389 protein-coding genes, 2 tRNA genes, 1 other RNA gene, 3 pseudogenes and 2 riboswitches (1 of these 397 cut by a window edge) are annotated in these 460210 nt (G+C 65.7%); of the genes and pseudogenes, 144 read left to right on the forward strand and 251 right to left on the reverse strand.

What is annotated here, in order from left to right; genetic code table 11:
• Positions 1 to 57: 57 nt before the first annotated feature.
• The 5 genes from nadD to PDM29_RS01320 all read right to left on the reverse strand — a co-directional run bounded on the left by nadD (position 58) and on the right by PDM29_RS01320 (position 6012).
• The gene (nadD, locus tag PDM29_RS01300) at positions 58 to 723 is read right to left on the reverse strand and encodes a nicotinate-nucleotide adenylyltransferase (protein WP_311192100.1); all 666 of its coding nucleotides are present in this window, start codon (positions 721 to 723) and stop codon (positions 58 to 60) included.
• Entirely contained in the window at positions 723 to 1760 is a 1038-nt protein-coding gene (gene holA / locus PDM29_RS01305; RefSeq protein ID WP_311192101.1) for a DNA polymerase III subunit delta, read from the reverse strand. Before holA ends, nadD begins: the two co-directional genes overlap by 1 nt.
• A 22-nt stretch (positions 1761 to 1782) precedes the next feature.
• Entirely contained in the window at positions 1783 to 2367 is a 585-nt protein-coding gene (locus tag PDM29_RS01310) for an LPS-assembly lipoprotein LptE (RefSeq protein WP_311192102.1), read from the reverse strand.
• 125 nt (positions 2368 to 2492) lie between these two features.
• Complete coding sequence (gene leuS / locus PDM29_RS01315; protein WP_311192103.1) at positions 2493 to 5132, reverse strand: leucine--tRNA ligase; 2640 nt, start codon at positions 5130 to 5132, stop codon at positions 2493 to 2495.
• 280 nt (positions 5133 to 5412) lie between these two features.
• Positions 5413 to 6012, reverse strand: a complete 600-nt coding sequence (locus PDM29_RS01320; protein ID WP_311192104.1) for a DUF998 domain-containing protein — start codon at positions 6010 to 6012, stop codon at positions 5413 to 5415.
• 125 nt (positions 6013 to 6137) lie between these two features.
• Here PDM29_RS01320 and trxA point away from each other — a divergent pair, with 125 nt between their 5' ends.
• The 6 genes from trxA (at position 6138) to PDM29_RS01350 (ending at position 13355) form a co-directional block, all read left to right on the forward strand.
• Positions 6138 to 6995: a thioredoxin gene (trxA, locus tag PDM29_RS01325; protein ID WP_311192105.1), complete on the forward strand. Its 858-nt coding sequence runs from the start codon at positions 6138 to 6140 to the stop codon at positions 6993 to 6995.
• A gap of 155 nt (positions 6996 to 7150) precedes the next feature.
• A complete protein-coding gene (locus PDM29_RS01330; protein WP_311192106.1) occupies positions 7151 to 8788 on the forward strand; it encodes a CHASE2 domain-containing protein in 1638 nt (545 codons plus the stop codon).
• Positions 8789 to 9056: 268 nt separating this feature from the next.
• Positions 9057 to 9917 carry a hypothetical protein gene (locus PDM29_RS01335; protein WP_311192107.1) on the forward strand — a complete coding sequence of 287 codons (861 nt, stop codon included), beginning with the start codon at positions 9057 to 9059 and terminating at the stop codon, positions 9915 to 9917.
• A gap of 175 nt (positions 9918 to 10092) precedes the next feature.
• On the forward strand, positions 10093 to 10557 hold the full coding sequence (locus tag PDM29_RS01340) for a DUF4442 domain-containing protein (RefSeq protein ID WP_311192108.1): 465 nt from the start codon (positions 10093 to 10095) through the stop codon (positions 10555 to 10557).
• A gap of 111 nt (positions 10558 to 10668) precedes the next feature.
• On the forward strand, positions 10669 to 11346 hold the full coding sequence (locus tag PDM29_RS01345) for a DUF502 domain-containing protein (protein WP_311192109.1): 678 nt from the start codon (positions 10669 to 10671) through the stop codon (positions 11344 to 11346).
• Positions 11347 to 11456: 110 nt separating this feature from the next.
• Entirely contained in the window at positions 11457 to 13355 is a 1899-nt protein-coding gene (locus tag PDM29_RS01350) for a DUF885 domain-containing protein (RefSeq protein WP_311192110.1), read from the forward strand.
• Between the two features lie 165 nt (positions 13356 to 13520).
• On the opposite strand, the gene PDM29_RS01355 is transcribed toward PDM29_RS01350, so the two are convergent.
• From PDM29_RS01355 to PDM29_RS01495, 29 genes are all read right to left on the reverse strand, one after another.
• Complete coding sequence (locus tag PDM29_RS01355; protein ID WP_311192111.1) at positions 13521 to 13826, reverse strand: hypothetical protein; 306 nt, start codon at positions 13824 to 13826, stop codon at positions 13521 to 13523.
• A complete protein-coding gene (locus PDM29_RS01360; RefSeq protein WP_311192112.1) occupies positions 13826 to 14515 on the reverse strand; it encodes a hypothetical protein in 690 nt (229 codons plus the stop codon). The genes PDM29_RS01355 and PDM29_RS01360 overlap by 1 nt, the downstream gene beginning before the upstream one ends.
• Complete coding sequence (locus PDM29_RS01365) at positions 14499 to 15047, reverse strand: hypothetical protein (RefSeq protein WP_311192113.1); 549 nt, start codon at positions 15045 to 15047, stop codon at positions 14499 to 14501. Before PDM29_RS01365 ends, PDM29_RS01360 begins: the two co-directional genes overlap by 17 nt.
• Positions 15037 to 15861 (reverse strand): type III secretion system inner membrane ring lipoprotein SctJ, encoded by an 825-nt coding sequence (gene sctJ, locus PDM29_RS01370; protein WP_311192114.1) that lies wholly within the window; start codon positions 15859 to 15861, stop codon positions 15037 to 15039. The genes PDM29_RS01365 and sctJ overlap by 11 nt, the downstream gene beginning before the upstream one ends.
• A complete protein-coding gene (gene sctI / locus PDM29_RS01375; RefSeq protein ID WP_311192115.1) occupies positions 15858 to 16148 on the reverse strand; it encodes a type III secretion system inner rod subunit SctI in 291 nt (96 codons plus the stop codon). Before sctI ends, sctJ begins: the two co-directional genes overlap by 4 nt.
• A gap of 73 nt (positions 16149 to 16221) precedes the next feature.
• On the reverse strand, positions 16222 to 16539 hold the full coding sequence (locus tag PDM29_RS01380; RefSeq protein WP_311192116.1) for an EscF/YscF/HrpA family type III secretion system needle major subunit: 318 nt from the start codon (positions 16537 to 16539) through the stop codon (positions 16222 to 16224).
• Between the two features lie 25 nt (positions 16540 to 16564).
• Positions 16565 to 17746, reverse strand: coding sequence for a PrgH/EprH family type III secretion apparatus protein (locus tag PDM29_RS01385; protein ID WP_311192117.1), 1182 nt, complete (start codon positions 17744 to 17746; stop codon positions 16565 to 16567).
• Positions 17747 to 17924: 178 nt separating this feature from the next.
• Positions 17925 to 18353: a lytic transglycosylase domain-containing protein gene (locus PDM29_RS01390; protein ID WP_311192118.1), complete on the reverse strand. Its 429-nt coding sequence runs from the start codon at positions 18351 to 18353 to the stop codon at positions 17925 to 17927.
• 185 nt (positions 18354 to 18538) lie between these two features.
• The gene (locus PDM29_RS01395) at positions 18539 to 18784 is read right to left on the reverse strand and encodes an acyl carrier protein (RefSeq protein WP_311192119.1); all 246 of its coding nucleotides are present in this window, start codon (positions 18782 to 18784) and stop codon (positions 18539 to 18541) included.
• Positions 18781 to 21681, reverse strand: coding sequence for a hypothetical protein (locus tag PDM29_RS01400; protein ID WP_311192120.1), 2901 nt, complete (start codon positions 21679 to 21681; stop codon positions 18781 to 18783). Before PDM29_RS01400 ends, PDM29_RS01395 begins: the two co-directional genes overlap by 4 nt.
• A 78-nt stretch (positions 21682 to 21759) precedes the next feature.
• The gene (locus PDM29_RS01405; protein ID WP_311192121.1) at positions 21760 to 22605 is read right to left on the reverse strand and encodes a hypothetical protein; all 846 of its coding nucleotides are present in this window, start codon (positions 22603 to 22605) and stop codon (positions 21760 to 21762) included.
• A 25-nt stretch (positions 22606 to 22630) separates the two neighbouring features.
• Complete coding sequence (locus tag PDM29_RS01410) at positions 22631 to 23788, reverse strand: IpaD/SipD/SspD family type III secretion system needle tip protein (RefSeq protein WP_311192122.1); 1158 nt, start codon at positions 23786 to 23788, stop codon at positions 22631 to 22633.
• 105 nt (positions 23789 to 23893) lie between these two features.
• Positions 23894 to 25042: an IpaD/SipD/SspD family type III secretion system needle tip protein gene (locus PDM29_RS01415; protein WP_311192123.1), complete on the reverse strand. Its 1149-nt coding sequence runs from the start codon at positions 25040 to 25042 to the stop codon at positions 23894 to 23896.
• A 10-nt stretch (positions 25043 to 25052) separates the two neighbouring features.
• On the reverse strand, positions 25053 to 26312 hold the full coding sequence (locus tag PDM29_RS01420; protein ID WP_311192124.1) for a hypothetical protein: 1260 nt from the start codon (positions 26310 to 26312) through the stop codon (positions 25053 to 25055).
• 32 nt (positions 26313 to 26344) lie between these two features.
• Positions 26345 to 28159 (reverse strand): type III secretion system translocon subunit SseC family protein, encoded by a 1815-nt coding sequence (gene sctE / locus PDM29_RS01425; RefSeq protein ID WP_311192125.1) that lies wholly within the window; start codon positions 28157 to 28159, stop codon positions 26345 to 26347.
• Positions 28160 to 28165: 6 nt separating this feature from the next.
• Positions 28166 to 28693 (reverse strand): SycD/LcrH family type III secretion system chaperone, encoded by a 528-nt coding sequence (locus PDM29_RS01430; protein ID WP_311192126.1) that lies wholly within the window; start codon positions 28691 to 28693, stop codon positions 28166 to 28168.
• A 146-nt stretch (positions 28694 to 28839) separates the two neighbouring features.
• The gene (locus PDM29_RS01435) at positions 28840 to 29889 is read right to left on the reverse strand and encodes an EscU/YscU/HrcU family type III secretion system export apparatus switch protein (RefSeq protein WP_311192127.1); all 1050 of its coding nucleotides are present in this window, start codon (positions 29887 to 29889) and stop codon (positions 28840 to 28842) included.
• On the reverse strand, positions 29886 to 30683 hold the full coding sequence (gene sctT / locus PDM29_RS01440; RefSeq protein ID WP_311192128.1) for a type III secretion system export apparatus subunit SctT: 798 nt from the start codon (positions 30681 to 30683) through the stop codon (positions 29886 to 29888). The genes PDM29_RS01435 and sctT overlap by 4 nt, the downstream gene beginning before the upstream one ends.
• Before the next feature lie 3 nt (positions 30684 to 30686).
• Positions 30687 to 30944, reverse strand: coding sequence for a type III secretion system export apparatus subunit SctS (gene sctS / locus PDM29_RS01445; protein ID WP_311192129.1), 258 nt, complete (start codon positions 30942 to 30944; stop codon positions 30687 to 30689).
• Positions 30945 to 30948: 4 nt separating this feature from the next.
• Positions 30949 to 31614: an EscR/YscR/HrcR family type III secretion system export apparatus protein gene (locus PDM29_RS01450; protein ID WP_311192130.1), complete on the reverse strand. Its 666-nt coding sequence runs from the start codon at positions 31612 to 31614 to the stop codon at positions 30949 to 30951.
• On the reverse strand, positions 31611 to 32564 hold the full coding sequence (gene sctQ / locus PDM29_RS01455; RefSeq protein WP_311192131.1) for a type III secretion system cytoplasmic ring protein SctQ: 954 nt from the start codon (positions 32562 to 32564) through the stop codon (positions 31611 to 31613). The genes PDM29_RS01450 and sctQ overlap by 4 nt, the downstream gene beginning before the upstream one ends.
• Positions 32561 to 33886, reverse strand: coding sequence for a SpaN/EivJ family type III secretion system needle length determinant (locus PDM29_RS01460; RefSeq protein WP_311192132.1), 1326 nt, complete (start codon positions 33884 to 33886; stop codon positions 32561 to 32563). Before PDM29_RS01460 ends, sctQ begins: the two co-directional genes overlap by 4 nt.
• Complete coding sequence (locus tag PDM29_RS01465; protein WP_311192133.1) at positions 33877 to 34323, reverse strand: hypothetical protein; 447 nt, start codon at positions 34321 to 34323, stop codon at positions 33877 to 33879. The genes PDM29_RS01460 and PDM29_RS01465 overlap by 10 nt, the downstream gene beginning before the upstream one ends.
• Positions 34307 to 35608, reverse strand: a complete 1302-nt coding sequence (locus PDM29_RS01470; RefSeq protein WP_311192134.1) for a FliI/YscN family ATPase — start codon at positions 35606 to 35608, stop codon at positions 34307 to 34309. Before PDM29_RS01470 ends, PDM29_RS01465 begins: the two co-directional genes overlap by 17 nt.
• A gap of 8 nt (positions 35609 to 35616) precedes the next feature.
• Entirely contained in the window at positions 35617 to 36012 is a 396-nt protein-coding gene (locus PDM29_RS01475) for an InvB/SpaK family type III secretion system chaperone (protein WP_311192135.1), read from the reverse strand.
• Positions 36009 to 38072: an EscV/YscV/HrcV family type III secretion system export apparatus protein gene (locus PDM29_RS01480; protein WP_311192136.1), complete on the reverse strand. Its 2064-nt coding sequence runs from the start codon at positions 38070 to 38072 to the stop codon at positions 36009 to 36011. Before PDM29_RS01480 ends, PDM29_RS01475 begins: the two co-directional genes overlap by 4 nt.
• Positions 38069 to 39190 carry a type III secretion system gatekeeper subunit SctW gene (gene sctW, locus PDM29_RS01485; RefSeq protein WP_311192137.1) on the reverse strand — a complete coding sequence of 374 codons (1122 nt, stop codon included), beginning with the start codon at positions 39188 to 39190 and terminating at the stop codon, positions 38069 to 38071. Before sctW ends, PDM29_RS01480 begins: the two co-directional genes overlap by 4 nt.
• A complete protein-coding gene (sctC, locus tag PDM29_RS01490; RefSeq protein ID WP_311192138.1) occupies positions 39171 to 40880 on the reverse strand; it encodes a type III secretion system outer membrane ring subunit SctC in 1710 nt (569 codons plus the stop codon). Before sctC ends, sctW begins: the two co-directional genes overlap by 20 nt.
• 3 nt (positions 40881 to 40883) lie before the next feature.
• Positions 40884 to 41576, reverse strand: a complete 693-nt coding sequence (locus PDM29_RS01495; RefSeq protein WP_311192139.1) for a helix-turn-helix domain-containing protein — start codon at positions 41574 to 41576, stop codon at positions 40884 to 40886.
• A 174-nt stretch (positions 41577 to 41750) separates the two neighbouring features.
• Between PDM29_RS01495 and gloA2 the strand changes: the two genes are divergently transcribed.
• From gloA2 to rnfB, 5 genes are all read left to right on the forward strand, one after another.
• Positions 41751 to 42146, forward strand: coding sequence for an SMU1112c/YaeR family gloxylase I-like metalloprotein (gloA2, locus tag PDM29_RS01500; protein WP_311192140.1), 396 nt, complete (start codon positions 41751 to 41753; stop codon positions 42144 to 42146).
• Positions 42147 to 42245: 99 nt separating this feature from the next.
• Positions 42246 to 42695 (forward strand): DUF2147 domain-containing protein, encoded by a 450-nt coding sequence (locus tag PDM29_RS01505; protein WP_311192141.1) that lies wholly within the window; start codon positions 42246 to 42248, stop codon positions 42693 to 42695.
• Between the two features lie 114 nt (positions 42696 to 42809).
• Positions 42810 to 44888 (forward strand): methionine--tRNA ligase, encoded by a 2079-nt coding sequence (gene metG / locus PDM29_RS01510; RefSeq protein WP_311192142.1) that lies wholly within the window; start codon positions 42810 to 42812, stop codon positions 44886 to 44888.
• Between the two features lie 12 nt (positions 44889 to 44900).
• On the forward strand, positions 44901 to 45491 hold the full coding sequence (locus tag PDM29_RS01515) for an HAD family hydrolase (RefSeq protein WP_311192143.1): 591 nt from the start codon (positions 44901 to 44903) through the stop codon (positions 45489 to 45491).
• Between the two features lie 25 nt (positions 45492 to 45516).
• Positions 45517 to 45951 (forward strand): Rnf electron transport complex subunit RnfB, encoded by a 435-nt coding sequence (gene rnfB, locus PDM29_RS01520; RefSeq protein ID WP_311192144.1) that lies wholly within the window; start codon positions 45517 to 45519, stop codon positions 45949 to 45951.
• 39 nt (positions 45952 to 45990) lie between these two features.
• Here rnfB and PDM29_RS01525 read toward each other — a convergent pair whose 3' ends face one another.
• Positions 45991 to 46338 carry a RidA family protein gene (locus PDM29_RS01525; protein ID WP_311192145.1) on the reverse strand — a complete coding sequence of 116 codons (348 nt, stop codon included), beginning with the start codon at positions 46336 to 46338 and terminating at the stop codon, positions 45991 to 45993.
• Between the two features lie 192 nt (positions 46339 to 46530).
• Here PDM29_RS01525 and mprF point away from each other — a divergent pair, with 192 nt between their 5' ends.
• Positions 46531 to 49086, forward strand: a complete 2556-nt coding sequence (gene mprF, locus PDM29_RS01530; protein WP_311192146.1) for a bifunctional lysylphosphatidylglycerol flippase/synthetase MprF — start codon at positions 46531 to 46533, stop codon at positions 49084 to 49086.
• 311 nt (positions 49087 to 49397) lie between these two features.
• Here the strand turns inward: mprF and PDM29_RS01535 are convergent, their stop codons facing one another.
• Genes PDM29_RS01535 through PDM29_RS01550 form a run of 4 tightly spaced genes read right to left on the reverse strand, consistent with a single transcriptional unit; the run spans position 49398 to position 52290 of the window.
• The gene (locus PDM29_RS01535; protein ID WP_311192147.1) at positions 49398 to 50732 is read right to left on the reverse strand and encodes a virulence factor family protein; all 1335 of its coding nucleotides are present in this window, start codon (positions 50730 to 50732) and stop codon (positions 49398 to 49400) included.
• A 26-nt stretch (positions 50733 to 50758) separates the two neighbouring features.
• The gene (locus PDM29_RS01540; RefSeq protein WP_311192148.1) at positions 50759 to 51427 is read right to left on the reverse strand and encodes a DUF998 domain-containing protein; all 669 of its coding nucleotides are present in this window, start codon (positions 51425 to 51427) and stop codon (positions 50759 to 50761) included.
• A gap of 30 nt (positions 51428 to 51457) precedes the next feature.
• Positions 51458 to 51643, reverse strand: a complete 186-nt coding sequence (locus PDM29_RS01545) for an oxidoreductase-like domain-containing protein (RefSeq protein ID WP_311192149.1) — start codon at positions 51641 to 51643, stop codon at positions 51458 to 51460.
• A gap of 44 nt (positions 51644 to 51687) precedes the next feature.
• Entirely contained in the window at positions 51688 to 52290 is a 603-nt protein-coding gene (locus tag PDM29_RS01550; protein ID WP_311192150.1) for an HD domain-containing protein, read from the reverse strand.
• Between the two features lie 134 nt (positions 52291 to 52424).
• Between PDM29_RS01550 and PDM29_RS01555 the strand changes: the two genes are divergently transcribed.
• Positions 52425 to 53594 (forward strand): tetratricopeptide repeat protein, encoded by a 1170-nt coding sequence (locus tag PDM29_RS01555; protein WP_311192151.1) that lies wholly within the window; start codon positions 52425 to 52427, stop codon positions 53592 to 53594.
• A gap of 3 nt (positions 53595 to 53597) precedes the next feature.
• Here the strand turns inward: PDM29_RS01555 and PDM29_RS01560 are convergent, their stop codons facing one another.
• The gene (locus PDM29_RS01560) at positions 53598 to 53933 is read right to left on the reverse strand and encodes a zinc ribbon domain-containing protein YjdM (protein WP_311192152.1); all 336 of its coding nucleotides are present in this window, start codon (positions 53931 to 53933) and stop codon (positions 53598 to 53600) included.
• A gap of 116 nt (positions 53934 to 54049) precedes the next feature.
• Here PDM29_RS01560 and PDM29_RS01565 point away from each other — a divergent pair, with 116 nt between their 5' ends.
• The gene (locus tag PDM29_RS01565; RefSeq protein WP_311192153.1) at positions 54050 to 55405 is read left to right on the forward strand and encodes an Hsp70 family protein; all 1356 of its coding nucleotides are present in this window, start codon (positions 54050 to 54052) and stop codon (positions 55403 to 55405) included.
• A 304-nt stretch (positions 55406 to 55709) separates the two neighbouring features.
• Positions 55710 to 55889 carry a hypothetical protein gene (locus PDM29_RS01570; protein WP_125361787.1) on the forward strand — a complete coding sequence of 60 codons (180 nt, stop codon included), beginning with the start codon at positions 55710 to 55712 and terminating at the stop codon, positions 55887 to 55889.
• Positions 55890 to 55937: 48 nt separating this feature from the next.
• On the opposite strand, the gene PDM29_RS01575 is transcribed toward PDM29_RS01570, so the two are convergent.
• Genes PDM29_RS01575 through PDM29_RS01585 form a run of 3 tightly spaced genes read right to left on the reverse strand, consistent with a single transcriptional unit; the run spans position 55938 to position 57921 of the window.
• Positions 55938 to 56825 carry a DUF4097 family beta strand repeat-containing protein gene (locus PDM29_RS01575; protein WP_425508702.1) on the reverse strand — a complete coding sequence of 296 codons (888 nt, stop codon included), beginning with the start codon at positions 56823 to 56825 and terminating at the stop codon, positions 55938 to 55940.
• An 11-nt stretch (positions 56826 to 56836) separates the two neighbouring features.
• Positions 56837 to 57349 (reverse strand): hypothetical protein, encoded by a 513-nt coding sequence (locus tag PDM29_RS01580; protein ID WP_311192154.1) that lies wholly within the window; start codon positions 57347 to 57349, stop codon positions 56837 to 56839.
• On the reverse strand, positions 57346 to 57921 hold the full coding sequence (locus PDM29_RS01585; protein ID WP_311192155.1) for an RNA polymerase sigma factor: 576 nt from the start codon (positions 57919 to 57921) through the stop codon (positions 57346 to 57348). The genes PDM29_RS01580 and PDM29_RS01585 overlap by 4 nt, the downstream gene beginning before the upstream one ends.
• A gap of 127 nt (positions 57922 to 58048) precedes the next feature.
• On the opposite strand from PDM29_RS01585, the gene PDM29_RS01590 reads away from it, so the two are divergent.
• Both PDM29_RS01590 and PDM29_RS01595 read left to right on the forward strand, forming a co-directional pair.
• Positions 58049 to 58258 carry a hypothetical protein gene (locus PDM29_RS01590; protein WP_311192156.1) on the forward strand — a complete coding sequence of 70 codons (210 nt, stop codon included), beginning with the start codon at positions 58049 to 58051 and terminating at the stop codon, positions 58256 to 58258.
• A gap of 44 nt (positions 58259 to 58302) precedes the next feature.
• Entirely contained in the window at positions 58303 to 58884 is a 582-nt protein-coding gene (locus PDM29_RS01595; protein ID WP_311192157.1) for a mechanosensitive ion channel domain-containing protein, read from the forward strand.
• A 54-nt stretch (positions 58885 to 58938) separates the two neighbouring features.
• On the opposite strand, the gene PDM29_RS01600 is transcribed toward PDM29_RS01595, so the two are convergent.
• Both PDM29_RS01600 and PDM29_RS01605 read right to left on the reverse strand, forming a co-directional pair.
• Positions 58939 to 59205, reverse strand: coding sequence for a DksA/TraR family C4-type zinc finger protein (locus PDM29_RS01600; RefSeq protein WP_311192158.1), 267 nt, complete (start codon positions 59203 to 59205; stop codon positions 58939 to 58941).
• A 104-nt stretch (positions 59206 to 59309) separates the two neighbouring features.
• Positions 59310 to 59867, reverse strand: a complete 558-nt coding sequence (locus tag PDM29_RS01605) for a DUF2058 domain-containing protein (RefSeq protein WP_311192159.1) — start codon at positions 59865 to 59867, stop codon at positions 59310 to 59312.
• A gap of 47 nt (positions 59868 to 59914) precedes the next feature.
• On the opposite strand from PDM29_RS01605, the gene PDM29_RS01610 reads away from it, so the two are divergent.
• From PDM29_RS01610 to PDM29_RS01620, 3 genes are read left to right on the forward strand one after another with little or no spacing between them, the layout of a single operon-like run.
• Positions 59915 to 60412, forward strand: coding sequence for a M48 metallopeptidase family protein (locus tag PDM29_RS01610; RefSeq protein ID WP_311192160.1), 498 nt, complete (start codon positions 59915 to 59917; stop codon positions 60410 to 60412).
• 46 nt (positions 60413 to 60458) lie between these two features.
• Positions 60459 to 61169 carry an rRNA pseudouridine synthase gene (locus tag PDM29_RS01615; RefSeq protein ID WP_311192161.1) on the forward strand — a complete coding sequence of 237 codons (711 nt, stop codon included), beginning with the start codon at positions 60459 to 60461 and terminating at the stop codon, positions 61167 to 61169.
• A 4-nt stretch (positions 61170 to 61173) separates the two neighbouring features.
• A complete protein-coding gene (locus tag PDM29_RS01620) occupies positions 61174 to 62730 on the forward strand; it encodes a phospholipase D family protein (protein ID WP_311192162.1) in 1557 nt (518 codons plus the stop codon).
• A gap of 97 nt (positions 62731 to 62827) precedes the next feature.
• Here the strand turns inward: PDM29_RS01620 and PDM29_RS01625 are convergent, their stop codons facing one another.
• A complete protein-coding gene (locus tag PDM29_RS01625) occupies positions 62828 to 63937 on the reverse strand; it encodes an HDOD domain-containing protein (RefSeq protein ID WP_311192163.1) in 1110 nt (369 codons plus the stop codon).
• Between the two features lie 316 nt (positions 63938 to 64253).
• Here PDM29_RS01625 and PDM29_RS01630 point away from each other — a divergent pair, with 316 nt between their 5' ends.
• On the forward strand, positions 64254 to 65351 hold the full coding sequence (locus PDM29_RS01630; RefSeq protein WP_311192164.1) for a Glu/Leu/Phe/Val dehydrogenase dimerization domain-containing protein: 1098 nt from the start codon (positions 64254 to 64256) through the stop codon (positions 65349 to 65351).
• A gap of 59 nt (positions 65352 to 65410) precedes the next feature.
• Here the strand turns inward: PDM29_RS01630 and PDM29_RS01635 are convergent, their stop codons facing one another.
• Both PDM29_RS01635 and PDM29_RS01640 read right to left on the reverse strand, forming a co-directional pair.
• Positions 65411 to 68284 carry a S8 family serine peptidase gene (locus tag PDM29_RS01635; protein ID WP_311192165.1) on the reverse strand — a complete coding sequence of 958 codons (2874 nt, stop codon included), beginning with the start codon at positions 68282 to 68284 and terminating at the stop codon, positions 65411 to 65413.
• Between the two features lie 226 nt (positions 68285 to 68510).
• Positions 68511 to 71402 carry a S8 family serine peptidase gene (locus tag PDM29_RS01640; RefSeq protein WP_311192166.1) on the reverse strand — a complete coding sequence of 964 codons (2892 nt, stop codon included), beginning with the start codon at positions 71400 to 71402 and terminating at the stop codon, positions 68511 to 68513.
• A 167-nt stretch (positions 71403 to 71569) separates the two neighbouring features.
• Here PDM29_RS01640 and PDM29_RS01645 point away from each other — a divergent pair, with 167 nt between their 5' ends.
• The 3 genes from PDM29_RS01645 (at position 71570) to PDM29_RS01655 (ending at position 73752) form a co-directional block, all read left to right on the forward strand.
• Positions 71570 to 72745, forward strand: a complete 1176-nt coding sequence (locus PDM29_RS01645; protein ID WP_311192167.1) for a thiolase family protein — start codon at positions 71570 to 71572, stop codon at positions 72743 to 72745.
• Between the two features lie 124 nt (positions 72746 to 72869).
• Positions 72870 to 73211: a hypothetical protein gene (locus PDM29_RS01650; RefSeq protein ID WP_311192168.1), complete on the forward strand. Its 342-nt coding sequence runs from the start codon at positions 72870 to 72872 to the stop codon at positions 73209 to 73211.
• 136 nt (positions 73212 to 73347) lie between these two features.
• Positions 73348 to 73752: a hypothetical protein gene (locus PDM29_RS01655; protein ID WP_311192169.1), complete on the forward strand. Its 405-nt coding sequence runs from the start codon at positions 73348 to 73350 to the stop codon at positions 73750 to 73752.
• Between the two features lie 63 nt (positions 73753 to 73815).
• Here PDM29_RS01655 and PDM29_RS01660 read toward each other — a convergent pair whose 3' ends face one another.
• Positions 73816 to 75444: an acyl-CoA dehydrogenase family protein gene (locus PDM29_RS01660; RefSeq protein ID WP_311192170.1), complete on the reverse strand. Its 1629-nt coding sequence runs from the start codon at positions 75442 to 75444 to the stop codon at positions 73816 to 73818.
• Between the two features lie 138 nt (positions 75445 to 75582).
• Here PDM29_RS01660 and PDM29_RS01665 point away from each other — a divergent pair, with 138 nt between their 5' ends.
• The 4 genes from PDM29_RS01665 to pdeM are packed head-to-tail and all read left to right on the forward strand — an operon-like array spanning position 75583 to position 81272.
• Positions 75583 to 76590, forward strand: coding sequence for a ligase-associated DNA damage response exonuclease (locus PDM29_RS01665; protein WP_311192171.1), 1008 nt, complete (start codon positions 75583 to 75585; stop codon positions 76588 to 76590).
• Positions 76587 to 78191 (forward strand): ATP-dependent DNA ligase, encoded by a 1605-nt coding sequence (locus PDM29_RS01670; RefSeq protein ID WP_311192172.1) that lies wholly within the window; start codon positions 76587 to 76589, stop codon positions 78189 to 78191. Before PDM29_RS01665 ends, PDM29_RS01670 begins: the two co-directional genes overlap by 4 nt.
• A gap of 14 nt (positions 78192 to 78205) precedes the next feature.
• The gene (locus PDM29_RS01675; protein WP_311192173.1) at positions 78206 to 80638 is read left to right on the forward strand and encodes a ligase-associated DNA damage response DEXH box helicase; all 2433 of its coding nucleotides are present in this window, start codon (positions 78206 to 78208) and stop codon (positions 80636 to 80638) included.
• A complete protein-coding gene (gene pdeM, locus PDM29_RS01680) occupies positions 80628 to 81272 on the forward strand; it encodes a ligase-associated DNA damage response endonuclease PdeM (protein WP_311192174.1) in 645 nt (214 codons plus the stop codon). The genes PDM29_RS01675 and pdeM overlap by 11 nt, the downstream gene beginning before the upstream one ends.
• 67 nt (positions 81273 to 81339) lie before the next feature.
• Here the strand turns inward: pdeM and PDM29_RS01685 are convergent, their stop codons facing one another.
• The 8 genes from PDM29_RS01685 to rlmD all read right to left on the reverse strand — a co-directional run bounded on the left by PDM29_RS01685 (position 81340) and on the right by rlmD (position 87631).
• A complete protein-coding gene (locus tag PDM29_RS01685) occupies positions 81340 to 81597 on the reverse strand; it encodes a hypothetical protein (protein ID WP_311192175.1) in 258 nt (85 codons plus the stop codon).
• Between the two features lie 128 nt (positions 81598 to 81725).
• On the reverse strand, positions 81726 to 82958 hold the full coding sequence (locus PDM29_RS01690; protein ID WP_311192176.1) for an FAD-dependent oxidoreductase: 1233 nt from the start codon (positions 82956 to 82958) through the stop codon (positions 81726 to 81728).
• Between the two features lie 60 nt (positions 82959 to 83018).
• Positions 83019 to 83225: a transcription antiterminator/RNA stability regulator CspE gene (gene cspE / locus PDM29_RS01695; RefSeq protein WP_311192177.1), complete on the reverse strand. Its 207-nt coding sequence runs from the start codon at positions 83223 to 83225 to the stop codon at positions 83019 to 83021.
• Between the two features lie 88 nt (positions 83226 to 83313).
• A complete protein-coding gene (locus PDM29_RS01700) occupies positions 83314 to 84060 on the reverse strand; it encodes an S-methyl-5'-thioinosine phosphorylase (protein ID WP_311192178.1) in 747 nt (248 codons plus the stop codon).
• Positions 84060 to 84614, reverse strand: a complete 555-nt coding sequence (locus tag PDM29_RS01705) for a hypoxanthine-guanine phosphoribosyltransferase (RefSeq protein ID WP_125360916.1) — start codon at positions 84612 to 84614, stop codon at positions 84060 to 84062. Before PDM29_RS01705 ends, PDM29_RS01700 begins: the two co-directional genes overlap by 1 nt.
• Positions 84614 to 85621, reverse strand: coding sequence for a beta-N-acetylhexosaminidase (nagZ, locus tag PDM29_RS01710; protein WP_311192179.1), 1008 nt, complete (start codon positions 85619 to 85621; stop codon positions 84614 to 84616). The genes PDM29_RS01705 and nagZ overlap by 1 nt, the downstream gene beginning before the upstream one ends.
• Before the next feature lie 175 nt (positions 85622 to 85796).
• Positions 85797 to 86297: a CYTH domain-containing protein gene (locus PDM29_RS01715; RefSeq protein ID WP_311192180.1), complete on the reverse strand. Its 501-nt coding sequence runs from the start codon at positions 86295 to 86297 to the stop codon at positions 85797 to 85799.
• Positions 86297 to 87631 (reverse strand): 23S rRNA (uracil(1939)-C(5))-methyltransferase RlmD, encoded by a 1335-nt coding sequence (rlmD, locus tag PDM29_RS01720; RefSeq protein WP_311192181.1) that lies wholly within the window; start codon positions 87629 to 87631, stop codon positions 86297 to 86299. The genes PDM29_RS01715 and rlmD overlap by 1 nt, the downstream gene beginning before the upstream one ends.
• A gap of 136 nt (positions 87632 to 87767) precedes the next feature.
• Here rlmD and PDM29_RS01725 point away from each other — a divergent pair, with 136 nt between their 5' ends.
• Positions 87768 to 88490 (forward strand): Hpt domain-containing response regulator, encoded by a 723-nt coding sequence (locus PDM29_RS01725; protein ID WP_311192182.1) that lies wholly within the window; start codon positions 87768 to 87770, stop codon positions 88488 to 88490.
• 2 nt (positions 88491 to 88492) lie between these two features.
• Here PDM29_RS01725 and recO read toward each other — a convergent pair whose 3' ends face one another.
• The 9 genes from recO to rpoE all read right to left on the reverse strand — a co-directional run bounded on the left by recO (position 88493) and on the right by rpoE (position 97095).
• Positions 88493 to 89209, reverse strand: coding sequence for a DNA repair protein RecO (gene recO, locus PDM29_RS01730; protein ID WP_311192183.1), 717 nt, complete (start codon positions 89207 to 89209; stop codon positions 88493 to 88495).
• Between the two features lie 50 nt (positions 89210 to 89259).
• Positions 89260 to 90156: a GTPase Era gene (gene era, locus PDM29_RS01735; protein ID WP_311192184.1), complete on the reverse strand. Its 897-nt coding sequence runs from the start codon at positions 90154 to 90156 to the stop codon at positions 89260 to 89262.
• Complete coding sequence (rnc, locus tag PDM29_RS01740; RefSeq protein WP_311192185.1) at positions 90153 to 90833, reverse strand: ribonuclease III; 681 nt, start codon at positions 90831 to 90833, stop codon at positions 90153 to 90155. Before rnc ends, era begins: the two co-directional genes overlap by 4 nt.
• Positions 90823 to 91206, reverse strand: a complete 384-nt coding sequence (locus tag PDM29_RS01745) for a DUF4845 domain-containing protein (protein ID WP_311192186.1) — start codon at positions 91204 to 91206, stop codon at positions 90823 to 90825. Before PDM29_RS01745 ends, rnc begins: the two co-directional genes overlap by 11 nt.
• 32 nt (positions 91207 to 91238) lie before the next feature.
• Complete coding sequence (gene lepB, locus PDM29_RS01750) at positions 91239 to 92033, reverse strand: signal peptidase I (protein WP_311192187.1); 795 nt, start codon at positions 92031 to 92033, stop codon at positions 91239 to 91241.
• Positions 92034 to 92075: 42 nt separating this feature from the next.
• Entirely contained in the window at positions 92076 to 93866 is a 1791-nt protein-coding gene (gene lepA / locus PDM29_RS01755; protein ID WP_311193863.1) for a translation elongation factor 4, read from the reverse strand.
• A 170-nt stretch (positions 93867 to 94036) separates the two neighbouring features.
• Complete coding sequence (locus PDM29_RS01760; RefSeq protein ID WP_311192188.1) at positions 94037 to 95554, reverse strand: DegQ family serine endoprotease; 1518 nt, start codon at positions 95552 to 95554, stop codon at positions 94037 to 94039.
• A 66-nt stretch (positions 95555 to 95620) separates the two neighbouring features.
• Positions 95621 to 96478 carry a sigma-E factor negative regulatory protein gene (locus PDM29_RS01765; RefSeq protein WP_311192189.1) on the reverse strand — a complete coding sequence of 286 codons (858 nt, stop codon included), beginning with the start codon at positions 96476 to 96478 and terminating at the stop codon, positions 95621 to 95623.
• Entirely contained in the window at positions 96475 to 97095 is a 621-nt protein-coding gene (gene rpoE / locus PDM29_RS01770) for an RNA polymerase sigma factor RpoE (protein WP_311192190.1), read from the reverse strand. Before rpoE ends, PDM29_RS01765 begins: the two co-directional genes overlap by 4 nt.
• A 237-nt stretch (positions 97096 to 97332) precedes the next feature.
• Here rpoE and PDM29_RS01775 point away from each other — a divergent pair, with 237 nt between their 5' ends.
• The 4 genes from PDM29_RS01775 (at position 97333) to PDM29_RS01790 (ending at position 101910) form a co-directional block, all read left to right on the forward strand.
• Positions 97333 to 99396 (forward strand): 3-hydroxyacyl-CoA dehydrogenase NAD-binding domain-containing protein, encoded by a 2064-nt coding sequence (locus tag PDM29_RS01775; protein ID WP_311192191.1) that lies wholly within the window; start codon positions 97333 to 97335, stop codon positions 99394 to 99396.
• A gap of 126 nt (positions 99397 to 99522) precedes the next feature.
• A complete protein-coding gene (locus tag PDM29_RS01780) occupies positions 99523 to 100386 on the forward strand; it encodes a pirin family protein (protein WP_311192192.1) in 864 nt (287 codons plus the stop codon).
• 183 nt (positions 100387 to 100569) lie between these two features.
• The gene (aqpZ, locus tag PDM29_RS01785) at positions 100570 to 101298 is read left to right on the forward strand and encodes an aquaporin Z (protein ID WP_311192193.1); all 729 of its coding nucleotides are present in this window, start codon (positions 100570 to 100572) and stop codon (positions 101296 to 101298) included.
• A gap of 150 nt (positions 101299 to 101448) precedes the next feature.
• On the forward strand, positions 101449 to 101910 hold the full coding sequence (locus PDM29_RS01790; protein ID WP_311192194.1) for a hypothetical protein: 462 nt from the start codon (positions 101449 to 101451) through the stop codon (positions 101908 to 101910).
• Positions 101911 to 101949: 39 nt separating this feature from the next.
• On the opposite strand, the gene PDM29_RS01795 is transcribed toward PDM29_RS01790, so the two are convergent.
• Positions 101950 to 102801 (reverse strand): pirin family protein, encoded by an 852-nt coding sequence (locus PDM29_RS01795; RefSeq protein ID WP_311192195.1) that lies wholly within the window; start codon positions 102799 to 102801, stop codon positions 101950 to 101952.
• 195 nt (positions 102802 to 102996) lie between these two features.
• Here PDM29_RS01795 and PDM29_RS01800 point away from each other — a divergent pair, with 195 nt between their 5' ends.
• Entirely contained in the window at positions 102997 to 105078 is a 2082-nt protein-coding gene (locus PDM29_RS01800) for a carbon starvation CstA family protein (protein ID WP_311192196.1), read from the forward strand.
• A complete protein-coding gene (locus PDM29_RS01805; RefSeq protein ID WP_125360992.1) occupies positions 105078 to 105302 on the forward strand; it encodes a YbdD/YjiX family protein in 225 nt (74 codons plus the stop codon). The genes PDM29_RS01800 and PDM29_RS01805 overlap by 1 nt, the downstream gene beginning before the upstream one ends.
• 69 nt (positions 105303 to 105371) lie before the next feature.
• Here PDM29_RS01805 and PDM29_RS01810 read toward each other — a convergent pair whose 3' ends face one another.
• The 5 genes from PDM29_RS01810 to PDM29_RS01830 all read right to left on the reverse strand — a co-directional run bounded on the left by PDM29_RS01810 (position 105372) and on the right by PDM29_RS01830 (position 110353).
• Positions 105372 to 106571 (reverse strand): type II toxin-antitoxin system HipA family toxin, encoded by a 1200-nt coding sequence (locus PDM29_RS01810; RefSeq protein ID WP_311192197.1) that lies wholly within the window; start codon positions 106569 to 106571, stop codon positions 105372 to 105374.
• Positions 106572 to 106588: 17 nt separating this feature from the next.
• Positions 106589 to 106939, reverse strand: coding sequence for a helix-turn-helix domain-containing protein (locus PDM29_RS01815; RefSeq protein ID WP_311192198.1), 351 nt, complete (start codon positions 106937 to 106939; stop codon positions 106589 to 106591).
• Positions 106940 to 106996: 57 nt separating this feature from the next.
• The gene (locus PDM29_RS01820) at positions 106997 to 108253 is read right to left on the reverse strand and encodes a DUF819 family protein (protein WP_311192199.1); all 1257 of its coding nucleotides are present in this window, start codon (positions 108251 to 108253) and stop codon (positions 106997 to 106999) included.
• 110 nt (positions 108254 to 108363) lie between these two features.
• Complete coding sequence (locus PDM29_RS01825) at positions 108364 to 109665, reverse strand: sensor histidine kinase (protein ID WP_311192200.1); 1302 nt, start codon at positions 109663 to 109665, stop codon at positions 108364 to 108366.
• The gene (locus PDM29_RS01830; RefSeq protein ID WP_311192201.1) at positions 109652 to 110353 is read right to left on the reverse strand and encodes a response regulator transcription factor; all 702 of its coding nucleotides are present in this window, start codon (positions 110351 to 110353) and stop codon (positions 109652 to 109654) included. The genes PDM29_RS01825 and PDM29_RS01830 overlap by 14 nt, the downstream gene beginning before the upstream one ends.
• 140 nt (positions 110354 to 110493) lie before the next feature.
• Between PDM29_RS01830 and PDM29_RS01835 the strand changes: the two genes are divergently transcribed.
• From PDM29_RS01835 to PDM29_RS01850, 4 genes are all read left to right on the forward strand, one after another.
• On the forward strand, positions 110494 to 112194 hold the full coding sequence (locus tag PDM29_RS01835) for an ArnT family glycosyltransferase (protein ID WP_311193864.1): 1701 nt from the start codon (positions 110494 to 110496) through the stop codon (positions 112192 to 112194).
• 104 nt (positions 112195 to 112298) lie between these two features.
• Complete coding sequence (locus PDM29_RS01840; RefSeq protein WP_311192202.1) at positions 112299 to 113036, forward strand: phosphatase PAP2 family protein; 738 nt, start codon at positions 112299 to 112301, stop codon at positions 113034 to 113036.
• 36 nt (positions 113037 to 113072) lie between these two features.
• Positions 113073 to 115070 carry a M2 family metallopeptidase gene (locus PDM29_RS01845; RefSeq protein ID WP_311192203.1) on the forward strand — a complete coding sequence of 666 codons (1998 nt, stop codon included), beginning with the start codon at positions 113073 to 113075 and terminating at the stop codon, positions 115068 to 115070.
• Positions 115071 to 115214: 144 nt separating this feature from the next.
• Positions 115215 to 115499 (forward strand): type II toxin-antitoxin system HicB family antitoxin, encoded by a 285-nt coding sequence (locus PDM29_RS01850; RefSeq protein WP_311192204.1) that lies wholly within the window; start codon positions 115215 to 115217, stop codon positions 115497 to 115499.
• Here the strand turns inward: PDM29_RS01850 and PDM29_RS01855 are convergent.
• Genes PDM29_RS01855 through PDM29_RS01875 form a run of 6 tightly spaced genes read right to left on the reverse strand, consistent with a single transcriptional unit; the run spans position 115451 to position 119711 of the window.
• Positions 115451 to 116323, reverse strand: a complete 873-nt coding sequence (locus PDM29_RS01855; protein ID WP_311192205.1) for a hypothetical protein — start codon at positions 116321 to 116323, stop codon at positions 115451 to 115453. The genes PDM29_RS01850 and PDM29_RS01855 overlap by 49 nt on opposite strands.
• On the reverse strand, positions 116320 to 117537 hold the full coding sequence (locus PDM29_RS01860; protein ID WP_311193865.1) for an NUDIX domain-containing protein: 1218 nt from the start codon (positions 117535 to 117537) through the stop codon (positions 116320 to 116322). The genes PDM29_RS01855 and PDM29_RS01860 overlap by 4 nt, the downstream gene beginning before the upstream one ends.
• 11 nt (positions 117538 to 117548) lie before the next feature.
• Entirely contained in the window at positions 117549 to 117980 is a 432-nt protein-coding gene (locus PDM29_RS21005; RefSeq protein WP_425508771.1) for a phytanoyl-CoA dioxygenase family protein, read from the reverse strand.
• A gap of 9 nt (positions 117981 to 117989) precedes the next feature.
• Positions 117990 to 118568, reverse strand: coding sequence for a transposase (locus PDM29_RS01865; RefSeq protein ID WP_311192206.1), 579 nt, complete (start codon positions 118566 to 118568; stop codon positions 117990 to 117992).
• The gene (locus PDM29_RS01870; RefSeq protein WP_311192207.1) at positions 118498 to 119247 is read right to left on the reverse strand and encodes an IS256 family transposase; all 750 of its coding nucleotides are present in this window, start codon (positions 119245 to 119247) and stop codon (positions 118498 to 118500) included. The genes PDM29_RS01865 and PDM29_RS01870 overlap by 71 nt, the downstream gene beginning before the upstream one ends.
• 20 nt (positions 119248 to 119267) lie before the next feature.
• Positions 119268 to 119711 (reverse strand): hypothetical protein, encoded by a 444-nt coding sequence (locus tag PDM29_RS01875; RefSeq protein ID WP_311192208.1) that lies wholly within the window; start codon positions 119709 to 119711, stop codon positions 119268 to 119270.
• Between the two features lie 378 nt (positions 119712 to 120089).
• On the opposite strand from PDM29_RS01875, the gene PDM29_RS01880 reads away from it, so the two are divergent.
• Positions 120090 to 121565, forward strand: coding sequence for a glycoside hydrolase family 19 protein (locus tag PDM29_RS01880; RefSeq protein ID WP_311192209.1), 1476 nt, complete (start codon positions 120090 to 120092; stop codon positions 121563 to 121565).
• An 84-nt stretch (positions 121566 to 121649) separates the two neighbouring features.
• Here the strand turns inward: PDM29_RS01880 and PDM29_RS01885 are convergent, their stop codons facing one another.
• Both PDM29_RS01885 and PDM29_RS01890 read right to left on the reverse strand, forming a co-directional pair.
• Positions 121650 to 122036 carry a hypothetical protein gene (locus tag PDM29_RS01885; RefSeq protein WP_311192210.1) on the reverse strand — a complete coding sequence of 129 codons (387 nt, stop codon included), beginning with the start codon at positions 122034 to 122036 and terminating at the stop codon, positions 121650 to 121652.
• A gap of 62 nt (positions 122037 to 122098) precedes the next feature.
• Entirely contained in the window at positions 122099 to 123322 is a 1224-nt protein-coding gene (locus PDM29_RS01890; RefSeq protein WP_311192211.1) for a multidrug effflux MFS transporter, read from the reverse strand.
• A 293-nt stretch (positions 123323 to 123615) separates the two neighbouring features.
• A riboswitch (glycine riboswitch) is annotated at positions 123616 to 123717 on the forward strand.
• A gap of 54 nt (positions 123718 to 123771) precedes the next feature.
• Between PDM29_RS01890 and gcvP the strand changes: the two genes are divergently transcribed.
• Entirely contained in the window at positions 123772 to 126642 is a 2871-nt protein-coding gene (gcvP, locus tag PDM29_RS01895; protein ID WP_311192212.1) for an aminomethyl-transferring glycine dehydrogenase, read from the forward strand.
• Between the two features lie 316 nt (positions 126643 to 126958).
• Here the strand turns inward: gcvP and PDM29_RS01900 are convergent, their stop codons facing one another.
• Positions 126959 to 128218, reverse strand: a complete 1260-nt coding sequence (locus PDM29_RS01900; protein WP_311190592.1) for an IS256 family transposase — start codon at positions 128216 to 128218, stop codon at positions 126959 to 126961.
• 188 nt (positions 128219 to 128406) lie between these two features.
• Here PDM29_RS01900 and PDM29_RS01905 point away from each other — a divergent pair, with 188 nt between their 5' ends.
• On the forward strand, positions 128407 to 128841 hold the full coding sequence (locus tag PDM29_RS01905; RefSeq protein WP_311192213.1) for a hypothetical protein: 435 nt from the start codon (positions 128407 to 128409) through the stop codon (positions 128839 to 128841).
• Between the two features lie 823 nt (positions 128842 to 129664).
• On the opposite strand, the gene PDM29_RS01910 is transcribed toward PDM29_RS01905, so the two are convergent.
• On the reverse strand, positions 129665 to 131056 hold the full coding sequence (locus tag PDM29_RS01910; protein WP_311192214.1) for an amino acid permease: 1392 nt from the start codon (positions 131054 to 131056) through the stop codon (positions 129665 to 129667).
• A gap of 87 nt (positions 131057 to 131143) precedes the next feature.
• Positions 131144 to 131866 (reverse strand): AraC family transcriptional regulator, encoded by a 723-nt coding sequence (locus tag PDM29_RS01915; protein ID WP_311192215.1) that lies wholly within the window; start codon positions 131864 to 131866, stop codon positions 131144 to 131146.
• 177 nt (positions 131867 to 132043) lie between these two features.
• On the opposite strand from PDM29_RS01915, the gene PDM29_RS01920 reads away from it, so the two are divergent.
• Positions 132044 to 134146, forward strand: a complete 2103-nt coding sequence (locus tag PDM29_RS01920) for a catalase (protein WP_311192216.1) — start codon at positions 132044 to 132046, stop codon at positions 134144 to 134146.
• A gap of 15 nt (positions 134147 to 134161) precedes the next feature.
• Positions 134162 to 134596 (forward strand): hypothetical protein, encoded by a 435-nt coding sequence (locus tag PDM29_RS01925; protein ID WP_311192217.1) that lies wholly within the window; start codon positions 134162 to 134164, stop codon positions 134594 to 134596.
• 130 nt (positions 134597 to 134726) lie between these two features.
• On the opposite strand, the gene PDM29_RS01930 is transcribed toward PDM29_RS01925, so the two are convergent.
• Positions 134727 to 134999, reverse strand: a complete 273-nt coding sequence (locus tag PDM29_RS01930; protein WP_311192218.1) for a SymE family type I addiction module toxin — start codon at positions 134997 to 134999, stop codon at positions 134727 to 134729.
• A 321-nt stretch (positions 135000 to 135320) separates the two neighbouring features.
• Here PDM29_RS01930 and PDM29_RS01935 point away from each other — a divergent pair, with 321 nt between their 5' ends.
• Positions 135321 to 136580 (forward strand): IS256 family transposase, encoded by a 1260-nt coding sequence (locus PDM29_RS01935; protein ID WP_311190592.1) that lies wholly within the window; start codon positions 135321 to 135323, stop codon positions 136578 to 136580.
• 912 nt (positions 136581 to 137492) lie between these two features.
• Here PDM29_RS01935 and PDM29_RS21115 read toward each other — a convergent pair.
• From PDM29_RS21115 to PDM29_RS01945, 3 genes are all read right to left on the reverse strand, one after another.
• Positions 137493 to 137711, reverse strand: coding sequence for a YbbD-related protein (locus PDM29_RS21115; protein ID WP_484606900.1), 219 nt, complete (start codon positions 137709 to 137711; stop codon positions 137493 to 137495).
• Between the two features lie 33 nt (positions 137712 to 137744).
• Complete coding sequence (locus PDM29_RS01940; RefSeq protein WP_311192219.1) at positions 137745 to 138266, reverse strand: tetratricopeptide repeat protein; 522 nt, start codon at positions 138264 to 138266, stop codon at positions 137745 to 137747.
• A 70-nt stretch (positions 138267 to 138336) separates the two neighbouring features.
• Positions 138337 to 139050, reverse strand: coding sequence for an alpha/beta fold hydrolase (locus PDM29_RS01945; protein ID WP_311192220.1), 714 nt, complete (start codon positions 139048 to 139050; stop codon positions 138337 to 138339).
• A 147-nt stretch (positions 139051 to 139197) separates the two neighbouring features.
• On the opposite strand from PDM29_RS01945, the gene PDM29_RS01950 reads away from it, so the two are divergent.
• A complete protein-coding gene (locus PDM29_RS01950) occupies positions 139198 to 139719 on the forward strand; it encodes a hypothetical protein (protein ID WP_311192221.1) in 522 nt (173 codons plus the stop codon).
• Between the two features lie 82 nt (positions 139720 to 139801).
• Here PDM29_RS01950 and PDM29_RS01955 read toward each other — a convergent pair whose 3' ends face one another.
• The 6 genes from PDM29_RS01955 to hflK all read right to left on the reverse strand — a co-directional run bounded on the left by PDM29_RS01955 (position 139802) and on the right by hflK (position 147350).
• Entirely contained in the window at positions 139802 to 141925 is a 2124-nt protein-coding gene (locus PDM29_RS01955) for a methyl-accepting chemotaxis protein (RefSeq protein ID WP_311192222.1), read from the reverse strand.
• Positions 141926 to 142055: 130 nt separating this feature from the next.
• The gene (locus tag PDM29_RS01960; RefSeq protein WP_311192223.1) at positions 142056 to 143312 is read right to left on the reverse strand and encodes a HipA domain-containing protein; all 1257 of its coding nucleotides are present in this window, start codon (positions 143310 to 143312) and stop codon (positions 142056 to 142058) included.
• Positions 143309 to 143569: a helix-turn-helix domain-containing protein gene (locus PDM29_RS01965; RefSeq protein ID WP_311192224.1), complete on the reverse strand. Its 261-nt coding sequence runs from the start codon at positions 143567 to 143569 to the stop codon at positions 143309 to 143311. Before PDM29_RS01965 ends, PDM29_RS01960 begins: the two co-directional genes overlap by 4 nt.
• Before the next feature lie 278 nt (positions 143570 to 143847).
• Complete coding sequence (locus PDM29_RS01970; protein WP_311192225.1) at positions 143848 to 145140, reverse strand: adenylosuccinate synthase; 1293 nt, start codon at positions 145138 to 145140, stop codon at positions 143848 to 143850.
• A 216-nt stretch (positions 145141 to 145356) separates the two neighbouring features.
• Positions 145357 to 146220: a protease modulator HflC gene (gene hflC / locus PDM29_RS01975; protein WP_311192226.1), complete on the reverse strand. Its 864-nt coding sequence runs from the start codon at positions 146218 to 146220 to the stop codon at positions 145357 to 145359.
• The gene (hflK, locus tag PDM29_RS01980; protein WP_311192227.1) at positions 146217 to 147350 is read right to left on the reverse strand and encodes an FtsH protease activity modulator HflK; all 1134 of its coding nucleotides are present in this window, start codon (positions 147348 to 147350) and stop codon (positions 146217 to 146219) included. Before hflK ends, hflC begins: the two co-directional genes overlap by 4 nt.
• 218 nt (positions 147351 to 147568) lie before the next feature.
• Here hflK and PDM29_RS01985 point away from each other — a divergent pair, with 218 nt between their 5' ends.
• Positions 147569 to 148564 carry a YhdH/YhfP family quinone oxidoreductase gene (locus tag PDM29_RS01985; protein ID WP_311192228.1) on the forward strand — a complete coding sequence of 332 codons (996 nt, stop codon included), beginning with the start codon at positions 147569 to 147571 and terminating at the stop codon, positions 148562 to 148564.
• Positions 148565 to 148653: 89 nt separating this feature from the next.
• On the forward strand, positions 148654 to 149037 hold the full coding sequence (gene pilH, locus PDM29_RS01990) for a twitching motility response regulator PilH (RefSeq protein ID WP_311192229.1): 384 nt from the start codon (positions 148654 to 148656) through the stop codon (positions 149035 to 149037).
• 92 nt (positions 149038 to 149129) lie between these two features.
• Here pilH and PDM29_RS01995 read toward each other — a convergent pair whose 3' ends face one another.
• Positions 149130 to 150023, reverse strand: a complete 894-nt coding sequence (locus tag PDM29_RS01995; protein WP_311192230.1) for a DnaJ C-terminal domain-containing protein — start codon at positions 150021 to 150023, stop codon at positions 149130 to 149132.
• A gap of 168 nt (positions 150024 to 150191) precedes the next feature.
• Between PDM29_RS01995 and PDM29_RS02000 the strand changes: the two genes are divergently transcribed.
• A complete protein-coding gene (locus PDM29_RS02000) occupies positions 150192 to 150674 on the forward strand; it encodes a peroxiredoxin (protein WP_311192231.1) in 483 nt (160 codons plus the stop codon).
• 91 nt (positions 150675 to 150765) lie between these two features.
• Here PDM29_RS02000 and pbpC read toward each other — a convergent pair whose 3' ends face one another.
• From pbpC to prpB, 6 genes are all read right to left on the reverse strand, one after another.
• Positions 150766 to 153111: a penicillin-binding protein 1C gene (gene pbpC / locus PDM29_RS02005; RefSeq protein WP_311192232.1), complete on the reverse strand. Its 2346-nt coding sequence runs from the start codon at positions 153109 to 153111 to the stop codon at positions 150766 to 150768.
• Positions 153112 to 158031 carry an alpha-2-macroglobulin family protein gene (locus PDM29_RS02010; RefSeq protein WP_311192233.1) on the reverse strand — a complete coding sequence of 1640 codons (4920 nt, stop codon included), beginning with the start codon at positions 158029 to 158031 and terminating at the stop codon, positions 153112 to 153114. It lies immediately after the preceding gene.
• A 78-nt stretch (positions 158032 to 158109) separates the two neighbouring features.
• A complete protein-coding gene (prpF, locus tag PDM29_RS02015; RefSeq protein WP_311192234.1) occupies positions 158110 to 159294 on the reverse strand; it encodes a 2-methylaconitate cis-trans isomerase PrpF in 1185 nt (394 codons plus the stop codon).
• Between the two features lie 53 nt (positions 159295 to 159347).
• On the reverse strand, positions 159348 to 161969 hold the full coding sequence (gene acnD / locus PDM29_RS02020; protein WP_311192235.1) for a Fe/S-dependent 2-methylisocitrate dehydratase AcnD: 2622 nt from the start codon (positions 161967 to 161969) through the stop codon (positions 159348 to 159350).
• Positions 161970 to 162050: 81 nt separating this feature from the next.
• Positions 162051 to 163208, reverse strand: coding sequence for a bifunctional 2-methylcitrate synthase/citrate synthase (prpC, locus tag PDM29_RS02025; RefSeq protein ID WP_311192236.1), 1158 nt, complete (start codon positions 163206 to 163208; stop codon positions 162051 to 162053).
• A 28-nt stretch (positions 163209 to 163236) separates the two neighbouring features.
• Positions 163237 to 164127, reverse strand: a complete 891-nt coding sequence (gene prpB / locus PDM29_RS02030; RefSeq protein ID WP_311192237.1) for a methylisocitrate lyase — start codon at positions 164125 to 164127, stop codon at positions 163237 to 163239.
• A 156-nt stretch (positions 164128 to 164283) separates the two neighbouring features.
• Between prpB and prpR the strand changes: the two genes are divergently transcribed.
• Together prpR and PDM29_RS02040 are read left to right on the forward strand one after the other, a co-directional pair.
• Positions 164284 to 165891 (forward strand): propionate catabolism operon regulatory protein PrpR, encoded by a 1608-nt coding sequence (gene prpR, locus PDM29_RS02035; protein WP_311192238.1) that lies wholly within the window; start codon positions 164284 to 164286, stop codon positions 165889 to 165891.
• A 760-nt stretch (positions 165892 to 166651) separates the two neighbouring features.
• Entirely contained in the window at positions 166652 to 169024 is a 2373-nt protein-coding gene (locus tag PDM29_RS02040) for a hypothetical protein (protein WP_311192239.1), read from the forward strand.
• A gap of 16 nt (positions 169025 to 169040) precedes the next feature.
• On the opposite strand, the gene pdxH is transcribed toward PDM29_RS02040, so the two are convergent.
• The gene (gene pdxH / locus PDM29_RS02045; RefSeq protein WP_311192240.1) at positions 169041 to 169640 is read right to left on the reverse strand and encodes a pyridoxamine 5'-phosphate oxidase; all 600 of its coding nucleotides are present in this window, start codon (positions 169638 to 169640) and stop codon (positions 169041 to 169043) included.
• Between the two features lie 41 nt (positions 169641 to 169681).
• On the opposite strand from pdxH, the gene PDM29_RS02050 reads away from it, so the two are divergent.
• The 6 genes from PDM29_RS02050 to mdtD are packed head-to-tail and all read left to right on the forward strand — an operon-like array spanning position 169682 to position 175014.
• Complete coding sequence (locus PDM29_RS02050; RefSeq protein ID WP_311192241.1) at positions 169682 to 170521, forward strand: kinase; 840 nt, start codon at positions 169682 to 169684, stop codon at positions 170519 to 170521.
• A gap of 36 nt (positions 170522 to 170557) precedes the next feature.
• Positions 170558 to 171103, forward strand: a complete 546-nt coding sequence (locus PDM29_RS02055; protein WP_311192242.1) for a shikimate kinase — start codon at positions 170558 to 170560, stop codon at positions 171101 to 171103.
• A complete protein-coding gene (gene aroB / locus PDM29_RS02060) occupies positions 171096 to 172211 on the forward strand; it encodes a 3-dehydroquinate synthase (protein WP_311192243.1) in 1116 nt (371 codons plus the stop codon). Before PDM29_RS02055 ends, aroB begins: the two co-directional genes overlap by 8 nt.
• A gap of 36 nt (positions 172212 to 172247) precedes the next feature.
• Entirely contained in the window at positions 172248 to 172493 is a 246-nt protein-coding gene (locus PDM29_RS02065; protein WP_311192244.1) for a WGR domain-containing protein, read from the forward strand.
• A 33-nt stretch (positions 172494 to 172526) separates the two neighbouring features.
• A complete protein-coding gene (hemE, locus tag PDM29_RS02070) occupies positions 172527 to 173600 on the forward strand; it encodes a uroporphyrinogen decarboxylase (RefSeq protein ID WP_311192245.1) in 1074 nt (357 codons plus the stop codon).
• A gap of 10 nt (positions 173601 to 173610) precedes the next feature.
• Complete coding sequence (gene mdtD / locus PDM29_RS02075; RefSeq protein ID WP_311192246.1) at positions 173611 to 175014, forward strand: multidrug transporter subunit MdtD; 1404 nt, start codon at positions 173611 to 173613, stop codon at positions 175012 to 175014.
• A gap of 75 nt (positions 175015 to 175089) precedes the next feature.
• Here the strand turns inward: mdtD and PDM29_RS02080 are convergent, their stop codons facing one another.
• From PDM29_RS02080 to PDM29_RS02095, 4 genes are all read right to left on the reverse strand, one after another.
• Positions 175090 to 178626, reverse strand: coding sequence for a sensor histidine kinase (locus tag PDM29_RS02080; RefSeq protein ID WP_311192247.1), 3537 nt, complete (start codon positions 178624 to 178626; stop codon positions 175090 to 175092).
• A gap of 83 nt (positions 178627 to 178709) precedes the next feature.
• Entirely contained in the window at positions 178710 to 181904 is a 3195-nt protein-coding gene (locus PDM29_RS02085) for a hybrid sensor histidine kinase/response regulator (protein WP_311192248.1), read from the reverse strand.
• Positions 181904 to 185356: an ATP-binding protein gene (locus PDM29_RS02090; protein ID WP_311192249.1), complete on the reverse strand. Its 3453-nt coding sequence runs from the start codon at positions 185354 to 185356 to the stop codon at positions 181904 to 181906. Before PDM29_RS02090 ends, PDM29_RS02085 begins: the two co-directional genes overlap by 1 nt.
• 183 nt (positions 185357 to 185539) lie before the next feature.
• Positions 185540 to 189112, reverse strand: coding sequence for a hybrid sensor histidine kinase/response regulator (locus PDM29_RS02095; protein ID WP_311192250.1), 3573 nt, complete (start codon positions 189110 to 189112; stop codon positions 185540 to 185542).
• Positions 189113 to 189279: 167 nt separating this feature from the next.
• Between PDM29_RS02095 and PDM29_RS02100 the strand changes: the two genes are divergently transcribed.
• The 3 genes from PDM29_RS02100 to PDM29_RS02110 are packed head-to-tail and all read left to right on the forward strand — an operon-like array spanning position 189280 to position 191110.
• A complete protein-coding gene (locus PDM29_RS02100; protein WP_311192251.1) occupies positions 189280 to 189966 on the forward strand; it encodes a YceI family protein in 687 nt (228 codons plus the stop codon).
• Positions 189963 to 190535 (forward strand): cytochrome b, encoded by a 573-nt coding sequence (locus PDM29_RS02105; protein WP_311192252.1) that lies wholly within the window; start codon positions 189963 to 189965, stop codon positions 190533 to 190535. Before PDM29_RS02100 ends, PDM29_RS02105 begins: the two co-directional genes overlap by 4 nt.
• Before the next feature lie 2 nt (positions 190536 to 190537).
• Entirely contained in the window at positions 190538 to 191110 is a 573-nt protein-coding gene (locus tag PDM29_RS02110; protein WP_311192253.1) for a YceI family protein, read from the forward strand.
• On the opposite strand, the gene PDM29_RS02115 is transcribed toward PDM29_RS02110, so the two are convergent.
• Positions 191079 to 191333: a glutaredoxin family protein gene (locus PDM29_RS02115; protein ID WP_311192254.1), complete on the reverse strand. Its 255-nt coding sequence runs from the start codon at positions 191331 to 191333 to the stop codon at positions 191079 to 191081. The two genes, PDM29_RS02110 and PDM29_RS02115, sit on opposite strands and share 32 nt — an antisense overlap.
• Before the next feature lie 96 nt (positions 191334 to 191429).
• Between PDM29_RS02115 and PDM29_RS02120 the strand changes: the two genes are divergently transcribed.
• Positions 191430 to 192812: an L-serine ammonia-lyase gene (locus PDM29_RS02120; RefSeq protein ID WP_311192255.1), complete on the forward strand. Its 1383-nt coding sequence runs from the start codon at positions 191430 to 191432 to the stop codon at positions 192810 to 192812.
• An 82-nt stretch (positions 192813 to 192894) separates the two neighbouring features.
• Positions 192895 to 193893: an alpha/beta fold hydrolase gene (locus PDM29_RS02125; RefSeq protein ID WP_311192256.1), complete on the forward strand. Its 999-nt coding sequence runs from the start codon at positions 192895 to 192897 to the stop codon at positions 193891 to 193893.
• Between the two features lie 237 nt (positions 193894 to 194130).
• Here the strand turns inward: PDM29_RS02125 and PDM29_RS02130 are convergent, their stop codons facing one another.
• The 3 genes from PDM29_RS02130 to metX are packed head-to-tail and all read right to left on the reverse strand — an operon-like array spanning position 194131 to position 197464.
• Positions 194131 to 195198 carry a homoserine dehydrogenase family protein gene (locus PDM29_RS02130; RefSeq protein WP_311192257.1) on the reverse strand — a complete coding sequence of 356 codons (1068 nt, stop codon included), beginning with the start codon at positions 195196 to 195198 and terminating at the stop codon, positions 194131 to 194133.
• Positions 195195 to 196439 (reverse strand): O-succinylhomoserine (thiol)-lyase, encoded by a 1245-nt coding sequence (locus tag PDM29_RS02135; protein WP_311192258.1) that lies wholly within the window; start codon positions 196437 to 196439, stop codon positions 195195 to 195197. Before PDM29_RS02135 ends, PDM29_RS02130 begins: the two co-directional genes overlap by 4 nt.
• Positions 196436 to 197464 carry a homoserine O-succinyltransferase MetX gene (gene metX / locus PDM29_RS02140; RefSeq protein WP_311192259.1) on the reverse strand — a complete coding sequence of 343 codons (1029 nt, stop codon included), beginning with the start codon at positions 197462 to 197464 and terminating at the stop codon, positions 196436 to 196438. Before metX ends, PDM29_RS02135 begins: the two co-directional genes overlap by 4 nt.
• 78 nt (positions 197465 to 197542) lie before the next feature.
• Positions 197543 to 197663: riboswitch (SAM riboswitch) on the reverse strand.
• A gap of 145 nt (positions 197664 to 197808) precedes the next feature.
• On the opposite strand from metX, the gene PDM29_RS02145 reads away from it, so the two are divergent.
• The 4 genes from PDM29_RS02145 to PDM29_RS02160 all read left to right on the forward strand — a co-directional run bounded on the left by PDM29_RS02145 (position 197809) and on the right by PDM29_RS02160 (position 203281).
• Positions 197809 to 198684, forward strand: coding sequence for a M23 family metallopeptidase (locus tag PDM29_RS02145; protein WP_311192260.1), 876 nt, complete (start codon positions 197809 to 197811; stop codon positions 198682 to 198684).
• Positions 198685 to 198746: 62 nt separating this feature from the next.
• The gene (locus PDM29_RS02150) at positions 198747 to 200351 is read left to right on the forward strand and encodes a peptide chain release factor 3 (RefSeq protein WP_311192261.1); all 1605 of its coding nucleotides are present in this window, start codon (positions 198747 to 198749) and stop codon (positions 200349 to 200351) included.
• A gap of 59 nt (positions 200352 to 200410) precedes the next feature.
• Positions 200411 to 201043, forward strand: a complete 633-nt coding sequence (trhA, locus tag PDM29_RS02155; protein WP_311192262.1) for a PAQR family membrane homeostasis protein TrhA — start codon at positions 200411 to 200413, stop codon at positions 201041 to 201043.
• 264 nt (positions 201044 to 201307) lie between these two features.
• Positions 201308 to 203281, forward strand: a complete 1974-nt coding sequence (locus PDM29_RS02160) for an AsmA family protein (protein WP_425508703.1) — start codon at positions 201308 to 201310, stop codon at positions 203279 to 203281.
• 102 nt (positions 203282 to 203383) lie between these two features.
• Here the strand turns inward: PDM29_RS02160 and PDM29_RS02165 are convergent, their stop codons facing one another.
• The 3 genes from PDM29_RS02165 to mtgA are packed head-to-tail and all read right to left on the reverse strand — an operon-like array spanning position 203384 to position 205547.
• Positions 203384 to 203815 (reverse strand): CBS domain-containing protein, encoded by a 432-nt coding sequence (locus tag PDM29_RS02165; protein WP_311192264.1) that lies wholly within the window; start codon positions 203813 to 203815, stop codon positions 203384 to 203386.
• Positions 203775 to 204794 carry a glycosyltransferase family 2 protein gene (locus PDM29_RS02170; protein WP_311192266.1) on the reverse strand — a complete coding sequence of 340 codons (1020 nt, stop codon included), beginning with the start codon at positions 204792 to 204794 and terminating at the stop codon, positions 203775 to 203777. The genes PDM29_RS02165 and PDM29_RS02170 overlap by 41 nt, the downstream gene beginning before the upstream one ends.
• 3 nt (positions 204795 to 204797) lie before the next feature.
• Positions 204798 to 205547: a monofunctional biosynthetic peptidoglycan transglycosylase gene (gene mtgA / locus PDM29_RS02175; RefSeq protein ID WP_311192267.1), complete on the reverse strand. Its 750-nt coding sequence runs from the start codon at positions 205545 to 205547 to the stop codon at positions 204798 to 204800.
• A gap of 82 nt (positions 205548 to 205629) precedes the next feature.
• Between mtgA and hslO the strand changes: the two genes are divergently transcribed.
• The 3 genes from hslO to PDM29_RS02190 all read left to right on the forward strand — a co-directional run bounded on the left by hslO (position 205630) and on the right by PDM29_RS02190 (position 210636).
• The gene (gene hslO / locus PDM29_RS02180) at positions 205630 to 206526 is read left to right on the forward strand and encodes an Hsp33 family molecular chaperone HslO (RefSeq protein WP_311192268.1); all 897 of its coding nucleotides are present in this window, start codon (positions 205630 to 205632) and stop codon (positions 206524 to 206526) included.
• Positions 206527 to 206692: 166 nt separating this feature from the next.
• The gene (locus tag PDM29_RS02185; RefSeq protein WP_425508739.1) at positions 206693 to 207523 is read left to right on the forward strand and encodes an XOO1806 family protein; all 831 of its coding nucleotides are present in this window, start codon (positions 206693 to 206695) and stop codon (positions 207521 to 207523) included.
• Positions 207524 to 207870: 347 nt separating this feature from the next.
• Positions 207871 to 210636 carry a TonB-dependent receptor gene (locus PDM29_RS02190; RefSeq protein WP_311192270.1) on the forward strand — a complete coding sequence of 922 codons (2766 nt, stop codon included), beginning with the start codon at positions 207871 to 207873 and terminating at the stop codon, positions 210634 to 210636.
• A gap of 141 nt (positions 210637 to 210777) precedes the next feature.
• On the opposite strand, the gene PDM29_RS02195 is transcribed toward PDM29_RS02190, so the two are convergent.
• Positions 210778 to 211380 (reverse strand): TetR/AcrR family transcriptional regulator, encoded by a 603-nt coding sequence (locus PDM29_RS02195; protein ID WP_125357883.1) that lies wholly within the window; start codon positions 211378 to 211380, stop codon positions 210778 to 210780.
• A 143-nt stretch (positions 211381 to 211523) separates the two neighbouring features.
• On the opposite strand from PDM29_RS02195, the gene PDM29_RS02200 reads away from it, so the two are divergent.
• On the forward strand, positions 211524 to 212444 hold the full coding sequence (locus PDM29_RS02200; RefSeq protein WP_311192271.1) for an alpha/beta fold hydrolase: 921 nt from the start codon (positions 211524 to 211526) through the stop codon (positions 212442 to 212444).
• The gene (locus PDM29_RS02205) at positions 212441 to 214918 is read left to right on the forward strand and encodes an acyl-CoA dehydrogenase (RefSeq protein ID WP_311192272.1); all 2478 of its coding nucleotides are present in this window, start codon (positions 212441 to 212443) and stop codon (positions 214916 to 214918) included. The genes PDM29_RS02200 and PDM29_RS02205 overlap by 4 nt, the downstream gene beginning before the upstream one ends.
• Positions 214919 to 215072: 154 nt before the next feature.
• Here the strand turns inward: PDM29_RS02205 and PDM29_RS02210 are convergent, their stop codons facing one another.
• Together PDM29_RS02210 and PDM29_RS02215 are read right to left on the reverse strand one after the other, a co-directional pair.
• Positions 215073 to 215429: a DUF1304 domain-containing protein gene (locus PDM29_RS02210; RefSeq protein ID WP_311192273.1), complete on the reverse strand. Its 357-nt coding sequence runs from the start codon at positions 215427 to 215429 to the stop codon at positions 215073 to 215075.
• Between the two features lie 28 nt (positions 215430 to 215457).
• Complete coding sequence (locus tag PDM29_RS02215) at positions 215458 to 216795, reverse strand: NTP/NDP exchange transporter (RefSeq protein WP_311192274.1); 1338 nt, start codon at positions 216793 to 216795, stop codon at positions 215458 to 215460.
• Between the two features lie 78 nt (positions 216796 to 216873).
• Here PDM29_RS02215 and PDM29_RS02220 point away from each other — a divergent pair, with 78 nt between their 5' ends.
• Together PDM29_RS02220 and PDM29_RS02225 are read left to right on the forward strand one after the other, a co-directional pair.
• On the forward strand, positions 216874 to 218466 hold the full coding sequence (locus tag PDM29_RS02220; RefSeq protein ID WP_311192275.1) for a GMC family oxidoreductase: 1593 nt from the start codon (positions 216874 to 216876) through the stop codon (positions 218464 to 218466).
• Positions 218467 to 218607: 141 nt separating this feature from the next.
• Positions 218608 to 220005, forward strand: coding sequence for a serine hydrolase domain-containing protein (locus tag PDM29_RS02225; protein WP_311192276.1), 1398 nt, complete (start codon positions 218608 to 218610; stop codon positions 220003 to 220005).
• A 144-nt stretch (positions 220006 to 220149) separates the two neighbouring features.
• On the opposite strand, the gene PDM29_RS21010 is transcribed toward PDM29_RS02225, so the two are convergent.
• The gene (locus tag PDM29_RS21010) at positions 220150 to 220698 is read right to left on the reverse strand and encodes a hypothetical protein (protein WP_425508704.1); all 549 of its coding nucleotides are present in this window, start codon (positions 220696 to 220698) and stop codon (positions 220150 to 220152) included.
• 159 nt (positions 220699 to 220857) lie between these two features.
• Here PDM29_RS21010 and PDM29_RS02235 point away from each other — a divergent pair, with 159 nt between their 5' ends.
• Positions 220858 to 221121, forward strand: a complete 264-nt coding sequence (locus tag PDM29_RS02235) for a hypothetical protein (protein ID WP_311192277.1) — start codon at positions 220858 to 220860, stop codon at positions 221119 to 221121.
• A 430-nt stretch (positions 221122 to 221551) separates the two neighbouring features.
• Here the strand turns inward: PDM29_RS02235 and gcvH are convergent, their stop codons facing one another.
• The 6 genes from gcvH to nudE form a co-directional block, all read right to left on the reverse strand.
• On the reverse strand, positions 221552 to 221947 hold the full coding sequence (gcvH, locus tag PDM29_RS02240; protein WP_311192278.1) for a glycine cleavage system protein GcvH: 396 nt from the start codon (positions 221945 to 221947) through the stop codon (positions 221552 to 221554).
• 54 nt (positions 221948 to 222001) lie between these two features.
• Positions 222002 to 223114, reverse strand: a complete 1113-nt coding sequence (gcvT, locus tag PDM29_RS02245) for a glycine cleavage system aminomethyltransferase GcvT (RefSeq protein WP_311192279.1) — start codon at positions 223112 to 223114, stop codon at positions 222002 to 222004.
• A gap of 82 nt (positions 223115 to 223196) precedes the next feature.
• Complete coding sequence (locus PDM29_RS02250; RefSeq protein WP_311192280.1) at positions 223197 to 223520, reverse strand: YnfA family protein; 324 nt, start codon at positions 223518 to 223520, stop codon at positions 223197 to 223199.
• Positions 223517 to 224329, reverse strand: coding sequence for a nucleoside triphosphate pyrophosphohydrolase (gene mazG, locus PDM29_RS02255; RefSeq protein ID WP_311192281.1), 813 nt, complete (start codon positions 224327 to 224329; stop codon positions 223517 to 223519). The genes PDM29_RS02250 and mazG overlap by 4 nt, the downstream gene beginning before the upstream one ends.
• A gap of 24 nt (positions 224330 to 224353) precedes the next feature.
• Positions 224354 to 225157 (reverse strand): 3'(2'),5'-bisphosphate nucleotidase CysQ, encoded by an 804-nt coding sequence (gene cysQ / locus PDM29_RS02260; protein ID WP_311192282.1) that lies wholly within the window; start codon positions 225155 to 225157, stop codon positions 224354 to 224356.
• Complete coding sequence (gene nudE, locus PDM29_RS02265) at positions 225154 to 225702, reverse strand: ADP compounds hydrolase NudE (protein WP_311192283.1); 549 nt, start codon at positions 225700 to 225702, stop codon at positions 225154 to 225156. The genes cysQ and nudE overlap by 4 nt, the downstream gene beginning before the upstream one ends.
• A 62-nt stretch (positions 225703 to 225764) precedes the next feature.
• On the opposite strand from nudE, the gene bioA reads away from it, so the two are divergent.
• Both bioA and PDM29_RS02275 read left to right on the forward strand, forming a co-directional pair.
• Entirely contained in the window at positions 225765 to 227156 is a 1392-nt protein-coding gene (bioA, locus tag PDM29_RS02270) for an adenosylmethionine--8-amino-7-oxononanoate transaminase (protein WP_311192284.1), read from the forward strand.
• The gene (locus PDM29_RS02275; RefSeq protein WP_311192285.1) at positions 227147 to 227881 is read left to right on the forward strand and encodes a 16S rRNA (uracil(1498)-N(3))-methyltransferase; all 735 of its coding nucleotides are present in this window, start codon (positions 227147 to 227149) and stop codon (positions 227879 to 227881) included. The genes bioA and PDM29_RS02275 overlap by 10 nt, the downstream gene beginning before the upstream one ends.
• Before the next feature lie 104 nt (positions 227882 to 227985).
• On the opposite strand, the gene PDM29_RS02280 is transcribed toward PDM29_RS02275, so the two are convergent.
• The 7 genes from PDM29_RS02280 to PDM29_RS02310 form a co-directional block, all read right to left on the reverse strand.
• Entirely contained in the window at positions 227986 to 228459 is a 474-nt protein-coding gene (locus PDM29_RS02280; protein WP_311192286.1) for a chemotaxis protein CheW, read from the reverse strand.
• A gap of 32 nt (positions 228460 to 228491) precedes the next feature.
• Entirely contained in the window at positions 228492 to 229817 is a 1326-nt protein-coding gene (locus tag PDM29_RS02285) for a chemotaxis protein CheB (protein WP_311192287.1), read from the reverse strand.
• Complete coding sequence (locus tag PDM29_RS02290) at positions 229804 to 236355, reverse strand: Hpt domain-containing protein (protein WP_311192288.1); 6552 nt, start codon at positions 236353 to 236355, stop codon at positions 229804 to 229806. The genes PDM29_RS02285 and PDM29_RS02290 overlap by 14 nt, the downstream gene beginning before the upstream one ends.
• A gap of 94 nt (positions 236356 to 236449) precedes the next feature.
• On the reverse strand, positions 236450 to 238486 hold the full coding sequence (locus PDM29_RS02295; RefSeq protein ID WP_311192289.1) for a methyl-accepting chemotaxis protein: 2037 nt from the start codon (positions 238484 to 238486) through the stop codon (positions 236450 to 236452).
• Between the two features lie 43 nt (positions 238487 to 238529).
• A complete protein-coding gene (locus PDM29_RS02300; protein ID WP_311192290.1) occupies positions 238530 to 239060 on the reverse strand; it encodes a chemotaxis protein CheW in 531 nt (176 codons plus the stop codon).
• A complete protein-coding gene (locus tag PDM29_RS02305) occupies positions 239060 to 239428 on the reverse strand; it encodes a response regulator (RefSeq protein WP_311192291.1) in 369 nt (122 codons plus the stop codon). Before PDM29_RS02305 ends, PDM29_RS02300 begins: the two co-directional genes overlap by 1 nt.
• An 18-nt stretch (positions 239429 to 239446) precedes the next feature.
• Entirely contained in the window at positions 239447 to 239857 is a 411-nt protein-coding gene (locus PDM29_RS02310; RefSeq protein WP_311192292.1) for a response regulator, read from the reverse strand.
• Positions 239858 to 240107: 250 nt separating this feature from the next.
• Between PDM29_RS02310 and gshB the strand changes: the two genes are divergently transcribed.
• Positions 240108 to 241058 carry a glutathione synthase gene (gene gshB, locus PDM29_RS02315; RefSeq protein WP_311192293.1) on the forward strand — a complete coding sequence of 317 codons (951 nt, stop codon included), beginning with the start codon at positions 240108 to 240110 and terminating at the stop codon, positions 241056 to 241058.
• Positions 241055 to 241942: an energy transducer TonB gene (locus tag PDM29_RS02320; RefSeq protein ID WP_311192294.1), complete on the forward strand. Its 888-nt coding sequence runs from the start codon at positions 241055 to 241057 to the stop codon at positions 241940 to 241942. Before gshB ends, PDM29_RS02320 begins: the two co-directional genes overlap by 4 nt.
• 31 nt (positions 241943 to 241973) lie before the next feature.
• Here PDM29_RS02320 and tsaB read toward each other — a convergent pair whose 3' ends face one another.
• The 8 genes from tsaB to PDM29_RS02360 all read right to left on the reverse strand — a co-directional run bounded on the left by tsaB (position 241974) and on the right by PDM29_RS02360 (position 253567).
• Positions 241974 to 242678: a tRNA (adenosine(37)-N6)-threonylcarbamoyltransferase complex dimerization subunit type 1 TsaB gene (gene tsaB, locus PDM29_RS02325; protein ID WP_311192295.1), complete on the reverse strand. Its 705-nt coding sequence runs from the start codon at positions 242676 to 242678 to the stop codon at positions 241974 to 241976.
• A 16-nt stretch (positions 242679 to 242694) separates the two neighbouring features.
• A complete protein-coding gene (yoaA, locus tag PDM29_RS02330) occupies positions 242695 to 244734 on the reverse strand; it encodes a DNA repair helicase YoaA (protein ID WP_311192296.1) in 2040 nt (679 codons plus the stop codon).
• An 18-nt stretch (positions 244735 to 244752) separates the two neighbouring features.
• On the reverse strand, positions 244753 to 245271 hold the full coding sequence (locus PDM29_RS02335) for a tetratricopeptide repeat protein (RefSeq protein ID WP_311192297.1): 519 nt from the start codon (positions 245269 to 245271) through the stop codon (positions 244753 to 244755).
• Between the two features lie 22 nt (positions 245272 to 245293).
• Entirely contained in the window at positions 245294 to 247732 is a 2439-nt protein-coding gene (gene mrcB / locus PDM29_RS02340; protein WP_311192298.1) for a penicillin-binding protein 1B, read from the reverse strand.
• Between the two features lie 84 nt (positions 247733 to 247816).
• Positions 247817 to 248821 carry a glycosyltransferase family 2 protein gene (locus PDM29_RS02345; protein ID WP_425508705.1) on the reverse strand — a complete coding sequence of 335 codons (1005 nt, stop codon included), beginning with the start codon at positions 248819 to 248821 and terminating at the stop codon, positions 247817 to 247819.
• Positions 248822 to 248877: 56 nt separating this feature from the next.
• Positions 248878 to 249762, reverse strand: a complete 885-nt coding sequence (locus PDM29_RS02350) for an SDR family oxidoreductase (RefSeq protein ID WP_311192300.1) — start codon at positions 249760 to 249762, stop codon at positions 248878 to 248880.
• A gap of 53 nt (positions 249763 to 249815) precedes the next feature.
• Positions 249816 to 251384: a tetratricopeptide repeat protein gene (locus PDM29_RS02355; RefSeq protein ID WP_311192301.1), complete on the reverse strand. Its 1569-nt coding sequence runs from the start codon at positions 251382 to 251384 to the stop codon at positions 249816 to 249818.
• A gap of 29 nt (positions 251385 to 251413) precedes the next feature.
• Positions 251414 to 253567: a RelA/SpoT family protein gene (locus tag PDM29_RS02360; RefSeq protein WP_311192302.1), complete on the reverse strand. Its 2154-nt coding sequence runs from the start codon at positions 253565 to 253567 to the stop codon at positions 251414 to 251416.
• A gap of 127 nt (positions 253568 to 253694) precedes the next feature.
• Between PDM29_RS02360 and PDM29_RS02365 the strand changes: the two genes are divergently transcribed.
• Positions 253695 to 254231 carry a hypothetical protein gene (locus PDM29_RS02365; RefSeq protein ID WP_311192303.1) on the forward strand — a complete coding sequence of 179 codons (537 nt, stop codon included), beginning with the start codon at positions 253695 to 253697 and terminating at the stop codon, positions 254229 to 254231.
• A gap of 29 nt (positions 254232 to 254260) precedes the next feature.
• Here PDM29_RS02365 and hrpA read toward each other — a convergent pair whose 3' ends face one another.
• The gene (hrpA, locus tag PDM29_RS02370) at positions 254261 to 258391 is read right to left on the reverse strand and encodes an ATP-dependent RNA helicase HrpA (RefSeq protein WP_311192304.1); all 4131 of its coding nucleotides are present in this window, start codon (positions 258389 to 258391) and stop codon (positions 254261 to 254263) included.
• An 89-nt stretch (positions 258392 to 258480) separates the two neighbouring features.
• On the opposite strand from hrpA, the gene PDM29_RS02375 reads away from it, so the two are divergent.
• From PDM29_RS02375 to PDM29_RS02395, 5 genes are all read left to right on the forward strand, one after another.
• Positions 258481 to 259029 (forward strand): Dps family protein, encoded by a 549-nt coding sequence (locus PDM29_RS02375; RefSeq protein WP_282297783.1) that lies wholly within the window; start codon positions 258481 to 258483, stop codon positions 259027 to 259029.
• A 511-nt stretch (positions 259030 to 259540) separates the two neighbouring features.
• On the forward strand, positions 259541 to 261343 hold the full coding sequence (recQ, locus tag PDM29_RS02380; protein WP_311192305.1) for a DNA helicase RecQ: 1803 nt from the start codon (positions 259541 to 259543) through the stop codon (positions 261341 to 261343).
• 86 nt (positions 261344 to 261429) lie between these two features.
• Positions 261430 to 261834, forward strand: coding sequence for a CopL family metal-binding regulatory protein (locus PDM29_RS02385; RefSeq protein ID WP_311192306.1), 405 nt, complete (start codon positions 261430 to 261432; stop codon positions 261832 to 261834).
• Positions 261835 to 261930: 96 nt separating this feature from the next.
• Entirely contained in the window at positions 261931 to 263718 is a 1788-nt protein-coding gene (locus PDM29_RS02390; RefSeq protein ID WP_311192307.1) for a copper resistance system multicopper oxidase, read from the forward strand.
• Between the two features lie 41 nt (positions 263719 to 263759).
• The gene (locus tag PDM29_RS02395) at positions 263760 to 264602 is read left to right on the forward strand and encodes a copper resistance protein B (protein ID WP_311193706.1); all 843 of its coding nucleotides are present in this window, start codon (positions 263760 to 263762) and stop codon (positions 264600 to 264602) included.
• A 36-nt stretch (positions 264603 to 264638) separates the two neighbouring features.
• Here PDM29_RS02395 and PDM29_RS02400 read toward each other — a convergent pair whose 3' ends face one another.
• A complete protein-coding gene (locus tag PDM29_RS02400; RefSeq protein ID WP_311192308.1) occupies positions 264639 to 264938 on the reverse strand; it encodes a TFIIB-type zinc ribbon-containing protein in 300 nt (99 codons plus the stop codon).
• A gap of 182 nt (positions 264939 to 265120) precedes the next feature.
• Between PDM29_RS02400 and PDM29_RS02405 the strand changes: the two genes are divergently transcribed.
• Positions 265121 to 265513, forward strand: coding sequence for a response regulator (locus PDM29_RS02405; RefSeq protein ID WP_311192309.1), 393 nt, complete (start codon positions 265121 to 265123; stop codon positions 265511 to 265513).
• Between the two features lie 106 nt (positions 265514 to 265619).
• Here PDM29_RS02405 and PDM29_RS02410 read toward each other — a convergent pair whose 3' ends face one another.
• Together PDM29_RS02410 and PDM29_RS02415 are read right to left on the reverse strand one after the other, a co-directional pair.
• Positions 265620 to 266282 (reverse strand): MliC family protein, encoded by a 663-nt coding sequence (locus tag PDM29_RS02410; RefSeq protein ID WP_311192310.1) that lies wholly within the window; start codon positions 266280 to 266282, stop codon positions 265620 to 265622.
• Between the two features lie 147 nt (positions 266283 to 266429).
• Positions 266430 to 267326: an NAD-dependent epimerase/dehydratase family protein gene (locus tag PDM29_RS02415; protein WP_311192311.1), complete on the reverse strand. Its 897-nt coding sequence runs from the start codon at positions 267324 to 267326 to the stop codon at positions 266430 to 266432.
• A gap of 199 nt (positions 267327 to 267525) precedes the next feature.
• On the opposite strand from PDM29_RS02415, the gene PDM29_RS02420 reads away from it, so the two are divergent.
• Positions 267526 to 268353: a hypothetical protein gene (locus PDM29_RS02420; protein WP_311192312.1), complete on the forward strand. Its 828-nt coding sequence runs from the start codon at positions 267526 to 267528 to the stop codon at positions 268351 to 268353.
• 80 nt (positions 268354 to 268433) lie between these two features.
• Here PDM29_RS02420 and PDM29_RS02425 read toward each other — a convergent pair.
• From PDM29_RS02425 to aspS, 20 genes are all read right to left on the reverse strand, one after another.
• Positions 268434 to 268509 (reverse strand) — tRNA-Lys (locus PDM29_RS02425).
• An 82-nt stretch (positions 268510 to 268591) separates the two neighbouring features.
• Positions 268592 to 269257 carry a 7-cyano-7-deazaguanine synthase QueC gene (queC, locus tag PDM29_RS02430; protein ID WP_311192313.1) on the reverse strand — a complete coding sequence of 222 codons (666 nt, stop codon included), beginning with the start codon at positions 269255 to 269257 and terminating at the stop codon, positions 268592 to 268594.
• A gap of 74 nt (positions 269258 to 269331) precedes the next feature.
• Entirely contained in the window at positions 269332 to 270033 is a 702-nt protein-coding gene (queE, locus tag PDM29_RS02435; protein WP_311192314.1) for a 7-carboxy-7-deazaguanine synthase QueE, read from the reverse strand.
• Positions 270034 to 270121: 88 nt separating this feature from the next.
• Entirely contained in the window at positions 270122 to 270940 is an 819-nt protein-coding gene (gene ybgF / locus PDM29_RS02440; protein WP_311192315.1) for a tol-pal system protein YbgF, read from the reverse strand.
• A 3-nt stretch (positions 270941 to 270943) separates the two neighbouring features.
• Positions 270944 to 271459: a peptidoglycan-associated lipoprotein Pal gene (gene pal / locus PDM29_RS02445; RefSeq protein WP_311192316.1), complete on the reverse strand. Its 516-nt coding sequence runs from the start codon at positions 271457 to 271459 to the stop codon at positions 270944 to 270946.
• Positions 271460 to 271521: 62 nt separating this feature from the next.
• Positions 271522 to 272841, reverse strand: coding sequence for a Tol-Pal system beta propeller repeat protein TolB (gene tolB, locus PDM29_RS02450; protein ID WP_311192317.1), 1320 nt, complete (start codon positions 272839 to 272841; stop codon positions 271522 to 271524).
• 152 nt (positions 272842 to 272993) lie between these two features.
• Entirely contained in the window at positions 272994 to 273347 is a 354-nt protein-coding gene (locus PDM29_RS02455) for a TonB C-terminal domain-containing protein (RefSeq protein WP_311192318.1), read from the reverse strand.
• A gap of 6 nt (positions 273348 to 273353) precedes the next feature.
• Entirely contained in the window at positions 273354 to 274412 is a 1059-nt protein-coding gene (gene tolA, locus PDM29_RS02460) for a cell envelope integrity protein TolA (RefSeq protein WP_311192319.1), read from the reverse strand.
• On the reverse strand, positions 274402 to 274830 hold the full coding sequence (gene tolR, locus PDM29_RS02465; protein ID WP_311192320.1) for a protein TolR: 429 nt from the start codon (positions 274828 to 274830) through the stop codon (positions 274402 to 274404). The genes tolA and tolR overlap by 11 nt, the downstream gene beginning before the upstream one ends.
• A 23-nt stretch (positions 274831 to 274853) precedes the next feature.
• A complete protein-coding gene (gene tolQ / locus PDM29_RS02470) occupies positions 274854 to 275630 on the reverse strand; it encodes a protein TolQ (protein WP_311192321.1) in 777 nt (258 codons plus the stop codon).
• Between the two features lie 10 nt (positions 275631 to 275640).
• Positions 275641 to 276072, reverse strand: coding sequence for a tol-pal system-associated acyl-CoA thioesterase (gene ybgC / locus PDM29_RS02475; RefSeq protein ID WP_311192322.1), 432 nt, complete (start codon positions 276070 to 276072; stop codon positions 275641 to 275643).
• Positions 276062 to 277102: a Holliday junction branch migration DNA helicase RuvB gene (gene ruvB / locus PDM29_RS02480; RefSeq protein ID WP_311192323.1), complete on the reverse strand. Its 1041-nt coding sequence runs from the start codon at positions 277100 to 277102 to the stop codon at positions 276062 to 276064. The genes ybgC and ruvB overlap by 11 nt, the downstream gene beginning before the upstream one ends.
• Before the next feature lie 99 nt (positions 277103 to 277201).
• Positions 277202 to 279121, reverse strand: coding sequence for a potassium transporter Kup (locus tag PDM29_RS02485; protein WP_425508706.1), 1920 nt, complete (start codon positions 279119 to 279121; stop codon positions 277202 to 277204).
• A 44-nt stretch (positions 279122 to 279165) separates the two neighbouring features.
• Positions 279166 to 279753, reverse strand: coding sequence for a Holliday junction branch migration protein RuvA (ruvA, locus tag PDM29_RS02490; protein WP_311192324.1), 588 nt, complete (start codon positions 279751 to 279753; stop codon positions 279166 to 279168).
• A gap of 10 nt (positions 279754 to 279763) precedes the next feature.
• Positions 279764 to 280285, reverse strand: a complete 522-nt coding sequence (gene ruvC / locus PDM29_RS02495; RefSeq protein ID WP_311192325.1) for a crossover junction endodeoxyribonuclease RuvC — start codon at positions 280283 to 280285, stop codon at positions 279764 to 279766.
• Positions 280286 to 280299: 14 nt separating this feature from the next.
• A complete protein-coding gene (locus tag PDM29_RS02500; RefSeq protein ID WP_311192326.1) occupies positions 280300 to 281031 on the reverse strand; it encodes a YebC/PmpR family DNA-binding transcriptional regulator in 732 nt (243 codons plus the stop codon).
• An 80-nt stretch (positions 281032 to 281111) separates the two neighbouring features.
• A complete protein-coding gene (locus tag PDM29_RS02505) occupies positions 281112 to 281744 on the reverse strand; it encodes an esterase/lipase family protein (RefSeq protein WP_311192327.1) in 633 nt (210 codons plus the stop codon).
• Positions 281745 to 281748: 4 nt separating this feature from the next.
• The gene (locus PDM29_RS02510) at positions 281749 to 282261 is read right to left on the reverse strand and encodes a GNAT family N-acetyltransferase (protein ID WP_311192328.1); all 513 of its coding nucleotides are present in this window, start codon (positions 282259 to 282261) and stop codon (positions 281749 to 281751) included.
• A gap of 20 nt (positions 282262 to 282281) precedes the next feature.
• Positions 282282 to 282599: a DNA primase gene (locus PDM29_RS02515; RefSeq protein WP_311192329.1), complete on the reverse strand. Its 318-nt coding sequence runs from the start codon at positions 282597 to 282599 to the stop codon at positions 282282 to 282284.
• Between the two features lie 70 nt (positions 282600 to 282669).
• Positions 282670 to 284421 carry an aspartate--tRNA ligase gene (gene aspS, locus PDM29_RS02520; protein WP_311192330.1) on the reverse strand — a complete coding sequence of 584 codons (1752 nt, stop codon included), beginning with the start codon at positions 284419 to 284421 and terminating at the stop codon, positions 282670 to 282672.
• A 171-nt stretch (positions 284422 to 284592) separates the two neighbouring features.
• Here aspS and PDM29_RS02525 point away from each other — a divergent pair, with 171 nt between their 5' ends.
• Positions 284593 to 285318, forward strand: coding sequence for a DUF3011 domain-containing protein (locus PDM29_RS02525; RefSeq protein ID WP_311192331.1), 726 nt, complete (start codon positions 284593 to 284595; stop codon positions 285316 to 285318).
• Positions 285319 to 285400: 82 nt separating this feature from the next.
• Here PDM29_RS02525 and PDM29_RS02530 read toward each other — a convergent pair whose 3' ends face one another.
• Positions 285401 to 286021 (reverse strand): hypothetical protein, encoded by a 621-nt coding sequence (locus PDM29_RS02530; protein WP_311192332.1) that lies wholly within the window; start codon positions 286019 to 286021, stop codon positions 285401 to 285403.
• 137 nt (positions 286022 to 286158) lie between these two features.
• Between PDM29_RS02530 and PDM29_RS02535 the strand changes: the two genes are divergently transcribed.
• Both PDM29_RS02535 and ggpS read left to right on the forward strand, forming a co-directional pair.
• Entirely contained in the window at positions 286159 to 287424 is a 1266-nt protein-coding gene (locus PDM29_RS02535) for an MFS transporter (RefSeq protein ID WP_311192333.1), read from the forward strand.
• Positions 287421 to 289730, forward strand: a complete 2310-nt coding sequence (ggpS, locus tag PDM29_RS02540) for a glucosylglycerol-phosphate synthase (RefSeq protein WP_425508707.1) — start codon at positions 287421 to 287423, stop codon at positions 289728 to 289730. Before PDM29_RS02535 ends, ggpS begins: the two co-directional genes overlap by 4 nt.
• 11 nt (positions 289731 to 289741) lie before the next feature.
• Here the strand turns inward: ggpS and blaL2 are convergent.
• Positions 289742 to 290632 (reverse strand): annotated as a pseudogene (blaL2, locus tag PDM29_RS02545) (L2 family extended-spectrum class A beta-lactamase); the annotation flags it as partial.
• Positions 290633 to 290850: 218 nt separating this feature from the next.
• Here blaL2 and PDM29_RS02550 point away from each other — a divergent pair.
• Positions 290851 to 291708, forward strand: a complete 858-nt coding sequence (locus tag PDM29_RS02550; RefSeq protein WP_311192335.1) for a LysR family transcriptional regulator — start codon at positions 290851 to 290853, stop codon at positions 291706 to 291708.
• A gap of 193 nt (positions 291709 to 291901) precedes the next feature.
• On the opposite strand, the gene PDM29_RS02555 is transcribed toward PDM29_RS02550, so the two are convergent.
• Positions 291902 to 293755, reverse strand: coding sequence for an ABC-F family ATP-binding cassette domain-containing protein (locus PDM29_RS02555; RefSeq protein ID WP_311192336.1), 1854 nt, complete (start codon positions 293753 to 293755; stop codon positions 291902 to 291904).
• A gap of 178 nt (positions 293756 to 293933) precedes the next feature.
• Here PDM29_RS02555 and PDM29_RS02560 point away from each other — a divergent pair, with 178 nt between their 5' ends.
• From PDM29_RS02560 to PDM29_RS02605, 10 genes are all read left to right on the forward strand, one after another.
• Positions 293934 to 296321 carry a TonB-dependent receptor plug domain-containing protein gene (locus PDM29_RS02560; protein ID WP_311192337.1) on the forward strand — a complete coding sequence of 796 codons (2388 nt, stop codon included), beginning with the start codon at positions 293934 to 293936 and terminating at the stop codon, positions 296319 to 296321.
• Positions 296322 to 297333: 1012 nt separating this feature from the next.
• Entirely contained in the window at positions 297334 to 297567 is a 234-nt protein-coding gene (locus tag PDM29_RS02565) for a hypothetical protein (protein WP_311192338.1), read from the forward strand.
• Between the two features lie 143 nt (positions 297568 to 297710).
• A complete protein-coding gene (locus tag PDM29_RS02570) occupies positions 297711 to 298109 on the forward strand; it encodes a hypothetical protein (RefSeq protein WP_311192339.1) in 399 nt (132 codons plus the stop codon).
• Positions 298110 to 298118: 9 nt separating this feature from the next.
• Complete coding sequence (locus PDM29_RS02575) at positions 298119 to 298871, forward strand: XVIPCD domain-containing protein (protein WP_311192340.1); 753 nt, start codon at positions 298119 to 298121, stop codon at positions 298869 to 298871.
• Positions 298868 to 298999: a hypothetical protein gene (locus PDM29_RS02580; RefSeq protein ID WP_311192341.1), complete on the forward strand. Its 132-nt coding sequence runs from the start codon at positions 298868 to 298870 to the stop codon at positions 298997 to 298999. The genes PDM29_RS02575 and PDM29_RS02580 overlap by 4 nt, the downstream gene beginning before the upstream one ends.
• A 207-nt stretch (positions 299000 to 299206) precedes the next feature.
• On the forward strand, positions 299207 to 300904 hold the full coding sequence (gene ybaL / locus PDM29_RS02585; RefSeq protein ID WP_311192342.1) for a YbaL family putative K(+) efflux transporter: 1698 nt from the start codon (positions 299207 to 299209) through the stop codon (positions 300902 to 300904).
• A 97-nt stretch (positions 300905 to 301001) separates the two neighbouring features.
• Positions 301002 to 302504 carry a M28 family metallopeptidase gene (locus tag PDM29_RS02590; protein WP_311192343.1) on the forward strand — a complete coding sequence of 501 codons (1503 nt, stop codon included), beginning with the start codon at positions 301002 to 301004 and terminating at the stop codon, positions 302502 to 302504.
• A gap of 183 nt (positions 302505 to 302687) precedes the next feature.
• On the forward strand, positions 302688 to 304607 hold the full coding sequence (locus PDM29_RS02595; protein WP_311192344.1) for a M28 family metallopeptidase: 1920 nt from the start codon (positions 302688 to 302690) through the stop codon (positions 304605 to 304607).
• 12 nt (positions 304608 to 304619) lie between these two features.
• On the forward strand, positions 304620 to 307046 hold the full coding sequence (locus PDM29_RS02600; protein WP_311192345.1) for a M13 family metallopeptidase: 2427 nt from the start codon (positions 304620 to 304622) through the stop codon (positions 307044 to 307046).
• A 64-nt stretch (positions 307047 to 307110) separates the two neighbouring features.
• Positions 307111 to 307728 carry a hypothetical protein gene (locus PDM29_RS02605; protein ID WP_311192346.1) on the forward strand — a complete coding sequence of 206 codons (618 nt, stop codon included), beginning with the start codon at positions 307111 to 307113 and terminating at the stop codon, positions 307726 to 307728.
• A gap of 69 nt (positions 307729 to 307797) precedes the next feature.
• Here the strand turns inward: PDM29_RS02605 and clpB are convergent, their stop codons facing one another.
• Positions 307798 to 310383, reverse strand: coding sequence for an ATP-dependent chaperone ClpB (gene clpB / locus PDM29_RS02610; protein ID WP_311192347.1), 2586 nt, complete (start codon positions 310381 to 310383; stop codon positions 307798 to 307800).
• 224 nt (positions 310384 to 310607) lie between these two features.
• Here clpB and PDM29_RS02615 point away from each other — a divergent pair, with 224 nt between their 5' ends.
• Complete coding sequence (locus PDM29_RS02615) at positions 310608 to 311318, forward strand: glutathione S-transferase (protein ID WP_311192348.1); 711 nt, start codon at positions 310608 to 310610, stop codon at positions 311316 to 311318.
• Between the two features lie 97 nt (positions 311319 to 311415).
• Here PDM29_RS02615 and PDM29_RS02620 read toward each other — a convergent pair whose 3' ends face one another.
• The 3 genes from PDM29_RS02620 to PDM29_RS02630 form a co-directional block, all read right to left on the reverse strand.
• The gene (locus PDM29_RS02620; RefSeq protein WP_311192349.1) at positions 311416 to 313014 is read right to left on the reverse strand and encodes a SulP family inorganic anion transporter; all 1599 of its coding nucleotides are present in this window, start codon (positions 313012 to 313014) and stop codon (positions 311416 to 311418) included.
• Between the two features lie 171 nt (positions 313015 to 313185).
• Entirely contained in the window at positions 313186 to 314907 is a 1722-nt protein-coding gene (locus PDM29_RS02625) for a thiamine pyrophosphate-dependent enzyme (protein ID WP_311192350.1), read from the reverse strand.
• A 99-nt stretch (positions 314908 to 315006) separates the two neighbouring features.
• Positions 315007 to 315492 carry a DUF3574 domain-containing protein gene (locus tag PDM29_RS02630; RefSeq protein WP_311192351.1) on the reverse strand — a complete coding sequence of 162 codons (486 nt, stop codon included), beginning with the start codon at positions 315490 to 315492 and terminating at the stop codon, positions 315007 to 315009.
• A 217-nt stretch (positions 315493 to 315709) separates the two neighbouring features.
• On the opposite strand from PDM29_RS02630, the gene PDM29_RS02635 reads away from it, so the two are divergent.
• The 5 genes from PDM29_RS02635 to PDM29_RS02655 all read left to right on the forward strand — a co-directional run bounded on the left by PDM29_RS02635 (position 315710) and on the right by PDM29_RS02655 (position 323836).
• Entirely contained in the window at positions 315710 to 318157 is a 2448-nt protein-coding gene (locus PDM29_RS02635; RefSeq protein WP_311192352.1) for a TonB-dependent receptor plug domain-containing protein, read from the forward strand.
• Between the two features lie 162 nt (positions 318158 to 318319).
• Positions 318320 to 319087, forward strand: a complete 768-nt coding sequence (gene otsB / locus PDM29_RS02640) for a trehalose-phosphatase (protein ID WP_311192353.1) — start codon at positions 318320 to 318322, stop codon at positions 319085 to 319087.
• A 17-nt stretch (positions 319088 to 319104) separates the two neighbouring features.
• Positions 319105 to 320886 carry a glycoside hydrolase family 15 protein gene (locus tag PDM29_RS02645; RefSeq protein WP_311192354.1) on the forward strand — a complete coding sequence of 594 codons (1782 nt, stop codon included), beginning with the start codon at positions 319105 to 319107 and terminating at the stop codon, positions 320884 to 320886.
• Complete coding sequence (gene otsA, locus PDM29_RS02650; protein WP_311192355.1) at positions 320883 to 322250, forward strand: alpha,alpha-trehalose-phosphate synthase (UDP-forming); 1368 nt, start codon at positions 320883 to 320885, stop codon at positions 322248 to 322250. Before PDM29_RS02645 ends, otsA begins: the two co-directional genes overlap by 4 nt.
• Positions 322251 to 322549: 299 nt before the next feature.
• Complete coding sequence (locus tag PDM29_RS02655) at positions 322550 to 323836, forward strand: OmpA family protein (RefSeq protein ID WP_311192356.1); 1287 nt, start codon at positions 322550 to 322552, stop codon at positions 323834 to 323836.
• Positions 323837 to 324017: 181 nt separating this feature from the next.
• Here the strand turns inward: PDM29_RS02655 and pgeF are convergent, their stop codons facing one another.
• Positions 324018 to 324797 carry a peptidoglycan editing factor PgeF gene (gene pgeF / locus PDM29_RS02660; RefSeq protein WP_311192357.1) on the reverse strand — a complete coding sequence of 260 codons (780 nt, stop codon included), beginning with the start codon at positions 324795 to 324797 and terminating at the stop codon, positions 324018 to 324020.
• Entirely contained in the window at positions 324797 to 325795 is a 999-nt protein-coding gene (rluD, locus tag PDM29_RS02665) for a 23S rRNA pseudouridine(1911/1915/1917) synthase RluD (RefSeq protein WP_311192358.1), read from the reverse strand. Before rluD ends, pgeF begins: the two co-directional genes overlap by 1 nt.
• 115 nt (positions 325796 to 325910) lie before the next feature.
• Between rluD and PDM29_RS02670 the strand changes: the two genes are divergently transcribed.
• Positions 325911 to 326795, forward strand: coding sequence for an outer membrane protein assembly factor BamD (locus tag PDM29_RS02670; protein ID WP_311192359.1), 885 nt, complete (start codon positions 325911 to 325913; stop codon positions 326793 to 326795).
• 213 nt (positions 326796 to 327008) lie between these two features.
• Here PDM29_RS02670 and PDM29_RS02675 read toward each other — a convergent pair whose 3' ends face one another.
• The 5 genes from PDM29_RS02675 to sucC all read right to left on the reverse strand — a co-directional run bounded on the left by PDM29_RS02675 (position 327009) and on the right by sucC (position 333312).
• Positions 327009 to 327776 carry a hypothetical protein gene (locus tag PDM29_RS02675; RefSeq protein ID WP_311192360.1) on the reverse strand — a complete coding sequence of 256 codons (768 nt, stop codon included), beginning with the start codon at positions 327774 to 327776 and terminating at the stop codon, positions 327009 to 327011.
• A gap of 180 nt (positions 327777 to 327956) precedes the next feature.
• Positions 327957 to 329216: an IS256 family transposase gene (locus tag PDM29_RS02680; RefSeq protein ID WP_311190592.1), complete on the reverse strand. Its 1260-nt coding sequence runs from the start codon at positions 329214 to 329216 to the stop codon at positions 327957 to 327959.
• 157 nt (positions 329217 to 329373) lie between these two features.
• Positions 329374 to 331008: an NAD+ synthase gene (locus PDM29_RS02685; protein ID WP_311192361.1), complete on the reverse strand. Its 1635-nt coding sequence runs from the start codon at positions 331006 to 331008 to the stop codon at positions 329374 to 329376.
• A gap of 237 nt (positions 331009 to 331245) precedes the next feature.
• Positions 331246 to 332121: a succinate--CoA ligase subunit alpha gene (gene sucD / locus PDM29_RS02690; protein WP_017356169.1), complete on the reverse strand. Its 876-nt coding sequence runs from the start codon at positions 332119 to 332121 to the stop codon at positions 331246 to 331248.
• Between the two features lie 21 nt (positions 332122 to 332142).
• Positions 332143 to 333312, reverse strand: a complete 1170-nt coding sequence (gene sucC / locus PDM29_RS02695) for an ADP-forming succinate--CoA ligase subunit beta (protein WP_311192362.1) — start codon at positions 333310 to 333312, stop codon at positions 332143 to 332145.
• A 273-nt stretch (positions 333313 to 333585) separates the two neighbouring features.
• Here sucC and PDM29_RS02700 point away from each other — a divergent pair, with 273 nt between their 5' ends.
• The 7 genes from PDM29_RS02700 to PDM29_RS02730 all read left to right on the forward strand — a co-directional run bounded on the left by PDM29_RS02700 (position 333586) and on the right by PDM29_RS02730 (position 339776).
• Entirely contained in the window at positions 333586 to 335199 is a 1614-nt protein-coding gene (locus tag PDM29_RS02700) for a sensor histidine kinase (protein WP_311192363.1), read from the forward strand.
• Positions 335200 to 335285: 86 nt separating this feature from the next.
• Positions 335286 to 336677, forward strand: a complete 1392-nt coding sequence (locus PDM29_RS02705) for a sigma-54-dependent transcriptional regulator (RefSeq protein ID WP_311192364.1) — start codon at positions 335286 to 335288, stop codon at positions 336675 to 336677.
• Between the two features lie 397 nt (positions 336678 to 337074).
• Positions 337075 to 337275 (forward strand): hypothetical protein, encoded by a 201-nt coding sequence (locus PDM29_RS02710; protein ID WP_311192365.1) that lies wholly within the window; start codon positions 337075 to 337077, stop codon positions 337273 to 337275.
• 101 nt (positions 337276 to 337376) lie between these two features.
• Positions 337377 to 337616: a hypothetical protein gene (locus PDM29_RS02715; protein ID WP_311192366.1), complete on the forward strand. Its 240-nt coding sequence runs from the start codon at positions 337377 to 337379 to the stop codon at positions 337614 to 337616.
• Positions 337613 to 338302: a hypothetical protein gene (locus tag PDM29_RS02720; RefSeq protein ID WP_311192367.1), complete on the forward strand. Its 690-nt coding sequence runs from the start codon at positions 337613 to 337615 to the stop codon at positions 338300 to 338302. Before PDM29_RS02715 ends, PDM29_RS02720 begins: the two co-directional genes overlap by 4 nt.
• 23 nt (positions 338303 to 338325) lie before the next feature.
• Entirely contained in the window at positions 338326 to 338550 is a 225-nt protein-coding gene (locus tag PDM29_RS02725) for a hypothetical protein (protein ID WP_311192368.1), read from the forward strand.
• Between the two features lie 920 nt (positions 338551 to 339470).
• On the forward strand, positions 339471 to 339776 hold the full coding sequence (locus PDM29_RS02730) for a hypothetical protein (protein ID WP_311192369.1): 306 nt from the start codon (positions 339471 to 339473) through the stop codon (positions 339774 to 339776).
• A gap of 501 nt (positions 339777 to 340277) precedes the next feature.
• On the opposite strand, the gene PDM29_RS02735 is transcribed toward PDM29_RS02730, so the two are convergent.
• From PDM29_RS02735 to PDM29_RS02800, 15 genes and pseudogenes are all read right to left on the reverse strand, one after another.
• On the reverse strand, positions 340278 to 340658 hold the full coding sequence (locus PDM29_RS02735; RefSeq protein WP_311192370.1) for a DUF6869 domain-containing protein: 381 nt from the start codon (positions 340656 to 340658) through the stop codon (positions 340278 to 340280).
• A complete protein-coding gene (locus tag PDM29_RS02740) occupies positions 340651 to 341397 on the reverse strand; it encodes a hypothetical protein (RefSeq protein ID WP_311192371.1) in 747 nt (248 codons plus the stop codon). The genes PDM29_RS02735 and PDM29_RS02740 overlap by 8 nt, the downstream gene beginning before the upstream one ends.
• 239 nt (positions 341398 to 341636) lie before the next feature.
• A complete protein-coding gene (locus tag PDM29_RS02745; protein ID WP_311192372.1) occupies positions 341637 to 341996 on the reverse strand; it encodes an ankyrin repeat domain-containing protein in 360 nt (119 codons plus the stop codon).
• Entirely contained in the window at positions 341993 to 342346 is a 354-nt protein-coding gene (locus PDM29_RS02750) for a hypothetical protein (protein WP_311192373.1), read from the reverse strand. Before PDM29_RS02750 ends, PDM29_RS02745 begins: the two co-directional genes overlap by 4 nt.
• Before the next feature lie 465 nt (positions 342347 to 342811).
• Complete coding sequence (locus tag PDM29_RS02755) at positions 342812 to 343042, reverse strand: hypothetical protein (RefSeq protein ID WP_311192374.1); 231 nt, start codon at positions 343040 to 343042, stop codon at positions 342812 to 342814.
• Between the two features lie 46 nt (positions 343043 to 343088).
• A complete protein-coding gene (locus PDM29_RS02760; protein ID WP_311192375.1) occupies positions 343089 to 343565 on the reverse strand; it encodes a tetratricopeptide repeat protein in 477 nt (158 codons plus the stop codon).
• On the reverse strand, positions 343547 to 344242 hold the full coding sequence (locus PDM29_RS02765; RefSeq protein WP_311192376.1) for a hypothetical protein: 696 nt from the start codon (positions 344240 to 344242) through the stop codon (positions 343547 to 343549). The genes PDM29_RS02760 and PDM29_RS02765 overlap by 19 nt, the downstream gene beginning before the upstream one ends.
• Positions 344239 to 344625: an ankyrin repeat domain-containing protein gene (locus PDM29_RS02770; protein ID WP_311192377.1), complete on the reverse strand. Its 387-nt coding sequence runs from the start codon at positions 344623 to 344625 to the stop codon at positions 344239 to 344241. The genes PDM29_RS02765 and PDM29_RS02770 overlap by 4 nt, the downstream gene beginning before the upstream one ends.
• A gap of 26 nt (positions 344626 to 344651) precedes the next feature.
• Complete coding sequence (locus PDM29_RS02775; protein WP_311192378.1) at positions 344652 to 345011, reverse strand: hypothetical protein; 360 nt, start codon at positions 345009 to 345011, stop codon at positions 344652 to 344654.
• A gap of 11 nt (positions 345012 to 345022) precedes the next feature.
• Positions 345023 to 345406: a hypothetical protein gene (locus PDM29_RS02780; protein ID WP_311192379.1), complete on the reverse strand. Its 384-nt coding sequence runs from the start codon at positions 345404 to 345406 to the stop codon at positions 345023 to 345025.
• 1665 nt (positions 345407 to 347071) lie between these two features.
• Positions 347072 to 347731 carry a hypothetical protein gene (locus tag PDM29_RS02785; RefSeq protein ID WP_311192380.1) on the reverse strand — a complete coding sequence of 220 codons (660 nt, stop codon included), beginning with the start codon at positions 347729 to 347731 and terminating at the stop codon, positions 347072 to 347074.
• Complete coding sequence (locus tag PDM29_RS02790) at positions 347722 to 351447, reverse strand: RHS repeat-associated core domain-containing protein (RefSeq protein ID WP_311192381.1); 3726 nt, start codon at positions 351445 to 351447, stop codon at positions 347722 to 347724. The genes PDM29_RS02785 and PDM29_RS02790 overlap by 10 nt, the downstream gene beginning before the upstream one ends.
• Positions 351448 to 351507: 60 nt before the next feature.
• Positions 351508 to 352212 (reverse strand): annotated as a pseudogene (locus PDM29_RS21015) (DUF6531 domain-containing protein); the annotation flags it as partial.
• A 159-nt stretch (positions 352213 to 352371) separates the two neighbouring features.
• Positions 352372 to 352851 carry a hypothetical protein gene (locus tag PDM29_RS02795; RefSeq protein ID WP_311192382.1) on the reverse strand — a complete coding sequence of 160 codons (480 nt, stop codon included), beginning with the start codon at positions 352849 to 352851 and terminating at the stop codon, positions 352372 to 352374.
• Positions 352848 to 356921, reverse strand: coding sequence for an RHS repeat-associated core domain-containing protein (locus PDM29_RS02800; protein ID WP_311192383.1), 4074 nt, complete (start codon positions 356919 to 356921; stop codon positions 352848 to 352850). The genes PDM29_RS02795 and PDM29_RS02800 overlap by 4 nt, the downstream gene beginning before the upstream one ends.
• A gap of 754 nt (positions 356922 to 357675) precedes the next feature.
• Between PDM29_RS02800 and PDM29_RS02805 the strand changes: the two genes are divergently transcribed.
• Positions 357676 to 358140 carry a hypothetical protein gene (locus PDM29_RS02805; protein ID WP_311192384.1) on the forward strand — a complete coding sequence of 155 codons (465 nt, stop codon included), beginning with the start codon at positions 357676 to 357678 and terminating at the stop codon, positions 358138 to 358140.
• 39 nt (positions 358141 to 358179) lie between these two features.
• Here PDM29_RS02805 and PDM29_RS02810 read toward each other — a convergent pair whose 3' ends face one another.
• From PDM29_RS02810 to PDM29_RS02820, 3 genes are all read right to left on the reverse strand, one after another.
• The gene (locus PDM29_RS02810; protein ID WP_311192385.1) at positions 358180 to 358593 is read right to left on the reverse strand and encodes a pilin; all 414 of its coding nucleotides are present in this window, start codon (positions 358591 to 358593) and stop codon (positions 358180 to 358182) included.
• Positions 358594 to 358665: 72 nt separating this feature from the next.
• Entirely contained in the window at positions 358666 to 360393 is a 1728-nt protein-coding gene (gene pilB / locus PDM29_RS02815; RefSeq protein ID WP_311192386.1) for a type IV-A pilus assembly ATPase PilB, read from the reverse strand.
• A gap of 98 nt (positions 360394 to 360491) precedes the next feature.
• Positions 360492 to 360911 carry a pilin gene (locus PDM29_RS02820; RefSeq protein WP_311192387.1) on the reverse strand — a complete coding sequence of 140 codons (420 nt, stop codon included), beginning with the start codon at positions 360909 to 360911 and terminating at the stop codon, positions 360492 to 360494.
• A 359-nt stretch (positions 360912 to 361270) separates the two neighbouring features.
• Between PDM29_RS02820 and PDM29_RS02825 the strand changes: the two genes are divergently transcribed.
• The 3 genes from PDM29_RS02825 to coaE are packed head-to-tail and all read left to right on the forward strand — an operon-like array spanning position 361271 to position 364031.
• Positions 361271 to 362530, forward strand: a complete 1260-nt coding sequence (locus PDM29_RS02825) for a type II secretion system F family protein (RefSeq protein ID WP_311192388.1) — start codon at positions 361271 to 361273, stop codon at positions 362528 to 362530.
• Positions 362531 to 362539: 9 nt separating this feature from the next.
• On the forward strand, positions 362540 to 363403 hold the full coding sequence (locus tag PDM29_RS02830; protein WP_311192389.1) for a prepilin peptidase: 864 nt from the start codon (positions 362540 to 362542) through the stop codon (positions 363401 to 363403).
• A gap of 10 nt (positions 363404 to 363413) precedes the next feature.
• Complete coding sequence (gene coaE / locus PDM29_RS02835) at positions 363414 to 364031, forward strand: dephospho-CoA kinase (protein ID WP_311192390.1); 618 nt, start codon at positions 363414 to 363416, stop codon at positions 364029 to 364031.
• 91 nt (positions 364032 to 364122) lie between these two features.
• Here coaE and PDM29_RS02840 read toward each other — a convergent pair whose 3' ends face one another.
• The 7 genes from PDM29_RS02840 to PDM29_RS02870 all read right to left on the reverse strand — a co-directional run bounded on the left by PDM29_RS02840 (position 364123) and on the right by PDM29_RS02870 (position 370799).
• Positions 364123 to 365448 (reverse strand): sensor histidine kinase, encoded by a 1326-nt coding sequence (locus tag PDM29_RS02840; protein ID WP_311192391.1) that lies wholly within the window; start codon positions 365446 to 365448, stop codon positions 364123 to 364125.
• A gap of 4 nt (positions 365449 to 365452) precedes the next feature.
• Positions 365453 to 366130 carry a response regulator transcription factor gene (locus PDM29_RS02845; RefSeq protein ID WP_070207495.1) on the reverse strand — a complete coding sequence of 226 codons (678 nt, stop codon included), beginning with the start codon at positions 366128 to 366130 and terminating at the stop codon, positions 365453 to 365455.
• An 8-nt stretch (positions 366131 to 366138) separates the two neighbouring features.
• On the reverse strand, positions 366139 to 366609 hold the full coding sequence (locus PDM29_RS02850; protein WP_311192392.1) for a hypothetical protein: 471 nt from the start codon (positions 366607 to 366609) through the stop codon (positions 366139 to 366141).
• Positions 366610 to 366849: 240 nt separating this feature from the next.
• Positions 366850 to 367752 (reverse strand): 30S ribosomal protein S6--L-glutamate ligase, encoded by a 903-nt coding sequence (rimK, locus tag PDM29_RS02855; protein ID WP_311192393.1) that lies wholly within the window; start codon positions 367750 to 367752, stop codon positions 366850 to 366852.
• 63 nt (positions 367753 to 367815) lie between these two features.
• Entirely contained in the window at positions 367816 to 368184 is a 369-nt protein-coding gene (locus PDM29_RS02860) for a nuclear transport factor 2 family protein (protein ID WP_311192394.1), read from the reverse strand.
• A gap of 605 nt (positions 368185 to 368789) precedes the next feature.
• Positions 368790 to 368863, reverse strand: a tRNA-Gly gene (locus PDM29_RS02865).
• Positions 368864 to 368969: 106 nt separating this feature from the next.
• Entirely contained in the window at positions 368970 to 370799 is a 1830-nt protein-coding gene (locus tag PDM29_RS02870; RefSeq protein WP_311192395.1) for an autotransporter outer membrane beta-barrel domain-containing protein, read from the reverse strand.
• Between the two features lie 201 nt (positions 370800 to 371000).
• Here PDM29_RS02870 and thiS point away from each other — a divergent pair, with 201 nt between their 5' ends.
• Genes thiS through PDM29_RS02890 form a run of 4 tightly spaced genes read left to right on the forward strand, consistent with a single transcriptional unit; the run spans position 371001 to position 374652 of the window.
• Positions 371001 to 371201, forward strand: coding sequence for a sulfur carrier protein ThiS (gene thiS / locus PDM29_RS02875; RefSeq protein WP_311192396.1), 201 nt, complete (start codon positions 371001 to 371003; stop codon positions 371199 to 371201).
• A gap of 51 nt (positions 371202 to 371252) precedes the next feature.
• On the forward strand, positions 371253 to 372047 hold the full coding sequence (locus PDM29_RS02880; RefSeq protein ID WP_311192397.1) for a thiazole synthase: 795 nt from the start codon (positions 371253 to 371255) through the stop codon (positions 372045 to 372047).
• Complete coding sequence (trmB, locus tag PDM29_RS02885; protein WP_311192398.1) at positions 372047 to 372781, forward strand: tRNA (guanosine(46)-N7)-methyltransferase TrmB; 735 nt, start codon at positions 372047 to 372049, stop codon at positions 372779 to 372781. Before PDM29_RS02880 ends, trmB begins: the two co-directional genes overlap by 1 nt.
• A gap of 23 nt (positions 372782 to 372804) precedes the next feature.
• The gene (locus PDM29_RS02890) at positions 372805 to 374652 is read left to right on the forward strand and encodes an SLC13 family permease (RefSeq protein ID WP_311192399.1); all 1848 of its coding nucleotides are present in this window, start codon (positions 372805 to 372807) and stop codon (positions 374650 to 374652) included.
• Here PDM29_RS02890 and PDM29_RS02895 read toward each other — a convergent pair.
• The gene (locus tag PDM29_RS02895) at positions 374649 to 374993 is read right to left on the reverse strand and encodes a Rieske (2Fe-2S) protein (protein ID WP_311192400.1); all 345 of its coding nucleotides are present in this window, start codon (positions 374991 to 374993) and stop codon (positions 374649 to 374651) included. The genes PDM29_RS02890 and PDM29_RS02895 overlap by 4 nt on opposite strands.
• Before the next feature lie 179 nt (positions 374994 to 375172).
• On the opposite strand from PDM29_RS02895, the gene PDM29_RS02900 reads away from it, so the two are divergent.
• From PDM29_RS02900 to PDM29_RS02915, 4 genes are all read left to right on the forward strand, one after another.
• Positions 375173 to 375445, forward strand: a complete 273-nt coding sequence (locus PDM29_RS02900) for a hypothetical protein (RefSeq protein WP_311192401.1) — start codon at positions 375173 to 375175, stop codon at positions 375443 to 375445.
• 80 nt (positions 375446 to 375525) lie between these two features.
• Positions 375526 to 376233 carry a fumarylacetoacetate hydrolase family protein gene (locus PDM29_RS02905; RefSeq protein ID WP_311192402.1) on the forward strand — a complete coding sequence of 236 codons (708 nt, stop codon included), beginning with the start codon at positions 375526 to 375528 and terminating at the stop codon, positions 376231 to 376233.
• A 55-nt stretch (positions 376234 to 376288) separates the two neighbouring features.
• Positions 376289 to 376693, forward strand: a complete 405-nt coding sequence (gene mscL, locus PDM29_RS02910; RefSeq protein WP_311192403.1) for a large-conductance mechanosensitive channel protein MscL — start codon at positions 376289 to 376291, stop codon at positions 376691 to 376693.
• 164 nt (positions 376694 to 376857) lie between these two features.
• On the forward strand, positions 376858 to 378279 hold the full coding sequence (locus PDM29_RS02915) for a M20/M25/M40 family metallo-hydrolase (RefSeq protein ID WP_311192404.1): 1422 nt from the start codon (positions 376858 to 376860) through the stop codon (positions 378277 to 378279).
• Between the two features lie 4 nt (positions 378280 to 378283).
• Here PDM29_RS02915 and PDM29_RS02920 read toward each other — a convergent pair whose 3' ends face one another.
• The 9 genes from PDM29_RS02920 to PDM29_RS02960 form a co-directional block, all read right to left on the reverse strand.
• Positions 378284 to 379729, reverse strand: a complete 1446-nt coding sequence (locus PDM29_RS02920; protein WP_425508740.1) for an alanine/glycine:cation symporter family protein — start codon at positions 379727 to 379729, stop codon at positions 378284 to 378286.
• 20 nt (positions 379730 to 379749) lie between these two features.
• Entirely contained in the window at positions 379750 to 380721 is a 972-nt protein-coding gene (locus PDM29_RS02925; RefSeq protein ID WP_311192406.1) for a hypothetical protein, read from the reverse strand.
• 453 nt (positions 380722 to 381174) lie between these two features.
• Positions 381175 to 382047 carry a TrmH family RNA methyltransferase gene (locus tag PDM29_RS02930; RefSeq protein ID WP_425508708.1) on the reverse strand — a complete coding sequence of 291 codons (873 nt, stop codon included), beginning with the start codon at positions 382045 to 382047 and terminating at the stop codon, positions 381175 to 381177.
• Positions 382040 to 383557, reverse strand: a complete 1518-nt coding sequence (locus tag PDM29_RS02935; RefSeq protein WP_311192407.1) for an alanine/glycine:cation symporter family protein — start codon at positions 383555 to 383557, stop codon at positions 382040 to 382042. Before PDM29_RS02935 ends, PDM29_RS02930 begins: the two co-directional genes overlap by 8 nt.
• 119 nt (positions 383558 to 383676) lie before the next feature.
• Positions 383677 to 386802 (reverse strand): efflux RND transporter permease subunit, encoded by a 3126-nt coding sequence (locus PDM29_RS02940; RefSeq protein ID WP_311192408.1) that lies wholly within the window; start codon positions 386800 to 386802, stop codon positions 383677 to 383679.
• Positions 386799 to 387929, reverse strand: a complete 1131-nt coding sequence (locus PDM29_RS02945; RefSeq protein ID WP_311192409.1) for an efflux RND transporter periplasmic adaptor subunit — start codon at positions 387927 to 387929, stop codon at positions 386799 to 386801. The genes PDM29_RS02940 and PDM29_RS02945 overlap by 4 nt, the downstream gene beginning before the upstream one ends.
• 305 nt (positions 387930 to 388234) lie before the next feature.
• Complete coding sequence (locus tag PDM29_RS02950; RefSeq protein ID WP_311192410.1) at positions 388235 to 390295, reverse strand: TonB-dependent copper receptor; 2061 nt, start codon at positions 390293 to 390295, stop codon at positions 388235 to 388237.
• Positions 390296 to 390371: 76 nt separating this feature from the next.
• Positions 390372 to 390842, reverse strand: a complete 471-nt coding sequence (locus PDM29_RS02955) for a DUF2946 family protein (protein WP_311192411.1) — start codon at positions 390840 to 390842, stop codon at positions 390372 to 390374.
• 98 nt (positions 390843 to 390940) lie between these two features.
• Positions 390941 to 391924, reverse strand: coding sequence for a LysR family transcriptional regulator (locus PDM29_RS02960; protein ID WP_311192412.1), 984 nt, complete (start codon positions 391922 to 391924; stop codon positions 390941 to 390943).
• Positions 391925 to 392096: 172 nt separating this feature from the next.
• On the opposite strand from PDM29_RS02960, the gene cysK reads away from it, so the two are divergent.
• Positions 392097 to 393056 carry a cysteine synthase A gene (gene cysK, locus PDM29_RS02965; RefSeq protein ID WP_311192413.1) on the forward strand — a complete coding sequence of 320 codons (960 nt, stop codon included), beginning with the start codon at positions 392097 to 392099 and terminating at the stop codon, positions 393054 to 393056.
• Positions 393057 to 393271: 215 nt separating this feature from the next.
• Positions 393272 to 393868: an O-acetyl-ADP-ribose deacetylase gene (locus PDM29_RS02970; RefSeq protein WP_311192414.1), complete on the forward strand. Its 597-nt coding sequence runs from the start codon at positions 393272 to 393274 to the stop codon at positions 393866 to 393868.
• A gap of 103 nt (positions 393869 to 393971) precedes the next feature.
• Here the strand turns inward: PDM29_RS02970 and PDM29_RS02975 are convergent, their stop codons facing one another.
• The 8 genes from PDM29_RS02975 to gap form a co-directional block, all read right to left on the reverse strand.
• Positions 393972 to 395270 carry a M1 family metallopeptidase gene (locus tag PDM29_RS02975; protein ID WP_311192415.1) on the reverse strand — a complete coding sequence of 433 codons (1299 nt, stop codon included), beginning with the start codon at positions 395268 to 395270 and terminating at the stop codon, positions 393972 to 393974.
• A 208-nt stretch (positions 395271 to 395478) separates the two neighbouring features.
• The gene (locus tag PDM29_RS02980; protein ID WP_311192416.1) at positions 395479 to 396483 is read right to left on the reverse strand and encodes a class I fructose-bisphosphate aldolase; all 1005 of its coding nucleotides are present in this window, start codon (positions 396481 to 396483) and stop codon (positions 395479 to 395481) included.
• Between the two features lie 207 nt (positions 396484 to 396690).
• Positions 396691 to 398157, reverse strand: coding sequence for a pyruvate kinase (gene pyk, locus PDM29_RS02985; protein ID WP_311192417.1), 1467 nt, complete (start codon positions 398155 to 398157; stop codon positions 396691 to 396693).
• 167 nt (positions 398158 to 398324) lie between these two features.
• On the reverse strand, positions 398325 to 399008 hold the full coding sequence (locus PDM29_RS02990; RefSeq protein ID WP_311192418.1) for an HAD hydrolase-like protein: 684 nt from the start codon (positions 399006 to 399008) through the stop codon (positions 398325 to 398327).
• A complete protein-coding gene (locus PDM29_RS02995) occupies positions 399008 to 400183 on the reverse strand; it encodes a phosphoglycerate kinase (protein ID WP_311192419.1) in 1176 nt (391 codons plus the stop codon). The genes PDM29_RS02990 and PDM29_RS02995 overlap by 1 nt, the downstream gene beginning before the upstream one ends.
• A 177-nt stretch (positions 400184 to 400360) precedes the next feature.
• Entirely contained in the window at positions 400361 to 401722 is a 1362-nt protein-coding gene (locus tag PDM29_RS03000; RefSeq protein ID WP_311192420.1) for a DUF3999 domain-containing protein, read from the reverse strand.
• Positions 401719 to 404364, reverse strand: coding sequence for a DUF2339 domain-containing protein (locus PDM29_RS03005; protein ID WP_311192421.1), 2646 nt, complete (start codon positions 404362 to 404364; stop codon positions 401719 to 401721). The genes PDM29_RS03000 and PDM29_RS03005 overlap by 4 nt, the downstream gene beginning before the upstream one ends.
• A 726-nt stretch (positions 404365 to 405090) precedes the next feature.
• Positions 405091 to 406095 (reverse strand): type I glyceraldehyde-3-phosphate dehydrogenase, encoded by a 1005-nt coding sequence (gap, locus tag PDM29_RS03010; protein ID WP_311192422.1) that lies wholly within the window; start codon positions 406093 to 406095, stop codon positions 405091 to 405093.
• A gap of 203 nt (positions 406096 to 406298) precedes the next feature.
• On the opposite strand from gap, the gene PDM29_RS03015 reads away from it, so the two are divergent.
• The 3 genes from PDM29_RS03015 to PDM29_RS03025 all read left to right on the forward strand — a co-directional run bounded on the left by PDM29_RS03015 (position 406299) and on the right by PDM29_RS03025 (position 408688).
• The gene (locus PDM29_RS03015; RefSeq protein ID WP_282298497.1) at positions 406299 to 406925 is read left to right on the forward strand and encodes an OmpW/AlkL family protein; all 627 of its coding nucleotides are present in this window, start codon (positions 406299 to 406301) and stop codon (positions 406923 to 406925) included.
• 136 nt (positions 406926 to 407061) lie between these two features.
• Complete coding sequence (locus tag PDM29_RS03020) at positions 407062 to 407877, forward strand: S1/P1 nuclease (RefSeq protein WP_311192423.1); 816 nt, start codon at positions 407062 to 407064, stop codon at positions 407875 to 407877.
• A 10-nt stretch (positions 407878 to 407887) separates the two neighbouring features.
• Positions 407888 to 408688, forward strand: a complete 801-nt coding sequence (locus PDM29_RS03025; protein ID WP_311192424.1) for an MBL fold metallo-hydrolase — start codon at positions 407888 to 407890, stop codon at positions 408686 to 408688.
• Between the two features lie 31 nt (positions 408689 to 408719).
• On the opposite strand, the gene PDM29_RS03030 is transcribed toward PDM29_RS03025, so the two are convergent.
• From PDM29_RS03030 to PDM29_RS03040, 3 genes are read right to left on the reverse strand one after another with little or no spacing between them, the layout of a single operon-like run.
• Positions 408720 to 409277 (reverse strand): energy transducer TonB, encoded by a 558-nt coding sequence (locus PDM29_RS03030; RefSeq protein WP_311192425.1) that lies wholly within the window; start codon positions 409275 to 409277, stop codon positions 408720 to 408722.
• The gene (locus PDM29_RS03035) at positions 409274 to 410497 is read right to left on the reverse strand and encodes a TonB family protein (protein WP_311192426.1); all 1224 of its coding nucleotides are present in this window, start codon (positions 410495 to 410497) and stop codon (positions 409274 to 409276) included. The genes PDM29_RS03030 and PDM29_RS03035 overlap by 4 nt, the downstream gene beginning before the upstream one ends.
• A complete protein-coding gene (locus PDM29_RS03040) occupies positions 410490 to 410855 on the reverse strand; it encodes a BlaI/MecI/CopY family transcriptional regulator (RefSeq protein WP_311192427.1) in 366 nt (121 codons plus the stop codon). The genes PDM29_RS03035 and PDM29_RS03040 overlap by 8 nt, the downstream gene beginning before the upstream one ends.
• Positions 410856 to 410985: 130 nt before the next feature.
• Here PDM29_RS03040 and PDM29_RS03045 point away from each other — a divergent pair, with 130 nt between their 5' ends.
• Positions 410986 to 412938, forward strand: a complete 1953-nt coding sequence (locus PDM29_RS03045; protein WP_311192428.1) for an acetyl-CoA hydrolase/transferase C-terminal domain-containing protein — start codon at positions 410986 to 410988, stop codon at positions 412936 to 412938.
• A 626-nt stretch (positions 412939 to 413564) separates the two neighbouring features.
• Here the strand turns inward: PDM29_RS03045 and tkt are convergent.
• The 14 genes and pseudogenes from tkt to PDM29_RS03110 form a co-directional block, all read right to left on the reverse strand.
• The gene (gene tkt, locus PDM29_RS03050; RefSeq protein WP_311192429.1) at positions 413565 to 415574 is read right to left on the reverse strand and encodes a transketolase; all 2010 of its coding nucleotides are present in this window, start codon (positions 415572 to 415574) and stop codon (positions 413565 to 413567) included.
• Between the two features lie 85 nt (positions 415575 to 415659).
• On the reverse strand, positions 415660 to 416994 hold the full coding sequence (locus PDM29_RS03055; protein WP_311192430.1) for a dicarboxylate/amino acid:cation symporter: 1335 nt from the start codon (positions 416992 to 416994) through the stop codon (positions 415660 to 415662).
• Positions 416995 to 417057: 63 nt separating this feature from the next.
• A complete protein-coding gene (locus PDM29_RS03060; protein ID WP_425508709.1) occupies positions 417058 to 418467 on the reverse strand; it encodes a BatD family protein in 1410 nt (469 codons plus the stop codon).
• Positions 418464 to 420194 (reverse strand): VWA domain-containing protein, encoded by a 1731-nt coding sequence (locus PDM29_RS03065; protein WP_311192431.1) that lies wholly within the window; start codon positions 420192 to 420194, stop codon positions 418464 to 418466. The genes PDM29_RS03060 and PDM29_RS03065 overlap by 4 nt, the downstream gene beginning before the upstream one ends.
• Positions 420194 to 421204 (reverse strand): vWA domain-containing protein, encoded by a 1011-nt coding sequence (locus PDM29_RS03070; RefSeq protein ID WP_311192432.1) that lies wholly within the window; start codon positions 421202 to 421204, stop codon positions 420194 to 420196. Before PDM29_RS03070 ends, PDM29_RS03065 begins: the two co-directional genes overlap by 1 nt.
• Positions 421201 to 421662: a DUF4381 domain-containing protein gene (locus PDM29_RS03075; RefSeq protein ID WP_311192433.1), complete on the reverse strand. Its 462-nt coding sequence runs from the start codon at positions 421660 to 421662 to the stop codon at positions 421201 to 421203. The genes PDM29_RS03070 and PDM29_RS03075 overlap by 4 nt, the downstream gene beginning before the upstream one ends.
• Positions 421659 to 422561, reverse strand: a complete 903-nt coding sequence (locus PDM29_RS03080; protein WP_311192434.1) for a DUF58 domain-containing protein — start codon at positions 422559 to 422561, stop codon at positions 421659 to 421661. The genes PDM29_RS03075 and PDM29_RS03080 overlap by 4 nt, the downstream gene beginning before the upstream one ends.
• A gap of 4 nt (positions 422562 to 422565) precedes the next feature.
• On the reverse strand, positions 422566 to 423603 hold the full coding sequence (locus tag PDM29_RS03085; RefSeq protein ID WP_425508710.1) for an AAA family ATPase: 1038 nt from the start codon (positions 423601 to 423603) through the stop codon (positions 422566 to 422568).
• Between the two features lie 216 nt (positions 423604 to 423819).
• On the reverse strand, positions 423820 to 425388 hold the full coding sequence (locus PDM29_RS03090) for a type IV pilus secretin PilQ (RefSeq protein WP_425508741.1): 1569 nt from the start codon (positions 425386 to 425388) through the stop codon (positions 423820 to 423822).
• Positions 425371 to 425817: pseudogene (locus PDM29_RS21020) on the reverse strand (AMIN domain-containing protein); the annotation flags it as partial. The gene PDM29_RS03090 and the pseudogene PDM29_RS21020, both read right to left, overlap by 18 nt.
• Complete coding sequence (locus PDM29_RS03095; protein WP_311192436.1) at positions 425814 to 426350, reverse strand: pilus assembly protein PilP; 537 nt, start codon at positions 426348 to 426350, stop codon at positions 425814 to 425816. The gene PDM29_RS03095 and the pseudogene PDM29_RS21020, both read right to left, overlap by 4 nt.
• A complete protein-coding gene (locus PDM29_RS03100; RefSeq protein WP_311192437.1) occupies positions 426347 to 427027 on the reverse strand; it encodes a type IV pilus inner membrane component PilO in 681 nt (226 codons plus the stop codon). The genes PDM29_RS03095 and PDM29_RS03100 overlap by 4 nt, the downstream gene beginning before the upstream one ends.
• Positions 427024 to 427842, reverse strand: a complete 819-nt coding sequence (locus PDM29_RS03105) for a PilN domain-containing protein (protein ID WP_311192438.1) — start codon at positions 427840 to 427842, stop codon at positions 427024 to 427026. The genes PDM29_RS03100 and PDM29_RS03105 overlap by 4 nt, the downstream gene beginning before the upstream one ends.
• Positions 427842 to 428900 carry a pilus assembly protein PilM gene (locus PDM29_RS03110; protein WP_343237512.1) on the reverse strand — a complete coding sequence of 353 codons (1059 nt, stop codon included), beginning with the start codon at positions 428898 to 428900 and terminating at the stop codon, positions 427842 to 427844. The genes PDM29_RS03105 and PDM29_RS03110 overlap by 1 nt, the downstream gene beginning before the upstream one ends.
• 223 nt (positions 428901 to 429123) lie before the next feature.
• Between PDM29_RS03110 and PDM29_RS03115 the strand changes: the two genes are divergently transcribed.
• Positions 429124 to 431544 carry a penicillin-binding protein 1A gene (locus tag PDM29_RS03115; RefSeq protein WP_311192440.1) on the forward strand — a complete coding sequence of 807 codons (2421 nt, stop codon included), beginning with the start codon at positions 429124 to 429126 and terminating at the stop codon, positions 431542 to 431544.
• A gap of 196 nt (positions 431545 to 431740) precedes the next feature.
• A complete protein-coding gene (locus PDM29_RS03120) occupies positions 431741 to 432388 on the forward strand; it encodes a hypothetical protein (RefSeq protein WP_311192441.1) in 648 nt (215 codons plus the stop codon).
• A 1-nt stretch (position 432389) separates the two neighbouring features.
• Here PDM29_RS03120 and PDM29_RS03125 read toward each other — a convergent pair whose 3' ends face one another.
• The 14 genes from PDM29_RS03125 to PDM29_RS03190 form a co-directional block, all read right to left on the reverse strand.
• Positions 432390 to 433973: a YadA-like family protein gene (locus PDM29_RS03125; protein WP_311192442.1), complete on the reverse strand. Its 1584-nt coding sequence runs from the start codon at positions 433971 to 433973 to the stop codon at positions 432390 to 432392.
• Positions 433970 to 434725, reverse strand: coding sequence for a pilus assembly protein (locus tag PDM29_RS03130; protein WP_311192443.1), 756 nt, complete (start codon positions 434723 to 434725; stop codon positions 433970 to 433972). The genes PDM29_RS03125 and PDM29_RS03130 overlap by 4 nt, the downstream gene beginning before the upstream one ends.
• Positions 434726 to 434744: 19 nt before the next feature.
• Positions 434745 to 435854 (reverse strand): CfaE/CblD family pilus tip adhesin, encoded by a 1110-nt coding sequence (locus PDM29_RS03135; RefSeq protein WP_311192444.1) that lies wholly within the window; start codon positions 435852 to 435854, stop codon positions 434745 to 434747.
• Complete coding sequence (locus PDM29_RS03140) at positions 435851 to 438511, reverse strand: TcfC E-set like domain-containing protein (protein ID WP_311192445.1); 2661 nt, start codon at positions 438509 to 438511, stop codon at positions 435851 to 435853. Before PDM29_RS03140 ends, PDM29_RS03135 begins: the two co-directional genes overlap by 4 nt.
• A 32-nt stretch (positions 438512 to 438543) precedes the next feature.
• On the reverse strand, positions 438544 to 439056 hold the full coding sequence (locus tag PDM29_RS03145) for a CS1 type fimbrial major subunit (RefSeq protein WP_311192446.1): 513 nt from the start codon (positions 439054 to 439056) through the stop codon (positions 438544 to 438546).
• A gap of 637 nt (positions 439057 to 439693) precedes the next feature.
• A complete protein-coding gene (locus tag PDM29_RS03150) occupies positions 439694 to 440971 on the reverse strand; it encodes a citrate synthase (RefSeq protein WP_311192447.1) in 1278 nt (425 codons plus the stop codon).
• A 327-nt stretch (positions 440972 to 441298) separates the two neighbouring features.
• Positions 441299 to 441544, reverse strand: a complete 246-nt coding sequence (locus tag PDM29_RS03155) for a type B 50S ribosomal protein L31 (RefSeq protein ID WP_125362240.1) — start codon at positions 441542 to 441544, stop codon at positions 441299 to 441301.
• A gap of 112 nt (positions 441545 to 441656) precedes the next feature.
• Positions 441657 to 442595, reverse strand: coding sequence for a nucleoside hydrolase (locus tag PDM29_RS03160; protein WP_311192448.1), 939 nt, complete (start codon positions 442593 to 442595; stop codon positions 441657 to 441659).
• Positions 442596 to 442726: 131 nt separating this feature from the next.
• On the reverse strand, positions 442727 to 444838 hold the full coding sequence (gene recG, locus PDM29_RS03165; RefSeq protein ID WP_311192449.1) for an ATP-dependent DNA helicase RecG: 2112 nt from the start codon (positions 444836 to 444838) through the stop codon (positions 442727 to 442729).
• A gap of 7 nt (positions 444839 to 444845) precedes the next feature.
• Positions 444846 to 445232 (reverse strand): RidA family protein, encoded by a 387-nt coding sequence (locus tag PDM29_RS03170; RefSeq protein WP_311192450.1) that lies wholly within the window; start codon positions 445230 to 445232, stop codon positions 444846 to 444848.
• 153 nt (positions 445233 to 445385) lie between these two features.
• Positions 445386 to 447545, reverse strand: coding sequence for a RelA/SpoT family protein (locus tag PDM29_RS03175; RefSeq protein ID WP_311192451.1), 2160 nt, complete (start codon positions 447543 to 447545; stop codon positions 445386 to 445388).
• A 111-nt stretch (positions 447546 to 447656) separates the two neighbouring features.
• Positions 447657 to 447956, reverse strand: coding sequence for a DNA-directed RNA polymerase subunit omega (rpoZ, locus tag PDM29_RS03180; protein WP_005410877.1), 300 nt, complete (start codon positions 447954 to 447956; stop codon positions 447657 to 447659).
• Between the two features lie 112 nt (positions 447957 to 448068).
• Positions 448069 to 448734: a guanylate kinase gene (gmk, locus tag PDM29_RS03185; protein WP_311192452.1), complete on the reverse strand. Its 666-nt coding sequence runs from the start codon at positions 448732 to 448734 to the stop codon at positions 448069 to 448071.
• Complete coding sequence (locus PDM29_RS03190; RefSeq protein WP_311192453.1) at positions 448731 to 449591, reverse strand: YicC/YloC family endoribonuclease; 861 nt, start codon at positions 449589 to 449591, stop codon at positions 448731 to 448733. Before PDM29_RS03190 ends, gmk begins: the two co-directional genes overlap by 4 nt.
• A 121-nt stretch (positions 449592 to 449712) precedes the next feature.
• Here PDM29_RS03190 and rph point away from each other — a divergent pair, with 121 nt between their 5' ends.
• The 7 genes from rph (at position 449713) to pepQ (ending at position 456932) form a co-directional block, all read left to right on the forward strand.
• Positions 449713 to 450441 carry a ribonuclease PH gene (gene rph / locus PDM29_RS03195; protein ID WP_311192454.1) on the forward strand — a complete coding sequence of 243 codons (729 nt, stop codon included), beginning with the start codon at positions 449713 to 449715 and terminating at the stop codon, positions 450439 to 450441.
• The gene (locus PDM29_RS03200; protein ID WP_311192455.1) at positions 450438 to 450827 is read left to right on the forward strand and encodes a VOC family protein; all 390 of its coding nucleotides are present in this window, start codon (positions 450438 to 450440) and stop codon (positions 450825 to 450827) included. Before rph ends, PDM29_RS03200 begins: the two co-directional genes overlap by 4 nt.
• The gene (rdgB, locus tag PDM29_RS03205) at positions 450824 to 451420 is read left to right on the forward strand and encodes an RdgB/HAM1 family non-canonical purine NTP pyrophosphatase (protein ID WP_311192456.1); all 597 of its coding nucleotides are present in this window, start codon (positions 450824 to 450826) and stop codon (positions 451418 to 451420) included. The genes PDM29_RS03200 and rdgB overlap by 4 nt, the downstream gene beginning before the upstream one ends.
• 30 nt (positions 451421 to 451450) lie before the next feature.
• The gene (gene hemW, locus PDM29_RS03210) at positions 451451 to 452659 is read left to right on the forward strand and encodes a radical SAM family heme chaperone HemW (protein WP_311192457.1); all 1209 of its coding nucleotides are present in this window, start codon (positions 451451 to 451453) and stop codon (positions 452657 to 452659) included.
• Positions 452660 to 452792: 133 nt separating this feature from the next.
• A complete protein-coding gene (locus tag PDM29_RS03215) occupies positions 452793 to 455174 on the forward strand; it encodes a DUF1631 domain-containing protein (protein ID WP_311192458.1) in 2382 nt (793 codons plus the stop codon).
• Positions 455171 to 455524 (forward strand): PilZ domain-containing protein, encoded by a 354-nt coding sequence (locus tag PDM29_RS03220; RefSeq protein ID WP_311192459.1) that lies wholly within the window; start codon positions 455171 to 455173, stop codon positions 455522 to 455524. Before PDM29_RS03215 ends, PDM29_RS03220 begins: the two co-directional genes overlap by 4 nt.
• A gap of 82 nt (positions 455525 to 455606) precedes the next feature.
• Positions 455607 to 456932 carry a Xaa-Pro dipeptidase gene (pepQ, locus tag PDM29_RS03225; protein ID WP_311192460.1) on the forward strand — a complete coding sequence of 442 codons (1326 nt, stop codon included), beginning with the start codon at positions 455607 to 455609 and terminating at the stop codon, positions 456930 to 456932.
• A 604-nt stretch (positions 456933 to 457536) separates the two neighbouring features.
• Here pepQ and PDM29_RS03230 read toward each other — a convergent pair.
• Positions 457537 to 458865, reverse strand: coding sequence for an aminopeptidase P N-terminal domain-containing protein (locus tag PDM29_RS03230; protein WP_311193711.1), 1329 nt, complete (start codon positions 458863 to 458865; stop codon positions 457537 to 457539).
• Positions 458866 to 458872: 7 nt separating this feature from the next.
• A complete protein-coding gene (locus tag PDM29_RS03235; protein WP_125359823.1) occupies positions 458873 to 459421 on the reverse strand; it encodes a UPF0149 family protein in 549 nt (182 codons plus the stop codon).
• Between the two features lie 91 nt (positions 459422 to 459512).
• Here PDM29_RS03235 and PDM29_RS03240 point away from each other — a divergent pair, with 91 nt between their 5' ends.
• From PDM29_RS03240 to ssrS, 3 genes are all read left to right on the forward strand, one after another.
• Positions 459513 to 459734 carry a TIGR02449 family protein gene (locus PDM29_RS03240; RefSeq protein ID WP_125359822.1) on the forward strand — a complete coding sequence of 74 codons (222 nt, stop codon included), beginning with the start codon at positions 459513 to 459515 and terminating at the stop codon, positions 459732 to 459734.
• Positions 459731 to 460027, forward strand: a complete 297-nt coding sequence (locus tag PDM29_RS03245) for a cell division protein ZapA (protein ID WP_125359821.1) — start codon at positions 459731 to 459733, stop codon at positions 460025 to 460027. The genes PDM29_RS03240 and PDM29_RS03245 overlap by 4 nt, the downstream gene beginning before the upstream one ends.
• A 66-nt stretch (positions 460028 to 460093) precedes the next feature.
• A non-coding RNA gene (gene ssrS / locus PDM29_RS03250) (6S RNA) lies at positions 460094 to 460210 on the forward strand (it continues 68 nt past the right edge of the window).

The following is a 460210-nucleotide window of genomic DNA, read 5'->3' on the forward strand; positions in this document are numbered from 1 at the left end:
AGCAGGAAACTCAAAAAGTGTTGGCGCGATTATACGGGGCCTTGGGCCTGAACGTATTCACGCCCCACTGGCACCGTACAGCCCGTGGTCGGCGATGTAGTCGGCGACGGGTTCAGGCAGCAGGTTGCGCCATGGGCGGCGCTGGGCGATCTGCTCGCGCACGGCAGTGGCGGATTCGCCACGCAGCGGTGCCCGAAGACGCAGGATGCGGCCGCCCGGCGTGGAAAACAGCGGTCGCTCGTCGTTGACATAGCGGCCATGCAACGCCACCGCCAGGTCCGGAGCCAGCCCCGCCTGCATCGGGCTGCCCATGCGTTCGGCCACGATGAAATGGCACAGCCCGAACAGGTCCTTCCATTCATGCCACTGGTTCAGGCTGCGCAGACTGTCCGCGCCGACCAGCCACGCCATCGGCTGCAGCGGCCCCAGTTCAGCGCGCAGCTCACGCAGGGTGTCCACGGTATACGACGGCACCCCCGGGTGCTGCTGCGCGCGATCGATCTCGCGCCGGTCCACCAGCAGCCCCGGCTCATCACCGATGGCCAGTTCCAGCATGCGGGCACGCTGTTCCGCATTGGCCCCCGGCGGGGCGCGGTGCGGCGGGTCAGCCGCCGGCAGCAGGCGCACAGCGACTTGCAGCTGATCGCGCGCGGCGCGCGCGATGGCCAGATGGCCCAAGTGCACGGGGTCGAAGGTGCCACCGTAGAGGATGCGCAGCGGCATCAGGCGCGGGCCAGCAGACGCACCGCACGGGCCTCGGCCACCGCCACCAGCAACCGCTCCAGCCCCAGCCACGGGTCGCCGTCGGCACGGCCCTTGGCCATGCGGTCGACCAGCCCGGCTTCGGCCACGAACCGCTCCCAGCGCTTGGGCTCAGGATGGCGCTGCAGCGCGCGCTTGAACGGTGCCTGGCGGGCCTCCCAGATGCCGCGGCTCTTCATTTCCGCAGCGAGATTGCCGCCCCGTGCCTGCACGCGGGCGAGACCGGCAGTGGACAACATTTCACGGATCACCATCGGCATCAGCGCGGCCACGGCCTCGCCTTCACCGCGCAGGCCGGCCAGCATGCGCAGCACCGCCGCCGGCTGGCCGGAGAAAGTGGCTTCCAGCAGGCGGAACACGTCGTAGCGGGCGGCGTCGGCCACCAGCGATTCCATCGTGTTCACATCCAGGCTCTGGCCTTCGGCCAGCAGCGCCAGCTTGTCGATCTCCTGGGCGGCGGCCAGCAGATTGCCTTCGACCCGCTCGGCCAGGCGCTGCACCGCGGCCGGATCGGCGCGCAGGCCTTTCTGGCGCAGGCGGCGCTCGATCCACTCGGGCAGCTCATGTGGCTTGATCGCCCAGGCCACCGACAGCACACCGACGCGGCTGACCGCCTCGGTCCACTTGGTCTGGTGGGCCTTGCTCCATTCATTGCAGGTGATCAGCAGAATCACGTCCGGCGCGGGGTTGGCGCAGAACTGGCTGATCACTTCACTGCCTTCCTTGCCCGGCTTGCCGCTGGGCAGGCGCACTTCCACCAGGCGGCGTGCGCTGAACAGGCTTGGCGCGTTGAACGTGCCGTCGAGCTGGTTCCAGTCGAAGTCACGGCCGTCGGCATCGAACACTTCGCGTTCGTTGACCCCGTCAGCGCGGGCCCGGGCGCGGATCGCATCGGCCGCTTCCAGCACGCGCAGGGTTTCCGGGCCGGCAATCAGATAGACCGGGGCCAGCGGCTGGCTGGCCGGCTGGCTGGCAAGTTGTTCCGGGCGCAGTTCCATGCGGAGCAGAGCCGAAGCTGGCTCAGGAACCCTGCGGCGGAATGACCGCGCTGGCCGGTGCCGCCGGTACCGTCGCCGGCGCGGTCGGGCTGGGCGCGCGCCCGCGCTCCAGTTCCTTGCGCACCACGCTGTCGATGCGACGCATGATCGACGCGGACATTTCGCGGCGCAGTTCGTCGGCCAGGATCTCGCGTTCGGTGGTGGTGCCGGTAGCGTCGGTCGGCGGCGACACGTAGTCGCGCGACAGTTCGATCACCTGCTGCGGCACCAGGTCGCTGCCGTCCTCGCGGCGGAACACGAAGATCACCGCATAACGCAGGCTGTATTCCTGGGCACGGCCCTGGGCGTCGATGGCAATGGGCAGGTCGCCCCAGCGCTCGGAAAGCACCTGCAGCTGGGCCGCCGGCCCCTTGCTGTCCTCATCGGCCAGTTCCGCACCCGATGCCAGCAGACCGCGGCGCAGCAGCTTGGCCAGTTCGCTGTACGGCGCGGTGGAGACCACCCGCACTGCGGCGGTGTCGGCCGGCAGCATCAGCTTGTTGCGCAGATGGAAACCGCACCCGGCCAGGGTCAGGGTGAGCAGAACGGCAAGCAGGAGTCGAGTCATGGATACAGTCTGATTGAGCCGGTCGATGCCGGCAACAGGGAATTCACCACCCAAGATGCCCGAATCCGCGTGAACAACGGTTGATGCGGAATCGCCGCCGGGCGATGCCCGGCGGCGCGGCGGGATCACCCCGCCACGATGTTCACGATCTTGCCCGGCACGATGATGATCTTGCGCACTGTCAGCCCTTCCAGGAACTTGGCGGCGTTCGGCTCGGCCACGCCCAGTGCCTCGATCTGGTCACGCGGCGCATCGGCCGCCACCTCGATGGTGCCACGCAGCTTGCCGTTGACCTGCACCGCCAGGGTGACCGCGTCGCGCACCAGCGCGGCCTCATCGGCCTGCGGGAAGCGCTGGTCTTCCAGCAGCGACTCGCCCTTGCCCAGCACCTGCCACAGCGCATGGCTGGCATGCGGGGTGATCGGGTTGAGCAGCAGCACGGTGGCCTGCAGGGCTTCCTGACGCACCGCCCTGCCCTGTTCGGAGCTGTCGTCGAACTTGGCCAGCGCGTTCATCAGTTCCATCACCGCCGCAATGGCGGTGTTGAAGCTGTGGCGGCGGCCATAGTCGTCGCTGACCTTGCCGATGGTTTCATGGGTCTTGCGGCGCAGCGCCTTCTGCTCGGCGTTGAGCGCGGCCACGTCCAGTGCCGGCACGGCACCGTCGGCGGCGTGCTTGTGGACCTGCGTCCACAGGCGGCGCAGGAAGCGCGCCATGCCGTCCACGCCGGCTTCGTTCCACTCCAGCGACTGTTCCGGCGGTGCCGCGAACATCGAGAACAGACGCACGGTGTCGGCACCGTACTTGCTCACCATGGCCTGCGGGTCCACGCCGTTGTTCTTCGACTTGGACATCTTCTCGGTGCCGCCAATCTGCACTGGCTGGCCGTCGGCGATCAGGGTGGCACCGATGATGCGGCCGCGCTCATCGCGCTGCACATCGACGTCGGCCGGATTGATCCAGTCTTTGGAACCGTCCTCGTTCTGGCGGAAATAGGTGTCCGCGATGACCATGCCCTGGCACAGCAGGTTCTGCGCCGGTTCGTTGCTGTCCACCATGCGCGCATCACGCAGCAGCTTGTGGAAGAAACGGAAATACATCAGGTGCAGGATCGCGTGTTCGATGCCGCCGATGTACTGGTCAACCGGCAGCCAGTAATTGCCGCGCTTGTCCACCGCATCACGGGCACCCGGCGAGGTGTAGCGCGCGTAGTACCAGCTCGACTCCATGAAGGTGTCGAAGGTGTCGGTCTCGCGCTCGGCCGCGCCGCCGCAGTCCGGGCAGGTGGTCTTGCGCCATTCCGGATCGGCCTTGATCGGCGAACCGGTACCGACGAAGTTGACGTCTTCCGGCAGGACCACCGGCAGCTGTTCTTCCGGCACCGGCAGTGCACCGCACTTCGGGCAGTAGATCACCGGAATCGGGCAGCCCCAGTAACGCTGGCGGCTCACGCCCCAGTCGCGCAGGCGGTAGTTCACGCGGCGCTGGCCCTGGCCCTTGCGCTCGAAACGCTCGGCCAGTGCTTCAAACGCACCCTGGAAGTCCAGGCCGTCGAACTCGGCCGAATTGACCAGTTCGGTCTCGCGGCTCTTGTCGCCGTACCAGTCCTGCCAGCGGCTGCCGTCGTATTCACCCTCGTCCTTGCGCGGGCTCTTCAGCGCAATGACCTGGCGGATCGGCAGGTTGTACTTGTTGGCGAATTCGTTGTCGCGCTGGTCGTGGCCGGGTACGGCCATGACCGCACCGGTGCCGTAGCCCATCAGCACGAAGTTGGCGACCCACACCGGCACGGTGTCGCCAGTGACCGGGTGCACCGCGCACAGGCCGGTGTCCATGCCGCGCTTTTCCTGGGTTTCCAGTTCGGCTTCGGACACGCCGCCCTGCTTCATTTCCGCCAGCAGCGCGGCCAGGGCCGGATTCGACTTGGCTGCGTGCAGCGCCAGCGGGTGTTCGCCGGCAATGGAAACAAAGGTCACGCCCATCACGGTGTCCGGACGGGTGGTGAACACGCGCAGCGGATCCAGCGCGCTGCCGTCGACATCACGCACGTCGAACTGGATTTCCAGCCCTTCGGAGCGGCCGATCCAGTTGCGCTGCATGGTCTTGACCGAGTCCGGCCAGCCCGGCAGGTCGTCCAGGCCGTCCAGCAGCTCCTGGGCGTAATCGGTAATGCGCAGGAACCACTGCGGAATCTCGCGCTTTTCCACCAGCGCGCCGGAGCGCCAGCCGCGGCCGTCGATGACCTGCTCGTTGGCCAGCACGGTCTGGTCGATCGGGTCCCAGTTCACCACCGCGTTGCGGCGGTAGGCCAGGCCCTTGCGCATCAGCCGGGTGAACATGCGCTGTTCGTGCACGTAGTAGTCCGGCGTGCAGGTCGCGAACTCGCGCGACCAGTCGATCGCATAGCCCATGGCCTTGAACTGGCCACGCATGTGCTCGATGTTGGCGTAGGTCCACTTGGCCGGCGCGGTCTTGTTCTTGATCGCCGCGTTTTCAGCCGGCAGACCGAACGCATCCCAGCCCATCGGCTGCAGTACGTTGTGACCGGTCATGCGCTTGTAGCGGCTGATCACGTCACCAATCGTGTAGTTGCGCACGTGGCCCATGTGCAGCGCACCGGACGGGTACGGCAGCATCGAGAGGCAGTAGTACTTCGGCTTGTCCGAAGACTCGTTCACCTCGAAGGCGCGGGTGGCGTCCCAGAACTTCTGGGCGGCGGATTCAACCTGCTGCGGGTCGTAAACGTTGGGTTCGACGCTGGTCATGGAAACGCGTGTGCGGCGGCAAAGCGGCACAGGGTACCGCAGTGCGGCAAAGCGCTCCAATCGGTGCCGGAAACGACACAGGCCGGGCCGTCATGCTGTTGATATATCAAGGATTTGTGAAGAACGCGCCCCGGCACCCCCTTTGAGAAGCGCGCAAACCCGTAGAGCCGGGCTTGCCCGGCTGCTTTTCGCGCAACGCCAACGGCAGCCGGGCAAGCCCGGCTCTACATCCGGATCGCCCGAACGGCCCAATCGCTCGAACAGCCGGGCTTGCCCGGCGTTACCGCCGCGCCACTGGCAGCACCACCGCCAACCACACGGCCCAGGCCACAAACGCCAGCCGCTGCGCCAGCGGGGCCGGCATCACCATCTGCAGCACCAGCGCACCCAGCCCGGTAACCACGCCGGCCGCCAGATGCACCAGCGCCAACCGCCGCCCGCCGGACAACCCGCGCTCGCCCAAGCCCGACAGCACCGCCCCTGGCACGAACGCCAGCACCCACACCATCCACGCGCTGGCGTGGTACTGGCTGGCCCGGCTTTCAATATCGCTGGCGTCCAGCGGCAGCAATCCCATGGCGGCAAACGCCAGCCCGGACAACAGCAGCATCTGCCCGCCCACCCGCAGCGACCACGGTGCCGTGCGCGGCACCCGCGCCAGCAGGCGCAGCGCCACCACCACGGCAATCAGCCCCGGCAGCACGAAGCCCAGCACATTGAAGGCCAGCGCATGCGGTACGCCCAGCGCACCCAGCAACGCCACCGGATGGCCCAGCGGCAGGTAGCCCGGCAGTGCGGCACCGAAGCCGATCACGGCCAGAATGAACAGGGCCGCGCCTACTGCGCCCAGCCAGGGGTCATAACGTTGAAGTGTCTGCATGCGCCCATTGTCTGCCACCCGGGCGCGCACGCCTATAGCCGGGCGTGACGGCAACGGCCGGGGTTGCGCCGGGCCATTCGCGTCACCATAAACTGGAGACATCTTTACCGGTTGAACTGCCTGCCATGAGCGAAGTGACCCACGTCTTTGAAGCCACCACCGCCACCTTCGAGGCCGAGGTTCTGCAGAAGTCGCTGCAGACCCCCGTGCTGGTCGACTTCTGGGCGACCTGGTGCGAGCCCTGCAAGACGCTGGGACCGATACTCGAAAAGCTGGCCGCGGAGTACAACGGGGCCTTCCAGCTGGCCAAGGTGGACGTGGACAAGGAGCAGCAGATTGCCGCTGCCTTCCAGATCCGCTCGGTGCCGACCGTGTTCCTGGTCAAGGGCGGCCAGCTGGTCGACGGCTTCCCCGGCGCATTGCCGGAAGGCCAGCTGCGCGAATTCCTGACCCAGCACGGCATCACCCCGGCCGAGGCCGCCGATGAGGCCGCGGCCGAACCCGAACCGCTGGATCCGCAGGCCCAGGTAGACGTGCTGCGCGCCAGCATCGCCGCCGAACCAGACAACGAAGCACTGAAGCTGGACCTGGCGCTGGCCCTGCTGCAGACCGGCGGCACCACCGAAGCCCGCGCCCTGATCGACGCCCTGCCAGCCAATCTGTCCACCGACGAACGCGCCGTGCGTGCCCGTGCCCGCCTGGATTTCGCCAGCGCCCTGCAGGATGCGCCGTCGCCCGACGCGCTGGACGCACGCATTGCAGCCAATGGCGACGACCTGCAGGCCCGCCACCTGCGCGGCGTGCAGCTGTTGCTGGGCGGCCAGGATGAAGCCGCGCTGGAGCAGTTCATCGCTCTGCTCGAACGCGACCGCAATTTCAGCGACGGCCTGCCGCGCAAGCTGCTGGTGGATGCCTTCAGGGTGATCGACGACCCGGCCCTGGTCGGCAACTACCGCCGCCGGATGGCCGCACTGCTGTTCTGAACCGGGCCGGAAACGGCGTCAGCCCCCTTCCCCGCCCGGCAACCGGGTCATAATGCCGGCGCGGGGTGCCCAGCCACCCCGATCCACCGGGGGGAGGTGCGGTTCAGACCATGGGGGTCGCGAACCAGGCCCCGTGCATCAGGGCTCAGATGATTGTGAGTTCACGTCGACTGCCGCACCCGTTGTCGTGGTCCCGGCGCATCGCCCTGGCGGTGCTGGTAGGCCTGCTGGCCGCCGCACTCAGCCACGGCCAGGTGCTGTGGAAACCGGATGAAGCCCTGTACGACCGCTGGGTCGGCCACTGGAGCTACGCGCCCGATCCGCGCCTGCTGATCATTGCCATCGACGCGGCCAGCGTGAAAAAGCTGGGCCCGTTGCCCTGGCCGCGCGCCACCCATGCGCAGTTGCTGGATCGCCTGACCGAGGCCGGCAGCACCCGTGTGGCAATGGACCTGCTGCTGTCCGACCCTGACCCCGATGCCAGCCAGGACGCCGAGCTGTCCGCCGCGATCCGCCGCCACGGGCAGGTGGTCCTGCCGGTGGTCGCCCTGCCGACCCAGCGGCCTGGCGTTTCCGAGGAACTGCTGCCCATCCCGATGATCGCCGCCAACGCGACCACGCTGGGGCACAGCGATGTCGAGGTCGACCCGGACGGGATCAGCCGCAGCCTGTACCTCACCGCCGGCGTCGGTTCACCGCACTGGCCTGCACTGGGTGCGGCACTGGCAGCGCGCCGCGGGCTGCTGCCCGGGCGGCTGGATCCCGGCCCGGACAATGCCTCGCCCTGGCAATGGCGGCGCAACCATCTGGTGCGGGTGCGCTTTGCCGGCCCGGCGCGCACCTTCCCGCAACTGTCCTACGTGGATGTACTGGAAGGCCGGGTCGACCGCACCGTGCTGCGTGGTCGCCTGGTGATGGTGGGCGTGACCACGCCCGCCGAAGCACCGCTGCTGCTCACCCCCAGTGCGCCGGTGCGCGGACTCAGCGGCAGCGAGTACCAGGCCAATGTGGCTGCGATGCTGATGGACAACAAGGTGATCCGGCTGACGCCGGTGTGGGCACAGACGTTCTTGAGCGGGGTGCTGGCCGCTCTATTCGGCCTGCTGCTCACCCTGCCACGCGCACGCCTTGCAGCGCTCATTGCGATACCGTCGGTGCTGCTGGGCAGCTTCCTGCTGCTGCGTCTGGGCTATGTGTGGTTTGCGCCCATGGCCCTGGCCGTGAGCATGGGCGCGGTGCTGGCAGCGTGGCTGGGCTGGTGCGCGCTGCATTGGCGGCGCTTCATCCATATCGACCCGGTAACCCAGCTGGGCACGCGCCGCCGCTTCGATCACCATCTCGAAGAGGAGCACGGTGCCGCCCAGCGCCTGCAACGCCCGCTGAGCGTGGTGCTGGTGGAGCTGGACCACTTCAACGCACTGGTGGACCTGCACGGACTGAACGCCGGCAACGCCGCCCTGCGCGCCATCGCGTCACAGCTGACCGCACACGCACGCCGCCCACACGACATCAGCGCACGGCTGGGCACCAACCGTTTCGCGCTGCTGCTGCCGGAAACCAACGGCGACGGCACGCTGCAGGTGGTGGAAGACCTGATTGCTCGGGTGCGTGGATTGAACGTTCCGATTCAACTGGGACAGACCACGCCGGTAACGGTATCGGTAGGCGTGTACGTACGTGTCCCCGACGCGAGCAGCACCCCGAAGGCCATCATGCAGGGCGCAGAAGCAGCGCTGCAGCGCGCGCGTGCCGCTGGTAACGACGGCTACGCAACGGACATCGTCGACTACTGACGCGGTCCCGTGCAATGCACGGAATGCCAATGCTGCAAGGAATCTCCCGTTGGTAGCGTCGGTCGCAAGACGACGACCGATAACACCCGATCGGCTCATTAACGACGCGCATCCACCCGAAAAAAACCGCGCCACCCCATCAAGAACCCCCACCTCACACCGCCCCCAGCACCACCACACCCCACTTAGGACAATTCCGATACCGCGCACCCAAGACGCTTTGCTCCACTGCGCACTCCGCACACAGCGGATCACATGGAGCAATTCGATGAAAAAGCTGTTCTGGATGATGCTGGCCGCGCTCCCCATGCAGGCGATGGCAAACGGAGACGACCCCATTGCCTACAAGTGCTACTACTGCACGCCGGCGGAGATGGAGGATGTGGCGCTGGCGCAGGGGGTTGGGCGGCATTATGTGTATGACTACGCCAGCCGCAGCATCATGGGCTTTGAGGTTGCGCAGGCAGGAGGCAATCTGGTCGCAAACCCGTTTAAAGCTGAGAGCTGGGTGGACAGGCAGTTCAGAGGGATGGCTGCCTTGTACGACGTAACGACCAGCAGCATGACCATCCGGTTCGACGAGGTGAAGCTCCTCGCACCAGGGACGGAACACGGCAGAGAGATCGGGAGGATGCTATGGGGACATCACCTGTCGGCCCTGCATCCGGATCACGCCGAGGCGCGTGAAACCATACATCGCTACCTCACTGAGCATCCAGAACTTGTTTTTCTCGATACCACTACCTCAGGCGGTCGATTGCTGAAGTTCGCGCATTCGATCGAGAATCCCGCCCCTATTTTGGCCACGATGCACATGGGAGAAGAGTTCCTCTGGGGAGGTCGAATGCGCGTGGACTTTTACTTTGACCACGCGACACGGCATTGGCACTTCCTGGATGCCAAAGCAGGCGGGAGTTACTTCGTTCAGAACAGCCGAGATGACTTCGCCCCAGCCGAGGGCCGCTTCACATTTGACCATCACTACAATCGCCCTGAATTGCCTTTGGCAGCGTTCATAGAACGGGCCGGCTGGGCTTCCCTCCCGGTTCATGGGGAGGTTGTTCCCGGAAAGACCCGGTCCGTCAGATGTGAGCGAACAACCGACGACATCCAGTGCTACCTCGATTGAACGCGTCACTCAGGTAGTAACCAGGATTTCCCAGTCCACGGGGACGCGCATGGCGCGTCCCTACAAGACATCGCCTCCTGGACGGGGCTTGCAGCCCCGCGCAGGACGCCCAACCTTTGAACCATACGCAAGCGAATGGTAGGCTCTCCGGGTCTCCCCTACCCTCGCCTACCCCATGAAGGCCAGCCTGTTCCGCCACGGCATCAACCTGTGGCCGCCATTCCTGTTTGCCGGCATCCATGTCACCCACGTCAGCGATGACTATCGCTACGTTCGCGTGGAACTGCGCATGCGGCCGTGGAACCGCAACTACGTGGGCACGCATTTCGGCGGCAGCCTGTTCGCCATGACGGACCCGTTCTGGATGCTTACGGTCATGCAGAACCTGGGGCGGGACTACTACGTCTGGGACCGGGCGGGTGAGATTGAGTTCCTGAAGCCCGGGCGGGGTACGGTGGTGGCGGAGTTCCGGTTGGATGATGCGCTGCTGGACGGGCTGCGGGCGGAGACGGCTGATGGGGAGAAGCACCTGCATTGGTTCAGCAATGATGTGGTGGATGCGCAGGGTGAGGTGGTGGCGCGGGTGCGCAAGCAGGTTTATCTGCGGTTGAAGCCAGAGGCACGGAAGTCCGCCACGTAGAGCCACGCCCTGCGTGGCTGCGGTTGGGTCCGGCACCGCGAAGCCACGCAGGGCGTGGCTTTACGGGTGCGACAACAGCGCATCAGTCAACTAACGGCATACAATGCGCCGATGTCGATCGAAGCCCCCCACTTGGTTCCGCGCCCCTCCCTGCAGCGTCTGTTCCTGACCGGCCTGCTCACCCTGCTGCCAATCTGGCTGACCTGGGTGGTGGTCAAATTCGTGTTCGTGCTGCTGTCCGGCATCAGCAGCCCGCTGGTGGTGCCGTTCTCTGAACAGATTGCCGGCTCGTTCCCGCACTACCTCGGCTGGGTGAAGGTGGAATGGGTGCAGAACGTGATCGGGCTGGGGGCAACCCTGCTGGTCATCCTGAGCGTGGGTGTTCTCAGCCGCCGGGTGATCGGGCAGCGCCTGCTGCGCTGGTTCGGCGCGGTGATAAAGCGCATTCCGCTGGCCAGCATCATCTATGAAAGCGCCAAGAAGCTGCTGGACATGCTGCAGACCGAGCCGGGCACCACCCAGCGCGTGGTGCTGATCGACTTCCCGCACCGGGACATGAAGTCGGTCGGCCTGGTCACCCGGGTGATCAAGGAACAGGGCAGCGGCCGCGAGCTGGCGGCGGTGTACGTTCCGACCACCCCCAACCCGACCTCGGGTTACCTGGAAATCGTGCCGGTGGAGCTGCTGACCCCCACCGACTGGACCGTGGACCAGGCCATGAGCTTCATCATTTCCGGCGGGGCGGTGGCCCCGGAGAGCGTGCCGTTTACCCGGGCCGGGGATCGCTGAAGGCTGACCGCACGACCAACGGTCGTGCGCTACCGGCTGAACGGCGGGTGGCTCCGCACGGTCGAATCAGGCAAGCTCCCGGATCTGTATAGGATTTACGGAAGTGCTCCATGCCCCACCCCGCCCGCGCTCTGGCGCTCGCCATCGCTGCCGCGCTGATCTTCAGCGCCGCGCCGCCGGCTGAAGCCGCCAAGAAGAAGGCCAACCGCCCGGCCGCCGCGCAGACGCGTCCGGCCGCCAAACCCAAGGCCAAACCCCGTGCACGCCCGGCCGCGCCGGCACGCAAGCCGCTGGTGCGCCAGCTGAGCACCGCCGACCAGCTGAACCGGGTCTACGACGAATACTGGGATGCCTCGATGCGGCTGAACCCGCTGCAGGCCACCTTCCAGGGTGACGGCAGCCACAACGATCAGCTGCCAAATATCCTCTCGGCCGCCTGGCGCCAGCAGTCGCACGACTTCACCACCGAATGGCTGGGCAAGGTCGAGAAGATCGGTCCGGCAGGCCTGACCGGCCAGGACCTGCTGAGCTACCAGATCTTCGTGCGCGACGCGCAGATGTCGCTGGCGGCCGAAAAGTACCCGTCGTGGCAGATGCCGATCAGCCAGTACTACAACCTTGGCAGCATCATGGCCATCCTGGGCTCGGGCTCGGGGGCGCAACCTTTCAATACCGCCGCCGACTACGACGCCTGGTCGCGCCGCTCGCTGGGCATTCCGCCACTGTTCGACCAGGCCATCGCCAACATGCGCGAAGGCATGAAGGCCGGCGTGGTGCAGCCGCGCGACCTGATGGAAAAGGTGCTGCCGCAGCTGGATGCGGTGATCAAGCCGACCGCGGAGGAAAGCATCTTCTGGGCCCCGGTACGGAACATGCCCGACGACCTCCCCGAAGCCGACAAGGCCCGCATCACCGCCGAATACAAGCGCATGATCGAACTGCGCATCATGCCGGCCTACCGCGCGCTGCGTGGTTTCATCGCCACCGAGTATCTGCCGGCAACCCGCACCAGCGATGGACTGTCAGCGCTGCCCAACGGCCAGGCCTGGTATGCGCAGGCCATTTTGCAGACCACTGCGAGCTCCCTCACGCCGCAGCAGATCCACGAACAGGGCGAGCAGCGCGTGGCCGCCCTGCAGGACCAGATCAGCAAAGTGCTGAAAGACAACCGCATCCGCGGTTCGCAGCAGAAAGTGCTGCGCAACATGCGCAGCGACCGCGACTTCCAGTTCGCCACCCCGCAGGCGCTGCTGGGCCGCTATACCCAGCTGCAGCAGCAGGTGGCGGCACGCCTGCCGACGCAGCTGGACACGCTGCCCAAGGCCAAGCTGGATATCCGCGCAGTGGAGCCGGACCGTATCGGCAGCGCCGCTGCAGTGAGTTACCAGCCGCCGCTACCCGATGGCATGCGCCCCGGCACGCTGTATATCAACACCGGCGGCCTGCCGAGCCGACGCAGCTGGGCAGCGCCGATGCAGTATCTGCATGAAGCGGTGCCGGGCCATCATGTGCAGCTGGGGCTGCAGCAGGAACTGGACAAACTGCCGCGCTTCCGTCGCCTGGGTGGTGATGTGGCGTTCGTGGAAGGCTGGGGGCTGTATGCGGAATCGCTGGGGGATGCGCTGGGTGTGTACGACGACCCGTACGCCAAGGTGGCGTACCTGCAGGCCGCGTTGACCCGCAGTGCGCGCATGGTGGCGGAGACCGGCGTGCATGCGCAGGGCTGGAGCAAGAAGCAAGCCGTGGACTATCTGGTGAAGACTGCGGACCTGCCGGCGGAAGATGCCGCGGCCGAGGTGGAGCGGTTCATGGCGCTGCCTGGGCAGACCCTGGCTAATGGGCTGGGTGAGCTGAAGATGCTGGAGCTGCGGGATGCTGTGCAGAGTGCGCAGGGGGCGGGATTTGATCCTCGGCGGTTCCACGCGGAAGTGCTGCGCGATGGGTCGATGCCGCTGGATATTCTGGATGCGAAGATCAAGCGGTGGATGGCGGTGCCGGCCACGCCGTAATGCCGTAGAGCCGGGTTTGCCCGGCTGCGGTCGGAATCCGATGAAAAGCAGCCGGGCAAGCCCGGCTCTACGAAGCGGATATTGGCGGAACCCGATGAAAGGAAGCCGGGCAGAGCCCGGCGTTACGAAAGCGGACGCGTGCGATGTCCGATTACGCGCACACGGTCAGGCGTACGGATCCGGCTTCACGCCCAGCTTCTCGTCCGGGTCGCCCAACAGCATGGCCTGCATGAAGTCGTTTGCGAACCAGCGCCGGCACATGTCGCCGATGATTTCCTCAATCGGAATCGGGTCCGGCTTGACCGTCGGGTACTCCTCGATCGGTTGGATCTCCGGCACCAAGTCACCGAAGTCCGGCCGCCGCCCCTCTTCCCCCATCGCCGCACGCATGCGCTGAGCCAGCGAGGTCGGGTCGGCGTAGGTGGTTTCAGGAATTGCAGACGGCATCATGCCGCCCAGTTTGTCCAGCATTACGTGGGTACTCCAGTCGTTACATTAGGGAAGGGCAAAGGTTTCAATCGGGCATTCAATGCGGCCAGATACGCCGCCGCACGCTCACGCGCACCGGCCTCCAGCGCTTCGGCATCGACACTGGCTTCCACCGCACGGCTCATCGACCCGGCGGCATCCAGTTCGTAGACCAGCGGGCCGATGCTCAGCACCGGCAATTCGCCCTGCCCGGCCAGCACCTGCAAGGGCAATGCGGGCACGCGCTGGGACAGTTCGTCCTGCAATGCATTGCGCAGTACGTCCATCTGCACCGGCACGTGCAATTGCAGTGCGGTCTCGCCACCGGCCAGGGCCTGCTCACAGCGCTGCACTACCAGTTGCGCATCGATCGACTCGGCCGCCAGGCTGGCGGTGATCACCGCCCGCACCTGCCCCAGCACGTGCTCACGCAGCGTCTGCGCGTCGGCCAAGGTGGCCTGCAGCAGCGGCACCACCTGGGTCAGTGCGTCGGCGTAGCCTTTGTGGAAGCCGTCGCGATGGGCTTGGGTTGTAGCCTCGGCCACCTGCGCGGGAACACCATCGAGCGTCTGCGCGGCACGGCGACGCGCCACCGCCAGCAACTGGTCGGCGCGCGCGGCCTGCTCCAGCGCACTAGGTGCAATCACGCCGCCCACGGCAAAGTTCAAGGCCTGCTCAGGAAAGCTTTTCAACATAGCTCATCGCACTCCAGAAAAGATCCACGTCGGGCACCACATCGCGCTGTGGCGTGTCACCACTTGGGGTGTACAGCGGCAAGGCCAGCCGAGGGGCCAGCCAGCCCGGCAACAGCGGCGACAGCGCACGCACTTCGGCCGCGCCCCAGCGCAGCAATGCGTCGGGGTCGTCTTCCAGCAGCCGTGCCGGTCGTTCCGTCGTGTCGTAGCGCGAATAGCCCGAACGCATGAATGCCTGCACGTGCAGCGGCAACGCGGCACCACCGCGCTGCATGGACGCCCAGTCGCGCAGCCGCGCAGCGCCAATCAACACGGCGACCTCCGGCACGCGGTCCCAGACGGCGATCATGCGGCGCGCCAGGGGCGTGTTCGCCGAGGCACGTGCCGACGGCATCGGTAGATGGCGGTCACGGATCAGCGTGGCATTCAGCCAACGCTGCTGTGCCGGGGTTGCTGTGGCGTACACGCTGCGCCAAGGCCGGTAGTAGCTGGCCGGGGCGTAGACCAGTCGCAGCAGATCAGGCCCCACGCCAGCGACTCCTCACCGGGGCCGGGGCACGCTGACGAAGGCGCTGCCACAGCTTGCGCACGCGGCCGGCTACCGCAGGCACGGTACGTACCAGCACCCAGCCGCCCAACACCACAGCCACGCCCAGGACCGCGAACAGGCCAAGCACCAGACCCGACATGCCGCGTTCGGCGGCGGCGGTCACCGCCAGGGTGCGCGGGCCTTCCACCTCGGTCAGGATGACCGAGACATTGTCGTAATCGATGCCATCAAAGGTGTTGCGCAGGAAACGCTTGATTGACTGCATCAGCACCTCTTCGTCCACGCCCGGTGCATGCGCAACGACGGCAGCCACATGCATGCGACGCTTGTCGGTACGTCGGTTCTCACCGCCGATGCTGGCGTCGTAGTTCAGGTGCACTCGGGTGGACTGCACCCCGTCGATGAGCTGCAGCGACTCTTCCAGCCGCTGTTCAACGGCGGAGATCAGCCGGGCGCGCTCGCCCAGCGGCGTGCTGACCAGCGAATCGGCGGGGAACGAGGTTGCCACCTGGCTGCGTGGAGCCGACGGCAGGTCGTTGCGCTGCATCAGCTCAATGGATTCGGGCAGGTCGCGCGCGGCCACCTGCACCTGAAAGCCGCCCTTGCCGACATTCATCTTCTCCGCGCTGATGTTATGGCGCAGCAGCACGGCAATCACTTCATTGGCCTGGCGCTCGTCCAGACCTTCCAACAGGGGCTTGCGGGCACAGCCGGTCAATACCAGCACGGCCAACACTGCCAACAGCACCCACCGCGCCCTGCGGAAAGTGCCGGCAAACAACGGCGTGTTCATGACTTGAGCAGCGTCTCGAAGGTCTTGTTCATGTGGTTGGCCAGGCCAGCGGCCACGGTCATGCGCTTGGTGTAGTCGGCCAGGGCGGTCTGCAGCGCGAACAGGTGCGCCGGGTTGCTGGCGGTGTACGGGTCGTTGCTGGCGGCCTGGATCATGGCCAGCTCTTCACCGGAGGTGACGTAGCTGTTGGCCAGGGCGTGGGTCATGCGGTCGGAAAGCGACACGGCGGCACCGTCTGCGCCCTCGGTCGCGTCGATCGCGGTAGCAATCTGGGTAACTTGCAGCATGGTGGGGACTCCTGCGGGTTTTGGCGCGTGGAAGCGACAGGCCGGGGCGCAAGGCACCGGCCTGCCGGGTGCATCAGCCCAGGTTTCGGGCGTTCTGCTTCTGCATGTCGGCCAGACTCTTGGCCGAGTTCGACTGCAGCGAGCGGAAGGTGGTGTACTCCGACAGCTTGGTCTGGTAGTTCGCCAGCAGCTGCGGGTTGGTCGGGTCACCGTCCTCGCCGGTCTCCTTGTCGCCGGAGATCGCCTTGAAGGCCGCATCCAACTCTTTCTTAAGTTGTTTCACACCATCATCAAAATTCTGGCTGTGCTCGCTCAGCCAGCCCTTCCAGCGATTCGGATCTTCAGGAATCTCGGGTTCATTAAACCCAGGCTTTGTAGTCGGTACAGTCATTTCATATCTCCAAAGAGTCGTTAGGTCATCTGCTGCCTGCGGTCGAAAACTCCCAACGACCCTCACCAACGGAGAGCAGCTGATCGTCGGAGTACTGATAGGAGCGACCCTTGAGCAGGTCGTCCCACAAACGGATATTGATATGCACGCGGCGTGCGCCCCATTCCTGTACGTACTCGTCGCGGTAACGCGCCATGCTGTGCAGGGCTGCGTCGTCCAGGAAGCTGTCATTGGTGATGCTGGTGCGCGCTCCTTGGGTACCCAAGCGGGTACTGATGCCGCGTGCACGCAGGCCGTTACGGGCCAGATTGATCAGCTGCACATCGGTGACGGTGCGCACATCAATGCGTTTCGCGTAAGGCAGGTGCGGAGCGAGCATGGCCGCCACGCGCTTGCGCCGTTCAGCGTCTTCCGGCCCAATCGAGGTGATGACCACCTCCGGCACTTCCGGCGTGCGCAGGCGGATCACCGCGTACTCCACACCAGCGCTGTCGAGGAAGGTGCCGATGCGGGCGATTTCCAGATGCCGCACGTGGTAGATGTCGTGGTGGCGGCCGGCACGCTCGCTGGCGCGCTGGCCCCAGGACATCGCTTCGGCGGTGTCGCCAAAGGCATGGATGCGGCCGTGCTTGTCCGGCACCACGTTGTAGTCGTAGGGCGAATGCGCCAGCACGCGTTCCAGATTGCGCACCTGGGTGGCCGGCCGCTGGCGGTCATACAGCCACCATGCCGTGGCGCTCAACAAGGCCGCCAGCAGCACCAGCATGGCCCACATCGCCGGCGGGGTGCGGTTGACCATCGCAACTGGCACCGCGTCGTCGAAGGCGTCGTACGGCGATGGCACCGGAAGACGATGGTTCAGTACCGCCTCGGACCACACTTCATGCTCGGCCCGGACCGCCATGGCCAGACCGGCCACATGAACGACCTCGTTGATCGGCAGCTCCTGCGCCATCCAGCAGATGTTGTCGCCTTCACGCACTTCCAGGCTGAGCCCGAGGTCGCCGCAGCGGATGCGGAACGAGGCCGGCAGGTGATCGCCGGGGATGTAGAAGATGTTGTCGGCATTGGCCAACGTGGGGGCCAGCTTGCTCTCGTGATACGTACGCGCCGAGCCGACGTGGAAAACGGTATCGCCCGGCAGCAGCGTGAATTCAACGCCGTCGAGCTGACCAGAGAGCAGTTTCAACTTGTGAACACGAGGCATGCGAAATCCGGAGTCAGGGTCAAGGGAGGAGCCAATGCAGCGCATCGGCTGCCACGGCGCGCAGACTGACAGCTGCGCGCGGGGCAACGTACAAAAAAAGTTTCAAAGTGATTTCGAACCACGATGTCAACTGCATCGTGTGCCGTGCTGCACCGTCCTGGTGCAGGCGCGCGCCGCGTCAGCTGCGGCGCGCGTTGTACAGCGCGGTGACCTTGGCCACGTACTGGCGGGTTTCCGCATAGGGCGGAATCCGGTTGCCATGGCGCTGCACTGCGCCCTCGCCGGCGTTGTAGGCGGCGAGCATGAGTTCCAGATTGCCGTTGAAGCGTTTGTTCAGCCAGACCAGGTAGGCGGTGCCAGCGCGCAGGTTCTGCAGGGGATCCAGCAGATTGCTGGCCCCGAAGCGTCTACCGGTGGCGGGAATGACCTGCATCAGGCCGAGTGCGCCCGCATGGGAGCGGGCCTGGGGGTTATAGGCCGATTCGACGGTGACGATGGCATGCAGCAGATGGGCGTCCACCGCATGCTCGGCGGCGACCCGGTCGATCAGAGAAGCCCAGCGCGCAGACGCTGCGGGGCGTGCGCGAGGGAGCGCCGGTTCAGGCACGGGCAATTTCCCACCCGCAGACGACCGCACCGCCACAGGGCGGTGCGGGTCGAATGCGGTGGCACCCGCTACGGGTGTCTGCGACACCTGCAGTTCGCCGTCGGGCCCCAAGGCTGCATACACACGGGCCTGGGCCGGGGCCGCGGCGGCTAATGCCACCACGGCCCCCCAACACCAGTGACACTTCACGACACAGTGTCGGCCACCACCGCGGCAAACAGCTCGCCTACGGTGCAGACGCGTTCCAGCGCGTCCGGCTCAGGAATGTGCCCGCCCAGCTCTTCGATCTCGATCAACAGGGCGTGCATGGCCAGCGAGTCGATGCCGAGGTCTTCCACCAGACGTGCCTGCTCGCCGATCTCGGCGAGGTCGCGACCCAGGTGGTCGGCCAAGCAGTGGCGCAGGTCGTGCAGAGTAAACTGCGTGGTCACTGCATCATCCTCAGGTTCTGCTCCCGGGTCAGACCACTACTGAAAATGGGCATGGAATCACGCTCATTGACGACGATCGGCTTCTCCGTCAGCGGCTGCGGGTTCGGCACGAATCGGGGCCTCTTGTCCAGCTGCACAGAGTGCTCGTCCATCAGTTCGTCGAGGGTACCTTGATGCCACTTGATCGAATCGTCATCGCTCGCCTCACTGGGAGCTGCACTGGAGCCGATGCTGTTCAGCGGCGGATCGAACAGAACTCGCTTAGCGACGTGAGCACCCGTGCCGCCGTCGGACGCTGCGGATTCGCTGCTCGGTGCCGCACTACCCTTGAGCAGTCCGAAAACAGACGGCTCGCGCTTCACCGGTTGCGTCCGCAGACTGCTCAGCATGTCGCGAAGCTTCGCGTGCGAATCCTGGGCACCGGGCACAGGCTGACTGAAGGGTGTAACGCCGGCTTCCGGATCTACCGGATCCATCTGCTGCGGCTGTGACTGTAGCCACTGCGCAACCTGCCCCATGTTGTTCCGCGGGGCCTTCAACGGATCACGCATTTCGCCGCCGGCGTCAGGCACCACCGGCTTGGACGCAGCGTCTGCCCAAGCAGCAGCACGCTCAAACGCCTTGCCAAAGGTTTTCTGCGGAGCAGGATCCTTCCCCTCCTTGACGTTGATTCTCTTCAGTTCTTCACGGATGTTGAGTGGCTTGAGGACCATACCCGCATTGCGAGCCTCTTCACGCGCATTAAGCACCCGCGCCAACTCCAGGTACTCATGCTTTTCGGGGGCCAGTTCATGACGTGCACCGCGCCACGGCGCTGCCTTGATGATCTCTTGTTCCTTCTGGTACTTCACCAGATCACTCGGCATGACGTGCGCGCCGAAGTTCAGCGCAAAGCGTGAAGCATCCTGGCGCACCGGAATGACTTCTTTCCGACCCGTCGCGTCCACCACCTCTTCGTAACCCTGCACCAGGCGAGGCGGCCTCTCCCGGACCACACGGCGAGTCATGGGATCATCCGCCAGATCGTCCAAGTAGAACTTGAACTCCTCCACCGGATTGATGGGCTGGAACATTTTTGCAGCCGCGGCCCTCGCGGTACTTTCGTCTTCACGAATTGTGGTGAACCCTGCCCGGACAGGCGGCGCATCGTGCGAACGCGCGTTCGACGTCAGGGTCGCGTCCTGATCCAGCCGCGACGCAAGTTCGTTCGTGGCTCGCGCGTCATCTTCCAGCAGATTGGCCAGCGGCGGATCCGGATTCACGTCTGCGTCCTGCGGCTCCACGACTGGAATGAGGACCTCCGTGACATACGTCAACGGCGTGCCTGACTGGCGAAGCGTTTCATTTTCAATCCGCTCGCGCCCATTGACATCGACGCGAACGGGCGACCGCAGGTTATCGAATCTTCTCAGCAGCTCCTCAGTGCTGCCCGGGTCGTTGTCATCACCCACCGGCTGCTGCTCTCCATCCCGGAGCCCCACGTCCAGTGAACGGGAATTATCCTCCTGCGCATTCACTCGCACCGAGGGGTCCGGAGAGATCGCATCGTCGAGGCTGTCATCAGCGTCGCCCTCGGCAAAGGTATTGTCATTCGTCTCGGAGACAGTATGGACCGGGTGCTGTTGCGGGTGAAGCGTGCCCGCCCCCTCTTCATTGCCATTCTGCACGTTGTTCGAGCCCGCGTGGAATTCGCGCTTCAAGCTCTCGCCGTTCAGCTGGGCTGATTCCGCCAGGTCTGTCTGGATCTCGATACTGCCCGTAGTCGTAGCCCGCCGCGGATCTTGGGCGGGGGTGCCAACATTGCCGCCGGGGTTGTGGATGTCAGTGATGAGGTGACCGCAGCCGCGGTTGCGCTCCAGGCCCAGCTTGAACGCCTCCAGCATGCCATGGATGGTGATTCTGTGCTTCTCAAGGTCGACTTCCGCCAGTCGCGCGGCGCTCGCGCCGTCCACCGTCGACTTGTTGCCCATCTTGCCGAAGTCGTTGTAGTTCACGGCGACGTTCTTGCCGTCGCCTGCGAACTCGCGCAGGCCCGGCGGCAGGTCCGAAACGCCCTTCTCTTTGTTGGGCTGAGCGCCCTCCTTTCCGGGATCACGTTCGACCACGAACTCCGGAATCTTCAGCAGCTGGATGACTGCGGTTACCGCTGCCTGGGGATCCGCGACATCCAGCTCGACGTTGACCATGCACTCAACAGTCCTCATGGCTTGGGCGTTCAGCAACTCCGTCAGGTCGATCGCCCCTGCGCCGTCTTTTGAAATCCTCTCAACCAGATCTGGGCGCTTGTCAACCAAGGCGTTCATGATCGGCTGCGGGAGAATTGCCCGGCCGATGGCTTCCATGAGCCTCTGCCCACCAATGATGGATGAGCAGGATTTGACACACAGGTCCGCCTTGTCATTCAGCTTGGCCACCGCCTTCTCAAGCGTCTTCAGCGCGGCACCTTGGGGCGGCGTCCGGCAGCCACCAATCGCGATACCCAGGTCCACGATCATCTTCGTGACCTGCCGCTCGAGGGCACGAAGATCAGAGTCCCCAGGTGCGTCTTTGACCAGCTCGACCACAGCAGCGTGTGAGGCCCCGAGTGCGGCGATCCGTTGCAGAACGATGTTTCCGATGCCACCCCCAGAGTTGAGCCACCCCAAGGTCCTCTGGATGCATTCCTGCTCGCGAGCGGAGAGATCGGAAGCGTTCGCCATGACGTCCTGCGACTTGCTCATCGCAAAGCCGAGTGCATCCCGGTGGTAGGCACCGCTGACGCTGGACATGCCACAGCGGAAGGGGTTCTGCTTTTCGTTTCGAATGTTCGCCAGGGAAATGCCCTTGACTACCTTCGCAGCATTGAAAGGGACGTACTGTGCCCGGTGCATGCCGGACGATGAGGGAATGATCGGCATTGGGTACTCCTGAATCGTTGAAACGTGTGATCTCTCGACAGCGTGCTTCCGGCACCGCCGTCGTGTGTCTGGTTGCTCTCAGTGCCTGACGGCATTGACGTTGATGACGAAGTCCGGCACGAGCATCAGCTCACGCAACCCGGTCTCCCAATGGTGGTAGGTGGACATCTCGATCATCCTTCGAATGACGCACTCGGTTTCGTACAGCGCCTGCCTGTCGAGCACGTCCAGAAGCTCCAGCCCCTTGCCCGCCAGCGGATCCGACGCCGAGGCTTCAGAGGAGTAGCGCTCTCGTACGTGATCGAGCAACGGGCGAGTCAGCAACACCCCCGCCATTCCGTCAATCAGCTTCTGCGCGTCGACTTTTGATACGCACTTGATGATTTCATCACTGGCGATATCAAGCGTTCTTGAAAACTTCAGCGTAGCCTTCTCGGCGTCCCAACAACCCGTAGGCGCTGACCGACAGTAGCCAGACTTCGATCCCACCTTCGTAATGGTCTGCTCCAAAGACCTCCGGCAACGGACCGCATCATGGTTGTCGGGCTCACTCCTGATCATCGCCGTCAAGCCTGCGTGTACCGCCCCAAGAACGAATATGTAGCGCAACGCGATGTTCCCTAGGCGTTGAGAATTCTTGGGACCCAGCCACAGCAGCGTTTGGTTCAGCGCCTTCAAGCGGTGACGAGGCGCGCCTTGCCTCGCGGCTGCAATTACGTCGTAGCAGATGCTGATGGCATGGCCGATCGCCTCCCGGCCGTGAGGACCGGCCGCAGTCGACAACTGGCAATAGGTGAAGCTGGGTTCCGGAACATTCCGCAGATCGGCAAGATCGAGACTCCTGACCATCTGCTCCAGATTGATTGGATCTGGGACTACTGGGCGCAGCGGTGCATTAGGAACACTTGACGCAACACGAAACATTCGAGATCTCCCACCGGGTTATGAATCAGATGCCGTTGACGAAGCTCATATCGGCGTCGGTGATTTTGTCGATGGTGGAGCTGAGAATCTTTACAATATTGTCGAATTGTTGAGTTGTTTCACTCAACTTCTCACCCAGCACTTTGCTCATGTGCTTGATCTGCTCGACGTTACCGTCCTTGTTGGACACCCAGGCGTTGTACTTGGCGCTGTCCCAGGTCTCTGCGAACTCAATGATGTCGCCATTGGGAAGTTCCACGGTGTGATTGTCTGGCAGACTGTCACGAATTGCCTCTACAGCACTCATGTCGATCTTCACCACGTATGTCCCGTCGGGCCCTGGCGTTGCCTTCAGGCCGGGCAATCCCATGTTGTCAACGAAAGCCTGCGCTTCGGCTTCGCTGGAGAATGACGCGAGTGCCTTGTCATCCATGCCGTACTTCTGCATGAGCTTGGACAGCCCGTCTTTCACAGCTTTGGCATAGAGTTTGACGTCACCCTTATCGCCAGACCCCTCGATCTTCAGCTTTTCCAGAATGTCCTGGAACTCCTCATAGAACTCAAGGAACGTTTTCATCGCGTCTTGGTACTTGCTCAGCCAGTTCTCTTTGAGGGCAGCGAGCAGCAGACCAATCTGTTCATAGAACTCTGAATGCGAGTTCCAGACCAGGCCGCTGGCGTCTTTGTCCGCCGGATTGATGATCGGGTCATTGGCTTCCGCCGGTCGCTCTTCGCGCGTATGGCCGAAGTCCAGGAAGCCGAGCGCGCGCAACAGGTCGTGCGTGGGACGCCAAGTCTCATCGATGGCTTCGCCCACGGCCACCGCCAGACGCGACTCGCGCTCGCGGTGCTTCTTCAGCTCCTCGACGACTTCAGGGTGCAGCAGAACCTCGGGATGGTGGGGCACCAACGTGGACGCGGCGATCGGTAGCCCCAGTTGTGCTGCGGCGGCATGGCCGAACTGTTGGGATGCGGCCCGTTGAGCGGTGTAGCGCTGCACCGCCTGCGATTGACGGCTCCACGCGTGGCGCGCGTTGTCTAGGAAAACCTGGGCCTGGCACAAACGCGCGCAGGTGGCTGCGTCGACAGGCGGTAATTCAGGTGCTTGCTGCGCCACAGCGACGGCGTGGGCAATGGCGTGGCGCGGGCTGACCGGCGCGGCGGGTTGAATCGAAATGCTCATGGGTTCTCGGTGTTGTCCGGTGCTTCGCAATGCACGTGAAGCGTCATCTGAATGTGCGCCACCCTGCAGTAGTGCACGGGTGGCGCGTTGGGTTGAACAAAAGAGTCAGAGGCCGTTGACGAAGCTCATGTCGGCGTCAGTGATCTTGTCGATGGTGGAGCTGAGGATTTTCACGATGTTGTCGAACTGCTGGGTGGTCTCACTCAACTTTTCACCCAGGACCTTGCTGATGTGCTTGATCTGTTCGACGTTGCCATCCTTGTTGGACACCCACGCGTTGTACTTCGCGCTGTCCCACTTGGTGGGGATCTCGTTTCCATGATTGTCATACTTGTTTTCAGGGAGACTCTTGTGCAGGTCATCCACGGCCTTCGTGTTGATCTTTACCGCCCAGCCGCCTTTGCTGCTTTCGGAGGGTTCCATTCCAGGCAAGCCCAGGTTGTCGATGAACGCCTGGGCCTCGGCTTGGGTGGAGAACGTGGCAAGCGCATGGTCGTCCCTGCCGTACCGCGCCATGAGCGAATCCAATTGGGAAATCACGTCATTGGTGTAGAGCTTCACGTCGCCCTTGTCTCCGCTGCCTTCCACCTTCAGCAGTTCGAGAATGTCCTGAAATTCCTCATAGAACTTGAGGAAGTTCTTCATGGCATCCTGGTACTTGCCGAGCCAATTCTGCTTCAGCGCTGCCAGCAGCAGGCCGATCTGTTCATAGAACTCGGAATGCGAGTTCCAGATCAGGCCACTGGCGTCCGGTGCTTCCGGGTTGATGGGCAGCGCCTCGCCCTTGTCCGGACGTTCTTCGGGGGTGGGACCAAGGTCCAGGAAGCCCAAGACGCGCAGCAGCTCATTCGTGGGCCGCTGGGTATCGTCGATGGCATCACCCAGCGCCTCGGCCAGCCGCGATTCGCGCTCGCGATGCTTCTTCAGCTCTTCCAGTACCTCTGGGTGCGCGCTCACCTCGGACGGAAGCGGCGCCAGCGTGGACGGTGCCACTGGCAGGCCCAACTGGGCGGCAGCGGCCTGACCCAACCGCTGCGATGCCGCCAACTGTGCGGTGTAACGCACCGCAGCCTGCGATTGCTTGGCCCACGCCTGGCGGACGTTGTCCAGAAACACCTGGGCCTGGCCCAGCTTTGCCGTGGTGGCGGGATCAATGGGCGGCAGTTCGGGGGCTTTCTGTTCGGCCACCGGAGCACGCACCAGGCCGTGGCGGGCGTCGACCCGTAGTGACGGGGGAGGTATGGAAGTGGTCATGCGCAGCTCCTCAGGACTTGGAGATGATGTGGCTGCTGGTGCTGGATGCCAGATTCATCAACGTCTCCAGCAGCTGACCGGTGGCCTCGCGCATCTCGCGGTTCTTCACCTGCTGGTCCTGGTGTGCGTCGGCAACGCGTTTGAAGGTCTCGGCCACACTCTGGATGAGCAGTCGCTCGGCCTCGGTCTGCTCCACCTCGATCTGCATACCCGCATTGGCTACGCCGCCCGCGGAGGAGGAGATGGTGTTCAGGAACATCGCATTCGACGCCGGAATCTGCGACTGGGCCATGCGGTAGCTATGGGCCGAATGCAGGAATTCCGGATCCTTCTCTGATGCCACTTGCCGGGTCGTCTGCTTCATGGCAGACGTGTATGACGTCATATCGTCCTGCAGGTCCGCCGCAGCACGCGCGTCGCCGCCCTGCTGCTTGACCGCTGAGCCATCCAGGTTGCGCGCGCCGCGATGTTCGGCCGAAGGCAACGGATTTGACCGGGCAGCGTGATTGGTCCTGCTTGAATCGACGGCGGTGCGATGCGCCTTGTTCAGGTGATCCACATTCGAGCCGGTCTGGATCTTGGTCGACTTGAACGACTGGTGCACAGCCGCACCACCCACGGCGGCGGTCACACCGGCGGCCAGTGCGGTGGCCACGACGTTCTGCTTCGCCTTCTCCACGCCCAGCTCGCCGGCACGGATGGTCATCTCACGATTCAGGATGATCATGTGCGAGTTGTTGCGGCGGTCCATCGATTCGAACTCCAGCAGCAACTGGCGCAGGAAGGTCAGCAGGTTCGCAAAGGGGTTGCCCTTGATCCATGCGCCAAGATTGGCCAGACGATTGGTCGCGTCCACGTCCCCGCCCGTGGCCGGCTCGGAGAAGGCGGTGTCCGGCTGGACGGCAGTATCAGTGCGGACAGCATTGACCGCAGCCGCTTCGGTCAGCCGCAGTTCCGTGCCCGGTTCTGTCTTGATGGGGTCGGTCGGAACCAGGCCGGCCAGCATCGCCGGCAGCTTGGCAATGATGCCGCGCAGCAACGTGGCGGCCTCGCCCAGGGGGATGGTGGGGGCACGCAGGTTGACCAGCTCGCCGATGGCGGTTGTCCCTTCCGCGATAAGCCGCTCCGCCACCGCATGGGTCAGGTTCGCGATCTGTGCCGCGCTCATCTCTTCGACTTTGACCGGCGTATCTGAGCGGGCCTTGGTCTCGCCCGGCAGGACTGACTGAACGTGCTGGAGCGCGTTGGGTACTGCAATTCCGATGGTCATGTAGGTAATCCTGAAAGTTTGGTGGATTCAGATCAGGCGGCCGCGCCGATCCGTGAGGTGATGTGCGAAGCGGTCTCATCCTGGATGGCGCGCACCTCGGTCATTTCCTGGAACAGCGCCGCGATCAGCGTGTTGGTCTGCAGGTAGTAATCCAGGATCATCTGGATCAGGTCGCGGAAGATGGCCGAGTCGGCCATGCCTTCTTCCAGCTCGGCCTGCAGCTTGGCGGCATCCACATACATGTCGGCGATGACAATATTGCCCACCCCCATCGCGGCCTGATTGCCGAATTGCATGACATGCATGGCCTTGGTGGCCTGCCCGGCGCGCACCGCCAGCGTATCGGCGTCACTACCGACCACTTTGGAGACAGTCTTGCTGAGCGATGCGGCTACGTCGTCCACGGTGTTCTTCACGGTGTGCGCGGCCGCTTTCACCATGGCCGGCAGGGCCTTGCTGATGGCCTCGGTGACGGCCTTGGTCACCGCCTTGGTGATGGTCTGCACGGCGACCGTGCTGGCGGCCTTCTTGCTGATGAAGGCAACGGCCACGACCATGGCGGCCACGGCGATCAACGCGACCACATCCTTGATTTTGTCGACGATGTTGTCCGGCACGCCCAGCGCCTTAAGTACGCTGCCGACGACCTTGGCCACTTCCTGGACCAGCTTCATTACCAGCTTCATGATCGGCTCGAGCACCTTGCCCAGGGGGTCGAAACCAAACTCCTGACCGATGGCCAGTGCCAGACCGATGCCGGCCATTGCCATACTGGCACCGCCGGTGAACGGCGCGGCCACGACAGCGACCACGGTGATCACCCAGCCGATGATCTTACCCAGGCAGCCCATCTTCTTCTGGGCCTGTTCGGCCTTTTCCAGCTCGCGCTGGTACTCTTCCGAGCGACGCATGTTCTCAGCTTCGCGTGCCTTCAGCATGGCCTGGACGAACTCGGTGTCCTTCGCGAACTTCTTCAGGTTGGCGTCGCCAATGAGCTTCTGCAGCACGGCCAGCAGGAACTCGAGCTCACTCTGGTTCGTACGCGCGCCCTCATCGCCACGTGCACTGATGCTGCGGCTGGGGTCCAGTTTGTCAGCCTGCTGCTTGAAGTCTTCCAGATCCTTCAGCGCGTTGTTGAGCGTATTCAGAACCTCGTTGAGCTTGGCATGCAGGGCGTCCACCGTACCCTGCTGCGCTGCAACCTTGCCCTTGGCCGCCTCCAGCTGCGCGCGTAGCGCCTCCTGCTCTTCCGGCGGGGCCTGTTCCAGCTCCCGCTCCAAACGCGCCACTTCCGCCTGGGCGTCCTTCAACGCCTGCAAGGCTGCGCTCAGCTCGCCTTCGGCCAGGCCTACTTCACTCTGGGCGGCATCGACGACGGCCTGGGCCAGACGGATGGCTTCAGAGAGTTCCTCGGCTGTGGCGGCGTGTGCGGCCAGTCGCTGCTTGACCAGCTCCAGCTGCGAGGCCAGTTTGCGGCTGTTCTCCAGATTGAGGGTATCGCCCAGCATCATGCTGAACATCAGCAGCGCCGCTTCCGGCGTCATCGGTGCCTGCGGCTGACCCGGAGTGCCCGGGTTCTGGGCGTGCGCGGCGCGCTGAAGGCGCGGCATGTCGGCCTGGCGCAGCTCCGGCTTGCCCGGGTCCTGAGGCTTGGTGGTGTGCGCTTCGCTGGCCTGCTCGGTAGCGGCCTTTGCCAGCTGCGCGACGACCTGCTCATCGATCGCCTGGATCTGCTGCATGGACGCTGCGCCGAAGCCGGCTGCGCTTTTCGCGGACTGCTCAGAAGACTTGCCGGCAGCGCCGGTGAAGGCGTACGGCGTGGCACCAATGGCGGCGGAGAAATTCATGGGGAATCAGGTTTCCTGGGTGTGTTCCGGGGGTTCGCTGTCGGTGCTGGCCATGGCCTGCAGATAGGCGTTGGCCTTGTTCACCAATGCAGCATCGTCCGAACGCTTCTGGACCGACTCAAAGCAATCACGCGCCAGTTGCAGCTTGCCCATGGCCAGATGACACTGGCCGACATGCAGCATTGGGCGCTCGTCGCGCTTGAGCAGGGCATACGCCAGTGCGTACATGTCGATGGCTTTGGCGTACTGCTTCTTCATCTGCAGCACGGCGGCCAGCCCGAGGGCGTAGTCACCGTTGTAGAAGTCGTACAGGTAGAGGAAACGGAAGAAGGTTTCCGCCTCATCCAGCCGGCCATCGGTATAGAAGCGATGCGCGTACGCATAAACGCTTTCCAGCATGTCGTCACTGACACCCTTGAGGTCTTTCAGGGCGGCACCTTGTTGGGCACCTTCCATCAGAACCTGGGCCATCTCATCCAGCATGGCCTGGTCGGCGTCGGATCCAGCAGTGTTTTCGGGGGCAGTGGAGGTCATTCGGTTGTTACCTGGGTTGGGTGCCACCGGTACTGCAGGACAAGCACAGTGTGGCGTTGGGGGCAAGAGGGGGCTTTCGTGTTTCACTCATTTGGTGTGTCGACCAACGGTCGACACCTACCGGCGTGTCACCCAGGGGGTGACACCTACGATTCGGGTTCCGGTTCCTGGTCCTTGGCCTTCTGGCGTTCGATGTCGAGCAGCCAGTCGAGGATGCGCAGGATGGGTTCGGCGAAACGGCTGGGGGCGAACTGGTAGCGCTTGGTGCTGAAGTAGATGCCGCGTGCCAGCGAGATATCGCGCACCACGGGTACGCCGAGCTTCTCTGCCAGCTTGATCACCTTGCGTGCGCGGTTGCCGCGCTCGCGTACCGAGACGAATTGCAGGCCCGGGTAATCCGGGTGCAGGAAGATGCCCACCGCAATGTGCGTGGGGTTGGCGAGGATCATGGTGGAACCGGCCACGTCGGCCTGCACCTGACCGGAAAGCTCTTCGTTGATCTGGCGGCGCTTCTGTTTGATTTCCGGGTTGCCGTTGTGGTCCTTGTGCTCCTGCTTGACCTCGCTCTTGTCCATGCGCATCTCGCGGATGTAGAGGCGATATTCGACAAACGCGGCACCGAAGATGATCGGGGACAACACGCCCAGCAGCAGTGCGGTGCTCTTCCAGCTGACGCTGTGCCACAGGGCACCCGCCGCCTTGTCCGGCAGCATGACCTGGCCAAACAGCGTGGGTGCGAAGATCTTCCAGGCCAGGAATGCGAACACGGTGCCAGCCAGCAGATACAGCACGGCCGTTACCGCGCCCTTCACGGTCTTCAGCGAGAACAGATTCTTGAAACCGGAGATGGGGTTGACGCGAGCCAGGTCGATGCGCACCGCCTCAGCGGCGATCACGCCCTTGCTTTGAATGAGTGAGATCAGAACGGCAGCGATGATCGCGGCCACGCCCACCGGCACCGCCATCCACAGGAACGCCATGGTGGCCTGGTGGGCGGCCTCGGCCGGGGTCAGCGCGAAGCCGCGCTCGGCCATGCCCCGGTAGAAGGCATGCAGGTGGCCGGCCGAGGTCGCCGTGGCCAGCGCGACCAGGCCGGCGACCAGCACGGCGGCACCGGCGAGGTCGCGGCTGACGTAGCTCTTGCCCTTCTTCGACTCTTTGAGGAGTCGGTGCGGTGTCGGCTTTTCGGTCTTCATTGGGCGGCCGGCAACAACAGCTTCAGCGCATCGGTGCTGTCACGGATCAGCGGCACCTGACGGGCGATGGTGGGCATGAGGTAGAGGAACAGCGCGATGAAGGCGATCAGCGACTTCACCGCCAGCGAGATCGAGAACGGGTTCAGCTGCTGCGCGAAGCGCGACAGGGTGCCAAGCAGAATCTCGACCAGGAACAACAGCAGCAGCACCGGCAGCGCCATGCGCACCGCACCCGCCAGCAGCGTGCCGGCGAAGTCCTGCAGGTTGCCGAGGTTCAGCGACATCGGCCCGCCCATCGGCACCAATGCGTAGCTGTCCTGGATCACCTCCAGCAACGCGATCATGCCGCCGGTGGCCATGAACACCACCACGCTCATCAGCTGCAGCAGGTTGGCCAGTTCGGTGGCTTCCATGCCGCTGACCGGGTCCAGCATCGCGCCCACGCCGGCACCACGCTGGTTGTCGACGATTGCGCCCATGCCGTGGAAGATGTGGAACGGCAGCGCCACCACGAGGCCGATGGCGGTGCCGATCAGCACTTCGCGCAGCAGCACGCCACCCATCGACAACATGTCCTGCGGCATGCCGATGGCGGTGCCGACGGTGGCCGGCCACAGGCCGATCAGCACCATCACCGTAACCACGGTGCGGGTCATCTTGGCCGGCATGACGCCCGGAGCCAGATACGGCACCCAGACCAGACACGCGCCGATGCGGGCCATGCCCAGCACCAGCGGCAGCAGGTGGTCACGGCTGAGCGCAACCAGGTCGGCGTCAAGAGGCGACAGCTGCATGGCTCACCCGGTCAGCGCGGTCTGCAGGGCCAGGCGGGCGAAGTCGAGCATGCGCGCGCTCATCCACGACATCAGCAGCAGCAGGCAGGCGATGACCGCCAACAGCTTGGCACCGTAAGGAAGGGTCTGCTCCTGCAACTGGGTGACGGTCTGGAACAGACCGATGGCCAGGCCGACGATGGTGGCCACCGCCACCGGCGCGGCCGACAGCAGCAGAATCAGCAGCAGGCTTTTGTTGCCCATGAACATGATCGCGTCCATGGCGCTACATCGGCACGTCGAGGTACTGGCGGACCAGACCCTGCGACAGCAGGCTCCAGCCATCCATCGCCACGAACAGGATCAGCTTGATCGGCGCGGAAATGGTCACCGGGCTCATCATCATCATGCCCAGCGACAGCAGTACGCTGGACACCACCAGGTCGATCACCACGAACGGCAGGTACAGGTAGAAGCCGATGCGGAAGGCGTCCTTCAGCTCGCTCAGGGCATAGGTGGGCATCAGCGCGAACAGCGAGCGCTCATGCGGCTCCAGCGCCGGCAGCGGCTGGCCGGGTTCGGCCTGGCGGGCGCGCTCGAAGAACTCCAGCAGCTCCGGATCCGAGTACGTGGCCAGGTAGACCTTGTAGCCGTCCAGGCTGGAGTCGAGGAACGCGATCACCGCGGCCACCGAGTTCAGCGGTGCCTCCAGCGCGAGGTAGGCTTCGTACATGTTCTGCACGATGGGCTGCATGACATAGAACGCCAGCATCAGCGCCAGCGCGTTCAGCACCATGTTGGACGGCACCTGCTGCAGGCCCAGCCCATTGCGCAGCAGCACGAACACCACCGAGAACTTCAGGTAGCAGGTGCCGGCGGCAATGATGAAGGGCAGCAGCGCTGCCATGGACATCACCGCAATCAGCGAGATGTCGTTGTTGACGAAGCTCATGACAGTACGGGGGCCTGATGCAGCTGCACGCCGAGTTGTTCACCGACCTGCACCAGCTCGCCACGGGCGATGGTCTGGCCGTTGACCCGCAGCTGCAGCTGGGTCCAGGCATCGGGCGGCAGGTTGAACACGGTGCCCGGCTGCAGCGCGGCCAGATCACCGACGCGCTGCTGCAGCTGGCACAGGACCACCTCAACGGTGACCGGCAGGCGCGCCACGTCCAGGCCCGGCGGGGCGAGTGCCGGCGCGCCCGTGGCGGGCAACGAGTCGTAGCCGACGGTATCGGTTTCGTCGTCGGGGAAATCGAAGGGGGTGTTCACGGAAACGGTCTCCAAAGTGAAATCGAAGGTGTAAAGGCGCTGCGCGCGATGCCGCGCGATGGGCTGGAACTGCTCCAGCAGCAGCACGCTGCCCGGGGCCAGGCTGCGCAGCCGCGGCAACGGCAGGGTCAGGCGCGCGACTTCCAGTTCCACCGGCACGCACAGGTCCAGGGCCGCGTCGGTGGCGCGCAGGTGCGGGACGACATCTGCCTGTTCAATCCAGGCCGGGCCCTGCGCGGTGATCAGGCGGGGCTGCGGCTGTCGGGTCCGCGCCATCAGGCTGGCGGGAAGGACATCGCGCAGGGTCACCTGGCTGCCGGCCAGCACCACATCGGCGAAATCGAGCAGGCGCGCATCGGGCAGCCAGCGCCCCAACGTGTCGCGATCAACCAGCTCCGACCACGCGAGGCCTTCCAGTGCCGGCAGCATCTGCGGGCACCAGTCGTCGGCGGCAACCACCAGCTGCAGCGTGCCGAAGGGGCCGCTGGCGTCGAAACGCAGCATCGCGCCCCGTTCCGGCGGCATGCCCCACTCGAGGCGCAGCCCCAGGCGCGCAGCCTCGGCCGCGACCCGGGCCTGCGCCACGTCGGCCTCGGTCAAGGCGGCGAACGGCCAGTGGCGCGCACTCATGGCGTGTCCTGCTCCTGCTGCTGGCGGCGACGGCCGTCCGGATCGGTCTCGAGCGCGGCATCCACGCCCTGCCCTTCACCGGCCAGACGCACCTGCACGCCGTCAGGTGCCGTGCTGCTGCCCAAGGCCTGGCTTACGCGGGTCGAGGACGGCTGCAGGGTCCAGTGGCCGCCCTGCTGACGTGCCACCACGGCGTGCCCTGCGCCCCAGCTGTTGAAGCTGTACTCCACACGGGATTCGCCACGGGCGCGCTGGGCCAGCATTTCCTGGGTCTTCTGCGCCTGCTGCACGTGCTGCACGCTGCGCTGGGTTGCGGCATGGGTGTCGCCGCGGGTCTGCGCGGCTTCGCTGGTGGCGGCGTCGGCGGTGTGGCGCGCGGCGGCTTCCTGTGCGTTCATCGCCGGCATCGGCGTGGTGCTGGTCTCGGGACCATCGGCCGCCGCGCGGGCTTCCGGCGCAGCTGCCTGCGCGGCCCCCTGCGCTGCGCGCGTGGGCATGCGGTTCTGGTCCGCACCGGTGGCAGGGGCGGCGGCGGCCGCGGCCGATGCGGCGCGTGCAGCCTGCGCCCGCGCGTCTGCTTCACGCAGGGCGCGCAGGGCGGCTCCGGCTGCGGTCACCGGCGGCGGCAGCTCTGCAGAGCCGGTCATCGTGCTGGACGGCTTACCCGGCGATTCGACAGACATACTCGACAGCGGGCCCGGCAAAACCGGCCCGTTGGCCTGCATGCCTTGCCCGGTGCCGGCAGTGGAAACGCCGTTCTGCGGCTGCGCCGACGTCGATGTCGACTGTGCAGTGGGCACCTGCTTGCCGGGGGGTGGGAAGATGGGGGCCGGACGGGCGGCTGCACTGTCCGAACGCGCTGCGACCAGCGACAGGCCCGGCCACAGCGGCAGCAGCGGCGCATCTGCATCCGTGCCACTCACCAAGCGCTCGATGTACGCGTCCCGCTCGTCGTCGAAATCGTCATCGAACTCGAATTCGGCACCTTCGTCAGGCACTTCGTCAGCGTCGTCAACCGGCAGTACGCCGGGGTCTTCCAGCGCGGGCGGTGCCTCGATGCCACCGCTGCCGGGATCACCAAAGGCCTCGACCGGTGCATCCGACGACGTACCACTGCTGCCCGCAGCGGAAGCGATGGAGACGCTGTCGTCATTGCCTGCGCTGGCGGACGACGCCGTACCGGCGTGCGCCTGCGCACTCCCCTGCGGCACCGAAGCGCCTGCCTTGTGGTGCGCTTCTTCCATGCGCTGCAGCAGCGGCTGCACACCGCTCACTGCGTTGATCGCCGCAATAGCGGGCTCTTTCTGGATGGTCAACGACATGCGTACTCCTCTTGTATCTGGCGTTCGTCGCGGCGTTGCTGCGCCTGCCGACGATGGCGTTCGAGACGCGCACCGGCGGCATCAAGCCGGCGTGCGCGCGATTGTTGTTGGGCGGCACTACGCCGCAGTTCCTGTTCCTGCTGCCGCGCCTGCTTGGCCTGGGCCAGCAGGTCCCGGGCGCGCAGGTCGCACTCCAGGACGTGAGCGCGGGCGATGGCGACCGCACGCAGACGGTCGAACAGGCGCTGCCGGTCCAGACCCAGCTCCTGTTGCACCTGTGCGTCGAGCAGGCGCGCATTGGCCTGCACGCGCAGCTCGCCGGCCTGGGCGTCATGCGCTGCCGCGACGTCTGCCTGCGCAGCGGCATCGCGGCGCAGCCGCTGCGCACGCTGGTCCACCCATTGCGCGATACGGCGCGGGTCAGCGGACGACGGCATGCAGGGCCTCCACTGCTGACGTGGCCGGCACGCGCTCATGCAGCCCCTGGCGCAGGAACGCGTTGAGCCTCGGTTCGCGTGCAACGGCGTCGTCCTGGTCGGGCTGCGCGCCCGGACGGTATTCGCCGATGTCGCGCAACAGCTGCAGGTCTTCCAGCCGGCCCAGCAGGCTGCGCAGGCGGTTCGCCGCTTCCCCTTGCGCGGCGTCGGCCAGGCGCGGATACAGACGACTGGCGCTGCGCAGCACATCGATGGCCGGGAAGTGCCCGCGCTGGGCCAGGCGTCCACTGAGGTGGATATGCCCGTCCAGCAGCGACTTCACTTCCTCGCCGACCGGATCGGGATCGCTGTCGTCTTCCAGCAGCACGGTGTAGAACGCGGTGATGCTGCCCTGCACGGTATTGCCGGGGCGCTCGACCAGATGCGGCAAGGCTTCGAACACTGACGCAGGAAAGCCGCGCCGCGCCGGTGGCTCACCCGCGGACAGCGCAACGTCGCGCAGCGCGCGTGCGTAGCGCGTGGCCGAATCCATCACCAGCAGCACGCGGCTGCCCTGCTCGCGGAAGTACTCGGCAATGCGGGTCGCCACCATGGCGGCGTTGACACGGGTGGCCGGTGAGCTGTCCGAGGTGGCCTGCACGACAATGGTGCGGGCGGCATGCGGACTGCCGCTGATGGACTCGACAAAGGCGGCGACCTCGCGACCGCGCTCGCCGATCAGGGCGACCACCCGCACATCGCAGTCGGCGTTGGTCAGCAGCATTTCCACCAGGGTGGTCTTGCCGCAGCCGGCGGCGGCGAACACGCCCATGCGCTGGCCTTCGCCGACCGTCAGCAGCGCGTCGATGGCGCGCACGCCGGTATCGAAGGGGGTGTCGATGGCGCGGCGCTGACGGTAGTCCAGCGCGGCGGCCTGCACCGACGCCGCGCGCCCCACCGCGCTGACCGACGGCTCGGCTTCCGTGGCCGGGCTGCCCAACCGCTCAACGATCTCGCCAAAGCCATCCACCACACAGCCGAGCAGCTGCGGGCCCAGCTTCACCTGCAGCGGTCGACCGGTCGGCACCACCAGCACGTCAGCGGCCAGCCGCGAAGGCGCACCCAGCAGCGCCACGGTCGCCACGCCCTCGTCCACCCGGGTGACCACGCCGTGGGTCAGCAGCTCGGCATCGCCGGCGGAGCGACGGACATGGCAATGCTCCCCCACCGCGACCTGCGGCAGTGGCACGCGCAGCTCACCGGCGCGCAGCGCCAGCGGTCGCGCACAGGGACGCCACAGGGGCACGGCCGGATTCACCGCAGCAGTGCCTGCAGTTCGAGCACGCGCCCGTGGAAGCTCTCAATGGCCTCTGCCATCAGCGAGGACTGGTGCTGGCAGTCGGTCAGCAGCATGCCGCCGACCAGACAGGCGTCGTCGATGACGCGCAGCGACAGGCAGCCGTTGGCGAAGTGCGCGGACGGCGCGGACAGCGCGGTCAGCAGTTCCTCGGCACGATTGCTGAAGCGCATGTCCGGCGAGGTGTCCAGCCGGCCCCACAGGAACACCGTGTCACCCACCGGATCCAGCAGCAGCTCGCCAACGTCGGCAAAACCCATCACCACCGAGGAATGGGTGTCGAACTGGAACCGCGAGGGGTCGCAGCCCAGCTCATTCAAGGCGGCGTTGAGGGTATCGAGCAGGTGGTTCATATGCTTCTCATGACATCAAGGGTGACTGCATCGGAGATCTCTCCGAACGACAGCACCGGGGTGGAGGGGAGTTTGTTTTCGATGAACCGCTTGACGAAGCGGCGGATGTCCGGGGCCACCATCAGCACCACATCGGGGCGGTAGACGGACACCTCGCCCACGTGCAGGGCGAAGCGGTCCATCAGTTCGTTGGATTCGGTGGGCTCCAGATTCAGGTAGGCCGCGCCTTGGCTCTGGCGGATGCCGCTGCGGATCTGGTCCTCGACCTGGCTGGACACCAGAATTGCGGGTATGCGACCGTCGCGCGCGAAGCGTGCCGAGATGTAACGGGCCAGTGCACTGCGCACGTGTTCCACCAGCAGGATCACATCCTTCTCGCGCTGCCCCCACTGCGCCAGGGTTTCCAGCACCACCTTCATGTTGCGGATGGAGACGTCCTCGCGCAGCAGACGCTGCAGCACCTCGGCCACGCGCTGGATGGGCATGTGCCGGTAGGCCTCCTTGACCAGCTCGGGGAAGCGCTTTTCCAGCGCATCCAGCACGTGCTTGGCTTCCTGGATGCCGAACAGTTCGCCGACGTTGCGCAGGACCGCGCCATGCACAAGGCGACGCAGCTCCTCGTAGTCAGTGGCGACTTCGCAACCCATCGCCAGCACATCTGCCTGCGATGCGGCCGGTACCCAGCGCGCCACGGCTCCTTCGTGTGGTACGGTCAGGCCCATGTTCAGCGCATCGAGTTCGTCCTGACGACCGAGCACGCGCACGTGACCGCCGACCACCTGCCCGCTGGCGGCGGGAATCTCGTTGATCAGCACTTTGACCTGGTGTTCCTGGGTGGGCTCGTGTTGGCGCAGAACGAACGCGGCAAGCTGCATGCCGGTGTTGATGAAGGCATCGTTGCGCAGTTGCTCTTCCCATTTGCCGGCAGTGGCGGCTTCGTGCAGCGGGCCGGGCAGGAGCAGGATCAGCGGCAGGGTTTCGCTGGTGAGGTTGCCGCTGCTGTTGCCGCTGGCATCCGCGCTGGCGGCTGCACCGGCGGTACCTGTGGCACCCGTCCCTGATGCCGATTCCGCAGTGGAACCACGGCGCATGCGCCAGAACAGCATGGCCGCCAGACCCATGGCCAGGCCGGCGAACACCGGCAGCGGGAAGCCAGGCAGGAAGCCCATCAGCAGGATCAGGATCGCCCCGATGGCCAGCACCACGTTGCTGTTGAACAGCTCGCCCAGAATGCTGGCACCCAGGTTGTTGTCCTCGCCGCTGACGCGGGTGACGATGAAGCCGGCGCTGATGCAGATCAGCAGCGCGGGAATCTGCGCCACCAGGCCATCGCCGATGGTCAGCAGGGTGAAGGTGTTCAGTGCCTCGCCGAACGGCATGCCGTGCTGCAGCATGCCCACCGCGATGCCGCCGAACAGATTGACGAACACGATGACAATGCCGGCGATGGCGTCGCCCTTCACGAACTTCATGGCACCGTCGTACGAGCCGTACAGCTGGCTTTCGCGCTCGACGTCGCGACGGCGGCGCTGCGCCTCTTCCGAGGTGATGGCTTCGGCACGCAGATCGGCGTCGATGCTCATCTGCTTGCCGGGCATGCCGTCCAGCGAGAAGCGCGCCACCACTTCACCAATACGCTCGGAGCCCTTGGTGATGACGATGAACTGCACCAGGGTGATGATGGCGAAGATGACCGCGCCCACCACCAGGTTGTCGGCCACCACAAATTCGCCGAAGGCGTTGATGATGTGCCCGGCATCGGCGTCGACCAGGATCAGACGGCTGGTGCTGACCGACAGCGCCAGCCGCATCAGCGTGGTGAACAGCAGCACCGACGGGAAGGTGGAGAAGCTGAGAATGCGCTCCACGTAGAACGAGCTGAGGAAGATGACAATGGCCACCGCCATGTTCAGCGCGATCAGCAGGTCCACCACCAGGGTCGGCAGCGGGATGATGAGCATGGCCACCACCACCGCCATCAGCACCACCAGCGCCAGTTCCGGGCGCAGCATGCCGCGCACGCGCGCGCTCAGACTGCCAGAGTTCAGGGCCGCGCTCATGCCAGCCCCCCGGTGAAGCCGCCGGTGTGGCCGCGATCACGTTTCATGCTTTCCACCACCATTGTCTCCAGTTGCTGCATGGCCACCTCGCGCGCCTCTGGCCCGACCCAGATGGCATCGGGCAGGTCTTTGAGCGCACGACGAAGGGCCTGGATCAAACGCACCCGCTGTTCGGTGGCCAGCGCCACACGCGCTGCGGCCAGCGGACCGGCAAACAGGCCTTTCCAGTCCTGCAGGCCGCGCACGACATCCAGCAGGCCCACCACCACCGCGTCGGCGCGGGTGGCCATACGGGTCAGCAGGCCGGTGCGCTGGATGTCGTCCACCAGCAGCTGGTCCACCGAACGCAGCACGGCCAGCTTGCGCACCTGCCCCAGCAGGTAGCCGAACTCCAGCAGCGATGCGCTGGGATCGAGCGAGAACATGTCGGCGGCGATGGCCTGTTCCATGAAATCGACAATCACCGCGCGCCGTTCAAACCCGTACTGCTCGATCCAGGCGATGTACTCGCCCGCGCAGTCCTGCGGATTGCCAAGAAAGTCGCGATAGCTCTGGCGCAGCGCGCGGGCCGAAAGCTGCGCGTTGCGGGACGCCAGCCGTGCCTTGACCGCGACGTTGGCCCCGCCGCGCATGGCCGCACCGTTGCCCTGTGCGGCCTGCTCTTCGAGCAGCTGCTCCAGGGTGGCCTCGAGCAGCTCGCGCATGGCTTCCAGCTCGTCTTCGCCGAGCAGCGCGCGCAGCACCGCCAGCACGTCGCTGGGATCGGGGAACAGCTGCTTCAGCAGAGACATCACCTGCGAGGGGCTGCGCATGCCGCCGAGCTGCTCACGGAAGCCGGACAGCTTCTGGTGAACCTTCTCGTCCAGCACGTGGTCGATCCACGCTTCGGGCGCACCGGTACCGGCCGCGTTCTGCTGGTCACGACGGCGCTGCAGCGAGGCCATCAGGGCCCCGATGTCGTCGCTCATCGCCAACGCGGTGGCCAGCGCGCCCGGCCGGCGCGGTGCCGGTGCCTGGGTGCGGGCGTCGTCGTTGCCTTCGGTCTGCTGGGTGGCCGACTGTCGTGTGGCGGGCACCGGTATCGCCCGCGGGCCGGGATTAATCGCGGGAAGCGCCATGCGCGGCCTCCAGCTCGGGCAGGCCCTGCTTCAGTTCCTCCAGCACGTCCTGCAGCGGCTCACCCACGTCCTGGCCATACAGCTGCTGCATGCGGGCGGCATCGAGCATGTCGCGCTCACCCAGCACGCGCGGCTGGATCAGGAACACGCGTACCAGGTTGTCGTGGCTGCGGGTGTCCTGGCCGAACAGCTTGCCGACCCCGGGAACACGGCGCAGGCCGGGAATGCCGCTTCTACCGTTGTCCAGCTGACGCCGGGTATAGCCGCCGATCAGCAGGCTGAGCTGGTGCGGTACGCGCGCGACGGTGTCGATCATCGTGCGGCTCACGAGCGGCAGGCCGCTGTCGAAGCCGGATGAGCTGGCTCCGCCATCTTCCACCGCCAGTTGCAGCTCCACCTCTTCCATGCTGGAAATACGCGGGCGCACACTGACGAGCGTGCCGTAGGTCACCTGTTCCAGTTCGACGATGCGCTCGCCCACCAGCTGGGTGTAGAAGGTCTGGTTGCTGTCGAAGTAGGCCGGCACGTTCTCCTGGGTCAGCAGCACCGGGCGCGAGACGATCTGCGCGTCGCCGGTGCTGGTCAGTGCCTGCACCGAGGCGAGGAAGCGCGGGCCATCCAGGGTGGTGGCCGGAATGCCGTCGTTGATGCCGATCTGCAGGCGGTTGCCGATGTTGATGCCGCCGCTCCAGCTCACGCCCAGGCGGTCGAGCTCGGTCTTCTTGATGTCGATGATCCACAGCGACAGCTCGATCTGCTTGCGCGGGGTGTCCAGCTCGGCCACCAGCCGCTTGATCTGCTCGATCTGGGCCAGCGTGCCGCGCACGATGATGCTGTTGGTTTCCGCATACGGCATGACCCGGGCCGGGCCCGGACCGCTCGACTGGCTCGCGGGCTGCGGCGCGGGAATCTGCACCTGCGCAACCGCCGGCAGCGCTTCTTCCACCACCAGTGCCGCATCGGCTGGCTGTGCCGCAGGCTGCTTCACCACCGTACCGAAGTCGCCCGTCTGCAGCACCTGGGACAACACATCGGCCATGCCCGGCACGCTCTGCGCTTCGCCGCGCACGGCGTAACGGCGGCCATGCACGAAGCTGTGTTCGAGTTTGATCACCTCGACATGATTCGGGCTGGCATCGGCCCCTTCATACAGCTCGTCCAGGTAGCGCGCGGCGTTGAGCACGATGTCCACATAGACCGGCGGGCCGGCCACGTAGAAGGTGCCGTCAGCCCCGCCACCGCGCACCACATAGCGCGGATCGGCCAGCTTGGCCTTGCGCAGGAAGTCGTTGAGCGTGGCCACCGAAGTGGAACGCAGCCGGCCGACCGCGTTCTTCTGCTCGCTGGCCTCGTACACGTAGATGGACTGGGTATCGCTGTACCAGACCAGGCCGACATCGGCGGAGACTTTGTTGAGCACGTCGAATGGGCGGGCCAGGTCGAAACTGCCGCTGACCTTCTTGCGCTGTGCCTTGGCACTGACCACGACGGCCTGGCGCGCCTTGGCCCCGATGGCATTGAGCAGGTGCTCGGCGCTTTCTCCGCGCGAGACGAAGCCGGCCGCGTGCGGTAGATCAGCGCGGTCGGAAATGGCGGTGCCTTCCAGCGGGGTCTGCGCGCGGACAGCGGGCGCAGCGGCAAGAACGGCAACGGCAGTGAACAGCAACAGGGAGTACGGCAGGAAACGCATGGATTACTCGGCAGGCGTCTTGACGGCGCGGTAGACGGACAGAGGGGAGCAGCCGATCAGGGCCTTGATGTCGGTACAGAAGTGCGACAGCGAGGCGTAACCGTGGTCGGCGGCCAGATAGGTGAACGAACGCGCCCGCCCCGGGTAGGCCAGCAGGGTGCGCGCGGCGCGCAGGATGCGCAGCTCGCGTTTCAGCGGTCGCCCCAGCACCTGCCGGCAGCGACGGTGGAACTGGGCCGAGGACAATCCATAACGCTCGGCAAGGGTGGCCACGCTGTGCTCGCCGCCTTCCTTCAACAGAAAGCGCATGAGCCCGTAACTTTCGCTGCGGGCCAGATGGCGCAGCAGCGCCGCCAGCGGGGTGGAATCGGCAACATCAACGGCCAAGCTGTGCGGGGCACGCGCCAACTGATCAATCAACCAAGCGGCCGCCACATCCGGCTCTTCCACCGCCGCCGTGACCGGCCAGCACACCACCGGCGGCTCGGCGCTGTGACGCACCGCGTCGCGCACATGGTCAAAGTGCGCCAGCGCACGTGCCATGCCACTGCCGGCCAGCGGTACGACCTGCAGGGCCGGATGCCGCGGCACCGGGCTACCGGCCAGCAGCAGGCGCTGTCCCGGAGCCAGCCGCACCACATTGCCGGCGGAGTTGAACTGGACGGTGTCCTGGCCTGCATTGACGATTACCTGCATCCCTCATCTCCCGGTCAGATCCGTAAACGTGGACGGCGCAACAGGCACCCTCTTGGACACGGCCGGCATGATGGCGACGGGGGCGGAGCGAGGCTTTACAAGAAATTCGAAAGCGACGGCGGAATGCGGTATACCGGGCAACCTGTTCAGAAACGACAGCTGTCCGGAGTTCCGATGTCCTCCCCCCTGCTGGGTCTTCACCACGTCGCGCTGATCTGCGCCGACTACGCGCGCTCGCGCGACTTTTACGTGCGGGTGCTGGGGCTGACCGTGCTGGCCGAGCACTACCGGGAGGCCCGGGAGTCCTGGAAGCTGGACCTGGCCCTGCCCGACGGCGGCCAGCTGGAGCTGTTCTCGTTCCCGGCTGCCCCGCCCCGGCCCAGCCGGCCGGAGGCGCAGGGGTTGCGGCACCTGGCGTTCCGGGTGGCGGCGCTGGAGCCGGTGATCGAGCGGCTGGCGGCGGAAGGCGTGGACTGCGAGCCGATCCGGGTGGATGAGTACACCGGGCGGCGGTTTACCTTCTTTGCCGATCCGGATGGGCTGCCGCTGGAGTTGTACGAGATTGGATGAATGGGTTCATCCGCTCGTTCCGTACCTTGGCGAATGGGTATACAGTCGCGGGGTGCCGGCATCGCGCCGGTTTTCATGAACATCCCTGGGAGGGGAACCATGCGCAAGACGTTCAAGACCCTGCTGTTGGCATTGCCGCTGGTGATGGCCGCGATGTCGGCCAGCGCCGCTGACAGCGCCGTGGGCCGCTGGAAGACCATTGATGACAAAACCGGCGAGACCAAATCCATCGTCGAGATCAGCAAGGCGGCCAACGGCACCCTGACCGGCAAAGTGCTCGAGGTCCTGAAATCCGACAAGGGCCCCAATCCGGTCTGCAGCGACTGCAAGGGACCGAACAAGGGCAAGCCGATCAAGGGCATGACCATCCTCTGGAACCTGAGCCAGGACAAGGGCAGCACCACCGAATGGTCAGGCGGCACCATCCTCGACCCGGCCAACGGCAAGACCTACAAGTCCAAGCTGGAACTGCAGCCGGGCGGCAACAAGCTGGACGTTTCCGGCTGCATCACCATCATCTGCCGCGCCCAGACCTGGGTGCGCGAATAAGCAGCGCCCACCGGGCCGTTCACGACGACCCGAAGGCCGAAGCGGCGACGCTTCGGCCTTTTGTCTTGACAGGGCATGCGATAATCCCGCGTTCCCCTGGCAACTGCGTTCATCATGACCCGCACCGCTCTCGTCACCACCGCCCTGCCCTACGCCAACGGCCCCCTGCACCTGGGTCATCTGGTCGGCTACATCCAGGCTGACATCTGGGTGCGCGCGCGGCGAATGAGCGGCGGCAAGACCTGGTTTGTGTGCGCCGACGACACCCACGGCACCCCGATCATGCTCGGCGCGGAAAAGGCCGGGGTGACCCCGGAAGTGTTCATCGCCAACATCCAGGCCAGCCACGAGCGCGACTTTGCCGCCTTCGGGGTCGATTTCGACCACTACGACTCGACCAACTCCGCCGGCAACCGCGCCCTGACCGAAGCCTTCTACACCAAGCTGGAGGCCAACGGCCACATCTCGCGGCGCTCGGTGGCGCAGTTCTACGACCCGGACAAGGGCATGTTCCTGCCCGACCGCTACATCAAGGGCATCTGCCCGACCTGTGGCAGCGCCGACCAGTACGGCGACAACTGCGAGGTCTGCGGTTCGACCTATGCCCCGACCGACCTGAAGGACCCGAAGTCGGTCATTTCCGGCGCCACGCCGGAAATCCGCGATTCGGAGCACTTCTTCTTTGAAGTGGGCCGCTTCGAGGCGTTCCTGCGCGAATGGCTGGCCGGCGATGTGGCCCTGCCCGGGGTGAAGGCCAAGCTGGGTGAATGGCTGAATGCCGAAGGTGGCCTGCGCGCGTGGGACATCTCACGCGATGCGCCTTACTTCGGCTTCGAGATTCCGGGCCAGCCGGGCAAGTACTTCTATGTGTGGCTGGACGCGCCGATTGGCTACCTGTCCAGCTTCCAGGCACTGTGTGCGAAGACCGGCGAAGATTTCGAATCTCACCTGCGCGCCGGCACCAGCACCGAGCTGCACCACTTCATCGGCAAGGACATCGTCAACTTCCACGGCCTGTTCTGGCCGGCGGTGCTGCACGGCACCGGGCACCGCGCACCGACCCGTCTGCATGTGAACGGTTACCTGACCGTGGAAGGCGCGAAGATGTCCAAGTCGCGCGGCACCTTCGTGATGGCGCGTACCTATCTGGACGTGGGCCTGGAACCGGAAGCGCTGCGCTATTACTTCGCGGCCAAGTCCAGCGGCGGCGTCGACGACCTGGACCTGAACCTGGGGGACTTCGTCGCGCGCGTGAATGCCGACCTGGTCGGCAAGTTCGTCAACCTGGCCAGCCGCTGCGCGGGCTTCATCAGCAAGCGCTTCGACGGCCGTCTGGCCGACGCGCTGCCCGATGCGGCGCAGTACGACCGCTTCGTGGCGGCGCTGGGTCCGATCCGCGAGGCTTACGAACGCAATGATCCGGCGGCGGCACTGCGCCTGACCATGGCGCTGGCCGACGAAGCCAACCGCTACATCGACGACCAGAAGCCGTGGGTGATTGCCAAGCAGGACGGGGCCGACGCCCAGCTGCAGGCCGTGTGCACCCAGGGGCTGAACCTGTTCCGCGTGCTGGTCACCGCACTGAAGCCGGTGCTTCCGGCCACGGCCGCGCAGGCCGAAGCCTTCCTGGCCTCGCCGGTGCAGTCCTGGACCGACATCGTCCACCCGCTCACCGCGCACACCATTGCGGTGTTCGCCCCGCTCTTCACCCGTATTGACCCGAAACTGATCGACGCCATGACCGACGCTTCCAAGGACACCCTCGCTGCCGCTCCGGCGGCTGCCGCCCCGGCCAAGGCCGCCAAGCCGGCGGCTGCCGCACCCGCTCCGGCTCCCGCTGCGGCCAGCGACGCTGCACCGGCTTACATCGGCATCGATGACTTCGCCAAGCTCGACCTGCGTATCGGCAAGGTGCTGGTGTGCGAGTTCGTGGAAGGTTCGGACAAGCTGCTGCGCTTCGAACTGGACGCGGGCGAGCTGGGCAAGCGCCAGATCTTCTCCGGCATCCGCGGCAGCTACGGCGAACCCGAAGCGCTGGTCGGCCGCAGCGTGGTGTTCATTGCCAACCTGGCCCCGCGCAAAATGCGCTTCGGCCTGAGCGAAGGCATGATCCTGTCGGCCGGCTTCGACGGCGGCGCGCTGGCACTGCTGGACGCCGACAGCGGCGCACAGCCGGGCATGCCGGTTCGTTGATCGGGCCCGGGCGTGGAGCTGGCGCTGTTCGATTTCGATAACACCGTCACCGACTGTGACACTTACGCCCGTTTCCTGCGCCGCGTCGCCACGCCCGAACAGCTGGCGCATGCCTGGTGGAAAGTCGGGCCGTGGCTGCTGGCGTATCGGCTGAAGTTGATTTCAGCCGAGCGTATCCGCGCGCGCGTCACCCGGTTGGTGATGCGCGACCGCCATGGCGATGACATTGCCGCCCAGGCCGCCGGTTTTGCCCGTGAGGTGCTGCCGGACGTGGTGCAGCCGAAGATGCTGGAGCAGATTCGCTGGCACCTGAAGCAGAATCACACCGTGGTCATCGTGTCGGGGTCGCTGGATCTGTACCTGCGTCCCTGGTGCGAGAATCTGGGCATTGAGCTGATCTGCAACAGGCTGGAAGGCAAGGATGGTCGCCTTACCGGACGTTATGCCGATGGCGACTGCGGCCCGCGCAAGGCCGAACGCATCCGCAAGCGCTATGACCTGTCACGCTACCTGCGCATTCACGCGTATGGTGACAGCAAGGAAGACCAGCCGATGCTGGCGCTGGCGCATGAGCGTTGGTATCGCGGCAAACTGATGAAATGAACGTCCCGCGCAGCCGACGCCACGCATGAACGCCCTTCGCACGCCCCTGACCGAACGCCTCGACCGGCTGTTGCCGCAGACCCAATGCGGTCAGTGCGGCTTTGACGGTTGCCGCCCGTATGCCGAAGCAATGGCGCGTGGCGAGGCCGGCGTGGAGCGCTGCCCGCCGGGCGGCGATGCGGGCGCGCGGGCGCTGGCGCAGGTGCTGGGCGTGACCGCCGTACCGTTCGATCGCAGCCGGGGCGAACACAAGTCCGCCCAGGTCGCGGTGGTGGTGGAAGCCGACTGCATCGGCTGCACCAAGTGCATCCAGGCCTGCCCCGTGGATGCGATCGTGGGCGGTGCCAAGTACATGCACACCGTACTGGCCGACCTGTGTACCGGCTGCGAACTGTGCATTCCACCGTGCCCGGTGGATTGCATCGAATTGATTGCCGCGGATCACGACCAACGGTCGTGATCTACCGGTAGGCCGCGACCGTTGGTCGTGGCGAACGGGTTACGGCAACGCCGCGGTAATCACGATCTCGACCTTCCACGCCGGGTCGGCCAATTTGGCTTCGACGGTGGCGCGGGCGGGGGTCATGCCGGCCACCACCCATTCGTCCCACGCAGCATTCATGCCGGCGAAATCGTTGATGTCGGCCAGGAACACTTCGGCGCGCAGGATATGCTGCTTGTCACTGGCCACCAGCGCCAGCAGCTTGTCGATCTCGGCCAGCACCTGCCGGGTCTGGCCGGTGATGTCCTGGCTGGTGTCCTCGGGAATTTGACCCGACAGATAGGCGACCTTGTTGTGCACGGTCATTTCGGACATGCGCGGACCGACGTCAAAACGCTCCAACATGGGGAAGTCTCCTCTGCAATGGGCCTCCATTGTCGCCGATGCGATGAAGGCTGTCCGTGAGCAGGCTGAAACCCGCCAGAGCGGGCACAGCATGCCCTCTTGGCAACGGCAGGGCCGAAGCGCACGATGCGCCGTCGCGGTACGCCGCGTTCGTTGACGTCTTCATCGCCCTGCCCGGAGCACGCTGTCCAGATGACCGATACTTCCCCTGCGCCGGCTGCGGCGCATTCCGGCTGGCGGCGTGCCGCCACCATGGTGTTCAGCCTGGGCATCCTGGCACTGGCCCTGCACGGACTGGCCAGCGAGTTCGACGAACATGGCTACCGTGCCATCCGCGAGGCGTTCCGCGCCCTGGGCAGCGGGCAGATCGCCTTGACCGTGCTGCTGGGGCTGGCCAGTTACGCGTGCCTCATCGGCTTTGACGCGATTGGCCTGCGCCGCAGTGGCAAGCGGCTGCATCCTGCACGGGTCGGCATCACCGCCTTCCTCGCCCACACCCTGGGCCAGACCCTGGGTTTCGCGGCCCTGACCGGCGGTGCGGTGCGCCTGCGCGGCTATGGCAGCGCCGGGCTGAGCCTGGGCGAAATCGGCCAGGTGGTGCTGATGAGCACGCTGGGTTTCCTGTTTGGCGCGTGGCTGCTGCTCGCGTTGGCGTTCGTGCTGGAACCGGGGGCCGCCGCGCTCGCGCTGCCGGTGTCGGTACCCGTGGTGCGTGCGCTCGGTGTGCTGGCACTGCTGGCGTATGCGGTGACGGTGCTGCTGGTCGGCCACGAAGGTCGCACGTTCACCGTTCGCGGGCATGCCCTGTGGCTGCCGGACCGACGCACCATGCTGGGCGTCACCGCGTTGAGCGTGGTCGAACTGGTGCTGGCTGCGGCCGCGTTCTATGTGTTGCTGCCGATGAACACCCCCACCGGACTGCCCGGCTTTGTCGGGCTGTACCTGGTGGCGGTGCTGGCTGGGCTGATCTCCAGCGTGCCGGCCGGGCTGGGCGTGTTCGAGTGGAGCCTGCTCAAGCTGCTGCCGCAGGTACCACCTGCCGCCGTGCTCGCTGCGGCATTGATCTACCGGGTCACCTACTACGTGCTGCCGCTGCTGCTGGCCACGATGCTGGCGGTTGCGCCGGCACTGCGGCGTCCGCTGCGCGCCGGTGCCGGTGCGACCCGCGCCGGCTGGACCGCACTGCGCCCTTGGTTGCCACAGATCATCGCGCTGGCCGTGTTCAGCGTGGGTGCGGCGCTGGTGATCGACGGCACCCTGCCCACCCCACGCCGGCATCTGCTGCATGCGTCATTGCCGGTGCTGGAGACCTCGCACCTGCTGGGCAGCCTGGCCGGGGTGGCCCTGCTGCTGATCGGCCAGGGCCTGCAGCGGCGCAGCCACGCGGCCTGGGTACTGGCACTGGGCATCTGCGTGGTCGCCCCGTTGCCGATCTGGCTGCGCGGCGGGCAGGTGCTGATCGCGCTGTCGGCGGTACTGGTGGCGATGGCGCTGTGGGCCTCGCGGCGCGAGTTCTATCGCCAGGGCGCGCTGCTGGATGAAGCCTGGTCGTGGCCGTGGATCCGCAACCTCGGGCTGGTGCTGGTAGCGGTGATCTGGCTGTTGTTCTTCGTCTACAGCCACGTGGAGTACCAGAACGAACTGTGGTGGCAGTTCGCGGTGCAGGGCAATGCGCCGCGTGCACTGCGCGCGCTGCTGCTGGTGGCCATCGCGCTGACCGTATTCGGTCTGGCGCGCCTGCTGCACAGCACGCGCACACCGCTGCAACCGGCCGACGCGGCGACGCTGGATGCACTGGCCCCGGTGCTGGCCGGAGCCGAAGACACCCAGGCCTGTCTGGTACTGACCGCGGACAAGGCGGTGCTGCGCGATGACGCGCAGCGTGGCTTCGTGATGATGCAGCGCCATGGCGGTTCGCTGATCGCGATGGGCGACCCGGTCGGCCCGCCGGAGGTGGCACGGGCATTGATCTGGCGCTTCCGCGAGGAGGCCGACCGGTTGGGGCTGCGGCCGGTGTTCTACCAGGTCGGCGAGGCTTACTGGCAGACCTATCTGGACCTGGGCCTGAGCCTGGTGAAGCTGGGCGAGGAAGCGATGGTGCCGCTGCACGATTTCACCCTGGAAGGTCGCGAGCGCGCCGACCTGCGCCAGGCCTGGAATCGCGGCAAGCGCGGAGGGCTCAGCTTCCGTGTGGCAGCGGCCGACGAGGTGCCGGCACTGCTGCCGGCGCTGGCGGAGGTCTCGCAACAGTGGCTGGATGAAAAGGCGGGCGATGAAAAGGGATTCTCGCTGGGCAGCTTCGATCCGGCCTACCTGTCGCGCTTCCCGGTCGCGCTGGTGGAAGCAGAGGGTCGCATCGTGGCGTTTGCCAACCTGTGGCAGGCACCGGCCGGCCATGAGCTGTCCGTTGATCTGATGCGGCATGTGGATGACGCACCAAAGGGCACGATGGACTTCCTGTTCATCGAATTGTTCCTGTGGGGGCGTGCGCAGGGTTTCCAGCGTTTTTCGCTGGGCATGGCCCCCTTGTCCGGGCTGGCGCAACACCGGTTGGCCGGGCGCTGGAACCGCTTTGCCAACCTGGTCGCGCGGCACGGGGAACGCTTCTATGGGTTCAGCGGACTGCGACGGTTCAAGTCCAAGTTCGCGCCGAGCTGGCGCGCGCGGTATCTGGCCGCGCCCGGCGGCATGCATCTGCCGGCAGCGTTGCTGGATGCAACGCGGTTGATCAGCCGGGTACCGCGTTGACACGCGTGGTGTGTGTAATGCGCGGGATCATGTCGGTGACGCTGTGCTGATCGGGTATGCACCGGGAACGCACGGGTAATGCACGGGAATGCACTGGCACTGCACTGGCACTGGCACTGGCACTGCACTGGTAGGGTCGCACGACAGTCGACCGCCGATAACGGTAGGGCATGACCTGGAGCGAAGAAGCGTGCCTGCGTTCGAAGGTCATGCCTCACAGCACCGACGAATGTCATCGGCGGTCGACTGTCGTGCGACCCTACCGTGTCCGCAGCATCCGTGGCATTCGTACCCGGATGGCGTAGATACCGTTACGGCACATGCTCCAGAAGCGTGCGTGCCAGCAGGTCGTAGTCACCCTTGAAATGGTGATCGCCGGGAAGCGCGATCACCTGCGCCTTGCCCGCGGGCAGATCCGGGCACAGCGCGTCCTCATCCTCCTTGCCATACAGGCACAGCGTGCGCTGCGCCGGCAACTTGGCGATCTCCGGGGCGATCGGCAGGCCATCGCCGCCACCGCCCAGCCAGTTGCTGACGTGGAATTCGTAATCGGCGTTTCGCCCGACCGACATCAAACCGATCAACGCAACCGAATCCCGCGCGGCTGGATCAAGCTGGTTGATCGCCGCGGGCAACACGTCCGCGCCCTGTGAGAAACCCACCAGCAGCAGCCGCTTGCGCTGCCATTGCTGCTGGTAATGCGCGGCAATGCGCTCCAGGTCACGAGCGAATCCTGCCGGCGTGCGCTGGGTCCAGAAGTAGCGCAGCGAGTCCACACCGACCACGGCCACACCCGCCTCAGCCAGCGATGCCGCCACCTCCTTGTCCAGGCCAGCCCAGCCGCCGTCGCCTGAGACGAAAATGGCCAGCGTGTCACCGGCCTTGGCCGCAGGAATTTCCACCACCGGCAGGCCGCTCAACCCTTGCGGCGGCGGAGCAAGGCTGACGCCCTTCTGCGCGCCCAGCACCTGCGCGGCGGCCAGCAGCCCCGGTACGTCGTCGCCGCGGCCAGTACGCCGGAATTCGCGCGCCAAGACCACTTTGCGCACGAACGCGGTGGCACTGCCCGCCGGGCACTGCGTGTCGCCCGCAGCGTTCAACCAGGGGAAGTTCAGTTCGGTGGGCTGCACGCGACCGTGGCTGACGCCCGCTCCGCAGACCTGGCGCTCGCGCACCGCGTCGGGACAGAAGCCGGTGGTCAGCAAGCCCGCAAACACCTGGGTGTCGGCCTGTGCCGCCACCGCGTAGGCGAGTTCAGCACCGCTGCCATCGCCGGCGATCAACGGCAGGTGGTAACCCGGCACGTGCAGATATGCCTGGAAAAAGCGCGAGAAATTCTCCACGTCGCCGGCACCGAACGCACAGCTGCCGCCATCGGCGGCAACGCTCTGGTGCAGTCGCGCGACGTCCACCCTCGCCACCAATGCCCCCTGCGCACGCAGGGCCTCGATGCGGTGCGTGGTCAAGTCCGCTTCTCGACCGCCGTCGAACCACACCACCACGCGCTGCGGCTGTCCCTCGGGCACGTACACCGGTACCTGCTGGAAGCGCCCGTGGCTGACCTGCTGCGGCGCGGCCTGTACGCCGACACTCAACAGCCCGAACAGAATCACGCCCCACCACCGCCGCCTGCTGGTTGCCCGCATCGTGACACTTCCCGGAAAAAGTCCGCTCACGATACGCCGGTGGCGCGGCAAGGGGATGTACAGAGCCCGGCCTTACGCAGTTCGAGGCGGGTCTGTCGCCATTGCTGCAGGGCGACCGCCGCCAGCCACAGCACCACCACCGCGATGACCAGCTTCTGACCCGCCCCGCGCGGCGGACCGCGCCACAACACGTGCAGCCACAGCAGCGCGAAGCACAGCCAGGCCCACCACCATGCCAGCGCCGCCCAGCGGCTCCAGCGCGGGTCAGCGCGCAGGTACCAGCTCTGCAGCAGCATGGCCACGCTCACGCACAGAAAGGCGGTGTTGGCGGCCAGGCCGTGCACCAGGGGGGCCAGCAAGGGAGCCATCTCCGGCAGCCAGCTGTCGCCTATTGCGACCCCCATCAAGCCAAGGCCGGCCACGACGAACAACAACGGCGCGGCGGCACTGCGCCGCGGCGACTGCAGCCCGGCATGCAGCGACCACGCCAGCAGCATGATCGCCACTGCCAGCACGCAATAGGCGGTGCGCAACGCCAGGCCCCAGGGGCCGTGCAGGTACAGGCTCAGGGTCGCCTGTACCCAGTCCAGATCATCCCGCGCCCATTGGGTCCACAGCGCGGTGAGCACGAAGGCGCACAAGGCCAGCAGCGCCACCATCGCAATCGATGCATGGGCACGAATCGAAGAAGGCATGGCGGCCGGCGGGGTCACGTGTGCGCTGGTTCAGGGAGCTGCATCGGGATGGCGCAGCTTCCACGCCGCCAGCGCAGTGCGGTACCGCTGCAGCTCGTCGCTGTACAGATCCAGCACGCACAACGGGCAACCGCTGCCGCAACATTCGTTGGGACCGGGCTCTTCCGGCGGCAGCGGGCGGGGATCGGCATCAGGCAGCGGAACGGAATCGGGCATCGGCGCAACGGCATGCAGGTGAACCCCGACAGTGTAAACGAGGCTCAACGGCCCAGCCGACGACTCAGGTTGGCGCGCGCCGCCGCATCCAGGCGCTGGTGGAAGAAGTCGCTGAGAAAAATACGCGGCCGCTTCAGCAGTTGGGTCAGGAACTTGCGCCGGTTGAGCCGGAACAGGAAGCCCGGCACATGCCCGGCGTATTCCTCGGCGATACCACGGTCGTAGGCGTCGAAGACTTCGGCCGGGGCTCCCAGAATGGCCATGTCGCAATCCAGGAACAGCGCGGCCTGGTCGTCCACGTCGCCCCGCCCCAGCGCACCGTGGCGGGCGGTCAGTCCGATCAGCTGCTCCACCCGCCCCACGTCGACGCCGGCTCCAGGCAGCCAGCGCTCGATTTGCGCCCGTGCCAGCGCGGCAGAGCGAGCTTCGTTGTCGCTGCGCCCGGCGTCATAGATCGCGTCGTGATACAGCGCCGCCAGCTGCACCTCGCGCGGTTGGGTCCAGCCGGGACCTTCGGCCACGTCCTGGCAGTGCTGCAGCACGGCGCGCACGTGGGCGAAGCTGTGGTACGCCCGCGGCGGCATCGCGTAAGCGGCTTCGAGGTCGGCCTGCATGGCCGCCGGCAGGAGCACGGGTGCGAAGGTCATGGCCGCATGATTGGCTGCGAAGGGGGCCGCTGGCAAGCGGCAAAGGGCGCGGCGGGCCGACGGGCGGCGCGCCACGGTCGCCGCCCGGGCCTATGCTGAAGCCGGACCGCCACATGGGTTGGGAGGTGACCGCCATGTCCACCGTGAACGTTCGCGCCCTGCTGATACTCCCGCTGGTGGCGCTGCTGGCGGCCGCGCCGGTTCGGGCCGACCCGCTGCGCGCGCCAGCCGTCACACTGCCTGCGGTACAGGTTGCCGCCGAGCCGTCGATGGGCACGCCGCCCAGCGCCGACCAGATTCTGGCCATACCGCCGGCATTACGGACCCTGCTGCAGCAACGCGTGATCGCAGCCGCCAACTCCCGCGAGCAACGGCTGGAAAAGCTGGTTCACCTCATCTTCGATGCTGACGGCATGCATCTGGAGTACGACCCCTACGCCACCCACACGCTGACCGAAACCTGGCAGACCGGGCGCGCCAACTGCCTGTCATTCACGCTGCTGTTCGTCACCCTGGCGCGCGCTGCCGGCATTGATGCGCGGGTGCAGGAGGTGGCGCAGGTGATGACGTGGTACCAGGACGAAGGCGTGATCTACAGCGTCGGGCATGTGAATGCGGGGGTGGAACTGAACGACCGCACTGCCGTGGTCGACCTGGACCGCAATGTGCTCTACGACCGTTACGGTCCTCGGCCGATCACCGAGCAGCGTGCCTTGGCGCACTTCTACAACAACCGCGGCGCACAGGCCATGGCGGCGGGCGACCTGCCCACGGCCAGAACCTATCTGAAGGCCGCACTGGACCTGTCGCCGGAGTTCACCCCGGGCTGGAACAACCTGGGCGTGCTGGACACGCGCGAAGGCCGCATGCCGCAGGCACGGCAGGATCTCGAGACCGCGCTGCGGCTGCAGCCGCGCCATGCGGCCGCATTGACCAATGCCAGTGCGCTGTACCAGCGCCTGGGCGAACCGCAGCTGGCACAACAGCTGGCCAAGCGGCTGCAGCAGGTGGAGCGCAAGGACCCCTTTGCCCAGTTCCGGATGGGCAACCAGGCCGAGGAGCGCAAGGACTACGACAAGGCCATCCACTATTACCGGCAGGCCATTGCCCTGTACGGCACCGCGCACCAGTTCCACTTCGGCCTGGCGCGGGCCTATTTCCTGGCCGGAGACAACAGCCGGGCCTCAAAGGAAATGCAGCGCGCGCGCGACCTGGCCGGCGAGGACGCCAGCGTGCTGCGTGCCGCCTACCAGGCCAAGCTGGACAGCCTGAAACGCTGGCAGAAACGCACCGCTGCGAATTGAGCCTCAGGCCTTCTTGAGGAAGCAGGTCTTCAGCACCAGTCCCTTGATCTTGTCCGAGTTGCCTTCGATGTGCTCGGCGTCATCCTCGACCAGCCGAATGTTGCGGATCACCGTGCCCTGCTTGAGCGGAATGGAGGATCCCTTCACTTTCAGGTCCTTGATCACGGTGACCGTGTCGCCGCTTGCCAGCACATTGCCATTGCTGTCGCGGACCACCACGCCGGACGTATCGGCATCGCCCGCCGCCCATTCGTGACCACAATCGGCGCAGATGAACAGCGCGCCGTCGGCGTAGGTGTTTTCAAGGGTGCATTGCGGACAGGCAGGAACGGCAGACATGGGGGCCTTCGGAAAAGAGTGAAACGTTCATCATTGTAACCGGCGCGCCGCCGCCCCTTGCGCCCGCGCGCCGGTTGCCGCACAGTGCGCGCCCCCTTCCGTGAGGCCCGGCCCGCATGAAGATCGGCATCGACTTTGGTACCAGCAACTCCGCCGCCGCCGCCGTGATCGAAGGCCAGGTAGTGCCGATCCGTTTTGGCGAGGCCGAGCAGTTCCGCACCACGGTGTATTTCCCCGAGGTCATGCGTGACCCCAATGATTTCGAGCTGACTCCGGCGCTGGAGCATGAACTGCACCGCCTGATCGATGCCGCTTCCCGTGAGGCGCGAGCCGCAGGCCAGGACCGTGCGCCCGATGCGTTGCGCCGTGAAGCGCTGCGGGTGGTGCGTCGGCAATGGATGGAAGAGCAGATGCGGCAGCCGCTCAGCTCCACTACGCTGCTGCAGAACGCGGTGTACGGCGACGAGGCACTGGAAGCCTACTTCGAGGAGAACGAAGGCAACCTGGTGCAGAGCCCGAAGTCGATGCTCGGCTACAACCTGCACCCGCGCGCACGCCAGACCATCACCGGTATTGCCACGCACATCCTGGAGCACATCCGGCTGACCGCGTCACGGCAGCTGGATGCGCCGGTGCGCACCGCCACGCTGGGCCGGCCGGTACAGTTCCGCAGCTCGATCGGTGCGGCAGGCAATGACCAGGCGCTGGAGATTCTGCACACCGCCGCGATCGCGGCCGGTTTCGACAGCGTGGATTTTCTCGAGGAACCGGCCGCGGCGGCGATGCACTATCACGCTGAAAGCGCCGACGAGCACGATGCCCTGGTGGTCGATATCGGCGGCGGCACTACCGACATCGCGCACGCCCGGGTGGGCGGCACACGGGCCCCCACCATCCACCGCGCCTGGGGTATTGCCCGCGGTGGTACCGACATCGATCTGGCGCTGAGCCTGTCCGGCTACATGCCGCTGTTTGGTCGCGGCATCAGCCGCGTGCCCGCGCATCACTATGTGGAAGCGGCGATGGTGCAGGACATGCCGCGGCAGCGCGAATTCCGCCAGCACAGCTATCGCGATGTCGACGCCCCTTGGGGCAAGCGCCTGCAGGCGCTTCAGGACACGGGCAACACGGCGCGGCTCTATCGCGAGGTGGAGCGCTGCAAGATCGCCCTGAGCAGTGCCCCCACCCATGACAGCGTGCTGGACTTCATCGAGCGCGATCTGGCCCTGCACACCAGTGCGGAGCAGCTGGGTGCCGCCGCTGCGGGTTACATCGGAGAGTTGACCCAGCTGTTGGCACAGGTCCGTGAGGACATTGGTCGCGACCCCGCCGCCGTGTTCCTGACCGGTGGCATGTCGCGCGCCGGCTACCTGCAGCAGGCCGTGGCGGCGGCGTTTCCACAGGCCCGTCTGGTCCGCGGCAATCCCTCGTTCGGCGTCGTCCACGGCCTGGCCTGGGCCGCAAGCCATTGATGCGGCTGAAATAATTCGCAATTCCTGGTCACCCGGGCCGCCGCATTAACAAAACGTTACGCCGGAACGACTATCATTCTCCGGCTTTGATGCGCAATGCGCATGCCGTCCCGGGCCGCCGCAGGCGCGCCCTCCTTCGCCAAAGCTGCCACCCGAGGCCCGCCCCGGGCCTGGGAGTGCTTTCCCGTATTTGTCACCAGTCCACGACCGGCGACATCGCTGCCGCCTTGTGCGGCGCTACCTCCGCCGACAACTGCATCCACGTCGGCGATTTTCTCCACGCTGTAACTAGAAAGGAGCATCCATGGCACGTTCGCCAAAGACCTCCCCCAAGGCCGGCAACACCGTCCGCGTTGACCGCAAGCAGACCGCCAGCACGGCGATCAACAGTGCGAGCATCGCCGCCGATCTGGCTGCGTTCCGCAAAAGCGGTGGCAAGATCGAAGTCCTCGGCAATACCCTGGCGCTGAAGAAGGCCAGCTGAGCCCGTCCGCCGTCCGCACCGGCTTCACTGCCGGTGCGGTGGCTGTATTCAACGACCGCCCAACGTTACCCGCACGTTGCCCGAATGGGCATTGATCGAGATATCGCCATCTCCAGCACCCAGGCGGGTGTCCAGGCTGCGACCCGGACCGTAGCGCGGCCGCTCGACCTCGCCGGCATCGGACTGGATGGCACCGCTGAAGGTCTTCACCGCCAGCCGCGCCGAGACCTTGGCCGGCAGCGCCAGCGCAATCGAGCCGCTGACCGTTTCCAGCGTGACCTTGCCGCCAGGAGACAACCCGGCGGTGCCCACACTCAAGCTGCCAGACACCGCTTCAGCGGCCAGTCGCTGCACCTGCGCGGTGTCCAGGCGGATGTCGCCGGACACTGTCTCCGCCGCGACTTCACCGGCAATTCCACCCCCGGCCTGGATGTCACCGCTCACCGCCCGCAATGCCAGGCGCTGGGTCTGCACCTGCGCGCGGACGCTGCCACTGACCGTGGCCAGGGCAGCCTCGCCACTGCGCCCTGCGGCAGTGATGTCGCCGCTGACTGCATTGGCGGCCAGCCGGCGCAGGTCGACACCGGCCACGTCGATGTCCGCACTGACCGTCCCCAGCTGCACCTCCACCGAACGCGGCACGCGCAGCTCCAGGGTGGCACCGCCATTGTTACGGCTGTTGCGCGGGTAGATGACTTCCCAGCGTACCCGGTTGGTGCTTTTGTCCTGCTGCAGGCGCAGGCCATCGGCCAGGCTGCCGGTCAGCGCCACCTCGTTGCGGTCCCAGCCACGCACAGTGACCTTGCCGGCAATGTTGCTGACCTCCACCCGGCCGCCGGCCGCCAGTGGATGGCGCTCATCGACACGGGTTGCCGCCTGCAGCGCCAGGGGCAGCAGCAGGGTCACGGCGGCAATCATTCGCAGGCGGTAGTGCATGGGGTTCTCCTTCAGGATGGCAGGCCAGCGGCGATCAACGCCTGCTGGGTCAGTTCAAGGCGCAGCGCATAGGTGCGTTGCAGTTGCCCGAGCAGATAGCGCGAGCGGGGGTTTTCAGCGATGGCGGCGCGGATGCTGGCCGCACTGCGATCAAGCTCATGCAGGGTTGGCTGCCAATCCGGCGCGAGTGTGTCGGTCGGCAGGGTCGCAATGGCCTGCTGATACTCCTGGGCGATGGCATCGGCCTGATGCTGCAGTGGGCTCGGCTGCACCACCGGCGGCGGCGCGGTGGGCACGACCAGCAGCACGGCCAGGCCGGCGGCCAGACCCAGGCCGATGCGCAGCGGCCAACGACGCCGCTGGCGGCGCGCGGTCAGCGGCGCGGACGCAGCCGACTGCGCTGCGGGCAGCTGCGCGGCGATCTGCTCCCATACCCGTGCCGGCGGCAGGCGCTCGGCGGGCAGTGCCCGCAGCTGCGCCTGCAGCACCGGGTCGGCCCCATCATCGTGGATGTGTTCATTCATGCGGGTTCTCCCAACTGCGCGCGCAACAGTCCGCGCGCACGATGCAGATGTGCCTTTGAGCTGCCCACCGCCATCTGCAGCTGGTCGGCAATCTCGTGGTGTTTCCAGCCTTCAATGTCGTGCAGCACCAGCACGGCACGCGCGCGGGGCGGCAGGGTTTCCAGCGCGCGCTCCAGATCCAGCGCAGTACCGGCGCAGCGCTGTGGCCCCGGCAGCTGCTCGAGCAGTTCCACACCCTCTTCGATGTCGGACTCGCGGCCGGCCTGGCCACGCAGCTCCATCAATGCCGCGTTCACCCCCAGCCGGTGCAGCCAGGTACCCAGGCTGCTTTCGAAGCGAAAGCCCGGCAATGCACGCCATGCCTGAAGGAAAGCGTCCTGCAGGGCGTCCTCCGCGCGCGCGGCATTGCCGCCGCACAGCCGCCATAACACCGCATAGAGGCGGGGTGAATGCCTCCGGTAAATGCGTTCGTAAGCACCGGTATCGCCCGCCACCGCCGCACGCACCAGCGCGTCGTCATCGGCGTCGTGGCCTTCGGTGGTGGGCGGCGGAAGCATGGTGGTGTCGAGCATATCCCTTGGATGCCAGGGCGCGGAAAAAGGTTTAGCCGGCATGCGCATGAATCGGACTAAACCTTTTGCATGGGGCCCGCATCCAAGCCTGCATCCCCCGCAGTGCGCGCCGTCGCGCGGAGTCGCCATGCCTTCCCACTGCCTTGCCCTGCTGCTGTCTCTGGTCAGCGCCTGCGCCCTGCCGTGGAGCCCGCTGTCAGTGCGGGTCCTGCTGGCCCCGCACCCGGACCTGTGCGTCCAGTACGAAGCGCAGCCCCCGCTGTGCGGTTCGAAGCTGGTCGCCCTGCTGTCCCACCCGTGGAAACTGCGGGGCTCCGCGGCCAGCGACGCAGCGTAAGATGCAGGGCGCCCTGTCTTACGCTGCACGCAAAGGCTTCACCGATGAAAGAGCACCTGCCCGTCTGGACCCACGCATGGCTCCACTACGCGGTCCCTGCCCTGCAGATCCTGGGCACCCTGCTGGTTGCCTGGCTGCTGCGCCTGATCGCGCGGCGGGTCATACGGCGCATTGCCGAACACTACACGCTGCCGCCGGAAATGGTGATGGGTGCCCGGCGGGTGTTCGCCTTCGTGGTCTATTTCACCGCCCTGCTGGTCATCCTGAACATCGTCGGGGTATCGGCCACCGTAGTGTGGACGGCCTTTACCGGCTTTGCCGCGGTGGGCGCGGTGGCGTTCTTCGCCGCATGGAGCGTGCTGTCGAACATCTTCTGCACGCTGCTGATCTTTACTACCCGCCCGTTCCGCCTGCACGACTACATCGAGGTGCTGGAGAACGGTGAGAAGCCCGGGCTGAAGGGGAGGGTCATCGACATCAACCTGATCTACTCCACCCTCCAGGAACACGGCGAAGGGCACGAAGGCACGGTGCTGCAGGTACCCAACAACATGTTCTTCCAGCGCACGGTGCGCCGCTGGCGCGATCCGTCGCAGGCACCCGGTGGGATTCAGGGGGACGGCTGACCGTCAGCGGCGTCAGTGTGCCGACCAACGGTCGGCAGCTACCGGCAAGGACAGTCAGCGAAGCTGACTGTCCTTGCTACCGCGCCGGTTGTAGCCGGCGCTGTCGTGTTCGGCCGCATCCTGTTCTTCCTGGCAGGCAATGCACAGGCGCACGCCGGGTACGGCCCTGCGCCGCGCCTCGGGGATGAGGGCGTCGCAGTGTTCGCAGTGGGTCAAGCCCGGGCCCTGTCGCAACTGGGCGCGGGCGCGCTGGATGGCGTCGTCGACAGTGGCGTCGATCTGGTCCTGGACCGCGCCGTCTCCTGCCCAACCGGTTGCCATGAGGCGTCTCCCGACAATGGATCAGACGACCAGCATAGCCCCGCTATGGCGCGGTGAGCTGCCGCGCGGCTGAATGCGGATTGCGCGGGTGAACGGTTCAGCGCTTACCAGATGAGATCGTCCGGCACCTGGAACTGGGCGTAGTAGGCGTCGTCTTCGGCATTGCCGGTGCTGGGCTCGTCATGGCCCTTGTTCTGGCCGTTGTCGAGCACGATCACCCCGGCATCGCGTTCGCGGATCTTGTCGGCCGCGGCGCGTGGCACCAGTTCGAAGCCATCGCCGAAGCGCACGATCACCAGGCTGCCGACCGCCAGCTGCCGGCGCAGGGCGGCATTGACCAGCAGGGTGCGGATCAGCGTGCCGTCGTTGAAGCGGTACTCGCTGTCACCGTCCCGGGCCACCTTCTGGGTTTCGATGATCTGGCGGATCTGCGCCTTGCGTTCCTGCGCCTGCGCACCGGCCTTGCGCTCGGCCTCGATGGCCCGGTCGCGTTCAGCCTTTTCCGCGCGCAGACGGTCGGCTTCACGCTGGCTGTCGGTTGGGGCCGCCGGGCCCTTGCCGTGCCGTGCCTTTTCCTGCTCGCGCGCAGCCTGGGAGACCTGGGACTTCTTCACCAGGCCGGCCTTGAGCAGCTGTTGCTGCAGAGGGTTACCCTTTGCCATACGCTTTGTGTCTGTATCTACTGGAATTCGGGAGCCATCATACCGCCATGCCCCCCTTGAAGTACCTTGCCGGTTACCCCGCCGCCCTGCAGCATCAGGTGCGGGAGCTGATCGCGGCCGACCGCCTGGGGCCCTGGCTTCAGCAGCGCTATGTGGAACCGCACCAGGTGCGCAACGACCGCCAGTTGTATGACTACACGCAGGCCCTGAAAGAGCGCTACCTGCGCCAGTCGGTTCCTTTGTCCAAAGTGATCTACGACAGCCGGCTGCAGGTACTCAAGCATGCACTGGGCACGCATACGACTGTCTCGCGGGTGCAGGGCAGCCGTCTCAAATCCAGCCGGGAGATCCGTATCGCAACCGTATTCCGCGAGGCGCCCGCCCCGTTCCTGAAAATGATCGTGGTCCACGAACTGGCCCATCTGAAGGAATCCGATCACAACAAGGCGTTCTACCAGCTGTGCACCCACATGGAGCCGGACTATCACCAGCTGGAGTTCGGGCTGCGCATGTACCTGACCCATCTCGACGCCCGGCCGGACTGAGGTGCCGTACACTCCCCGCCCGCATCCGCTACCTGCTGCCTGCCCCATGACCGACCCGATCCGACTCGACAAGCGCCTCACCCAGCTGCTGGGCTGCTCGCGCGGCGACGCCCAGCGCTACATCGAAGGCGGCTGGGTGACGGTGGACGGGAACGTGGTGGAACAGCCGCAGGCGCTGGTCACCAACGAACTGGTGGCGCTGCGCGAGCATGCCGAAGCCGGTCGCACTGCGTCGGTCAGCATGCTGCTGCATAAACCCGCGGGTACCCGTGCCGACCAGCTGTGCGCCCTGGTCACGCCCGACAGCCGCAGCGACCTGGACGCAACCGGCGTGAATCTGCTGCAGCGCCACTTCCACGGCCTGCAGCTGGGCATGGCGTTGTCAGCCGAAGACAGCGGCATGGTCGTGGTGAGCCAGGACGGCCGCATGCTGTCGTTCCTGAAAGACCGCAGCCCGACGCTGGAACAGGAATACGTGGTGGAGGTCAGCGGCGAACTGGCCCCTTATGGCCTGGCGCGACTGGCGCATGGCCTGAGCTATCGAGGCTGGCCACTGCCGCCGTGCAAGGTCAGCTGGCAGAGCGAGACCCGGCTGCGCTTTGCGATCAAACCGGTGCAGCCGGGCCAGCTGCGCGACATGTGCGCGCAGGTGGGGCTGCAGGTGGTGAGCATCCGCCGCCTGCGCATCGGCCGCGTTGCGATGGGCAAGCTGGCCCCGGGCCAGTGGCGCTATCTGGCACCGGACGAGCGGTTCTAGACCCATGTGCCGTCTGCTGCGCTGGGTCATTCTGCTGCTGGCCCTGGTGGCACTGCTGGTGCTCAGCGGCCTGCTGCTGGCCGACTACCTGACGCCCAAGGCCGTTGGCACGCCCAGCACGTCACTGCCGCTGCAGCCCGCCCAGAGCGCCATCGACCGCGAGGTGGAGCGGCTGCAGGCACTGCACCCACAGCAATCGGGTGTTGCGTTCCTCTCAGACGGACTTGACGCTTACGCCGCGCGCGCGGTCATCACCCGGCATGCGGCACGCAGCCTGGATCTGCAGTACTACATCTGGCACGACGACCTCATCGGCCACCTGATGGTGCAGGAACTGCACCAGGCCGCCGAACGCGGCGTGCGCGTGCGCATCCTGCTTGACGACATGAACGCGCATGACAAGGACGCGTTGATGATGGCGCTGGATGAGCACCCCAACATCGAGATCCGCCTGTACAACCCGTTCCGCAACCGCGACGGCCTGTGGCGGCTGGTGGAAATGGTGCAGCGCTTTTTCAGCGTGAATCACCGCATGCACAACAAGGCCTGGATCGCCGACGGCCGGGTCGCCATTGTCGGCGGCCGCAACATTGGCGAGGAGTACTTCAGCGCGCGTCCCGACGTGAACTTCCGCGACCTCGACCTGCTGGTGGCCGGGCCCGTGGTGGGCCAGGCCAGCACCATCTTCGACGACTACTGGAACAGCGAGACCGCCTTGCCGATTGCCGCATTGGCGTTCCACACCCCCGCACAGTTGAAGCTGCTGCTGCGCGAATCGGCCAACGAAGCACGACTGGAAGCTGCGCAGCCTTATCTGCGGCGCGTGCAGCAGTCGCCTACGGCGCGCGCCTTCTTCCTGGAGCCGGCTCGCCTGCACTGGAGCGACCGGGTCGAGATTGTGTCCGATCCGGCGATGAAGCATCGGCGGGACGACCGTGAGCGCTGGCTGGTGACCCGTCTGGTCCGCGAACTGGAAGCAACCCGGCACAAGGCGTTGCTCATCTCCCCCTACTTCGTGCCTGGCGATGAGGGCACCGACGGGTTTACCGCACTGGTCGCCCGCGGGGCGACCGTGGGCATCGTGACCAACTCGCTGGCCGCCAATGACGTCGCCGCTGTGCACAGCGGATACATGCACTACCGCGTGCCGCTGCTGCGCGGTGGCGTGCATCTGTACGAACTGAAGGCGCATGGCGGCACCGACGGCGGTGGCCTGTTCGGCAGCAGCGGAGCCAGCCTGCATACCAAGGCGTTCGTACTGGATGACGCACGCGGGTTTGTAGGCTCGTTCAACCTGGACCCGCGTTCGGCCTATCTCAACACGGAGATGGGCGTGCTGTTCAACGATGCGGTTCTGGCCGCGCAGCTGCGTGATGAATTTCTGCGACTGGCGGCACCGGAGCAGAGCTACTGGGTGGATCTGGATGCACGCGGCGACGTGCGCTGGCTGGATCGTGCCGCGCAGCCACCTCAGCTGTTGGACAAGGAACCCGATGCGTCGTGGTGGCAGCGCGCGAGTGCGCGGATGATCAGCTGGCTGCCGCTCGAGTCGCAGCTGTAACGCCCGACAAACGATGATCGATCCGGTAGCGCCGGCCGTTGGCCGGCCCGCAGCCATCCGTGGGCCGGCCAACGGCCGGCGCTACCGGGTCGACCGATCAGGCATCCTGAGATTCGTCATCGCCATCAGCGGTCTCCACCCCACGCCCATGCAGCCGTCGCCAGATCCACTGCAGGGCATGCGGCGGTGTGTCGTCCAGCTGTTCCAGCAGCGCCAGGGCCTGCGCCTGCCCGATCTGACCGTGGCGGCACAGCAGGCTGGCTGCCGCCGCCGCGCGGGCAAAGCGCAGGCTGCCGGCCAGGCCGCCCTCCGGGGTGTCAGTGTCGCGCAGCAGCGCGTCATGCACGGCCGGCGGCAGCTCCCATGCAGCAGCGATCCGGCTGGCCACCGGCAGGGTCCAGGTGTCGAGTAGCGTGCTGGCCAGCGCCTGCGAGGGCGGCGCGTCGGAATGGCGCGCGCCTGCATCCAGCAGGTGCCGCATCACCAACGCCGCGCCCAACCCCTGGGTCAGGCCCATCCATTGCGCCGCGAAGCCATCTTCCCCGGTGACCCGCCGGGCGTGGTCGGCCGCCGCACGCGACGCCAGCAGCGCATGCTCCCAGATCACCGTGCCGAATTGCGGGAACGCCTCGCAGTGCAGTTGCATGACCGGCTGCACCAGCACCGCGCTGATGATCTGGCGGATGCCGTCGGTGCCGACCAGGGTCACGGCGCGCTGCAGGCTGTCGACCGGCCTGGCCTGCAGCCGGTACAGCGGGCTGTTGGCAATGCGCAGCAGGTTGCCGGTCAGCACCGGGTCCTGCCCGATGATCACGGCCATGGCACGTGCCGAGGCATCGCTGTCGTTCACGGTCTGGATCAACTGCGGCAACAGTTGCGGTCGTCGCGGCAGATGCCGGGCGGACCAGTCCTGGGCCTCCAGCGCCTTGACCACCGCAAGCCGCAGCGCGGTTTCGTCGGCCACCGGCGCAGCCTGCCGACCGCCGATACGGGGTACCAGCGCCAGGGCGTGCAGCCCGGCCTGCAGGATCAACGCGGCTTCCCCGCTCGAGGGCTGAACCCCGCGCGGGGCGGGCTCGGAACGCTCGGTCGGGCGTGCGCGGGCAGCGCGGGTCGGACCGGCCACCGGCGCAGGCCTGCGCAGATACAGCCAGCCTCCCAGCGCGACGGCTACCGCCAGCCCCACCATGACCGTCACCGTCAGCATGTCGCCACCTGGCCTGTTACCGCACCCTGTGCACCCATCACATTTACTGCCTGCACCTGATCCACCCAGCCCCTGCCGGTGCCCACGCACCGTTGCCACGGCATCGGCGCGGCCGCTCACAACTTTAGAACTGCGTCACAGTTGCACCTGCGCCCGGGTGCCGGTCCCTGTGACGGCAGCATCCATCGGAATGCTCTAGAATGCGACCGCGCGACCCGTCTCCTGCTACCGACGATGTCGCTTTTTTTGTTTTACGCCCATCCTTTTGCTGGTACGTTCGCCGGTGTTGACCGCCGTTCGCCCCATCGGAGTCGCCATGTTATTTGAAACCCTCGAAACCGCCGGTCACGAACAAGTGGTGTTCTGCCACAGCCGCGACGCCGGGCTGAGGGCGATCATCGCCATCCACAACACCACCCTGGGTCCCGCCCTGGGTGGCGTGCGCATGCGGCCCTATGCCAGCACTGACGAGGCGCTGGCCGATGCACTGCGGTTGAGCCGCACCATGACCTACAAGAACGCGCTGGCGGGCTTGAACGTGGGCGGCGGCAAGGCGGTGATCATCGGCGACCCGCGCCAGGACAAGACCGAGGTGCTGTTCCGCGCCTTTGGCCGTTATGTGGATTCGCTGGGCGGCCGTTACATCACCGCCGAAGACGTCGGCACCGATGTCAACGACATGGAAAACATCTACCTGGAAAGCGAGTACGTCACCGGCGTGCACCAGGTCCACGGCGGCTCGGGCGATCCGGCTCCGTTCACTGCATACGGCGCGCTGCAGGCACTGATGGCCTGCCTGCAGCACAAGCTGGGGCACGAGGAAGTGGGCAAGACCAGCATCGCTGTGCAGGGACTGGGCCACATCGGCATGGAGTTCGTGAAGCTGCTGCGTGACCGTGGGGCCAAGCTGTACGTCACTGATCTGAACAGCGCGCTGGTGGACCGCGCGGTCACCGAATACGGGGCCGAAGCGGTGAAGCCGGACGAGATCCATGACGTCAACGCGGATGTTTTCGCGCCTTGCGCGCTGGAAGGTGCAATCAACCCCGACACCCTGCCGCGCCTGAAGTGCAAAATCGTCTGCGGCACCGCCAACAACCAGCTGTCCAGTCTGGAGGTCGGCGATGAACTGCATGCGCGCGGCATCCTCTACGCGCCGGATTACGCGGTCAATGCTGGCGGCGTGATGAACGTCTCGCTGGAGATCGATGGTTACAACCGCGAGCGCGCCATGCGCCTGATCCGCAGCATCTATCACAACCTGGGTCGGATCTTCGCGCTGTCCGCGAGCGAAGGCATTGCCCCGCAGCGTGCTGCCGACCGGATTGCCGAGGCGCGCATTCTGTCGATCGGCAAGCTGAAGATGCCGCTGGGTCGCGCAACGCCCCGGCTGGGGACGCTGCGCGGCAGTTGAAACTGATGACGTAGAGCCGGGCTTGCCCGGCTCTACCTCGGCGTTCCGGCGTTGGCGGGTCAGAACGCGGTGGCGAAGCGCAGTGCGACCTGGCTGAGGTCACCGCGTGGGCCGAAGCGCTGGTCATACCCGAACGACAGCTGGCTGCTGCGTCCCAGCCACGACTGCACCGATACACCGAACAGGCCGCCGGAGCGCGCCGGCTCGAACGCCGCCATCGGCGACCAGCTGTCCAGTGCCATGAAGCTGGCCTGCGACTGCAGTCCATCGCTGGACAGCAGTTGTTGCCACTCGGCATACCCGCGCAGCGACCAGCCGCGCCAGCGCTGCTCGGCGCGCACGCCGGCCAGCGCCTGGCTGCGCGTGGACACGTTGTCGAGCGTACGCAGGCCAAAGCCCAGGCCACCCTGTTCGTTGAAGCCATCCGTGCTGACCCGGGCGTAGTCCGCGCCCAGATAAGGCGTCAGTGCCAGACCACCGGCCTGGAACTGATAACCCGATTCCATGCTGGCGGTGCTGAACTGGCCGCCGTAGCGCGTGTTGACCCCGTATGCGCTGGACCCCAGCAGCAGTTGGCGATCGATTTCACGCGTGTACTGGCCTGCACCCAGCTGGGCCAGCGCATAGCCGCCCTGCCCCAGCCGCCAGCCGGCATACAGCTGCGCCTGCGACTGGCGGTCGTTGCCACGGTCGCTGCCCCAGCTGCGACTGCTGTGGTTGCGGGTTTCGCCGAAGGCAAAGCCCATCACGCCACTGCTGCCCAGCGCCGTGTCCTGGCCGATCATCCAGCCACGGGTATCGCCGGCACTGCCGGCAAAGCTGCCCTGGCCGACATCGCCCAGCGCACTCTGCCACGCGCCCTGCAGGCGCGGCGTGCCACGCACGTCATCGAACCGCGACGACAGCGCGCGACGGCTCATGTCGATGCTGTCGAAGGTCATCGCCGAGGCCAGCGCGTGGGCCTGCCCGGTCAGGCTGTCCAGGCTGGCCTGCAGTGCCCCCGCCCCGGCCACCTGCTGCAGCTGGCCGGCACCGTCAGCGAAGCTGGTCGGAATGATGCCACCGGCATCGCGGTCCAGCAGCTCGAAGGCCGATTCCACACGGCCCGCAGTGCGCAGCGCGGCTCCGGTGACGTTGGCCTGCTGGCTGGCCAGGGTGACGTCGATGCGGTCGGTGGTGAGCACCACGCTGTTGGGGTCGTAGGACAACGAGGCCTCCAGCAGCGTGCCGGGCGTCAGGTTGTTGGTGATCCCGAAAAACGTACCGCTCACGCCCTGGTCGGCATGCAACACAGTCTGGGTGCGCCCATTGGCCGCGACATACCCGGGCAGGATGCCGCCGATATGTACGTCGCCGCCCTCGATCGTCGCCTTGCCGGTGACGCTGAGCGCATTGGAGCCCAGTGACACCATCAGCCGAGCGCCCTCGCGGTGCAGGTAGTCGCCGTCGATGACGGCATTGGATGTCGCGCTGGCCACGATCATCATCGCACCGTTGTCGACGTTGCCCTTGACCCGGCTGCTGCCCATGAACTGCAGCGCCGCGCCATTGGGGCTGCCGGTCTGCGGCACGATCACGACGTTGGAGGTGATCGATGCGCCGTTGTGCAAGGCCAGCGTGCCGCGCTCGATGCGGGTGTCGCCGGTGTAGGTGTTGGTGCCTGAAAGGCCCAGCGAGCCGGCACCCTGCTTGATCAGGCCGCCGCTGCCGGTAATGTTGTTGCTCCACACCGAACCCAGCCCGAGCGTGGGGTTGTTCACCGTCACGGTGCCCCAGTCGAACTTCGCCGGACCGTTGATCGCCTTGGCGATGTTGAGCAGGCCATGGCCAAAAGTGCTGTCCACGCCGGTCGCACCGAGGTCGGTCGCGGTGCCGAGCAGGGTCTGGCGGACCAGGTCGTTGCTGAAGTAAGGGTACTTCTGCCAGACCAGCGCCGCTGCACCCGACACCAGTGGTGCGGCAAACGAGGTGCCGTAGTTCCACAGATAGCTTGGCGTCGTGCCCGAGGCACCGGTGTAATCCGGATCCACGAATACCGCTGCACCGGGCGCAGCCAGGCAGTAATTGGCCGCCACGCCGCAGGCATTGGCATACGACGCCAGCTTGCTGGGGTCGGTGGAGTCGACGGCAGTGACGCTGAGCCAGCCGCGCTCCAGGTCTGCCGCAGGACGGCTGCCGCCGGGTCCTGCCTGACTGGGCAGCGCCGCCATGCTGGACGGATTGGGCTTGGACTCGTTGCCGGTGGCGAACACCACCAGGCCGCCATTGCTGACGATGAACGGACGGTACTCCTGGGCAATCGCCGAGGTCGCTGCCGGATTGGTCCAGTACAGCCCGCCCCACGAGTTGTTCATGATCTTCACGCCTTGGGCGATCAGATCCTGATGGATCGGTGCCAGACCCAGCGCACCGCTGACTTCATTGCCATTGCCGGTACCGTCATCGGCCGGGGCCTTGTCGGCGATGATGCGTGCCGACACGATGTCCGCGCCGGGTGCAATGCCGCCCGGCCACGCACCCACCGCCTTGCCAGCGGCCAGCTCGGCCACGGAGGTGCCATGGCCCACCACGTCGTCGATGTTCAGATTGTTGGCACCCGGATCGACGTAGTTGTAGTTGGCCACCACCCTCCCGGCCAAGGTGGGGTGATTGCGCATGACGCCCGAGTCGACCACGCCAATCTTCAGCCCGGCACCGGTCAGGCCGGCCGAGTGGGCAGCGCCTGCCTGGGTGATTGTCAGGTGCGCGTTGATGGCCGGTTCGGCCGGGCGCGTCGGCGTTGGGGTCGGCGTGGGTGTGGTGGGTGGCGGTGTGGTCGGCGTGGTGGGCGTATCGACGCGCACGTTGCTGCCACCGCCACCACCACCGCATGCACTCAATGCCACGGCCAACGCACTGACCAGAACCGCCCTGCGAATCACTACGTGTTTCATCCTTGTTCCCCAACTTGAAATGAGCGCCGCACGCGGTGCGCCGTCATCCCCGACGGCCACCTGCGACAGACTGCCGGCGATTCGCCGTAGCAGGCGCGCAGTGTGCCCCGAAATGCCCCCCCCTTCCAATGAAGGAGGTCGCAGATGACCCATTCACCGTGAACGATGAACGAAAAAGGGCGCGAGATCATCGCGCCCTTCCCGTACAGCACCCAGCGGCCGTGGATCAGAACGCGGCGGAATACCGCAGCCCCACCTGACGCAGGTCGCCGCGCGGCCCGAAGCGCTGGTCGTAGCCGAAGGACAGCTGCGACAGGCGGGTCAGCCTCGAGGACAGCGACACGCCGAACACGCCGCCGGAGCGGGTCGGCTGCAGGCCGGCCATCGGGGCCCAGGCGTCCACGCCAACGAAACTGGCGTCGAATCCCGCGCCATTACTGGACAGGATCTGCTGCCATTCGGCGTACCCACCGAACGACCAGTCTCCGCGCTGCGCCTGCGCGCGCAGACCCGCCAATGCCTGGCTGCGCTGGCTGCTGCTGCCATCGCTGCGCAGGCCGAAGCCGAACCCGCCGGCTTCGCTGAACGCGTTGCTGTCGACCCGTGCGTAGTCCGCTCCCAGGTAAGGCGTCAGCGATGCGCGCCGACCGCCGAAGCGATAACCCGATTCGATGCTGGCGTTGCTGAAACTGCCGCTGTAGCGGGCGTTCACGCCGTACATCCCAGCCCCCAGCAGCAACTGGCGATCAATCTCACGGGTGAACTGCCCCGCGCCGACCTGGCTCAGTGCGTAGGCACAGCCGTTGCTCCATCCCGCGTACAGCTGCGCCTGCGACTGACGGTCGCGACCGCTGTCGCCGCTCCAGGCCCGACCGCTGGTGCTGCGGGTCTCACCGAAGGCAACGCCGACCACACCATTACTTCCCATGGCGGCGTCCTGGCCCATCATCCAGCCCTGGGTCTGGAACCCATTGCCGGCGAAGCTGCCCTGCCCGGGTTCGCCCAGTTCGCTGTGCCAGGCACCCCGCAGACGCGGCGACGACACGACCTCGTCGAAACGCGACGACAGCGCGCGGCGATTCATGTCCAGATTGTCGAACGTCATTGCGGTGGCAAGCCCATGGGCCTTCCCCGAAAGGCTTTCCAGGCTGGCCTGCAACGCCGCTGCGCCTTCGACCCGCTGCAGTTGCCCCGCTGCATCGGCGAAACCGGCTCCCCCATCCTGGCCCTGGTCGAGCTGGACGAACGCCTGCTCCACGCGACCGGCAGAGGCCACCGCCAGGGTGCCCAGTCCGGCCGTGGCTGCGGTCGCGGACACATTGGCGCGACGGATGTTGAGTGAGGCGCTGTTGGCGTCGTACACGAACGACGCATCCAACAGGGAAACCGTTCCGCCACGACGCGTCGCCCCGAACCGACCGGTCAAGCCCTGGTCGGCCCGGATGATCGGCTGCACCTGGTTGTCGGTCGGCACATAACCGGCCACCGCCTGCTCCACCACCAGCGTGCCACCCTGCAGCGTGGCCGTACCGGTCACCTGCAGCGGCGAGGCCCCCAGTGCGGTGACGAACTCCGCAGTGGAGTGCTGCAGGTAATTGCCCTCGATGACCGCCGTGGTATTGGCGGTTACCAGTGCCACCCGGGATTCGTTATTGACGTTGCCGGCGATGCGCGTGGTACCGGCTCCGAACTGCAGCGTCGCTTTGTTGCCGGGAATGATCACGTAGGCCTGGCCGACCTCGACCGGCGAGGCAAGCGTAGCGCCGTCGCGCAGCGACAACGTCCCACGGACAATGGATACCTCGCCGGTAAACGTGTTCTTCCCGGAGAGCGCGAGAATGCCGTCACCGTCCTTGCGCAGGCCATATCCGTTATCGCCGCGGATGTCATTGCTCCACACGCTTGTACCGATGTTGGCCGGCACGTTGGCCGTCAGCGTGCCGAATTCGGTCGTGGCCGGTCCGTTCAGCGCCTTGGCGACATTCAGCAGGCCATGCCCGAAGACAGCGTCCACGCCCGGGGCACCGAGATCGGTGGCAGTGCCCAGCAATGTCCGCTGCACGTCGTAGTTGTCGAAGTACGGATACTTCTGCCAGACCAACGCGGCAGCTCCGGAGACCAGCGGCGCTGCGTAAGAGGTTCCGGCCCCCCAGTAGTAATTCGGATTCGGAGTTCCCGCGTTGTTCGGGTCGATGAACACCGCTTCGCCGGGTGCCGCGAGGCAGTAGTCCGCGGCCACGCCACAGGCGTTGGCATAGGACGCCAGTTGATCGGGCTTGCTGGAATTGACCGCAGTCACCGCCAGCCAGCCCTCGGCCAGTTCCTCGGCGATAGTGTTGCCTGCCGGGGACGGCTGGCTCGGCAATGCCGCCATGTCGGACGGATTGGCCTTGCCCTCATTACCGGTGGCAAACACCACCAGACCACCGTGCTGGAACACGAACGGAGCGTATTCGGCAGCAATCGCCGCCGTGGTGGCGGGGTCGCTCCAGTACAGCCCGCCCCACGAGTTGTTCATGACTTTGACGTTGCTCGCGATCAGATCGGCGTGCACCGTGGTCAGTCCCAAGGCTCCTTCAACGGCATTGCCCTCGCCGCTTCCATCGTCCGCCGGTGCCTTGTCGGAAATGATCCGGGCCGAAACGATCTGCGCGCCAGGTGCCACGCCGCCCGGCCAGCTGCCGGACGCGCTGCCAGCAGCGAGCGATGCCACGGTGGTGCCGTGGCCGACCACGTCGTCCACGTTGAGGTTGTTGGTGGCCGGGTCGACGTAGGTATACCGCTCGACAACCCGCCCGGACAACGTGGGGTGGGAACGGTTGACACCTGAGTCGACGATACCGATGACCACGCCTGCGCCGGTCAATCCCTGGCGGTCGCCTGCGTTTACGAGCGAAAGGTGGGCGTCGATCGCCGGTTCCTGTGGCTTGGCCCCGGTGGGAGGAGGCGTTGTCGGAGAAGTGCCCGGTCCCGGGCCGGGCGTGACCACGGGGGTCCCACCTCCACCGCCGCCGCCATTGATCCGGACGTTCTCGCCCCCACTGCCCCCACTACATGCACTCAACGCGATTGCCAGTGCCCCGGCCAGCGCGGTCCTGCTGCTTGCAAGCTGCTTCATCCCTGTTCCCCCAGACGTTGATATGACCACGCCAGGTGCTGCCTACCCCGCAGACACCGGTGGTAAACCTCGACCCCCTATACTGGGTCTCCCCCGCAGTCTGACGGGAATCGTGGCCGCTTCCAATGCCCCGGTTGCCAAAACGCCAACGCATCAACGAGATTGCCATGTCCAACATTGTCATCGCTGCAGCCAAACGCACCGCCATCGGTTCCTTCCTGGGTCAGTTCAACGGCGTGCCCGCGCCGACGCTGGGCGCGACCGCCATCCAGGCGGCGCTGGAACAGTCCGGCGTGCCTGCAGCGGACGTCACCGAAGTCATCATGGGCTGCGTGCTGCCGGCCAACCTGGGCCAGGCCCCGGCCCGCCAGGCCGCCATCGCCGCCGGCCTGCCGCTTTCCACCGGTGCCACCACGCTCAACAAGGTGTGCGGTTCGGGCATGAAGGCGATCATGCTCGGCCATGACCTGATCAAGGCCGGTTCGGCCAGCATCGTGGTCGCCGGTGGCATGGAATCGATGTCCAATGCCCCGCACCTGCTGCCCAATTCGCGCACCGGCAACCGCTACGGCAACTTCCAGGCGGTCGACCACATGGCCTTTGACGGCCTCACCAATGCCTACGACGGCAACCCCATGGGGGTGTTCGCCGAGTACGCGGTGGACAAGTTCCAGGTCAGCCGTGAAGACCAGGACGCGTATGCGATCGAGTCGGTGCGACGCGCCCAGGCCGCCCAGGCCAGCGGGGCCTTCGACGGCGAAATCGTCGCGGTGAAGGTCGCCGGTCGCAAGGGCGACGTTGAATACGCCCAGGACGAACAGCCGGGCCGCTCGGACATTGCCAAAATCCCGACCCTGCGCCCGGCCTTCAAGAAGGACGGCACGGTCACTGCCGCCAGTTCATCCAGCATCTCCGACGGTGCCGCCGCCGTGGTTCTGCTGGCCGAAGACGACGCAGCGGCCCGTGGCCTGCAGCCGCTGGCGCGCATCGTCGCCCACGCTACCCACTCGCAGGAACCGGAGTGGTTCACCACCGCCCCGATCGGTGCCATCCACAAAGTGCTTGAGAAATCCGGCTGGTCGCTGGACCAGGTCGACCTGTTCGAAATCAACGAAGCGTTCGCCGTGGTCGCCATGGCTCCCATCCGTGAACTGGGCATTTCCCACGACAAGGTCAACGTGAATGGTGGGGCCTGCGCACTGGGTCACCCCATCGGTGCGTCGGGTGCCCGTCTGGTGGTTACGCTGGTCAATGCCTTGCGCAAGCGTGATGCAAAGCGCGGAATTGCAACCTTGTGCATCGGCGGCGGCGAAGCGACCGCCATCGCTATCGAATTGATTTAATTGAACTTAACTCGCATTTCGCAAAAATGAATGCGCGATCGCTTGACAGCCATTCGTGGCTTGTCATCATGTTGCCGGGCGCGCAATAGCGCGTTGCCTAATCTAACGACGAGGATTCACACTAATGAGCATCAACAAGCTGCTGATCGCGATGGCCCTGGGCCTGGCTCTGACCGCCTGCTCGAAGCAGGAACAGGCTGCTGACGCCGCCGCTTCGGCTGACGCCGCTGCTGCTGAAGCACAGGGCGCTGCTGACGCCGCCGCTGCTGCTGGCGCCCAGACCGCCGACGCTGCCCAGGACGCTGCCGCTGCCGCCACCACCGCTGCTGACGCTGCTGCTGGCGCCGCTACCGACGCTGCTGCTGCCACCACCGACGCTTCGGCTGACGCCGCTGCTGACGCTGCCAAGGCTGCTGAAGCCACCGCCGAGCAGGCCAAGGACGCAGCTGAAGAAGCCAAGAAGTAATCACTTCTTTCTTCAAGCAAGTCTGAAGAAGCCGCTGGTTCGCCAGCGGCTTTTTCTTTGCCTGCGATGTGCCCACCGGGTCTTCACGGGGGGATGAATAGGCTTTGCGTCCCCTCCGATGAAACAGGTGCGCGCCATGAACCTCCGTTCGATCACCCCGACCCTGCTGGCCGCCTCCCTGCTGCTGGCCTTGGCCGCCTGCAAGGGTCCGGAAGCCGAACAGGCCCGCGACGATGCCGCGCAGGCCGCCGACAGCGCAGCGGCCGCCGCACGCGAAGCCGTGGACCAGGCAGCCGCCTCGACCCGCAACGCGGCTGACGAAGCGGCCGCTGCATCGCAGCAGGCCGCCGCCGATGTGCAGCCTGCGCTCGACCGCGCTGCCGCCGCCACCTCCGAGGCCGCAGTAGAAGCCAAGGACGCAGCCAAGGATGCCGCCGCCCACGCCAGCGACGCGACCGCGACCGCCGCCCAGAAGGTGGCCGACAAGGCCCGCGACGTGGCGGACGACGCCCAGAAAAACGCCGACGAAGCCAAGCGCTGACCCTACCCCCGTAGAGCCACGCCCTGCGTGGCTTTGCGGTTCGCAGCCACGCAGGGCGTGGCTCTACGGCAACGCACGCTGCATGATCGCGGCGTAGTCGATGTCCGCCGGCAGCGTCCCAAACGCCATGCCGTGCTCACCGCCCAGGCGCGAACGCACGAACGCCGTTGCCACCGGGCTTTGTGCGCGCAGCAGTACCGCCGCCTGCAGCTGCAGCGCCAGACGCTCGCAGATCACCCGCGCCTGGTTTTCAGCCGGCACCTGCACCAGCTGCGCACGCAACCAATGCAGAGAGGTGTCATAGCGCGCGTCGCGACCCTGCGCACTGTCCAGCTCATCCTCCACTGCCGCCAGCGCCTGCGGCTCACGCGCCAGTGCACGCAGCACATCCAGGCACTGGATGTTGCCACTGCCTTCCCAGATCGAGTTGAGCGGTGCCTGCCGGTACAGGCGCGGCAACATGGATTCCTCCACATAGCCGGCACCGCCCAGGCACTCCTGCGCTTCGTTTACGAACACCGCCGCGCGCTTGCACACCCAGTACTTGCCAACGGCGGTGGCGATACGCGCAAACGCGGCCTGCTGCGGATCGTGCGCAGCCTGATCGACCGCACGGGCTACGCGCAGGGCGAAACTGGTGGCGGCTTCCGATTCCACGGCGAGGTCGGCGAGCACATTGGCCATCAGCGCGTGGTCACACAGGCGCTGACCAAACGTGCGCCGGTGTCGCGTGTGATGCAGCGCCTGTGCCAGGGCCATGCGCATTTCTGCCGCTGCCCCCAGCATGCAGTCCAGCCGGGTCATCATCACCATGCCGATGATGGTGGCAACGCCACGCCCTTCCTCGCCGACCCGCTGCGCCCATGCACCGCAGAACTCAACCTCGCTGGAGGCGTTGGCCCAGTCACCCAGCTTGTCCTTCAGGCGCATCAGCCGGAATGCATTGCGGTTTCCATCCGGCAGGCGCCGGGGCATCAGGAAACAGGTCAACCCGCCGGTCGCCTGCGCCAGCACCAGGAACCCATCGGACATCGGCGCGGAGAAGAACCACTTGTGTCCGACCAGCGCATAGCTGCCGTCGGACTGCAGTTCGGCTCGGGTGGCGTTGCTGCGCACGTCCGAACCGCCCTGCTTCTCGGTCATGCCCATACCCAGCGTGATACCAGCCTTGTCGGCAATCGGTACGTCGCGCGGATCGTAATGCGGTGCCGCCGCCTTGGCCGCCCATTCTGCCAGCGTTGGATACTGCCGCAGCACCGCCACTGCGGCATGCGTCATGGTCAGCGGACAGCTGGTACCGGCTTCGGCTTGATGGTGCAGATAGCTCAGTGCGGCCCGCGCTACATGCGCGCCGGTTCGGGCATCTTGCCAGGACAAGCCGGCCACGCCATGGCGCATGGCCGCCTCCATCAACTGGTGGTAAGCCGGGTGGAATTCGACCAGATCGATGCGGTGGCCTTGTGCATCATGAGTGCGCAGGCGCGGCCGGTCGCGGTTGGCGTCAAAGCCCAGCCGGTACAGGCTGTCGCCAGCCATGCCGGCGTACTGCTGCAATTGCGGAACGAAGGCCGCACCGCCTTCGCGCTGCACCGCATCGGACAGCGCTACGTCATCGGCCCACAGGTTTCGACCACCGAAGGGCGGCGGCTGGTTGTCGACGTGATGTGTGTCGAATGCGGACGGATCAGTCATGAGTACGCGGCCTCCTGGCGGTTGCCTTCGATTCTGCCGGATTGCACGGTGACCGGCTGTTCAGCCGCGCACACTTCATGATGCGCACGTGGATGCCGGTTCTCATCTTGTGCACGGCAACACCGCCACAGTGCGAACATGCCTGCCTCCCGCGAACTCGACGATCTGGTGGTCCTGCGACCGGAAGGTCTGTACTGCCCTGCCGGCGACTTCCATATCGATCCATGGCGACCGGTGCCGCGCGCGGTCATTACTCATGGCCACGGCGACCACGCACGCAGCGGCATGGGTTTCTATCACTGCAGCCGCGACAGCGTGTCGATCCTGCGCTGGCGGCTCGGCGACGTGCCGCTGCAGGCACACGCCTATGGTGAATTGTTCACACTCGGCCGCGTGCAGGTTTCCCTGCACCCAGCGGGCCATGTGCTGGGCTCGGCGCAGGTGCGGATCGACGACGGGACCCAGGTATGGGTCGCATCCGGCGACTACAAGCGGCAACCCGATCCGACCTGCGCGCCGTTTGAGGTGGTGCGCTGCGACACCTTCATCACCGAAGCGACGTTCGCGCTGCCGATATACCGCTGGCAGGACACCGCCGCGGTCGCCGCCGACATCGTTGCCTGGAGGCAGGAATGCGCGCAGCGCGGCGAGGCCGCGATACTGCTCTGCTATGCCTTGGGCAAGGCGCAACGCGTGCTCGCCGAACTCTGGCCGCTGGACGATCAGGCGGCGTGGCTGCATGGGGCCATTGCCAATGGCGTGGAGGTGTATCGCCAGGCCGGCGTGCGCATGCTGTCCACCGACACGGTGGCCGAACAAGGGCGCACGCCGGATGCAGCCGGCCGGTTGATTCTGGCCCCGCCTTCGGCCGCCGGCACGCCTTGGCTGCGCCGCTTCGGGCGCCATCAGCTGGCATTTGCGTCGGGCTGGATGCAGCTGCGTGGCAATCGGCGTCGGCGCAACGTCGATCGCGGCTTTGTAGTCTCCGACCATGCCGACTGGCCGGCGCTGCTGCAGACCATTGAACAGACCGGTGCGCGGCGGGTCATCGCCACGCATGGCAACACCGATGCACTGGTACCGTTCCTGCGCGAACGTGGCGTGGCCGCAGAGACCTTCCGTACTGACTTCGGGAACGAGGAATGAAAGCGTTTGCCGCGCTGTACCAGCGGCTGGACCGCAGCACCGCCACGCTGGACAAGCGTGCCGCACTGGTCGACTACTTCCGCGCGGCACGCCCACATGACGCAGCGTGGGCGTTGTATCTGCTGAGTGGCGGCAAGATCGGTGGCGCACGTCGCCGCATCGCCTCAAGCACCGAACTGCGCGCCTGGATCAGCGAGGCATCCGGATTGCCGCCCTGGCTGGTCAACGACAGTTACGACCAGGTCGGAGATCTGGCCGAAACCTTGACCTTGTTGCTGGACGATCCCACCCAACCGGGTGCTGACCGCCCGCTGGCCGAGTGGATCGAGCACCATCTGCTCAGCGTGGCCAACCAGCCTGAAGACGTGCGTCGCACGGCGGTGATGACCGGCTGGAAGCAGTTGCCCGCAGGCGAACGGTTCGTGTTCAACAAACTGCTCACCGGCGCACTGCGCGTCGGCGTGTCGCAGCGACTCGTGCAGCAGGCCCTGGCCGAACTTTCGGGGCTGGATATCGCACGCATTGCCCAGCGCATGCTCGGCGACTGGGTGCCTTCGCACGGTCTATTGTCCACGTTGCTGTCAGTGGAGGAACTGCCGCAGGATCGCCAGCAACCCTACCCGTTCTTCCTTGCTTCTCCGCTGGAAGCCTCACCGGACAGCCTGGGCCCGGTGCAGGACTGGGTGCTGGAATGGAAGTGGGATGGCATCCGCCTGCAACTGCTCAAGCGCCAGGGCGAGGTGGCGCTGTGGTCGCGTGGAGAAGAACGCCTGGATGGTCGATTTCCAGAGATCGAACAGGCCGCCATGGCCCTGCCCGATGGCACCGTGATTGATGGCGAACTGCTGGGTTGGCGCGATGCCGATACCCAACCGCTGCCCTTCACCGCGTTGCAGACCCGTATCCAGCGCCGTAAACCCGGCCCGAAGACCTTACGCGACACACCCGCGCGCGTGCTTGCCTACGACCTGCTGGAACTCAACGGACAGGACCTGCGCACGCAACCACTGCGGCAGCGACGACAACAGCTGGCGGCAGTACTGGAGGCACTGCAGGATCCGCGCATCACATTGTCGCCTGCAGTGGTTGCCGACAATTGGAAACATGCCGCCGCACAGCGTGCCGAAGCCCGCGAACGGGGCGTTGAAGGCTTGATGCTCAAGCGCGAAGACTCGGTTTACCAGAGCGGTCGCCGGCGCGGCGACTGGTGGAAGTGGAAGATTGATCCGTTGACCATCGATGCCGTGCTGATCTATGCACAGGCCGGCCACGGACGCCGCAGCACGCTGTACACGGACTACACCTTCGCGGTGTGGGATGGCGACCGTCTGGTGCCGGTGGCCAAGGCATACTCGGGGCTGGACGACAAGGAGATCCTGGCGCTGGACCGCTGGATCCGCGCGCATACGCTGGAGCGGTTTGGACCGGTACGCAGCGTGCCTGGCGAGCAGGTGTTCGAACTGGGATTCGAGGCGGTCAATCGGAGCAGCCGGCACAAGTCCGGCATCGCCGTGCGCTTTCCGCGCATTCTGCGCTGGCGACAGGACAAACCGGCGCGCGAAGCGGACACCCTCGCCCAGCTGCAGGCGCTTGCGCGGTGACACGTCGAGAAGCGATGGCACGGTTGTGCGCCTGGTTCGAACGGCGCGGATGGAAGCCCCTGCCGTTCCAGCAGGCAGTGTGGCGGCATTACCTGGCCGGTGAGTCGGGACTGCTGCACACACCCACAGGCAGCGGCAAGACGTTGGCCATGTTCGGTGGGCCGTTGTTGCAGGGTTTGATGGATATCACGAGCAACGGCCGCAAGCCGGTGCCGGTGCTGCGGGTGTTGTGGATCACGCCGCTGCGCGCGCTGGCCACCGACACCGCGCGGGCATTGCGTGAGCCGCTGGCCGAGCTTGGGCTTGATTGGCAGGTGGGACTGCGCACCGGCGATGCCAGCGCGCGCGACAAGCGCCTGGCGCGGGAAGGACGGGTCGATGTGCTGGTGACCACGCCGGAATCGCTGGCGCTGCTGCTCAGCTACCCGGACACGGCAAACCACCTGCGTGAGCTGCGCTGCGTGGTGGTGGACGAGTGGCACGAACTGCTGGGCAACAAGCGCGGCGTGCTGCTGCAGTTGAATCTGCAGCGACTGCGCGATGCGCTGCCGAACCTGCGGGTGTGGGGGCTGTCGGCCACCTTGGGCAATCTGGAACAGGCCCGCCAGGTGCTGCTGCCCGATAGGCCACATGCACCGCTGGTTGGCGGTGCCCGCCCGCGCCCGGTGACCGTGGAAACGCTGCTCCCGCCACAGGGGGAACGGTTTCCGTGGGCCGGTCACCTGGGCCTGGGCCAGCTGCAACGTGTGCAGCAGCGCCTGTTCGACGCGGGCACCAGCCTGTTGTTCACCAACACGCGCGCGCAGGCCGAGCTGTGGCATCAGGCGCTGGCGGCGGTGTGGCCCGAATCGCCGGAGACCCTCGCCCTGCACCACGGCTCTCTGGATCCGGCGGTGCGGCGTACGGTGGAACAGGGCCTGCGCGACGGGACGCTGCGCTGCGTGGTCGCCACCTCCAGCCTGGACCTGGGCGTTGACTTTCCCGCCGTGGACCAGGTGCTGCAGGTGGGCAGCCCCAAAGGCATCGCCCGTCTCGTGCAGCGCGCTGGCCGCGCGCGCCATCGTCCCGGCGAATCCGGTCACATCGTCTGTGTGCCGTCACATGCGCTCGAAGTAGCGGAGTACGCCGCTGCGCGTCGCGCGCTGGCTGACGGCGTGATCGAGTCCCGACGCCCACTGCAGTTGTCGCTGGACGTGCTCGCCCAGCATTGCGTGAGCTGCGCACTGGGAGGTGGTTTTCAGGCCGACGCCTTGTTTGCGCAGGTACGGCGTACCCATGCGTTTGCGGCGCTTGACGACGCCCATTGGAACGGCGTGCTGGACTTCATCGTGCAGGGCGGGCAGGCGCTGGCGCAGTATCCGGATTTCCACAAGGTGGTCCGCGACGAAGACGGGGTCTATCGCGTCCACGATCGACGCGTGGCGCTCCGTCATCGGCTGTCCATCGGCACCATCACCAGCGATGGCAGCGTGCAGGTACAGTTCCTGCGCGGCGGACGACTGGGTTCGGTGGAAGAGCAGTTCATCAGCCGGCTGCGCCCCGGCGACCACTTCCAGTTCGGCGGCCGTCTTCTGGAGCTGGTGCGACTGGAGCAGCTGACCGCATACGTGCGTCTGGCGCGTAGCGGCAACGGCATTGTGCCGCGCTGGCAGGGCGGCCGCCTGCCGATGTCCTCCGCATTGGGCCAGGAGATGGAAGCGGTGCTGGCGGCGGCACCCACTACTGCAGAGATGCGCTGGCTTGCACCGCTGCTGCAGTTGCAGGCACGGCTATCGGCCCTGCCGGGTCCTGACCGCCTGCTGGTGGAAGTGGTGCGGCGGCGCGAGGGGCAGTTCGTGTTTGTGTATCCCTTTGCAGGTCGGCAGGTCAATGAAGGCATGGCCGCGCTGATGGCACTGCGCTTGACCCGCGAGCAGGCCAACACCTTCGGCTTCGCTGCCACCGACCACGGTTTTGTGCTCGCCCCGGCGGTACCGGTGACCGTGGACGCGCCGCTGCTGGACCGTCTGCTGGAAGCAGACGGGCTGCTGGAGAACCTGCATACCAGTGTCAATCTGGGCGAACTGGCGCGCCGCCAGTTCCGCGACATCGCGCGGGTGTCCGGCCTGCTGATTCCCGCACTGCCGGGGCGCACGCCGCGCAGCCTGCGCCAGCTGCAGGCCTCGGCCGGGCTGTTGTACGACGTGCTGCGCGAGCACGACCCGGGTCACATTCTGCTGGGACTGGCGGAACGCGAGGTGCTGGTGACCCAGCTGGATATCGCCTCGCTGGCACATGCGCTGCGGCGCTGCCAGGAGCGTACGCTGGACCTGCAGCAGCCGGCTACGCTGGGGCCGCTGTCGTTCCCGTTGTGGGCCGAGCGCCTGCGCGGGCAGGTCAGCAACGAAGACTGGAAGACGCGCGTACGGCGCGCGGCAGCGCAACTGGAGACACGTCATGGGCACTAAGGTGGAAGTGACACTGGCAGGCGAGTCGATGCAACTGCTCGGCGAACGCGCCCTGTACTGGCCCGCACGCGAGGTGTTGATGATTGCCGACCTGCATCTGGGCAAGGCGGACGTGTTCCGGCGTGCCGGCATCAGCTTGCCGGTAGGAGGCACGGGGCAGGACATCGCCCGGCTCACGCAACTGGTGAGCGGACGCGCGGTCGGAACGCTGTACATCCTGGGCGATGTGCTGCATGGGCCCGCACATCGTGCGGCCTGGTACCGGCAGTGGCAGGCGTGGCGGGAGCAGCACGCGGGACTGCGCATAGGCGCGCTGGCGGGGAACCACGATCGCGTGCTGCCGAAGGCAGACCTCGGCATGGAGCTGCTGGGTGCGCAGGTGTGTGACGGCCCGTTCCTGCTGCGGCATGATCCGCAGGCGCATCCATCACTGCACGTGCTATGCGGGCATCTGCACCCGTTGGCGAAATTGCCGGGGATGCAGAGGCGCTGGCCTGCGTTCTGGCTGCGCGAGCGATTGTCCGTGCTGCCGGCGTTCTCGCAGTTCACCGCGGGCATCGCGCCGGTGCTTCAGGCCGGCGAGCGATTGGTGGCCTGCGTGGAGAATGACGCCATCGCGCTGCCAGTTGTGTAGTGACACGCCATGCGTGTCATCGCAATGTCCGGGTACCCCGATGACACGCATGGCGTGTCACTACGGGTCAGGCGGCTGACGGCATCAACAGAATCTCCGGCGCATCTGGATTCTGCTCCACCGGGCGACTGCGGATGTCGTCCAGCATGGCCTGGGCCGCGCTGCGGATGCGACGGTGATGTTCGGCCGCCGCATGCGTGATCAGGCTGGTGACATGAAACTCAAATACGTCTTCCATCACGTCGGGCTGATCTTCGTGCAGCATCTGCAGCAGACCGCGCAGTTTGCGGATTTCACTGTCGAGCACGTCAGCCGGGAACAACATGTCTCACTCCTTGGGGGATGCAGTGACGCATTTGTCCCATATTGACAGTGAGTTCACTGTCAAACCTCTCCTGTGACTTCTTCACACGCACCATGACGATCACGCATGAAGATATTCCACGCGCGTGTTCAGTCGGCCGATCGTGGCGACATCGCATCAATAAATCCGGGCGACAACGCCCACTTGCCCCACCAGCCATGCTGCGTGCCACTCAGCACGCGCAGCATGTGACCGCGCCCACCCGGCAGACGGCCCATCGGCCCGAACAGCACATCGCGCGCCTGTGCAACGGTGTCGCGATCAGACTGGAAGAGCGGTGTCAGCCAGCGGCTCCAGAACTGGTAGATCGCCACGTGCGCCTTGCGTCGGGCCTGGTAGGCCAGCAGCGCGGCGTCACGGTCGGTGTGTGCGCGAAGCGCATCACGCAGCGCAACCGCGTCCAGCAGCGCCATGTTCACCCCCTGCCCCAACTGCGGGCTCATCGCATGCGCGGCGTCGCCGGCCAGTACCAGTCGCTGGTGATGCCAGCGGTGCATCACCGCGTCGCGGTAGCCGGCGCGCGCCAGCTGGCCGGCATCGGTAAGTGCACACAGGCGCATATGTGCCTGCGGCCACAGCGCGGCGATCTCCTCCAGCCAGCGCGGCAGGCCGTCCTGCTCCCATTGCGCGAACTGACTGCGCGGAAGGCTCCAGAAGAAACTGAGCCGTGGCGTGTCATCGCCAGGCCGGGTGCCCACGGGCAGCATGCCGATCATCTTGCGCGCGGCGACATAGCGCTGGCGCAGCTCATCCAGATGTGGCCATTCGTCGCACGGCAGCAGACACCACAGCGCGCCCCACGGATACTCGCGGTCCAGTTGCGTGCCCTGTACCGAAGCGCGCAGCGTGGACGCCGCACCATCGGCCGCGATCACCAGATCGTAGGGGCCGTGCCAGTGCCCCTGGGCGTCGCGCAGACGGCCGCGCTCGGAGTCCACTTCCACAATGGTGGTGCCGGCCTGCAGGTTCTGCGGAAACTCCCATGCCTGCGCCAGCAGCGAGAACAGCGCGCCGCGCTGCATGCCGATGCCATGCAGGTGTGGATGCAGCCCGGCGTAGCGCATGTCCATCACCGCGCGGCCACAGGGGGTTTCGCCGTAAAGCCGGCGCACCGCGGCACCGTGCTGCAGCACCTGCGGCAGCAGGTCCATCTGCCACAACACATCCAGGCCGCTGGGCTGCAACAGGAAGCCCGCCCCGACCGGGCCCGGGGACGGCGCGCGTTCGAAGACGTGAACCTGGTGATGGTCGCGTGAAAGAAGGACCGAAAGCGTCTGGCCTGCGGTGCCGTAGCCGATGATGGCGATGCTGCGTTGCTGCATGGGACATCCTGTCAAAAAAAACCCCGCCGAAGCGGGGTCCTCAACGCACGGGCGAGTGAATTACTCAACCGGCGTGATGTTCGAGGCCTGGGCACCCTTCGGGCCCTGCGACACTTCGTACGAAACGCGCTGGCCTTCCTGCAGGCTGCGGAAGCCCTTCGAATTGATGGCGGAGAAGTGCGCGAAAACGTCGGCGCTGCCGTCTTCCGGAGAAATAAAGCCAAATCCCTTGGCGTCGTTGAACCACTTGACGGTACCGTTCGGCATGGTAGTGCGAGACCTTCTTCAATGAATGGGTGGTGTACGCTCAACCAGCGCACTCGCGGAGTATGCAAAGCTTGTTACGCAATGACAATCACCCGCGTGCCAATTCGCCAACCAATTCCGGCAATCCGGCCGATGCCGCGTCCACATTGGCCAGTACTTCGGCCATCGTGATCTCTTCCCCGGTGCCGCAACCGGCCGCCCAGTTGGCCACGATCGCCAGGCAGGCGTAGTCCAGCCCCAGCTCGCGGGCCAGGCCCGCTTCGGGCATACCGGTCATGCCGACCAGGTCGCAGCCATCGCGGCGCATGCGCGCGATCTCCGCATTGGTTTCCAGCCGGGGCCCCTGGGTTGCGCCATAGCAGCCGCCGTCATGCAGGCGTACGCCGGTGACCTTGGCAGCCGCCAGCACCTTGCTGCGCAGCAGCGGGGTGTAAGGGTGGCCGAAGTCGACATGCAGCACTTCGCTGCCCGGTTCTTCGCTCAGCGTGGAGATACGCCCCCAGGTGTAATCGATCAACTGATCCGGGCAGGCCAGCACGCGCGGACCGAAGTGCTCGGTGATGCCACCGACCGTATTGAGTGCCAGCACGCGTTTCGCACCAATCTGCTGCAACGCAGCAAGATTGGCGCGGTAGTTGATCTTGTGCGGCGGCAGTGAATGCCCTTCGCCGTGGCGGGCCAGAAACGCCACGCGTTGGCCCAGCAGCGTGCCAACCCGGATCGGACCGGACGGGGTGCCGTAGCGGGTCTCCACGGTGTGGCTGGTGACATCATCAAGCTGGGCCAGCTTGTAGACGCCGGTGCCGCCAATGACGGCCAGTGAAATGGCTTCCATCATTCCTTCATCGCGTAGATGGCCGGCACGCAACGCAGTGCCTCGTTCACGTCCATGCCAAACCCGAACACATAGCGGTCCGGCAGTTCGACACCGGCGTAGTCGGCCTTGACGTCCGGCAGCGCGCGGTCGTGCTTCTTGACCGTCAGCGCGGCGATGCGCACGTCGGTGGCACCCTGCTCCAGGCACCAGGTGCGCACGCCCTGCAGGGTGAAGCCTTCATCAAGGATGTCGTCGACCAGCAGCACGCGGCGGCCGAACAGCGAGGTGGCCGGCTTGTGCTTCCAGACCAGCTCGCCGCCGGTGGTTTCGCCGCGATAACGGGTGGCGTGCAGGTAATCGAACTGCACGTCCTGGCCACGCGCGCCAAGCTCCAGCGCCAGCTGGCCGGCGAACGGCAGCGCACCGTGCATGATCGACAGGAACAGCGGCACCTCGCCCTTGTAGTCGGCCGCAATGGCGTCGGCGATGGAGCCGATGGCCTTGTCGATGGTGGGGCGGTCAACCAGCAGGTCGGCCTGGGCCAGCGCCTGGGAAATGGTGAGGTTGGGCATCAGACGGTTCTTCCAAGGGATTCAAGCAAACGGGATTGGGTGCTGCCATGGCGGGCATCGGCCAGCAGGCCATCCCAGCCAAGGCCGCCGCGGCCGATCAGGCCGAGCAATGCGGCGGTATTGAGCGTACGGCCCTGCACGGCCTGCAGGGCGTCGTCGACCAGTTCGGGATGGCAGACCAGCACGACGTCGCAGCCGGCATCCAGGTGCGCATGCACGCGGGCAGTAACGCCACCGGCCGAGAACGACGCGGCCATGCCGATGTCGTCGGAAAACACCACGCCACGGAAACCCATCTGCTCGCGCAGGATCTGCTGGATCCAGCGCGGTGAGTAGCCGGCCGGTTCGGGGGCCACCTGCGGGTAGACCACGTGCGCCATCATCACCGCGTCGGCCCCGGCGTCGATGCCGGCAGCAAAGGGGATCAGGTCCAGCGCATGCAGCTCATCCAGCGAACGCGGATCACTGGCGTTGTCGACGTGGGTGTCTTCGAGCACGGTGCCGTGGCCCGGGAAATGCTTGAGAGTGGCCGCCATGCCGACGCTGTGCATGCCGCGCACGTAGGCGCGGGTAAAGGCGGCAACCACCTGCGGGTCGGCGCTGAAGGCGCGATCGCCGATGGCGCGGTTGCCGCGGCCGAGGTCGACCACCGGGGCAAAGCTCAGGTCCACGCCGCTGGCGCGTACTTCGCTGGCCATCAGCCAGGCGTGTTGCTCGGCCAAGGCCAGCGCGGCCTCCGGGTCCTGCGCGTACAGCGCATCGAATCCCTGAAGGGGCGGCAGCGCCGAATAGCCTTCGCGGAAGCGCTGCACGCGGCCCCCTTCCTGGTCCACGCAGATCAACAGCGGACGCGGCGCGGCGGCGCGCAGGGCGGCCGACAGTTCAGCCACCTGCTGGCGCGAGGCGAAGTTGCGCTTGAACAGAATGACGCCAGCCACGGCGTCGTGCTGCAGCCAATCGCGTTCCTGGGCGGTAAGTTCGGTCCCGGCAACGCCGATCACGAGCATGGATGGTTCTCCGAAACGGGGCACCTTGATGGCGCACTGCGGCATTGTCGCAGAACCCGGGTCATGGCGGAAACGCGGGCGAAACCGGCACCGCCTGGGCCGGCCAACGGCCGGCGCTACCGCGAGTCCGGCCTTGGTAGCGCCGGCCGTTGGCCGGCCCAGGCGGTGTCTGAACTCACTTTTCCGTTTCAGACCACTGACTGTAGGGGCGCGCGGCCAGGGCCAGGTTGTAGTAACGGACCTCGTCGGTGACCTCGGCCCCCACCCATTCAGGCAGGTCGATGGCCTGGTCGGCCTGCTCCAGCTCGACCTCGGCCACCACCAGTCCGGCGTTGTCGCCCAGGAACTCGTCCACTTCCCACAGCAGGCCGCCATGGCGAACCAGATGGCGGCGCTTGTCGATCAGCCCGCCCACGCACAGCGCCAGCAGCGCGCGCGCCTCGTCGACCGGAATCGGGTAGTCGAACTCCTGCCGGGTGTGACCGATCTCGCGCGACTTGAGGTTGAGGAACGCCTGCTCGCCCTGGATGCGGACCCGGACCGATGCCTTCTGTGCCCCACTGTCGAGCGAGGCGGTGTCGTTGAGATAGCCCTGGGCCATGGGGATCACCTCGTGCGCCTGGTCGCGCCAGGCGTCGGAGGTCACCCGATACTTGCGTTCGATTTCCAGGGGCATCAGCGGCGCTCGAAGACGGCGATGCTTTCAACATGCGCCGTGTGAGGGAACATGTCCATGGCCCCGGCGCTGACCAGCGTGAAGCCCTGCTCGTTGACCAGATAGCCGGCATCGCGGGCCAGCGAGCCCGGGTGGCAGCTGACGTAGACGATGCGCTTGAACTGCTTCAGCGGCAGCTGCTGCAGCACTTCGATCGCCCCCGAGCGCGGCGGGTCAAGCAGCAGCTTGTCGAAGCCCTGCCGCATCCAGCTGGCCTGGCGCTGGTCCTGGGTCAGGTCGGCGGCGAAGAACTGCGCGTTGAGCAGGCCATTGCGCTCGGCGTTCTCCTTCGCCCGCGCCACCAGCCCGGCCTCGCCCTCCACGCCAACCACCTCGCGCACGGTACGCGCCAGCGGCAGGGTGAAGTTGCCGAGTCCGCAGAACAGGTCCAGCACGCGCTCGTCCGGGCCGGCATCAAGCAGGTCCAGCGCCAGCTGGATCATCTTCACGTTGAGCTTGGCGTTGACCTGGATGAAATCCAGCGGGCGGAACGCCAGCTCGACATTCCACGGTTCCAGCTTGAATGACAGCGGCACTTCGGCCGGCCACAGGGGGTGCACCGACTCCACCCCGCCCGGCTGCAGCGAAATGGCGAATCCATGTTCCTGGCCGAACGCGATCCAGGCGGTACGATCGCTGTCGCTGAGCGGCTGCATGTGGCGGATGGTCAGCATCACCGCCTGATCGCCGGCAATGAACTCGATCTGCGGGATATCGCGCTTGCCGTCCAGGGTCTCAATGAACGCCGACAGCGCCGACACCTTGGTTCCCACCTCGGGAATCACGGTCAGGCACTGGCTGAGGTCGGCGACGAAGCGCGGATCCTGTTCGCGGAACCCGACGAGGGTCTTGTCCTTCTTCTCCACCCGGCGCACCGAGAAGCGCCCCTTGCGACGGTAGCCCCAGCTGTCGCCGACCAGCGGCGGCAGCACCGTGCCGGGTGCGACATGGCCGATGCGGGTCAGGTTATCCATCAGCACCCGCTGCTTGGCCACGATCTGCTGCGACTCTTCCAGGTGCTGCAGCACGCAGCCAGCGCACACGCCGAAATGCGGGCAGCGCGGCTCAACCCGTTGTGCTGAGGGCTGCAGCACCTCCACGGTGCGCGCCTCGTCGAAATGACGATTACGGGCGGTCGGCTCGGCGCGGACGACTTCGCCGGGCAGCGCGCCGGTGATGAAGGTGACCTTGCCACCCTCCCCTTCACGGCGGGCCACGCCGCGGCCATCATGGCTCAGGTCTAGGATGTCGGTCTGGAACGGGGTACGGTCAAGGCGGGAGCGGGATCGGGCCACGTGGCAACAGGCTGCGGGCAAAAGGGTGCGTATTGTCGCAGATACCGCCACCGGGTTTGGCCGCTTGGCGTGTAGACAGCTTGCACACCGCGACATCATGTTTAATATGGCCCCAGCTGACATGGAGGCAGCCGTTATGCAGATGACCCCCCGGGAGTCCCTTCCCCGCTTGCTGCTCGTCGAGGACGACACCATCAGTCGTGGCTTTTTCAAGGCCGCGCTGGAAGCCCTTCCTGCCGAAGTGGACACCGCTGACTCACTTGCCAGCGCCATGGATCGCGGCTGTGCGGCTCGTCACGACCTGTGGCTGATCGACGTGAACCTGCCGGACGGCAATGGTAGCGAGCTGCTGCAGCAGCTGCGCCGCAACCGCCCGGACACTCCGGCGCTGGCCCATACCGCCGATGCAGATACCAGCATCCATGCACGACTGCGCGACGCAGGCTTTCGCGAGACGCTGGTGAAGCCACTCACGGGCGAACAGCTGCTGCAGGCGGTGCGCCGCGCACTGGCGAACAGTTCCGGGGCGAATGCGACATCCACAGCAGATCCCGAAGGCGAGCGCGAGGATTGGGATGAGATTACCGCCCTGGCCGCGCTGAACGGGCAGCGTCATCATCTGATTGCGCTACGTGAACTGTTCCTGGCAGAGCTGCCTGGCGTGCGTGATGCCGTGGCCCAGGCGGTGCAGCAGCATGACGAACCGGCGCTGCGCGGGCAATTGCATCGGCTGCAGGCCAGCTGTGGCTTTGTGGGCGCGGCACGATTGGCCCGGGCGGTGCGGCAGCTGCACCAGGCCCCCGAATCAATCGGCGCGCAGACGCAGTTCCGGGCGGCGGTGGAATCGTTGTTGCATTGAAATCAGCGGGGTAAGGCCTCGATCATCTCCCAGGATTTCAATCCCCGCCCCCCCAGGTGGTGCAGCAGCACCGTGCGCATCGGCCTTCGCAGGCTGGCCAGATCTTCGCCGCCGGGTGCGTCATCGGCCGCCAACGCCAGTAACGCGCTACCCGTGGCGGTACCCCGCCGCGCATCGATGCCGCGCTCGCTGAGCAGGCGGCGCGGCCCTTCCAGTGGGTCGAGTTCATAGCGGGCGGCCGGGTCGATCGGCTCACCATCACTGCCGTGGGCCAGGTCAAAGCCAAACCCCAGCGCTTCCAACAGATCGCGCTCGAACCGCCGCAGGGTCCAGGCCAGCGACTCGGCCCGCGCAAGACGCTGCCGGACCGCGCCATAAGCGTCATACAACTCAGGCACCGGATCCTGGCGTGGGGCCAGCCGGAGCAGCAGCTCGTTGACGTAGAACCCGGCCAACATCGCGTCGCCGGTCAGACGGGGCGCGGCATCCAGCGCTTCTGCCTGTCGCAGCTGCGCCAGCTCGCCGCGCTGTACGGCGCTCAGGCGGATCCACTGCAGCGGCTGCAGGGCCGCGCGCAGGGCCTGGCTGCGTGGGCTGCTGACGCCTCGCGCCAGCACGCCCAACCGCCCATGCTGCTCGGTCAGTACTTCCACCAGCAGGCTGGTTTCGCGCCAGGCCCGGGCGTGCAGGACGAAAGCCGGTTCGTCGTCGATACGCATCGCTCAGCCGCTGTCGCAGGGGCACGCCGCCGTCGGCGGCGTGCGGGGGATCATTCGTAACCGAATGCCTTCAGCGCGGCTTCGTCGTCAGACCAGCCTTCGCGCACGCGCACCCAGGTTTCCAGGAACACTTTGGCCCCGAACAGCCGCTCCATCTGCAGGCGGGACTTGGCACCGATCTCCTTCAGCCGGGTCCCGCCCTTGCCGATCACAATGGCCTTCTGGCCTTCGCGCTCGACCCAGATGACCGCGCCGATACGCAGAAGCTTGCCGTCTTCGGCAAAGCGCTCGATTTCCACCGTGGTCGCGTACGGCAGTTCCTCGCCGAGCTGGCGCATGAGCTGCTCGCGCACCAGTTCGCCGGCCAGGAAGCGCTGGCTGCGGTCGGTGATTTCGTCTTCGCCGAACATCGGCGGGGCTTCGGGCAGCAGTTTCAGCAGATCCCGAACGAGCGCTTCCAGACCATTGCGCTTCTGCGCCGAGATCGGATGGACCGCGGCGAACGTGCGGCCTTCGGTGATCTGCTGCAGGAACGGCAGCAGTGCGCCCTTGTCCTTCAGCCGATCGACCTTGTTGACCACCAGCACCACCGGAATGCCGGCGTCGCTGAGCACGTTGAAGGCCAGGGTATCTTCTTCATCCCAACGGCCGGCCTCGATGACCAGCATGCCCGCGTCCACACCTTCAAGAGAGCCACGCGCGGCGCGGTTCATCACCCGGTTCATGGCGCGCTTCTGGACCTTGTGCAGCCCGGGCGTATCGACCAGCACGATCTGGCCTTCCGGGTAGCTGGCGATGCCGAGCAGCCGGTGACGGGTGGTCTGCGGCCGGTTGGAGACAATACTGATCTTGGCCCCGACCAGGGCATTGGTCAGGGTGGACTTGCCGACGTTGGGACGGCCGATGACGGCAACGCTGCCGCAATGATGGGAGGATGCTTCGCTCACTTGGAATCCAGTTGCTCTAGGGCGGCGGCGGCCGCCTGTTGTTCGGCCAGTCGTCGCGAGGCCCCTTCGCCTTCGGTGCTGACAGCGGGTTCGGTTACGCCACAGCGTACCCGGAAGGTCTTGGCGTGGTCGTCACCCGACTCTGACACCAGTTCGTACTGCGGCAGGGCCTTCTGCCGGGCCTGCAGCCATTCCTGCAGCCGGGTCTTCGGGTCCTTTTCGGGCCGGCCGGTGGCCGGCAGGGCCTCCATTGAGGTATTGAACCACGGCAGCACCACCGCCTGGCAGGCGGCAAAGCCGGCATCCAGGTAAATGGCCGCGACGACGGCTTCCAGGGCGTCGGCCAGGATCGAGTCGCGACGATGGCCGCCGGACTTCATTTCCCCGGGCCCCAGGGTCAGACGGTCGCCCAGCTCCAGGCTGCGCGCAATCACGGCCAGCGCGCCCTCGCGCACCAGTTCGGCGCGGGCGCGGGTCAGCGCACCCTCGTCCGCCTTGGGCCAGCGCTGGTACAACGCCTGCGCCACCATCATGTTGACGATGCTGTCGCCCAGGAACTCCAGCCGCTCGTTGTTCGGCGTTCCGGCGCTGCGATGCGTCAGGGCCTGCTGCAGCAGGCCCGGATCGTTGAAAGCGTGACCGATGCGGTCACCACGTTGGAAGGTGTTATTGGGCACCGCTGAGTGTCAGTTCCTGTTGGGTGTCGAACTTGCCAACCACATCGAGATTGCCAACCAGCGGCCGGCGCACTTCGTAGTTGACCGTCATGTTCCAGCCACCGTTGACGCGTTGCATCTTCACGTTGGCCGGCTTCACGTTCTCGGAGTAATTGATGTACAGGCGACGGAAGAACAGGTCCTGCACCTTGCCGGGCTCCATGCTGGCCACGCCCGGCTCCTGCGCCACGCCCTTGAGCGCGGCCTTGACCGAGTAGTACTCCTGGTACATCGGGAACAGCTTCATCGCGACATACAGGCCGAAGCCCACCACGATGGCCACCACCAGGAACGAGGTCAGGGTCATGCCACGCTGCGTTTTCATCGTCTTCATTGCGTTCTCCCCAGATACGCGTAGGTAATGAATCAGTTGATCCCGGTACCGATCCGCGACGGTTCGAAACCGTCCTTGCAGAACCAGCCCGAGCAGTTCAGCCAGATCAGGAATGCCTTGCCGCGGAGATTTTCCTCCGGCAGCAGGCCCCAGAAGCGGCCGTCGTCACTGTTGTCACGGTTGTCGCCCATCACCAGATACTTGCCCGGCGGCACGGTCCACTGGCCCTCACCGCGGGGGTAATCGGTCTCCAGCACGGTATGGGTACGGCCCGGTAGCTGCTCGACCAGCAGCGTGGCACCTTCGCCCTGCCCACGGTGGCCAGCATACAACCCCTTGTTCTCGTACTTCACCGGTTCGCCGTTCAGGACCAGGGAGTCGCCCTGGAACACGACCTCGTCACCCGGCACGCCGATCACGCGCTTGATGAAGTTCTCACCCTTGTTCGGGTCGGTGTCGGAGTGACCCGGGAAGTGGAACACCACCACATCGCCGCGCGCGGGCTCACCGACCGGCACCACCTTGGCATTGTTCAACGGCAGGCGCAGGCCGTAGGCGAACTTGTTGACCAGGATGAAGTCGCCGATCAGCAGGTTGGGCATCATCGAGCTGGACGGAATCTTGTACGGCTCGGCAATGAAGCTGCGCACCACCAGCACGATGGCCAGCACCGGGAAGAACGCCCGCGAGTAGTCCACCAGCACCGGTTCGGAATCCAGCAGGCCGGCACGCGCGGCACGGCGCTTGGCGAAGTACAGCTTGTCGGCCAGCAGGATCAGGCCGGACGACAGGGTCAGCACGACCAGAAGGATTTCAAACAGTTTCATGCGGTGTCCTTGGGAACGGGTACGGCGGCGCGGAGTGCGGGCTTACTTGTCCATCTGCAGCACGGCGAGGAAGGCTTCCTGCGGAATCTCCACCCGGCCCACCTGCTTCATGCGCTTCTTGCCTTCCTTCTGCTTCTCCAGCAGCTTCTTCTTGCGCGAAACGTCGCCACCATAGCACTTGGCCAACACGTTCTTGCGCATCGCCTTGACCGTGGTGCGGGCGATGATCTGCGAGCCGACCGCGGCCTGGATGGCCACGTCGAACATCTGCCGGGGAATGAGGTCCTTCATCTTTTCGCACAGCTCACGGCCACGGCGGTCGGCATGGCTGCGGTGCACGATCAGCGACAACGCATCGACCTTGTCGCCATTGATCAGCACGTCCACCCGCACGAACGGGCCGGCGTCGAAACGCACGAAGTGGTAGTCCAGCGAGGCATAGCCACGGCTGACCGACTTGAGCTTGTCGAAGAAGTCCAGCACCACCTCGGCCATCGGCAGCTCGTAGCTGATCTGCACCTGGCTGCCGAGGTAGTTGATGCCGATCTGGCTGCCGCGCTTTTCCTCGCACAGCTTGATGATGTTGCCGATGTACTCCTCGGGAGTGAGCACGTTGGCGCGGATGATCGGCTCGCGGATTTCCTCGACCATGTTCACCGGCGGCAGCTTGGCCGGGTTGTCCATGTTGACGATGGAACCGTCGGTCTTGAGCACTTCATACACCACGGTCGGCGCGGTGCTGATCAGGTCCAGGTTGTACTCGCGTTCCAGGCGTTCCTGCACGATTTCCATGTGCAGCATGCCGAGGAAGCCGCAGCGGAAGCCGAAGCCCATGGCCTCGGAGCTTTCCGGCTCGAAGCGCAGCGCCGCGTCGTTCAGGCGCAGCTTGTCCAGCGCCTCACGCAGGTCCGGATAGTCTTCGGCATCGACCGGGAACAGGCCGGCGAACACGCGCGGCTGCATCTCCTGGAAGCCCGGCAGTGGCTTCGGGGCCGGGTCGCCGGCCAGGGTCAGGGTGTCGCCGACCGGCGCACCATGCACGTCCTTGATGCTGGCCGTCACCCAGCCCACCTCACCGGCGCGCAGGGCCGGCAGCACCTTGCGCTTGGGGGTGAACACGCCGACGTTGTCGACCTGGTGGTTGCGGCCGGTGGACATCACCTGCAGCTTGTCGCCAGGCTTGATCTGCCCCTGCATCACGCGCACCAGCGAGACCACGCCCAGGTAGTTGTCGAACCAGGAGTCGATGATCAGTGCCTGCAGCTTGTCGGTATCGCGCGGCTGCGGCGGCGGAATGCGGTGCACGATGGCTTCCAGCACGTCCTGCACGTTCAGGCCGGTCTTGGCACTGACCGGCACCGCGTCGCTGGCGTCGATGCCGATCACGGCTTCGATCTCGCCCTTGGCACGGTCGATGTCGGCGGTAGGCAGGTCGATCTTGTTGATCACCGGCACTACTTCCAGGCCCTGCTCCACTGCGGTGTAGCAGTTGGCGACCGATTGCGCTTCCACGCCTTGGGCCGCATCGACCACCAGCAGCGCGCCTTCACAGGCCGCCAGCGAGCGGCTGACTTCATACGAGAAGTCGACGTGCCCCGGGGTGTCGATGAAGTTCAGGTGGTAGGTCTGCCCATCCTTGGCCACGTACGGCAGCGACACCGACTGGGCCTTGATGGTGATGCCACGCTCACGCTCGATCGGATTGGAGTCGAGCACCTGCGCCTCCATCTCGCGGGCCTGGAGGCCGCCACAGAGCTGGATGATGCGGTCGGCCAGCGTGGACTTGCCGTGGTCGACGTGGGCGATGATGGAGAAGTTGCGGATGTTCCGCATCGAATCAGAGGACATAGGTGGCGGCGGCGCGGCGCGTCGTCAGGATAACGGTGCATTATCGCATGAGCGGCCCGGTCCGGTGCGCTCCCGGCCGCCGAACGCCTCTTGCCAGGTGCCGGACATGACCGGGCCCGCCTGAGCGGGCCCGGGAAACAACGCTGTACCAAGGGTTACGGGGCAATCTTGATCGGCACGAAGGACGTTCTCTCGCCCAGGCGGATCAGCAGCATCACCACATCGCCCTTGCCGTAACCGGCCAGGGCCTTGTTCAGGGCGGCCGCACTGCCGACCGGGGTGCGCCCTACCTGCAGGATGACCATGCCCGGGCGAAGTCCGGCCTCACGGGCGGACTGGCCAGTGACCTTGGTGATGCTCACGCCTTCGCCGGCGTCGAGCTGATTGCTCTTGCGTTGAGCTGCGGTCAGGTCAATGACCTCCAGCCCCAGCAGGGCATTGGCCCCGGCCTGCGGCTTGGCGGCTTCGGCCCCGGTGGCGGTTTCGCCACGGGCGGCGTCTTCGGCCAGCTCGGTCAGGGTGGCGGTCAGTTCGCGCTCCTTGCCGTCGCGCAGCACCACCAGCCGGACCTTGCTGCCCGGCGGCAGCGCACCGATCAACGGCGGCAGGTCGCTGAAGGTGTTCACGGCGGTACCGTTCACCGAGCGGATCACGTCACCGACTTCCAGGCCGGCCTTGGCTGCCGCACTGCCGGGCACCAGTTCATTGACCAGCGCACCGCGGCTGTCGGGCAGCTTGAAGCCCTGCGCGACGTCGCCGGTGATCGCACCGACAATGGCGCCCAGCTGGCCGCGGCTGACCCGGCCGGTCTTCTTGATCTGCTCGACCGCGCCCATCGCCAGGTCGATCGGGATGGCAAAGCTGATGCCCATGTAGCCGCCCGAGGCGGAGAAGATCTGCGAGTTGATGCCGACCACTTCACCACGGGTATTGAGCAGCGGGCCGCCCGAATTGCCCTGGTTGATCGCCACGTCAGTCTGGATGAACGGCACGTAGCGCTGATCCTGGCCACCGGTGCTGCGACCCACGGCGCTGACCACACCCGCAGTGACCGAGTTGTCCAGGCCGAACGGCGAGCCGATCGCCACCACCCACTGGCCGGGCTTCAGCGTATTGGAGTCACCCACGCGTACGGTCGGCAGGTTCTTGCCCTCGATCTTGAGCAGGGCCACGTCGTACTGCTGGTCGCTGCCGATGACCTTGGCGGTGAACTCGCGGCGGTCGCCCAGCTTGACCTTCACCTCTCCGGCATCGGCGACCACATGGTGGTTGGTCAGCACGTAGCCGTCAGGCGAAATGATGAAGCCCGAGCCCATGCCGCGGCCGCGGATGCTGGGACCCTCATCGCCGCCGCCCGGACCCTGCCCCGGCATCGGGAAGTCCGGACCGAAGAAGCGGCGGAAGAACTCCGGCATTTCCTCGTCGCTGGGGCCGGCCCCGCGCGCCTGACGGTTGCTGCGCACGATGGTGGTTTCAATATTGACCACGCCCGGACCGACCTGTTCAACCAGGTTGGTGAAATCAGGCAGCCCGGTCACCAACGGCGCGGCGGGTGCACGCGGTGCCGGCGCGGCGGCGGTGGCCGCAGGCGGCTGCGGGGCCTGGGCACAGGCGATCAGGGGAAGGGTCATGGCCAGCAGGGCCATGGCCTGCGTGCGGGTACGGGCGCTCATCAGACGCGAACCTCCGAGTCAGGAATCAATAGCAGGGGGAAAGGAACAGGGGAAACGCAGGACGGGTCAGTCCTGCGTACGCGGCAGCGGGACCGGTTCGGCCTCCTGCAGACGCGGCTCGAACGGGTAGAACGCGGCTTGTGGCTGCGGACTGGAGAAGCTGGCATTGAGCGCACCTTCAGCGCCCAGCGTGGAACGTGGCCACGGCTTGGCCTGCAGCCCACTGACATTGCCGAACGGCAGTTCGCGGCTTGCACTGGCGGGAACGGTCGGGGCCAACGGGGCCTGGCTGGCGATAGCGCGCTGCGGTTCCGTGGTGCGCGCGGCGACACTGCGCGCCGCCTGCTGGGTGCGTGTGGCGCTGGGCCGGCGCGCGGCCGTGGCTGCAACCGGCACGGCGGCTACCGCAAGAGCGGCATCGGCTACTGCAGCTGAACGATTGGGCGAGGTCGACGCGGCCGGCGGAGACGGCGGCAGTTCGGCCTGGCTGGCGAACACCGGCGTGGCCGGCTCGGCCGGAGTCTGCTCCGGGAGCTGCTCGCGGGTCATGAACAAGGCCACGGCCGCCACCGACGCCGCCAGCGCGGCGCTGCCGCCCCAGCGGAGTAGGCCGCGCCGCTGACGCGGGGCCTGCACGGAAGCGAGCTGCGGGGCGGGCTCAGCGGCCACGGCGGCCTGCACGCGGGCGGCGAAATCAACCGGGGCCGGCGCACAGGCCTGCCCGCGCAGTACGTCGCCCAGCAGCTGCCAGCGCTCGTGGCAGCCGGCCAGCGCGTCGTCGTGTTCCAGCCGGCGCAGCATGAAGCGGGCTTCGTCGGCACTGAGCTCACCATCAATCAGCGCCGACAGCTGCTGGCGGTGGTGGGCGTCGAATTTGTCCGGCACATGGCCGGCGGAATCAGCATTGGGGTTTTCGTGGTTCATACGCGGCTCTTCTCGCGGGTGGCGCTGCCAACATCCAGCAACGGCCGAAGTTCGGTGTCGATCGCCTCACGAGCGCGGAAGATCCGCGATCGCACGGTGCCGATCGGGCACCCCATCTTCTGCGCGATTTCTTCATAGCTCAGACCATCCACCTCGCGCAGGGTGATGGCGGAACGCAGTTCTTCCGGCAGCGACGAGACCGCCTTCATCACCGTGTTCTCCAGTTCCTGGCGCATCAGCTCACGCTCGGGCGTGTCGGTGTCGCGCAGGCGGGTACCGCTGTCGAACTGTTCGGCGTCCCCGATGTCGATGTCATCGGTGGGCGGGCGGCGGTTGTGGGCGGCAAGGTGGTTCTTGGCAGTATTCACGGCGATCCTGTGCAACCAGGTATAGAACTGGGCGTCGCCTCGGAAGCTGTTGATCGCGCGATACGCGCGGACAAAAGTGTCCTGGGCCACGTCCTGACATTCACTCCAGTCGGCGATGTAGCGCCCGATGAGGGCGACAATCCGGTGCTGGTACTTGCGCACCAGTACATCGAACGCCGCGCTCTCGCCGCGCTGCACGCGCCGGACCAGTTCCAGATCCAGCTCCTGTGGTGTTTCAACCTCGGCCATGCGGGGCCGCACTCCTGTCAGCCCAACCGACGTCGGGCAATGAGACTGCCAATCCCGGGAAAAGTTCAGCGCTCCGTGAGGAATGCCGTACCAGCTTTTAACCACCGTTCCGTTAAGGTTTCCGCTCACGGTCGTGAACGGTCGTTGCGGATACCCCAGCTATAGGGATTTGACGGGGAGGAAACAACCTCTGGATCATAGCCCCCTTCTCCATACACAACCGGATGGAACGTCCCCATGCTCTCAGGCTTCGATGGGCTCCGCTTCTCGCATTGGCACCCACAGATCCGTGACGATGGTGTCGTGGTGCTCAGCCTTGACCGCCAGGACAGCAGCGTCAACGCCATGTCCCAGGACGTATTGCTGGAACTGGGCGACCTGGTGGAGCGGCTGGCGCTGGATCCGCCCAAGGCGGTGGTGGTGCAGTCGATCAAGCCGGCCGGCTTCATCGCCGGGGCGGACCTGAAGGAATTCCAGGAGTTCGACCGCCGCGGTACGGTCAACGATGCCATCCGCCGCGGCCAGACCGTATACCAGAAGCTATCCGAGCTGCCCTGCCCGACCGTAGCCGCCATCCACGGCCACTGCCTGGGCGGCGGCACCGAGCTGGCGCTGGCCTGCCGCTACCGCGTGGCCTCCAATGACGCTTCCACCCGGATCGGCCTGCCAGAAACCCAGCTGGGCATCTTCCCCGGCTGGGGCGGCAGCGCGCGCCTGCCACAGCTCGTCGGCGCGCCGGCGGCGATGGACCTGATGCTGACCGGCCGCACCCTGTCAGCCTCGGCGGCCCGCAACATCGGCCTGGTCGACAAGGTGGTGGCCCCGGCGGTGCTGCTGGATACCGCCGTCGCGCTGGGCCTGTCGGGAACCACCCGCCCGTTCAAGCAGCGCGCCACCGCCTGGGCGACCAATACCTGGCTGGCGCGCAAGCTGCTGGCCCCGCAGATGGCCAAGCAGGTGGCGCGCAAGGCCAAGAAGGACCACTACCCGGCCCCATACGCGCTGATCAACACCTGGGCACGCAGCGGCAGCAGCCCGATCCAGACCCGTCTGGATGCGGAGCGCCGCGCCGTGGTGAAGCTGGCCAGCACCCCCACCGCGCGCAATCTGATCCGCATCTTCTTCCTGACCGAGCGCCTGAAGGCCTTGGGCGGCAAGGACCACGGCATCCGCCACGTGCACGTGGTCGGGGCCGGCGTGATGGGCGGCGATATCGCCGCATGGTCTGCCTACAAGGGCTTCGAGGTCACCCTGCAGGACCGCGAGCAGCGCTTCATCGACCCGGCCATGGAACGTGCGCAGGCGCTGTTTGCCAAGAAGGTCAAAGATGAAAGCAAGCGCCCGGCAGTGGCCGCGCGACTGAAGGCCGACCTTGCCGGCGACGGCGTGGCCCAGGCCGATCTGGTGATTGAAGCGATCATCGAGAACCCGGAAGCCAAGCGTGCGCTTTACCAGACGCTGGAGCCGAAGATGAAGGCCGATGCGCTGCTGACCACCAACACGTCGTCAATTCCGCTGGTGGAGCTGCGCGACCACATCCAGCGCCCGGCCCAGTTCGCCGGCCTGCATTACTTCAACCCGGTGGCGCAGATGCCGCTGGTGGAAATCATCCACCATGACGGCATGGACCCGCAGACCGAGCAGCGCCTCGCCGGTTTCTGCAAAGCGCTGGGCAAGTTCCCGGTGCCGGTGGCCGGTACGCCGGGCTTCCTGGTCAACCGTGTGCTGTTCCCGTACATGCTGGAAGCAGCCACTGCGTATGCCGAAGGCGTGCCGGGCCCGGTGATCGACAAGGCGGCGGTGAAGTTCGGCATGCCGATGGGCCCGATCGAACTGCTCGACACGGTTGGTCTGGACGTGGCCGCCGGCGTAGGCCATGAGCTGGCTCCGTTCCTGGGCCTGCAGATTCCGGCCGCGCTGCAGACCGTCGAGCCGGGCAAGCGCGGCAAGAAGGACGGCCAGGGGATCTATAAGTGGGAAAACGGTCGCGCGCAGAAGCCCGACGTGCCGGCCAACTACCAATCCCCCACAGACCTGGAAGACCGCCTGATCCTGCCGCTGCTCAACGAAGCCGTGGCCTGCCTGCACGAAGGCGTGGTGGCCGATGCTGACCTGCTGGACGCCGGGGTGATCTTCGGCACCGGTTTCGCGCCGTTCCGCGGCGGCCCGATCCAGCACATCCGCGCCACCGGGGCGGATGCGCTGGTCGAGCGGCTGAAGCTGCTGCAGCAGCGGTACGGGGATCGTTTCGCGCCGCGCCCGGGTTGGGATTCGCTGGTGTTGCGCGAACCAGTGGTGTGACGCAGATCAACGCCGCCGCAAGGCGGCGTTGCTGCTTTCCGGACGACCTGTTGCTCGAATGGGGCATCCGGGCAGTGGCGTGACGTGCCATGCTGACGTTCTGTCCACGCCAGCGAGAACGCCCGCATGACCACCATCATCGCCCCGCGCGTCCATGATATCGGCGGCCTGGAAGTGCGCCGCGCCGTTCCCACGCTGCAGGCCCGCAGCGTTGGGCCGTTCGTGTTCGTCGACCAGATGGGTCCTGCGGTGCTGTCGGCCGGTGCCGGTATCGACGTGCGCCCGCATCCGCACATCGGCCTGGCCACGGTCACCTTCCTGTGGTCCGGTGCCATTGGCCACCGCGATACGCTCGGCTCGGACCAGGTGATCCGCCCGGGCGACGTGAACTGGATGACCGCCGGGCGGGGTATCGCGCATTCCGAACGCACGCCGCCGGTGGAGCGTGAGCACGACCACCCGCTGCACGGCATGCAGACCTGGGTCGCGTTGCCGAAGAATTTCGAGGAAACCGATCCCGCGTTCTATCACCACAGTGCCGCGACCCTGCCGCAGCAGCATCGTGACGGGGTGTGGTTGCGGGTGATCGCCGGGCGCGCTTACGGTGAAGAATCGCCGGTCAAGGTGTTCGCGGATACGTTGAACGTGGCCCTCGACCTGGAGACCGGCGCGGAACTGGACCTGGATACCGGCCACAAGGAACGCGCGATTTACGTGCTGGAAGGGGACCTGCAGCTGGACGGTGTGGACGTGCCGGCACAGCACCTGATCCTGCCGGAGTTCAACGCACGTGGGCGGCTGCGTGCGAAGACGCCGGTCAAGGCGATGCTGCTGGGCGGCGAACCGCTGGATGGCCCGCGTCACCTGTGGTGGAACTTCGTGTCCAGCTCGAAGGAACGGATTGAACAGGCCAAGCACGATTGGGAAGCGGGGCGATTCGGGACGATTCCGGGGGATGACAAGGAGTTCATTCCGTTGCCGGGTTATTGAGGTTGCCGGGCAAGCCCGGCACTACGTCGGCTTATCCGGATACGGGCGCGTCACGACGCGTTCACGGAATTTCACGCACTTTCTGCCGTTCGTCGGCAGCTGACGCGCCCTTCACCCGGATGAACCGCGCTTCAGCTACGTTCGCCGCAGCCCTCCTCCCCCGGGCGTCTGCGGAGACATGCAATGAACATGGCAAAGCGATTGGCGGCCGAGTTCCTCGGCACGTTCTGGCTGGTACTGGGCGGCTGCGGCAGCGCCGTGCTGGCGGCGAAGTTCGGCGGGGACGGCAATCCTCTCGGCATCGGCTTCGTCGGCGTGGCCTTGGCCTTCGGCCTGACGGTGCTGACCGGGGCGTATGCGTTCGGGCACGTCTCGGGAGCCCACTTCAATCCGGCGGTCACGGTGGGGTTGTTCGCCGGGGGACGCTTTCCCGCCCGCGACGTGGTGCCCTACATCCTGGCGCAGGTGGTGGGGGGCGTTCTGGCCGCCTGGATCCTCCTGCACATCGCCAGCGGAGCACCCGGCTTTGCCATTGACGGCAGCCAGGCTGGCGCGTTTGCCAGCAACGGCTACGGGGCACTGTCGCCGGGCGGCTACAGCGTGGCGGCCGCCTTCCTGTGTGAGGTCGTCCTGACCGCGATGTTCCTGGTGGTGATCATGGGCGCGACGCACGGTCGTGCTCCCGCCGGCTTTGCCCCGCTGGCCATCGGCCTGGCCCTGACCCTGATCCACCTGATCAGCATTCCGGTGACCAACACCTCGGTAAACCCGGCGCGCTCCACCGCCGTCGCGGTGTTTGCGGGCAGCGGCGCGCTGAGCCAGCTGTGGCTGTTCTGGCTGGCCCCGTTGCTGGGCGGGGTGATCGGCGGCATCGTCTACAAGTGGATCGGGGCCGAACCCCGCCCCGGCTGACCATACGCCTAGCCGGATTCAGATACATTTGAAACAGTTATTTGAAGATCCGGTCACATTCCGTTAAGGTCAAAATCACCAGCCCGTCACGCGACCGGAGATTGGACGCTCCGGCTCCGTGGCCCTGCCATTCGACTTCTTGGGGGAAGCATGAACGTCCTGCGCGCTGTTGTAACGCTGTGCCTGCTGTTGAGTGCCACCGTGGCCTCCGCTCAGGCCACCGCCGAATGTCCCAACCTGCCGGCCGACAGTGGCCTGCAATGGAAGGAACAGGCGGAAAACAACTATCTGTCGTGCAAAGCCACGACGGCTGACGGGCGCGAAGTTCTGAGCCTGACGCTGACCCAATCCGATCCGAACATTCCGCTCTCGCGCCCGCTGCGCCAGGAGAAGGGCACGTTCGCCGGCGAAAGCATGTACTGGTACCTGCCCGACCTGGGTGGCCAGACACCTCCGGGCTACGCCGACCGGCGAATGACCACGGTGAAGCTGGACAAGAACAAGTACGCGCAGATCTCGCTGTATCCCAGCGACTCCAAGGAACTGGGTTCCCTGCAGACGCTGACGCGGGGCATGGCGCTGGGCTCGTCGGCGGTTGCTTCCGAGCGTTGAGGGTAGATGGGGGTGCCGGCCAGCGGCCGGCACTACCTTTTAAAAGCGGCCTTCCTGGAAATCCACGAACGCCTGCATCAGTTCCTGCCGCGTGTTCATCACAAACGGCCCGTGACGCATGACCGGCTCACGCAGTGGCCGGCCTGCCACCAGGATCAACCGGGCACCTTCGGCACCGGCCTGAAGCTGCAGCACCTCGCCTCCCCCCAGCACCGCCATTTCCTGGGCTTTAACCGGGCGCGCCTCATCGCCCTGCCCGACCGTCAACGCCCCCTCGAACACATAGGCGAACGCGTTATGCCCATCTGGCAGCACGTACTCCCAGGCCACGCCCGGGTTGAGTTCGATGTCCAGGTACACCGGATCGGTGGCCGGCTGCGCAATCGGCCCCACGGTGTCGCCTACCTGCCCGGCAATCACCTTCACCTGCACGCCCGCCGCCGGCTGCACCACCGGAATGCGCTCGGGCGCGAATTCCTGGTACTTCGGGTCAGTCATCTTCTCGCGTGCCGGCAGATTCACCCACAGCTGGAAACCGCGCATGCGCCCGGACTCCTGTTCCGGCATTTCCGAGTGGACCAGGCCACGACCGGCGGTCATCCACTGCACGCTGCCCGGGGTAAGAAGGCCCTCGTTGCCGTGGTTGTCCTTGTGCCGCATGCGCCCGTCCAGCATGTAGGTCACGGTCTCGAAGCCGCGGTGCGGGTGGCTGGGGAAGCCGGCGAGGTAGTCCTCGGCCTTGTCGGTGCCGAACTCGTCCAGCAGCAGGAACGGGTCCAGGTCCGGCAGGTCGGGGCCGCCGATGACACGGGTCAGGCGCACGCCGGCCCCGTCAGAGGTGGGCATGCCACGAATGGTGCGCTGCACACGCACGGGGGTTGGGGTGCTCATGTTGACTCCATCGAAAGGTTACCCGGTACAAGATGGGCGCAGCTTCTGGAGCCGCCAACGGCCACGCCCGCAACCCATTGTTCCAGACACAAGACCCATACGACCAAAGTACTAGCGGCAAGCCACCGCGATTGCATTGACCCGGTCCATGACTGGGCAGACTCTTAACAGGCACTCCAGGGAGACGCACATCTCATGAAAGGTTTTTCCAAGCTGGGCTGGGCCGCGCTCGCGCTGCTCGGCGCATTCTGTCTTGGCACCGTCGCATTGCGGCGGGGCGAACACATCAATGCCTTGTGGATCGTGGTTGCCGCGGTCTCCATCTACCTCATCGCCTACCGCTTCTACAGTCTGTTCATTGCCGACAAGGTGATGCAGCTCGATCCCACCCGGGCCACGCCTGCGGTGATCAACAACGACGGCCTGGACTACGTGCCCACCAACAAGCACGTGCTGTTCGGCCACCACTTTGCTGCTATCGCCGGCGCGGGCCCGCTGGTCGGCCCGGTGCTGGCGGCGCAGATGGGCTACCTGCCCGGCCTGCTCTGGCTGGTGGTCGGCGTGGTGCTGGCCGGCGCGGTGCAGGACTTCATGGTGCTGTTCCTGTCCAGCCGCCGCAACGGCCGCTCGCTGGGTGACCTGGTGCGCGAGGAAATGGGCCAGGTGCCGGGCACCATTGCCCTGTTCGGTGCCTTCCTGATCATGATCATCATCCTGGCCGTGCTGGCGATGGTGGTGGTGAAGGCGCTGGCGGAAAGCCCGTGGGGCATGTTCACCGTGATTGCCACGATGCCCATCGCGATCCTGATGGGCATCTACATGCGCTACATCCGCCCGGGCAAGATCGGTGAGATCTCCGTGGTCGGCCTGATCCTGCTGCTGCTGGCGATCTGGTACGGCGGCAAGATCGCCGCCGACCCGGTGTGGGGTCCGGCCTTCACCTTCACCGGCAGCCAGATCACCTGGATGCTGATCGGCTACGGCTTCGTCGCATCGGTGCTGCCGGTGTGGCTGCTGCTGGCTCCGCGCGACTACCTGTCCACCTTCCTCAAGATCGGCACCATTGTGGCGCTGGCGATCGGCATCCTGATCGTGATGCCGGAACTGAAGATGCCGGCGCTAACCCAGTTCGCCGCCAGCGGCGACGGCCCGGTGTGGAAGGGCGGCATGTTCCCGTTCCTGTTCATCACTATCGCCTGCGGCGCGGTGTCGGGTTTCCACGCGCTGATCTCCTCGGGCACCACGCCCAAGCTGCTGGCCAATGAAAGCCACATGCGCTACATCGGCTACGGCGGCATGCTGATGGAATCGTTCGTTGCGGTGATGGCATTGGTGGCCGCGTCGATCATCGACCCGGGCATCTACTTTGCGATGAACAGCCCGGCGGCGGTGATCGGGGCAGATGCGGTGTCCGCCGCGCACTACATCACCAACACCTGGGGCTTCACCATCACGCCAGAACAACTGGAAGCCACCGCGGTTGCGATTGGCGAACCAACCATTCTGCACCGCGCCGGTGGTGCACCCACGTTGGCGGTGGGCATTGCGCAGATCCTGCATGAGGCCATTCCCAGCGGCAGCAACGCGATGATGGCGTTCTGGTACCACTTCGCGATTCTGTTTGAAGCGCTGTTCATCCTGACCGCCGTGGATGCAGGCACGCGTGCCGGCCGCTTCATGCTGCAGGACCTGCTGGGCAATTTCATTCCGGCGCTGAAGAAGACCGAGTCGTGGACCGCCAACATCATCGCCACCGCAGGTTGCGTGGCGTTGTGGGGCTACCTGCTGTACACCGGCGTGGTCGATCCGTTTGGTGGCATCCAGACCTTGTGGCCCCTGTTTGGCATCTCCAACCAGATGCTGGCCGGTATTGCGCTGATGCTGGGCACGGTGGTGCTGTTCAAGATGAAGCGTGACCGCTACGCCTGGGTCACCGCGGTGCCGGCGGTGTGGCTGCTGATCTGCACCACCTACGCGGGGCTGATCAAGATCTTTGACAGCAACCCGGCGCAGGGCTTCCTGGCGCAGGCGCACAAGTTCCAGGACGCGATTGCCAGCGGCACCATCACCGCACCGGCCAAGAGCGTGGCGCAGATGCAGCAGATCGTGGTCAACGCCTACGTCAACACCGGCCTGACCGTGCTGTTCCTGTTCGTGGTGTTCTCGATCCTGGCCTATGCGATCAAGACCATTGTGGTGGCGCGTCGTTCGCCGCAGCGCACGGACAAGGAAACCGCGTACGTGAAGCTGGAACCGCACCAGATGGCGGACCTGTAATGGGTACCGGTCTTGTTCCTGTCAGTCAGTACCAGGCCCACCGCCGCCTCTGGCGGCGGCTGGTGCAGACCGCGCGGCTTTGCTGCGGTATTCCGGACTACGACAATTACGTGCGGCACGTGCTGGAAAAACACCCGGACCGCACGCCGATGGACTACAAGACGTTCTTCCGCGAGCGTCAGGAAGCCCGCTACAGCGGGCGCAACGGTGGTCGTTGTTGTTGACTGCCGGTTGATCGTTTGAAATGAAAAAGGCGACGCAGATGCGTCGCCTTTTTTTGTAGAGCACTCGGGCTATGGCGCGAGCGAGCACGGTGAGTGGCCTGCCACCAGCGCCTCGAATCGCGCCAGCGACGGTTCGAAGCACTTTCGCAATTCCGGGACCTGGTTGATCCGATCGCTTTCGGTGTACATGACCACGTGCATGGCTTCCACCAGCCGGGCGATTCGCCCCAGCGGATCTTCAATCCGGCAACTGCTCCTCCCAAACGCTTCCAGGTCCACCCGGGCCGCCATCAGGCCCTTCTGGTGATTCAGACTCAGCGCCAGCACATCGCTCGGGTTGTAGCAGGTTGTGCAGACAATGTCGTAAGCCGGCGACATTTTCACCGCACCTCGGGCAGGATCCTCATAGGTCACACCGAAGTTCTTCAGATGCGCATCCCCGTTGCCAACGAGGACGGACAACGCGACCTGGTCAAAAAGTTGTGCCAGCGCCGCCGATCGATGCTCGCTCGAGCAATAGGCGGTGAGCACTTTGGCAACCTGCTCATAACTGAGCCGGTACTTCGCTTCCGCGTTGAGGCCCACCAGGGCAGCAACGTCTTCAAACCCGATTGGGGTTCCTGCCGGCGTTCGATCAAACCGGCGCATGACGAAGCGTTTGCCGTCCTCTGACAGGAAGAATTCCGGAACCGCAATTCCAGCCTCCCTTGCAATCGACATGCACAGGTACTCATTGATGGCCAGACCCGGGAAATGGGCACCTTCAGTTTTGACGATGAGTTCCCGGGTAGGCAGAAGCGCCTTTCCGAACACTGCCGGTGTCTGCTCGGGAACCAGAAGCTTCGGCTGCATACCGGAGACACCTGACCGCATGAGGTATTCCTCGGCCAGTTCCTGGAACAAGTCGTGTGTTCCCTGGTCTGCCAGCACACGCCCAAGGTCCACGCCTACTGCTCCCCCAATGGTGAAGTCGGGGCTTTCAAGCGAAACGCGACCGATCCCGGCTTCCCCTCCCGTCATTGCAAGCAGCAACATGGAATCAAGGTCGGTGGTTTTCCCGAACCGATGTTTCAGCATCTCCAGCATGTGACCTTCTGGAAGGTTCATCTGGAAAATGGCCATGGGTTCGGAGCCTTCGTAAGGCTGCATGACCACCGGCATGCCCAGAGAGACAGCGCACGATGGCAAGGCGTGCGGCGCGTAGGTAAAGGCGTAGTACCCCAGGTAGTCCAACTGCCCTGACAAGCCCTGCGGCGTCGATACCGTCATGGTTGTCCGCCGGTCCATCATGCGCCTCTGCCCGGCTTGCCGGGACGGGCTCGACCACGAGGCGGCTCCACCAGTCCCAGCAGCGCCTGCATTTCCGCCGTAGTTGGCTTGAAGGCAGGCACCACGTTGAGTTCGGCCCCCATGCTTTCCAGTACCGCGACAGCCGACCCCAGGGCAGTCCCGGCAGCCCCCTTCTCCAGTTCGATGATCGTTTTCCGGTTTACACCAGCGGCGGCAGCCAAGGCTTCCTGGCTCAGGCCGCGCTCGATGCGCATGCGCCTGATTTGATCGGCGAGTCGACTGAGAATGACGTCCTTCATGTCCGATATTATACACATGACCAAGGCCATGTCCTGAATATTGGACACATAATATCCATTATCACGGACTTTAAGATAAAAATGTCCTATATTTTGGACATCCTACTAACCGGTAGCGCCGGCCATCCACTTCAGGATGAGGCCGGTCACATACGCCAAGCCGGTACCGGTTGCATAACCCACCGTACCCAGCAGCACTCCCACCGGTGCCAGCGTGGGGTGGAACGCGGCTGCTACTACGGGTGCCGACGCTGCCGCACCAATGTTGCCCTGCGAACCAATCGCAAAGAAGAACAACGGCGCACGCACCAATTTGGCGACAATCCACAGCACCAGGATGTGGGTCAGCATCCAGATCACGCCGAGCAGGAACAGCCACGGGCGATCCAGCAGCGAAAGCAGGTTCATCTGCATGCCGATGCAGGCGATCAGGAAATACAGGAATACGGTACCCAGGCGCGAAGCACCGGCCGCCTCCAGCTTGCGCGCGCGGGTGAAGCTCAGGGTCAGGCCCAATGCGGTGGAAAGCAGCACCACCCACACGAACTGGCTGTCCAGGCTGAACTGGCTGGCCCAGCTGATGTTGGCCTTGAACCAGCCGCTCAGCGGCGCAGCAACGGCATGCGCCGCCCCCACCCCGCCCAACGCGACGCCGACGATCACCATCAGATCGGTCAGCGTGGGAATGCGCGCGTTCTGGGCCTCATAAGCGCTGATGCGCGCCTTCATTTCATCGATGGCACGGGTGTCGGCCCCGTTGCGGGCGTCGATCTGCTGGGCGCGGTTGGCCAGGAACAGCAGGATCGCCATCCACAGGCTGGCGCAGGCCACGTCGACGACGGCGAACTGACCGAAGGTGGTGGCGTCGGTGCCGAACACCTCGCGCATCGCCACCATGTTGGCCCCGCCGCCGATCCAGCTGCCGGCGAGTGCCGCCATGCCTGCCCAGGTGTCGCCAGCCACGGTTTCCGGGTGGATCAGCTTCATCACCTGGAAGGACACGATGGCCCCCAGCATGATGCCGGCGGTACCGGCACAGAACACCACCAGCAGCTTCGGGCCGAGCTTCAGGACGCCCTTGAGGTCGATGGACAGGGTCAGCAGCACCAGCGCGGCCGGCAGCAGCACGTCACGGGCGATGGGGTTGTACAGCGATGTGTTGTGGCCGTCGATCAGGCCGGTGGTGTTGTAGATCGCCGGAATGAAGTAGCACAGCAACAGGGCTGGTACCCATGCGAAGATCTTTTTCAGCAGCGGGGTGGGACCGCTGGCAGCCCAGAAGATCAGGGCCAGGGTGGCGGCAATCAGGCCAAGGCCTACGATGTCGCTGGTAATCAGGGCGGTACTCGGTTCGGTCGGCATGCTGCCATCCTCTGTCGATCGAAAGGGCAAAAAAAAGCGCCACATCAGGCGGCGCTTTCTGGAGCTTAACATTGTCTTCACGGCGTGCCACCTTGCGCCGCCCGCTTGCCCTATTCAGCTTTTGTCCCGGGCAGCGAGGCCCCAAGATCAAGAATCACCCGGGTGCCCCGTGGTTCGCTGGGTTCGATCGTCAGCCCCCAGCCCAGGTGTTCGCACAGCCGCGCAATCAACTCCAGGCCGATGCCATCGCCCTCACCACGGTCACCGCGCGCCATGCGCCCGTACACGGCGGCGATTTCCTCCGGGCTCATGCCCAGGCCCGGGTCCTGCAGGGTGACCACTGCGCGCTCGGACAGCGACAGGCTGATGGTGCCACGCCCGCTGTTTTCGATGGCGTTACGCAGCAGATTGCCGATAGCCGCCTGCACCACGCCCAGAGGGGCGATGATGTCCAATCGTGGCAGCGGCTGCATTTCAATATGCAGGTCCTTGTCGCCCAGCAGATGGCGGTGGTCCTCGACAATTTCCGGCAGCAGTGCGTCCAGCGCGATGCGCTCCTTCAACGCAGCCAGACGCGCCGGTTCGCGCGCCAGTACCAGCAGCAGCTGGATCAGCTGCTCTACCCCCTGCGCACTGCGGTGCACGCGCTGCATCTGCTGCCGCGCGCGTTCGGGCACGTCCGGTTGCTCCAGCGCCAGTTCAGATGCGCCGGTGATCACCGCAATGGGCGTCCGCAGTTCGTGACTGGCGGTACTGATGAAGACCCGCTCACGTTCGACGAACTGCTCGTTACGGCGCAGATAATCGTTGAGTGCGTCAGCAATGACGTACAACTCGGAGCTGCCTCGCGGGTCCACGTCCACCCGCTGGCCGGGCACGCCCGGACGCAGGTCATGGATGTGCCGGGCCAGCGAGCGCAGCGGCTGCACCAGCCGGCTCACACCGATCGAGGCCATCAGCACGGTCACGATGATCATGACGACGCCGGCAAGCATAACCCAGCGCGTGGCGAACTCTTCAAGCTCGTGGAAATCATTGATGTCCAGTGCCAGCGCCAGCCGGCCCTGGGTGGCGGTGTCGCGGACCATTACGGCGGCCGAACGCTCATTGATCACCACGCCATCGTGCAGCCCGGGATGCAGCGTGCGCAGCACCGGGGGCAGCGCCGGGTCGTCGTTGATGGTGAACAACCGCAGCGTGTCCGAGTCCTGCCAGCGATAGTGCGGCTCGTGCTCGACATGGCTGATGATGCTGTCCAGTTCGGAATTGAGCAGCGCGCGCCATGCCGAATGCTCGGCATGCTCGTGCACGTAGTTGCCCACACTGAACACCGCCACCGAGATCAGCGCCAGGTAAGCCAGCAGCCACCAGACCAGGCGACGGTGCAGCGGGCCGGGTTTACGCAGACGCATCGCTGCCTTCCGTGGCCGTGGTGGCCAGGCGGTAGCCGACGCGCGGCAAAGTGTGGATCAGTTTGGTGGCGAACGGACCGTCCACGCTGCGGCGCAGTTCGTACACGTGCGAGCGCAGCAGGTCGCCATCGGGCAGTTCGTCGCCCCACAACGCGAACTCCAGCTGCTGGCGGGTGACCGCCGCCGGACTGGCGCGCATCAACACTTCCAGCAGTTTGCGGCACGCCGGGTACAGGTGCAGCACCTGTCCATCGCGACGCGCTTCCAGGGTCGCCAGGTCCAGGCTGAGGTCGGCCACTTCCAGCACCTTGCGCGGATTGCGCCCATGCGCGCGCACCTGCAGCGCTTCCAACCGCACTTCAAGTTCCGGCAGCGCGAACGGTTTGGTCAGGTAGTCGTCGGCCCCGGCGCGGAAGCCGGCGATTTTGTCGGGCAGTTCATCGCGGGCGGTCAGCATGATCACCGGCACCTCGGAACCGTGTTCGGCACGCAAACGGCGCAGCACCTCCGGTCCTTCCATGCGCGGCAGCATCCAATCAAGAATCACCGCGTCGTAGGCGTGGGTTCCCGCCAGGTGCAGGCCGGTGATGCCGTCCGGCGCGACGTCCAGCACGTGGCCGCGTGCCTCGAAGTATTCGAACAGGTTGGCCACCAGTTGGCGGTTGTCTTCGATGACCAGCAGGCGCATATGCGCGGTTCCGGGGGTAATAACAACCATGGTAGCGTCGAGAATGTCGAAATACGGTCGCAATTGGCCCGATTCGACGCCTTTCTTACATCCCCCCGTCCAGAGTACGCCTTTTGGCCGCGACGTCCCCCGTGACCCGAATGCTGCTGCGCCCGCACTGGCGCGTCCTGATCTGCCTGGCCCTGCTGCTGACCCTTGCGGCCGGCCTCGGGCTGCGTTCACCCTCGCCCCCGGACGAGCCACGCTTCGTGTTGGCCGCGCGTGACATGGTGGAGAGCGGCCAGTGGCTGCTGCCACACCGGGGCAGCGAGCTGTATGCGGAAAAGCCACCGGTGTTCATGTGGATGCAGGCGGCCACGTATTCGGTGATGCGCGACTGGAACCTGGCGTTTCTGATCCCTTCTCTGCTGGCCGCGCTGGCGACGCTGTGGTTGTGCTGGGACCTCGGCCGGCGTTTATGGGGCCGGCGCGTGGGCTGGTGGGCGGTGCTGGCGCTGATGAGCTGCCTGCAGTTCGGGCTGATGGCCAAGCGCGCGCAGATCGACATGGTGCTGGTGGCGATGACCACGCTTTCGCTGTGGGGCCTTTTGCGGCACCTGCTGGAACGCCCCAACACGCGCGCCTTATGGGTGGCCGGCATCGCCGCAGGGTTGGGCACGGTGACCAAGGGGGTGGGCTTCCTGCCCCTGCTGGTGTTGCTGCCGTGGGCGCTGTGGCGCTGGCAGACACGTGCCCGCCCCCACGCGTATGTGGCCCCTGCCCGCCCGCTGCTGTGGCTGCTGCCGGCGTTTCTGCTGGGCACCGCGGTGTGGCTGGGTCCGCTGGGCATTGCCCTGCTGACCGCGCCCACGCCGGAACTGCAGGCCTACGCGCACGAACTGTTGTTCAAGCAGACCGGCACGCGTTACGCCAATGCCTGGCACCACGTGCAGCCGGCCTGGTACTACCTGCAGGTGATGGCCACTTTATGGCTGCCCGGCAGCCTGCTGTTACCGGCGCTCGCCCCCGGCTGGTGGCGCAGACTGCGCCGGCAGGATGCGCGCTGGTGGCTGCTGCTGGGCTGGGCGCTGCTGGTACTGGTGTTCTTCAGCGCCAGCCCGGGCAAGCGCGAGGTCTACATCTTCCCGATGCTGCCGGCGCTGTGTGTGGCCGCCGCGCCACTGCTGCCCGGCCTGCTGCGTCGGCCGGGCCCGCGCTGGGTTTTGTTGGCCTACGCCACCGTGCTCGGCGTGGCGGCGCTGGTGATCGGCGTGCACCTGCTCGGCGGCAGCCCATGGGCGCACGCGCAGCTGGCCAAGCGTGCGATGCCCGACAGCCTGCTGGATCCGCTCGGGTTGTGGCTGTTCGGCTTCGGTCTGGTGATGGCGGTACTGATCGCATGGCTGCGGCTGCGCCGTGCCGGCCTGTTGGCGGTACTGGCCTCGTTGCTGCTGTGGAACCTGTATGGCTGGGGCCTGATGCCGGCGCTGGATCCGTACAGTTCCGCGTCGGCAGTGATGCAGCGGGTGGGCGAGCGCATCGGCCCGCAGGCTGAACTGGGCGCGGTCGCCTGGCGCGAGCAGAACCTGCTGCAGGCCGACCGCCCGGTGACGGATTTCGGCTTCAAGCGCGACTGGAATGAGCAATGGTTGGAGGCCGCGCCGTGGCTGATGCAGGCTCCGCACAACCGCTGGCTGCTGGTCGCCGAACCGGCACTGAGCCAGTGCGTGGACCGCACCCAGTCGGTGTCCATTGGCAGCGCCAACCGCAATGACTGGTGGCTGGTGCCGGGCACCGCGCTGGATGCGCAATGTCATGCGACGGTGGTGGGCGGTGAGGCGATGGGCGATGACGGCGATTGATGAACGTCCGCACGCGTTTAACGGGTGCCAAACGTCGCTCTGACCGGCCTCCGACAGCGCGCTGACGAGCATGGCCCGGGTCCTTTCTGACGGCGGTTGTCCGCATGCGCCCTGTTCCTGCCGCGACGCTTGTCGCGAACTCGTTTCCCCGCGCGGTTCCCACTACGTTCCTGACCCGACACCTGCTGTTGCCCTGGATCGCGGCGCTGCTCGTGAGCTGGGCGCTGATGACCGCCGGTGGCGACCAGTGGCTGGCTGACCAGCTCTACCGCCTGGAAGGCCACCGTTGGGTGTTGCAGAACGCGTGGGTCACGACCCACCTGATCCACAAGGGCGGCAAGTGGCTCAGCGCCTTTGCCACGCTGCTGGCATTGCTGGCCTGCTTCCACGCGTGGCGACATGCGCGCTGGCGCGCCTGGCGTTGGCCGCTGCTGTACGTGGTGCTTGCAGTCGGGCTGGGCACCGGCGTGGTGTCGCTGCTGAAATCGCTCACCCACATGGACTGCCCCTGGGACCTGACCCGCTATGGGGGTCTGCGCGAGTACGTGGGCCTGTTCGCCACACGACCGGCCGACATGCCACGTGGGAGGTGCTTCCCGGCCGGGCATGCCAGTGCCGGCTACGCCTGGGTCAGCCTGTACTTCTTCGCGCTGCTGGTGCGCCCGGCTTGGCGCTGGCGCGGGCTGGCGGTGGGGCTGCTGGCCGGGGCGGTGTTCGGGTTCGCCCAACAGCTGCGTGGTGCACATTTCCTCTCGCACGACCTGTGGACGCTGGTCACCTGCTGGACGGTGGCACTGGGGCTGTATCTTGTGGCCCTTGCGGTGTCGCGACCGGCCCACTAGCCTTCGGGCGGTAATTCACCACCCAAGGATCTGCCCGTGAACCACCGCCCGCTTTTGCTGGCCCTGGCTGTTGGTGCTGCCGCACTGACGCTGGCGGCCTGCCAGAAGGAACCGTCCCCCGCCGCCACCCCGGCGGCCGGCACCGCCAAGCCCACCGAGACCGCGGACCAGTTCATTGCCCGCGTCAATGCCGAGTACAAGGCCATGTACCCGGAAATGACCTCGGCGCAGTGGCTGTCGTCGACCTACATCAATGACGATTCCGAACGCGTGGCGGCCAAGGCCAACGAGCGCTGGCTGACCGTGCTGAACGGCTGGATCGCCCAGGCCGGCCAGTACGACGGCCAGCCGATGAGCGAAGACACCAAGCGCCAGCTGCACCTGCTGAAGCTGATGACCGCCATGCCGGCCCCGCGCGACCCGGCCAAGCTGGGCGAGCTGACCCGCATCGCCAGCCGCATGGAAGGTGCCTACGGTGCCGGCAAGTACTGCACCGACGAGGCCAACCCGGCCACCTGCCGCCAGCTCGGCGACCTGGAACAGGTGCTGGCGCGCAGCCGCGACTACGACGCGCAGCTGGATGCCTGGCAGGGCTGGCATGGCACCACCAAGCCGATGCGCGCCGATTACCAGCGCTTCGTTGGCCTGGTGAATGAAGGCGCGAAGGAAATGGGCTTCGCGGACGCCGGTCAGATGTGGCGCAGCGGCTACGACATGCCGGCCGACCAGATCGGCCCGGAAACCGACCGCCTGTGGGAACAGGTCAAGCCGATGTACGAGCAGCTGCACTGCTATGCGCGTACCAAGCTGGACACCACCTACGGCAAAGACAAGGCCGAAACCCAAGGCGGCCTGATCGCCGCGCATCTGCTGGGCAACATGTGGCAGCAGGACTGGTCGAATCTGTGGGACCAGCTGGAACCCTACCCCGGTGCTGGCAGCCTGGACATCACCGCCGCCCTGGAAAAGCAGTACCAGGGCAACCTGAGCGGGGCCATCGCCAAGGCCGGCGGCAGCAATGCCAGCATGGAAGCGCTGTACAAGGCGCAGCGTGATGCCGAACTGCGCACCGCCAAGCAGATGACCGAGCGCGCGCAGGACTTCTACGTGTCGCTGGGCATGCCGGCGCTGCCGAAGTCGTACTGGGAGAAGACCCAGTTCATCAAGCCGCTGGACCGTGATGTGGTCTGCCATGCCAGCGCGTGGGACATGAACATGGAAGGCGACGTGCGCACCAAGATGTGCATCAAGCCGAACGAGGAAAACTTCACCACCATCTACCACGAGCTGGGCCACATCTATTACGACCTGGCCTACAACCCGCTGCCGCCGCTGTTCCAGGGCGGTGCCAACGACGGCTTCCACGAGGCCATCGGCGACACCATCGTGCTGGCGATGACCCCGCAGTACCTGAATTCCATCGGCCTGGTCGACAAGCCGCAGGAAAGCCGCGAGGCCACCATCAACGCGCAGATGCGCATGGCGCTAAGCGGCGTGTCGTTCCTGCCGTTCGGGCTGATGATCGATCGCTGGCGCTGGGGCGTGTTCGACGGCTCGATCACGCCGGAGAACTACAACAAGGCGTGGTGGGACCTGAAGGCCAAGTACCAGGGCGTGGCTCCGGCCAGCGCGCGCGGCGAGGAGTTCTTCGACCCGGGTGCCAAGTACCACGTGCCGGGCAACACCCCGTACACCCGCTACTTCCTGGCGCGCATCCTGCAGTTCCAGTTCTACAAGGGCCTGTGTGACGCGGCCGGCTACAAGGGCCCGCTGCACCAGTGCAGCTTCTACGGCAACAAGGAAGCCGGGCAGAAGTTCTGGGCCATGCTGAGCAAGGGTGCCAGCCAGCCGTGGCAGGCCACACTGAAGGAGATCACTGGCGGCGAGAAGCTGGATGCCGGCCCGATGATCGAGTACTTCACTCCGGTCAACGAGTGGCTGAAGCAGCAGAACCAGGGCCAGATGTGTGGCTGGCAGGCTCCGGGCGCGGTGGCTTCCGCAGCGCCGGCAGCAGCGGCACCCGCCAAGCAGTAATACGGCATTTGTGATGATTCAAACAACGCCCCGCAAGGGGCGTTGTTCGTCTACGGGAAAATAGCGACCACTTGAAACCTCTTGCATTTCACCAGTTCCTTTTCTGTGGCGCACTATCGCATCTAGACCAACAGGACAGGCCAGATGCGTTATCCCATCATGATTGAAGCAGGCGATCACAACACCGCCTGGAGCGTGGTTGTTCCGGACCTACCCGGCTGCTATTCCGCTGGCGACACATTGGACGACGCAATAATGGCCGCGGAGGAAGCTGCCGCCGCATGGATTGACGCGGCATTGGACGCTGGCCAGACCATTCCCGCCCCCTCTCAGGATCATGAGATTCTTAAGAAAGACGTATACAACGGTTGGCGGATCGATCATGTCTTCGTGCATGTAGAACGAATGCTTCCGGGTATAAACAGGTGAATGCAGCAGGCGTCATCCGAGGGTTTCTCGTCTTTCTGGGGCAAGACGACACAAGCCTCGAACCGGCGCAGCTCAGCGATCAACCCGCCCACCCCTTCCCTTGCGACGACCGACATCGCGTCGGAGATCGTCATTGCTGCGTAGCTCTCCCACAAACGAGACACCCCATCGCTTCCGACCAGAACATGCAAGGGCCGCTCCCTATGCAGCAGAACCGCGGAAGCGTTCATGGCGCTTTCTGGATTGAGGGTGAGCGCTGTGGTTCCTTCGTTATCTTGCTGCCGAGCTCGTCTCTCACGAAGTGAAGCGAGCGTCTTACCTGAAAAGCCTGACGCTGGCTTCCACCTTCCAATTGAGACTGCGTCCGCCATCCTCCGCGCCTTCGTGACGTCTGCTTCCAGAGTACCCTGAGCAGTTGCAAAGAAGCAGTCAGAGTACCTGTGTACCTCCATCCTGACTCGCCCATCAAGCTCGGAAACCTCGACCATGACGGCGGCAGCCACGGGCCAACTCCAATCAGGGACAGGGCAGCCAGAGCATTGAATGAACTCAGCTCTAAGCTCACCAATCACTTCCCGAAGCTGGGCTGGATTGAACGTCTGCTCAACGAAGCGGGTCTTCAAGCACTCAGACAATCGGCGTGCGAACCAGCCGGAGTTGGACTCGTTCTGGAACACGGTGAAGGGCTCATCTGTCAGTGGGGATGCCCCGTCAATCGCCCACATCAGAATCGTCCCTCCACGCGCCACGTGTCCCGTAACATCCTCGCTCGGCATATCCATGTAGGCACCACTGCCCGCCTGATCGACCCAGAATTCCGTCATGGCACTCCTCCACCATTCTTTGATAGCGCAATCTGAATGGTGCGAAGTCCACCTGAAATGACATCTTCCTCCATATACTCTCGCTGAAGATCCTCTTCAATGGCATTCGCTTCGATCAGATCGAGAATGGATGCGTCCACCAGACGTGCCTTGAAATCCATGAACGACAGCAGCACCAGTTCCTTGTGGGCGCGGGACCAGACAGTCGGCTGCGCGAACCGGACATTCCTGACAGTGCAACCGCCGGACGCAGCTACGCGCCAAACCTCGCTGATACAGTCATAGTCGAGGCCCATCATTCGACCGTACTGCATGATTGCCGAATTGGCGCGACTAAAGGCCGGATTCTCAGGAACTGAGAACAAGCTTCCCAGTGACGGCTCTTCAACGACTAGAATCCCCGAGGCGCTTAGACGATTCAGCAATCCACTGACGATTCGTTCGCGATCCTTCAGATGAAGCAGAGTAAAGCGACAGGTGATCAGGTCGAAACCCTCATAAAGACCGCCCCACTCCTCGATCTTCCGAAGATCCTCCACCATATAGCGAACGTTCTGAACTCCAAGCAGTTCAGCCTCATGCGTCGCCAATTCTACTTGCGCCGCGCTAGAGTCCATACCGACCACTGTAGCGTCCGGGCACATCTGCGCTATCCAGCGCGAAATCCCACCATGCCCGGATCCAACCTCCAGAGCCCTACCCGCCTTGCACGGCAAGTAAGGCAATAGAAATTCTCTGGTCCCAGCATCGTAGACCTCGGCGGTTATGAGCAGCCGCTTCCTATCGCGCTCACCGGTCGACAACGGGTACTCGGATTGCCGCCCGTCGCCCTGACTATTGCCAGAACCCGGCCGCCCGAGCCCAACTTCCCGTGCTACAGCCCAGTAGTACTCCGGAACGTCATTTGGTCGAGATGCGGACGTGCTTACCCACTGAGACTCGGTATGCTCGTCACTTACGTTGATCGCGTCGCCGTCACACCTACAATTGAAGAACGTCAACAAAACATCCTTGTTCGGTACGATGGTGCACGACCGGCTTCCAATATAGGCCGTATCGGTGATGATAAGCCCGCACTCTTCGAGAACTTCGCGGGCAAGTGCCTCCTCCATGCTCTCTCCGCTTTCAGGTCGACCGCCCGGCAGCTCAAGTTCACCACGCGGGTTCCTCAGAAACAGCACTCTACCCGTCGCGTCCCTGATCACCGCTTTCACACTAATGGGATTCAAGACACACCTCCAACCGGGGCGTGCCCGCGTGCATAGGCAGGCTCCGCCACCAGCCGGCGCTGCCTCTCTGTAAGAAGAGATGCATTGAATGGACGCGAAGCTGTTCCTGTGTGGTTTGGCGTGGCAGGCAAAGCGGTCAGAGCCTCGTGTTCCGGCGGCCTGCGGAAGTAAGAATGATTGTTCATGTACCTCGCGAACACCGCACGACGCTGGCTTGATCCTGGAACCGCGTAGGTGCCATGAACCAATGCCTCCGAGAAGACCAGTGCATCCCCGGCATTCAGGTGAACGTGCCGTAGCAGTTCGTTGTCTTCTAGACGTCTACACGCGTCGGGAACAGGGAAATTGGCGCGGTGAGAGCCAGGGATGCAACAGAAGGAGAGTGTCCGTATTTTTGTGTTCGGGCGACGTGGGCTGCCCTGTGACAGCCCGGCTTCTTAGTACGGGCTCCGGATAAATCGGTCCCCGTAAAGTACGGCAAATTGGTTCATCGCGTTCTTCCAGCCGTGGCTGGTGCCTCCCCAGTTGGCCGTGATGTTGCGCAGCCCCAGCCAGATCAGCTTGATCGCCGCCTCGTCAGTTGGAAAATGCCCTCGGGTTTTGATGACCTTCCGCAGCTGCGCATTAACGCTCTCGATGGCGTTGGTGGTGTAGATGACACGACGGATCTCAGGTGGAAACGCGAAGAAGGGTATGACGCGGTCCCATGACCGTCGCCATGCCTGGGGCGCCGAGGGGTAGCGTTTGCCCAGCGGCGAGGCCTCCAGCGCTTCCAGGGCCTGTTCGGCGGACTCTGCATTGATGGCCTGGAGATGGGCTTCAGCTCGGCTGCGAGAGCCCTTCGATCCTTCCAGCCGGCGTAGTCCAAGCTGTTGCGTATGAGATGCACGATGCAGGTCTGGAGAGTGGTCGCTGGGGACCGCCGCCAGCGCCTCGGGCATGCCTTTAAGGCCATCGGTCACCGCTATCAGTACGTCCTCCACGCCGCGCGTCTTGAGGTCGTTGAAGACCTTCATCCAGAACTTGGCCCCTTCTGTGTTCTCGATCCAGATGCCCAGGACGTCGCGCACTTCCATCAGGTAGAACGCCTAATGCCAGATAGATCGCTTTGTTGCGCACTACGCCCTCGTCACGCACCTTGACGCGCAGGGCATCAAAGAACACCACCGGATACATCAGCTCCAGCGGACGCGTCTGCCACGCCGAAATCTCTTCCAGAACCTCGTCGGTCACCGAGCTGATGAAGTCCGCCGACACGTCTGTTCCATACTGTTCAGACAGAAACGCGCGGATGTCGCGGACGCTCATTCCGCGCGCGTACATCGCGACGATCTTGTCGTCAAAACCAGTGAAACGCCGCTCGTGCTTGGGAATCAGGATGGGCTGAAAGCTGCCATCCCGGTCCCGGGGAACGTCCAGTCGCAGGGGGCCATCCTCAGTCAGAACGGTCTTGCTGGACGTTCCGTTTCGCTGATTGCCGGTCGATTCCGGTCGCTCGCTTCCGGGTGGGTACCCCAGGTGATGGCCCAGCTCGCCCTTCAGTGCCCGCTCAATCAAGGCCTTTTTCAGGGCTGTGGTGATGTCCAGGATCTCGCCCGCGGTCGTCGCTCCGTTGGCAAGCTGCTCAACGAGCTCGGCAGGCAGGGTAGGCAGCTGACGGGCAGCGGCCTTGGCGGTCTTTTTCTTGGGTGGCATACATGATCCTTTTCAACATGTTATGCCCGAACACAAAATTCCTGACAGTCCCAACAGAAGTGGCTCTGCCCTGCCCCCATCTCGGTCAACGCATACTGGACGCCGATCAGCCCTGCGTGCACACGACCGTTCCGAACCCAATAGAAAATTCCTTCATCGAACATGTCGGCATGGTGATGCAGGTTCCCGGCACTACTGACGAATTGCTCATTGGCACAGAACATGTGATCCATGCGGAACTTCTCTCGAAAGACTGCAGCTAGAAAACGGAAGACAGGCTCAGGATCTACAAGCTGCCTCCACTCTTCGCCCCAGTCCAGATTGATGTCATGCAACGGCTCACCATCCAGATGTTTCGACCAGTACTCTTGCAGCTTCTTCAGATGACAAGGATTCAAGGCTTCGCGCAAAACGACGTAGCCATAGAGGTCGAACTCGAAGTAGAGCTCTTCGATGGATTTCAAGACAAATCACCCTCTTGTCCAAAATGGAGATTGATGCGCAGGCCATTCGCGCACTCATCGTTATCCAACATCGCCACATGAACATCCCGCCGACATCGCCTCAATCGTTTGTAAGAGAATTCCGGCGGGCACACATTTGAGACGGACCTCACACTTGTGAGGCGAACAGCTAAGCTTTTCCTCAGCGGCATCAGCGCGAATGGACGCAACTGCCTAGCTGTGGTCCGCAACACTGGGAAAAATGATCGAGCGAACTGTGACGCACTCCATCTGCGAAGTTGGATACACATCAAGGAAAACGAATCTTCAAACAAATACGAAATCCATTCGCGCACTCCAGCGCTACCGTGCATCTTCCTTTCCGCATCGGGACGCATCATGCACACCCCTGCTTTGCTGAGCACTGCCCTGCTGGTGGCTCTCGCCAGTGCCGCGCCGGCGCACGCCGCTTCTTCCCAGCAGTCGCGCAGCGCAACCACCGCTGCCAGCGACACCTGGAGCCCTACCCAGACCTACACCGCCGGTTGCGTGGTGATCTTCCAGGGCCGTTACTTCAAGGCCAAGTGGTGGGCGGATGCCGGTCAGTCGCCGGCACAGATCGACCCCGCGCAGCCGTGGTTGTCTCCCTGGGAAGAAGTGGCCGAAACCAAGCCCGGCTGTGATGGCGGTGGTGGTACCCCGGTGGACCCCGATCCAGACCCGGACCCGCTGGAACCGGTGCTGATTCCGCTCAGCAGCCTGCATGCCGATGAGGCCCGGCTGACCGACTTCCCGCTGATGCAGCAGACCCTGGCTTCTATCCGTACCCTGCCCAACGCAGAGGTCGAGGCGGTGCAGCCACTACGTCCGGCCAATCCGGAAAACGTGCGCCGGGTGGAAGCGCTGGTCAGAAACGAACAGTTCGAGTTCCTGTTCCCGCTGCGCGCGCCGGAATACACCTATCGCGGCTTCCTGCAGGCCTTCGCAAAGTTCCCGGCCATCTGCGCCACCTATACCGACGGTCGCGATTCCAACGCGATCTGCCGCAAGACCCTGGCCACGATGGTGGCGCATTTCGCACAGGAAACCGGCGGCCACGATGCGCACAGCGCCATCCCCGAGTGGCGGCAGGCGCTGGTGCACGTGCGCGAAATGGGCTGGAGCGAGGACCGCGCCGATGGCTATGCTGGCGAATGCAATCCCAGTACGTGGCAGGGCCAGACCTGGCCGTGCGGCACCTTTGCCGACGGCCCGAATGCCGGCCGCTACAAGAGCTACTTCGGGCGCGGGGCCAAGCAGCTTTCGTACAACTACAACTACGGGCCGTTCTCCGACGCCATGTTCGGCACTGTGCGCACCCTGCTCGACCGCCCGGATCTGGTCGCCGACACCTGGTTGAATCTGGCGAGCGCGGCGTTCTTCTACATGTACCCGCAGCCGCCGAAGCCATCGATGATGCATGTGATTGATGGCACGTGGCAGCCGAACGCGCATGATGTGGGCAACGGTCTGGTGCCCGGGTTCGGGGTGACCACGCAGATCATCAACGGTGGCGTGGAATGCGGCGGCAGCGCCGAACACCTGCAGTCGCAGAACCGCATTACCTACTACAAGGCGGCCGCGCAGTACTTCAATGTGCCGGTGCCCGGCAACGAGGTGCTGGGCTGCAAGGGCATGAAGCAGTTTGATGAAGGTGGTGCTGGCGCGCTGCCCATCTACTGGGAAGAGAACTACGACTGGGTGCCGGGGAACGTGGGCGGCCGCAGCTACCAGTGCAAGCTGGTGACGTACCAGACGCCCTATTCGGCGTTGAAGCCGGCCGATTACGTGAAGTGCGTGATCGACAAGTTCCCGAATGTCGAAGTGATTGAATAATCCGGAATACTGACGGTAGCGCCGGCCGTTGGCCGGCCCTCCGGATGCATCCCATGGGCCGGCCAACGGCCGGCGCTACCGGGATTAAGATTTCTTTTTCAGGCTTTCCGCGAACTGCACCTTGAACTGATCGAAGTCCAGGCCATCGGCCTGGGCTTCGGCATGCGCGGCGTCCTTCAGCGCATCGGAATACACCAGCCGCACCGGCGTGCCCTGGCGTTCGTGCAGTTCGGCCGCCTGCATGATCAGCGCCAGCACGCGCGCGGCGCTGGGGCTCTGCCCGGCAATGCGACCATCCATGCCCAGAACCCATTCGCCATCACGGCGGACAATGCCGGCCAGCAGCGTGCGCTGCTGGTCGCGCAGTTCCGCATGCGGCTCCACCGGCGAGGCATGGGCCTTTTCGCGGTTGGCTTCTTCGATTTCACGGCGCCGGCGCAGGTCGCGGCGCAGCTTGGAGGTGGTCGACATCAGGTACGTCCGGACTGCATCAATGGGGAAAGGATACCGCAGCGGGTCGCCAGGGCCGGCATTCAGGCCGGCTCGGCCAGCAGTGCGCGACGGCGTTCGCAGTGGCGCTCCCAGTACCAGAAGCTGGCCCCGATGGCGAAGAAGCCGCCATAGCCCAGCGCCAGATGCAGCGGCTGGCTGCTCAGCAGCGGCGAGACCATGCCGGCCACCACCGTGTTGATCATCAACTGCAGGAACATCTGCATCGACGAGGCCAGCCCGCGCTGGTGCGGGTACATGTCCAGTACCGCCAGGGCCAGGATCGGGAAGATCAGCGCCATGCCCACGCCGCCGAGGAAGATCGGCAGCACGGCCCAGGGCACCGCGATCTGCGTCACCGACAGCACATAAACCAGGTTCACGAGTGCCGACACGCCACACAGCGCGAAGCCGATGCTGACCTGACGCTGCGCGGTCATGCGCCCGGCCATGCGACCGGACAGGAACGAGCCCAGGGTCATGCCGCCAATGGTCGGGATGAACAGCCAGGCAAAGCCGCCCTCGCCCAGCTTCAGGTGCTGCATCACCAGCACCGGGGCCGAGGCGATGTACAGGAAGATGCCGGAGAAGTTGAACGCACCGGCCGCGGCCAGCCGCAGCAAGCGCGGGTTCGAGCCCATCCGCACATAACTGCGCAGCAGCGCGCCGGTGGACAGCGGCGTGCGCTCTTCCACGGGCAGGGTTTCCGGCAGCCACTTGCCGGTGGCCAGCAGCAGCAGCGCCGCAAAGCTGACCAGGAACCAGAAGATCAACGGCCAGTCGCCGCCCCCGAGCAGAATCCAGCCGCCGATGATCGGCGCAATGGCGGGGGCCACGCCGAAAATCATCGACACCTGGCTCATCAGCCGCTGAGCGTCCGCACCGTGGTACAGATCGCGGATGACCGCGCGGCCGACGATGACGCCGACGCCAGCCGACACGCCCTGCAGGGCGCGGAACACCAGCAGCGTGGTCAGGTCGCGCGACAGCGCGCAGCCGATGGAGGCGGCAATGAACACCACCAGCCCGCCCAGGATCACCCTCCGCCGCCCGAAGGCATCCGACAGCGGACCGTGCGCCAGGCTCATCAGCCCGTAGAACAGCAGGTACACGCTGACCGTCTGCTGCACCGCCACCTGGTCCACCTGCAGGCGCTCACCCAGCAGCAGGAAGGCCGGAAAGATGGTGTCGATCGAGAACGGACCGAACATGGCCAGGCCGGCCAGCAGCAGGGCCAAGCGACGCGTGGAGGGTGAGGCGGGTGTCATGGCTGGGTTCCGTCAGCGGCCTGCGCGAACGCAGGCAGGCACCGGCCCAAACCCGGGCGGTGCCTGATGAATACGAGAATCCGCTCATGATAGGCCGTTGCGTCGGCCAGTTCCATGCCCAAGGGGCTGAATGCGTACGGTTCGCAACCCGTGTTCATCTGCCGTGCGGCCGTTGTGCGGCGGGGGGCTGGGCTATAATCGCCGGGCAACATGGTGGGAGAAGCGGAGCGTCGTTTTGAGCCCCCGCTGCCGAAGGCGCAACGCCCGTAATCGCTCAGGCCCGATACCACCCGCAGCAAAACTCTGGAGAGACCGGCCAATGCCGGCGCCGAAGGGGCACGAAGCACGCAGCCGCGCGCTTTTAAACTCTCAGGCAAAAGGACAGAGGGGCACCCAGGAAGACCGGAAGGTCTTCTGAACGTGCGTGCCCACTCTTCCGGAAGCCAGCCATGTCCCAGAACACCCCTACCCTGCGCGAGCTTGAACACCACGCCGCGTTCGTCGAACGCCATATCGGCCCGAACGACGCTGAAATCGCGCAGATGCTCGACGTGGTCGGCCACGCCTCGCTGGACGCCCTGACCGACGCCATCGTGCCCGCCTCGATCAAGTCGCCCGCGCCGCTGGCGCTGCCCGATTCGCTGACCGAAGTGGAAGCACTGGCCAAGATCCGCGCCATTGCCGACAAGAACCAGGTCTTCCGCACCTTCATCGGCCAGGGCTACTACGGCACCCTGACCCCGAACGTCATCCTGCGCAACGTGCTGGAAAACCCGGCGTGGTACACCGCCTACACCCCGTACCAGGCCGAGATCTCGCAGGGCCGCATGGAAGCGCTGATCAACTTCCAGACCCTGTGTGCCGACCTCACCGGCATGGAGATCGCCAACGCCTCGCTGCTGGACGAAGCCACCGCCGCCGCTGAAGCAATGACCCTGGCCAAGCGTTCGGCCAAGAGCAAGTCCGACACCTTCTTCGTGCACGACGCCGTGCACCCGCAGACCCTGGAACTGCTACGCACCCGCGCCGAGCCGCTGGGCATCGTGCTGCGCGTGGGCACCCCGGCCGAAGCGCTGGAAGCCGATTCCTATGGCGTGCTGCTGCAGTACCCGGACACCTTCGGCCACATTGGCGACTACAAGGCGCTGGCCGATGCCGTGCATGCACGTGGCGGCCTGGTCGCCGTGGCCACCGACCTGCTGGCCCTGACCCTGATTGCCGCCCCCGGCGAATGGGGCGCGGACATCGTGGTCGGCAACAGCCAGCGTTTCGGCGTGCCGTTCGGCTTCGGTGGCCCGCATGCGGCCTTCATGGCCTGCCGTGACGCTTACAAGCGCTCGATGCCGGGCCGCCTGATCGGTGTCTCCATCGATGCCCAGGGCAACCCGGCCTACCGCCTGACCCTGCAGACCCGCGAGCAGCACATCCGCCGCGAGAAGGCCACCTCCAACATCTGCACCGCGCAGGTGCTGCTGGCAGTGATGGCCTCGATGTACGCCGTGTACCACGGTCCGGAAGGCCTGACCCGCATTGCCCGCCGCACCCACCGCCTGGCCGCGATTCTGGCCGCCGCGCTGCGCGACGCTGGCGTCAACGTCGGCGAGCACTTCTTCGACACCCTGCACGTCAAGGACATCGACGCTGCTGCCATCCACGCCAAGGCCGCCGCCGCCCGCATCAACCTGCGCGCCATCGACAGCGAAGCCGTGGGCATCAGCCTGGACGAAACCACCACCCGCGCCGACATCGTCGCGCTGGGCCAGCTGTTCGGTGCCGTCGTCGACGTGGACGCGCTGGACATCGCCACCGCCGACGCCCTGCCGGCGGATCTGGTGCGTACCAGCGAATTCCTGACCCACCCGGTGTTCAACACCCACCACAGCGAACATGAGCTGCTGCGTTACCTGCGCTCGCTGGCCGACAAGGACCTGGCCATGGATCGCACCATGATCCCGCTGGGCAGCTGCACCATGAAGCTCAACGCCACCGCCGAGATGATTCCGGTGACCTGGCCGGAGTTCGCCAACATCCACCCGCTGGCCCCGGCCGACCAGTCCATCGGTTACAAGGAGCTGATCGACGGCCTGGAAGCGATGCTGGTGGAGTGCACCGGTTACGACGCCGTCAGCCTGCAGCCGAACTCCGGCGCGCAGGGCGAATACGCCGGCCTGCTGGCCATTCGCGCCTACCACCGCTCGCGCGGTGAGGGCCACCGCGATATCTGCCTGATTCCGGACTCCGCGCACGGCACCAACCCGGCCTCGGCGCAGATGTGCGGCATGAAGGTAGTGGTGACCAAGACCGACGCCAACGGCAACGTGGACGTCGAGGACATCCGCCTCAACGCCGAGAAGTACAGCGACCGTCTGGCCGCGCTGATGGTGACCTACCCGTCCACCCACGGCGTGTTCGAGGAAGAGATCGTCGAGATCTGCAACATCGTTCATCAGCACGGCGGCCAGGTGTACACCGACGGTGCCAACATGAACGCCCTGGTCGGCGTGGCCAAGCCGGGCAAGTGGGGTTCGGACGTTTCGCACCTGAACCTGCACAAGACCTTCTGCATTCCGCACGGCGGCGGCGGCCCGGGCGTGGGCCCTTGTGCGGTGAAGTCGCACCTGGCTCCGTTCCTGCCCAAGGTACTGGGCGGCGAAGGCGATGTGGGCATGGTCAGCGCGGCCAGCTTCGGCAGCGCCTCGATCCTGCCGATCAGCTGGATGTACATCACCCTGATGGGCACCGCCGGTCTGCGCAAGGCCACCCAGGTGGCCCTGCTCAATGCCAACTACATCGCCAAGCGTCTGGCTCCGCACTTCAAGACCCTGTACACCGGTCGCAACGGTCTTGTCGCACACGAGTGCATCCTGGACGTGCGCCCGCTGGAGAAGACCTCGGGTGTTGTGGCGGAAGACGTGGCCAAGCGCCTGATCGACTTCGGCTTCCACGCCCCCACCCTGAGCTTCCCGGTGGCCGGCACGCTGATGGTGGAACCGACCGAAAGCGAATCGCTGCATGAGCTGGATCGCTTCATCAATGCGATGATCCAGATCCGCGAGGAAATCGCCGCGATTGAAGATGGCCGTCTGGATCGTGAAGACAATCCGCTGAAGAACGCTCCGCACACCGCCACCGCCGTGTCGGGCAGCGAGTGGGAACACGCCTACCCGCGCGAACTGGCCGCCTTCCCGCTGGCCAGCCTGAAGCAGCAGAAGTACTGGCCGCCGGTGGCCCGCGTGGACAACGTGTACGGCGACAAGAACGTGATGTGCGCGTGCATTCCGATTGATGCGTACAAGGAAGATGAGGGTGTGGCGGTTTAAGGCTGCTGCACGCTGATGGAAACGATGACGGCCCGCGCAAGCGGGCCGTTTTTGTTGGCGCGGAATGATTGCGATGACGCGCATGGCACGTCACTACGCGGGATGTCGGAATGCCCGGCAGCCCTGGAGCCCTGGAGCCCGGGTGGCCGGATGCTGGAATGCTGGAATGCTGGAATGCTGGAATGCTGGAATTCAACGGTAGGGTCGCACGACAGTCGACCGCCGATAACGGTGATAGGCACTTTTGGGCATGAACCGAGAGTGTCCGTATTTTTGTGTTCGGGCGACGTGGGCTGCCCTGTGACAGCCCGGCTTCTTAGTACGGGCTCCGGATAAATCGGTCCCCGTAAAGTACGGCAAATTGGTTCATCGCGTTCTTCCAGCCGTGGCTGGTGCCTCCCCAGTTGGCCGTGATGTTGCGCAGCCCCAGCCAGATCAGCTTGATCGCCGCCTCGTCAGTTGGAAAATGCCCTCGGGTTTTGATGACCTTCCGCAGCTGCGCATTAACGCTCTCGATGGCGTTGGTGGTGTAGATGACACGACGGATCTCAGGTGGAAACGCGAAGAAGGGTATGACGCGGTCCCATGACCGTCGCCATGCCTGGGGCGCCGAGGGGTAGCGTTTGCCCAGCGGCGAGGCCTCCAGCGCTTCCAGGGCCTGTTCGGCGGACTCTGCATTGATGGCCTGGTAGATGGGCTTCAGCTCGGCTGCGAGAGCCCTTCGATCCTTCCAGCCGGCGTAGTCCAAGCTGTTGCGGATGAGATGCACGATGCAGGTCTGGAGAGTGGTCGCTGGGTAGACCGCCGCCAGCGCCTCGGGCATGCCTTTAAGGCCATCGGTCACCGCTATCAGTACGTCCTCCACGCCGCGCGTCTTGAGGTCGTTGAAGACCTTCATCCAGAACTTGGCCCCTTCTGTGTTCTCGATCCAGATGCCCAGGATGTCGCGACTTCCATCAGGTAGAACGCCTAATGCCAGATAGATCGCTTTGTTGCGCACTACGCCCTCGTCACGCACCTTGACGCGCAGGGCATCAAAGAACACCACCGGATACATCAGCTCCAGCGGACGCGTCTGCCACGCCGAAATCTCTTCCAGAACCTCGTCGGTCACCGAGCTGATGAAGTCCGCCGACACGTCTGTTCCATACTGTTCAGACAGAAACGCGCGGATGTCGCGGACGCTCATTCCGCGCGCGTACATCGCGACGATCTTGTCGTCAAAACCAGTGAAACGCCGCTCGTGCTTGGGAATCAGGATGGGCTGGAAGCTGCCATCCCGGTCCCGGGGAACGTCCAGTCGCAGGGGGCCATCCTCAGTCAGAACGGTTTTGCTGGACGTTCCATTTCGCTGATTGCCGGTCGATTCCGGTCGCTCGCTTCCGGGTGGGTACCCCAGGTGATGGCCCAGCTCGCCCTTCAGTGCCCGCTCAATCAAGGCCTTTTTCAGGGCTGTGGTGATGTCCAGGATCTCGCCCGCGGTCGTCGCTCCGTTGGCAAGCTGCTCAACGAGCTCGGCAGGCAGGGTAGGCAGCTGACGGGCAGCGGCCTTGGCGGTCATTTTCTTGGGTGGCATACATGATCCTTTTCAACATGTTATGCCCGAACACAAAATTCCTGACAGTCCCCATGAACCTGCATCGAAACAGGCTTACGGTCTGCCCCGCCACGGCTAACGATGCGCGAATCTTGAAACCCGCGATTCGTTCAAATCACTATCGTCATGGGTCACTCATAAATGCGCCGCAATAGACGGCGTCATCCATGCCAAACGAAATCTCCCAAAAGCCAAGCTTCATTCCGCAGAGGCAATCAATCCACCGCCATATCGACCTCAACGTCGAGCCAGCTACAGCGGCCCCCTCGACCGCCAACCGAATGGACGTGACGATCGCAAATGCGTCCGCCTCATGGGCACATGAGCTGACTCCGCAGAAGGAGACGTATGAGGACGCATACCTCGTAGAACTCATGCGAACCATCGATGCAACCGGGGAATCGCCAGTTGACCCCAATCTCCCCCTCGAACAAAGACCCACTGTGTTCGCCGACGAAGTGCCGGGCATCATTGCCGACATCTACGGATGGGTCCCCGTTCCCAGAGCAGCGCCGCTGAATCCGAAGTTCATTGGCAACGTGCCCAGCGCCGTTCATGTGAGTAACGACGGCGGATTCAACCCCGGGCAGCTCGCAGCCTGACTCGGCAATGAAAGCCACCACCACTGAGGAATGAAACACGGCCCGCGCTGGCGGGCCGCTTCATTGCGCCGCCCACCAATCAACCTACATTAACTCCAAGTGAGCCACGCCCATGATGCCAAAGCACCTCCTTGCTCCTGCGCCGATCAATTACGCAACATCATTCACTTCCTCCTCGAACACAGCGAACCCCCAAACTCTCGACGCATCACCCGATTCCATCTTCAATGCGGCAAGCGCCGCACTGATTACCGCGCATCGCTCGCTCAGCGATGCCAACTTGAACACGCTGCAGACAGGCTGTTTCACCACACACGAAAGGTCATATCCTGAACTTTCGTCACTGCACGCAGGCACTTCGGAAGCCTCGACTCACGGGGATGAAGCTACTGACACACGGCATCGCACCGAAGTGAAACGATTGGCGAAAGAGATGGTGCGTTCTACCACAGTGGCAACGGCTGTAACCGGAGTGAGTGCACCGGTTTTCGTTGGTAATCTAGCGCACGCTCGGACCTGATCCGGCTGCTCGCGTTGACGCGCACCGCGCGTCGCTACGCTGGATAAGGCGTCGCATCACCGCGCAGAATGCTGCCCGGCAGGGTCGCACGACAGTCGACCGCCGGTAGCGGCGATCGGCACGGTGGGGCATGATATCCGACGGAGAAGCGCTTCTTCGTTCGAGGGTCATGCCCTAACGCACGGATTGGCGATATCGGCGGTCGACTGTCGTGCGACCCTACCGGATTTCCTGCGCCGGGTATCTCATAGGTGGCCTGTCCGCCAATACACAACGGCCCGCTTTCCGCGGGCCGTTTGTCATTCATTCTTCGATGCGGTTCCGCCTGACCCGCCGCGCCACTTCACTGCTGACCGCAATGAACGCGGTCAGCGCGGCCATCGACAGGAACTGCACCCGGGTCACCTCTTCCGACAACAGCAGCCCGAAGATCAGCACCAGGATGCCCAGCGCGCCGACGGTGAGATACGGATACCCCGCCATGCGGAAAGGCAGGCGCGTGCCATCACGATTGGCCCGGTGCCGCAGGATCAGCTGCGACAGCAGCGACATGGTCCACACCAGCAGGCAGGTGGAACCCACGATGTTCAGCAGCACCGGCAGCACCTTGTTCGGGAACATCAGCTCCATCACGGTGGCGGCAAACCCAAACAGCACACTCGCCAGCACAGCGATGATCGGCACCTGGCGCGGGTCGGTCCAGCCGAGCACGGCCGGCGCTTCGCGGCGCTGGGCCAGCGAATAGATCATGCGCGAGGCACCGTACAGGTTGGCGTTGAGCGCCGACAGCAGGGCAATCACCGCGATCAGGGTAATGGCGGTCGCCGCACCCGGAATCTTCGCCACTTCCAGCACGGCCGCAAACGGCGAGCTCAGCGCTTCACTGTTCCATGGCACCACAGCGATGATCACGCTGAGCGAGCCGATGTAGAACACCAGGATGCGCCACGCCACGGTGCGGATGGCACGGGCGATGCTGCGCTCGGGGTCTTCGGTTTCCGCGGCGGCCACCGCCACGATCTCCGTGCCGCCGAACGCGAACACCACCACCAGCAGCGCTGCACCGATGCCGGCCAGCCCGTTCGGAGCAAATCCGCCGTGCTGGGTGAAGTTGCTCAGGCCCGGCGAGGTCACATTCGGCAACCAGCCCATCAGCAGCGCCACGCCGATCAGGATGAAGCCGATGATCGCCACTACCTTCAGAATGGCGAACCAGAATTCGAATTCACCGAAGTTGCGCACGCCCAGCAGATTGATGGCGGTGAAGAACACCATAAATGCCAGCGCAGCCATCGGGACCGGAATGACCGGCCAGACCGTGGCCAGCAAGCCGGCCGCGCCCACCGCCTCGGCGGCGATGACGATGACCAGCTGCACCCACCACAGCCAGCCGACGGTGGCCCCGGCGGTGGCTCCCATGGCGTCGGCGGCGTAGACCGAGAACGCGCCACTGGTCGGCTTGGCCGCCGCCATTTCGCCCAGCGCGTTCATGACGATGATGACCAGGGTGCCGGCCAGCAGGTAGGACAGCAGCACCGCCGGACCGGCGGCGGCCACGCCCACGCCGGAGCCCAGGAACAGGCCCGCGCCGATGGCGCTGCCCAGACCCATCATGATCAGCTGGCGAGGTTTCAACGCGTGGCCCAGGCGGGCGTTGGACGAAGCGGGTGCAGCCGGGTTCTGGGATGCGGGCATCGGAAGTCGAAGGCGGGCAACAGGTGCGACACGATACCGTGTATGACGCACCGGCGGGATAGGCCGAAAGCCCACCCCGGCGATGAATCAGTCCGCGCCGGCGTCGTCGCCGCGCCCGGATACCTGCACCCGGTAGGCCCGGGGCGACACCCCCACTTCGGCTTTGAACTTGCGGGTAAACGCACTCTGGTCAGTGAAACCGCAGGCCTGGCCGACGCTGGCGATACTTTCGCTGCCATGCAGCAAATGCATCGCCATCTGGATGCGCAGGCGGGTCAGCACCTGCTGCGGGGTCATCTGGAACACCTTGCGGAAGCTCCGCTCCAGCTTCGACAGCGAGAAGCCGGTGATGTCCAGCAGGGTCTGCATGCGGACGTTTTCGGCGTAGTGTGCGTTCAAGTGCGCCAGCGCCAGCCGCAACTGCTCGTACTGGGTGCCCAGGCTGTCCTTCTGGCCGAGGTCGCGGGAAATGCCGATCACCCCCTCGATCCGCCCGTCCACCCGCAGCGGCCGCTTGCAGGTGAGGCACCAGCCCGGCTCGCGGTTGGCGAACAGGTGCAGCTCCATCAGGTTCTCGATCACCTGGCCGGCGAGTACCTGGGCGTCCTGGGTGGCGTAATCGGCGCTGAGCCCGGTCGGGTAGATCTCGGCCGCGGTGCGCCCGATGATCTCCTTGCGCGAGCGCAGCCCCAGCCGGCGCAGCATGGTCTGGTTGATATGTGTGTAACGGCCGTCGCGGTCCTTCATGAAGAACAGCACGTCGGGAATGGCGTCAAACAGGGCTTCGATATCGGCAGGTTCGACGCGCATGCGGAGGCAGACGGCAGCAGGACGGGGGGACGTTCAGGATACCGCCCCTGTCGCTTTCCACCCAACAGCACACCGTGTGATGTGAAGCACAAGTCGAAGAAGAGAGGAAAACTCCTACCCACGATTAACGGCCCAGCCGCGAAGGTGGAGCGATCCCCTGCCAGCCCGGAGTGCCTCATGGCCGCCAGCAAGCCCCGCAGCAAGTCCGCCCCCAAGCGCAACCCCGCCCCCGCCGCCGAGGTGCGCGGCAACGCCGACGAACTGCACCAGCAGGCGGGCGGCGGCCACCCGGTGCTGACCACCAACCAGGGCATTCCGGTCGGCGACAACCAGAATTCGCTGCGCCCCACCCCGCGCGGGCCGACCCTGCTGGAAGATTTCATCCTGCGCGAGAAGATCACCCACTTCGACCACGAGCGCATTCCCGAGCGCATCGTGCACGCGCGCGGAAGCGCCGCACATGGCTACTTCGAACTGACCCGCTCGCTGCACGAATTCACCCGCGCCCGCGTCCTCACCGAGGTGGGCGTGCGCACGCCGGTGTTCACCCGCTTCTCCACCGTGGCCGGCGGGGCCGGTTCGGTGGATACCCCGCGCGACGTGCGCGGCTTCGCGGTGAAGTTCTACACCCCGGAGGGCAATTGGGACCTGGTGGGTAACAACATCCCGGTGTTCTTCATCCAGGATGCAATGAAGTTCCCCGATTTGGTGCACTCCGTGAAGATGGAACCGGATCGCGCCTTCCCGCAGGCAGCCAGCGCGCATGACACCTTCTGGGACTTCATCTCGCTGATGCCCGAGTCCATGCACATGATCATGTGGGCGATGAGCGACCGTGGCATTCCGCGCTCGCTGAGGATGATCGAGGGCTTCGGCGTGCACAGCTTCCGCCTGCTCAACGATGCTGGCGAATCCACCTTCGTCAAATTCCACTGGCGGCCGAAGCTGGGCATCCAGTCCACGGTGTGGGACGAGGCACTGAAGCTGCAGGCCGCCGACAACGACTACCACCGCCGCGACCTGTTCGAGGCCATCACCGCCGGCGATTTCCCCGAATGGGAGTTGGCGGTGCAGCTGTTCAGCGAGGACGACGCCGCCGGCTTCCCGTTCGACCACCTGGACCCGACCAAGATCATCCCCGAATCGCTGGTGCCGCTGACCGTGATCGGGCGCATGGTGCTGGACCGCTGGCCGGACAACTTCTTCGCCGAAACCGAACAGGTCGCATACTGCCCGGCCAACGTGCCGCCGGGCATCGACTTCAGCAACGACCCGCTGCTGCAGGGTCGGCTGTTCTCCTATCTGGATACGCAGTTGATCCGTCTGGGCGGACCGAACTTCCACCAGATTCCGGTCAACGCCCCGAAGTGCCCGTTCGCCAACCACCAGCGCGACGGCCATATGCAGATGCGCGTTCCCAAGGGCCGGGTGGCCTATGATCCCAGTTCCCTGGAAGACGACAGCCCCCGCGAAAGCGCCGACGGCTTCCCGAGCCATGCCACCCCGGCCGACGATGGCGTGAAGGGGCGCGTACGCGCAGAGAGTTTTGCCGACCACTACAGCCAGGCGCGGCTGTTCTTCCGAAGCCTGGAGGCCCCTGAGCAGGCACACCTGGCCTCGGCACTGGTGTTCGAGCTCTCCAAGGTGGAAACAGCGAAGGTGCGTGAGCGCACCGTCAGCCACCTGCGCAACATCGACGAAAGCCTGGCCAAGCGCGTGGCCGATGGCCTTGGCCTGAGCAATCTGCCCGACCCGGCCCCGACGGCCACGCCGGCGCAGGACCTGCCCAAGGCCCCGGAAGTGCGCATCATCGGCCGCACCAAGGACACATTGAAGGGCCGCTGCATTGGCATTCTGTTCGACGAAGGATCCGACGCCGGCCTGATCAGCAACCTGCGCAAAGCGGCCGAGAAGGCCGGTGCCCAGGTGAAGCTGGTCGCCCCCAAGGTGGGCGGCGGTACCTTGAGCGACGGCAAGCGCCAGGCTGCCGACGGCCAATTGGCCGGCACGCCCTCGGTGGTGTTCGACGCCGTGGCGGTGGTATTGAGCGCCGAGGCCGGGAAACGCCTCAGCAAGGAGGCGGCCGCGATTGATTTCGTCAGCTTCGCGTGGGCGCATCTGAAGGCGATTGCCGCCGACGAAGGTGGTCAGGCGCTGCTGAAGACCGCCCGCGTAGGCAACGACCCCGGCGTGGTGGAAGCTGAAGACGCCAAGGCCTTCCTGACCGCCGCCGCCACCCGTCAGTGGGCGCGCGAACCGAAGCTGCGCACCCTGGCGTAACCGAGGAGACAGAACATGCCCCGTGGAGACAAATCCAGCTACACCGACAAGCAGAAGCGGCAGGCCGAGCACATCGAGGAAAGCGAAAAGGAGCAAGGCCGAAGCGACGGAGCCGCCGCCCGAATCGCGTGGGCCACGGTGAACAAACAGGACGGCGGCGGGAAGAAGAAGCCGGCGAAGAAGGCGGCCAAGAAGGCTGCGAAGAAGGCCACGAAGAAGGTCGCCAAGAAGGCCACCAAGAAGACTGCAAAAAAGGCAGCAAAGAAGGCCCCAGCGAAAAAGGCAGCCAAGAAAGCCACCAAGAAGGCCGCAAAGAGTTCTACCCGGAAGACTACAAAGAAGGCCCCGGCGAAAAAGACAGCCACGAAGAAGGCCGCGACCAAGAAATCAGCAAAGAAAGCGACCAAAAAGACCGCTGCAAAAAAGACGGCGAAGAAGAGAACCCGGTAGGGTCGATCGCAAGACGACCGCCGATAGCACTGCAACATTCCTTAACGCATGACCCCAAAACCGGAACCAAAACCACGGGGCGCCGAACAACCCGGCACCCCGTGGGCCGGCCAACGGCCGGCGCTACCGGCTAACATTCCTTGAGCTTGGTGGCCTTATCCACCACCAACCTCAAACCGTCCTCAACGGGGATCAACCTCAGCTCGGTGCCCACATCAATACGCAGCCGGATCAACCACATTCCCCGCAGCTTGATGCACGGCACCTGCTCTTCCCCATACCGGTCCTTCGACCCGGGGTAATTGACCGCCTGCACCTTGAGCCGCTTCGGCACCTGCCAATGCAGCACCTTCGGACGGCTCTTGCTGCCGTCGCGCTCACCTGAACCAGAATCGCCTTTCATCGAACGTCCTCATGCCTTGCATGTTCCCCGCCGGGATGGCGGGGAAATCGGGAGGCTGAAATCCGCAAGTCGAGCGAAACGGAGTGACGTATTTCCCGAGGGTGTTGTATTGCGCCACCCTCCCGATACAGGACGTCCTTTGCTACTCACTCGACTTAGGAGATTTCAGTCTCCGATGCACACCATGCGCGATGACGCATGCCTAATGATCTACAAATTGCTGCAAGATTCTGGAGTTCTGATGGGTGGAAAAACAGGTCGTTCGCGGGGGGACTGTCAGGAATTTTGTGTTCGGGCATAACATGTTGAAAAGGATCATGTATGCCACCCAAGAAAATGACCGCCAAGGCCGCTGCCCGTCAGCTGCCTACCCTGCCTGCCGAGCTCGTTGAGCAGCTTGCCAACGGAGCGACGACCGCGGGCGAGATCCTGGACATCACCACAGCCCTGAAAAAGGCCTTGATTGAGCGGGCACTGAAGGGCGAGCTGGGCCATCACCTGGGGTACCCACCCGGAAGCGAGCGACCGGAATCGACCGGCAATCAGCGAAATGGAACGTCCAGCAAAACCGTTCTGACTGAGGATGGCCCCCTGCGACTGGACGTTCCCCGGGACCGGGATGGCAGCTTCCAGCCCATCCTGATTCCCAAGCACGAGCGGCGTTTCACTGGTTTTGACGACAAGATCGTCGCGATGTACGCGCGCGGAATGAGCGTCCGCGACATCCGCGCGTTTCTGTCTGAACAGTATGGAACAGACGTGTCGGCGGACTTCATCAGCTCGGTGACCGACGAGGTTCTGGAAGAGATTTCGGCGTGGCAGACGCGTCCGCTGGAGCTGATGTATCCGGTGGTGTTCTTTGATGCCCTGCGCGTCAAGGTGCGTGACGAGGGCGTAGTGCGCAACAAAGCGATCTATCTGGCATTAGGCGTTCTACCTGATGGAAGTCGCGACATCCTGGGCATCTGGATCGAGAACACAGAAGGGGCCAAGTTCTGGATGAAGGTCTTCAACGACCTCAAGACGCGCGGCGTGGAGGACGTACTGATAGCGGTGACCGATGGCCTTAAAGGCATGCCCGAGGCGCTGGCGGCGGTCTACCCAGCGACCACTCTCCAGACCTGCATCGTGCATCTCATCCGCAACAGCTTGGACTACGCCGGCTGGAAGGATCGAAGGGCTCTCGCAGCCGAGCTGAAGCCCATCTACCAGGCCATCAATGCAGAGTCCGCCGAACAGGCCCTGGAAGCGCTGGAGGCCTCGCCGCTGGGCAAACGCTACCCCTCGGCGCCCCAGGCATGGCGACGGTCATGGGACCGCGTCATACCCTTCTTCGCGTTTCCACCTGAGATCCGTCGTGTCATCTACACCACCAACGCCATCGAGAGCGTTAATGCGCAGCTGCGGAAGGTCATCAAAACCCGAGGGCATTTTCCAACTGACGAGGCGGCGATCAAGCTGATCTGGCTGGGGCTGCGCAACATCACGGCCAACTGGGGAGGCACCAGCCACGGCTGGAAGAACGCGATGAACCAATTTGCCGTACTTTACGGGGACCGATTTATCCGGAGCCCGTACTAAGAAGCCGGGCTGTCACAGGGCAGCCCACGTCGCCCGAACACAAAAATACGGACACTCTCTTCGCGGGCAACACAGCGCATCGCCTTCTGCACCATCAGAAAGTGGATTACGTCATACCTGTCACTGCTGGCGCATATCCACCAAACCTATGACGATCACTGACACGGCCGAGTAACAGCGAAGGCCCCACCGACTCCACTCTTCCCTGACGTAACTGGCCACCACTGCGTCAATCGAAGCCAACCTCCGCTTCGCCGCGCTCACGCTCACCCAGTCTTCCGCGCGTTACGGGCCGCAGCAATGGCTGGCGTGGACTGTGCCGGAATCAAGATCGCGTCACCGCACACGTCGCAGGCACCGACCAAGACGTCATGCGCGATCCCATTTCCATCTCTGAATGGAACGTCCTGGTGAACGAACGTCACGGTCACGCGACCGTCCCTGTGACACAGGGCACTTTTTCTGTCACCCGGATTGAATAGCTTCATGTGTATGCGCCAACGATCACTGATCCGTTCTTATAGATGTGACGAGCCATGAGGGCTTGCAGCATTTGCTCACTCGAGACCCACGGCACCGCTAGGCGCGGGTCGACATGGCGAGAAGCGACTGGCACCGAGCGACGGCCAATCCCGTAGGACCATGGAAGCGCAGCTCTAGCGCTGACCTCCGCCGCCCCAGCGGCCGTTTGTACTCCGGCCACGCACCCACTCGGGCTAACATGCCCCCCGACGCCCGCCCATATCGAAAGGCACCCGACGATGGCTCCGAACAAGCACCCGACCCGGCAAGGTCGCATCCGGGCGGCAGCGGGACCTCCGGGTCGACCACACAGCGCTGAAGCAGCCTTTCCGGCGCCGTTGCACTCAGATTGAACCGGACCCACATCTGATTGGAGTCGAGGTTGTGCGATTACACGATGTCGGTAGCGTCTGCGGGGATATCTGCGGGCAACCAACCACGGGCGAAGGAGCCATCGCGCGCGGCGTCGGCGCGGGTTGGGTAATGGCGGGTCTGTGACTCGCCGGGAAGCTCTACGCATGAGCAGAGCAGCAGGCAGATGACGATTCCTGCAGAACTTGTTCTCGCAGACCCCGAAGGCCAGGATATCCAACGGTCGCGCATGGTCATTCCATCCAGGCATCTGGCAGCGAAGTCATACCACTACGATGTCCGTCCGACGACCTCAACCATGAGCTGCTCCTTGGTACGGACTCCACTTGGCAGATAGCATTCGTACCCCGCTGCGACCAATCGACAATGCGCCAGAGCCTCGTCCTTCTTCCCGAGCTCGATCAGTATCACGGCTAGATGCATCCGAGATGCATCGGTGTAGTACCCAAACCCTGCTGCCTCCCCCATCTCCACCGCTCGCAGAAACGACAGCGCCGCATCCTCGATGCGGCCATCCCGCCACTGCGCAATACCCAGGTGGAATCTATCGGCTGGCTCCCAGTCGCCCAGCGCGACGAGGCGCTCCAGATCGACTATCTGGAGGTCTCTCTGCCGGAGGGATGCGTAGACATCTGCACGGGCACGGAGTCCTGCCCTTTGCGTCACCTCGTGATTGATCAGCGCTTGGCATAGAGCCAGGGCGGCTGGAGTGTCGGAGGACGTTACCAGCGCTTCGATCGTTTTCAGGATCGTGTTGAGGTCCTCTTCGCTTGTCGGCAGTGCCATCACCATTCCCCCTCGTGCATTTCAGGCTCCGGTGTTTCTGGTAGACCCACGTACCGCAGCCACGCAGGGCGTGGCTCTACGTGGTGGTTTTGTGGGTGACATAGCCGCGCAGCCAATCGGCGATCACGCCTGCGGCGGCATCGGCGCGGGCCTGCAGCAACAGGTGGGGGCCGTCGAGGGTGACCCAGCGCGCCTGCGGTGCCAGCCGCTGCAGCGCCTGCACGCTGATCGGCCACAGCAGGCGGTCATGGCGTGCCAGCAACCCGAGCAACGGCACCTGCAGGCTGCGCAGCGGCTTGCGTGCATCCACGCGCAGTGTGGCCGCGGCGCGCTGGCGCAGCACGTTGGCCGGTACTTCGTTCAAAGCCTTTTCCAGCGCTTGACGGGTTTCGCCGGTGCACCAGCGGCCCAGCAGCAGCGGCACCAGCACCGCCAGGGGTGGCAGCGGCCAGGCCGGTGCGAGCAGATTGGCGAACGCGGCGGGAACCGGCACGGGACGATGCGCAAAGGTCGTTGACAGCACCACGCCACGCAGCGCGGGCGGGGCCTGCGCGGCCAGCAGCACGGCCAAGGGACCGGCGAAGGATTCACCGAGCAGCACGAACGGGGTTTGCGGCAATTGCAGGCGTACGCGCGCGGCCAGTGTGGCGTAGTCCTGCGGGCCATCCTGTGGATAGCGCAGCACCTGCGCGGGCACGCCACGTGCGGCCAGTGCGTCCAGCAACGGGGTGGTCAGCAGGCCGGTGCCGTCCAGACCGGGCAGCACCACCAGGGTGGGTTGAGCGTCCATGCAGGCAGCCACAACAGCGGGGGGCACCTGCATGGTGGCATGCGGGCGGTGACGGGTTCAACGCCCTGCCCTGCCTTGACGGCGGTGGCCGGGCGTGGGCGATACTCGCGCTCTACTGCAGGATGCGTTCCACAAGGGGGATGACAGATGAAAAAGTTCGTACGGGCGCTGGCCACGCTGGCCCTGCTGCTGCCGTTGGGTGCGGGTGCGCAGAACTCATTGATGCCGGAAGGATCGGCCACCAAGGCGGACGGTGATTTTTCAGCCTCGCTGCTGATTACCGCCGATCCGAACTGGCAGCAGGAATGGGAAGCCCCCAAAGGTGAGGTGCCGAACTTCCGGCTGGCGGATTCGGTTGCCGTGGGCGGCGATCTGTATGTGCTGGCGTTCCTCAGCAACCCGAAGCTGGACGAGGCCGGTATGACCAACGTTCGCTGCGACCTGAAAGTGGCGCACCCGGATGGCACGCTGAGCAGCAACGATCATGACCTGCCCTGCTTCGTGACCCGGTTGGAAAGCGATCCGAAGCGGGTTTACCTGTCGTCGGTGGGGCTGAAGTTCACGGCCGAGGAAGGCGATGCGCAGGGCACGTGGACCGTGGGCATGACAGTGCATGACAAGAACCGTGGGGTGACGTTGCCGTTGGAAGCGACGTTCGAATTGCGGTGAGAGGTCACGACCAACGGTCGTGACCTACCGGGTGTTTGATCGCAAGGTAGATCACGACCGTTGGTCGTGATCCACGCATACCTCACGCAGCACGCAGCGTGCTGCGCACCCCGCCCTGCTGCTCCAGCTTGAACACCGCCACCGCCTCGTTCAGCGACTGCGCCTGCTCTTCCAGCGCGCGGCTGGCGGCGGTGGCTTCCTCCACCAGCGCGGCGTTCTGCTGGGTCACCTGGTCCATCTGCACCACTACCTGATTGACCTGCTCGATACCTGCGGCCTGTTCCTTGGTGGCCGCGGCGATGTCGCTCATCAACTGATTGGTGCGCGAACTGGCCTGGGTCAGCCGTGCGATGGCGGCTTCCGATTCCACTGTGACGTTGAGACCGGTTTTCACCTTGTCGCTGGCGACGTCGATCAGGTCCTTGATCTCCTTCGCCGCCGTGCCGGCACGCTGGGCCAGCGTGCGCACTTCACTGGCCACCACGGCGAAGCCACGGCCGTTCTCACCGGCACGCGCCGCTTCCACGGCGGCATTGAGCGCGAGGATGTTGGTCTGGAACGCAATGCCGTCGATGACCGAGGAGATTTCGGAAATGCGCGCGGATGACTGATCGATCTCGCCCATCACCGCCGCCATCTGCGCGATGGCCTGCTCGGTGGCACGTACGGCAGCACCGGCGGCATGGGCCTCCTGGTCGGCCTGGTTGGCCAGTTCGGCGTTCTGGCGCACGGTGGAGGTGAGTTCCTCCATCGAGGCGGCGGCCTCTTCCAGGTTGGCTGCCTGCTGTTCGGTGCGGCGCGACAGGTCGCTGTGGCCGGCGGCCAGTTCCTGGGCGGCATTGTTGATGCTGCCGGCCGCGCCTTGGATCTGCTGCACGATGCCGGTCAGCTGCGCGGCGGTGACATTGGCGTCGTCGCGCATCTGCGCGAATACACCCTGATACTGGCCGCTCATGCGCTCGGTGAGGTCGCCGGTGGAGATGGCGCGCAGCACGGTGGAGAGGTCAGCGATGCTGGACTGCGAAGCCGCCATCATGCCGTTGAGGTTGGCGACCATGGCCTGGAACTGGAACTGGAAGGCGGCTTCGTCACCGCGCACGCTGAAATCACCGGCGCGGGCGGCGGCGGCCAGGGTGTCGATGCTGTGGTTGATGGCGGTCAGGTTGGCCTTGACCGTGGCCATGGTGCGGGTGAGCACGGCCTTTTCGCCGGGGTAGCTGTCCAGGTCGCGGTGCAGGTCGCCAATGGCGTAGTCCTGCATCACGTCGACCATGTGGTTCTGCACGGCCACGTGCGAGCCCACCAGTTCATTGGTGGCGTGCAGCATGCGGCCGTAGTCGCCGGGCAGCGCATCGGCATCCATGCGGTAGCTGATCGCGCCGGCCTCGTGCTCGCGCGCCATATCCAGCTGCGCAGTGATCGCGGCCTGGACGTTGCGGCGCACGCTGCCCATGGCCTCGCCCAGGCGCGTCAGCTCATCACGGCCGCCAAGATTGAAGTTCTGGTCCAGCTCGCCCTTGGCCATGCGGTCGGCCAGGGTGACGGCGCGGCCAAGCGGAGCGGTGAAGCTGCGGCCGATCAGCACCGAGGCGGCAATGCCGACCAGCAGCGCGATGCCACCCAGCACCAGCAGCTGCAGTTGGGTGCGCTCGCCGACGCGGATGGCTTCGGCGGCGGCCTTGCGGCTTTCGGCCTCTTCATAGGCGACGCCGTCGGCCAGGGCCTTGTTCCAGCCGTTGGCCGCCTGCTGCACTTCGCTCAGGGTGAACGCGACGGCCCCGGCGAAGTCGCCGTCGGCCATCATCTGCCCGGACTGCTTGTTGAGCGGGCGGGCGACGGCGCGCTTGGCGGTGATGTTGTCGATCACCTGCTGGCCTTCGGCGTTGTGCGGCAGCGCCTGGTAGGCCGCCCAGCTGGCTTCGTAGCGGGTGACCAGGTCGGCGATGCGCTTTTCGTCGGCTTCGCGCTCCTGACCCTGGCGGATCAGCATTTCGCGGCGGACCACCAGCATCTGGTTGTTGGCGTCGAGCAGGTCGGAGAGCAGGTGGACCTTGGCCACGCCTTCATCTACGACTTTCTGCATGGCTTGTTTCTGGACGGTGGCACCTACTGCGCCTGTGGCTACTACGGCTGCTACCAAAACCAGTAAGAGGCCGAAGCCCAAGCCAAGACGCCAGACGACGCTGACGTTGCGTAACAGATCCATGAGTGATCCACGAATGTAGGGGGAGAAACCGGTTATCGGCCGGCCTTCACGGTTTCTTTACATTGTGGTTCAGGCGCGGCGTCGGTCACCGGATACCGGATACCGGTTCGAAGCCACGCAGGGCGTGGCTCTACGCCAACTGCAGCAGCATGTCCTTGATTGGCCCATGAATGATTCCACGCAGGAGACGTGCCTCACCGGGTTCGACGCCATGAGCAGCCCCTTCCGCATATTCACGGTAGAGCGCCTCCGCATGCGCTTGGAGGCGTTGCTGCAGATGATCCAGCTCACGCTCGGCGGTTCGAGCGCTGAGCCCGAGGGATTCGCCAAGTGCAATGACATCAGCTCGGGTAATCCCGGCGTAGGGCTTACCTCCCGGCGGGGTCACGGGGAGGTCCCGGCCCCACGTGTTATCCGCAGCGTAGATGCTGGTACAGATGAGGTCGTAGTGAGGAGCAAGCACCCAGCCATCCGGACTTGCCAGAAAACTGAGATTCTTCAGGTGAGCATCCGGATTCCCAGTAATGAGATTGAACAGCCACCAACGAAAGAGCCTCGAGCGGGTTTCAGCCTTGGATACACACAGCTCGATGAGCCTGTTCAACGAGGCTGAGGTGGCTTGGCTGTACTTGTACAGCGCATCCAGCGAGAGCATCTGACAGCCGTCCAGCGCCTGCAGCCGCTCAGGCGGCAAGCGGAACGTGCGGTCAAATCGTCGTACCAGAAAGACGGGCTCCGGGACACGCCTGATCGAAACTTCTGCGACGTCCATGCCCACCGCCGACGCGAGACGCATCACGAACCATTCGTTGATGGTGGTGTGCCAGTAACGCTCTGACTGTGGATGGTCCGGCTTGAGTATGTGCGTGGATGGCTCTGCGCCGACAGGCTCATACAATTCATCCTCCCGCACGGTAATGGCCAGCTTGTGCTGCGCCCCGGCCAGAGACATGCGCTTTGCTGCGCCATGTGTCATGGGCATCTGCGGCAGCCCGCGTATCCGCTCGGACAGCGCCGTATCGGTCAGAGGAACCAGTCCTCGCGGTGGCAGGATCTCACCTTCGGACAGCAAAGTAAGCGCGCCTGCGGATTCCCGACCGTAGTACTGGAGCAACCCGAAGCTATCAGCAACTTCAATGTGCGCATCACGCGCCAGCAGCGCTCTTGCATCCTCTTCAGGCAGCAGGTTGTCGAAAAACCACTGCACCGGCCTGAGCGACGCGCCATCCACGATCGTTCCCGCTTGGCGCGGGAGCGCGGGTGAGATATCCGCCCCTTGCCACGCAGCGTTGTAGTCGAATCGCCAGAGGTTGCCCTGCTCGGACAACTGGCCTACCAGCGCATCATCCAGCCACCCATGGAGACGTCGTTCTGCGGGAACGCTCATTTGATGGGTGCCCGCTTGGTCTTGCGCTGCATGAACGCATCTGGCACCTGCAGCGTGACCTTGATGCCCAGTTCGTCCAGCGCGCGCATCACACGGCCCAGTTGTACCGATGGCTTACCGCGCTCGGCGTCTCGCATGAAAACGTGACTGGAATCGATGTAGCCGGCCAGGTCGTCCTGGCGGATTCCTTGATTCTTGCGAACCTTGCGGATGATTTCGCCGATGTCTTCCGGGGTTTTGACCTTGATGTCGATCACGGCGGGGCACCGAATCTAAGCAGTTGTTTCTATAGTGGGGTGTTGGCGGGCGCGATGCAATGTTTCTAAGTAGTTGTTTATATTTTTCAAAAAATCAGCGCATCAGGGCGAAAATGTAAACTACAGCTTCGAAATCGAGCTCCCTGCCAAAAGCAGAAGCCCCGCTTTCGCGGGGCTTCTTTGCCGGGCAAGCCCGGCACTACGGGCATCCCCGGCGCGTCCGGTCCGTGTGGATTCCAGACGTTGCCGTGGGCCGGCCAGCGGCCGGCGCTACCTAATCAGGCGAACGGGTCCTGCAGGACCATGGTGTGGTCGCGGTCCGGGCCGGTGGAGACGATGCTGATCGGGCAGCCAGCCAGCTCTTCCAGCGAACGCAGGTAAGCACGGGCGGCCGCCGGCAGTTCGTCCCAGTTGGTGATGCCGTGGGTGTTTTCGCTCCAGCCCGGGAACTCCAGGTACACCGGGGTGCAGTCTTCCCAGCCCTGCGCGTCCAGCGGGGCGTACTCGGTGCGCTTGCCGTTGTATTCGTACGCAATGCAGACCTTCAGCTTTTCCATGCCGTCCAGCACGTCCAGCTTGGTGATGCACAGGCCGCTGATGCCGTTGATGGCCACGGCGCGCTTCAGCGCGACGATGTCCATCCAGCCGCAACGACGCGGACGGCCGGTGGAGGCACCGTACTCGGCACCGCGGTCGCGGATGCCCTGGCCGATTTCATCGTCCAGCTCGGTCGGGAACGGACCGCCGCCAACGCGGGTGGCATAGGCCTTGGCGATGCCCAGCACGTAGTCGATCGAATCCGCGCCGACGCCGGTGCCAGCCAGTGCGCCGCCGACGGTGGTGTTGGAGCTGGTGACGTACGGGTAGGTGCCGTGGTCGATGTCCAGCAGTGCGCCCTGCGCGCCTTCGAACAGGACGCGCTTACCCTGCTTGCGCAGGTCGTGCAGGATGCCGGCCACGTCGGACTTCATCGGCTGCACGTATTCGCCGAAGGCCAGCGCTTCGTCGTAGGTCTTCTGGAAGTCCACGGCTTCGGTGCCCAGGTACTTCGTCAGCACGAAGTTGTGGTAATCCAGCGCGGTGCGCAGCAGTTCTTCCAGCTGCTTGGGGTAATGCAGGTCGGCGATGCGGATACCGCGACGCGCCACCTTGTCTTCGTAGGCCGGACCGATGCCACGGCCGGTGGTGCCGATCGCCTTGCCGCCGGCAGCGCGTTCGCGCGCCTGGTCCAGGGCAATGTGGTACGGCATGATCAGCGGGGCAGCCGGGGAGATCTTCAGGCGCGAACGCACTTCCACGCCGGAGGTTTCCAGCTCGGCGATTTCCTTCTGCAGGGCCGCCGGGGAGATCACCACGCCGTTGCCGATCAGGCACAGCGCGTCGTCACGCAGGATGCCAGACGGAATCAGGTGCAGAACGGTCTTCTTGCCATTGATCACCAGGGTGTGACCGGCATTGTGGCCGCCCTGGAAACGCACTACGGCACCGATTTCCTCGGTGAGCAGATCGACGATCTTGCCCTTGCCTTCATCGCCCCACTGGGCACCCAACACTACGACAGACTGACCCATGACGGGCTCCTCGAATTGTTGCGGCCATCGGGGCCGCGAGAGAGTAGACCGTGACCGTGCCAGCCAGCGCGTGAAGGCGGCTCCAACGGGGAGCAGCCAGCGATGGAAGGCCCAGACACAGAAAAAGCCGAACGGGAGGGCCCGTCCGGCTTTTGTGCATTATCCGGGTTTCCAGGGTCCACCGCCACCCCGGGGGGCAGCGGCTTCATCAGCCGGTCAGCGGTCGCTCTTGAGGTACTGCAGGAACGGGTCGTTCTTGTCCAGCACGATCACGCCGTTGCCGTCGGTCATGGAGCCACGGTAGGCCTCCAGGCTGCGGTAGAAGGCGTAGAACGACGGGTCGGCATTGCCGGCCTTGCCGTAGATGCGGGCGGCTTCGGCGTCGCCGGCACCGCGCAGCTGCTGGGCATCGCGTTCAGCTTCGGCCACGATCACGGTCGCTTCGCGGTCGGCCTGGGCGCGGATGGTCAGCGACTGCTCCTCGCCCTCGGCGCGCAGCTTGGCGGCTTCCTGCTTGCGCTGGGCGCGCATGCGTTCGTACACGTCGCTGATCACCTGGCTGTCGGTGGGCAGGTCGATCTGCTTGATGCGCAGGTCGACGATTTCCATGCCCAGGCCCTTGACCGCTTCATTGATGCCGGTCAGCTGATTGGCGATCAGCTCGCTGCGGTCGCCGGACACCAGCTGCTGCAGGGTGCGCGAGTTGATCTGGTTGCGCAGCGAATCGGTGATGATCGGAGCCAGACGCTGGTTGGCCAGCTTGGCGTCGCCACCGGTGGCACGGTAGTAGGCGCGGGTGTCCTTGATGTAACCGATGGCGAAGAAGTCGACGCTGACGTCCTTCTGCTCGGCGGTGAAGTAACGCGCCGGGGCGGTGTCGAGCACCTGGAAGCGGCGGTCGAACACGCGCACGGTTTCAAACAGCGGCACCTTGAAATGCAGGCCCGGCTTCACGTCGGCACGCACCACCTTGCCCAGGTTCAGGACCATGGCGGTCTGGTCCTCACGGACCACGTACACCGACCCCAACAGGGCCAGCAGGGCGGCCACGGCCAGGCCAATCCACAGGGGACTCTTCATCGGTTGGCTCCTTCACGACCGGCCGGTCGCGTGGTCGGGCGTTCGGCATTGCGCACGCCGTCCACCGGCGTGCTGGCCGGCAGCGACGGCATCATCACCTCGGACGTGATGCCCGGGAGGGTAGGACTGGCCGGTGCGGCTCCGCTGCGGTTGTCGGGCATCGGCACGTAGATCAGCTGGCGGCCATCGCCGCCGATGACCTTGCGGTTCTCCGACAACACCTGCTGCACGGTTTCCAGCCACAGACGCTTGCGGGTGACTTCCGGCGCGTCCTTGTACTGGACCTGCAGCTGGCTGAAGCGCTCGGCGTCACCGGTGGCCTTGGCCACGGCGGCCTGCTTGTAGCCCTCGGCGGTGGTGCGGGCACGCGACGCCTGACCGCGCGCTTCCGGCACGATCTTGGCGGCATAGGCCTGGGCTTCGTTGATCAGGCGTTCCTTGACCTGCTGGGCGGCGTTGACGTCGTCGAAGGCGGGCTTCACCTCTTCCGGCGGACGCGCGTCGGGCAGGGTCAGGCCGGTGACGCTCAGGCCGGTGCGATAGCTCTTCAGCGAGGCCTGCAGGCGCTCTTCCGCCGCTGCGGCCAGCGGGCCGCGGTTGTTGAGCACGGTGTTGAGGTCGGCACGGCCCACCTGTTCACGCACGGCGCTCTGCGCGGACTGCTCCAGCATCTGGTCGGCGTCGAGGGTGCCGAACAGGTACAGCTGCGGGTCGTCCACGCGGTACTGCACGTTGAGCGAGACCCGCACGATGTTTTCATCGCGGGTCAGCACCGGCACGTCGCTGCTGAAGGTCTTGATCTGGGTCGCGTTGACCTTGGTGACCGATTCGATCGGCCACGGCAGCTTGAAGTTCGGGCCGGGCTGCAGGATGCGCGAGAACTGGCCGAAACGCAGGACCACGCCGCGCTGCTGTTCGCCGATCAGCTGGAAGCTGGAGAACAGCACCAGCAGCACCACGGCCACGGCCACCCAACGCAGGATGCCCCCATCGAACAGGTCCTTGAGCGGACCGGGGAAACCGCCCCACCCGCCACCACCGCCACCGCCGCCGCGCGGGCCGAACGGTCCGCGTCGATTCTCGTCGGGGCCTTGTCCGCCCTTGTTGCCGCCGGGTGTATTCCAGGCCATGCACGCTCCATCAGTAATAGGTTGCCTGCGGGCCACTCCCGCACCGTCAACCGGTCATTTCGTCTCGATTCTACTAGATGGGGCGAACTGGCAGGATTGGAAGGGGGGCGCTTGCTGAAAGGTCGATTCATCGGCCGGTCGGACTGGGACCGGGGTCGTGCCCCGGCCGGACCAGACGGGGTAAGGTGAGGTCCCCTGCCCTCCGATCTGGCCACTTGATGACGCTTCCAGCCACCTTCAACGCCTTCCGCATCCACCAGGACGACAACGGCCACCGCAGCGGCCTCGAGGCCATCGGCCTGGACCAGCTCAATCCGGGCGAGGTGGTGATCCGCGCGCAGTGGTCGTCGGTGAACTACAAGGACGCCCTGGCCGGGACGGGCAAGGGCCGCATCCTGCGCCGCTTCCCGCTGGTTGGCGGGATCGATGTGGCCGGCACCGTGGTTGCCTCCACCGACCCGGCCTGGCGCGAGGGCGACGCGGTGCTGGCGACCGGCTGCGGGCTCAGCGAAACCCGTGACGGCGGCTACAGCCAGTACGTGCGGCTGGAATCGAGCGCGGTGATCGGCCTGCCGGCCGGGTTGAGCGCCCGCGAGGCGATGATCATCGGCACCGCCGGCTTCACCGCCGCGCTGGCCCTGCTGCGGATGTGCGACAACCGGCAGACCCCTGCACACGGCCCGCTGGCGGTGACCGGGGCAACCGGCGGGGTCGGTGCGCTGGCGGTGGATATCTTCAGCCAGGCGGGTTTCGAGGTCCACGCGATCAGTGGCAAGGCCGATCAGGCTGGCTTCCTGCGCGACCTGGGCGCGGCCGAAGTGCTGCCGCGTGAGGTGCTCGCCACCACCCGGCCGATGGAGTCGGCACGCTTCGGCGGCGGCCTGGACAATGCCGGAGGACCGATGCTGGCCAGCCTGCTGGCGCAGACCGTGCCTTACGGCAGCGTGGTCAGTGCGGGGCTGGCGGCCAGCCCGGCGCTGGACATGACGGTGATGCCCTTCATCATCCGCGGCGTGTCGCTGCTGGGGGTGTCGTCCTCTTCGGCACCGCGCGATCTGCGCGAACAGGTCTGGCACCGTCTTGGCAATGAGTGGAAGCCGCGTCATCTGGCTGCGATCTGCACCCGCGAAGTCACCCTGGACGGTCTGCCTGAGGTGTTCGACACCATGCTGGCCGGCCATTCACTGGGCCGCACGGTGGTGCGAATCGACTGAGCGTTGCAGTTGGGCGACAGACGGCGCATCTACTCCTTCACGCTGACACAGGCCGGGCCTACACTGCTTGGCATTATCTGGGGAATAACATGGCACGCATTCTGATTGTCGACGATTCGCAGGTTCAGCAGATAGGAATCCAGCGCATGGTCGAGAAGCTGGGGCACGAAACCCTGATCGCCGAAGACGGTGCCAAGGGCGTGGAAGTGGCCAAGGCCGAGCTGCCCGACCTGGTGCTGATGGACGTGGTGATGCCCAACCTCAATGGGTTCCAGGCCACCCGTACGCTGGCACGCGAAGCGACCACCAAGCACATTCCGGTGATTCTGGTGACCACCAAGGACCAGGACACCGACCGCATGTGGGGCATGCGTCAGGGCGCGAAGGCGTATCTGACCAAGCCGTTCTCGGAAAGCGAACTTTCCGAGGTGCTGGAGCGCGTGTTCAACAGCAAGGAACCGCCGGCGGGTTGAGCCAGCGATCCGTGGTGTGCCGACCAACGGTCGGCACCTACCGGGGTTACCAACACGGCGGTAGGTACCGACCGTTGTTCGGTACGCAAACGTCAAACAGTTTCGCCAAACGCCTTGGCCAGGTTCCGGTACGCCTTCTTCTGCGCGTCATCGGTGGGCACCGGGGCGACGATCTCGATCTCCACGATCTGATCACCGTCCGGATTGCCGGGCAGGCCGCGTCCGCGCAGGCGCAGCTTGCGACCGGCATCGGAGCCGGCCGGCACCTTCAGTTCCACCGCACCGCCCAGGGTCGGCACGCTGATGCTGGTGCCCAGCGCAGCCTGCCACGGGGTGACGTCCAGGGTGTACAGGATGTTGCGGCCGTCGACCTCGAACTGCGGGTGCGCGGCGTACTCCACTTCCAGCAGCAGGTTGCCGCCGTTGGTGCCCTGCCCGCTCAAGCGGATCACCTGACCGGGGCGGATGCCCTTGGGCACGCGCACGTCCAGCTGTTTGCCGTTGACTGTGATGCGCAGGCTGTCGCCGTTGTAGGCCGCTTCCAGCGGTACCGACAGTTTGGCGCGGGTGTCGCGGGTCGGCTGCGGGCCGGGACCTGCCCCGCCAAAGCCACTGGCGCGACCTGCGCCGCCGCGCTGGCGCGCGAACAGGCTTTCGAAAAAGTCGCTGAAGCCGCCGCCACCGGCACCGCCACCGAATACTTCCTCGAAATCGAAGCCCTGGCCGCCGCCGTAACCGGGCGGGGTGTGGAACTCCTCACCGGGCCGGTAGCCCTGCGCCTTGAGCTGGTCATAGGCCGCGCGCTTCTGCGGATCGCGCAGGGCCTCATAGGCTTCGTTGACCGCTTTGAACTTCTCTTCCGCGCCGGCTTCCTTGCTGACATCCGGGTGGTACTTGCGTGCCAGCCGGCGGTAGGCGGTCTTGATTTCGGCATCGCCTGCGCTGGGTTCCACCCCGAGCGTGGCGTAGTAATCCTTGAATTCCATTGAAAAACACCTCGAATAGGGTCGGCCGCCCGCGCCGGCGGGGGCTGTTCAGGCAATTCTAGCGGCTGCAGGCGCTGCTGCCGTGATCGAAACATGATCCCGCGCAATGCGGCACTGGCACGCTTGGGCTAGGCTGACTGTATTCCCTGCCCTGCTTCCGGAGCCCCCATGACCATCCACGTAGGCGACCCGATCCCCGAAGTGACCCTCAAGCGCATCCGCGAAGGCATGGAGACCCTGGACACCCATGCGCTGTTCGATGGGCGCAAGGCGGTGTTGTTCGGAGTACCCGGCGCATTCACCCCCACCTGTTCGGCCCGCCACCTGCCCGGCTTTGTCGAGCACTTCGATCAGTTCCGCTCGCGCGGCATCGATGTGTTCTGCATGGCGGTGAACGACCCGTTCGTGATGAAGGCTTGGGGCGAAAGCCAGCACGCACCTGATGGGCTGCAGCTGTTATCCGACGGCAATGGCGATTTCACCCGTGCCTTGGGGCTGGAAATGGATGCCAGCAGCTCCGGCATGGGCGTGCGCTCGCGGCGTTTTGCCTTGTACGTCGAAAACGGCGTGGTGCGGGAGGCATGGATCGAGGAGCCGGGCAAGTTCGAGGTGTCGTCGGCGGAGCATGTATTGGCGCATTTGCCGGGTTGATCGCGCGGTGATGGCGTCCGTACCGACCAACGGTCGGTACCTACCGGCATCGGACAGACATCGGTAGGTGCCGACCGTTGGTCGGCACGAATCAACGCAGGATCCGGAACCGCACCTGGGTCCATGCGCCGTCGGTGGCCAGCGCGGTAAGCGTATGCTCCCCAGGCTCGTCGAAATCCCGCTGCAGCAATCGCGCACCTTCCGTGCGCGCGATCCAGCGGTCGTCGAGCAACCAATCCACGCCCTGTTCGGTGCCCAGCGCCCGCAGTTGCAGGCGCACGCCATGCTCGGCGTTTGGGGCCCGCGCCAGGGTGGCGCGGTCGTTCAGTCCTTCAATGTGCAGTGTGCCGGCGCTTCCCATGCCTTCATCGCGACAGTCGGGCGACAGCGCCGGCAGCTGCGAAGCACGGCGCAGTGCCAACGGCAGCCACGGCGAAACCCGCGCCGGCCAGCGTGCGATCTCGCGGTCCTGCGCCTCATGCGACTGCGTACAGTCCGGCGACAGGCGCAGGCCGCTGCGCGCATCCACCTGGAAACGCTGGCGGCCTGCCTGCCACAAGCGGGCATCGCGTTCGGCGAAGGTGGGGGGCACCGCGCCATCCAGCACATAGGCGTCCAGCCGACGCTGGCACAACGCGGGCGGTACGTCCTGCTCGCGCTCGCCGGTCGGCCAGCAGATGGTTTCACTGTTGACACTGCCGGGCAGGGGCGCGGCGCTGGCATCGCCAGGCTGGCGCGGCAGACTGTCCACCACTTCGAACATCAACGGCAGCGCGGTCACCGCGCCGTACTGGCCCGGCAAAGGCGTGCCGTCAGGCCGCCCCACCCACACGCCGACGGTGTAATGGCGGGTACTGCCAATCGCCCAGGCGTCGCGGTAGCCATAACTGGTGCCGGTCTTCCAGGCTACACGCGGGCGGCCGGTGACATTGAACGTACCGCTGCCGTAGCCCGGACGTGGGTTGGACTCGAGCACTTCACGGGTGATCCAGGCGGCACCGGGCGACATCAGCCGTCGCTCGATCACCGCATCGTCGGCGCGGTAACGCACGCGACCGGCAATACCGTTTCGGTTGAAGGCCGCGAAACTGCCCACCAGGTCTTCCAGCCGCGCCCCGGTACCGCCCAGGATGAGCGACAGATTGGGCGCACTGCCACGCGGAAAGCGCAGGTTGATGCCGGCGTGCGACAGGCGCGCGGCGAAGCGCGCCGGGCCGACCCGGTCCAGCAGGTCCACCGCTGGCACGTTGAGTGACAACCGCAGCGCGGTGGCGGCACTGACCGGGCCGTTGAAGGCGGCATCGAAGTTGCCGGGACGGTAGCCGCCAAAGCTTTGCGGTGCGTCCACCATCAGGCTTTCAGAATGGATCAGGCCATCGTCCAGGGCCATGCCGTACAGGAACGGCTTGAGCGTGGAGCCGGGCGAGCGCCACGCCTGCACCATGTCGACGTGGCCGAGCCGCTGCTTGTCACCGAACGCCACCGAACCCACATAGGCACGCGCCTCCAGGGTGCGGTTGTCGACCACCAGCAATGCGGCCGAGGTGCGCTCGGGCAGCTGCGAGAAATACGAACTGACGCGTTCTTCCAGCGTGCGCTGCAAGCCAATGTCGAGCGTGCTTTCGATGCGCGCCGCACGCGGCTCGGCCGCGCGCAGGCGCTGGGCCAGCAAGGCGGCATGCAGCGGTGGCTGCAGCGCGCGGGTAACCACGGCTTCCATGCGCGCATCGTCGACTTCTTCGCGCGACCACACGCCGAGCGCGACCATGCGCTCAAGCACCTTGTCGCGCGCCATCTGCGCCGCCTCGGGATGACGGTCCGGCCGAAGGCGACTGGGCGATTGCGGCAGCACCGCCAGCAACGCGGCCTCGGCATGCGAAAGCTGTGCCGCGGGCTTGCCAAGGTAAGCCCAGCTGGCGGCCTCCACACCCTCGATGGTGCCGCCATACGGCGCGCGTTCCAGGTACAGCGCCAGAATCTGCGCCTTGCTCCGATGCAGCTCCAGCTGCACCGCGCGCAGCAACTGCTTGGCCTTGCCCCACGGCGTCCGCGTATGCGGATCCAGAATGCGCGCGACCTGCATGGTGAGCGTGGAGCCGCCGGACACGATGCGGCCGCTGCCCAGCCACTGTTTGCCGGCGCGCAGCAGCGCCCACGGATTGACCCCGGGGTGCCGCCAGAACCAGCGATCCTCGTAGTTCAGCAGTGCCTGCAGATACAGCGGTGAAACGCTTTCCATGGATGCGGGATAGCGCCACACGCCATCGGCATCGGCAAAGGCACGCAGCGGTGTGCCATCACGCGCGACGACCAGGGTGCTGGTGTCGCGCTGCTTCGGCAACGGCGGCGGGAATGCCAGGTCCAGCACCAGCAGCACCGCCAGCAGCGTGGCGGTGCCCCAGCGCAGGCCCCGCCACGGCCAGCGGTTCCGGCTCAATCAGGGCTCCACCACGGTGATGGTGGTCGGATTGCTGCGACCCACCCCGCGCAGGTCGGGACGGTACATGTCCTCCACCAGCGGCGGCGGCACGGTGTAGGTGCCCGGGGTGACCGCACGCACCAGGTAGAACACCTTGGCCGTGCTGCCGCGCGACAGCTTCAGCGCGGCCACGTAGCGGTCATCGCGGAATTCTTCGTGGCGCAGCGTGGCCGCTTCACCGCGCTCGTTGATGCGCAGCCCGTCCACCACCACGTCGGCCCACTGTTTGGCATCGCCGAGGTTGAGGTTCTCGATCTCCAAGCCGGCCGGCAACAGGTCGGTAAGCAGCGCATCGGGCATGTCCAGGTTGGGGGTGATGTTGACCCGCACGATCAGGGTTTCACCCTCCTTCAATGCACGCGGGGTCCACGGCTTGCCGTCGGTGGTGTACCAGTTGCGTTCCACGCCCAGGTGGCGGCTGTCCGGCTCCGGCGCGGTGCGCGGAATACCCGCCACTTCCAGGCTGGCGAACATCGGCGGCTCGCCGTGCGGCGTGAAACGCACACCCTTGGCCAGTGCAGCGTAGTCGAAACCGCGACCGAACAGACGGCGCGCGGCAATCGCTTCCACTTCGCCGCCAATGGCCAGCTCACCCGAGACCTGCTTCTTCTGGTTGGCGGCCAACGCTTTGCCCAACCGCGCCAGCGCCACCTGCTCCTGCGTGCTCAGCCACATCCAGCCGTTGTTGCGGCGCGCATCCAGCGCCCGGCCCAGATCGACCGCACGGGCGTCGTAGGCCGGCTTGGCCAGCTTGCGCTCGTGCAGCAGCGCAATCATCAGCGCGTCGTCGCGCACCGCGCTGCCATAGTCGCCGAAGTACTGCGGACGCTCGCTGCTCGGCTTGGCAAAGCCGGCGGCAATGGCCGCATCGCCGCGTTTGTGGTCGCCCTGCAGCGACAGCGCGATGCCCAGGTGCACCAGCGACAGGCCGGTCAGCGCCTTGCTGCGTTCGTTGTCGTACAACGCGCGCAGGGTGCCCAGCGGAGCGCGGTTGACCCGCGCCAGCACGTAGCCCGAGTACGCCTGGTTGGCGAACTTGAGGTTCTCGCGACGGTCTTCACCATAGAACTGGTTGCCCCCGGACAACAGGTCTTCGCTGAGGCGGTTGAGGGCCTTCTGCAGCACGGCATCGGGCACCGTGAAACCGGCGTCCTTGGCGTCCAACAGGAACTCGGCGATGTACGGGGTAAGTGCCGGATTGACGTAGCCATCGTCGCCCCACATCGAGAAGTTGCCGTTGGCGACCTGCATCGAGGCCAGACGGCCGAACGCGCCTTCCATGCGTTCACGGCGCTGCTTGGCATCCAGGCCCCCGGCACCGAGCATCGTCGCGGTGGCCTCATCCAGCATCAACGCTGCATAGCCCTTGCTGGTGGTCTGCTCGGCGCAGCCGTACGGATAGCGCAACGCGCCTTCCAGCGCACTGGCAAACGGAATCGGCGGCAGTGCGCTGACCAGCATGCGCGCGTTGACCGAGTCCTGCATCAGGCCTTCGGCCAGCGCAGCATCCATGCTGACCGCTGCCAGTGGGTCCAGGGTACGGGTCTGCGCGCGCAGCACCTGCGGCCATGCCGCCCGCACCGGCAGATCGTAGCGGCGGTCCACCTTGAAACCGTTGCCGTCCACGCGCACGCGCACCTGGGCCACGGTGTAGCCCTCGCGCGCGCCAAGCGGGAAGCTCAGGGTCTGCTTGGCGTCGGCGTTCAACTTCAGGGTACGGCTGCCTTCACCCAGGGTGATGGGACCCACGCCGTCGACCTGCACCTTGAACTCGCCCGGCTTGCCGGTGAAGTTCTGCACGTCCAAGGTGACCGTGCTGCGGTCGCCCGGGGCGAGCACGCGCGGCATGCTGGCTTCGGCCAGGATCGGCGCGCGCACCACGGTTTCCATGTCGCGCTTGCCGTACTGGTCGTCGGAATACACCACCGCGGAAATGCGCAAGGTGCCGTTGAAGTCGGGCACCTTCAGGTTGACCCGGGCATTGCCCTTGGCATCGAGCTTCACCGGGCCAGCGAACAGGTCCACAGTCTGGACGCGGGCAGTGGGCCGCTTGGCCTGCGGCAACGCGGCCAAGCCCATGTCGCCACCAAACTTGAGCTTGCCACTGCTGCCGTCAAAGCTCTCGATGACACGGCTGTAGATGTCGTACGCGTCCACGCCCAGGCGACGCTGGGCGAAGAAGTGCGCGGCAGCATCCGGTACCGGGAAGCGGGTGATGTTGAGAATGCCCACGTCCACCGCCGACACGGTCACATGTGCGACCTTGCCCGCCAGCTGCGGTGCGCTGACCGTCACCGGCAGGGTCTGCTCGGGACGCATCTGCTTCGGTGCGGACAGGCCCACCGCCACGCTGCGCGCCTTGCGGTCCATCGGCACGTGCACCACGCCCACGGCACGTGCCGGGGTGATCTTGCTGGGCGCACTGCCACCGCGGAACACCAGCGCGGTGATGTAAACGTCGTGGCGCTCCCAGTCGGCGGTGACCGGCAGGTCAAAGGTGCTGCCCGGCTTGGCGTCAATCTCCTTCACGTAGAGCATCTTGTCGCTCTCGACCATGATCACGCCCTTGCCGGCATGCGGCGGGGTGACGGTCACGCGCACGGTGTCGCCGGTCTTGTAGCCGGTCTTGTCCAGACTCAGCTTGACCTTGTCAGGGCGGGCATCGAGCCCGCGATTGTCGTCGTTCCAGCTCCAGCCGGCGTGGAACGGATAACGGCTGGTCAGTCCGGTGCCGGGATCGAATACCTCCAGGCGGTACTCACCCCACTCCACCGGGAAGTCGATGCCAACCGGTGCCGCCCCTGCGTCGAGGGTGCGGGTTTCCTTGTTCTCAAAGCGGCGGGTGAAATCGTAGTCCCAGCGGTTCTCGTTGAAGGTCCAGTGGTAGTCGCGCAGTTCGCGTACCAGGGTGACCTTCAGGCCCTTGCCCGGGTGCGCCTTGCCGGCGGCGTCCGCGCGCACGACCTCAAATCGCGCGTTGCTGTTGGCGTCGGCCCCGTCATTGTGATCAAACAAGGGGCGCACGCCGACCAGCACCGGGGCCGGCCACATCACCCGCTTCAGCGTGCGGCTGACGGTGCGGCCGCCCGTTTCATACACGCTGCCGGATAGCACCACCGCTACCGGCGCAGTGGCTTTGACCTCGCCAGGCAGTTCCACGTCCTGGCGCAGCTTGCCGTCGGCCGAGAACTCGGTGTCGATCACATCACGCGCTTCGCGCGGCAGCTCCATGGTGACGTCACCGAAGAAATAACCCGGCAGCGACTCGACCGGCGATGTCTCAGCCGTCACCGCCAGACGTGCGGTGAAGCGGTTGCCGTCGGCCGGCGCGCCGTACAGATAGGCGGCATCAGCCTGCAGCTTGAGCGGTTCGCCGGGCTTGAGGGTCTTCTGCGGGCTGTCCAGATCCAGCTTCATGCGCTCGGGCAGGAATTCCTCGATGCGCAGGGTCATGCCCTGGATGGCTTCCTTGCTGGCCGGAATGCTGCGGAACTCCACCTGCCAACGACCGGTGGGGGCGTCGGCCGGAATGGTCTGCTCGAAACTCAGATAACCCTGCTCGCCCGGCTGCAGGCGGGTTTCACGGAAGGTCTTGCCGTCCGGCTGTTTCAGCCGCAGGTAGACCGGCTGTGGCTTGACCGGCTTGCCGTCGTTGTCTCGCAGCAGCGCGGACACGCGCACGGTTTCACCGGGGCGATACAGGTCACGCCCTGACCAGGCGAACACGTCGAACCAGGCGTTGTCACGGCCGGCTACGGCGAACTCACTCAGGTCCAGCGCCGGCTGATTGAACGGCAGGAAGGTGGTATCGGCACCGCTGCTGGCAATCAGCACATGGCCGGCATCCAGGGTGTACTTCAGCAGCGCGTTGCCGTTACCGTCGGTGCTGCCCTTGAGCACCACCTCGCCCTTGGCATCGAGAATGCGCAGGTCGATCTTTTTCAGTGACCCGCCGCTCTGCAGCGAGGCGGTGTGGACGAAGAGCGTGTCCTTGTACGCGCGGGTGTGCAGGCCGATGTCGCTGACGGTGAAGAAGGCGGTGTCGAATTCGCTGTCGAACGAACCGGTGCGCTTCATCACCGCGAAGTAAAGGCCGGGTTCCTGCAGTTCCTTGATGTCCTGGGTGGGCAGGTAGGTGAGCACGCGTTCGTTCTGCTTGCCACCCAGCACGAAGCGGTTCACGTAGACCGGCTCGGCCAGCTGCGACATCGGGGTCTTGTCGCCATACTCGCTGTCCAGTTCCCAGCTGCCACGGCGGCCGCCGCGCTGGTACTGACTGAAGAACTGCGGCAGCTGCTTCTCGCGCACGCGCAGGAACTCCACATCCACTTCGGACACATTGACCGAGACCACCGGCAGGCCGCGACTGTCACGTGCCGGCAGCACGCTGCCCTGCGAGGCGAACCCGGCCGCCGGCTTGAGCTCACCGGTGAATACCTTCTGCTTCAGTTCCTTGCCGATGCGGCTGCCATCGGCCGCCAGCAGGTCGGCCGAGACGACCAGGGTGTAGTCCTTGGCCGCTTCGACGAACGGGTAGCGCAGCGTGGTGCCATCATCGGACAGCGTCCAGCTGCTGTCGTCGGTGCCGACCTTCTCTTCGAAGCGGACCAGTTTGTCGAAGTCCTGGGTGCCTACCAGCGGGCGCGAGAACTCCAGCGCCAGCGACAGGCCGTCGCCCTTCTCATCCGGGTACGCGCGCAGCAGGGTGAACTCGGTGACCGCTTCCGCCTTGGCCGCTATGGGCTTGCCGGAGGCTTCCGGCAGCTGGCCGGTTTCATTGCGTTTGCAGCCGGTGATGCCGACTGCCAGCGTGGCGGCGAGCGCCAGCGCGATGATTCCCTTCCACTTGCCCTGCCCGACCCGACCCAGCGTAGCCATGACGTCACTCCTTGAACGATGCCACCAGTATACGGTGGCATCGGGACGCGGATGGGTCGGGAAATTCCGAATTGACGGTTACAGCGTCCCCGCCGGCACCCGCACCGCGCCTTCCATCAGTACCCGGGCGCTGCGGCTCATCAGCGCCTTGGTGACCACCCACTCGCCCTCCGCCTGGGCCGCCTGCGCCCCAACACGCAGCGTGCCGGAGGGATGCCCGAAGGTCACCGCATCGCGCGTTCCGCCCCCGGCGGCCAGATTGACCAGGGTGCCGGGGATGGCGGCGGCAGTGCCGATGGCCACCGCGGCAGTGCCCATCATCGCGTGGTGCAGCTTGCCCATCGAGAGTGCGCGGGCGTGCAGGTCGATGTCCTTTGCGGGGATCTGCTTGCCACTGGAGGACACATAGTCCTGCGCCGGCGCGACAAAGGCGACTTTGGGTGTGTGCTGGCGGGTGGCGGCCTGGTCGATGTGCTCGATCAACCCCATCCGAACGGCACCGTGCGCGCGGATCGCTTCGAAGCGGGCCAGCGCGGCTTTGTCCTCGTTGATCACCGGCTGCAATTCGGTACCCTTGTAGCCGAGGTCAGCGGCGTTGAGGAAGATGGTGGGAATACCGGCAGTGATCATGGTCACCGTGAAGCTGCCGACGCCGGGCACGTCCAGCGTGTCGGTCAGGTTGCCGGTGGGGAACATGGTCCCGCCGTCGGCGTCGTCGGACGGGTCGATGAACTCCAGCGCGATCTCGGCCGCCGGGAAGGTCACCCCGTCCAGCTCGAAGTCGCCGTCTTCCTGCACCTGACCATCAACGATCGGCACATGCGCCAGGATGGTCTTGCCGATATTGGCCTGCCAGATGCGCACCGTGCAGATGCCGTTGTGCGGAACGCGCGCCGGGTCGATGAAACCGTTGCTGATCGCAAACGGCCCGACCGCCGTGCTGAGGTTGCCGCAGTTGCCGCTCCAGTCGACGAAGGCGGTGTCGATGGAGACCTGGCCGTACAGATAATCCACATCGTGATCGGGCACCGAAGCACCCGAGATGATCACGCACTTGCTGGTGCTGGAGGTTGCCCCGCCCATGCCGTCGGTGTGCTTGCCGTAGGGATCGGGCGAGCCGATCACGCGCATCAGCAGCGCATCACGCGCGGGGCCCGGTGCCTGTGCGGCAACGGGCAGGTCCTGCAGGCGGAAGAACACGCCTTTGCTGGTGCCACCGCGCATGTAGGTGGCGGGAATGCGGAGTTGGGGCGGGTAGGTCATTGGGATTCCGGGGGGGGGCAAGCCACGCAGGGCGTGGCTCTACAGGGTTTGGGTCAGGCCGCCTGGGTGGATTCGAGGAAGTCCTGGGCGAAGCGCTGGAGGACGCCGCCGGCTTCGTAAATGGCCACTTCCTCGTCGCTGTCCAGGCGGCAGGTGACCGGAACGACCACGTCCTGGCCGTCACGGCGGTGAATGACCAGGCTGAGGTCGGCACGCGGGGTGCGCGCACCAATCACGTCGAAGGTCTCGGTGCCGTCAATGCCCAGGGTCAGGCGGGTGGTGCCCGGCTTGAACTCGAGCGGGAGTACGCCCATGCCGATCAGATTGGTACGGTGGATGCGTTCGAAGCCCTCGGCGGCGATCGCCTCCACGCCGGCAAGGCGTACGCCCTTGGCCGCCCAGTCGCGCGAACTGCCCTGGCCGTAGTCCGCACCGGCAATGATGATCAGCGGCTGCTTGCGCTCCATGTAGGTTTCAATCGCCTCCCACATGCGCATGACCTTGCCCTCCGGCTCGACCCGGGCCAGCGAGCCCTGCTTCACGCTGCCATCCTCGTTGCGGACCATCTCGTTGAACAGCTTGGGGTTGGCGAAGGTGGCACGCTGCGCGGTGAGGTGGTCGCCACGGTGGGTGGCGTAGGAATTGAAGTCCTCTTCAGGCAAGCCCATCTTCGCCAGGTATTCGCCGGCGGCGCTGGAGGCCAGGATCGCATTGGAGGGCGACAGGTGGTCGGTGGTGATGTTGTCGGGCAGCACCGCCAGCGCACGCATGCCGGCCAGCGTGCGCTCACCGGCCAGCGCGCCTTCCCAATACGGCGGACGGCGGATGTAGGTGCTCTGCGGACGCCAGTCGTACAACGGGCTGACCGTGGGCCCGGCGTGTTCCACACGGATATTGAACATCGGGTTGTAGACGCTGCGGAACTGTTCCGGCTTCACCGCAGCCTTCACGACGGCGTCGATCTCGGCGTCGCTCGGCCAGATGTCCTTCAGGCGCACTTCGTTGCCCTGCGCATCGACGCCCAGCACATCCTTTTCAATGTCAAAGCGAACGGTGCCGGCGATGGCGTAGGCGATCACCAGGGGCGGCGAGGCCAGGAACGCCTGCTTGGCATAGGGATGGATACGGCCGTCGAAATTGCGGTTACCCGACAGCACCGCGGTGGCATACAGGTCACGGTCGATGATCTCCTGCTGGATGACCGGATCCAGCGCGCCACTCATGCCGTTGCAGGTGGTGCAGGCGAACGCGACGATGCCAAAGCCCAGCTTTTCAAGGTCCGGCAGCAGACCGGCCTCCTCTAGGTACAGCTGCACGGCCTTGGAGCCCGGGGCCAGCGAGGATTTCACCCACGGCTTGCGTAGCAGGCCGCGCTCGTTGGCCTTGCGCGCCAGCAGACCGGCCGCGATCACGTTGCGCGGATTAGAGGTATTGGTGCAGCTGGTGATGGCGGCGATGATCACCGCACCATCAGGCATCAGGCCCTGCGCCTGTTCGGCCTTGCCGGCTTCGAGCTTGGCGGCATCGGCGATGCCGCGCTCAACCAGCGCCGACACCGGCAGGCGACGGTGCGGATTGCTCGGGCCAGCCATGTTTCGGACCACGCTGGACAGGTCAAAGCGCAGCACGCGCGGATACTGCGCGGTCACCAGGTCATCGGCCCACAGCCCGGTGGTGCGGGCGTAGGTTTCGACCAGCGCGACCTGGGCTTCCTCGCGCCCGGTCAGGCGCAGGTAGTCGGTGGTCTGGCTGTCGATATAGAACATCGCCGCGGTCGCACCGTATTCCGGGCACATATTGGAAATGGTGGCGCGGTCGCCGATGGTCAGCGCGGCGGCACCTTCGCCGAAGAACTCCAGCCACGCACCGACCACGCGCTCGGCGCGCAGGAATTCGGTCAGCGCCAGCACCACGTCGGTGGCGGTGATGCCCGGCTGCGGCCTGCCGCTGAGCTCCACGCCGACGATATCGGGCAGGCGCATCCACGAGGCGCGGCCCAGCATGACGTTCTCTGCCTCCAGCCCGCCGACGCCGATGGCGATCACGCCCAATGCATCCACGTGCGGGGTATGGCTGTCGGTGCCGACGCAGGTATCGGGGAAGGCGACGCCGTCCTGCACGTAGATCACCGGCGACATTTTCTCCAGATTGATCTGGTGCATGATGCCGTTGCCCGGCGGAATCACGTCCACGTTCTGGAAGGCCAACTTGGTCCAGTCGATGAAGTGGAAGCGGTCTTCGTTGCGCCGATCTTCGATGGCGCGGTTCTTCTCAAATGCCTGCGGATCGTAGCCACCACATTCCACCGCCAGCGAATGGTCAACGATCAGCTGCACCGGAACGACCGGATTGACCTTGGCCGGGTCGCCACCGCCATCCGCGATTGCGTCACGCAGGCCGGCGAGATCGACCAGCGCGGTCTGGCCCAGGATGTCGTGGCAGACCACGCGCGCCGGGAACCAGGGGAAATCCAGGTCCTGGCGGCGCTCGATCAGCTGGGTCAGCGAAGCCGTGAGGCTGGCCGGGTCGCAGCGGCGCACCAGGTTTTCGGCCAGCACGCGCGAGACATACGGCAGCGTGGCATAGGCTCCCGGCGCGATCGCGTCGACGGCGGCACGGGCGTCGAAATAGTCCAGCGAGGTGCCGGAAAGGGTTTTGCGGTATTGCGTGTTCATTGCGGTCATGGCTGGCGTGTAACGCAGATTGGCGGGCCGAAAGAGGATACGTGTGCCGGCCCCGAAGGGCCGGCGGCGGCATCATGCGCGCTCGGACAGCGGCACGAAGACCTGGTCTTCCGGGCCGGTGTAGTTGGCGCTGGGGCGGATGATCTTGCCGTCGATGCGCTGCTCGATGACGTGCGCGCTCCAGCCGGAGGTGCGGGCGATGACGAACAGCGGGGTGAACATCGCGGTGGGAACGCCCATCATGTGGTAGCTGACCGCGCTGAACCAGTCCAGGTTCGGGAACATCTTCTTGATGTCCCACATCACCGACTCCAGGCGCTCGGCGATGTCGTACATCTTCAGGTTGCCCTGCTCCGCCGAGAGTTCACGGGCGACGTCCTTGATCACCTTGTTGCGCGGGTCGCTGACCGTGTACACCGGGTGACCGAAACCGATCACCACTTCCTTGCGTTCCACGCGGGCCTTGATGTCAGCCTCGGCATCGTCCGGGCTGTCGTAGCGCTTCTGCACCTCAAAGGCCACTTCGTTGGCACCGCCGTGCTTGGGACCGCGCAGCGCGCCAATACCCCCGGCAATGCAGCTGTACATGTCGCTGCCGGTACCGGCAATGACGCGACAGGTGAAGGTGGAGGCATTGAACTCGTGCTCGGCGTACAGGATCAGCGAGGTGTGCATGGCGCGCACCCACGAGTCCTGCGGCTTTTCGCCGTGGAGCAGGTGCAGGAAGTGACCGCCGATGGAGTCATCGTCGGTTTCCACGTCAATGGCGCGGCCGTTGTGACTCCAGTGGTACCAGTACAGCAGCATCGAGCCCAGGCAGGCCATCAGTTTGTCGGCGATGTCTCGCGCGCCCGGGTGATTGTGGTCGTCCTTCTCCGGCGACACGCAGCCCAGCACGGACACGCCCGTGCGCATGACATCCATCGGGTGGGCCGACGGCGGCAGCTCTTCCAGTGCCGCCTTGACCGCTGCCGGAATGCCGCGCAGCGACTTCAGCTTGGCCTTGTAGGCGGTCAGCTCGGCGCGGGTGGGCAGCTTGCCGTGCACCAGCAGGTGGGCGATTTCCTCGAACTCACTGGTGTTGGCCAGGTCCAGGATGTCATAGCCGCGGTAATGCAGGTCGTTGCCGCTGCGGCCGACGGTGCACAGCGCGGTGTTGCCGGCAGCGGTGCCGGACAGGGCGACGGACTTCTTCGGCTTGAAGCCGGGGGCGGTGGTTGCTTCGCTCATGATCCCTCCAGAAAACGGTAGTACGGAATTACTTCTTGGCGGCGAACAGCGCGTCGAGCTGCTGCTCGAAGGCGTGGTAGCCGATACGGTCGTAGAGTTCCTCGCGCGTCTGCATGGTATCCACCACGTTCTTCTGGTGGCCATCGCGACGGATGGTCTCATATACGTTCTCGGCGGCCTTGTTGGCGGCGCGGAACGCGGACAGCGGGAACAACTGGATCGCCACGCCGGCCGAGGCCAGCTCGTCGCGGCTGAACAGCGGGGTCTTGCCGAATTCAGTGATGTTGGCCAGCACCGGCACCTTCACCGCATCGACGAAGCGGCGGTAGGTATCCAGATCGTATGCGGCCTCGGCGAAGATGCCGTCGGCACCGGCTTCCACGCAGGCAATGGCACGCTCGATGGCGGCGTCCACCCCGTCCACCTGGATGGCGTCGGTACGGGCAATGAGGAAGAAGTCCGGGTCGGTCTTGGCGTCGGCCGCAGCCTTCACACGGTCGACCATTTCTCCCTGCGAGACGATTTCCTTGCCGGGACGGTGGCCGCAGCGCTTGGCCCCGACCTGGTCTTCAATGTGGCAGGCGGCGGCCCCGGCTTTGATCAGCGACTTCACGGTACGCGCAATGTTGAACGCGCTGGGGCCGAAGCCGGTGTCGATGTCGACCATCAACGGCAGGTCGCACACGTCGGTAATGCGGCGCACGTCGATCAGGACATCTTCGAGCGTGTTGATGCCCAGGTCCGGCAGGCCCAGCGAGCCCGCAGCGACGCCGCCGCCGGACAGGTAGATGGCACGGTAACCGGCGCGCTGCGCCAGCAGTGCGTGGTTGGCATTGATTGCACCGATCACCTGCAGGGGTGACTCGGCGGCCAGGGCGGCGCGGAAGCGCGCGCCGGCAGAAACAACAGAAGTGGTCATTCAGCCGTCCATCGTGGTAACTGGGTTGACCTGCGCAAGGGCCGTGCCAGCGCACAAGCCATTGATTTCATTGAACCCGACCGTTTCAATTCGCGTTTCATCTTGAAACATTGAAACACCTGTAACATGGACTCACTGAAACATCCCGACTCGGCCATGTCCCTTCATCTCCCCCGCCACCGCCTGCCCGACCCGGACCCCGGTCACCTGCCGGTGATCTGGACAGTCAGCGTGTCACGCCTGACCGGTCTGCTGGGGGATGTGATCCCCGAGTTCGACCGGCGCGCGCGGATCGTGCCAATCAACCTGGGTTTTGAGGAAGCGGTGGACGTGATTGGCCAGCGGCTGCGTCGCGAGCACTGCGACGTGGTGATCGCCGGCGGCTCAAATGCGGCCTACCTGCGCAGCCGGCTGGAGGTGCCGCTGGTGCCGATCCAAGCCAATGGCTTCGACCTGATGGAGGCACTGGCACGCGCACGACGGATCGCCCTGCGCATCGGCCTGGTGACGCATGCCACCGACGTCCCCACCTTCGGCAGCTTCCAGCACAGCTTCGGGCTGGATATCGAACATCGGCGCTTTGTCACCCGCGAAGATGCGCGCGACTGCATTGCCGATCTGCGCGCCAACGGGATTGAAGTGATCGTCGGCACCGGCATGGCGATTGACCACGCCGAACAGATGGGCCTGCCCGGCGTACTTCTGTATTCCGCCGATTCGGTCCGCCAGGCCTTTGAACATGCACTGGAACTGACCCAGACCCTGGCCCGCTCGGGTGCCGCCCCGATCCGCCGTCGGGTAACCGCGCGCCACCGCGAGCGTGACCCGGTCCTGTTGGGCGACAGCCCGGCCATGCAGCAGGTGCGCGAACGCGTGGCGCTGTATGCGCCGCACGACAGCACAGTACTGGTCAGCGGTGCCACCGGCACCGGCAAGGAACTGGTCGCGCGGCAACTGCATGCTGGCAGCGGGCGACGCGGCAGGTTCGTGGCGATCAACTGCGGGGCGATCAGCGAGTCGCTGCTGGAGGCGGAGCTGTTCGGCTACACCGAAGGTGCCTTTACCGGTGCGCGACGCGGCGGCCGCGTGGGCCTGGTCGAGGCTGCCGACGGCGGCACGCTGTTCCTGGACGAGATCGGCGAGCTGCCCCTCGCGTTGCAGACCCGACTGCTGCGCGTGCTCGAGGAACGCGAAGTGCTGCGGGTCGGGGCAACCGAGCCGGTGGCAGTGAACGTGCGGGTCGTCGCCGCCACTTTGCAGACTCTGGAGTCACTGGTGGAGGCTGGCAAGTTCCGGCGCGACCTGTACTACCGGCTGGCCGCCCTGCGCATTGCCCTGCCTCGGCTGCAGGACCATGCCCAGGACGTGCCGGCGCTGCTGGAACACTTCTTCCAGCAACTTGGACAACGCGCCAGTCCACTGGACGCCGCCGCCCTGCAACGCCTGCGCGATTACGCTTGGCCGGGCAATGTGCGCGAACTGCGCAACCTGGTGGACCGGCTGCGGGTGCATTGGCCCGCCAGCACCGGAACACTTGGACTGGCGCAGCTGATGGAGTGGGCTCCCGAAGTGAGCGATTCAGGACGCCTTGATGTAGCGGATACACCTTCCGACGGAAAGATGCCGCTGATGGCGGGACATCGCCCCGCCCCTGAAACAGTGGCCCGGGTACTGGCAGACTGTGGCGGCAATCGGGAAGTCGCCGCTGCACGCCTCGGCGTATCGCGCACCACCTTGTGGCGCTGGCTGCGACGCACCGGCTGATCGCGCCCGGTTGGCGCATTTCGCCCAACCAAGAAAAACGCCACGTGTATTTTCGGCTTATTCCGACGTTCGGACGCGGACAAATCTGTCGCATCCCGACGTTCCCGCGCGCAGCGTCCCGTTCATCCACTCGCACCGCAGGCATCACCACGCCGCGTGCCGAAGCACATCCCGACACGCAGTGACGCGACCAGCGCACCTGTGGCTGGAAACGTGTTCAGCACTCCAAACCGTGCGTGAACTCTCCCGCTTCCGTGCGATGCCCACGTACGGCTCGCGAAGGTAGGTTCGATCTCGGACAGATTGCAGACCTTGCTGCTTCCGTCACCGTCATGCGCGCCGCCCGCGCGCATCCCATTGCCATGCTCCGTGAGATCACCCGTGCAGTACCAGATCGCTTTCGCCACCTCTGCTCCTTCAGACACGCCTGCCGATGCAGTCAATGACGACGTCGTGCCGCCCTCCGGGAATGCGCCGGTGCCAGAGTTGGGCACGCTGTTCCCCGTACAGCTGCCCGACCGACCCGCTGCCAACACCGAACCGATGCGCCGTTAGGCCCTGTCGCCTGCCCGTTGCCACGAGGTAATTCATGCTCCTTGCTTCCATCAATACCGCTCCGACGGCTACTTTTTCCAGCACGCGCCCTCTCTCCGCCAAGCGGAAAGCAAGCGAATCCACGCCGCTTCCACTGCTTCGACTGGGTAATGGCGATACCGCTGCCGCACTTCCGCCCCCCACACCGCGCGCACAGAATGTCCGTATGGGCTACTTCGCCGATGCGGGGCCGGCCAATGCGGCGGACGCGATGCCGGCACAGGACGATGCACAGGACGTGCTCACTGCACAGATCCGCGCGGTACTCAGCAAGCTGGGCGAAGGCCAGCAGCCCTCGCTGCGCCAGACCATAGAGGAGTTCCAGTTCGATCTGGACGACCCCCATGCGCCGTCCATGGAGCGCCAGGTGAAGCACCTGGCGGGAGCACTTGCCCCCGAACGGACGTGCTCTGCGCACCAGCAACTGCTCAAGCGCGCGGCGCGTGATCTGGCCCGCGCGGTAGATGACGAACGATTGCTGAAATCCAAGATAGAGAAGCACACGCGGCAACAGACCAAGAACCACTACCCCGGGGCGCACTACGAAGTATCGCGCGGGATAAGCCTCGGTGCGGCAGTGGGACTTCCGGGTATCGGCGAGGCGGGCCTCACCGGCAGTGCCCTGCGCGCAAACAGCACCTCCACCTATGACGACCTGGCGGTCGCCCATTTCAACACCACCACGGTGACCGGTCGTGCGGCGATCGAAGCCGGCCTGCCCGCAGACGTCGGCGTGGGTGCACACGCGTCGGCACATGTCACCCGTGGCACCGGCAACGTGGACGACAAGATGCAGGATCGCGTGCTGGCGCTGGCACGGGCCTCGGTGGAACGCCGGTTGGCCGGGCCACGTCTGCTGCGGATCGCCAAACGCGTGGTGGGTCCCCGCCGCGACCGCTATACCGAACGCATCAGCACGGCACTGGCATGGCAGACCCGGTTGCCCATGCTGCTGGGGCACAGCGCCCCGCTGCGGACGCCGCGCTTTCACCCTGCACCGCCGGTACCGATCGCCGCCACCCTGCATGCGGTGGGCGGCGAACTGGGCACCCACGCCGGCGTCGCCGTGCTGGATGCAGGGGTCTCCGCCGCCGCGACACGCACCGAAGTCCTGATCAGCCTGCCGCTGCGCCTGACCGACACCTCGGCAGAAGCCACTGCTCTGCGCCAGGACATCATGGTGCAGCGGCGTCTGGATGAGCGACTCGCCGACCTGCTAAGCGACCTGCCACGACCGCGCTCGCGCACCCTGCATCGGGTGCAGTGCATCCGCAATTCGCCTGCAGCTGCGGGGGCCATGGGCCTGCGTCTGGACGCAGTGGAGCACCTGCGTGCGGAGTTCGACCACTTTGAAGCGCTGGCCCGGCATGCATTGCAGGCACCCGGTCTGGCGGCTGCACCACTGGCGTCGCTCAGCCGCGACTGGGGCAGCGACGGGCAGCGCCGCGAACCGGTGATGGTGCACATGCTCGACACCCTGGCGTGGCTGCAGGCCACGCCGCGTCCCGAACCGGGCGACACCGCGCGGGCCGCCTGGGACGATCTGCAGGCGCGCGTGCAGCAGTTGGCCGACCGCATCCACGCCAGCCGGATTCCACACGACCGGCAACAGGTGCACCAGGCCACGCATGCGTTCCGCCCGATGACCCAACGGATTGCCAGCCGGCAAGGCAACGTCGCGCTGACCTCCTCGCTGGGCCTGCCGGGCCTGGACGCCGGCGCGCGCGCGACGGTAGCGCGCCTTGAGCGCGATGACCCGGATCCGTTGCGGGCCGGCACCTACATCGACATCACCCTGACCGGCGAGCTGACGCCGGCACTGGGCGAACTGCTGGCGCAGGTTCAGCGCAGTCTGCCGGGCACCGAAGACCACTTGCCGACCGAACAGATCGAGCACGTGCTGACTCACCTTTCGCCGTCATTCCCGAGCACCCTCAACGCGCGCTGCGTGGTTCGCCTGTTCCGGCCGCGCTTCCAGCGCGAGCCGGGCTTCCCGGGCTGGGCCAAAGGCCTGCACCTGCAGACCGTGCGACTGTCCGCCGGCAGCAGCCAGGGCCTGAGTCTCGTCGCGCCAGTGCCGGTTGCGCCGGGGGTATCGGTCAAACCCGGCGTGCACTACCAGCACGTGGAACAGGTGCCACAGATGGAATGGCTGCTTGACGGCACGCTTACCGGCCCGCTGCTGCGCTACATTTCGCTGCGTGCCCCGGACACGGATGAAACGACGACCTGGGCGACGATGCTGGAACGGCACGGCCCCGACGTGGATCGTCTGGCCGGGGCGTTGGCAATTCCTGGATCGGTGCCGGCCAGTGAAGCGCGCTACTGGTTGAACCGGGACATCGGGCACGATGGTCCGACCAGCGCACAGCGCGAGGCACTTGCCCTGCTGACCGGGCTGCAGCGCAACCCGGACCCGCAGAAGCGGCACACCCAGGTGCACCGCCTGTTCGTCGCGCTGGCCGAGGCCACCGTGCGCGCCAAGCGCGCCTCGCCGTTCATGGGTGTCGCGGCACTGCCTCCTTCGCCACTGCGTTGAGCGGTGCGGGCCCGCGTCAGGGATACAACTGGCGCTTGTTCCACTGGCCCTCGGCATCCACCTCGTAGCACCAGCGTTCGTGCAGGCGGAACTGCGCGCCGTACCAGAACTCGATCCGTTCCGGTACGACGCGCAGCCCGCTCCAGCCCTCCGGTCGCGGCACATCGCGACCGGCGAAGCTGGCCTCGGCACTGGCCACGCGCGCGTCGAACTCCTCGCGTGAGCCCAGCGTATGCGACTGCAGCGAGGCCCAAGCCCCGATCTGGCTCATGCGCGGACGCGAGGCGAAGTAGGCATCAGCTTCGGCCGCGTCCACTTCTTCAACCCGGCCTTCAATCCGGACCTGGATACCGGCTTCACGCAGGCTGCGCCACAGGAACAGCAGCGCGGCATGCGGATTGGCCTTCAGCTCCCGCCCTTTATGGCTGTCCAGGTGGGTGTAGAACACGAAGCCGCGCGCATCGAACGCTTTCAGCAGCACGGTGCGCGCCGACGGCCGCCCCTGCGTATCCGCCGTGGCCACGGTCATGGCATTGGGTTCGAATTCTGCGCTGGCTTTGGCCTCGTCAAACAACGCGGCGAACGTGCTCAGCGCTTCGGTGTAGAAATCAGTCATGAGGGTTTGGATTCTTCACACGGTGGGTTTATTGTCATCGCATGCGTACCGCGCCGTACATGCCCCGCGACAAAGGATTTCCGGCCGAGCTGGTGGCACAGGCGCTGGATGACGCCCTGGCCGTGCCCAGCCCGGTACCAGTATTGGCGATCAGCGGCCTGCAGGGCAGCGGCAAATCGACGCTGGCTGCGCAGGTGGTGGCCCTGGCACAGGCCCGCGGACTGCGTGCGGCGACCTTGTCGATCGACGACTTCTACCTGACCCGTGCGCAGCGTCAGCGACTGGCCCGACAGGTTCATCCATTGCTGCTGACACGCGGGCCACCCGGCACCCATGACCTGCCCCTGGCGCATGCCACGCTGGACGCGATTGCGGCACAGCGGCCGGTGGCCCTGCCCCGCTTTGACAAACTGGCCGACGAGCGCGTGGGGCCGGCGCTGTGGCCGCAGCTGGACGGCGCGCTGGACCTGCTGGTGTTTGAAGGCTGGTTCCTGGGTACGCCGGCGCAGGACCCCGCAGACCTGATTGCGCCGCTGAACGCACTGGAACGTGAGGCCGATGCGGACGGACGGTGGCGGCAGTGGTGCAACCAGTCCCTGGCCGACCACTACCCGGCCCTGTGGCAGCGCTGTGACCGGCTGTGGTTCCTGCAGCCACCGGATTTTTCGGTGGTGCCACGCTGGCGCTGGCAGCAGGAACAGCACCTGCAGGCGGCGCAGCCGGAGCGCAGCAGCATGAGCCGCCCGCAACTCGAGCGCTTTGTGCAGTACTACGAGCGGGTCAGCCGGCAGGCGTTGCGCAGCCTGCCCGCACGCGCCGACCGCGTGGTCGTGCTGGACGACCAGCGCCAGGTGGTTGCATCGGCAACCACTGCCCGCTGAGAGGAGCGCGGGGCGGAGGTGGTAGCATCCACGGTGATGAATCCTGCTCCGAACCTGATCCTGATTGGCCCCATGGGCGCCGGCAAAACCTGCATTGGACGCCGCTTGGCCGAACGCTTCACCCTGGACTTCGTTGACGCGGACCAGGCGATCGTGGAGGCCGCCGGGGCCAGCATCGCCACCATTTTCGAACTCTCCGGTGAGGCCGGTTTCCGCCAGCATGAGCGACAGATGCTGCAGGGACTGCTGGCCGGCCGCGGCCAGCTGATCTCCACCGGCGGTGGCGCGGTACTGGATGCGGACAACCGCCAGGCCATCGCCACACGCGGCTTCGTGGTGTACCTGCGGGTCAGCGTGGCGGCGCAGCTGGAGCGGCTTGCGCGCGACCGTACCCGGCCGCTGCTGCAGCGCCCTGACCGCGAACAGGTGCTGCTGGACATGGCGGCGGTGCGTGATCCGCTGTACCAGTCGCTGGCCGACCTCACTCTCGACACCGACCTTTACACCCCCGCCGAGGCCACCGCGCAGCTGGTGCTGCGCCTGGCCTCGCAATGGCAACGTCTGGATATTCCCCATGAGTAGTTCTTCCCCCGCCGCCCCGCGTACCGTTGCGGTCAACAGCGAGACGCCTTACACGATCCACATCGGCCCCGGCCTGCTGAGCCAGGGCGAACTGCTCGCCACGCACGTGCGTGGCCGCCATGTGCTGCTGCTGAGCGACAGCGAAGTGGCCCCGCGTTACCTGGCCGGCGTGCGTCAGGCACTGCTGGCGCAGCGACCGGACCTGCTGGTGGGAGAGCTCGTGCTGCCGGCCGGCGAGGCCTCCAAGACCCTGGCCAATTTCGGTGCGGCCATTACCGCACTGGCGGAACTGGGGGCGACCCGCGATGCCTGCGTGATGGCGCTGGGCGGGGGCGTGCCCGGTGACCTGGCTGGCTTTGCTGCGGCCTGCTGGATGCGCGGCGTGGACTGCGTGCAGTTGCCGACCTCGTTGCTGGCGATGGTCGACTCCTCGGTTGGTGGCAAGACCGCGGTTGATATTCCGGAAGGCAAGAACCTGGTGGGCGCTTTCCATCCACCACGCGCGGTGATCGCCGACACGACCGCCCTGCGCACCCTGCCCCCGCGCGAGCTGCGCGCCGGGCTGGCGGAAGTGATCAAGTACGGCGCGATCCGCGACCCCTTGTTCTTCCAGTGGCTGCAGGCCGAGCGCAGTGCGCTGCTGGCCGGCGACGATACCGCGTTGGCCCAGGCCATCGCCCGCAGCTGCGAACACAAGGCCGACATCGTCGCCCGCGATCCGCTGGAGCGCGGCGAACGCGCCCTGTTGAATCTGGGCCACACCTTTGGTCATGCCATCGAAACCGAACAGGGCTACGGGGCACCGGGCAATGACAATCTGAACCACGGCGAGGCAGTGGCGGTGGGCATGGTGCTGGCGGCGCGGCTGTCGGCGCGACTTGGCATGAGCGACCCGGCCGATACCCAGGCGCTGCAGGACCTGCTGGAAGCCTATGGCCTGCCGGTGCGCATTCCGGCCGGACTTGATCCGCAGGCGTTGCTGTCGCGCATGCGCCTGGACAAGAAGAACGTGGCCGGACGCCTGCGCCTGGTGCTGTGGCGCGGAATCGGTCGCGCCCAAGTGGTGGCAGACGTGGACGAGGCCTTGGTGCTGGCCGAGCTGCAGTGACGGCCTCCTCCACGCCCTGACGTTACAATTGGGCCCATGCATGTCTACCTGCAGCAACATCTGGGCGGCTCTGAGCCGGTCCGCTTCGTGCGGCTGACCCTGCAACCGGATCTGTTCGGCTGCTGGGAGCTGCTGCGCGAAAGTGGCAGCCCGGGGCGTCGGTCGCAGCTGCGGGTCACCCAGTTCGACGCAGCCGACGAGGCGCGCCTCGCCTTCGAGCGCGAGCGCGACGCGCTGCTGACACGCCAGTTCCAGATTCTCCCGCACCCTTTGCTGCCCTGACACCGGCAGCGCCCCACCCCAAGGAAGCACTACGTGACCAGCCACACCCGCCACGATCGACTGCTGCGCGCCCTGCGTCGCGAACCGGTGGATTGCACCCCCGTCTGGCTGATGCGCCAGGCAGGCCGCTACCTGCCTGAGTACCGCGCCACCCGCGCCAAGGCCGGCAGCTTCCTGGCGATGGCCAAGAACCCGGAGATCGCCTGCGAGGTCACCCTGCAGCCGCTGCGCCGCTTCGATCTGGACGCCGCCATTCTGTTCTCGGACATTCTCACCGTTCCCGATGCAATGGGCCTGGAGCTGTACTTCGTCGAAGGCGAAGGTCCCAAGTTCCGGAATCCGGTGCGCGACGCCGCGGCCATTGCCCGTCTGGCGGTGCCGGACATGGAAACCGAACTGCGCTACGTGATGGACGCGGTTCGGGTGATCCGTCGCGAACTGGACGGACGCGTGCCGTTGATCGGCTTCTCTGGCAGCCCCTGGACACTGGCGTGTTACATGGTGGAAGGCGGCGGCAGCAAGGATTTCGCCCGTATCAAGGCGATGGCGCTGAATGAACCGGCCGCCCTGCACCAGCTGCTGTCGGTGGTAACCGACGCGGTGGTGGCCTACCTGGCCGCACAGCGCGCGGCCGGTGCCCAGGTACTGCAGGTGTTCGACACCTGGGGCGGTGTGCTCAGCCCGTCGATGTACCGTGAGTTCTCGCTGCGTTACCTGACCCGCATCGCGCAGGAACTGGATCGCGGCCAGGGCGAGACGCGTACCCCGCTGATCCTGTTCGGCAAGGGCACCGGGCTGCACCTGGGCGCGCTGGCCGACACCGGTGCCGACGCGCTGGGGGTGGACTGGACCTTGGACCTGTCCGACGCGGTGGCCCGTACCGGTGGTCGCGTGGCGCTGCAGGGCAACCTGGACCCGGCCACGCTGTATGGCAATCCCGAAGCGATCGAGCGTGCCGCCGGCCAGGTGCTGGACAGCTATGCGCAGGGCAACGGGGGTTCGCGCGAAGGCCACGTGTTCAACCTGGGACATGGCATGTCACCGGACATGAATCCCGACCACGTGCAGGTGGTGGTGGAGGCCGTGCACCGTTTGAGCCAGCGCTGAGGAACCTGCAATGACGACCGCCAGCTATGCCTCGATCCGCCCCTTGTTGTGGCTGGTATCGCTGGCGATCTTCATGCAGATGCTCGATTCGACCATCGTCAACACCGCCTTGCCGGCGATGGCGCGCAGCCTGGGCGAAAGCCCGCTGCAGATGCAGTCGGTGGTGTTCAGCTATGCCCTGGCGGTGGCGACCTTCATTCCGGCGTCGGGGTGGATCGCCGACCGCTTCGGAACGCGCCGTACGTTTCTGGTGGCGATCATTCTGTTCACCCTGGGGTCGCTGGCCTGCGCGCTGGCGCAGACGCTGCACCAGCTGGTAGCCGCGCGCGTGCTGCAGGGACTGGGCGGTGCCATGCTGCTGCCGGTGGGCCGCCTGGCGGTGATGCGCTCGGTGTCGCGTGAGCAGTTCCTGCGCGCGATGAGTTTCATCGCCATTCCCGCCTTGATCGGCCCGCTGATCGGCCCGACGCTGGGCGGCTGGCTGGTCGAAGTGGCCTCGTGGCACTGGGTGTTCCTGATCAACCTGCCCATCGGCGTGATCGGCTACGCGTGGGCCATGAAGGTGATGCCCGACCACTATGCCGAGCATCGCACCCGCTTCGACCTGGCTGGCTACCTGATGCTGGCGTTCGGGATGGTGGTGCTGTCGTTGGCGCTGGACGGCATTTCCGGGATGGGCACCCCGCACGCCCTGGTGATGTTGATGACCGTGGCCGGCCTGGCTGCGCTGGTGGGCTACTGGCTGCATGCGGCCAACTCCACCGCGCCGCTGTTCTCGCTCGCTCTGTTCCACGTCCCCAGCTACCGCATCGGCATTCTGGGCAATCTGTTCTCGCGGATCGGCAGCAGCGCGATGCCGCTGCTGATTCCGCTGCTGCTGCAGGTTGGCCTGGGCATGAGCCCGATGAATGCCGGCCTGTTGATGATTCCGGTGGCTGCCGCCGGCATGCTGTCCAAGCGTTACGCGGTGAAGCTGGTGGAGCGCTTCGGCTACCGGCGTGTGCTGATGGTCAATACGGTGCTGGTGGGGCTGGCGATGGCCAGCTTCATTTTCATGCTGCCTGGCCAGCCGATGTGGCTACGCATCCTGCAGCTTGCCCTGTTTGGTGCTGTGAACTCATTGCAGTTCACGGTCATGAACACGGTCACGCTGCGCGACCTGGATCGCGACTTCGCCAGCTCCGGTAACAGCCTGCTGTCAATGGTGATGATGCTGGCCACCGGTTTCGGAGCCGCCGCCGCTGGCAGCCTGCTGGCCGCGTTCGATCACCTGGACGCCCTGCGCGGTGCCACCGCCGCCCTGCATGCCACCTTCGTCTGCGTCGGCGCGATCACCCTGACCTCCACGGTGATCTTCTGGCAGCTGCCCGATACCCGCCCATCGCCACGCGATGTGGAGGAAGTCGCCGAATAGGCGACTTCGGTAGCAGCGCACCGTTGGTGCGCTGACATGAGCGCTGACATTCCGCAGCGCACCAACGGTGCGCTGCTACCGGGAGCCTTCCAACAACACCCGTGCAATCGCCGCTTCCAGCAGATCGGCCGTAATCGGCTTGCGCAGGAACCCACTGAATCCGGCCTCACGCACCTGGTCCTCGATGCCGGGATCGGTGCGCGCGGTGACGGCCAGCAAAGGAATCTGGTAACCCTGGTTACGCAGGTGGCCGGCCAGCTCCATCCCCCCCAGGCCCGGCAGATCCAGGTCAAGCAGGGCCACGTCGAACGGCGATGCGCTGACCTCGCGCAGCGCGGCCAGTGCGTGCAGCGCGTGTTCGACCTGATGACCGCGCGCGCCCAGCAGACCGGTGATGACGCTGGCTACGGTTTCATCGTCCTCCACCAGCAGGATCCGCAGTGGCGGCAGCGGCTGTCCCTGCACCACCCCACCTGCACCCGCCACGTCGGCCACAGTGGCGGACTGCAACGGCAACGGCAGGGTCACGGTGAAACGCGTGCCTACCCCCAGCTGGCTGTCCACGCTGATCTGGCCCTGCATTGCCAGCGCGAGCTCGCGACAGATCGCCAGTCCCAGCCCACTGCCGCCGTACTGGGCAGCAGTGCGCGCGCCATCGGCCTGCTCGAAGCGGCGGAACAACCGTTCCTGCTGGTCACTGCTGATACCCGGTCCGGTATCAGACACTTCCAGGCGCAGTCCGCGCTCGGGTGCCAGCGCGCGTACCGTCAGACGAACCTCGCCCTGGCGGGTGAACTTCACCGCGTTGCCCAGCAGGTTGAGCAGGATCTGGCGCAGGCGCAGGGCATCGCCAACGGTGCAGATGCCTTCCGGCAGTGAATTGTCGACGACGAACCGCAGTTGCTTCTGTTCGGCGAGCGCGGCCATCAACGTGCACACATCGGTGATCAGGGGCTGCAGCGGGAACGCCTGCTGCTGCAACTGCAGCCGTCCAGACTCGATGCGAGCCAGGTCCAGCGCATCGTTGACCAGATGCAGCAGATGCTCCCCGGCGTGCCGGATCGATTCGGTGTAACTGCGCTGCTTTGGATCAAGCGGCGAGGACAGCAGCAATTCGCTCATGCCCAGCACCCCGGTCATCGGGGTGCGAACCTCGTGCCCCAGATTAGCCAGGAAGCGGGTCTTGGCAGCCGACGCCTGTTCGGCCAGTTCCTGCTTGTGCAGGGCCAACTGATACGCGTGTCGGCGCTGCAGGCGACGCCGGTACAGCCAGGCAAACAGGCTGAGCAGCAGCAGGGCCAGCGAGGTAAGCACGAGCAGACCGGAAAGGCTGCGCCACCACGGCGGCTGCACCCGGAAGTCCAGCGCCTGCACGCGCGACCAGACCAGATCCGCCGAACGCGCCTGGACCTCCAGCCGATAGCGACCGGGCGGCAACCGGGAGAACACGCGCTCGCCGCCCGGCCCGACTTCCACCCAGTCCGGGTCATAACCCGCCAGACGGTAGCGATAGTTGTTGGAAGACGAATCGGCGAACGACAGCAGGCGTGCGACGATGCGCAGGTCGCGATCGGCGTCGGCAATTTCCAGCGGGGCCAGATGGGTCAGGTCGAGCACCCGTTCGCCACGACGCACTTCGACCCGCTCGATCACCAGCGGCGCGCGACGCGACGCGGGACGCACCTGATCTGGATCGAACAGCACCACCCCGGCCGGGGTGCCACCCACGATATGCCCACTGGCGGTACGCACCAGGGTATTGGGGCGGAACTCCTGGCTGGGCAGACCGTCATGCACGCCGTACTGGCGCACGTTGGCGTGGACGGTGTCGACACGGATCAAGCCGCGTGCGCTGGCGGCCCAAACCACGCCCTGCGCATCCACGGCCAACCCGGTGGCCGCAAGTTCGGGATAGCCATCCGCCGCCCCGACCAGGGCCAGCCGTTGCAGCTGTGTACCACTCCAGCGATAGCGGCTGAGCCGTCCTTCCTCGGACACCCAGACCGAGTCGTCATCCGCCACCGCCATTGCATGCACGCCGCGCTCGGGCCCACCGGGCATCGGCTCGAAGCGCTCACGCGTCGGCACCCACTGCATCAGGCCCTGGCTGGTCGCCAACCAGAGGTGGTCCTGCGGTCCACACAGTACCCCCTGCACCATCTGCGCGCTGCCGAGCCCGGCCTGACCGGAAGTTGCCTCCCGGACGACCCGCCCATCCAGCGTCCGCTGCTGCACAGTGCCGGCGGCAAACGTCCACAGGTGCGCTGCGTCGCAGATCGCCATGGATTCAATCACGCCCGCCGCCGCAGGGTTGTCGGCGTCGTCATGTCCCCAGCGGCGCAGGGAACGATCACGCGGGCCGTAGCGCACGAGCGCGCCGCTCGACCCGATCCAGACCTGGCCCCTTGGATCTTCAACCACCGAACTGAGCCAGTTGATTCCGTCCACCCAGGTGCGGTGCTGTTCGACCCGTCCGGTAGCCGGGTCGAACTTGTCCAGCGCACCATGGGTGCCAACGGTCCAGACACCCCCGTCCGCAGCAGCCGCCAGCCCCAGCACATAGCCATTGCGCAGCGACGTAGGATCGTCCTCCAGCCGCGACAGCACCGAGAACTGCCACCACCGCGGCAGCAGATGCCACAGCCCACCGTTGGTGCTGGCCAGCCAGATGCCGCCCTCGCGGTCCTCGTACGCTCCCGCCCAGTTCGGTCGCACCTGCCCTCGCGCCAGCGCGCTGTACAACGGCACCTGCTGGAACTGATTGTGGTACGCACGCCCCAGGCCCGACCGCGTATCGAGCCAATAGCCTCCCTGCTCGTCACGCAGCATCATGCCCAGCACCTGGTCACCTTCGGTGACCTTCCACGGAGCCGGCTCGAAGCGCCCATCCGGACGCCGCACTGTCACGCCGCGGATCGTGCTGATCCAGAGGCTGCCGTCCAGTTCGGAGGTCAGGCCGTTGATGGCCTCTTCCGGCAGGATGCCCGGTGCCACGCGTTCGAAGTCCTTGCCGGTCCACCGCGCCAGGCCGGCCTTGGTGCCCACCCACAGGCTGCCGTCCACCGTGGTCGCCATCTGCACCACCGACGCCGACGGCAGACTGCGCGCATTGCCCGGCTCGGGCATGTAGCGGGTCATCGCACCGCTGGCCGCCAGCCGGTACAGCCCGCCCAGGTAGGTCCCGAACCACACAGCACCGTCCGGTGTGGAGGTGATCGACCAGATCGTGTTGCTGCCCATCATCGGGTGGGTGCTGCGGTCATAGAAGCGCAGTTCGCGGCGGTCCGGCGACATCATCGCCAGGCCCGCATTTTCGGTTCCGATCCACAACTGGTTGCGTGCGTCCACGTGCACGCTCCACACGTGGTTGTCGCGCAGGCCGTCCTCGGCGCGCCAGATCCGGTAATTGCGGCCGTCAAACCGGGCCAGGCCGTCGTTGGTGGCCAGCCACAGGTATCCGTAGCCGTCTTCGGCCATGCGGTTGACCGTGTTGGAAGGCAGCCCGTCGAACACGGTCAGCTGCCGCGGGGTCGGCGGCACAGGCTGGGCCTTCGCCCCAGCTGGCAGGAACGCCACCATTACCAACAGGAGCAGCCAACGCAAGGGCACCACCAACGGATCTCCTGAAGCCAACCGGGAATGCCGCCCTCCCTGTCGCAGGCAGCCCACTCTGCCATGGTAAACGGTTAGTTCCGCTACGACGAACCGCCGTCCTCCAGCACCTGCTGCAAAGCGTGCTGGACATCGTGTGCACTGGCTGGCAGACGCAGCACGCCGGCCGCATGGGTCGCCCCGGTGGCCGACAATGCGGCATCGGCGCAGGCGCAATGGTCCACTCCGACCAGGATCGGCACCCGGCTTCCCCCGGCCCGGATCATCTCCAGAAGGGCCAGCCCGCCGACGCCAGGCAGGTCCAACGCGAGCACCACCAGATCCAGCGTGTCTGCCTGGAGCTCGGCCAGCGCCGCCAAGGCGTGGCTGACATGGATCACCTGGTGCCCCTGCGACTGCAGCAGTGCGACCTGGGCCTGCGCGGAAACAGGGTCGGCATCGACCACCAGAACCCGCATGCCGGCCGCCACGCCCACTGCAGGCAGTGCCAGGCTGATGAGTACGCTCCAGCGTCTTGCCCCGGTCGCATGAAGGCGCAGGCTTCCGCCCAACGCTCGAACCAGACCCTGGGTGTCGGCCAGTGCATCATTGAGCGCCTGTCGCGACGGCGTGGGCACGGCCATTGAGCGGTGCCGACCTCCGCCGCGGCTGCTCCCGGCGCTCTGCGCGGCGGTCGTCGACACCTCCAGCAACAGCCGTTCGCGGCCAGCCTGCCACCACACCTGCAGCACCAACCCGGAACACGCGGTGCGTGTCACCAGGATGTCAGCGACGTCATCCAGCAATTGCATCAACCGAACCGGATCTCCACAGGCCTGTGCGTCTTGGCGCACGTGCAGGCACACCGCCACACCGGTGCCGCGAGGGCACAGCCCAAGCACGCTGCGCGCCTGCCAGCGCCGACACAACGCGTCGATGCGCATCGCCTGCGCCTGCAGGGGCATGCTGCCCGCTTCAATGCGGGCCTCATCGAGGGCGCGATTGAGCACGTGCAACAGGGTCTGTCCTCCTTGCCGGACCCGCTCCAGCTGTTGCCGCTGGGGCGGGGTCAACGGTGACGCCAACAACAGTTCACTCAGCCCCAGGACGCCGGTGAGCGGAGTCCGTATCTCGTGGCCCAGCGTGGCCAGGTACTGTGCCTTGGCCTGGGCAGACTGTTCCGCAGCTGCCCGGCGTTGTGCTGAGCGTTGACGTGACCGCACCCGTTGAAGCTGCCGCCAGGCAGTACCCGCAGCCGCGCTTACCAGCAAGACGCCCACCCCCAGGCGCAGGCCGGACAACAGGGGGTGATGCCACGCACCGCGCTCGACCACCAGTTGCACCCATTCGCTGCCGGACCAATGACCGTCTGGCTGACGAGCCTGGAACTCCAGGCGGAACTGCCCCGGCGGCAGGTGTGGGAACCCCCGCGTGCCGCGCCGGCCCACCCGGATCCAGTCCCGATCCATACCCAGCAGACGAAAACGATACTGCTGGGTTTCCACGCCGGGTCCCAACCGCCGTACCGTGATCTGAATGTCGCGATCACCCGACTTCAGGTGCACGGTGGGACGCGACTGCACCACCTGCAGGCGGCCATCGCGGTGCACCTGCACCCGTTCCATCACCAGAGCGGGCGGTACGGTCGGGCTCGCAAGCCCCAACGGATCAAAACGGATGCCGTCTCCGTTTTCGTCGAGCGCCAGCATCTGCCGCCCCTGCGCCAGCAACCGCGCAGACAGCAGCTCCGCCGGCACGCCATCGGTGCGTGTGTACAGGCGCACCCCGCCCTCGCGCGGCTTTATCTGCAGCAATCCGCGTGCACTGGTTGCCCACAGCGCCCCGTGGGCGTCTGCAGCGATGGCCCGGAACCGCAAGGGTGGCAAACCGTGGCGATCATCGATACGCACGCTGTGCTGAAGCGCGCCCTCGCTGATGCGATAACGCCGCAGCACACCGGGGCCCGCGACCCACAAGGCACCGTCGTCGGTCACATGCAGCGCGTTGGCTTCCTCGGCGCTGGCGGAGGTCGACAGGAATCGGCCCGCGACCCAGCGGCGAACGCCTTGCGCGCCGCCCCACCAGAGTCCGTCACTGCCGTCACAGTGCACGGCCTGTGGCCCTGAAGGTCGCACGTGATCGGCGTCATCCCACGCCCAGCGCTGCAGCGTGGGAAGTGCGGTCCGGTGCTGCTGGATCGCCCCCGCATCCAGGGTCCAGCGGGTGCCGCCCGGGCACCGCAATGCAAACGACTGCGTTCCCTCAAGCCGCACGTTGGACAAGGCGACGACGCTGGCATCCGGAACGGACACCGGGCGGAAGTCCTGCCAGTGTGGCGGCAGTCTCCAGACACCCAGGTAGCGACCCAGCAGCCACAGTCCACCGTGACGATCTTCGAACACGCTGCGGAATCGGGGAGGCAGCGGCCGGGTCAGCGCGGCCAATGGGAGGTCCGGCGACACGTCACCCTCCCGCCAGACCAGCGCGCCGTCGGCCAGCCAGGCTTCACCACGCCGGGCCACACCGAGCGCGCGCGTGCTTGTCGCAAGATCCAGCGGTTCTAGGCGCGCTGCACTGTCGGCTCGCCACGGGCCGGCGGCCCCGCCCACCCACAAACGTCCCGTACCATCAACCAGCAGGGCCGAGACAGGAGCCTTGGCCAGCAACGCAGGCGATGGCATGGAGAATCGCCCCTCGTGCCATCGCGCAAGTCCCCCTGGAGTGCCCACCCACACACTGCCATCCGCGCTGCGCACGAGGTGCTCGATCACGCGGTCGGGGACGCCGTCACCGCGGACGGTCGGCAGAAACTGACGCAGTCGACGGTCGACGCCCAGCCGGAACAATCCCTGTCCCTGTGTACCGAACCAGACCTCTCCGTCGTCGCCGGGCAAGACGACCAGCACCGGGGCACCTCCCATGCTGGGAAAACGCCCGGCGTCGAAGCTTTCGATCTGCTGTCTGTCCGCAGAAAACCGCACCAGCTGGCCCTGGCCGGTACCAAGCCACAGCTGACCTTCGGCGTCCTGCGCCAAGGCCAGCACCCGGTTGTCCGGCAGCCCCTGCTCCCGGCGCCAGATGCGGAAGCGCCGTCCATCGTACCGGGCCAGCCCATCGTCGCTGGCAAACCAGAGGTACCCGTGGCGGTCTTCCAGAATGGCGTGAATGACGTTGGAGGGCAGGCCATCGGCAGTGGTAAAGCGACGCGCATTGGCCGGGGCCGCGTGCGCCTGGGTGACGCCGCCGAGCTGCACCAGCGCCCAGAGCAGGCACATCCAGTAAGCCAGGCCTCTTCTCATCACCGTCTCCGACAGCGTTGCAGTGCCGCCTCCAGTCGTTGTGCCGTCAGCGGCAGTCGCAGGAACAGATCAAAGCCGGCCGCCAGTATTTCGCGCTCCGCGCACGCGTCAGCACGCGCGCTCAGCGCAAGCCGGGTCACGCCCGGCCACAACCAGGGCAGTCGTCCACTCAGCCGCTCACCACCGACCAGCATGTCGGGATCTGCCGCGATCAGGTCCCACGGCCCTGCATCCAGATGTGTCAACCAACTGTCCATGTCATCCACCCCCACCACCTGATGCCCGTTTGAACGCAACAGCGCGCACACCACGTCGGCAACGCTGGCCGACGGCAGCAGCACCATGATGCGCAGGCTGCGTCGCACACACTGCCCGGCCGGTTCCTCCGGTGCGCTGCCAATTCCGGGCACCTGCTGCCATGGCAGGGTCACGGTCATGCGTGTGCCCCGGCCGGGTTCGCTGTCCACGTCGATATGCCCTCCCATGGCCTGCGCGAGGTCGCGACAGATGGACAGGCCCAACCCGCTTCCGCCGTACTGTGCAAGCGTTCGGGCGTCCTCGACCTGGGTGAAGCGCTGGAACAGCCGGGCAACCTGGGGGGCGGACATGCCCTGTCCGGTATCAGCAATGCAGATCACCAGGCCCTCCCCGTCCCTGCCCGTACCCGCCGTCAGCACGACCTGCCCACGCGTGGTGAACTTCAGCGCGTTGCCGAGGAGGTTGAGCAGTATCTGTCGCAGTCGGCGCGCGTCGCCCAGCAGCACCTGCCCGGACCGCAGTCCGCTGCTGCAATGCAGAGCGACGCACTTTGCCTGGGCGACCGGCATCAGCAGCGCGTGCAGTTCATCGAGCAAGACCTCGAGACTGAACGGAGACATCACCCGGTGCAGTTGGTTGGCTTCGATGCTCGCCACATCCAGCGCGTCGTCGGTCAGCTGCAGCAGATGCTGGCCGGCCTGGTGCAGGCTGCCGAGCTGGGTGCGCTGGGTGGGGGAAAGTGGCGACCGCAGCAGCAGTTCACTCCAACCCAGCACCGGGGTCATCGGCATGCGGATCTGGCGCCCCAGGCGCGCCAGGAAACGAGTGCGCTCCAGCGATTCCAGTTCGGCGGCGTCGCGGCACCGCCTTGCCTGGTGACGCGCCTCCCGTGCTGTCTGATGGGCATGGAACAGCCGCCCCAGCGCCATCACCAGCGCGACACCCAGCAGCGCCAGGACACATCGCCCGGCGGGCGTCTGCCACCATCGTGGGACCACCCGCAGATGCAGTTCACGTACTGCCGACCAGGCACCGGCGGCGTGCCGGGCCTGGACCAACAATACGTGGTCTCCTGCGGGTAACCGCGCAAAAATGCGCTGCCCTACCGGGCCGGTATCGACCCATGCGGGATCCTGTCCCAGCAGACGGAACCGGTGCCGGATCCGGTCCGGATCGCCGCGTCCGAGCAGCGTCACCGCAACGCGGATGTTGCGATCAGCGGTACTCAAGGAAACCGGTCCGTCGGCGATCGGCACGCTCATCATCCGGTCGTGCCGGCGCCGGGTCATGGCATCCACCACCAGCACAGGCACCGCGGGACGCAAAGGCAGCACGGCGGGATCAAACGCCAACAGTCCGCCTTCACGGACCGCCGCCACCAGGGCACCGGACCCCAGGCTTACCAGCCGTCGAGGCAGTACCTCCTGCGCTGGCAATCCGTGCGCAACGCCCAGCAGGCTGACATCGCCGCTGCCTGGATCAACGCGGATCAACCCACGCGTCGCGCCCGCCCAGACCACGCCGGCGGCATCCACCGTCAGTGACGCCGCCCGCAGCGTCGGGTAGCCCTGATCGAGTGAGATCCGCTGCAACGGCTGGCTCATCTGCGAAGACAGGCGGTACTGTTCGAGCGCGGCGTCGCGCGTCACCCATACGCTGCCATCGTCGCCTTCAGCCAAGGCGAGCGCAGCGCCGCCGTCGGCCGGGCCAAACCGTTGGAACTGGTCGGATGCCGGATTCCAGCGCATCGGGCCTCGCGGATCAGTCACCCATAGGCCGCCATCACCGGTACATAGCAGCTGGCGCCCCTGGTCCGTGCGGCTCAACCCCAGCTGTTGGGCGGTTGCCCGGTGAAACTCCCGCCCGTCCTCCGTCCACCGTCGCACCTCGCTACCTGCCGCCAGCCAGACCCGGTTCCGTTCACACACCTGCAGGCTGTAGGGTGCCGCCTGTGGCAGATCCAGCAGCGTCCAGTGCTGCGTGGCCTGGGAGGCGGGGTCGTAACGCAGCAACTGTCCAGGTCGTGCCAGCCACACCCGTTCCTGCGCGTCTTCGACCACGGCGACAGAGGTGGTCTGGTCCTCCGCCTGCGCGAAGTGCACAGGGTGGGACACGTCGCCGTTGCGCAGATCCAGCCGTTGCAGCAGGCCATCCGCACCGGCAACCCACGCGTGATCGCGACCTGAGGCCGCGAGTGCCAGCACGGGATGAATGCCGTACTGCTGGGTGAAGCGACCCGGGGTGGGCAGCAGGGTGAACTGTTTCCAGTGCGCCGGCAGCCACCACAGACCGCGGTGCTCGCTGACCCACCACAGGTTTCCCTGGCGGTCCCGCAGCAGTTGACGGATCTGCACCGGTTCGCGCGCATCGCGGATGTCCGGCCGCAGGCCCACCGGATGTGTCATGCCCTGCCGTTGCCACTGCAGGGTGGTTCCGGCCTGCTGCCAGACCACGCCATCCGTGTCGCGCAACAGGGTCCGCGCGCGGTGCGGCCCGGCTATGACCTGACCGTCCGGGTTCAGCCCCCAGGTCTGTCCGCCCGCCGTGATCTCGATCCCCCCCGCTGGATCGACCCACATCGACTGCATCGGCGCGCGCGCATCCGGACCCAACGGCATCCAGCGGAAGTCCCCACCGTCGCTGCGCCACAACCGGGTACCCGTGATTGCCCACACAGCGCCATCGCGATCCACCTCGATCTGGCGCACGCCGCCGTCACCGAGTGGCCGCCGCTGCCAGACCTGCGATGTCGCTTCCTGCACATAAAGATCCTGATCGTCGCCGATCGCCCAGACCCGGCCGTGCGTGTCGCTGATGACCTGTTTGACGCGGCCACTGCGCACCGCTGCGGGTGCGGCGGCGTCGGGGCGTTCAAACGTGGTGCGGTCCACACCGAGCATGGCCAGTCCCTGGGTCGCGGTCGCCAGCCAGATGCGGTCGGCTGCATCGATGTGGACATCCAGCAATTCGGGGTCTGGCAGCCCCTCGGCCTGATGCAGGATCCGGAAGCGCTGGCCATCGAAGCGCAACAGACCGTCACTGCTGGCCAGCCAGAGATAGCCCGTGGCGTCTTCTTCAAGCGCCCGGATCTCCGGCGTGGGCAGACCATCGGCCTCACCCAGTGCGCGTGGCCATGGCAGCTTCAGCACGCTGGCCGACAACAGCGGCGGCCAGCACAGAAGCAGCAGACACAATGCATTTTCCAGAAGCCTGGATGGGGCTCCTCGCGGGCGCACCCGCACTTACCGCAGCGACGTAGATTTCATCGCATGGAAGATAAATCCATGCGCCGCCGGCAGCATCGTCGACGGCGCGGCATTGCCGTTTCTTTGCGAGTGACACCATCTATCGATTTAAACCATTCTGGTAGATGGCGTCTATCGGTCAAGCGGCTCCGACATGCGTGCGTGACGCACCGCGCGCGCCTGTGCAATGGCCTCGACCAGCAGATCGCCGGTGACCGGCTTGCGAAGAAACCCGTCAAAGCCCGCAGCCAGTACCTGCTGCTCGGCGTAAGCGTCCGAACGCGCGGTGACCGCGACCAGTGGCAGGGAGTACCCCATTGCGCGCAATTGACTGGCAATGGCAACGCCGTCCAGCGCGGGAAGGTCCAGATCGAGCAGCCCCACGTCAAAGGCATCAGAAGCTATCTCCGACAACGCAGCCAGTCCGTGCATCACGTGCACGACCGTGTGTCCCCGGGTACGGAGCAGACCCAGAATGACCTCGGCGACGGTGGCATCGTCCTCCACCAGCAGAATGTGCAGCGGCGGCAATACGGCCTGCGGGCCATCTTCCGGCCGCACGCCGGCGGAACGGGTGGTCGACGGGCTCCACGGCAGCGGCAAGCTGACGGTAAACCGCGCCCCCTGGCCAGGCTGACTGTCGATGTGGATGCGTCCGCCCATCGCTACGGCCAGTTCCTGGCAGATGGCCAGCCCAAGGCCGCTGCCACCGTAACGCGAGGCGGTGCGCGGACCATCCGCCTGTTCGAAGCGGTGGAACAGACGTTGCTGCTGGTCCAGGTTGATACCCGGCCCGGTATCGGACACCTCAAAGATGACGCCCAGGCCATCCTCGGACAGTTCCGTCCCCAGCCCCACATGGCCGTGCTCGGTGAACTTGATGGCGTTGCCCAGCAGGTTCATCAGAATCTGCCGCACCCGCATTTCGTCGCCGCTGACCTGGATCGGACCGGGCAGGTTGAAGCTGCGCTCGAACGCCAGTCCACGCTGGTGGGCCATGGGCTCCATCAACGTTTCCACCTGCACCAGCATCGACATCAGGTCGAACGGGCGGATGTCCAGCTCCAGTCGCCCTGCTTCAATCCTGGCCAGATCAAGGGCGTCGTTGACAAGGCGCAGCAGGTGGGTGCCGGCATGCTGGATGGACGCGGCATAGCTGCGCTGCAGTTCATCCAGCGGTGTCGCCAGCAGCAGTTCACTCATGCCCAGCACGCCGGTCATGGGCGTTCTGACTTCATGACCCAGCGTGGCCAGGAACCGGCTCTTGGCCTGGGACGCCTGTTCGGCAATCTGCTGCTTGTGCACGGTGATCTGCCATTGCTGGCGCCGGCGCAGGCGGGCGCGGGCAATCGCGGCCGCGCCCAGCATCAGCAGCAGGCCCAGCACCAGATACCCCAGCAGCGCGGTATTGCTGCGCCACCAGGGCGGCTGCACGTGCACGCTGATGCCGCGCGAAGACGTCCACTCGCCCTGCGCCGCGGCCGCCTGCACTTCGATGGTGTAATCGCCTGCTGGCAGGCGCGACAGCAGGCGTTCGCCGCCCGCGCTCTGCATCACCCAGTTCTGGTCATAGCCGTCCACGCGGTAGCGGTAGCGGTTGCCCAATGGACTGGCGAAGGACAGCAGGCGTGCGGTGATGATCAGGTCGCGATCATCGGGCCCGAGCTGCAACGGCGCATCGACCGGCAATGACTGCTGTCCCTCGGCATCGTCGCGGCGTACCTGGATGTTGTCGATGACCAGCTGCGAGGTGGGCAGGACCAGATCGGCCGCATCCGGGTCGAATCCGGTCAAACCGGTCGCAGTCAGCGCCAGCACACGCCCCCGGCCCCCCTGCACCGGCGGGCGCCCGCTGAACTCGATATCAGGCAATCCATCGCGTTCGTTGTACAGGCGCAGACGCCGCTCATGCGGAAGCCAGCTCACCAGCCCCCGCGGCGTGGTCGCCCAGACCTGTCCTGCCCTGCCCAGGGCCAGACCACCGATGGACACCGGCGGCATTCCCTGCGCGGCCCCCACCCGTTCGCGCAGGGTCATGCTCAGGCCATCCCACTGGTAGCGCTCCAGCGCCCCACTGCGTGCCATCCAGACCTCCGCCTGATTGACCCAGACCATGTCGAAAATCTGGCCGTGCGAGACGCCCGCGACCGGCTCGAATCGATCCTCCTGCCACCGCAGCAGCCCCATTTCGCCCATGATCCACAACTGACCGCGAGCGTCGAAGCCCATCTGTTCGATGGGGCTCTCGGTGAGGCCACGGTTCTCGTCGATGCGGATGGTCTGCAGCAGGTTGCCATTGGCGTCGCGGCGCTGGATGCCGTAGTTGATGATCGAGATCCAGATGTCGCCGTTCGGTGCCTGGCGAATGATGTCGATGCGTTGGCGCACATCCGCGCCGCCGCCCAGCTTCCATTCCTGCAGCGCGCCGGTGCGCGGCTGATACAGCCCAAGTCGACCGGCACGCCCCAACCAGAGCGCGCCATCAGCGCGAGGCAGCACCGACCAGATGGCACCCACGCCCAATTGCTTCTCAAAGGCGATCTGGCGCAGGCGGCCGCTGCGGTCCAGTTCGTAGATGCCGTGCGCACCCACGACGTAATACGCGTCACCTGCTGCCGCAGCATTGAGCAGGTACAGGCTGTCCATCGGCTTGCCGTCGAGCTGGTACCACGTCGAGAAGCGCTTCCAGTCAGGCGGCAGATAGGCCAGGCCTTGTGACAGGGTGGCCACCCACAGGCCGCCTTCATGGTCCTGCAGCAGATCGAGCACGCCGCTGCGTTCGGTCAGGAAACCACTGCCGGCGTCCCCCGCCAGCAACCACGCCTGCAGTGCATCGCCGCGATACAGCCCGTCGGCGCTGCCCACCCAGTAACCGCCATGACGGTCGTGCAGTACGATGGCAGACCGCACATCCGGGCCCAGTCCCCACGGTGCGGGGCGCGCCGTGCCATCGGGCAGAATCTGGAACAGCCCGCCTTCCGTCCCTGCCCACACCGAACCATTGCTGTCGCGGGTCAGGCGGATGACGCTTTTGCCGGCCAGCAGCTCGGGCGCGATGCGGGTCAACCGCTTCCCGTCCCAGCGGGCCACGCCACTGCCGGTTCCGATCCACAATTGACCGTCCGGTTCGCTCACCATGGAATAGACGGTGTCGTCGGGCAGACTGTCCGGATCAGCCGGATCGTGGCGATAGCGAACCAGCTGCCCGTTCTCGTCGCGCCGGCACAGACCGTAGGCGTTGGTACCGATCCACAGGGCCTTGCCGGTATAGGCCAACGACCAGAACTGGCCTTCACAGGCCGCGTCAACGTCATGGAAGCGCCGGAAACGCTTGCGCGCCGGATCGAGCATGCTCAGCCCGCCGCCATTGATGCCGATCCAGACCCGGTCGAACGGATCCACGAGCAGGCTCTCTACTTCATTGCCCGCCAGGGAGTCAGGGTTGTCCGGCTCGTTGCGCCAGACACGCAGCCCTACCCCGTCGATGCGTGCCAGGCCATCATCGGTAGCGGCCCATATGTAGCCCTGACGGTCCTGCGCCAGCGCCAGCACCATCCGCGAAGGCATGCCTTCGGCGGCACCCAGCCGGCGCAGTCGCGGTGTTTCTGCCGATGTCCCTGCGGCCCACAGCACGCCCGGCAGGAGCAGCAATGCCCATGCCAGCACCACGATGCCAGCCCGCCAACCGCGCGTGACCCCCGCCATCGAATCCTCCCTGTACCTGAAGATTGTCACACAGCCGCAGCCGTTTAGTCCGGTCACCGGCATGCGGCGCTGCGGCCGCAATGGCACCACGAACTGTTGCAGCCATGGTGCTGCCAGCCATCACGGCGCTGCGCGTATGATCGGCCACGTTCATTCCGGAGGTCGCCGTGCCCTTGCGCCTGACACTTGCCCTGCTGCTCGCTGCTGCCCCGATCGCCGCCCTTGCCGCACCACAGACCTGGCGTCTGGACCCGGTGCACACGCGGGTGCTGTTCGCCGTTGAGCATGCAGGCTTCTCCCAGGCGCTGGGTACGGTGTCCGGCAGCGAAGGCCAGCTGCTGTTTGATCCGGACGACTGGACCGGAGCCCGTCTGTCCGTCAGCGTACCGCTGCAGCGCCTGGACCTGGGCGATGCGAAGTGGAACAAGGCGGTGATGGCCGGAAACCTGCTTGATACCGACCGTTATCCCGATGCGCGGTTCGTCTCCACGCGGGTGGAGGCCATCGATGCCACCCACGCGCGGGTGTTCGGCCAGCTGACACTGCGCGGGGTCACCCAGGACGTGGAGCTGGCGGTCACCGTCAATGCGGTCAAGCGCCATCCGATGCCGCCGTTCCGTCGCACCGCAGGTTTTTCCGCGACCACCACGCTCAGCCGCAAGGCCTTTGGCGTGGACGCCTGGCCGTCGATGATCGGCGACACCGTTGAGCTTCGGATCGAAGCCGAGGCCGTGCGCGACCGCAACGCAGACGATGTGCAGGACACACCGTCCGACAATGACGGCGGAACTCCGCCGCCACCGCAGGACTCTGACTCATCTCCCACCCCACCGACCACGAAGCCCACGCCATGACCCTGAAGAACACCCCGCACCGCTGGGGCGGCGTCAGCCAAGGCCTGCACTGGCTGATCGCCCTGCTCATTCTGACCCTGGGCATCGTCGGTTTGACCATGGGCGAACTGCCGAAGACGCCGAAGTATTTCTGGGTGTACACCGCGCACAAGTCGCTGGGCATCACCGTGCTGGCGCTGGTGGCGCTGCGGCTGGGCTGGCGTTTGTATGCGGGTGCCCCAGCACCGGTACCGGGCACGCCCAGCTGGCAGGAGCGCATCGCGTCGGTCACGCACTGGCTGCTGTACGGGCTGATGTTCGCGCTGCCGCTGTCGGGCTGGATCTATGACTCCGCCAGCGGCCTGCGGCCGTTCCGCTGGTTCGGGCTGGTCGATGTGCCCAAGCTGGTCGCGCCGGATCCGGGTGCCCGCGACATTTCGCATGCCATCCACGAATGGGGCTTCTGGCTGCTGATCGCCGTTGTGCTGGCACATGCCGGTGCGGCGCTGTACCACCACTTTTTCCAACGTGACGCCACCCTGGCGCGCATGCTGCCGCAAGGCTGGCTCACTTCCCCCCAGAAGGACTGACGATGACCATCAAGCTCACCTCTCCCGCAGCGGTTGCCGCTGCCCTGGCCGGCCTGATGGCCGCCACGCCGGTGCTGGCCGCCGATTACGTGCAGGCTCCGGGTGCTGGCTCACACTTGGCCTTTGCCACCAAGTACGACGGTGAAGTGTTTACCGGCAGCTTCCCGGGCTTTACCACCACGGTCAGCTTCGATCCAGCCAACCCCGCCGCAGGCAAGCTGGACGTGACCATTCCGCTGGCCCGGGCGGTCAGCGGCAACAGTGACCGTGATTCGACCCTGCAGGGCGCGGACTTCTTCAACGTGGCCAAGTTCGCAACCGCCCGCTATACCGCTTCCGGTTTCACCAAGACCGGCGAGAACGAATATGTCGCCAAGGGCACCCTTGAACTGCGCGGGGTGAGCAAGCCGGTTACCTTCACGTTTGAATGGAAGGACGGTGCCAACCCGGTGCTGAAGGGCAAGGCGACCGTGAAGCGCCTGGACTTCGGCGTGGGCGGCGGTGACTGGGCCGATACCAAGACCATTCCGGATGAGACCGCGATCAGCACCGTAGTGACGCTGAAGGCGAAATAATGCCGGGAGCCAGCCAGGCCAGCACGGTGGCCACATCAAACGGCCAGTCCAGTTCGCGCCCCTGGCCGTCCCGCAGCACCGGCACCCGGCTGCCGTAGCGGGCCTCCAGGCCGGGATCGTCGTCGATGAACACACTGTCCAGGCCCGCCACGCGGGCCTGCGCCAGCACCGCCAGGGCCTGGTCGCACAGATGACAGTCGTCGCGCTGGAACAAGGTAAACACCGGCCCACCCGTGATTGGAATTGTTGCGCCGCAGCCAGGGTCGCTGCCGGAGACAGCATAGAATAGCGCTCCATCCGTACCCGCAGTTTGGCAATCATGGCTGTCAGCACGTTCGACGTTTTCAAGATCGGCATTGGCCCGAGTTCCTCGCACACCGTAGGACCGATGAAGGCCGCCGAGCGCTTCGTGCACCGCTGGCTGCTGGACCCGGGTTGCCTGCAGGACGTGGTGCGCATCCGCGCCGACGTCTACGGATCGCTGGCGCTGACCGGGCGCGGGCATGGCACCGACAAGGCCGTGCTGCTGGGCCTGGAGGGCCAGCGCCCGAACCTGATCGATCCGGACATCATTCCCGACACGCTTGAACGCATCCGTAGCAGCAAGCGGATCAGGCTGATGGGCACGCATGAAATCGCCTTCGATGAAAAGCGCGACCTGGGCCTGAACAAGCGCCAGAAGTTGCCGTACCACACCAACGGCATGCGCTTCACCGCGTATGACGCGCAGGACCAGGTGATTGCGACCCGCGACTACTACTCGGTAGGCGGTGGCTTCGTGGTCAACCAGGACGATGCCGCCGACGATCGCATCGTGCCCGATGAAACCCCGCTGCCCTACCCGTTCAAGAGCGGTGACGAACTGCTCGCGCAGACCGCCCGCAGCGGCTTGAGCATCGCCCAGCTGATGTTCGAAAACGAAAAATGCTGGCGCAGCGAAGATGAGATCCGCGAGCAGCTGCGCGAGATCTGGAATGCCATGCAGGCCTGCGTGACCCGGGGCATCCGCCAGGAAGGCACCCTGCCCGGCGGGCTGCATGTGTCGCGCCGCGCGCCGGCACTTTACCGGGAACTGTCGTCCAAGCCGGAAGCGGCAATGCGTGACCCGCTGACCACGTTGGACTGGGTCAATCTGTACGCGCTGGCAGTGAATGAAGAGAACGCCGCCGGCGGACGCGTGGTCACCGCCCCCACCAATGGTGCCGCTGGCGTGTTGCCGGCCGTGCTGCATTACTTCGACCGCTTCTGCCCGGGTGCGAACGAGCAGCGGGTGTTCGACTTCCTGCTGACCTCGGCGGCCATTGGCATCCTGTACAAGGAAAATGCCTCGATTTCGGGTGCGGAGGTCGGCTGCCAGGGCGAAGTGGGCGTGGCTTGTTCGATGGCCGCCGGCGGACTGGTAGCGGCACTGGGCGGCAACCCCAGCCAGATCGAGAACGCGGCAGAAATCGGCATGGAACACAACCTGGGCCTGACCTGCGATCCGATCGGCGGCCTCGTGCAGATTCCGTGCATCGAACGCAACGCAATGGGCGCGGTCAAGGCCATCAATGCATCGCGCATGGCGATGCGCGGCGACGGCAAGCACAAGGTTTCGCTGGACAAGGTCATCAAGACCATGCGCGACACCGGCCGCGACATGCAGGACAAGTACAAGGAAACCAGCCGCGGCGGGCTCGCGGTCAACGTCATCGAGTGCTGACCTGACCCGCGTCGTGCCGGGCACTGTCCGGCACGATGCGGCGCGCGCGGTTATGCTCGGGGATCTTTTCCTGGAGACCGCCATGCGCATCCTGGCCGCCGCCCTGCTTGCCTGCCTGCCCCTGACCGCCCTCGCGGCCCCCACCTACGACGCCCGCCTGCAGGGCTTCGACTACGGATGGCCGGTCAAGACCTTTACCTTCGATTCGCAGCGGCAATCGCTGGAAATGGCGTACCTGGATGTTCCCGCCAGTGGCCGGCCCCTCGGCACGGTGGTGCTGCTGCATGGCAAGAACTTCTGCGCCGGCACCTGGAAAGAGGCGATCAGCGCACTCAGTGCAGCCGGTTACCGGGTAATCGCACCGGACCAGATCGGGTTCTGCAAATCCAGCAAACCGCTGCGCTACCAGTATTCATTCGGTCAGCTGGCCGCCAATACCCAGGCCCTGCTGACCTACCTGAAACTGGACGGGACCAAGGTCGACCTGGTCGGCCATTCGATGGGCGGCATGCTGGCCACGCGCTTCGCGCTGCAGTATCCGCAGCAGCTGCGTCATCTGGCGCTGGTCAATCCGATCGGACTGGAAGACTGGAAGGCCAAGGGGGTGCCGTGGCGCAGCGTGGACGCCTGGTATGCCAACGAACTGAAGACGAACTTCGACTCAATCAAGAAGTACCAGCTGGAGGTGTACTACGGCGGCGAATGGAAGCCGGAGTATGAGCACTGGGCCTTGATGCAGTCCGGCATGTACGCCGGCCCCGGCCAGCAGGCCGTGGCCTGGAGCCAGGCGCTGACGTCGGACATGGTGTTCAACCAGCCGGTGGTCTACGAGCTGCCGAACCTGCGTGTGCCGACCACGCTGTTCATCGGGCAGAAAGACCGCACCGCCATCGGTCGGGACTTGGCTCCGGCGGCGCTGAAGGCCACACTGGGCGACTACCCCGCGCTGGGCAAGGCCGCCGCCGCGGCGATTCCCGGCGCGACGCTGGTGACCTTCGATGAGCTCGGGCATTCGCCGCAGGTGCAGGACCCGGCGCAATTCAACGCGGCATTGCTAAAGGCGCTGGCCGCGGGGAAATGACGCCGCAGACGGCATCCGAAGATCCGCCGGGCGAACGCCCGGCGAACAGCGCAATCATCCTGCGCACGTAACAATTCGTAGTGACACGCCGTGCGTGTCAACCGCGCGCAGCGCGGCACAAGCGTCCGAAGCCGGCGATCCGGACGAACCAGATACAGGCCAACGTTTAACCCTGATCGAAGCCCGTATCAGACGTTCATGACCGCGGAACGAAGAGCGGACGCGCATGGCGCGTCCCTACACCCGGGTGATGGACAGCACGTCGTCCAGCAACGCGGCGGCCGTTACCTCTGCTCCCGCACCCGGCCCCTGGATCAGCAGCGGCTGGGCGTTGTAGCGGTCGCTATGGATGGCGACCCGGTTATCGGTCTGTGCGCCACCGGCGAGCGGATGGTCCTGCGACACAATCCGCAAGCCGACCTGAGCACCCAAGTGATCAAAGCCGCCAATAAAGCGCAGACAGCCACCCTCCAGACGTGACTGACGCCATTGCTGTTGAATGTCTGCGTCGAGCAGGGACAGCTGTGCCAAGGCATTTTCCAATGGCAGGCGCGCGAGCGCGTCCGGCACCAGCGACGTGACCTGGACCTGCTCGCTGCGCAGCGCGATGCCGCTGGCCCGCGCCAGGATCAGCAGCTTGCGGCGCACATCCTCGCCAGACAGGTCCACGCGCGGGTCCGGTTCGGTGTAGCCGGCACTGAGCGCATCCCCCACCCACGCCGAGAACGGACGCTGCCCGTCGTAGTGATGGAACAGCCAGGCCAGTGAGCCGGACAGCACGCCTTCTACCCGGTGAATGTGATCGCCACCGGCCACCAGCGCACGCAGGCTGCTGAGCAGGGGCAGCCCCGCCCCTACCGTGGCGCTGTCGCCGTAGCGGGCACCGCCCTGCGTGCCGCTTTCTGCAATGGCCTCGGCACGCGACCAGTGGGTGCCCTGCCCGAGTTTGTTGGCGGTCACCACGTGCACGCCCCGCGCCAACCACTGCTCGTGCCAGTTGGCGACCTCATCGCTGGCCGTGGCGTCGACCACCACGTCACCGCGTTGCAATCCCTCCGCCTCGGCCCAGGGCTGCAGCGCGGGCACGGTCCGCGCAGCGCGGTTGGCCTGCTCCAGCTCAAGCACGGGTTCGGCACTACAGCGGAAGGTAGTACGCGAATTGGCCAGCCATGAGAACCGCGGCAGGGTCACACCACGCGATTGCAACACCTGATAGCGCTGCACGAATGCGCTGCCCACCGTGCCGGTACCCAGCAATGCCAGACGCCGGGGCTGTTCACGCACCAGCGGCAGCACCGCGCTCATGCATCCACCTGTTTGCGCAGCGCGGCGCGCGACTGCGCATCAATGACCGCCTGCGCGCGGGCCAGTCCGGCCTGCAGGTCGGCCACCAGGTCCTGCGCGTCCTCGATGCCCACCGACAGGCGCAACAGCCCCTCGCTGATACCCGCATGTGCACGGGCTTCCGGGGTCATGGCCGCATGGGTCATGGTTGCGGGATGCGCCACCAGGCTTTCCACGCCGCCCAGCGATTCGGCCAGGGTGAAACAGCGCAGACCGTCAACGAAGGCGCGCACAGCGGCGTGCGGATCGTCACCCGGACAGGACGCCAGTTCGAACGAGAGCATCGCGCCGAAACCACTCTGCTGGCGTGCGGCAATGGCGTGGCCGAGGTGATCGGCCAGACCCGGGTAGTAGACCTGGGCCACCGCATCGCTGGTCGCCAGCAGGTCAACAATGGCGGCGGTGTTTTCCTGGTGCACGCGCAGGCGCGCACCCAGCGTGCGCAGGCCACGCAGGGTCAGGAACGCGTCAAACGGCGAGCCGGTCAGGCCCAACGCATTGGCCCACCACACCAGCTGCTCGTGCAGCTGAGGATCACGCGCCACCACCGCGCCGCCGACCACATCGCTGTGGCCATTGATGTATTTGGTGGTGGAGTGCAGGACGAGGTCGGCACCGAACGCAATGGGCTGCTGCAGCGCCGGCGACAGGAAGGTGTTGTCCACCACCACCTTGGCACCAGCCCGATGCGCGGCGTCAATGACAAAGCGCAGATCGGTGATGCGCAGCAGCGGGTTGGACGGGGTTTCCACCAGCACCAGCGTTGGCGACTGCGCCAGCGCTTCGGAAAGCGAGCGCGGATCGGTCAGGTCGGCGGTCACCAGGGTGAAGTGCCCCTTCTTCGCCAATGCGTTGAACAGACGCCAGCTGCCACCGTACGCGTCATGCGGCACCACCAGGGTATCGCCGGGCTGCAGCAGGGCATTGAGCACCAAGTTGATCGCCCCCATGCCGGTGGAGGTGATCACGCCCCCCGCCCCGCCTTCAAGCTCGGCCAATGCTTCGCCCAGCAGGTCGCGGGTGGGGTTGCCACTGCGCGTGTAGTCGTACTGGCGCTTGTTGCCAAAGCCATCGAAGCTGAAATTCGACGACAGCACGATCGGCGGGGTCACCGCGCCGTAGGCGGTATCGCGGTCGATACCGGCGCGCACGGCGGCGGTGACACGGCTACAGTTCGGCTCGGAACCGGCGGACAGGCTCATGCGTTTTCTCCCGGGGTGCGAAATGCGTTGGCAAGGATCGCGTCGATGCGATCGGTTTCTTTGAGGAAGGCGTCGTGGCCGTACGGCGAGCGCAGCACGCGCAGGCTGCCGAACGGGCCCAGCCCTTCAACCAGTCCGACCAGGTCGGCCAGCGGCACCAGGCGATCCCCCTCCACGGCGACCACGACGGTGGGCACGCTGATCGCGGCAGGGTCGACCCGGTGCAGGTCAATGGATTCGGACAGACGCAGGTAGGCTTCCACCGGCGTGCGGCCGACGTACTGCGCGCCCGCAGCATCCAGATAATCTTCGGCAGCGACACGGACCCGGCCATTGACCACTTCCGGTGCGGCATCGAAGCGTTCACCGAACTCTTCCGGCGTGCGGTAACTGAGCATGGCGAACTGACGCGCGAGGCTGAGGCCATGACTTTCCGCGCACTGCAATTGGCCGAGCGCGACAGCGCGGCGCTGCAGCGCGCGCCAGGCTGCGGCATAGGGGTGCGGACGATGCGCGCCGCTGACCGCCACCAGACGGGTCACGCGCGCGCGATGGCGGATCGCAAACTGCTGGCCGACCAGTGCGCCGTAGGAGTAGCCAACGAAGCCGTGCAGACGATCGATGCCGAGGTGGTCCAGCAGCACGGCCAGCGCGTCAGCCTGGTCGGCGGTGTCGATCGGCACGTCCAGGGCACCGTCAGCGCCGAGAAAGTCGAATGCCAGGATGCGCAGCGACGCGGGATCGAGCGCACGTCCGGCAGCCACCAACCCTTCGGCCCAGCCCTTCTCGGCGAACTCGGTGTTGGCGGCAACATGGCGATGGGCGGAGATTCCCCCCGCCAGCACCACCACCGGGGCGTCTGCACGGCCCACCAGTTCGTAGCGCAGGCGGACCGGGCGCGCGCCGGCATGGCGCAGCGTCAGCACGGTGGCGAACTCGCCGCGCACGGCGGCACGCCCGGCATCAACCGGCACGCTCAGCGGAACGAAGGATTCAGAAACGGCGGCTGCAGTGGCGAACGTCATGGCGGTATCCCGGAGAGGAAAACGGCCATCGAGCTTTCGCGGAGCTCGCGTTCGAAGTGCGCGCACAGCGCACGATTCGAACCATCTTTCGGTGGACGCCACGGTCCCCGCAGGATTTGGCACCTACGCAGGGTGCTTGCGCACGCTGCGGGCTGCCCCGGCTTCAAAGGGCCTGTCCCTCTGCCGGTCTCGATGGTGGAGCCACGATGCCAGCCCCGGATCAGTATGTCAATCCCTTCATCTGGATGAAGCGATATATTTTTTTCGAATAAGCCGACCGGGCAACCCTTTCCTCAACCGACCCGGTTGCGTAGAGTCCGCCCACATTCACCGGAAGACTGAACATGCGCTGGACCCTGCTGCCGCTGCTGCTCTGCCCCTTGTTCGCCAGCGCCGCTGCTTCTCCGGACTGGCGTTCCGGCTGGGGGCTGACAGGCGGCCCCGACCAAGGGCCCCGGCAGGCCGCCGGTGGTATTGCTTCGGTCCAGCTGGAAGGCAGCGGCGAGCGCTGGCAGGCGCGCGTGGACAACCACCTGGCAGGACCGGTGCAGATCACCCTGAGCCAGGACGTGGGTGCCGCGTTGCTGCCCGGCTTGCCGGTGCAGGCCGTGCTGCAGCCGGCGGCGCGCGTGGTGGTGGCGCAACTACCATTGCCAGCGCAGCCCCAACGGCTGAACGTCCGGCTGGAAGCCATTCCGGGCGATCCGGCGGCCCGCCCGCAGGACGTGGCCTATGCCCTGCCCTTCATTTCCACCCGCTTCCAGGTCACCCAGGCTCCGCAGGGCCGCTACAGCCACAGCGACCCGGAAAACCGCGATGCGATCGATTTCGCCCTGCCCGAAGGCACGCCGGTGCTGGCCGCGCGCCGTGGCAAGGTGATGCAGGTGCAGGGCAACTTCACCGAAAACGGCACCGACCCCCTGCGCGACCGCACGCGCGCCAACTTCATCCGGATCCTGCACGAGGACGGCAGCATGGCGGTCTATGCCCACCTGCGCGCCAATGGCGTACTGGTGCGCAGCGGCCAGCAGGTCGAGACCGGCCAGCGCATTGGGCTGTCCGGCAACACCGGCTACAGCACGGCGCCCCACCTTCACTTTGTGGTCCAGGCCAATACCGGCATGCAGCTGCAGTCGGTACCGGTGCGGATCGTCACCGACCGGGGCGAGCTGCACTTCGCACGTGAAGACGGCCCCACCGGGCCCGCCGCAAGCCCTTGAGCGCTCAGGTATAATCAGGCGCTTATCTCTCTGAAAAGCGCCCCGGGCGGGCGCGCCACGCCATGTCCGAAGTCGCTACCGAAGCTGCGCGCCGCCGCACCTTCGCCATCATTTCCCACCCTGACGCCGGCAAGACCACGCTGACTGAAAAGCTGCTGCTGTTCGGGGGCGCGATCCAGATGGCCGGTTCGGTCAAGGGCCGCAAGGCCGCGCGCCACGCCACCTCCGACTGGATGGCACTGGAAAAGGAACGCGGCATTTCAGTCACCTCCTCGGTGATGCAGTTCCCGTACGAAGGCAAGATCGTCAACCTGCTCGATACCCCCGGGCATGCTGACTTCGGCGAAGACACCTACCGGGTGCTGACCGCGGTGGACTCGGCGCTGATGGTCATCGACGTCGCCAAGGGCGTGGAAGAACGCACCATCAAGCTGATGGAGGTGTGCCGCCTGCGCGACACCCCGATCATGACCTTCATCAACAAGCTCGACCGCGAAGGCAAGGAGCCGATCGACCTGCTCGACGAGGTCGAGAGCGTTCTGGGCATCCAGTGCGCGCCGGTGACCTGGCCGATCGGCATGGGCCAGCGCCTGAAGGGCGTGGTGCATCTGATCAGCGGCGAAGTGCACCTGTACGAACAGGGCCGCAACTTCACCCGCCAGGACTCGACCATCTTCCCGTCGATCGACTCGCCGGGGCTGGCCGAGAAAATCGGCGAACAGATGCTGGCCGAGCTGCGTGACGAACTGGAACTGGTGCAGGGTGCCAGTCACCCGTTCGACCTGGACGCCTACCGGGCGGGCAAGCAGACCCCGGTGTTCTTCGGCTCGGGCGTGAACAACTTCGGCGTACAGCCGCTACTGGACTTCTTCGTCGAGCATGCGCCGTCGCCGCAGGCGCGCGCCACCACTGGCCGCGAGATTGCCCCGCAGGAAAACAAGCTGACCGGCTTCGTGTTCAAGATCCAGGCCAACATGGATCCGCAGCACCGCGACCGGGTCGCCTTCATGCGCGTGTGCTCGGGGCGTTTCACCGCCGGCATGAAGACCTTCCATGTGCGCACCGGCAAGGAGATGAAGCTGGCCAATGCGCTGACCTTCATGGCCAGCGACCGTGAAATCGCCGCCGAAGCGTGGCCGGGCGACGTGATCGGCATCCACAACCACGGCACGATTTCCATCGGCGACACCTTCACCGAAGGCGAAGCGGTCAGCTTCACCGGCATCCCCAACTTCGCCCCGGAACTGTTCCGCCGCGCCCGCCTGCGCGATCCGCTCAAGCTCAAGCAACTGCAGAAGGGCCTGGCCCAGCTCTCCGAAGAAGGGGCCACCCAGTTCTTCCGCCCGTTGATGAGCAACGACCTCATTCTGGGTGCCGTGGGCGTGCTGCAGTTCGACGTGGCCGCTTACCGGCTGAAGGACGAGTACGGCGTGGAAGCCGTGTTCGAGCCGGTCAGCGTGACGACCGCACGCTGGGTGACCTGCGACAACGAGAAGAAGCTGGAAGAGTTCCGCGAGAAGAATGCCAACAACCTCGGCATCGACGCGGCGGGCCATCTGGTCTACCTGGCTCCGACCCGGGTCAACCTGCAGCTGGCCCAGGAACGCGCACCAGACGTGCGTTTCGCCGCCACCCGCGAGGCCGCACACAGCATTTCCGTCAGCTGAGCACCGCCGTGCGATGATAGGGGGGAGCGGGATCCCCCTCCCCGCGGATCGCATCGCACATGACTACCGTTGCTTCCGTCCGAGAAGAAATCGCCAGCGCCCTGACCCACGGTCTGGGCGCGGTGGCCGCGCTGGCCGGCAGCGCCGTCCTGATCACCCTGGCCGCCATCTACGGCGACGGCTGGCAGCTGGCCAGCGCGATTGTGTTCGGCATTGCGCTGCTGCTGTTGTACACCGCCTCCACGCTGTACCACGCCATCCAGCACCCGGTGGCCAAGGGGCGACTGAAGGTGTTCGACCATTGTGCGATCTACCTGCTGATCGCCGGCACCTATACACCGTTCACCCTGATCGGCCTGCGTGGCCCGTGGGGCTGGGGTCTGTTCAGCGCGATCTGGGCGCTGGCGGTGTTCGGGGTGATCTTCAAGTTGTTCTACACCGGCCGCTTCAAGCTGCTGTCGACGGCGATCTACATTGCCATGGGCTGGCTCGTGGTGGTGGCGATCAAGCCGATGTGGGCGTCGATGGATGGCTGGACGCTGGGCTGGTTGTTTGCCGGTGGGTTGTCTTACACCTTGGGCACGTATTTTTATCACCGCGAGTCGATTCCGTATTCGCATGCGATTTGGCATTTGTTTGTGATTGGCGGCAGCGTCTGCCACTTTGTGGCCGTGACAGCACAGGTTCTGTAGAGCCACGCCCTGCGTGGCTGCTCTTCGTTCGGGCGTCATGAACGCCTGACACACGTCTTCGGTTGGGTCTAAACGCCGGACCAGTTGATTGACGCCGTTTTCATGCGGCTTCGGACGCTTGTGCCGCGCTGCGCGCGGGTACCACGCATGGCGTGGTACCTACGAATTGTTACGTGCGCAGGACGATGGCGTTGGTTGTGCTGCTGACATCGCGGTTACCTTTGCTTCGCGTCCTGTGCACGCAGGTCGGGCAACGATGCGAGCGTGAATACTGAATCTGCTCAGGTTGCGTCTTCCCGCTCGCGTTGGTCGTGGCGTCGTCCCGGCAAGCGCGGGCAGCGTTGGCTGGCGGTGCTGGTGTTTCTGGTTGCGCTGGTGCTGCTGGTGATCGCGCTGTGGGACTGGAACTGGTTCAAGGGGCCGGTGGAGCGGGCGGTGCAGGCCAAGACCGGGCGTGAGTTCCATATCAATGGGAACTTGGATGTGGACCTGGGCCGCGTGGTGACGGTGCGGGGTGATGGACTGACCTTCGCCAATGCCGAATGGTCGAAGCAACCGCAGATGGCCAGCGCGGACCGGGCCGAAATTGATGTGCGCTTCTGGCCCCTGCTGCGTGGCCAGGTGATGATTCCGGAAATCCGCATGACCCGACCGGACCTGCTGCTGGAGACCGCGCCGCGCAAGGACCAGCCGGGCAACTGGGATTTCCTGGGCCCCAGCGACGGTAAGCCGCCGGTGCTGCAGCGCCTGCTGATCGACGATGGCCGCCTGCAGTTTCTGGATGCCGCTGGAAAGACCGACATTCTGGTGGCGTTGAACAGCGGCAAGCCGAAGAACCCTGATAGTGCACCGCCACTGCTGGTGAAGGGCAAAGGCCGCTGGCAGGGCAATCCGTTCACGCTGGACGGCAACACCGAATCGCCGCTGGAGCTGAGCAACAGCGACCATCCGTTCCGCATCCACCTGGACGGGCGCGCCGGCGCGACCCATGCCATCGCCAGTGGCACGCTGACCAATCCGTTCGCGCTGCGCACCTTCGATCTGGACTTCATGCTCAGTGGCCAGGATATGGAAGACCTGTATCCGCTGATCGGCTTGGCCATTCCGTCGACGCCGCCGTACAAACTCAAGGGCCGGCTGAAGCGCAACAACGATGTGTGGCGCTACGAGAACTTCACCGGCACAGCAGGCGACAGCGACCTCGGTGGCACGGCGCAGATTGAAGTGGGCCGCGAACGCCCCTTCCTGAAGGCCGAACTGTTTTCCAAGCGACTGGACTTCGATGACCTGGCCGGATTTGTCGGCGCGCCACCAAAAACCGGCAGCGGTGAGTCGGCCAATGCCGAGCAGAAAGCCGAAGCCGCTGAACTGAAGGCCAGCGCACGGGTACTGCCGGATACGCCCTATAACCTGACCAAGCTGCGCGCGATGGATGCCGACGTGCGCTGGAAGGCACAGCGGATCAATGCGCCTTCGCTGCCGTTGGACGACATGGATGCGCACCTCACCCTGGACGCTGGCCTGTTGCAGCTTCAGCCGCTGAACTTCGGCGTGGCCGGCGGCGACATCCGCAGCAATGTGCGACTGGATGCGCGCAAGGACACCATCGACACCCGCCTGCAGGCCAGCATCCGCAAGGTACAGCTGGGCAAACTGTTCCCGGATGCGAAGCTGGCCGAGCAGGCTTCGGGCGGCATCAGCGGTGATATCGACCTGCGCGGCCAGGGCAACTCGGTAGCCGCGATGCTGGGCAGTTCCGACGGCACCGTAGCGGTTGGCATGGGCCGGGGGCACATCGGCAACCTGATCATGGAACTGGCCGGGCTGGACGTGGCCGAGTCACTGAAGTTCCTGTTCACCGGCGACAAGCAGATTCCCCTGCGATGTGCGTGGGGCGATTTCGGCGTGGCACGCGGTGTGATGACCTCCACCGCGCTGGCCTTCGACACCGAGGACACGTTGATTCTGGGCGAAGGCACGGTGGATCTGAAACAGGAGCAGCTGGATCTGCTGCTGCGGCCGCGCCCGAAGGACATCAGCATCCTGGCGCTGCGCTCACCGCTGCGGATCGGCGGCACGTTCAAGGTTCCGTCGTTCCGCCCGGACTTCAAGGCACTGGGCGTGCGCGGTGCGATCGCGCTGACGCTGGCCAGCATCACCCCGCCGGCCGCCCTGCTGGCCACCATCGAGACCGGTCCGGGCAAGGACAGCAACTGCGGCGGCCGCTACGCAAAATAACCCGGCGACGAAATGCCAGATTCCGCGTAGTGACACGCCATGCGTGTCAATCAATGCCGCGTTCGGGACCGCGATGACACGCATGGCGTGTCACTACCGGCCTCAACCAGCGACGATGTACTGCTGCAGCTGATCCAGCTTCTGCGCCTGATCGTCGATCACCGACTTGACCAGATCGCCGATGGAGATCACGCCGATCACCCCGCTTTCGTCCACCACCGGAAGATGACGGATGCGGTGGTCTGTGACCAGCTGCAGGCAGTGTTCGACCTGCTGGGCAGGGGCGACAGTGATCACCTGCGCGGTCATGATGTCGCGGACCTGTGTGTTTCGCGAAGAGCGATCATGCAGCACGATCTTGCGTGCATAGTCGCGCTCGGACAGGATCCCGACCAGATGGCCCTGGTCCATCACCAGCACCGCGCCGATGCCCTTTTCTGCCATCAGCCGGATCGCGTCGATCACCGCCGCGTCCGGGCGGACCTCGAATACCTCAGGAGACTTGCCTTCCAACAGTTGCCGTACCGTGGTCATCTGCCTGCCCTCCAGCAATGGGATGCAGGGCCGAGTCTGCCACGGACGGTGCATGCCAGGTGTCAACCAGATACAGCGGCCGCTGCTTGGACTCCTCGTACAGCCTTCCCAGATACTCGCCAATCAGGCCCAGCGCGATCAGCTGGACCCCGCCCAGGAACAGGATCACCGACATCATGGTCGGATAGCCCGCTACCCGGTCGCCATACAGGGCCGCCTTGACGATCACCCACATGCCGAACAGGAAAGCGAAACTGGCCGTGGCCAGGCCCAGGTAGGTCGCGGCCCTCAAGGGTGCGGTGGAAAAGCTGGTGATCCCCTCCAGGGCGAAATTCCACAGCTTCCAGAATCCAAACTTGCTGCTGCCCACCATCCGCGCATGACGGTGGTACGGCAGCGCCTTGCGCCGGAAGCCCACCCAGCCGAACAGGCCCTTCATGAACCGGTGGCGTTCACGCAGCTGACCGAGCGCCTGCACCGCGCGCGGCGACAACAGCCGGAAGTCGCCGGTGTCGGCCGGGATCGGCGTTTTCGACAGCCTCCTTACCACCCGGTAGAACGCCGCCGCCGTGGTACGGCGGAACCAGCTTTCGCCGTCACGCTCGAGTCGGGTGCCGTAGATGTTGTCGTAGCCCTGACGCCACAACGCCACGAACTCGGGAATCAGCTCCGGCGGATCCTGGCCGTCCGCATCGAGCAGCATCACCGCGCCAGCATCGACGAAATCCAGCCCGGCAGTCACCGCCGCCTCCTTGCCGAAGTTGCGCGACAGCCGCAGCAGCCCGACCGACGCATCGTCGGCCGCCAGTTCCTGCATGACCTGCCAGGTGTCGTCGGTGCTGCCGTCGTCGACATACAGCACCCCGCACTCCAGGTCCGGCAGCGCATCGAGCACCGCGCGCAGGCGCGGGTGCAGCAAGGGCAGCGCCTGGGCTTCGTTATGCGCGGCGATGACCAGGGTCAGGCGTTCGTTCGGCATGCGTCAGTCCTCGCCCAGGTAACCGGCCCCACCCAGCTGCCGCGCCTGGCGCTGGATCCAGGCGGCACGGCGCTGCACATAAGGCCCCGGCTTGGCCGCGTTGTAGCGCCTCGGGGCCGGCAGCACCGCCGCCAAACGCGCGCTTTCCGCCGGCGTCAGCCGCGCGGCGTCCTTGTTCCAGTACTGGCGCGCAGCTGCTTGGGCTCCGTAGATGCCATCGCCGAACTCGGCGATGTTGGCGTACATCTCCAGGATCCGCGATTTCGGCCACAAGGTTTCAATCAGCAACGTGTACCAGACCTCCAGGCCTTTGCGCACCCAGCTGCGGCCCTGCCACAGGAACAGGTTCTTGGCGACCTGCTGGCTGATCGTGCTGGCCCCACGCAGGCGGCCGCCGCGCGCGTTGTGGTCGCGCGCCTTCTCGATGGCCTTCAGGTCGAACCCGTTGTGCTGGGGGAAGCGCTGGTCTTCGGCGGCGACCAGCGAGATCGGCAGGCTGGGGGCCATCTGATCGAGGTCGCGCCACTGGTAATGCAGGCGATAGCTCCAGTCGCCCTCGCCCAGCGCCTCGCCATAGCGCAACAGCATCACCGTGGACATCGGCGGATCCACAAAGCGCAGTACGGCCACCTGAAGCACACTTCCGGCCACGAACAGCAGCGGCAGCCACAGCAGCAGCTTCCAGCGCCAGCGGCGTGGACGCGGGGATTCCAGGCCGGTGTCGGCCTTGTGGTTGCTACGCTCTGCCCCCATTACTGGTGCATCCTCTGCTTACACGGTTGTCGGCGCATTATCCGGCAACCTGCCCTCTTTTATATAAGCTGCCCACGACCTGATGACTGCCCAGACCGACTCCCTCACCCGCTTCCTGCTTCCCGACGCCGGCGTGCGCGGCGTGCACGTCCAGCTGGACGCCACTTGGCAGGAAATCCAGGCCCCGGCCAGCTATCCGCCGGCGGCGACCGAGCTGCTGGGTGAAGCCAGCGTGGCAGCGGCTTTGTTCACCGGCCACACCAAGGTTGACGGTCGCCTGTCGATCCAGCTGCGCAGCAGCACCGCACTGCGTACCCTGTTTGCCGAGTGCACCGCGGCCGGCACCCTGCGCGGCGTGGTGCAGCTGGCCGATGGCGGCGGCGAGGTTTCGCGCGATCTGACCGCACTGGGCGCGGACGCGCTGCTGGCCATCACCATTGAAAACCCGGGCCTGGACCCGCGTGAGCCGCAGCGCTACCAGAGCCTGGTCGGGCTGGACGCGGCGGCACTGGATGAAGCCTTCGAGGACTACTTCCGGCAGTCCGAGCAGTTGCCCACCCGCCTGCTGCTGGCCGCCGATGGCAGCCGCGCTGCCGGCCTGCTGCTGCAGAAGCTGCCGGGCGATGAAGGCGATGCCGATGGCTGGGACCGCGCCAGCGCCCTGTTTGAGACTCTGGGCAAGCAGGAACTGCTGGACACGCCGGCCCAGACCCTGCTGCACCGGCTGTTCCACGAGGAAAAACCGGAACTGCTGGGCGAGCGCCCGCTGCGCTTTGCCTGCTCCTGCTCGCGGGAACGGGTTGAAGGCATGCTGCAGTCGCTGGGCGAGGAAGAGGCCCGGGCCGCGGCCGAGCCAACCGGTTCCGTCGAGATCCGATGCGAATTTTGCGGACGGGAGTATCACTTTCCGTTGACGGAGTTGGACATAATGTTCCATGACGCCGGGGTTGCCTCCCCGGCTCCTGAACGGCTTCAGTAACGGCCGTGCGAGTTTTGTTCTGGGGAGAACCAAGACTTGTCAACGAACACTTGTTAAGAAATCATAAACACCCTAGGATCAGGTTCCCGCTTTGTCGGGAACTTGTGCTCACCCCTGCTGTCTGAGAAGTCCCATGCGTGCCCTCCTGCGTCTACCGCTGGCCCTGATGATCGCCCTTGCCGCGATCCCGGGCGCGTATGCGCAGTCCAAGGCGCGTGCCGACAGCACGGTGCTGCCGGTGTGGAACAAGGGCAGCGGCAAAGTCGAGGCCCTGCTGTACCTGGAGCCCACCGGTGAACAGGCTGCCGGTGCGCGCTGGCACTTCGGGCGCAGTTCGCTCGATGCGGCGTTTGGCTTGTCGTCGGGCGATTCGCTGGGCCTGCTGTGCAGCAGCAGCGGCGGCGGGGCCAGCATGAGCAGCCTGGCCAGCCATTGCATGCTGGCCAGCCTCGGCGATGATGACGAAGACAGTCCGCTCAGCCGCCGCGTCACCGGCACGGCTGCCTTCAACCGCCCCGGCGGCCGCCTCGGCATCACCGCCGGCACAGGCCGTGAAAGCCTGCCGGCGTGGCTGGCCGGCCCGAACAAGTCGCCGGCGCTGCGCGCCGAGCAGAACGACCTCACTGTGTTCGGCCAGAAGAACATCGGTCGCGAAGGCTTCGTGTCGATCGGCGGCACCTACGCCAAGGCACGCCTGGTTCCGTTGTCCGACGTCTCCCCGGCCCTGGTGGACCGCTGGGACAGCAAGAGCCTCACCTTGGGGGCCGGCTACGGCAACTTCAGCGGCAACATCATCGGCCGCGTGGTCGACGTGCCCGGCCAGCCCGGCAAGTGGGAAGGTCTGGGCCTGGGCCTGACCTGGCGCACCCCGTGGAGCGGCCAGCTTACGGTAGGGGCGGAGAACGTGATCACCCGCGGCAAGAACCCGTTCGCTCCGCGCAACGAAAGCAATGACGAAGGCACCGTGCCTTACGTGCGGTACGAGCAGGATCTCTGACCGGCGATCCGGTTCATCTTGGCACCAATCGAAAGCGCGCCTCCGGCGCGCTTTTTGTTTGCTTCGGCGAAACTTCCTTGGCTGGCGGATACAAACCGTTACACATCAGTCGCAACTATTTTCATAACGTTTTTTTAACAATTGTCCGTGCCACCACCCCGAACGCCTTGGCCCACAAGGACTTTGCCGAATTTCACATAGATCACAGACTTCATTAACACTACTTTAATTCTTGCGAAGTGGGAGTTAGTATCGAGTCAGCCTTGTGGTCTTTGGTGCTCCGTTTGGCACCGCCCTAAGGCACACACCCCAGTGAATACCCAAGATTCCCTTGGAGAGAGAGAGCAATGAACTTTAAGTCCAACAAGCTGCGTGATGCAGTGCTGGCGGCTCTGGTCGTCGGCGCGGGCATGGGCGCCGCCCAGGCTCAGGAAGCCGCCGAGACGACCAACCTGGATCGCATCTCGGTTACCGGTTCGCGCATCAAGAGCACCGACATCGAAACCTCGCAGCCGGTGCTGAGCCTGACCCGCGCGGACATCGACAAGCAGGGCGTGACCTCGGTCGCCGACATCCTGCAGCGCGTCGCCGCCAACGGTGCCGCCCTGAACCGTACCTTCAACAACGGCGGTGACGGCTCCTCCGGCATCAGCCTGCGCAACCTGGGTTCCCAGCGTACCCTGGTGCTGGTCAACGGCCGTCGTTGGACCACCGGTCTGGACGGCAGCGTCGACCTGAACACCATTCCGGTCGCCATGATCGAGCGCATCGACGTCCTGAAGGACGGCGCATCGACCATCTATGGTTCGGACGCCATCGCCGGCGTGGTCAACATCGTCACCAAGCGCGACTTCGACGGTGCTGAAGCCAACTTCTACAAGGGCCAGTACAGCCAGGGCGACGGCGAGCGCGAAGCCTATGACTTCACCCTGGGCACCACCACCGACCGCGCTTCGATCATGATCGGCGCTGCGTACGTGAAGGAACAGGAAGTCATGGCCGGCGATCGCAAGATCTCCGCCGGTGGCCCGCCGTTCTTCAGCGGCCAGAGCGGCACCGGTATTCCGGGTTCCTACCTGCTCGGCGGCCGTCGCTACGTCAACATCGACGGCGTGCAGACCCCGTTCGTCAGCAGCGTCCACGGTTACAACACCGCGCCAGACAACTACCTGCTGACCCCGCAGGAGCGCACCTCGCTGTTCGCATCGGGCTCGTACAACGTCACCGACAACATCACCTTCCGCACGGAAGCGATGTACAACGAGCGCAAGTCCGAGCAGTTGCTGGCTGCCATGCCGGTCACCAACATGACCCTCAGCGCCGCCAGCATGTACAACCCTTACGGCGTCAACCTGACCGGCGTGAACCGTCGCTTCAATGAAACCGGCGGCCGTTCGTTCAACCAGAACGTCAAGAACTGGCACTTCTACGGCGGCTTCGAAGGCTTCTTCGAGTTCGCTGACCGTACCTTCGACTGGGACGTCGGCTACCGCTACGACAAGACCGACCAGAACGACCTGACCTACGGCCTGCTGAACCTGGGTCGCCTGAACGAGGCCTACGGTCCGTCGGGTATCGACCCGGTGACCGGCGCTGCCGTGTGCTTCGATGCTTCCGGCGCGATCATTCCGGGCTGTGCACCGATCAATCCGATTGGCGGCCTGGGCTCGATCTCGCAGGCGGCACTGGACTACACCACCTTCACCGCGCACGACTCCAACACCCAGGTCTCGAAGGGCTACTACGCCAACATCTCCGGGACCATCGTCGAGCTGCCGGCCGGTCCGCTGGGCGTCGCTGCCGGTTACGAATACCGCAAGGAAAGCGGCCAGTTCGATCCGGACGCCTTCATCGCCGCCGGCCTGAGCACCGGTAACGGTGCCAGCCCGACCGCCGGTTCGTACGACCTGGACGAGTTCTACCTGGAATTCGCAATCCCGGTGCTGGCTGACCTGCCGGGTGCCAAGCTGCTCGACTTCAGCGTGGCCACCCGCTACTCGAAGTACAGCAACTTCGGCAACACCACCAACAACAAGTTCGGGTTCCGCTGGAAGCCGATCGATGACCTGATGATCCGCGGTAACTACTCGGAAGGCTTCCGCGCGCCGAGCATCAACGACCTGTTCCGCGGTGATGCAGATTCGTTCGAAACCTACGCCGATCCGTGTGCGGTTCCCAATGGCCTGCGCGACATCCCGTCGGTGGCTGCCCGCTGTGCGGCGGAAGGCGTGCCGATCGGCTTCGTGCAGCCGAACACCGATGGTGAAGCTGGTTCCATCCAGACCGTCGAGCCGTTCACCTGGCAGGCCAACCAGGACCTGAAGCCGGAAACCTCGACCAGCAAGACGCTGGGCCTGGTGTTCAGCCCGAGCTTCGCCCCGGGCCTGAACGTCACCCTGGACTGGTGGCAGATCGAAATCGAAGACGCGATCACCCGTCCGGCGATCGGTGACATCCTGGACCGTTGCTACCAGGGCACCGCGCAGCAGCAGGCGATCTACTGCGGCCTGATCACGCGTGATCCGAACTACGGTGCTGACGAAGAAAACTACACCATCGTCAACGTCAACATGCCGCTGCAGAACCTGTCCTCCTACAAGGTGGAAGGCTGGGATCTGGGCCTGATGTACCGCCTGCCGGAAACCTCGTTCGGTCAGTTCTCGATCAACTGGGACAGCACCTACCTGAGCAAGTGGGAAACCAAGCCGACGGCCGACGCACAGGCGGAAGGCCTGCAGGGTGACTACCTGAACCAGGATCCGTACTGGCGCATCCGTTCGAACCTGTACGTCGACTGGTCCTTCCAGGACTTCGGCGTCAACTACGGTCTGCGTTACAAGTCGGGCATGACCGAAGAGTGCAACCTGAGCGGTGCACTGGCGACGGCCTACTGCTCCGATCCGGAAGGCGGCACGAACCACATCGGTGCCACCACCTACCACGACATCCAGTTCCGCTACAACACTCCGTGGAACGGTACCGTCATGCTGGGCGTGAACAACCTGTGGGACAAGCAGCCGCCGACCTCGTACGTCGTGGCTTACAACATGTTCGACCCGCAGTACGACCTGCCGGGCCGTTACTACTACATGCAGTACAAGCAGAAGTTCTGATCGATCCACTGATCAGCACCTGATGCAGCAACGGCCCCGAAAGGGGCCGTTGTTTTTTGTGCATCATGCGATCGCGTATCGAGGCTTCAGACACGAAAAAGGCCACGTTTCCGTGGCCTTTCTCAGAGCTTCTGATCGCACTCAACCGATCGGAATCAACGTCTCGATCACGTGCTCCACATACGCTTCAAAGTCTTCGCGCGCCTGCTTGGGCTGCTGCAACTGCAGCGACAGTTGCAGGAAGCCGACATACGCCGCGTAAGCCAGGCGCGCGCGGTGCTGCGCATCGGTACGGCTCAAGCCCGCCTGACGGAACGAGGCCACCAGGTATTCAAGACGGCGGTGCGAAACGCGGTCGATCACCGGGCGCACCATCGGATGGTCCAGCGCCTTGAGCAGTTCGCTGTAGATGATGTGCGGCTGCACTTCGTGCGCGACCACCTGGAACAGCTGGCGCAGACGCGCACGCGGATCAGGCACGTCTTCCAGGCTGCCGAACACCTGTTCCTGCTCGAACAGCTCCCAGCGCTCCAGCGCCGCCTGCAGCAGCGCATCGCGCGACGGGAAATGCCAGTAGAAACTGCCCTTGGTCACCCCCAGACGCCGGGCCAGCGGCTCCACCGCCACCGCGCCCACGCCTTGTTCAGCGATCAGATCCAGAGCCGCCTGGGCCCAGTCCTCCGCACTCAGGCGGCTGTTGCGGCCGGCACGGGGCTCGCCGGCGGAAGCTTCAGGTTCATTCATGCTGATGATTTAACCATACGCCGAGGTTGGTTTGTGTGGAATTGACAGATCGGGTCAACGCGAAGACCCCGATGGGGCGGGCCTTCACGGCCACCATACCGAGGGGTATTGACTTGCTCGACGGCAGGTCCATACTAGCGAGTATGGTAACGCCCATCACTACATCAACCGCCTTCACCGATGCGCGCGTCACCGCCGCGCACGACAGCGTGCTGGGGGTCAGCCAATCTGGGCCAGGCCGCCGCGGCACCGTGTTGTTCGCGCATGGTTTTGGCCAGACCCGGCATGCCTGGACGGCCACCGCGCAGGCACTGGTGGCTGCCGGCTATCAGACCCTGGCGTACGACGCGCGCGGTCATGGCGACTCGGATTGGAATGCCGACGACCTGCCCTATCACGGCGAACAGTTCGCTGATGATCTGATCGTGCTGGCCGGCGAACAGCCGCAGCCGCCGATCCTGGTCGCTGCCTCGATGGGCGGCCTGTTCGGCCTGCTGGCCGAGGCCCGCTGGCCGGGGTTGTTCTCGGCGATGGTGCTGGTGGACATCACGCCGCGCTGGGACACAGCTGGGGTGGAGCGCATTCTGGCCTTCATGACCGCGCATCCGCACGGATTCGAGTCGCTGGCCCAGGCTGCCGACGTGATCTCCGCCTACATGCCGCATCGCCCGCGCAAGTCCGAAAGCTCGCTGCGCGCCCTGCTGCGCGAAGACGGCCACGGCCGCTGGCGCTGGCATTGGGATCCGCGCCTGGTGGCCGAGCTGGCCCGCGACAGCGAACAGCACCAGGACGCGCTTGCCGAAGCGGCGCGTCAGGTGAAATGCCCGGTGCTGCTGGTCAGCGGCGGGCGCAGCAATCTGGTCACCCCGCAGACGGTGGCCGAATTCCTGGCCTTGGTGCCACATGCACGGCACGTGCAGCTGCCGGAGGCCACACACATGGTCGCCGGTGATGACAACAATGCCTTTACCGCCACTGTGTTGGACTATCTGGACGTGTTGCCCTCGGCCTCCGCCGTGGCACTGTCCGCCGCAACCGAGCACGTCACCGGAGCACGCTCATGAGCCTTGTCATTCCCTTCCTTGCCATCCTGCTGGCAGGCGCGTTCGTCGCCTACCACCGGATGCGCCTGATCACCTGGACGCTGCTCAGCCTTGCGCTGCTGGCGGCGTGCTGGTTCATTCCCTACGTCAACCAGACCGCGACCATCGTTGCGGCCGCGGTCGTGGCGGTCATTGCCGTGCCGCTGCTGCTGCCGTTCATCCGCAAGCCGCTGTTGACCGGCCCGATGATGAAGGTGTTCCGCAAGGTGCTGCCGCCCCTGTCGCAGACCGAGCGCATCGCGCTGGAAACCGGTTCGGTCGGTTTCGAGGGCGAGCTGTTCACCGGCGACCCGGACTGGAACAAGCTGCTCAATTACCCAAAGCCGCAGCTCACCGCTGAAGAACAGGCCTTCCTGGATGGCCCGGTCGAAGAGCTGTGCAAGATGGTCAACGACTGGGAAATCACCCACGTCCACGCCGACCTGCCGCCGGAGCTGTGGAGCTACATCAAGAAGAACAAGTTCTTCGGCATGATCATTCCGAAGGAATACGGCGGCCTGGGCTTCAGCGCGCTGGCTCACCACAAGGTGATCCAGAAGCTGGCGTCGGTGTCGAGCGTGGTCAGCTCCACCGTCGGCGTGCCGAACTCGCTGGGCCCGGGTGAACTGCTGGTGCATTACGGCACCCAGGCGCAGAAGGACCTGTACCTGCCGCGTCTGGCCGATGGCCGCGAAGTGCCCTGCTTCGGCCTGACCGGCCCGTTTGCCGGTTCCGACGCCACCTCGATCCCCGACTACGGCATCGTCTGCAAGGGCGAGTGGAACGGCGAGCAGGTGCTGGGCGTCAAGCTCACCTTCGACAAGCGTTACATCACCCTGGCCCCGGTCGCGACGCTGATCGGCATGGCCTTCCGCATGTACGACCCGGACGGCCTGATCGGCACCACCCGCGACATCGGCATCACCCTGGGCCTGCTGCCGCGTGACACCGCCGGCGTGGAAATCGGCCGTCGCCATTTCCCGCTGAACTCGACCTTCCAGAACGGTCCGATCCGCGGCAAGGACATCTTCATTCCGCTGACCCAGCTGATCGGTGGCGCGGAGATGGCCGGCAAGGGCTGGAACATGCTCAACGAGTGCCTGGCCGTGGGCCGTTCGATCACCCTGCCCTCCACCGCCAGCGGCGGTGCCAAGGCCGGCGCAGTGGTCACCGGTGCCTACGCGCGCATCCGCAAGCAGTTCGGCCTGTCGGTCGGCCGCTTCGAGGGCGTAGAAGAAGCGCTGGCCCGCATTGGCGGCAAGGCGTACAAGATCAGCGCGCTGTCGCAGGCCACCGCCGCTGCGGTGGACCGTGGCGACGTGCCGTCGGTGCCGTCGGCGATTGCCAAGTACCACTGCACCAACATGAGCCGTGAAGTGATCTCGGACGTGATGGACGTGATCGGCGGCAAGGGCATCATCCTGGGGCCGCGCAATTTCGCCGGCCGCAGCTGGCAGGCGGCCCCGATCGCGATCACCGTGGAAGGTGCCAACATCATGACCCGCAGCCTGCTGATCTTCGGCCAGGGTGCGATCCTCTGCCACCCGTGGGTGCTGCAGGAAATGAAGGCGGCGCAGGACCCGGACACCCGTGCCGGTCTGCAGGCCTTCGACCGCAGCCTGTTCGGCCACATCCGCTTCGGCATCTCCAACGCGGTGCGTTCGTTCTGGTTCGGCCTGACCGGCGCGCGCTTCGGTGCAGCTCCGGGTGACGCGTACACCCGCCGTTATTTCCGCAAGCTGGACCGTTACTCGGCCAACCTGGCGCTGATGGCGGACATCTCGATGATGACGCTGGGCGGCAAGCTGAAGTTCAAGGAATCGCTGTCAGGTCGCCTGGGCGATGTGCTGAGCCACATCTACATGACCAGCGCGATGCTCAAGCGTTATCACGACGAAGGCGCGCCGACGGCCGACCAGCCGCTGCTGGCCTGGGCGTTCCATGACAGCGTGCACAAGATCGAAGAGTCGCTGTCGGCGGCGCTGCGCAACTTCCCGATCCGTCCTATCGGCTGGCTTATGTGGGCGCTGATCTTCCCGTTCGGCCGTCGCGCCGAAGCCCCGGGCGACCGCCTGAGCCGTCGGGTCGCCGCACTGCTGATGGCCCCGGGCGAAGCCCGCGACCGTCTGGCCAATGGCGTGTTCCTGACCCCGTGCGAAAACAACCCGGGTGGCCGCATCAACAGCTACCTGGCCAAGGCGATCATGGCCGAGCCGGTGGAACGCAAGTTCCTGAAGGCACTGAAGACCAAGGGCATCGAAGCCCTGGACTTCGCCTCGCAGCTGGACGAAGCCGTTGCCGAAGGCGTGATCAGCCAGGACGAGCGCACGCTGCTGGAAGAGCTGCGCACGCTGACCCTGGACACGATCACCGTGGACGACTTCGATCCGCACGAACTGCGTTCGGCCACCTACTACGACCGCCAGGGCAAGGACCCGCAGTCGCAGGCGGCGTGACGCGCGGTTGAGGGATTCATGAGAACGGCGGACTTCGGTCCGCCGTTTTTCTTTGCGCTTGCGGCATCACCTGGTTGCGGGCGATCCGTGTCGCCGGGCAAGCCCGGCTCTACGTACCGATTGCAATCGCAGCCCGATGGGCCGCGTCACCCGATCACGCCGGGACGAACCACCAGGCAATAGCAGCGAGGATGGCCGGCACGGACTGGATGAAGAAGATGCGCTTGTTGACGCTGCACGCGCCGTACAGGCCAGCCACGATCACGCAGCCGAGCATGAAGTTGACCAGCATCGGCAGGTGGTCGAACAGGCCCCAGAACAGACCGGCGGCGAGGAAGCCGTTGTAAAGGCCCTGGTTGGCCGCAAGCACACGGGTGAGCTCAGCCTTCTCCGGCGTGTTGCGGAAGGTCTTCAGGCCCAGCGGTTTGGTCCAGAGGAACATCTCCAGCACCAGAAAGTACACGTGCAGCAGGGCGACCACCAGGGTCAGGATCAGCGCGGTCCAGTACATGGGCTAGCCTCGAAGGAAGGCTGACAGCTTACTCCGACCGCTCCACCGGCAGCTTCTTTTCTTCACGCAGCACGCCAAATGCCGACGCGGTCATGATCACCGCCGCGGCGACGCCACCGATGAACACCACCGACGAACCAAACAGCGACAGCCCCTTGTGCAGCCAGGTGAAGCTCAGGTCCGCGCCCCGGTAAACGACCGTGTCGATGGCCGCGCCGGCCTTGTAGCGCCACTGGCGGTCGACCCGGGTGTAGATCGTCTCGCGTGCTGGCTTGCCGAGAGCGAACTCGCTGGCGCGCGTCGTTACCTGCACGATCGCCACCATCACCGGCAGCGGCGACGCGGCCAGCACAGAGAAGCCGGCAATGATCGCGAAGCCCGGGATCAGCAGCGCCGGCGCGATGCCGAAGCGCGACAGCAGCCAGCGGGTCAGTCCGAGCTGCAGCACCAGAGTGAGCGCGTTGACGGCCAGGTCCACGCGCGAGAAGAACGCCGTGCTTGCCGCCGGGTCGGTGTACAGGCGGCGCACGATGGATGCCTGCTCGTTGTACAGCAGCGTGCCCACGCCCACCCCGAACACCACCATCGCCGCCAACCAGCGCAGCAACGGTTCGCGCGCGATCAGCTTCAGCCCGTCCAGCACGCTGCCGCCCATCGGGGTCTCGCCGGACACCAGCTGCGCCTGCTGCTCGCGCGCAACGGCCCACAGGCGCAGCCGCCAGATGCAGACCAGGCACACGCACAGGAAGCCGGCCGACACCAGCATCAGGTTGGCGATGCCCACCCGCTGCACCAGCGAGGCGGTCAGGATCGGCCCCAGGAAGGCGCCAATCGTGCCCGCCGCGCCGATGTAGCCGTAGTACGCCCGCGCCTGCGCGTTGGAGAACACGTCCGCCATGAAGCTCCAGAACACTGCCACCGCGAACAGGTTGAACACCATCACCCAGAAAAAGAACGCCATGCCACGACCCGGCACGTTGCTGTTGAACAGCAGGTAGAAGCCCAGCAGGGTGACGATGAAGAAGCCATACACCACTGGCAGGAACACGCGGCGTGGATAGCGGCTCACCAGTGCCCCATACAGTGGCTGCAGCACCAGCATGATCAGGAACACGCAGGTGAACAGGAACTGCAGCACGAAGTCCTGCAGCGCGATCCCGTGGCCCGCGAACCAGGCGATAAGTGACGGCGGGAACACTGTCTGCAGATCGGACGAGGCGGCCATCGCTTCGCGCACCGGGCGCAGCACGTAGTAGCCGCTGAGCAGGCAGAAGAAGTACAGCCCCGCCCACAACAGCGGTGGCGACTGGCGCAAGGCCTGACGCAGGCTGGGGCGTCCGCCCCCCTGGAATTGCGGAGTGCTCATTGCAGCGCAAGGTAAACGATGCACTGCAACACCGCCAGCCTCTGCCCTATGCTGGCGGCTCACCGTTGGGGAACGGACATGTACGACTACATCATTGTCGGTGCCGGTTCGGCCGGTTGCGTGCTGGCCAACCGGCTCAGCCAAGACCCGCACTGTCACGTGCTGCTGCTCGAAGCCGGTCCCGCTGACCGCAATCCCTTCATCCACATGCCGGCCGGCCTGGCCCGGCTGGTCAACAACCGGCGCATCAACTGGAACCTGTACACCGAACCCGAGCCCGCGCTGGACGGACGCCGGCTGTGGTGGCCGCGCGGCAAGGTGCTGGGTGGCTCCAGCGCCATCAATGCCATGTGCTACATACGCGGCGTGCCGGCCGACTATGACGGCTGGGCCGCCGGCGGTGCCACTGACTGGAGCTGGGGCCAGGTGTTGCCGTGGTTCCTGCACAGCGAGCACAACAGCCGCGGAGCCAGCGCGCTGCACGGTGTGGATGGCCCCCTGTCGGTGTCGGACCTGCGCCACCACAACCCGCTGTCTGCGGCATTCGTGGACGCGGCCGAACAGGCCGGGCATGCACGCAATGATGATTTCAATGGTGCCACCCAACTGGGTGCCGGGATGTATCAGGTCACCCAGCGCAATGGCGCGCGCTGCTCCAGCGCGACAGCGTGGCTGCGGCCGGCGCGGACGCGGCCCAACCTCACCGTGCTGACCGGCGCACAGGTGCGCGCCGTCAGCTTCCAGGACAGCACCGCCACCGGCGTGTACTACCAGCATCGAGGCCAGCACGTACATGCACGGTCGAGCGCGGAGGTCATTCTCAGCGCCGGGGCGATCCACTCGCCCCACCTGCTGCTGCTCTCGGGCGTCGGACCCGAAGCTGCGTTACGTACGCATGGGATTCGCGCGCGCGTCGATCTGCCCGGTGTCGGCGGCAACCTGCAGGACCATCTCGACATCTGCACCCTGGTGCATACCCGCCCCGGAGTGAGCTACGACCGCGCCAACCAGGCCAGGATCGCCTTCGACTACTTCCTGCGCGGCCACCGCGGTGCCGGCACCAGCAACATCGCCGAGGCCGGTGCCTTCGCCCGTTCGCCCCTGGCCAGCGATGCGCGTGCCGACGTGCAGTTCCATTTCGTGCCGGCGATGCTGGACGACCATGGGCGGCACCGGCTGCCCGGGGACGGCTATACCCTGCATGCCTGCGCGCTGCACCCGCGCAGTCGGGGTCGGATCTCGCTTCGCGATGCCGATCCGCTGTCGCCTCCGCGGATCCAGGCCAACTATCTGGGCGATGCAGAAGGCCACGACCTGGCCATGATGCGCGCCTGCGCACGGATGTCAGCGCAGATTCTGGAGCAGTCCGCGTTCGACCCCTGGCGTGGCGCTCCGATCTTCCCGGACGTCCGCAACCCGGAAAACGCGGCGCTGGATGCGTTCATCCGTGCCAAGGCCGAAACCATCTACCACCCGGTTGGCACCTGCGCGATGGGCGTGCATCCCGATGCCGTGGTCGATCCCCGGCTGCGCGTGCACGGGCTGCAGCGCCTGCGCGTGGTGGATGCGTCGATCATGCCCACCCTGACCAGCGGCAATACCAACGCACCCACGCTGATGATTGCAGAGCGGGCGGCGCACTGGATCCGGGAGGATGCAGGAGCGAGCTGAACGGGGACGTGACGCTGTGCGTCAAAAGCGTACAAAAATCACCATTTTTCAATGTGATACGCATTCATCTTCGCTTCGTTTGTGCAATCACGAAAAGCGGCGCTAGAATCGGTCACAGCAGTCGCGCACGGGCCCCATACGATGAAACACAACAGCAGGCGCCGACCGATCCGTTCGGCGGCCACCGGTTTGCTGGGCATGCTGATGCCCATCGCCCTGTCTTCCACCGCGCAGACACCGGCGGCGATGCCGGCCGGGTTCCCGGTCAACATCGAGAACAGCGCCGCGCCGAACGTGCCGCACACCCAGCCGGCGGCCTACCGCACTACCTCGCTCGCCCCGAAGGTGCAGCCCCCGGCTGAGAGCTTCAACGTGGCCGCGATCGAATCGATGGCCCAGCAGCTGACCTATGGCGAACGCGTACCGGGCATGGCGGTGGCCATCGTCCAGGGCGGTCGCGTGCTCAGCGCGCGCGGCTATGGCGTCACCGACGTCAACAACCCGCAGATCGTGGATGCCCACACCGTGTTCCGCCTGGCGTCGCTGTCCAAGGCCTTCGCCGGCACCATGGCCGGGCTGCTGGTCAACGACGGCACCCTGCGCTGGGACAGCAAGGTCACCGACTATGTACCGGGCTTCCAGTTGAGTTCACCGGAAGCCACCGAGCGCCTCACCGTGGCCGACCTGCTCAGCCACCGCGTCGGCCTGCCCTACAACGCCTACGACCGCGACATCGAGGCCAACGCCGAGTACTACACGCTGACCCACAAGCTGGCCTCGACCTCGCTCAAGTGCCTGCCGGGCGATTGCTACGCGTACCAGAACGTGGCCTTCAGCCTGATCGGCGACGTGGTGTACGCCGCCTCCGGCAGCTTCTACGAGCAGTCGGTGGAACGCCGCCTGTTCAAGCCGCTGGGCATGAATGACGCCAGCATGGGGCTGGCCGGCATCCAGGCGAGCTCGCGCTGGGCTCGCCCGCACGTGCGTAGCCGCAATGGCTGGGTATCGTTGAACCCGAAGCCGACCTACTATCGCCTGGCTCCGGCGGCCGGCGTCAACGCCAGCGCCAGCGACATGGCGCAGTGGCTGCTGGCCCACACCGGCCATCGTCCGGACGTGCTGCCGGCTCCGCTGCTGGCGACACTGCACTCCACGCTGATCAACACACCGGGCGAGATGCGTTCGGGCTGGCGCCGCCAGCGCCTGCACTCGGCCGGCTACGCGCTGGGCTGGCGCAACTTCGACTATGCCGGGCATGAAGTGATCTTCCATGCCGGCGCGGTGCAGGGCTACCGTGGCCTAGTGGCACTCGTGCCCGAGCGCGACCTGGGCATCGCCATCATGTGGAACGGTGAGAGCAGCCTGCCCAGTGGCCTTCTGCCGACCGTGCTGGACCAGGCGATGGGCCTGCCGAGCCAGCGCTGGCTGGACGTGGACACGGACTTCGGCAGCGACAACCTGATGGTGGAAGACAGCGCGCCGGCACCGGGTAAGCGCAAGGGGGCTTCGGCGGATCGGGCTGTGGCGTCACCGCGGTAAGGTGTCCCTGCGCGGATGGATTTGAAGAAGGCGGCCGATGGCCGCCTTCTTCGTTATTGCGGTTTTCTTTGCGGCGCAAAAAAAAACCCCCTCCCCGCTGGGCATCCGGGGAAGGGGGTTTCAGGTACGGCTATCGGGAATGGATCAGATCAGCGGTGCCGGAGTTGCCGGCAGAGCGACCGGTGCAGCCTTCTTCTTGCGGACCGCCGGCTTGCGCTTGGCGACCTTCTTCACAGCCTTCTTCGCAGTCGCCTTCTTGGCGGTGGCCTTCTTGGCGACCTTACGGACGGCCTTCTTGGCACCGGCCTTCTTGGCGACCTTGCGGACGGCCTTCTTGGCGGTCTTCTTGACGGCCTTCTTGGCAGTCTTCTTGGCGGCGGCCTTCTTGGCTACCTTCTTGACGGCCTTCTTTGCACCGGCCTTCTTGGCGACCTTGCGGACGGCCTTCTTCGCGGTCTTCTTGGCTGCCTTCTTGGCGGTCGCCTTCTTCGCGACCTTCTTGACGGCCTTCTTCGCCGTCTTCTTCACTGCCTTGCGGGCAGCGGCCTTCTTGGCGACCTTCTTCACAGCCTTCTTGGCGGTTGCCTTCTTGGCTGCCTTCTTCACGGTCTTCTTGGCCGCAGCCTTCTTTGCGACCTTCTTGACGGCCTTTTTAGCGGCCGGCTTTTTCTTCGCAGCTTTCTTGGTTGCCATGATATGGCTCCTCGTCAGTGATCTATGGAGTTGAAACGCCCAGTTGAAACAAACCCGCTAGCTGGTGCCAGCGGGGACCGCCGTCGCGTCATGCGCGTCGTGACGGATACGGTGATGCCTGCCATGTACCACCCGGCAGGAATCGAATGAGGGGTGCCCTTGCTTTTCACCGAGGGAAGCGAAGCCGACTCCACCGTCATCGGACTCGAGGCGGATGTCCTGGTTGTGCTTCGCGACTGGATGTCGATTCTGCTCACTCTCTTGGCAGGCAAGGTCTGCTGGGCGAAACCTAATCACGCTTTTTTTGACTGTCAACAACCCCCGCGAAAAATTTTCACGCCGACACCCTTCCGCGCGCTTCCGGAAGCGACGTCCGGAACACCCGCCGACGCCTTCGGCGGCACCCTTGCGCCGACGCATTGAGGGCGCATCGAAGACAACCGCTGAAAGAAAAGCACTTAAAAGAAGCACTTTCGCAAACGACACCTGCGTTGCGGTCGAACGGCGACGTCGAAACGGTGACAGCCGCCGATGGCTCCGGCAATGAAGCAACACCGGACCGAAACGGTCGAAAAAACTTTTCACATCGACCCATGCTTTTTTCTTCCGGATTGGCAGAAATGCGCAAACTTTTGACCGCCGATCGGACGCGCGACGGCATCGATCACGCACCCCGAAGGCGTTCGATCGACCCGACTCATGCCGTCGAACGCACCCGGTTCGACTACCCCGGCATGAGCAGAGTCGTGTCCGCATCACCCCATCCATCACGTACGGATAACAGATACACCGCCGATGTCGGAAAAAAAAACGGCCGCACAAGGCGGCCGTCCGGTTCGGTGCGAACGCGACCTCAGTGGTCGTCGTTCTCCAGCACCTCGGCATAGTCGTCCGGGCCGAGCAGGTCGTTGATCTCTTCCTTGTTGGACAGTTCGACCACGAACATCCAGCCGTCGCCATAAGCGTCTTCGTTGATGGTTTCCGGCTTGTCGGTCAGGGCGGAGTTGACCTCGACCACGGTGCCGCTGATCGGGCTGTAGACGTCCGAGGCCGCCTTGACCGACTCGACCACGGCGATCTGCTCGCCGGCCTTGGCCTGGGCACCCACCTCAGGCAACTCGACGTAGACCAGGTCGCCGAGCAGGCCCTGGGCATGGTCGGAAATACCGATGGTGACGCGGCCGTCGCCTTCGACACGGGCCCACTCGTGGGACTTGAGGAACTTGAGGTCGCCGGGGATCTCGCTCATGGAACTGCTCCGAGAAAATTTGGGGGTCAGAAAAACGGGGGTAGTGTAACCAACTCAACCTTCAGCCAGAACGCCGGGCTGGGCCTGGCCTTCACGCACGAACGGGAACTTGACCACGCGCACCGGCACCTGCCGGCCGCGGATGTCCACATGCACCTGGCCGGGATCACCGGCAGGAACACGCGCAAACGCGATGCCCTTGCCCAGGGTCGGGGAGAAGGTGCCGGACAGAATCTCGCCACTGCCACCGGCGGTGAGCACGGACTGGCCGTGACGCAGCACGCCCTTCTCGTCCATCACCAGGCCGATCATCTGGCGCGCGGTACCACTGGCCTTCTGCGCCTCCAGCACCTCACGACCGATGAAGTCACGACCTTCGTCCAGTGCGACGGTCCAGGCCAGCGCCGCTTCGAACGGCGAGATCGCTTCGTCCATGTCCTGGCCGTACAGATTCATGCCGGCTTCCAGGCGCAGCGTATCGCGTGCACCCAGGCCAGCCGGGCGCACGCCCGCCGCGGCGAGCGCGTTCCAGAACGCGATCACGTGGCTCTGCGGCACCAGAATCTCAAAGCCGTCTTCGCCGGTGTAGCCGGTGCGCGCGACGAACAGTGCCGCGCCCTGGGCACCGGTGACCTCGGCCGCGGCGAACCGACCCAGCTTTTCCAGAGCGGCGCGGTCGCCCTCGTTCAGCAGGCCGATGACCTTGGCGCGCGCATGCGGGCCCTGCACGGCGATGATGGCCAAGTCTTCGCGCTCGGTGACCTGCACGTTGAAGGCGGCCGCCTGCTCGCGGATCCAGGCCAGGTCCTTTTCGCGGGTGGAGGCATTGACCACCATGCGGAAGAAGTCCTCGGCCAGGAAATAAACGATGAGGTCGTCGATCACCCCGCCCTGCGGGTTGAGCATGCACGAGTACAGTGCCTTGCCCGGCACCTTGAGCTTGTCCACCGAATTGGCCAGCAGCCGGCGCAGGAACGGACGCACCTGCTCGCCATGCAGGTCGACCACGGTCATGTGGCTGACGTCGAACATGCCGGCGTCGGCGCGCACCAGATTGTGCTCGTCCAGCTGCGAGCCGTAATGGATGGGCATGTCCCAACCACCAAAATCGACCATCTTGGCACCGAGCGCACGGTGGGTTTCGTTGAGCAGCGTCTTCTGGGTCATGACCACGGTCCGGGGGATGAAAAGCAAAACCTATTATCGCCGATGCATCCCCGGAACGCGTGCGGCGCTGCGGTATTGCGCGTCAGGCGGTGCGCGGGGCGAACATGATCACCGCCATGCCGGCCAGGCACAGTGCGACGCCCAGCACGTCCCAGCGACCGGGGCGGATGCCGTCAACTACCCACAGCCAGGCCAGCGCGGTGCCGATGTAGACGCCGCCATAGGCGGCATAGACGCGGCCACTGGCGGCGGGGTGCAGGGTCAGCAACCAGGCGAACAACGCCAGACTCGCCGCTGCCGGCAGCAGCAGCCAGATGCTGCCGCCCTTGCGCAGCCATAGCCAGGGCAGGTAGCAACCGACAATCTCGGCTACTGCGGTCAGAATGAAAAGCAGCAGCGTCTTCACGACGCCGGCTCGGTCGCTTTCACCCGCTGCCAGAGTTGCTCCTGTGCGTCGAGGTCGAGGTCGGCCATGGCCTGCCCATCACGCGCCGCCTCCTCTTCCATCGCGCGGAAGCGGCGCTCGAATTTCAGGTTGGCCTGACGCAGTGCAGCACCCACATCCACCTGCGCATGCCGGGCCAGATTGGCGCAGACGAACAGCAGGTCACCCAGCTCCTCCTGCAGGCGAGCGGCGTTGTCCGCTACCGGTCCGCGCGCGAACTCCGCGGCGACTTCATCCAGTTCCTCACGCACTTTGTCCATCACCGGACCGGGACCGGGCCAGTCAAAGCCTACCCGCGCAGCGCGCGACTGCAGCTTCACTGCGCGTTGCCATTCCGGTAGCCCGCGCGAGATTCCCGCCAGCGCGGACGTATCGGCATCGCCCTTGGCCGCACGCTCGGCGCGCTTGATTGCCTCCCAGTTGACCATCACATCCTCCGCCCCGGTCACGTCCACCTGCGCGAACACGTGCGGATGACGACGCTGCATCTTGTCGCTGATCGCGCGGGCCACCTCGGCGAAGCCGAACGCCCCCTGCTCGCTGGCCATCTGCGCATGGAACACCACCTGCAGCAGCAGGTCGCCCAGTTCGTCACACAGGTCATCGAGGTTGCCACGGTCGATGGCATCGGCCACCTCGTAGGCTTCCTCGATCGTGTACGGCGCAATGGTGGCGAAGTTCTGCTCCAGGTCCCACGGGCAGCCCTGCTGCGGATCGCGCAGACGCGCCATGATGCCCAGCAGGCGTTCCAGTTCGGCGGTGGCAGACATCACAGCTCCAGCGTGAAAAAGAAATCAGTCAGGCATCCAGCTGCGCCAGGGCAACCGGGTGTCACCCAGCGCGATGAAATCGCCATTCAACAGGGTCTCACGCCGGTTGTAGCGGAACGGCTTGCCGGTGGCCGCCGACAGCACCGCGCCGCCCGCCGCATGCAGCACGCACTGGCCAGCGGCGGTGTCCCATTCAGCGGTCGGACCCAGCCGCGGGTAGACATCCAAGGTGCCCTCGGCAAGGCGACAGAACTTCAGCGATGAGCCCTGGGCGATCACTTCAATGTCGCCCATCCGCGCCAGCAGCGATTCGGTTTCCGGGCTTCGGTGCGAACGGCTGGCCGCCACCCGCAGCGGGGGCTGCGCCGGCGCGCGTGCACGCAGCACTGAATCGTGCATGCCCTCGCGCCGATAGGCCAACTCGCCCCGCATGGCGTGCCAGATGACGCCGGTGACCGGTGCCAGCACCACGCCGAAGGCCGGAGCTCCCTGGTAGATCAGCGCGATGTTGACGCTGAACTCGTCATTTCGTTTTACGAACTCACGGGTGCCATCAAGCGGATCCACCAGCCAGTAAGCCCCCCAGTGCTGCCGTACCTCCCAGGGCACCAGCGCGGATTCTTCGGACAGGATTGGCAGGTCCGGAGTGAGCTGGGCCAGCCCGCGCTCGATCACGTCATTGGCCGCGCGATCGGCCGCAGTGACCGGGCTGCGGTCGGATTTCAGTTCGATCTCGAATGCGGTGGCGTACACCCCCATGATCGCAGCGGCCGCATCCTGCGCGATGGCAATGACGGTCTCGCGCAGATCGGTGGTGAGCTTGATCATGCCCCCTGCCCCAGCCACTCACGGGCAATGAACAGGGCCGCCAGCGAACGCCCTTCGGAGAAGTCGTCACGCAGCATCAGCTGGTCGAGTTCGGCCAGCTTCCACGGCACCACTTCCAGTTCTTCCGGTTCGTCACCGGGCAAGCGTTCCGGGTAGAGGTCGCGCGCCACCACCAGCCAGGACTGATGGCTCATGTAGGTGGGGGCCAGGGTCATGGGCCGCAGCACGTCCAGCCGATGCGCACCATAGCCGGCCTCCTCCTTCAACTCGCGGTTGGCCGCCTGCAGCGGCGTCTCGCCCGCGTCGATCCGGCCCTTCACCAGGCCGAGCTCATAACGGTGCACACCGGCCGCGTATTCACGGACCAGCAGCACCGTTTCCGCATCCAGCATGGGCACCACCACCACCGCGCCATGCCCGCGACTGACCAGGCGCTCAAAGCGGCGGCGTTCGCCGTTGGAGAACTCCAGGTCCAGGTGCTGGCGCTGGAACGGTCCGCTTTCCTCGTCGGTGATCTGATGGATGGTGGGCAGCGGGCGACTCATGCGGACAAGCTCGTGGAGGCCGATAGAATGCAGGTTGGTGAAAACGCGTTCATGAGCTCGAAATGCTAGCAGACCCAGCCCCCTCCCCGCTGGCCAGCCAGTGGCGACAACGCGATCTGGACGTGCTGTGGCACCCCTGCACGCAGATGCGCGAACACCCCGATACCCTGCCGCTGGTCCCAATTGCGCGGGGTGAAGGCCCCTGGCTGATCGATCACGACGGCCACCGCTACCTCGACGCGGTCAGCAGCTGGTGGACCAATCTGTTCGGGCATGCCGAGCCGCGCATCGGGGCCGCGATCGCCCGCCAGGCCACCCAGCTGGAACAGGTCATGCTGGCCGGCTTCAGCCATGAACCGGCGATTACCCTGGCCGAGCGGCTGCTGGCGCTGGCTCCGCGCCAGGCTGGCCGCGACCCACTGGCCAAGGTGTTCTACGCCGACAACGGCTCTGCCGGCGTGGAAGTGGCGCTGAAAATGGCCTTCCATTACTTCCGCAATCGGGGCGAACTGCATCGCACACGTTTTGTGGCGTTGGAGAATGGCTACCACGGCGAGACCCTGGGGGCCCTCTCAGTGGGCGATATCCCACTGTACCGGCGTGTGTATGCGCCGCTGCTGACCGAGGCCCTGTTCGCGCCGTCACCCGATGCCTATCTGGCCGAACCGGGACAAAGCGCGGCGCAGCGTGCCCACCAGGCCGCCGACGCCCTGGCCACTCTGTTCGACCAGCACCCCGGCGAGATCTGCGCGGTAATCCTCGAGCCGCGCCTGCAGTGCGCAGGCGGCATGCGCATGTACGACCCGGTCTATCTACAGCGGGCGCGTGAACTCTGTGACGCCAATGGCGCATTTCTGATCGCCGATGAGATCGCCACCGGCTTTGGGCGTACCGGCACCCTGTTCGCCTGTGAGCAGGCGGGGGTAATGCCCGACCTGCTTTGCCTGTCCAAAGGCCTGACCGGCGGCTTCCTGCCGCTGGCGGCGGTGCTGGCCACCCGGGCCCTGTATGACGCCTTCCTCGACGACAGCCGCGAGCGTGCGTTCCTGCATTCGCACAGCTACACCGGCAATCCATTGGCCTGTTCCGCCGCCCTGGCCACGCTGGATATCTTCGCGCAGGACAACATCATTGCCCGCAACCGCAGCACCGCCGCCGTGATGCGTTCACTGGCCGCCCCGTTTGCCGACCATCCCCACGTGGCCGACGTGCGTCAGGCCGGCATGGTGGTGGCCTTCGAACTGACCCGCAACGGCGACCGGCGCACGCCGTTCCCCGCCGCTGCGCGGGTCGGCCTGCACGCCTACAATGCCGCGCTCAGGCGTGGCGTGGTGCTGCGCCCACTGGGCAATGTGCTGTACTGGATGCCTCCCTACTGTGTGGAGGATGAGCAGCTGGAACTGCTGGCCCACACCACCCTGGCTGCCATCGAGGAAGCTGTTGCATGCGCATGACCCGTTCGTTCGTTGAGTTCCCGCTGGCCGTCGGCCAGCAGCTGTCGCTGCCCGAGGACGTGGCCAATCACCTGGTGCGGGTGATGCGGCTGCGCGAGGGCGAAAGCTGCGTGCTGTTCAATGGCGACGGGCAGGACTACAGCGCCACGCTGGTTGAACTGGGCAAGCGCAATGCGCAGGTCCGGATTGACGCCGTGCAGGCGCTGGACAACGAGTCGCCGCTGTCGATCACGCTGCTGCAGGGGATCGCACGCGGCGAAAAGATGGATCTGATCCTGCAGAAGGCGACCGAGCTGGGCGTGCAGGCCATCGTTCCGGTCAACGCCGAGCGAACCGAGGTGAAGCTGGATGCAGCCCGCGCCGAGAAGCGGCTGGCCCATTGGAACAGCGTGGTGGTCTCCGCCTGCGGACAATCCGGGCGCGCACGCGTGCCGTCGGTTACGGCACCGCAATCCCTGCTGGAGGCGGCGCGGAGTGTGCCTGCCGGGGCGCTCAAGCTGACCTTGGATCCGCTGGGCGAACATCGCCTGTCGACCCTGGCGGCGGCACCGGAGGGGGTGGTGATTGCGATCGGTCCGGAAGGCGGCTGGTCCCCGCGTGACCGGCTGGCCTTGGCCGAAGCGGGCTTCCAGGGATTGCAGCTGGGGCCGCGCATTCTGCGGACCGAAACGGCAGGGCTCGCCGCGATTGCGGCGGTGCAGGCGCGCCTGGGGGATCTGGGCTGACGACCAACGGTCGTCAGCTACCGGGCATCATCGATATTCGCACCGGGCGGTATCGCGATTCGAACCGGGCGGTAGGCAACGACCGTTGGTCGTTGCCCGAATGGTCAGGCCGCCACCGGGTGGGCCCGATCCAGCGCTTCTTCCACCGCATCCAGGTCGGGCAGCAGCGCGCTGCGCTCACCCAGCAGCACGCGCATGTGCACGCCGGTAGGCAGGGTTTCTTCGGACGCGTCGGCCAGCAGTCCGTCGCGCGGCACGGAAATCAACTGCGGGAAGTTCTGCGCGAGCATCGCGTAGTACGGTCGGCGCGGGTTGCCGCCCAGCGCCTTGAGCACCACCACCTTGTTCTTGCTGGCGACCATTTCATCGCCCAACCCGGCCAGCCGGGCGAACGACAGCAGCGGTACGTCCCAGCCGTGCCAGGCCAACTGGCCCAGCAACCACGCCGGGGCGTCGGCCACCGGGTGCACCTGCACGTTGGACATCATTTCGGCCACCGTCGCGTTCGGCAGCAGCACATGCTGCTGGCCGGTCTCGATCAGTACCCCACGGATTTCGTCGTTGCTGGCGTAGCTCATGGTGTCTTTCCTGATAGGGGGTGGGCGGCGCGTTACTCGCTCACGCCCCAGCGTTCGGCGATGGCAGCAGCCAGCTGCGGCGGGTCGCCGGCAGCCATGCCGGCAGCAACCACGGCACTGGCCGCGATCGGGTCGTAGCAGCCCTCACCGGTCTGGCCGGCCACCCAGCCACCGGCCACAGCCAGCGACAGCGCATCATCCACCAGGCGGGCATCGGCTCCGCTGAGCATGACCACCGCACTGTGTGCTGCCGGCAGCGCGCTGACCTGCACGCCTTCGACATCGGCGGTGAAATACAGGCCGCGGTTCTGCACACCCACGCCCACGTCGTCCGGCAGGATGTAGGCATTGCCCGCGACCACCGGCTGTTCGGATTCGGCCAGCAGCACCGGTAGCGCCGACACGCGCGCCATCTGCTTGACCAGGTTGCCGTAGCGGCCGCCGTCCAGTCGCATGTAGACCAGCACCGGCGCGGCCAGACCAGCCGGCAGCGACGCCAGCAGGCGACGCAGCGCGTCGGGGCCGCCGATGCCGGCCAGCACCAGCACCGCGCCCGGCGCGGCGTCGCTGGGCGGCAGATCCGGTTCAAGCTCGACCAGCGACAGACCGCCGGGGTGGATGTCTTCAGCCGGCTCGTCCTGCGCGTCCTCTACCAGCGCTGCGCGCTCGGTGGCGGCCGGAACGTCGTCGGTCTCGACCAGCGACCAGCTGCTGTGGTGACCCACAGCGGCCGGCGGCGCGGCAGCGGGTACCGGCGGCGGCGCGACAGGTGCCGGTACCGGCGAGGACTCTGCGGCCTGGATGGCAGCCAGGGCTTCCTCCAGTGACAGCGGCTCGCTGTAGCCTTCGCGGGCCGGGTACAGACCGTCGGCAGGCACTTCGGGCGCGGCATCGAAGGCTTCGCGCACGTGGAAATCCAGAGGGGCATCCGCATGCAGCTCGGCCGGCGTCACCGGCAGGCCGGGTTCCAGGTCGAGGATGCCTTCCTGTTCAGAGCCCGGCGGCAGCACGTCCTGATGGCCGTGCAGCTTGGCCACCAGATGACGCGCCCAGCGCTGCGCTTCCCAGCCTTCGCGACGCGCGGCCAGTTCGGCCTCGTCGAAGATCAGGGTCAGCGCCGGCGACGCCAGCACCGGGTCCAGTCGCTCCAGCGCTTCCTCGATGGCAGGCTCCAGCGCGACCAGCACAGCAGCCGCACCGGCCCCGCGCAGCGTATCCGCCTGCAGCGTATTGGGGTCTTCTTCCAGCACCACGCTGGCACCGGCCTGGACCAGTGCTTCACGCAGGCGCTCACGCGCGGGCCCGGTCCGGGCCAGCAGGGCGACCGACAGCGGCGAGATCAACTCATTCTCGGACACGGGCGATCCCCAGCAGGTCATACACGTTACGCATCAGGTCCAGCTCCTGGTACGGCTTGCCCAGGTAGCGCTGGACACCGATTTCAAAGGCGCGTTGACGGTGTTTGTCGCCGCTGCGCGAGGTAATCATCACGATCGGCACATCCTTGTAGCGCGGATCTGCACGCATGGTGGTGGCCAGTTCATAGCCGTCCATGCGCGGCATTTCGATATCCAGCAACATCAGGTCCGGCACGCGTTCTTCCAGGCGTTCCAGCGCTTCGATACCGTCGCGGGCAACCGCCACTTCGAAGTTGTGACGCTCGAGGATGCGGCCGGTCACCTTGCGCATGGTCAGCGAGTCGTCGACCACCATCACCAGCGGGACCTGGCGGTCGCTGGCCTGGGCGGTGGTGTCGACCGGCTTGATCGGGTTGGCCTGGTGACGACGCACCAGCGGTGCAACGTCCAGGATGACCACGACGCGGCCATCGCCGGTAATGGTGGCACCGTAGATACCCGGTACCGAGGCGATCTGCAGGCCGACCGGCTTGACCACGACTTCGCGGTTGCCCAGCACCTGGTCGATGGCCACGGCAGCACGCAGTTCACCGGCGCGCACCAGCAGCAACGGCACCTGATCCTGGCCTTCGGCCTTGGCCTGGCCCTGGCCGACCAGCGTGCCCAGGTCATGCAGGGCAAACTCTTCGCCGCCGTAGTGGTAGCCACCGTTGGCCGATTCGAAGCGCTCGCGCGAGATCCGGCCGATACCACTGACCGAGGCGACCGGCACCGCGAAGGTAGTTTCGCCGATCTGCACGAACACGGCCTGGGTGACCGCCAGGGTCTGCGGCAGGCGCAGAGTGAAGGTGACGCCCTTGCCACGCACCGAGTGGATGTCCACCGAGCCGCCGAGCTGGCGTACTTCGTTGTGCACCACGTCCATGCCCACGCCACGGCCCGCCAGCTGGCTGACCTGATCGGCGGTGCTGAACCCGGCAGCGAAGATCATAGCGTCCAGTTCGGCTTCGCTGATCTGCGCGCCGGCCTCGATCAGGCCACGCTGTTCGGCGCGGCGGCGGATCGCGTCGCGGTCCAGGCCGGCACCATCGTCGGCCACTTCCAGCACGATTTCCGAGCCTTCGCGGCGCAGACGGATGGCGATCTCGCCCTCTTCCGGCTTGCCGGCAGCGCGACGCTGCGCTGGCGTTTCCAGACCATGCGCGACCGAGTTGCGCAGCATGTGTTCCAGCGGCGCGACCATGCGGTCGAGCACGTTGCGGTCGAGTTCGCCGTGGGTACCGTCGAGGGTGACGTGCACCTGCTTGCCGGTGTCCTGGCCGGCCTGACGGACCACGCGACGCAGGCGCGGCACCAGGCCATCGAACGGCACCATGCGCGCACGCATCAGGCCATCCTGCAGTTCCGAGCTGACGCGCGACTGCTGCTGCAGCAGCACGTCGTACTGGCGCGACAGGTCGTCCAGCACGCCCTGCAGACCGCCAAGGTCGGCCGCCGATTCGTTCAGCGCACGGCTGAGCTGCTGCAGCGTGGAGAAGCGGTCCAGTTCCAGCGGATCGAACTTGTGATCCACCTGTTCCTGCTCGCGCTGGTAACGGGCGACGATCTGCGCTTCGGTTTCCAGGTCCAGACGGCGCAGCTGATCACGCAGACGGGCGTTGGTGCGGTCCAGTTCGGCCATGGCGCCGCGGAAGGCACCCAGCTGCTGTTCCAGACGCGAGCGGTAGATCGCCACTTCACCGGCATGGTTGACCAAGCGGTCCAGCAGGTCGGCGCGCACGCGCACCTGTTCCTGCTGCGGACGGGCCAGCATGTCGTCATCGGCGGCCGCTTCAAGCTGCACCGGAGCCGACAGCGGAGCCAGCTCGGCCAGCGGCGCGCGGCGTTCGACCACGATGGGGGCAACCGGAGCCGCGGCAACGGTTTCGACCGGTGCCTGCACCGGTGCCTGCGCGTCGACCACTGCAACTGCAGCCGGCACGTCTTCGACCGGTGCCGGATCCTGCGCGGCAGGCGCTTCGACAGTTGCCTCGACAGCAGGCACTTCGATAGCCGGCGCTTCCACGCTCGTCTCAATCGCTGCAGTTTCCGGCACGACGTCCTCGACCGGGGCTGCATCAATCTGCACCGGCGCGGTGTCCACGCTCTCGATCTCGGCTTCGACGCCCTCGACACGCCCCAGGGTGCGCTGTTCGAAGGCGTTGATCAGGTCGACCGGCATGGCGACCGCCTGGTGGTTGCCGGTGCGGGTCAGCATCTGGTGCAGGCGATCGAAACCACGCTCCAGCAGTTTGACGTCGGCGCGATCAATGTCGGTACGGTTGGCTGCGACGACTTCCAGCAGCGACTCGATGCTGTGGCCCAGGTCGCCGATGGCGTTGATGCCGGCCATGCGTGCACCACCCTTCAGGGTGTGCAGGTCACGCTGCAGCCCGGCCACCACTTCGCGGTCCTCGGGCGCATCGCGCAGCTCGCTGATCAGGCCGTCGCAGTGGTCCAGCAGGTCCTTGCCTTCTTCGACGAAGATGTCGACCAGCTCGCGGTCGAGCTGGCTGAAGTCGAGCGGCTCGACGTTGGCCTGGTCTTCCAGGACATCGTCGTGATCTGGATCGCTGACGACCGTTGCCACCAGCGGTGCCTCTTCCAGTTCAAACAGCGGTGCGGCGTCGTTCTGCGCACCGGCTTCAACACCGGCGAAGGCGTCGCTGTCGTTCTGGCCCGCCAGCGTGGCGTCCAGCGCAAGCAGGCCGTCGGCCGCCTCGCTGGTCTCGCCGTCGATCACGGTCAGGCCATCGTCCAGCGCCTGCTGCAGATCGACCGGCTCGCCGAACGCGGGGACCGGCGGCAGCACCTCGTCGAGTGCGTCGGTCGCGTCCTCCACCGATTCGGTGACCATACCCGGGTCGAAGTACTGCGACAGATCTTCGGCACCGGTGAGTTCCACCGATTCCAGACCGGCTTCGGAGACCGGGGCAACCGGTTCCTCAGCGCTGATGTCTGCAACGGCCGTCGCTTCCACCTCGACCACGTCGAGGCCCACCGGCAGGTCGGCATCGAAGTAGGCCGACAGGTCATCGCTGCCGGTCAGCTCCTGCACCGCCAAGCTGTCTTCAGCTGCCGCGGCGTCCTGGGCCGGCACGGCGTCGAACTCGACCACGCTCAGCGCGTCGCTTTCGACGATGGCCTGCTGCAGTTCCGGCGCGCTGGTGTCGTCCAACGTGGCCAGACCGCCCTGCACGTCGAACTGCGCGGCCAGCGCCGCCAGCTCCTGCGCGGTGGCATCCTGCGCGTCGCGCAGGCTGACTACGGACGTCAGCTCGGCCGCGATCGCGTCGTCGGCGTCGTCGTCCTGATCGCCTGCGTCAAGCTCGTCGGCGACCAGCGCCGGCCAGCGTGCTTCGGGCAGGGTTTCCGCCAGTGCCTGCAGTCGCGCGGCAAGTTCGGCCTGCGCGGGAATGCGCGGAGTCGGAGCCTGCAGTGCTTCCATGGTGGTGCGGATGGCCGCGGCAGCGGCATCAAGCGCGGCAACGCCTTCGGCATCGGGCAGTGCGTCGGCAGCCAGCGAACGCTTGATGAAGCTTTCGGCGGCACCGGTGACCGCGGTGATCTCCGGCACGTCGGTCATCGCGAACGCACCGTTCATGGTGTGCACGGCGCGCAGCAGCGCATCGGTGACCGGCTGCGGGCTGACCTTGGCCTGCTGCAACCAGGTCTGCAAGGTACCGTGATGGGTTTCGACTTCGGCTTCGAGGATCTCGCGCAGCACGTCGTCGATGTTGGCCGGGGTGCCGGTCAACACGTCTTCGACGACAGCTTCTTCGGCGAAAGCCGCTTCGACTACCGGGTCGACGACCGGTTCGCTCGCTGCCGCCGCTTCGACCGGCGCAACGGGGGCGGCTGCCGGACGCTGCAGCGGCACATGGAAGGTTTCCTCGCCCGCAGCAACACGATCGGCGATTCCCTGCATGGCCTGCAGATCGGCGTGCACGCGGCTGCCATCGCGCAGCGCGGCATTCAGCTGCGGCAGCACTTCATAAGCCTGGGTGACCATGGCGACCACGGCCGGCGACGCCGGGCGGGTGCCATCGAGCACGCGGTTGAGCATGCCCTCGATCTTCCAGCTGAACTCGCCAAGCGTACGCGCACCGACCAGTCGCCCACTGCCCTTCAGGGTGTGGAAGACGCGACGGATCGGACGCAGACGGTCCATGTTGTCGGGCGCGGCGCGCCAGACCGGCAACAGGTTGCCCAGGTTGACCAGTTCCTCGTCGAACTCTTCGATGAAGACGTCGCGGATGTCCTGGTCGATGTTTTCGCCGTCGTCCTCGAAACCCGCTTCGATGCTCTCGACCGCGTCGACGGCAAGTTCGGTGGGTGCTGCCTCGGTCGGCTCCGCCGCTGCCGGGGCCGTGCTGAACTGCGCCGCAGCGGCGTCCAGCTCGGCCAGGAACCGGGCCGATTCATCGTCCAGCTCGATCTTGCCGATCACGGCTTCCTGCACATTGGCGACCGGTGCCGACGAGGACGCGGCCACCGGCTCGGCGGCGGCCGGCACGTCCTCAAGTGCCGCATCGCCCTGCAGGAACGCAGGCAACGCTTCCACGTCGACGGTCGTACCCGGCTCGATGGTGTCGTCCACATTCAGCGACAGCACGTCGCCGGCATTGTGAAGCGCGTCATCGACGGTGAATTCAATGGGTTCGTCGTGCAGCTCCAGCGAGTCGCTTTCCGCAGCCACCGGATCAAATGCCGAACCGGCGGTGATGGGCGACGGGGCCACAGCGTCGAGGTCCGCTTCAATGCCCGCTTCGGCATCGAAGCCGTCCAGCGAGATCGGCGCGATGTCCAGCGCAGTGCCGTCCCAGCGACCGGTGGTGTCTTCGCCCTCGGCCTGCACCGGATCGAAGCTGGCAAAGGTGGGAGCCACTTCATCGTGCGGCGTTTCAGCGGCCGCCGCTTCGCTGCGATCTTCATGCGCGAGCGTCCACTTCGGCGCGTCGGCTGCCACCGGAGCGGTAGAGGCTTCAAACACCAGCGGCGGCAGAACGCGTGCAGTGGGTGCTTCGGCGACCGGGGCCACCACGGCTGGCTCAGCCACGTCCGGCGTAACCGCAGCAGGTGCGGGGTCAAAGGTGAAGTCCGGAAGCGGTGCCGGCGCAACCTCGCCGGGCGCAGGTGCGGCCGGGGTGACCTCGATCGGCACCGGCTCGAGCGCGACCGGGGCGATGGGCGCAATCGGCTCCGGCGTAACCGCCAGCACCGGCGCTTCCGCCTCGACGACGGCCTGCTGCTCAGCCGGCAGCGGCCAGTAGCGGAGCGTTTCCAGGCTGGTGCGGGTGATGTCCAGAATGTCTTCGCGACCCGGGCGACGCTCGCGCAATGCCTCGAGGTAGTACTCCAGGCTGGCCATGGCGTCGGCCAGCGTATCCAGCTGACGACCGCTGGGCACGCGCTGGCGGCCGATCAGCTCCACCGCGATGTACTGACGTACACCCTGCAGGTAGTCGGCCGGCAGCGGAAGATCCAGCATGCGCAGCGCGCCGGCGACTTCGCCGAGCAGGCGCGGCACTTCGTCCAGTTGCTGGTGGTTCCAGTTGGTTTCAATGAAAGCGACGAAATGCTCACGGGCAGCCGCGAAATTTGCGATCGCCTCATGCGCCAGCACTTCCAGCGTGCGGCGGCCTTCCACTGCGCTCGGATCTTCTTCGCCGCTGCCGCTAGCCCCCAGGTGCGCGACCTGGTCGTCCAGCGAAGCGTCCACGTACAGCAGCGCGCCGGCGATATCCAGCAGCATGCCTTCGTCAATCTGCTGTTCGCCCTGGACCACGCTGGTCAGCGCATCGCGCTGCTGCACGACCACGCCACGGGCCACGCCCAGGCCCATCATGCCCAGGGTGTCAGCCACGGCGCCCAGTTCATTGACCTGGGTCTGCAGCTGGCCCGGCTCGCCGCCGGTGCGCAGATGCAGGTCCAGCGCATCCTTGATGCGCAGCAGTTCTTCCTTGACCGCGTTGCCGACGGTATCAAGCAGCTCACGGTTGCGCCCGCTCAGGCTGCCGCGCGCGTGGTCGAGCTCGGCTTCAGTGGCACTGGCGCTTTCCGGAGCGAAGGCGAACAGCACGCTTTCATTGATACCCGGCGCGCCTCGCGCGGCGCGGATCTCGTTGAGCAGCGGCAGCAGCACGATCGGAATATCGCGGTGACCGTTCTGCAGGCGCTCCAGATAATCGGGCAGCAGCACGCTGCCGCGCATCAGGGTGGCACAGGCTTCGTCACGGTCCGGCACCTGGCCCGCACCGACGGCGTTGGCCAGCTGCTCCATTTCCTCGGCGACCATGGCCGGTGCATACAGCTCCACCATGCGCAGGGTGCCCTGCACCTGGTGCAGGTAACCGGCGCAGAAGCGCATGCGGCTTCCGTCCGCCGGATCTTCCACGAAGTACTCGACCTCGTTGCGCACCTGGCGCAGGGTCTCGTCCAGCTCCGGCTTGACCCAGCCCAGAGCGGCGTGGCTCATGGCATCGCGCAGCGTGCTCATGCCGGTTCTCCCGGCAGGTGGGCGCGCATGTCGTGCTGTGAATTCTCGCGATGCATCATCTGCTGATTCCTTCCCTCTTCGCGCTGCCTGCGGGTCACGCCGGCAGCTTGAAGTCGGCAACCGAGCGGCGCAGGTCGGCCGCCAGCTGTGCCAAATGACCGATCGACTCGGCGGTCTGTCCCGCACCCTGCGAGGTCTGGCCGGTAATCTGACGGATCACGCCCATGGTGCGGGTGATGTCCGATGCGGCCGACGACTGCTGCTGCGCGGCGATGGAGATGTTTTTAATGAGGTTGTTGAGCGCGTTGGACACGCGTTCAATTTCGGTCAGTGCGGTGCCGGCGTCTTCAGCCAGGCGTGCACCGGACACCACTTCGGCGGTGGTCTGCTCCATCGAGCTGACCGCCTCGTTGGTATCGGCCTGAATGGCCACCACGAGGTTTTCGATGCGTCGGGTGGCACCGGAGGTGCGTTCTGCCAGGCGCTGCACTTCGTCGGCCACGACCGCGAAACCGCGACCGGCTTCACCGGCCGAGGCGGCCTGCACGGCCGCGTTCAGTGCCAGGATGTTGGTCTGCTCGGAAATGTCGTTGATCAGTTCCACGATCGAGCCGATTTCCTGCGACGACTCGCCCAGGCGCTTGATGCGCTTGGAGGTTTCCTGGATCTGGTCACGGATCTGGTCCATGCCCTGGATGGTTTCACGCACCACGCCGGCACCCTCGGCCGCGATGACCACCGAACGCTGTGCCACGTCGGCCGACTCGGCCGAGTTGCGCGACACCTGTTCAATGCTCGACGCGATTTCGCCGATGCGGTCCGACGCCGAGGTGATCTGGTTGGCCTGGTGGCCGGCCGCTTCGGCCAGCTGCATGGCAGTGGCCTGGGTTTCCTGGGTCGACACGGCGACCTTGGCCGAGGTGTCGTTGATGGTGGTTACCAGGTGGCGCAGCTCGTCCACGGCGTAGTTGATTGCGTCGGCAATCGCGCCGGTCATGTCCTCGGTCACCGAGGCCTTCACGGTCAGGTCGCCTTCACCCAGCGAGCTGATTTCGTCCAGCAGCCGCATGATCGCCTGCTGGTTGCGGCTGTTGAATTCCACCTGGGTCTGGTAACGCAGTTCCTGCTCGCGCGAGCGGCTGCGCACCGAGCTGCTGACGAAGCCGATGATGGCGATCAGCGACAGCGCACCGGACACCACGCCCAGCCAGAAATTCGGGAACAGACGGGTGTCGCGCACCGAGCCGAACGAGGAGAAAGCGTCGAACAGCTTCTTGCTGTCGTCCAGCATCTTGGTCGAGCCCGCGGTCAGGGCTGCGGCTGAAGACTGTGCCGAGAACAGCTGGCGCGAGCTGGCCAGGATTGCGTCGGCATCCTGCTTCATGGTGTCCCACTGCTTCTGCGACTGCTCCAGCGCGGCCAGTGCAGCGGCATTGCGGACCGGTGCGATGCCGAGTTCATCGTTGCCGTTACGCAGCGCATCCAGCACCTGGGTGAACACCACCGAGTCGCGCGCCAGTGCATCACCCGCGGCGGCGGCGTTGGTGCCACCTGCGCGCATTTCAGTCACGCGGCGGGCCATCGAGCCGATCACCACCACCTGCTGCAGTGCGTTGTACACCTGCGAAGCGGGCGCACCGCTGGCGGACATCGCGCGGACCACTTCGTTCAGCTGCGCCTGCAGTGCCGGCACGCCGTTGACGAAGTTGTTGGCGTTGCCGGCCAGGGCCAGCACTGCCGGCTCGCTGGCCACCAGCTGCGAGGCACTCTTGCCCAGCGGCTCCCAGGTCTGGGTCAGCTGGTTCAGCGGACCGGCCACCGTGGTCACCGTGCCATAGCGCCCCTGCAGGCTGCTGACCGTGCTTTCAATGCGCGACTTGGTGTCCTTGAAGGCGGTGAACGCCTGCGCGTTACCCGAGACCGCTTCACGGCCCTGGTTGGCCAGCTGCTGCGAGAGCACCTGGAGATCGGCTGCGCCGGTGCTGGCACCGGCCAGGCGGCTGCCCTGCCAGGTCGCCACACCGGTGTTCACACCGAAGGCGATCATCGACAGGGCCAGCAGACCCAACCAGAAATTGGTTCCTACCGAGCCCAGTTTGCCGGCCTTGGCGGTTTCCGAAGAAGTACTCATCGTTCAACCTCGATCTTCAATGCAGTGAGGAAGGCAGCAGCGATCAGGCCGCGGCCTGCCTGAATTCGGGGGTACGCGACAACAGGGACAGCGAGAACACGCCCCAGTCATGACCGTCGCTGTGGAACGCACGATCCACAAAATGGGCGTAGCGACCGGCAGCGAGGTCACCGATGGCGGTGCCCTGGTCCTGGTCGAAGCTGCGCTGGCCGAACAGTTCATCGATGGTCAGCGCGACGTCGCCGCCGGCCTGACGCATGATCAGCACGCGCTGGCCTTCCTGCTGGGTGGTGCGCTCACCTTCCAGGAAGCAGCGCAGGTCCACCACCGGGAACAGGTTGCCACGCAGGTTGCCGACACCGAGCAGCCACGGATGCGCCCCCGGCACCGGGGTGACCGGCGGCATCGGCACGATTTCCACCACCTCGCGGAAGTCCGAAACCAGCCGGCGGCTGCCGACGCGGTAACCCACGCCACGCCACAGGTCCTGGGCGAACTGGCGCTCGGGCAGCTGCACCGCATGGGCCAGGCTGCGTCGTTCGTAGGCTTCAAGAATGTCGAAGGGAGAGCGCATCAGGCCACCGCCACCAGTTCATTGATCCGCGCCAGCAGTTCCTCTTCGCGCGGCGGCTTGACCATGTAGTCGCTGGCCCCTTGGCGCAGCCCCCAGGCGCGGTCGGTGTCCATGGCCTTGGTGCTGACAATGATCACCGGGATGTCCTTGGTGGCCGCGTCGCGCTTGAGCCCACGCGTCGCCTGGAAACCGCTCATGCCAGGCAGGACCACGTCCATGAGCACAAGCTGCGGTGCACATTCGTGCACCAGCTTGACGCCGTCCTCGGCATTGTCTGCGACCAGTACTTCATGCCCGGCCTTTTCCAGCCATTGCGTGAACACCGCCCGGTCGGTCGGTGAATCCTCGATCAGAACGATACGAGCCATTGTGCCTTTCCCCCCTGGTCAGGCGTTTACGTATGTGCGGATGGCACCCAGCAGTTCTTCCCGCGTGAAAGGCTTGGTCAGGTACTGCTCCGAGCCCACGATGCGCCCACGCGCCTTGTCGAACAGGCCGTCCTTGGAGGACAGCATGATCACCGGCGTGGACTTGAACAGCTGGTTGCCCTTGATCAGCGCGCAGGTCTGATAGCCGTCAAGGCGCGGCATCATGATGTCCACGAAGATGATGTGCGGCTGTTGGTCGGCGATCTTGGCCAACGCCTCGAAACCATCGGTCGCGGTCACCACCTCGCAGCCTTCGCGCTTGAGCAGTGTTTCAGCGGTCCTGCGAATGGTCTTCGAATCGTCGATGACCATGACTCTCAACCCTTCGAGCCCTGCGAGTTCCCCACCCGCAGCCATGTTTTCAGTCATTACCTTTCCCCGAGCGCGCGACGCTTGTGCCTGGTGATTCGACGTCGCTGCGAAAGCGTATCTATATCCCACCGGGCCTCCGGCATCAAGGGTCTGGCGTGCAGCCCAAGCCACTCGCGCCCCCGCCCGACCGTAGCACCCCCGAACTGCGCAAACCGTGAAGGTGGCAAACGCAGCGTTCCGCCCAGTCAGGGAAGCCGTCGGGGCCCGATTGAAGCTACCATCAGCGCCTGCCCGCCAGGTTGTGACCATGCCGTTGAACGTCATCGTGGTGATGGATCCCATCGCCCACATCAAGATCGCCAAGGACACCACGTTCGCCATGCTGCTGGAGGCCCAGCGCCGTGGCCATGCCCTGCACTACGTCAGCCCCGGAGGACTGGCCCTGCGCGATGGCGTGGCCGTGGCCCGCACCGCGCCCCTGCAGGTCCGCGACGACAAGGCCGACTGGTTCACCCTGGGCGAGTTCAGCCAGACAACCTTCGGCCCCGGCCAGGTGGTGCTGATGCGCAAGGACCCCCCGGTCGACGCCGAATTCATCTACGACACCCAGGTGCTGGCAGTGGCCCAGCAGGCCGGGGCGCTGGTGGTCAACGACCCGCAGGGCCTGCGCGACTACAACGAAAAGCTGGCCGCCCTGCTGTTCCCGCAGTGCTGCCCGCCGACCCTGGTCAGCCGCCGCCACGCCGACCTGAAGGCCTTCGTGCTCGAACACGGCCAGGCGGTGCTGAAGCCGCTGGACGGCATGGGCGGGCGCTCGATCTTCCGCAGCGGCAGCGGCGACCCGAACCTGAATGTAATTCTGGAAACGTTGACCGACGGCGAGCGCAAGCTGGCCCTGGCGCAGAAGTTCATCCCCGATATCACGGCCGGTGACAAGCGCATCCTGCTGGTCGATGGCGAACCGGTGGATTACTGTCTGGCCCGCATCCCGCAGGGAGACGAGTTCCGCGGCAATCTGGCCGCCGGCGGCCGCGGCGAAGGCCGCCCGCTGAGCGAGCGCGACCGCTGGATCGCTGCACAGGTCGGCCCGGAAATGAAACGCCGCGGCATGCGATTCGTCGGCCTGGACGTGATCGGTGACTACCTCACCGAAGTGAATGTCACCAGCCCTACCTGCGTGCGCGAACTGGACGCCCAGTTCGGTCTGAACATCGCCGGCACCCTGTTCGACGCCATCGAGGCCAGCCTGCCACGATGACTGCGACGGCCGCCCCCCTGCTGCCCCACCAGACCCGCGAGTCGCAGCGACTGGGGGCGACGCTCGCGCTGTCGGCGCTGGTCCACGGCCTGCTGATTCTGGGCGTTGGCTTTGCGGTCAGCGACAAGGCCGCACTGGTGCCGACGCTGGACGTGATCTTCAGCCAGACCCAAACCGCGCTGACCCCGAAACAGGCGGACTTCCTGGCCCAGGCCAACCAGCAGGGCGGCGGTGACCACGACACCGCGCAGCGTCCGCGCGACAACCAGACCGGGATCGTGCCGCAGCCGCAGGCCGGGCTTTCACCGGTACCGCAGCAACGACAGGACGCAGCCCGTCCGCCGCCGCCCCAGGCACGGGTGGTCGCCACCCGCAACAGCCCGGACACCGTGGCGGACGCGCAGTCACAGCCCCTGCCGGAGGAGCCGCGACCCGACGCACCGATGACCGCGCGCGAGCAGCGCGATGCCGAGATGGCGCGCCTGGCCGCGGAGGTCCACCTGCGCTCGGCGCAGTACGCCAAGCGCCCGAACCGCAAATTCGTTTCCGCCAGCACCCGCGAGTACGCCTACGCCAACTACCTGCGCGCCTGGGTCGACCGCGCCGAGCGCGTCGGCAATCTGAACTATCCGGACGAGGCACGGCAGCGCCGGCTGGGCGGCCAGGTGGTGATCACCGTGGGCGTGCGCCGCGACGGCAGCGTGGAAAGCGCGCGCATCCTGCGCAGCAGCGGCACCCCGCTGCTGGATGAAGCCGCACTCCGCGTGGTACGCCTCGCCCAGCCCTACCCGCCCCTGCCGGAGAGCAAGGACGACGTGGATATTCTGCAGGTCACGCGGACCTGGATGTTCCTGCCGGGTGGTGAGTTGCGCGACGACCGGTAGGGACACGCCATGCGTGTCCGCGGGGTAATGATTACCCTTGCTTGGCGGCGCGCGCGGCCTGCTGTTCAACCAGGGTCAGGGCGACGTTGTTGCGCAGGTAGGCAGGCTCAACCCGCTCAGGCGCGGTGACCTCGCCGCGCTCGAACATCGGCACTGCCAACGCCAGCACATCAGAGGCGCGCGGCAATGCCTGCGCATCCACGCCGTCCAGTTGATCTGCCAGGCGAGTGGCCAGCAGGCCGTCCGCCGCTCCGAAGCCGGTGCCCACCCCGAACCAGCGGCTGCCGTCAGGCAGCTCCACCGCGTCCGGAGCGCACACGACCTCCTCGCCCTGCAACTGCCACACGCCGTCCACCCGCACCTGTCGGGCCACATAGACCTCACCCATGCGTGCGTCGATGCTGCTGAGCACCTGGTCATGCCCCGCCGGCGCGCGCAGCGCCAGGGCCTGCAGGGTGGAGACCGGAATCAGCGGACGGTCCAGCGCCAGCGCGATGCCCTGGGCAATGGCAATGGCCAGACGAACACCGGTGAATGCGCCGGGCCCGCGGCCCAATGCGATTGCATCCAGCTGCGAACGCGCCACGCCCGCCTCTGCCAGCAGCTGCTCGGCCCAGGGCAGGCTCAGCTCGGCATGACGACGCGGAGCCAGCTCGAAGCGCTCATGCACCTGGCCGTCCACGTAGACGGCAACGGAACAGGCTTCGGTGGCGGTTTCAAAGGCGAGCAGTTTCATGGGCACGGCGGCGTGGTCAGAACAGGGAGGTCGGGAACGGAGCATCGGCACTGTCGGCGGCATGCACCGGGTCCGGCCCGGAAGCGACGGGTGCCCATTGTGGCGCAAAGAAGGCCTGGACATCGGCCAGCGCCCGCGTACGGCGGAACGGCGGCAACGAATCCATGAAGATCCGCCCATAGCCGCGCGTGGTCAGGCGCGGGTCGCACAGCACCAGCACGCCCCGATCGGTCTCACTGCGGATCAGCCGTCCCACACCCTGCTTGAGCGCGATGACCGCCTGCGGCAGCTGCTCGTCGCGGAACGGATTGCCCCCGTCGCGACGGATCGCCTCCAGCCGCGCCTCGAACACCGGGTCATCCGGCGCGGCAAACGGCAGCTTGTCGATCACCACCACGCTCAGGGCGTCACCGACCACGTCCACGCCTTCGCGGAAGCTGGCCGACCCCAGCAGCACGCCATTACCTGAGTCGCGGAACCGTTGCAGCAGCGTGGCGCGCGGTGCCTCACCCTGTACGAACAGCGGCCACGGGCCGTCGCGCAGCGCCTCGGCCGCCTCGCGCAGCGCGCGATGCGAGGCGAACAACAGGAATGCGCGCCCCTCCGAGGCCTGCAGCACGGGGGTCAGCGCCGCGATCAGCGCGGTGCCAAAGCCGCGCGCGGCCGGGTCCGGCAAGCCGGTGGGCAGGTAACACAGGGCCTGTCGTTCCCAATCGAACGGGCTGGGCTGCAGCAGCGTAATCGGGTCTTCCAGACCCAGGCGCTGGGCGATGTGCTCGAAGTGACCATCCACCGTCAGCGTCGCGGAGGTGAACACCCAGGCGGCCATGGAACGCTGGCGATGTTCGCGCAACGGCCCGGACACATCCATCGGCGTGCGCTGGCAGCGGAAGCCGCGCGGGGTGAGCTCGTACCAGAGCACGTCCCCACTGTCTGGCGGTGGGGCCGGATCGGCTTCGAAATCCAGCAGCGGCGCGTCCTCGCCCAACCAACGTGAAAGGCGCGACACCGCCTCCACCGCGCGCGCGCGGCAGGCATCCAATCCAGGCGAGGCCTCGCGTACGCCGTCCAGCACATCGCGCAGGCCCACCAGAGCGCTCATCGCGGCATCGAAACCGTCGCGCACCTGCGGTACCGCCAACGCCCGCCACTGGGTGCCGCGCCCGGGCAGGCCTTCCATCGCCGTGCGCAGTTCGCGCAGGGTCTGCTCAAGGGTGCCCGCCGGCCCCTGCAACGCGGCCTGTGCGCCGGCCACGCTGCGACTTTCGGCCAGGCAGTCGCGGGCCAGCTCCTGCCACGGCCGCATGCCGAAGCCCTCACCAAAGAAGTTGGCGGCCAGCTCCGGCAACTGGTGGGCCTCGTCGATCACAAACGCCTGCGCGCCCGGCAGGATCTCGCCGAAGCCTTCCTGCTTCAATGCCAGGTCGGCCAGCAGCAGGTGATGGTTGACCACCACCACATCGGCGGCCTGCGCCCGTTGCCGCGCCTGCACCACGAAGCAGTCCGACCAGAACGGGCAGTCGGTGCCGAGGCAGTTATCCACCGTGGAGGTCACCAGCGGGAGCAGCGGCGAATCTTCCGGCAAGGCATCCAGTTCGGCCATGTCGCCGTGCTGGGTGCGCCCCGACCATGCCAGGATGCGCTGAAACTGGGCCACCTGCTCCAGATTGCTGAAACGCGGCTCGCCGCGTGCCTGCTGCAGGCGATAGCGGCACAGGTAGTTGGCGCGCCCTTTCAGCAGCGCACTGCTGTGGCCTACACCCAACGCCGCACGCACGCGCGGCAGATCGCGATGGTAAAGCTGGTCCTGCAGCGCCCGGGTACCGGTGGAGATGATGATCTTCAGCCCCGACAGCAAGGCCGGCACGAGATAGGCAAAGGTCTTGCCGGTGCCGGTACCGGCTTCGGCCAGCAGCACGTCACGCTGTTCGAACGCGTCGGCGATGGCGGCGGTCAGTCGCAGCTGCGCGGGGCGGGCGACAAAGGCATCCAGGTGGCTGGCAAGCGCGCCGCCCTCGCTGAGCGCATCGCGGCTGGCATGGGCAAGACCGATCATGCCGCCATTGTACGGGGGTCAATACCGCTTGATGCCGGGCACCGTGCAGCCTTCGATCTGGGCGTGGGCGGAAACGGCATTTTCCTGCTCACCCCGCGCCAGGCGCGACTGCTCGATCGTCGCCCAGTGACGACGGCACAGCGGACCGGTCTTCGAACCCAGCTCCACCGCTTTGTGCGCCAGCATTTCGGCCTGCGCCCAATCGGCCTGCAACAACGCCACCTCGGCGCGCTCCTGCAGCACCGCCGGGTCGCCTTCGGACACCTGCAGGGCCTGGTCCAGCGCCTGTGCCGCACCGGCCAGATCACCGGCCTGGCGTTTACCCTGCGCGACCACGCGCAGGTCTTCCACAGCGCCGTCGCGCAGCGGTTGCACGTCCAGCTCGGTGTCGTCCTTGCCGGCAGCGGCGTCCACCGCCGCCAGGCGTTGCGCTGGTGATGTGGTGTCCACCGGCTTGACCGGGGCGGTGGAAGACACGCAACCGGCGAGGATCAGTGCGGAAGCGGAAGCGAAAACAAGAAGCGGGAGACGGTTCATGCGCAGCGACCTCAAAAACGACTCAACGAGCCGGGGGAGTGGCCGCTGGAGCGGCGGAAGCCGGCTCTGCAGCCGGCTCGGGTTTCTTGTCCAGGCCGAACCAGCTGCGCCAGCCACCGCCTTCGCCCTGTCCCTCGCCCTCGCCTTCCGGCAACGCGCTGGGCGGTGCGCAGGGGGCGTAGTTCGGCGCATACCCCACCACGAACGGGAACCGGCGCGCGCCCGGGCAGGCGTCGTCGGTGGCGGCCATGCCACCGGCTTCCACCGGCTGCCAGTCCAGTCCCTTGTTGTTCACCTTCAACGGCGCGGTGGGCAATCGGCTGAAGATGCCCGACCACACCCGCATCGCGCCGGTGGCACCAAACAGACCGGTCTGTTCGTTCTGATCGTTGCCCATCCAGACCACGGCCAGATGGTCGCCGGTGTAGCCGGCATACCAGCTGTCGCGTCCATCGTTGGACGTGCCGGTCTTGCCAGCCGGCTGCAGGCGACCCAGCCCGTCGGCATTGAGGCGCTGCGCGGTGCCACTGGAGACCACCTGCTGCAGACCGATGCTGATCAGGTTGGCGGCAATCGAGTCGCCCTCCTGGGCCGGGGCCGGGGTCTTGTCGTAACGCTTGAGCAGCTTGCCCTGCGGATCCAGCACGCCGCGCACCGCGTGCAGCGGCTGGATTTCGCCGCCCGACGCCAGGAACTGATAAAGCTGCGCCATCGCGTACGGGCTCTGGTCGGTCGAACCCAGAATCACCGAGGGATTACTCTCGGCCTTCAAGCCCGCCAGGACGTGGATCAGCTGGGTGACCCGTTCGGGGCCGACCTGCATGCCCACCCGCACCGTGGCCTGGTTGTAGGAATTGGCCAGCGCATCGATCAGGCGCACCGTGCCGTGGCTGCGGTTGTCCGCGTTGCCCGGCGTCCAGCGCTTGCCGCGGCTGAGCTGCACGGTGACCGGTGAGTCATCGACGAAGGTTGCCAGCGAGTATTTGTCCGGCTGGGCAAGCGCCAGCAGGTACACGAACGGCTTGAGCAGCGAGCCGACCGGGCGCTGGGCCTCGATGGCCCGGTTGAAGCCGGGCTCGGCCACATCGCGGCTGCCGACCACGGCCAGCACATCACCGTTATGCACATCGGTGAGCACCAGACCGGCCTGCAGTTCCGGGCGACGCTTGTTTTCAAGCGACTTGATCGTCTTGGTGACCGAGCCTTCGGCATAGGCCTGCGCCGACGGCGACATGCCGGTCATCACGCTCAGGCCGGCCCCCTGCAGTACCGACTCGGGGTAATCGTGCCCCAACTGGCGACGCACCAGATCAACATAGGCCGGGAAACGGTTGGCCGCGATCAGGCCCGGCACCTTCGCCACGCCCAGCGGAGCCTTCAGCGCACGCTCCAGCTCGGCCTGGTCGATCAGGCCGTTCTCGTGCAGTTTGCCGAGCACGAAGTTGCGGCGATCCAGCGCGCGCTCCGGGTTGCGGCGCGGGTCGTAGTACGACGGCCCCTTGACCAGCCCGATCAGCAGCGCGATGTGTTCGGTGTTGAGCGAGGACAGGTCGCGTCCGAACCAGAATTCGGCACCGGAGGACATGCCGTGGATCGCCTGGCTGCCGCGCTGGCCCAGATAGACCTGGTTGAGATAGGCCTCCAGGATGGTGCGCTTGTCGTAGCGCGCCTCCATGATGAGCGCGTAAAGCACTTCATTGAACTTGCGGGTGACGGTCTGTTCCTTGCCGATGCCGAGCAACCCGCTGCGGGCCAGCTGCTGGGTCAGGGTGGACGCGCCCTGCCGGCTCTGTCCGCCCGAGCGCACGGTCACCCATACGGCCCGGACGATGCCGCTCAGGTCGATGCCGTGGTGACGGTTGAAGTCCTTGTCCTCCACCGCCTGCAGACCGGTCACCAGCAGTTCCGGGGTTTCCTCCAGGCGCACGAGGCGACGCTCTTCCTGCTTCTGGCCGTACAGCGTGGCAATACGCGCCGGGTCCAGACGGGCGGCCTTCAGCGCCTTCCGGTTGCCGGCGTCGCGCAGCGAGGCGATCTGCCCGCCGGACACGGTGAGCTCGACCCGGCGCGGAGCCACCGGGCCGTCCACGTCGTTGTAGCCACGGCTGGAAATGACGAAGCGCCCGCCGTCCTGGCTGAACGTGGCCGGCGATTTACCGGTGCCGTCGTCGCGGTATGCCGCGGCCGCCAGTTCGGTTTTCAGGGTCTGCGTGTCCATCGCCACGCCCGGGGCCAGCACCAAGGGGCGCGCGTACACCCGCGTGGGGATCTGCCAGCGCAGTTCACCGAATCGCTGCGTCACCTGCTTGTTCAGGTAGACGGTGTAAGGGATCAGAAATCCCAGTGCCAGCGCGAAAGCCGCAATGCCTGCCGTGATGAGCCGGCTGCGCCAGCGCGGCCAGCGGCTTTCGGTGTCGTCGTCAAACGCGTCGGTGTCGTCGGAATCGTAACGTGGGGGCACGGGATTTTCGAAGAATAAACTTCGTCGAGTCTACCCCAGTGGCCACGGCGGCAGAGTCGCGGCCATTCGCCGTTTCGCCGCAGTTCAATCAGGTAAACCGTGACCCCGCAGGCCCGCCCATGCCCCACGGCAGGCCGCCGCCGCCCCGCGCCAGCCGGCACCGGCCAGGCAGGCGTTGGCCAGACGCCCCACAAGACGAGGCGCGTCGCCCACGATCCAGCGGGTTCTCACGTCGGCCCGTCGGTACAGCGCCAGACGCGACCACGCCATCCGCCAGGTGAGTGCTGCGAGACCCCTAAATGGTGCCGGCGCAATCGCTTCGTGCTGGGCGTCCAGCACGGCCACCGCGCTCGCCAACCGTTCGGCAGTACGGCTGCGGGCCTCCGGATCGAACAGCACCAACCCGCGTAGTTGCGAAAGCAGCGAACGACGGGTGGCCCCGATCTGATTGCCGCCATGCTGCCGGTAGTCGATGGTGGCAGGGCGATGCACGTCCAATCCGCGCGCCAGCGAGGCGACGACGGCCAACCACTCGTCATGGCTCCAGTACCGGGGCACCGGCAATCCGGATTGGAGCAGGCCGCGCCTGAGCGCACACGTCGCCCCGGTAACGAAGTTGCGTACAAGAACCGCGTCCAGCAACCGGCCTGAACGCTCCAGAGACAGTTCGGCCGGATGAACGCCAAGAACCTCCAACAGCGTCGAGCCCAGTGGCTGCCCCGTCCTGTCCACCAGGCGCGCGTCTCCGTGAAGCATCAAAAGCCCCGTCTCCGCGTCAAACCGTTCCACCAGTACCTGCACCCGATCCGCGTGCCACACGTCATCCTGATCGCTCAGGAACAGGATGTCCGCCGTGCAGCGCAGCAACGTTTCGGAGAAATTCTGGACATAGCCCAGGTTGCGCACATTCTCGATGATCTCGACCCGGATTCCGCGCGATGCCGCATCGATGCGGAACCGTTCGAGAATGGAAAGGGTGGTGTCGCTCGATCCGTCGTCCCCGACCACGATCTCGTCGACCGGTACGGTCTGCGCCAGAATGCTGTCCAACTGTGCCTGGAGATATTCAGCGCCGTTGTAGGTACACAAGGCGACGCCGATTCGTTCCGCAGATGTCCGCCCCGTTGCTGGAAGGCCGGTCCCGATCACGAAGCTGCAGCCTCGATCCGCGCCAATGCCTCGTTGCGGGACAGCGGCACCCACGCGCCTGCATCCGGCTGGAAAGGCCGCGGATGGATACCGAGCAGCGCCCGCAAGGGGCCATTATCTGCGATCAGATCCTGTTGCAGCCGGGAAACTGGACCGCGTGCCCTCGGTACAGCAGCGGCCAACAGGCGCAGCAGCGCTTGCGGCAGAGGGACCGGCAAGGTCCGTTCCGCCATGCTGGCGTGGACACGCCTGAACATCTCTGCATAGTGCAGACGCTCTCCGCCACCGATTTCAACGACCTTGCCTGCCGTCGCATCGGTGTGCAGCGCCGCCACCACGGCCTGGGCGATGTCGTCTGCATGCACCGGCTGGCGCATGCCGTGCGCCATCGGAATCGGGAACAGGCGCGCGCGACGGGCCCGCGCGACAATCGGCGTCAGGCTTTTATCGATTCCCGCGCCATAGATCAGAGTGGGGCGCAGGATGGTCCACTGCATGCCTAGGCGCTCGGCCTGCGTGGTCAGACCCGTTTCACCTCTGCGCAACCATGCCACCACGGCCTGTTCGTCGCTCTGTGCCGACGACTCCTTGGTGACCACGCTCATGGAACTGGTGGCGATGATCCGCGGCGCGGGTGCCGAATCCTGTGCCGCCAGCCACGGCAACCAGCCCTCCATCGATGTGAAGCTGACAATGGCCTGCCAGGTCTGACCTTGAAACGACGACAGGGCGTCACCCAGATCGCCGGTCCACCACTCCACTCCGGGCTGCGACGGCTGCGGCTGTCGACTCACGGCCAGCACCGGAATACCCGCCTGCAACAGACGAGGCAACAGATAGCGACCGATCTGACTGGTCGCGCCGGAAACAAGGACGGTCATGCCGCAGCCTGTGTGAAATGACGGCGTAATATACCCGAGCGGCAGCACTCCCTTCAGCGCAGCCCTTCCACATCCTGCAATCGCTGCTCAAGCGCCAGATGCTCGGGACTTGCCGGATTGCTGCCCAGTTCAGTGGCGGCCTGCAGTGCCGCACGGGCAAAAGCGACATCGCCTCGCCCCAGCCGCTCACTGCCGACCGCCAGCCAGCGCTGCGCCAGCCGCTGACGTGCGGCGGCCGCCGCTCCGTCCTCCGGCGACAATGCCTGCCACGCCCCCAGGCAGGCACCCGCCGCCTGAACCCGGTTTTCACGCAGGCGGTCCTCAAAGCAGTTTCGACTGGCCGGCAGCAGTTGACGGGCCGCGTCATGCACCCGCGCATCCTGCGGTGCCAGTGCCTGCGCCGCCCGCAGCGCATCGTAGGCACTGTTGCCCGGCGGGGTCAGGAAGCGCCCCTGGGCCTGGGCCAGTTCGAAACGCTGCAGGAGTTCCTTCAGTTCCTGTTCGCGGCGTGCGCGTGGGGCACGCGGGGTTGCGAGGGCCTTTTCCGCTTGACGGGCTTGGTTCAACGACTGCCGCGCACCCTGCAGCGCGCGCGCGGAGACGCCTGTCGCTTCGGCCCGGCCCAGCATCTGTTCGGCCTCTGCGAAACGGAAATCGCCGGCCAGACGATTGGCCTCGGTCAACCACGCATCGCCCACCTGCAGCAGTCCCTGCTGAGCCATCGGCTCATCCGGACGCGCCGCGATCACGGCCTTGAAATGATTGGCAGCGGTATCCCAGCGTCGCGCTTTCAACGCCTGCTGTCCCAACTGCAGGCGGCGCTCCAACGCGCTGTTGAGTGCCGCTTCGGTCGCTGGCAGGTCCACATGCCCGGCATCAAACACCCGCGCGCGCCGCACCAGCGGTGCAGCGCGGGCCACGTCGCCTTGCGCCGCCGCACTGCGCGCCTGGAGCAGCAATTCAGTCAGCGCATCCTCGCGCCCTTCCAATGCCCGCAGATGATTGGGTGCCAGCGCCAGCACCTGCTGGAACAAGGGCAGCGCGCTGTCATCGCTGCCATCCAGGCGCTGAGCCTGCAGTGCCGCTTCGGCGCGCCCGAGCAGGACTCCGAACCCTGCACCGGACTGCTGTCGCACGCGAAGCGCGTCAGCAACGGCATCGGCATCGCGTTGCGGCACCTGCAGTTCGCGCGCCAGTTCCAGACCGCGCTGCGCGCCGTCCAGGTCGTCCGCCTGCAGCGCACGGCGCGCCTGTGCCAGTGCCGCCTGTCCGGTGCGCGCCAGACCTTCCCGCGCCTGCGGCCGATCACCGTCCAGTGCCAGAGCCGCCTGGTACCACTCGCGGGCCCCGTTGCCATCAACTGCGCTGAGATGACCCGCCGCCAACGCACGGTCGCCACGATCCAGCAACTGCTCGATCTGCGGCTCGTTCCAGAACCAGTTGGCCAGCGGTGCGCGAAATGCCACCAGCAACAGGAACAACGTTGCGGCCACCAGCAGTGCCCAGCGCCATACGCGCCGCGCATGCCAGGCCTGCACGCGCCACCATCGCCCCTCGCGGCGGACCCGACGCAGGGCAGCATGGGCGGCATCCTCATGCGGTGCGGGAGCTTGGCGGCTCATCCGTTGAGCCTAGCGCTGGTCACGTGAGTTCAGCCTAGACGCCGCACGTCGTTGACGCCGGGCAGGGCATCCAGCTTGCCCAGCAGGGTGGCCAACTGCCCGTAATCGCTCACCTTCAGCCGCAGCCGCAGATGCGCACGGCCGCTGTTGCGGACGTTGTCACTGTGAATGTCGAGCACATACGCGTCTTCCTGCGCGATCAGATTGGTGATGTCCTTCAGCAGCCAGCGGCGATCCACCGCGTTGACCACCACGTCCACCTCGTAACCACCGCCGGCCTGCCCCCACTCCACCGGCAGAATCCGCTGCGGGCTGGCAGCCTGCAGCCGTGCCAGCGCGGCGCAGTCGGTACGGTGCACGGTCACGCCGCGGCTGCGGGTGAGATACCCCACGATGGGTTCACCGGCGACCGGCTGGCAGCAGCGCGCCAACTGCACCAGCAGGTTGCCCACGCCCTGTACGGTGAATTTGGATTTGCCCAGGTTTTCACGCCGCGCGGTGGGTCGCGGCAGTGACGGCGTTGCCGGCTGGGTCGCCGCGCGTTCAGCCTCCAGCAGCGCCCGACTGACCTGATGCGGACCGGTGTCGCCCAGCGCCACCTGAATGTACAGGTCGTCGACACTGTCCGCGTGGAACTTCTTCGCGGCCACCGCCAGATCAGCGTGCTGCAGGCCCAGCCGCTTCAGTTCGCGGTCCAGCAGCTCACGACCGGCCTGCACGTTGCGGGCCCGGTCCAGCTTGTGGAACCAGCCACGCACCTTTTCGCGCGACCGGTTGCTGGCCAGGTACCCATTGGCCACCAGCAGCCAGTCGCGGCGCGGATCGGCTTCCTTGCCGGTCAGGATCTCCACCCGGTCACCACTGCGCAGGCGGTAGGTCAACGGCACGATGCGGCCATTGACCTTCGCACCGCGGCAGCGATGCCCCACCATGGTGTGTACGTGGTAGGCGAAATCCAGCGGCGTGGCCCCTTGTGGCAGGTCCATCACCTCGTCCTTGGGGCTGAGCGCATAGACCCGGTCCTCGGTCAGCTCAGCATCCAGCGCACCGGCCAGCTCACCGCCCTGCCCGTCCTGGGAATGCTCCAGCAACTGGCGCATCCAGGTGATCTTGCGGTCGAAGGCCTTCTCTGCGCCCTTGCTGCCTTCCTTGTAACGCCAGTGCGCGGCCACGCCCAGCTCTGCCTGGGCATGCATATCGTGGGTGCGGATCTGCACTTCAATGGTGCGCCCTTCCGGGCCGATCACCGCGGTATGCAGCGAGCGATAGTCGTTCGCCTTGGGGCGCGCGATGTAATCGTCGAACTCACTGGGCACCGGCACCCACAGCGAATGCACCACGCCCAGCGCGGCATAACAGGCTGCCACGTCCTTGACCATCACCCGCACCGCGCGGATGTCATACAGCTGGTCGAAGGCCAGCCGCTTCTTCTGCATCTTCCGCCAGATGCTGTAGATATGCTTGGGACGCCCGCTGACATCGGCCTCTATGCCCTGCGCGACCAGCTCGCGCGACAGGGTCTTCTTTACCGTATCCACGTAGCGCTCGCGGGCCAGCCGGGTCTCATCGACCTCGCGTGCGATGCGCCGGTAGGTGTCCGGCTCCAGGTGGCGGAACGCGAGATCTTCCAGTTCCCATTTCAACTGCCAGATGCCCAAGCGGTTGGCCAGCGGCGCATGGATATCGCGCGTGAGCTGGGCCAGCGCGCGGCGCTCTTCTTCGGGCAGGCGGTCGGCGGCACGCATGCGCGCCAGCTGTCGCGCCAGCAGGATCGGCACCACCCGCAGATCGTGGATGATCGACAGCAGCAGGCGACGCAATCCTTCGCTGTTGCGGCCGGCCTCGCGTCCGGCGTGCAGCGCCCAGACCTGGTCGGCCGCGTCCAGGCCCTCGAGCAGGCCCAGCACCGCGGTCTTGAGCGTTCCCAGGGGCAATGCTTCCAGGCCCGCACGCAAGCCGGGCAGGTCGAACAGCAGCCCAGCCACCAGCGCGCTGTCGTCGGCCGACAACAAGGCCAGCGCGTCCATGGTATCGACCAGCACCGGCCAGCTGGCCTGCTGGGCGTGATCGGTACCTTCCTCATGCCAGCGTTGCAGCAGCGCATCGCGCAGGGGCGTCGACAGCGACGCCATCGACGGTCGGTTCAACAAGGCATCCAGGCCGGGGGCAGAAGCGCGGTTCACAGCATCGTGCAGGTGGGACAGAGGCCTCTACACTAGCGCCCCCTCCGTTGCCGGACAATCAAAACAGGTGCATGAGCTGACGGCGGACACGCCACGGTACAATCCGGGCAAATCCTGGAGACCTGCCATGCGCTTTTCCCGTTTGAGGATGTTGGCCAGTGCGGCCATTCTGTTGGGCCTTGCGTCGCCGGCCCTGGCCCAGCGCGTGGTCGAAGGCGATCTGCAGCAGCAGATGACACCCGCCGAGTTCAAGGCAGCGGGGCTGGACAAGCTGAGCGCAGCCGAGCTGGCCGCGCTGAACGGATGGCTGCAGGGCAAAGTGGCCGCCGTCACTGCCGGCGTGCGCGAACAGGTGCGCGAGGAAGTCCGCGAAGAAGCACGCGAAGAGGGCCGCCAGGAAGTCATCGTCAAGAACCGCGGCTTCTTCGATTTCGGCAGCAAGGAGCCGATCGTCAGCACCCTCCAGGGCGAATTCCGCGGGTTCGGCAAGGGCCGCCGCTATGTACTGGCCAACAAGCAGGAATGGGAGCAGACCGACGACGTCACCCTGGCCGGCGTGCGCCGGACCGATCCGGAGGTTTCGATCAGCCCGGGCGTCATGGGCGTGTGGTATCTGCAGCTCAAGGGTGTGAACACGAAGGCGAAAGTGCAGCGCGTCAAGTGACGCACTGCAGGCGCGGCCAAGGGTGGACATCACCCTTGGCGCAGCGCCGCAACCCGCTGGGCCAGCTTCTTGGCTGAAATGCCGGTCTTCGCACCCAGCTCCTGGGCAAACAACGACACCCGCAGCTCTTCCAGATCCCAGCGCAGCGCCTGCCACTGCGCGCGACCGCGAAGGCCGCGCGCCTGCGCCTCGTCCAGCGCATCCAGGAATGGACGCAGTTCCAGCATGCGGGCCTGGTCGCGCGGCGGGTCGCGCTTGGCGCGCTCGCTGCGCAGGATCATTGCGCGCAGGTAGCGCGGGTAGTTGGCCAGCGCGTCAGCGGGGGTATCACGCAGGAAGCCCGGGTGAACCAGCGCGGCCAATTGGTGCTCCATGTCATCCAGATTGCCGCGTGCCCAGCCCATCAACGGTGCTTCCAGCAGTGGCTTGAGCTCCGCCACGTGCGCCAGGATCGATTCGGCCAGCTTCAACCGCGCCATGGCTTCACCGAACAGCGCGCGTCCGGCAGCGTCGCGACGCAGGGCGAAGGCGGACGGGTCGCGGATCTCGCCCAGGCCCTCGGCCAGCACCGCGTTCAACGCGGCATCGACCAGGTCGCCGCGCAGACGCTCCTGCGACTCAATGGCCGCGTACAGCAGGCCGGTCTTCGGCGGTACCGGCAACTGCTTTCGTGCCAGCTTGGCCTTGTCGGACAGCGCGATCTCCAACAACCGACGCACGCCGCGTGGATGCTGTTCGGCCGCTTCATTTCGGTCGGCAAAAATGCGCAGCGAAGCCGTCTCGCCGGCGTCCACCAGTGCCGGATAGGCAGGTACGCCGGCCTCACCCGGCACCTGCAGCGGGATCGGCGTGGAGGGAAATTCGCGCAGCCCCTCGGCCGCCAACGCACGACCCGCACGGGCGGCAAAGGCATCACCGGCACGCTCGCCGAAACGAGCACGCAGCGCGTCCAGGTCGCGCGACGTGGCCAGCAGCTTGCCCTGCGCGTCATACAGGCGCAGGTTCATCCGCAGGTGCGGCTCCAGCGCGGCATCGTCGAAATCCGTCGCTGCGACCGTTGCGCCGGTGGCGCGCGACAGGAACCGCGCCAGCTCGCCGCGCAGGTCGTCGGCCGTCGGCTGCGCATAGGCTTCAGCAAAGGCGCGTCCGAAATCCGGAGCCGGCACGTAGTTGCGCCGCATCGCCTTGGGCAGCCCACGGATCAGCGCCGATGCCTTGTCCGCAACAAAGCCCGGGGCCAGCCACGACAGCCGTGCGGGATCCAGTGCGTTGAGCAGGTGCAGCGGCACATCGAGGCTGACGCCGTCGTCCTCGCTGCCGGGCTCGAAGCGGTAGTGCAATGCCAGCCGCGCGTCGCCCAGCGGCAGGTACTTCGGATAACGCTCGGCGTCACTGCCCTCGCCCGGCAGCAGATCGGTCAACGACCATGCCAGCGCATGCCGCTGCTCGGGCGGAAGCCCCTTCCACCAGGTGTCCAGACCGGTGGCCGAATGAATCTGCGCCGGAATGCGGTCCAGATACCAGCGCGCCTGCCAATCCTCGTCGGCGACGATACCGGCACGGCGCAGCTTGGCCTCTTCCTCGCGCGCCTGCTCCAGCACCTTCAGGTTGTCGGTGATCACGCTTGCGCGGGTGTTGATCTCGCCGGTCACCAGCGCCTGCCGCACGAAGATGTCGTGCGCCTCGCCTGCCGCGATGCGCCCGTAGTGCACCGGCTTCTTCGGAGCCAGCACCAGCCCGAACAGACTGATCTGCTCGGACGCCAGCACCTGCCCTTGGGCCCGCGACCAGTGCGGGTCGAAGTGCTTGCGCAGCAGCAGATGCGGCAGTTCGGCAATCACCCAGTCCGGCTCGATCGCCGCCAGGGTCAGACCCCACACCTTCTGGGTGTCGAGCAGCGTGGCGGCCAGCAGCCAGGGGGCCGGCTTCTTTGCCATGGCCGAGCCGGGGAACGGCAGGAAGCGACGCTGGCGCGGGGCCAGGAAGTCGCCCTTGTCACTGCGATGGCCAATCTGTGTCGGCAAGCCCGCGATCAGCGCACGGTGCAGGGTCTGGTAGGCCGCCGCGCGGGTGCGCTCGCTGAAGCCGCCGCGCACGTCGCGTTGCGTGTCCGGCTGCGCCTGCTGTAGAGCCGGGCTCTGCCCGGCTGCTGTCGGCGCAGACGGTGCCGAAGCCCCCGCCCTGCCTTCGCGAGCCAAGCGGGCAGCGCGATGCAGCTGTCCGCGCGTGGCCTTGGCCTTGGCCTCGTCATCGCGCGCCGGAGCAGGCGCGGTGGAACCGGCCAGCAGCGGAGCCAGCATGCTGTCGACCGGTTCTTCGTTCCAGCCCAGCTCCTCGCACAGCACGCGCAACTGCCGATGCAGCTCGCGCCACTCGCGCATGCGCAGGAAGCCCAGGAAATGCCGCTCGCACCAGCCGCGCAGCTTGGACTGGGTGAGGTCTTCGTGGGCCTGTCGATAGCCCTCCCAGAGCCGCAGCACACCGACGAATTCCGAGCGGCCGTCGGCGAACAGCGCGTGGGCATTGTCAGCGGCCGCGCGCGCCTCGGGCGGGCGTTCGCGCGGGTCCTGGATGCCCAGGAACGCGGCAATCACCAGCATCGGACGCAAACAGCCCTGTGCCTGCGCGGCCACCAGCATCCGCGCCAGCTTGACGTCCACCGGCAGGCGCGCCATCTGGCGGCCGATCGGGGTCAGCCTGCGTTGATCATCAATGGCCCCCAGCTCGCCCAGCTGTTGCCACCCGTCGGCAATGGCACGCTCGTCCGGCGCTTCCAGGAACGGGAAATCCTCGATCCGGCCCAGGCCCAGCTGCAACATGCGCAGAATCACGCCGGCGAGGCTGGAGCGGCGGATTTCGGGATCGGTGAATTCCGCGCGCGAGAGGAAGTCTGCTTCGGAATACAGGCGATAGCACACGCCTTCAGAGACACGCCCGCAGCGCCCCTTGCGCTGGTTGGCGCTGGCCTGCGAGACCGCCTCGATGTGCAGGCGATCCAGCTTCTGGCGCGGACTATAGCGCTTGACCCGGGCCAGGCCGGGGTCGATCACGTAGCGGATGCGCGGCACGGTCAGCGAGGTCTCGGCCACGTTGGTGGCCAGCACGATGCGCCGCCGGCTACCCGGATTGAACACCATGTCCTGGTCTTTGACCGACAGCCGGGCATACAGCGGCAGCACCTCGGTTTCCCGGTACTTGCGCCGCTCCAGGGCCTGGTGCGCATCGCGGATCTCGCGCTCACCGGGAAAGAAGACCAGAATGTCGCCGCGCGGGTCGCTGCGGGTAATTTCATCCACCGCCGCCACCAGGGCATCGTTGACCGTGCGTTCACCGTCGCGCCCCCCCTCTTCCGCACCGGTGCCCTCGCCTTCGAGCGGGCGATAGCGCACCTCTACCGGGAAGGTCCGCCCTTCCACGCTGATCACCGGTGCATCATCGAAATGCTGGGCAAAGCGGGAGGTGTCGATGGTGGCCGAGGTCACGATCAGCTTCAGGTCGGGCCGCTTCTTCAGCAACTGTTTGAGATAGCCGAGCAGGAAGTCGATGTTGAGACTGCGCTCGTGCGCTTCGTCAACGATCAGGGTGTCGTACTGCGACAGCCAGCGATCGCTGCTGATCTCGGCCAGCAGGATGCCGTCGGTCATGAACTTGATGCGGGTGTCATCCCCGACCCGGTCGGTGAAGCGCACCTGATAACCTACCGTGGTTCCCAGTTCGGACTGCAGTTCCTGCGCGACGCGGGTGGCCACGGCACGTGCGGCAATCCGTCGCGGCTGGGTGCAGCCGATCATGCCGGCCACGCCGCGACCCGCGGCCAGGCACAGCTTGGGCAGCTGGGTGGTCTTGCCCGACCCGGTTTCACCGGCGATGACCACGACCTGATGATCGCGGATGAGCGCGGTGATGCGTTCGGCTTCACGCGCAATCGGCAGGCTGTCATCCAGACTGATCGCCGGCTGGCTGAGCGCCCGCGCCTGGCGGCGCTGGACCGAGGCCTGCAGGGCCTGCTCGAAGGCGGTTGTCAGGCCGGCGTCATCGGGCTTGCCGCGCAGGCGCGACAGCAACCCGAGCAGACGGCCACGATCACGGCTCATGGCCCCGTCAATGGCGGACTGCTGCTGGCGCAGCGCGGAGGCGTCGGGTTTGTTGATAGCTGCCATGAATCGAATTGATAGAAAACGAAAGTACGACTGAAAGGTTAGTCTGATTTATTGTGAAGGCCATCCCATCCACCAGGAGGACATCCCCCATGGCAAAGACCAAGACCCCGGCAAAACCGAAGACCGGCAAGCAGAAGCTGGCCGCAGCGGCTCCGTCGGCCCCCAACATCGATATCGGGATCAAGGAGGGCGATCGCAAGAAGATCGCCGACGGTCTGGCCCGTTTCCAGGCTGATGCGTTCACGCTCTACCTGAAGACCCACAACTTCCACTGGAACGTGACCGGGTCGATGTTCAACTCGCTGCACACCATGTTCGAGACCCAGTACACCGAGCAGTGGGCGGCCCTGGACGACGTGGCCGAGCGCATCCGCGCCCTGGGCTTCAACGCCCCGGGTTCGTACCGCGAATTCGCCGCCCTGACCTCCATCGCCGAGGAACCGGGCCTGAGCGACAGCGCCGACTGGCGTGAAATGGTACGCCAGTTGGTCGCCGCGAACGAGGCCGTCTGCCGTACCGCCCGTCACGTCCTGGACGTCGCCGACGACGCCGACGACGCCCCCACCGAAGACCTGATGACCCAGCGCCTGCAGACCCACGAAAAGTACGCCTGGATGCTGCGTTCGCTCCTGCAGTAAGGCCTCGGTTCCAGCTATTCACTGGTGCGTGCTGGAGCAGGGCCAATAGCCCCTCCCGGGACACGCCGTGAACCCATCCATGGGGGCTCGTCGAAAACATCCATGTTTTCAACGGTCCCGGGAGGGGCTATTGGCCCTGCTCCCAAAACATCTGGATGGACGGCCGGAAAGATCAAGGGCGAAAAGCAGGCACCTACGGGTGCCTGTTTTCTTGCAGACGGGTGATTTTGATCTTCCTTGGCCACCGACCAGCTGTCGGGGCGGGTCGGGGTGGGCTGGAGGGGGCGTGAGCCGCATGGATGCGGCGATCGAGGCTACAAGGACGTACTTGCGCCGTCCCCCGGAACGCCCATCCCGATCCGCCAACCCAGGGATGCCGTGAACCGAGGGCTGTTCGCACAAATCCAACAGCAGCCGGGCAGAGCCCGGCGACACGTAGAGCATGTCACCGACGGGGACATGGGGCAAAGGCGGACAGGGAAGAGAGCCAAGGAACCGGTAAACTAGCCGGATGTCCTCCCGTCCCGCGCACGACCTGCTCAACCGCGTCTTTGGCTACGACGATTTCCGCGGTCCGCAGCAGGCGATCGTTGAACATGTCGCGGCCGGTAATGATGCGCTGGTGCTCATGCCCACCGGTGGCGGCAAGTCGCTGTGCTACCAGGTGCCTTCGCTGCTGCGTGACGGTACCGGCATTGTCATTTCGCCGCTCATCGCGCTGATGCAGGACCAGGTCGAAGCCCTGCGCCAGCTGGGCGTACGGGCCGAATACCTGAATTCCACGCTGGATGGCGAAACCGCCGCCCGGGTTGAACGCGAGCTGCTGTCCGGTGAGCTGGAACTGCTGTATGTAGCTCCGGAGCGCCTGCTCACCGGCCGCTTCCTGTCCCTGCTCGCCCGCAGCCGCATCGCGCTGTTTGCCATCGACGAGGCCCATTGCGTCTCCCAGTGGGGGCATGACTTCCGGCCCGAGTATCGCCAGCTCACCGTGCTGCACGAGCGCTGGCCGCAGGTGCCGCGGATCGCGCTCACCGCCACGGCCGATCCGCCCACCCAGCGAGAGATCGCTGAACGGTTGGACCTGACCGGTGCCCAGCACTTCGTCAGTTCATTTGATCGCCCCAACATCCGCTATACCGTCGTCCAGAAAGACAACGCCAAGCGCCAGCTGCTCGACTTCCTGCGCGGGCACCGCGACGAAGCCGGCATTGTCTATTGCATGTCGCGGCGCAAGGTCGAGGAGACCGCCGAGTTCCTCTGCGCCCAGGGCATGAACGCCCTGCCCTACCATGCCGGCCTGCCCGCCGAAGTGCGCGCCGAGAACCAGCGCCGCTTCCTGCGCGAAGACGGCATCATCATGTGCGCCACCATCGCCTTCGGCATGGGCATCGACAAGCCCGACGTGCGGTTTGTCGCCCATACCGACCTGCCCAAGTCGATGGAGGGCTACTACCAGGAAACCGGCCGCGCCGGCCGTGACGGCGAGGCCGCCAATGCCTGGCTGTGTTACGGCTTGGGTGATGTCGTGCTGCTCAAGCAGATGATCGAGCAGTCCGAGGCCGGTGAAGAGCGCAAGAACCTGGAACGCGCCAAGCTCGACCACCTGCTGGGCTATTGCGAATCCATGCAATGCCGCCGCCAGGTCCTGCTGGCCGGGTTTGGCGAAACCTATCCCAAGCCCTGCGGCAACTGCGACAACTGCCTGCAGCCGCCGGACGCCTGGGACGCCACCATTGCCGCGCAGAAGGCCCTCAGCTGCGTCTACCGCAGTGGCCAGCGCTTCGGCGTCGGTCACCTGATCGATATCCTGCGCGGTGGCGACAACGAGAAAATCCGCCAGTTCGGCCACAATCAGCTCAGCACCTACGGCATCGGCAATGACCTCGACGCGCGCACCTGGCGCAGCGTATTCCGCCAGCTGGTCGCCGCCAGCCTGCTGGAAGTGGACAGCGAGGCCTACGGTGGGTTGCGCCTCACCGATGCCAGCCGCGACGTGCTGACCGGCCGGCGCAAGGTGATGATGCGCCGCGACCAGGCTCCCAGCCGCGAACGCGACCGCAGCGGCCAGCGCACCGGCCTGTCGGTGCTGCCGCAGGACCTCGCGCTGTTCAACGCCCTGCGCAGCCTGCGTGCCGAGCTGGCACGCGAACAGAACGTCCCCGCGTTCGTGATTTTCCACGACAGCACCCTGCGCAATATCGCCGAGCAGCGTCCGACGAGCATCGACGCGCTGGGCCGGGTCGGCGGCATCGGCGGCAGCAAGCTCGCCCGCTACGGCAACCGGCTGATCGAGATTGTGCGCGAGGAAGGCTGATGGCACCTGTCGGACACAGGTCCAGAGTTGAATCCCGCGTTCAGGCGCAGGTGCGCCCGTCCCGGTTTGCTGCCAAGATGCCGTTCATGTCGCCCGGTGGCCTGCTCCTGCGCGTGGTTCTGATGCTCAGCCTGTTGTTCAACGGGCTGAACATCGGCATGGCCGCGCCCATGGCGCTGGCCCTGCTGCCCACCGTGGCGACCGCCCCCGGTGCGCCGCCTTGTCACAGCGAGGCTGCAACGGCGCATGGCGGACATGACGCAGTGCCGGCCCAGGCGCACACGCCCGGTCATGATGCCCAGAAACCCCATGACGGCGATCAGTGCCGGCTCAAGGACTGCCTGCGCAACTGCGCCCAACAGCCCAGCCTGACTGCCCAGGTGCTGTGGCTGCCCACGCCGATGCCGCTGGCGCAGGCACCGCTGCGCGAGTCCGGTGCCGCATTACCGCCGCCGCCGCTGGACCGCATCACGCGGCCTCCCATCGCCTGATCGCCCTGCCGCAGTCTTCTGCGTGACTGGACGCCGCCTTGTGCGTGCGTTGTTGTGGCACCTGCGCGTGCCATTCAGAACCGATCTGGAGTTTCCATGCGTTCTCCCCGTTCCACCGGTGCCGGCACGCCGGCACTGCCTTCGCGCCGTCTGTTCGTACAAGGACTGGCCGCGGGTGGCGTTGTCGGCGGCCTCTCGGCCATGCTGCCCAACCGCGTGCTGGCGGCCCGCCCGGCTGCGGCCACCGCCCCCCAGGTACTCACCGGCACCGCGTTTCAGCTGAACATCGGCGAATCGCTGGCCAACTTCACCGGCCGCACCCGTCCGGCCATTACCGTCAACGGCAGCCTGCCCGCGCCCATTCTGCGCTGGCGCGAAGGTGACACCGTGCACGTGCGCGTAGCCAACGCGTTGCAGGGCCACCCAACCTCGATCCACTGGCACGGCATTCTGCTGCCGGCCAACATGGACGGGGTGCCCGGCCTGAGCTTCAACGGCATCGCCCCCGGCGAAGCCTACGACTACCGCTTCACCCTCAAGCAGTCCGGCACCTACTGGTACCACAGCCATTCCATGTTCCAGGAACAGGCCGGCCTGTACGGCGCGCTGATCGTCGACCCGTTGCAGCCAGCTCCGTACCGGTATGACCGCGAGCACGTGATGCTGCTGTCGGACTGGACCGACATGGATCCGGGTGCGCTGTTCCGGCGCATGAAGAAGCTTGCCGAACACGACAACTACTACAAGCGCACCCTGCCCGACTTCCTGCGCGATGTGCGCCGGGATGGCTGGGCGGCGGCCACCGCGGATCGCGGCATGTGGGGGCGCATGCGCATGACCCCCACCGACATCTCCGACATCAACGCTCACACCTATACCTACCTGCTCAACGGCACCGCCCCGGCCGGCAACTGGACCGGCCTGTTCCGCAGTGGCGAGAAGGTGCTGCTGCGCTTCATCAATGGCGGCTCGATGACCTACTTCGACGTGCGCATCCCCGGTTTGAAGATGACCGTGGTCGCCGCCGACGGGCAGTACATCCACCCGGTGAGTGTGGATGAGTTCCGCATCGCACCGGCTGAAACCTTCGATGTGATCGTCGAACCCAGCGGTCAGGATGCCTACACCGTGTTCTGCCAGGACATGGGCCGCACCGGCTACGCTGCCGGCACGTTGGCGGTGCGCCACGGCCTGCAGGCTCCCATTCCTGCGCGTGATGCACGACCGCTGCTGACCATGAGTGACATGGGACATGACATGGGCCCCGGCATGGACCACGGCACGCATGCGATGAAGGGCATGGAAGGCGGCTGCGGCGCGCACATGGGGCACGCTGGGCACGGCGGCGCGGACAGCAAGGCCCCGCGTCATGCCCCCAGCGAGGACAACAATCCGCTGATCGACATGCGCAGCAACGCCACCGATCCGAAGCTGGACGATCCAGGCATCGGCCTGCGCGACAACGGGCGAACGGTTCTGACCTACGGTGCGATGCACAGCCTGTTCGAGGATCCCGATGGACGCGAACCTGGCCGCGAGGTCGAGCTGCACCTGACCGGGCACATGGAGAAGTTCAGCTGGTCGTTCGATGGCATTCCCTTTGCCAGCGCCGAACCCTTGCGCCTGAACTACGGCGAGCGCATGCGCATCGTGCTGGTCAACGACACCATGATGCAGCACCCGATTCATCTGCATGGAGTATGGAGCGACCTGGAGAATGCCAATGGCGACTTCCAGTTGCGCAAGCACACCATCGACATGCCGCCCGGCACCCGCCGCAGCTATCGCGTGCGGGCCGACGCGCTCGGCCGCTGGGCCTACCACTGCCACCTGCTGTACCACATGGAAGCGGGCATGATGCGCGAAGTGAGGATCGAAGAATGAGCCGGACTCTCACTCGCTGCAGCCTCAGCGTCGCCCTGCTGATGATCGTTTCGCCTGCGTGGGCGCAGTCACAGGCGGGCATGGATCACTCGAAGATGAATCATTCGAAGATGGATCACTCGAGCATGGATCATGCTGCCATGGACCACGGCACCCCCACGACAGATCTGCCACGTGAGCCGATCCCGGCGGTTACCGATGCGGACCGTGCTGCGGCGTTTCCGCCGATTGACCACGGCGCGATGGAGCATGCGCCGGACATCCACAGCCTGCTGCTGATCAACCGCCTGGAGGGTTGGGACGGGAAGTACGGCAGCGGCCAGGCCTGGGAAGCCAGCGGCTGGGTCGGCAGCAATCTCAATCGCCTGTGGCTGCGCAGCGAGGGCGAGCGCAGCGGTGGCCGCACTGACGCCGCCGACCTGGAGGTGCTGTACGGGCGTAGCGTGTCGCCGTGGTGGGACGTCCTGGTCGGGGTGAAGCAGGACTTCCGCCCGGCCGAGTCACGCACCTGGGCCGCGTTCGGCATACAGGGGCTGGCCCCGTACAAGTTCGAGACCTCGGCAACGGCCTATGTGGGCGAAGGTGGCCAGGTGATGGCCACAGCTGAAGTCGAGTACGAACTGCTGCTGACCAACCGGCTGATCCTGCAGCCGCTGGTGGAGGCGACGGTCGCCGCCAAGGACGAGCCGGAGCGCGGCATTGGCAGCGGTCTGAACAAGGTGGAAGCCGGCCTGCGCCTGCGCTACGAGTTCAACCGGCGCTTTGCGCCGTACATCGGCATCAGCCATGAGCGCGTGTTTGGCGACACCGCCGATTACCACCGCGCGGCCGGCGAACACCTGCGTGATACACGGTGGGTCGCCGGTGTGCGGGTGTGGTTCTAGGAATGATGGGGTGCCGGCCAGCGGCCGGCACTACCCTCAGAAATCGAAAATATCGGACAGGAAGCTTTCTTTCTTCTTCTTCCGGTATCCGCCGTGCTGATCGCCGTAATGCTGCTGGCCCAGATGGCGGGTATCGCGATGCCGCACTTCCGGCGGCGGCGGCGGGGGAGCGGCACGCACCGGTGCCGGTGCGCTTGCAGCAGCCGAACGCTCGATGATCTTGTCCAGCTCGCCCCGGTCCAGCCAGACCCCGCGGCACTGTGGGCAGTAATCAATTTCGATGCCCTGGCGCTCGGACATCACCAGCGCCTGGGTGGTGCAGACGGGACACTGCATGGGTGCACTCCTGTATTCAATATCTGTTCAATCCCTGACTCTACCTGTCCGCAGCTGACCGGTGGACAACGGCTGCCGGCCGCGTAACGACAACGTAATGAGGTGTCCTGCACGATTTCCTCACTGGCGCAGCGGCGATACTTGCGCGCCTTTTGACCACCGACCTGCAGGAAACCCGTTCCATGTTGCTGTCCAAGCACCACCCCGTCCCCCGAATCCTGCTGGTTGAAGACAGCGAGGACACCCGTGAACTGAGCCGGATCACCCTGGAAAGCCAGGCCTGCGAGGTGGCGGCGGTCAGCACCGCCGAGGCCGCGCTGGGGCTGCTGCGCGCCGGCGAGCGCTACGACCTGGTGTTCACCGATGTCTGCCTCGGCGGCGTAAGCGGATTGGAAGCGGCCCATCTCATCCAGGAGTACCAGCCTGGGTTGCCTGTGCTGGTGACCTCCGGACTGCAACCGGCACAGGTATTGCCGCAGTTGACGGCGAGCATGCGCTTCCTGCCCAAGCCGTACAGCATGAGTGAACTGCTGGACGCCATCCGCGATACGCTTCAGCCGCCCCTGGCGGCCTGATTCCGCAGCCCTCAACCGCGGTCTCGCTCTCCCGCGTAGAGCCTCGCCCTGCGTGGCTTCGCGGTGTCGGGCGAATTCCGTTAATGCAGCCACGCAGGGCGTGGCTCTACGTCGGCTTGCGGCAGCTCAACCGGGTGCCATAGAAGGCCAGCGTGACCTCGCCCTGGTGTTCCCAGAACTCCACGCCCTCGCGGGTGTAGCGCGCGCCGCTGGCAGCAGGAGCCAGGAACGCGATCGCCTGGTCCTGCCCCAGCCGGATCAACGCGGCCTTCGGCTCGATCTCGTTGTAGTAGGTCACCGCCAGCGGCTTCTCGCTGCCCTCGCAGACGAAGTTCACCGGCAAGGGTGCCGGGCCGGGCGAGGTCGCGATCTGCAGTTCGACAATGCGCGTCTGGTAGGCCTCGACCAGGCAGCGCCGGGCATCCACCGCCTGCCAACACGCATCACGTCCCTTGATCCAGCCGCGCTGCTCTGCGGCGATATCCAACTCGTCCGGGCTGGTCTGCGCAGCCTTGTAAAGCTCAGCGAGCCGCCGATCCAGCGCGGACAGTTCCGCATCGTTGCAGACCTGGGTTTCGGCGTCGGAACTGGCCTGGTTACAGTCGAAGGATGGGCCTTGCGTTGGTGCAGGCGTGGGTGCAGGCACGGCCGGAGCCGTCGGTTCCGCCGCCACGGGTGGCTGCGCCGGCGATTCAGTCGGCGTGGGTTCGGGTTTGGAGCATGCCGCCAACGCCAGTGCAGCCAGGCCGAGCAGAAGAGGACGTTTCATGGGAGCTCCAGCACCCTGTTGAGAGGCCCCAGTCTGCCCCACCCCACGTCCATACCACGTAGAGCCGGGCTTGCCCGGCTGGGCGGCCGCAATGGCACCTTCGCCCTTGTAGAGCCGGGCTTGCCCGGCTGCGACGCACGGATACGTTCAGCCGGGCAAGCCCGGCTCTACGGCGGCGCGCCGCTTCTCCGGCAGCACTTCAATACTGCCCACGGCCAACTGCTCCAGCACTGCCTCCGGCCCGCGCCGACTGACCCAGCCCAACCCCTCCCGCGCCGCCGATGCATCATGAATGCGGTCAATCACCGGCAGCGCCCAGCCACGTCGGTCGTACTCGGCCAGCCACTGTGGGCAGCGCAGCGCCAGCACCTCGCGCGGATGTGTCACCAGCGCCTCGCAGTCCGCGCGCAGGAACGGGGTGCTCCCGCTGGCGATATAGCGCTGGAACGCTGGCCCACCGTTGCCGAGCGCCGCCACATGCGCATCTGCCACGTCGCGCACGTCCACGCCGCGATGCAGGCGATACAGCAACATGCGGTCCGGCGTTTCCGGGAAACAGCGCGACATGCGGATCACCCGCACCTGGAAGCCTTCTTCCGCCATGTCTTCCAGCCCCTGTTCGGCGGCCAGCTTGGAGCGGTGATACACGGTGCGGGGTTGCGGCACTGTCTGCTCGTCCACCCAGGTGCACTGCCCCGGCGCAATGGCATGTCCGTACAACGCCGTCGTACTGGTAAACACCAACCGCCGGACGCCCGCCTCGCGTGACAAACGGGCAAGGGCCAGCGTGCCATCTACATTGATTCGCTTGAATTCGCTCTCGCTGTGCAACGGCACATGCGGGGCATGCAACGCGGCCGCGTGGATGACCGCATCCACGCCTTCCAGCGCAGTCGCCAGCACGTGGGGATCGGTGACATCGCCGACGTGGCGGGTGGTCGCAAAGGGAGTGCGGTCGATCCCGACCACATCATGGCGCGCGGCCAGTGCACCAAAGATGGCGCGCCCGACCCGGCCTGAACTTCCTGTCAGAAGAATCTTCACTGTGGAGCACTTATCAGCGCCCGGGACCTACCGGGATGAAGCGATTGTAGCCAGAAGGCGACGGCGAAAGTGCCGCGCCTTCGCTCATGTTGCAGCTTGCTGATGGGCGTCACGCTTTGAATTCGACGCCCCACACACTTGCGGGTGTGGGCGACGCACACGTACGCTTTTACCTTTCCCGACATGGAGCGTCCGGCCAATGGCAGCGCAGGTCAATCTGATTACACGTGCCTGCGGGCTGATGCTACTTGTCGCTTCTGGCAGCGCACTGTCGGCAACAATGATCCAGGACATGAGCGCCAGAGAATCCGAGCAGCAGATGGCGCTGCTGGAGCTCAAGATGCTGGTGTTCGAGGCTACTCATAAGAAGACCCCCGGGTTGCTGGACAGCAAAGATGCCACCGATCTGGTCGAGATCATCGCTGACCACAGGCGGTTGCTGGAAGAGCCTGAGTATGGCCCTGAGGATGTAAGTCAACTGATGGGCATCTGTTCAAGAGCATCCGAGGCCGCAATCCAGCTGTTGACGCTGGACCTGCCACAGCCTGAGATCGGTCAGGAGCGCGCAGCCGCTTATGTCGAGCGCATGAATCAGCGCGTCATCCAGAACCGGCATCGGCACGAGGCTAAGTTTGCTGTCCTGGATTCCTTCATGCTGCGCTGCACGGCCCCGATTGCTGGCGTGCTCGGACGCTATGCATCGGATCAGAAGCCTGAGGAGGTAACCGCTCAGGACAAGCTGCAAGGCAAAATTGCACGCAAGGCGGTCATGGGGCAACTGGAAAACGCAATACGGACGCTGAGCGCGATCGATGGCGATTTCCCCTTGATCCATGCAGCGGTTTTGGAGGCCTTCGAGGCCAATTCGGCTTCGTTCGCCAGCGCGTTGGACCTCGACCAGCGCGACGCCATTCTGGAGCAGATCCGATCAGCTGCCCCACGCCTGCAACAGGAGCAGCGCGACGCCCTCGAACGGACCTCTGCAGCCTTTGTCGACAGGCGATGCGAAGGCATGTGCCGCTTCTGACGCAGCACGGCCATGGTCATGACCAGATGTATCCGGCATGAAAAAGGCGCTCGATGAGCGCCTTGAATCATTGAAGCAACTGGTGGGCCGTGAAGGATTCGAACCTTCGACCAAAAGATTAAAAGTCTTCTGCTCTACCGACTGAGCTAACGGCCCATTGCTGCCCCTGGCATTGCGCCGGGGGTGCGCATTCTAACCCACTTTGGCGGCCTGTCACACCCGCCCGGTGAATCCGGGCTCAGACGTAGCGGGTGGGGTCGGCCACGCCGGCGTCGGCAAAGCCCTGCGCGCGCAGGCGGCAGGCGTCGCAGTGACCGCACGCCCGGCCCTGCTCGTCGGCGTTGTAGCAGGACACGGTCAGGCCAAAATCCACGCCCAGGCGCACGCCTTCGCGCACAATGTCGGCCTTGCTCAGGAACTGCAGGGGCGCGTGTACCTGGATGCCCGCCCCTTCCACGCCGGCCTTGGTGGCCAGGTTCGCCAGCGTCTGGAAGGCCTGGATGAACTCCGGGCGGCAGTCCGGGTAGCCGGAATAGTCCACCGCGTTGACGCCGCAGAAGATGTCGCTGGCACCGAGAACCTCGGCCCAGCCCAACGCCACCGACAGCATGATGGTATTGCGCGCCGGCACATAGGTAACAGGAATGCCCTCGCCGCCCGCTTCGGGCACGTCGATATCATCGGTCAGGGCCGAACCGCCGATGCTGCGCAGGTCCACGTTGACGGTCTTGTGTGCGACCACGCCCAGGGCCTTGGCCACGTTGGCGGCCGCGTCCAGCTCCGAGGTATGGCGCTGGCCATAGCGCACGCTCAGGGCGTGTACGGCGAAGCCCTGCTCACGGGCGATGGCGATGACGGCGGCGGAATCCATGCCGCCGGAAAGAAGCACGACTGCGTTCTTCATGAAATACATCCGGTGGGTTGTGGGGACCAGCACGCTGTCCCGCGCCGGGATACTTCTAGGGACCGCGAACGGGCTCAACGCCCTGGCTCGTCGTCCCAGAGAATCTTGTGCAGCTGCATCTGGAAGCGGACCGGAAGGCGGTCTTCCACGATCCAGTCGGCCAGCTGGCGCGGCGTGACCTGGCCCTTGCTGGGCGAGAACAGCACCATGCTGCGCTCATTGAGCGCGTGCTCGAGAACCATGCCGCGCGCCCATTCGTAGTCTTCCCGGCTGCACAGCACGAACTTGATCTGGTCGCGACGGGTCAGCAGCGGCAGGTTCTCCAGCCGATTGCGGGCCATTTCGCCGGAGTCCGGGGTCTTCAGGTCCACCACCCGCGACACCCGCGGGTCTACCCCGCTGACGTCGAGCGCGCCGGAGGTCTCCAACGAGACGTCCAGGCCGGCCTCGCAGAGCTTCTCCAGCAGGATCAGGCAGCGCTTCTGCGCCAGCGGTTCACCGCCGGTCACGCAGACGTGCTGGACGCCCTGGGCCCGCACCTCGGCGACGATATCGTCGATATCCCACCAGGTGCCGCCGTGGAAGGCATAGGCGGTATCGCAGTAGGTGCAGCGCAGCGGGCAGCCGGTCAGGCGCACGAACACGCTCGGCCAGCCGGCAGCATCGGCTTCGCCCTGCAGGGAGGTGAAGATCTCGGTGATCTTCAGCCTGGGCAGGGGCGACTGCACGATGTCGCTGGGAAGCGCGGCGGCGGCGGCGGACGAGGTGGCGTTCATGAGCAGAAGACTTCGGAAACGGGCGCGGCCGGGCAAAGCCCGGCCATCATTCAATCCAACATTATACCGGCCTGGGCCGGTGGGGGCGTCAGCGGATCTGCTGGCCCAGCCGGATCGACTGCAGGCGGTCCTGCGCGGTACGGGCGGCGTCCGAGCCTGGGTAGGTGCTGACCACCTGCTCCAGGGTCGCCTGGGCCTCGTCGACCTTGCCTTCGCCATACTGCGACAGGCCGATCTTGAGCAGACCGCCCGACGCCTTGTCGTGGGTCGGATAGCGGGCGATAAGGTCGCGGAACTGCGCCTCCGCCTGCGGGAAATTGCGGATGGCGTAGTAGCTTTCACCCAGCCAGTACAGCGCGTTGGGGGTGTAGACGCCGTTCGGGTAGAGCTCCAGGAAGCTCAGGAACATCTGCGCCGATTCGTCGTACTTGCCGGCCTTGAGCGAGTCAAAGGCCACGTTGTACATGGTGCGCTCGTCGCCGCTGGCGGCCAGGGCACCGGCATCGCCGTGCACGGACGGGGGTCGCTCGGTGGCGACCACAGGCGGTTTCGGCGCGGCGGGCTTGGCAGCGGCCGGGGCGTTCGCAGCCGGGACGGCCGGAAGTGCCGGTGCAGCGCCGCCTTCCAGACGATTCAGACGACCGTCGAGGTCCAGGTACTGATCCTGGGCGGATTGTTTCTGCTGGGCGTTGTCGTGCTGGAGCTGTTCAACCGTGCTCTGCAGCTGCTGCACCTGCTGGCGCAGGGCATTGATCTGGTTCAACAGGTCCTGGTTGGAGCTGTTGTTGTACATCTGCTGCTCGAGCGCGCCAACGCGGTCGGCCAGGCTCTGCCGCTGGGCCTGCGCCGGTGCGGCAGCCACGAGGGCTGCCGCAACGACCAGCATCAGTTTGATGCCGATGCGCATGACTTACTGCGCGGTGTAGACGATTTCGACGCGACGGTTCTGCGACCAGCAGGACTCGTTCGACTCGGTGCAGACCGGACGCTCTTCACCGTAGGACACGTCGGTCAGCTGCGAAGCCGAGCCACCGTTGGCCTGCAGAGCCGAGTTCACGGCGGCGCTACGACGCTCACCCAGGGCCTGGTTGTAAGCGCGCGAACCGCGTTCGTCGGTGTGACCCTGCAGGGTGATGCGCGAGGACGGACGGTCACGCAGGTACTTGGCGTGGCAAGCCATGATGGCCTGGAATTCCGACTTCACTTCTTCCTTGTCCAGGTCGAAGTACACCACGCGCTGGCGCAGGCAGGCGTCGGTGTCCAGGTCGCCCGGGCCGTACAGGCCGGAGGTCGACGGGCCGGTCGGCTGGGTGGTGGAGCCGGTGTCGACCGGGGCCGGAGCCTCTTCCTTCACCTTCTTGGAACAGCCGGCCAGGACGGCCACAGACAGCAGGGAGACAAGCAGAACGCGGGTGGACTTGTTCATAGAATACCTTTGAGGGCTAAAGCCGGATGAGGGGATGAATACGGGCGAATCTTAACACTCTGTTAGCGCTTTGTACGGTATGGCGACCAAGAAGGCTCACGAACGTCGCCGTCCGCCAGTACCAACCGCTGGCGCACGCGCCCGTCGGCCGAAACTGCATACAAAACCCCACGTCCACCCTCGCGGGCGGCGTACAACACCATGCTTGCGTTGGGCGCGAAGCTCGGCGATTCGTCGAGCGACCCGACGGACAGGGTGCTCCAGCGCGGGGAGCCCAGGCTGCTGTCCATCATCGCGATCTTGTAGGTGTTGCCGCTGCCCTGGGCCATGACGATCTTTTTGCCGTCATAGGAGACGCCCGGCGTGGCGTTGTAGTTGCCCTGGAAGGTGACCCGCGAGGCGCTGCCGCCACTGGAGGCCACCTGGTAGATCTGCGGGCGTCCACCCCGGTCGGAGGTGAAGTAGATGCTGCTGCCGTCGGCGCTCCAGGTCGGCTCGGTGTCGATGGCGAAGTGGTTGGTGAGCTGGGTCAGCTGCTTGCTGCCCAGGTCCATGACGTAGATTTCCGGGTTGCCGCTGCGCGACAGCGACAGGGCCAGGCGGCGGCCGTCCGGCGAGAACGACGGAGCACTGTTGATGCCGCGGAAGCTGGTGATCAGCTCACGGGCACCGGTGGTGATGTTCTGGATGTAGATCGCCGAATTGCCCCGCTCGAAGCTGACATAGGCCAGGCGGTTGCCGTCCGGGCTCCACGACGGCGACAGCAGCGGTTCGGCCGAACGCACGATGGTCTGCGGGTTGTAGCCGTCCGAATCAGCCACCATCAGCGCATAGCGCATGGCTGCGCCCTTGCCGCTGGCGGTGACGTAGGCAATACGGGTCCAGAAGGCCCCACGCACGCCGGTGATCTTCTCGTAGATGGCGTCGGCCATCTGGTGGGCCACGTCACGCATCGCGGTGCTGCGCGCGGTCATGGCCAGGCCCAGCAGGCGCTCACCCTTGGGCACGTCGTACAGCTCATACTCCACGCGGTACGCGCCGGCACCGGCATCCAGCACGCGGCCGACCACGATGTAGTTCTGCTTCAGCGCGCGCCAGGTGGCGAAATTGATCTCGCCGCCGCGGGTGGGCTTTTCCAGGATCTGCTCGACCGGCAGGTTGCGGAACTGGCCGGAACGCTCCAGGTCAGCGCGGACCACAGCGGCGACGTCGGTCTCCGGGGCTGCAGCCGACCCCTGGTAGGGCATGGGGGCCACGGTGATCGGCGTGGCCGAGGCGTTGCCGCCGATGATGTCGATATCCAGACCGCGCTGTTGCGCGACGGCGGCGAAGGGCAGCAGTAGAGCCGCAAACACGGCAAACCAGCGAGGCATCTTCTTCATTGAGCGCTCAGTAAGAGAAAACCAATTACGAGGGATAACAGCAGTGCGGTGAACAGTTTCGCAATCATGAACCAACCGGGTGTGAAATCCGAGTGGTCAGCGGCGATTTGATCACATGCCGTTAACAGAAACAGGCGTCCAGATCCGCATCGTCAGCGCAGCGGTGCTTGGAACTTCAGCATCATCCAACGCTGGAAGACGGACTCAAATCCGCGGTACGGCAGCGGCTGCGCACGCAGCACGGCGGCTTCGATGGACGCTTTCCCCGCCTCGTCGAACTCGCAGTCCGCCGTGACGGTCGCGCTGGCGATCGCCCCGCCCGGCAGTTGCACAACCTTGACCTCGCAGCGCGACCCGGGCTTCAGCGTCGCCGGAAGGGTCCAGTTCCCCAGCACGCGCGAATGGATCGCCGCCACATACTCCGCTTCCAGGTCCGTAGAGGCCAGGGAAGCCGGACTGATTCCGGCGATCAGGCCCGCCAGCATCCATTTGCCAATCGTCCTCATCGGATATCAACGATCCTGGGCGGTGAAGGTGAAATTGACCGTTCGAGTAAACACCGACTCGAACCCGCGGTACGGCAGCGGCTGGGCATTGAGCACGGCGGCCTCGATTGAGCGCTTGCCGGCCTCATCGAACGGACAGCTGGAGCTGACCTTGGCCTGGATCACAGTACCGCCCGGAATCTGGGTGATCGCAATCTGGCACCTCTGCCCCAATGGTACCGAATCCGGTCGCTGCCACTGTGCCAGCACCTTCTGCTGGATCGCGGCGGCGTACTTGGCCGACAGGTCGTCGCTGGTACCGCCACCGCCCGCGGAGGGCTGCGCAGCACCGGCGGAACCGCTGGTGGAGGCACCGGACGCCGCACGCGCCGCCGTGACCTGGCGCAGCTTCTGCTCGGCCAGCTTGGCTTCCTTCTCGGCCGCTTCGCGACGGCTGCGGATCTCGGCAATCTTCTTCTGCCGCTCCGCTTCCGCCTTGGCATCGTTGGCTTTCTGCGCCTGCTCGGCCAGCTTCTTCTGCTGCTCGGCTTCCTGCTGCTTGGCCAGCCGTGCCTTCTGCTCGGCCTCTTTCTGGCGTTCGCGCTCGGTCAAGTCAATCTGTTCCTGGCGACGCTTGGCTTCCTGCTCCTGCTTTTCCTTCTCTGCCGAGATCGCCATCGCGTTGACCGCAGCCTGGTCGACCTTGTCGGGCTGGGCGATACGTTCCTGCGCCTGTTGCTGCTGCGGGCTCAGCGCATCCTGCGGACGCGGTTCGGGCAGCGGCTGCGGAGGCGGCACGGTGTCTTCTTCCACCGGGGTCGGCTGCGCCACCGGCTCGGGCAGGTCGGGCAGTTTTTCCGATGCGCGCAGCGCCTGACGGGCTGCGGCGGCTTCCGACGCGGTCAGGGTCATGCTGGCTTCCAACGCGGGATCGCCCACTGCGGCCTCGGTGTTGCGGTCAGGCGACCACAACCAGCCGGCAATCAGCACCAGGGCCACCAGCAGGTGCACGGCAACCGCCAGGACGACCGGCAACGCCCAGTCGTCTTCGGGGGAACGCGGCGGCGGCAGAACGTTAGTTTGCATCGGTCGCCAGACCCACCTTCTCCACGTTGGCGCGTTTGATCACGTTCATCGCGTCCACGACTTTTTCATAGGCGACAGCCTTGTCGGCGGCCACGATCACGCGCAGATTCTTGTCCTGGCTGATGAGCGCGCCGAGCTGTGCCTGCAGCTGGGTGGCATCCACCGGCTCCGGCTGCTTGGCGTCAGGCAGCTTGAGGCTGAGCTGGCCGTCCAGGCGTACCGAGACAACCACCGGGTCTTGTTTGCTTTCCAGCGCCTTGGCCTGCGAACTGGGCAGGTCCACATCGAAGCTGAGGGTGAGCAGCGGCGCGGTGACCATGAAAATGATCAGCAGCACCAGCATGACGTCGATGTAGGGAACGACGTTGATTTCAGATTTGAGCTTGCGGCGCTTGCGGCGGCCGATGGCAGCGGTCATATCGGAGCTCCTGTCTGCCGCGCTCAGGCGTCGTTCGAGGTCTGGCGCTGCAGGATCGAGCTGAACTCATCGGCGAAGGTTTCAAACCGCACCGACAGGCGCTCGACCCGGGTGGTGAAGCGGTTGTAGGCCCACACCGCCGGAATCGCCACGAACAGGCCGATCGCGGTGGCGAACAGCGCTTCGGAGATGCCCGGTGCGACCGAGGCGATACCGGCCTGCTCGCCGCTGTTGATCATGTCGTGCATGGTCACCATGATGCCGAACACGGTACCCACCAGGCCGACGTACGGCGCGGTCGAACCGATGTTGGCCAGCAGTTCCAGGTTGCGCTCCAGCTGGTCCACTTCGCGGGTATAGGTGGTGCGCATGGCGCGCTGCGCCCCTTCCAGCTGTGCGCGGGCATCCAGCCGGCGGCCTTCGCGCAGACGGGTGAATTCACGGAAACCGGACTCGAAAATGGCTTCCAGACCGCCGACCTTGCGGTTGCGGTCGGTGGCGGCGGTGTACAGCTTGCCCAGATCGGCACCGGACCAGAAGCGGCCTTCGAACTCATCGGCCTGGCGGTTGGCCGCACTGAACACACGGGCTTTGCGGAAGATGATGATCCAGCTGATGAACGAGCCGGCCAGCAGCAGCAGCACGATGAAGATCACCGGGTAGCTGGCCTTGGTCATCAGCTCGAAATAGTTGATGCCGCCGTGCGCGTTCTGCGCAACAGCCTGCGACGCAGCGCTGGTTACTTCCTGCGGCAGTGCCTCGACCACGGTGGCCTGCAGGGCCAGGAGCATTGCGATCATCCGGTGTTCCTCAGTATGCGGATTCTGGAAATTCGTAGGGTTTCAACGCGGCATGCAGAACATCGTCCATGCCACGTGGTTTGAATGTGGAGGCGTCCAATGCCGCGATCTTCACCTGGGCGGTCAGCAGCGTTTCATCGCCGCGACACACTGCCTGGCTGAACACCATGCTGGCGCGCTTGCACTGCACCAGCCGGGCACTTACCGCCAGCGCGTCGTCCAGCCGCGCCGGCTTCAGGAAATCCATGCTCATCGAACGCACGGCAAACACCAGCCCGTGCTCGATGCGGGTGCGCTCCTGGCCGAAGCCCAGCGCGCGCATCCATTCGGTCCGTGCCCGCTCCATGAAGGCCACGTAGCGGGCGTGGTAGACCACGCCACCTGCGTCCGTATCTTCCCAATAAATGCGTGTCGGCCAACTGAACCGGGGATCAACCACCATCGGGCACCTCGGCGAACAGGTCGGCCGGCGGGTTCTTCGGCTTCAGCCCCATGTGCCGGTAGGCCTTGTGCGTGGCCATGCGGCCGCGCGCGGTGCGCACCAGGAAGCCCTGCTGGATCAGATAGGGTTCGACCACGTCTTCCAGCGTGCCCCGCTCTTCCGACAGCGCCGCGGCCATGGATTCCACGCCCACCGGGCCGCCGTCGAAGTAATCGATCAGGGTCTTGAGCATGCGCCGGTCGAGGTCGTCGAAGCCTTCCGGGTCGACCTTGAGCATCTGCATGGCGGCCTGCGCCACCTCTTGATCAATATGCCCGCCCGCCTTGACCTGCGCATAATCGCGCACCCGCCGCAGCAGCCGGTTGGCGATGCGCGGGGTGCCGCGCGAACGCCGCGCGATCTCGGCGGCCCCTTCCGCGGTGCAGTCGATGCCCAGGATGGTGGCCGAGCGGCGCACGATCCGGGTCAGTTCCTCCGGGGTGTAGAACTCCAGCCGGTGCACGATGCCGAAGCGGTCGCGCAGCGGCGCGGTCAGCAGGCCGGCGCGGGTGGTGGCCCCGATCAGGGTGAACGGCGGCAGGTCGATCTTGATCGAGCGGGCGGCGGGCCCCTCACCGATCATGATGTCAATCTGGAAGTCTTCCATCGCCGGATACAGCACTTCCTCGACCACTGGCGACAGGCGGTGGATTTCGTCCACGAACAGCACGTCGTGCGGCTGCAGGTTTGTCAGCAGCGCGGCCAGGTCACCGGCCTTCTCGATCACCGGGCCGGAGGTCACCCGCAGGGCGACGCCCAGCTCGTTGGCGATCACGTGGCTCAGGGTGGTCTTGCCGAGCCCGGGCGGGCCGAAGATCAGTACGTGGTCGAGCGCTTCGCTGCGTGCCTTGGCCGCTTCGATGTAGATCGACAGCTGCTCGCGCACGGGGGCCTGGCCGAGGTAATCGGCCATGCGCTTGGGGCGGATGCTGGCGTCGGTGCTGTCGTCCTCGCGGGTCGCGCCGGCACCGATGATGCGGTCGTCAGTCATCCCGCGATTATGCGGCAAAACGGGTGACGACCAACGGTCGTCACCTACCAGAGATGGCAAAAATGTCCGGTAGCGGCCGACCGCTGGTCGGTCGCCGCGTCAGATCTCGACCTGCGCGCCCAGCTCCACCAACCGGTTGCCCGGAATCCGGAAGAACCCGGTGGCCGGGGCGGCATTGCGGTGCATCAGCGCGAACAGCTTGTCGCGCCAGATCGGCATGCCGCGGTTGGCGGTGGCCACGATGGTCTCGCGGCTGGCGAAGAAGGTGGTGTCCATCGGGTCGAAGTAGATGCCGCCGTGGTCGCACGAGCGCATCAGCGCCAGCGGCACGTCCGGGGTTTCCATGAAGCCGAAACGCACGAACACCCGGTAGAACTCGTCGCCCACCGACTCGATCTTCAGCCGCTGCCCCTCCATCGCATACGGAATCGGCAGCGTCTCCACGTGCAGGAACACGTTGCGTTCGTGCAGCACCTTGTTGTGCTTGAGGTTATGCATCAACGCATGCGGGGCCACGCTCGGGTCGGCGGTGAGGAACACCGCCGTGCCCGGCACCCGCACCGGCGGGGCCAGCATCAGCCCGGGCAGGAAGGTGTCCAGACGGATACCGTCCTTGCGGATCTCGTCGCGCAGCAGCTCACGGCCGCGCCGCCAGGTGCGCATCATGGTGAACAGCACGATGCCCAGCACCACCGGGAACCACGCGCCCTGCAGCAGCTTGGCCCCGTTGGCGATCACAAAGCCCAGGTCAATGATGAAGAACACCACGCACAGCGGAATGATCCAGTAGCGCGTGCGCGGCCACAGCGCGCGCGCCACCAGCGCCAGCAGCAGGGTGTCGATCAGCATGGTGGCCGACACCGAAATGCCGTAGGCCACGGCCAGGTTGGACGAACTGCGGAAGGCCAGCACCAGCCCGATCACCATCACCGCAATGCCCCAGTTGATGCCGGGAATGTAGATCTGGCCGATGGTGTCGTGCGAGGTGTGGGTGATGCGCATGCGCGGGATGTAGCCCAGCTGCATGGCCTGGCGCGAGACCGAGAACGCGCCGGTGATCACCGACTGCGAGGCGATCACCGCGGCCATGGTGGCCAGGATGATCATCGGATACAGCGCCCAGTCCGGCACCGCCTCGAAGAACGGGTTCTTCACCGCCTCGGGGTGGTTCAGCACCAGCGCGCCCTGCCCCAGGTAGTTCAGCACCAGGCATGGCAGCACGAAGAAGTACCAGGCGTGGCGGATGGGCTTGGCCCCGAAGTGGCCCATATCGGCATACAGCGCCTCGCCACCGGTCACCGCCAGCACCACTGCGCCGAGGATGAAGATGCCGTGCCAGCTGTGGTCCATGAAGAAGCGCACCGCCCAGTAGGGGTTGAAGGCCTTGAGCACTTCCGGTGCGTCGACGATGTTGTACAGGCCGATCGCCGCCAATGAGATGAACCACACCGAGGTGATCGGTCCGAACGCCTTGCCGATCTTCTCGGTGCCGAAGCGCTGCGCGGCAAACACCATCAACAGCACCACCACGGTGATCGGTACGATGAACGCATGCAGGCCCGGCGCGGCCACCTCCAGGCCTTCCACCGCGCCCAGCACCGAAATGGCAGGGGTGATGACCCCGTCGCCGAAGAACAGCGACGCCCCGAAGATGCCGAGGATCCCGACCACATACGCCGAACGCGAGCCGTTGCGCATGGTGCGCTGGGTCAGGGCCATCAAGGCCATGATTCCGCCTTCGCCGTCGTTGTCGGCGCGCATGATGATGGTCACGTACTTGAGCGTCACCACCAGCATCAGCGCCCAGAACGCCAGCGACAGCACGCCGAGCACGGTGTCATGGTTGCCCACCAGCCCGTAGTGCTCGGAGAAGGCTTCCTTCAGGGTGTACAGCGGGCTGGTCCCGATGTCGCCGAACACCACGCCGATGGCACCGATCATCAGCGCCATGCCGCTGCCTGGCGGGGCATGCCCGTGGCCCGCGTGCGCGCTGTCGTGCTGATGGGAAGTGCTGGACATGGGACTCCGGTCTGGCGTCTTTTCTGGAAAGGGAGAGCCGCGCCTCAGCGCAGCGCGGCCTGCAGGGCCTTGCGGATCACAGTGGCGACATCGTCGCCGTCGGCGTTGGCGTCGCGCGCCATGCGCGCCGCTTCGGCCGGTTTGTAGCCCAGCTGCTGCAGGGCCACGGTGGCCTCGGACACCGGGTCGGGTCCGATCGCACCGGATATCGGCGCACCGCCACCGCTGAAGTTGGCCGCGCGGTCGCGCAACTCCAGCACCATGCGCTCGGCAGTCTTCTTGCCGATGCCAGGGATGCGGGTCAATGCGGTGACGTCGCCCGCCTGCACCATGCGCGCGAACTCGTCCACGCTCACCGCCGACAGCACCGCCAGCGCGATCTTGGCCCCGATGCCGCTGACCTTCTGCACGTCGCGGAACAACCGGCGCTCGCCCTCGCGCAGGAAGCCGTACAGCGAAACGCTGTCTTCCTTCTGCGCGTAATGGGTGAACAGCACCACTTCCCGGCCCAGGTCGGGCAGGTCGTAGAAGGTGCTCATCGGCGCTTCCAGTTCATAGCCGACGCCATTGACGTCCAGCAGCAGCCACGGCGGTGCCTTGTAGGCCAGGATCCCGCGCAGACGACCAATCATGCAGTTGTCCTCATTTCCGGCTCCAGGCCTGGCGGGCATTGACCCCCAGGCGCTGCGCCGTCGCCCTTACGTGGGCATGGGTGATGGCCACCGCCAACGCGTCGGCGGCGTCGGCCTGCAGCTTGGTTTTCAGGTTCAGCATAAGCCCGACCATGTGTTGGACCTGTTGCTTTTCCGCCCCGCCCCGCCCGACCACCGCCAGCTTGATCTCGCTGGCCGCGTACTCGTGCACCGGCAGGTCGCGCATGACCACCGCCGAAATCGCCGCGCCACGGGCCTGGCCGAGCTTGAGGGCAGAATCGGGGTTGCGGGCCATGAACACCTTTTCGATGGCCACCTCGTGCGGGCGGTACTCGTCGACCAGTGCCGACAGCCCCTGCACCAGCAGCTTCATGCGCTGGGGGAAGTCATCGGCACCCAGCAGCACCAGCGGCAGGTGGTGCACATGCACCACCTTGCCGGTGGGGTCGACATCAATGATGCCCACCCCGGTCCGCTGCGAACCGGGGTCGATGCCGAGGATCCGGACCATGGGGGACTACGCCGTCAGGCGTAGGCGTCCGCGCCGAGATCGGCGTTGGAGTACACGTCCTGGACGTCGTCCAGGTCTTCCAGCATGTCCAGCATCTTCTTGACCTGCAGGGCGGTGTCGCCCTCGACCTTGATGTCGTTGTCGGCGCGGAAGGTGATCTCGGCATGGTCCGGCACGTGGCCGGCCGCCGTCATGGCGTCCTTGACCGCCTGGAAGGCGTCCGATGCCGTTACCACGTCGATCGAGCCGTCATCGGGGTACACCACGATGTCATCCGCACCGGCCTCGATGGCCGCCTCGGTGATGGCTTCTTCGTTCGCGCCGGGGGCGAAGCTGAGCACGCCCAGGCGCTTGAACATGAAGGCCACCGAGCCGTCGGTGCCCATGTTGCCGCCACACTTGCTGAAGGCATGGCGGACATCGGCGACGGTGCGCACGCGGTTGTCGGTCAGGCAGTCCACGATCACCGCCACGCCGCCGGGGGCATAGCCCTCGTAGCGCACTTCCTCGTACACCACGCCTTCCAGCTCACCGGTGGCCTTCTTGATGGCGCGCTCGATCACGTCCTTGGACATGTTCGCAGCCAGGCCCTTGTCCATCGCCACGCGCAGACGCGGGTTGTTGTTGGGGTCGCCTCCACCGCCGCGCGCGGCCACGCCGATCTCGCGGATGATCTTGGTGAAAATCTTGCCGCGCTTTGCGTCAGACGCATTCTTGCGGGCTTCGATGGAGGGGCCTCTACCCATGGGTGTTTCCGTGCATGAAGTCAGGAACAGGGCGCGGATTCTACCCGATCAGGCGCTGCGAACGTGTTAGCCGGCCTTGTTCAGGCCGCGTGGGCGGCCGGATCGTGGCGGAACCGGCCGTCGCGCAGGAAGGCGGCGGTCTGGCGCGCGGCCTCCGGCGAGAACACCAGCCCGCTGTGGCTGGCGGCCACCACGCAGTGGTCGGCCAGGCCGGGCAGACGGGTTTCATCCAGCGCCACGGTGCCATCGGACGCCTCGCCGATGGCCCCGAGCAGACTGCCCAGGCCGTGCGGCACCGAGCCGGCGATCAGCCCCACCTGTGCCTTGCCCTCCCAGGCCGGCAGGCCATCGAGCAGGAGTTCGCCACTCCGCCCCAGTGCCATCGCCCAGCCATGGTCGGCCAGCGAGCGGGCGGTGCCTGATCCGCGCAGCGGCGAGCCCAGGCAGACCACGCGGGAGACCGGCAGGTCGGGCTGCTGGCGCAGGGCTTCCAGGGCGACCAGTCCGCCCAGGCTGTGCCCCACCAGCGATATCGGCTCACTGCCCTGCAGGCGCTTGAGCAATTGCGGCACCGCCACCTCCGGTCCGCCGAACACGCTGGAATAGCCAAACGTGTCCACGCGGAAGCCGCGCGCGCGCAGCCGCCAGGCCAACGGCCCAACCCAGGCGCGGGCATTCCAGATGCCGTGCAGCAGCAACACAGAGGGAGTCATGCGATCAGGGTACGCGCCGCAGGATGAACTCCAGGTCGCGCACCTGCCCGACCGGGAATTCGTAGGTGCCGACCTTGCTGAATCCGTAGCGGGCGTAGAAGCGCTGCGCGCCGAAGTTCTCCGACCACACCCCCAGCCACAGGGTGCGCGGACCGTCGCGTTCCAGCCAGGCCAGCGCGGTTTCCAGCAGGCGGCTGCCCCAGCCGCAGCTCTGCTCATCCTTGATCAGGTACAGCCGCTTGAGCTCGCCGTCGCCGGGCTTCACATCGTCATGCGGCAGGCCGCACGGGCCGGCGGCGGCGTGGCCGACGGCCACACCGTCCTTTTCCAGCAACCAGACCGCGTAGTCCGGGTGCGAGAGGATCACCCGCTGGCGGTCCTCCGCGTAGGCTTCGTCCAGAAAATTCTGCAGATCCTGCGGCGGATACAGGTGACCAAAGGTTTCCACGAAGGTGCGCGCGGCCAGCACCGACAGGGTCGGTGCATCGTCCGGGCCGGCGCGGCGGATGGTGTACACGGGGACGATCAGGCCAGGCCTCAGGCCTTGGCTCCGTCGGTGGCGGCGTCTTCTTCTTCGCCGTCTTCTTCCTCTTCGTCCTCGTACTCTTCCTCGTCTTCCTCTTCGTCTTCGTCGAGGTCGTCTTCTTCTTCGTCCTCGTAGTCTTCGACGCCGAAGTCTTCACCGTCCCAGCGGCCTTCGCCGTCGACCACGAAGGTCAGCGCCATCGCGGCGGGGCTGGTGCCCACGCGGACCAGCCAGCCGCCGAAGACGCGGGCGCGCTCGGTAACCAGGTTGGCGTCGGAACCGACGTTGCCCAGCTTTTCCCATTCCAGATTGAAGGATGCTTCGGTCATTGCTGGGTTTCCTTGTGTGGTTGTGATGTCTGGGGTTGCCGGCCAGCGGCCGGCACTACCGGGGAACGTGTCAGGCTTTACGCGGGCGGACCTGGATGTGCACTTCGGCCAGCTGCTCGTCCGGGATCGGCGACGGGGCACCGGTCATCAGGCACTGCGCGCTGGTGGTCTTCGGGAACGGGATGACGTCGCGGATCGACTCGGTGCCGGCCATCAGTGCGGCAATACGGTCGATGCCGAAGGCGATGCCACCGTGCGGCGGTGCGCCGTAGCGCAGCGCGTCGAGCAGGAAGCCGAACTTGGCTTCGGCTTCTTCCGCGCCAATGCCCAGCAGTTCGAACACCGCGCTCTGCATGTCCGGACGGTGGATACGGATCGAACCGCCACCGATCTCGTTGCCGTTGAGCACCATGTCGTAGCCACGCGAGACCGCGGTCTTGGCGTTGGCACGCAGGTCGTCGATGTCATCCACGGCCGGCGCGGTGAAGGGGTGATGCAGGGCGACGTAGCGCTGGGCTTCGTCGTCGAACTCGAACATCGGGAAGTCGGTGACCCACAGCGGAGCCCAGCCGGCCGCAACCAGACCAAAGTCCTTGCCGGCCTTCAGGCGCAGCGCACCCATGAAGTCGGACACCTTGTTGTAACCACCCGCACCGAAGAACACGATGTCGCCATTGCCGGCACCGACGTGGGCCAACAGCGCAGCGAAGGCTTCTTCGCTGAAGAACTTGGCGATCGGCGAGCTGACTTCGCCGTTCTCGGCGATCTTGATGTAGGCCAGGCCCTTGGCACCGTACTTGGCGGCGTGGGCGGCGTACTCATCAATCTGCTTGCGCGACAGGCTGGCCCCGCCCGGGATGCGCAGCGCGGCCACGCGGCCGTCCGGATCAGCGGCAGCGGCGGTGAACACCGGGAACTCGCTGCCCTTGACCAGCTCCGCCACGTCCACCAGTTCCAGCGCGATGCGCAGGTCCGGCTTGTCCGAGCCGTAACGGCGCATGGCCTCGGCCCAGGTCATGCGCGGGAAGCTGGCGGCCAGCTCCACATCCACCACTTCCTTGAAGATGGCGCGGATCATGTTTTCCACGAAGTCCTGCACGTCGCGCTCGCGCACGAAGGCGAATTCCATGTCCAGCTGGGTGAATTCCAGCTGGCGGTCGGCACGCAGGGCCTCGTCGCGGAAGCAGCGCGCGATCTGGTAGTAGCGGTCGAAGCCGGCCACCATCAGGATCTGCTTGAACAGCTGCGGGCTCTGCGGCAGTGCATAGAACTCGCCCGGGTGCATGCGTGCCGGCACCAGGAAGTCGCGCGCGCCTTCCGGGGTGGCCTTGGTCAGGATCGGGGTTTCGATGTCCTGGAAGCCCTTCTCGTCCAGATGGCGGCGCAGCGCCTGCACCAGCTTGATGCGGGTGCGCTGCATGCGCTGCATTTCCGGGCGGCGCAGGTCCAGATAGCGGTACTTCAGGCGGGTTTCCTCGCCCGGGTTTTCATGCGCGTGGAACGGCAGCGGCTCGGCCTTGTTCAGCACGGTGATGCGGGTGGCGACGATCTCCACCTGGCCGCTGCGGATCTTGTCGTTTACGGCATGGCGCATGCGCACCACGCCTTCCACCTGCAGCACGTCCTCGTAGCCCAGGCTGGCCGCGACCTTGAACACCTCTGCGTTTTCCGGCTCCACCGTCACCTGCACGATGCCTTCATGATCGCGCAGATCGATGAAGCACACGCCGCCCAGATTACGGGCAACGTCGGTCCAGCCGGCGAGGGTGACAGTCTGGCCAATCAGGGTCTCGTCGACCAGGCCGCAGAAGTGGGTACGCATGGGGGTAAAAGCTCCGCAGGAGATTGCCGGGCCTGTTGGCACCGGTCAGCCCGTTATTCTGCGGCCAGCGCCCCGGCCGGGGCAAATCCTGAACAGTGAACCGCCTTACACGCCCCCTTAATAGGGGCCGGACCATAGTCCGCGCACCACCGACCGCAAGGGGAAAGCGTCATGAAACGTTGTCTCGTGGTCTGTCTCACCGTCCTGCTGGCCTGCGCCGCTCCGGCCCTGCAGGCCCAGGTCAATACCCGGGCCTATGCGCCCGAGAACCTGCGAACCCTGTCCGTCAACGACCAGCAGCGGGTCATTTCCCAGGAATACGCCGAACAATCCGGCGGTCGCCGCATTCCGGACGACCAGATGCGCTTCTATCTGGACCAGGTGAACCGCTCCAACTGGGGCTTTTCCCGCATCAAACAGGACATCGCCACCTCGCTGCGCGGCAACGGCGGCTGGAACGGCGGCGGGGGCGGCTGGACCGGCACCAACCCCGGCCACACCAGCGTGATCCGCTGTGAAAGCAACGACAACCGCCAGCGCAGCTGCCCCACCGGCTGGTCCAGCGCGCGGCTGTCACGCCAGCTGTCCAACACCCGCTGCGTGGAGGGCAGCAACTGGGGCTCGCGCAATGGTTCGGTGTGGGTCAGCGGCGGCTGCCGGGCCGAGTTCGTGCAGGGGCGCGGCGGCTGGGGCGGTGGTGGTGGCAGCAACTACAGCGTCACCTGCAGCAGCACCGGCAACCGCACCCAGACCTGCGCCTGGGACGGCCGCCAGGGCCGCCCGGTGCTGATCGAGCAGCTGTCCGGCAGCCCCTGCGTGCAGGGCCGCAGCTGGGGCTATCGCGGCAGCAGCATCTGGGTCAGCAACGGCTGCCGGGCGCGCTTCGGGGTGCGCTGACGGTTCCCCGCCCGACCAACGGTCGGGCGCTACCGGATGGCGGGACATTGACCGGTAGGTGCCGACCGTTGGTCGGCACGCCTCAACCGCCCCAGGGAGCCGGTGGCAGCGCCACCGGCTTGCTGAGGTCGAACACCACCTGGAAGCGGCGGCCATCCGGACGGGTCAGCTCATAGACGAACCGCTGGTCCGGCTCGATCTCCATTGCCCAGGTGTTGGTGGTGGAGACCGCCATGTTGTCCTTGCGGAACATCGCCACCGAATCGGAATCCACCGGAAAAGCCTGCCGCTGCGCCGTACCCGGCGGCTTGCTGTCGCCGCCGTACATCGTCACCGCATCCGGGCTGCCATCTTCATGCCGGTGATCGTGCTTCAGGCGCAGCCCGTTTTCGGTGCGGGTCAGCACCCACGTGCGCGAGTGATCGTCCCCGACATGGAACGGAATGCGCAGCTCGTGCGCCGAATCTTCACAACCGCGCACATGCATGACCAGGCGTTTGCCATCGAACGGATCAGGCGCGTCCGTCTTCGGCTCATTCACCGCAATGCGGCCTTCAAAGGCCTCACCGCAATGCGCCGCCACGGCCGCCATGAACGCGTCAGCCGGGGCCTGCGACACATCGTGCGCAACGTTGTCACGCTGGCCATTGCACGCCGCCAGCAGCAGCGCGCCCGTCAACGGAAGAAGTTTGATGACATTCATGCCAACACCCTAGCCCGCAGCGCTGTGCAGCGCAAATGCAACGTCGCCGATGTCAGCGCGCTGCAACCAGGGCTTCATCCCCGCTGTGTTATGGTCCTTGTCGTGACCGGTTCGCCTTCCCCACGAAGGTCGCACGCGTGTTGCGGCTGACCGCCCTGCTCACAGGCGTAGCGCTGCTCCTTACGGGCAGCGGGCTTCTGGGCACCCTGCTGGCGGTGAGCGGAGCCCAGGCTGGCTTTGGTGCTGGCACGCTGGGTCTGGTGATGTCCGGCTATTTCGCCGGTTTCTTCCTGGGCACGTTCGTCGCGCCTTCGCTCATTGGCCGCATTGGCCATATCCGCGCGTTCGCCTTCTTCGCCGCCCTCGCCGCCATTGCGGTGCTGCTGCACCCGCTGTGGGTGAACGCCTGGGCGTGGGGCCTGCTGCGTGTCATCACCGGCATCGCCCTGGTGGGCCTGTACACGGTGATCGAAAGCTGGCTCAACGCCGAGCCCGACCCGCAACAACGGGGCCGTGCGTTCTCGCTGTACATGGTGGTGAACCTGTCGGCGCTGGCGCTGGGGCAGATCCTGCTGATGCTCGGCAATGCTGCGGCAACGTCGATGTTCATGCTGATTGCGATGCTGGTCTGCGCGGCCATGCTGCCGGTCACGGCGACGCGGCTGCGGCAACCGGAGGTGCCGTCGGTGCCGCGCCTCAAACTCAGCCGCCTGTATGCCATGGCCCCGGTGGCCAGCGTTGCCGCCGCACTGTCGGGGCTGGCCATGGGCGCGTTCTGGGGCCTGCTGCCGGTGTATGCGGGCCAGGTCGGGCTGAACGAGGACGGCGTGGCCCGCTTCATGCTGACCGCGATTGCCGGCGGTGCGTTGCTGCAATGGCCGCTGGGCCGGATCAGCGACGGCCATGACCGCCGCACCGGGCTGGTCGCACTGAGCCTGGTCGCTGCCGGCCTGGCGGTGCTGATGTCGCTGCCGATGATCCAGCTGCAGACCCACCTGCTGTTCGGCTTGATCTTCGTGTACGGCGGGCTGGCGTTTTCGCTGTATCCGTTCGCGGTGGCGCACATGCTGGACTACCTGCCGCGCGAGGACCTGCTGTCGGGCTGCTCCAGCCTGCTGCTGGTGCATGGCGTCGGTGCGGCATTGGGCCCGGCCATCGCCGGCGTGGCCATGCAGCGGTTCGGGCCGGCGGCATTGCCGCTGTACTTCGCGGTGGCGCTGATGCTGCTGGCATTGTTCGCCACCGCGCGCCTGCTCAGTTTCTCGCGCCTGCGCACGCACCCGGTGCTGTTCCGCCCGATGCTGCGCACCACCCCGGCCGCGCTGGAACTGATGCCGGAAACCGACGCCGAACCTGCGCCTGACACCCCTTCTTCTTTCAACTCCAATAAGGAAGTGCATTGACTGTATCCACACCCGCCAATCCCTCATCAACCCGCAACACCCCGGCCGCATCGGCCCCGCAACTCATTCTGGCCACCGATCTGGATGGCACCTTTCTCGCCGGCGACGCCGCCGCACGTCACCGCCTGTACCGGCTGGTCGACCAGCACCCCGATATCGCGCTCATCTTCATCACCGGCCGCGGCCTGGAAGCAGTGATGCCGCTGCTCTCCGACCCCGCCATTCCCCGCCCCGACTACGTGGTCTGCGACGTTGGCGCAACCGTGGTCGATGGCCGCACCCTGCAGCCGCTGCAACCCCTGCAATCGATGATCGACGCACACTGGCCCGGCGAACAGGTCGTGGCCGCGGCGATGCGCCCGTTCACCGCCCTGCAGCGCCAGGACGTACCGCAGGAGCGGCGCTGTTCGTACTTCTGCGACCCGGCCACGCTGGCTCCGTTACGCAGCCAGATCCAGGCCGCCGCGCAGGCGCTGGGCTGCGACGTGCTGTACTCGGCTGACCGCTACCTGGACATCCTGCCGCCGGATACCGACAAGGGGCGCACCCTGGCCGCGCTGGCGCGCCTGCTGGACCTGCCGCGCGAGCGCATTCTGGTGGCCGGCGACACCCTCAACGACCTGTCGATGTACACCTCTGGTTTCCGCGGCGTGTGCGTGGGCGAATCCGAGCCCGCATTGACCGACGCCACCGCTGCGCTGGACAACACCTACCACGCCACTGCGCCGGGCTGCGGCGGCATTCTGGAAGCGATCGAGCACTTTGGTCTTCTGGCCGCCGACGACGCATTCTGGAAGCCGCCAGCCACTGCGCGCGCCGAAGGCTCCGACCTGGTCATGGTCTACCACCGCATGCCGTTCGACGAGGTCATGGAGGGCGACACCCTGGTGCAGCGCCCACCGCGCTCGCCCAACGGCATCATCCCGTCGCTGCTGAGTTTCTTTGAGGGCGGCCAGAAGGGCTCCTGGGTGGCCTGGGGCATTGATGACCCGAAACGCGGTCCGTTCCAGACCCATGTCACCGTTGATGCAGAACGCTACCCCACGCTCACCGCCGCGCGGGTGCCGCTGACCCGTCAGGAAGTGGACATCTTCTACAAGCGCTTTTCCAAGGAAGCGTTCTGGCCGATGCTGCACGTGTTCTGGGAGCGCGCGCGCTTCCGCGAGGACGACTGGCAGGTGTTCCTGAAGGTGAACCGCCGCTTCGCCGAAGCCACCGCTGCGGAAGCCGCACACGGAGCGACGGTGTGGATCCACGACTACAACCTGTGGATGGTGCCGGCCACGTTGCGCGAGCTGCGCCCGGACCTGAAGATTGCCTTCTTCCATCACACCTACTTCCCCTCGGCCGACGTGTTCAACGTGGTGCCGTGGCGGCGCGAGATCATCGGCAGCCTGCTGAGCTGCGATTACATCGGCTTCCATATTCCGCGTCAGGTGGAGAACTTCGTCGACGTGGTGCGGGGCGCGATGCCCGCCGAACGCCTGGCCTGGGAAAGCTGCGCACCGCGCTTCCTCACCTATGGCTGTGCGGTGGGCCTGGACACCATGACCACCCGACTGCGCGTGGGCGACCGCGAGGTCGCGCTGGGCGCGCATCCGGTGGGTACCGACCTGCGCCGCATCCACAACGTGCTGGCCAAACCTTCGGTACGCAACGACATCTTCAAGCTGCGCCGGGAGATCGGCGCGCGCAAGCTGGTGTTGTCGGTGGAGCGCCTGGACTACACCAAGGGCACGCTGGCCAAGCTGGAAGCGTTCGAGCGCCTGCTGGAGCAGCATCCGGACCGCCAGGGCAAGGTGACCCTGCTGATGGTGTGCGTGCCTGCCGCGCGCGAGATGACCGTGTACCGCACCCTGCAGAACCAGATCGAGCAGGCGGTCGGGCGCATCAACGGGCGCTTCTCGCGCCTGGACTGGACCCCGGTGCGCTTCTTCGCGCAGGCGCTGCTGTTTGAAGAGGTGGTCGCGCATTACGCGGCGGCGCAGGTGATGTGGATCACCCCGCTGCGCGATGGGCTGAATCTGGTTGCCAAGGAGTTCGTGGCCACGCACGGCATTGAGGGCAGCAACGGCGTGCTGGTGCTGAGTGAGTTCGCTGGGGCGGCCGCGGAGCTGAAGGGCGCGGTGCTGACCAATCCACATGACCCGGCTGATCTGACCGCCGGGTTGCTGCAGGCGTTGTCGATGCCGGAGGAAGAAGCCGGCGGACGCATGCGCCAGTTGTTCGGCAGCGTGGAGTATTACGACGTAGACCGTTGGGGGCGTGAGTTTCTGGACGCGGTGCGGGGAACGGACGCGACCTGATTGTTTGCCCCGCCGATCAAACGTTCGGCAATGACGGCCGCCTGCCGCAGCACATCGTTGCGGCCGGCGTCGTCCACCGTCGCGCCCTGCAGGTAGGTGGTCAGCACCCACGGCGTGCCGCCGGCCAGTGGCCACAGGATCGCGATGTCATTGGTGGTGTCTTCGCCGTTGCTGCCGGTCTTGTCACCCACCCGCCACGCCTTCGACAGACCGGCACGCAACCGTGCATCGCCGGTTTCGTTGTCGATCAGCCAGTCCGCCAGTTGCAGCCGCGAGGCGGGCTTCAAGACATCCCCGAGCACGAAGCGCTGCAGGCTGGCGGCCATGGCCGCCGGGCTGGTGGTATCGCGCGGGTCGCCGGGCGCAAACTCGTTCATCTCCGGCTCCAGCCGGTCGTTGCGGGTCACCGCATCGCCATTGGCACGCAGGAACGCGGTCACGCCGGCTGGACCGCCCACTACACCCAGCAGCAGGTTCGCCGCCGGATTGTCACTGGTCACCATGGTGGCGCGGCACAGGTCGCGTACGGTCAGGTCGTTGCCGACGTGGCGCTTGGTCACCGGGGCGTGCGACAGCATGTCCTGCGCGCGCACTGGCAGGCGGCGATCCAGCGACAGCGTGCCACGGTCTGCGTGGTGCAGCACGGTGGATGCCAGCACGAACTTGAAGGTGCTGCACATCGGGAAGCGTTCGTCCTGGCGGTGGCCTACCCGCTTGCCGGTGGCTGTATTGAGCAGGGTGACGCCGAGGCGACCGCCGCTGGCCTTTTCCAGGGCTGCGAAGTCGATGGCCTGGGGCTGGGGACCTGCGGCCATCGGCGGCGTTTTGGCCAGGGCCTGGCTGGCAACGGTGGCCGCCATGGCGGCGGCGGTGAACTGCAGGAACTGGCGGCGGGCGAGCATGCTGGGTCTCCTTGGCGGGGTTTGGTTGCCGGCCAGCGGCCGGTACTACCTGGCTGGGTCGAGTTGCCGGCCAGCGGCCGGCACTACCGGGCCGGCAACGCACTATCCCCAATCGCCCCCTTGGCAACCAGCGCGAAATTTGAAGAAGAGCCATAAGATTTATTGATACATCAGCGGCACCAGCTACCATCTGCCATCAACCTCGCTCACGGCTCCGCATGCTCCGCCCCCAGCTCCCGCTCAACGCCCTGCGCGCCTTCGAGGCCGCTGCCCGCCACCTGAACTTCACCCGGGCGGCGCTGGAGTTGTGCGTCAGCCAGGCGGCGCTGAGCCACCAGATCCGGGGGCTGGAAGATCGCCTGGGCGTGGTGCTGTTCCACCGCCTGCCGCGAGGGGTGGCGCTGACCGAGGAAGGGGCGCGGTTGTACCCGGTGCTCAACGAGGCGTTCGACCGCATCAGCAGCGGGCTCGGTGGCGTTGCCGGCGGGCGCTACCGCGAAGTGCTGAGCGTGGGTGTGGTCGGCACGTTCGCCACCGGCTGGCTGCTGCCACGGCTGGCGGATTTCAATTCCCGGCATCCCGATATCGAACTGCGCCTGCAGACCCACAACAACCGGATTGATCTGGCGGGCGAAGGGTTGGATCTGGCGATCCGTTTCGGCGACGGCGACTGGCAGGGACAGGCGTGCACGCCCGTGCTGGATGCGCCATTTGCGCCGGTGTGCGCGCCGGCGTTGGCACGGGAACTGCGTGAAGCGCGCGATCTGGTTCAGGTGTCGTTGCTGCGTTCCTACCGTGCCGACGAATGGGCGCGCTGGCTGCAGGCCGCCGGCGCGGCAGCCGTGGAGGCGCGTGGGCCGGTGTTTGATTCGTCGCTGACGTTGGCCGCGGCGGCAGCGGGCGGTGCCGGGGTCGCACTGCTGCCGTTGCGGATGTTCGAACAGGATCTGGCGGAAGGGCGGCTGGTGCAGCCGTTTACGCAGACCGTGGAGTTGGGGCGGTACTGGTTGACGCGGTTGCGGTCGCGGGCGGAGAGCGAGGCGGCGCGCAGATTCCGCGAATGGCTGGTGTCGTAGAGCCACGCCCTGCGTGGCTTCGACCCTGTTCGGCACCGCGCAGCCACGCAGGGCGTGGCTCTACGGACGAACCGGCAACCCGAGGACACGCATGGCGTGTCCCTACAGGTCGCCCGACCAAGGATCGTAGTGACACGCCATGCGTGTCAAAGCCATGATCCTGCGCACGCAAACCGCCATGCGTGTCCATGGATCAGGCCATCAACTCCATCCACGCGGCCTCGGCCTTCTCCAGCTGCTGCGCGGTCGCTTCACGGTCACGCCCCAGCACGGCCATGCGGGTGGCGTCGGCGTAGATGGCCGGATCAGCCAGCTGACGATCCAGCTCGGCCAGCTTGCCTTCCAGTTCGTTGACCTTGGCTTCGGCCGCGGCCAGCTTGACCGGGTTGCCGGCCTTGCGCGCCGGCATCGGCGGGGTCGGCGGCACCGGGTCCGGCGCGGCCGCAGCCATCTTCTGCTTGGTGCCCTGCGCGGCTGGGCGCGAGCGCAGCCACGCCGCGTATTCGTCCAGATCGCCATCGAACGGTTCCACCACGCCATCCGCCACACGCCAGAACGTGTCGCAGACCAGGCCGATCAGATGGCGGTCATGCGAAACCATCACGATCGCGCCCTCGAACGTGGACAGCGCTTCGGCCAAGGCCTCGCGCATTTCCAGATCCAGATGGTTGGTCGGTTCGTCGAGCAGCAGCACATTGGGCTGCTGCCAGGCAATCATCGCCAGCGCCAGGCGCGCGCGCTCGCCGCCGGAGAAGCCGTCCACTGATTCAAACGCGCGATCACCGGCGAAGTTCCACTTGCCGAGGAAATCGCGGAACGACTGGTTGTTGCCGTCCGGCGAAATTTCGCGGAAGTGGTCCATCGGTGACTGCCCTTCGTGCAGCGATTCCACCGTGTGCTGGGCGAAGTAACCAATCCGCAGATCCGGGTGCGCAGCGCGTTCGCCGGCCACCGGGGCCAGTTCGCCGACCAGGGTCTTGACCAGGGTGGTCTTACCGGCACCGTTCGGGCCGAGCAGGCCGATGCGCTGACCGGCTTCCAAGCCAAAGCCGACGTTGTGCAGGATCACCGCGTCCTTGCCGTAACCCGCTTCCACGTCGTTCAGACGGATCAGCGAGAACGGCAGCTTGGTCGGCGGAGCGAATTCAATGCGGAATTCGCGCTCCATGCGCACCGCCTCGGTGCCGGTCAGCTTGGCCAGGCGCTTCATCCGGCTCTGTGCCTGGGTGGCCTTGCTGGCCAACGCCTTGAAGCGGTCAATGAAGCTCTGCAGATGGGCGCGCTCGGCCTGTTCCTTCTCATGCGCGATCTGCTGCTGGCGCAACTGCTCGGCACGCTGGCGCTCGAAGTCGGTGTAGCCGCCGGTGTACAGCTTGGCGCTGCCGCCGTGCAGGTGCAGGGTGTGGGTGGCCACGTTGTCGAGGAACTCGCGGTCATGCGAGATCAGCAGCAGGGTGCCCGGGTACTTCAGCAGCCACTGTTCCAGCCAGAACACCGCGTCCAGATCCAGGTGGTTGGTCGGTTCGTCGAGCAGCAGCAGGTCGCTGGGCATCATCAGTGCGCGCGCCAGGTTCAGGCGCGCCCGCCAGCCACCGGAGAACTCGCCGACCGCGCGGGTGTGGGTGTCGGAGGGGAAGCCCAGGCCGTGCAGCAGCTTGCCGGCACGCGCCTCGGCGTCGTAGGCACCCACTTCGGCCATCTTCTGGTGCGCGTTGGCCACCGCCTCCCAGTCTTCGCGCGCGGTCGCCTCGGCTTCCTCGCGCAGCACGGCGGCCACTTCGGTGTCGCCTTCCAGCACGAACGACAGCGCGGGGTCCGGGAGCGCCGGGGTTTCCTGGGCCACGCTGGCAATACGGATCTTGCCGGGCAAGTCGACGTCGCCCTTGTCGGCTTCCAGCTCGCCCTGCACGGCCGCGAACAGGCTGGACTTGCCGGCCCCGTTGCGGCCCACCACGCCCACGCGGTAGCCCGCATGCAGGGTCAGGTCGACGTTGGACAACAGCAGCCGCTCGCCGCGGCGCAAGGCGAAGTTACGAAGGGAGATCATCAAGGGGGTCCATATAACGGAATGGAATGTGCTGGTAAGCACCTTTCCTGCGACGCAATTCTAGCGTTAACGAATACTTGACGCGCCCCGGTCTGCGCGCGGCGGTGTCGTTCTCTCCCACGGAACCGTCCGCGCCCGCACCGGGAACCTGTTCAGCTACGTTAATGGCCCGTATTCAATGAACCGCAAGACCACGCTCGCCGCCGCCGTTGCCGTCGTGCTCGGCGCTTCCGCCCTCTCCGCCAGCGCCCAGACCGCGCCGGCCGCCTCCCCCAGCACCCTGGACACGGTGATCGTCACCGGTACCCGCGTCGCCGACCGTACGGTGGCCGAGTCGCAGTCGCCGATCGACATCATCACCCCCGAGGCCCTTCAGTCCACGGGTACCACCGAACTGGCCACCGCCCTCGCCCGTGCCCTGCCCTCGCTGAATTTCCCGCGCCCGGCCCTGACCGACGGCACCAGCGGCATCCGCCCGGCGCAGCTGCGCGGGCTGTCCCCGGACCAGGTGCTGGTGCTGGTCAACGGCAAGCGCCGCCACACCTCGGCGCAGATCAACGTCAACGGCAGCATCGGCCGCGGCTCGTCGGCGGTGGACATCAATGCGATTCCGATTGCCGCCATCGAGCGGGTCGAAGTGCTGCGTGACGGCGCGTCCGCCCAGTACGGCTCGGATGCGATCGCCGGGGTGATCAACATCGTGCTGAAGGGTGCGGACAGCGGCGGCAGCCTGGCGCTGGACGCCGGCCAGTACTCGGCCGGCGACGGCAACCGCTACCAGCTGTCCGGCGACGCTGGGGTCGGCTTTGCCGATGGCCGCGGCAAGCTGCATGTGGCCGGACAGATCCTGCAGCAGGACGAAAGCAACCGCGCCGGGCCTTACCAGGGCACCACGCCGAACACGGGCAACTTCCCGGACATCGGCCAGACCACCTTCGTGGTCGGCGACCCGCAGGTGGACGCCACGGCAGCGTCGGCCAATGCCAGCTTCCAGTTCAGCGACCGCCTGTCGGCCTACGCGACGGTGCTGGCCAGCAACCGCGACATCACCTCGTTCGCGTTCTACCGTTCGCGCAACAACAGCGGGCAAGGCGCGCTGCTGGCGCAGACCTATCCTGACGGCTTCGTGCCGCAGATCAACCAGTACTCCAAGGACCGTTCGGTGGTGGCCGGGCTGAAGGGCAGCACCGAAAGCGGCTGGACCTGGGATGTGAGCTACAACCATGGTGAGAACACCATCGATTTCCACACCCGCAACACGATCAACTATGCGCTGGGCGTGAACAGCCCGCGTTCGTTCTATGCGGGCGAGCTGAAGTACGCGCAGGACATCGGCAATGTGGACATCACCAAGACCCTGGACTGGGGTCTGGCCTACCCGGTGACGTTGTCGTTCGGCGGCGAGTACCGCCGCGAGACCTGGGAACAGGGCGCGGGCGAACCGAACTCGTACACCGGCACGGGTGCGCAGGGCTTCGGCGGTTTCACGCCGCTCAACGCGGTGGATGCGGATCGCCACAACTACGCGGTGTATGCGGGGCTGGAAGCGGACTTCACCGACAAGTTCTCGGCCGGTGCAACGGGTCGTTACGAGGATTACTCGGACTTCGGCGACAAGTTCTCGGGCAAGCTGTCGGCGCGCTATGCATTCACCGACAAGGTGGCGCTGCGCGCGACGGCCTCGAGCGGCTTCCGTGCGCCGTCGCTGGCGCAGCAGAGCTACCAGGCGGTGACCAGCACGATCGTCAACGGGGCGTTCGTGGAACGCGGCACCTTCCCGACCACCAGCGCGGCGGCGCAGGCACTGGGGGCGAGCCCGCTGAAGGCGGAAAGTTCGACGTCGTACAGCCTGGGCCTGGTGCTGCAGCCGGTGGACCGGCTGTACCTGACGGTGGATGCGTACCAGATCGACATCGACGACCGCATCATTCTGTCGACGAACATCACCACCAACGCGGCGACCAACAGTCTGCTGGCGGGTCTGGGGCTGCCGGGGGTGACGGCGTTCTCGTACTTCACCAACGGGGTGGACACGCGCACGCGCGGCGTGGATGCGGTGGCAAGCTACACGGTGCCATTCAGCGCGAGCTCGCTGGAGCTGACGGCGGCATACAGCTACAACGAGACCGAGGTGAAGAAGTACATCGCTTCGCCGGCGGTGTTCGGCACGCTGGGGCTGACCCAGTCGCTGATCGGACGTGACGAGGTGGGCCGCATTGAAGACAGCTACCCGCGCGACAAGACGATTCTGAGCGGCACGTGGCGCTCGGACCACTGGGACCTGAGTCTGGCGGCGACGCGCTATGGTGAGTTCACGGTACGCAACTCGGCCACGCCGACGCGCGACCAGACCTACGGCGACTCGTGGGTGCTGGATGCATCGGTGAGCTACAAGCCGAGCGCGAACTGGGCGTTGACCCTGGGTGCGGACAACATCCTGGACGAATACCCGGACCGCACGGTGGACCTGCAGAACTCCACCTGGGGCATGCTGCCGTACAGCAACTACTCGCCGTACGGTTTCAACGGTGCCTACGTATACGGGCGCATCACCTACAAGTGGTGATGCCCCCGCTGCCGGTCGGTATCGCTTGATTGCACGCGACCGACCGGCCTCTGCATGCGATCGGTATGCCTGATTGCATGCGACCGGTATGCCTGATTGCATGCGACCGGTATGCCTGATTGCATGCGACCGGTATGCCTGATTGCACAGGATCCGTAGAGCTGGGCTTGCCCGGCTGCTGTTGGCTTTTGGCGAACAGCCGGTGCCCACGGGCTCTCTGGCTCGGCGGCTCGGGATGGGCGTTCCGGGGGACGCCGCAAGTACGTCCTTGTAGGCTCAGTCGCCGCATCCATGCGGCTCATGCCCCCTCCAGCCCACCCCGACCCGCCACGACAAATTGTCGGTGGCCATGGGAAATCAAAACCAATCCATCATCTGTCGGTGCACCGGCCCTCTCAGTGCACTGGCCCTGTCGGTTCACTGGCCCTGTCGGTTCACTGCCCCTGTCGGTTCACTGCTCCTGTCGGTGCTCTGACCTGCTCTGGTGGGATCGGTCGAAAGACGATCGCCGTGAAACCACCAACACGCTTTAACGCATGAACCCCGGATCGAAACGCGCGCCAATGACGCACACGACCCGCCCTTAGACACACCCCTCGGCGCAAACCTCAACGCACGTCACACTTCGCAACATCAACCTCCGGCCGATTCCGACATCGCGCCCCGACACCCGCCTCCCGCGCACCAAACCTCTCGCCTGCCACATGCGCCAGTCACGTCACACGATTTGCTGACGCGCCAAGAAATCGCCACGATTCTTTCGCAATTGCCTGTTTTTTCCATCACGGCATTCCAGCAGAGTGGCCCCGGGAGCGTAGAAACTCCGGTCTTGAAAGCAGTATTTTGTCCTGCGCTGGAACTGCTCATGTCCTGCGTCGGGAGGGTGGCTAATACAACACCCCCGTTTGGGGGAAATACGCCCGCCGTCATTGTTTGTTGCTTTCAAGCCGCGGTTTCTAACCTCCCGACCCCTCGCCGTCCTGGCAGGGGTCAACGCGTTCTGGAGGTTTACATGCAGAAGCCGAAATGGGTCCGGGCGAAAGTGGAAGATGACCTGCGCCGCCACTTCAAGTCGGTGGTGACACAAGGGCAGTACTCGCCCTCCGAAGCCATCCGCATGTTCATGCGGCGCGTCGTCAGGATTCCCCACGCAACCGAACCGCTGGCAGTGAGCAAAGCCATCAAAAAGGCGGCCGACGACGTAGCCAAAGAACTACGTAGCGACGCGCCATGCGCGTCCCCATGATCCCCACCCCGCGCAATCGCCACGGGAGGCCGCCATTACCGGCGGCCCATCGCTGACGAACAGCAAACGTCATCCCATGTCGCGCCTGACCTCGCCTGAGTGGCATCCCGCCATGATCCGCGCATGCATCACGGAGTTGCCCCATGACGTTCCATGTCAACGCACGTCACGCCACTGCCTGCGCACTCGCCACAGCGATGGCGCTCGCCTTGGCCGGCTGCACAGGAGATCAGGTGAAACCCAGCTATTCCAGATCCAGTCTTGAGCCGGTCATCGCGACCCAAGTGTCGGAGTACACGCTGCAGATACAGTTCGAGGAGCCCGCCGAAAGCATGTTCTATGCGGGAGGCATCAGCTACATCGTGCAAGGCGACACGATGAAGGTCGTCATTGATCGATGCCGGATCAATACGATGTGCGACACCATGCTTCGCCGCCATATCGAGCCTGGTCCTCCCCGGCCCGCGCTGCAGAACATCCCGCTACTCGCCCCTCGCGTCGTGATGATCTTCGCTGACGGGGAAGATCAGATCTTTCCATAAGGGATTCCGATGACCGACAAAGCAGTGCTCGGAATCCACAGCCAGATAGATCCACGCACCCAAGGATCATTCAATCAGTTCATTGATGGTCACGCCTGGTTGACCGTCTCCCGCAATGGCCAAACCCAGTTCTATGGCCTTTGGCCCGACAACCACCCACTCACACCGGATAACGGGGCTGGCTCGGACATTCGTGTGGGCATGGAGGCCCGCTTCCGGCCTGACGCTTCCCGCTACTTTGCGCTGAACGAGGAGCAGGTTCACCATCTCGAAGCTGCATTGAGTGAGAACGTCGAGTGGGGTTACACCAACACCTGCGCATCGTGGGCCACAGATACGCTGCACAAGGTCACAGGCCAGAAACTGGAGGCCAGCGAGTTCGTACTCACCGACACCCCCAGGGAACTGATCGATGTCATCCGCAACGCGGAGCGGCTTCAGCCCTCCAGCCCGACGCGCCCGAATACTCCGCTGGAGGCCCCGCAGGAACCCTCCAGCGCACGATCACTGAGTGATATCTCCGAGCGGCTGCACCAGCAGGCCATTGACGGCGTCCATCGCTTGGATGCCAGCCTGGGCCGGGAGCCAGATGCGGCGAGCGAGCGGATGGCGGCCAGTCTGGCGCATCTGGCGCGATCCACCGGCTTCAGCCAGATCGATCACGTTCTGCTGGTCGACCCACCGATGCGACACCGGAATCGCAGAACGTGTTCATCGTGCAGGGAATGCTGGGTGAGGCGTCGCACCGGCGTGCGTACATGAGCGTACCGGGTGCCTTGCGTGAGCCGGCTGAGGACTCGCTGCAGAAGCTGCAGGACCTGGATGCGACGCTGGCGGCGGAGCACGAGGCACGTGAGATGGGAATTGAGGTGGTTCGGCGGCGGGTGTGAGTGATGGGTGTGGAGCCAGGACCGCAGTTGATCTTCCGTACCCCCCACCCGTCGGCCCCAAGCACGTAGACCGGCAATCGAGGGTTGGTCGCATGGAGCCAACAGCAGCCGGGCAAGCCCGGCTCTACGTCAATGCACGCGTTCCGAATTTGCCGGATGGGGCTGCATCGGTGAAAATCGGGGTATCCCCCATTTCTGCGAGTCCCGATGCACCATGACGCCGACCTGATCAACATCGTTGCCGTTGGCCTGGGGCTCGCCTTCATCTTTGGCGCGCTGGCCAACAAGCTGCGTTTGTCTCCGCTGGTCGGTTATCTGGTTGCGGGCATCTGTGTAGGGCCATTCACCCCCGGCTTTGTCGCCGACCAGGCCCTGGCCAACCAGCTCGCCGAGCTCGGCGTGATGCTGCTGATGTTCGGGGTTGGCCTGCATTTCTCGCTGAAAGACCTGATGGCCGTGAAAGCCATCGCCATTCCTGGGGCCATCGGCCAGATTCTGGTCGCCACCCTGCTCGGCTGGGGCCTCGCGTGGTTGATGGGCTGGGAAACCCTGCATGGGGTCGTGTTCGGCTTCTCGCTCGCCACCGCCAGTACCGTCGTGCTGCTGCGCGCCATGGAAGAACGCCGCCTGCTGGAAACCCAGCGCGGCAAGATCGCCGTCGGCTGGCTGATCGTCGAAGACCTGGCCTGTGTGCTCGCCCTGGTGATGATGCCCGTGCTGGCCGGCGTGTTCGGCCCCGATGCCGCCAACCAGACCCACACCCTCGGCAGCGTGCTCGCCAGCATCGGCTGGACCTTCGTGCAGCTGGGCCTGTTCGTCGCCGTGATGCTGGTGGTCGGCCGCCGGGTGATTCCCTGGATACTCGAGCGTATTGCCGGCACCGGCTCGCGTGAGCTGTTCACCCTCTCCGTGCTGGCCATTGCACTGGGCGTGGCATTCGGCTCGGCCATGCTGTTCGGTGTCTCGTTCGCGCTGGGCGCGTTCTTCGCCGGCATGCTGCTCAATGAATCCGAACTCAGCCACAAGGCCGCCAACGATTCGCTGCCGCTGCGCGACGCCTTCGCGGTGCTGTTCTTCGTCTCGGTCGGCATGCTGTTCAACCCCGCCATCCTGATCGAGCACCCGTGGCAGGTGCTGGCCACCGCCGCCATCATCATGTTCGGCAAGTCCGCCGCTGCGTTCTTCATCGTGCGCGCGTTCGGCCACCCCAATGGCACCGCGCTGACCATCTCCGCCAGCCTGGCGCAGATCGGCGAGTTCGCCTTCATCATCGCCGGCCTCGGCGTCAGCCTGCAGATTCTGCCGCCCACCGGGCAGGCCCTGGTGCTGGCCGGTGCGCTGATCTCGATCATGCTCAACCCGGTGGTGTTCGGCCTGCTCGATCGTTGGCTGGCCAAGCACCAGGAAACGATGCCGCAGGCGGTGGAAACCGAACTGCCGCCCGGCCCGTCGCTGGACCTGCACGACCATGCCATCGTGATCGGCTATGGCCGGGTGGGCAGCGCGCTGGCCCAGGTGCTGCGCGAACGCGGCGTGCCGGTGCTGGTCATTGACGACAACAAGGAGCACGTCGCCGAGGCGCACGCTGCCGGCCTGCCCGGCATCCGTGGCAGTGCCGCTTCCGACAAAGTACTGGCCGAAGCCCACCCGGAACGCGCCAAGATCGCCGTGCTGGCGATTCCGCAGCCGCTGGAAGCGGGTGAAACCCTGGCCAAGCTGCGTGCGCTCAACCCGGGCCTGACCCTGCTGGCACGCGCCCACAGCGACGCGGAAGTGAAGCACCTGCTGGAGCACGGTGCCGATGGCACGGTGATGGCCGAACGCGAACTGGCGTATTCCCTGGCGGAAATGGTCATGGCCACCCCGCCCTACCGCACGCTGGGCAAACACCTGCCGGTAGTGTGACCGGGTAAGCGCTGCGAAATTTTCGCAATCACTCCGATAGGCAACGCCTTCACCGGCACACAGGCTGCACCTTCTCTTTCCAGAAGGATGCCGCTTCATGCCCCAGGACATCGCCAACGCCGCCCGTGTTCAAGGCCGCTTCCACACCCGGATGGCGCAGCGTCAACCGGCGACTGCATCTTCGCAACGCCTGTCCCACGGACTGAACGGGCGCGGTCCGCTGCACATCCGCAACCGGTATGACTGCGTTGTGGCCGGTCTGCTGCTCAGCGCGGCATTGTCCCAGCTGCGCATGCCCGGCGGCACCACGACTGAATCCGGTGCGGTGCCGCGGGCAACCGGTCATTTGCGGCCCTCACTACACAACGTAGGCAACCGGGGAGTCCAGCAGGTTCCGCCCGCTGCGCACTGGCCCCCCGGTGCCCACGCACTGGCCATTCCGATGGGCATGGACTGGATGGGCGGGCTGGCGGAACTGCTGGGCACGCAGATCAGCGCCGAGCGGGCCGCGCTGGAGCTGGACATCGCCGCCATTGCCGACGCCACCCGCACTGCCCAGGCCCAGCCGGGCAGCATTGTCGCCAAGCGCGAAGCGACCAACCGTGCGCGGCAGGACAGCATCGCCCAGCAGTTTGAAAGCGAGGGGTTTGCGGTGGAGAGACTACCCTTCAACCTCACCACGCACACGCTGTTCAGCCATCCCTACCGCACCAGCGGGCAGAACCTGCGGGTCACGCTGTGCGGTCGCGAGCCGGTGCAGCGCACCTTGATGGTGCTGGCCCATGGCGACGTCGCCGGTGCCGAGATCGGCTCCACCGGCAGTCTCGACAATGGCGTCGGGGTCGGCCTGCTGCTGGCCCTGGCACGTCACCTGGAACACACCGGACTGCCGGACGGCACGCGCGTGCAACTGCTGGTCACCGACAAGGAGGAAGCGGGATTGAAGGGGGCGAAAGCCTACGTCCGCGATTGTCTGGCCGCCGCGGGTTGCCCGGATGTTGCACTTAACTTGAACATTCTTGGCTACGGCGATGGGATCAGCGTCTCCGGCTCGACAGACCATGCGTGGTTCGGGGATGGTGATTCGCTTCTCGCCAACGGCACGGCCTCCGTAACGCCTGCCGAGGCACAGCTGGAGCAACTGCTGCGCGCGGCGGCCGCTGACGTCGGCATGCAGGTGCACGCCACACCCGGCTGGACGCTGCAGTCCGACCATGTGGCCTTCCAGCGCGCCGGGCTGGCCGCGCTGGGTCTGAGCGGAATGGACGCAGCCGATGTCGCGCCCGAGCGAGCACTGCAGGTCGCACGCGCCCGCTATCTGCAAGCCGAATCACGACTCAGCCCCAGCCGGTATGACGCCTACCTTGCAGGCACCTTGAACCAGACCGAATCGGTTGCCATGGAGTGCGACATCCAGGCGTCCGACACCGCCGCACTGGAATACCAGGCACTACCGCAATCGCACCGCCAGCGGCGCATCCACACCGCGGCTGATCAACCCGAGCACGTGGATATCCGCCAAGCGCTGGCCACGCTTGATGTGGTGCGTCGCACAGTCGACGCGTGGCTGGCGCTGCCTGCGGCGCGCGGCGGTGCTTAGCGATTCCACCGCTCGCGGCCGGCTGCAAAAAGGCCGGCTACGACAGAGTTGTCCGCTGTCATACGCCGCCCAGACACCCTTCCTTCAAGGCGCGCACTTTTTTTACGCAGATTCCGATGTCCCTGCGCCAGCCCGGTCGGCAGCGTATGCGCGTCGCACTTCTTCCAACCTGATGAGGTCACCATGCGTATCTCCCATGTAGATGCAGTACGTCGCAGCCAAGGCACGTTCGAGCGCAAAACCGGTGGTGTACAGCCCGGTCAACATCACAACGCACTGGGTCGCTTCGGCCCGCGCCCGACACCGCTACAGGTGCGCAACGCGCTGCAGCTGTTCGCCTGCCTGCAGATGATTGGGCCCGCTCTGCGGCTGGCGCGACCTGCGCTCCCCGCAGCAGTGCAAGGCGTGCCGGGTGGCGTGCAGGCGCTGCCCGGGGCCCCCGACTATCGGATGTTGATGGAGCAGGACGCACCCGCCCCCTCGGCCCTGTCCGGTTCGCTGCACACGCTGGGGAACGGCGCGCTGGGGGTGTGCGTGGTGCAGCCTCGGCAGTGCGGTCGGGCGGTGCTGACCACCGGCGTGGGCATGGGCATCAGCATGCTGGGCAGCGCGATGACCGGTTTCGGGCTGGGCCGACTCACCGCGATGGACTCCGCTCCCGCTCCGGCCGAGGAAGCGCAGAGGTCACCGCAAGCGCTGCACGCCGACGAGGTACTGGCCCTGCTGCCACCGCAGGCGCAGACCGACGTGCTGGAGATCGTGCGCGAATGCCAGGGTGGCGAGGCGTGCGCCACACCGCGCATCCACGACGTGCTGGCACGCCTGCCCGCCGTCCAGCAGCGCGCCCTGCAGTGCCTGATGTCGGAATCACAGCTGCCCGCACTGCCAGAGCCCGATGCAGCCAGCTGGCCGCCCGGTGCGCAGGCACAGATTCCTGCCCTGGACTGGATGGTGCAGGCGGCCGAGCTGCTGGGTGGACTGGACCACGCCGAGCAACTGCAGATGCAACTGGACGTGGAGCAGATCAGCCAGGCCACGCTGGACGCCAAGCAGCACGCGGCATTGAATCGTCTCGGCCGCCGTTTCGACCCGGCCTATGAGCGCCACATCAACCAGGCGCGCAGGGCTGCCATCTGTGATCGGTTCGAACAGGACGGCTGGCAGCTGCAGGAACAGGCCTTCCTGATCAACGCCACCACCGACATGGGCGAGCCCGGCCTGCACAACGGCCGCAATCTGTGGCTGGAACTGGCTGGCCCCGGTCCCGCCGAACGCACTTTGATCCTGATGGCGCACGGCGACGTCGCGGGCATTGCGTCGCGCTCCAGCGGTGCGTGGGAAAACGCCTCGGGCGTGGCAGCGGTGCTCGCCCTGCTACGTCGTTTCCGCGACGAGGGCCTGCCAGCCGGCGCAAGGGTTCAGGTGCTGATCACCGACCTGCAGCAGCGCGGCATGATCGGAGCCAAGGCCTTCGTGCAGCAGTGTCTGGTCGACGGCACCTGTCCGGATCTGGCGGTGAACCTGGATCGTCTGGGCTGGGGCAACGCACTGGCGCTCAGCGGTACCGATCGCCATGCACTGGTCAGCGAGGCACTTGACTTCCCCGAGCAGCGCAGCGCACGCGCCGTGACCGCGCTGGAATCCAGTTTCGCCGAGCAGATGCGTGCGGCTGCGCCTCGCTTCGGATTGCGCTTGCCCGACACAGCGGCCTGGCGGCTGCCGTCGGACCAGGTCGCCCTGCAGCGCGAAGGCGTCGCCGCACTGGGCGTCACCCAGACCACCGCCGGCGAGATGGAACACGACATACGCTTCTTCGAGGCCCGCGAGCACATGCTGGCCGCCGAAGCTGCGGTCGACTGGGCCCACTACCCGGAGTACAACGCGCGACAGCTTGAACCGCAGGAACAGCGGGCCTTCCGCCGCCAGCTGGATGCCTGGCGCAACGCGCGCAATGACTTTGGCGCGGTAGGCCTGCCACGCGCGATGCGCGTACCCAACAGCGCGGAAGACCAGCCGGACCAGGTCGATGCCCGCACCGCGCTGCGCGTGGTGGATACCGTGCATGCTGCCGCACAGGTCTGGCTGCGCCAGCCGGCCGCCTGACCGGCCTGCACCATGCGCACCGAAATCGTAAGCCAGCAACGCAGGGTTCAAGGACAGTTCGAACGCGCGCTACGCGGCCGCCAGCCGCCGCAGGCGCATGGGCAGGCGCAGCACCCTGGAGGGCATCTGCCGGTACTGCACGTTCGCAATGTTGCCCAGGCCGTCACCGTCGGCCTGCTGCTGGGCACGATGCTGCCGGGCGCGCAAGCCAGCACGCCGGGCAGCGGCTACACCGCGGTCAATCTCGACGTGCCGCTGCAGGCCGCCAGCACTGCAGCGGCAGGGTGTCTGGCGCGCCCGGCAAGCTGCCCACAGATGCTGATGGGTGCCAGTCTGGTCGCCGTGGGCAGCCTGACGGCGGGCGCGTGGATCGGCTGGCAGGCGCGGAGTCAGCATGCCGGGGATCCCTGCATTGCGGCGCTCTCGGCAGCGGCACGAGGTTCCGAAGCGGCGCATCAGCTGCGCAATCAGAGCGCATCGCTGGACGCCCCCATCACGCTGGGTTTCCGTGCCACCCAACTGGATTCCGCACGTGATCCCTGCGTGTCGCTGTACGACCACGTCAACGGTCGCTGGGCGAACACTACCGCGCTGGCCGACAACCAGAGCCGCTGGCATATCTCCAACGCGCTGGAGCATCGCGGGCGCACCCAACAGCGGGCACTGGCCGAGCAGCTGGCGACGCTGCCCGCGCCCACGCCCGCGCAACGGGTGGTCGCCGACCTGTGGACCAGTGGCATGGACGAAAGCCACATCAACAGCGACCGCCTGCGCCCACTGCGTGGCGAGCTGGCCGCCATTGACGCACTGACCTCGCCGCAGGACATCGAAAAGCACCTGTACCTGCTCACCCTGAAAGGCCGCAATCCGGTGTTTGGTGTGGTGGTCGAACCGGACATGGGCAATCGCAGCACGCAGATCGCCTATGCCTATCAAGGCGGGCTGGGCTTACCGTCGGCCGCGCACTACCTGTCCGCACGACAGGCCGCGCTGCACCGTGACTACCGCGCGTACATTGCCGCACTACTGGAACTGTCGGGCACACCTGCGGACCAGGCGCACAACGACGCGGTCGCCGTGTTCGCACTCGAGCAGCGTCTGGCCACCGCATCCACTTCGCGGGCGGAACTGCGCGACAATCTCGCCGAAACCTACAATCCCATGCGCGCCGCAGAGGCCGACGTGCTCACCCCGAACTTCCGTTGGAGCGGATTGTTCGAGTCACTGGGCGCGGATCCTTCCATCAGGTTTTCTTTGGCCACGCCCGGCTTCCACCGTGAAGTGAGCGCGGCACTGTCCGACACCGACGTGGCCACCTGGCGCACCTACCTGCGCTTCCACTGCCTGGATACGGCCAGCCCCCATCTGGATGACCGCTTCGTGCAGACCATGCATGACTTCCAACAGCGCCTGCTCGGTGTGAACCAGACCCTGGCACCGCGCTGGCAGCGGGTGCTGGGCAGCATCGATGCGTACGCGGGGGACGCGTTGGGCGAGGCTTACGTCGGCGCACACTTCCCTGCGGAGGTTCGTGGCCGGATCAGCCAGATGGTCGAGCAGATGCGCACGGTGTTGAAGCGGCGGCTGGCGACCGCGCTGTGGCTGGACCCGGACACCCGGGTCACCGCGCAGGCCAAGGCCGACCTGCTCAACCCGCGCATTGGTCATCCCGACCAATGGCCGGACTGGTCGGAACTGCGCACCGAGCGCTGCGGCTATCTGCGCAACCTGCGGCTGCTGCGGACGTTCCAGCAGCGGTTGGATCTGGCACGGATCGGGCAGCCGCTGGACGCCCAGCGCTGGCGGATCAGCGCTCATTCGGTGAACGCGTACTTTGACGTGATGAACAACGACATGGGCTTCCCGGCCGGGCTCCTGCAGCCGCCCATCTTCGATCCCGAAGCCGATCACGCGCTCAATTACGGGGCCATCGGGGTGATCATCGGCCATGAAATGAGCCATGCGTTCTCGGCCGAAACCAGCCAGTTCGCGCTCAACGGCCAACTGCAGCACTGGTGGACGGAGGACGACCGTGCGCGCTACCAGGACCTGTCGCGCCGCCTGGCGCTGCAGTACGACCAGCAGCGCATCGAAGGCCTGGCGGTCAACGGCACGCTGACCGCGAACGAGAACATGGCTGATCTGGGCGGTCTGATGCTGGCGCTGGAGGCACTGCGGGAGCAGAGCGGCGCGGCGTCAGACCCGATGATCGACGGGCTCAGCCGCGAGCAGCGCTTCTTCATCAGTTGGGCGCATACCAACCGCCAACTGCAGACACCACAGCGGCTGCGCCTGGAACTGGCCGCCAATCCGCACAGCTTTGGGGCACCGCGCACGGATGTCGCCGCCTCCAACCTGCCGGCCTATGCCGCGGCGTTTGACTGCCCGCCCGGGAGCGCGATGGCACGTTCTGGCGAACAGCAAGTAGCCTACCTGTAGGCCGCGCAGGCATACTCGGCACGGAGCAGGAACAGGGGGTTCCTGCCCACATCAAGGATCGACCATGCACTCTGCCGTACGCACCACCCTTGCAGGCCTGCTGCTGTTCGGCAGTTTCATGGCCAAGGCCGATGTTTCCACCGGGAGCGGCACCCTGAATCTTCAGGTTGAACGACTCGCGTCGGAAGTCACGTTGAGTACCGATCAGCAGGAGGATGTCCGCTATGGCGGCATCACCTGGGGCCTGCATGGCAAGGAAATCGTTCTGGTGCAGGTCGAGCCACGCTTTGTGGACCTGGATTATGGCTTCACCACACGCTATGGATTCAGCCACTCCTTGCAGCTGCCCGCCGGGACCTACGCGGTGACCGTGGTGGGCTTGGAGCCGCGCCAAAGCTACAGCATCGAACGCCTGATGCACCGTGCAGCTTTCGTCAACAGCAAGATCCGCACCGTGACTATCGAAGCCGGCAAGACCACGGGTATCCGCGTTGCCCCGGTGATTCCGGACGAGGACGCGACCAAGCCGTTCATTCCCACATTCCTGGCCAGCATCACCGCACCGGATGTCTCATTTGAGGACACCGACAAGAAGCAGGTGCCCAGCGCCATCAGCCTGCGCGGCCGGAGCTCGATTGCCTGGCCGGACTATCGCGGTGCGGTGAAGTTCGTGCCGCGTTGAGACTGATGTAGAGCGGGGCTCTGCCCCGCTGCGCAGAGCACAGCCGGGCAAGCCCGGCTCTACATGGCATCAGCCTTTGGCGAAGATCAGCTTGCCGTCGGCGGCGTCCACCTTGATCACATCCCCGGTAGCGAAATCGCCCGACAGAATGCGCTGCGCCAGCGGGTTCTCAAGCTGCGCCTGTATCGCACGCTTGAGCGGACGTGCGCCATAGATCGGATCGAAGCCCACATTGCCCAGCAAGCCGAACGCGTCATCGCTGACCTCGATGCGCAGGCCCCGTTCGGCCAGCCGCTTTTCCAGGCCGTGCATCTGGATGCGCGCGATCTGCTTGATCTGCGCCTTGTCCAGCGGGTGGAACACCACGATGTCATCCAGCCGGTTGATGAACTCCGGACGGAAGTGCGCCTGTACCACGCCCATCACGGCGGCCTTCATCTGCGTGTAGGCCTCCGGGCTGTCGTCGCTGCTCATGTCCTGGATCTGATGCGAGCCCAGGTTGGAGGTCATCACGATGACGGTGTTGCGGAAGTCCACTGTGCGGCCCTGGCCATCGGTCAGGCGACCGTCGTCCAGCACCTGCAGCAGGATGTTGAACACATCGGTGTGTGCCTTCTCCACCTCATCCAGCAGAATCAGCGAATACGGGCGACGGCGCACCGCCTCGGTGAGGTAGCCACCTTCCTCGTAGCCCACGTAGCCCGGGGGCGCACCGATCAGGCGCGCCACGCTGTGCTTCTCCATGAACTCGCTCATGTCGATGCGGATCATGGCGTCGCTGCTGTCGAACAGGAATTCGGCCAGCGACTTGCACAGCTCGGTCTTGCCTACACCGGTGGGGCCGAGGAACAGGAACGAGCCGCTCGGACGGTTCGGGTCGGACAGACCCGCGCGCGAGCGGCGCACTGCGTCGGAGACGACCTTGATCGCCTCTTCCTGGCCGACTACGCGTTCGTGCAGCACATCTTCCATGCGCAGCAGCTTCTCGCGCTCACCTTCCAGCATGCGGTTGACCGGAATGCCGGTCCAGCGTGAGACCACCTCGGCGATTTCCTCGGCGGTCACCCGGTCCTGCACCAGCTTGAACTCGGTGGCCTCCGCTTCCTGCGCGGCGGCCAGCTGCTTCTCTAGTTGCGGCAACTGCCCATACTGCAGCTCGCTCATGCGGCCGAAGTCCTGGCGGCGCTGGGCCGATTCCAGTTCCAGCTTCACCTGCTCGATCTGTTCCTTGATCTTGGTGGTGCCCTGCAGGGCGGCCTTCTCCGACTTCCAGATTTCATCCAGGTCGGAGAACTCCCGCTCCAGGGCGTCGATGTCGGTTTCCAGATCCGCCAGACGCTGGCGCGAGGCGTCGTCCTTTTCCTTCTTCAGCATCTCGCGCTGGATCTTCAGCTGGATCAGGCGACGCTCCAAGCGGTCCAGTTCTTCCGGCTTGGAGTCGATCTCCATGCGGATGCGCGACGCGGCCTCGTCCATCAGGTCGATGGCCTTGTCCGGCAGCTGGCGGTCGGCAATGTAGCGGTGCGACAGCGTCGCGGCCGCCACAATCGCCGGGTCGGTGATCTCCACGCCGTGGTGCACCGCGTACTTTTCTTTCAACCCACGCAGGATGGCGATGGTGTCTTCGACGCTGGGCTCGCCCACGAACACCTTCTGGAAACGGCGTTCCAGCGCGGCGTCCTTTTCGATGTACTTGCGGTACTCGTCCAGCGTGGTCGCACCCACGCAATGCAGTTCGCCACGGGCCAGCGCCGGCTTGAGCATGTTGCCGGCGTCCATCGCGCCGTCCGCCTTGCCCGCACCGACCATGGTGTGCAGCTCATCGATGAACAGAATGATCTGGCCTTCGCTCTTGGCCAGGTCGTTGAGCACGCCCTTCAGTCGTTCTTCGAACTCACCACGGAACTTGGCCCCCGCGATCAGCGCGCCCATGTCCAGCGACAGCACACGCTTGCCGCGCAGGCCTTCGGGCACTTCGTCGTTGATGATGCGCTGGGCCAGACCTTCCACAATCGCGGTCTTGCCCACGCCGGGTTCGCCGATCAGCACCGGGTTGTTCTTGGTCCGGCGCTGCAGCACCTGGATGGTGCGGCGGATCTCCTCGTCACGGCCGATCACCGGATCGAGCTTGCCGCTCTCGGCACGCGCGGTCAGGTCGATGGTGTACTTCTCCAGCGCCTGGCGCTGGTCTTCGGCGTTTTCCGACTGCACGCTTTCACCGCCGCGGATCTTGTCGATGGCCGCGGTTACGCGGGCCTTGTCGGCCCCGGCGGCGCGCAGGGCCATGCCCAGGGTGCCGCTGTCTTCCAGCGCGGCCAGCACGAACCACTCGCTGGCAATGAAGGCATCGCCATGCTGCTGGGCCAGCTTGTCGGTGGCGTTGAGCAGGCGGTTCAGGTCGTTGCCCATCGACAGGTTGCCGGCCTGGCCGGTCACCTTGGGCAGCGCGTCCAGCGCCTCGGTCAGGCGCTCGCGCAGCACCGGCACGTTGACGCCGGCCTGCGACAGCAGCGGGCGCGTGCTGCCGCCCTGCTGGTCGAGCAGCGCGGTGAACACGTGCACGGGTTCAAGGATGGAGTGGTCGCGGCCCACGGCCAGCGACTGCGCGTCGGCCAGCGCCTGCTGGAAACGCGAGGTGAGCTTGTCCATTCGCATGGGGGATCCTCTTCAAGGTCGTGGCCAGCGTCGCCGGCCGTATCAGATGTACCGGATATGCGGTTGCCGCAAAGTGATTCAAGTCAGCGACAAGCGGACGCCCTCATCGTTTGTGACCCTATTCACACTCGGCTGAGGGACGTATTGCCACGGTGGGGACACCACGCTCACAGCGGCTTTCGGACGGCGACGGGAAGCTGGAAACCCCCTGAAGGAGCCCCCGCATGCACTACCAGCTTTACTACTGGACCGGGATCCAGGGCCGCGGCGAGTTCATCCGCCTTGCGCTGGAAGACGCCGGCGCGTCCTATACCGACATGGCACGTGAGCACGGCGACGAGGTGATGACCCCCTTCCTGGAGGGAAGCAAGGAGGGGTTGCAGCCGTTTGCCCCGCCCTTCCTGGTCAGCGGGCGGCAGGTGATCGCGCAGGTCGCGGCGATCCTCGATCACCTCGGCCCGGAGCTGCAGCTGGTGCCCGAGGCCGCGTCGCGGCGCGTGCAGGCCCTGCAACTGCAGTTGACCATCGCCGACCTGGTCGCCGAGGTGCACGACACGCACCACCCGATTGCCGGCTCGAAGTATTACGAAGACCAGAAGGACGCTGCCAAGGCACGCGCGGCCTCGATGCGCGCCGAGCGGATGCCGAAGTTTCTGGGCTGGTTCGAACAGGTGCTGGAAGCGAACGGCGGCCTGCATCCCCTCCGCGAGCATTCGTATGTGGATCTGTCGCTGTTCCAGCTGGTCAGCGGACTGACCTACATGTTTCCGCGCCGCATGCAGGCGCTGCGCGGCGAGCTGCCGTTGCTGCATGCGCTGCATGACCGGGTGCTGCGGCGGCCGAACGTGGCGGCGTATCTGGCCTCGGAGCGGCGGCTGGCGTTCAACACCAACGGAATTTTCCGGTATTACCCGGAGTTGGATGGGGATGCGTGATTGCGGTCACGACCAACGGTCGTGACCTACCCTTCGCCGCATCCGTCATCGCACGGTACATGACGACCGTGCGCCGCATCGATCAGCGCCCGGTAGATCACGACCGTTGGTCGTGATCGCTCTTCTGCAAGGACAGCAACGCCAGCAACGCCGCCAAGCCCACATACGCCCCGGTGAACTGCCAGCTGATCAGCTTCGGCAACCCTTCCAGCGCCCACGGCAGGTAAATACCGCCGCGCGGGTCCACCGAGTGGATCAGCCCGAACAGCGTCAGCGCGGCGGCCACCAGCAGAATGCCGGACGCGCGCAGCAGCTTGCCGTCGATCATCGCCACCACGGCGGCGATCCACAGCATCGAGGTGATGATGAAACCGTTGCCCAAGGTGAAGATCACCGCCAGTTCCGGCAGGCCGTGACCATCCAGGGTGGTGGTCATGGCCACCAGTTGCTCCGGCGCGATCCAGCCCGGGGCCTTGATCGCCAGCAGGTACGCCACTGAAGGCAGGAAGCCGAGCACCATCGCGCCGGCATGCTCGCGCGGCGTGGCCTGGAAAGCCTGGGTGGTGATGTCGATGGCGACGTACACAATGATCGGGGCCAGCACCGCCAGCGGCAGCCACTGCACCAGCCCGGAGATCACTCCCAGCATGCCGCCGATGCCGACGAACAGGCCGGTGAGCAGCGTGTAGCCACTGCGCGCGCCCATGTGCTTGTAGGCCGGCTGGCCGATGTAAGGGGTGGTCTGCGCCACACCACCGCACAGACCCGCCACCAGCGTGGCCACGGCTTCCACCAGCAGGATGTCGCGGGTGCGGTAGTCATCGCCTGCCGCGCGCGCGCTTTCTGATACGTTGATGCCGCCCACCACCATCAGCAGCCCGAACGGCAGCAGCAGCGGCAGATAGGTCATGGCGGTGGGCAGGCCCTCGATGAAGCCCAGCGTCGGCCACGGCAGCACCACCTGCGGCGGCGTCCATTCCGGCACCTTGAAGCCCGGCGCGCCCAGACCCGCCAGGCCCAGCCCGTAATACAGCACGGTGCCGAAGATGAAGGCCACCAGCACGCCCGGGGCGCGGATCGGCAGCTTGCGCTTGGCCACCAGCACGTACAGCAGCAGGCCCAGGGTGACAAAGCCCACCACCGGCGAACGCAGGGTTTCCAGCAGCGGCAGGAACCCCATCAGCACGATGGCGATGCCGGCAATCGAGCCCAGCAGCGAGGCACGCGGCAGCGCGCGGGTCACCGCCTCACCGAAGAACGACAGGATGATCTTCAGCACGCCCATGATCACCAGCGAGGCCATGCCCAGCTGCCAGGTGGCGATGGCCGCGTCATGCGGGGCCAGCCCCTGCGCCTTGAACGCCAGGAACGCCGGGCCCAGCACCAGCAGCGCCATGCCGATGCTGGTCGGTGCATCCAGCCCCAGCGGCATGGCGGTCACATCATCGCGCCCCGTGCGTGCGGCCAGACGCCGTGCCATCCAGGTGTACAGCACGTTGCCTACCAGCACGCCGAAAGCGGTGCCCGGGAACATGCGCCCGAACACCACGTCGGCCGGGAACTGGAAGATGCCCACCAGCGCCATGGCGATGAAGCCCAGGATCGACAGGTTGTCGACCACCAGACCGAAGAAGCCGTTGAAATCGCCGGCAACGAACCAGCGCGGACGTCCGGAGACGGAGGGGGATGCGGACATGCGGGAGGAGGACGCGATGGGGGGTAACCGATGGTAGGGCTTCGTTGCCGTCAACAACAGGTACGCCCGTGGAACACCGGGTAGCGCCGGCCGTTGGCCGGCGTACCGACCAACGGTCGGTACCTACCGTCGTGGGTCTCCCCGGTAGGTCACGACCGTTGGTCGTGACCTTCAGGGTTTATTGAGGAAATTGTTCGCCAGCAGATCCCGCACATCCCTTACCCGCCCGCTCAGCACCGCCTTGACCGCATACAGCGCGGTGCCGGCCACCTGCCTGGCCTCCACCTGCGGCGGCATCACCAGCTCGGTGGGGCTGGTGTGGACGTCCAGCAGCGCCGGTCCCGGGTGGGCCAGCACGTCCTGCACCGCCTGCTCCAGGTCCTCGCTGCGGGTCACGGTACGGCCGTAGAAGCCGATCACCTCGGCCAGGCGGCCGAAATCGGGGTTCTTCAGATCGGTGTAGTTGTCCAGCAGCCCTTCCACCTTCTGCTCCAGCTCTACGAAGTTCAGCGAGCTGTTGTTGTAGACCACCACTTTGATCGGCAGGTTCTCCTGCACCGCAGTGAGCAGGTCCCCCAGCAGCATGGCAATGCCGCCGTCGCCGGAAAGCGAGATCACCTGGCGGCCCGGGAATGCCTTCTGCAGTCCCAAGGCCTGCGGCATGGCGTTGGCCATCGTGCCGTGCAGCAGGCTTGTCAGGGTGCGGCGGCGACCGTTGGCGCGGATGTGGCGCAGAATCCACACCATCGGCGAACCACCGTCGGCAGTGAACAGCGCATCGTCGTTGGCATGCCGGTCAATCAGCGCGGTCAGGTGCTGCGGGTGGATCAGCGTGCCCTCGCCCGGCTGTTCTTCTTCAGCGCGCGTGGCCAAAGCCTTGTCACGGCGCTCGATGCATTCGTCCAGGAAACTGCGGTCCTCACGTGGCGGCAGCAACGGCAGCAGCGCCTCCAGGGTCGGGCCGATGTCGCCGACCACGCCCAGCTGCACCGGATGGCGGCGACCCAGGTGGCTGCCATCACGGTCCACCTGGATCAGCGTGGCCTTGTCCGGGTAGTACTGGCCCCAGGCGAAATCGGCTCCCAGCAGCAACAGAGTGTCGCAGGCCATCAGGGTGTGGAAGCCGGATTCGATGCCGAAGATGCCGGTCATGCCCATGTTGTACGGGTTGTCGTACTCCACGAAGTCCTTGGCCCGCGACGTGTGCGCGATGGGAGCCTGCAGCCGCTCACCCAACGCCACCAGCGCGTCATGCGCGTGCTCGCAGCCTGCGCCGGCGTAGATGCCGATCCGCTTTCCTTCGGCAATCAGACCTGCGATCCGCTGCAGCTCCTCGTCGCTGGGGCGCAGCACGGGCTGGGTGAAATGCACGCCGAACGGCACGTCGTGCTTCACCTCGGCCTCGCTGATGTCGGCGGGCAGGATCACCACCGCCACGCCGCGGCGGCTGATCGCCGCCTGGCAGGCCAACGCCACCACGCGGCGCGCCTGTTCCGGGCTGTGCACCTGCTCGCAGAACACGCTGCAGCTGGCATACACCGCCTTGAAGTCCACTTCCTGCGGGAACTCCATGCCCAGTTCGGCGGTGACGATCTGGCTGGCAATCAGCACCAGCGGCGCGCGGTTGCGGTTGCTTTCGAAAATGCCGTTGATGAAATGCAGGCTGCCCGGACCGCAGGAGCCTGCGCAGGCGGTCAGCTGCCCGCTGATCAGCGAATCGGCCCCGGCGGCAAACGCAGCCACCTCTTCATGGCGCACGTGCACCCAGTCGATGTCGCTGCGATGGATGGCATCGGTGACGTGATTGAGGGTGTCGCCGACGATCCCGTAACAGTGGCGCACACCGGCCGCCTGCAGGGTTTCAACGACAATTTCGGCAACGCGCTTGCTCATGACAGGGCTTCCACAGTTCCGGGGGAAGCTGCAGCCTAGTCCTGTGCAGGTGACACCGGCGTGCGAGAAAACGCCGGTTCATACCAATGTATGTCTCTGTTAAAACGAAACTTCCACCGCCTGCTGCGCCCACAGCACACTCTGGTGTCCCGTGGCCTGCTTCCACGCCAGCCGGATCGCCTCGATGTCGGCGCGACGCTGCGGGGTGTTCTCATGCAGCACCACCAGCACCTTGGTGCGCAGGCGGTTGGGTTCTTTCGCGCCACGGAACAGCCACTGGCCGTAGGCATCGAACACGGTCAGGCCATCAGGGAAGCGCGGCGTGACCTGCTTGTCGAGGAACTCGCGCCACTGCGTTTCGGTGATCGCATCGGTCTGCTTGCGCTCGGATGCCCCGCTCTCTTCGCCCACGCCGAAGTACAGCTCGCTGCGCACCCAGCCTGCGGCGGCGTCGGGACGTGCGGCGTCGCCCTGCAGGGTAGCGGTGACGGCCGCGGGTTCCGCCGGCCGGGTCGTCGGGCCCGATGTGGTTGCGCAGCCGGCGGCGGTGAGGATGAGGGCGAGCAGCAGAACATGGGCTTTCATGGGCATTCCGGAACAGGGGGCTTTGGGAGGGTACGGCGGACACGCATGGCGTGTCCCTACGCCGTGGAATTCAGTCATAACGCATGGTCATAACGAGCATGGCCCCCCGCGACCTTGCGGTGCAGCATCACGCGGGGATAATATATCGCTTCATCCGGATGGATGTAAATGTAACTATCCGGATCCTCCCTGCCCCCGTCGTTCTGCTGGAGTTCGCATGTCCCGCCCGTCCGCGTCACGCCTTGGCCTTGCCATTGCCCTGGTCCTTCCCGCTCCCCTGCTGGCCCAGGACCTTCACGCGCAGGACGCGCCGGCTTCGGCCACCACGCTGGACACGGTGATCGTCACCGGTACCCGCGCCATTGACCGCACCGTGCTGGAATCCACCTCACCGGTGGACGTGCTCACCGCTGAGGACATCCGCAAGGCCGGCGTGGTCAACGGCGAACTCGGCAGCGCCCTGCAGACCCTGCTGCCGTCGTTCAACTTCCCGCGCCAGTCCAACTCCGGTGGTGCCGACCATGTGCGCGCCGCGCAGCTGCGCGGTCTTTCGCCCGACCAGGTACTGGTGCTGGTGAACGGCAAGCGCCGCCACACCAGCGCGCTGGTCAATACCGACAGCAAGATCGGCAAGGGCACCACGCCGGTGGACTTCAACTCGATTCCGGTCAGCGCGATCTCGCGCATCGAAGTGCTGCGCGACGGTGCCGGCGCGCTGTATGGTTCCGATGCGGTGGCCGGGGTCATCAATGTGATCCTCGACAACGCGCCCGAAGGCGGTGCGATTGAAGCCAGCTTCGGCGCGCACCACACCGACCTGAAGCCGATTGACCGCACCATTACCGACGGCCAGACCAGCTTCTTCAGCGCCAAGGTCGGCACCGGGCTCGGTGACAACGGCGGCTTCCTGCGTGTGGGTCTGGAACTTAAGAACCGCGAAGGCACCAACCGCGCCGGCTTCGACCAGATTCCGCCGTGGGACCAGAGCGACACCAACCTTGCCCTGCAGGGCCAGCGCAACTACGTGCTGGGCGATGGCAAGACCAAGGATCTGAACGCCTGGATCAACAGCGAACTGCCGTTCGGTGAGACCTCGAAGTTCTACTTCTTCAGCACCTTCAACCAGCGCGACAGTGAAGGCGCGAACTACTTCCGCTACCCCGACAGCGATGCCAACTGGACAGAGGTCTATCCGAACGGCTACCGCCCGATTTCGGAAGGCGAGAACCGTGACGTGCAGGCCGTGGCCGGCGCGAAGGGCCAATGGGGCGAATGGAACTACGACGCCAGCCTGGACTACGGCTTCAACACCTTCACCTACCGCCTGCGCAATTCGCTCAACGCCTCGCTGGGCCCGACCAGCCCGACCACGTTCAAGACCGGCGACTACCGCAATGAACTGACCGTGGGCAACTTCGACCTGGGCCGGGTGTTCACCCAGGGCAACAACAGCCACAGCCTGGGCCTGGGCCTGGAAGCGCGCCGCGACCACTACCAGACCCGTCCGGGCGATGCAGCCAGCTACGCCGCGGGCCCGTACACCGACCGCCCGACCGGTTCGCAGGCCGGCGGAGGCTTGACCCCGCAGGATGCCACCTCGCTCTCGCGCGATGTCGCCAGCGCGTACGCCAGCCTGTCCAGCACCTTCGGTGACCACTTCTCCAGCGACCTGGCCGCACGCTATGAGCACAGCGACGACTACGGCGGCGAGCTGACCGGCAAGTTGGGCCTGCGTTATGAGTTCACCCCGGCGTTCGCGCTGCGCGGTGCCATCTCCAACAACTTCCGCGCGCCGTCACTGGCACAGATCGGCTATGAATCCACCTCCACCGGGTACAACGCTGCCGGCCAGCTGGTGCAGGGCCGCACCCTGTCGGTGAACAACCCGATTGCCCGTGGCCTGGGTGCCACCGACCTGAAGCCGGAAAAGTCGATCAACACCAGCCTGGGCTTCACCAGCCGCATCGGTGACCACTTCGATGTGTCGCTGGACTTCTACCAGATCGATATCGATGACCGCATTGCGCTGTCGGAAAGCATCACCGGTGATGCACTGACCGACTACGTGCAGCAGCAGTTCGGCGTGGCGGGTCTGCAGAGCGCCAGCTTCTTCGTCAATGCCGCCGACACCCGCACCCGCGGCGCGGAACTGGTGAGCAACTGGCGGCAGTCGCTGGGCGGCGGTGAGCTGGTGCTGACCGGCACCTACGCCTACAACAAGACCACGCTGAAGAACGTGCTGGCCACGCCGGCCAACCTGCTTGCACTCGACCCGGACTACGTGCTGTTTGGCCTGGAGGAAACCAACACGCTGACCGATGCCACCCCGCGTACGCGCGGTTCGCTGGCGGCGGCATGGAACAATGACCGCTGGGCGCTCAACAGCCGCTTGACCCGCTACGGCAGCGCCACGCGGGTGTTCAACTTCGGTGACGGTTACATTCCGCGCCAGACCTATGGCGCGGAATGGCAGCTGGACGCGGAAGTGGAGTTCAAGATCACCCCGCAGTGGAGCGTGGCGCTGGGTGGTCAGAACCTGACCGACAATTACTCGGACCTGTCCAACGAGGACATCTATTACTTCGGCAACCTGCCGTATGACGTGTTGTCGCCGATTGGCAGCAATGGTGCCTATTATTACGGGCGCGTGCGGTATACGTTCTGATCCCCGGTGACGACCAACGGTCGTCACCTACCGATGATCCGGTAGCGCCCGACCGTTGGTCGGGCGGCGGCGCAACGCGCCGTGAACCCGCGGCAACCGGACGCCATCGGGATGTGGTTGTCATTACCCGACAATCACATCCGCGCTGGCATGTTGGCTTCCATGGCCAACGACTTCCCCCAACGTCCGCCGCCGCCACTGCTGGACGATGCCTGCGCGCTGTTCCTGGACGTGGACGGCACCCTGATCGAATTTGCCGACGACCCCGAGGCAGTGCGCCTGCTGCCCGAGGTACGCGAGGCGATCGGACGCATCAGTGACCGGCTCGAAGGCGCGGTCGCGCTGATCAGCGGCCGACCGCTGGAGCAGCTGGATACGCTGTTCGCTCCGCTGCGACTGCCCGCCGCCGGCCTGCATGGCCACGAACTGCGCACCCATCCCACGCTCGATCCGCCCGCGCATGATGCGGCCGACGACAGCAACACCAGCACCTGGCTGCACGCCGTACACCAGCAGGCGATGCGCTTCGCGCACGGCCATCCTGGCGTGCTGGTGGAAGACAAGGGCCGCAGCCTGGCCCTGCACTGGCGCGGCGCGCCGCACGCCGGCACCGAGGTGCAGCAATTTGCTGAACGCCACATCCGTGGACACAGCGGCTATCGCCTGCAACCGGGCGACCATGTGGTCGAGTTCGTGCCCGTGGGCAGCGACAAGGGCCGCGCCATCCGCCAGCTGATGCAGCACACCCCGTTCCGCGGGCGCGTGCCGGTATTCCTGGGCGACGACCTCACCGACGAATATGGCTTCGATGCCGCCAACACCCTGCACGGCTGGAGCGTGCTGGTGGGTGCGCGCGAACCCAGCGCAGCGGTGTTCGCCCTGCCGCAGATCCGCAACGTGCATGGCTGGCTGCGCGAGAACGCTTACTGAAACTGGAAATCCCCCGCATGAGTGAACCCAATCTTGACCTGGGCGTGGTCGGCAACGGCAGTTTCGGTGCGCTGATTGACCGCCACGGCCGCGTCGTCTGGAGCTGCCTGCCGACCTTCGACGGCGACCCTACGTTCTGCGCGCTGCTGCAGCCCAACGCCCAGGAAGGTGGCGATTTCGCCATCGAGCTGGAAGACATGACCGGCAGCGAGCAGCAGTACCTGACCAACACCGCCATTCTGCGCACCGTGCTGTATGACAAACACGGTGGCGCGCTGGAGATCATCGACTTCGCGCCACGCTGGCGAAACAACGACCGTTTCTACCGACCGGTCAGCCTGATCCGCCAGGTACGCCCGCTCAAGGGCAGCCCGCGCATCATCGTGCGCGCCCGTCCGCTGGCCAACTGGGGTGCGGACGTGCCCGACGCCACCTGGGGCAGCAACCACATCCGCTGGGTGCTGCCTGACCACGTGCTGCGCCTGACCACCGACGTGCCGCTGCGCTTCGTCCGCGACCAGCTGCCGTTCGTGCTCAACCACCCCGTGCACCTGGTGCTGGGCGTGGATGAAACCCTGACCCGCTCGATCAGCGGCTATGTGCAGGAAGCCTTCCAGCGCACCCGCGACTACTGGCGAGAATGGGTGCGTTACCTGTCCATTCCACTGGAATGGCAGGACGCGGTGATCCGCAGCGCCATCACCCTGAAACTGTGCCAGTACGAAGACAGCGGCGCGATCATCGCCGCCATGACCACCTCCATTCCGGAAGCGCCGGGCAGCATCCGCAACTGGGACTACCGCTACTGCTGGCTGCGCGATGCGGCGTTCGTGGTGCGTGCGCTCAACCGCCTGGGTGCGACCCGCACCATGGAGCAGTTCCTGGGCTACATCTTCAACCTGGCTACCGCCGACGGCAGCCTGCAGCCGCTGTACGGCATTGGCTTCGAGGCCAAGCTGGATGAACACGAAGTGGCCACGCTGGACGGCTACCGCGGCATGGGCCCGGTGCGTCGGGGCAACCTGGCCTGGGTGCAGCGCCAGCACGATGTCTACGGCAGCGTGGTGCTGGCCTCGACCCAGCTGTTCTTCGACCAGCGCCTGCAGGACCCGGGTGACACCCACACCTTCGCGCGGCTGGAACCGCTGGGCGAACAGGCGTTCGCGCTGCACGACGTGCCCGATGCCGGGCTGTGGGAGTTCCGGGGCCGCACGGAGGTGCACACCTACACCAGCGCGATGTGCTGGGCCGCGTGCGATCGCCTGTGCAAGATCGCGGTGCGCCTGAAGCTGGACGAACGCGCAACGTACTGGCGCGACCGCGCCAACGTCATGCATGCACGCATCCTGCGCGAGGCCTGGAGCGAGGACCTCGGCCATTTCACCGACACCTTCGGCGGGCATCGGCTGGATGCGTCGTTGCTGCTGCTGGCGGACATCGGCTTCATCGAGGCCGACGATGCCCGCTTCGTCGCTACCGTGGATGCCATCGGCCGCGACCTCAAGCACGGCAACGCACTGTACCGCTACGTGGCCCCGGATGACTTCGGCGAGCCGGAAACCAGCTTCACCATCTGCACGTTCTGGTACATCGATGCGCTGGCCGCAATCGGTCGCCTCGACGAGGCCCGCGAGATGTTCGAGATGCTGCTGGAGCGCCGCAATCATCTGGGCCTGCTGTCCGAAGACCTGGCCTTCGACAATGGCGAGGCCTGGGGCAACTTCCCCCAGACCTATTCGCACGTGGGCCTGATCACCGCCGCGATGCGACTGTCGCGCAGCTGGCAGGAAGCCTCATGAGCCGGCTGGTGGTGGTCTCCAACCGGGTGGCGGTGCCCGGGCAATCGATCTCCGGTGGGCTGGCGGTGGGCCTGCAGGCCGCGCTGCAGGAGCGCGGTGGGCTGTGGTTCGGCTGGAGCGGCAAGTCGGTCAAGGAAGCCAGCGGTGCCGTGCATGAACAGACCGAAGGCGACATCCGCTACGTGACGCTGGACCTCAACAAGCGTGACGTGGACGGCTACTACAACGGCTTCGCCAACCGCACACTGTGGCCCCTGCTGCATTTCCGCCTGGATCTGGTGGACTACGACCGCGCCACCCGCGAGACCTATCGCCGGGTCAACGCGTTGTTTGCCGAGAAGCTGGCCCCGCTGCTGCGCGAAGACGACGTGGTGTGGATCCACGACTACCACCTGATTCCGTTAGGCGCGCTGCTGCGCGAGCGCGGCATTGGCTGCCGCATCGGCTTCTTCCTGCACGTGCCCATGCCCTCGGCCGACCTGCTGCAGGCCATGCCCGACCACCTGCGGTTGTTCTCCAGCCTCTACGCCTACGATCTGGTTGGCTTCCAGACCCAGCGCGACGCCGACCGCTTCCAGTCCTATGTGCGCCTGTTCGGCGGCGGCCAGGTGGTGGATGGCGGGCTGCTGCAGGCACCGGGCGGACGCCAGTTCCGCGCGGCGGCGTTCCCGATCGGCATCGATACCGCCCAGATCGAGCGGCTGGCCAGGGCCGGGGCCAGCAAACCGGCCGTGCGTGATCTGCGCAACAGCCTGCGCGACCGACAGTTGGCGATTGGCGTGGACCGGCTGGACTATTCTAAGGGCCTGCCCGAGCGTTTCCTGGGCTTTGAACGCTATCTGCAGCGACACCCCGACCAGCGCGGCAGCCTGACCTATCTGCAGATCGCTCCGGTCTCGCGGGGCGATGTGACCGAGTACCGGCAGCTGCGCAGCCAGCTGGAACAGACCGCCGGCCACATCAACGGGGGCTATGCCGAACCGGACTGGACGCCGTTGCGCTATGTGAACCAGAACTTCGCGCATGCCACGCTGACCGGCTTCTACCGCGCCGCCGCGGTCGGGCTGGTGACGCCGCTGCGCGATGGCATGAACCTGGTCGCCAAGGAGTACGTGGCCTCGCAGGACCCGGACGACCCCGGCGTGCTGGTGCTGTCACTGCTGGCCGGTGCCGCCGACGAGCTCAAGCAGGCGCTGCTGGTGAACCCGCACGACCTGGACGGCGTCGCCGATGCCATCGCCACGGCCGCGACCATGCCGCTGCACAAGCGCAAGGAGCGCTGGAACGCGATGATGGACCACCTGCGCGCCAACGACATCAACCAGTGGCGTCAACGCTATCTGGAACAGCTCGAATTTGGATGATTGCGACAGAATCGGGCGCGCAGCGGGTGTCGCTTTCAACCCGAAAACGACGCTTGAACTGCACCATTCGCTATTTGTAGGGCCGCCCACTCCTATGTCGCTTTTGACCCACCCGGGATGTCGCAACCCACGCGGTTGCGACGTCCAACCGCGATAGTCGGCCTAAATGACCGGCATCTGCTGCCAATTCGCAATCTTTTTCACGACAAACTTTCATTTCGCGTTGACGAGCGGTTCCCACATTGACGTCGCAGAGCCCCTGCATGCCGCACGGGGCGATGCAACCGGGAACCTGATTGATGTCATTGCTCGACCCTTTCATTGAAGACACCGCCCTGCACATGGGACTGGGCCATCGTGCACGCCGCCTGGTGGAAGTGCTGGTCGACTACATCCGCAGCCTGCCGGGGGGCGTGGAGGGACTGCGCCAGCGCTTCGAGCAGGCCGGACTGGGCCACGAGTTCCCGGCCGGTGCGCCACCGCACCGCCTGCTGGCCAGCCAGTTCGAACGCATCGTCGGGCGCGCCCAACTGGTGGAGATGGCACGGCTTGCCGCGTTTCCGACCGGCATGTTCGCGGTGGTGGCGGCCGACCTGCTGCCGGGCCTGATCGACGTGCTGGAGCGTGAGGCGGCGGAGGCGGCCGTTGCGCCTGTCCCCGCCCGGGTGCCGCAGGTGGTGACGGCACCGCCGCGTTCGCTGCGTGGCGGTGCCTTACGCGGAGCCCTGTGGGTAGTGGTGGCCGGCGCGCTGCTGTGCCTGACGGGATGGATCCACCAGAAAACCCGCGCGCCGGCCGGCACGATGGCCCAGGTCGCGGCCGTGGCCGCCGCAGAACGTCACCAGATGCCGCGCCTGACCCTGGTGGTCAAAGACACCGGCGTGGACGTGCGCGGTCGCCTGCCCAGCGAAGCGGACCGCCGCCGGGTATGGACCGCGCTGCTGGCCCAGTACGGCCAGGCCCGGGTCGGCGGGGACATCCAGCGTGATCCGCAGACCCAGTCACCGCGCTGGCTGGATCGGCTGATCGCGGTGCTGCCTTCGCTGGACCACCCGGGGCTGGCGCTGTCGTTCAGCGGCGATGCGGTGAATGCCGATCTGGGCCGCCTGCCGGAAGCGGAGCGGGTGGCGGTCTCCGATGTGCTGCGGCGGGCATTCGGGCACCTGCCGGTCACCGGCCTGTGGGACCGCGGCCGGGTGGCGCTGGCGCAGCTGCCGGAAGCGCATGACCCGCCGCAGCTGGCCAAGGCGCTGAACAAGGGGATCGTGCGGTTTGAGCATAAGTCGCCGGTGCTGCGCGCCGACAGCATGGACACACTGCGCGCCAGTGCGCTGGCGATCCGCGCCGCCGGATCGCAGCTGCGGCTGGAGGTCGGCAGCCACACCGACAGCCTGGGCGGGTCGGACGCCAACCTGCGGCTGAGCCAGCAGCGCGCCGAAGCGGTGGTCGCCGAGCTGCGCGCCCTGGGCGTGCCGTCCAGCGTGCTGGTGCCGCGAGGTTACGGAGAAGACCATCCGGTGGCCGACAACCGCATGGAAGCCGGTCGCGAGCGCAACCGGCGGATTGTGTACACCGTGTTGCAGTGACGGGCGGGCTGGGGGGACACGCATGGCGCATGTGCGTGCGCAGGATCATGGCTTTGACACGCATGGCGTGTCACTACGATCCTTGGTCGCCCGGGTTGGGGGTCGACCGGGTTGGGTGGGTCGGGCTACCTGTAGGGACACGCCATGCGTGTCCTCGCGGTGCCCAACCTGTCCTCCGGGGTTACGGGGCCATCCACACCAACGTGGCCATCCGCCCGGTGCGCCGGTCACGCCGGTGCGAATAGAACCGCTGCGGTTCGGCAATGCTGCAGTACTGACCGCCACTGATCGCGTCGGCCTCCAGCCCCGCCGCCTGCAGCCGCCGGCGCGCCAGCGCGTACAGATCGACCTTCCAGTGCCCAGGACGGGTGGCGTCAAACGCACTCACCGCCCCTTCGTCGATATCCACGAACGCGCGATACACATCCTCACCCACCTCGTAATGCGCGGGCCCGGCAGCCGGCCCCAGCCACGCCTGCAGTCCCGACGCCGGCGTGCGCATCGCCGCCACGGTGGCCTCCAGCATGCCGTCGGCCAGCCCGCGCCAACCGGCATGGGCCGCGCCGACCTCGCTGCCATCGCGTGCGGCAAACGCCACCGGCAGGCAGTCGGCGGTCAGGATCGCCAGCACCACGCCCGGCACCGAGGTCACCGCGGCATCGGCGGTGGGCTCCACGTCCACGCCCTGCGCAGTGGGCGGGGCATCGAAACGCAGCACCCCCGTGCCGTGCACCTGGCGTAGCCAGTGCGGGGCGGACGGCAACGCCAGGCCGGGCACCAGCAGGTCGCGGTTGCGCTGCACCTGCGCCGGGTCATCCCCATCGGCGGCGTAGCGGTTGCCCATGTTGAACTGGTCGAACGGTGGCAGCGAACCGCCTGCGCCGTAGCGCAGCGTGGTGACCGCCCGCACCCCGGGGGGCGCGGGCCAGTCGGCCGGCAGTACCGGAACCGTGGGCTGCATCAGCGCCGCCCGCGTTCCAGTTCGGCGTGGTGGCGGGTGTCGTCGCGCAGCGCGTCCAGCAGCGCCACCATGTCGGCCGGCAGCGGCGCGCTGTTGCGCACCGGCTCACCGGTGATCGGGTGGGCGAACTCCAGGGTTTCCGCATGCAGCGCCTGGCGCTTGAAGCCGCGCAGCTGGGCCACCAGCTCGTCGCTGGCTCCCTTCGGCAGCTTCAGCGCACCGCCGTACAGCGGGTCGCCGACGATGGCGTGCTTCAGGTGTGCCATGTGCACGCGGATCTGGTGCGTGCGCCCGGTTTCCAGGCGGCATTCCAGCGCGGTGTGCGCGCGGAAACGCTCACGCAGACGATAGTGGGTGACCGCCTCCTTGCCGTCCTCACGCACCGCCATGCGGATGCGGTCGCGCGGGTGGCGCTCGATCGGCGCATCGGCGGTACCGCCCGACACCAGCGCGCCGACCACCACCGCCACGTACTGGCGGTGCACGTCGCGGGCCGCCAGCTGCTCGATCAGCGCGGTCTGCGCCTGCAGGGTGCGCGCCACCACCATGACCCCGCTGGTGTCCTTGTCCAGGCGGTGCACGATGCCCGCGCGCGGCAGCACGGCCAGGCCCGGGTCGCGGAACAGCAGCGCATTGACCAGGGTGCCGGACGGATTGCCCGCACCCGGGTGCACCACCAGACCCACCGGCTTGTTGATCACGAAGACGTGCTCGTCCTCGTACAGGATGTCCAGCGGGATGTCTTCCGGCTCGGCGTGGGTCTGGGTGTCCAGCACCACGGTCAGGCTGGCCACCTCGCCGCCGCGCACCGGGTCGCGCCCGCGCGCCGGCTCGCCGTTCAGCAGGACATCACCGGATTTGATCCACTCGCTCAGCTTGGAGCGCGAGAACTCGGGGAACAATTCGGCCAGTACGGCGTCAAAGCGACGACCGGCTGCGCTGTCGGGGACGATCGCCTGACGGGGCGATTCGGATTCAGTTTCGAGGTTTTCAGACATGGCTACACGCTTCAAAAGGACAAATTTGAGGTCCGGACGACCTGTTTCAGTCGCTGGACAGGCCACTAGGCTATCATCGACCCTTCGTATTCCAGCCGCGTCCCGCCCTGACCTCATGATCCGACGCTCGTCCCTGCTGTCCGCGCCCGTCCGTACCGCCGCCCTGCTGGTGGTCCTGGCCCTCGTTTCCACCGGCTGCCACCGTGGTGCCAAGGGCGACAACCCGGATGAAGGCACGCCCGTCGAAACCCTGTACGACAAGAGCCACGGCCTGATGCAGAAGGGCAACTGGAGCGGGGCTGAAACCTCCTTCCGCCGCCTGGTGGCCCAGTACCCGTACGGCCCGTACACCGAGCAGGCGATGATCGAAACCGCCTATGCCCAGTACAAGGCCGGCAAGCACGAAGACGCGGTGTCCAGCATCGACCGCTTCATCCGTACCTACCCGACCCACCGCAACATCGCGTACATGTACTACCTGCGCGGCCTGTCCAACAGCAACCGCAATACGGTCTTCCTGCGCCGCGTATGGTCGCTGGACCCGAGCCGCCGCGATCTTTCGACCCCGCGCCAGGCCTACGCCGACTTCAATATCGTGGTCGAGCGCTACCCGAACAGCCGTTACGCCGCCGACGCCCGCAGCCGCATGCTGGTGCTGCGCGACGTGTTCGCCCAGCACGAGCTGGACAACGCCCTGTACTACCTGCGCCGCGAGGCCTACGTGTCCGCCGCCGGCCGCGCCAACTACCTGCTGGAAACCTACCCGCAGAGCGCCTTCCAGTACGACGCCGTGGCCGCACTGGGCGAGGCCTACACCCACCTGGGCAACAAGACCCTGGCCGACGACGCCCGTCGCGTGCTTGAGCTGAACCAGCCCAACCACCCCTGGCTGCAGGGCGACTGGCCGAAGTACCCGTGGATGATCCGCAAGCTGAACCCGTTCGCCGGCGAGAAGTCCGCCAGCACCGGCCAGCGCAACGCGCAGATGGAACGGAAGTAAACAAACGGCCCCGCAAGGGGCCTTTTGTTTATGCGGAATCACATCACCCGTGGGATGGCATTGACGCGCATGGCGCGTCGCTACGGAACGGCGGGCAGGGTAGAGTCGGTCGACAGACGACTGCCGTGAACCGGTCCACGCCCGGTAACGCATTGAAGTCATCGAAATGAGAAGGGGCCCGCAAGGGCCCCTTGTTGTTTCAGGCGCGAACGCTCAATGATCGCGCGGTGTCAATCGCTCCACACCTCCGTGCCGTCTGATCAGCTTCGCAAGCATCTCAATGGGGGGGAGCTCTCCATCCTCGCCTTTCCTGGCCGCTCGCCTGATGGTCTTTTCCACCATCACCTCCGCATCGGACTTCAGGTGCGCGACATTCATCGCTGCATCCCAGAGCCGCGCGCATTCCCCCTCGCTGTAGCCGATCCCCAGACCATCCTCCATGAACTGAATGAGCTGGGCCGCCGCTGATTTGGCCTCGTAACTCTTCCGCACTTCATCTGGATGGTCATGGAAGAGCTTCACCTGGCCGGGACCAAAAGTGACACGGTGATAGTCCGGCTTCGGTTCGCGTGGCATCACTTGAGAGGGTTTACCTGCGCCGCCTGAGAAATTCTGACCGTGCGCCGCCTGCATCTCGCGTTGGTTCGTGCGCGGCTGCAGCTGGGGCAGTCGATCCAGAACATCGCGCAGGTGCGTATCCAGGCACGTTCCTTCACGGAACTGCAATCTTTGGTCAGTGAGAAGGTTACGCAGCCTTTCGATCTGCAATTGGCAAGAGTGGGACCTCAGCACCGGTGCACTACCCAGGGGACCGGTGAAGACGCCACCAAGACCAAAGCCAAAACGCTCATTGGCGATGTAAGCGAGTTTTTCGAAGGACTCGTTTGAAATTGTTCTGTTGCCCGATTTGCGACCCAAGGCGGTTGCGAGATCGTCTCGGTACTTGTCTATGGTGGTGGAGCGAAATGGCAGGATCTTCATGGGGAGTGACCACGACGGAGGGGACCGTCGATTGGACTGCTCACTCTGCGTTGTGGCTTTCAAAAAATGAGCGGTCGGCAAGAGTGAGCAGCCTCTTCGTTGAAGGTCACTCGTTATCGGGGAGAGTGTCCGTATTTTTGTGTTCGGGCGACGTGGGCTGCCCTGTGACAGCCCGGCTTCTTAGTACGGGCTCCGGATAAATCGGTCCCCGTAAAGTACGGCAAATTGGTTCATCGCGTTCTTCCAGCCGTGGCTGGTGCCTCCCCAGTTGGCCGTGATGTTGCGCAGCCCCAGCCAGATCAGCTTGATCGCCGCCTCGTCAGTTGGAAAATGCCCTCGGGTTTTGATGACCTTCCGCAGCTGCGCATTAACGCTCTCGATGGCGTTGGTGGTGTAGATGACACGACGGATCTCAGGTGGAAACGCGAAGAAGGGTATGACGCGGTCCCATGACCGTCGCCATGCCTGGGGCGCCGAGGGGTAGCGTTTGCCCAGCGGCGAGGCCTCCAGCGCTTCCAGGGCCTGTTCGGCGGACTCTGCATTGATGGCCTGGTAGATGGGCTTCAGCTCGGCTGCGAGAGCCCTTCGATCCTTCCAGCCGGCGTAGTCCAAGCTGTTGCGGATGAGATGCACGATGCAGGTCTGGAGAGTGGTCGCTGGGTAGACCGCCGCCAGCGCCTCGGGCATGCCTTTAAGGCCATCGGTCACCGCTATCAGTACGTCCTCCACGCCGCGCGTCTTGAGGTCGTTGAAGACCTTCATCCAGAACTTGGCCCCTTCTGTGTTCTCGATCCAGATGCCCAGGATGTCGCGACTTCCATCAGGTAGAACGCCTAATGCCAGATAGATCGCTTTGTTGCGCACTACGCCCTCGTCACGCACCTTGACGCGCAGGGCATCAAAGAACACCACCGGATACATCAGCTCCAGCGGACGCGTCTGCCACGCCGAAATCTCTTCCAGAACCTCGTCGGTCACCGAGCTGATGAAGTCCGCCGACACGTCTGTTCCATACTGTTCAGACAGAAACGCGCGGATGTCGCGGACGCTCATTCCGCGCGCGTACATCGCGACGATCTTGTCGTCAAAACCAGTGAAACGCCGCTCGTGCTTGGGAATCAGGATGGGCTGGAAGCTGCCATCCCGGTCCCGGGGAACGTCCAGTCGCAGGGGGCCATCCTCAGTCAGAACGGTTTTGCTGGACGTTCCATTTCGCTGATTGCCGGTCGATTCCGGTCGCTCGCTTCCGGGTGGGTACCCCAGGTGATGGCCCAGCTCGCCCTTCAGTGCCCGCTCAATCAAGGCCTTTTTCAGGGCTGTGGTGATGTCCAGGATCTCGCCCGCGGTCGTCGCTCCGTTGGCAAGCTGCTCAACGAGCTCGGCAGGCAGGGTAGGCAGCTGACGGGCAGCGGCCTTGGCGGTCATTTTCTTGGGTGGCATACATGATCCTTTTCAACATGTTATGCCCGAACACAAAATTCCTGACAGTCCCTTATCGGGTGTTGAAAGGCTAACGGCGGTCGTCTATCGACCGACCCTACCCCACCCGAAATTGTCGTAGTGACGCGCCATGCGCGTCACCTACATCCCAATCGGCTCAGCCCTTGTACCCGTTGCTGATCGGATAGCGCCGCTCGCGCCCGAACGCACGCCGCGACACCTTCGGGCCCGGTGCGGCCTGATGGCGCTTCCACTCACTGGTGCGCACCAGGCGCAGCACGCGGTCCACCACCTCCGGCGAGTACCCGGCCGCGACGATCTCCTCGCGTGACTGCTCCTGGTCCACATAGCGGTACAGAATGCCGTCCAGCACGTCATACGCGGGCAGCGAATCCTGGTCGGTCTGGTTGGCGCGCAGCTCCGCCGAGGGCGGACGGCTGATCACCGCCGGCGGAATCACCGGGGCACCGCCCACGGTGTTGCGCCACTTCGACAAACCGAACACTTCCGTCTTGTACAGATCCTTCAGCGGTGCATAGCCACCGCACATGTCGCCGTAGATGGTGGCGTAACCCACCGCATATTCGCTTTTGTTGCCGGTGGTGAGCAGCAGCCCGCCGAACTTGTTCGACAGCGCCATCAGAATCACCCCGCGCGCGCGCGACTGCAGATTTTCCTCGGTGACATCCACCGGCTGGCCTTCGAACATTGGGGCCAGCGCGTTCATCAGCCCCTCGAACACCGGCTCGATCGACACCGCTTCCAGCTTCACCCCCAGCGCGCGGCACTGCTCGGCGGCCAGGTCGTTGGACATGCCCGCGGTGTAGCGCGACGGCAGGCGCACCGCAGTGACGTTGTCCGCGCCCAGCGCGTCCACCGCCATGGCCAGTACCAAGGCCGAGTCGATGCCGCCGCTCAGCCCCAGCCAGACCTTCTTGAAACCGTTCTTGCGGCAGTAGTCCTGGATGCCGCGGGTAACCGCGCGCCAGGCCAGCGCGTCCATGCTTTCGTCGCCGTCATCCATCCACTCACGCGGCAGGAAGCTGCGGGTCTCGGCGTCGTAATCCACCACCAGCCACTGGTCGGTGAACGCGGCCGCCGCCGGGTGCACGGTACCGTCGCCATTGGCGACCACGGACGCGCCGTCGAACACCAGCGCATCCTGGCCGCCGACCATGTTGACGTACGCCAGCGCCGCGCCGCTTTCACGGGTGCGCTCAGCCAGCAGAGCATCGCGCTGCGCGTGCTTGCCGCGCTCGTACGGCGAGGCATTGGGCACCACCACCAGCTGTGCGCCTTCGCGCACGGTATCGGCCAGCGGCTCGGGGAACCACAGGTCCTCGCAGACCAGCACGCCCACCGGCACGCCCTTGAGTTCAAACACGCAGCTGCCGCCGTCCGGGTCGACGTCGAAGTAACGGCGCTCGTCGAACACGGCGTAATTGGGCAGTTCGCGCTTGCGGTAGGTGTGCAGCAACTTGCCGTTCTGCAGCACGCTGGCGGCGTTGTAGACCACGGTGCCGGCGCTTTGCGGCCAGCCGACCACGGCGGTGATGCCCTGCACGCTGGCGGCGATGCGCTTGAGTGCCTGTTCGCAGTCGTACAGGAAGCCCGGGCGCAGCAGCAGGTCTTCCGGCGGGTAGCCGCTGATCGCCAGTTCCGGGAACACCACCAGTTCGGCCCCGAACTCGTCGCGCGCCTCGGCGATCATCGCGACAATATTGTCGGTGTTCTGGGCGACGGCCCCGACCGGGAAATCAAACTGCGCCATCGCGATGCGGATCGAGGTCATGAGGCCGTGCCATTTGGGTGCAATGGCCTATTGTAGCGCTGGGGATTGCCCGGCAAACGGGATCATGAACCCGGTAGCGCACGACCGTTGGTCGTGCGGCGGCGCGCAGCGCCGAAGGCCGCAAACAAAAACGCCGCCCGAAGGCGGCGTTTGCAGGCGGCCAAGTGCCGACCGGCACCAACCACCGTTAAGTGCCGACCAACGGTCGGCACCTACCACCGTAAGACGCGTTGCGTCTTACTTGACCAGCTTGGCGATGGCAGCGCCCAGGTCGCCCGGCGAACGCACGGTGACGACGCCAGCAGCTTCCATGGCGGCAAACTTGCCTTCCGCGGTGCCCTTGCCGCCCGAGGCGATCGCACCGGCATGGCCCATGCGCTTGCCGGCCGGAGCCGAGGCACCGGCGATGAAGCCCACAACCGGCTTCTTCACGTGGTTCTTGATGTATTCCGCACCGGCTTCTTCAGCGTCGCCGCCGATTTCGCCGACCATGATGATGCCTTCGGTCTGCGGGTCTTCGTTGAACAGCTTCAGGCAGTCGACGAAGTTCAGGCCGTTGATCGGGTCACCACCGATGCCGATGCAGGTGGACTGGCCCAGACCCACTTCCGTGGTCTGCTTGACCGCTTCATAGGTCAGGGTGCCCGAACGCGACACGATGCCGATCTTGCCCGGCTTGTGGATGTGGCCCGGCATGATGCCGATCTTGCACTCGCCCGGGGTGATCACGCCGGGGCAGTTCGGCCCGATCAGCACGGTGTCCGGATGCGAACGGGTCAGCACGTTCTTCACGCGCAGCATGTCCAGCACCGGAATGCCTTCGGTGATGCACACGATGACCTTGATGCCGGCAGCCGCAGCTTCCAGGATGGCATCGGCTGCGTACGGCGGCGGCACGTAGATGACCGATGCATTGGCACCGGTACTCTGCACGGCATCGGCCACGGTGTTGAACACCGGCAGGTCGATATGGGTGGTGCCGCCCTTGCCCGGGGTCACGCCGCCCACAACCTGGGTGCCGTACTCGATCATCTGGGTGGCGTGGAAGGTGCCCTGCTGGCCGGTGAAGCCCTGCACGATCACCTTGGTGTTCTTGTTAATCAAAACAGACATGATGTTTCCTTCGGTGTCGGATCAGGCGGCGTTCTTGACAGCTTCAACGACCTTCTTGGCGCCGTCGTTGATGTTGTCAGCCGGGATGATGGCCATGCCGCTGTCACGCAGCAGCTGCTTGCCTTCTTCCACGTTGGTGCCTTCCAGGCGCACCACGACCGGCACCTTGACGCCCACTTCCTTCACTGCGGCGATGATGCCTTCGGCAATCATGTCGCAACGGACGATGCCGCCGAAGATGTTGACGAAGATGCCTTCCACCTTGTCCGAGGACAGGATCAGCTTGAAGGCTTCAATGACGCGCTGCTTGTTGGCACCGCCGCCCACGTCGAGGAAGTTCGCCGGCTCGCCGCCGTTGAGCTTGATGACGTCCATGGTGGCCATGGCCAGACCGGCGCCGTTGACCATGCAGCCGATGTTGCCGTCCATGGTGACGTAGTTGATGTCCAGCTCCGAAGCGGTCACTTCGGTTTCGTCTTCCTGCGTCTTGTCGCGCATGGCGACCAGGGCCTTCTGACGGAATGCGGCGTTGTCGTCGCTGTCGAACTTGCCGTCCAGCGCATACAGGTTGCCGTCGTCCAGGATGGCCAGCGGGTTGATTTCAACCAGGGCCAGGTCCTTTTCATTGAACAGCTTGTACAGGTTCACCATGATGCTGGCGAACTGGCCGGCCTGCTTGGCGGTCAGGCCCAGCTTGAAGCCGAAATCGCGGCCGTGGTAACCCTGCACGCCTTCAACGAAGTCGACGTTGAGCGAGTGGATCAGTTCCGGGGTTTCAGCAGCAACCTGCTCGATCTCCACGCCGCCTTCCGAAGAAGCGATGTAGGTGATGGTCTTGGTGCCACGGTCGACCAGCACCGACAGGTACAGCTCCTTGACGATCTCACCGGCGGTGGTCACCAGCACCAGGTTGACCGGCAGTTCAACGCCTGCGGTCTGGTAGGTGGCCATCTTGGTGCCGAGCATCTTGGCCGCAGCGGCCTTGACGTCATCGGTGGTCTTGCAGAACTTGACGCCGCCAGCCTTACCGCGACCGCCAGCGTGGATCTGGGCCTTCACCATCCAGGGGCCCTGGCCCAGGGAGTTCGCCGCTTCGACCGCTTCGTCCGGGGTGGCAGCGACCTTGCCGGCCGGAACCGGGATGCCGTACTCGGCAAGCAGCTGTTTTGACTGGTATTCGTGGAAATTCATGCGTCACCGTGGGAATAGGAACGACCGCACGCGCTTCCGGGCTCCCTCGACAGGGCGCCGGCTGGGGACCGCGGCGGGCCCACTATTGTGGACGAGCGAAGGCGACGGCGCAAAGACAGGAGACCAGATTGGCCGCTTCCGGGACGATTCCGGCGATTTTTCAGACAGTTGCGATTGCGCCGGGGCCGGCGGGGTTCCCCGGGCGGTGACGTTCCGCGCGCGATTGCCCCCTCACCCTCTACACTGGACCCCAGCCAGAAGGGGAGTTCCGGCGTGTCACCCAGCGCTTCACTGATCGACCGCATCGAATCCTTGCCGAAGCGGGAGCTGTACTTCTTTGCCCTGTACCGCGTGCTGATTACCGCGGTCATCGCCGCGCTCGTATTCAGCCCGCTGGCCAAACTGGTCGGTGAGTCCAGCCACCCCGAGCTGGCCGCAGTGGTCAGCATCGCCTACCTGTGCGTCGCGGTGCTGATTCTGCTGGCCGGCCGCAACGAGCGCTGGCTGCGCCCCATCGTGGTGGGCAGCGTGGCCGTGGACATCCTCGCCACCGCTTTGCTGGCGCATGCCCTGCCCGGTGCCAGCGCCGGCCTGTCCATGGCCCTGCTGTTCAACATCGCTGCGGCCGCCACCCTGCTGCCGCTGTCGCTGGGCTTCAGCCTGGCCCTGGCCGCCGCCGTGGCCACCGCCGGCGAGTACGTCTGGAACCTGCTGGAGAGCGGCGACCCCAACCGCACCCTGGCCGAGCTGGCCATGTTCATCACCAGCTACCTCGCCGTGGCCTTCGTCAGCTACCAGGTCGGCAGCCGTGCCCGCCGCAACCAGCAGCTGGCCAACCAGCGCGGCGAGGAGGTGGCCAACCTGTTCGAGATCAACGAACTGATCATCCGCCGCATGCGCACCGGCGTGCTGGTGGTGGACGGCAGCAACCGCATCACCCTGGCCAACGAAGCCGCCAGCACCCTGATCGGCGACAACGACGGCAACAGCGGCAGCGGCAAGCTGGAACTGGCCAGCGCCGCCCCCGACCTGCTGCGCCGCCTGCAGCGCTGGCGCAACGGCTGGAACAACGAGGAAACCCCGTTGCAGCTGTCCCCCGACCAGCCCGAGGTGCAGCCGCGCTTCGCCCGCCTGCTGGCCGGCAGCGACCTCACCCTGGTGTTCCTGGACGACTCCAGCGTGGTTTCGCGGCGCGCCGAGTCGTTGACGCTCTCGGCCATGGGCCGGTTCTCGGCCAGCCTGGCGCACGAGATCCGCAATCCACTGGCGGCGATCAACTACGCCGCCCAGCTGCTGGAAGAGTCCACCGTCATCACCGACACCGACCGACGCCTGCTGCAGATCATCCACCAGCAGTGCCAGCGCACCAACGGCATTGTGGAAAGCGTGCTCGGCCTGGCGCGGCGCGAGCGCGCCAACCCGGAAAACCTGGACCTGGCCGCCTTCGTGCGCCGCTTCGTGCTGGACTACAAGCAGAGCCTCACGCTGGAAACGGACAGCGTGGAGCCGATCATCACCGAGTCGTCGGTGCATGGCCTGATCGACCCGCGCCACCTGCACCAGATTCTGACCGCCCTGGTGCACAACGCCCTGAAGTACGGCCGCACCGGCCAGGAACCGGCGCGGGTGCGGCTGCGCGTGGCGCGCATGGAGCGTTCGGCGGTGATCGACGTGATGGACCGCGGCCCCGGCATTCCTGAAAAGGTGGCCAGCCAGCTGTTCCGCCCGTTCTTCACCACCTCCGAGCATGGCACCGGGCTGGGCCTGTACATCGCCCGCGAGCTGTGCCGGGCCAACCAGGCGCGCCTGGAGTACGTGTCCGTGCCGGCCGGCGGAGCCTGCTTCCGGCTGATCCTGCCCGGCCCGCACACCATGTTGCCGGAATGACACCGTCGGCTGTTCCAATCGTTAAAAGTGGTCAGCAACTGTCAAACATTTGTCGTTAGTGACACTCCTCGGCTATCTTCACTCCTATGAACGAAAACCGCAGCGCCCTCGTTGTCGACGACGAACGCGACATTCGCGAACTGCTGGTACTGACCCTGGGCCGCATGGGCCTGCGGATCAGCACGGCGGCCAATCTCGCCGAGGCCCGTGAGCTGCTGGCCAGCAACCCGTACGACCTGTGCATCACCGACATGCGGCTGCCCGACGGCAACGGCATCGAGCTGGTGACCGAGATTGCCCAGCACTACCCGCGCACCCCGGTGGCGATGATCACCGCCTTCGGCAGCATGGACCTGGCGGTGGAAGCGTTGAAGGCCGGTGCCTTCGACTTCGTCAGCAAGCCGGTGGATATTTCAGTGCTGCGCGGGCTGGTGAAGCACGCGCTGGAGTTGAACAACAGCGAGCGCCCCGCGCCGCCGCCGCTGACCAGCGAGCAGACCACCCGCCTGCTGGGCGACTCGGCCGCGATGGACGCGCTGCGCACCACCATTGAAAAGGTCGCCCGCAGCCAGGCCCCCGTGTACATCCTGGGCGAATCCGGCGTGGGCAAGGAACTGGTGGCCCGCACCATCCACGCGCAGAGCGCGCGTGCCGCCGGCACCTTCGTGCCGGTGAACTGCGGTGCCATTCCCTCCGAGCTGATGGAAAGCGAGTTTTTCGGCCACAAGAAGGGCAGCTTCAGCGGCGCGCACGCCGACAAGCCCGGCCTGTTCCAGGCCGCGCACGGCGGCACCCTGTTCCTGGACGAAGTGGCCGAGCTGCCCCTGCAGATGCAGGTGAAGCTGCTGCGCGCCATCCAGGAAAAGTCGATCCGCCCGGTGGGCGCGGCCACCGAGGTTCCGGTGGACGTGCGCATTCTGTCGGCCACCCATAAAGACCTGGGCCAGCTGGTGGAAGAAAGCCGCTTCCGCCATGACCTGTATTACCGCATCAACGTGATTGAACTGCGCGTGCCGCCGCTGCGCGAACGCAGCAGCGACCTGCCGCAGCTGGCCGCCTCCATCCTGGCAAGGCTGGCCCGCACGCACGGCCGCCCCACCCCGCTGCTGGCCCCTTCGGCGCTGGACGCCATGGGGCTGTACCACTTCCCCGGCAACGTGCGCGAACTGGAAAACATTCTGGAGCGCGCCCTGGCTCTTGCCGAAGGCGACACCATCAGCGCCAGCGACCTGCGCTTACCCCAGCCCGGTGCGACGCGCCAAACCGGTGTGAACACGGCGGCCACGGTGCAGGAAGAAGCCGTGGTGGACTTACCCGCCGGCAACGGTGCCCTGCCCTCGTACATCGAGCAGATGGAGCGCACCGCGATCCAGAAGGCGCTGGAAGAGAATCGCTGGAACAAGACGCGCACCGCCGCGCAGCTGGGCATTACGTTCCGTGCGCTGCGTTACAAGTTGAAAAAGCTGGGAATGGATTGACCCCAGGCTCGACACGTACCAACGATCGAACGCTCCACACGTACCAACAATCGAACGCTCCACACGTACCAACGATCGAACGCTTCCGTAGAGCCACGCCCTGCGTGGCTTCGACCATGCCGAACCACCGCATTGACGCGCATGGCGGGTCTCTACACGATCAAACGCTCCCGTAGCGACACGCCATGCGTGTCGGCTCTCCGCGCACACCCCGACAACGCGCGCCCCCAACCAAACACCCCGCCAAAACCGACACCCGGTAGCGCCGGCCGTTGGCCGGCCCATGCGGCACCGAACCCCAAGCACACCAACGGTTCCAGCAGACTCCATCGAGTCGCCTTCAACGATTCGCACGCACATCTATAGACAACCGAAACGCCGGACATACGATCCGGCCATGACTACCCCAAAGACCCCAGTCAAGAACGCCGCCCACAAAACGGCCGTAGATCGCCCCAACCCGTTCAAGACATTTGAGACCACCGAAGAGCGCCTCAAGTACCTGTACGGAAACATGACCCCGCAGGAATCGCTCGAGATCCTCCACGAAGCCGGGATCCTGACACCCGAAGGTCGCCTGAGCCCCGAGTACAAGTAGTGCCTCACCGTAGCGACACGCCATGCGTGTCGGCTTTCCGCGTGGCCCCCTCCAACGCGCGCACCTGTGGACAACTCACACCCTGGACGAAAGATCCGAACATGACTACCCCAAAGACCCCAGTCAAGAAAGCCGCCCGCAAGACGACCACCGTAAAGCGCGCGCAATCCGCCACGCAAAACCTCAAAAAGCCAGAACCCACATACACCCTGCACTTCAACAGCATCGAAGAGCGGCTTAAGTACATCTACGGCAACATGACGCCGGAAGAATCCCTCGAGATCCTCTTCGAAGCCGGAATTCTGACGCCCTCCGGCCGTTTGAGCCCCGAGTACAAATGATCGACGGGCATCTGATAGTCGGCTATCACGGCTGTGACGTAACGGTACGGGATGGCTTGGTGTCTGGCGATCTGCAGCCGCAGGAAAGCACCAATCAGTACGACTGGCTCGGCCCTGGCTTCTACATGTTCGAAGGCGATGAAGAGCGCGCCAGGTCTTTCGCTCACGCTGCAGCAGCTCAGCCAGAACGTCGACTCACCGCACGCCCGATTGCCACACCAGCGGTTGTGGGCTGCCTGTTCAGTGTACAGAGCTGCCTCGACATGACGACCAACGCCGGGCGGCTGGAGTTTGAAGACGCCTACCTCCATATGCAAGCCGGCTTTCTGCTCAATGATGAGTCCCCGCCCATTAACAGGAAGGCGAGCCACCACGATGCAGAGATCCTTCTACGAGGATTGGACCGCGCCGTGTTCTCATTCCTGCATCGGAAGAATGCGAAGCTGGGAAACGTTGGCTTCTATCAAGCCGTGCGAGGCTCATTCCGACAAGGCGTCGAAATCGCCCCGAACTCTGGCTTCCATCGCGACAGCCATACACAGATAGCGCTACGCGACTTCAACTGCATCAAAGGCTGGTTCGTGCCACCGGGCGAACGTATGTTGAGTGCCGCAGAGCTGACCGCAGCCAAGGAACGATTCGCCGCACTGTGTGCAACCACACCCAAACCTCGCAGGCGCGCATAGGCTCGATCACCAAAGGAACAGCCATGGCAACCAAAAAGCCCGCAGTAAAGATGAGCACCCGCAAGTGGGCCAAGGGAAGCCCACGTCGCCCAACCAGGGTGAAGCCAACGATGTACGCTTATTTCAAGAGCATTGAAGAGGAGCTTGCATACGTCTACGGCAGCATGACGCCAGAAGACGACGTCAAGATCCTGTACGCGGCCCGAATCCTACCCCCTTCCGGCCGCTTGAGCTCCAAATTCAAATAATCGCCCGTAGCGACACGCCATGCGTGTCGCCTCTCCGCGCACACCCCGCCCGACGCGCATGGCGCGTCGCTACACCGCACCAGCCTCCTCCCCATCCAGCACCTCAGCAACAACCATCCGCACCGCACGCCGCCGACCACCCCGCGCAGGCACAGCTTCAATCACCACTTCCCGATCTCGCGCACAAACCGCCACGCTCTCCACAGTTCCAAAGAACACCTCCAGCGAACTCGGATAAGCAACATACGTAGGCATCGGCCATCTCCAAAGGGATGCGCATCAGCACCACAGGCACAACGCGCGGGATGCAAAAGGTAACCGCGCCCACCACCAAGCGCGCACCGCCTCACAGAAGCCCCGCCACAGCGCCGCTTCGCCCAAACCCCGACGTACGCAATCACCCCAACCTGCGCGCTACGCAATCGCCCCAACCGACGCGATACACAAACCATCCCAACCTGCGCGTAGAGCCGGGCTTGCCCGGCTGCTCTTCCGGCACCAACCAACACCCCCTCCCCAAGCGCCATCAGCGCCAAAACCGACACACCACCCACCCCACCCAACACCCCAACCAAACAAAATTTCCAACACCAAAAACGACACACCCAACGCTCACAAACACGGCACCCATCACACTTTTCCATGCATCCGGCCCACTTACGACACAAATCGTTTTGCATCGCCGCACACCGAAGCACGCCGCAAAAAACAACCGCGCTCCGCTAACCTTGGATCTGTCGCATGGTGTGTCTAGGAGCGTAAGAACTCCTAGAGGAATTACATGTTGGACGACTTGTGTCGGGAGGGCGACGAAATAAAACACCCTCGCGGAAATACGTCGCGCCGGTTCCTCTAACGGTTCTTACCCTCCCGACTCTCCCGCCATCCCGGCGGGAGAGGTTCAACAGCGGAGACACACCATGAACGACGAACCAGAAGACTGGGACGACCTGACCGAAGAACAAAAAGAGTTCCGCCGACGCTTCTGGCGACCACCCAAGAGCGTGATCGTGAATGCCCTGCACCACGACGGCCTGAAGACCTACCCCGGCTGCCCCACCGTTCCCTGCTTCAAGACACGGGGCCTGTGGATGCGAGACCTGGGCATCGACACCGGAATGCGGCTGTACCTGTACCCCGAATGGCGCGGCTTCCGCTTCCATGCGGACCCGCCACCTAAGGATCAGGAGGCGGTCAAGATCTACAGAAAAGTCCGGCGCTGGTAGGGCGTGACAGTGCGAACTGACAGCGCACGTTGGAGACGAAACGGAGGACGGGCGGCGCGTAACGCCGCCCCTGTTCCCAGAATGACGCGAACAACGCAACACGAAGCCAGAACTTGACGCCGCCAACCTTCATTAAGAACTGGAATTGAAAAGCGAGGACGACGCCCTTTTCGCCGAACTGATGGAAAGCGTTTTGGAAGCAGACCGCATGCTGAGGGCGAACAACCGCCCACCGGTGAGCAATAAAGATCCCAAACCTTCGCGCCGATCATACTTCGACACATCCAATCCCCCGCCTCCGCAGGTCCCCAGACCTGCCCCTCCCCCGAATCCACCGCCGCCGCCCGAAAAGAAGTAGCAGCACCGGAGCTGCGCATCTGCGGGCACCCCATGCGCAAGCCCCCGAACGCCCGTAGAGCCACGCCATGCGTGGCTTCGACCGATTTTGGAGGGGGCCACAGCGTGCATCCGCGCATCGCCCCAACAGCCCCCCCCCCTCCATCACCGCCCGCAATTAAGACGGAACACTTGTTCCGCGACATCCGGGGGTAGTGCATGCGTCCAAACATGGGCCAGCACCTTCAGGAAGCCAGGTCGCTGGCGCAAATAGATCCTCACTTCCTCGAGTGTGCTTTCGCCATGCATTGAAAGCAGCGTCTCCAGTGGCCCAGCGCCAAGATTCTCAAAAACCCATGGATCCTCGCTAGACTCGAAGACTTCCTTGACCACACTCCATGCCTCGCCTGGATTCTCCAAACAAAGCATGTTCAACTCTACTGCCGCCCATTCGCATTTCAGACGCGATGGGTCATCAGGAGCGAGCGACTGAAGCTCAATCCAAGTGGTGACAAGCGACTTGGAACACCCTAGTTCGTCATTCATGGAATCGCCTCACTGCGGGCTGATCCGGAGCCTGCCGCGTCGCCAGCAAAGCGGCGAGCGTGGGGTCGACATACATGGAGAACTCCTGAGTAGCATCTGCCCACCAATTAGCGAGAAGCTCCATGTCAAGCGGACTGTACTCCAGTCGGCGAGTGGCACCGGCCACTGCCTTCAAGAGAACACTGGGAGCATGGGCCGAGCTCGCGTAGTCCCCGAGCCGTCCGGCTAGCCCACCAAACTTACCATCCAGTTCAACGTCCCACCAGCTATCAGGCTGGAATGGAATCTCGCCGACACCGAGCAGCTCCAAAGTTCTCATAACTTCGATCACGACCCCCTCACCCAGCGCAGAACGAGCATCGGACCCGAAGCCGCGGGATACCTCACGAACGAGCACTGCTTTGAGGGCCCACCGCTGCTCCCGGGAGAGTAGCGAGTCGCCAGTTATCGAGCTCAGCAACCTATCGAGATCCCGCGCCTGCCGCTCATCCAAGCCCGGGCTCAGCTCTTTCATGAACCGATCAAAGCTCGCCGCCTTTCTGGCCGGCGACAGATCCACGTGATAGTAGTCAGCGGCTCCTGAAAGAATTCCCGACGCGGCGCGCCTGGCGACGTTCTTAGTGTGCTCGATTGATGTCTGTCCGCCCCGCCATTGATCCATGGAGACGATCCAAGACGTGAACCAGTCGGTTGAGAGTAGGAAGATGACATCATCTGTTTCGTCGGAATCATGAAGCAATTCAGTATCCTCGAGGCATGCCGGGGATGCCGGGGATGCCGCCGTAGGCTGCATCAAACACCCATGCAGGCAGGTAGCAATGGTTCGTTCGTGCTTTCTTCAATCAGCTTCTAGAGCCTATTCTGCCAGTTTCAAAGGCGCGCGATCGCGTCGATTGTCTCAGAACCCCAAGCGCAATCGCCTGATCAGCCAACGAACAGCCATCTACCGCCACCCACCCAGCGCAGTCAGCCCTGCCATCACTTCAACAGCTCCCCAATCACACTCTCACCCAGCGCGGCGGCCAAGTCCGACGGACTCATTCCCCAGTCGTTGATGGCGAACCTATTCGCTCCGTTCAAGATCAGCCACTCAACCGCCTCTTTCGCCCCTTGCTCCACCGCATTGTGCAAGGGCGTGTATCCGTGCTCCCCGCGACTATTGAGGTCGGCTCGGGCGGAAAGCAGCGTCTCCATTTCCGCAATGCTCCCACGGGTAGCAGCCACGTTGATGGGCCGATCTCCGAATAGGCTGATCTGATCGACATCAGCAAGCGCTATTCCTGAGTACTCGGGAAGCTGGCCGTAGTCTCCGAACAAATCTGCGAGCGACATGCTCATCTTCGTCTCCATGCAACACACCCGTCTCTGAATTCCAATTCGGCGTCACTTTCCACCAACCTCATCAAATCAAAGAAGTCCCTTCGCCCGCCTCCGGGCTTGTCAGCCACCCAGTCCTTCAGCCTAACCTCTATGTAGTCCAGGTCCGGGAAATCGATGGGACCCGAACCGAATCCGGGATCAAGGAGCCCACTATGGGTGATGTCAGATAACCGTCGCGGCACCCACTCCATATAAACGCGCTCGTCGCCCCGATACTTCACATACCCGGTGTTGGGCGCTGCATCGTCACGTTCGTAGCTGACGTTCAGCGCCTTCAGCAGGCTAATGAGATTCGAGTAATGCTCCATCTAGCGTTCCTTCATCGACGTGCCCATCAGTTCGCGACGTCACCCAAGCAATTCAAGTGCAGCGCATCCGACCAACTGCTCGGCGTGCGACCCAGACTGACACCCACAGCAGAACGGCAAGCCAAGGCAGCAGAAGCAGCCACCAATAGTTGGCCATGAATGCAGCTAGCGAGCAAAGGTGGCCGCCGGCGTCTGTGCCGCATAGCCCCACCCACACGACGGCGTACGGAAGCAACAGTTCAAATAGTAACGCCGATGCCCCAGACCGAGAGCAAAAAGGCCGACCGCAATCGGCACACCTCGCCATACGGCGGTCATGGCCTGGAACTTATCAGCATGAGCAGGACCAAACTCTCATTGTTCATCAACAGACGAACCATAACGTATGGCTTTTCCTTTACCGTCACCATGAAAACGCTCCCTTTTCATTCGGCAATTCTGGAACCTCGTCAGCCTCTCGCCCAACTAACCTGCGCGCCCCATCAAAGTGAAGTCATGACCGCCTTCGGTGCAATGAACAAGCCCGAACGTTGGGGCTTCGAGCAGAGCACCGTCTTTAAGGTAGCTCCAATCTTCCGCAGGGTACCGCTCCGAAAAACGCTGCGTATCCAACACGGCAACCACACGGCCAACCGAACCGCCACCAAGATCCACGGCATCACCGAGCAGAACTTCCTGACCATCCGCATAGTTCACCGTCCGCCTCCTACTGGTTCCCCGGTCGCCACCTGCTTTCGCAGCCTCACGCGCCTCTACTGCTCAGAAACTCCAGGGCGTACTCATTCCCCGCCTCGGCTGCTGCATTGATCAACTCCATGGCCTTGGCCACATCGCACTCGATGCCCTTACCGTGAAGCAGCGCCAGCCCATACTCGTAGTGGGCGGGAGCGTACCCGCCCGCTGAAGCCTGGGCAAAGCAAACCGCAGCCGCCGGCTCATCGCGTTCAACACCCCAGTCGCCGAACAGGTAGTTCATTCCCATCTGAAAGACGGCGGGAAGGTAGCCCTTGGACGCCGACTCCTGGAGCAGGCAGAGAGAACTTTCCTCAGAATCATCGGCGACAAGGATGTGCGCGCGAAGGTACAGCGCCTCCGGATCACCGATGGCAAGCCCAGGGGATAGCAGGGCCAAGGCGGCCTCAGACCCCACCTGTTCGTTAGCTTCCTCGAACTGCTCCGTGAGTTGGCTGGGCAATCCATTCATCGCCAGACCAGCCATGCATCGGTTCCCACGATCTCGATAAAGCTCTTCTCCAGGTGCAACCTCAGCAGGCCCCGACTGGTGTCAAAGTGACCTCCGATGACGTTCCCGAAACGATGCTCCACATTCAGCGCGGCTATGTCCATCTTGCTGATACAGGACCTCACGCCTTCGATCAGGATCGTGACTGGCGCACGATCAAGCATGCTCTCTGAAGTACGAACCTGCATGTCCAGACGACACGTATTGGTCACAGGGGAGAATTCAATCGCCTCGAGATCCGACCTGTCCAGATCCACTCCCTCAAGAGACTGAGGCTTCCCGCCAGCGTCTACCACCATCGGAATCGATGCCGGAGCCTCATCCTCGGACGGGGCGCGCAGCTCGATATCTTCCGCGACCGCCTCCAGCATTCCACCCACCAGGTGCATGCTCAGCCGTCGCTTGGATGCTTCTACGGAGCCATCCTGCACATTGCCTGCCCACGCATTGTCGGCCAACTCAGGGAAATCAAAGCGAGCGAAGAAAGAGTCCATATCGCCAAGGGCGAAACGCGATGTCAGACGCGGCTTCCCTCTCTCCCAGCCCCCAAGGCAAAGATCGATCTCACAGGATCGCCGAAGGACGGATACGGCAATGACATGGACGATACCGTCATGGAAGACGACATCATCGAAGGCCTTCCCTGCAATCACGAATATTCCCCTTCGTCCCTTGCCGAAACGTGCAGCCCATGTTTACGAGCCATGGCGATGAACGCAGGCTTCCCAGCCATCATCGTCAGCGCATTCTCATCCAGATGGTTCATGCATTCAACGTCCGCACCTGCCGCGATCAGTATTTCCGCCGCCTCCACTGAGCCGTTGAGGATGGCGCTATGCAGCGGGGTTAGTTGAAGTTCTCCCTTGATGTTCAGGTCACGGACGAACGGCAGGAATGCTCGAAGCGTCTCAACGTCGTTATCAAAGGCCGCCACATGCACGGGCGCATCGCCCCAGGGGCAGGTACTCTCCGGTGAGGTCAGCTCGCAATCTTCAAACATTGCCATCTCGCGGAATGGCTGTAGGAGCTCATCCATGGTCTTCCTTGATTCCATCTTCATACTCACCCCTCCCCTGGCTCACACATGTATGGATCGATGTCGAGCGACGCATTCGCCGCTGCCACCCTGTGAATCACCTCACGAGGAAGATGCATGGCCGCCCTCTGACCTTTGTCACTCCACAACCACAGATCAATCTGTGGCTTCCACAGCGGGAGTTCTTCCAGCCCAATCGCGTCACCAGCCATGTCCAGAGCTTCGAGGATGGCACCTACGACGCTCTCATCTGTGAACTCGGCCCTAGCGACCCTGGCCACCTCGATCGCCTCATGAGTGGCTGGATTGAACGCAATGACAAGAGCCCGAGCCTCGGGTGGCGTCAACGCCTCCTCATTATCAGTACGCTGATCGATAGTGGTCATCGTCGCTGATCCTACAGGCCATCAATAACCTGAACCAGATGTCCGGCGTCGTTAAAGCTGTAGAATTTCTCATCACCTATCGCTCCGATACACTGACCTCCACTTGGGGAAAGCCTGGAGACCCGCACGGTGGTTCCCGCCCGGGTCTTGTACACGGAGAATTCGCAGCCCACCCTTGGCAGCCCACAGTAGGAAAGCGACTCTTTCCTGGCGACTTCCAGAAGAGCGAGTTCGGATTGAGAGTACTCCCTCTGCTCGACCCCGCCACACTTAACATCCTCCTGCGAACATGCGACCAACGGCAACACCAGGAGCGCAGCCCGAATCAGTCCAGTTGGTGATCCTTCCAAGTGACCAGCCATATTTTCGTTCAGAAGAATGAGGAAGAATTGCATGGGCCACGATCATGTCGATGCGCCCGGCAGCGCCAGCCTTTGGTCGTATCCGAGCTTTTTAAGTCAAGCATGCGTCCAGTCGAAGTTCGCAATCTCAACAATCGCCATAAGCAGGAATACACCCACAAGTGCCACCCATAGCGATACGTGAAGAAGGGCGAGAGCACCGGCCGGTCGCCATACCCCTCCGTCCCGCATAGCCAAATAGCAAGCCTGAATTGCATCCACCTGCACAGAGACGTCCCTGTAGGGAAGGATGGGCAGCTTCGCGAGCGCTTCCTCGCCGGGCGACTTCTGTGACTGACACCGAGCTACTAGAACGACAATTGATCGACTCAATATTGCCGCGAACAGGATGTAAACGACGTACGGAACTAGTTCGAACATATGATTACGGCTCACACCCGCAATTGATGGTACGTGGGTTCCTAGACCGGCCAGGCCCCCGCAGACACTCATGCGCCGCTTTGCGCGCTGCCTGCCGCTTAGTCAGCCTCTCCATTGGAACCTCCCGTAGCATTCACCCGAACAAAGGCCCGGCTCGCGAGATAGCTTCCAGCAAGCCCACCAGTTCCGAAGCAAAGAGGTAAGAGTGCCCCAGTCGCCAGCGGCGGCCCAGCCAGTGCCATGCCTATACCCTGCGAGAGAATCACCAGGCTTCCGATATAAATCATCTGCATCGGATCGCGAAAACTGAAAGGACACCGGCGAAGCGAGGGGCGCTCTCGCTTGGTCCGTTCTGCGGACAGCATGTATGCCATTGCACTCACTGCTACCACTCCGCTGGCCACTGCAACTATCAGTAATGCGGCGTCCTTTAGGCCGCCAGGATGTCCGGACTGGCCAGGAACCTGCTCCTCCATCCAACCGGCGATTGCAGTCGCGATGAGCAAGACAGCGTTAACTGGCAGCCAAGCTTTTAATCGACTCACTTTGAATTCTCGCACGTGCGCTCTGGGCTGTTGAAATAGCGTGTGCCGTGCTGCCAGTATTTCGGGAAACCACCGACGTCATTGCCTGCCTCGTACTGATCAGTCCGACCTTACGTACCACACTCCCTGGGTCGATCTGACAACGGGGGAGGCGGCAGATCAAGCGCCTCCTCCCTTGATACGGTTGTTGCCCCCATAAATTCTCGCATCTCCACCATGCATACTGGCCTCTGGCCGCGCTTCTGCAACCTGAGAATGCTGAGCAACTGATCGTACTCCGTCTTGACTTTTGGAGGGTCGCAGGACCTGTAAGAGTACTCTCGCCGCCTCTCATATATCCAGATCAATTCGGATCCTGAAGATCTGAAGGGTGGGCCAAGCAAAGCTCGCAAACGCGTCTCGCCGCCAGCCTTGAATGCAGAAGTCAGTTCAGCCTCGCGCGGGGTCTCAGCGCCTACGGCATACCACGGTCCGTCCGAGCTTCGCTCAACGCACGCAGGCCGGTCATCTGCCGCTGAAGTGAAAGAGCAAAAGGTCAATGACAGACACGCCACTAGAGTACGGAGTATTGCTGCTACTTTCACTTGAACGCCTTATCGCAGCCAAAACACATTCTTTGCATGTTACGCACCCTCTCTGAACTCCTAACAGAGTAATGCGCCCCCAACGGCACTCCCGCCCCGAATTTCCATGCATCTCCGGCCTTTGATCGGCAATGCTTGAGCATGCTCAGTCACACATATGGATCGAAATCGAGGGATGCCCCACATGAGGCGATCTGCTGAACAAGACCCGCAGATATGCACAATGCCGGAGAAATGGCCCGATCACTGGAGAGGCGAACTCCAACCTGAGGATTCCAGAGTGAAGCCTCCACTCCCAACTCGATCTGCGCGAGTGCGACCGACTCCGAAATGCACGCCTGCAAGCTTTCAAGGCTGTAGTGCTGGCAGACTACCTTTGCAATTACCGACTCGGATCCAGTTTCTGGAGAGTCTCCGATGAAAAGTACTACCAGCTCTGGAGATTGGCTCTCATTGCCCAAGACGGGCTCGTCTTGCCCATGCGCTCCATCTTCGTACTCATTTCTCTGGTTCGGGGCAAAGTCCAAACATGCCGATATGGAGGCAATCAGTCTGATCGTATCTGCTGATAGATTAAGACAAGGCCTTAGCCCCTCACGGCTCCATACCCTCACCGCGAGACGGGGATGCCATGCTTCCGCTACGTCGCCGAGATCACTCTTCACGCTCTCGGCAACGCGCCTGATCGAAGCTTCGAGGTTCTCCAGGGTGTTTTCATCGCTAGAGGAATCTGCCAACACGGCTTCCTGACCGGTATCGGGGTGTAGCCCAATGATGCCGGCAGAAATCTCAGGAACGTCTACTTCCATCTGTAGGTGGTCTCCACAACAATTGGACCTCTGCAGCCTCGTGGCTTGACCACTACCCTACCGTCCTTACAGCCACAGAGGTCGTACTTTGAAATGTTCTTATTTGTACCCAGCCAATCGTGCTTGGTTCCATGGCCGTCTATCCCTGCCCTTTTCAGCGTCGCGCTATCCAGTTTTTTGTCACACGGATCATCGTCATCGGGGCACATGGCCTCTCCGGCCATCCTTCCCGCCTTCTGCCCGACTAGTCCACCCAGCACTCCACCAGCAGCGGCTCCCGATAGACCGCCAGCACCAGCACAAGCCAATGCCCCCGGGCCCGTTGGGCTACATGCAGCGCCGCCGCCAAGGGCACCTGCAGACCCGCCAAGATAGGCTCCTCCTACAGTACCGCAGTACGCGCCGGCAATTTCAGCAAGCGCAATGCACTCTTGTTTCTTCACCAACCCGTATGGATCAGAGAAATTGATTGGTGATGCCCCAACGTAGGAGTAAGTGCTCCAGCCGCCGTCGAGCCCGATTGGATCGCTTTGAGTGTAGCGACCAGTCGCCCCCTCATACTCACGCTGATAGTTGTAGAACAGACCGGTTGCGTCCGACGCTTGTTGGCCTGGGAGCCTTAGCCACAGTTGGTACTCAGTTCCGTCCCTGTCTGGGTCGTTGCTAGGTTGCTGCCCCCCGAACGCCTCGCCCTTGCTATTCCACTCCCAGATTGTGACGTCTCGAGCCGGATCAATCACCGCCCGCGGGGTTGCCAGATGATCCGGCTGGATATGGACCAGCGCTGGTACTGCCTCCGAGACGTCGCCGATCAGTCCAACAGGGAAGTCATCCAGCCAGATCGCCTGCTGACTCGAGTGAGCGACTGAGTTGTAGTCGCCAAGCCAATGACCGGCTTCGTCATACACCGTGTAAATGGCTTCGTTCGCAGCCTGCGTTCGCTCAACCCGCTCGCCCTTGTGATTGTAAAAATAGCTTTCAAGCGCGACCCCACCCTGCTTCGCGGAGCTCATTCGACCGGAGTCGCCATACTCTAGATTGCGACCAGCGATGCTCAGCACATTGCCGGCCTCATCGTAGTCTCTTGCCTCACCATTCAGGTCCGCGAGGCGATGACTATTGGCTGGGTAGCTATACACTTGGGTGCCAGCATTCGTGATCAGCTCGGTACGGTTTCCTGTCGCATCGTAGCTATACGTCTCAATCGGCGTCCCAGTAGCTCCATCCTTCGTCTGCGTAAGCCGCCCCAGCGCGTCATAGCTGTACTGCGCCAGCACTTCCGTGCCATCGCCATTGGTCAGCTCAGTAATCCCACCCACCGCGTCATACCCATACCCCACCGACAACCCGCCCGGTGCCGGGCCGTGCACCGCAATGGTCCGGTAGTCCTGATCCACCGGCCGCTGCAGGGTCCGCCCATTCCCATACGTCCAGCCTGTCGCTGGGCCAAACGGCGCATAGGTCACATTGGTCACCACCACCTGCCGGGCCTGCCCCGGGCGAGCGACACCTACCTCGCTGATGCGGCCCAGGCTGTCGCGCAGGTAGTCGGCCACGGTGCCGTCCGGGTAGGTCAGCGTCGCCAGCCGGCCACCGGCGGTGTAGCCATAGCGCACGGTGGTGGCTACGCCATTGACCGTCTGCACCTTGCGGGTGAGCTGGCCGAATCGGTCATGGCAGTACTGGGTGCTGCCGCCGGCATGGATCACCGTGCCCACCCTGCCCCGGCTGAACTGCTCGTTCGCCGCGCACACCGCCGGGGCGATGTCGTAGGTGTAGGCCACGTCCAGCGTGGGATCCGGATAGCTGATGTGCGTGACACGGCCCAGCACGTCGTATTGGTAGGTGGCCGTGACTCCACGCGCGTCAGTGCGGGTGGTGCGGTTGCCGGCGGCGTCCACCGTGAAGGTGGTGGCGCCGGTGTCCGGGCTCACCTGCTGCAGCAGATCACCGAAGCCGTTGTAGGCGTACGTGGTGGGCAGCTGCTTGGGGTCGATGACCTGGGTCTGGTTGTCGTCGCTGTCATAGGCCATCGCGACGGTGGCGGCGATGCCGCCTTCGTCGTCCACCTGACGGGTCAGGCGACCGAACGCATCATGCTCGCGGCGGGAGACGTGGCCGAGCGCGTCGATCACCGAGTTCACGTTGCCCTCGGCGTCGTAGGTGAAGTCGGTGGGATTGGCGAGGCCATCCGCCGAAGTCACCAGCTGGCTCAGGCGGTTGTACACGCGCGACAGCGTGCGCTTCACCTCACCACTGGCTCCCTTGTACTCCTCCTGCACACGGTTACCGGCCGCATCCAGCGTGTACTCGATGCGGTTACCTGCGCCATCGCCGATGGCGGTGAGGCGATGGGCGGCATCGTAGGTGTAGGTCACCACGGTGCCATCCGGTGCGGTGACCTTGCTGAGCTGACCGGTGGGCAGGTACTCCATGGTGGTGATGCGGTCCTCGGTGCCACTGGCATCGTCGTCGCCGCGCACCGTGGCCGAGGCCATCCAGCCGCGTGGCGTGTACTGATACTCGGTGACCACGCCGTTGGCGTCCATCACCATGTGCGGACGGCCCGCGCCGTCATAGGCCAGCACCTCAGTCACCTGACCCAGAGGCTGGATGGTCTTCCAGAGGTCGCCCTTGCGGTGGGTGCAGGCGGCGTCGCTGGTGGCGCAGCCGGGGGCGTCTTCCGGGTAATAGGTGTAACGCACGGTGTCGTCTGTGCCGGGCATGGGGCCGTCTGTGGACAGCAGGAGGCCGAGGACCGGGCAACCGACTTGGGCGTCTACGGCTTCGCAGTAGGTGTAGGTGGTGGTGCGGGTTTCGCCGGCCGGGGTTTGGGTGGTTTCCTGGGTGACTTGGCCGCGGGCGTTGTACAGCCAGGTCTGCGTACGGGCACTGCTGACGCGCTTCACGATCTGGTTGGTGTCGCGGCGTCGCCAGACTTCGGTGGTGCGAGCTTCAGGGCGGTTGCTCGCTTCGGTCTTGCGATCTATCCAGACAGCCCCTAGGGCAATACCGTCAACAGGACCATCAACCAGCTCCCTTTCGAACTCGGTCACGACCCCAGAAACAGACTTGGAAGAAAGAAATCCCTGCATGAGTGCATAGGTTGACGACTTAGGAAGGCAGCCATCACACGTGTCAACAAATGACGAGGATTCCAATGCACCACCGCTAATGCGAGCTACGGCGCGACGACTAGCCCCACTCGGGAAGACCGTAGTTGAAACCAGCTTGTCGTTCTCGCGGGTGTAGGAAACCTCAAACGCCGAGACGCCGTTCGCGAGGTCTGTCTTGTAAGCCTTTCCCTTAGCGTCGTACCAAGTAGAGGAAAAGCGGTTACCGAGCTCATCTATGACGCCCGTTAGCGCGCCAGCTCCTGCATTCTGATTGGCGTATCCGGATTCTTTGTACTTGTAGACGATCCGATTTCCATCTGCGTGAATTACCGCACTGAGGAGCCCACCCGAGTATTCAAACTTGGTCTCACTTCCTGTGGAGATCACAACCTTTTCAACCAGCTTTGCCTGGTTGTAGGCGAAGGAAAGTCGCCGCCCCTGATCGTCAACTACTGATTCGAGAATGCCAGATGGTGAATACGAAAGGAGTACCGACCTTCCCGCACCGTCCGCCCTGCCGGTCAGCCTGCCATCAGCCCGGTACTTTTCGGTCGCGCCATCGGGAAGAGTTAGCTCCCAACCTTCATCGGTACGATTCAACCTATCCCTTCTTCCAGGATCAGCAACCCATACGCCTCCGACCTTGCTGAACTTTAGCGCTTTACCGTCCGGCCTGGTGACGTATACAGCCTCTCCAAGCCACGCCGATGGCACAACAATGGCACTCCCAAAGCTAAAGGATCTGTTCTTACCAAAAACTCCGGCAGGCTCACCGACATAGGCAGAATCCTGCAGTGAATTGTAGGTAAGCTCAAGATTCAGAAGCCCGTTCGCGGCACCCTCGACCACCCGTGTCGTTTCGAACTTATTGCCACTCAGAGTATTTATGGGATCGCCGACACAATGTTCTCCGCATGTAGGCGCACCCATTCCGAGCCTTGGGGGAAGCGATTCCGCACCACCGAAATCAACGACTGAAAGATGAAATGGCAAGACCGCCCCATCCTTCTGCTCCTGGAACCATCCTCCACCCGCAGCGCCCTGGGCATTCGGGTTGGCTGACCCACCAATGTTGCAGTATGTGGCCGGATAACCATGGGCGGTGGCCAGAGCTACGCACTGCGCCAGAGCTTCCTCCTTCGTGGAGCAGTAGCCCTTGTGTACGAAGTGAGTAGTACTTCCTGGGGAGTTTGGGACAACGTCCTCTATGCAGCTCGCCATGGCACCCGCCATGGAGACGCACAGTAGCGCCATCGAAGCGAAGGCAGTGGTGAGCCGCCGGATCGCCCATTCGGACATCAATGAAGTACGTGATTTCCTGTTGGCCAAACAGTGCCCGACGCCGTCCGCCGCTACAAATCGCATACCCAAATCCCTTTAAGGCGGCGGTTCCCGGTGCCGCGTTCCGTTGCGCGCTGGCGCTCGCTCGCGCGAATGATGCCACGGGCGGAGCCATAGATATGGAACCACCCTCACAGAACATCAGGCTGGGCCCGGCCGCCCACCCTGTCTCAATCGACACTCTCAACCGGCCTGAAGCTCACGATACTTCACTTCGAAATGGAGGAAATCGACCACATACCCTCCTCCATTTTCGAACAGGACAGCGTGTCGGTAGCCTCGCCCCTCAAGCAGGGAGAATTCATGAAGAAGCACATCTACACCCCGCACCCGATCAAGAATTTCCGTCTCGAAGGCTGAATATCCAATGATGCCGCTGTAGCTCAGCAACACGTGCTTCTCGTGAGACTGGTGGAGCAGGACGACATCCATACGCGCCACACTTGTCACACCGTCATCGCCCACCTCTTTGGATAGCGAGAGTGTCACCATTCTCGAATCATGCAAGGTATTTGAACTCGTCAGCTCATAGCTACTGTATGAGCCCGCGAATTGTCCAAGATGCTCTGGCATCAAGTGAGATACCGACTCGATGTAGTCCAGATACTCATCGAATTCCCATGCACCCCACTCATTCTCGCGCAGTCTTTGAAACTTGATCATAGGCTTTCGCACCCCGGGTAATTGGGCATTGGATCGCAGACTCGCCGATCGCTTGGGGTGGTTGCGGTGTCGATAACCGGCCCCCAGAACGGTAGCCAGCCAAGTAGCTTCTTCATCTTCATTGACCTCTTCATTGCAGGGCTCAAGCTGTCACCAATTCGCCGCCGGTAATCCGTTGCCACGACCTCGCATTGAGCCTCCACCCCGGCGGGAACACGTACATCCGCAGCCTTCTTGCCGTGCTTATTGAACCAGCCGTTCGGTCCATACACGCCAACCTCGTTACCTCGGCGATCATATACATGGATTTCGAATCCAACGCCGTTGCTCTTATTGTACAGATCGACTCTACCCTTGTACCCGCTCCCCAGATCGACATCTCTCAGTCCGAGCGGGTCTATTGACTCAACAGGGGAGGCACCAGAGTAGAGGTACGTGGACAGCCCGCCTGCCAAGCCAATTGGGTCACTCTGGATGTAGCGCCCTACCGCCGGGTCGTAATCGCGGAGATAGTTGTAGTTCAGCTCGGTTGCAGCGGTGTACTGCTGCCCTGGGAATCGCAGATTCAGTTGATACTCAACGCCGTCTCCATCAGTATCCGCGCTTGGAGCTTGATCGCCAAACGCTTCACCCTTGCTGCTCCAAGCCCACACCGAGACATCTCTAGCTGAGTCAATGGCAACGCGCGGCGTACCAAGATGGTCAACTTGAATGAACGTCAGTTGCGCCTGATGGCCGTCCTGCGCAGGCAAGATCGCCACCGGATACTGATCCAACCATACCGCCTGCTGCCAAACGCGACCGGTTGAGCTGTAGTTGCCCAGCCATTGCCCTGCTTCGTCGTACACGGAGTACTGCGCATCGCCCTCCTCGGAGACTCTGCGCACACGCTCACCGCGATCGTTGTAGCCGTAGGCCTCCGCAACCACACCTCCGATCTTGACCACACCGAGGCGATTCGAGTCACCATACTCGAGACTTTTTGTTCCCACTTCCAAGGTATTTCCTGCAGCGTCGTAGCTTCGAGGGTTTCCAGCCACTTCGGTGAGGCGGTGACTGCCTGGCGCGTACGTGTAAACCTCCGTTCCAGCATTCGTCGTCAACGCCGTCCGATTACCCGTATCGTCGTATTCGTAGGTTTCAATAGGGGTCCCAGTAGCCCCATCCTTGGTCTGCGTAAGCCTCCCAAGCGCGTCATAGCTGTACTGCGCCAGCACCTCCGTGCCATCCCCATTGGTCAGCTCAGTAATCCCACCCACCGCGTCATACCCATACCCCACCGACAACCCGCCCGGTGCCGGGTCGTGCACCGCAATGGTCCGGTAGTCCTGATCCACCGGCCGCTGCAGGGTCCGCCCGTTCCCATAGGTCCAGCCCGTTGCCGGGCCAAATGGCGCATAGGTCACATTGGTCACCACCACCTGCCGGGCCTGCCCCGAGCGGGTGACGCCCACCTCGCTGATGCGGCCCAGGCTGTCGCGCAGGTAGTCGGCCACGGTGCCGTCCGGGTAGGTCAGCGTGGCCAGACGGCCGCCGGCGGTGTAGCCATAGCGCACGGTGGTGGCTACGCCATTGACCGTCTGCACCTTGCGGGTGAGCTGGCCGAAGCGATCACGACAGTACTGGGTGCTGCCGCCGGCATGGATCACCGTGCCCACCCTGCCCCGGCTGAACTGCTCGTTCGCCGCGCACACCGCCGGGGCAATGTCGTAGGTGTAGGCCACGTCCAGCGTGGGATCCGGATAGCGGATGTGGGTAACGCGGCCCAGCACATCGTACTGGTAGGTGGCAGTGACGCCGCGCGCGTCGGTGCGGGTGGTGCGGTTGCCGGCGGCGTCCACCGTGAAGGTGGTGGTGCCGGTGTCCGGGCTGACCTGCTGCAGCAGGTCACCAAAGCCGTTGTAGGCGTAGGTGGTGGGCAGCTGCTTGGGGTCGATGACCTGGGTCTGGTTGTCGTCGCTGTCATAGGCCATCGCGACGGTGGCGGCGATGCCGCCTTCGTCGTCTACCTGACGGGTCAGGCGGCCGAAGGCATCATGCTCGCGGCGGGAGACGCGGCCAAGCGCATCGACCACCGAGTTCACGTTGCCTTCGGCGTCGTAGGTGAAGTCGGTGGGGTTGGCGAGGCCATCGGCCGAGGTCACCAGCTGGCTCAGGCGGTTGTACACGCGCGACAGCGTGCGCTTCACCTCACCGCCTGCCCCCTTGTACTCCTCCTGCACCCGGTTGCCGGCCGCATCCAGCGTGTACTCGATGCGGTTGCCAGCACCGTCGCCGATGGCGGTGAGGCGCTGGGCGGCATCGTAGGTGTAGGTGACCACAGTGCCATCCGGAGCAGTGGCCTTGCTAAGCTGACCGGTAGGCAGGTACTCCATGGTGGTGACGCGGTCGTATGTGCCGGAGGCATCGTCGGTGCCGCGCACCGTGGCCGTGGCCATCCAGCCGCGCGGGGTGTACTGGTACTCGGTGACCACGCCGTTGGCGTCCATCACCATGTGCGGGCGGCCAGCGCCGTCGTAGGCCAGTACCTCGGTCACGTGACCGAGTGGCTGGATCGTCTTCCAGAGGTCGCCCTTCCGGTAGGTACAGGCGGCGTCGCTGGTGGCGCAGCCGGGTGCGTCCTCCGGGTAATAGGTATAGCGCACGGTGTCGTCCGTACCGTGCATGGGGCCGTCTGTGGACAGTAGGAGACCGAGGACTGGGCAGCCTGCTTGTGCGTTTACGGCTTCGCAGTAGGTTTGTGTGGTGGTGCGGCTTTCGCCGGCCGGGGTTTGGGTGGTTTCCTGGGTGATTTGGCCGCGGGGGTTTCGCAGCCATGTGACCGTGCGGGACGGGCTGACCTGCTTCACCATCTGATTGATGTCGCGTTGCTTCCAGACTTCGGTGGTACGGGTTTCCGGGCGGTTGCTGGCTTCGGCTTTGCGCTTGATCGAAACCGTACCGTACACCGGGTCTGCCAGGGTCTGGTAGGTATACGTGTCCACGCTACCGGACCGGCTGGTGTGCGACTGCACGCGCCGGCGAAAGTCACTTCCGGTCCCGGTTCTAGGTGCATAGGTCCACGACTCGGTGCCCGCCTCCGTGGTGATGGAGGCGATCTTGCGGTAAGGCTGTGCTGCGGTGAAGGTCACCTTCTCGACTGAGCCCAGCGCGTTGATGTATGTAGTGCTGCCGTCAGCAAGATAGCTGAAGGTGGCTTTCTGGGCTGAGCCTGCATGTTCGGAAGAGACGGCCAGGCCATCCGCGTTGTAGGCGTAGGTGGCGTAACGGTTGCCGGTTTCGTCTTCAATGCCCGTCAAAGCGAAGCGGTACTTGGGATGTTCGTACAGGTAGCGACGCGATGTACCGTCGCGATAGGTGGCGCTCCGTATCCTGAACTCATCGTCGTAGGCATAGGTGACCAGTGGACCGTCCAGGTCCTTGATGTAGGCCAGCTCGGATTCGCCGATGGCCGAGGTGCCGTCGTAACCAAACTCGACGATTCTGCCGCTGGAGTGAACAACGCGGGAGATGCGCAGCTTGCCGTCGAACTCGATGCTCAACGTGTCGCCGGCGTAGCGCTCAATGCGGGAAAGGCGGCCGCTGACGTTGAAGCGATAGCGGCCGTCTTCAAGGTAGAGGTCGTATTCGCCCCCACCGGCGCTGCGAAGAGTGGCACCTGAGCCGTCCACTGCCTCGTCGCCAGAGAAGCTCATCAGGCTTCCACTGGGGTAGGCCACCACGGCGTAGGCGGTACCTGCGCCGTACAACCGCATGCTGAGATTGTGCGTCCAATAACGACCAATCCCCCCCTGCGTTTGGTATGAGGAGTTCAGGGTGCGATAGAAGTCGAGCCAACCAAGTGAGAAGTCGTTTTCGCGCTGGACCTTGCTGCCACTTACGACGCTGACGGGGTTGCCACGCAGGTCGCATTGGTCGCAAGGGATGGTTGATGACCAAATGTTCGCAATACCCTGAGCGGCGCATTCGGCTCCGTTCCACCCCATATACGCAGGACACTCCACGGTGCGAACCTTCCAGTGATAAACGGTCCATACCGGGCTGCACTGACTAGTATCAGTGGCCTTCATTCTCAGGACCCGGTCGTACTGTTTTGGCACTCCCAAAGCGCTGCTAGATAGGTACCAGTCCCGCTCGACCTCGATAGACTGGAAGCCACACATGGGATACTTCAGCTGAAAGTTCGCAAGAGCACTAGCAGCCGCCGCTTCAGCCGAGGACACGGGTGCAGGATCCACGCCGTTGCCGTAGTAACTCCACTCACCAGTTTCCGGAGGGCGCGGCCGCGCGCCGTACCGATAAATCACCCGATTACCGGTAGACGAAACCGTCACCGATTGCACGACTTCCGCACGAATGTACTTCCCACCCAGCGCCCTGACGGCGGCTAAGGCCGCAGGCTCACTGGGGAAGGTTCTATCGGAAATGGGCTCTGCGGTCCAAACCTGGGGAGCTTGGGCCCAGGCAGTCAAAGTCGTCGCCAAAATACCCAATAGCAGGACCATGGCGCGCAGCGCTGAAAGAGGTACGCGGCGCGGCATCACTCTGACCCAGCACCGCCCAACAACACCCGCCACAGCAGATCGCATACCTAAACCTTTAAGGCGGCGGTTCCCGGTGCCGCATTCCGTTGCATGCTGGAGCACGCTCGCGCGAATGATGCCATGCGCCGATCTACCGGTATGCAACCCGCCTCACAAAAAGGCTCCGGTGCCATTGAAATACGAACGTTGTTCGTGCACCGTCCACTCGCCCCCTCCACATTGCATACCGGACGAGACCGATCACCCCATCAATGGATCGACAATCCACCCAAGGAGAGTTATGCGACGCCTGACCGCAACAATATTGACGCTGCTCGCTGTCGCGCCTGGAGCATCCGCCCAGGACGACGGCCGCCCCACCTCGAGCCTGAAGGTATCAACGCCTCAAGGTGAGCTGGTCGGGGAGTGGGAGCTTTCAATGGCCTCAGGAAACCTGTCGCAGTTCGGCGCTGGCACCGCGCCCGGCATCAAACCGACCAAGGTCGCTCAGGGCTCATCTTTCCAGTTGAAGGTCAAGCTCATCACCCCAAATGGCAAGGCAAAAGACGTCACCGGATCGTCCAAACTGATCTATCGACCGAAGGGATGCATGTCAGTGGCGGCGAGCGGTGTGGCCACGGTCTTGAAGACAGCACCCGCCCCATGGACCTGCAACGCCGGCGACCCGATTCCCCTCACCATCATCTACGCGGATGAGTCGACCGGCGTCGGCGCGGTGAACATGTACCTTTTCAGCATCAAATAGTGCAGGGGTCGGGTGCCAAGCCGACGGCCTGGCACCCTATCAAGTACGGCATTGGGCCGGTACGTGGCTGTTCTCGCCTGCAGTTCTTACGCATTGCCAGCGAATGGCATCGTTGGGCACGTAGCTGGGGCGAAGCAGCAGCGTCACAGCACCAGCCTTGTCGGTGGTGATGATGGTCAAGACCCCATCGCCCGCGCATTCCATGGACACGACATTTTGCGTTGCCGTGGTCATGTTCTCCACACCTCTACAAGCTGTCGCATCCAACGCATTGCGGTTGTTGATGTTCTCGCCGATTGTCACCTTGGCCGATGAGGCCAGGAACAGCGCCTCGGTGACCCTTGCTCTGACCGTGTAGTCCTGATATGCCGGCAACGCGATGGCGGCCAGGATGGCGATGATCGCCACGACGATCATCAATTCGATCAGGGTGAACCCCTTAATGCTTTTCACGCCCGTTCCGCCTGTCATCCCCAGTAATGAGAAAACAGCTAAGCAGGTTTCGTGCCAAGTAAGCGGTGTTGATCAGTCTTTGGTCACACGATTGATTTCGGCCAGGCTGGTAGTACCCGCAGCAGCCTTGACCAGGGCCGACTGACGCAGGTCATTGATCCCCGCCTTCTGCGCCGCCTCGGCAATCTGGATGGCGTTACCACCGGCCAGCACGATCACCGAGATCTCCTCGCTCATCGGCATCACCTGGTAGATACCCGTACGACCCTTATAGCCCTCGGTGCACTCCTCGCAACCCACGGGTTCGTACAGGGTAATACCGGCATCGAGCTGAGCCTGGGTAAAGCCCTCGGCGAGCAATGCATGGTCCGGCAGGTTTGCCGGCCGCTTGCAGTTGCCGCACAAGCGGCGGGCCAGACGCTGGGCGATGACCAAGGTGACCGAGCTGGTGATGTTGAACGGCGCGATGCCCATGTTCATCAGTCGGGCGATGGTCTGCGGCGCGTCATTGGTATGCAGGGTGGACAGCACCATGTGACCGGTCTGCGCCGCCTTGACTGCAATTTCAGCCGTTTCCAGATCTCGGATTTCGCCGACCATGATGATGTCCGGATCCTGACGCAAGAACGAGCGCAGCGCGGCGGCGAAGGTCATGCCGCGCTTGTTGTTCTGCTGCACCTGGTTCACGCCGGGCAGACGGATTTCCACCGGATCTTCGGCAGTGGAGATGTTGCGGGTTTCGTCGTTGAGGATGCCCAGCGCGGTGTACAGCGACACCGTCTTACCCGAACCGGTGGGACCGGTGACCAGCACCATACCGTAGGGCTTATGGATGGCTTCCAGGAACAGACGCTGCTGCTCCGGCTCGTAGCCAAGCTTGTCGATGCCCAGCTTGGCCGCGCTACCATCCAGAATACGCAGCACGATCTTTTCGCCAAACAGCGTGGGCAGCGTGCTTACGCGGAAGTCGATCTGCTTGGTCTTGGACAGGTTGAGCTTGATGCGTCCATCCTGCGGCACGCGTTTTTCAGCAATATCCAGCTGGGACATGACCTTCAAACGAGCGGCAATGCGCTGATTGAGCTTGACCGGGGCCTTCGCCACGTTCTTGAGCAGGCCATCAATACGGAAGCGTACGCGGTAGTCGTCTTCGTATGGCTCAAAGTGGATGTCCGAAGCCCCCTTACGAATGGCATCGACCAGCACCTTATTGACGAACTTCACGACAGGAGTGTCGTCACCCTTGGCGTCCACACCCGTATCAGTGCTACCGCCATCCTCGTCGCCCGTGGTGACATCCAAGTCCCCCATTTCATCGTCACCACCACCCAACGCCCCACCCAGGTTGTCGTGCTTGGACTGCCACTGCTCCAGCGTGCGCTTGATCTGCTCTTCGTCAACCAGAATCGGCTCAACCACCAAGTTGGTGTGGAACTTGATCTCATCAAGCGAATGGGTCGGATCGCTGGTACCCACAAACAACTTGCCGCCGCGTTTGAACAGCGGCAGCACGTGATGCTTACGCAGCAGCTCCTCGCTGACCAAGCTGATCGCGCTTTGCGCACTGTCGAACACACCCACGTCCAGCAAGGGCATACCGAACTCCAGCGCATTGGCTGCAGCCAGCTGCGCCGCCGTCACCAGCTTCTTCTCGGCGAAGTACTGGGGCAGCGGCTGCTTTGCCGCCGCCGCTTTGGCCATCGCATCGCGCGCAGCGGCCTCCTCAAGCACGCCATCTTGAACGAGACGGCGGGCGATCCCGGTGATGCCGACAAGATTGGCGGTGACGATGGCGTTCATTGATGGATTCCCCGGTACGTTCTTCAGACCTATAGCCTAACCTACCGCAAAAAAAACCCCGCATGTGCGGGGTTTCTTAAGCTACAAAACGCCAGCTATTAGCCGCGGCATTCAGCCGGGCGGTACTTGGCTTCCAGCGAACCGGTGGTGCAAGCCCAGGTGATGTTCGTAGCCGGCGGCTCGCCAACGGTCAGAGCCGGGGTCGGAACGAAGATGATGGTACCGCCGCCAGCGCGAGCGGTGGTGGTCAGCGTGATCTGGCCGCTGGCCCCTTCGATAATGACAGACTCGGTGCTATCGGTAGCTTCCGGCGGGGTGTAGCCGCTGTCAAAATCATTGCCGTTGGCAGCGTTCTCAACCACGCTGACCTTGGCAGCCGAGACCAGACCCATGCCTTCAGCAACGCGCGAACGGACGGTGTAGTCCTGGTAAGCCGGCAGTGCGATGGCGGCCAGGATGGCGATGATCGCGACGACGATCATCAGTTCGATGAGGGTAAAGCCCTGCTGCTTCTTCATTTGTACATCCCCTAGAGGTAGGTAAAAAACGGACACCGGAATCAGGCCTGACCGCTGGTGCGGTTGAGCAGGGCCAGTTCCTGCGGGTGGTTGATAGCAGGTTGCGTGCCAAGTGCTTGGCGATGCTCCCCAGCATTTCCCCGGCGCAATGATGGCAGCAATCTTCAGGAATGGAACCCCCGTCGCAGCAATTTGCGACAGAACCGGCATTGTGACGCCCTGCGTCACCTTGTGACGGCGCCGGTCCACGACCCAGGTCACGGATTGGCACCCCGGCGGGGATGCCACTCCGACCCGGAACCGGCTACCATTCGGCTGAGAAGCCCGCCTGGGGATGGCGCGGCTGGGGAGCCCTGTGTATGTCCGTTAGCCGTAGTGCAATCAAGAAAGAGCCCGTGGCGCGTAGCACCTCGGAGATGCAACCGTTTGTCTGGGAGGGGACCGACAAGCGGGGCGTAAAGATGAAAGGGGAGCAGGTGGCCAAGAATGCCAATCTGCTGCGTGCGGAGCTTCGCCGCCAGGGGATCAATCCCCAGGTGGTGAAGCAGAAGCCGAAGCCACTGTTCGGCTCAGCCGGTAAGCCTGTGAATGCAAAGGATATTGCGTTCTTCAGTCGGCAGATGGCGACCATGATGAAGTCCGGCGTGCCCATTGTGAGCGCCCTGGAAATCATCGGCAGCGGGCATAAGAACCCGCGCATGAAGAAGATGGTGGATGGCATCCGCACCGACATAGAGGGCGGCTCGTCCCTCTATGAGGCCATCAGCAAGCACCCTGTGCAGTTCGACGAGCTGTATCGGAATCTTGTGCGGGCCGGCGAAGGTGCCGGTGTGCTGGAAACCGTGCTCGACACGGTGGCCACGTACAAAGAGAACATGGAAGCCCTGAAGGGCAAGATCAAGAAGGCCATGTTCTACCCCGCGATGGTGATCGTGGTCGCCATTCTGGTGAGCTGCATCCTGCTGATCTTCGTGGTGCCGCAGTTCGAACAGGTGTTTGCGGGCTTCGGCGCGGAACTGCCGGCCTTCACCCAGATGATCGTGAACCTATCCAGGTTCATGGTGTCGTACTGGTGGCTGATGGGGCTGATCGTCGGCGGTGCGATCTTCGGCTTTATCTTCACCTACAAACGATCGCCCAAGCTGCAGCACACGATGGATCGATTGATCCTGAAGGTGCCGGTGATCGGGGCCATCATGAACAACAGCTCCATCGCCCGCTTCGCCCGTACCACGGCAGTGACCTTCAAGGCCGGTGTGCCGCTGGTGGAAGCCCTGGGCATCGTGGCTGGTGCCACAGGCAACAAGGTCTACGAAGAAGCCGTGCTGCGCATGCGTGACGACGTCTCGGTGGGCTACCCGGTCAACATGGCGATGAAGCAGGTGAATCTGTTCCCGCACATGGTGGTGCAGATGACCGCCATCGGTGAAGAAGCCGGTGCCCTGGACACCATGCTGTTCAAGGTGGCCGAGTACTACGAGCAGGAAGTGAACAACGCCGTGGATGCCTTGAGCAGCCTGCTGGAACCGATGATCATGGTGTTCATTGGTACCATTGTCGGTGGCATGGTCATCGGCATGTACCTGCCCATCTTCAAACTCGGTGCCGTCGTCGGCTAAAAGGTAACAATGGCATTTCTTGACCAGCACCCCGGCCTCGGCTATCCCGCCGCGGCCGGACTGGGACTGCTGATTGGCAGTTTCCTGAACGTTGTCATCCTGCGTCTGCCCAAGCGGCTGGACTGGCAGTGGCGTCGTGACGCCCGCGAGGTGCTGGAAGAGGAAGACATCTACGAGCCGCCACCGCCGGGCATTGTGGTGGAACCGTCACACTGCCCGCACTGCAAGCACAAGCTGAGCTGGTTCGAGAACATTCCGCTGTTCAGCTGGCTGGCCCTGCGCGGCAAGTGCCGGCATTGCCATGCACCCATCTCCATCCAGTATCCGCTGGTGGAGCTGGTCACCTGCCTGTTGGTGGTGGCCAGCGTGTGGCAGTTCGGCTTTGGCTGGCAGGGCTTCGGGGCAATTGTGCTCAGCTGCTTCCTGGTGGCCCTGTCCGGCATTGACCTGCGCACCCAGCTGCTGCCCGACCAGCTCACCCTGCCCTTGATGTGGCTGGGGCTGATCGCCAGCGTGGACAACCTGTACATGCCGGCCAAACCGGCCCTGCTGGGGGCCCTGGTGGGCTACCTGTCGCTGTGGTCGGTGTGGTGGCTGTTCAAGCAGATTACCGGCAAGGAAGGCATGGGCCACGGCGACTTCAAGCTGCTGGCGGCGTTGGGGGCCTGGTGCGGGTTGAAGGGCATCCTGCCGATCATCCTGCTGTCGTCGGTGGTCGGGGCCATTGTTGGCTCGGTGTGGCTGTATGCCCGCGGCCGCGACAAGGCCACGCCGATTCCGTTCGGACCTTACCTGGCGATTGCCGGCTGGATTGTGTTCATGTGGGGCGAGCCGTTGATTGACGGCTATATGAGAATGTCCGGCCTGCGCTGAGGACCTGCCGATGAGCCGGTTCGTGATTGGGTTGACCGGCGGCGTCGCCGCCGGCAAAAGTGAGGTCAGCCGGCGATTCGAGGCCCTGGGCGTTACCGTGGCCGACGCTGATGTGGCGGCCCGCGCGGTGGTGGTCCCCGGTAGCGAGGGGCTGCGGCGCATCGTTGCGCATTTCGGGGCGGGTATGTTGCTGGCGGATGGCCAGCTGGACCGCCCTGCCCTGCGCGAGCGGATCTTTGCCTCGCCGCAGGAGCGGCAGGCGCTGGAGGCGATTACCCACCCGGCGATCCGGCAGATGCTGCGTGAGATCTGTGAGGCTGCGCCTGGGCCGTATGCGGTGGCGGCGATTCCGCTGTTGACCGAGGCTGGGGGGCGGGAGCAGTACCCGTGGTTGAACCGCATTCTGGTGGTGGATGCGCCGGTGGCGGTGCAGCATGCGCGGCTGATGCTGCGCGATGGGGTTACGGCGGAGCTGGCGGATCGGATGATTGCGGCGCAGGCTAGCCGGGAAGCAAGGATTGCGCTGGCGGATGATGTGGTGGTGAATGATGGGCACCCTCAGGCGCTGGAGGCCGAGGTGGTGCGGTTGGATGGGGTTTATCGGGGGTTGGCTGGGATTGCGCGTTGACGCGCATGGCGCGTCACTACGCGACTACGTTTGGGCCCGCGAAGCCACGCAGGGCGTGGCTCTACGGCCGATCGACCAAATGACGGATCGATCAGGCCGCCGGTGAGAACTTCAGGGTGGCGACTACGCCGCGCGTTTCGCCGGGGCGCACGCTCACCTGCCAGCCGTACAGGTCGCACAGGCGGCTGACGATGGAGAGGCCAATCCCGCCGCCCTGCGAATGGCCGGCATGGGTGCCGCGGTAACCGCGTTGGAACAACTTGGCGGCATCTTCGGCGCTGAGGCCGGGGCCGCTGTCGGTCACTTCGACCTGATCGCCGGTCACGTTGACCCGCACCGAACCTTCCTGCGAATACTTCACCGCGTTGCCGATCAGGTTGCCCAGCGCCACCGAGAGCGCGGATTCGGGGGCGTCCACCACCAGCTCGCGGTCGCCTTCCAGCATCAGCTCCAGCGGCTTGCCGCCCAACTGGGCACGGTGGGCTTCCAGCAGCTGCTCGGCGACACGCCAGACGTTGCTGTTGCCCTGCCCGCGCTCGTTGCGCGACAGCAGCAGTAGCGAGCCGATCAGGTCGGTGCACTGCTGTTCGGCACGCTGGATGCGCTGCAGGCGCTGCAGCACCTTGGGGTCGAGATCCGGGCGGGTGAGCAGCAGCTCAGTCGCCCCGCGGATCACCGCCAACGGGGTGCGCAGCTCATGGCTGACGTCGGCGTTGAACTCGCGGTCGCGCTGCACCACCTCGGTGAGGCGCGCGGAATAGTCGTCCAGCGCCTGCGCCAGCTGCCCGACCTCGTCGTCGGGGAAGCGCGGAGCCAGCGGCTCGGGGTCACTGGTGCCGCCGCGATAGGCGCGCAGGCGTGCGGCCAGGTCCGAGACGGGCTTCATCACCTTGGACGCCGACCACCAGCCCAGCACCAGGGAGAGCACGCTGAACACCAGTACCGAAATGAACAGCGCGCGCTTGAGCTGCTGCTCTACGCGGATGCTCTCGGTCATGTCATAGGCGAGGAAGAACCACGCCTCGGGAGTCTTGCGCACGGCCAGCTTGTAGGAGAACGCCTTCCCGTTCTCCTCGAGGCCCGTCACGTTGTGGTTGCCGTTGGGCAGCTCGGCCCACTCGGGGCGCTCCTCGCGCACCCGGTCAAACTTGTCCGGCGTGTACACGAATGCGCGGATCTGCTGCACCGGCAGGTCGGGGCTGCGCGAGGGGTCGAACTGGAATCGACGCGCATATTCGTCGATGTTCCGATTCATCACATCCTCGACCAACTGGTTCTCCACCCGGGCCCGCGCCCAGTTGGTGGCGAACGCAAACAGCGTGGTCAGGCAGAAGCCCAACAGCACGAACGAGACGATGATGCGACTGCGCAGCCGGCGCCGATATGGCGCGCGGCGACGGCCCCCTGTGGCCGGCATTGAATCAGACTTCCGGCGCGGCGATGCGGTATCCGATGCCATGGCGGGTCTGGATCAGCGGCACTTCAAACGGCTTGTCCACCACCGCGCGCAGACCGTGGATGTGCACGCGCAACGAATCGGAATCGGGCAGTTCTTCGCCCCACACGCGGGTTTCCAGTTCCTGGCGGGTCACCACGGCCGGGGCCGCTTCCATCAGCGCCTGCAGAATCTTCAGCGCGGTGGGGTTGAGCTGCAGCAGCTTGCCCTGGCGGCGAACCTCCAGGGTGTCCAGGTTGTATTCCAGGTCGCCGGTTTCCAGCACCCGGGTCTGCACGCCCTTGCCGCGACGCGACAGGGCGTTCAGACGCACTTCCACTTCCTGCAGCGCGAACGGCTTGATCAGGTAATCGTCGGCACCGGAGTCGAAGCCGGCCAGCTTGTTGTCCAGCGAATCCCGTGCGGTGAGCATCAGCACCGGGGTCTGCTTGCGCGCTTCATTGCGAAGCTTGCGGCAGACTTCGATGCCGTCCATCCCCGGCAGATTGAGGTCCAGGACGATCGCGTCAAACTCGTGCACCACCGCCAGGTGAAGGCCGGTCACGCCATCGGCGGCGAAGTCCACGGTGTGGCCGCGGTCTTCGAGGTAGTCGCCCAGGTTGGCAGCGATGTCGCTGTTGTCTTCAATTACAAGAATTCGCATGTGACCTCTTACAGAAGGGAATGACCCGTGCGCTGCGCGTTGCTCATGTCTTTCTCAGCCTTGGCCTTGGCGCGTTCACGCTGGGCAACGGTCATGCACTGGGTCGTGGTGCGGTTGGAGCCGGTGGACTTCTCCCGCTTGCAGACCATACGGCTATCTTCGCGCGCCTTGGTCAAGAGCACGTTCACACGGGCCTGATCGTTGAATTGCTCCACCTTGACGCCCTCGGGCACCGAGGCCTGGTCGGGATAGCGTTCGGTGATGGCACGCAGACGCGCCAGCGTCTCGCGGACCTCACTACGCTTCTCGGGGGCCAGTTCAGAGTAGGTTTCGCCGTCGTTGAGCTGCAGCTCGATCCGGTCGATCTGCGCGATCAGCGGCTTGCCGCGTTCAAACACGGTGTCGCCGTCTGCGGCCTGCGCCGCGCCCACCACCAGCATCAGGGCTGCGGTCCCGGCAGCCAGAATCATTCGCTTCATTACAACCAATCCCTAGTTAGATGAACAGAATGCCGAATGTATGCCGGACGCGAAGACGCAGCAAGTGAGTTTTGGCCTAAGCAGCTCAGGGAAGAAAAAGGCCCAGACGGAAGCCGCCTGGGCCTGAAGTCATTCCCGATTACCGTTTTCTGCTGAGGAGGGCAGAGCTGCGGTCCGTTGAAGACTACGCCGGGGGCGATTAAACCCATGTTAAAACCGGCCAGCCTTCGCGAAATTTTTTCAAGCCTTTGATTTATTGGCCTTTTTGGCAACCACCTGGGCCGCCACGTGGTCGATGATGCGCCCGGCCAGGTCACCCTGGCAGATGCCCTCGATGCCTTCCAGCCCCGGGGTGGAGTTCACCTCCAGCACCAGCGGGCCGCGGTCGGAGCGGATCAGGTCCACCCCAGCCACCCCCAGCCCCAGCGCGCGGGCCGAGCGGATGGCCACCTGCTGCTCGGCGCGGGTGGCTTTGACGGCATCGGCACTGCCGCCGGCGTGCAGGTTGGAGCGGAAATCCCCTTCCTGGGCCTGCCGACGCATCGCCCCGACCACCTGGTCGCCCACCACCAGGCAGCGCAGGTCGGCTCCTTGGGCTTCGCCGATGAACTCCTGCATCAGGAAGTTGGCGTACAGCCCGCGCAGGGCCTCGACGATCCCGCGCGAGGCGCTGGCCTTCTCGGTCAGGATCACCCCCCTGCCCTGGGTGCCCTCGTTGAGCTTCACCACGTGCGGCGGCGGGCCCAGCATCGACAGCAGGTCCACGGTGTCGTCAGGGTTGTCACCAAACACGGTCACCGGCATGTCGATGCCCTTGGACGCCAGGATCTGGTGCGCGCGCAACTTGTCACGCGCGCGCAGGATGGCGTCGGACGGATTGGGCGTGACCGCTCCCATCATCTCGAACTGGCGCAGCACGGCGGTACCGTAGCGGGTGATGGACGCGCCAATGCGCGGAATCACTGCGTCCACGCCGGTGATCGGCCGCCCCTTGTAGTGCATGGTGAAACCGTCGGCGGCAATGCGCATGTAGCAGCGCAGCGGGTCGAGCACCCGTACGGTGTGCCCGCGCGACCGTGCCGCCTCCACCAACCGCCGCGTGGAGTACAGCTTGCTGTTGCGGGAGAGGATGGCGAGCTTCATCGGGGTGCGCGGAAGGGGAAAGCGCGCAGCATAGCGCGTGATCCGGTACCGGCGGATGACGGCTCAGCGGCCTTGATCATGTGCCGGCTGCACGACGAACGCATCGAGCGCACACATCTTTCCGTCGCGGAACTGCCAGACGTCGCTATAGGCAAAATCCGCGGGTGCGCCATTAGGCCCATCGCCCATGATCGTGCCGATGGCCACCACGTGATCACCCTCCGCGACCATGTGCCGCACCTCGAACTGCGGTGGCACCGCATAGCCCTCTTTCATCCACTCTCGGACCGCCTGCTTGCCCTGCAGGGTGCCCTCGCCCACCGTGGTCCAGCGGATGTCGTCCGTGCAGTGCGCAAGGAAGCCTTCGTTGTCGCCAGCGCGAACAGCCGCGTTGGCCTGTTCAAGGATGCTTTTGTGGTCCGCAGCGGTCATTAGAAACTCCAGGCGAAAGTCTTCAGGTCGAAGCTGACATGCTGCACGCCACAGAGTGAGAACGACATGCACTGACGGTCAACGAGACGCCAACAATCAACTAGCGGGAGCTTGGTGACGGGTTGCCTTAGTCCAAGCTCCGCCCTTCCGCCCTCCGCTGTTCATCCCTGACCTTTCCCATTGCGGCCTCCAAGCGCGCCCCAACGCGGGCGAAATTCCGGTGCATTCGCTCTTCAACCGATTGACGTTTGACGTACTGATCGATACGCCCCGTGGGATACCACTGGAATGCATTACCCATGCTGGCAAGCACTTCCTGCAGAGCTGCAACGAATCTACCCATGCCCCCCCTCTCTCACCGTTAGACCATGTGGATTGGCAGCGACCTGCATATAGGTCATTCCGCCACCGCAAAGAATGGTCACCATCAATGCGCGACGCCAGAGGGAGATGCGACAACACCGCTCTGTCGATAGAGCGATCAGGCGAGTGCAGTGCCGGGAATAGGAATCGAAATGACAGCCCCCTTCAGTCAAGGGGGCGCGCCGACAGGCGCGGGGATCTGGTGGCATGCCGCCACGCTCCATGGTTTGCCCTGCAAACCGTGGAGCGGGTGAAGGGAATCGAACCCTCGTCAGTAGCTTGGGAAGCTACAGCTCTACCATTGAGCTACACCCGCTTGGTGCCGGGGAATTCTATGCGCCCGGGGTCCCAAAAGGCAACGGGCGGCACCAGGCCGCCCGTTGCGCATCACACGACCAACGGTCGTGCGCGACCTGCGTGGATCAGAAGCTGCCGCTGAACTGCGCGAAGATCGTGGCGTCACGGGCGCTGTTCTGCGCGGCCGTGGTGCTGATGCCGATGTTGCTGTTCAGGCCGAACATCTCCATGCGCACGCCCATGATGGCGGTCACGTAGTCCTCGTCGAACTCCAGGCCGGGCACCTTGTACATGCCCACGTCCGGCATGGTCTGCAGCCAGGCGCTGGCCTGCTGGCCGTCCTCGAACTCGTGGTCCCAGGTGATCTGGGCGTACGGCTTGACGCTGCCGCCGTCGAAACGCATCTGCCAGCCCAGGCGACCCACGGTGGAGTCCACGTCCTGGTTGCCGTAGCCCAGCGCGGTGGCACTGAGGTTGGACTCGGTGTACGCATCCAGCTTGACCTTCTGCCAGATCACCGAGGCGATCGGGCCGTGGCGCAGACCGCCTTCGGTGCCGAACTCATAACCGGCGTTCAGCGCGGCGGTGAGGTTGCTACCTTCCGGCTTGCCGGTGTGGGTACGCTCGGCCGGGCCCAGCTGGACGCGACGGGTGACGTCGTAATCAAGCCAGCTGTAGCTGACCTGACCGTTCACCCACACCTTGTCGCCGTACCAGCCGGCGAACAGACCCAGGGTGGTGTCAGACTGGGTGAAATCACCCTTGCTGTTGCCGAAGTCGGCGTCCATGCGGCCGTAGCCGGCGAAGCCGCCGAGCACCATGCCGTCCTTCGCCCAATCCATACCGAACAGGCCGGCCGGAGCCAGGCCGTCGTACAGGTCGGCGTGGTCGTAGCGCTGCATGTCGCCACGCACGCCGCCCCACCAGCTCATGCCGTCGGCCGGACGGCCGCCCACATGCAGGCTGACCTGGTCCGCGCGCGAGCGACCGATGGTCTGTGCCGAATGGGTCAGGATCTGCTGGTTGCGCGGTGCTTCCAGGATGGACAGGGTGTACTGCCCCAGCATCTGGTGGGTCGCGGTGGTCGGGTGCACGCCGTCAGCGAACACGTAGTTGTTGGCCGCGTTCGGATTGACGTAGGCGGTCGGGTTGCAGGTCAGCGACGAGGCCGTGGTGCAGGCCGGGCTGGTGACGTTGACGAAGCCGTAGGTGGCCGGGCTGGCGACGATTTCCTGCAGGATGTGGAAGGTATCCACCGGAATCACCTGCAGGCCGGCGCTCTTCAGGCCGGCGAACAGGGCGTCGTTGTAGGCCTTGGCCAGTGCGGTGCCCTGCGCCATGCCCACCGCGCCGCCGGCGCGGGCGGCCGGGGTCAGGCCGATGTCCGGCAGGGTCGGCACCACGATGTACTGCGCGCCGGCGGCCTTCAGGGTGCCGACGATGCCGACCTGGTCGGTCACTGCTGCGCCGAGAGTGGCCTGCAGCGGTGCGCCGGCCTGGATGGCGAACAGGTCATTGGCCCCGCCCCACACGGTATACAGGGCATTGGCATCGGCCTTGCCGCCATTGGCCTGCAGGTATTGCTGGGTCTGGGTCTTCAGCGAGTACACCGGGATGGCCGGGGTACCAGCCGCCAGCACCTGGGTGGTGTCCACGCCAACGCGGGCACCACCGATGGCGTAGTTGTCACCGTTCTGGCCGTTGCCATGCGCAGTGGCGTTGGTGCCGTAGTAGTCGGCCACGTACTGGGCCCACACCCAGCCCGGGTTGGTGGTGAACTGACCGGTGACCGGCTGCACGGAGGCCGGCAGTAACGGACGGAAGTAACCCTGGTCAGTCAGGCTGTCGCCGATGAACACGGTCTTGGAATACGGGGACTGGGCCATCGCCGGCATGGCAGCCAGGGCGATGGCAACGGCCATCAGAGAACGCAGGGGACGCTTGCTCAACTGCATGTAACACTCCTTGGGGGTGGAAACGGCCGACGTACGCCGGCGCACGGTGCCATGGTCCTACTGCACCCCGGCTGTTACACGCTGCATTGCGGCATGGCACCTGTGGGAATCCAGCAGGAGCTCGCTAACGCAGGGCTTTGCGGCCGCCGACGGGGGCGGCAAGGGTACGCGGAAGCGTGACGTTTAGGGGACAATGGCGTCATGAACATCCAGCTCAACGGCGCACCCCGCCAGCTTCCGCAAAGCACCACCGTCCAGCAGCTGCTGGATCTGGAACAGTTGACCCAGCGCCGGGTGGCGGTGGAGGTGAATGGCGAGATCGTGACCCGGAGTCTGCATGGGAGTCATGCGCTGGCGGATGGGGATGTGGTGGAGATCGTGCACGCCTTGGGCGGCGGTTGACGGTTCAACGCAACCGGACAGAACCGGGTGGCTTGGGCGATAATTGCGCGCATGACTGCTCATGCCTCCCCCGATTCGCTGGTGATTGCCGGCAAGACCTATACGTCCCGGCTGCTGACCGGAACCGGCAAGTTCAAGGACCTGGAAGAAACGCGCATCGCCACCGAGGCGGCCGCGGCCCAGATCGTCACGGTGGCCATCCGCCGCACCAACATCGGCCAGAACCCGGGCGAGCCGAACCTGCTGGATGTGCTGCCGCCAGACCGCTACACCATCCTGCCCAACACCGCCGGCTGCTACACCGCTGAAGACGCGGTACGCACCTGCCGCCTGGCACGCGAACTGCTGGACGGCCACAACCTGACCAAGCTGGAAGTGCTGGGCGACCAGAAGACCCTGTATCCGGACGTGGTGCAGACCTTGAAAGCCGCCGAGCAGCTGGTCAAGGACGGCTTCGAGGTCATGGTCTACACCTCCGATGACCCGATCCTGGCCAAGCGCCTGGAGGAGATCGGCTGCGTGGCGGTGATGCCGCTGGCCGCGCCGATCGGCTCGGGGCTGGGCATCCAGAACAAGTACAACCTGCTGGAAATCATCGAGAACGCCAAGGTGGCGATCATTGTCGACGCTGGCGTGGGCACGGCGTCCGACGCCGCCATTGCAATGGAGCTGGGCTGCGACGGCGTCTTGATGAACACCGCCATTGCCGGTGCGCGCAATCCGGTGCTGATGGCCAGCGCGATGCGCAAGGCCGTCGAAGCGGGCCGTGAAGCCTTCCTGGCCGGGCGCATTCCGCGCAAGCGTTATGCCAGTGCGTCTTCTCCGGTGGAAGGAGTGATCGGCTGATGACCGACCCGTTCTCGAGCAGCGGTGCCAAGGCTCCGCCCAAGCCGTTCACGGTGAGCGAAGGCCGCCGCGAGATCCGCAGCTTCGTGCTGCGCCAGGGCCGCTTCACCCCGGCCCAGCAGCGCGCGTTCGACGAGCGCTGGCCGCGCTTCGGCCTGGACTTCACCGGTGAACCGCGCGATCTGAACGCCACCTTCGGCCGCGATGCGCACAAGGTGCTGGAAATCGGCTTCGGCAACGGCGCGGCGCTGCGCTTCGCCGCCCAGCAGGATCCCAGCCGCGACTACATCGGCATTGAAGTGCACGCCCCGGGCGTGGGCCGGCTGCTGAACGCACTGGCCGACGACAACGCCGACCACGTGCGCCTGTACCACCACGATGCCGTGGAAGTGCTTGAGAAGGAAATCGCCGACGGTGCGCTGGATGAAGTGCGCATCTACTTCCCGGACCCGTGGCACAAGAAGCGCCACAACAAGCGCCGCCTGCTGCAGCCGGCGTTCGCGGCGTTGCTGGTGCGCAAGCTGCGCCCGGGCGGCCGCCTGCACTGCGCCACCGACTGGGAAGACTACGCAGAACAGATGTGGGAAGTGCTGGAGGCTACCGAAGGGCTGGTCAACCGGGCTGGCCCTCGCGGGCAGGTGGAGCGCCCGGAGTGGCGGCCCCAGACCCACTTCGAGACCCGCGGCCAGAAACTCGGCCACGGTGTGTGGGACCTGCTGTACGACCGCACCTGACCTGAGGCAAGGACCGCCCCGCCATGGAAACCGCGCTGACGCTGACCAACGACATGAAGCTCGTGCTCGGGCTGGTTGGCTTCACGATGGCGATGTTCCTGTTCGAGCGCATCCGCGCCGACGTGGTGGCGCTGGTGGTGCTGGTGGTGCTGGGTGTCACGGGCCTGATCGCGCCGGAGGAAATCTTCGGCGGTTTCTCGGGTAACGCCGTGATGAGCATCATCGCCACCACCATTCTGGGTGCCGGCCTGGACCGCACCGGCGCCTTGAACCGGTTGGCGGCGTGGCTGCTGCGACGCGGGCACGGGGTGGAAACGCGGCTGCTGATGATGACCACGGCCATTGCCGGCCTGAACTCGTCCTTCATGCAGAACCCGTCGGTGATGGCACTGTACCTGCCGGTGGCGTCGCGGCTGGCGGCGCGCACCGGGCTGACCCTGCAGCGGCTGCTGCTGCCGATTGCCGCCGCCATCGTGATGGGCGGCGCGCTGACCATGGTCGGCAACTCGCCGCTGATTCTGCTCAACGATCTGTTGGCCTCGGCCAACAACAACCTGCCTTCGGGCCTGGCCACCATCGAACCGCTGCGCATGTTCGCGCCGCTGCCGATCGGCCTGGCGCTGCTGGTGGCATCGCTGCTGTACTTCCGCTTCTTCGGCGACCGCAAGCTGGTGGAAGAGGAAACCCTGGCCAACGACGGCGTCACTCCGGCACGCACCGAGAGCTACTTTGCCAAGACCTACGGCATTGAGGGCGACGTGTTCGAGCTGGTGGTCAGCGCGGAAAGCCCACTGGTCGGCATGACCCTGGGCGAGGCGGAAACGGTGCACGACGCGCCGCTGATGCTGGCACTGAAAACCGGCAACGACACCCGGCTGGCTCCGCCGGCGGAGATGCGCATCTGGGTGGGCAGCGTGCTCGGGGTGATGGGCAGCCGCCAGCAGGTCAGCGATTTCGCGCAGAACCAGTTCCTGCGCATGTCCTCGCGGCTGAAGCATCTGGGCGACCTGTTCAACCCCAGCCGTGCCGGCATCTCCGAGGCGGTGGTGCCGCCCACCTCGGAAGTGATCGGCAAGAGCGCCTCACAGTTGCGGCTGCGCAAGCAGCGCGGGATCAGCCTGCTGGCGATCAACCGCGACAAGCAGGTCATCCGCGAGGACGTGCGCAACGTCCCGCTGCGCGCCGGCGACATGCTGGTGTTCCACAGCATCTGGACCGACCTGGCGCAGGCTGCGAAGAGTCGCGACTTCGTGGTCGTGACCGACTACCCCAAGGGCGAGCAGCGGCCACACAAGTTCAAGATTGCGATGACCATCTTCGCGATCACCATCCTGATCGCACTCACCTCCAAGCTGCCGGTCGCGCTGACCCTGATGACCGGGGTGGCCGGCATGCTGCTGACCGGCGTGCTGCGCATGGACGAGGCGTACGCCTCGATCAACTGGAAGACCATCTTCATGATGGCCGGGCTGATTCCGCTGGGCTGGGCGATGGACAGCAGCGGTGCGGCGGCCTGGGTGGCCGGGCACACCATTGACCGCCTGCCGACCGGCATTCCGGTGTGGACGCTGGAAATCGCGCTGGCGCTGCTGACCACGCTGTTCTCGTTGGTGATCAGCCATGTGGGGGCAACCATTGTGATGGTGCCCATTGCGGTCAACCTGGCACTGGCGGCGGGTGGCAACCCGACCGCGTTCGCGTTGATCGTGGCGCTGTCGGCGTCCAACAACCTGATGACCGCGTCGAACCCGGTGATTTCGATGATCACCGGCCCGGCCAATTACACCCCGCGCGAGCTGTGGCGGGTGGGCGCGCCGTTGTCGTTGATCTACACGGCGGTGGTCGTGTTGATGATCAATTTGATGTTCTAGGCCAGGTAGACCTGGCCGTCGCGCACCTGCAACGCCACCGTACGCAGCGCATCACCCTTGCACGGCCCGGCCACGCACTCGCCATCTTCCAGCGAGAACGACGCCCCATGTGCGGCGCACACCAGATGCCCTTCGCGGCTTTTCAGAAACTGGCCCGGGGCCCAGTCCAGCCGACGGCCCGCATGCGGGCAGATGTTGAGCCAGCCGCGCACGCTGCCGCCCTGCCGATACAGCACGGCCGATTCGTAGTCGCCGTCCAGGCACACCTCGACTTCGGCGAAGGCACCGTCAGCGATGGCGTCCACGGCAATCAAGGGCGACGACGATTCGGCAGTGGACATGGCATTTCACAGCGGTGAGCGAGGCCGGAATTGTCGCATGCCTGACCGTCAGCTGGCCGGAAAATGAACGCAAGCCATTGATTTAAAATGCCAGATTGTCGCACTTAACGTATTTTTCACTCATGCCGCCAAGTGACCTCGGATACTGACCACCTGCTGACTTCAGCCGAATGACCGCCATGATCCGATTCCAGTTCAACCAGTTCCGCACCCTGTTCGCGCCGCGCAAGCCGCGCCATCCGTTGGTGCGCGTTGCGGTGGGCCTGTTGGGTCTGGCCATTCTGGCCGCGCTGGTGTTCGTGGGTGTGTTCGTGGGCGCGGCAATGATCATTGCCGGCGTGGCCTGGAAGCTGCTGGCCAGCCGCAAGGCGGCGGCGCGTGCGGGCGACCCGAAGATCGTGGAAGGCGAGTACCGCGTGGTGCGCAAGCAGGCGTTGCCGTTGTCGCGTTGAGGCCATTGGCGGTTTGAGGTTGTTGCGGACCGGCGGTCCGCCATACCATCGCGTGAACCCCTGCAACAGGACACGCGCGCATGACCGATGTAATCCCCACTCCTGAAACGCCCCGTATTCCGGTTGCCGGCGGCAGCACCTTCCCGGTGCGTCGGATCTACTGCGTGGGCCGCAACTTCGCCGACCATGCGCGCGAAATGGGAGCGGCGGTGCCAGCGGCAGATGACCGCGGTCGCCCGATGTTCTTTGCCAAGCCGGCCGACGCGATCGTGGTCGGCCATGACGACGTGATCCCCTACCCGCCCGCGACCCAGGACCTGCACCACGAAGTGGAGCTGGTGGTGGCGATTGGCCGTGATGCGCCGGCGGGCGAACTGCCGGTCGACCAGGCCGAAGCACTGGTGTTCGGTTACGGTGTGGGCCTGGACCTGACCCGCCGCGACCTGCAGGCGGCGGCCAAGGCCAAGGGCCATCCGTGGGACACCGCGAAGGGCTTCGACTACTCCGCACCGGTGAGCGAACTGGTGCCGGCCGGTGAAGTGGGCGATCTGGCCGCGTTGAACCTGTCGTTGGAAATCAACGGCGAGGTGCGCCAGCAGTCGCTGCTGGACCAGATGATCTGGAACGTGCCGGAGATTCTGCACGAGCTGTCCAAGCTGTGGGCCCTGCGCGCCGGCGACCTGGTGTTCATGGGCACGCCCAGTGGCGTCGCCGCATTGAAGCCGGGAGATCGCTTCAGCGCGCGCCTGGAAAACGTGGCCGAGCGCCACGGCATCATCGGCGGATGACATCGGCTGGGTTACCCTGCCTTGCCTTTTGAAAGCACGACTACAGGAGAAGCCCATGGGGATGCTGACTGAGTTCAAGGAATTTGCCATGCGTGGCAACGTCATCGACCTGGCGGTCGGTGTCGTGATTGGTGCCGCGTTCGGCAAGATCGTCACGGCGCTGGTCGACAAGATCATCATGCCGCCGCTGGGCTACCTGATCGGCCGGGTGGACTTCTCGGAACTGGCCTGGACGTTGTCGCCGGCCCGGGTGGCGGCGGACGGCACGGAGATTCCCGCCGTGGTGATCGGCTACGGCGATTTCCTCAACACGCTGGTCCAGTTCATCATCGTGGCGTTTGCGATCTTCATGGTGGTGAAGGTCATCAACCGCCTGGCCAAGAAGAAGGAAGCGGCTCCGGCGGCACCGAAGGAAGAAATCCTGCTGCTGCGCGAGATCCGCGACAACCTCAGGAAATAAGGTGTGCGCACCAACGGTGCGCACCTACCGGTAGGTGGCGCACCGTTGGTCGCCACGCCGGAATTGGAAAACAGCATCTTCCCGAACCATGACCTCCCGCCCATGTGCGGCGGGACGATGCTGCTACTCTCGGACGCTTCCGCCCCGTTTTGTGGAGTTCGTCCATGCGTCGCCGCGTTCTTGCCATCGCCTCCACCCTCGCACTGCTGGCCTCGCCGGCCTTCGCCGCCCCTTCGACCACCACGCTGCCGCCGGCCTCGCTGGGTACCGCGGCGCAGCTGCGCGAGCAGGCACTGAAGGACGACACCGGCTGGAAGGTGGTGGAATCGCTGACCACCGAGATCGGCCCGCGTATTGCCGGCAGTGAAGCCGACGCGCGCGCCGTGGCCTGGGCGGTGGCCAAGTTCAAGGCGCTGGGCTTCGACAAGGTCTGGACTGAACCGGTGGAGTTCCCGAAGTGGGAACGCCGCAGTGAAAGTGCGCAGGTGGTCGGCAAGCATGCCCAGCCGCTGGCGATCACTGCACTGGGCGGCAGCCCGGGCGGCTCGGTGGAAGCCGAGGTGGTGCGCTTTGCCGATTTGGCCGCGCTGCAGGCCGCACCGGAGGGTTCGCTGAAGGGCAAGATCGCCTTCGTCGACTACCAGATGACCGCGTACCGCGATGGCCGCGACTACGGCAAGGGCGGCGCAGTGCGTAGCAAGGGTCCGTCTGAAGCCATCCGCAAGGGTGCGGTGGGCTTTGTGATGCGCTCGGCCGGTACGGATTCGCACCGCGTGCCGCACACCGGTATCACCCGCTTCGACGAGGGCCTGACCCCGGTGCCGGCGGCCGCGCTGTCGGTGCCCGATGCCAACCAGTTGGCGCGTCTGGTCGCGCTGGGCACCACCCGCATCAAGCTCGACCTGGATTGCGGTTGGGACGGCAAGGCCACTTCGTACAACGTCATCGGCGAGATCACCGGGCGCAGCCTGCCCAAGGAAGTAGTGGTGATCGGCGGGCATCTGGATTCATGGGACCTGGGCACCGGCGCGGTCGATGACGGCGCAGGCGTGGCCATCACCATGGCCGCCGGCCACCTGATCGGCCAGCTCAAGCAGGCTCCCAAGCGCACCATCCGCGTGGTGGCCTTCGCCAACGAAGAACAGGGTCTGTATGGCGGCAAGGCGTACGCCGAAGCACACGCCAAGGACATTGCCCTGCACCAGGTGTCGGCCGAGAGCGACTTCGGTGCCGGTCGTATCTATGCGTTCAACACCGGTTCGCCGAACCCGGAAGGTTCGCGCGAAGCGACCCGCCAGATTGCCGAAGTGATGAAGCCGTTGGGTATCGAGTACGTGGCCGACAAGGGTGGCCCGGGCCCGGATATCGGCCCGCTCGCCGCCAAGGGCGGTGCCTGGGCGTGGCTGGCGCAGGACGGCAGCGACTACTTCCACCTGCACCACACCGCCGACGACACGCTCGACAAGATCGATCCGGCCGCGCTGGCACAGAACGTCGCCGCCTACACGGTGTTCGCGTACCTGTCCGCCGAGGCCGAGGGTTCGTTCGGCAGCGAGGCCAAGCCGACCACGCCGCCGAACGAATGACCGATCACGACCGGGCGGTTCCCCATACATCGGGGGCCGCCCGGGTCGGCACTTCCGGGCGGTACACCGGGTCTTTTCCACTACCCCGTGTTGCTTCGTAATCGCGCAGAGCCGCCAATGCCGGCTTCTGCAGCAGCAGCAACGCGATGATGTTCAGCCAGCACATCATGCCGACGCCGATGTCGCCCAGCGTCCACGCCACGGTCGCGGTGTTCAGCGCCGAATAGCTCATCGCGGCCAGGAAGGCGATCCGGAACGCGGCCAGCAGCTTCGGCGGCGGCCGGTTGCGGCTCAGGTACACCAGGTTTGTCTCGGCGGTGTAGTAAAGCGCCAGGATGGTGGTGAACGCGAACGGCAGGATGGCCAACGCAATGAACGAACGACCAAACCCGGGCAGCGCCGATTCCACTGCCTGCTGCACATAACGCGGCCCGGCTTCCAGTGCGCCAACGTTGGAGACGATGAACTGCCCCGTCTGCGACAGCGGGTCGTAGACGTTGTACGCACCGGTGGAGAGGATCAGGAACGCGGTGGCACTGCACACCACCATGGTGTCGATGTACACCGAGAACGCCTGCACCAGACCCTGCTTGACCGGATGTGACACGTCTGCGGCCGCCGCAGGATGGGCACCACTGCCCATGCCCGCCTCGTTGGACAGCACGCCGCGACGCACGCCCCACTGGATGGCCGTGCCGATCATCGCGCCGAACGCGGCGTCAGTGCCGAACGCGCTGCGCAGGATCATCACGAACATCTCTGGAACCGCGTCGACGTTGAGCACCATGACGATGCCCGCCACCAGCAGATAGCCGACCGCCATCACCGGCACCACCACCTGCGTGACCTGGGCGATCCGGCGCACGCCGCCGAACAGCACCAGGGCCACACCGCTGCCGATCACCGCTGCAGTCACCCAGCCCGGAATGGCCCACGCTTCGTCCACTGCGCTGACAATGGCATTGGACTGGGTGCCGGGCAGGAACAGCCCGCATGCCACCAGCGTGCTGAGGGCGAACAACACGGCGTACCAGCGCTTACCCAGCCCGCGCTCGATGTAGTAGGCCGGGCCGCCGCGGAACATGCCATTGCTGTCGCGCTCCTTGTAAATCTGCGCCAGGGTCGATTCGACAAATGCGCTGGCGGCACCGAGGAAGGCCACCAGCCACATCCAGAAGATCGCCCCCGGCCCACCGTAGGCGATGGCCATGGCCACGCCGGCAATGTTGCCCACGCCCACCCGGCTGGAGAGGGACATGCTGAGCGCCTGGAACGAGGACACGCCCGAACCGGAGCTGCGCCCCTGGGTCATCAGGCGCAGCATGTCCGGCAGCGCCCGCAACTGGATGAAGCGCGTACGGAGGCTGAAGTACAGGCCGACCAGCAGACACAGAGCGACCAGCACGGGGCTCCAGACCACGCCTACGACGTAGGTGACAATGGCTTCAATGTTCAAGGAACCTCCTGCGGTCAGAAGAACATGCCCAGCGCGATCTGCGGGCTGATGTAGCTGCCGGTGTTGCGGCCGGCCACGCTGAACTCGACGCCGGCGATCAGCCCGACGTTCGGCGAGAAGTGGTACTCCACCGCAGGGGCCAGACTGACCACGCGGGTCGCCGGCAGACGCAGTTCAACGCGCTGTGCGTTGCCGTCCGCGCCGGGCGCATAGCCGCTCAGGCGGCGGTCGGACTGGCGGCTGGCGGCCACTTCGAACACGCCCACCCAGCGCGAGCTGAAGCTGTACTCGGCGGCGGCGGAAACGCCCAGCAGCGAGCCGGGGGCATAGTTGCCGCGGAAGCCATCCGGAGTGCCGTACACGCTGTTGTCGTTCAGGGCGACACGTGCCGGAGCCGGGCTGGCGGTGAGCTGGGCGCGCCAGCGCAGCGGTCGATCGTTGGGCATCCAGACGACCTGCTGCATGCCGAGGCCGAAGCTGGTGCGCTGCACACCGTCACCCTGGGCATTGAGCGGATTGCCGCCGATGCGGTCATAGCTGCCGGTGGCATAGCGCTGGGTGACCGACAGCGAGATGGCCGGGCGGGTGCCGTCTTCGTTGGACTTCTGCAGTGCGTACTGGACCATGGCGGTGGTATCGCCGGCGCGGAAACCACGGCTGCGTTCGCCGGCGGCCTCCACGCGTGCCGCGCTGAGGTTGACCTGGGCGGTGACACGCTCGCCCAGACCGTAGGCGATCGGCAGCACCATCAACCAGGCGCTGCTGTCGGGGCTGTCATGGCGACGGCCTTCGCCATCGTAGTAGCGGTCGCTGTCGGTGCGAATGAGATAGGGCTCGACGTAGGCGTTGCCCTTGGGCATGCCGGCCGGATTCGGGGTGATCAGCGGGCCGGTGAAGTTGACGCCGTCAAGGGTGCGGCCGCTGGCCGAGGCCATGGCCGGAACGAACATCAGGGTGGCCAGGGCCAGGGGGATCAGTCGCGACATGGGTGCTTCCTGTGGTGTTGGAAGCTGCAATCTGCCGGGCGCTGTCGCGTTGAAAAATCATTAAATGTTCAAAGTTGGGGGTTCTGTGAACTTTGTGGGCAAGTTGGTGTTGTTTGCGACAATGGTTGTCGCATTTGGGTGAAAGCAGACACGCATGGCGTGTCACTACGGGTGTCGGGCACAAAAAAAAGCCCGGTCGCAGAGCGACCGGGCTACCGGGATTCGTCACACCCCACGCGGTGAGCGACACGGACGGTCCGTGTTCCGGACAACGGTGCCGCACTGCGTGGGTGTCTCTCCTCACCTACGCAATACAGTACCGCTGCTCAGAGTGGCGCATTCAACAGTCGCGCCACCATCCGAAAACTCCGAATCGCCTGTAGTCACTGCTGAATGGCAGCAGTTGGTCACACCACGCGGGGCAGCGCAGCTGCGCCACCCCGGTCAATCTGATCAGCGCGACGCCTTCCGAGCGTCGCCTACCTGCGAATACCAGTGCGACAGCAGCACCGCCGTCGCCGAGGCCACATTGAGGCTTTCCACCGCACCGCTACCGGGAATGGACACCTGCAGGTCGCAGTCCTGCGCCAGGTCGCGGTCCATGCCCTCGCCCTCAGCACCCATCACATACACCAGCCGCGCCGGCAGCGTGCTGGCGAACAGGTTGTCGCCTCCTTCGACCAGCGTGGCCGCCAGACCGAAACCGGCCTGGCGCAGCTGCGCCATCGCCTGCGGCAGTTCGGGCAGACGCACCAGCGGCACCGCTTCCGCACCGCCTTCTGCAACACGCGCGGCGGCCCCGGACAGCGCCAGCGTGGCCCCCGGCGGCAGCAGCAGACCGGCCACGCCGAAGTGCGCGGCCGAACGCAGAATGGCACCGAAGTTGTGCGGGTTGCCCACCCCGTCCAGCCACAGGGCCAACACCGGCTTGTCGGCCGGCAGGCCGTCCAGCCAGTTCGCCAGTTCCAGCATCGGCGCACGCAGCACGTCGGCCACCACGCCTTCGTGATGGGTGGTGGCAGCGAGCTTGTTCAGGTCGCCCTCTTCCACCACGCGATAGCCGACGCGGTTGGCCACGCACCATTTCAGCAGCGGCTGCAGGCGCGGAATCATCGCTTCGGCCAGGTACAGCTTGCGCAGCGCCTGCGGGCGTCGCTCGAACAGGGCCAGCACGGCATTCAGGCCGTACAGGCGCAGCTCATCGTTGCCACGCCCGGGCGGCGTGCCATGACCACCGCCGTGCCCGCCGCCCTCACGCGGGGGCAGCGGGGTGGCGCGCGGCGGACGCGCCGACGGACGGCGTGCGTTTTTCCAGGGATCATTCACTACGGGACAGCTCCAGCTTGCGTTGACGCCAGAAGTCGGCGTTCTTGATGCCCAGCGCATCCGGGTCGAAGATCGGGTCCAGGCCCAGCTTCTTCTGCCGTTCGTAGTCGCGCAGGGCCAGCATCGCCGGCTTCTGGATGATGAAGATGGCAATGATGTTCAGCCAGGCCATCAGGCCCACGCCGATATCGCCCAGGCCCCAGGCCAGGGTGGCGTTGTGGAAGGCACCGAAGATCACCATGCCGATGATGCCCAGACGCAGCAGCAGGACGGTCAGCGGGCGATGCTTGTTGTGGTTCACATAGCTGAGATTGGTCTCGGCCATGTAGTAGTACGCCATGATGGTGGTGAAGGCGAAGAAGAAGATCGCCATCGACACGAACGACGCGCCCCAACCCGGCAGCACGGCTTCCACACCGGCCTGGGCGTAGCCCGCACCTTCCGGAATACCGGCCAGGCCCTGGAAGATCGGCGCTGCGCCTTCCACCGGCGAGTACACGTTGTAGGTGCCGCTGGCCAGAATCAGGAAGGCGGTGGCGGTGCACACCATCATGGTGTCGAAGTAGATCGCGAAGGCCTGCACGTAACCCTGCTTGGCCGGGTGCGAGACTTCCGACGCCGCAGCGGCGTGCGGGCCCGAGCCCTGGCCGGCTTCGTTGGCGTAGATGCCGCGCTTGACGCCCCATTCAATCGCCAGGCCCATCATCGCGCCAAAGGCGGCGTGGGTACCGAACGCGCTGTTGAAGATGATGCCGAACATTTCCGGCACGCGCTCGTAGTTGATGATCATGATGGCGAGGGCCATCAGGATGAAGCCGGCAGCCATGAACGGCACCACGATTTCGGCGAAGTTGGCGATGCGCTTGACGCCGCCGAAGATCACCACCGCCAGCAGCAGGGCCACCACGATGCCGATGCCGAGCTTGAGCGCGGCCACCGATTCCATGCCGAACGCCTGGCCATCGAGCGGCCCACACAGCGCGCCGCCGCGGCAGGCATTAATGATGCTGTCGGCGATGGCATTGGCCTGCACGCCCGGCATCAGGAAACCGGCCGCGATGATGGTGGCGATGGCGAACGCCATGGCATACCACTTCAGACCCATGGCCTTTTCAATGTAGTACGCCGGACCGCCTCGGTAGCGCCCTTCGGCGTCCTTGGTCTTGTAGATCTGCGCCAGGGTGCATTCCACGTACGACGTGGACGCGCCGAGGAAGCCCATGATCCACATCCAGAAGATGGCACCGGGACCGCCGAAGGCGATGGCGGTGGCCACGCCGGCGATGTTGCCGATGCCCATGCGCCCGGCCATCGACATGGCCAGCGCCTGGAACGAGGAGACACCGGCGTCAGACTTTTCGCCCTTCACGGTGAGGCGGCACATTTCCGCGAAACCGCGGAGCTGCATGAAGCGGGTGCGCAGGCTGAAGTACAGCCCCGCGAGCAGGCACACGGCGATGAGTGCCTTGCTCCAGATGATGCCATTGATGAAATGTACGGCTGCTTCCACGCGCTCTCTCCAGTCGGCGGAAAATAAAGGGCGTCCCGTCGGCTGGAAGGGACCGCCTTGATTCTCGCTGATTGGAGGCCCCACCGGTAGGTGCCAACCGTTGGTTGGCACCGTTCAGGTTAGGCGTGACCGCCTACGGACGGGGTTTCCGCTTCCTGCTTCTCCAGCTCGCGGGCCACGGCTTCGGGCGAGCGGGTGTACGGGGCCAGCACGGCGTAGAACGCCGGGACCACGAACAACGACAGGAACGTGGACACGGTGACGCCGAAGATCACCACGATGCCGATGGTGCCGCGACTGGCTGAACCCGGGCCGCCGGCGACCACCAGCGGGATCGCACCCACCACGGTGGCGATGGAGGTCATCAGGATCGGCCGCAGGCGGACCATGGAGGATTCGACGATGGCCCGGTGCACGTCGCGGCCTTCATCGCGCAACTGGTTGGCGAATTCGACGATCAGAATGCCGTTCTTGGCCGCCAGGCCGACCAGCATGACGATGCCGATCTGGCTGAACAGGTTGATCGTGCCGCCACTGACATACAGCCCCAGCAAGGCCCCGAGCACGCCCAGCGGCACGGTGAGCATGATCACCAGCGGGTGGATGAAGCTCTCAAACTGCGCCGCCAGCACCAGGAACACCACCAGCAGAGCCATGGCGAAGGTCAGCAGTACCGCGCTGCCGGCGTTCTGGTATTCACGCGATTCGCCCTTCCAGTCGATCTGGGCGTGCTGCGGCAGTTCCTCGCGGGCGGTCTGCTGCGCCCAGGCGATGGCTTCGCCCAGCGGGTAGCCCGGGGCCAGACCTGCGCTGATGGTGATCGAGCGCAGGCGGTTGAAGCGGTTCAGGTTGCCGGCCTCGGCCACTTCACTGAGGGTGACCAGGTTGGACAGCGGTACCAGTTCGCCACTGCTGGCGCGCACGCGGATCGCGGCCAGATCGTCCGGGGTGGTGCGGCCTTCGCGACCGGCCTGGACCAGCACGTCGTACTCCTCACCGTTGTCGACGAAGGTGGTGACCCGGCGCGAGCCCATCATGGTTTCCAGCGCCGACCCGATCGCAGTGACCGACACGCCCAGATCCGCCGCACGCTGGCGGTCGATGTTGACCCGCATCTGCGGGCGGGTCTCCTTGTAATCCGAGTCCGGCCCGACCAGGCCGGGATTGTCGGCCATGCGCGCCAGCATGCGGTCGCGCCACTGGGCGATTTCGGCGTATTCCGGGCCACCCAGCACGATCTGGAAGGGCTGCCCGCCACTGCGCACCAGCCCACCGCCGACCTGGGTGCGCACGCGCACGCCGCGCATCACATCCAGATGTTTCTGCAGGTCGGCCGCCACGTCCATGGTGTTGGTGTCACGTTCGCGCCACGGCTGCAGGAACACGCTGATGCGGCCGGTGTGCATTTCCTCGCTGGCCCCGAAGCCGCCGGGCACGCGTGGGTTGGCGCGGACAATCGGTTTGTCGTCGCCAACGAAGCCGCTGACGATCTGCTCGACCTGCTGCACCTGGCCGACGGTGTAGTCATAGCCCGCCCCTTCCGGGCCGTCGATCATGATCTGGAACGAGCCACGGTCTTCTGCCGGGGCCAACTCGGACGGCAGCACTTTCAACAGCAGCGCGCTGGCCGCCAGCGACAGGATCATCACCACGATGTAGATCCAGGTGCGGCCCACATGCGCATCGAGGAAGCGGCCGTAACTGGCCGAGACGCGGTCCAGGTTGCGGTTGATGAAGCCATGCAGGCCCTTCGGGGCCCGGCCGGTATGCGGCTTGAGCAGCTTGGAGGCCATCATCGGGGTCAGGGTCAGCGACACGAACGCCGACAACGCCACCGCCGCGGCCAACGCGACCGCCAGTTCGCGGAACAGACGGCCGGTGTTGCCCTCCAGGAAGCCCACCGGCAGGAACACCGCCACCAGCACCGCGGTGGTCGCGATCACCGCGAACGCCACCTGCGCGGTACCGCGCTTGGACGCGACCAGCGGCGGTTCGCCGAGGTCGATGCGGCGCTGCACGTTTTCCACCACCACAATGGCATCGTCGACCACCAGGCCGATACACAGCACCAGCGCCAGCAGGGTCAGCAGGTTGATCGAGAAGCCAAAGGCGTACAGCGCGATGAACGCGGCAACCAGACAGACCGGTACGGTCACCGCCGGAATCAGCGCCGCGCGGAAACTGCCCAGGAACAGCCAGATCACCACCAGCACCAGCAGCATTGCTTCGACCAGGGTGGCGTAGACGCGATCCACCGCGGCTTCAATGAAGGTGGTGTTGTCGAAGGCGACGAAGATATGGGTGCCATCGGGCAAGGTCTGCCCTACCCGCTCGGCCTCGGCGCGTGCGGTACGGGCCACGTCCAGCGAGTTGGCGGTGGAAGTCTTGACGATGCCCAGGCCGATGCCGGGTTCGCCGTTGCTGCGGTAGTAGGCGCGTCGCTCCGACGAGGCCAGCTCGATCTTGGCCACGTCGCCCATGCGCACGACATAGCCGTCCGCGCCCTTGCCGAGCGGAATGGTGGCGAAGTCTTCCGGCTTCACGTAGTTGCGCTCCACGCGCAGGGTGAAGTCGCGGTCGGTGGATTCCAGGCGGCCGGCGGGCAGCTCGACGTTCTCGTTGCGCAGCGCGGTTTCAACATCACCGACGGTGAAGCCGCGCGCGGCCAGCTGGTCGCGGTCCAGCCACACGCGCATGGCGTAGCGCTGGCGGCCGCCGATGCGGACCTGGGCCACGCCGTCAAGGCTGGAGAAACGATCCACCACGTAGCGGTCTGCGTAATCGCTCAGCTCCAGCGTGTTCATGCTGGAGGAGGTCATGTTGAACCAGATGATGGGATCTGCGTCACTCTCGACCTTGGCGATTTCCGGTGGGCGTGCCTCTTCGGGCATGCGGTCGGCCACGCGGCTGACCGCATCGCGCACGTCGTTGGCGGCCGCTTCGATATCCCGGTTGGAGGTGAATTCGATGCTGACCTGGGAGCGGCCGTTGGAGCTGCGCGCGTTGATGGTGTCGATGCCTTCGATGCCGGCCAGGGCGTCTTCGAGGACCTGGGTGATGCGGCTTTCAATGACGGCGGCCGAAGCGCCCGTGTAGTCGACCGAGACCGAGACGATCGGCGGGTCGATGGCAGGCAGTTCGCGCAGGGTGAGGCGGGTGAACGACATGATGCCGAGCACCACCAGCAGCAGGCTCATCACCACGGCGAACACCGGCCGCTGGATGGAGATGTTGGAGAGCTTCATCCGGCGCTGTCCACCGGTGCGGTGGCCTTCTGTGCGGGCGGCTGCGTCGGAGTGGCGGACGGGTCAGCCGCGGGAGCCGATGTCGGCCCGGCGGCGGGGGTGTCGTTGACCTTTAGGCCGGGGCGCAGCTTGCCGGTACCGTCAACGACGATGCGGTCGCCCGCCTTCACGCCTTCGCGGATTTCAACCACACCGGCGCGGCGCGCGCCGCTGACCACGTCGACGCGTTCGACGCTCTGATCGGCTTTCACGCGATAGACGAAGGACTCGCGGCCTACCTGGACGACGGCGATTTCGGGGATGACCAGCGCCTGGCGCTCGGGGCGGAACATGCGCACATCCAGCAGCATGCCGGGGCGCAGCGCGTGGTCGGCGTTGATGAAGTCGGCGCGCACGGTGACGGCGCGGGTACCGGGATCGACACGGGTGTCGATGGTGGCAACTTCGCCTTCAAAGGTGCGGCCGGGATAGGCGACGCTGGTGGCGGTGACCTTATCGCCCTTGCCCAGCGAGGCGAGTTCGGCTTCGGGCACCTGGAAGTCGACGTGCATGCGTTCGATGTCGTCGAGGGTGGCGATGACGGTGGTGGGGGTGACCAGCGAGCCTTCGCTGACCTGGCGGATGCCGAGCACGCCGGCGAAGGGGGCACGGACGCGGCGGTCGCCGATGTCGGACTTCATTTCCAACACGCGAGCCTCGGCGGCATCGCGGATGGCGCGCTGGGTATCGAGGGTGGCGCTGGCGACGAGCTGCTGGGCGGCGAGTTCGCGCTGGCGCTTGTACAGTTGGTCGGCTTCGGCAAAGGTGGCCTGGGCCTGGACGAGCGCGGCTTCCTGGGCCTGGCCACGCAGGGTGACGAGGGGGGTGCCGGCGGCGACCTGCTGGCCACTTTCGAAGTGAACCTTCTCGATGATCTCGCTGACCTTGGCGGTCACGGTGACGGATTCGCGGGCCTTGGCGGTGCCGAGGGCCTGCAGGGTGTCGTTCCACGCGGAGGTCTGCACCACCTGGGTGGTCACCGGGACCTGTTCAGCCTGCCGGCGAGCGGCCTCGTCCTTGCTGCCACAGGCGGCCAGAAGGGCCAGACCCAGGCCAGCGGCGATGCGCGCGGTGATGCGTACCAACATGCAGAACAACCCCAAAGATTCTACGACGGCCGAGTGTAGCGGCCGAGCCGTGAGGGCATATGTGCCAAGCGTTTACCGGGGCCTTCACGTCCGCGCGGTGACACCGGAAACCCCTTTCGTGCTGGGCTATGCGGGGCGTGTATCGGCGTGTGTCAGTGCGTGTCGCTTTGCCTCGGGTTGGTCGCTAACGGCGGCGTCTTGGTTGTTCCGTGCGGGAGGCTGCGTAGGGACACGCCATGCGTGTGCGGCCGTGGCCGGGGTCCATGAGGACACGCATGGCGTGTCCCTACGGCCCCGGCCAGATCTCAATACCGGTAATTCACCTTCAACCACGCCGTCCGGCCCGGCTCGTTGATCCGCACCGGATCCGCCGGAAAACCAAAATCCGCGCTCCCGGCCAGATTCAGATGCTCGCTGTAAGCGCGGTCAAACACATTGTCGACGCCGGCACTGACCGAGAGGCTGTCGTTGAACCGGTACGCCGCATTCAACGCAAACGTCGCAAACCCGGCGCTAGGCCCCAGATCCTGGGCCACCACATTGCCCTGCCCCGTTGCCACGCGATGCTGATGCGTGACCGCACGAACCAACGCCCCGGCACTCCAGCGCGCGCCCTCCCAGTTGGCGGTCAGCCTCGCTTCCAGCGGCGGCATCTGCGGCAATGCTGTGCCGTCGCTGCGGTTCTCGCCCCAGGCGTAGGCCAGGGTGCTGCCGAGCTTCCAGCCCTGCCCGACCTGCAGTTCGGCACCGGCTTCGGCACCGGCGATGCGGGCGTCAATGTTGCTGGCTTGGCTGCTGCTGCCCATCATGCCGCCGGCGCGGTAGGTAAACAGGATGTAGTCCTGGATGCGGCCGGCATAGGCGGAGACCCAGGCGTTGAGGCGGTCCGTTCGGTACTGCAGGCCGAGGTCGAGCTGGGTAGTCTTTTCCGGCTGGATGCTGCTGAACGCGTTGATGCTGCCATCGGGGCCGCTGTCGGGCGAGAACAGCTCCCAGTAATCCGGCATGCGTTCGCTGTGGCCAACGCCGGCATACGCGGTGAGTGCACTGCTGAGATCGCGCTCCCAGCGGAAGAAGCCGCTGCCGAGATCTTCGCGACGGGTCTGGCCCGAGGTGGGATTGGGCATGCCCATCATGCCGCCGCTGCGGCGCTCATCGGTGACCTCGGCACGGTCCATACGCAGACCGCCGACCCAGCGCTGGGCCGTGCCTTCGCGGAGGGTGATTTCACTGAAGACACCGCGTTGTTCAAAGCGGGCGTCGACGCTCCACGGCTGCTGGCGGTAGGTGTTGCGACCCATGCCGCTGCGGCTGCGGTGACGGCTGTCCTGGGCATCAACGCCGGCGACAACGGCAACGTTCTGCCAGCGCCATTCGGCGGCGACGCGGCCGCCGGTAGTGCGGCGATCGACATTTGCCGCCATTGGCATGGGCATGCTGCTGGCCATGTTCGGCTCGCGCAGGGTGTAGTTGTCCATCAGGTGGTCGGCGTCGTTGTAGTAGACGTTGGCGAGCACCTTGTCCCATGCGCCCGGCAGATTGTCCTTCTCGAAGCGGGCGGCGTAGCTGGTGCGCTTGAACGCCGCGCCGTCCATGCCACGTCCGGCATAGCGGGCGATGGCATCGCCGGTGCCGGCGGACAGCTCCAGCACGGTGTCGGCGTCGGGGGTCCAGCCGATGGCGACGTCGCTGTTCCATTTGCGCCATTTCGAGGGCACGACATCACCGTTGCCGTCTTTGTAGTCATCGGCTTCGGAGCGGTTGCCGTTGACCCGCACATAGCCCTGCGAAGCACCGGCGGTGAGGTCGAGGACCTGGTCGTTGCGGTTGCGCGAGCCGACCAGGGCACTGGCGTCGAGGTCGATGCCGGGGGCGTCGAAGCGCGGGGTGTCGCGCTCGAAACGCACGGTGCCGGCGGACGCACCGGCACCCCAGCGGACGCTCTGCGGCCCCTTGATGATGGTGAGGCGATCAAAGGTTTCTGGCGCGATGTAGGACAAGGGGTTGTCCATGCGCGAGGGGCAGGCACCGATCAGGTTGCCTTCATTGCTGACGATGTTCAGGCGCGAACCGAACATGCCGCGCAGCACCGGGTCGCCATTGGTGCCGCCGTTGCGTATGGCGGAGAAGCCGGGAACGGTCTTGAGGTAGTCGGCTCCGTCACTGGCCGGCACCGGTTGGCGCGGCAGACGGGGGTCGGTGACCCACTGCAGCGGTGACGACGGCGCGGCGGCGGTGACCACCAGGGTATCGAGGGTGCGGGCGTCGTCGCGATCGGCAGCGTGCAGCGCGGGGGCGATCAACGCCAGGGACAGGCAGACAGACAGGCGCGTCAGTGCGCCCGGGGTGCGGGAAGCAAACGTCATGTTGGAACTCCAGGAACACGCGGAACTGCACGCCGCCGGTGTGGCAGCGCGCAGCAGAAAAATCAGTGGGCGGTGTTCAGGCGTTCAGTGGAGGGCCGCGGGCGGCGTGGGCGGGCCAGCGCAGGCTGCGTGGCGTGGCGACGGTGCGCAGCACCGGGGGGGCGATGCGCGGCAAGGCCGGCAGCAGCACCAGGAGGACCGCCAGCCACGGCATCAGCCGTGACGCCATCATGCAGTATTCGCAGGCCTCACCATGCCCGGCGTGGGGGTCCAATGGCGGCGCGGGTTCGGCCGGCATCGCGTGATGCGCGTGATGCGGCATGGCATGCGATGCACCGTGATGCATGGCCGCGTGGTCGTGCATCGGGGGCGGTGAATCGGCGTCGGGCAAGGCAGGCATGACATGCGCCATGCCGCCGGGCATCAGCATCAGCGGATCACCGTGCGCCTGCTGCCAGCGGCTCAGCAGCGGAGCCAGCGCCATCAGCAGCGTCGCCACGAAGGCGAGCTGCAGCAGGAAGGCGTAGGGACGGCGACGGCGGTTCACCGGGGAATTGTAGCGACCGGGATGCGGCCGAACGCCGCGTGCGACCAAGCGTCGCAGGGTGTCACGCACCGCCTGGGCCGGCCAACGGCCGGCCCTCGTCAGACTGTAATCGTCTGGGTAAGAGATTCCCACGTAGGCGGCACCGGCCAGTTCGCCTCCTGGTTCCCATCAATCACCCGGCGCAGGTCGCGGGTGTCGATCTGCGGGGCCAGCACGTGTACCAGCTCCAGCGCGTAATCACGCAGCACCCGGTCGCGCGGCAACACCGCCCAGGCAATGCATTCATCAATCGGAGCCGGGGCGGGCCATGCGCGCAGGTCTTCATCGCTGGCATTGACCGCCATTTCCGCCAGCAGGCCCACACCCAGACCGGTGCGCACATAGGTCTTGATCAGGTCCGCATCCAGCGCGGTCAACGCGATGTCCGGGGTCAGTCCAGACGCTGCGAACGCGCGCTGCAGTGACGAACTGCCCCGCGTGGACGACTCGTAGCTGATCAGCGGCTGCCCGGCCAGCGCATTCAGGTCGGGCGCAGCACCGGGGCGGTCCAGCGCATGCCCACGTGGCACCAGCACCAGCCGCCGCCAGCGGTACAGCGGAATGGCCAGCCCGGCGGTGGGTTCGGCTCCGGCGGTGGAGATGATGGCGATATCGGCATCGCCCTGGCTCAGCAGGTCCAGCGCGTCGCTCTCGGCCGCCTGCTGCAGGTGCACGCTGACCTGTGGGTAGGCCTGCTTGATCCGCGCCACCGCCGGCGGCAGCACGAAGCGGGCCTGGGTGTGGGTGGTGGTCAGAATCAACTGGCCCTGGCTTTCGCGGCGCTGGTTGGCAGCGTAGGTCCGGATGTTGTTGGCTTCGGCCAGCACCGCGCGGGCGCGACCGATCACCTCCACCCCGGCCGGGGTCACGGCCTCCAGGCTGCGTCCTTTACGTACAAACAACAGGAACCCCAGCTCGTCCTCCAGCTGTTTCAGCTGCTTGGACAGGCCCGGCTGGGTGGCATGCACCCGCGAGGCGGCCAGGGTGATGTTGAGCTCGGCGTCGGCGATGGCGACCAGGTAACGGAGTTGGGTCAGCGTCATGGGCGTGCCGCAGGCAGGGAAAGGGACGGCATGACTGTAAGACAGTTGCCGTCACCAGCTTATAACCAAACGTTGTTTATGAAGGTAATCAGGTCATTTCGCGCGGTCATATGCCGGCGCTACGGTCAGCGCTGAGCCGCCCGGCCCCCTTACGTTTACTGTGGAGCATCCCATGGCCCTGTACAACTCGATCCTGGACACCGTTGGCAACACCCCGGTGGTGCGCCTGAACCGGATCGCCCCCGAGCACGTCACCCTGTATGCCAAAGTCGAGTCGTTCAATCCCGGCGGTTCGGTCAAGGACCGCCTGGCCCTGGCCATCATCCTGGACGCCGAAGCGCGTGGCCTGCTCAAGCCCGGCGACACCATCGTGGAAGCGACCTCCGGCAACACCGGCGTGGCCTTGGCGATGGTGGCTGCGGCACGCGGCTATAAGTTCGTTGCCACCATGGTGGAAACCTTCTCGATCGAGCGCCGCAAACTGATGCGCGCCTACGGGGCCAAGGTGATCCTGACCCCGGCGGCCGAGCGCGGCTCGGGCATGGTGCGCCGTGCGAAGGAGCTCGCCGAGGAACATGGCTGGTTCCTGGCCAGCCAGTTCACCAACCCGGCCAATCCGGCCTACCACCGCAACACGACCGCGGCGGAGATCCTGCGTGACTTCGCCGGCAAGCGCCTGGACTACTTCGTGACCGGCTGGGGCACCGGCGGCACGCTGACCGGCGTGGGCGAAGTGCTGAAGGTGGCCCGCCCGGAAACCCGGATCATCGCCACCGAGCCCGAAGGCGCGGCGCTGCTGGGCGGGGCCGAGTGGAAGCCGCACAAGATCCAGGGCTGGACCCCGGACTTCGTGCCGGACGTGCTCAACCGCGAGGTGTACGACCAGTTGCTGAACATCGATGATGCCCGTGCGATTGAGACCTCGCGCCGGCTGGCGGCCGAGGAAGGCATCTTCGTGGGTATCTCGGCCGGGGCCACGGTGGCCAGTGCGCTGGACGTGGCGGCCAAGGCTGAACCCGGGAGTGTGTTGCTGGCGATGCTGCCGGATACCGGCGAGCGCTATTTCTCCACGCCGCTGTTCGCCGACATCAATGAAGGCTCGGATGACGAGTGGTTGGCGGGTACACCGTAGAGCGGGGCTTGCCCCGCTGACGCGCCGACCATGTAAAGCAGCGGGGCAAGCCCCGCTCTACCCCCCACGCCCACCTTCACGGTGGGCGTTCTGGTTTCCGGGGCCGGGTCGCACGGCCTGAGACGGCAATGACGCAGTCTCTACCTGCCGCCGGTTACCGTGAAGCCAGGCAGCAATCCCCCCAGTACGGCCCGGCATCAAAAGGAGCGGCACGCATGAAGATCGAAGTGTGGCAGGGCGACATCACGACCCTGGAAGTGGATGCGATCGTCAATGCGGCCAACGAATCCCTGCTTGGCGGGGGTGGGGTGGACGGTGCAATCCATCGGGCTGCAGGCCCCCAGCTGCTGGCCGAATGCGCCGCGCTGCCAGAACTGCGCCCGGGCGTGCGCTGCCCCACCGGCGAAGTGCGTGCCACGGCCGCGTACAACCTGCCGGCCCGACACGTGCTGCACACGGTCGGCCCGGTCTGGAACGACGGCACCCGCGCCGAGCCGGAACTGCTGGCCAACTGCTACTGGAAGTCACTGCAGCTGGCCGAAAGCCTGGGCCTGCATTCCATTGCCTTCCCCGCCATCAGTTGCGGCGTATTCGGTTATCCGCTGCACCAGGCCGCGCACATTGCCGCCACCGAGACGCTGGCCTGGCAGCGCTCGCACCGGGAACCGCAGCGGATCATCCTGGTGGCCTACAACGCCGCCACGTTCAAGGCGTATCAGTCGGCCTTGGCCGCGCTGGGGCAGCCAGTGGACGTGACCGGGCCGTTACCGCTGACAGGGATGGGCATGGCGATGCCAGCCACCGCACCGTAACAGGGGCGACCCTATGGGGTGGCTGTAGAGCCACGCCATGCGTGGCTTCGCGGTGCCGGACGAAAAGCAGCCACGCAGGGCGTGGCTCTACGGGTGTATCCATTCACGGATACACCCACTCACTGAAGAACGGCTGCAACGAGCGCCCGGCGGCCTTCTCCATCGCACGCTGGAAATCAGCAGTCACCACCGAACGCCCATCATTCCCCTGCGTATAGGCACGAATCCCACGCCAGAATGCCTCCTCCCCCAGTTCCGCACGCAGCAGATGCAGCACATACGCCCCCTTCTGGTACACCACCGCTCGATCATCCGCGGTCGGCGCGTTCCAGTCCGGGTACACCAGCGGGCGGTCTGCGCCTTTCGCGCGCAATGACTCCACCCGCTCGCGCCACGCCTTGATCTTCGCCTGGTACGCCGCCTCGCCCTGCGCATGCTGCAGGTACGCAGCGGTCATGAAGTTGGCCATTCCCTCGTTGAGCCAGAAGTGCTCCCAACCCGCACACGTCACCCGGTTGCCCCACCACTGGTGCGCCACTTCGTGCGCGATCAGCGCGATCTGATCCGGGTCACCGAGTACCTCGGCACCGTACGCCTCGGACATCACTGAAACCCCGGCCATTTCCTGGCCGATGGTGCGTGCCACCAGTACCTGGCTGTAGTCGCCTTGAAAGGGCAACCCTGCCTTGTCGGCGAAGAAATCGAGCATGTCGCCGGTGCGGGCGAAGATCTGTTTCAGCTGTTGTGGTGATCGGTTCACCGAGAGCAGATGCAGCGTGTTCTTGCCGTACGGCACGGTGGCCTGCTGATAACGCCCTGCGGCCAAGCCGTACACGTAGGCCGGCATCGGCGACGCCAGCATCCAGCGGTGCTCTACCCGTCCGTCCGGCAGCGTGCGCGATGGCAGCGCGCGGCCCGTGCCTGCGGCCTTCAGTTCTGGCGGCAGGGTCAACGACAGCGTGAGGGTTGCCCGTTCGTCGGGGGCATCCACCGACGGCATCCATTGGCTGGTGGAGAAGACGGTGTAGACCTCGTCGCGGTCCGGGGCGAACTCGAGACCGAATGGAGGTGCGCCCTCATAGTGGAGTTGCAGCGTGGTCGGTGCGTCCGTGGGCGCGGGTTGGTCCAGGGTGATGCGCAGGCGGCCGTCGTGTTGATTGAAGGCCAAGGCACGGTTGTTGTGGGCGACCGAGGTGACGTTCAGTTCGCCGCTGTCGAGGACCACTGCGGTGACGTCTTTGTCGGTGGCCTTCAGGGTTATCGACATCTGTCCGGTTACGCGCTCGCCCGCAATGTCGGGGACCAGTGCGACGTCGTAGTGAAGGATGTCTACGGCGCGGTCATTTGAGGCCAATGCCGGCATTGATGGAAGCAGGAGCGCAGCGATCAGCCAGGGGCGCATGGGGAATCCGTTCGGAGTGCGAGATTCGGATCGTGACAGATGTGGTCGGGTGTTGTGGGTAATGCGCAAACGGCAGCCGGGCAAGCCCGGCTCTACGTACGGATCCAAACCAGGAATGCCGTCAGCCGAGGGCATTTCGCGCACAAAAAATCCGGTGCTGGACGGGCCGGCACCGGATTCTTTGCTACTTCAGCGGGTCAGGCGTGGATCAGCCGTTCCACTTGCCCAGGGCGGCCTGGCCGTTTTCCTTGGCACGCTCGAACACGGTCTTCTGTGCGGCGGCGTAGTTGGCCTTCATGTCCTTGGCCCACAGCTTCAGTGCAGCCTGCTGCATGGCGCGGCCGTAGGAGAAGCTCAGCGGCCACGGCAGGTTGCCCATCTGGTTCATTGCGTTCAGGTGCGCGGTCGACTGCTCGTCGCCCTGGCCGCCCGACAGGAACACCACGCCCGGCAGGATCGCCGGCACGGTGCTCTTCAGGCACATCACGGTGGACTCAGCCACTTCTTCCACGTCGGCCTGCTCTTCGCAACCCTTGCCCGAGATGACCATCGAGGCCTTCAGGATGGTGCCTTCCAGCAGCACGTTCTGCTGGTACAGCGCGTCGAACAGCGAACGCAGCGTGGCTTCGGTCACTTCGTAGCAGGTTTCGATGTCGTGATCGCCGTCCATGATCACTTCCGGCTCGACCATCGGCACCAGGCCACATTCCTGGCACAGCGCTGCATAGCGGGCCAGCGCGTGGGCGTTGGACTCGATGCAGGTGCCCGACGGGATGCTTTCGCCGATGTTGATCACCGCGCGCCACTTGGCGAAACGCGCACCCAGCTTGTAGTACTCCTGCAGGCGCTCGCGCAGGCCATCCAGACCTTCGGTGACCAGCTCGCCCGGGCAGCCGGCCAGCGGATGTGCACCCTTGTCGACCTTGATGCCCGGAATCATGCCGTGGTCGGCCATGTACTTGGCGAACGGCACGCCGTCCTTGGTCGACTGGCGGATGGTTTCGTCGTACAGGATCGCGCCGGAAATGTGCTCGTTGAGCTTCGGCGTGGTCAGCAGCAGCTCGCGGTAGGCGCGACGGTTCTCTTCGGTGTTCTCGATGCCCACGCTGGCAAAGCGCTTGGCGATGGTACCGGTGGATTCGTCGATGGCGATGATGCCCTTGCCGGGGGCGACCATGGCCTGGGCGGTTTCAGCCAGCTGTTCGATGCTCATGTATTTCCTGTGGCGGGTGCGGGAAAACCGCAATTATAGACCCGCCCTTCCCTGAACTGGCTGTCCACGGAGTCTGGAAACGCTTTCAGCCGGGCATGGCCCGGCTCTACCGTTGCATCAGCCGGTCAAGCGCGGCTCTACATCCGGGTTGCATGCGGCGGGTAGTGCCGGCCGGTGGCCGGCAACCCCATAAACGCAATCGAACCGTTACAGGTCGCCCAGGCCGCTGGCGCGGCCGTCTTCGCCCACTTCCAGCAGGCGAAGGGTGTTGGTCGCACCGTGGGTTTCCATGTGCTCGCCGCTGGTGAACACCACGCGGTCGCCTGCCTGCAGGCGATCCGCTTCCACCAGCAGGCGGATGCTGCCGCGCGCCGCTTCACGCGGGGTCAGGCCGCGGCTGTCGAAGTTGATCGGGAACACGTCGCGCATCAGCGCCATCTGCCGGCGTGCGCCGTCGTGGCGGGTCACCGCAAACACCGGGGCCGAGGCACGGAAGCGCGACAGGTAGCGCGCGGTGCCACCGGATTCGGTCATCGCCACGATGGCGCGTACGCCCACGTGCTGGGACAGGAACATGGTGGCCATGGCGATGGCCTGGTCAGCACGCTCCAGATTGCGCGGCGAGGCACCGAAGTCGGTTTCGGTCTGGAACTGACGCTCTGCACCCAGGCAGATGCGCGCCATTGCTTCGACCGCCTTGACCGGGTACGCACCGGCTGCGGTTTCGGCCGACAGCATCACCGCGTCGGTACCGTCGATCACCGAGTTGGCGACGTCCAGCACTTCGGCGCGGGTCGGAATCGGGCTTTCGACCATCGACTGCAGCATCTGCGTGGCGGTAATCACCACCTTGTTCTGCGCCAGCGAGGCCTTGATGATCTTCTTCTGCAGGCCCGGCAGCTCGGCGTCGCCAATTTCCACGCCCAGGTCGCCACGCGCCACCATCACCACGTCGCTGGCATCGACGATCTCTTCCAGATTCTCGATGGCTTCAGTGCGCTCGATCTTCGACACCAGCGCCGCATCGCAGCCGTGCTGCTGGGCGATGGCACGCGCATCGTTCATGTCCTGCGCGTTGCGGCAGAACGAGACGGCGATGAAGTCCACGCCGATCTTGGCGACGATGCCGATCAGTTCCTTGTCGCGTTCGGTCAGCGCGCCCAGCGACAGGCCACCGCCCTGCTTGTTCAGACCCTTGCGGTCGGACAGCACGCCGTCGTTGAGCACGGTGTTGATGATGCGTTCGCCCTGCACTTCCACCACCTGCAGCTGCATCAGACCGTCGTCGAGCAGCAGCACGTCGCCCGGACCCACGTCCTGCGGCAGGCCCAGGTAGCTAACGCCCACCTGGGTGGTGTCACCGGCCGGTGCATCCGGCGAGGCGACCAGGTCGAAACGGTCACCGGCCTTCAGCGTGATCTTGCCTTCGGCGAAGCGCTCGATGCGGATCTTCGGACCCGGCAGGTCGGCCAGGATGCCCACTTCCACGCCCACCCGCGCGGCAGCAGCACGTACGTCGGCGGCGCGCTTGGCCTGGCCGGACGGGTCGCCGTGACTGAAATTCAGCCGCACCACGTTGACGCCGGCGCGGAACAGATCCTCCAGCACGCCGGGCTTGTCTGTTGCCGGCCCGAGGGTGGCGAGGATCTTGGTGCGACGCTGACGCTCAATCATGGTTAAAGGGCTCCCTGGAAAGGATCAAAATTAGCACACCCTTCACGCCCCATGAATACGTTTACACCTTTGCGCCTGCTGGGTTTCGCAGATGTCCTACGGACAGTCCCGAAGGCCGGGACAGGACAGCGCGCGTCCAGCATGCGACATGCGGCGGCGTACGGAAATCAGGCCAGCAATGAAAGCAGCGCGTCCGGTGCCGCCGCAAGGTGCTGCGCACCCGCCGCCTGCAGCTCCGCCGCACCACCGAAACCCCACAGCACACCAACGTTGCGCATCTGATGATGCCGCGCACCCTCGATGTCCATGCGCCGGTCGCCGATCATCCAGCACTGCTGCGCCGGCAATTGCAGCCGACGCAGGGCCTCGGCCACCAACTGCGGTTTCTCGCTGCGGCTGCCGTCGATGGTCGCGCCGATCACGTCCTCGAAGCAGTTGCCGAATGGCAGATGCTCGACGATGCGCCGCGCATGCGGTTCGTTCTTGGCGGTCACGATCGCCAGGCGATGGCCGCGTGCATGCAGGTCCTGCACGACCTGACCGATGCCGGCGTAGACCTCGTGCTCGCGCCAGCCGACCACGTCGAAGCGCTCGCGGTAGTACGTGACCGCCTGCTCCACTTTTTCCGGATCATTGAACAACGGTGAAAAGCTGGTCCGCAGCGACGGACCGATCCAGCGCCGCAGTTCCTCCTGCGGCGGCACCGGCTGACCCATCTGGGTCAGCGCATGTGCCACGCACTGGGTGATGCCGACCGCAGAGTCGATCAGGGTGCCGTCGAGGTCGAAGAACAGGGTGTCGGATTCATGCCCGGCATGGGCTGCGACCATGCCGGGATGCGAAAGCGACATCAATTGCCCCGGGCTTCAAGCGCCGCCACGGCCGGCAGGGTCTTGCCTTCCAGGAACTCCAGGAACGCACCGCCACCGGTGGAGATGTAGCTGACCTGGTCGGCGATCTCGAACTTGTCGACCGCAGCCAGGGTGTCGCCGCCACCGGCAATGGAGAACGCCGGCGAGGAGGCAATGGCCTTGGCCAGCGCTTCGGTGCCATGGCTGAAGGCTTCAAACTCGAACACGCCCACCGGGCCGTTCCAGACCACGGTGCCGGCCTTGGCGATCAGCCCGGCGTAGTGCTGCGCAGTCTGCGGGCCGATGTCCAGGATCAGATCGTCTTCGGCAACCTCGCCGACCGCCTTCACCGAGGCCGGTGCATCCGGCAGGAACTGCTTGGCGACCACCACGTCGGTCGGCAGCGGAATGTCCGCGCCGCGAGCCTTGGCATCCGCCACGATCTTCTTCGCGGTATCCAGCAGGTCCGGCTCGTACAGCGACTTGCCCACCGGGTAGCCGGCGGCGGCGATGAAGGTGTTGGCGATGCCGCCACCCACGATCAGCTGGTCGACCTTGCCGACCAGGTTGGCCAGCAGCTCCAGCTTGGTGCTGACCTTGCTGCCAGCGACGATGGCCAGCAACGGCTGTGCCGGCGCATGCAGGGCCTGGGCCAGCGCGTCCAGTTCGGCCATCAGCAGCGGGCCACCGGCGGCCACCGGGGCGAAACGGATCACGCCATGGGTGGAGGCCTGCGCACGGTGCGCGGTGCCGAAGGCGTCCATCACGAACACGTCGCACAATGCGGCGTACTTCTTCGACAGCGCTTCATCGTCCTTGCCCTCGCCCACGTTCATGCGGCAGTTTTCCAGCAGCACGATGGAACCCGGTGCCACGTCCACGCCATCCACCCAGTCGCGGACCAGCGGCACATCGACGCCCAGCAGGGCCGACAGGCGCTGCGCTACCGGGGCCAGCGAATCGGCTTCGCTCCACACGCCTTCCTTGGGACGGCCCAGGTGCGAAGTGACCATCACCGCTGCGCCCTGCTCCAGTGCCCGCTTCAGGGTCGGCAGCGACGCGGTGATGCGCTGTTCGGAGGTGATGCGGCCGTTCTCGATCGGCACGTTCAGGTCCTGGCGGATCAGCACACGCTTGCCGGAAAGGTCGAGGTCGGTCATGCGGACGATGGACATGGGGCAGCAGCTCTTGTCGGAAAAGGAAAGGGCGCCGCGCACGGCGCGCAGCGCCCATTGTAACGAAGGCGTACCGACCAACGGTCGGTACCTACCGGCCAATGACAACCATTGGGTAACGACCAACGGTCGTTACCTACCCGTAGGAAGAAGCCGGTAGGTGACGACCGTTGGTCGTCACGGGACCGCCGATGGCTTCTGACGCAGCAAGGTCACCGCAAACCCGCCTACGATCAGCACACCCAGCACCAGCAACCCCCACAGCAGCCAGCGCTTCCAGTCGCGTTCGGCCTGCACCGCGGCGTCGCCGCCGAGCGGCTGCGCAGGCCCCTGAACCTTGGCCAGCGCGGGCTGCCACTGCGCTCCCTGCTGTTCGCGCAGTTGCGCCAGCACCGTGCCCACCGGCGCGTCGGTGCGTGCCGCGCGCACGCTGCCGGCCGCCACCGTGAACGGGGGCTCGCCCTGGCTGAGGAACACCAGCGTCTCTGGCTGGTAGCCCAGCTTCAGCGTGGGAGACTGCGCCGGCTGCCCCTGGGCAGCGGTGAGCTTCCAGTAACGGTCACGGGTTGGCACGGGCAGCGCCTGTGCCTGTGATTGCCGGCGCTGCGCGCTGTCCTGCAGCTGGTAGGCAACCCAGGGCCCCGCTCTTACCTGCCATGGCTGGGCGGGATCGTCACGGCTGAGCAGGGTCCACTGCACCACGCTGTTATCGGCCGTGGCGATATCAATCTGGGCGACCGGGAAGCGTCCGTCGAGCACGTACTCGAACTCGCCCGGTACGCCGGCTTTGCCCGGCAACGTACGCCATTGCCAGTCGATGGCCTGCAGCGTCGACATCGGTTCGGCCTGCACGGCTGACAGTACCGGCAGCGTGCCGTTGGAAGCGGGCAGGATGCGGATGTACTTTGCTTCGCGGCCGATGAAGATGCGGCGCTGCTGCAGGCGATTGCCGTCCTGCGCAAGGTCCACCAGCGGAACGTCGTCATTGATCAGCTGCCAGTTCTGCAGGTCGTCGCTGACGTCCACACGCACCCGCAACTGCACCGCCGGCCCGGACTGCCAGTCCAGCCGCAGCGCCTGCAGTTCTGCGTTCAGCTTGCTGGCATCCACCAGCCAGCCACCCGGCTGCGCGCTGGTGCCGGTGCGTCCCAGACGCGCTTCCACGCGGCGCACACTGCCGTCGGTATTGCGCTCGGTCAGCAACTGCAGGTCATCGCCGCCTGCACTGCCCTGCACAGGCAGCGCGAACCAGGGCAACGGCTGCAGCGGCGTGAGCTGCGCCACGGGTTGCTCGGCACTGAACAGCGCAGCGGGCAACGCCTGACCCTGTGCATTGAAGACCTGGATGTCCTTCAACTGCGGCGACACCGCACTGCGGTACTGGGCTTCGCCGAGCGTGAGCCGGTACGCACCCGCCTGCGGCGCAGACAGCTGCAACGGCCACTGCTCGCGATAGTCCTGGCGCGCGTCATCGGCCAACGCAAGCAGCGGCGCGGCCAACAGAAATAGTCCGGTCAGGACGTGGCAGACACGATTCACGGTGCATTCTCCACAGCAGATTCGGCGGCGCGCGGCGGAGCCGGAGCCAGGTAGCCGACGACCGTGCACAACAGGCCGTAGGCGATGAACGACGCAATGCCAAGCAGGTTGCCCAGATGCTGGCGGTCGATCAGCACCAGCTTGGCCAGCACCACGCCCATCAGCACCGCACCGACCAGCCACAAGGCGCGCTGGCCACGCCGCGAACCCCACACCCAGCTGATCACGCCCAGCACGCTCCAGACCACGGTCAGGCTGGTCTGGGCCAGCGTGGAGGACCACAACCGGTCATTCCATTCGACTCCGCCCCAGTGGTGCACGGCATGCAGGGTGATGCTGGTCAGGGCAGCAAAGCCCGCCACCGCCAGCACGGGAATCCGCTGCGCCTGCAGCTCCTGCGGAGCCTGGCCGGTCCACAGCCAGCGCGCGAGCAGGGCCAGCACTGCCAGCTGGGTCAGTTCCAGCGGGTTGAGCAGCGGCACCCATGGCAGCGGCGCGGCATCGCCCGCAACGAACAGGTAACAGCACCAGGCGAATGCCAGCGCCATGAACACCGTGCCCTGCAATGCGTGGCGGCTGCGATCAAAGCGCTCGCCCAGCGGCAGGGTCAGCCAGCGCCAACGCTGCAGCGACACCGCTGCCAGCAGCAGCCAGGGCAACAACGCCAGCGCCAGTGTCCAGCCCTGGGCCAGTTCAAAGCGCTCGGCCAGCCAGCTCGCGGTGAGGGTGAGCACCGTAGGCCACAGCAGCCACCAGATGAACTGCGCGGCCACCGCCGCACGCCCCTGACCGCCGCGCAGGCACCACAGGCTGCGGATGCCGAGCGCGGCAAACACCCCCCAGGCCAACGCCCCGTAGCCCGCGAATGGCTGCTGGTGCAGGTCCACCTGCCACAGTGCGACCGGGAACGCGCACAGCAGCATCGCCAGCGTGGTCAGCACCAGCGCACGGGCGGGCTGGCGACGGTGCATTTCGGCGGCGAGCCAGGCGGTGACCGCAACCAGCACCAGCATCGCGTCGGGTACGCTGCTGCGCGCGACGAAGCGGCCGATCTCGTGGCTGAAGGTCCCCAGCCACCACAGCAGGCCCCACAGGTAGTAGACGATGGCCGGTGCTTCCTTGTCGGCGTGGCGATAGCTCCAAGCGGAAGCGAAACCGGCCACAGCCAGCAGCAGCCCGCTCATGAAGGTCGGATTGGCCACGGCGGTGCCGTCGAAGCGCCAGTAATCGGCACCGACCACGAACGCGAACGCCGCGCCCAGTTGCAGCAGGGCACCGGCGATCTGCGGCAGCAGACGCTGCTGGCGCAGGCCCAGCCAGACCAGCCCGGCCCCTTCCAGCGCGAAGATGCTGGCGGTGGCCCGCGCCGACAGCGCCAGTGGCACCGCCAACGTGGCAAAGCCCACGGCCAGCACCGCATGGCACTGGCCCAGTGCGGCGTAGCGCTCGCGACGGATCAGCGCCCAGCCCAGGCCGGCGTACAGCGCCGCCAGCGCCAGCGCGCACAACGCCAGCAGCAGGCGGTCGTCGTGCAGCATGCCGGCCTGCAGCAGGAACGCGATCAACGGGGTGCCAAACACCAGGCTGCCGTCGATGAGGTCGCGTTTCTCCGCCGGCTGGCGGCGCGCGTACAGCAGCGGAATGATCAGGTAGAACGCAAAGAACAGCAGCAGGAACGGTTCGGTGCTGGCGAACTTGTCCGGCGCGTACTGCAGCACGCCCCAGAAGGTGCCGATACCGAAGGTGAAGGCGAAGCCGAGCAGGTTGAGCACGCGCCACGGACGCCACCAGGCGATGGCGAGAATGGCGGCGTTGAGCACGGCGTAATACGAGAACAGCGCCACGTGGTTGCCACTGCCGGTGGACAGCCAGATGGGGGCCATGAAGCCAGCCAGGATGCCAAGCACAGCCAGAGTGCGCGAGTTCTGCACCACGGCCAGCACGCCCAGGCCGGCGATCAGCAGCACGCTCAGTGCGAAGGCAATGCCAGGGTCGACCAGCCCATAGCGCTTGAAGGCGGCGAAGATGGTAAGCAGCAGGATGCCAATCGCCCCCCCCTGCAGCGCCAGCGCGAACAACCGCCGGCGCTCGCGCTGCACCCAGCCGAACACCAGCAGGCCCAGCGCACCGGCGGCAATGCCGGCCAGGCGCAGTTCGATGGGCGCATTGAGCCAGCCCTGGTCACTGGCGTACTTGAGCAATGCGGCGACGCCGGCCAGCAGCACCAGCATGCCGATCTTCACCGGCACGTTGCCTTCGGTGAACCAGGCTTTGACCGTATCGATGGCGCGTTCGATGACGTTCGGCCCCTGCGGGACGGCAGGTGCCGGCGGGGTGACCGGCGCGCGCGGCGGCAGCGGCGGGGGTGCGGCGCGGGCGGCGACAGGTACTGGCGTGGGAATCGGTTCGGGTGCGGGTGCCTGCGCCACAGGCGCAACCGGCATCTCCGACGCAACCGGGGCGCTGTCACGCCACGGCTCGGCCACTGGCGGTTCGGGCGCGGCCGCAGCCTGCGCTGCATAGCGAGCCTCTTCCAGCGCGGCTACGCGCCGGCGCAAGCCGCCAATCATTACCAAGGCCACCACCAGCAGCACGGGCATGGCCAGCAAGACCAGCACGGCCAGGACAATCAACGCTTCCATTCCACGTCATCCTCGATCAATCGCCGCACCCTTCCCCGAGGGTGGGTACCTGCGGCACGGGGTCATCCTACCTGATGTGCCGGGGTGGGCAGGGTGCCCGGTCGGGGCGGCGGGCTGCGATTGCGCGGGTTCCGTATCGCCGGGCGTTGCCCGGCTGCTGTTGGATCTGGGCGAACAGCCGGTGGTCTTCGGCTTCCTGGTTTGGCGGCTCGGGAAGGGCGTTCCGGGGGACGCTGCAAGTACGTCCATGTAAGCTCGATCGCCGCATCCATGCGGCTCACGCCCCCTCCAGCCCATCCCGAACCGCCATCGACAGTTCATCGGTGGCCATCGAAGATCAAGATCGACGGCGGCCCCTGTCCATTGTCATGCGTTACCGGATGTTGCCCTTTTCACGGCGATCGTCTGTCGACCGATCCCACCGGGGCATTTCCGATTCCACCGGCGCCGTTCATGGCTTTTGATCTTCCATGGCCACCGACCCTCTGTCTGGGGCGTGCCGGGGTGGGTTTGCGGGACCGTAGAAAACATGGATGTTTTCTACGAGCCCCCATGGAAGGGTTCACGGCGTGTCCCGCAAACCCACCCCGGCGCGCCCAAACATGGAAACCGATGACCGTCGGCTGTTCGCCCAGATCCAACCGCAGCCGGGCAGAGCCCGGCTCTACGTAAAACGGCGCGCCCCTTTTCAGGAGCGCGCCGCTTTTGACTTACCGACGAAGCGAATTACTTTGCAGCCACAACCTTGGCCATTTCCAGGCACTTGTTGGAGTAGCCCCATTCGTTGTCGTACCACGACACCAGCTTGACGAAGGTGCCGTCCAGCGCGATGCCGGCTTCGGCGTCGAACACCGAGGTGTGGGTTTCGCCGCGGAAATCGGTGGCCACCACCTTGTCTTCGGTGTAGCCCAGGATGCCCTTCAGCGCGCCTTCGCTCTGTGCCTTCACTTCGGCGCAGATTTCAGCGTAGGTGGCTTCCTTTTCCAGTTCCACGGTCAGGTCGACCACCGACACGTCCGAGGTCGGAACGCGGAAGCTCATGCCGGTCAGCTTCTTGTTCAATTCCGGAATCACCACGCCCACGGCCTTGGCTGCGCCGGTCGACGAAGGAATGATGTTCTCCAGGATGCCGCGGCCGCCGCGCCAGTCCTTGTTGGACGGGCCGTCAACGGTCTTCTGGGTGGCGGTGGCAGCATGCACGGTGGTCATCAGGCCGCGCTTGATGCCCCACTTGTCGTTGATCACCTTGGCCAGCGGGGCCAGGCAGTTGGTCGTGCACGACGCGTTCGATATGATCGCCTGGCCGGCGTAGGTCTTGTCGTTCACACCGTACACGAACATCGGCGTGTCGTCCTTCGACGGGGCCGACAGGATCACCTTCTTCGCGCCCGCATCGATGTGCTTCTGCGCGGTTTCCTTGGTCAGGAACAGGCCGGTGGATTCGATCACCACGTCCACGCCCACTTCGTCCCACTTCAGGTTGGCCGGGTCGCGTTCCTGGGTCAGGCGGATCTTCTTGCCGTTCACCAGCAGGTCGCTGCAGGACACGCTCACGTCAGCCTTGAAGCGGCCGTGCACGGAGTCGTACTTCAGCATGTAGGCCAGGTAATCGGGCTCCAGCAGATCGTTGATGGCCACGATTTCGATGTCATTGCCGAAGTTCAGCACCGCCGAACGCAGCACGTTGCGCCCGATGCGACCGAAACCGTTGATGCCAACCTTGATTGCCATGTTCACAAGCTCCTGCAGCCGCGACGGTGCGGCGCCGATGGAAAGGGACGCCATTCTAGCAAAGCCTGCCCCCCGGCGGCCCCGGCCCCGGGGCAGCTGGCTGACCGCCGGCTGAGCGGCCGGGCCGGATTGATCCGGATCAAGGCGGGGTGAAGCACGGCCGGGAAAACTGGCCCCATTCCACCCCGCAACGAGACACCCTCATGCGCAAGACCTCCACCCTTCTGCTGTCCAGCCTCGCCGTCGCTCTGTCGCTGGCCGCCGCCCCGGCCATGGCCCAGTCCAAGGGCGACTGGACCATCAGTGCCGGCGTGCACCAGGTTGCCCCCAAGTCCGACAACGGCACCCTGGCCGGCGGCCTGGAAGTCGATGTCGACAGCGACATCAAGCCGACCATCACCGGTGAATACTTCATCGCCGACAACCTCGGCATTGAAGTGCTGGCCGCCCTGCCCTTCAAGCACGACATCAACATCAACGGCCTGGGCCGCGTCGGCAGCACCAAGCACCTGCCGCCGGTGGTCACCCTGCAGTACCACTTCAATAGCCAGGGCAAGGTGTCGCCGTTCGTCGGTGCCGGTGTCAACTACACCACCTTCTTCAGCGAAGAGACCACCGGTGCGCTGGCCGGCGCGGACCTGAAGCTGGAAGACTCCTGGGGCCTGGCCGCCCACGCCGGCCTGGACTTCAAGGTTGCCGAGAACGGTTCGCTGCGCGTTGACGTGCGCTGGATCGACATCGACAGCAAGGTCAAGTTGAACGGCGAAAAGATCGGCACCGTCAACATCGACCCGCTGGTGTACGGCGTGGCCTACGTCTTCAAGTTCTGATCGGCGGATCAGAACCGAACCGAGCAACACCCCTCGCAGCAAAGCATTTGCCCCGGCTTCGGCCGGGGCTTTTTTGTTCTGCTGCTGGCCAGATGCAGTCAAGAACGTCGGCACCGTCGCCCGCTAGAATGGGCCGATGAAAATCTCCTCCCTGCTCCGTGCCAGCACCGTTGCCCTGGCTCTCACGTTTGTTTCCACCGACGCCCTGGCCTGGGGCGCGCAAGGCCATCGCCTGGTGGCGCGCGTCGCCGAATCACGCCTGACCCCGGCCACCCGCGCCGAGGTCGACCGCCTGCTCGCCAACGAACCGGTACCCACCCTGGCCGGCGTCGCCCCGTGGGCCGACGAACTGCGTGGCAAGGACCCGGGCCTGGGTCGGCGCTCGGCGCGCTGGCATTACATCAACATGGGCGAGGACGATTGCCGTTATCTGCCTGCAACCCAATGCAGCAACGGCAACTGCGTGGTTGAAGCACTGAAGGCGCAGACCGCCATCCTCGGCGATCGCAGCCGGTCCGACGCCGAACGCGCGCAGGCACTGAAGTTCGTGGTGCATTTCGTCGGCGACATCCATCAGCCGATGCACGCCGGTTATGGCCACGACAAGGGCGGCAACGACTTCCAGGTGCAGTACAACGGTCGCGGCACCAACCTGCATTCGCTGTGGGACAGCGGCATGCTCAACACCCGCAAGCTGGATGACGATGCCTATGCCGCGCGCCTGAACAAGCTGCCGAAGCCGAAGTTCAACAAGCGCGCCAACATCACCGCCGATGCGGTGAGCTGGGCTGAAGCCAGCTGCCGGATTGCCATTGCACCTGGCGTTTACCCACCGAAGCGTACGCTTGAGGCGGGCTATACCGACACTTACCTGCCGGTCGCCGAGCGCGAACTTCGTCTGGCTGGTGAACGCCTCGCCGTGTTGCTCAACGATACGCTGGGGAAACGCTGAGGATCTGATCATGTCGCTGCACGTTGCCGCCTTCTTCCACCCCGACAGCCATACCTTCAGCTACGTGGTGCATGACCCGGCCTCGCTGCAGGCGGCAGTGATCGACCCGGTGCTGGATTACGATCCCGACACCGACGCGCCGGGTGAAGCGCCGCTGCAGGCGCTGCGCGCCCACATCGATGCACAGGAGCTGCAGGTGCGCTGGCTGCTGGAGACCCACGCGCATGCGGATCATGTGAGCGCCGGCCGCCGGCTCAAGCAGCAATGGCCGCAGGCGACGCTGGCGATGGGCGAAGGCATCACCCAGGTGCAGCGCACGTTTGCCCCGCGCTATGGCGTGGACGTGCCCGCCAATGGTGCGCCGTTTGACCACCTGTTCGTCGACAGCGAGCACTTCGCGCTGGGCGAACTCGATGCCGAGGTGATTGCGGTGCCGGGCCATACGCCGGACAGCGTGGCCTACCGGATCGGCGATGCGCTGTTTACGGGCGACTCGTTGTTCATGCCGGATGGCGGCACGGCGCGCTGCGATTTTCCCGGTGGCGACGCTGGGCTGCTGTACCGTTCGATCCAGCGCCTGCTGGCGCTGCCCGATGCAACCCGGGTGTTCATCTGCCATGACTACGGTCCGGGCGGGCGCGAGGTGGCCAACGAAACCACCATCGGAGCGCAGCGCGCGCACAACATCCATCTACGCGATGGGGTGAGCGAGGCGGAGTTTGTTACCACGCGGCAGGCGCGTGATGCCACCTTGGCCGAGCCGAAGCTGATGCATCCGTCAGTGAAAGCCAATATCCAGGGCGGCGCGTAGAGCCGGGCTTGCCCGGCTCTACGTCAGTGGGTCAGTGCTGGCGCACGATCTGCTGGCCCTTCACGATCTCGAAGGTAAAGGCATACAGCAGGCTGACCGCCACCGGCTCGACGCGTGCGGCATCACGGCAGTCACCGCGGTCTTCCGGCACCTGGCCCGCAGCGAAATGGCACACCGCAGCGGGTGTGAAACGCCACTGCGCCACCGCTTCCTGCGCCGCCTGCACCAGCACCGTGTTCTCCGCCGCAGCACCGGCCTGGCATTCCGGCCGGTCATTGAGCAGCACGCTGCGCTCGACGCGGCCTTCAGCGTTCACCACCACCTGCAGACAGACCTGGGTGGGAGCCAGCTCGCGACGCGGATCCCGCTCGCCCAGCACCGGCTGCGGCCCCCCATACAACTGCGGCATGCGATAGCCCTCGGTGGCACCCAGTTCGTACGCCGTCACCGCGCCACTCTCGCCACCAGGTGCCGCAGCCACCAGCCGCCGGTGGTCGACGTTCTCGCTGCGCGTGTCCACCGTGGTGATGGAGGGCTGGCTGGCACAGCCGGTGAACAGCAGTGCCGCCAGCAGCCCTCCCCACCTCATGGTGCGGGAGCCTCGTCGTTCATTTCGAACGTGACCGGGATCTTCAGTGCGGAGGCCACCGGCTTCCCCTCGCGCAGGGCCGGCTTGAACGTCCAGGCACGTGCCGAGGTCACTGCCGCATCTTCGAACACACCCGCCGGTGTTGCGCTCAGCACGCGCACATCGGTGACCCGTCCGTCCGCGCCCACCTCGACACGCAGTTCGACCTTGCCCGACACGCCCTGCTCGAAGGCAGCGACCGGGTACTTCGGTGCCGTGGTGTTGACCACCTGGGCCCCCACGGTTTCCGCGCTGCCGGCCGGGACGGGCTCTGCTTCAAAGCCGATCGAGGGTGTTCCTGCACCGCCCTGGCTGGCCCACGCCATGCTGCACAGTCCAACGCACAGCCCCACCACCACGACCTGACCAGATACCCACGGCAACGCCTTCCGCTTGTTCTGCTTCAACATGGCAATTCGCTCCTTCAACATCGGCTGGCTGCGCCAATGACAGGCCATCGGCGCAACCGGGTGGACCAGCTGCGCCTTGAGCAGCGTGCTGGCATAGAGCCGGCGCAATGCCGGATGGGGATCCACCGTGCGCGCATCACAGGCCAGTTCCTGGTCACACAGGAAGCGGCGCGTCGCCCACGGCAACAGCGGATGGAACCAGAACACGCAACGCAGCAGGGCAACGGCGAGGTTGGCCCAGTGATCGCGGTGGGCGCGATGGCTGCGCTCGTGCTGGAGGACGAGATCACGCTCGGTCGCGCTGAAGCGCAGATCGAAGTCCGGCCCGACGACGATGCGCGGGGCCATCACGCCCACCAGCGCCGGCAACCCGGGGTCCGCACTGGCCTGCCAGCTGCCGTCGGCACGTGGAGACAGCGGCCCCATCGCCTGCACGAAGCGGCGTTGCGCGCGAATCTGCAGTACGGCTACACCCAATGCCCCCGCCAACCACACGGCGACCAGCAGCGCGGGCCACAGCGGTGCATCGGCCGGTAGCAGCGGGGTGGTCAGCGCGTTCCCGAATGCGCGCACCGGTGCGGCGTCGATGACGGCCACTGCAGGCACCGGCAGCAACGGGGCCAGCAGTGCCAACGGCAGCATCCACCAGCTCCGGTACACCACTGCAGCGCCGCCCAACCGTTTCAGCAGTGGGCGCGCCATCGCGATCAGCAGCACCGCAATCGAGCCCCATGCACTGGTAAGCAACAACCCCTGCAGCAGATCAGTCATGGTCCAGCTCCTGGATCAGCTTCTTCAGTTCGGCGATGTCCTGCGCGCTCAGCTCCCCGCGCTGGCTGAAATGCGCGACCAGCGGGGCGACCCGGCCCGCAAACAGCTTGTCCACCAGGCCGCTGCTCTGCTCGGCCACCCAGCTCTGGCGCTGCAGCACCGGTGAGTACAGGTAACGACGACCGTCCCGGCTGGCGCTGATTGCGCCCTTGGTGAGCAGGCGGTTGAGCAGTGTCTTGATGGTGGGCTCTGCCCAGTCGCGGTCGGCCAGCGCGGCCACCACGTCATCGGCCCCAAGCGGATGCCGCGCCCACAGCACTTCCATGACAACCGCTTCGGCTTCGCTGATCTGGCTCATCATTTACATCCGTAATCGATAATTCGATTACGCCCGTAATCGGACCTGATGTCAAGCCCTCGTCAACACCGGATTCATGGGCGCGCTGCCACGATCTCAAAGAATTACACGTTGGGCAGGACTGCACTGGATGACCGATCACCTCACCGACCTGGACGCCGCCGTCGATTGGCTGCTGCAACGGGTGGATGGCCCGCTGCGCATCGGGGCACCGTTGGCGCTGGGCAAGCCGCACCGTCTGCTCAACGCGCTGTACGCGAGGGTGGAAAGCGATGCATCGCGGCCGTTGCAGCTGTACACCGCGTTGTCGCTCAACCCGCCGAAGCCGCCTTCGGGGGGACTGGAAGGCCGCTTCATGGCCCCGTTCGCCGAGCGTCACTTCGGTGCGGACTTCCCGCGCCTGGCCTATGCCGACGCAGTGGCGCGTGACCGTCTGCCGGCGCATGTGCAGGTGGAAGAGTTCTACATGCAGTCCGGCGCGCTGCTGGGCTCGTCACAGGCGCAGCGTGGCTACACCAGCCTGAACTACACGCATGCAGCCGACGCGGTGGCGCAGCGCGCGCCGCACGCCATTGTGCAGAAGGTCGCGATGCGTCCGGACGACCGCCGCTTGTCGCTGTCGTGCAACAACGACATCACCCAGGACACGCTGGACGCGATGGCCGCGCGCGGGCTGCCGCGCCCGCTGCTGATCGCCGAGATCGATCCGCAGCTGCCCTACCTGGGTGGCTCGGCGACGGTGGATGTGACCTTCTTCGACCTGGTGATCACCCCACCACCGCCTTACCCTGCCCTGTTCGGGCTGCCGCGCCAGCCGGTCAGCGACGCGGATTACGCCATTGGCCTGTACGCGAGCACGCTGGTACGCGACGGCGGCACGCTGCAGATCGGCATCGGCACGCTGGCGGATGCGATCAGCCACGCGCTGGTATTGCGCCACACTGACAACGCACGCTACCGGCAGATCCTGCGGGCGCTGGATCCGGAACTGGAGCAGAACCCCACGGTGCTGGAGTGTGGCGGGCTGGAGCCGTTCGAGGTGGGCCTGTACGGCTGCAGCGAAATGCTCAACGAAGGCTTCCGCCGGCTGGTGCAGACCGGGGTGATCCGGCGCAAGGTGCACGACGACCTGTCGCTGATGCAGCGGATCGAGAACGGCAGCACGCTGAGCATCGACCACGCCACGCTGGAGGCGGAAGGCGAGTATCTGCACGGCGCGTTCTACCTGGGCTCGCCGGACTTCTACCAGTGGCTGCGCGACCTGCCGGAAGACGAGTGCCGGGCGATCGGCATGCGCCGGATCAGCGAGATCAATCAACTGTATGGCGGCAACGAGACGCTGGAACGCCTGCAGCGGCGCCATGCGCGGTTCTTCAATTCCTGCATGATCGCCACCGCGCTGGGCGCGGCCACGTCCGACGCGCTGGAAGATGGGCGGGTGGTGTCGGGTGTGGGCGGCCAGTACAACTTCGTGGCGATGGCGCATGCGCTGCCGGAAGCGCGCAGCGCACTGATGTTCCGGGCCACACGCGAGGATGCGCGCGGTCTGCAGTCGAACGTGCGCTGGAACTACGGGCATACCACCATTCCACGGCACCTGCGCGACATCTATATCAACGAGTACGGCATTGCGGATCTTCGCAACCTGACCGATGAGGATTGCGTGGTAAACATGACCGCGATTGCCGATGCTGGTTTCCAGGACAATCTGCTGCAGACGGCGAAGGCATCGAAGAAGCTGGCGACGTCGTTTACGGCGCCGGCGCGATGGCGTGAGCGCAACAGCGCGGCGGCGGTGAGTGCGACGCTGGCCCCGTTCCGTCACTCCGGCGAACTGCCGGACTATCCGCTGGGCAGTGATTTCACCGAAGTGGAGCAGCACTTGGTAAAGGCGCTGGGTTGGTTGAAGCAGAACACCACCACCCGCAGCGGCAAGCTGCGCACGGTGCTGGCGGCGTTGCGCCAGCCCGCCGGCGATGGCGATGTGGTGTATCTGCAGCGCATGGGGCTGGATGCACCGCAGACGCTCGGCGAGAAGATCGAAGCACGGCTGGTGCGCTTGGGGTTGGCGCGGACGGCTTGACTGCGTATCCCGGTGCGGCTGCAAACGTGACGTAGAGCCGGGCTTGCCCGGCTGCTGTTGGATTTAGGCGAACAGCCGGTGGTCATCGGTTTCCGTGCTTTGGCGTGCCAGGATGGGTTTGCGGGACACGCCGTAAACCCATCCATGGGGGCTCGTAGAAAACATCCATGTTTTCTACGGTCCCGCAAACCCACCCCGGCACGCCCCAGACAGTTGGCCGGTGGCCATGGAAAATGCCAGATCAACGGCAATGTCGATTTGGGGTCATGCGTTACCGGATGTTGGGGATTTCACGGCGATCGTCTGTCGACCGATCCCACCGGGGCTACGTGCGTTTGATCTTCCCTGGCCATCGACCATCTGTCGATGGCGGCTCGGGGTGGGCTGGAGGGGGCGTGAGCCGCATGGATGCGGCGATCGAGCTTACATGGACGTACTTGCAGCGTCCCCCGGAACGCCCGCCTCGAGTCGCCAAACCAGGGATGCCGTGAACACCGGCTGTTCGCCATAGACCAACAGCAGCCGGGCGAAGCCCGGCGACACGTAGTCAATCGAGTACGGCAAGCCAAACAAAAACGGCGCTCACCGTTGCCGGTGAGCGCCGTTGGGTTTCATGCAGGCAACGATCAGTTGGCCAGCTGTGCCTTGGCAGCGGCGACCACGTGTTCGGTGGTGATGCCGAAATGCTTGTACAGGGCATCCGCCGGGGCCGAGGCACCGAAGGTGTCGATGCCGACCACCGCACCGTCCAGGCCCACGTACTGGCGCCAGAAACCGGTCACGCCGGCTTCAACGGCCACGCGGTTGCGCACCGCGTTCGGCAGCACCGCTTCACGGTAGCCGGCGTCCTGGCGTTCGAACACGTCGGTGGACGGCATCGACACCACGCGGGTCTTGATGCCGGCCGCGTCCAGTTCGGCCTTGGCCGCAACTGCCAGGCTCACTTCCGAACCGGTGCCGATCAGGATCACGTCCGGCACGCCGCCTTCGGCCTCGGCCAGCACGTAACCGCCGCGGGCGATCTGCGCCACCTGCTCCGCGTTGCGCGGCTGGTGCGGCAGGTTCTGGCGGCTGAACACCAGGCAGCTCGGGCCGTCCTGGCGGGTGATCGCCGACTTCCAGCTCACCGCCGATTCCACCGCGTCGCACGGACGCCACACGTCGTTGTTCGGGATGTAACGCAGCGAGGCCAGGTGCTCCACCGGCTGGTGGGTCGGGCCGTCCTCGCCCAGGCCGATCGAGTCGTGGGTGTAGACGTGGATCGCGTGCGCCGGAATCAGCGCGCTCATGCGCACGCCGTTACGGGCGTAATCGCTGAACACCAGGAAGGTGGCGTCGAACGGAATGAAGCCGCCGTGCAGGGCCAGACCGTTCGCAATCGCGGTCATGCCGAACTCGCGCACGCCGTAGTACACGTAGTTGGCGTTCGGGTCGTCGGTGGCCACCGACTTGCTGGCCTTCCACAGAGTCAGGTTCGAATGCGCCAGATCGGCCGAACCACCCACCAGTTCCGGCAGCAGCGGCGCGAACGCTTCAATGGCCAGCTGCGAAGCCTTGCGCGAAGCGATGGTCGGGCCTTCGGCCTGCACCTGGGCAATATAGGCGTCGGCCTTGGCCAGGAAGTCTTCCGGCAGCTCGCCACGCGAACGGCGGGTCAGCTCTTCAGCTTCGGCCGGGAACTGCGCCGCGTACTTGTCGAACTGCTGTTCCCACTCGGCCTGGCGCAGAGTGCCGGTGCCGCCAGCGCGCCAGCCGGCGTAGATTTCTTCCGGAATCTCGAACGGACCGTAGTTCCAGTTCAGCGCCTTGCGGGTGGCTTCCAGCTCATCCTTGCCCAGCGGTGCACCGTGGCTGGATTCCTTGCCGGCCTTGCCCGGCGAACCGAAACCGATGGTGGTGCGGCAGCAGATCAGGGTCGGCTTGTCGAACTGCGCCAGCGCGCTGTCGATGGCCGCCTTGATGCTGTCCGGGTCGTGGCCATCGACGCCGCGCACCACGTTCCAGCCATAGGCTTCGAAACGCTCGGGGGTGTTGTCGGTGAACCAGCCTTCGGTGTTGCCGTCGATGGAGATGTGATTGTCGTCCCAGAAGCAGACCAGTTTGCCCAGGCCCCAGGTGCCGGCCAGCGAGGCGGCTTCGTGGGACACGCCTTCCATCAGGCAGCCGTCGCCCAGGAACACCCAGGTGCGGTGGTCGACGATTTCATGCTCGGGGCGGTTGTAGCGCTGTGCCAGCAGCTTTTCCGCCAGCGCGAAGCCGACCGCGTTGGCCAGGCCCTGGCCGAGCGGACCGGTGGTGGTTTCCACGCCGGGGGTCTCGTGGCGTTCCGGATGGCCGGCAGTCTTGCTGCCGAGCTGGCGGAATTGCTTGAGCTGCTCGATCGGCAGGTCATAGCCGCTCAGGTGCAGCAGCGCGTACTGCAGCATCGAGCCGTGGCCATTGGACAGCACGAAGCGGTCGCGGTTGAACCACTTCGGGTTGTTGGGGTTGTGACGGAGGTAGTCGTTCCAGAGCACTTCGGCGATATCGGCCATGCCCATCGGCATGCCGGGATGCCCGGACTTGGCGGTTTCGACCGCATCAGCGGCAAGGAAGCGGATGGCGTTGGCCAACTGGCGGCGGGTGGGCTGCGTCATGGTTCTGTCGGGGTAGGAGGCTCCCGCAATTGCGGGCGGCCTATTGTCGCAGCTCAAGCGCTTTCGCGCTTGGCTGCGGTCAGGCTTATGAATGGGCGGGGTCGGGCGCCTGGGGCTCGTCTTTTTCGCCCTTCGCCACCAGGGTGGTCAGGGCCAGATCGCCGGTCACGTTGAGTGCGGTGCGGCACATGTCCAGGAAGTGGTTCACGCCCAGGATCAGGCCGATGCCCATCGGGTCGACGCCGACCATGGCGCAGATCATCGCCACCACCGGCAGCGAGCCGGACGGCACACCGGCCGTTCCGATGCCGCCGAGGATGCAGACCACCATCACCATCAGCTGCTGGGTGATGCTGAGCTCCACGCCGAAGAACTGGGCCAGGAAGATCACAGTGACACCTTCAAACAGCGCGGTGCCGTTCTGGTTGGCGGTGGCACCCACGGTCAGCACGAAGCGCGAGACACGCTGCGGCAGGCCCATCTGGTCGGCCACGCGCAGCGCGGTCGGCAGGGTGGCGTTGCTGGAGGCGGTGGAGAAGGCCATCACCGTGGCCTCCTGGGTATCGCGGAAGAAGGCCAGCGGCGAGCGCCCGGACAGCCACACGGCGACGCCGTAGCTGACCACCATGTGCAGCCCCAGCGCCAGCACCACCACGCCCACATACGCACCGAGGCGGATCAGCAGGTCGAAACCGAAAATCGCGGCCAGGTTGAACATGAAGCAGGCCACCGCGTATGGAGCCAGGCGGATGACCAGGTTGATCAGGGTCATCGAGATCTCGAACACGCCCTCGATGCCCTTGCGCAGGGTGGCAACCTTGTCTTCCGGCGACAGCACCATGCCGATGCCGAACATCAGCGCGAAGAACATCAGCGACAGAATCGCGCCATTGCTGGAGGCAGCAGCCAGCACGTTGCTCGGCACGATCGACAGCAGCATGTCCATGCCCTTGGGCTGCTCGCCGATGTTGGCGACGATCTCGCGGCTGCGCTCGACGTTCTCGTGCAGCAGTTGCGCAGCCATGGCCGGGTCCACGCCGACGCCGGGCTTGAGCAGGTTGACCAGCACCAGGCCGATACCCACGGCCACACCGGACAGCACCACGGTGTAGGCCAGGGTCTTCCAGCCGATCCGGCCCAGGGCGCGGATGTCGCCCATCTCCGACACGCCCATCACCAGCGCCGAGAAGATCAGCGGCACGATCAGCATGAAGATCAGATTGAGGAACAGCCCCGACAACGGGGTGGTCACATAGGTCATCACCGCGCGGGCGGCCTCGGTCAGGCCACCGATGTTGCCCTCGAGGGCGTGCACGATCAGGCCCAGGACCAGGCCCAGACCGAACCCGATGAACATTTTCCAGTGCAGGGGGAGTTTCTGCCGGGGCGGCGTCTGCCCGGGAGTTGCGGCCTCAGTCATCGAGCGGTGTTCCTATGGTGATCGGACAGCTTAGCAAAGCCGGCAGGGACTGCCGGGCACCCCTCAACGGCCCGGGGGATACAAGGGTGCCAGCCTAGTGTGGTCGGTCGACGCCACATGCCGCCAGTGCGGTCCGTCATGGAAGGCCCGGCGCAGGGCCTGCCGCGCCACGGCCACGCCCCCGCCGTCCCGGCTCCAGCGCGCGGCCTGCATGGCCTGCAGGGCCTGGCGTTGGTCGGGTTCAGCCAGCGCCGCCAGCACGTCGTCCAGCCCGCGCAGCCCGCCCATGCCGGCCAAGGTGGCGATCACCTCGTCCAGGCTGCCGGTATCCAGATGCTGGCGCAGCTGCGCCAGCGTGGGTGCCCGCCGCGTCCCAGCTGGGGGCGTGGTGGCGCTGGCCACCGGCTGCCGGCGGCGACGCCACCCCCATGCCAGGGTCAGCAGCCACAACAGCGCGAACCCACCCGCTGCGGCAATCCAGCCCCAGGGCCGGGCCGGTGCGGCCGCCGGCAACGCAGGCGATCCGGTGCCGCTTTCGCCGTCTGGCAGGGCCTCGCGGGTGTCCTGCGGCGGCGGGGTGGCCGGAGCCGCGCTGCTGCCCTGCCCCACGTTGAGGGTCAAGTCCGGCAGCGTGGCGGTCTGCGCCTGGGCGTTGCGCACATCCCACCACGGCATGCGCAGGCCGGGCACCACCAAGGTGCCGGGCTGGCGCGGGACGATCGCATAGCGGCGCGTCAGCTTCAGCTGCGGGGTGCTGCCGTTGAAGCTCTCGTCGTACTGCGCCGGTTCGGCGAACACCTGCGCATCGGCGCCGGCGTCAATCTCCGGCAACTCCGGGAACTGCGCGCGGGTGGCCCCGTCCGCGACGGCCTCGACCACGACAGTCACCGCTTCTCCGGCGCGAGCCCGCGTGGGTGCGGCGGTGTAGCGCAGGCGCAGGTCATGCAGCGGCAACCACGGCTGCGGCGCTGCGGCCGGCTGCGGCTGCACCTGCAGCGGCTGGTCCGGGGCGGTGGCGCGGAGGCGGCCGTTGCCGCCGCCGAACATCTCATCGAAGAAGCCCCCGGCCGCACGACCTTCGAAGCGCGCCCCCGGCAGCAGCAGCGGGCCGCTGCGTTCGGGAATCAGCAGGTAGCGCCGCTCCACCAGGTTGTAGCGGCGGCCGTTGACCTCGCGCACCAGGCTGCGGTCCTGGCCAACCCGCTGCATCGATGCACCGTCGGGCGCGTCCAGCCCCAGCTCGCCGGACAACAGCTGCGAGGCGTAGTACAGCCGCACCACCACGCCCACACTCTGCTGCACGTAGGGGTCGCGGTCATCCACCTCCATTTCCAGAAACGCGGTCGCATTGCCGCGCACCGGTGGGGCCGTGCTGGAATCCACCGGCGGCATCTGCGCTTGCACGGGAGCGCACAACGCCAGCAGCACACCCAGCGGCACCGCACAGGCCAACCGTTTGAAGAGGGCGCTCATCGTCCTTCCTGTCTCCTGCGTTCGTTTTCGCGCTGGAACTTGGCCCGCAGCAAACTGCCGGGATCGTCGGGCACGCGTCGCATCCAGGCCTCCACCGCCTGGCGCTGCTCGCGCTGCTGCGCGGTTTCAGCCGCTTTCTGCGGCGGTGTCTGGCTGGGATCGCTCTGACCGGACTGACGCTGCAGCGCCTGGCGCATACGCTCGCGCTGCGCGGCGTCCGCGCGCGCCTGCTCAGCCGGATCAGGCTGGCCTTGATCCTGGGATTGGCCGCTGTTCTCCTGCGAAGGCGGCGGCGCCCCGTTGGATGAAGGTTTTTGCTGTTGCTGTTGCTGTTGCTGTTGCTGCTGCGGTTGCTGCTGTTGTCGCGGGGTCTGCGACGACTGCGAAGACTGGCCCGGCTGCTGTTGCTGGCCCTGCTGTCCGCCGGCGGGCGGTTTGCGCTTGCGGGCCGCGTCGACGGCCGCGCGGTTGGCGACCGCATCCGGCATGCCGGGTTGCAGCTTCAACGCCTGGTCGTAAGCTTCGATGGCGGCATCGAGCTGCCCTTGCCTGGCCAGCGCGTTACCGAGGTTGTAGCGCCCTTCTGCGCTCTGCACCGGTTCAAACTGCTGCTGGGCGGTGGCGAAATCCCCCTGTCGGTAAGCATCGACGCCGGTGGACAGGCGCTGCTGGTCGCGCTGGTCGGCGCGCTGCCACCAGTCACGTTCGGCCGCCTGTACCGGGGCCGGCATCAGCAGCGGGCCGCAGACGGCACACAGCACCACCACCGCCAGGCCGCGCCGACGGAACGCCCACAACGACAACACCATCAACGGCAGCAACAACCAATATCCCTCATCCTGCCAGGAGCGCGACTGCCCGGGGCGCGGGTCACCACCGTCACCGCGCGGGCGCAACACGTCCAGCGCACGCAGGTCGGCATCGTCATCGCTCAGCCGTGCATAGCTGCCACCGCCGGCACCTGCCAGCGCGCGAAGACTGGGCTCGTCCAGCTGCGCGCGTGCGATCTGTCCGTCATCGCCGCGATAGGCGGCCCCGTCCGGCGTGCCCAGGCCCAGCACGGACACCCGCATCTGCTGCGCCTGCGCGCGTGCGGCGGCGCTCTGGTCAACCGCGTCAGCGCGATCGGTGATCAGCAGGATGTCGCCCTGTTTCGCGCCGGACTGCTGCAGCAACAGCACGGCGGCATCCAGCGCACGCGCCGCCTGCTGGCCATCGCGGGGCATCACATTGGGATCCAATGCGTCCAGATACAGGGCCACGTTGGCGCGGTCGGCGGTCAGCGGAGCCACGGTGAAGGCGTCGTCGGCGTAGACCAGCAGCGCCACTTCACCGCCGCTGCGCTCACGCAGCAGGGTCGCCAGCTTGGCCCGCGCCTGCAGCAGCCGCGACGGTGGCAGGTCACTGGCGCGGACCCGGCTGGACAGGTCCAGCGCGACCACCAGCGGTGACGGGGTCTGCCACAGCGGCTGCGCGGATTGACGCCAGCTGGTTCCGGCCAGGGCCAGCACCGCCAGGGTCCACCCCGCCAGCAGCAGAACCAGTACCCACCACGACCGGCGCACACCCGGCACCAGCAGGTGCGGCAGCAGGTGCGCATCGACGGCGTGCAGCCAGACGCTGGCGCGGCGGCGACGCCAGTGCCACAGCAGCGCGATCAGCGGCAGCGCCAGCAAGGCCCACAGCGCGGCGGGGCGAAGGAAATGCAGGTGCGCAAGCATGTCCATCAGCGCCACCGCCGTGGCAGCAGCCAGGCCAACGCGCCAAGCAGTACCGCTACGCCGAGCGGCCACGGGTATCGCTCGATGCGCGGGCGCACCGCTTCGCCCGGGGCCACGATCGGCTCCAACCGATCCAGCTCGGCATAGATGCCGGCCAGCTGGTCAGTGTCGCGCGCGCGGAACGCACGGCCACCGGTCATCGCGGCGATCTTCTGCAGCGTGGCTTCGTCGACCGGGTCTTCGCCGGCGGCGATCTGCACGCCGAACAGGCGCAGGCCGCCTTCACCGCCAAACCCGATGGTGTAAACCCGCACGCCTTCGGCCTTGGCCAGCTCTGCCGCGCGCAACGGCGTCAGCACGCCGGCGTTGTTGACACCGTCAGTGAGCAGAATCAGTACCCGCTGGCCCTCCGGTTGCTCACGCAGGCGCTTCACACCCAGCGCAATGGCATCGCCGATGGCGGTGTTGTTGCCGGCCAGCCCCAGCTCGCTGTCGGTCAGCTGGGTGCGCACGGTGGCCAGGTCGGCGGTGATCGGGGTCAGCGTATAGGCCCGGTCGCCGAAGATCAGCAGGCCTACCCGGTCGCCCGCGCGCCGGTCCAGGAAGTCGGCCAGCACCGCTTTGGCGGCCTGCATGCGCTGCACGATCTGCGTGCCCAGCTGCATGTCCGGCTCGCTCATGCTGCCGGAGAAATCCACCGCCAACATCAGTTGCCGGCCCTGCTGTGGTGGCACGATCGGCTCGCCCAGCTGCTGCGGTCGCGCCGCGGCGACGCACAGGCTGATCCACGCCAGCCATAACAGCAGGCGTCCGGGCCGCAGCACGGACAGCCGCACACCAGCGCTGCCCAACGCGGCCAGTGATTCCGGTGCATAGGGCACGCGCAGGGCTGGACCTGCGTCATTGCGTGCCGGCAGGAGACGCATCAACAACGGCAACGGCAAGGCCAGCAGCAGCCAGGGCCATGCCAGGGAATCGAGCCAGGACAAACCTGCGGGCAGCGCGAAGGCGATCATGTGCGCAGGCCGGTCATCAGCTGCACAAAGCGGTCGCGCGCCAGTGGACGCAGCCGCGCCACGGCCGCCGCATCCACCTCACGGCGGTAACCGCCGTCGAGCAGTAGCCGTCCTTCGCCGCAGGAGAACGCCGGACTTTCCGGCGCATCAAGGAACTGCAGCCATTCAGCGCCCTGCAGCAGCTCCGCCCCAGGCTTGCGCAGCCGTGCCGCGCGGCGCAGCAGTTCGGCCATCGTGGCCACTTCCTCTGCCGGGGTCGTCGCGGCCGCCAACGCGGTCGCAAAGTGCTGCTGCCAGCGCCGTCGCAGGCGGTGCCGACGCGCACGCCAGGCCCACACCAACAATGCCACCAGTGCACACGCGCCGATGACCAGCCACCAGCCCGGCGGCAAGGGCCACCAGCCCGGTGCCGCCGGCAGGTGCACATCACGCAGCTGCAATGCGGTGGCAGCGCTCATGCAACCACCGCGGTGGGAACCGCGCCCAGCCACGCATCACTGGGATCATCACTTGCGATCACCTGGACCCGGATGCGGCGGGCCCCCAGGGTCTGCTGCAGCGCCTGCAAAGGTTCGACGAAGCGCTGCTCCCAGTGCGTGCGCACGGCGGGGTCGCCCAGGTCCAGCGCCACCGGCTGGCCCTGGCTCTGGAACGGCAGCAGCCCGCTGGGCGGAGCCAGCTCCAGCGGGTCCACCAGCAGCATCAACTGCACGTCGTGGTGCATCGCCAGCCCCGCCCAACGCGAGGCTGGCACGTCCGCGGCGCGGGTGGGGTCGGCCAGCACCACCACCCGTGCGCCCGGCCGCAGCAGACGCGCGGCCTGCCCGAGTGCGTGGTCCAGTCCGGCATCATCCGTTGGGGGCGCTGTGTACCAGCGGGTCAATGCGTCCAGCACGCGCAGCACCCCGCGCGTGCCACCTGCGGGCGCGATGGGGGGCGTGACATGGCTGCCACGCAGCGCGGCGAGCCGGTCGCCCTGGCGCTGCGCCAGCCACGCGGCGACCGCGCCAACGCGCGCGGCCTGCACGGATTTGAAGCGGACCCGGGTGCCGAAATACAGCACCGGATCGGTATCGGCCACGAGCAGCGTCATGCGTTCGCGCTCAGCCTGGAACAGCTTGGTGTGCGCGCGCCCGGTGCGCGCGGTCACCCGCCAGTCGATATGGCGGGCATCGTCGCCGGCCACGTACTCGCGCGATTCAGCGTACTCCATCCCGCGCCCACGCAGGGGCGACGGAGCCTGGCCGGCCAGACCGTGCCGCCCACGCTTCGGCGGTGCCAGGCGGCGCGCACTGCGGCGCAACGCGACCAGCTCGGCCAGCGTTGGCTGCAGCCCGTTGCCCTCCTGCGCAGGCATGCGCTCAGGGTACCGGCACGCGGGCCAGGACCTCGCCCACCAGGCGCTCGCCATCCCAGCCCTCGGCGGTGGCCTCATAGCTGGGCAGCACGCGGTGGCGCAGCACGTCCGGGGCGACGCTGCGGATGTCGTCGGGGGTGACGTAGTCGCGGCCCTGCAGCCAGGCGCGGGCGCGGGCACACCGCTCCAGCGCGATGGAACCACGCGGACTGGCACCCCAGGCAATACGGCGCGCCAGTGCGGCGTCGTAGCGGGCGGGTTCACGCGTGGCCAGCACCAGCTCCACCAGATAGCGCTCCAGCGCCGGTGCCATGTGCAGGTCCAGCACGGCGCGGCGCGCGGCGAAGACGTCGGCCAGCGGCATGCGCGCCGGTGGCGGCGGCGGTTGGCCGAGGGCGTCGCGTGCCCGTTCGCGGGCCAGCCGAAGGATCTCGGTTTCCGCGTCCACATCGGGGTAACCGATACGGACATGCATCAGGAAACGATCCAGCTGTGCTTCCGGCAGTGGGAAGGTGCCTTCCTGCTCGATCGGATTCTGCGTGGCCATCACCAGGAACAGCGGCGGCAGCGCATACGTGTGCCGGCCCACGGTGACCTGACGCTCGCCCATGGCTTCCAGCAGCGCTGATTGCACCTTGGCAGGTGCACGATTGATTTCGTCTGCCAGCAGGATGGGGTGGAAGATCGGGCCGGGCACGAACTCGAAACGGCCTTCCTGCGGACGCCAGATCTCGGTGCCGGTCAGATCGGCCGGCAGCAGGTCCGGGGTGAACTGTACGCGCGAAAAGTCCGCTTCCAGTCGTGCTGCCAGCGCGCGGATGGCGGTGGTCTTGGCCAGCCCGGGGGCCCCCTCGACCAGCAGATGGCCGTCGGCCAACAAAGCGGTCAGCAGGCGGTCAACGAGTTCGCGCTGGCCGACGATTTCCCGGGACAGCGCATCACGCAGCGCGCGGAAGCCGTCATGCAGACGGTCGGGGGCAGCAGCGGTGTCGGCCGAAGAAGCGGTGGTATCGAGCTCGGGCATCGGAGGTGGCAGGTTCATGGCATCCGTCAGACCGGCGGAGGACGCGCCGGGTTCCCCTCACATCATCGCAGGACTGAGGATGCAGCGGGATCAAGGTTGCCTGAACGCAGAATGGGCCGCACGAGGCGGCCCATTCTGGATCTGCTTGACCGTAGAGCCACGCCCTGCGTGGCTGCACGGAGTCCGGCTGGGTCGAAGCCACGCAGGGCGTGGCTCTACACCCGATCGAGCCGCTTAGTTGGTCTTGGCCACGCGCAGGACCTTCGGGGTGACGAAGACCAGCAGTTCAGCCTTGTCCTTGTTGCGGCTGCGCTTCTTGAACAGGTTGCCGAGGAACGGCACGTCGCCCAGGAACGGCACCTTGTTCACGCTGTTGCGGTCGGTGAACTCGTACACGCCACCGATCACCACGGTCTGACCGTCGTCCACCAGCACCGCGGTGTTCACTTCGCGGCGATTGATGGTCGGAACCTGGCCGTAGCCGTCCAGCACGATGTAGCTTTCCACTTCATCCTTCTTGACCGACATGTTCAGGAACACGCGGTTGTCGTTGGTGATGGTGGGGGTGACCTTCAGCTCAAGCAGCACTTCCTTGAACTGCACGTTCGGCGTGGCGGCCTGGCCACCGGAACCGCCGGTGATGGTCACATAGCCGATTTCCTTACCCTGCTTGATCACCGCTTCACGCTGGTTGGTGGTAACCACACGCGGGTTGGAGATGACCTCGCCACGCGACTCCTGCTGCATGGCCGACAGCTCCACGTCCAGCAGGTAACCGGCGTTGAGGATCGACAGTGCCAGCGAGCCCGGGTTGCTGGCGGCAGCTACTGCGTTGTTGAACAGCAGGTTAGGCGTGTTGAAAATCTGCCCCGGCGGGACCGGCACGGCACCGGTCGGGTTCGCCGCATACTCAGCAAGCGCTTCCTGGTACTCCCGCTGCGCTTCGGCGTTGTCATCAATGTTGTTGTGGTTCTGAGTCAGGCCGCCACCGAACCACACATTGTCGCGGCGTCCGGAGATGCCGAACTTGGCACCCAGTTCACGCGCGAACGTATCGGTGGCGATGACGATACGGCTTTCGATCAGCACCTGGTCGACCGGGCGGTCGATCACGTTGATCAGCTCGCGCATGCGGGCGATCTTCTTCGGAATGTCGCTGATCATCAGCGTGTTGGTGCGTTCGTCAGCGACCAGGCGACCACGCGAGGACAGGAAACCGCTGTCCTGTTCCGCAGCGCCACCCTGACCGCCACCGCTGCCGCCACCATTGCTGCCGCCGATGCCCTTGGCCTCGGTCAGTGCTTTGAAGATGGCCGACGCATTGTGGTAGTTGATCTGCACGTATTCGGTGACCAGATCCTGGCGGTTCTCGATCGCGATGCGTGCGTCTTCCTTGTCCTGCTCGAACTTGGCCAGTTCGGGCTGCGGAGCGACCCAGATCACCTTGTTGTCCTGACGCTTGTCCAGGCCCTTTGCACGCAGCACGATATCCAGCGCCTGGTCCCACGGCACGTTGACCAGGCGCAGGGTCACATTGCCCTGCACGCTGTCAGCCGCGACGATGTTCAGGTTCGACTCTTCGGCGATCAACTGCAGCACGGTGCGCACCGGCACGTCCTGGAAGTTGAAGGTCACCGGCTTGCCGCTGTACCCACGCGCACCCAGCGCCGCAGCGGCCTGGGTGACGGTGGTGGCATTGATGGCACCGGTAGCCGCCACAGCCTTGCGCGGGCTGATTTCAACCACGTACTCGTTGCCGGTCTGGTAGGCCAGCGACTCGAATGCGCTGTTGGTGTTGAGCACCAGCTGGGTGCCGCCACCGTAAGGCTTCGGTTCGATGCGCTGCACCGGGGTGGCAAAGTCGCTCACATTGATCGACTTCTGCAGGCTTTCCGGCAGGGTCGCATTGCCGACGTCAATGACGACGGCATTGCCCTGGTTGCGAAGGTCGGGGTTGGCCCCGTTGCCATCGAACTGCAGGATCAGGCGGCCAGAGCCGTCTTCACCGCGCTTGAAGTCGATCTTGGACACGGCCAGCGAAGCCGGTGCCGTGATCGGCGCGGCGTCGGTAGCGGCGTGCGTGGTCGCTGCCGGCGTTGCCGCCATCAGCGTGCCATTGGCCAGCATGAGCGCGACTCCCAGCGCGCACATGTGGATCAGCTTCGGGCGCCGGGTGGGACGCTGCAGCATGGCGTTGGAAAAGGTCATCGTGCAATCCCCATAATCATTCATTGATCTTCAAGCGCGAGCGAAGCAGGCCGTTCCAGCCAGCCACCCGCGCCATCCGGCACCAGTTCAACCAGTTCGATCCGGTCCTCAAACACCCCGGTGACGCGGCCGTCGCTCTGCCCCATGTAGGCGCCCGGCGACACCTTGTAGGTGACCTTGTCCGGTGCCATCACCACGGCTCTCAGCTGCCCACCCACACCGAGCGTACCGACCATGTCCAGCGCGTCCAGCGGGAAGGCCTCCATCGGCTCCTTGCGGCGGTTCGGATCAGGGCGGAGGCCGCCGGCGTTGTCCTGCGAACGCGCCCACGCATCGGTGAACGGATCGCGCAAGCCCTGCGCGGAGTACTCGAAGGTTTCGAACTGCTGCATGACCGGCAGCGGCTCCAGCGGCGGGGCCGGACGCGCACGCACGTCGGCCACCCACTTTTCCAGGTTGGGCGCGTCGCCCGGCGTGCTGCTGATGCCGCGGGCGCACCCGGCGAGCAGCGCCAGCAACAGCAGACCACTGACGCGTGCAGTAGTAGCCAGAGTCATTTCTTACCCCCGGACTTCTTGGCACTCGCCGCTGCAGCAGCGGCCGCCTTTTCCTGCGCTTCCATTTCAACGTCATCCAGATAGCGGTACGTCTTGACCGTGCCCGACAGTTCCAGCGCACCCGTGCGTGCGGTGATGCCGGTCTTGGGGTCCTTGGGCTTGAGATTGATGTCGTGCATGGTCAGGATGACCACGCGCGGCAGCGAAGCCACGCCGCTGACGAAGGCACCGAACTGGTGGTAACTGCCCACCATGCGCAAGGCAATCGGCTTCTCGGCGTAGAACTCCTTGGTCATCTCCTCGCCAGGCTGGAACAGCTCGTTGTTGAGACCACTGGACAACGCGGTCTGCGAGATGTCGATGATCAGGTCAGGCATTTCGGTCTTGCTGGGCAGCTGGCGCAGCATCTGCTGCAGCACCTGCTCCATCTGGGCCAGCTGCTGCTTGAGCGGCTCCAGGTTGACCGCACGGCCCTGTTCCTTCTCGAAATCGGCGCGCAGCGAGACTTCCTTGCGTTCCAGCGTTTCGAGCTCATCACGCTTGCCGCTGATCAGTGCAAACCAGCTCACCACAACGATGACGATGGCCAGCAGTGCGCAGAACACGATCTTCGCCTTCTGCGGCCAGTTGCCGATGTTGTTGAAGTCCAGTTCTTTCAGGTTGATCTTCTGGCTCATGCGGCCCCCTTCTGCGGCGTGCTGGACGGCGCGGGTTCAGCGGCCGGTGCGGGAACAATGCGGCTGCCCGACGACGGAGCCGGCGCAGCGGCAGGCTGTGTTCCGGCAGGCTGTGCTCCGGCCGGAGCAGGTGCCAGCGGAGCCACGCCTGGTGCCGGCGCGGCGGCCGGATCGGCGGCGGCGTCCGTTGCAGGTACCACGGTGCCATCCGGAGCCAGGCCGTCGACGGCTTCGCTCTGGGCCGGCAGGGTCACCTTCACCTCGAACACGTACGGCAGCGAGGCGATGTCGGCAATGGTCGTCGGAGCCTTGTCCTTCGCATCGTCCGGCTTCTTGGCCTCGATCACCGACAGTTCCGGCTTGGTCATCCAGCCCGAACTTTCCAGGTTGCGCATGTAGGCGCTGACCCGGGCGTTGGACTGGGTGCGGCCGCCCAGGGTGAGGATGTCGCCTTCCTGCTTCACCGCAGTCAGCACCACACCTTCAGGAATGGTCCGGACCAGCGAGTCGAACAGGTGCACCATCTGCGAACGCTTGGCCTGCAGTTCCTCGATCACGCGCTTGCGGGCCAGCAGACGGTCCTTCTGACGGTCCAGGCGTTCGATTTCCTCGTTCTGCGCCTTGACCTTGTCGATCTCGGCCTGCAGGAAGGTATTGCGCTCGCCCTGCCCGCTGATCTGGCGGTCGTAATAGAACCAGATCAGCGCCGACAACAGCACGCCGCCAATGGCGGCGAAGCCCAACATGCTCATGAACTCGCGCTGGCGTTGCTTGCGCCGTTCGGCGCGCCAGGGCAATAGATTGATTCTTGCCATCAGTCGAAGCTCCTCAGCGCCAGACCGGTGGCGATCATCAGCGCCGGTGCGTCCTGGGCCAGGGCATGTGCCTGCACCTTCGGACCCAGCGTCATCTGTGCCAGCGGATTGGCCACGACCGTGGCCACGCCCAGCTGTTCCTCCACCATTTCCGGCAGACCGGCCAGTGCCGCACAACCGCCAGCCAGCACGATGTGGTCGACACGGTTGAACTCACTGCCTGCGTAGAAGAACTGCAGCAGGCGGCTGATCTGCTGGACCGTGGCTTCCTTGAACGGCTCCAGCACTTCCACTTCGTAGCTTTCCGGCAGACCGCCCTGGCGCTTGGCCAGACCGGCTTCCTCGTAGGTGAGCCCGTAGCGGCGCATGACCTCGTCGGTCAGCTGCTTGCCGCCGAACACCTGTTCGCGGCTGTACAGGCTGCGCCCACCACGCAGGACGTTGAGCGTGGTCATGGTGGCACCAATGTCCACCAGGGCGACCACACCGTCACTGGAGACCGGCAGTTCGCTGGCCACCAGTGCAAAGGCGTTTTCGACCGCGAAGGCCTCCACGTCCATCACCTTGGCAGTCAGACCACCCAGCTCCAGCGCCGACTGGCGCAGCTCCACGTTCTCCGAGCGAGAAGCCGCCAACAGCACCTGGACCATTTCCGGGTTGTTGGGAATCGCGCCCAGCACCTCGAAGTCGAGGTTCACTTCCTCGATCGGGTAAGGGATGTAGTTGACCGCTTCGAGCTCGACCTGGGCTTCCATGTCGTTCTCGTCCAGATCCGCGGGCATCGGGATGAGCTTGGTGATGACCGCCGAACCGGCCACCGCCGCCGCAGCGTGCTTGGCTTTGGTTCCTGAACGGTTCACCGCGCGGCGGATGGCCTCACCCACGGCCTCCACTTCCACGATGTTCTTCTCCACCACCGCATTCGGCGGAAGAGGTTCCACGGCGTAATGTTCCACACGGAAACGGTTACCGCTGCGGGAAAGCTGCAAGAGCTTAACCGCAGTCGAACTGATATCGACGCCAATTAGCGGCGTCTGGCTTTTTGGGATAAGCCCCACGGTTTCTCCCCTGCCGACGGGCACTTGAGCGCAACACCTGCGCCCGCGCATTAATAACGTTTTTTTTTCAAATCGCAACCGCCAAGCTGCAAAACGCGCACTGCGACACGTTTTACGGCTCCCCAGACGGTTCTCGACTTGGCTCCCCAGGAACAACCCCAGCCGTTCCCTTGCGTAATCTATACTCTGCGGCCACGAAATTCGCAATCGGAATCTGTCACTGATGACACGCTTTCGCCGCTGGCTGCGCTGGTTGCTGGTCGCCTTCCTGGTCCTGGCACTGATCGGCGCTGCCGTCGCAGGTGGCCTGTACTACGCCATTTCCTCCAAATTGCCGGACGTTCAGGCCCTGCGCGACATCGAGATGCAGGAGCCCATGTACGTCTACGCCAGTGACGGCCAGCTGATGGCCGTGTTTGGCGAGTCCCGGCGCATCCCGATCACCATGAAGGACGTCCCGGAGCGCCTGAAGCAGGCCTTCCTGGCCACCGAGGACGCCCGCTTCTACGAGCACGGAGGGGTGGACTACAAGGGCATTGCCCGCGCGGTCTGGCTGCTGGCCACGACCAACGACAAGCGCGTGCCGGGTGGGTCGACCATCACCCAGCAGGTGGCCCGTCAGTTCTTCCTCAGCTCCGAGTACAGCTACACCCGCAAGCTGGCCGAGATCCTGCTGGCGCGCAAGATCGAGCAGGAACTGAGCAAGGACGAGATCTTCGAGCTGTACCTGAACAAGAGCTTCTTCGGCAACCGCGCCTACGGCGTGGCCGCGGCGGCGCAGTTCTACTACGGCAAGGAGCTGAAGGACCTGAGCCTGGATGAAATGGCCTCGCTGGCCGGCATCCCCAAGTTCCCGTCCAGCGGCAACCCGATCAGCAATCCGGAACGCGCCCGCGAGCGCCGCGACTATTACGTACTGCAGCGTATGGCCAACTTGGGCTTCATCTCCCAGGCCGAGGCCGATGCGGCCAAGGCAGTGCCGATGCACGCCAGCGCGCATGAGCCGCCGGTGCAGGTGGAAGCGCCCTACGTGGCCGAGCTGGTCCGCCAGGAAATGATTGCCCGCTTTGGCGGCGACGTGGTCAACAAGGGCTACCACGTCACCACCACCATCAATGCGGAGATGCAGACCGCAGCCAATCTGGCCGTGCGCGATGGTCTGCTGACCTACGACCACCGCCATGGCTGGCACGGCGTGGAGAAGCAGGTGCAGCTCGGTGCCGGGGACGATGCCGCCACGTTGGCGACACATCTGCGCTGGATGGCGTCGCAATCGGGCCTGCTGCCGGCGATCGTGTCGGGTACCGCCGCCGATGGCAGTGCCACGGTGGTGCTGGCCAACCGCACCGAGATCACCCTGCCCGCCTCGGCGGCGAAGTGGACCAACAAGACCCCGGCCAAGCTGGTGCAGCGCGGCGACATCGTGCGCGTGCGCGCCGGTGCCAAGGAAGGTGAGTGGCTGCTGGACCAGATTCCGCGCGGGCAGTCAGCGCTGGTCTCGCTGGACGCTGAAAACGGTGCCTTGAAGGCACTGGTGGGCGGCTTCAGCTTCTCCGGCAACAAGTTCAACCGTGCCACCCAGGCGCGCCGCCAGCCGGGTTCGAGCTTCAAGCCGTTTGTGTACGCGGCGGCGTTCGACAAGGGCTTCAACCCCGCCTCGATCGTGCTGGACGCCCCGGTGGTGTTCCGCGAGCGCGGTGGCAAGACCTGGCAGCCGCAGAACGACGGCGGCGGCTTCCGTGGCCCGATGCGGCTGCGCGAAGCGCTGGTGCAGTCGCGCAACCTGGTGTCGGTGCGCCTGCTGGATGGCATGGGCGTGGACTACGCACGCAAGTACATCAGCGAGTTCGGCTTTGCCGAAGCCGAACTGCCGCCGAACCTGTCGATGTCGCTCGGCACGGCGTCGCTGACCCCGCTTTCGATCGCACGCGGCTACGCCGTGTTCGCCAACGGCGGCTCGCGGGTGGACACCTGGTTGATCGACCAGGTCAGCGACCGCGACGGCAACCTGGTGTTCAAGGAAAACCCGGCCCTGGCCTGCCGCGACTGCGCCGGCACCAGCAGCGGCGCACCGGTGAGCCAGGTGGTGGACGGCTTCAACTTTGGTGCGGCACCTTCCGCAACCGCGCCTGCAACCGCAGCGGCACCGAAGCCGGCCGAGCCGGCGGCACCGGTCAATCCGGATGCCCGCGTGGCTCCTCGTGCGATTGACGCACGCACGGCCTACCAGCTGGTGTCGATGATGCGCGACGTGGTCCAGCGCGGTACGGGCACGGCGGCGAAGGTGCTGGGCCGCGAGGACGTGGGCGGCAAGACCGGTTCGACCAACGACCACCGCGACGCGTGGTTCTCCGGCTTCGGTGGCCGTTACGTGACCACCGTATGGGTGGGCCGTGACGACTTCCGTTCGCTGGGCTATCGCGAGTACGGCGGCCGCGCGGCACTGCCGATCTGGATCGACTACATGCGCGTGGCGTTGAAGGACACCCCGATCATGCAGAACGAACCGCCGCAGGGCATGGTCCAGGCCACGCTGAACGGTGCCACGGAGTGGGTCAAGGTCGAGGACATGGAGAAGCTCGAGGAATACGACTTCAACAGCCAGATCCCGCAGGCCGACGACGCCGCCTTCGACATCTTCTGATCGTCGTTTTCGTCGACGTTGGACACCGCGTGCTGCGCCGGGCCCTGCCCGGCGCTTTTTGTTGGTGCCGTAGAGCCACGCCCTGCGTGGCTGCGCCTCCGTCTGGCACCGCGAAGCCACGCAGGGCTTGGCTCTACGCAAGTGTCACAGCAACCATGTAAAGTCCTCTCAAGGTCGTAACAGGGGAGCACCGCTCATGCATCGTGCACGTCAGCATGCAGCCAGCCAGACCCGCGAGCGCCGGCATCGGCTCGCCCATGAAGCCGCCCGGCTGATGGTCGAGGGCGGTATCCGCGATTACCACCAGGCCAAGCTCAAGGCCGCCAGCCGGCTCGGCATCCATGACGATGCCTCGCTGCCGCGCAACACCGAGATCGAGGACGCCCTGCGCGAGTACCAGCGCCTGTTTGCCGGCGCGGGGCATGGCGAGCAGCTGCGCGCCAAACGTGAGGCTGCTCTGCGCGCGATGGAATTCCTGCACGCGTTCTCGCCACGGTTGTGCGGACCGGTGTTCGACGGCACCGCCGACAACCACAGTCCGGTGCAGCTGCAGCTGCATACCGACCACGCCGATGCGGTGCAGTACTTCCTGGAAGAACACGGCATTCCGGCTGAATCGCGGATGCGCCGGCTGCGCCTGGACCGCGAGCGCACGCTGGACGTGCCGGTGTGGGTGTTCAGTGCCGAAGGGCTGACCTTCGACATGGCTGTTCTGCCCTTCGACGCCCTGCGCCAGCCGCCACTGTCTGCAGTAGATGAGAAACCGCTGCGTCGTGCCTCCACCAGCCAGCTGCGCACCCTGCTCGCCAGTGAGGAAATCGACGGCTGGCTGGGCGACGGCTGAGTCACCAGCCCACGCCGAAGCCCATCGCCAGAGTACGCTCGCCGCCCGTACTGAACGCCCCGTTGAGGCTGAAGGTGGTGGCGGCGCGTCGGTCCAGCACGCGCTGGTAGCCCACCGCCAACGCCGACTCGCCATCGGCATGTCCCACCCCGGCCCCAAGCCGGTTCCAGGTCGGCAACCCTGCGGTGTTCATCGCCATCGCCGCCTGCGCGCCGCCCATCGCCGCCATCCGGTTGAGCCGTCGATCCACACGCTCGATACGCTCGTTCAGACGGTGCTCGACGCCAACAACAGCCTGGTCGGTGTAGGCATTTGAGCGGTTCACGGCCGCCTCCACCGCACGTGCGTCGACCGGCAGTTCGAGCGGATCCGGTGACGGCGTCGCGCGCGGCGCGGCGGAAGCCACGTCGGCGACAACGGCTTCCGGCGCGCGCGCACCTGCCTCGTCGGGTGCTGCCGCCCGCAATCCGTCCATCCGCTGGTTGAGCGTGCTGGTCGCGCTTTCCAGTGCCTGCTGGGTGCCGCGCAAGCCTTCATCGAGGTGGGTCAATGCGCCCGCCACGCTGTCGTGTCGCACGCCGAGCACGGTGTAGTGATGACTCTGGAGCTGCCCTGCTGCATCGACCTCGCCCGCGCCCAGCAGACCGGCAAGGCGGTTGAGCTGACGCACCGTCACGACGTCGTCGGGTGCGGTGCCGGGCATGACATGCACGATGCGCCGGCGCATGCCCTGCCCGCCCACCGACACTTCCATCGGCTGCGTGGCCACCGAGCCATAGCCGATGGCCACGCTGTTGTAGCCGTCTTCCCATACCTGGGTGGAGGCCCCGATGGCCAGGCCGTTCTCGGCCGACACTCTGGCCCGTGCACCCAGCGCAAAGCCATCGGCGGCGTGCTGCTGCACATAGGCCCCACGGCCAATCGCCACCGAATTGGTGCCGTGTGCCCAGGTGTACGCCCCCAACGCCGTCGAACCATTGCCCTGCGCACGCGCGTCGCTGCCATACGCACTGCCCAGGTGTGCGGCCTGCGCTGGTCGACTCTCTGCATCGGCTCCGACCCGGGCGTACAACGCCGCATGTTCGAGCGGCCGGATCCGCGCATGGGTGGCATACAGCTGCGCGCCATTGATGCCCTCTCGGCTGTCCGGTGTGATCATCCCGTCGCCCATGCCAACGAGGCGCGCGCCGCGCAGCCGCACGGTCTGGTCGGGTGCAAACCGCAGCAGATCATCGCCTTCGGGAAACACCCCTGCCAGCGCCTCGCGCAGCGTTGCGATGTCGTCGCGGTTGCGGGCAATCTGAGTTCCGTTGGCGCTGACCTGGGGTGACATGTCCTGCGGCGTAGACGCAGCACCCGTGCCCCGATCCCGACGCAGTGCGCTGGCTGCGCCCACACCCAGCGCCAGTCCCCCTGCCAGCGCGCCGGCGCTCGCTTGAGGCAGTGTCGAAGAGGGCATGGATTGCGCCTCCGCAACGTCATCTGCCCGCTCGGCAAACTCAGGGTCAGCGTTCGCCGCCGGGTGGGCCGTATCGGCATGGAACAGCAGCACCAGCGCGCTCAGGGTCGGGATGATCAGCTTCATGCAGCTTCCTCATGCAGATCGGGGGAGTCGGTCACCGGCGCAACGTTGTCAGCCGGCTCCGGACGCAGGCTCTGCTGATGCTCGCGATAGCCATCGCGGCTGAGCCGGTAGTACACGTTCACGCGCGCATCTGCGCGCGGCTGGAATGGCAATGGCAGCTGGTCACCCGGGTAGACGCTGCGTTCGACGGGGTGCACCTGGCAGTCTCCCGCCACGCACTGCTCTACCTTCAACACGCCCAGGCGCAGGCTGCCCAGGTTGCGCAGGGTGTCGCCCTGTACCTCCAGAGCGGCACGCCCCTGTGGCGGCAGCACATTGACGAGTACTCCCCAGACCAGGCTGACGCCGATGGTGGCGCTGGCGGCACCCGGCGCTTCTGCCGCATCGGCTTCCTCCAGCGGTGGCACCGCTTCAAAGTAGACACGCAACGCGGTTTCCTGCTCCACCGGGTCCAGTGCGATCACCCGCACAAGACGGCTGCCTCCAGCGGCCAACGCGAACCGTGAGGGCATTACCGCCACGGCGGCCGCCTCGCCTGCCGCTTCATCGACCTCGTGTTCGCGTTCGGTGCCGGGGTGCAGCACGCGTTTGACGGTGGCCCGGATGTACTGCGGAAGCGCCGACTGCGAGTGCACCCGCACACCGGCTGCTTTGCCGGCGTCCACGTGTATCCGCATGGGGTGCACATCCAGATTGGCGTACGCCTGCACGGGCAGCAGCAGGCACAGGGCGGTCAGACAACGCAGCAGCATGATCAGCACTCCAGTGAGGTCAGGGTCGTCGGGTGGGCAGGCGCATGCGCAGCACCAGGGCTCCCTGGTAGTGGCCATGGCGCTTGCTGGCTGCCGGCACGCGCGGCACATGCAGGGTCATCACCATCGGCACGCAGTACACCGGGTACGGCAGGCCCGGCAGGGTCACCGCCCGCAGCGGCGCGCTGTCCAGGCCGTCCAGTGCCACCTCTGCGCGGTTGCCCAGGGCCAGCTCGCGCCCGCCATGACGAAGTCGCAGCTGGTAATCGATGCGGCCCAGCTCCGTGCTGCCGCCACTGTCGTGCCAGATGGAGAAGTGCTCCGATTGCACCGGTCCGCTGTCGTAGGCACCCAGCAGCAGCCGCGGGCTGTGCGCGCCGGTGCCGTCATACAGGCACAGATCCAGCGTGGCACTGCCACCGATGCTGCCCGGCAACGGGTGCGGCCGATAGTCGAGCGGCAGCTGCACCCGCCCGTTGGACGCCCCGAACGCGGGCAGGTGCAGGGTGGCCCGCGCATGATCGGTGACGGTGATCGCCAGCACGAACACCACGCGTCCGATCAGCGCCCCGCCCGCATGGCGCAGGTCCAGATGCAGCTCGCCGTGCCAGCGCCCGGCCACCAGCTGGACGATGTCTGCGCTGTCCAGGCGCAGCGTTGCCGCCGTGCCGGCCGGTGCGATGTGACAGTCGCGGTTCGCGGACGTCCACAGCGGAAACACCGCTTTGTCCCAGTAATCGTCGCTGCAGGTCCGCTCCCATTCGATCCGCTCCAGCGCGCCGATGAGTCCCACTGTGATGCGCTGCCCACTGCGTTGTTCGAGGAAGTCCATGCGCAGCGTGGCCGGGCCGACCGGCCCCTGTCCGGTATCGGCCTGCGGGCAACGCCCATGTGCGGGATCTTCACTGCAGGTCACATGCAAACGGCCGTAGCCGCGCGCGACTTCGTCATAGCCGAGCACGGTGCGCGGTGCCCATAACTGCAGCGGCTCCGGTGCTGACCGGTCGAAGCCGTGCTGCAGGCTGACCGTAGTGATGCCACCGGGCGGCACGGTGACCGGTGGGCGCTGGGCCAGTGCCCACGCAGGCAGCAGCAACATCAGCAACAGCACTCCGGCGCGCCCGCTCATGGCGCTCCCGCTGCATTGCCTGCCGTCGAGAGGCGGCCCGCCGACAGCAGGCGCTGTACGTGAGGTTGTGACGCAATGGCCGCCGGCAGTTGCACCGCCGTGACAGGAGTGCAGGTCACTGCCCCCACCCGCCGCAGTCCGGCGCGGTGTTCGCGCACCTGCAGCGGACACTGCAGCAGACGCTCACCCTGCAGCAGATACAGCGTGGCATGACGCTGCTCGAACTCGGCCAGGAATTCGCCTTGAAGGCCCAGTGCGGGTACCGCCGCGTTGAGGATAGATGCACCCGCCAGCACGCTTCCGGCCTCGTCGCGGGCACTGCCCAGGTAGGCATGGGTGGCCGCCACCGACACCGGTACCAGCATCAGCCGACCCGGCAGCAGGAACGGCTGCAGTTCGGTAGCGTCGATTGATGCGCGCAGCGCAGCCGCCGTCGCCGCGCTGGCGTCCTGCACACGCACCGGGTGCCGCTGGTAGCCATCGACCGGCAACAGGCGGCGCTCACCGACGCGCACAGTCAGTTGACCACGAGCTCCGGCCTGCACCTCGGCGGCAGGACCATGCAGCGCCTGATCGGCATCGACCTCGGCATCCACCGCCACCACCACCCCGGCATCGGCCCCGTCGGCGGCTCCCCAGTAGAGCCCCTGCGAGGACACGGCCAGCGCCGTGCTGTGGTGTGCGCTCCAGGAAGCACCCGTGTGCCCTGCCGTGCGGGTGTACGCCGCGGTCGCCCCACCCCGCCCCCACGGCCTGCGCAGGTCGCCGCTGACCAGCGCGTGGTGCGCATCGCCCGGCCGCAGGCTCAGCTCGGTGCTGATCGCACGGGCGCTGTCGTCCTGCCCCTGGCACCAGGTCTGCCCCAGTCGCAGCTGACGGTCGGGCGTGTGGCCGCTGCGCTGCCGCAGTTCGGCACCTGCGCGTTGCAGGCGCACGCGGCCCCCTGCGTTGTCCAGCCGGGCGAGGTTGATGCTGAACTGCATGCCGCGGTCCGCGCTGGCCAACCGCCGGTCGGTGCTGCGCTGGTGCCAGACGCCTGCACGCGTGCCCACACTCAGGCCACGCCAGGCCCGGGTGCGGGTGTAGTTGGCCTGCAGGCTGCGGGTGCTGCCTGGGACGCCCCACTCGCCGGGTTCGCTCAGCGGCAGCGCGCTGCGACGCTGCGTGTAGCCCAGGTGCAGGCTGCCGCCGAGTAGCGGGAGTGACGCCGAGGCACTGGTCGCATCCACGCAACCTGCACGGCCCGAGCTGCTTCGGTGGGCGCAGGCATCGCCGCGCATGCGCTGGTGATGGAGGTTCCAGGCCACCCGGTGACGCACGCTCAGCTGCACCTGCCCGCCCTGCCCGCCATCGCTGGCTGCGATCAGACCAAGATCGGCATGCAGGTCGACCGCATCCCAGCCGCGTCGCAGCCCCACGCGCAGTTCGTGTGCGGCAACACCATCAAAGTGCGACGCGCCCAGGCCAATACTGGTGCTGGCCGCCAGAGGAATCCGCACCCCGGCCTGCAGCACAGGGGACCCATGTCCCGATGGGCCCAGCTCGCGCTGCCGGCCGCCCTGCACGAACCATTGCAGCGCGGGGTACCACGTGCCGCTGCTGCGTTGGAACGGGACGGTTTCGCTACGCACGAAGCGGCCGTCCTCATGGATGCGCAGGGTCAGCAGGTAGCTGCCGGGAGGAAACAGGCGCGTGTCCAGCGTGCTCGCCCCCGCCGGCAGGTAGAAGGTCTGCAGCAGGCGTTCGCCGTCGAAGACGTCGACGCGCGCGTCGCGCCCCAGCAGCACGCTCACCGGCACCGCGTCGCCCAGTGCATCGGTATCCAGGTAGGCCAGGGTGGTACCGGCACGCATGCCCTGCATGCGCCCCAGCGGCAACAGCCCCAACCCGAACTGGCCACCAAGCGGACTGGACAGATTGCGACGGTCGATGCGGCCAAGCTGCAGGTAGTGGCTCGCGCCGAGATCGTGCCGGTAGTACAGCTCGTCAACATCGGTGCGCGCCTGCACCGCATTACCGGCCGCGCGCCAGCGCGCATGGTTCCAGCTACCGCCCAGATGCCCGGCGCTGCCCACGCCCTGGGCGGCGCGCCCGTGCAGGTTGAAGGCCAGTTCGCGCTCACTCCTGCTCAGATGCAGGGTCTGCTGGTACAGCAGCGCATTGCGCGCCTGCTCGGCGGCCTGGTGGAAACGCGCGCGCGCCGCGTCCTGCGGCAGCCAATGCGATGAAGGAAACAACAGCAGCACGCTTTCAGCCTCATCAAAAATGGCGGTCACCGCAGTCACGTCATCCGGCGGCGCGCGCCAGCCGCAACCGGGCTGCGGCTGCGCATGCAGACAGGCCAACTGGCTGTCGCGCGGCAACGGCGCGGTCAACGCGGACAGCAACTCCGCCTGCGCTTCGTCGGTGAGGCCGAGTGCGGCAAGCACCTGCGCAGGCTGCTCGATCTGGACGTGATCCAGCGTCACCCACACCGGCCACAATCCGGCAGAGCGTCCGAACGCACGCACTTCGAGACGCTCGGCATGCCCGCCGGCGAGGTCTTCGAATCCAGGAGGCAGGCGCTGCGCTGCCGCCGACCGCGCAATCAGCAGCAGGGTCAGTCCAAGCAACGGCAGTACGGGCAGGCAGATGCGCATGGCAACGAATGGACGCACCGGCCAGCAGCGGCCGGCGCGTCACCGACGACTTACAGGCTGCCGGCTTTCTGCGCCAGCACCAGGCTGACCGGGCCGTCATACAGACCTGCCGCGCTGATCGGGCCGGGCACCGCCTGTGCAACGGTCAGCGGCATTTCGATGGACGCACCGGGAATGGCCCCCAGGAACAACTGATCGGCGGTGAAATCAATCGGAGCCACACCGAGTTCGCGCCCGTTGAGGGTGACCCGCAACGGCACATCGACCGCGCCCGCAGCGGCAACGCGTGGCACCAGCACGGCAGGTTCGGCCAACCGCACATCGACATCCAGCGTGGTGTCGTTGGAGAAGATGCGCACGCGCTCGGTCCAGCTGCTCAGCCCCTGCCCGGCGCGATACGGCAGTTGCACTGCATCGGGCAGCGCGCTGCCATCGGCCTTGAGCAGTGACAAGGTGGGGTCAACGTTGGCCCACACGGTGACGTGTGCTTCGGCCGCGTGCACGGAGATGGCAGCGGTGCACAGGGCGAGTGCGGCGACGGTCTGCTTGATGATGCGGTTCATGCATGGCGTTCCAGAAGAAGTGGACGCGCATGTTCGGCAAGTTGAGCCGCGTGCCGTATTCAAACGTTCCTAAAGCACGGGTGCGTGTGGGCGAAACGCAAGCAATCCGATGGTGTGTTCTTCATATCGCGAAGTGCAGCGTTTTGGCTTTTACGTGCGGGGAGGCCGACAGGCAGCCCCGCTCCGGGACACGCCGTGAACCCATCCATGGGGGCTGCTCCAAAACATCCATGTTTTGGAGCGTCCCTCCGGGGGCTACCTGTCGGCCTCCCCCTCATGCATTCCGTAAGGCGGAACGAAGGGCAACGGCAATGGCAACGGCCGACGTTGTTTCGCGGTCATGCGTTACCGGGTGTTGATTGTTTCCGAGCCGTCGTCTGTCGACCGACGCTACCGGGGCCACGTGCTTTTGATGTTCTGTGGTCACCGGTTATCTGTCGGGGGCCGGTCGGGATGGGTTGGCGGGACCGTCAAAAACATGGATGTTTTTGACGAGCCTACAAGGACGTATTCACGGCGTGTCCCGCAAACCCATCCCGACCGGCCCAAACACGGGCACCCGTGAGCGCAGGCATTTCGCGCCAAAAAAAACGCCCCCGGAATCGGGGGCGTTTTTTGGAGCGATGCTGCCGGGCGATCAGGCCTGGTAGTCGCGCACGTCGTGGCCGGTGTAGACCTGGCGCGGACGGCCGATCTTCATTTCCGGGTCGACCTGCTGTTCCAGCCAATGTGCCACCCAGCCGGACGTACGGCCCAAGGCGAACATGACGGTGAACATTTCGGTCGGGATCTGCAGCGCCTTGTAGATGATGCCGCTGTAGAAGTCGACGTTCGGATACAGCTTGCGGGCGACGAAGTAGTCGTCCTGCAGCGCGGCCTGTTCCAGCTTCACGGCCACGTCCAGCAGCGGATCCTGCACGCCCAGCTGGGTCAGGACCTTGCTGGTCATCTCACCGATCACCTTGGCGCGCGGATCGAAGTTCTTGTACACGCGGTGGCCGAAGCCCATCAGGCGGAAGCCCGAGGTCTTGTCCTTGGCCTTCAGCACGGCCGATTCCACGTTGTCGGCCGAGCCGATCTCTTCCAGCATCTTCAGCACGGCTTCGTTTGCACCGCCGTGGGCCGGACCCCACAGCGCGGTGACGCCAGCGGCGACCGAGGCATACGGGTTGGCACCGGTCGAACCGACCAGACGCACGGTCGAGGTCGAGGCGTTCTGTTCGTGGTCGGCGTGCAGGATGAACAGCAGGTCGAGCGCCTTGACCACGTCCTGGTTCAGTTCGTACTGGCCATCGGCCGATTCGAAGGTCTGCTTCAGGAAGCGGCTGACGTAATCCAGCGAGGTGTCGGGCTTGTTGGCCGGCAGGCCCTTGCCATGACGGTAGATCAGCGCCGACAGGGTCGGCACCTTGGCGATCAGGCGCACAGCGGCCTTGCGGCGCTGCTCGGCGTCAGCCAGGTCCAGCGAAGCGTGGTACTTGGCCGACAGCTGCGCGATCGCAGCGGCCAGGATGGCCATCGGGTGGGCATCCTTGTCGAAGCTGCCGATCAGGGCGTTGATCGAGGCATCGACGTTGGCTTCAGCGGCCAGCTCGTCGGTGAAGGCCTTCAGCTGCTCGGCGCTCGGACGCTCGCCATTGATCAGCAGGTAGACCACTTCGACGTAGCTCGACTTTTCCGAGAGCTGTTCGATCGGGTAGCCGCGGTACAGCAGCACGCCCTTGTCACCGTCGATATAGGTGATGGCGGACTTGCAGCTGGCGGTGGCGGTGAAACCGGAGTCGTAAGTGAAGAGACCGGTTTCCTTGGTCAGCTTCGAGATATCGACGCAATCGTTACCGAGCGTGGGTTTGATGACGGGCAGAACAACCGACTTGTCGCCGGCGTTGAGCGTGACCTGATCAAGATCGGACACTGTGTGCGCTCCTCAGGGGAAGGCGCCCGCCCAAGCGCATGGGTCAGGCACGTGAAGGAAGTCCACAACCTGTGCTGTGGATCACGACATTATCGCACAGCAACATTTCCCACGCCCTAGGACTGAAGTCGTAGATGGAGGGGGCGCAAACGCCCGCGCAGCGAGGTGCGACAGGGCTTGAGGGGGTCGATACGGACACTGCGTTCCGGGCCCCGGCGCAATTTATGAATCTACGTTCATATTCCAGCAGGGTTGCAAAAAAAAACAACGGCCGCCGAAGCGACCGTTGTTTTCGTGGGGGACGCAGGGCGTACCCCGCGGCGCAGATCAGTTCTTGCCGAAACGGCGGTTGAACTTGTCGATGCGGCCGCTGGTGTCGATGACCTTGTGCTGGCCCGTGTAGAACGGGTGCGAGGCGGAGGAGATTTCCACCTTGACCAGCGGGTATTCGTTACCGTCTTCCCACTTGATGGTTTCCTTCGTGCCCATGGTCGAGCGGGTCAGGATCTTGAAATCGGAGGTGACGTCATGGAAGACCACGTCACGGTAGTTCGGATGGATATCGTCCTTCATGAGGCACACCGTAAAAAAGAAATGGGAAAACGCAAGAGCGGCATTATAACCGCCGGCCCGCCCTGGGGGCAAGCCGGAGGTCCGCTCAATGTGAAGACGGCCGCATGGGCCTTCAGGAAACCCCGAGCGCGGCCCGGACCTGGGCTTCAAAGCGCCCCTGGTCGTAGGCCATCAGCAGCTGGGTGTTGTCCGGCTGCCCGGTCTGGCGGTTCCAGTCGACAATGGTAGCACCGCGGGTGTGCACCCCGGCCAGTTCCACGTTCAGCGGGCGCGATTCGACCCGCAGCGCGCCGTCGGGCTGCAGCGCCCAGGCCATGGCCAGCGCATCGGCGGCGAACCAGCGCTCACCGCGGCTGTCTTCCGACCACAGGCGGGTCTGGCGCGAGATCAGCTCATAGAAGCGCGCCTTGTCGGTGTCGGCTGCCAGCCACTGCTCGACATCCTTGTGCAGCAGGCCGTGGGCGACGGTGGCTTCCCAGTCGGCCACTTCGATCTGCGGGAACTGGGTGAACACCACGTGCGCCGCTTCCGGGTCGAAGGCGATGTTGAATTCGGCGGCCGGGGTGATGTTGCCGTGGCAGGTGACCGCCCCGCCCATCACCAGGAAGCGCTTCACGCGCTGCGGCAGGGTCGGGTCCAGCTTCAGGGCCAGCGCCAGGTTGGTCAGCGGACCCAGTGCCACCAGGAACAGCTCGCCGGCGTACTGGTGCGACAGGCGCAGGATCGCCAGCGCGGCGTGCTCGGCCTCGGCCTGGCGTGCAGCCGGCGGCAGGTTCACATCGCCGAAGCCATCGGCACCGTGCACGTGGGCGGCATCCACCGAGGGGTGGATCAGCGGGTCGGGGGTACCGGCGAACACGGGCACGTCTTCACGGCCTGCCACTTCACACAGCTTCAGGGCGTTGCGGACGGTGTGGTCCAGGCCTACATTGCCGGCGGCGATGGTCAGACCCACGATGTCGTGGCGGTCATCGGCAAAGGCCATCAACAGGGCCAGGGCATCGTCGACACCCGGATCGGTGTCGATCAACAGCGGAATCTTCTTGGTCATCATTGCCGTCTTTTCTAGCGGCAAGGGACTGTCTCACCCTGGCGTGACAAATACAAGAAGGGGATATCGGGGGTCACGACCAACGGTCGTGACCTACCGGTGGATCACGACCGTTGGTCGTGATTCGTCCGCTATGCGGACGCGAATCTCACCGCGCTGCCGATCCATCGCTGTACCACTCGATCGGCCACCACCGGCTGCTCGGCCAACAACCGCTCGGCCAGCGCATGCACGCCCGGCAACATGTCCGCGTCTCGCGCCAGGTCGGCCATGCGGAACGCCGCCAGGCCGGTCTGGCGGGTGCCGAGCAGTTCACCGGGGCCGCGCAGTTCCAGATCCTTCTCGGCAATCAGGAAGCCGTCATTGGTCTGGCGCATGGTCTCCAGCCGCTCGCGTGCCATCTGCGACAGTGGGGCCTGATACAGCAGCACGCAGCGCGACACCGCCGAGCCGCGCCCGACCCGGCCACGCAGCTGGTGCAGCTGGGCCAGGCCCAGGCGTTCGGCATTCTCGATGATCATCAGCGAGGCATTCGGCACGTCCACACCCACTTCAATCACGGTGGTGGCCACCAGCAGATCGATCTGCCCGGCCTTGAACGCGACCATCGTGGCCAGCTTTTCGGCCGCCTTCATGCGCCCGTGCACCAGCCCCACGCGCACGCCGGGCAGCAGCGCCTGCAGCGACTCGAAGGTGGCCTGTGCCGGGGTGGCATCCAGCTCTTCGCTTTCCTCGATCAGCGTGCACACCCAGTAGACCTGACGGCCTTCCTGGCAGGCCAGCGCGATGCGCTCGATCAATTCGGGACGACGATCATTGTTCAGCGCGACGGTCTGCACGGGCGTGCGTCCCGGCGGCAATTCGTCAATCGCCGACACGTCCAGGTCGGCGTACTCGGACATCGCCAGCGTGCGCGGAATCGGTGTGGCGGTCATCACCAGCTGGTGCGGCACACTGCGTCCATCGGCCCCCTTGTCGCGCAGCGCCAGCCGCTGGTGCACGCCGAATCGGTGCTGCTCGTCGACGATGGCCAGGGCAAGGTCGGCGAACACCACCGCTTCCTGCATCAGTGCATGCGTTCCCACCACCACCTGCGCCTCGCCCGAGGCGACGTCGGCCAGCACCTTGGCACGCGCCTTCCCAGTAACCTTGCCGGCCAGCCACGCGGTGCGCACGCCGAGCGGCTCCAGCCAGCCGCGCAGATTGTTCAGATGCTGCTCGGCCAGCAGTTCGGTGGGCGCGGCCAGCGCGACCTGCTTGCCCCGCTCCACCGCCAGCATTGCCGCCAGTGCGGCCACCACGGTTTTGCCGGAGCCCACGTCGCCCTGTACCAGACGCAGCATCGGATGAGCCTTGGCCAGATCCTTGCGGATCTGCTCGAACACGCGTTGTTGCGCACCGGTCAGCGCGAACGGCAGGCTGCTGCGCAGCTGCTCCACCAGCGCGCCGTTGCCACGCAGCGACGGCGCATGGTGCGCCTGCAGTGCCATGCGCTGGCGGCGCAGGCTGAGGTGATGGGCCAGCAGCTCTTCGATGGCCAGCCGCCGCTGTGCCGGATGACGACCGGCTGCCAATGCGGATAGATCCGCATCCGGCGGCGGGCGATGCACGGTGAGCAATGCGCTGCGCAGCGAAGGCAGCGCCAGGCCATCAAGCCAGCCGGCGGGTAGCAGCTCCAGCGTAGCTTCGTCGGGCAACCGATCCAGCGTCTGACCGATCAGCTTGCGCAGGGTGGCCGGGCCGATGCCCTCCACCGCCGGGTAGACCGGGTCCAGGCTGTCGCCCAGCGCGGCCTCTTCGTGCTGGCCGAGGATCTGGTAACTGGGATGGACGATCTCCAACCCGAACTGGCCTGCCTTGGGCGTGCCGAAACAGCGCAGCCGGGTGCCTTTCGCGAACTGCGCCACCTGCTGCTGGCGGAAGTGGAAAAAGCGCAGCACCAGCGTGCCCTGCCCTTCGTCCTCAACCGCCACCTTCAGCATGGGCCGGAAGCGCATGCCACGCTCCACCGCCACCACCCGGCCCTCCACCTGCGCCGGCACGCCGTTGCGCAGGTCCTGGATGCGGGTGAGCGCGGTGCGGTCTTCGTAACGCAGCGGCAGGTGCAGCCACAGGTCCTGCAGCGTCAGCAGACCACGGGCGGCCAGCTTGGCCGCCACAGCCGGACCGACGCCGGCGAGCATCGACAACGATGCCTCGCCGGACGGTGCCAGGGCCGGAGTTGCCGCTGCCTTGCGTGCCACGTCAGGGTCAGGCGATGACCATCACCGCGTCGACCTCGAAGTTGGCGCCCTTGGGCAGGCCGGAGACTTCGATGGTGGAACGGGCCGGGAACGGAGCCTGGAAGTAGTCCTGCATCACCGCGTTGACCTTGGCGAACTCGGCCAGGTCGGTCAGGTACAGGCCCAGACGCACGACCTGGTCCAGCGAGCCGCCGGCGGCTTCGGCCACCGCCTTGAGGTTGTCGAAGGCGCGGCGGGCCTGGGCTTCCACGTCACCCACGCCGACGATGTCGCCGGTGGCCGGGTCCAGCGGAATCTGGCCGGAGAAGTACACGGTGTTGCCGGCGCGCACGGCCTGCGAGTACGGACCGATCGCGGCGGGGGCGTTTTCGGTGTTGATGATCTGGCGGGACATGGGGTGCTCCGGTGTTTTCAGGAATACAGAGCGCCAATTGTATCGGTTTCGACCACGGTCCACGTTGACGCGCATGGCGCGTCACTACGCGACGTATACGTGGTCCCGGCGTACTGACGCGCCATGCGCGTCAACGCGGTGCCGGACCAGGCGTTATTGGCGGCGGACGGATTGGACGACCGACAACCGACGCAATCTGCGCATGACCTCGGCGAGGTGGTTGCGGTCGCGGACCTGGATGTTGAACGCCAGCACCGCTGCATTGAAATCGCGATCCAGGTAATCCACCCGTTCGATGTTGGAATGGCTTTGCGCAATCGCCGCGGCCAGCTGGGCCAGCACGCCGGTGCCGTTTTCCACTTCCACCACCAGCGCGGTGTCGTAATCGCCGGACACGGTGGTGTCCCAGCCGATCGGCACCCAGCGTTCGGGCGACTTGCGCAGCTCGGCCAGGTTCGGACAGTCCATGCGGTGCACCACGATGCCCTTGCCGGCGGTGTGGTAGCCCATGATGTCGTCGCCGGGAATCGGCTGGCAGCAGTTGGCGAAGCTGACCACGCCACGTTCGCTGCCGTTGATCAGGATCTTTTCCTGCGAATGCTTGGAATGCGCGCCGCCGCGCAGTTCGGCATAGGCCATCAGCGCCTGCGCGGCCTGGTTGGGCATCCAGTTGCCCAGCGCCACCTCGGCCAGCAGGGCTTCCAGGCGCGGGTAGCGGTGCTCGGCCAGGAACGCATCCAGGCGCCCCTTCGGCAGGCGTTCGAGCGAGCTGTCCATTGCTTCCAGCGCGCGGTCCAGCATGCGGTGACCGAGCTGCACGGCGTCTTCGTGTTCCAGCTGCTTGAGCTGGTGGCGGATGGCGGTGCGCGCCTTGCTGCTCACCACGAACTCCAGCCACTGCGGCTTCGGCGTGGCCGAGCGCGCGGTGATCACTTCCACGGTCTGCCCGCTGACCAGCTTGGTGCGCAGCGGCACCAGTTTCTTGTCCACGCGCGAGGCCACGGCGGTATTGCCGACGTCCGTGTGCACCGCATAGGCGAAGTCCAGCGCGGTGGAATTGCGCGGCAAGGCCAGGATCTTGCCCTTGGGGGTGAACAGGTAGACCTCGTCCGGGAACAGGTCGACCTTCACGTTATCCAGGAACTCCAGCGACGAACCGGCGGCGCGCTGCGAATCGATCAGTTCCACGATCCAGGCGTGGGCCCGGCTCTGTGCACTGTTGGGACTGTCGCCACCGAACTTATAGGTCCAGTGCGCGGCCACGCCGCGCTCGGCGATCAGGTCCATTTCCTCGGTGCGGATCTGCACTTCAATCGGCGAGCCATAGGGCCCGAACAACACGGTGTGCAGCGATTGGTAACCGTTGGCCTTGGGAATGGCGATGAAGTCGCGGAAGCGTCCGTCCAGCGGTTTGAAGGTGGCATGCACCGCGCCCAGCGCGTGATAGCTGTTGGGCACGCTGCGCACCACCAGCCGGAACCCGAACACATCCATGACCTGGTCGAAGGATTTGTTCTCGTCGCGCATCTTGTTGTAGATGCTCCACGGGGTTTTGATCCGGCTGACCAGCCGATGTTCCAGCCCTTCCTTGGCCAGCCGCTGCGACAGCTGCACCTCCACCTGCGCCATCGCCTCGCGGCGCACCACCGGCTGGCTGCGGATGTGCTTTTCCAGAATGGCATGGCGCCAGGGATACAGCGCCTTGAAGCCGAGGTTCTGCAGTTCACTCTTGACCAGGCTCATGCCCAGTCGCTGCGCGATGGGGGCGTAGATCTCCAGCGTCTCGCGGGCGATGCGGCCACGCGCTTCGCTGCTCTGCGCGCCCAGCGTGCGCATGTTGTGCAGGCGGTCGGCCAGCTTGATCATGATCACGCGCAGGTCGCGCGACATCGCCAGCAGCATCTTGCGGAAGCTTTCCGCCGCCGCTTCCTGGCGGTCGCGGAACTTCAGCTTGTCCAGCTTGGTGACCCCGTCGACCAGCTCGGCCACGGCCTCGCCGAACTCGGCCGACAGTTCTTCGCGGGTCAGCGGGGTGTCTTCGATGGTGTCGTGCAGGATCGCCGCGATCAGCGCTTCCACGTCCAGGCCCAGCTCGGCCAGCACCTGCGCCACCGCCACCGGGTGGGTGATGTACGGTTCGCCGGATTTGCGTGTCTGCCCAGCATGCGCCGACGCCCCCACCTCCCAGGCACGACGCAGCAGCGGCAGCTGTTCCGGCGGCAGGTAATGCGCCGCGCGCTCAAGCTGGAGGACGTAGTCGGGGACGGCCGCGCCGGGGGACGCGGCAACCTTTGCAGTGGGGCCTGGGTTCATGGCTGGAAGACTATTCCAGCAACGGCATATCGGCAAACTGTTGACAGTCCTGAAAACGCAAACAGCCCGCACAAGGCGGGCTGTTCGTGGAACGAAACGGACCGGGATCGATCAGTCGTCGTTCTTGGACATGTCTTCGTCGGCAACCACTTCGGCGGCAGCCCATTCCAGCGCTTCGCGTTCGGCACGCTCGCGCTCGGCCTTCTCGACTTCGTCGATCAGGGCGTTGTCGATCTTGCGGGCGGCAATTTCACGCAGCGCCAGCACGGTCGGCTTGTCTTCGGTTTCGCTGTTGTCCAGGGTGGCCTGGACGCCGTTGGCCAGCTGACGGGCGCGCTTGGACGCCATCATGACCAGCTCGAAACGGTTGTTCACGACTTCCAGACAATCTTCTACGGTGATGCGGGCCATGCGGGCTCCCGGCAGCCGGTGCGGGCTGCTCAATCGAATGAGGGAAAGGGGACGGATTGTAAGGGGCGGGCCTGGACAAAATCAAGCCAAGCGGTCAGCGCCCCTTTATGAATCAACCTGTTGCGCCCGGCTCCTGGGTCAGCAGGGCCTGGATCAGGCCGGCGTGGCGGACCTTCTGGGCCTCCCGACGCAGCCGGCTGGCGGTGAAAATGGCGCACAGCTCGTCCACGGCGGTGTCGAACACCTCGTTGACGATGACGTAATCGAAGTCGTTGAAGTGCAGCATCTCTTCACGCGCCGCGCCCAGGCGCTGGGCGATCACCGCCTCGCTGTCCTGGCCGCGCTTGCGCATGCGGTCCTGCAGGGCCTGCTTGGACGGCGGCAGGATGAACACCGTCACCGTGCCCGGCACCAGCTGGCGGACCTGCTGCGCGCCCTGCCAGTCGATTTCCAGCAGCACGTCCTGGCCGGCCGCCAGCTGCGGCTCGACCGATTGCCGGGCGGTGCCCTTCCAGTCGCCATGCACCCAGGCGTGCTCGAAGAAGTCGCCGGCGGCGATCATCTTCTCGAACTGCTCGGCGCTGACAAAGTGGTAATGCTCGCCGTTGACCTCGCCCGGGCGCATCGCCCGCGAGGTGAACGAGATCGACAGCGCGATCTGCGGGTCACGCGCCAGGGTGGCGTTGACGATGCTGCTTTTGCCGGCCCCGGACGGGGCGGCCACGATATACAGGGTGCCGCGTGCGGGGGCACCGGCCGGCGTGGGCTGGAGGCTCATTCGATGTTCTGCACCTGTTCGCGGATCTGGTCGATCAGCACCTTCAGTTCCACCGCGGCGTTGGAGGTGCGGCTGTCCACCGACTTGGAACCCAGGGTGTTGGCTTCGCGGTTGAACTCCTGCAGCAGGAAATCCAGCCGGCGGCCCACCGGCTCGCGCTGCTTGAGCACGCGGCGGATCTCGACGATATGGCTGCGCAGGCGGTCCAGTTCTTCATCCACGTCCAGCTTCTGCAGCCATAGCACCAGTTCCTGCTCGGCACGGCCCGGCTCCACCGGGTGCGGCAGGTCGGCCAGACGCGCGGCCAGCTTGGCCCGCTGGCCGTCGCGGATCTGCGGGATCAGGGTGGTGACCTCGGCAGCAATGCGTTCAATTGCGTCAACGCGTTCGCTGATCGCGGTGGCCAGCTTGTCGCCTTCACGCTCACGCGCGGCAACGAACCCGTCCAGCACCTGCTCCAGCAGGGCCAGGGCCTCGGTCTGCAGGGCCGGCGCATCGGTGGCTTCGCCCTGGGTCACGCCCGGCAGCTGCAGCAGCTCGGTGAAGCTGACCTGCAGGTTGGGGAAGTCCGAGGTCAGCCGGTGCGCCAACGCGCCCAGCTGGCCCAGCAGCACTTCGTTGACCTGCAGGCTGGCGGCGGCCTCGGGCGCGCGCAGGCGCATCACCAGGTCCAGCTTGCCCCGGCTCAAGCGCGCAGCAATGCGCTCACGCAGCTGCGGTTCCAGCGCGCGCAGCTCTTCAGGCAGGCGCGTGCCGACCTCGAGGAAGCGGTGGTTGACCGAGCGCAGCTCGCATCCAAGCGTGCCCCAGGGGGTCACCCGCTCGCCGCCGGCATAGGCGGTCATGCTTCGAATCATTCGGGGTTTCCGATGCTCTCAAAGGGGGAATGGTACCCTAGAGGCCTTCTTCCGACCTCCTCGCCCGCCGGTCTCCGGTCCGGGCGCGGACCCGCATCCCACGTACTACCGGAAACCTTTCATGTCCGATTCCCGTCCCAGCGGCCGCCAGGCCGACCAGCTGCGCGAAGTACACATCGAGCGCGCCTTCACCCGCCACGCCGAAGGTTCGGTACTGGTCAGCTTCGGCGACACCCGCGTGCTGTGCACCGCCAGCGTGGAGAACCGCGTGCCGGGCTTCCTGCGCGGCAAGGGCGAAGGCTGGGTTACGGCCGAATACGGCATGCTGCCGCGCTCCACCCACACCCGCAACGACCGCGAAGCCGCGCGTGGCAAGCAGGGCGGCCGCACCCTGGAAATCCAGCGCCTGATCGGCCGCTCGCTGCGCGCCTGCGTCGACCGCCGCGCCCTGGGCGAACGCACCATCACCCTGGACTGCGACGTGTTGCAGGCCGACGGCGGCACCCGCACCGCCGCCATCACCGGTGCCTACGTGGCGCTGGTGGATGCGGTGAATCACCTGATCAGCAAGGGCGAACTGAAGCGCAACCCGATCTTCGGCGCGGTCGCGGCCATTTCCGTCGGCATTTACCGCGGCACCCCGGTGCTGGACCTGGATTACGCCGAAGACAGCGACTGCGACACCGACATGAACGTGGTGATGAACGACGGCGGCGGTTTCATCGAACTGCAGGGCACGGCCGAAGGCCACGCCTTCCGTCGCGAGGAACTGGATGCGCTGCTGGCCCTGGCCGAAAAGGGCTGCACCGACCTGCTCGCGGCCCAGCAGGCCGCGCTGGCCCAGCCGTGAACCGCCGGATCGCCCTGACCACCCTGGTGGTGGCCGATTACGACGAGGCCATTGCCTGGTACACGGGCAAGCTGGGCTTTGCCCTGCTGGAAGATATCGACCAAGGCAGCAAGCGCTGGGTGGTGGTCGGCCCGACCGACGGCAGTGCCGCCGCGCTACTGCTGGCCCGCGCCAGCAACGAAGAACAGCGGTCGCGGATCGGCAACCAGACCGGTGGCCGGGTCGGTTTCTTCCTGAACACCGACGATTTCTGGCGCGATCACGCCACCATGAGCGCTGCCGGCGTCGAGTTTCTGGAAACCCCGCGCGAAGAAAGCTACGCCACCGTCGCGGTGTTCCGCGACCTGTACGGCAACACCTGGGACCTGCTGGAGCCGAAACAATGAAACTGGTACTGGCCAGCGGCAACGCCGGCAAGCTGAAGGAACTGCAGGCCATGCTGGCCGGCCTGCCGCTGCAGATCGTGGCGCAGGGCGACCTGGGCGTCAGCGACGTGCCCGAGACCGGCCTCACCTTTGTCGAGAACGCACTGATCAAGGCGCGTCATGCCTGCGCCAGCACCGGCCTGCCGGCCCTGGCTGACGACTCCGGCCTGATCGTGGACGCCCTGGACGGTGCCCCGGGCCTGTACAGCGCCCGCTACGCCGGCAGCCCGACCAACGATGCGGCCAACAACGCCAAACTGCTGGAGGCGCTGCGTGATGTGCCTGCTGAGCGCCGCACCGCGCGCTTCCACGCGGTGATCGTGCTGCTGCGGCATGCCAACGACCCGCAGCCGCTGATCTGCGAAGGCAGCTGGGAAGGCGAGATCCTTGATGAGCTGCGCGGCAGCCATGGCTTCGGCTACAACCCGCTGTTCCTCGACCCGGTGCTGCAGCAGACCGCGGCGGAAATGGCTCCGGACCTGAAGAACGCAATGAGCCATCGGGCCAAGGCGCTGCAGTTGTTGAAGCAGAAGCTGGCCACCGTAATTCAATGAATTGCCGGCCAGCGGCCGGCACTACCGATCATGTCTGACCATCACTGCCATCTTCCGGGCGAACACTGCGACCACGACCATGGCGTGTCGCTGGTGCCACCGCCGCTGTCCTTGTACGTGCACCTGCCCTGGTGCGTGCGCAAATGCCCGTACTGCGACTTCAACTCGCATGCGGGCAAGGGCGAGCTGCCCTTTGACGCCTACATCGACGCGCTGATCCGCGACCTCGACCAGGACCTGCCGCTGGTCTGGGGCCGGGTGGTGAACAGCGTGTTCTTCGGCGGCGGCACCCCCAGCCTGTTCCCGCCCGAGGCGATCGACCGCTTCCTGCAGGCGGCTTCAGCTCGCCTGCGCTTCGCCCCGAATCTGGAAGTGACCCTGGAAACCAACCCGGGCACCGCCGAGCACGGCCGCTTCGACCGCTACCGCGCGGCCGGGGTGAACCGGATCAGCTTCGGCATCCAGACCTTCAACGACGACGCGCTGAAGCGGCTGGGCCGCATCCACGACAGCGGCGAAGCCGAGCGCGCGGTGAAGCTGGCCCAGGACGCCGGCTACGACAACTTCAACATCGACCTGATGTATGCGTTGCCGGAGCAGACCCTGGCCCAGGCCGAGCACGACCTGGAACGCGCCTTCGCCCTGCAGCCCACCCACGTGTCGCACTACCAGCTCACCCTGGAACCGAACACCGTGTTCTTCGCCCGCCCGCCGCAGGGCATTCCCGATGACGATGCGGCGTGGGACATCCAGGAACACTGCCAGCGCATGCTCGCCGACGCCGGCTATGCGCAGTACGAGGTCAGCGCCTACGCCCGCCCTGGTCGGCAGAGCGCGCACAACCTGAATTACTGGCGATTCGGTGATTACCTGGGTATCGGTGCCGGCGCGCACGGCAAGATCAGCTCCGGAGCCGAACAGCATGTGCTGCGGCGCTGGAAGCACAAGCATCCGCAGACCTACATGGACACCGCGGGCACGGCCGCCTCGATTGGCGGCGACGACGTGATCGATGCGGCGCGGCTGCCGTTCGAGTACATGCTGAACCTGCTGCGCCTGCACGAAGGGTTCGCGCTGAAGGACTTCGAGTCGCGGACCGGGCTGGAGCGGCAGGTGATCGCCGAGCCGCTGCGCACTGCGGTCGAACGCGGCTGGATGACGCTGGACGCTGAACGCGCGGTGCCCACCGAGCTGGGGCGGCGGTTTACCAATGATGTGGTGGAGTTGTTTTTGGCGTGACGCGGTGATTGCGGGATTGCGTGGTTGCCGGCCGCTGGCCGGCAACCCCATGCGTCGGGACACCCCTTATGGCAGGAAACCCGCGAAAACGTTAGATTCCGTATCTCTACAGGGGAGCCGGAACCAACAACGGATGTCTGCGTCCGCACCGCCATTGCCACCCGACACCAGCCGCTTCGCCAGCGTCGATGCACCGCCACGCGTGCGCCGCCTGCTGGCCGCGCTGCATGCGCTGGCTGCCCAGACCCTGGCCAACCCGCTGAAGCTGACCATCGTTGAGCTGGAACGCGAGCTGTTCCGCGACGCCGAGCGCGCGCGCAACAGCCAGATCCAGGCGGACATCCTGGCCCAGTCGCGCCGCCTGCATGAAGTGGACGCGCAGTTCGCGCCGCGCTTCCTGGATGCCCTGGGCACGGCGCTGGCCAAACTGCGCGAACCCCGTGTGCGGCATGAGCCTGCCGCGCCCGTTGCCGTCACCGCCACCACCCTCACCCTGGTCACCGACACCGATATCGACCGCGACATCGTGCTGGCCGACATCACGCGCCGCGAGGCGCAGCGCTCGGCCAGCGCGCTGCAGTTGCTGGGCCAGCGCTTTGGCGTGCTGGCCGCCGGCCCGGAGTTCGACGTCGAGGACCTGCCGTTCGGCCCCTACGTGCTGTGCCGGATCGCCCGCGAACTGGGCGAACAGTTCGATCTGGGACTGGAAACCCAGCTGGCGCTGTACCGGGTGTTCGATCACCAGCTGCTGGAGCGGCTCGGCGAACTACTGGAACGCGCCAACATCCTGCTGGCCCACGAAGGCATCCTGCCCGGCCTGGTCTACACGCCCTACCTGGCCCGTTCGGCCACCACCCGCCGCATCGTCACCGGCCCCGAGCGCGGTCCGGCCGGTGCCTGGCGCAAGGCCGGCGGCGCGGCGGCGCGCCCGCTGACCGGTTGGAGCGGTTCGGCCAGCACCGGCAGCTGGGCGGCGATGACCGAGGAAGTGATCGGTGCACCTGCGCCGTCGTCGCCAACGGGCGCAGCGGGCGGCACAGCCAGCCCCGCGCCCGGAGCCGGCGCAGCCGACCTCAATGCGCCGGCACTGTCGGCACTGCATCAACTGCTGGAAGCAGCGCGCCACGCGCACGGCGGCGCGGCCGACACGGTCGCTGCCGGCCCCCTGCCCGGCGGCGAAGCACCCGCCGAGCCGGCCCACGCGCTGTCCAGCGCCAGCCTGCATGCCACCCTGGCCAAGCTGCAGCCGCAGGTCGCCAGCGCCCGCCGCAGCATGGCCGACCTGCACAACGCCCTGCTGGCGCAGATGCGCGCCGACCACGGCCCGCAGGCCACGCTGACGGTAAAGGACAACGACACCTTCGACCTGCTGAACATGCTGTACGGACAGATCCAGCGCGAGGTGCGGCCCGATGCCGCCGCGGTGGACCTGCTGACCCGGCTGCAGGTGCCGGTCGCGCGCGCCGCGCTGAGCGACCCGGCGTTCTTCGTCCGCGACCAGCACCCGGCGCGTGAACTGCTCAACGCGGTGGCCGAGGCCGGCGCGAACTGGCTGGGCGAGGAAGATGTCGACCCGCAGCTGGTGCAGAAGCTCGACCGTGCGGTCGACAAGGTGGTCACCGACTACCAGGGCGACGCGACGGTGTTCGAGGCCGCCAACGACGAGATACAGCAGCACTTCCGCGCACTGGCGCACAAGGCCGAGCTGGCCGAGCGCCGCCATGTGGAAGCGGCCCGCGGCAAGGAACGCCTCGAATCCGCCAAGCAGCAGGCCGGGGCCAGCATCGAGCAGCTGTGTGCCGATGCCGCCCCGCCGCGCTTCGTGCAGTCGCTGCTGAAGCAGGCCTGGTCGGACGTGTTGACCCTGACCCTGCTGCGGAACGGCGAAGGTTCCGAGCAGTGGCAGCAGCGCACGCAGGAAACCGCGCGCATTGCCGAGATCACCTGCCAGGCTCCCGGCAGCGCCGATTCCGATGCCGAACTCGGCCAGCAGGTCGAAGCCGCCTTGCTGCAGGTGGGCTACCACCACGACGAGGCCGCGGCCATTTCGCGCCGGCTTTCCACGCCCGGTGGCGAGGACGAAAGCAGCTCGCGCACCGAACTGACCGCGCGCCTGCGTGCGCGCAGCCGGCTCGGCGAACAGTCCGACGGGCATGACCCGCGCAAGACCGCCCCGCTGGCGCGCAGCGCCGCCGAAGAAGAACTGTACAAGCAGCTGCGCACGCTGCCTTTCGGCACCTGGTTTGAATTCACCACCAACCAGCAGGGCGACGTGCGCCGCCAGCGCCTGTCCTGGTACAGCCTGATCACCGACAACGCGCTGTTTGTGAACCCGCGCGGGCAGAAGGTGGCCGAGCATTCACTGGACGGGCTGGCGCGATTGATGGCCCACGGCCAGGCGCGCATCGTCAATGAAGACAAGAGCCGGTTGATCGACCGCGCCTGGCAGGCCACGCTGCGCACCCTGCGCTCGCTGGCCGGCGGCGGCGGTACGGCAGCGGAGGGAACGGCATGACCGACGACAAGAACACCCGCCGCGCACGTCGCCGCGAGGTAACCGAGCAGATTCCGGTCACCGACATGATGGCCGAGGCCGTCATAGGGCGGCTGGGTAACGTTTCGGAAACCGGCATGCTGATGATCGCCTCGGTGCCGATGAACGACGACGCGCTGTTCCAGTTCCGCTTCGCCATTCCTGGCCCCGGTGGTCAACCGTTGCCGCTGGACGTGGGCGCACACCTGTTGTGGCACGAGGAAAGCAATGCACCCGGCCAGTTCTGGACCGGCTTCCGCTTCCTCACCCTGAGCAGGGAGCACCGGGAACTGCTGAGGGCCTGGGTGGAGCAGGAGACTTCGGCGACCTGAGCGCCGGTTCCTGCACAGCACACCCGGCGCAATTGCGGCAAAATCAGGGGCTGCAATCCGCACTGCCCTGTGAGCTGCCGCAATGACCCTGCCCGACCTCGCCGCCCTGTATTCCCATCACGTGCGCGTGCTTGCCCAGCGCGCCGACGAGGCGCTGGCGCGCGGTGGATTTGACCACCTGGTGATCCCCAGCGGCACGCTGCACTACCAGATGTTCGACGACCGCGATTACCCGTATGCGGTGAACCCGAACTTCAAGGCCTGGCTGCCGCTGACCAAGGTGCCGAACAGCTGGCTGGTGTACACCCCGGGGCAGCGCCCGAAGGTGATTTTCCACCAGCCGTTCGACTACTGGCACGTGGTGCCGGACGCGCCCAGTGGCTGGTGGGTGGAGCATTTCGACATCGAGATCATTCGCACTGCAGAGCAGGCGCCGGCACTGCTGCCGGCCGACGCGACGCGCTGCGCGATTCTGGGCGAACCGCAGAGCGCGCTGGGCGCGTTCGTGCCGAACAACCCGGAAGCAGTGCTGCACTACCTGGACTGGCATCGTGCAGTGAAGACGCCGTACGAGATCGCCCTGATGCGCCAGGCGCAACAGCTGGGCGTGCGCGGCCACCGCGCGGCGGAAGCGGCGTTCCGCGCGGGGGCGAGCGAATTCGAGATCCACATGGCTTACTGCAGCGCGGTGGGCCAGGATGCGAATGAGCTCCCCTACGGCAACATCGTGGGCCTGAACGAGCATGCGGCGGTGCTGCATTACACCGACCTGGGCAAGACCGCGCCGCAGCCGCTGCGCAGCTTCCTGATCGACGCTGGTGCCAGCGCGCTCGGCTATGCCAGTGACATCACCCGTACCTACGCGGCGTCGGGCCACGACGAATTCGAAGCGATGATCGCGGCGGTGGACGCGGCGCAGCAGCAGATGTGCGCGGGCGTGCGCGCGGGCGTGGATTACAAGCAGCTGCACGTGGACGCGCATCTGTCGCTGATGGGCATCCTGAAGGACTTCGGCGTGCTGAAGGTGTCGCCGGAAGCGGCGCTGGCAACAGGCGTGAGCGCGGCATTCTTCCCGCACGGCCTGGGTCATCTGATCGGCCTGCAGGTGCACGACGTGGCCGGCTTCGCGGCCAGCGACCGTGGCGGCCGCATCGAGCGCCCGCAGGGCCACCCCTATCTGCGCCTGACCCGCACGCTGGAACCGGGCATGGTGGTGACGATCGAACCGGGCGTGTACTTCATCGACATGCTGCTGGACGAAGTGAAGCAGCGCGGCCACGGCGACAGCATCGACTGGAGCCGCGTGGACTTCTTCCGCCCCTACGGTGGCATCCGCATCGAAGACGAAGTGATGTGCACCGAAGGCGACGCCGACAACCTCACCCGCCCGGCGTTCGCCGAGGCTTGATGGTTGCCTGACTGATTCCCTGACTGCTTGATTGCCAGATTGCACGATGTACGTAGAGCCGGGCTTGCCCGGCTGCTGTTGGATTCAGGCGAACAGCCGGCGCTCACCGTGACCCTGGTTTGGCGGCGCGGGACGGGCGTTCCGGGGGACGCCGCAAGTACGTCCTTGTAGGCTCAATCGCCGCATCCATGCGGCTCATGCCCCCTCCAGCCCATCCCGAACCGCCATCGACAGTTCGTCGGTGGCCACCGAAGATCAAGATCAACGGCGGTCCCTGTCCATTGTCATGCGTTACCGGATGTTCTCCGTTTCACGGCGATCGTCTGTCGACCGATCCCACCAGGGCATTTCCGATGCCACCGCGGACTACGTGCTTTTGATCCTCCATGGCCACCGGCAAACTGTCTGGGGCGTGCCGGGGTGGGTTTGCGGGACCGTCAAAAACATGGATGTTTTTGACGAGCCTACAGGGATGTATTCACGGCGTGTCCCGCAAACCCATCCTGGTGCGCCCAAACACAGAAACCGATGACCACCGGCTGTTCGCCTGAATCCAACAGCAGCCGGGCAAGCCCGGCTCTACGTAGATCGTGCAATCACGCGGTCAGCGCGAAGCCGCCATCTCCGCTTCGATCTCATCGGCGCTGCGTGCCAGGCCTTCGGTCAGCACGCGGTGGCCGTCGTCGGTGATCAGCACGTCGTCCTCGGTGCGGATGCCAATGCCGCGCCAGCGCGGCTCCACGCTTTGGTCATCCGCGCTCACGTACAGACCCGGTTCGATGGTGAACACCATGCCCGGCTCCAGCAGGCGTGAGTCGCCCGCCAGCCGGTAATCACCCACGTCGTGCACATCCAAGCCCAGCCAGTGGCCGGTCTTGTGCCGGTAGAAGCGCTGGTAGTGGCCCTGGGCGATGTTCTCTTCCAACGTGCCCTTCAGCAGACCCAGTCGCAGCAGGCCTTCGGTCAAGGTCTGCACTGCGGCCAGATGGCCCGCCTCGTACGCGACGCCCGGGCGCGCCTGCGCCAGTGCCGCCGCCTGCGCCGCGCCCACCAGATCGTGCATCGCACGCTGCTCGGGGGTGAAGCGACCGTTGACCGGGAACGTTCGGGTGATGTCGCTGGCGTAGCCACGGAACTCCGCGCCCGCATCAATCAACACCAGGTCACCGTCGTGGCTGCGCGCGTTGTTGCCGCGGTAATGCAGGATGCACGCGTTCGCGCCCGCGCCGACGATGCTGCCGTAGGCCGGCCACGCATCGTTGGCGCGGAAGTCGCGTTCCAGGTCGGCCTGCAGTTCGTATTCGAACATGCCCGGGCGCGCCACCCGCATCGCGGTGCGGTGTGCCTGCACGGTGATCTGTGCGGCACGCTGCATCAGCGCCACTTCCGCCGGCGACTTGAACAACCGCTGCTCGTGCAGCAGGTGGCCCAGTTCCAGGAATTCATGCGGCGGCTGCGCGCCATGCCGCACCTGCGAGCGCACCCGGTTGACCCAGCCGATCAGCTTCAGGTCGAAGTCTGCATCGCGGCCAAAGTGGTAGTAAACGCGCGAACGGCCTTCCAGCAACCCCGGCAGGATGTCGTCCAGGTCATCGATCGGGTAGGCATCGTCCATGCCGTAATCCGTCACCGCGCCTTCCTGTCCGGCGCGTGCGCCATCCCAGGCTTCGCGATCAGCGTCGCGCTCGCGGCAGAACAGGATCACCTCGCCGTGCCGGCGGCCGGGAATCAGCACCAGCACCGCATCCGGCTCCGGGAAGCCGCTCAGGTACCAGAAGTCCGAGTCCTGCCGGAACGGATAGTGCGTGTCCAGGCTGCGCACCCGCTCGGAGGCGGCCGGCAGCACCAGAATGGCGTCGTCGCCGGCCATCTCCATCAACTGCTGGCGGCGGTGCTTGTATTCGCTCGCGCTGATTCCGGTCAGCTGCTGGATATCCATCTCAGTTCAGGCGCTGGCGGTGACGCGCGCCCATCACGCAGTCGCCGTGCAGCAGCAGCACCGCCACGCGCACGAACTCCTCGATCTCGGCCAGTGCATCTTCGTCATCGTCGTTGCCGCTTTCGAAGTCTTCCACCGACACCTGGGCCAGCTTGGCCAGGTCGGTCAGCGCTTCTTCTCCTTCTTCAGACAGCACCGGGCGGTTGCCGCCCGCGCCCAGCCCGAAACCGCCCAGGAAGGCACGTGCCCACGCGAACAGCGCGTCGGCCTGCGAGGTGGTGTCGGTGGCGTCGGTCAGCAGCAGCTCGAAGGCGAAATCACGGTCTTCCAGCTGGGCCACGGTCGCGGTCAGCAGGTCATCCAGGGTGTCCCCTTCCTGCGCCGCCGGCAGGCTGTCGTCGGCCAGCACCTTGGCCGGCCATTCGCGCACGGCCGCGCCGCCGGCCGACAGCCAGCCGCACAGTCCGCCGTGCAGCTCGGCCGCGCTGGCCCCCAGGCCCAGGGCCTGGCTTGCCTGGGTTACGTCTTGGACAGTCGGAAGTTCGGTCATTTCGGGCTCGGTCACACTTACGGGTTGGCAGCTTCGCAGTGTAGCAATGGACAGGTAGCGGCCGGGGCGTCGCCTGCGCTATGGTGCGGGCATGGAACCTTCAGATGCCATCGCCCAGCTACAGGCCTTTGCCGCCCGGGTGGAGGCATTGCTGGAACGCAACCAGCGCCTGGCCGAGGAAAACCGCAGCCTGCGCCACCAGCAGGAGCAGCTGGTCAACGAGCGCTCGCAGCTGCTGGCCAAGAACGAGCAGGCCCGCTCCCGGGTGGAAGCGATGATCACCCGGCTCAAATCCCTGGAGCAGCACACATGAGCCAGTCCGAACCGGTCAGCGTCCGTATTCTGGATCGTGAGTACACCGTGGGTGTGGGCGCGGACGAACGCGAAAGCCTCACCGCCGCCGCGCGCCTGCTCGATGCAAAAATGCGCGAGATCCGCGGCAGCAACCGCATGGCCGCCGTCGATCGCATTGCCGTGCTGGCCGCGCTGAATCTGGCCCATGAACTGCAGCAGCTACGCGATGAACACGCGCAGCAGGCCACGGCGCTGCAGCAGACGCTTTCCGACCTGAACCGGCGCTTGGATCGCGCATTCGACGGTGCCTGAATTGGCCTGCAATCCGACCGACGAACGGGGGTACCCGAATCGGTGGGGTTGGCTATAATGGCCTCGCGTTCTCTGCTGTGAACGACGGCGTGTGCAAACATTCGCCTTGTCCCTTAATTACGACCACGGGTGCGCGACGACGCCGGGAGTGCAGGTCCGCCTTGTAGCGGGAAGCCCGATGGA

Source organism: Stenotrophomonas oahuensis (assembly GCF_031834595.1).
Taxonomy (GTDB): domain Bacteria; phylum Pseudomonadota; class Gammaproteobacteria; order Xanthomonadales; family Xanthomonadaceae; genus Stenotrophomonas; species Stenotrophomonas oahuensis.

Excerpts from the sequence above, each read along its gene's own strand:
- PDM29_RS02710 (WP_311192365.1), top strand. The coding sequence starts at position 337,075 with ATGACTACCCCAAAGACCCCAGTCAAGAACGCCGCCCACAAAACGGCC.
- PDM29_RS02715 (WP_311192366.1), top strand. The coding sequence starts at position 337,377 with ATGACTACCCCAAAGACCCCAGTCAAGAAAGCCGCCCGCAAGACGACC.
- PDM29_RS02770 (WP_311192377.1), bottom strand. The coding sequence starts at position 344,625 with ATGGATGAGCTCCTACAGCCATTCCGCGAGATGGCAATGTTTGAAGAT.
- PDM29_RS01340 (WP_311192108.1), top strand. The coding sequence starts at position 10,093 with ATGAAGGCCAGCCTGTTCCGCCACGGCATCAACCTGTGGCCGCCATTC.
- PDM29_RS02485 (WP_425508706.1), bottom strand. The coding sequence starts at position 279,121 with ATGTCCAGCACTTCCCATCAGCACGACAGCGCGCACGCGGGCCACGGG.
- recQ (WP_311192305.1), top strand. The coding sequence starts at position 259,541 with ATGTCCTCCCGTCCCGCGCACGACCTGCTCAACCGCGTCTTTGGCTAC.
- PDM29_RS02805 (WP_311192384.1), top strand. The coding sequence starts at position 357,676 with ATGCGACGCCTGACCGCAACAATATTGACGCTGCTCGCTGTCGCGCCT.
- otsB (WP_311192353.1), top strand. The coding sequence starts at position 318,320 with ATGGCCAACGACTTCCCCCAACGTCCGCCGCCGCCACTGCTGGACGAT.
- PDM29_RS03220 (WP_311192459.1), top strand. The coding sequence starts at position 455,171 with ATGACCGACGACAAGAACACCCGCCGCGCACGTCGCCGCGAGGTAACC.
- PDM29_RS01555 (WP_311192151.1), top strand. The coding sequence starts at position 52,425 with ATGTCCACCGTGAACGTTCGCGCCCTGCTGATACTCCCGCTGGTGGCG.
- PDM29_RS02705 (WP_311192364.1), top strand. The coding sequence starts at position 335,286 with ATGAACGAAAACCGCAGCGCCCTCGTTGTCGACGACGAACGCGACATT.
- PDM29_RS02170 (WP_311192266.1), bottom strand. The coding sequence starts at position 204,794 with ATGCCGAACGAACGCCTGACCCTGGTCATCGCCGCGCATAACGAAGCC.
- hrpA (WP_311192304.1), bottom strand. The coding sequence starts at position 258,391 with ATGGCAGCTATCAACAAACCCGACGCCTCCGCGCTGCGCCAGCAGCAG.
- PDM29_RS01545 (WP_311192149.1), bottom strand. The coding sequence starts at position 51,643 with ATGCCCGATTCCGTTCCGCTGCCTGATGCCGATCCCCGCCCGCTGCCG.
- PDM29_RS01355 (WP_311192111.1), bottom strand. The coding sequence starts at position 13,826 with ATGCTGGACAAACTGGGCGGCATGATGCCGTCTGCAATTCCTGAAACC.
- PDM29_RS01970 (WP_311192225.1), bottom strand. The coding sequence starts at position 145,140 with ATGGGTCAGTCTGTCGTAGTGTTGGGTGCCCAGTGGGGCGATGAAGGC.
- PDM29_RS02195 (WP_125357883.1), bottom strand. The coding sequence starts at position 211,380 with ATGAATGAACCTGAAGCTTCCGCCGGCGAGCCCCGTGCCGGCCGCAAC.
- PDM29_RS02945 (WP_311192409.1), bottom strand. The coding sequence starts at position 387,929 with ATGTTGGTACGCATCACCGCGCGCATCGCCGCTGGCCTGGGTCTGGCC.
- PDM29_RS03080 (WP_311192434.1), bottom strand. The coding sequence starts at position 422,561 with ATGCCTGCGCAGGAGGGCAACGGGCTGCAGCCAACGCTGGCCGAGCTG.
- PDM29_RS01960 (WP_311192223.1), bottom strand. The coding sequence starts at position 143,312 with ATGAGCGTTCCCGCAGAACGACGTCTCCATGGGTGGCTGGATGATGCG.
- PDM29_RS01580 (WP_311192154.1), bottom strand. The coding sequence starts at position 57,349 with ATGAATGAACACATCCACGATGATGGGGCCGACCCGGTGCTGCAGGCG.
- PDM29_RS02570 (WP_311192339.1), top strand. The coding sequence starts at position 297,711 with ATGACGTTCCATGTCAACGCACGTCACGCCACTGCCTGCGCACTCGCC.
- PDM29_RS02905 (WP_311192402.1), top strand. The coding sequence starts at position 375,526 with ATGACCGATGTAATCCCCACTCCTGAAACGCCCCGTATTCCGGTTGCC.
- rdgB (WP_311192456.1), top strand. The coding sequence starts at position 450,824 with ATGAAACTGGTACTGGCCAGCGGCAACGCCGGCAAGCTGAAGGAACTG.
- PDM29_RS02860 (WP_311192394.1), bottom strand. The coding sequence starts at position 368,184 with ATGACCGCTGCGGACCACAAAAGCATCCTTGAACAGGCCAACGCGGCT.
- PDM29_RS02350 (WP_311192300.1), bottom strand. The coding sequence starts at position 249,762 with ATGACCGTCCTTGTTTCCGGCGCGACCAGTCAGATCGGTCGCTATCTG.
- PDM29_RS01870 (WP_311192207.1), bottom strand. The coding sequence starts at position 119,247 with ATGCCACCCAAGAAAAAGACCGCCAAGGCCGCTGCCCGTCAGCTGCCT.
- PDM29_RS01505 (WP_311192141.1), top strand. The coding sequence starts at position 42,246 with ATGCGCAAGACGTTCAAGACCCTGCTGTTGGCATTGCCGCTGGTGATG.
- leuS (WP_311192103.1), bottom strand. The coding sequence starts at position 5,132 with ATGACCAGCGTCGAACCCAACGTTTACGACCCGCAGCAGGTTGAATCC.
- PDM29_RS01690 (WP_311192176.1), bottom strand. The coding sequence starts at position 82,958 with ATGCAGCAACGCAGCATCGCCATCATCGGCTACGGCACCGCAGGCCAG.
- trxA (WP_311192105.1), top strand. The coding sequence starts at position 6,138 with ATGAGCGAAGTGACCCACGTCTTTGAAGCCACCACCGCCACCTTCGAG.
- mprF (WP_311192146.1), top strand. The coding sequence starts at position 46,531 with ATGACCGATACTTCCCCTGCGCCGGCTGCGGCGCATTCCGGCTGGCGG.
- PDM29_RS02795 (WP_311192382.1), bottom strand. The coding sequence starts at position 352,851 with ATGATCAAGTTTCAAAGACTGCGCGAGAATGAGTGGGGTGCATGGGAA.
- PDM29_RS01885 (WP_311192210.1), bottom strand. The coding sequence starts at position 122,036 with ATGTCGACCACCTCCAAGCTGCGCCGCGACCTGCGCCGGCGCCGTGAA.
- PDM29_RS01345 (WP_311192109.1), top strand. The coding sequence starts at position 10,669 with ATGTCGATCGAAGCCCCCCACTTGGTTCCGCGCCCCTCCCTGCAGCGT.
- pilB (WP_311192386.1), bottom strand. The coding sequence starts at position 360,393 with ATGAACGCCATCGTCACCGCCAATCTTGTCGGCATCACCGGGATCGCC.
- PDM29_RS01415 (WP_311192123.1), bottom strand. The coding sequence starts at position 25,042 with ATGACCACTTCCATACCTCCCCCGTCACTACGGGTCGACGCCCGCCAC.
- PDM29_RS02960 (WP_311192412.1), bottom strand. The coding sequence starts at position 391,924 with ATGACGCTGACCCAACTCCGTTACCTGGTCGCCATCGCCGACGCCGAG.
- gcvP (WP_311192212.1), top strand. The coding sequence starts at position 123,772 with ATGTCCCAGAACACCCCTACCCTGCGCGAGCTTGAACACCACGCCGCG.
- PDM29_RS02620 (WP_311192349.1), bottom strand. The coding sequence starts at position 313,014 with ATGTCCGCATCCCCCTCCGTCTCCGGACGTCCGCGCTGGTTCGTTGCC.
- sctQ (WP_311192131.1), bottom strand. The coding sequence starts at position 32,564 with ATGAGTGCGCGCCACTGGCCGTTCGCCGCCTTGACCGAGGCCGACGTG.
- PDM29_RS02455 (WP_311192318.1), bottom strand. The coding sequence starts at position 273,347 with ATGAGGACGATTGGCAAATGGATGCTGGCGGGCCTGATCGCCGGAATC.
- PDM29_RS03040 (WP_311192427.1), bottom strand. The coding sequence starts at position 410,855 with ATGAGCCAGATCAGCGAAGCCGAAGCGGTTGTCATGGAAGTGCTGTGG.
- PDM29_RS02010 (WP_311192233.1), bottom strand. The coding sequence starts at position 158,031 with ATGGCTACGCTGGGTCGGGTCGGGCAGGGCAAGTGGAAGGGAATCATC.
- PDM29_RS02410 (WP_311192310.1), bottom strand. The coding sequence starts at position 266,282 with ATGAAACGTCCTCTTCTGCTCGGCCTGGCTGCACTGGCGTTGGCGGCA.
- PDM29_RS02680 (WP_311190592.1), bottom strand. The coding sequence starts at position 329,216 with ATGCCACCCAAGAAAATGACCGCCAAGGCCGCTGCCCGTCAGCTGCCT.
- ruvA (WP_311192324.1), bottom strand. The coding sequence starts at position 279,753 with ATGATTGGTCGTCTGCGCGGGATCCTGGCCTACAAGGCACCGCCGTGG.
- PDM29_RS03170 (WP_311192450.1), bottom strand. The coding sequence starts at position 445,232 with ATGTCCCGCCAGATCATCAACACCGAAAACGCCCCCGCCGCGATCGGT.
- PDM29_RS03105 (WP_311192438.1), bottom strand. The coding sequence starts at position 427,842 with ATGGCAAGAATCAATCTATTGCCCTGGCGCGCCGAACGGCGCAAGCAA.
- PDM29_RS01570 (WP_125361787.1), top strand. The coding sequence starts at position 55,710 with ATGGCACGTTCGCCAAAGACCTCCCCCAAGGCCGGCAACACCGTCCGC.
- PDM29_RS02300 (WP_311192290.1), bottom strand. The coding sequence starts at position 239,060 with ATGCGCTCTCCCTTCGACATTCTTGAAGCCTACGAACGACGCAGCCTG.
- rimK (WP_311192393.1), bottom strand. The coding sequence starts at position 367,752 with ATGAAGCTCGCCATCCTCTCCCGCAACAGCAAGCTGTACTCCACGCGG.
- PDM29_RS02040 (WP_311192239.1), top strand. The coding sequence starts at position 166,652 with ATGGGCTACTTCGCCGATGCGGGGCCGGCCAATGCGGCGGACGCGATG.
- PDM29_RS01565 (WP_311192153.1), top strand. The coding sequence starts at position 54,050 with ATGAAGATCGGCATCGACTTTGGTACCAGCAACTCCGCCGCCGCCGCC.
- PDM29_RS01590 (WP_311192156.1), top strand. The coding sequence starts at position 58,049 with ATGCCTTCCCACTGCCTTGCCCTGCTGCTGTCTCTGGTCAGCGCCTGC.
- PDM29_RS01650 (WP_311192168.1), top strand. The coding sequence starts at position 72,870 with ATGAGCATCAACAAGCTGCTGATCGCGATGGCCCTGGGCCTGGCTCTG.
- pepQ (WP_311192460.1), top strand. The coding sequence starts at position 455,607 with ATGACCCTGCCCGACCTCGCCGCCCTGTATTCCCATCACGTGCGCGTG.
- PDM29_RS01560 (WP_311192152.1), bottom strand. The coding sequence starts at position 53,933 with ATGTCTGCCGTTCCTGCCTGTCCGCAATGCACCCTTGAAAACACCTAC.
- PDM29_RS03045 (WP_311192428.1), top strand. The coding sequence starts at position 410,986 with ATGACCGATCACCTCACCGACCTGGACGCCGCCGTCGATTGGCTGCTG.
- gcvH (WP_311192278.1), bottom strand. The coding sequence starts at position 221,947 with ATGAGCGAGATCCCCGGCGACCTCAAGTTCCTCAAGTCCCACGAGTGG.
- PDM29_RS02560 (WP_311192337.1), top strand. The coding sequence starts at position 293,934 with ATGAACCGCAAGACCACGCTCGCCGCCGCCGTTGCCGTCGTGCTCGGC.
- PDM29_RS03235 (WP_125359823.1), bottom strand. The coding sequence starts at position 459,421 with ATGACCGAACTTCCGACTGTCCAAGACGTAACCCAGGCAAGCCAGGCC.
- gap (WP_311192422.1), bottom strand. The coding sequence starts at position 406,095 with ATGGCAATCAAGGTTGGCATCAACGGTTTCGGTCGCATCGGGCGCAAC.
- PDM29_RS02120 (WP_311192255.1), top strand. The coding sequence starts at position 191,430 with ATGGCTGTCAGCACGTTCGACGTTTTCAAGATCGGCATTGGCCCGAGT.
- PDM29_RS01320 (WP_311192104.1), bottom strand. The coding sequence starts at position 6,012 with ATGCAGACACTTCAACGTTATGACCCCTGGCTGGGCGCAGTAGGCGCG.
- PDM29_RS02670 (WP_311192359.1), top strand. The coding sequence starts at position 325,911 with ATGATCCGACGCTCGTCCCTGCTGTCCGCGCCCGTCCGTACCGCCGCC.
- PDM29_RS02950 (WP_311192410.1), bottom strand. The coding sequence starts at position 390,295 with ATGACGTTTGCTTCCCGCACCCCGGGCGCACTGACGCGCCTGTCTGTC.
- PDM29_RS03130 (WP_311192443.1), bottom strand. The coding sequence starts at position 434,725 with ATGCTGCTGCGTTGTCTGACCGCCCTGTGCCTGCTGCTGCCCGTGCAG.
- PDM29_RS01430 (WP_311192126.1), bottom strand. The coding sequence starts at position 28,693 with ATGACCTCCACTGCCCCCGAAAACACTGCTGGATCCGACGCCGACCAG.
- PDM29_RS02110 (WP_311192253.1), top strand. The coding sequence starts at position 190,538 with ATGACCATCAAGCTCACCTCTCCCGCAGCGGTTGCCGCTGCCCTGGCC.
- ybgF (WP_311192315.1), bottom strand. The coding sequence starts at position 270,940 with ATGCGCATCGGCATCAAACTGATGCTGGTCGTTGCGGCAGCCCTCGTG.
- PDM29_RS01850 (WP_311192204.1), top strand. The coding sequence starts at position 115,215 with ATGCGTTATCCCATCATGATTGAAGCAGGCGATCACAACACCGCCTGG.
- PDM29_RS03145 (WP_311192446.1), bottom strand. The coding sequence starts at position 439,056 with ATGAACCGCATCATCAAGCAGACCGTCGCCGCACTCGCCCTGTGCACC.
- hslO (WP_311192268.1), top strand. The coding sequence starts at position 205,630 with ATGACTGCCCAGACCGACTCCCTCACCCGCTTCCTGCTTCCCGACGCC.
- ruvC (WP_311192325.1), bottom strand. The coding sequence starts at position 280,285 with ATGGTCCGGATCCTCGGCATCGACCCCGGTTCGCAGCGGACCGGGGTG.
- nagZ (WP_311192179.1), bottom strand. The coding sequence starts at position 85,621 with ATGCTCGTGATCGGCGTTGCCGGGACCGAACTTACCGCCCAGGAACGC.
- metG (WP_311192142.1), top strand. The coding sequence starts at position 42,810 with ATGACCCGCACCGCTCTCGTCACCACCGCCCTGCCCTACGCCAACGGC.
- PDM29_RS01940 (WP_311192219.1), bottom strand. The coding sequence starts at position 138,266 with ATGGTGATGGCACTGCCGACAAGCGAAGAGGACCTCAACACGATCCTG.
- PDM29_RS01855 (WP_311192205.1), bottom strand. The coding sequence starts at position 116,323 with ATGACGGAATTCTGGGTCGATCAGGCGGGCAGTGGTGCCTACATGGAT.
- PDM29_RS02200 (WP_311192271.1), top strand. The coding sequence starts at position 211,524 with ATGGTAACGCCCATCACTACATCAACCGCCTTCACCGATGCGCGCGTC.
- PDM29_RS02065 (WP_311192244.1), top strand. The coding sequence starts at position 172,248 with ATGCATGTCTACCTGCAGCAACATCTGGGCGGCTCTGAGCCGGTCCGC.
- tolR (WP_311192320.1), bottom strand. The coding sequence starts at position 274,830 with ATGACCGCTGCCATCGGCCGCCGCAAGCGCCGCAAGCTCAAATCTGAA.
- PDM29_RS03175 (WP_311192451.1), bottom strand. The coding sequence starts at position 447,545 with ATGAACCCAGGCCCCACTGCAAAGGTTGCCGCGTCCCCCGGCGCGGCC.
- PDM29_RS02870 (WP_311192395.1), bottom strand. The coding sequence starts at position 370,799 with ATGCAGTTGAGCAAGCGTCCCCTGCGTTCTCTGATGGCCGTTGCCATC.
- PDM29_RS01745 (WP_311192186.1), bottom strand. The coding sequence starts at position 91,206 with ATGAAGACGATGAAAACGCAGCGTGGCATGACCCTGACCTCGTTCCTG.
- PDM29_RS02675 (WP_311192360.1), bottom strand. The coding sequence starts at position 327,776 with ATGAAGATCCTGCCATTTCGCTCCACCACCATAGACAAGTACCGAGAC.
- PDM29_RS02605 (WP_311192346.1), top strand. The coding sequence starts at position 307,111 with ATGCACTCTGCCGTACGCACCACCCTTGCAGGCCTGCTGCTGTTCGGC.
- PDM29_RS02135 (WP_311192258.1), bottom strand. The coding sequence starts at position 196,439 with ATGAGCCTGTCCGCCGGTTCCGAGCCGAACTGTAGCCGTGTCACCGCC.
- PDM29_RS02600 (WP_311192345.1), top strand. The coding sequence starts at position 304,620 with ATGCGCACCGAAATCGTAAGCCAGCAACGCAGGGTTCAAGGACAGTTC.
- PDM29_RS02745 (WP_311192372.1), bottom strand. The coding sequence starts at position 341,996 with ATGAGCATGTCGCTCGCAGATTTGTTCGGAGACTACGGCCAGCTTCCC.
- PDM29_RS01665 (WP_311192171.1), top strand. The coding sequence starts at position 75,583 with ATGCCTGCCTCCCGCGAACTCGACGATCTGGTGGTCCTGCGACCGGAA.
- PDM29_RS03035 (WP_311192426.1), bottom strand. The coding sequence starts at position 410,497 with ATGACTGATCTGCTGCAGGGGTTGTTGCTTACCAGTGCATGGGGCTCG.
- rpoE (WP_311192190.1), bottom strand. The coding sequence starts at position 97,095 with ATGGCCGAGGTTGAAACACCACAGGAGCTGGATCTGGAACTGGTCCGG.
- PDM29_RS21010 (WP_425508704.1), bottom strand. The coding sequence starts at position 220,698 with ATGGCAACCAAGAAAGCTGCGAAGAAAAAGCCGGCCGCTAAAAAGGCC.
- PDM29_RS02085 (WP_311192248.1), bottom strand. The coding sequence starts at position 181,904 with ATGAGAAGAGGCCTGGCTTACTGGATGTGCCTGCTCTGGGCGCTGGTG.
- PDM29_RS02400 (WP_311192308.1), bottom strand. The coding sequence starts at position 264,938 with ATGCAGTGTCCCGTCTGCACCACCCAGGCGCTGGTGATGTCCGAGCGC.
- PDM29_RS03055 (WP_311192430.1), bottom strand. The coding sequence starts at position 416,994 with ATGACTGAGGCCGCAACTCCCGGGCAGACGCCGCCCCGGCAGAAACTC.
- PDM29_RS01865 (WP_311192206.1), bottom strand. The coding sequence starts at position 118,568 with ATGAAGGTCTTCAACGACCTCAAGACGCGCGGCGTGGAGGACGTACTG.
- PDM29_RS02530 (WP_311192332.1), bottom strand. The coding sequence starts at position 286,021 with ATGAATGTCATCAAACTTCTTCCGTTGACGGGCGCGCTGCTGCTGGCG.
- PDM29_RS02220 (WP_311192275.1), top strand. The coding sequence starts at position 216,874 with ATGTACGACTACATCATTGTCGGTGCCGGTTCGGCCGGTTGCGTGCTG.
- PDM29_RS02685 (WP_311192361.1), bottom strand. The coding sequence starts at position 331,008 with ATGACCTCGATCCGCATCGCGATGGCGCAGTTTGATTTCCCGGTCGGG.
- PDM29_RS01675 (WP_311192173.1), top strand. The coding sequence starts at position 78,206 with ATGGCACGGTTGTGCGCCTGGTTCGAACGGCGCGGATGGAAGCCCCTG.
- PDM29_RS03245 (WP_125359821.1), top strand. The coding sequence starts at position 459,731 with ATGAGCCAGTCCGAACCGGTCAGCGTCCGTATTCTGGATCGTGAGTAC.
- trhA (WP_311192262.1), top strand. The coding sequence starts at position 200,411 with ATGACTACCGTTGCTTCCGTCCGAGAAGAAATCGCCAGCGCCCTGACC.
- PDM29_RS02555 (WP_311192336.1), bottom strand. The coding sequence starts at position 293,755 with ATGATCTCCCTTCGTAACTTCGCCTTGCGCCGCGGCGAGCGGCTGCTG.
- prpF (WP_311192234.1), bottom strand. The coding sequence starts at position 159,294 with ATGACCTACCCGCCCCAACTCCGCATTCCCGCCACCTACATGCGCGGT.
- PDM29_RS01835 (WP_311193864.1), top strand. The coding sequence starts at position 110,494 with ATGCTGCTGCGCCCGCACTGGCGCGTCCTGATCTGCCTGGCCCTGCTG.
- PDM29_RS01660 (WP_311192170.1), bottom strand. The coding sequence starts at position 75,444 with ATGACTGATCCGTCCGCATTCGACACACATCACGTCGACAACCAGCCG.
- pyk (WP_311192417.1), bottom strand. The coding sequence starts at position 398,157 with ATGATTGAGCGTCAGCGTCGCACCAAGATCCTCGCCACCCTCGGGCCG.
- PDM29_RS02105 (WP_311192252.1), top strand. The coding sequence starts at position 189,963 with ATGACCCTGAAGAACACCCCGCACCGCTGGGGCGGCGTCAGCCAAGGC.
- PDM29_RS02295 (WP_311192289.1), bottom strand. The coding sequence starts at position 238,486 with ATGAGTACTTCTTCGGAAACCGCCAAGGCCGGCAAACTGGGCTCGGTA.
- sucC (WP_311192362.1), bottom strand. The coding sequence starts at position 333,312 with ATGAATTTCCACGAATACCAGTCAAAACAGCTGCTTGCCGAGTACGGC.
- PDM29_RS03160 (WP_311192448.1), bottom strand. The coding sequence starts at position 442,595 with ATGACCAAGAAGATTCCGCTGTTGATCGACACCGATCCGGGTGTCGAC.
- PDM29_RS02880 (WP_311192397.1), top strand. The coding sequence starts at position 371,253 with ATGACTGCTCATGCCTCCCCCGATTCGCTGGTGATTGCCGGCAAGACC.
- pdxH (WP_311192240.1), bottom strand. The coding sequence starts at position 169,640 with ATGACTGATTTCTACACCGAAGCGCTGAGCACGTTCGCCGCGTTGTTT.
- tsaB (WP_311192295.1), bottom strand. The coding sequence starts at position 242,678 with ATGAAACTGCTCGCCTTTGAAACCGCCACCGAAGCCTGTTCCGTTGCC.
- PDM29_RS02145 (WP_311192260.1), top strand. The coding sequence starts at position 197,809 with ATGCGCTGGACCCTGCTGCCGCTGCTGCTCTGCCCCTTGTTCGCCAGC.
- PDM29_RS01910 (WP_311192214.1), bottom strand. The coding sequence starts at position 131,056 with ATGCCCGCATCCCAGAACCCGGCTGCACCCGCTTCGTCCAACGCCCGC.
- PDM29_RS02185 (WP_425508739.1), top strand. The coding sequence starts at position 206,693 with ATGATCGCCCTTGCCGCGATCCCGGGCGCGTATGCGCAGTCCAAGGCG.
- PDM29_RS02735 (WP_311192370.1), bottom strand. The coding sequence starts at position 340,658 with ATGAATGACGAACTAGGGTGTTCCAAGTCGCTTGTCACCACTTGGATT.
- PDM29_RS03075 (WP_311192433.1), bottom strand. The coding sequence starts at position 421,662 with ATGAGCGCTGCCACCGCATTGCAGCTGCGTGATGTGCACCTGCCGGCG.
- PDM29_RS02335 (WP_311192297.1), bottom strand. The coding sequence starts at position 245,271 with ATGAACCGTCTCCCGCTTCTTGTTTTCGCTTCCGCTTCCGCACTGATC.
- PDM29_RS03030 (WP_311192425.1), bottom strand. The coding sequence starts at position 409,277 with ATGAGGTGGGGAGGGCTGCTGGCGGCACTGCTGTTCACCGGCTGTGCC.
- gmk (WP_311192452.1), bottom strand. The coding sequence starts at position 448,734 with ATGAGCCTCCAGCCCACGCCGGCCGGTGCCCCCGCACGCGGCACCCTG.
- PDM29_RS01420 (WP_311192124.1), bottom strand. The coding sequence starts at position 26,312 with ATGACCATCGGAATTGCAGTACCCAACGCGCTCCAGCACGTTCAGTCA.
- PDM29_RS03190 (WP_311192453.1), bottom strand. The coding sequence starts at position 449,591 with ATGATTCGAAGCATGACCGCCTATGCCGGCGGCGAGCGGGTGACCCCC.
- PDM29_RS02550 (WP_311192335.1), top strand. The coding sequence starts at position 290,851 with ATGCTCCGCCCCCAGCTCCCGCTCAACGCCCTGCGCGCCTTCGAGGCC.
- hemW (WP_311192457.1), top strand. The coding sequence starts at position 451,451 with ATGTCTGACCATCACTGCCATCTTCCGGGCGAACACTGCGACCACGAC.
- nudE (WP_311192283.1), bottom strand. The coding sequence starts at position 225,702 with ATGAGTCGCCCGCTGCCCACCATCCATCAGATCACCGACGAGGAAAGC.
- PDM29_RS02515 (WP_311192329.1), bottom strand. The coding sequence starts at position 282,599 with ATGACCGAAGCATCCTTCAATCTGGAATGGGAAAAGCTGGGCAACGTC.
- PDM29_RS01335 (WP_311192107.1), top strand. The coding sequence starts at position 9,057 with ATGAAAAAGCTGTTCTGGATGATGCTGGCCGCGCTCCCCATGCAGGCG.
- PDM29_RS02225 (WP_311192276.1), top strand. The coding sequence starts at position 218,608 with ATGAAACACAACAGCAGGCGCCGACCGATCCGTTCGGCGGCCACCGGT.
- tolB (WP_311192317.1), bottom strand. The coding sequence starts at position 272,841 with ATGAAGAAGATGCCTCGCTGGTTTGCCGTGTTTGCGGCTCTACTGCTG.
- gcvT (WP_311192279.1), bottom strand. The coding sequence starts at position 223,114 with ATGACCCAGAAGACGCTGCTCAACGAAACCCACCGTGCGCTCGGTGCC.
- pilH (WP_311192229.1), top strand. The coding sequence starts at position 148,654 with ATGGCACGCATTCTGATTGTCGACGATTCGCAGGTTCAGCAGATAGGA.
- hflC (WP_311192226.1), bottom strand. The coding sequence starts at position 146,220 with ATGAAGAGTCCCCTGTGGATTGGCCTGGCCGTGGCCGCCCTGCTGGCC.
- thiS (WP_311192396.1), top strand. The coding sequence starts at position 371,001 with ATGAACATCCAGCTCAACGGCGCACCCCGCCAGCTTCCGCAAAGCACC.
- PDM29_RS01670 (WP_311192172.1), top strand. The coding sequence starts at position 76,587 with ATGAAAGCGTTTGCCGCGCTGTACCAGCGGCTGGACCGCAGCACCGCC.
- PDM29_RS02420 (WP_311192312.1), top strand. The coding sequence starts at position 267,526 with ATGGCAGCGCAGGTCAATCTGATTACACGTGCCTGCGGGCTGATGCTA.
- PDM29_RS02925 (WP_311192406.1), bottom strand. The coding sequence starts at position 380,721 with ATGTCGCGACTGATCCCCCTGGCCCTGGCCACCCTGATGTTCGTTCCG.
- PDM29_RS01615 (WP_311192161.1), top strand. The coding sequence starts at position 60,459 with ATGACCGACCCGATCCGACTCGACAAGCGCCTCACCCAGCTGCTGGGC.
- PDM29_RS02565 (WP_311192338.1), top strand. The coding sequence starts at position 297,334 with ATGCAGAAGCCGAAATGGGTCCGGGCGAAAGTGGAAGATGACCTGCGC.
- aqpZ (WP_311192193.1), top strand. The coding sequence starts at position 100,570 with ATGAACATGGCAAAGCGATTGGCGGCCGAGTTCCTCGGCACGTTCTGG.
- PDM29_RS01900 (WP_311190592.1), bottom strand. The coding sequence starts at position 128,218 with ATGCCACCCAAGAAAATGACCGCCAAGGCCGCTGCCCGTCAGCTGCCT.
- PDM29_RS02165 (WP_311192264.1), bottom strand. The coding sequence starts at position 203,815 with ATGACCACGGTACGGCAACTGTTGGAAGGCAAGTCTCCTGAGGTATTC.
- PDM29_RS01595 (WP_311192157.1), top strand. The coding sequence starts at position 58,303 with ATGAAAGAGCACCTGCCCGTCTGGACCCACGCATGGCTCCACTACGCG.
- PDM29_RS03155 (WP_125362240.1), bottom strand. The coding sequence starts at position 441,544 with ATGAAGGACGATATCCATCCGAACTACCGTGACGTGGTCTTCCATGAC.
- PDM29_RS02525 (WP_311192331.1), top strand. The coding sequence starts at position 284,593 with ATGAAACGTTGTCTCGTGGTCTGTCTCACCGTCCTGCTGGCCTGCGCC.
- PDM29_RS02845 (WP_070207495.1), bottom strand. The coding sequence starts at position 366,130 with ATGCGAATTCTTGTAATTGAAGACAACAGCGACATCGCTGCCAACCTG.
- PDM29_RS03065 (WP_311192431.1), bottom strand. The coding sequence starts at position 420,194 with ATGGACATGCTTGCGCACCTGCATTTCCTTCGCCCCGCCGCGCTGTGG.
- PDM29_RS02890 (WP_311192399.1), top strand. The coding sequence starts at position 372,805 with ATGGAAACCGCGCTGACGCTGACCAACGACATGAAGCTCGTGCTCGGG.
- PDM29_RS01350 (WP_311192110.1), top strand. The coding sequence starts at position 11,457 with ATGCCCCACCCCGCCCGCGCTCTGGCGCTCGCCATCGCTGCCGCGCTG.
- PDM29_RS01410 (WP_311192122.1), bottom strand. The coding sequence starts at position 23,788 with ATGAGCATTTCGATTCAACCCGCCGCGCCGGTCAGCCCGCGCCACGCC.
- rpoZ (WP_005410877.1), bottom strand. The coding sequence starts at position 447,956 with ATGGCCCGCATCACCGTAGAAGATTGTCTGGAAGTCGTGAACAACCGT.
- PDM29_RS01700 (WP_311192178.1), bottom strand. The coding sequence starts at position 84,060 with ATGGAAGCCATTTCACTGGCCGTCATTGGCGGCACCGGCGTCTACAAG.
- nadD (WP_311192100.1), bottom strand. The coding sequence starts at position 723 with ATGCCGCTGCGCATCCTCTACGGTGGCACCTTCGACCCCGTGCACTTG.
- sctW (WP_311192137.1), bottom strand. The coding sequence starts at position 39,190 with ATGGCGCTTCCCGCGATTAATCCCGGCCCGCGGGCGATACCGGTGCCC.
- PDM29_RS02580 (WP_311192341.1), top strand. The coding sequence starts at position 298,868 with ATGAGCGTACCGGGTGCCTTGCGTGAGCCGGCTGAGGACTCGCTGCAG.
- PDM29_RS02000 (WP_311192231.1), top strand. The coding sequence starts at position 150,192 with ATGACCATCCACGTAGGCGACCCGATCCCCGAAGTGACCCTCAAGCGC.
- pal (WP_311192316.1), bottom strand. The coding sequence starts at position 271,459 with ATGAACAAGTCCACCCGCGTTCTGCTTGTCTCCCTGCTGTCTGTGGCC.
- PDM29_RS02780 (WP_311192379.1), bottom strand. The coding sequence starts at position 345,406 with ATGCAATTCTTCCTCATTCTTCTGAACGAAAATATGGCTGGTCACTTG.
- cspE (WP_311192177.1), bottom strand. The coding sequence starts at position 83,225 with ATGCCGAACGGTACCGTCAAGTGGTTCAACGACGCCAAGGGATTTGGC.
- PDM29_RS03015 (WP_282298497.1), top strand. The coding sequence starts at position 406,299 with ATGCGCAAGACCTCCACCCTTCTGCTGTCCAGCCTCGCCGTCGCTCTG.
- PDM29_RS01465 (WP_311192133.1), bottom strand. The coding sequence starts at position 34,323 with ATGCCGTCGTCCGCTGACCCGCGCCGTATCGCGCAATGGGTGGACCAG.
- PDM29_RS02405 (WP_311192309.1), top strand. The coding sequence starts at position 265,121 with ATGTTGCTGTCCAAGCACCACCCCGTCCCCCGAATCCTGCTGGTTGAA.
- PDM29_RS01610 (WP_311192160.1), top strand. The coding sequence starts at position 59,915 with ATGCCCCCCTTGAAGTACCTTGCCGGTTACCCCGCCGCCCTGCAGCAT.
- PDM29_RS02375 (WP_282297783.1), top strand. The coding sequence starts at position 258,481 with ATGGCAAAGACCAAGACCCCGGCAAAACCGAAGACCGGCAAGCAGAAG.
- sucD (WP_017356169.1), bottom strand. The coding sequence starts at position 332,121 with ATGTCTGTTTTGATTAACAAGAACACCAAGGTGATCGTGCAGGGCTTC.
- rluD (WP_311192358.1), bottom strand. The coding sequence starts at position 325,795 with ATGTCTGAAAACCTCGAAACTGAATCCGAATCGCCCCGTCAGGCGATC.
- PDM29_RS02500 (WP_311192326.1), bottom strand. The coding sequence starts at position 281,031 with ATGGGTAGAGGCCCCTCCATCGAAGCCCGCAAGAATGCGTCTGACGCA.
- PDM29_RS03095 (WP_311192436.1), bottom strand. The coding sequence starts at position 426,350 with ATGACTCTGGCTACTACTGCACGCGTCAGTGGTCTGCTGTTGCTGGCG.
- gshB (WP_311192293.1), top strand. The coding sequence starts at position 240,108 with ATGCCGTTGAACGTCATCGTGGTGATGGATCCCATCGCCCACATCAAG.
- PDM29_RS01400 (WP_311192120.1), bottom strand. The coding sequence starts at position 21,681 with ATGCCGATCATTCCCTCATCGTCCGGCATGCACCGGGCACAGTACGTC.
- PDM29_RS02390 (WP_311192307.1), top strand. The coding sequence starts at position 261,931 with ATGCGTTCTCCCCGTTCCACCGGTGCCGGCACGCCGGCACTGCCTTCG.
- otsA (WP_311192355.1), top strand. The coding sequence starts at position 320,883 with ATGAGCCGGCTGGTGGTGGTCTCCAACCGGGTGGCGGTGCCCGGGCAA.
- PDM29_RS01995 (WP_311192230.1), bottom strand. The coding sequence starts at position 150,023 with ATGGAATTCAAGGATTACTACGCCACGCTCGGGGTGGAACCCAGCGCA.
- PDM29_RS02190 (WP_311192270.1), top strand. The coding sequence starts at position 207,871 with ATGAACTTTAAGTCCAACAAGCTGCGTGATGCAGTGCTGGCGGCTCTG.
- PDM29_RS02590 (WP_311192343.1), top strand. The coding sequence starts at position 301,002 with ATGCCCCAGGACATCGCCAACGCCGCCCGTGTTCAAGGCCGCTTCCAC.
- PDM29_RS01830 (WP_311192201.1), bottom strand. The coding sequence starts at position 110,353 with ATGCGCCTGCTGGTCATCGAAGACAACCGCCAACTGGTGGCCAACCTG.
- PDM29_RS02785 (WP_311192380.1), bottom strand. The coding sequence starts at position 347,731 with ATGGAAGTAGACGTTCCTGAGATTTCTGCCGGCATCATTGGGCTACAC.
- cysK (WP_311192413.1), top strand. The coding sequence starts at position 392,097 with ATGGCCCTGTACAACTCGATCCTGGACACCGTTGGCAACACCCCGGTG.
- queE (WP_311192314.1), bottom strand. The coding sequence starts at position 270,033 with ATGAACGCCACCTCGTCCGCCGCCGCCGCCGCGCTTCCCAGCGACATC.
- tolQ (WP_311192321.1), bottom strand. The coding sequence starts at position 275,630 with ATGATCGCAATGCTCCTGGCCCTGCAGGCCACCGTGGTCGAGGCACTG.
- yoaA (WP_311192296.1), bottom strand. The coding sequence starts at position 244,734 with ATGATCGGTCTTGCCCATGCCAGCCGCGATGCGCTCAGCGAGGGCGGC.
- PDM29_RS01685 (WP_311192175.1), bottom strand. The coding sequence starts at position 81,597 with ATGTTGTTCCCGGCTGACGTGCTCGACAGTGAAATCCGCAAACTGCGC.
- PDM29_RS02280 (WP_311192286.1), bottom strand. The coding sequence starts at position 228,459 with ATGAGCTACGCCAGCAACGACGAAATCCGTGGGGTACTGATCGAGACC.
- PDM29_RS01585 (WP_311192155.1), bottom strand. The coding sequence starts at position 57,921 with ATGCTCGACACCACCATGCTTCCGCCGCCCACCACCGAAGGCCACGAC.
- pdeM (WP_311192174.1), top strand. The coding sequence starts at position 80,628 with ATGGGCACTAAGGTGGAAGTGACACTGGCAGGCGAGTCGATGCAACTG.
- PDM29_RS02125 (WP_311192256.1), top strand. The coding sequence starts at position 192,895 with ATGCGCATCCTGGCCGCCGCCCTGCTTGCCTGCCTGCCCCTGACCGCC.
- trmB (WP_311192398.1), top strand. The coding sequence starts at position 372,047 with ATGACCGACCCGTTCTCGAGCAGCGGTGCCAAGGCTCCGCCCAAGCCG.
- PDM29_RS02215 (WP_311192274.1), bottom strand. The coding sequence starts at position 216,795 with ATGAGCACTCCGCAATTCCAGGGGGGCGGACGCCCCAGCCTGCGTCAG.
- PDM29_RS03125 (WP_311192442.1), bottom strand. The coding sequence starts at position 433,973 with ATGAAGCTGATCATCCCGACCCTGAGCGCGCTGGTGCTGCTGTTCCAT.
- PDM29_RS01535 (WP_311192147.1), bottom strand. The coding sequence starts at position 50,732 with ATGCGGGCAACCAGCAGGCGGCGGTGGTGGGGCGTGATTCTGTTCGGG.
- PDM29_RS02290 (WP_311192288.1), bottom strand. The coding sequence starts at position 236,355 with ATGAGCACGCTGCGCGATGCCATGAGCCACGCCGCTCTGGGCTGGGTC.
- prpR (WP_311192238.1), top strand. The coding sequence starts at position 164,284 with ATGTCCCTTCATCTCCCCCGCCACCGCCTGCCCGACCCGGACCCCGGT.
- ruvB (WP_311192323.1), bottom strand. The coding sequence starts at position 277,102 with ATGACTGACGACCGCATCATCGGTGCCGGCGCGACCCGCGAGGACGAC.
- PDM29_RS01840 (WP_311192202.1), top strand. The coding sequence starts at position 112,299 with ATGCGCCCTGTTCCTGCCGCGACGCTTGTCGCGAACTCGTTTCCCCGC.
- tkt (WP_311192429.1), bottom strand. The coding sequence starts at position 415,574 with ATGACGCAGCCCACCCGCCGCCAGTTGGCCAACGCCATCCGCTTCCTT.
- PDM29_RS02385 (WP_311192306.1), top strand. The coding sequence starts at position 261,430 with ATGTCGCCCGGTGGCCTGCTCCTGCGCGTGGTTCTGATGCTCAGCCTG.
- PDM29_RS01805 (WP_125360992.1), top strand. The coding sequence starts at position 105,078 with ATGGGTACCGGTCTTGTTCCTGTCAGTCAGTACCAGGCCCACCGCCGC.
- PDM29_RS02975 (WP_311192415.1), bottom strand. The coding sequence starts at position 395,270 with ATGCGCCCCTGGCTGATCGCTGCGCTCCTGCTTCCATCAATGCCGGCA.
- PDM29_RS01935 (WP_311190592.1), top strand. The coding sequence starts at position 135,321 with ATGCCACCCAAGAAAATGACCGCCAAGGCCGCTGCCCGTCAGCTGCCT.
- gloA2 (WP_311192140.1), top strand. The coding sequence starts at position 41,751 with ATGTCCTCCCCCCTGCTGGGTCTTCACCACGTCGCGCTGATCTGCGCC.
- PDM29_RS01435 (WP_311192127.1), bottom strand. The coding sequence starts at position 29,889 with ATGAAGACCGAAAAGCCGACACCGCACCGACTCCTCAAAGAGTCGAAG.
- PDM29_RS01925 (WP_311192217.1), top strand. The coding sequence starts at position 134,162 with ATGCCCCGTGGAGACAAATCCAGCTACACCGACAAGCAGAAGCGGCAG.
- PDM29_RS02595 (WP_311192344.1), top strand. The coding sequence starts at position 302,688 with ATGCGTATCTCCCATGTAGATGCAGTACGTCGCAGCCAAGGCACGTTC.
- tolA (WP_311192319.1), bottom strand. The coding sequence starts at position 274,412 with ATGCAAACTAACGTTCTGCCGCCGCCGCGTTCCCCCGAAGACGACTGG.
- sctE (WP_311192125.1), bottom strand. The coding sequence starts at position 28,159 with ATGAATTTCTCCGCCGCCATTGGTGCCACGCCGTACGCCTTCACCGGC.
- pgeF (WP_311192357.1), bottom strand. The coding sequence starts at position 324,797 with ATGCAGCCCACGGTTCCGGTACTGCCGGCCGACTGGCCCGCGCCCCCC.
- PDM29_RS03115 (WP_311192440.1), top strand. The coding sequence starts at position 429,124 with ATGACACGCTTTCGCCGCTGGCTGCGCTGGTTGCTGGTCGCCTTCCTG.
- PDM29_RS03020 (WP_311192423.1), top strand. The coding sequence starts at position 407,062 with ATGAAAATCTCCTCCCTGCTCCGTGCCAGCACCGTTGCCCTGGCTCTC.
- PDM29_RS01890 (WP_311192211.1), bottom strand. The coding sequence starts at position 123,322 with ATGACACCCGCCTCACCCTCCACGCGTCGCTTGGCCCTGCTGCTGGCC.
- PDM29_RS02305 (WP_311192291.1), bottom strand. The coding sequence starts at position 239,428 with ATGGCTCGTATCGTTCTGATCGAGGATTCACCGACCGACCGGGCGGTG.
- lepA (WP_311193863.1), bottom strand. The coding sequence starts at position 93,866 with ATGCGGAACATCCGCAACTTCTCCATCATCGCCCACGTCGACCACGGC.
- PDM29_RS01985 (WP_311192228.1), top strand. The coding sequence starts at position 147,569 with ATGACGCTTCCAGCCACCTTCAACGCCTTCCGCATCCACCAGGACGAC.
- PDM29_RS02130 (WP_311192257.1), bottom strand. The coding sequence starts at position 195,198 with ATGAGCGCGGTGCTGCCGCTGGTGCGTGAACAGCCCCGGCGTCTGGCA.
- PDM29_RS02635 (WP_311192352.1), top strand. The coding sequence starts at position 315,710 with ATGTCCCGCCCGTCCGCGTCACGCCTTGGCCTTGCCATTGCCCTGGTC.
- PDM29_RS02915 (WP_311192404.1), top strand. The coding sequence starts at position 376,858 with ATGCGTCGCCGCGTTCTTGCCATCGCCTCCACCCTCGCACTGCTGGCC.
- PDM29_RS01640 (WP_311192166.1), bottom strand. The coding sequence starts at position 71,402 with ATGAAGCAGCTTGCAAGCAGCAGGACCGCGCTGGCCGGGGCACTGGCA.
- PDM29_RS02800 (WP_311192383.1), bottom strand. The coding sequence starts at position 356,921 with ATGAAGGCCACTGATACTAGTCAGTGCAGCCCGGTATGGACCGTTTAT.
- PDM29_RS02970 (WP_311192414.1), top strand. The coding sequence starts at position 393,272 with ATGAAGATCGAAGTGTGGCAGGGCGACATCACGACCCTGGAAGTGGAT.
- PDM29_RS01625 (WP_311192163.1), bottom strand. The coding sequence starts at position 63,937 with ATGCTGACGGTGACGGTCATGGTGGGGCTGGCGGTAGCCGTCGCGCTG.
- sctT (WP_311192128.1), bottom strand. The coding sequence starts at position 30,683 with ATGCAGCTGTCGCCTCTTGACGCCGACCTGGTTGCGCTCAGCCGTGAC.
- PDM29_RS01525 (WP_311192145.1), bottom strand. The coding sequence starts at position 46,338 with ATGTTGGAGCGTTTTGACGTCGGTCCGCGCATGTCCGAAATGACCGTG.
- PDM29_RS03135 (WP_311192444.1), bottom strand. The coding sequence starts at position 435,854 with ATGAGCGGGCGCGCCGGAGTGCTGTTGCTGATGTTGCTGCTGCCTGCG.
- lepB (WP_311192187.1), bottom strand. The coding sequence starts at position 92,033 with ATGAAACTGTTTGAAATCCTTCTGGTCGTGCTGACCCTGTCGTCCGGC.
- PDM29_RS02615 (WP_311192348.1), top strand. The coding sequence starts at position 310,608 with ATGCACTACCAGCTTTACTACTGGACCGGGATCCAGGGCCGCGGCGAG.
- clpB (WP_311192347.1), bottom strand. The coding sequence starts at position 310,383 with ATGCGAATGGACAAGCTCACCTCGCGTTTCCAGCAGGCGCTGGCCGAC.
- PDM29_RS01480 (WP_311192136.1), bottom strand. The coding sequence starts at position 38,072 with ATGAGCGCGGCCCTGAACTCTGGCAGTCTGAGCGCGCGCGTGCGCGGC.
- rnfB (WP_311192144.1), top strand. The coding sequence starts at position 45,517 with ATGAACGCCCTTCGCACGCCCCTGACCGAACGCCTCGACCGGCTGTTG.
- PDM29_RS01450 (WP_311192130.1), bottom strand. The coding sequence starts at position 31,614 with ATGAGCTTCGTCAACAACGACATCTCGCTGATTGCGGTGATGTCCATG.
- PDM29_RS01905 (WP_311192213.1), top strand. The coding sequence starts at position 128,407 with ATGCCAAACGAAATCTCCCAAAAGCCAAGCTTCATTCCGCAGAGGCAA.
- rph (WP_311192454.1), top strand. The coding sequence starts at position 449,713 with ATGTCCGATTCCCGTCCCAGCGGCCGCCAGGCCGACCAGCTGCGCGAA.
- PDM29_RS02055 (WP_311192242.1), top strand. The coding sequence starts at position 170,558 with ATGAATCCTGCTCCGAACCTGATCCTGATTGGCCCCATGGGCGCCGGC.
- PDM29_RS02995 (WP_311192419.1), bottom strand. The coding sequence starts at position 400,183 with ATGTCCATCGTCCGCATGACCGACCTCGACCTTTCCGGCAAGCGTGTG.
- PDM29_RS02655 (WP_311192356.1), top strand. The coding sequence starts at position 322,550 with ATGTCATTGCTCGACCCTTTCATTGAAGACACCGCCCTGCACATGGGA.
- mscL (WP_311192403.1), top strand. The coding sequence starts at position 376,289 with ATGGGGATGCTGACTGAGTTCAAGGAATTTGCCATGCGTGGCAACGTC.
- PDM29_RS01800 (WP_311192196.1), top strand. The coding sequence starts at position 102,997 with ATGAAAGGTTTTTCCAAGCTGGGCTGGGCCGCGCTCGCGCTGCTCGGC.
- PDM29_RS02760 (WP_311192375.1), bottom strand. The coding sequence starts at position 343,565 with ATGGCTGGTCTGGCGATGAATGGATTGCCCAGCCAACTCACGGAGCAG.
- PDM29_RS02820 (WP_311192387.1), bottom strand. The coding sequence starts at position 360,911 with ATGAAGAAGCAGCAGGGCTTTACCCTCATCGAACTGATGATCGTCGTC.
- PDM29_RS03005 (WP_311192421.1), bottom strand. The coding sequence starts at position 404,364 with ATGGAAGCGTTGATTGTCCTGGCCGTGCTGGTCTTGCTGGCCATGCCC.
- PDM29_RS01725 (WP_311192182.1), top strand. The coding sequence starts at position 87,768 with ATGCAGATGACCCCCCGGGAGTCCCTTCCCCGCTTGCTGCTCGTCGAG.
- recO (WP_311192183.1), bottom strand. The coding sequence starts at position 89,209 with ATGCGTATCGACGACGAACCGGCTTTCGTCCTGCACGCCCGGGCCTGG.
- PDM29_RS01495 (WP_311192139.1), bottom strand. The coding sequence starts at position 41,576 with ATGCAGGTAATCGTCAATGCAGGCCAGGACACCGTCCAGTTCAACTCC.
- ybgC (WP_311192322.1), bottom strand. The coding sequence starts at position 276,072 with ATGGTGGTTGATCCCCGGTTCAGTTGGCCGACACGCATTTATTGGGAA.
- PDM29_RS02505 (WP_311192327.1), bottom strand. The coding sequence starts at position 281,744 with ATGACTCCCTCTGTGTTGCTGCTGCACGGCATCTGGAATGCCCGCGCC.
- PDM29_RS02395 (WP_311193706.1), top strand. The coding sequence starts at position 263,760 with ATGATCGTTTCGCCTGCGTGGGCGCAGTCACAGGCGGGCATGGATCAC.
- aroB (WP_311192243.1), top strand. The coding sequence starts at position 171,096 with ATGAGTAGTTCTTCCCCCGCCGCCCCGCGTACCGTTGCGGTCAACAGC.
- PDM29_RS02895 (WP_311192400.1), bottom strand. The coding sequence starts at position 374,993 with ATGTCCACTGCCGAATCGTCGTCGCCCTTGATTGCCGTGGACGCCATC.
- PDM29_RS02850 (WP_311192392.1), bottom strand. The coding sequence starts at position 366,609 with ATGAAGCGAATGATTCTGGCTGCCGGGACCGCAGCCCTGATGCTGGTG.
- PDM29_RS01795 (WP_311192195.1), bottom strand. The coding sequence starts at position 102,801 with ATGAGCACCCCAACCCCCGTGCGTGTGCAGCGCACCATTCGTGGCATG.
- PDM29_RS01715 (WP_311192180.1), bottom strand. The coding sequence starts at position 86,297 with ATGCCCCTGGAAATCGAACGCAAGTATCGGGTGACCTCCGACGCCTGG.
- PDM29_RS03100 (WP_311192437.1), bottom strand. The coding sequence starts at position 427,027 with ATGAGCCAGAAGATCAACCTGAAAGAACTGGACTTCAACAACATCGGC.
- PDM29_RS02830 (WP_311192389.1), top strand. The coding sequence starts at position 362,540 with ATGGCATTTCTTGACCAGCACCCCGGCCTCGGCTATCCCGCCGCGGCC.
- PDM29_RS02990 (WP_311192418.1), bottom strand. The coding sequence starts at position 399,008 with ATGTCGCTTTCGCATCCCGGCATGGTCGCAGCCCATGCCGGGCATGAA.
- PDM29_RS02775 (WP_311192378.1), bottom strand. The coding sequence starts at position 345,011 with ATGACCACTATCGATCAGCGTACTGATAATGAGGAGGCGTTGACGCCA.
- PDM29_RS02750 (WP_311192373.1), bottom strand. The coding sequence starts at position 342,346 with ATGGAGCATTACTCGAATCTCATTAGCCTGCTGAAGGCGCTGAACGTC.
- PDM29_RS03060 (WP_425508709.1), bottom strand. The coding sequence starts at position 418,467 with ATGAGCGCCCTCTTCAAACGGTTGGCCTGTGCGGTGCCGCTGGGTGTG.
- PDM29_RS02825 (WP_311192388.1), top strand. The coding sequence starts at position 361,271 with ATGTCCGTTAGCCGTAGTGCAATCAAGAAAGAGCCCGTGGCGCGTAGC.
- PDM29_RS01645 (WP_311192167.1), top strand. The coding sequence starts at position 71,570 with ATGTCCAACATTGTCATCGCTGCAGCCAAACGCACCGCCATCGGTTCC.
- PDM29_RS01635 (WP_311192165.1), bottom strand. The coding sequence starts at position 68,284 with ATGAAACACGTAGTGATTCGCAGGGCGGTTCTGGTCAGTGCGTTGGCC.
- PDM29_RS01955 (WP_311192222.1), bottom strand. The coding sequence starts at position 141,925 with ATGGATCTGTTACGCAACGTCAGCGTCGTCTGGCGTCTTGGCTTGGGC.
- PDM29_RS02730 (WP_311192369.1), top strand. The coding sequence starts at position 339,471 with ATGAACGACGAACCAGAAGACTGGGACGACCTGACCGAAGAACAAAAA.
- aspS (WP_311192330.1), bottom strand. The coding sequence starts at position 284,421 with ATGCGTACCCACTTCTGCGGCCTGGTCGACGAGACCCTGATTGGCCAG.
- PDM29_RS02210 (WP_311192273.1), bottom strand. The coding sequence starts at position 215,429 with ATGTACTGGACCGCGCTGATCCTGACCCTGGTGGTCGCCCTGCTGCAC.
- coaE (WP_311192390.1), top strand. The coding sequence starts at position 363,414 with ATGAGCCGGTTCGTGATTGGGTTGACCGGCGGCGTCGCCGCCGGCAAA.
- PDM29_RS02645 (WP_311192354.1), top strand. The coding sequence starts at position 319,105 with ATGAGTGAACCCAATCTTGACCTGGGCGTGGTCGGCAACGGCAGTTTC.
- mazG (WP_311192281.1), bottom strand. The coding sequence starts at position 224,329 with ATGTCTGCCACCGCCGAACTGGAACGCCTGCTGGGCATCATGGCGCGT.
- PDM29_RS02940 (WP_311192408.1), bottom strand. The coding sequence starts at position 386,802 with ATGAAGCTCTCCAACATCTCCATCCAGCGGCCGGTGTTCGCCGTGGTG.
- PDM29_RS03085 (WP_425508710.1), bottom strand. The coding sequence starts at position 423,603 with ATGAACCTGCCACCTCCGATGCCCGAGCTCGATACCACCGCTTCTTCG.
- PDM29_RS01405 (WP_311192121.1), bottom strand. The coding sequence starts at position 22,605 with ATGTTTCGTGTTGCGTCAAGTGTTCCTAATGCACCGCTGCGCCCAGTA.
- PDM29_RS03070 (WP_311192432.1), bottom strand. The coding sequence starts at position 421,204 with ATGATCGCCTTCGCGCTGCCCGCAGGTTTGTCCTGGCTCGATTCCCTG.
- PDM29_RS03025 (WP_311192424.1), top strand. The coding sequence starts at position 407,888 with ATGTCGCTGCACGTTGCCGCCTTCTTCCACCCCGACAGCCATACCTTC.
- PDM29_RS02630 (WP_311192351.1), bottom strand. The coding sequence starts at position 315,492 with ATGAAAGCCCATGTTCTGCTGCTCGCCCTCATCCTCACCGCCGCCGGC.
- PDM29_RS02900 (WP_311192401.1), top strand. The coding sequence starts at position 375,173 with ATGATCCGATTCCAGTTCAACCAGTTCCGCACCCTGTTCGCGCCGCGC.
- PDM29_RS02095 (WP_311192250.1), bottom strand. The coding sequence starts at position 189,112 with ATGGCGGGGGTCACGCGCGGTTGGCGGGCTGGCATCGTGGTGCTGGCA.
- PDM29_RS02150 (WP_311192261.1), top strand. The coding sequence starts at position 198,747 with ATGTCCGAAGTCGCTACCGAAGCTGCGCGCCGCCGCACCTTCGCCATC.
- PDM29_RS02050 (WP_311192241.1), top strand. The coding sequence starts at position 169,682 with ATGCGTACCGCGCCGTACATGCCCCGCGACAAAGGATTTCCGGCCGAG.
- PDM29_RS01380 (WP_311192116.1), bottom strand. The coding sequence starts at position 16,539 with ATGACTGTACCGACTACAAAGCCTGGGTTTAATGAACCCGAGATTCCT.
- bioA (WP_311192284.1), top strand. The coding sequence starts at position 225,765 with ATGCTAGCAGACCCAGCCCCCTCCCCGCTGGCCAGCCAGTGGCGACAA.
- PDM29_RS01780 (WP_311192192.1), top strand. The coding sequence starts at position 99,523 with ATGACCACCATCATCGCCCCGCGCGTCCATGATATCGGCGGCCTGGAA.
- PDM29_RS01790 (WP_311192194.1), top strand. The coding sequence starts at position 101,449 with ATGAACGTCCTGCGCGCTGTTGTAACGCTGTGCCTGCTGTTGAGTGCC.
- PDM29_RS01620 (WP_311192162.1), top strand. The coding sequence starts at position 61,174 with ATGTGCCGTCTGCTGCGCTGGGTCATTCTGCTGCTGGCCCTGGTGGCA.
- PDM29_RS01310 (WP_311192102.1), bottom strand. The coding sequence starts at position 2,367 with ATGACTCGACTCCTGCTTGCCGTTCTGCTCACCCTGACCCTGGCCGGG.
- PDM29_RS02320 (WP_311192294.1), top strand. The coding sequence starts at position 241,055 with ATGACTGCGACGGCCGCCCCCCTGCTGCCCCACCAGACCCGCGAGTCG.
- hflK (WP_311192227.1), bottom strand. The coding sequence starts at position 147,350 with ATGGCCTGGAATACACCCGGCGGCAACAAGGGCGGACAAGGCCCCGAC.
- mtgA (WP_311192267.1), bottom strand. The coding sequence starts at position 205,547 with ATGGGGGCAGAGCGTAGCAACCACAAGGCCGACACCGGCCTGGAATCC.
- PDM29_RS02840 (WP_311192391.1), bottom strand. The coding sequence starts at position 365,448 with ATGCCGGCCACAGGGGGCCGTCGCCGCGCGCCATATCGGCGCCGGCTG.
- sctJ (WP_311192114.1), bottom strand. The coding sequence starts at position 15,861 with ATGAACACGCCGTTGTTTGCCGGCACTTTCCGCAGGGCGCGGTGGGTG.
- PDM29_RS01915 (WP_311192215.1), bottom strand. The coding sequence starts at position 131,866 with ATGCGCGTCGAACCTGCCGATATCGAAGCCCTGTTTGACGCCATTCCC.
- cysQ (WP_311192282.1), bottom strand. The coding sequence starts at position 225,157 with ATGATCAAGCTCACCACCGATCTGCGCGAGACCGTCATTGCCATCGCG.
- PDM29_RS01775 (WP_311192191.1), top strand. The coding sequence starts at position 97,333 with ATGCTCTCAGGCTTCGATGGGCTCCGCTTCTCGCATTGGCACCCACAG.
- PDM29_RS01655 (WP_311192169.1), top strand. The coding sequence starts at position 73,348 with ATGAACCTCCGTTCGATCACCCCGACCCTGCTGGCCGCCTCCCTGCTG.
- PDM29_RS01540 (WP_311192148.1), bottom strand. The coding sequence starts at position 51,427 with ATGCCTTCTTCGATTCGTGCCCATGCATCGATTGCGATGGTGGCGCTG.
- PDM29_RS03120 (WP_311192441.1), top strand. The coding sequence starts at position 431,741 with ATGCATCGTGCACGTCAGCATGCAGCCAGCCAGACCCGCGAGCGCCGG.
- PDM29_RS01760 (WP_311192188.1), bottom strand. The coding sequence starts at position 95,554 with ATGAGCGCCCGTACCCGCACGCAGGCCATGGCCCTGCTGGCCATGACC.
- acnD (WP_311192235.1), bottom strand. The coding sequence starts at position 161,969 with ATGAACACGCAATACCGCAAAACCCTTTCCGGCACCTCGCTGGACTAT.
- PDM29_RS02725 (WP_311192368.1), top strand. The coding sequence starts at position 338,326 with ATGGCAACCAAAAAGCCCGCAGTAAAGATGAGCACCCGCAAGTGGGCC.
- PDM29_RS01575 (WP_425508702.1), bottom strand. The coding sequence starts at position 56,825 with ATGCACTACCGCCTGCGAATGATTGCCGCCGTGACCCTGCTGCTGCCC.
- PDM29_RS02275 (WP_311192285.1), top strand. The coding sequence starts at position 227,147 with ATGCGCATGACCCGTTCGTTCGTTGAGTTCCCGCTGGCCGTCGGCCAG.
- PDM29_RS02575 (WP_311192340.1), top strand. The coding sequence starts at position 298,119 with ATGACCGACAAAGCAGTGCTCGGAATCCACAGCCAGATAGATCCACGC.
- sctS (WP_311192129.1), bottom strand. The coding sequence starts at position 30,944 with ATGGACGCGATCATGTTCATGGGCAACAAAAGCCTGCTGCTGATTCTG.
- PDM29_RS01600 (WP_311192158.1), bottom strand. The coding sequence starts at position 59,205 with ATGGCAACCGGTTGGGCAGGAGACGGCGCGGTCCAGGACCAGATCGAC.
- PDM29_RS01765 (WP_311192189.1), bottom strand. The coding sequence starts at position 96,478 with ATGAACCACGAAAACCCCAATGCTGATTCCGCCGGCCATGTGCCGGAC.
- PDM29_RS01705 (WP_125360916.1), bottom strand. The coding sequence starts at position 84,614 with ATGCCCAACCTCACCATTTCCCAGGCGCTGGCCCAGGCCGACCTGCTG.
- sctC (WP_311192138.1), bottom strand. The coding sequence starts at position 40,880 with ATGCGTTTCCTGCCGTACTCCCTGTTGCTGTTCACTGCCGTTGCCGTT.
- PDM29_RS01630 (WP_311192164.1), top strand. The coding sequence starts at position 64,254 with ATGTTATTTGAAACCCTCGAAACCGCCGGTCACGAACAAGTGGTGTTC.
- PDM29_RS01460 (WP_311192132.1), bottom strand. The coding sequence starts at position 33,886 with ATGTCGTTGACCATCCAGAAAGAGCCCGCTATTGCGGCGATCAACGCA.
- metX (WP_311192259.1), bottom strand. The coding sequence starts at position 197,464 with ATGACGTTCGCCACTGCAGCCGCCGTTTCTGAATCCTTCGTTCCGCTG.
- PDM29_RS03240 (WP_125359822.1), top strand. The coding sequence starts at position 459,513 with ATGGAACCTTCAGATGCCATCGCCCAGCTACAGGCCTTTGCCGCCCGG.
- PDM29_RS01920 (WP_311192216.1), top strand. The coding sequence starts at position 132,044 with ATGGCCGCCAGCAAGCCCCGCAGCAAGTCCGCCCCCAAGCGCAACCCC.
- PDM29_RS01810 (WP_311192197.1), bottom strand. The coding sequence starts at position 106,571 with ATGACGGTATCGACGCCGCAGGGCTTGTCAGGGCAGTTGGACTACCTG.
- sctI (WP_311192115.1), bottom strand. The coding sequence starts at position 16,148 with ATGCTGCAAGTTACCCAGATTGCTACCGCGATCGACGCGACCGAGGGC.
- PDM29_RS02365 (WP_311192303.1), top strand. The coding sequence starts at position 253,695 with ATGCGCTTTTCCCGTTTGAGGATGTTGGCCAGTGCGGCCATTCTGTTG.
- PDM29_RS02310 (WP_311192292.1), bottom strand. The coding sequence starts at position 239,857 with ATGACTGAAAACATGGCTGCGGGTGGGGAACTCGCAGGGCTCGAAGGG.
- prpC (WP_311192236.1), bottom strand. The coding sequence starts at position 163,208 with ATGAGCGAAGCAACCACCGCCCCCGGCTTCAAGCCGAAGAAGTCCGTC.
- PDM29_RS02205 (WP_311192272.1), top strand. The coding sequence starts at position 212,441 with ATGAGCCTTGTCATTCCCTTCCTTGCCATCCTGCTGGCAGGCGCGTTC.
- holA (WP_311192101.1), bottom strand. The coding sequence starts at position 1,760 with ATGGAACTGCGCCCGGAACAACTTGCCAGCCAGCCGGCCAGCCAGCCG.
- PDM29_RS02980 (WP_311192416.1), bottom strand. The coding sequence starts at position 396,483 with ATGAGCATCGAACAGCTGGCTGAAACCGCCCAGGCCATGGTCGCCCCC.
- PDM29_RS01385 (WP_311192117.1), bottom strand. The coding sequence starts at position 17,746 with ATGCCTCGTGTTCACAAGTTGAAACTGCTCTCTGGTCAGCTCGACGGC.
- mdtD (WP_311192246.1), top strand. The coding sequence starts at position 173,611 with ATGACGACCGCCAGCTATGCCTCGATCCGCCCCTTGTTGTGGCTGGTA.
- PDM29_RS02355 (WP_311192301.1), bottom strand. The coding sequence starts at position 251,384 with ATGAGCCGCCAAGCTCCCGCACCGCATGAGGATGCCGCCCATGCTGCC.
- PDM29_RS01945 (WP_311192220.1), bottom strand. The coding sequence starts at position 139,050 with ATGGACGCTCAACCCACCCTGGTGGTGCTGCCCGGTCTGGACGGCACC.
- queC (WP_311192313.1), bottom strand. The coding sequence starts at position 269,257 with ATGAAGAACGCAGTCGTGCTTCTTTCCGGCGGCATGGATTCCGCCGCC.
- prpB (WP_311192237.1), bottom strand. The coding sequence starts at position 164,127 with ATGACCACTTCTGTTGTTTCTGCCGGCGCGCGCTTCCGCGCCGCCCTG.
- PDM29_RS01475 (WP_311192135.1), bottom strand. The coding sequence starts at position 36,012 with ATGAACCACCTGCTCGATACCCTCAACGCCGCCTTGAATGAGCTGGGC.
- PDM29_RS01825 (WP_311192200.1), bottom strand. The coding sequence starts at position 109,665 with ATGCGTCTGCGTAAACCCGGCCCGCTGCACCGTCGCCTGGTCTGGTGG.
- PDM29_RS01930 (WP_311192218.1), bottom strand. The coding sequence starts at position 134,999 with ATGAAAGGCGATTCTGGTTCAGGTGAGCGCGACGGCAGCAAGAGCCGT.
- PDM29_RS02720 (WP_311192367.1), top strand. The coding sequence starts at position 337,613 with ATGATCGACGGGCATCTGATAGTCGGCTATCACGGCTGTGACGTAACG.
- PDM29_RS02625 (WP_311192350.1), bottom strand. The coding sequence starts at position 314,907 with ATGAGCAAGCGCGTTGCCGAAATTGTCGTTGAAACCCTGCAGGCGGCC.
- PDM29_RS01950 (WP_311192221.1), top strand. The coding sequence starts at position 139,198 with ATGAAAAAGTTCGTACGGGCGCTGGCCACGCTGGCCCTGCTGCTGCCG.
- PDM29_RS01605 (WP_311192159.1), bottom strand. The coding sequence starts at position 59,867 with ATGGCAAAGGGTAACCCTCTGCAGCAACAGCTGCTCAAGGCCGGCCTG.
- PDM29_RS03215 (WP_311192458.1), top strand. The coding sequence starts at position 452,793 with ATGTCTGCGTCCGCACCGCCATTGCCACCCGACACCAGCCGCTTCGCC.
- PDM29_RS01550 (WP_311192150.1), bottom strand. The coding sequence starts at position 52,290 with ATGACCTTCGCACCCGTGCTCCTGCCGGCGGCCATGCAGGCCGACCTC.
- ybaL (WP_311192342.1), top strand. The coding sequence starts at position 299,207 with ATGCACCATGACGCCGACCTGATCAACATCGTTGCCGTTGGCCTGGGG.
- PDM29_RS21115 (WP_484606900.1), bottom strand. The coding sequence starts at position 137,711 with ATGACCATGCGCGACCGTTGGATATCCTGGCCTTCGGGGTCTGCGAGA.
- PDM29_RS01820 (WP_311192199.1), bottom strand. The coding sequence starts at position 108,253 with ATGCCGACCGAACCGAGTACCGCCCTGATTACCAGCGACATCGTAGGC.
- PDM29_RS01880 (WP_311192209.1), top strand. The coding sequence starts at position 120,090 with ATGCACACCCCTGCTTTGCTGAGCACTGCCCTGCTGGTGGCTCTCGCC.